Genomic DNA, 461,373 nt, shown 5'->3' on the forward strand with positions numbered 1-461,373 from the left:
GTTCCCGCGCGGCCAGGAGCTCACCGTGGCCAGCTTCGCCGCGTGGGCGGACTCCGTGGTGTTCATGACCGCGGTGACGCTGATGTTCCAGCCGGAGGTCGTCTCGGCCCGCTTCGCGAAGGCGCCGCCGGAGCACCTGAAGGCCTTCACCGCCGACCGCGCCGCGCTCTTCAGCGGCGGCACCGCGAGCCGCATGCCGGTGGAGCAGGCCCGGAACCAGTGGCCCGTCCTCATGGCGCGGCTGGAGGCGCAGCTCTCGCACCGGCCCGGGAGCTTCCTCTTCGGAGAGCCGAGCATCGCGGACCTCGCCATGGCCCATCCCCTGTGGTTCCTCCGGGACACGCCGCTGACCGCGCCATTCGTCAACAAGTGGCCGGGCGTGTCGGCCTGGTTGGAGCGGGTGCTCGCCTTCGGACACGGCACGCCCAAGGAGACGAGCGCGGAGGAGGCCATCACCATCGCCCGCGAGGCCACACCAGCGCCGCTGCCCGATGAGCGCTACGAGGACCCGAATGGCTTCAGGCCGGGCCAGAAGGTGAGCATCGCCGCGGTCGACTACGGCGTGGACCCGGTGGAGGGCGAGCTGCTCTTCGCCGGCTCCGAGGAGCTCATCCTCCGCCGCGAGGACCCGCGCGCGGGCGTCGTGCACGTGCACTTCCCACGCCTGGGCTTCCGCGTAGAAACGCGCTGAGCCACGCGCTCATCGATACACCCCATCCGAGGAGCGGCGCGGACCTCGCGCCGCCCTCCGGGAGTGCAGCTCGCGTCAGAAGAGCACCACACCTCGGGCATTCACTCCGTTCTTCATGTCCGTGAACGCCGCGTCGAGCTGGTCCAGCTTGTACGTCGTCGTCACCAGCTCATCGAGCTTGAGCTTTCCCTGTGTGTAGAGCTCCAGCAGCCGGGGCATGTCGCGGTGCACGTCCGCCGTGCCGAACCACGAGCCGAGCAGCCGCTTCTCGAAGAGGGGCAGCACGAAGACGTTCAGGCTGATGGACTCCTTCACGCTGCCCACGCCGACGACGACGCAGGTGCCCGCCTTGCGCGTGCACATATAGGCCTGCTCAATCGTCTCCTTGCGGCCCACGGCCTCGTAGGCGTAGTCCGCGCCGCGCCCCTGCGTCAGCTCGCGGATGGCCGCCACCGGGTCCGCGCCCTTCGCGTCCACCACGTCCGTCGCTCCGAAGACCTTCGCCAGCTCCAGCTTCTTCGGGTGCACATCCACCGCGATGATGCGCTCGGCCCCGGCAATCACCGCGCCCTGGATGATGTTCAGGCCCACGCCACCCGCGCCGAACACCGCCACCGTGGCGCCCCGGGGCATCTCCGCCGTGTTGAGCACCGCGCCCACGCCCGTCGTCACCGCGCAGCCAATCAACGCAGCCTTGTCCAGCGGTGCATCGGACGGCAGCCGCACCGCCGCGCGCGCCGGGACGACGGCGTACTCAGACAGCGCGCCCAGCGCGGAGAAGACATTCAGGTCCGTGTCGTCCTTGTGCAGCCGGGTGCTGCCGTCCGGCATCCGGTTGCTCGCGTTGATCTTCTCCCCGAGCACGCACAGGTTCGGACGCTGGATGCGGCAGTAGTAGCACTCACCGCACTGGGCCACCCACGAGAGGACGACCTTGTCGCCCTTCTTCACGTGGGTGACGCCCTCGCCGACCTCCTCGACGATGCCCGCGCCCTCGTGGCCCAGCACGCACGGCAGCTTCATCTTCACCGTGCCGTTCAGCACCGACAGGTCCGTGTGACACACGCCACACGCCACCATGCGGACGAGTACTTCCTGGGCCCGGGGCGCATCGAAGCGGATGTCGTCGATGGACAGCTTGTCCTTCTCGAAACACACAGCAGCCTTCATGGTGGCTTGCTCCAGTGCATTGAGGAACAGCGAGTGGAACCTCAGAGCTGCATCGCCTTGTGCTCCAGGAACTCCTCCAGCCCGTACCTGCCGAACTCGCGGCCGTGCCCGGACTGACGGTATCCACCAAACGGAGCCAGCGGGTTGAACTTGCCGCCGTTGATGTCCACCTGGCCGGTGCGCATCCGCCGGGCCACGCGCTTCGCGCGCTCGACGTCGTTGGACCAGACAGCACCCGACAGGCCGTAGATGGTGCTGTTGGCGATGCGGATGGCGTCGTCTTCATCCTCGTACGGCATGATGACGAGCACGGGCCCGAAGATTTCCTCCTGGGCAATCGTCATCTCGGGCGTGACGCCCATGAAGACGGTGGGCTTCACGTAGTAGCCCTTCGGCAGGCCCTCGGGCGGCTCGGCCCCGCCCGCGACGAGCTTCGCGCCCTCGCGGATGCCTTGCTGGATGTACTCGCGTACGCGCTTGCGCTGCGTGTCGGAGATGAGGGGCCCGAGCTTCGCCTCACCCTTGAACGGGTCTCCCACGGTGAAGCTCAAGGCCACCTCGGCGGCGAGCTTCGCCGCCTCGTCATGCATGGCGCGCGGAACCAGCATGCGCGTGTGCGCCGAGCACGTCTGCCCGGAGTTGAGGAAGCAGTTGCCCACCACGCGCTTCACGACGTTCTTCAGATTCGCGTCGTCGAGGATGATGGCCGCCGACTTGCCGCCCAGCTCCAGCGCCACGCGCTTGATGGTGGCGGAGGCCACCTCGGAGATGCGCCGCCCGGCGCGCGTGGAGCCGGTGAAGGAGACCATGTCCACTTCGGGATGGCGGACGAGCGCTTCACCCACCACGGGACCCGTGCCGGAGACGAGGTTGAAGACGCCGGCCGGAAGGCCCGCCTCGTGAATCACCTCCGCCAGGATGAAGGCGTTGAGCGGCGCCACCTCGCTGGGCTTCAGCACCACCGTGCAGCCCGCCGCCAGCGCCGGAGCCACCTTGGCGATGATTTGATGCAGCGGGTAGTTCCACGGGGTGATGCAGGCCACCACGCCCACCGGCTCGCGCACGACGAGCGAGTTGCCCACCTGCTCCTCGAAGGAGAACTCCTGGAGGAGCTTCACGTAGCTGGCCGTCACGGTGATAGGCGTGCCCACCTGGATGGGCTTCGCCAGCCCCAGGGGCATGCCCACCTCGCCGGTGATTGCCTTCGCCAGGTCGTCCTGCCGCGCCGTCAGGCCATCGTGAATGCGCTGGAGGAACCGAGCCCGCTCGGAGGCGGGACGCGTGGACCAGGACTCGAAGGCGGCGCGCGCGGCCTTCACCGCGAGGTCCACGTCCTCCGCGGTGCCCTCGGGGATGCGGCCCATCACATCCTCGGTGGAGGCACTGAGCACGTCGATATGGCCCCCGCCTCGCGAGGGCGTCCAGACACCGTGGATGTACAGCTTGTCGAAGCCGTGCATGACCGTCTCCCGCGTCTCAACTGAAGGCCTGGATGCCCGTCTGCGCGCGCCCGAGAATGAGCGCGTGGACATCGTGCGTGCCCTCGTAGGTGTTCACCGCTTCCAGGTTCATCACGTGACGGATGACGTGGTACTCGTCCGCGATTCCGTTGCCGCCCAGCATGTCGCGAGCCACGCGCGCGATATCCAGCGCCTTGCCGCAGTTGTTGCGCTTGAGCAGGGAGATGGCCTCCGGCGCGGCCTTCTCCGCGTCCTTCATCCGGCCCAGCCGGAGCGCCGCCGTCAGCCCCAGCGTGATTTCCGTCTGCATGTCCGCCAGCTTCTTCTGGATGAGCTGCGTGGCGGCCAGGGGACGGCCGAACATCTTGCGCTCCATCGTGTACGCGCGCGCCGTGTGCCAGCAGAACTCCGCCGCGCCCATGGCTCCCCACGAAATGCCGTAGCGCGCGTTGTTGAGGCAGCCGAAGGGCCCCTTCAGTCCCTTCACGCCCGCGAGCAGGTTCTCCTCGGGGACGAACACGTCGTCCATGGCGATGCCGCCCGTCACCGACGCGCGTAATGAAAACTTGCCTTCAATCTTCGGCGCGGTGAGCCCCTTCATGCCCTTCTCCAGCACGAAGCCGCGAATCTCGTCCTGCTCATCCTTCGCCCAGACGACGAAGACGTCCGCAATGGGCGAGTTGGTAATCCACTGCTTGGTGCCGGAGAGGAGATAGCCCCCGGGAGTCTTCCGCGCGCGGCTGCGCATGGAGCCCGGGTCCGAGCCCGCGTCCGGCTCCGTCAGCCCGAAGCACCCGACGAGCTCGCCCTTGGCCAGCCCGGGCAAGTACTTCCGCCGCTGCTCCTCCGAGCCGTACGCGTAGATGGGGTACATGACGAGCGAGGACTGCACGCTCATCGCGGAGCGGTAGCCGGAGTCCACTCGCTCCACCTCGCGCGCGAGCAGGCCATAGGCCACGTACGAGGCGCCGGCCCCGCCGTACTCGGGCGGCAGCGTGGAGCCCAGCAGACCGAGGCTGCCCATCTCGTTCATGATTTCGCGGTGGAAGACCTCGTGGCGGTTGGCCTCGAGGACGCGCGGCATGAGCTGCTTCTGGCAGTAGTCGTGCGCGGTGTCGCGCAGCAGCCGCTCCTCTTCCTTCAGCTCCTCTTCGAGCAGGAACGGGTCTTCCCACCGGAACGATGCACGTTGGCTCATGTCAGACCTTCTCCAGGATGGCGGCGATGCCCTGCCCCACGCCGATGCACATGGTGACGAGCGCGTAGCGCCCTCCGCTCACCTGGAGCTGCCGAGCGGCCGTCAGCGCCAGCCTCGCGCCCGACGCGCCCAGCGGATGGCCCACGGCGATGGCGCCGCCGTTTGGATTCACGCGGCTGTCGTTCTCGGCCAACTCCAGCAGCTTGAGGCAGCCCAGCACCTGCACCGCGAAGGCCTCGTTGATTTCGATGACGTCCATGTCCGCGAGCGTCAGCCCCGCCCGGTCCAGCGCCTTGCGCGAGGCGGGCACCGGCCCCAGTCCCATGGTGCGCGGTGGCACTCCGGCGACGGCCGCCGAGACGATGCGCGCCAGCGGCTTGCATCCGGCCTTCTCTCCGACGCCCAGCGTGCCAATCAGCAGCGCCGCGGCCCCGTCGTTGATGCCCGACGCGTTGCCCGCGGTGACGACGCCGTCCGACTGGAGCGGCTTGAGTGCGGCCAGCTTGTCGAGCGTGGTGTCCGGGCGCGGGTGCTCGTCCACCGCCACCGTGGTGACGGCGCCCTTGCGGCCCGGCAGCTCCACCGGCAGCAGCTCGCCGGCAAAGAAGCCCGCCTTCTGCGCGGCGGCGTACTTCTGCTGCGAGGCCAGCGCGAAGCGGTCGCCTGCCTCGCGGCCGATGTTCAAGTCATGCGCGATGTTGTCCGCCGTCTCCGGCATGGTGTCGTCGCCGAAGCCCGCGACGAGGCGCGGGTTGGGGAAGCGCGCGCCCATGGTCGTGTCGTAGATGCGCGCGTCGCGGCTGAAGGCGGACTCGGCCTTGGCCAGCGCGAAGGGCGCGCGGCTCATGCTCTCCACGCCGCCCGCGACGAACAACTCACCCTGCCCCACCGTGGTGGCGCGCGCCGCGTCGATGACCGCGGCCAGGCCGCTGCCGCACAGGCGATTCACCGTCAGGCCCGCGACTTCGATGGGTAGCCCCGCGAGCAACCCTGCGTGCCGGGCCACGTTGCGGCTGTCCTCGCCCGCCTGGTTGGTGCAGCCGGCGATGACGTCCTCCACGTCGTGCGCCTCGAAGGGGCCACGGGCCACCAGCGCTCGGATGACACCGGCGAGCAGGTCATCGGGACGCACCGGCGCCAGCGCACCGGCGTGGCGGCCGAACGGCGTGCGCAGGCCGTCATAGACATAGGCACTCATGAGGCTCATGCGATTCATCCTTCCGGAGTGAGCAGCGACACGCCGAGCCGCGCCCGGCGGGAGAGCCACGGACTGGCGCGGTAGCGCGGATCCCCCGTGGCGATGTGCAGGGCCTCCAGCGCCTTCAGCACTCGGCCCGGGCCAATCGCATCACCCCAGGCCAGCGGGCCCTTCGGATAGCCGAGACCCAGCGTGACGGCGGCGTCGATGTCCTCCGGGCTGGCGATGCGCTGCTGCGCGATGTCGCAGGCGATGTTGACGATGGTGGCCAGCACTCGCTGCGCGACGAAGCCCGGGCTGTCGTGGATGCGCGACACCGCCGTGCCGTCCGCCGCGAGCAGCGCCAGCGCCGAGTCAAGAAACGCGGGCCGCGTCACCGGCGTCGTCATCGCCGTGCGCCGCCGCTCCGGGCCGAAGAGCAGGTCCACCGCCACCGTGCGCTCGGGGTCCACGCCCAGCGCCAGCGCCGTGGTGGTGGCGTCACGCCCGAGCGGCGCGACGAGGCACAGCGACTCCGCGCCCGGCCGCTGCCCCTCGTCCCATGTCCAGCCCGCGGCCGTGACGATGTTGCGCAGCGCATCCCTCCAGCCCGTCTCGTCCGCACTCACCCAGACGGGACGGCGCTCGCCCTGGGGCACGGCGGGCGCGGCCACCGGATGCTGCTTGCCGCCCTCGTGCGAGTAGAAGCCCTGGCCCGCCTTGCGCCCGAGCAGTCCCGCGGCGAGCCGCTGCCGCAGCACGTACGACGGACGGAAGCGGGGCTCCTGGTAGAACTGCTCGTAGACGGACTCCATCACCGGATGCGACACGTCGAGCCCGGTGAGGTCGAGCAATTCGAACGGGCCCATGCGGAAGCCCGCGGCCTCGCGGAGGATGCGGTCCACCTCGTCGAAGGAGGCGATGCCTTCCTGGAGGATGCGCAGCGCCTCCGTGCCGAAGCCCCGCCCCGCATGGTTGACGATGAAGCCCGGCGTGTCCGCCGCGCGCACCGGGCGGTGGCCCATGCGCTTCGCGAGCGCGACGAGCGCCGGAGCTACCCATGGCTCCGTGCGCGCGCCGTCGATGACCTCCACCACCTTCATCAACGGCACCGGGTTGAAGAAGTGGAAGCCGCCCACGCGGCCCGGGCGCTCGCACGCGGCGGCGATGGACGTCACCGACAGCGACGAGGTGTTGGTGGCCAGCAGGCAGTCCGGCCCGACAATCTTCTCCAGCCGCGTGAAGAGCGACTGCTTCGCCGCGACGTCCTCGACGATGGCCTCCACCACCACGTGGCTTCCAGCGAGCTCCTCCTCGGAATGGATGGGCTGCAGGCGCAGCGTCGCCGAGCGCGCCTCCTCCACGGACAGGCGCCCCTTCGCGGCCAGCGACTCCAACATCGCCCCGACGTTGGCGCGCGCTTCCTCCGCGGCCCGCGGGCGCGTGTCGAACAGGCGCACGGTGATGCCCGCCTGCGCCGCAAGCTGCGCAATGCCCCGGCCCATCGTCCCCGTGCCCACGATGCCAAGCACGAGCCCGGGCTGATTCACCTCCAGCACGTCCGCCTCCTTCATCGCATCTCTGGTTTCTGGTTTTGCCTAATTTCGCTGTGCGAAACTGAGTTTCGCAAAACCTTGACCCCTATCTACCGATTGTCTACTCTCCTTGCAATCCCACTCTTTCAGGACTGCCATGACCCGGCCCACTGTCTCGTACGCGCCCACGAACGACACTGGCATCACCTCCATGGAGTCGCTGGAGCTGCTCGGCGACGGTGACGAGGAGGTGAAGGACCGGCAGTTCGTGACGGCACTGGCTCGCGGGCTGGAAATCCTGCGGGCCTTCACGCCGCAGCGGCCCATGTTGGGCAACCAGGAGCTGGCGGCGAGCACGGGCCTGCCCAAGCCGACCATCTCCCGGCTGACGCACACGCTGACGCGGCTGGGCTACCTCACGTATTCGGAGCGGCTGGGGAAGTACCAGCTCGGCACTCGGGTGCTGGCGCTCGGCTTCGCGGCGCTCTCCAACATGGGCGTGCGTGACGTGGCGCGCCCGCTGATGCAGGAGCTGGCGGACTACGCCAACGTGCCGGTGTCGCTGGGCACGCGTGACAGGCTCAACGTCGTCTATGTCGAGCACTGTCGCTCCACCGCCGCGGTGACGCTGCGGCTGGACATCGGCTCACGGCTGCCGCTGGCCACCACGGCCATGGGACGCGCGCTGCTCGCCGCGCTGCCCGAGCCGGAGCGCAACTACTTCATGGAGCACATGGCGAAGCGCGAGGGCGACAACTGGCCCCGCATCCGCGCCGGAATCGAGCAGGCCCTCTCCGACTACCAGACGTACGGCTTCACCCTCTCCGTGGGGGACTGGGACCGGGACGTCAACGCGGTGGGTGTACCCTTCATCCCCCCGGACGGCAGCGGAATCCTCGCCTTCAACTGTGGCGGCCCGTCGTTCCTGCTTCCGCGCCAGCGGCTGCTGCTCGATCTGGGCCCCCGCCTGGTGAACCTGGTTCGCAACGTCGAAGCGGCCCTGATGCGCCGCTGAAGAGGGACACGCCACCATGGCTTGTGATGAAGACACCCTGGTCCAGCTGCTCGACACGCTGGAGCGCTTCGTGAAGGAGCGGCTGGTGCCCAACGAGCACCGCGTCGCGGACGAGGACGCCATTCCGTCGGAGTTGGTGGAGGAGATGCGCGGGCTGGGCCTCTTCGGCCTGTCCACGCCGGTGGAGTACGGCGGCATCGGCCTCAACATGAGCCAGGAGGTGCAGGTGGCCTTCGTGCTCGGCCAGACGTCACCCGCGTTCCGCTCGCTCATCGGCACCAACAACGGCATCGGCTCGCAGGGCATCATCCTGGACGGCACCGATGAGCAGAAGAAGAAGTACCTCCCCCGGCTGGCCTCGGGAGAAATCGTCGGCGCCTTCGCGCTCACCGAACCGAACGCCGGCTCGGACGCGTCGTCGCTGCGCACCACCGCGCGCCGCGAGGGCGACGCCTACGTGCTCAACGGCACCAAGCGCTTCATCACCAACGCGCCGGAGGCGGGCCTCTTCACGGTGATGGCGCGCACCAACACCGAGGACAAGGGCGCGGGCGGCATCTCCGCCTTCCTCGTGGAGGCGGGCACGCCGGGCCTGAACATCGGCCCGCACGACAGGAAGATGGGGCAGAAGGGCACGCACACCGCGGACGTCCTGTTCGAAGACTGCCGCGTGCCCGCGTCGCAGCTGCTGGGCGGACGCGAGGGCCAGGGCTTCAAGACGGCGATGAAGGTGTTGGACAGAGGCCGGCTCCACATCGCCGCCGTGTGTGTCGGCGTGGCCGAGCGCCTCATCCGCGAGAGCCTGCGCTACGCCATGGAGCGCGAGCAGTTCGGCAAGCCCATCGCCGAGTTCCAGCTCATCCAGGCCATGCTCGCCGACAGCCGCACCGAGGCCTACGCCGCCCGCTGCATGGTGCTGGACGCGGCTCACAAGCGCGACGAGGGGCAGAACGTCAGCACCGAGGCCTCGTGCTGCAAGCTCTTCGCGAGCGAGATGGTGGGCCGCGTGGCGGACCGCGCCGTGCAGATTTTCGGCGGGGCCGGCTACATCGCCGACTACGGCATCGAGCGCTTCTACCGTGATGTGCGGCTGTTCCGCCTCTACGAGGGCACCAGCCAGATTCAGCAGCTCGTCATCGCGCGCAACATGATGCGCGAAGTAGCGTGAGCCTCCGGTTACCTGCACGGGAGGAACCATGTACCTGGCCCTTGGAATCCTCGCCGCCGTCGTCGTGCTGGTGCTCGGACTGAGGCAGTGGTTGCTGCACCGCGAGTGCACGCCCGCCAAGAGCGAGCCGTTCGACGGGGACGTCTATCAGGTCGGCAAGGCCGCCATCGCCGAGCGCCGGAGCGACCATCCGCGCACCACCGTCATCTGCATGCACGGCTTCGTCGCCGACATGCGCTACTTCACGGAGCACTACAGCGACCCGGCCATCCAGCTCATCCTGCTGACGAGCTGCGACTACCACGTGCCGATTACGGGCCCGCGCTACCGGAGCGCCCCCTGGGTGAAGGTGCCCACGGAGCCGGAGGGCACCATCCCCTACGACGCCGCCGTCCTGGTGCAGGCGCTGGAGCACCTGCCGCGCACGGACAGCATCCGCGTCCATGGCCACTCGCGCGGCGGCGCCGTCGTGCTGGAGGCCGCGAAGCTGCGGCCGGACCTCTTCAAGCGGGTGGAGGTGGTGCTGGAGGCCCCCGTCCTTCCCCAGGCCCGTCCCTATACGAGCACCACGGCCGTGCAGCTCTGGCTGCTGTCCTTCGTGGTGCCGCTGTGGCGCCGCGAGCCCATCTCCCAGCGCAACCGCGGCGCGTGGGGCCCGCTGGAGAATGCTCGCAAGCGCGAGCTCATCATGGCCTTCCCCTTCAATCCCAAACGCGTGGCCACCATGGTGTCCAACCTGCGAGGGATTGATGAGTGGATGCACACGCAGGATGCGTCACTCTACCAATACGTGCAGCGTGGAATGGTGCTCGTTCCCGGCAAGGACCGCGTCCTCGATACCCACTCCATGCTGGAGAGTGCCCAGCGCGCAGGCAGCCGTCTGACTGTCGTGCAATTGGAGGGCTGCAGCCATTTCCCACTGTGGGACCGCCCGGACTCGCTCCCGCCTCTCGCCTCTTCCGACGCGCGCCCGGCAGCGCAAGCATGACTTGCAGGTCCGGAGGAGAGACGCCCCGTTCCCTGTTCCCGTGTGGAAAGGGTGACGGGGCGTGTCGTCTCTGGGGTCTCGTGCTTAGCGGACAGGGCAAGGCGGATTAGAACGGCGGCATGCCCGGAGCCTGCCCCGCCCTTCCCTCCTCCCGTCATCTGCTGCTCGTCGCCTGCTGTGGCCTGCTCGCCTGCGCCCGGCAGGGCCCCGGCCCCACCGTGACTCCGCCTGCCAGCGAAGCACCGCAGGCCACTGCCGCCGCGAAGACCGAGTCCTTCGCAGAGCTGGTGGACGCCGTCTTCGCGGCGTCCTTCGCGTATTCGCCTTCGAACGCCACCGCGTACGGGCTGCATGAGTACGACACGAAGCTGGAGGACCTGAGCCGCCCGCGCATCGAGGCCCGCATCCGCGAGCTCGAGTCGCTGCTCGCCCGCATGCGCGCGCTGGACCGGAGCACGCTCTCCTTCGACGAGACCATCGACGCCGAGGCCCTCCAGCAGCAGCTCCTCGCCGAGCACCATGAGCTGAGCGTGGTCCGGAGCTGGGAGCAGAGCCCCATGGTCTACGCGGGGCTGCCGGGCGGCTCGGTGGACGGGCTCATGAAGCGTGACTTCGCGCCCAAGGCGGAGCGGCTGCGCTCGGTGGTTGCACGCCTGAAGCAGGTGCCCGCCGTCTTCGCCGCCGGCAAGGCCAACGTGAAGAACCCGCCCCGCGAGTTCACCGACCTCGCCATCCGCATGGCGAAGGGCTCGGTGGGCTTCTTCGAGGGCTCGTTGACGCAGTGGGCGACGGATGCCGCCGGTGGCGACACCGCGCTGCTCGCCGAATTCCAGCAGGCCAACGCCCAGGCCGTGGTCGCGGTGAAGGACTTCGCGCGGTGGCTGGAGACGGACCTGCTCCCCCGCTCCAATGGCAGCTACGCGTTGGGAGCGGAGCGCTTCCTCACCAAGCTGCGCTATGAAGAAATGATTGACCTGCCGCTGCCGGAGTTGCTCGCGCGCGGCGAGGCCAATCTCGAGAAGGACTACCAGGCCTTCGTCGCCACCGCGAAGCGCATCGACCCGAAGCTCACGCCTTCCCAGGTGATGGGCACCCTGGAGAAGGACCACCCCACCGCGGAGGACCTGATTCCCTTCGTGCGCCGCACCGTGGAGGGCGTGCGGCAGTTCCTGGTGGAGAAGGACCTGGTGACGATTCCCTCCGAGGTGCGCCCGCTCGTGGAGGAGACGCCGCCGTACGCACGCGCGGGGACCTTCGCGTCCATGGACACGCCGGGGCCGTACGAGACGAAGGCCACCGAGGCCTTCTACTACGTCACCCCGGTGGAGCCGGAGTGGACGGCGCAGCACAAGGAGGAGCACCTGCGCCTCTACAACCGGCCCGTGGTGGACCTCATCAACATCCACGAGGTCTGGCCCGGCCACTTCCTCCAGTTCCTCTACGCGCCGCGCTTCCCCACCAAGGTGCGCAAGCTGGTGAGCGTGGGCAGCAACGCGGAAGGCTGGGCCCACTACGCGGAGCAGATGATGCTGGACCAGGGCTACGGCAACGGCGACCCGAAGCTGCGCCTCGCCCAGCTCTCCGAGGCCCTGCTGCGCGACTGCCGCTACGTCACCGGCATCAAGCTCCACACCGCGGGCTGGACGGTGGAGGACGGCGCGCGCCTGTTCCGTGAGCGCTGCTTCCAGCAGCCGGCCAACGCCTACGAGGAGGCCCGCCGCGGCGCGTACAACCCCACGTACCTGTATTACACGTACGGGAAGCTGGAGGTTCAGCAGCTCGCCCGCGACTACACGGCCGCGAAGGGCGCGAGCCTCAAGCAGTTCCACGACGCCTTCGTGGCGCAGGGCAGCCTGCCCCTGCCGCTCGTGCGCCGGGTGCTGATGCGGTGAAGCGAGCGGCGTCAGTTGCTCAGACGCTCCACCAGCCACACGCGCGCGTAGGCCCAGTCGCGCCGGACGGTGGCGGGCGACACGCCCAGGGCCGCCGCCGTCTCCAGCAGGCCCAGGCCCGCGAAGTAGCGCAGCTCCAGCATGCGGGCCAGGCGCGGCTGGAAGGTCTCCAGCTCCGACAGCGCGCGCTCCAGCTCCAGCACCTCGATGTCCATGCCGGCCGGGACGTCCCCCTCCCCGTCCCGCAGGCTCAGCCGCTCCTGCGCCGCGTCGCGCATCTGCGCCCGGCGCATGCGCGCGCGGTCAACCAGGACCCGCCGCATCGCCTGGGCCGCCGCGCCGAAGAAGTGACGCCGGCCGTCGAAGGTCACCCCGCCGCTGTGGGTCAGACGCGTCCACGCCTCGTTCACCAGCGCCATGGGAGGCACCCCCGGAGACGCGTGCGCGAGCTGCCGGAGCTCCTGGTAGGCCACCGCCATCAGCGCATCTCGCGCGCCCGTGTCCCCTTTGCGCGCGCCATCCAGCAGCTCTGTCAGCTCAGACAGACTCATGGTGCCCTCCAGGGCATTCAGGGCGCCGTCGACCCGAAATTCCAGCGCCCTCTCCTGACCTACGGCTTCGCCGGAATTTCTTGAGAAAAGGGAGCGAATCCCACTCGCCGGGAAACATTTCTTCGCCCCATAGTCCGAGTTTCCTACAAAACCGCACATCCAGGACGTCCTGGAGGCAACGTCCCCCTGTCCGCTGGTACACGGGGAGTCGCACGCAGCCGATACACCCCGACCCTCCACCGCGTGCGTTGGAGCCTCGAATGAAGAAGCTGTTGCTGTCCGCCCTGCTGCCGTTGCTGTGCCTCGCTTCGACCTCCGCCCTCGCCGAGCCGGAGGCGGCCGTCCAGGTCCAGTCCGTCCCGGCCACCCTCTCCGGCCCCCCGACGCTGACCTTCGGCAGCAACTGGAGCGTCTCGCTCGCGGGCCAGCCGCTGGCCGGCGGTCCGCTGCGCATCATCTATGACACCACGCGCCTGCCCTACTGCCGCGGGCCCTCGTGGGCCATCACCGGCTTCATGATGACCAACCACGGCACGGTGACGAGCTTCCCCGTGGCGGATGCCTCCACCGTGGGCAACCCGGCGGAGACGCTCATCAACCTCACCACCGGCGGTGAGCTGGAGGTGTGGTTCCGGGAGACCGACGGCAATGGCTGTTCCAACTGGGACTCCAACGTCGGGTGGAACTTCCACACCCGGGTGCTGCAGAACCCGACGCTGTCCTTCCACGAGGGCTGGACGCACTCGCTCTACGGCACGCTCCAGGGCGGCACCACCCTCATGGTGGACTACGACATCGACCGGCTGGGGCAGTGCCGCGCGTACTACCTCAACTACAAGGCGTGGGGCGTCTACGTGCACTACCGCATCAATGGCGGCCCGGAGACCAGCGCCCCCCTGACGGTCGACTGGGGCGAGTTCAATTCGCAGTACTGGATGCAGGCTCCCGCCTTCATCCCGCTGCCCGCCGGCCCCGGCACGCTGGAGATGTGGTTCTCGAACCAGGACCGCAAGAATTGCCAGCAGTGGGACTCGCGCTACGGGCAGAACTACGTCTTCAACTTCCAGTGACGCCCGCCGCTGACGTCTGACTTCGGGCCCCCGGGAGACAGTGCCCGGGGGCTCACGCGGACGGCAGCCACAGCACGAAGCGCGCTCCGCCTTTGGGCTCGCGCGTGTATCGAAGGTCCGCGCGCATGCTGCGCGCCAACCGCCGGCATAGCGCCAGGCCGAGTCCCACGCCGGGCGCCGTCTTCGCCGCCGTCTGCACGGACTTGGAGAAGGGCTCGAAGAGCCGCCGCGCCGTCGCGGCGTCCACGCCGGGGCCGTGGTCCCTCACCACCAGCCCCACCTTGCCCCGCCGCTGCTCGCATTCCACGTGGATGCGCCGGTCCTCCGCCGGGGACGCGTACTTGGACGCGTTGTCCACGAGGTTGAAGAGCACCTGCTCCACGGCGGACGGGTCCGTCAGCACGGCCACGTCTTCAGGCACGTCCACGCAGAGCTCCATCCCCGCCTGCGCCGCGCGCTGGGCCAGCCGCTCCTCCATCCGCTCGAGCATGGCGTGGACGGGGACGCGCTCCAGGCGCGCCGGGGCACGGCCCCGCTCGATTCGCGCGTAGGCGAGCACGTTCTCCACGAGGTGGCTCAGCCGCTCCGCCTCGCGGTGGAGGATGTCGAAGTACTCCTTCCGGCGGCCCTCGTCCGGCACCATGCCCTCGGACAGCATCTCCGTGTACATGCGGAAGGTGGTCAGCGGCGTGCGCAGCTCGTGCGTCACCGCGGAGACGAAGGCGCCCCGCCGCTCGCTGAGCGCCACCACGCCCACCAGCAGCGCCACCACCGCCACACCCGCCAGCAGCACGCCGCTCCACGCCACCGTCAACACCGCGGGCAGCGTGGAGAGCGTCCCCGAGGAGAACCTGCCGTCGGGCAATGACCCCGGCACCAACCGCACCGGGAGCGCCGCGAGCATCCGGCCGTCGCCCTGTGCCTCGCGGCCATGCACGGGCTCCAGCGCCGCGGAGGGGAGCAGGTCGCGCACCTGCCCGAGCAGCCACGTGCGCAGCCCGGGCCAGTCCAGCCAGCAACCCTGCACGTACTCGCGGCCCTCCAGGCGGACGCGCCGGCCCAGGAGCAGCGTGTCCCCCACCCAGACGGCGCGCATCACCGCGTCGTCCTCGGAGAGCGGCGCGGCCTGGGTGGGCTCGTCGAGGGAGATGGCGTTCTGGCTCTGGCGGAACGCCTGGCTGGCGCTGCGAGAGCGGGCGCTGTACTCGCTCACGTTCTTCGCCACCTGGGAGATGTCATCGAGGGTCTTCGCGGCCTCGTTCCGCACCTCCGCGCGCCGGGTCTGGAGCGGAGGCTCCGCGAGGGCCCGCCGCAGGTCCGCCTTCCGCAGCAGCGTGGTGAGCTCTCGCAGGCGGCCCTCCAGCACCGCCACTTCGGAAGGGGGCAGCGCCGCGCCCACCGACTCGCGCAGCGCGGGCGCCACCACCTGGGGCGAGGACACCGTGCCATTCGGGGCGAGCTGGAAGTGGAGCAGCACGTGCTCCGGCAGCCGGGCCAGCAACGGAGACGAGAGGAAGGCGGTGCCCTCGGACATGGGGCGCAGGCTCGCGTCGAGCACGCCCCTGGCGGGCGACACGGGCCCGTAGGCCTCGGCTGACACCGCGCTCTCGCGCGCGACAATCGGCAGCAGGTCCGAGTCCAGGCGCCACAACGCCAGTCGCGCGTTCTCCTCGCGCGCGGCGCTCTCCCGGGCCTGCCGGTCCGCGCGGTCCAGCCGGAGCGCGAAGGCGGACAGCCACACCACGCCCGCCAGCGCGAGGCACAGGCACGCGCTCACCGCAATCCAGATGCGCCAGGAGCGAATCACGACGCGTTGCCTCCCCGGTGAGCATGCGCCCCTCGCACCGCCATCCCGCCATTCCAGGAGCGAATCACGACGTGCCACCCCGAGCGGCGAACATGTACCCCTTGCCCCTCACGGTGAGGATGACGCGCGGCTCCTCCGAGTCGTCGCGCAGCTTCTCCCGCAGGCGCGCCATCGTCATGTCCACCGTGCGCGTCTGCACGCCGCGCGCGGGCAGGTGCCACACGCGCTCCAACAGTTCCTCGCGAGAGATGGCGCGCCCGGCGTTGTCTCCGAGGTAGCGCAGCGCATCCGCCTCTCGCTCGGAGAGGTCCACCCGAGAGCCATCGGTGAAGCTCAGCTCGCGCCGCTCCACCTCGAAGTACCCGCCCGGGAAGTCGATGCGCACCACGCCCGCGGGCCGCTCCGCCGAGCGCCGGAGCACCGCCCCCGCGCGAGCCAGCAGCTCGCGCACGGAGAAGGGCTTCACCACGTAGTCGTCCGCGCCCAGCTTCAGGCCGTTGACGCGGTCCTCCTCCTGGCCCCGCGCGGTGAGGATGATGACCGGCAGCGTGGGCCGGCTCTTGCGCACCGCGCGGAGGAGGTCCAGCCCATCTCCATCGGGGAGGACGAGGTCCAGCAGCACGAGGTCCACCGGGGTGTGCTCGGCCAGCCGCTGTCCCTCCGCGCGGACTCCCGCTTCGAGGACCTCATAGCCCTCGAAGCGCAGGGCATCCACGATTCCGCGCCGGATGGCGGGGTCATCCTCAACGACGAGCACTCGGCGCGCGGCCATGGCGACACTCTACTCCAGGGTGAGCTGGCGCTTCTTCGCCTCGCGCTGGACGACCTGGCCGATGGCGCCATCCAGCGTGCCCTCCCCCTGCTGGGCCTGCTGCTTGCGCGCCTCGGCGAGGAACTTCTGGCGCTCCGAGTTGAGCGTCTGGATGCGCTGCTGGATGTCGTTGCGCTCCTTCTCGCGCGCCTCGAGCCACGCCTTGCGGCCGGCGGCGTCCAGGCCACGCATGGGCTCGGGCAGGTCCTCGTCGCGGACGCTGGACACGTCCACCTGGTTCTTCTTCACCGCGTCCACCAGGTCCCAGCTCTCGTTGGAGTAGTTGCCCGACGACTTGGCGACGGAGCGCGACACCATGTTGGAGAGGGACACCCCCAGCGAGTTGCTGTCCTGCGCCGCCTGGCGCATCTGGGCCTGCTGGCCGGTGGCGCCATAGGCCACGTACGTCTTGTTCAGCTCCGCGCCCAGCCGCGCAATCTCCGAGTCCTGCGGCGCGGCGATCTCCACCACCCGCTGGTTCTGGTCGATGTTGAGGTAGCTGCCGTCGGCGAGCACCGCCGCGTCCTTCCAGTTCCCGGAGATGCCCTCCTCGTAGCCGCCGCAGTGGATGGTGTTCACGGTGATGCCGCGCTCGCGGGCCGCCTTCACGGCGTCATGGAAGTCCACGGGCCCCTGGGTGAAGGGCTCGTTGCCGGCGATGAAGATGAGGCGCATGGCATCGGGGTCCCTGCTCCAGGCGAGCTGCGTGGTGGCATCGCGGATGACCTCGCCGCAGTGCTCGGAGCCTCCGGAGGTGCGCAGCGAGAAGAGGTGCTCGGAGATGAGGTCCAGGTCGGTGGTGAAGGGAACAATCTGGCGGATTTCATCCCGGTTGGCCCCGGGGTCCGTGTTGCCGTACGCGTAGAGCGCGAGCTGGAGCTGCGGGGCCACGCCGTTGCGCTTCGCGTGGGAGAAGCGGTTGACGATGTTCCACAGCTGCGTGCGGGCCTGGTCGAGCAGGCCGTCCATGCTGCCGCTGGTGTCGAGCAGCACGGCAATCTGGATGACGGGCTGGCCCTTCTCCGCGGCAGCGACGGGCGCCACGTCCGGCTTCGGCGCGGGCACGGCGCGCGGCGGCTTGACGTACGGCGTCCCAGGCACGGTGTTGACCGCCACGGGGCGCGCGGGAGGAGTGCCGGGGGCCGGCGTGCCCAGCAGGAGGGCGGAGACCGCGAGCACCGCGGCGGAGCCAAGGATGACGGGAAGCTTGAGCACCGGTTTCATCGTGCGTCCTTTCGTATGGCGGTGCCTTGCCAGGCACGCGGAGGACAATACGAATGGAGGACCGCGCGGGGTGTAACCGGCTTGTAACCGGGGCCGTGACTAACGCTCGTCCCAGAGGTAGGCGAGGTCCAGCTCGAAAGATTCGAAGGGCGCTGCCCGGACCGGGCCGCTCCCTTCATACGTGGCAAGCAGTTCGTAGCCCGAAGCTCCCAGCCGGAACACCTCCAGCATGCGCGGCTTGGGGTCGAGCAGCCATACGTACTGCACGCCCTCGCGCGCGTAGATGGGAAGCTTCTCCTTCCGGTCCAAGCTCCTCGTAGACGGGGACAGCACCTCGCAGAGCCAGTCTGGCGCGACGGTGTAGAACACATGGCTCGTGGGCCTGGGCATCCGCTCGCGACGCCAGCCCACGACATCAGGGACGAGGACGTCCTCGCCCAGGTGGAGCTCGGGTTCGTAGAGCAGGACCCAGCCTCCGGGTCCGCCGCTTCCCCTGTCGAACGGACCTCCCAGTTGAGTGCACAGCCGAAAGCCCGCCACGCCATGCGGCCCCGCCGGACGGGGACTCGCGTACAGCACCCCTTCGATGATCTCCCCGACGAGATTGTCGGGAAGCGCCTCCAGGTCCGCGTAGGTCGCCCGTTTCCGTTCCATGCCCCGCCCATGTTCCCCAACGCCCGTCTCCATTTCCATGCACGCGGAGATAGCACCGGGGTCTGACGTCCAGGGGCGGCAACTCGCCGCCCTCCCTTACAGGTTGTCCCCGAAAGAGGCCGAGCGCAAGGCCTCCACGAAACCCGACTGTCGCCAGGTGCGCGGAAGACACAACCGGGGGCACGCCCTTCCCTCGGGAAGAACATGCCCCCGGCATTCTTCACCTCACTCCGCGGCTACCCGCCACAGAGGTCGTAGTGCGTGGTCCACGCCACACCGTAGTAGCTGAAGAAGTCCGCGGGGACGCTGTAGCCACGGACCTTGATGGTGTACGCGCCCACCTTCTTCGGCGTGAACTCCACGAACTCATGGCTGCTGTCCCACGTGGTGGAGACAGCCACCAGGTTCCCATCGGCGTCGTACACGTGCAGGTCCAGGTCCGCGTCCAGCTGGCTGCTCGACGGCGTGCCCGACGTGGAGCCCGTCTTGCTGTTCCACGTCAGCGCGACACGGACGCGTGCATTGAGGGTGGAGACCTGGGCCTTCCACGTCTTCGTGAGATAGCCGGCCTTGAAGCTGGACGCCGTCAGGCTGCCGTAGTCGTGCGCGCGGAACTGCGGCGTGGACGTCGTCTCGCGGCGGAGCGCGGCCCAGCGCGCGTACCGCGTGTTCGTCATGCCGGTGCCGTCCTTGCCATCGCTCCACTTGGACCAGTTGGCCCCGTCGGCGTTCTGGTAGTTCGCGGTGGCCAGCATGATGGCGCGCACCGCCTCCGGCCACACGCGCAGGGACGGCTTCGCGCTCATCAGCACCGTGGCGATGGAGGCCGTCACCGGCGTGGCGGCGCTCGTGCCTCCGAAGTCCGAGCCCAGCAGGTCGTGCCTGCTGCCCGGCGAGGCGATGGCCGGCACCTCGCGGTCGCCATGGATGCTGATGGGGTCCTTCCAGGTGCTCGACTCCGTCATCACGTCGTCGCAGCGGTTGCCATCCCCGTCATTGGCGACGTTGCCCACGCCGAAGAAGTTGAAGCCCTTCCCGGACGCGTACGCCCCGCTCGCGGACTGGTTGCCCGCGGAGGTGAAGACGGTGGGCCACGGGTAGCGGGCCACCGCGTAGTCGAAGAAGACGTCGCGCGCGTGCAGGTCACCGTCCGTCTCCTCGTCCCCGCAGTGCCAGCTCATGGTGATGACGTTGACGCCCTGCCCCTTCGCCCACTTGTACCGGTCCGCATACCCGGAGCAGTTGCCGCCCTTGTTCGCCAGCAGCACGGAGGCCTCCGGCGCGTACCCCTGCCAGCGCCCATTGCACGCTCCGGTGGCGGTGTACCGGTTGCCGATGATGCCGGCGCTCTTCGTCATGTGGTCATTGGCCGTTGCCGTCGCGTCCTGCGTGGCGGCGATGTTGAAGCACGCGGCGGGCACGTTCAGGGTGCCGCCCTCCAGGATGGCGATGCGCACCCCGGCCCCCTTCGCTCCGGCGGCATGCGCCTCGTCCGTCCGCGTCGTGGGCAGGGACTGCTCAATCGTGGGGTAGTCGAGCACGTCCCGGCCCTCGTTGAGGCCGATGAAGCCCACGCGCCCGTCCTGTGACAGCCGCTGCAGCACCGACGGCGCCAGCGTCACCTGGAGGAAGGGGCCCGTCTGCGGCGGCCGGTAGGTGAGCCCCACGCCCAAGTCCTTCAGCGCCGCCTGCAGCAGCGCATACGACTCGTCCTCCACTCGGGAGTCGATGGCCGCCGCCTGCGTGGAGGCCTCCTCCAGCTCGCGGCCCGGGGTGAGCTGCCCCTTGTCCAGCACGGGCTCCGAGACGTTCATCTTGATGAGCACCGCCACCGGCGTCTGCGTGTCGCTGGTGACGCGGCGGTGGAGCGCCAGCTGCATGCTGCCGTAGCGCGCCTTGCGGCGGCCCTCCTCCTCCTGCAGCAGCTTCTCGTAGTCCACCACCGCGCTGCCCTGCAGGGCCAGGCGCACGGATTCATCCGTGCGTCCATTGCGCACCTTGAACACCTCCACCGAGGTGCCCAGGTTCGGCAGCGTCACCGCCTGCTGCTGGAGAATCTGCACGTCGGCCAGCGGGATGCCCGTGGCGCCGGAGATGATGCGCGCCGCCTCGCCTTCGGACACGTCGTCCTGCGTGTCCGACACCTGAGCCCCCGCGCACAGCGGCGCGAGGAAGATGCCAGCCGTCACCGCGAACTTCTTCGACCACGCCATGGTTCAGCCCCTGTCAGGAGGAAAGGGCCCGGCAAATGGGCCTGTCCTCCCAACGAGGCGCGGCGGGAAAGTTCCTCATCCGGAAATGACGTGAGCCCGTCCGTCACGTCCCGCGCGACATCAACTCCTCCACCACCTCGCGCACCTCGCGCAGCCGCGACGGGTCCGTCACCGCGACGAAGATGGTGTCGTCCCCCGCCACCGTGCCGGCGAGCCCGGGCACGTCCGGCTCACGGTCCAGCGCCAGCGCGAACACCTGCGCGTAGCCGGGCGCCGTCTTCAGCACGAGCAGGTTCGGCGGCGCTTCCGTGATCCGCAGCCACGGCCGCACGGGCGCCACCGCCGGCGGCGTCTCCACGCGCTGATAGCGCCCCGCCACCTTCTGCACGCCCAGCTTCTTCAGCCGCCGCGACAGCGTGGACTGGCTCGGCGCCTCGCCTTGCGCCTCCAAGAGCTCCTGTAACACCGCCTGATCACTGATCTCCCGCTCGGAGATGAGCCTCAGGATGGTCTCGTCCAGGTTCATTCACCCACCATGCATTTGCGTGAATATTCATGCAAGGACCTGCATGAAGATTCTGGGAACAAGAGGCTTGCGCGCTGCGTCTTCTTGCATATTATCCGCGCCTCTTGTAGAGGATGCACGCATTTTCGTGCATATTCACCCACCCATGCATCCGGCCAGCAGCCGGTTGGAGCACAGGCCCATGAAGCACGTCACCCACATCCAGGACCTCGGGCCCGAGGGCGTCGAGGCGGTGCTCGCGCAGGCGGCCGCGTGGAAGCTCAAGGGTCCCAGCCAGCCGCTGTTCCCCGGCACCATCCTGGGCATGGTGTTCTTCAACCCGTCCCTGCGCACGCGCACCTCGTTCGAGGCCGTCATGCTGCGCGGCGGTGGCAACGCCATCATCCTCGACGTGGGCGCGGGCGTCTGGAAGCTCGAGCACCGCGAGGGCGCGGTGATGAACGCGGACCGGGCCGAGCACCTCAAGGAGGCCGCGCCCGTCCTCTCGCGCTTCGTGGACATGCTCGGCGTGCGGACCTTCTCGCAGGGTGGCGGTGACGAGGAGGACGAGGTGGACCCCATCATCGGCGCGTTCCGCAAGTGGGCCACCGTCCCCGTGGTCAGCATGGAGTCCGCGCGCGAGCACCCCTGCCAGGGCCTCGCGGACGTGCTCACCCTGCGCGAGACGTTCGGCAGCACCAAGAAGCTGCCGGTGACGCTGACGTGGGCGCCGCACATCAAGCCGCTGCCCAAGGCCGTCCCCAACTCGTTCCTCCTCAGCGCGGCGGCCGCCGGCTGCGAGGTGCGCGTGGCACATCCTCCCGGCTTCGAGCTGCACCCCGCCGTGCGCGCCGAGGCCGAGGCCTACGCGAAGGCCACCGGCGGCAGCGTGACGTACACGCATGACCAGGACGAGGCGCTCGCCGGCAGCCGCGCGGTGTACGCCAAGTCGTGGGGCCCGTCCGCCGCGGCGGCGTACTCGCCCAACGACGTCACCGCGCTGCTCGCGTCCTACTCCGGCTGGATGCCCACGCTGCGCACCATGTCCCGCGCCTCGAAGGACGCGGCCTTCCTCCACTGCCTGCCCGTGCGGCGCAACGTGGAGGTGGCCGACGAGGTGCTGGACCACCCGAGCAGCCGCGTGGTGGACGAGGCGGGCAACCGCTACCACGTCCAGCGCGCCCTCCTCCACTGGATGCGCTCGCACTCACGCTAGAAGCCGCGCCCGAGCACGCCTTCTCTTTCTTCCTTTTCCGAGGTGCCCTGTGCCCCTGTCTCCCGACCCGTACTCCGCGCTCCGCCACGCCGCGCGCTACGTGCAGCAGTTCCGCCGCAAGACGTTCGTCATCAAGCTCGGCGGCGCCATGCTGAGCGACCCGAAGCTGCGCCGCTCCGCGTGCGAGCAGATTGCCCTGCTGTGGACCTTCTCCATCCGTCCCATCGTCGTCCACGGCGGCGGTCCGGAGCTGGACACGCTGTGTGACGCCCTGCACCTGCCCATCGAGAAGGTGGCGGGCCGCCGTGTCACCTCCGCGCCCGTGCTGGACGCGGCGAAGATGGTGCTCGCGGGCAAGCTGCACACGGACCTGCTGGCGGACCTCCAGGCGGCGGGCGTGCCCTCTGTTGGTCTGAGCGGCGTGGACGCGGGCCTCATCAAGGCGCGCAAGCGGCCTCCCGTCATGGTGACGGAGCCCGGTGCCCCCGAGGGCCGGCTCGTCGACTACGGCCTCGTCGGTGACATCGAGTCGGTGGACACGCGCGTGGTGGAGCACCTGCGCGCGGCGGACTACGTGCCGGTGGTGGCGCCCCTGTCGGGCGGCCCCGACGGCGCCGTCTACAACACCAACGCGGACACCGTGGCCGCGTCGCTCGCGGTGGCGCTGTCGGCGGAGAAGCTCTTCTTCCTCGTCGAGGTGCCGGGCCTGCTCCGGAACGTCAGCGACCCGACGTCGCTCGTCACGCTCGCCAACCTGACGGACCTGGCCACCATGGAGAACACGGGTGCCATCTCCGGCGGCATGCGGCCCAAGGCGCACGCCATCCGCCACGCGCTCGTGGGCGGCGTGGGCAGCGTGCACCTCGTCAGCGGCGTGTTGCCCAACGCCCTGCTGGAGGAGGTCTTCACCAACGAGGGCAGCGGCACCATGGTGGTGCGCGAGTCCGCGCCGAAACCGGCCGGGGCCGTGGGATGAACGCGTCGGAGCTGCTCCAGGCGCTGGTGGCCATCCCCAGCGTGTCGGGTGACGAAAGCCGCATCGCGGACACCGTGTCCGCGTGGGCGGAGAGCTGGGGCGCGCGCGTCCAGCGGAAGGGCCACAACGTGTGGTTCTCCGTCGGGAGCGGGCCGCGCCGGCTGCTCGTCAACTCGCACCTGGACACGGTGAAGCCGTGCGCCGGGTGGACGTACGCGCCGCACGCGCCCGAGTGGCGCGAGGACCGGCTCTACGGCCTGGGCAGCAACGACGCCAAGGGCTGCGTGGCGGGGATGCTCCTCACCGCCCGCGCCCTGTTGAAGGAAGGAGCCCCCACCGGAGGCGAAGTGGTCTTCGCCTTCACCGCCGAGGAAGAGACGGGAGGCCAGGGACTGGGAACGATGCTGTCCGAGCTGGGGCCGCTGGACGCGGCGATTGTCGGCGAGCCCACGAGCCTCAAGCCCGTCACGGCGCAGCGGGGCATGCTGCTGTTGCGCTGCACCGCGCACGGCAAGAGCGGCCACGTGGCGCACGCGCACAGCACGGCCGCGCTCAACGCCATCCACGTGGCGGCGGTGGACATCTCCGTCCTCGCGGAGCTGCGCTTCCCCTCGCACCCGCTGTTGGGCGAAGCCCGCGCGCAGGTGACGCAAATCAGCGGTGGCCTGGCGCGCAACCAGGTGCCGGACAAGTGCGAGTTCTTCGTGGACCTGCGCACCACGCCGTCCATGGACCACGCGGCGGTGGCGAAGCAGGTGGCGTCCGCGCTGAAGAGCGAGGTGCAGGTGCACTCGGCGCGCTACCTGCCGAAGGCGACGAGCGACAGCCAGCCCATCGTCCGCGCGGCGGTGGCGGCGTCCGGCAACGAGCCGGCGGGCTCCAGCACCACGTCCGACTGGGCCTTCCTGGGAGACCTCCCGGCGGTGAAGGTGGGCCCTGGCGACACGCTGCGCAGCCACCAGGCGGACGAGTTCATCACCCGGGCGGAACTCGAAGCGGGCGCTGCCTTCTACACGCGCCTGGTGCGCGGCTACTTCGAGGAGGTGGCCCGTGGCTGACACCCTGTGGGGCAAGGGCCTGGCGCTGGACGCGGTCATCCACCGCTTCACCGTGGGCAATGACCCGGTGGTCGACCTCTCGCTCGCGCCGCACGACGCGCTCGGCAGCGCCGCGCACGCGCGGATGCTGGCGCACGTGGGCCTGCTGTCCGCCGATGACGCGAAGGCACTGGTGCCGGCGCTGAAGGCGCTGCACGACGAGGCACGCGCCGGCCGGTTCACCATCCGCCCCGAGCAGGAAGACGGCCACACCGCGCTGGAGGCCGCGCTCGTGGAGCGCGTCGGCGAGCCGGGCAAGCGCATCCACCTGGCGCGCTCGCGCAACGACCAGGTGCAGCTCGCCATGCGCCTGTTCCTCCGGGAAGAGGTGCTGACCCTCGGCGCGCGTACGGTGGAGCTGGCTGGCACGTTCCTGGACTTCGCGCAGGCGCACGCGTCCGTGGCGCTGCCCGGCTACACGCACCTGCGCCGCGCCATGCCGTCCACCTTCGGCCTGTGGGGCATGGCCTTCGCGGAAGGTCTGCTCGAGGAGCTGGAGGCGCTGCGCGGCGTGTGGGCCCGGTTGGACCGCTGCCCGCTCGGCGCGGCGGCGGGTTTCGGCGTGCCGCTGCCCATCGACCGCGAGTACGTGGCGAAGCTGCTCGGCTTCAGCCGGGTGCAGCGCAGCCCCATCGACGTGCAGAACGGCCGCGGCCGGCATGAGCAGGCCGTCCTGGGCTGGGCCTGCTCGGTGGCGGGCACGCTGGAGAAGTGGCTGTGGGACGTGCAGCTCTACAGCATGGACGAGTTCGGCTTCCTCGCGCTGCCGGACGCGTACACGACGGGCTCGTCCATCATGCCGCAGAAGAAGAACCCGGACGTGGTGGAGCTGGCCCGCGGGCGCTGCCGCGAGCTGCGTGGAATCGCGCACCAGGTGGAGTCGGTGGCCGGTGGCCTGCCGTCCAGCTACCACCGTGACTTCCAGCTCCTGAAGTCCCCCACCCTGGCGGCGCTGACGTCCATGAAGGACCTGCTGGACGTGCTCGCCCGCCTGGTGCCCGCGCTGCAGGTGAAGGCCGAGGCGGCGGCGCGCGCGAGTGACGACTCGCTGTACGCGGCCCACCACGCCTATGCGTTGGTGGCGAAGGGGCTGCCCTTCCGCGACGCCTACCGGCAGGTGGGACGAGAAATCGCGGACGGAACGTTCCATCCGGACCGCGGCGCACTGACGGCCACCCACCTGGGTGGCGCTGGAAACCTGGGCCTGCCGCAGGCCCGTGAAGAGCTGGCCGCCGCGCGCGCCTGGCTCGACGACACCCACCGCGCCGTGGCCTCCGCCACCGCGCGCGTGTGGGCGCTGTGAATCCCTTCCCCGTGAGGAGTGACGACATGAGCAAGAAGAACGTGGTGCTGGCCTTCTCCGGCGGACTCGATACCGCTTTCTGCACCGTCTACCTGCGCGAGCAGGGCTACAGCGTGACGACTGTCACCGTGGACACCGGTGGCTTCCCGCCCGAGCAGCTCGCCAACATCGCGGCGCTGTCCGCGAAGCTGGGCGCGGTGGCGCACCACACGGTGGACGCGCGCGACACCCTGTTCCAGGGCTACCTGCGCTACCTCATCGCCGGCAACGTGCTGCGCGGCCAGGTCTACCCGCTGAGCGTCTCCGCGGAGCGCGCGTGCCAGGCCGTGGAGGCCGTGCGCATGGCGCGCGAGCTGGGCGCGCAGGCCATCGCCCACGGCAGCACCGGCGCGGGCAACGACCAGGTGCGCTTCGACGTGGCCTTCCGCTCGCTCGCTCCGGAGCTGGAGCTGATGACGCCCATCCGCACGCTGGGCCTCAGCCGCCAGCAGGAGCTGTCCTTCCTCGCCGAGCGCGGCATCCACATGCCCCCGAAGCTGGGCTCCTACTCCGTCAACGAGGGCATGTGGGGCACCTCGGTGGGCGGCCGGGAGACGCTGGACTCGTGGAGCGCGCTGCCCGAGGCGGCCTTCCCCGGTGGGGTGATTCCCACCGACCTGAAGCCCCGCACGCTCACCATCTCCTTCGAGCAGGGCGTCCCGTCCGCGCTCGACGGCGAGAAGCTGTCGCCCGTGAAGCTGGTGGAGCAGCTCAACGCGATTGGCCGCACGTACGGCATCGGCCGCGGCGTGCACCTGGGTGACACCATCCTCGGCATCAAGGGCCGCGTGGGCTTCGAGGCGCCGGCGGCGCACCTGCTCATCACCGCGCACCGCGAGCTGGAGAAGCTGGTGCTGTCCGGCAAGCAGCTCTTCTGGAAGGAGTCGATGGGCAACCTCTACGGCTCGCTGCTGCACGAGGGCCACTTCTTCGACCCGCTGGTGAAGGACCTGGAGGCGTTCCTCACCTCCTCGCAGGACCGCGTGACGGGCGAGGTGCGGCTGGTGCTCCACCCGCGCACCCTGGTGGTGGAGGGCGTGAAGTCGCCGCACTCGCTGATGGACGCGAAGGTGGCGACGTACGGGGAAGCAAACGTGCTGTGGACGGGTTCTGAAGCCGCTGGTTTCGCCAAGCTGTACGGCGTCGCCCAGATGCTCTCTCACCGGGCCAAAGGAGGTTCGAAGTGAAGGTCTTCGTCGACAAGGTGGGTAGCGTCACCCGGAACCTCGGCCTCGGCCGCACGGTGCACCTGGCTCCGGAGGTGAAGGCGGAAGAAGGCGCGGTGGTCGCCGTGCGCATCCACGGCGAGAAGAGCGTCTACAACCAGCTCGAGGACCCGCACGGGCGCCTCGTCACGCTGCACGCGGGCGACATCGTCGTCGGCGCACTGGGGCACCGCAACGCGCTGCACGGCTACGAGGGCGTGGTGCCCGAGTCCGTCTCCGTGGGCGACCGGCTGAACGTGCTCAACATGGGCGGCGTCATCGGCAAGTGCACCTCGCACAACCCCGGCGTGGGCATGCCCTTCGAGGCGGAAGTGCTGGGCCAGGTGCTGGAGTTCCCGGAGCTGATGTCACGCACCGGGCAGCCGGCGCACGTCACCTCGGGCGCGCTCAAGGGCACGTCCACCCCGGTGAAGTGCCCCGTCATCTACGTCGTCGGCACCTGCATGAACGCGGGCAAGACGTACGCGGCCAGCGTCATCGTCCGCGCGCTGGCACAGGCGGGCTACCGCGTGGGCGGCGCGAAGCTCACGGGTGTCTCGCTGATGCGCGACACGCTGAGCATGCAGGACTCCGGCGCGGACGTGGTGATGGACTTCACGGACGCGGGCGTCGTCTGCACGGGCCCGCGCACGGGCGCGCGCGTGGCGCGGGTGCTCTTCTCCGAGCTGGCGGCGGAGAACGTGGACGTCATCGTCGCGGAGACGGGCGACGGCATCATGGGTGAGTACGGCGTGCAGGGCATCCTCGCGGACGCGGAGCTGAAGAGCCTCGCCGGCGCGTGGGTGCTGTGCGCCAACGACCCGGTGGGTGCCTCCGGCGGCGTGCGCCACCTGCGTGAGACGTACGGCATCGAGGTGGACGTGGTGGCGGGACCGGCCACGGACAACGCGGTGGGCGTGCGCTTCGTGGAGCAGGTGGTGGGGATTCCCGCCCGCAACGCGCGCGCGAATGCGGCTGCGCTGGGCAATCTGTTCCTGGAGAAGCTCGCGCCCAAGCTGGGCGCGGGGAGGAAGTCATGACGCGGGCGAACATCTACATCCTGGGAGCCTCCGGTTTCGGCGGTGGCGAGCTCTTGCGCATCCTCGCCGGACATCCGGCGGTGGGCGGCATCCGCGTGGTGTCGCGGCACCATGCGGGCGAGCCCATCCACAAGGTGCACCCGCATCTGCGCGGGCTGGTCGAGGGCCGCTTCGAGGCGGAGCCGGACTGGCGCTGGCTGGCGGACTCGCAGCAGCCGGTGGTGTTCAGCGCGCTGGGCCACGGTGAGCTGGCGAAGCAGTTCATCGACATCGAGAAGAAGTGGGCCGACGTCGGCATCGCCGAGCGCGTGCTGCTCATCGACCTCTCCTCCGACTTCCGACTGGACCACCCGGGTCGCTACGCGGGCGCCTACGGCCGGCCGCACCCCGCTCCGGACCTGCTGGGCACCTTCACGTACGGCCTGACGGAGTGGAAGCGCGACGCCATCGCCAAGGCGAAGCGCATCGCCAACCCGGGCTGCTTCGCCACGGCGGTGCAGCTCGCGCTGCTGCCGATTGCGTCCACGCCGGGCCTGGGGCTGCTGGCGGTCTCGGGTGTGACGGGCTCGTCCGGCTCGGGCTCTCTGCCGGGCGAGGGCACGCACCACCCGACGCGCGCGCACGACTTCCGCGCGTACAAGCCGCTGGAGCACCAGCACGAGGCCGAGGTCGAGGTCATGCTGGTGGCGCACGGCGCTCAGCGGCACCGGCTGGCCTTCGTGCCGCACTCGGCGCCCATGGTGCGCGGCATCTTCGCCACCGTGCAGTTCGAGTGGCCGGAGCACGGCGGCGCGGTGGTGACGCAGTCGCTGACGGACAAGTTCCGCCGCTACTACGAGGGCTCGAAGTTCGTCCGCATCGTCGAGGGCACGCCGCGAATCGCCGCGGTGGCGGGCAGCAACTTCTGCGACATCTCCGTCGCCACCAAGGGCCGCTCGGTGGCCGTCATGGCCGCGCTCGACAACCTCGTGAAGGGCATGGCCGGCCAGGCCGTGCAGAACTTCAACGTGGCCCTCGGCCTGCCCGAGGACACGAACCTGCGCCAGGCGGCCTGCTACCCGTAGCGACCTACGGCTTCGGAGGCTGCGCGGGAGCAGCTTCAGGAGCCACGGGCCCGGATGGCTGAGCAGGCGCGGCCTTGTCTTCAGGCCGCGCGCGCATCGCGGGCGTGGGCCTGTTCACCGTCTGCGCGGGCGCCGGCACCGGAGCACCGGGCTCCACCGGCGTGGGCTCGGGCGGCTCATGCCCGCGCAGGGCTATCGCGGGCAGCGAGGCAGTCGGCGCCCCCACGTCGAGGAAGCCGTGGAACCCCTCGTCGTCCAGCGCCTCGAGCATCCGGATGCGCACGGGCGTCTCCGGGCGAATCTCGACGCGCGGGCCCGGGGTGATGCCCATGACGTCGCACACCACGTCGTTGTTCGGCTCCAGGTCGCAGCCCCACCGCCGGCCCTGCGCGTAGCCCACCTCCAGAATCTTCAAGTCCCGCACGGACTCGACGAGGTGCTTCGACATGGGGACGAAGTCCTTGCTCCAATCAGCCCCCTTCACCAGCCGCGTGTGCGCGTTGCCCGCGAGCACCAGCACCACGTCGTTGGGCCGCGCGCTGTGCGCGTTCAGCACCGCCCGCGCCATGCGCGCATCACGCCCGCTCCCGTGGTTCGTATCCGTGTCGATGGCCACCACGGAGACCTTGTGCCCGGCGGCGCGCAGGGCGCGAGCCCGGTCGATGAGGTCCATCACCGCGCGGCTGCCGCGTCCGTCCTGCTGCTGCTTGCGCCAGAAGTCCCCGTGCAGCAGCGCATCCTGGTCCGCGGGGCTGCCCCTGCTCGCCAGGTACGCGTCGATGCGCGCCTGTTCCTTGTCCGGAATGGCGAGCCCCACCGTCACGCCGAGCCCCGCCTGCGCGGCCTCGCACGCCAGATCTCCGACGGTGGCCGGAACCTCGCGCGTGCCGAGCTGCTCGCCGATGAGCACCAGCTGCCCCGGGCGCAGCAGCGGCTGGAATCCGGCGACCTTCCGCTCGCAGGGCTCCTGCACCTCCTGCCGCCAGCGCTTCAGGTAGAACGACGGGTCTCTCGCGAACGAGTCATCCCGCGTGAGGCGCAGCGTGCCCGTGAGCGTCTCCAGCGAGGGCCGCGACTCCAGCCGCAGGGTGAGGTCCCGCTCCAGCTTCAAATCGCGCGTGCCCTGGACGGCGCCGTCCAGATCCACCCACGGCGCGATGTCGCGCTCCCGCTGGGCGAGCGTCACGGGAGCGCCCTTCGCACGCATCATCTGCTCGAACTGCTCCATCACCAGGTGCTTCTGGACGATTTCCCCCGTCTTGCCGTCGTACCGGAACTCCGCGTCGTTGCTGAAGGCCACCCGCCGCATCAGGAAGATGCGCACGATGGACTGCCGCTCGGCGAGGGGCTCACCCGCCACCAGGTAGCGGACGTGGTCGCCATCGCTCATGTAGCCCCAGGACCGGGTGCCAATCTGCGCGGACTTCCACTCCGTCAGCAGGAACTTCGGGTCCTCCATGGGCTTGAGCACCCAGCCATTCTCCAGGAGCAGCTTCGAGGCCTCGGCCAGGGAGCGCTCCACGGGCATCATGAAGATGTGCTCGTAGTGCGGTGCCACCAGCTCGGGCTCCTCGGCCTGGGGTGCCGCCGCCACTCCGTCCGCGGGACGGGCATTCCTCGCACAGCCAGCCAGGAGCAAAACGAGTCCAACCAGGGCTCGACGCATCCGCGTCCCTCTCTTCCTTCCCGTGGGTGTGCTGGGAACGTCCAACCGCCCGGAGAATATCGGATGGCGCCACCCCGGGGAGTCGGCCGGCCCATTGGGACGACGCCTCCGTCCGCCAGCCCACGGGAAGCGGGGCTACGAAGGCGTCGGAGCGGAGACGGTCGCGGGCCCTGCCTCGGGCAGCTCCAGCACCAGCTCGGCACCGGGGCCCTGCGTGTCCGCCACGTAGGCGCGGCCACCGTGGCGGCGGACCACCTCCTCCACCACGGCCAGTCCCAGCCCCGTACCCGGCCCCGAGGCGCTGACACGGTGGAAGGGCGCGAAGACCTTCTCGCGGTGCTCCACGGGGATGCCAGGCCCCCTGTCCCTGACGGACACGCGCCAGAGGGAGCCCCGCCGCTCGGCGCGCAGGGTGATTTCAGTGCCTCTTGGAGCGAAGCGCAGTGCGTTGGCCAGCAGGTTGTCCAACGCCTGCCGCACGGAGCTGGCGTGGAGCACACACGGAGCGGGCCCTGGCGTGTCCACCGTCACCCAGACGCCCCGCTCCTCCGCCTGCGCGCGCGCCGCCGCGGAGGCGTCCTCCAGCAACACGCCCAGGTCCGCGCGTTGGACTTCCCACGTGCCCCGGCCGAAGGAGGCCAGGTCCAGCAGGTTGCCCGCCAGCGTGGACAGGCGCTCCACCTCGCGGCGCGTCTCCTCCAGCGACGTGCGCAGCTCGGCCGCGTCACGCTCCTTCCACAGCGCCAGGTCCAGGTGCGTGCGCATGAGGGCCAGCGGCGTACGCAGCTCGTGCGCGGCCCGGGCGATGAGATGCTCCTGCGCCTCGCGCGCGGCGCCCAGCCGGCTCGCGGCCTCGCGCAGCGCGGCCTCCACCTCCGCCACCTCGTCCCGCGCGGCTCCTTCCATCACCGTGCCGGCGGGCAGGCCTCCCTCGCGCAGCCGGGCAATGAGGCCCCGCAGGTGCTTGAGCCGCCGCTCCAGCCAACGCGCCTGCCACGTCTGCAGGCCGAAGAAGACGAGCCCCAGCAGCGTGGCCAGCCCCAGGGTGATGCCTTGGAAGGCACGGAGCGCGGCCTCCTGCCACGCCAGCGACGCGGACAGCCGCAGGAGGTGCGGCACGCCCACGGGAGACACCACGCGCACCGTCAGCCTGCGCATTGGCACGCCCGCCTCGCGCACCGTCTCCAGGTGTGGAGGCACGTCCTCGGGCGGAGGCACGAGCCGCTCCGAGGCCGCGGCCGCGGTGGCCGGGAAGGCGAGCACGCGCCGCCCGTCCGGGCCGTACACCTCCGCCACCGGGGCGAAGGCGCGCACCACGTCCGTGAGCGGCGAGTGCTCCAGGTGCAGGTGTGGCGCCCCATCGGGCCCGTCGAAGAGGCTCACCGCCTCCGCGGCCGCCTGCGACAGCAGGGCCTGGTCCACCACGCGCGACAGCCACACCTCGAAGACGTGCTCCGCCAGCGCCAGCGCCAGCACCACCCCCAGCACGGGCACGGCCGCGCCCAGCAGCCACAGCCGCGTGGCCAGTCTCACTTCGCGCCTCCCACCACCAGCCGGAAGCCCACCCCGCGCACCACCTGGATGGACACCGCCCCTTTCACCCCCAGCCGCTCCAGCTTTCCGCGCAGGTAGCCGACGTACACGTCCACGATGTTGGGCGGCCCGTCGAAGTTGTCGCCCCACACGGCCGCCAGCAGCTCCGAGCGGGCCCGCACCTCGCCCGCGTGTCCGGACAGCTCCGAGAAGAGCGCGAACTCACGCCCGGTGAGCGGCTGCTCCTGGTCGCCGTGCCGCAGCACCCTCCTGCGTGAGTCCAGCACCAGCGGCCCCACCAGCCATTGCGGCGAGCCCGCGTCGCCCCGGCGGTGCAGCGCTTCCAGCCGGGCGAGCAGCTCCTCGAAGGCGAAGGGCTTGGCCAGGTAGTCGTCCGCGCCGGCACGCAGGCCCGCCACCTTCTCGCCCACCGTGCCGCGCGCGGTGAGCAGCATCACCGGTGTGCGCAGCCCCCGCTCCCGCCAGCGCCGCAGCACCGCCAGCCCGTCCAGGTCCGGCAGGTTCCAGTCCAGCACCACGCAGTCGTACGCCACGTCCACCGCCTGCTGGAGCGCGTCCTCGCCCCGCTCGCACACGTCCACGTGGTGGCCCGCCTCGGACAGCCCGCGGCTCAGCAGGCGTGCCATGCGCTCCTCGTCCTCCACCAGCAGCAGCTTCACGCGGAGACCTCCGGCGCGGCGAGCAGCGGCGCGCCACGACTCCCCCGGCGGGACAGCCAGGGGTAGAGCGAGGGCAACACGCCCAGGGTGAGCAGCGTGGACGTCACCAGCCCGCCCACCACCACGGTGGCGAGGGGCCGCTGCACCTCCGCCCCCACGCCCCGCGCCAGCATCATGGGCACGAAGCCCAGGGCCGCCACCAGCGCCGTCATCAGCACGGGGCGCAGCCGCTCGCGCGCGGTGAGCCGCACCGCCTCCGTCACCGGCATCCCCGCCGACTCGTGCTGCAACAGCCGCGACACCCACACCACGCCGTTGAGCACGGCGATGCCGGACAGGGCGATGAACCCGATGGCCGCGGAGATGGAGACGGGCATGCCGCGCAGCGACAGCGCGAGCACGCCGCCCACGCACGCGAAGGGCACGTGCGTGAAGATGATGAGGGCGGGCCGCAGCCGACCGAAGGCGAGGACGAGCACCGTCACGATGAGGACCCCCACGGCGGGAATCACCAGCGAAAGCCGCCGGGCCGCCGCCGTCAACGTCTCATACTGGCCTCCCCAGACGAGCCGGTAGCCGTCCGGCAGTCGGAGCGCGTCCTCCACCCGCGCCCGGGCCCCGGCCACCACCGTCCCCAGGTCCGCGCCCCGCACGTTGAAGCCCACCACCAGCCGGCGCTGCCCGTCCTGGCGGCTCACCATGCTGGGCGCGGCCGTCAGGCGCACGTCCGCCACGCGGGACAGCGGCACCAGCCCTCCCGAGGCGGACGGCAGCGGCAGGTCCTCCAGCGAGAAGGCCTCCGCGTCCGCGCCGAGCCGCAGGACGATGGGCAGCCGCACCGCGCCGTCGTACGTGGCGCCCACCTCCAGCCCGGTGCGCACCGCCTGCACCGCCTCCAGCACCTGCCTCACGGAGAAGCCCGCGCGCGCCGCGTCCAGCGGGCGGGGCTCCACCTCCAACAGCGACACCTCGGGCGGCGCCAGCACGCGCACGTCCACCGCGCCCCGCTCGCCCGCCACGAGCGAGGCCACCTCCCCGGCCAGCGCGCGGAGCGTGCCCAGGTCCTCGCCGTAGAGGCTCACCGCCACGTCGGTGACGGAGCCGCCCAGCAGCTCGTTGAAGCGCATCTGGATGGGCTGGGTGAAGGAGGGCTCGCCGCCCGGGGCCCGTGCGTCCAGCGCACGCCGCAGGTCCTCCACCAGCGCCTCCGGCGTCAGGCCCGCGCGCCACTGCTCGCGAGGCTTCAGGGTGACGAAGACGTCCGCCTGCTCCAGGCCCATGATGTCCGTGGCCACCGCGGGGCTGCCCACGCGCGACACCACCTGCGTCACCTCCGGTACGTGCCCCAGGAGCGCCGCCTCCAGCCGTCCCGCCTCGCGCGCCGCGGCCTCCAGCCGGATGTCGCCCGCGCGCGTCGTCTGCACCACCAGGTCCCCCTCGTTCAGCCGCGGCGCGAACTCGGTGCCCGCGCGCAGGTACAGGAAGACGCCCAGGGCGAGCAGCATGGCCGCGCCGCCGGCCACCCAAGCCGGATGCCGCAGCGCCGGCTCCAGCAGGGGACGGTAGGCACGCTCCACGGCGCGCACCAGCCAGGGCTCACGCTCGGGAATGTCCCGGGGCCGCAGCACCACGCTCGCCGCGGCGGGGATGAAGGTGAGCGCCAGCAGCAGCGAGGTGGCCAGCGCCAGCATCACCGTCAGCGCCATGGGCCGGAACATCTTCCCGTCCGCGCCCGTCAGCGACAGCACCGGCACGTAGACGAGCATGATGATGAGCACGGAGAAGAAGACGGGCCGGGACATCGACGCCATCACCTCGCCCAGCCTCCGGCGCCAGGCCTCTTCCGAGAGGGGCTGACGGGAGTGCCCCACGTGGTGGAAGACGCCCTCCACCATCACCACCGCGCCATCCACCAGCAGGCCGAAGTCGATGGCGCCCAGGCTCATCAGGTTGCCGGGAATGCCCAGCAGCACCATGCCCACGCTGGCCCCCAGCATGGACAGCGGAATCACCGAGGCCACCAACAGCCCCGCCCGGAAGCGTCCCAGCAGGGCCAGCAGCACCAGCACCACCAGCAGGCCCCCCTCGACCAGGTTCTTCGCCACCGTGCGCAGGGTGCCGCGCACCAGCACGCCCCGGTCATAGACGAGGTCCACCCGCACGTCCGCGGGCAGCACCGCCCTCACGTCCGCCATGCGCGCGTGCAGGGCCTCCACCACCTCCAGCGCGTTGGCGCCACGGAGCATCTGCACCATGACGTAGACTGTCTCGCCGCGGCCGTTGGCCGTCGCCGTGCCGATGCGCGGCAGCGCGCCCGGAGCCACGTCCGCCAGGTCCGCCACGCGCACGTGGCCACCGCCCGGCGTGCGCACCACCGCGCCTCCCAGCTCGCTGGGGCCCGGAGGCAGCGCCACCGCGCGCACCAGCACCTGCCGGTCTCCCGCCGCGAGGCTCGCGCCCGGCACCGCGCCCGAGGCCCCCTCCAGCGCCTCGCGCACGTCGGCGAGTGTCAGCCCACGCGCGGCCAGCTTCGCCGGGTCCGCCCTCACCTCCAGCGTGCGCTGCTGCCCGCCCCAACTGTTCACCTCCACCACGCCGGGCACCCCACGCAGCAGCGGGGCCACGCGCAGCTCTGCCAGCTCGCGCAGCTCCGCGGGTGTGCGCTCCGGCGAGCCCAGCGTGAAGTGGAACACTTCGCCCAGGCCGCCGGTGAGGGGCCCGAGCTCCGGTGCCTCCACGCCCGGGGGCAGGCGGGACGCCAGTCCGGTGAGCCGCTCCTGCACGCCCTGGCGCGCACGGTACGGGTCCACCCCATCCTCGAAGACGGCGGTGACGGAGGAGATGCCGTAGCGAGACAGGCTCCGGTGCTCGACGAGACCGGGGATGCCGCTCAGCGCCGTTTCGATGGGACGGGAGACGAGCCGCTCCACCTCCTCGGGCGTCAGCCCGGGCGCGCGCGTGAGGACGAGCACCTGGTTGGTGGTGATGTCCGGCAGCGCGTCCAGCTCCAACCGCCACGCCACCCCACACGCCACCAGCGCGAGCACCGCCGTCGCCGCCAGCACCAGGCCCCGGTGCCGGACACTGGCCTCCACGAGCCGGGCAATCATCGTGTGCCCTCCTCGTCACCGGCGCTCACGGAGGCGAGCAGGGCCTCCGCGTCCGCGGCCACCGCGTCCGCCCCATCGGCCCCTCGCACCAGCGCGTCCGCGCCGGACGTCACCACCACGTCCACCGGCTGGCGGCGGAAGCCCTCCGCGTCGCGCACCAGCAGCTCGGCCCGGCCCGCCTCCAGCAGCAGCGCCCGGGACGGCACCACGAGGACGCCCGGCAGGCCCTCCGCGCGCACCCGCACCGTGCCGGTGAGGCCCGCCGGCAGCGGGCGGGGCGCCTCGGGAACGAACCACGCGGCGGTGGTGCCATCCCGCGCGTCCACGGCGGGCGAGCGGCCCACCTCGCGCAGGAGCAGGGGCGGCTCGCCCGGGAGGACGAGCTCGAAGCGCGCATCGGAGGGGAGCGTCCGGGTGAAGCGGGCCTCGAGCAGGGCCTCGCCCTCGCCCGTCACCCGCGCCCACGGCGCGCCGCCCCCCTCACGCGTCTCGCCCAGCTCCCCGGACACCTCGGTGACGATGCCCGCCACGGGGCTGCGCAGCGGGACGGTCCCCCCACGCGCCACGGCGGCCGCGTCCCCCGCGCCCAGCCCCGCCACCGCCAGCAGCGCCAGCGCGGCCTGGGCCTCCGCCTGGGCCTCGGCGACTCGCGTCTCCGCCTCGGAGAGCTCGGCCAGCCGCGCCATGCCCTGTGCCTGGAGCGCCAGCAGTTGCTCGCGCCGCTTCGTGTACGCCTCGCGCCGCAGGGACGCGGCCAGGAAGCGGCCCGCCGCCTCCACGGCCTCGGGCATGCGGACCTCCAGCAGCACCTCGCCCTGTTTCACCCGCTGGCCCGGGCGGACGGCGAGGCGGGCCACGCTCGCGCGCAGGGGGACACCGATGACGGCCGTGCCTCCGGGAGCCGGCAGCACGCGTGCGGGCGCCTCCGCCAGCGGCACGCCCCGCGCGGGACGAGGCCGCACCCAGGACGAGGCCGAGCTGGGCCGGGGCGCCACGGGCCGTGCGGCCCCGGTATCCGACGGCGTGGAACAACCCGGCACCATCCCCAGCAGCAGGACGGCGGACAGCAGGACGACTCTCATGGCGTGGGACCTCCCGAAGAAGGCTCGCCGAGCGCATCGACGAGGAAGCGGGCCCGCACGCGCGCCAGGGCCTCTCCGGCCAGCGCATGCCCCAGACGGACGCGGGCGGTGACGAGTGAGCGGCGCAGGCGGACCACCTCGAGGACGGTGGCGTCGCCCGCGCGGAAGAGCAGCTCCGCCAGATGCGCGGCCTTCTCCGCGCCGGGCAGCAGCGTGTCGCGAAGCACCTCCACCACCTCGTGCGAGTGCTCCACCTCGTGGAAGGCGAGCACCAGGTCCGCCCCGGCGGTGGTGGCGGCGTCCGCGGCCTCGCCCTCCATCCACGTGGCGCTGGCCAGCAGGGTGCCGCGCTCGCGCTCGGCGCGGTCGAATAGGGGCGGTGTGAAGCCCACGGTGGCCACACCGCCCACCGCGCCGTCGTACTCCCGCAGGGCCGCGACGCCGAGCTGGAGCTGCAGGCCCCTCGCGGCCCGTACCTCTTCGGCCCTGGCACGCTCGGCGCGGGCCTGGGACAGGCGCGACGACACCTCCGGCAGCAACTCCGCGCGCCCCAGCAGCTCCGGCCACCGCGACTCCGCTGGCAGTGCCACCTCGGGCAGCGGGCCCGACGCGGAGACAGGCCCCGTCGCGGGTCCTCCCACCTGCCGGGAGAGGGCGGCACGGAGCTCGGCCACCCGGCCCTGCGCATCCAGCTCCGCCAGCCGGGCCTCGGCGACGTAGGTGGTGGCCTCCGCGGTGTCCAGCGCCGTGGCCGCACCGAGCGCCGCGGCGGACTCCACGGCCCTCAGCAACTCACCGGCGAGCCGAACCTCCTCGGCGGCGTGCGCCTGGGCCTGCTCGGCGGCCCACAGCAGGAGCCAGGCCTCCGCCACCGTCAGTCTCCGGGCCAGCAGCAGCGACCGGGCCTCCGCGGAGAGGGCTTCCGTCTCCAGCCGCGCGGCCTCCGCGCGCACGGCGGCGTGCCCCGCGAGGTTGAAGGACTGCGCCACGCCGACGCGCAGGTCCAGGCCGCTCCCCGCGGCCTCCGAGCGCCGCCAGCCGGGCTCCACGACGAGCTGGGGGTTCGCGAGCGACGAGAGACGTGCGTCCGCGGCGCGCTTGGACTCCAGCGCGCGGACGGCAGCGGAAGGAAGGGGCGCATGCTCCACTCGCGCGAGCGCCTCGGCGAAGGTCAGCCGAGCGGGCGCGGGCGAGGCGGCAAGCACGATTGCTGTCAGGACGACCACCATGGCGGGCACCGTAGCGGCGCGACGCCAGGACATCTTGAAACACTCATGAATGAATTCTCATAAATGCCAGACACGCGCCTCCGGGCCGGCGGCGGCTCTTCGCCGCAAGCTGCCGTAATGACTGCGCTCGCGAGACCGATATTGACAGATGCAATAACAAACATTCTCTTGTCAAAACCCCTCACAAGAGGTCCATCCATGCACCTTCGCCGTCCGTCGACCGCCGTCCTGTGTCTCATTCTCGGAAGCCTGTACGCGGGCTGTGGAGAGGGAGGCAGCCTCGAGCCCGTGAGCACCTCCGAGTGCTCCACGGGAAAGAAGTGGACGGGCGGGGACAGCGAGTCCCCCCTGATGCATCCCGGAGGCGACTGCATCAAGTGCCACACCGAGCGGGGCGAGGGCCCGCACTTCGTGGTGGCGGGCACGGTGAGTGCCGCCGCGCACGACGCGGACGACTGCGCGGGCGTCGAGGGCGCCCAGGTGGTCATCACGGACGCCCAGAAGAAGACCTACACGTTGGCCACGAATGCCTCGGGCAACTTCTTCCTCCGGGCCGGAGATGCGCAGGGCTTCGCGTTCCCCTACACGGCCCGCATCACCGCGAATGGAACCGAGCGCGCCATGAGCTCGCCCCAGAGCACCGGCGCCTGCGCCTCCTGCCACACCACCACGGGCACCAGCGGAGCCCCGGGACGCATCAGCGTCCAGTGACGCCGCCTCGGCGGTGAGGACACCGCCGCGGACCTTCTTGCGATGACGCTCCCCCGGACGCCCCGCGGGGAGCCGAGCCCGGCTCAGGCCGCCGGCAGCTTGCTCGTGTCAGGCGAGGCGGCCGCGTCGGGAGCCTCGGCCTGCCGCGACTCCGCCTCGCGCTGCTCCGGTGGTGCCGCACCAGCCTCGGCCTGCCGCGCCTCCACCTCGCGCTGCTCCAGCCGAGCCCCGCCCGCTTCGGCCGCACGGAGGAACTCGTCGTACTCGGACTTGCGCTCCTCGGCCTTCTCCTGCGCCTTGCTGGACTGCTGCGCGGCGGCGGCCCGGCCCAGCATCACCGCGCGGGCACTGAGCCCCACCCCCGCGGCGAAGGCCACCACGTTCAGCACCGAGCCCATGCCGCCCAGCCACAGCCCTTCCGTCCCGCTCTGGACGTAGTTGAGCGCCAGGACGAAGACCGCGCCGGACACGGCCGCGCCCGCGCCCGTGCTCCAGGGCTTCAACTCCATCACCCGCGCGGCGGCGTAGCAGAGCGCCGGCAGCACCACGAGCACCCAGAGGTTCTCCAGCAGCACCGCCATCACCACCCGCAGCAACCCGAGCGGCAGCGCCTGCACGCGGACGCTCAGCCGCAGCGTCAGCGCCACGCTCAGCACCGAGCCGGCGACGAGCGAGAGGAACCCCAGTCCCACGATGAACTGGAAGCGGCGGACGCGGACGCGCAGCGGTTCGAGGGCACTCGTTTTGGAGCTCACGGCCGGCAGCCTACTCCAGTTCAGCCCTCGTCCTCGTCCGCGTCCGGCGCGCCCCCCGGCGTCCGAGGAGGCGGGCCGTCCCCGTAGAAGACCTCCTCCAGCACCAGCCCCTGCGGCGGCGCGGTGGGCCCGGCGCGCTTCCTCTCGCGAGAGGCCAGCACCTCCGCCACCCACGCCTCCGGCCTGCGCCCCTTCCCCACCTCCACCAGCGTCCCCACCAGGTTGCGCACCATGTGCTTGAGGAAGGCGGTGCCCTCCACCACGAAGGACACGGCGTCCCCGGCCTCGCCCTCCACCCGCAGGCTCCGCACCTCGCGGATGGCATGCTTCGCCTGGCAGTCCGACGCGCGGAAGGCGGAGAAGTCATGCCGGCCCAGGAGGTGCGTCGCCGCGCGCCGCATGGCCTCCACGTCCAGCGGGGCGAATACCTCCCAGTGCGTCGTCCTGCGCAGCGGCGAGCGCGTGCGGCGGTTGCTGAGCCGGTAGCGGTAGCGCTTGCCCCGGGACCAGCGCCGCGGGTCGAAGTCCCCGGGCACCTCCACCGCGTCCACCACCGCGAGGTCCTCCGGCAGCAGGCTGTTGAGGCCCATCCTGTAGGCCTTCATCGGCAGCACGCGCTCGGTGTCGAAGCAGGCCACCTGCCCGGTGGCGTGGACGCCCGCGTCGGTGCGCCCCGCGGAGGCGACGGACACCCGCTCACCCAGCAACCGGGCCAGCCCGTCCTCCAGCGCGGACTGCAGCGACGGGCCATTGGGCTGCACCTGCCAGCCCACGTAGCGCGTCCCCTCGTACTCGAGCGTCAGCTTCAGCCGGGGCATGGGTCAGCGGTACTTCAGCCAGGACTCGAGCAGCTCGGACACGAGGCGTCCCATGGCGACGCCGTTGCGGCGGGACACCGCCTCCAGCGCCTCGTACGCGGCGGGGCTGAGCGGCACCGCCACCATGCGCGGCTCGGTGTGGTCCTCACTCGCGCTCACGGGCGCGACGGGCTCCGGCGCGGGTGCGCCCTTCTCCGTGTCGAGCGCGGCCACCACCTCCGACAATTCCAGCGCCTCTTCCGACGTGGGCGCCGCCGCCGAGCGCACCTGCATGCGCCGCTGCTCCTCCTGCAATTCCTCCTCGAAGAGCTGCTTGAGGAAGTTGGACAGGTGCAGCGGCGTGGGCGTGAATTCGTACGCGTCCAGGAAGGTGTCCAGGTCCTTCTGCATCTGCGCGGCCGTCTGGTAGCGCTTGTCCCTGTCGCGCTCCAGCGCCTTCATCAGGATGACTTCCAGGCGCTCGGGCAAATCTTCGCGGAAGTACGAGGGCGCGTAGATTTTGCCCTCGGTGATGCTGCGCATGACCGCGACTTCCGACTCACCGGTGAAGAGCTTGAAGCCGGTGAGCCACTCGTAGAGCACGACACCGAGGGAGAAGATGTCGCTGCGGCAGTCGAGCGGCTTGCCCAGGCACTGCTCCGGGCTCATGTAGCTGAGCTTGCCCTTGATTTCGCCGGTGCGCGTCTGCTCCACCTGGTTGGCGGCCTTGGCGATGCCGAAGTCGAGAATCTTCACCGAGCCGTCGAAGGCGACGACGACATTCTCCGGCGACACGTCGCGGTGGACGATGTTGAGCGGGTTGCCGTACAGGTCCACCTTGGTGTGCGCGTGGTGCAGGCCCGCGCAGACCTGCGAGGCAATCTTCACCGCGTACACCAGCGGGAAGGGAATCCCGAGCGCCTCCGCCTTGGGTACCACCCGGCGCATGTCGCGCCCGGCCACGTACTCCATGGCGATGAAGTAGCTCTCCGCGATCTTCCCCAGGTCGTGAATCTGCACGACGTTGGGGTGGTTGAGCTGCGCGGCGAGCCGGGCCTCGTTGAGGAACATCTTCACGAAGGCCGCATGCTTGGAGAGGTGCGGGCGGATGCGCTTGATGACGACGGGCGACTCGCGCCCGTCCTCGTGCGACTGGTGCGCGAGGAAGATTTCCGCCATGCCACCCACGGCGATGCGGTCGATGAGCCGGTACCTGCCGAAGCGGGAGGTGTCTCGCTGCTGCTGTGCCGCGGGAGCCATGACGCGGCGACATTACCCGCGCCGGGCCTCATGGCGCTAACGAAGTTCCACCACGTGGACCTTCAGGGCAGGTTCCTGACCGGGCGGGGACGGGAAGTCGATTGCCGAGGGACCGAGCGAGCCCACCGCCTTCCCCTTCCGTCCCGCGAGCGCCACGCCCTCCGCCACCATCGTCTCGAAGCGTCGCGAGGGCAGGCCCGCATGGTTGCAGCAGGCGACCAGCCGGCCCCCCGGGGACACCAGGCGCGCGGCGGCCTCGGCCAGCCGGGCATAGTCGCGCGCGGCGGAGAAGCGCGCGGTGCGCGTGGTGGAGAAGGACGGCGGATCGGAGATGACGACGTCGAACGTCTCGCCCTTCTTCGCCAGGCGCTTGAGCCAGTCGAACACGTCCCCGGCCACGTAGTCGTAGCGGTCCACCGGCTGGCCGTTGAGGCGCGCGTTCTCCTCGCCCCACTCCAGCACGCGGCGGCTGGCGTCGATGTTGAGCGCCCGCTTCGCGCCGCTCGCGGTGGCCACCACGCCGAAGGCACACGTGTACGCGAAGAGGTTGAGCACCGTGAGGCCGCGCGCCCGCTCCTGGAGCCACGCGCGCGTGTCGCGCATGTCCAGGTACAGCCCCACCGACAGCCCCTGGGCGGGGCGGATGAGGAACGACAGGCCATTCTCCTTCGCGGTGAGGGACTCCACCGCCTCCCCCCGCGCGGGCACCTCGGGCGCGAGCGACTCCTTCGCCACGTTGGCCAGCACGCGCGCCTCGCGAGGCCGGCGCTTGAGGTACACGCCGCGCGGAGCCCAGGCGGCCACCGCCGCGTCGAGCAGGCGCGCTTCCTCCTCGGACGTGAAGTCGCGGTAGAGGCTGATGACATACAGCCCTTCGAACACATCCGCCGTCACGTCGGGGACGCCGTCCGACTCGCCATTCAGCACGCGGAAGGCGGTGGTGCGCGCGTCCGACAAGAGCGGCCCGCGCCGCTCGCGCGAGACGCGCAGGGTGTCCACCAGCGAGGACGACATTCAGCTCCCCAGCCGCGCGCGCGTCCACACGCGGTGCAGCGCCTCCGTCGCGGCGCGGGACAGCTCGACGTAGTCGTGGCCGAGCAACTGCCCCTCGCGCACGCAGACGCGGCCATCCACCACCGTCCACGCCACCGGCGAGCGGGACATCTGCCCGAGCAGGTGCGGCGAGTAGCCCGTCTCCGGGTCCGCCGGGGGCACCGCGTCGTAGACGACGAGGTCCGCGATGCTCCCCTCCTCCACGTTGCCCGACGGCAGGCCGAACAGCCGCGTGCACAGCTCCGCGGGGCCGTTGATGAGCAGGTGCGCCAGCGAGCCGTCCACGTCCGGCAGCCGCCCCGCGCGGGCGATGCGCAGCACGGCCACGAGCGCGGCCAGCAACTCCTCCTGAAGCGTGCCGTGGCCGCCCGTGCCCAGGCCCACCAGGTGCACGCGAGACAGCACCGCCTCCATCGGGTCCGAGCCGCGCTCCAGCGTCCGCACGCCCCGGGGAGCGAGCGCCACGAAGGCACCGCTCTCCTCCAGGCGTGCGACCTCGCCGCTGTCCAGCGTGCGCGCATAGGCGGCGATGGCGCGTGAGTTGAGCAACCCCAGCGCATTCAACCGGGGCACCACGCGCTGACTGTGCCGCGAGTACGTGGTGGTGAGGTCCTCCTCGCTCTCCGCGAGGTGGAAGACGGTGGGCGCGTCCAGCTCCCGGCTCAGCCGCGCCACGCGGGTGAGCAGCGAGTGGTCACACGTGTACGAGGCATGGAAGCCCAGCGCCCCGCGCACCAGCGGGTGCTCGCGGCGCTCGCGCACGAAGTCCGCGTTGGCCTGGAGCCACGCCTCCGCCTGCGGCGCGCCATCAAGGCTGTGCGTGGAGTGGCTCGTGACGAGCCTCAGGCCCACGTCCTCCGCCGCGCGAGCCTGGGCGGCGAGGCCTCCGGCCGCGTCCTGGCAGGACAGGTGCTCCACCACCAGCGTGACGCCGTCGCGCAGCGCGCGGGCCGCGGCGAAGCGCGTGAGGGCCTCCACGTCCTCGCTGGTGAGCAGCCGCGACACACGCACCATCCGCTCCAGCCGCTCGGGCGGGGACAGCATCAGGAAGTGCCCGGTGGGCGGCAGGAGCTGTCCGTTGACGAGGTGCGAGTGGCAGTCCACGAGCCCGGGCGCGACGAGCCGACCCCGGCACGCCACCTCCCAGTCACCGGGCAGCACCGGCACCTGGGCGTCGGGTGCCACGCGACGGATGGTGTTGCCCTCCACCACCACGGCCATGCCGGTGCGGACTCGTCCGTCCGCGCGGAACACGGCGCAGTTCTTCAGCAGCAGGCGGCCTTCCATGAACGGGCCCGTCTTAGCACGGAGGACCTAGAAGGTAACGGGCACCGGCAGCGAGGTGAGCACCACCTGGGAGCGCGTGGTGTCCACGTGGCCGTCCTTGCCGACCTGCAGGGTGAGCTCCTGGAGGACGTCGTCCTCGAGCACGAGCGCCACCGCCTGGAAGCCGTCGGCACCCGGAGTGACGCGTACGGGCTTCAGCCGGGCGCTGGCCTCGGCCTTCTTCGTGGCCAGCTCGGGCGCGGTGTCCACATCGCCCCGCCAGGGCATGTCCGCGGGCTTCTCCACCACGCGCCGCCCGGTGCCACCGGTGTTGTTGATGAAGAAGCGCACGTACTCCGGCACCTGCGAGGCCTCGAGCGAGAGCGACTCCTTCTCGTTGACCTTGTAGATGTCCTCTTCCGTGCCGCCGAGCACGACCACCTGCTTGCCATCATCCACGTAGCGGAACTGGATGGGACGGTGCGGCAGCATCACGTCGGCGGTGAGCAGGTGGAAGCGGCCGTAGAAGCTCAGGGGCTGCGTGGTGAACGTGGTCGGCTGCCGGGACATGGTGTCGGCGTGCACCGGGTCGACCTGGGCAATGCGCAGCAGCGTCTCGGTCTTGGCAATCACCATCTCATCCTCACGAGGCCCACTCCCCGCTGGGGCGTGGGCGCAGTAGAGCATGTTCAGGGCCATCAGGCCCGCGGTGAATGCCCGCCGTCTCACTTCTTCGGGTGGGCCTTGTCCCAGGCCTGGCCGTAGTAGTCCGGGTACTTGACGCCCGTGGTGCTGGTCGTCACCTCGCCATCCTTGAAGCCCTTGAGGACGCGCTCGTAGCCGGCCTTCTCGCCAATCTTCTTCAGTTCGGCCTCGGTGGCCTTGGGGTTGGCCTTCTTCGCGTCGTCCACGGCCTTCTTGTAGGCGGCGTTGTACTGGGACTCCAGCGGGTACGTGGCGGAGATGGACTTGCCCTTGGCGACCAGCTCGTTCTTCGCCTTGATGCTGTCGACGGTGCCGCGCACCTCCTCGTCGAGCATCTTCTTCACGTAGTCCGCGCGCGTGTCCTTGACGATGTCCGCCTTGGGCCCGTCGATGCTGGCCTTGGCGTGGTTGATTTCGTGGACCAGCGAGAGCGCGTTGCGCTCCATCGGGCGGGAGCGGTCGATGACAATCTTGTTCCCGTCCCAGTACGAGCCGCCGCCGTTGGCGAACTCGACCTTGATCTTCTTGTCCTCCAGGTACTTCACCGCGGCGGCGCCGGTGGGCGAGTCCGCGAGGAGGGTCTTGATGTCCTGGAGGCGCTTGGCGTCCTGGGCGGCCTGCGTCGCCGCGGCGCCGGCGGCGGCACCGGCCTTGCCGGCATCACCGGGGGCCGGCTCACGGGTGCCGAGCTTGCGGTAGTCCGCCTTGGGCTTGTCGAAGGCGCTGGTGGAAGGCGTGCCCGTCCTGGCCGGGGTGTTGGTGGTGCGGGACTGGGCCGGCCGCTCCTCGACGTCCGGCGAGCGGACTGTCGGGGGAGCCGTGGTGCCGCGACCCCTGCCGATACCGTTGATGGACATGACTTCCCCCTCGAAATGGATGAACCGTTGCGGGGATTATCGCACCCGGGCGGCCGAAGGTTGCGGCATGTCGCACAGGCCTCCCGAGGCCGGGCCAACCGCCTGGAATTCCTGGGGGGACGGCGGCCTGGGGCGGCCGCGCCCCCACGGAACGCGCTATAGTCAGGGACCTCATGATCCCGCAGAGCCCGACCGCCATCGCCGCGCCGCCCCTGTCCGCCTCCAGGGAATCACCGGCCCCCATGCGCCCCGCCGCGCGGCCCGGCACCCTTGCCTTCCGGGGCCTGTGGCTCTTCTCCGCCCGGGCGGATCTGCTGATCATCACCCTGCCCCTGGCGCTCGCGCTGGGCGTGGCCGCCTTCAGCGCCCTGTCCGAGTCCTCGGCCGACAGCGCGCAGCGGCTGGCCGGGTGGACCGCGCAGAACCTGCTGGGCAATGCCACGCACGTGGTGCTCACCTTCCTGCTCTTCGCCGTGCACCGCGACGTGCTGACGTCGGCACCGGGCCAGCCCCGGCAGGTACTCGCGGGCGCGATGGGCATGCTCGCGGTCTGCACGGGCCTCTTCTTCAGCTTCTACGCGGACCGCACCGCGCACATGTACCTGGTGGCCGTCATCTTCAACGTCTTCGGCCTGCACCACACGCTGTCCCAGCACCGGGGCATCTGGTCGCTGCACGGGCTGCGCGAAGGTGACGCCGGACTGCCGCCGCCCTCCTCGCGCGAGCGCGAGTTGCAGAAGCGCTACGTGCCGCTGATGCTGACGCTGCTGTTGGTGCGCATCTTCTTCGTAGCCGACGCCCCGGGCCCTGACGCCACCGCCTGGCTCGACGTGGGCCAGGGCGCGGTGCTCCCGCGCGAGACGCTGGGTCTGCTGCTGGCGGTGTGGATGGGCTACTTCGTGCTGCTCTTCCGGTCCGTGCTGAGCGCGGGCCCGCGGAGCGGACCGAAGGTGCTCTACCTGCTGGCCATGGCCACGGCGACGGGGCTCGCGCTGGTGGCGCCCGCGTGGGGCTTCGTCATGCTGCCCGGCATGCACGGCCTGGAGTACTACGTGCTCACCGCGCGCATGCTGGAGCCGCGCCCGGGTGACACCTCCCGCGTCTCCCGTGCGCTCATCGTCCCGGTGATGGTGGCGAGCATGCTCCCCCTGCTCGCCCTCGGCGTGGTGCACGGCGTGCTCCAGGAGGGCGGCCTGTTCGGCGTGTCCGTCCAGCAGGCGGACCTCGTGCGCGCCCATCCGGTGATGCGGGCGCTGACGTCGCTGAGCTTCGCGGTGGTGCTCGCGCACTACTTCGCGGACGCGCTCATCTACCGCTTCCGGATTCCCTCCATCCGCGCCGTCATGCTGCGCCGCATGGGGTTCCGGTAGACGGCAGGCGGCCCGCCGCGGCGACACGCGCCTGACGCCGCGACGGGCCCGGCCTACGCTCCGTGCCGTTCCGCGTTGGCGATGATGGCGTCGCGGGTGAAACGCGCGAGCCCCGGCCGTGCACGGTCGATGTTCTCCGTGAAGCGGTGGTCGCTCACGTACATCTCGCCCAGCCCGCGGTGCATGGCGTACGAGCACGGGTAGAACCACTTCGAGATGTGCTGCCGCCACGCCTCGACCAGGTCCATGGCCGCCACGTCCGTGGGCGCGCGGCCCGCGCCGAGCAGCTCCGCCAGCGCCTTCTGGAGGCCGTCCATCTCATCCTTGATGACCTTCCAGTCCTGCTTCGTGTAGCGCTTCGTCCTGCGCGCGGATTCCGCGTAGGCCTCCGTGTCGCCCCAGCGCTCCTTCACCTCGGCCTCGTGCTTCGCCGGGTCGAAGTCGCCGAACGCCTCGAACATCTTCTCCTGGTCCATGTGCCTTCCCTTCTCCAGCGCATCGAGCGCCGCGTCCACGGCGCTCAAGAGTGCGTCCAGCCGTGCGGACCGCTCCGACAGCAACTGCCGTTGCATCAGCAGGGCCGAACGCAGGTCGAAGGAGGGCTCTCCCAGGATGCGGCGAATCTCCTCGAGCGGGAACTCCAGCTCCCGGAAGAAGAGCACCTGCTGCAACCGCTGCAGGTCCGCCTGGGTGTACAGCCGATAACCGGCCTCGCTGCGCTCCGAAGGGCTCAGCAGGCCAATCTCGTCATAGTGGTGCAACGCGCGGACGCTGACCTTCGCCAGACGCGCCACCTGACTCACTGTAAGGGCCATATCCCTCCACCTCGGAACACAGGTGTAGGGTCTCACGTCGCGTGAGGGTCAAGCCCTCATGGAAGGAAAGACAGACAGCGCGGGCGGGGCGGCCTCCTGCACGGCTCCTCGGGGCTCGAGGAGGGGGACGGCGCCCACGACACCCGCGCACCGGAAGGAGCCTCCATCCAGGGGACGGGCGGTTCCATCCGGAGCGGGCACGGCGCGGCTCAGTAGGTGTTGTTCTGGCCGAACGACTTCATCGTCTTCTTCTTCAGCTTGTCGTCGGCAATCTGGCCGTCGTTGGCCACGTTGTCCTCACCGGCCAGGGCCGCCGCGGAGGCGCCGAACAGCTTGCGGATGTTGTCGCCGAACAGCGTGATGACGCCGATGGCGGCAATCGCGATGAGGGCCACGATGATGATGTACTCAGTCATGCCCTGACCACGGGACTTGCGGAGGTTCTTCTTGGGGAGCGCCTTCATGGGATTCTCCTGGAGGGGACGGCTTGAAAACTCACCCTGGTTTCAGGGTCGCCCGGAACCCTAGGGCAATTTCACTCTCCGCCTCCATCCGTCATCGGGAGGATGGCCCTGAGATCAAGCAATTCCGGGTGTTTACATTAATCTGCTTCACCCGGAGGGGCCTGGGAGGGTGCTCAGGGCGTGGCGGGAGCGGCCACGGCGGCCGGTGAAACACCCGCGCACGCCGGGGCCGGCAACGCCTTGCACAGGGCCGCGAGCGCCCGGGCCAGCTTTGCGTCGTCAGGGTGGGCGGCGGCCGCCTCGCGGCCCAGTGCCACCGCGGCGCTGGCGTCGGGGGCGGGCATCCACACCGTGCGCGTGGCCCAGGTGCGCGCCGTCACCATGTTCAGGTACGCGGTGACCAGCTCCGGCGAGCGCCCGCCCTTCGCCACCTCGGCCTCCAGCAGCGGGGCGGCGGTGGACACATCCCCGTGGGCCAACGCCGCCCGGGCCAGGGCCAGCGACGCGTCCGGGCTGTCCGGAGCCACCGCATGCCACGCCCTCACCACCCCTAGCAGCAGGTCGTCGTCATCCAGCGTCCAGCGGGCCATGTTGCGATACAGGTTCTCCAACTGCCGCGCCGTGGGCGGGTGCTCACGCACGTAGTCGTGCAGGTACAGCCGCGAGCCGCCATCCGGAGCGCGCCGCTCGTCGCCGTAGCGGTCCTGCTCCCCCAGGAAGAAGGCGATGGGCGACGCGTACTCCAGCAGGTTCTGGTCGTCGGTGTTGATGGGGCCCTCTCCCGCGAACTCCCGCTGCCCCTGCTCGCTGTGCACCTGCTTGGACAGCAGGCCGAAGACGTCGTGAATCTCCGCCCGCGCCAGGTCTGCCTTCACCTCGGGGCGGGCCATGCGCTCGGCCAGCTGCCGCGCGTCGAACTGGAAGGGCTTGCGGCTGGCCACGAGGATGAGGTCGTACGGCCCGAGCCACGTGGTGGCGTGCGGGAAGGTGTCCCGCAGCGTGCGCATGACGAGGCGGACGAGCTCGCTCCGGTTCTCGTAGGTGTGAATCCACTGCACCAGCACGCCGTCGTCCGTCAGGTGCCGGTCCACCGTCTGGAAGAAGTCCCGCGTGAAGAGGCCCGAGACGCCTGACACCCACGGGTTGGAGGGCTCGCTGATGATGAGGTCGTACTTGCGCGGCGCCAGCGCCATGAACGTCTTGGCGTCGTCCACGTAGATGTGCGTGCGCGGGTCATTCAGCGCATTGAGGTTGGCGTCCTTGAACAGCCGCGCCGCGTCGATGACGGCGGGAGAAATCTCCACCAGGTCCAACCGCTCCACCGGCTGGGCGAGGACGCTGCCAACGGTGATGGCGGAGCCCGCCCCAATCACCAGGACGTTCTTCGGCTCGCGCGCGTGCAGCAGCGCGCCCAGGTGTCCGGCCAGCACCTGCGTCTCCAGGTCGTTGCCGGTGGACGCATCCACCTTGCCATTGAGCTTCATGACGCGGCGGTGGTCCGGCGTTTCGGCCACCATCACCGTGGCGAAGGTGTCGTCCCGGTAGAAGTCGGGCCGCATGCTGCGCACCGAATCGTCCAGCAGCTTTTCGTAGCTCTCCACGTGCGCATACTCGCGCGGCGAGGCGATGGTGCTCAGCCGCACCGCCCAGCCGCGCATGCCGCCCAGCACCACCAGCGCCAGGCCCGCCGCCGCGGCCACCGGCCAGAGGGCGCGCGCGGGGCTGGGCGGACGTCCCGGCACCGCGTGGAAGGCCAGCGCGGCGGCGGCGAGGTTGGCGACCACGCCCGCCACGAAGTTGCCCTCCATGCCCCACCACGGCATCAGCACCAGCCCGCCCAGCACGGAGCCGGTGACGGTGCCCACCGTGTTCCACAGGTACACGCCGCCGAGCTGCCGGCCCACCTCGGACACCTTCGCCGTGGCCACGCGCGCGGCCGCGGGGAAGGCCGCACCCATGAAGAAGGTGGGCACCAGCAGCACCGCGCAGCAGAAGCCGAAGGTGATGAACTGGAACACGGGCCACGTGTCCAGCGCGCGCGTCAACATCCACCGCGCGGTGCGGAAGTAGTACGGCAGCCGGACGTAGAGCGGCAGCGCCACGCACAGGCTCACCACCAGCGCCACCTGCATGCGCGCGTACAGCCGCAGCGAGTCCACCTTCGCCGCGCGCGTCATCAGCCAGAAGCTGCCCAGGCCGATGCCCAGGATGAACGCGGTGAGGATGAGCGTGAAGGCATACGTGGACGCGCCCAGGACGATGGACAGCAGGCGGATCCACGTCACCTGGTACAGCATGGACGTGAAGCCCGACAGCGCCACGCCCACCAGCGCCGCGCGCACCGCCACGCGGGGGTAGGCCACCTCCGCCGCCCCCTCCACCTCGGGCGCGGCCTGGCCCGGTGCCAGGGACGGAGGATTCCGCCGCGCCAGGGCCAGCGCCGCCAGGGCCAGGAGCACGTTGAGCGCCGCGGCCCCCTTCGCCGAGGCCGACAGGCCCAGCGCGGGCACCAGGCGCGTGCCCGCGATGAAGACGCCCACCGCCGCGCCCAGGCTGTTGACGGCATACAGGCGGGCCAATTCCCGCTGCACGCCCGCCAGCGACGAGGCGAAGTGCCGCACCAGCGCGGGCAGCGTGCCTCCCATCAGCAGCGTGGGCACCACCAGAGACAGCGACGCCACCAGCAGGCGGGGCGCCACCCGCCATCCGTCCGGCACGCCCGGCGCCAGCACCAGCCACAGCGCCCCCAGGGCCTCCAGCACGTACGGGAAGGCCAGGGCATACAGGCCCACGCCCAGCTCCAGCAGCCCGTAGAGGGCGAGGGGGTTCTTCACCCGGTCGGCTGTCCGCCCGAAGACAGAAGCCCCCAGCGCCAGCCCGCCCATGAAGGTGGCGAGCACCACCGCGTGAGCCTGCCCGCTGTTCCCGAGGACGTTCCCGAGGTACTTGGACCAGACGAGCTCGTAGACCAGCGCGGTGGCCCCCGACAGGAAGAGAAGGGATGCCACAAGGTTCTTCGGAAGACGTGCCGTGAGGTGCATGGGGACAGCGAGCAACCTTACTCGCTATGTTTCAGGCCCACCAAATGAACGCCCACCTTCTGCAAGCCGTGTTGCTCGCCTGGTCTCCAAGCCTGCGGGTGACCCGTGTCGAGGGCGATACCGCAACCGTGTTGCGCCGCCCCACCGCGGAGCTGTTGGAGCGTCCGCTCCACGTGGTGCTCGGTGTGTCCGCCGAGCGCGCTCGGGAGCTGGACGCCCGCGCCCGTGAAGACCGCCGCGCCGTGGAGTTCATCTCCGCGCAGCTCGGGAGTGAAGACGCCACGCCCCTGCGCCTCACGCTGGGTCTGGACGCGGGCGAGGCCTGCGCCGGCGTATTGGATTTGGACACCGTGCTGGAGGGCGCTCCTCCGGTGCAGATTTCCCGCCTGTCGTCCTCGCTCAGCCACGAGATTCGCAACCCGCTGTCCTCGGTGAAGATGGCGGTGCAGACGCTGGCCCGGAACACCGGCCTGTCGGACCGGGACAGGCGGCGGCTCACCATCGCCAACCGCGAAATCCGCACCATGGAGCGGATGCTGTGGCTCTTGTCCGAGTACGGCCGGGACACCACGCCCAACCTGGACGCGCACCCGCTGCGCTCGGTGCTGCAGGAGGCCACCGGCATGGTGGCCCCGGAACTGGCGGAGCGCCACATCGAGGTGAGCGTGGACGAGGAGCCGGAGCTGCCGCGCGTGCGCGTGGACCCCAACCGGCTGCGCCCCGTGCTGGCGCAGGTGCTCCTCAACATCGCCATGGGCCAGCCCGAGAACAGCCCCGTCGAGGTGTCGCTGAAGCGCGGCGGAGAAGGCCGGGTGCTGATGGTGCTCAAGGACCCCGCCGCCGCCCTTCCCCCGGAGGAGCGCGGCACCCTCTTCGAGCCCTTCGGCTCACGCCTGGCGAGGGGCGCGGGCCTGTCGCTCGCCGCGCTGCGCCGGGTGATGATGGGCCAGGGCGGAGACGTGGCCGCCGAGGGCAGCGCCGAGCCGGGCATGGTCTTCACCCTGACGTTCGCCACCTGAGACGACGCCATGGAGACCCTTCTCATCGTCGACGACGACGTCTCGCTCCTCGAAACGCTGAAGATGCACTTCGAGGAGATAGAGCAGGACGCCCAGCCGCGCTACCACGTGGTGACGGCCACCAGCGCGGCCGCGGGCCTGCGCGCCGCGCAGGAGAGCATGCCCAGCGTGGTCATCCTCGACATGATGCTCCCGGACCGCACGGGCCTGGAAATCATCGAGGAGATGAAGGGGCTTTGCGGGGACGCGCGCATCATCCTCGTCACCGCGTACCACGACATGGAGACCACCATCCGGGCCATGAAGGCCGGGGCCTTCGACTACATCCACAAGCCCTTCCCGGACCCGGCCGCCCTGGACCTCGTGGTGGAGCGCGCGCTGGAGTACCGCCAGCTCTCGCGCCGCGCGGATGAGGTCAACCGCGAGAATGCCGCCGCGCGCCTCGGCGACATCGTCGGCACCAGCCCGCTGATGCAGCAGCTGGTGAAGGAGATTGGCAAGGTGACGGGCAGCCACGCCACCGTGCTGATTACCGGCGAGAGCGGCACCGGCAAGGAGCTCATCGCCCGCGTCATCCACAACTACTCCTACGACGAGCCCCGCCCCTTCATCGGCATCAACTGCTCCGCCATCGTCGACACGCTGCTGGAGAGCGAGCTGTTCGGCCACGAGAAGGGCGCCTTCACCGGCGCCACCGCCGGCAAGCCCGGCAAGTTCGAGCTGGCCGAGGACGGCACCGTCTTCCTCGACGAGATTGGCGACATGTCGCTGATGCTCCAGGCCAAGCTCCTGCGCGTCCTCCAGGAGCGCGAGTTCGAGCGCGTGGGCGGTGTGAAGCGAATCAAACTGCGCGCACGCGTCATCGCCGCCACCCACCGCCACCTCGTCGAGGAGGTGACCCAGGGGCGCTTCCGCGAGGACCTCTACCAGCGCCTCAAGGTGATTACGCTCCAGATTCCCCCGCTGCGCGAGCGGCGCGAGGACATCCCCCCGCTGGTGAAGCACCTGCTCGAGCGCATCAACGAGAAGGTCCACAAGCGCGTCACCCGCGTGCCCGTGGAGGTGATGGAGCGGCTCACCCGCCTGCCCTGGCGCGGCAACGTGCGCGAATTGGAGAACGTCCTCACGCGCGCCGTGGTGCTCGCCCCCGGCGACGTGCTGCGCGGGGATGATTTGCCCGCGCTGGAGGCCACCCCGGCCCAGGAGGCCGGCCGCCCCGCCGCCACGGGCGCCCTGTTCGCCGCCCCCGCGGTGGACGACGCGAGCCTCATCCCCACCCTGGAAGAGGCCGAGCGCGTGCTCATCGCCCGTGCGATGGCCGTCACCAAGGGGCACAAGGGTCGCACCTGCCAGATTCTTGGAATCAGCCGCCCCACCCTGGAGCGCAAGCTCCAGAAGTACGGTTTGGCACAGGGGCAGGGCCCTCAAGTGCACACCTTCCCCGTGAAGGACGCCTCCTGAACACTGTCGCGGGCGCGACATTGGGGCGCCCGGATTGAACGTTCCGTTCAACTTGATCAGACTGTTTGAACGTTCTGTTTCAGGTTTTGGACACAGAAAGCCGGGTGGTCCTGTCCTGTAGCGCTAAGTACCCGGCATTACTCAAGGTGTTCTCCCGGAAGCACTTCATTCCCGGTTGGCACGTAACTTGGAAAAGGAAACTCCCGTTCGCCGCTGAAGCAGGCGGCCGGTCTTCCCCTTCCTTTCTTCCACGGAGTGAATGCCATGCACGGTTTCAACCGCCCCCTCGGCCCCATCGGTTCCAACGTCGTGGCGCCGCTGCAGACGACCTCCTCCGGGATGATGGTCACCGCCAACAAGCTCATCCCCGGGCAGGAGGCCATCGACTTCAAGGGGTACTTCAAGGTCGAGTCCTTCCCGCACAACTCGACCATCTACCGCCCCGGCGACAACACGGACCGCGTCTATCTGCTGAAGTCCGGCCGCGTGCGCCTGATGCGCATTGGCAAGAACAGCACCCGCTCCGTGGTGTCCATCCTCCGCCCGGGCGACCTCTTCGGCGAGCTGTTCCGTCCCGAGGGCACGCCCATCGAGGAGATGGCGGTGGCCGCCGGTGAGGCCGAGGTCTGGAGCATCGAGGGCCGCGACTTCCGCGCGCAGCTCGAGGCCCGTCCGGCCCTGGCGGTGGACGTGGTGCGCGCCTACGCCGAGCGCGTCCGCTCGCTGCGCAAGCGCGTGCTGGGCCTGACGTTCAAGGAGGTTCCGGCCCGTCTGGCGGACACCCTGCTCACCCTGGTCGAGGCGCACGGCGAGCGCTGCCCGCACGGCGGTGAGACGGACCTGCGCGGGATTACGCAGCAGGACCTCGCGGACCTGGTCGGCGCCTCGCGCTCCTTCGTGTCCACGCTCATCAACGAGATGAAGCGCGAGGGCGTGCTCGGCAACGTCGGCCGCATCCTCTGCGTGCGCGACCAGAAGGCGCTGCGCAAGATTGCCTCCAAGGAGAAGTGAGGCATTGCTCCCGTTCGGGAGCTGACTGACGTCCACCCCGGGCCTGTCCGTGCGTCCTCCGCGCGGATGGGCCCGTGGCGTTTCCGGTGGGCGACGTTTCGCGCGCGGATTGCACGAAACGTGGAGGCCGTCCGCTCGCGCGGAGCAGCGACCTTCGGCCGCAATGGCCGAAGCAGGGGTGCGGCCCTCGACGCTTCGTGCATCGCACGAAACGTCGACGCCCTCCGCTCGTGAGGAGCAGAGGGCGCTGGGTGATTCCAAGGAACTGCTCGGCGGGCTCAGGCGCGAGGCGCGCGCAGCTCCTCCACCTCGGTGCGCAGCAGCCAGTCGTCCGGGAAGTCCGTGGCGGCGGCGGCAATCTGCGCGAGCCGATCGGGCTTCACGGTGCGCGACTCACGCATCTGCCGCACCTCGCGGTAGAGCGCGGCCAGCGACGGGTGCAGGGCCATGGCCTTGCGCGAGCGCGCCTTCGACTCGCCGTCGCCCTCGGAGAAGGCGCTCAGCTCGCCGAACCACTGGTCCCACGCCTCCGGGTCCGCCGGCCCGCCCGCCACCGAGGGCAGGTGCGTGCTGACGAAGAGCTTCGCCACCGCGGGCACATCCAGCTCGCGCCCGGCCAGCCGGCCCCGCAGCGCCAGCACCTCGCCATTGCCGGAGGCGAACCCCTCCAGCTCCAGCCCGCTCTCCATCACCCGCTTGAACGGGCCGCGCTCCGGGAGCGTGCCCGCGCCAAATGCCACCAGCGCCGGGCCGTTCCACGGCTTGCCCTCCAGCGCCTTCCCGCCGCGCGACGCCATCACCGGGCCGTCCAGCCGCACCAGCGCCGTGCCGAGCCCCGGCGCCACCTGCTTCGGCGCGGCCATCATCTCCAACACCCGGCCCGTCACCTCGCGCCCGTCCGCCAGCACCAGGTGGTTCACGGTGCCGCAGCGCAGCGCCTCCGCCAGCCCGAAGTCCCCGCCGCGCTTCCACGCCAGCGAGGCCTCGAACTCCTTCAGCACCTCGAAGAGGTGCTCGAAGTCGCGCGCCACGAAGAGCTGCGGCTGCATGCGCGTGATGTCGTAATCCGTGTCCGCGCATGCCACGGTCAACGGCAGCTTCTTCACCGCCGAGGTGAGGCAGTGCTGCGCCTCGCCGATGCTCGACAGCAGGCCTGCGCCGAAGATGCGCGGGTTCTCCAGGGCACCGATGAGGCCGTACTCCGCCGTCCACCAGTACAGGCGGCTGGCCCGCGTGCTCTCGCTGACGAAGCGGCGGCTCGCGCTCGCGGCCTCGAGCCGCGCCTGCGCGTGGGCCACCTCGTCCTCGCTCGCGTCCGGGTCCTCCTTCACGACGGACAGGTTGCGGATGGCCTCGAAGACGGCCTGGTCCTCCGCGCTGGCAATGGCCTTGAAGCCCACCATCCCGCACGCCTTGAGGTACTCCGCGTAGCGGCGGCTGGCGATGATGGGCGCGTGGCCCGCGCTCTCGTGGACGATGTCCGGCGCCGGCGTGTACTCGATGTGCTCGTGCGTGCGGATGTCCGCGGCGATGGCCAGCACGCCCAGCGCCTGCAACTCCGTGAAGACGGAGGGAGGAATGAAGCCGCGCACGCCCACGCACGCCCAGCCCAGCCGGGACAGCTTCTCGTTCATCTCGTCGAGGCTGGGGATGGACTCCGTGCCGATACCCGTCGCCTCCAGGCCTTCCAGGTAGACGGGATGCGCCTTGTCCGCGAGGTGGCCGCGCAGCTTGCCCAGGATGTTGCGCCATACGGCCTGATCCCGAGCGGTGTACGCCGCATAATCCTGGCCCACCACGTAGCGACGCAGGTGGGCGGGGAGGCGGGCAATCGTCCGTTCCGTGGGGGTCATCCGTATCCACTCCTGGAAGAATCTTCTACTGCGATAATATACCCCTTCTTCTTCGAAACGGAAATCCGGCAGAATTCGACGGCTTCGTCGTTTTAACGACGGCCGGGATGCACATGACGCACCCCGTCGAGGAGGGTGCGGGCCCCCGGGCTGAGGGCGCCGGAGGGCCAGAGGGCCACCACTTCCACGGCTTGCGGCTCCTCTTCGCGCAGGGGCCAGGCGCGGATGTCGGGTGGAAACGGGTGCATCAGCCGCAGGTCCGGGGCAATGGCGCAGGCCTTGAAGGCCCGGAGCAGCTCGTAGATGAGGAGGAAGCTCTCCGCGCGGGCCACCTCCACCACCGTCACTCCATGGGTGGCGAAGCGCGCGCTGTTGGCGCCTCCGTACGGGTCATCCCGCAGCCAGTCCACGAAGGGCTGTCCCTCGAGCTCCTTCACGTGCAGCGTCCGTCGGGAGGCGGCCTCGCGGACGAGCGCGTTGTCGGGCCCGGCCAGCACCACGAAAGGCATGCGCAGCAGGGACTCGGACTCCACACCCTCGTGGGGCGGCAGCGGCGTGAAGTCCAGCGCGAGGTCGAGCTGCCGCGTCTGGACCTGGCGGGTCAGCTCGTGCGGGCCGCCGAAGCTGAGCACCAGCTTGAGGCCGTGGGAGGCGGCCTCGCGCGCCACATCCCCCAAGAGGGACAAGGACAGCGTCGGGTTGAGGCCCAGGCGCACCACGGGCTCGGCGCTGGCCAGGTCCTGCAGCCGCTTCATGTCGAGCTGGTGCAGCGGCGTCTGCGTGCCCGCGAAGAGGCGCTCGCCCCGGGCGGTGAGCTGGAGGCGGCGGCCCGGGCCGCGCTCCAGCAGGGGCGCTCCCTCGGCGAGGGCCACCTCCAGCGCGCGGATGTGCTCGCTCACCACGGAGCGGGCCACGCCCAGGTGCTCGGCGGCGGCCTCGATGCTGCCGGCCTCGACGGCGGCGGCGAAGGACTCCAACCAGACGAGGTGCCGGACGAGCTTGCGTGGGGGCATGCGGCCATCCTCTCACCGGCCCCTCTGCCCGACACGGGCTTCCAGCTCGCGTCGCACCGGGCGAACCGCCGCCACGAGGCATCGGTCCCGATGGGCTCGGCCTCCCTCGTTGCCGATGCCGCGCCGGGCCGCACCGCCGCGAGCCGGAGCGAGCGGTGGGGCCCTGACGGCAGGCGATGGAGGCTACAAGGCCGCCTCACGCCTCCCGGGTGGAGGAGCGGCCGGGCGTCCGTCACTTCTTGAACATCCGCCTGTGGCGGGCTAGCAGGAAGCGCGATGTCACAACCGCCTCACGCCCCTCCCGCCGCGGCAGGGCTCCGCCGCCGGCTGGACGAGGCCCGGCCGCTCCTGGGTTCCGCACTCGTGTGGTGCGTGTTGCACGGGTTGCTCTCGCTCGTGCTCTTCGGCGGCTCGCTCCTGTCCGCCGCCGAGCCCATCGCCCCGGCCGTGCGCCCCCTGGTGCTCGCGGGCGGTGTCGTCCAGGCCCTGTTCCTCGGGCTGCTCATCTTCACGGCGGGGCTGCCGCTGGTGCTGCTCGGCCGTCACTACGCGCCGGCCGCGGCGGTGGTGACCGCGCTGGCGGTGGCGTTGCTCGGGGTGGACTCGCTCGTCCTGTCGTCCCTGGGCTTCCACATCAACGGGCTCGTGCTGGCGGTGGCGCTGCAGCCGCGCGCCCTCTCCGAGACGGGGCTCTCCCACACCGAGGTCCTCCTCTTCGCGCTGGCCGTGGTGGCGGTGCTGGGCGTCGACGTGTGGGCGGGGGTCCGCTTCATGCGGCGGCTCCACGGCCCGCGCCGCGTCCCGCGCCTCGTGCTCGCCCTGCTGCTGCTCTGCGCCGGCGAGCGGCTGCTGAGCGCGTACCTCATCTTCTCGCACGGCGGCGCCGTCCAGCACGCCGCCACCACCCTGCCCCTCCAGGCGCCGGTGCGGATGAACACGCTGCTGACGCGCTTCACCGGCGCGCCTCCCGCCGCGGGCCTGCGCCTCGGCGTGAGCCCCGAGGCTGGCCTCCCCGCGGGGAGCATCGACCCCGCCTCCGTGCGCTTCACGCGTCGGCCCGACATCGTCATCATCCTGGTGGAGAGCCTGCGCGACGACTTCTTCCGCCAGGACGTGATGCCGAACCTGTGGCGCCGCGCCGCGCACGGCACGCGCTTCCTGCTCCACCACAGCGGGGCGAGCTCCACGGACTACTCCCTCTTCAGCCTCTTCTTCGGGCTGGAGGCCCAGCGTCGCGACGCGGTGGTGGGCGCCGGGCGGGCGCCGCTCCTCTTCCCCGCACTGCGCCAGAATGGCTACCACCAGGCCTTCTTCGCCGCGTCCTCGGTGGACTGGATGGGCCTGAAGGACACCGTCTTCCGCGACGTGCAGGGCGGGCTCCGCACCGACTACGAAGGCAGCAGCCACCTGCGCGACGAGGCCATGGTGAAGGACGCGCTCTCCGTGGTGGAGACGGCGCCCCTCGACACGCCGCTCTTCCTCTTCCTGTTCTTCGCGGGCACGCACTTCGACTACGACTACCCGCCCCGCTCCGAAATCTTCAGCCCCGCCTGGGATGGCAGCGGCGGCCTCGCCACCACGCGCGTCCCCGCCGAGCAACTCAAGGCCCGCGCCTGGAATGCCGCGTACGAGGTGGACACCAAGGTGGAGGCGCTGCTGTCGCGCATCGAGGCCGCGCGCGGTACGCGTCCGCTCATCCTCTTCACCGGAGACCACGGCGAGGAGTTCCGCGAGCACGGCCGCGTGGGCCACGCCAGCGACGTGACGGAGTCGCAGCTCCACGTGCCCATGGTCATCTTCGACGAGCGCCTGCCCCCGGGCGAGGTGGACTCCGTCACCGGCCACATCGACGTGGTGCCCACCCTGTTCGATTTGCTCGGCGACACGCATGACGCGGCCCAGCTCGGCGACGGCATCCCGATGACCCGGCCGGACGCGTCGCGGTACCTGCTCACCACCATCGGCTGGGAGCCGCGCTACGCGCTCATCGGTCAGAATCTGAAGGTGCGCTTCGGCGCGGGGCTGCCCGGTACCGAAATCACGGACCTGCACGACAACTCGCTGCCCGACGCGCAGGCCCGCTTCGCCGTGGAGGCCCCGCGCATCCTCCGCCGCCTGCGAGGCAGCTCGGAGCAAGCCGAAGCCCCCACCGCCGCGAGCCCCGCCGCGAATTGAGGGCCGGACGTCAAAACCGGAGCTTCGCCCCCAGCGCCAGGGAGAAGAGCCCCGTGCCCACCGTCGAGGGGCCACGGAGGAAGTGGAGCAACCGGTAGTCGGTGGCGACGAGCTCCACGTACCCCTCCAGCAACCGCAGGCCCAGCGCGGGCACCGGCCGCCCCGCGGAGGCGCCCAGCAGCAGCGCGGGCCGCAGCGCCGTCTTGAACCAGTAGTAGCTGTCGGGATAGCGCTCCGGCAGCTTCACGAAGTACGCGTCGCCGAAGGTGTAGCTGAGCATCAGCCCCACCGTAAGCGGCCGCAGCGCCCACCCGCGCCAGTCGAGCCGGAACGGATGCCACTGCCCCTTGAGCGTCAGGGTGAGGAAGTCCTCGCCCGCCACGGCCGGAGGCGCCCAACCCAGCAGCAGCCCCGCGTCCACACCGTCATGGAGGAAGCCCCACCCCGGCCCGGCGGAGAGCAGGCCGATGGAACCCGCGACCTGGAGCGTCGCATGGTCCGGCACGAACCACGGAGCCTCCTCGTCCGGAGCCTCCGCGCGCGCCACCGCCGACGCGAGCACCAGCGCCAGGACGAGCGCTCCGGGTTGCCACCGCGCCGCCATCAGAAGAAGACCTGCTCGACGCGCACCTGGGGGCCATCGGCGATGACTCGCAGGTAGTTGCGGTGCTCCACCGAGTCCGCGACGAAGTACGGCACGCCCCGCCGCACCTCGCTGCCGAACTGATGGATGTGCCCATGGAAGGAGACGGAGACGCCGAGCTCCGCCTGGAGCGCCTCCAGCGGCTCCGTGAGGGCCGCATCGAAGTCACCGTGCCCCGGCGGCACGTGGGAGAAGGTGAAGCGGTGGGCCGGCTCCGGCTCCGCCGAGAGCGCCTCGCGCAGCGCCTGCACATCCGGGATGTCGCCCGGGAAGGCGTACTCGCGCGAGTTGGAGTCGAAGAGGACGAAGCGGCTGCCCGCGTAATCGAACGAGAGGAACGTCGGCCCGAAGGTTCGCCGGTAGAGGTCCGCCCCGGTGCCCAGCACGTCATGGTTGCCAATCACCACGAAGGACGGCGCCGGCACCTCATCGAGGAGCCCGGCCACCCACTCGAACTCCTGCGCGGAGCCGTACTCGGTGAAGTCTCCAACCTGCACCAGGAAGTCCACGTCCCCCCGCTGCTTCACGTCCTCCACGGCGTCCGAGGCGTCGTCCAGGAAGAGCTGGATGTCGCCGAGCACCGCGAAGCGCAGCGGGCCCTCCCCCTCTCCACGCCGCAGCCGCTCGAGCGCCCGGGCATGCCGCTCCGTGTCCCCGCCGCGAAGCTCGTAGGGATGGAGCTCAAAGACGCCGCAGCCCGCGCAGAGCAGCAGCCAGGAAACCCAGAAGCGCACGGATGCGAGCTAGGCGCGCCCCCCTGCACCTTCAACCCGCGGTGGTCATCAGTCGATAAAGCTCGCGGCGGCGCCACCTGCCGCCGTTGGATGCGGGACACCGTCCTCGGGCCGGAGGACGGTGCCCGCGCTCCGTCGCAAGGCTACGCCGCGGCGGCCTTCACGCCGTCCCAGTCCTCCACCTCGTAGAGGAACTTCGAGCCGCCCATCAGCTTGCGGTTGGCCGACGTGCTCTGCACGAAGACGATGTACTTCTCCAGGCTCGCCGGGCGGATGCGCACCGTCTCGCCCTCGGGCAGGCCGAGCAGCTCGCGGGCGCGCGCGCCGCTGTAGAGGTCGCCCGTCTTGCGGTCCATCAGCACCACCTCCTTGTGGCCCTGGATGGTCTCCGTCTTGGTGAACTCGTAGAAGCCGCGGCCCGTCTTGAAGCCCAGGCCGTTCTCCTGCACGAAGTCCTTGATGGGCATGGCGCGGTCCACGTCCAGCACCTGGAACCGGCCCGGCGGCACGGCGCGCAGGTCCGCCTCACCGTACATGGACGGCGTCTTGCGCTTGAGCATCGTGCTGAACATGGCGTTCAGCCCGCGGCTCATGCGGCCTTCCTTCACCACCTCGGCCTCGTAGGCCTGGAGCTGCGTGTCGGACGACTGCTTGTAGCAGACGGCCAGCAGCATGTCGGTGACGTGGGCGAACTGGTCCAGGCTCAGATGGAAGCCGCCCGACTTCTCCGCCAGCTCCTTGTAGAAGGGCGTCGCATGGCGGCGCGCGAGCGCCTGCACGCCGTACACCGGCACGCCCATCCGACCCAGCGCGTCCACTTCCTTGCGCCAGTCCAGCTTCTTCGGGTTCTGGTTGGGCGCGTGCGGGACGTCATCACCAATCAACACGAAGGCGCGCGTGTAGCCCGCCGTCCATGAGAGGGATTGCGCCTCGTGCAGCACCAATTCGTAGCACTCGGGGGCGTCGCCGCCGCCCGTCTGCCCCACCCGCTCCACGAAGCGGACGACGGCGTTCTCGTCGTCCGTCAGGTCCAGCACCTTCGTGACATAGGTGGAGCCCGCGTCGCAGTAGTCCCCGTGCGCGATGATGCCGATGCGGATGCCGGGAATCTCCTTCATCAGCCGGGACACCGTGCCGCGCAGCTTCTTCCGCACCTGCGCGAGGCACGGATACATGCTGCCGGTGGTATCGAAGCTGAAAGCGATTTCGACGCGGTTATCAATGACAGACGCGCTCATGCGTATGGCCCCCTCGTGTGTGCCGACGAGGAGAACCATACGTGTCGGGTCTGACATTCGAGGGCACGGCAGGGCGCGATTGGCGCAGGGCGTCATCCGCGAACGGGCGCCCCGCCACCGAATCGGCCCGCAGGCCCGCTACGCCGCGACCGACTGCGCTCCCACGGGGGGCACCGCCTTGGGGTGCGGCCCGTGGAGCCACTCCCACTGCTCGCCGTTCCAGAACATCTCGTCCCAGCCCAGGCGGGCCGCGGCGTCACGCGCCTTCGCGCCGCGGGCGATGACCGTCCAGCCCACGCGGGACTGCTTGCACTCGCCGCTCTTGAACCTCAGCAGCCGGCGCTGGCCGCGCGCCTCGTCGCGGTCCGCGTCCCAGAGCGCCTGATGGAGCAGCCCGTCACCCTGGTAGTCCACGCCGTTCCGCTGACACCAGGCGAATACGTCCTTCGCCTTCACGAGCGGCGAGCTCTTCGACAGTTCGGTGACGGCTTCCACGAGCAGGGATGCGGTGATGACACGCATGCGGAGGACTCCGAGGGTTTCGCGACGACACCGTCACCCTACCGAGGCCGGGGAGGTCGAAGGGTCATGACGCCTCCCGCGCTTTGTCATGGTTCTGTCATGGAGCCGCCCCGTCTCTCCGCGTCATCGAGGGCAGACAGGCGTCGGCTTCACCGCAGGTACGCACCGAGTTCCTGAATACCCGGATGTATCAGTAATTACTGCGCTCCGACCCGCATCCCTGACGCATGACGCAACGGTTCATGTCATGAAACGGGCCGTGCGCGACGGCGTGTCACACGTCGAACCGGATGCCCTGCGCCAGCGGCAGGGCGTCCGAGTAGTTGAGCGTATTGGTCTGCCGCCGCATATAGGCCTTCCATGCGTCGGAGCCGGACTCACGTCCTCCCCCCGTCTCCTTCTCGCCACCGAAGGCACCGCCAATCTCGGCGCCCGAGGTGCCGATGTTCACGTTGGCGATGCCGCAGTCGGAGCCGGCCGCGGACAGGAACTGCTCGGACACCTTGAGGTCCGTCGTGAAGACGGCCGAGGAGAGCCCCTGCGGCACGCCGTTCTGGATGGCGATGGCCTCCTCCAGCGTCCGGTAGGGCATCACATACAGGATGGGCGCGAAGGTCTCCGTCCGCACCACCTCGTCCGTGGGCGACAGGCCCTTGATGAGGGTGGGCAGCACGAAGTTCCCCGGACCGCCCAGGGCCCTGCCGCCCGTCACCACCGTGCCGCCGGACGCCCGGGCCTTCTCCACCGTGGCCTCGAAGCGCTGCACCGCGGCCCTGTCGATGAGCGGCCCCATCAGCGTGCCCGGCTGCAGCGGGTCGCCAATCCGGGACTCCACCTGCTTGTACGCCGCGGTGAGCCGGGCCACGACGTCGTCGAACAGCGACTCGTGCACGATGAGCCGGCGCGTGGAGGTGCAGCGCTGGCCGGCGGTGCCCACCGCGCCGAAGGCGATGGCCGGAATCGCCAGCTTCAGGTCCGCCGTGCGGTCCACGATGATGGCGTTGTTGCCGCCCAGCTCCAGGAGGCTCCGCCCCAGGCGCTGGGCCACGCGCACGCCCACCTGACGGCCCACGGCGGTGGAGCCGGTGAAGCTCACCAGGGCCACGCGCGGGTCATCCACCAACCGCTGCGCCAGCGCGGTGCCGCCGTCGTTGAGCAGGAAGAATACCTCGGGGAAGCCACCGGCCTTCAGCGCCTCGTTGCAGATGCGCGTGGCCGCGATGGCGGACAGCGGCGTCTTCGGCGACGGCTTCCAGATGGAGATGTTCCCGCAGACGGCGGCGATGAACGCATTCCACGCCCAGACGGCCACCGGGAAGTTGAAGGCGCTGATGACGCCCACCAGGCCCAGCGGATGCCACTGCTCGTACATGCGGTGGCCGGGGCGCTCGGAGTGCATGGACAGCCCGTACAGCATGCGCGACTGGCCCACCGCGAAGTCGGCGATGTCGATCATCTCCTGCACCTCGCCGTCGCCCTCGACCTTGATCTTCCCCATCTCCAGCGAGACGAGCGAGCCGAGCGCGTCCTTGTGACGGCGCAGCGCCTCGCCACACAGGCGGACGGCCTCGCCACGCCGGGGCGCCGGCGTCGAGCGCCAGACGGCGAAGGCCTGCTCCGCCCTCCGCACGAGGCGCTCGTAATCCTCCGCGCTCGCCGAGGACACCCGCGCGAGGCGCTGGCCGTTGCTCGGGTTGAAGACCTCGATGTCGGAATCCGGGGAGCCACCGGACCACTCACCGCTGCCGAGGTAGGTGCCGGGGTTGCGCTCGGCCAGGCCGAGCACGTCGAGGAGGGCGTGGGTCATGGACGGTCTCTCGGAAGGGGGCGGCACGCGAGGTGCCCCGTGAGCGCCCCAGGTAGCACGGGAGCGCGACGTGGCCCAGGGTGACGCGCGGGGCATGAGTGTCCACCACTCAACACTCCCCGGCGCCCCGATGCGCACACCGGCAGTGAACCGGAAATATAAGAAAAGCGGGGATTTCCGACCTGCTCCCTGACACGCATCATCCCCGTCGCCGCAATTCCTTTCACGCGCAGGAGCAACCATGCAACGACTGTTCAAACCAGCCGTGTGTCTCACACTGCTGTGGACGACGCAGGCCCTGGCCATCGATCCGCCCTCGCCCCGCACGGGCGGCTCGCTGACGAGCCAGGCCTTCTTCAAGCCGGAGCTGTCCCTCCCCAGCGGCCACCTGCCCCTCCAGGAGGCCCTGCCCAGCCTGAGCCCTGATCGCGCACGGGCCTGGGACGACTTCTTCACGCGCAACGGCAAGGGGTTCGAAATCTACGTGGACCGCATCACCGGCGCGGCCACCAACATCCAGGGAGCCATCCCCCTCATCCCCGGTGACGGCGTGGGCAACACGCTCACGCTCTCCGGCGTACGCCAGCAGCTCGGGCGCTCCGTCAGCAAGGTGGACCAGGCCGTCGTCGCCGACCTGCTCGTGAAGTTCGTCGAGGCCAACCGCGAGGTCATCGGAGTGGACCTGCTCCAGCTCGGCGAGCCTCGCGTCACGGAGGTGACGGAGCAGCTCTGGCAGGTCTCCATCCCGCAGCAGTTCAAGGGCATCCCCGTCCGCCACGGGCGCCTGGCCGCCACCATCAGCCACGGCAACCTCATCCTCCTGGGCACGGAGAACTGGAGCAACGTCGAAATCGCGCCCCTGCCCCTCGTGTCCGCGGACGGCGCGGTGACGGCGGGCAACGAGCACTTCGGCCTCTACGAGAGCGTCTCCGAGCAGTGGATGGCTCCCACGCTGGAGATTGCGCCGGTTGCCATCAAGGACGCGGGCTTCGGTAGGGGCCAGGGCCACCAGCTCGTCTGGACATATGGCATCCAGATGCCCGGCGAGCAGGAGCACTGGAAGGTGACGGTGGACGCCACCAGCGGCGAGGTGCTCGCGCTGGAGGATGACAACCACTACCTCGACCAGAACATCCGCGGCGGCGTCTACCCGCTCACCAACACCGGCATCTGCACCGGCACCGCGACGTGCGGCACGATGCAGGCCGATACGCCGATGCCGTGGGCCAACACGGGCTTCGCGTCGCCCAACAACTTCACCGACGGCTCGGGCGTCTTCAACTACACCTCCGGCACCACCACCACCACGCTGGCCGGCAAGTACGTGCGCGTCAGCGATGGCTGCGGCGCCATCACCTCCTCCGCCGCGGGCTCCATCAACCTGGGGGGCACCAACAACCAGCATGACTGCACGCTGTCCGCCGGCACCACTCCCGCGGCGCGCAGCTCCTTCTACGAGCTGAACCGCATCGCCGAGGTGGCCCGTGGCTGGCTGCCCACCAACACGTGGCTCCAGAGCCAGCTCACCGCCAACGTCAACATCGTCAGCACCTGCAACGCCTTCTGGAACGGCTCGACGGTCAACTTCTACCGCAGCGGCGGTGGCTGCCGGAACACGGGCGAGATTGCCGCCGTGTTCGACCACGAGTGGGGCCACGGCCTGGATGACAACGACGCGGCGGGCACGCTGTCCAACTCCAGCGAGGCCTACGCGGACATCGCGGCCATCTACCGCCTGCCGGCCTCGTGCGTGGGCTACGGCTTCTTCCAGACGACGAACAACGGCTGCGGCATGACGCCGGACGGCACGGGCTACAACGTGAACGAGGCCCAGACGGGCGCCGCGTGGTGCACCACGAAGTGCTCCGGCGTGCGCGACGCGGACTGGGGCGCCCACGCCAACCAGACGCCCTCCACGCCGCAGAACTTCGTCTGCAGCCGCTGCAGCTCCGGCACCGGCCCCTGCGGCAAGCAGGTCCACTGCGCCGCGTCCCCCGTCCGCCAGGCGGCGTGGGACTTCGTCGCTCGCGACCTGCGCGCCGCGCCCTTCAACTACGACGCCAACACGGCGAACATCATCGGCAACAAGGTCTTCTACCAGGGCAGCGGCAACGTCGGCGCGTGGCACGCCTGCAGCTGCACCGCCGGCACGTCCGACGGCTGCGCCGCCACCCACGGCTACAAGCAGTGGCTGGCCGCGGATGACGACAACGGCAACATCAACGACGGCACGCCGCACATGACGGCCATCTATGCCGCCTTCAACCGCCACAACATCGCCTGTACCACGCCCACGGCGGTGAACAGCGGCTGTGCCACCGGCCCGAAGACCGCGCCCACCCTCACCGTCACGGCGGGCACCGGCCAGGTGTCCCTCAGCTGGGGCTCCGTCGCCAGCGCCAGCCAGTACTGGGTGATGAAGTCCGAGGGCGTCGCCGCGTGCAGCTACGGCAAGGTGCGCGCCGCCACCGTCACCACGACGAGCTACACCGACGGCGAGGTGCTGAGCGGCCGTACGTACTGCTACTCCGTCGTCCCCGCGTCCTCGAACGCCTGCTACGGCCTCGCCAGCACCTGCACCTGCGCGACGGCGCTGTAGCCTCCGGGCACGGAACCGGCGCGACCGCGGCAACAGGTGCGGTCGCGCCGGTGTTTCACGTCAGTTGTGGGTGAACGTCACGTGCGAGTTGCACGGATGGTCGCCGGTGAGAACATCCGTCAGGTCGATGTTGTTGCCGCCGGAGTCCTTCGGGAACCCGACGCCACCCCACGGAGCACCCGAGTCGAACCGCGTGAAGCCGCCAGTGGGGGGCGTGTAGACGGGATAGCCACCGACGGGCCCCGGCGTGGACGTAATCGTCAGGTTGCCGCAGGTCTCCGGAGCTCCCGCGGGGAAGGCGATGCCCACCTCCTGCTCCACGTTGGCGCGCGTGTTGTAGAGGGCGATGAAGAGCGCGTCCGAGGCCACGGTGTCCGTCTTGGTGATGAACGTGCCCGCGGCGTTCTGGAGCTGCAGGTTGACGGTGAGGCCCGACGCGCCGTAGCAGGCCGAGTCGAAGCCCACGAACTCGATGATGGTGCACGCGGGGTTGGTCTTCTCGATGTCCGCGTTCCACGTGCCGAGCCCGCCGTTGGTGGGCACGAGGTTGCCGGGCCGGGAGGCCGGGCCACCGATGAGCGTGAAGTTGGTGCCCGTGGAGGTGGGGGAGAAGTTGGCGTTCTGCTCCACCCAGCGGTTCGTCGTGTTGTCGTACCGCCACATGGCCGCGCGGCAGGTCCTCTGGGTGACGCAGGGTGGCATCGTCTTCACCTGCGCGGGAACCCTGAGGAAGACCTGCGCCGTCTTGTTCAGCCCCAGGTTCACCGCCCCGCCCTGGCTGTCCGTCGCCCCGACGAAGAAGGCGCCGATGGACTCCAGTGCCACCGTCCTCCCGCTCGAGTTCACCGCGGTGAAGTCACCCGGCATGCTCAGCGGCGCGTAGGTGGCAATCGAGACGTTCACCGTGCCCGTCACCGGCGCGCCGGCGGCGTTGACCAGCGAGTTGGCCGGAATGGAGATCTGCACGTCCTGCGTCTCGATGGTGGAGTTCACCGTCGGGTTGATCTGCCGCACCGTGGCCACCGGCAATACGTGGACGGCGTTGAGCTTTCCGGCGGCCAGGAACTCCGTCACCGGGCCATAGCCCGCCTTGCTCACGTTGAGGAGGTAGCCCGTGGTCACGGCCGTGAGGGAGACGAAGTACTTGCCGGCCGAGTCCGTGGTCCGGTTGATTCCATTGATGTTGACGGTGGCGCCCGGAACGATCTTGCCCGTGGAGTCCTTCACCGTGCCGGTGAAGACGGCCGTGGCCAGGGCCGCCTCTCCCTCACGGAGCTCCTCCTGGACGGGCTCGGACGGCTGCGCTTCGGGTCCTTCGAGGCAGCCGAGCGAGAGCATCGCCGGCGCCAGCATCGCAAGCCACCACCTCTTCATCGTTGCCATGAGACAACCTCCTGGGGTGCGGGTGAGGTGCGCCGGAGCCAAAGACAGACACGGTCCCGGCGCACTCAGGGGAAAGTAGTGAAAAACCGCAATTCCAGCACTCCCAGGAGAACCTACACTGCCGGTGAATGTTCGACACCGGACAGGCAACCCGTACTGCCGTCCCGATGACGGGCGCTACTTCACCGAGACGTCGTCCAGCTTGAACACGGTGACGAGGGAGTTGCTATTCGTGGCGCCGAAGCGCAGCGTCACCGTCCGTCCCGCGTACGGAGCCAGGCTGTAGGAGTACTGCACGTAGCCGGTCCCCTTGTTGAGGTTGGAGAAGCTCGCCAGCGTCGCGAGCACCGAGCCCGAGGTGTCCACGAGCTGCACGGAAAGCCGGTCAAACTGGTAGACCGTCGTGGTCTCGCTGGAGGTGATGTACAGCCAGAAGGACAGCGTCGGCGCGCTTCCGGCCGGCAGGGTGAGCGTCTGCTCGGCGGAGCCGTAGTAGTAGGTGGCGCGGCCCAGCTCGAGGTTGCCGGAGCCGCTGTGCGGCGAGGAGCCGCCGTTCATCCAGAAGGCCTGGTTGTACAGCGTCCACGGGCTGGAGGAGCCCTCGAAGCCCCCGTTGACGATGAGGTCATTGCCCACCGTCACGGTGACACCCGCGGAGGTGGTGACGTTCCCCGAGGTGTCGAAGGCCTTGCTCGTCAGCGTGTAGCTCCCGTTGGCGACGGTGGTGGTGTCCCACGTCACGCCGTAGGGCGCGGTGTCGTCCGAGCCCAGCAGCGTGGTGCCCCGGTAGAGCTCCACGCGGGCCACCGCGACGTTGTCCGACGCGCTCGCGGACACGGTGACGCCGCCGCTCAGCGTGGCCCCGGCCGAAGGAGCGGTGATGCTGGTGGCGGGCGGCGTGAGGTCGTTGTTCACCGTGACGTTGACGGCCGCCGAGGTGGTGGTGTTGCGGGCCGCGTCGTAGGCCTTCGCGGTGAGCGTGTACGCGCCATTGGCCACAGAGCGCGTGTCCCACGTCACGCTGTACGGCGAGGAGTAGTCCGTCGCGATGAGGGTGCTGCCCCGGTAGAGCTCCACGCGGGAGACGCCCACGTTGTCCGCTGCGTCCGCCGTCAGGGTGACGGTGCCGAGCAGCACGGCGCCCGCCGTGGGAGCGGTGAGGCTGACGGTGGGCGGCACCGTCTCATTGGCCACCGTGACGGACACGCCGGAGGACTGCGCCACGTTGCCGGTGGTGTCGTAGGCCTTCGCGGTGAGCGTGTACGCGCCATTGGCCACCAGCGTCGTGTCCCAGCCCACGCTGTACGGCGAATACGTGGAGGAGCCGAGCAGCGTGGTGCCCCGGTAGTACTCGACGCGGGAGACGCCCACGTTGTCGGACGCGGCCGCCGTCAGGGTGGCCGTCAGGCTCAGCGTGGCCCCCTGCGCGGGCGCGGTGAGGCTGACGGTGGGCGGCGTGAGGTCGTTGTCCACGGTGATGCTCACGCTGGTGGACGTGACGTAGCCCGCGGCATCCCGGGCGGTGGCCGACACCGTGTGGGCGCCATTGGCCACCGACGCGGTGTTCCAGGAGAGCGAGTAGAAGTTCGGATCCGAGGTGGGAAAGGGGTGGGCGGCGGTGCCGAGGAGGGCGCCGTCCACGTAGAACTGCACCGAGGTGACGTCCACGTTGTCGAACGCGCTGACGGCCAGGGTGTAGGTCTGCTTGAGGGTGGTCCCGGCGGAGGGGAACAGCATCGTGCACGTAGGAGGTGTCGTGTCCGGCCCGTCCTTGATGAGCTCCGCGCTGGTCAGGGCCTCGGAGCCGGCGGCGCCTCCGGCCACGAGGACCCGCAGCGGCGTGCCGGTCAGCAGCGTGGCGGAGTGTGCGCTGCGCGCGGTGTGCAGCGAGCCGAAGGTGCTCCAGGTGCCGGTGGTGGTGTCGTAGGCCTCGATGGAGGACAGGCTGTAGGGGGGGCTGCCGCTGAAGCTGCCACTCACCGCGAGGATGCGCGTGGAGTCGAGGGCGACCAGCGCGAAGGAAGAGCGGCCCTGCGCCATCGGGTTGATGGGTTGGGAGGTCTGCGTCGCTGGGTTGTAGATTTCCGCGGAGCTCAGATAACCCGAGCCGCCCGCTGCGAGGATGCGTCCGTCGGCGAGCCCCACGAAGCCCGCCAGGTAGCGGCTCGTGTTGAGTGAGCCCGCCGTGCTGAACGTGTTCGTCGCGGGATCGAACAGCTCCACCCGGGTGGAGACATCCGTGGTGCCGGAGTAGGCCTGACCGCCCAGCACCGCCACCCGGCCATCCGGCAGCAGGATGGCCGTGGCACCCATCCGCGCGGCGGACAGGCCGGAGCCCGCGTAGGTCCACGTGCCCGTGGCGGGGTCATAGAGCTCCGCCGACGCGAGGTAGGTATCGTTGATATTGAAGAGGCCGCCCACGACGAGCACCTTGCCGTTGCTCAGCTTCACGGCCGCGTGGAAGCGGCGGCGCTGGTTGAGCGAGCCGGTCGACGTCCAGGTGCCCGTGGCCGGGTTATAGATTTCCGCGCTGTAGTGGTTGGTGGTGCTGTTGTTGCCGCCCATGACGAGGACGCGGCCATCGTCGAGCAGCACGGCGCGGTGCATGGTGCGCGCGGCACTCATGGAGCCCGTGGCCGTCCAGGTGCCCGTGGCCGGGTTGTAGAGATAGGCCGAGCTGTACGCGCCCGTCGACGTCTCACCGCCGGCTACGAGCACCCTCCCGTCCGCGAGCCGCGTGGCGGTGTGGTTCCAGCGACCCGCGGGCAGTTTGCCCGTCCACTCGACGACCTCCTGCCGCGCTTCGCCGATGGGCGCCGACTCAGACTGCGCTCCGCCCTGCTCCGAACCACAGCCAGCGCTCAGCGCCACGAGTGTGAGCAGCCACAGTGATACAAATTGTTTCGATTTGATGACGTGCATGGGTGTCTCCGGCCCGTTGCTCTACCGCTCGCGCAATATTCACGAGCGGTGAGAGGTCACCTCCCCTCGGTGCGAGCCGTGTGCCAGTGCACCTTCAGACGGGAACTGCTCGAAAAAGAGGGGACTCCCGTCCAGATTGGATCTCCTGCGCGCTCCAGATTGGAGCGGAGTGCGCCATCTTGGCTCAGGCCACGACGGCAAGTCCCCACCGCCCGGTCCCGCGCGACCCCGAACGCTGGCTCAATCGCCGATGTGTCGCAGCGTCTTCCGGTAGCGGTCGGCGTTGTGCACGTAGTGGGGGCCCGAACCTTCGAGCACGTGCTTCTGCACCTCGTTCACCTGTTTCACGACGCGCGCGGGAGCGCCGAGCACGAGCGAGCCATCCGGAATCTCCGTCCCCTCGGTGACGAGCGCGTGGGCGCCGATGAGACAGCCCTTGCCGATGCGCGCGCCGTTGAGAATGGTGGCGCCGATGCCGATGAGGCTGCCATCGCCCACGGTGCACCCATGGAGCATGGCCCGGTGACCCACGGTGACGTGCGCGCCAATCACCAGGGGCATGCCCGCGTCGGTGTGGAGGATGGAGCCGTCCTGGATGTTGGTGCCCTCCCCCACGTCGATGAGGTCCATGTCCCCGCGCAGCACCGCGCCCCACCACACGCTCACGTCGCGAGCCAGGCGCACCCGGCCGATGACAGATGCAGTAGGCGCAATCCAGTAGGCGCCGGGAATCACCTCGGGAGACACATCTTCCAGTGCATAGAGAGGCATGGGCGGGAACCCCATCGCAACCGCGCCCCCGAGGCAAGGTCCTTGTGGCTCATACGACGGGCCTGCCGGGTCACCTCGTATCAGCGAATCACGCGCCTCGGGAGCCAGGGACGAGCGCCTTCGCGAGGTCGCCCAACTTCACCAGCGCACGCGACAGAGAGGGAGACCCGCGGTTGCCGCAGTTGAGGCGCAAGTGATTGCGATAGCGATTGCTCGCCGAGAAGAGGATGCCCGGGGAGATGCTGATGCCGCTCTCCAGCGCGCGCCGGGAAAGCTCCACCGCGTCCGTCCCCCGGGGCAGCTCCACCCACAGGACGAAGCCTCCCCGGGGCGTGGTCAGCCGGGTGCCCTCGGGGAAGCACTCCCGCACGGCCTTCGAGACACGGCCCACCTGGAGCGAGAAGTGCGTGCGCAGGCCCGCGATGTGTCGCTCGTATTCCTTCGACGCGAGGAAGCTCGCGAGCACCGCTTGCGAGAGCGAGCCCGCGCCCATGCTGGAGCTGAGCTGGAGCGCCTTCACGCGCTCCAGGTAACGCCCCGGGAGCAGCCACCCGGCACGCAGGCCCGGAGTGACTGTCTTCGAGAAGGAGGCACACGTCAGCACGCCTCCACGCCGGTCGAAGGCCTTGAGCGGCATGGGACGGACTCCCTGGAACGACAGCTCCGCGTAGATGTCGTCCTCGATGAGCGGCACGTCATGCCGGGCGAAGAGGTCGACCAGCTGCGCCTTCCGTGCGTCATCCATCAGCGCGCCGAGCGGGTTGCTGAAGTTCGGGACGAAGAGCCCCGCACCGATGTCGAACTTCTCGAGCGCCTCCTCCACCTGGGCCAGGTCGACGCCGTCGCGCGGATGCGCCGCCAGCTCCACCACTCGGAGCTGTTGCTGCTGGAGCGCCTGGAGGATGCCGAAGTACTGGGGCGACTCGATGAGGACCGTGCTGCCCGGAGCGCACGTGGCGCGCAGCGCCAGTGAGAGCGCCTCCATGGCGCCGTTGGTGGCCACGACCTCGGCCGGGTCGATGGTGCAGCCGTGCCTCGCGAGCCGGCGGGACACCTGCCGGCGATACTCGAACTGCCCCGGCGGCAGCGCGTACCCGCCCACGAGCTCCGGCGCCTCTCGGAGGACCTGGCGCGTGAAGCGGTTGATGGCCTCGCACGGATACAGGTCCGGAGACAGGCACGCCGCTCCGAGCGGCACGACGTCCTGCGTCTGCGCGGACTCGAAGACGAGCGACACCAGTCCGGGGACATCGACCTCCCGGGGCATCGACAACCGGCGGCGCGGCGGCGTGACGCCGGAGTCCCGCTGTGGCCCCACGACGTAGGTGCCGGACTGCGGCCGGGTGACGACAAGCCCGCGGTCCTCGAGGATTTCATGCGCCCGCACCGCCGTGTTGAGCCCCACGCCCTTGAGGCGGCTCAGCTCGCGCACCGAGTGGATGCGCTCTCCAGGCTTCATCAGCCCCCTGGAGATATGGGCCTCGATCTCCGCCGCCAGCAGCTCCGGCTTCCTCACCGCTCGCCTCCCGGGAAGGGGAAACTGTATCCACGAAACATCCGAAACCTGGCTCTGTCACCATCCGGACCGCGTCGCTAGCTTGCCCTCATGGAAGTCACTCCGCCACGGGAGACCCCATGAACCTGGACTTCGAACCCGAGCGCTTCCGGCGCCTGCTGTCGCAGGCGAGCGAGCAGGTGCTCAGCCTCTACGCATCACTGCCCCGAAGGCGCGTCATCCACGCGAGCAGCCCTCGCACGGTGGCCGAGCCCTTCGCGGGAAGCCTGCCCGAGACGGGAGCGGAGCCGGAGGCGGTGCTCCGGGACTTCCTCCCCTTCATCTTCGAGCACAGCACCCTCAACATCAGCCCGCGCTTCTTCGCGTACATCATGTCCGGCGGCAGCCAGGTGGGCATCCTCGCGGACCTGCTGTGCGCCGGGCTCAACGTGAACAGCGCCAAGTGGCACCTCGCCTCGGCGGCGGCCGAGGTCGAGCGGACCGCCGTGCGGTGGCTCGGTGAATTCATCGGCTACCGGAGCGGGGCCGGCGGCGCGCTGGTGAGCGGCGGCTCCGAGGCCAACCTGTATTGCCTGCGGGTGGCCCGCGACGTCCATGCGCCCGGCGTCCGGGAGCACGGCCTCGCGGGAGGCCAGGCCCTGACGCTGTACGCGTCGACGGAGACGCACTCGTGCGTCACGAAGTCCGTCGAGATGCTGGGGCTCGGGAGCAGCCACCTGCGCAAGGTGCCCGTGGACGCGGCCTTCCGCGTGGACGTGGGCCGATTGGAACAGGAGGTGCGGCGTGACCTGGACGCGGGGCTGAAGCCCTTCTGCATCATCGGCAACGCGGGCACGGTGAACTCCGGGGCCGTGGACGACCTGGAGGCCCTGGCCGGCGTGGCGGAGCGGCACGGGCTGTGGTTCCACGTCGACGGTGCCTACGGCGCCGCGGCCGCGCGGGTGGACGCAGTGCGCTCGTTGTTCAGGGGACTGGAGCGGGCGGACTCCGTCGCGCTCGACCCGCACAAGTGGTTGCAGGTTCCGTTCGAAGCGGGCTGCGCGCTCATCCGCGACTGGGACAGCCTCCGCCGCGCCTTCACCTACTCCGCCGCGTACCTGCAGGCGCGGAGCGACAGCGAGGAGCGGTGGGACTGGATGGGGCACACCTTCCAGCTCTCCAGGGCCTTCCGCGCGCTCAAGGTCTGGATGCAGCTCCAGGTGTACGGCAGCCGCAAGCTCCAGGCCGTCATCGCGGACAACCTCCAGCTCATGCGACAGCTCGGAGCCGAGGTGGACGCGGCCCGCGACTTCGAGCGGCTCGCGCCGGTGACGCTGTCCATCCTGTGCTTCCGCTACGTCCCCGCGGGTGGCCGGCCCTGGGATGAGGCCTCGCTGGACCGGCTCAACGCGCGGCTGCTGGAGGAGTGCGAGCGCCGGGGGCAGTACTTCCTCACGGGCACGCGCCTGGGAGGCCGCACCGTGCTGCGGGCCTGCCTCGTCAATCACCGGACGACCGAAGCCGAGACACGTGGCCTGCTCGCGCACCTGCGCGCCCTGGGCGAGGAGCTCGTCGCCTCCTGAAGCAGTGGAGCGCGCCCCTTCGAGGCCGAAGTGGTTTGATGGAAGCACCATGGAAAACAGCAGAGGACTCGCCGGACTGATTGGACCCACGCTGCTCGCCTTGGGCACGACCGAAGCCATCAACATGGACATCTACGCCGCGCAGACGGCACCCGTCGTCTACCTGAACGGCACGCTGCTCTTCGTGGCGGGCCTTGCCATTGTCCGAGCCCACAACGTGTGGCGCTCGAGCTGGCGCTTCCTCGTGACGGCGGTCGGGTGGCTCGCCCTGGCCGCCGGGCTCTACCGCATGGTGGCTCCCGCGGCGCCTCAAGCCGGGAAGGGGCCGCTCACGTATCTGCTGCTCGCTGTTCTCGTGGGCATTGGCGGTCTGCTGACCTACATGGCCTACCGTCCAGAGCGAACCGCGACGGAGCCGCAAGCTCGCCGTTGACCCACAGCTCCCCTGGCACAGGCAAACGCGAGTCTGGACGCCGTGCGTCGAGCGCCGCGTCTGCTTTTGCCTGTAGCGCTTCACGTCACAACGGATTGCATCTGTAACCCATTTCGCCACAAACCCTATCGCAACGAGACACACCAGACACGACATTTCAAAACCTCACGCCACGAGAGAACAGGGTCCAAAAACACCGTGCATTTACTTGCATTCATATTTCTGCCTATTCCTTGATTGCCTTTTTTCCCAAGACGGCAGGTGGTTCATGTGGAAGCAACGTGAAGTCATGCGGCGGACGCTGTTGACCCTGACCCTCCTGGCCGGTGGCCAGGCACTGGCCCAGGACGGAGGAAGCGGCGGTCGCGCGGTGCGCATCTCGGGCGGCGCCTGGACCGAGCTCGACGCCGCGGCGGAAGCGGGGTTCCTCACGCAGTACCAGTACGCGCAGGGCGTGTCCGTCCTGCCGACGCCTCAAGGCCTGTGGCGGGAGACGCTGCCCGCCAGCGCGCTGGACGGCGCGGACCTGCTGCTGGTGGACGCCGAGGACAGCTCCGCGCTGGAGCTGGATGAAGGCGTGCCGCTGGAGGACGTCCTCCGTCACGTGGTGGGTTCGGAAGGCGATGTGCTCAGCCCCGCGGACACGGGCGGCGACGAGCTCAAGCCCCAGGTGCCGCAGCTCGTGCTGGTGCTGCCTGCCGGGACGCTGGCGGCGTTATTCCCCGACAGCGGCGCGGCGGAGGTCGAGCCCATCCTCCACCTCGAGCCCCAGCGACTGCTGAGCGTCCGTCCGGAGACGCCCTGCGAGGACAAGTGCGAAGGGTTGCTCGAAGCCACGCAGGTCGTCGCCACGCCTGTCGACGACGGGGCGGAGCTTCCGCTGCCAGAGCAGGTGCTCGCGAACGAGCCCCCGGACACCGCGCCCCAGCCCCTGCTCAACCGGGGCGGCGCCTGGATTGCGCCCGTGGCGGAGTCTGAGTCTGGCACGTTGGTGCGCGCGGAGGCCGGCTCCGGCGCGGACCTGTACCAGTGGAGCGTCGTCCACGCGGACGGTCAGCGCTGGACCCTGGGCGTCACCACCACGAGCGCCGTCGAGTTCACCCTGCCCGCCGAGCTGGCCCAGGCCGACGTGCTCACCCTGAGCGCCACCGCCTTCATCTGGGACACCTCCCGCCAGACCTGGGCGGCGAAGCCAATCCCGGGCGGGGGTGGAGGCGTCGGCGGTGGCGGCGGCGGTGGGCCCTCCATCAGCTACGTGGGCGTCATCCCGGAGGCCGCGGGCTGCCCGAAGTCGTCCGACCTCCTCACGTTCCACATGGACGACGAGGACAAGAAGAACGCCAACTCGCGCGGCGGCTGGATTGGCGGCATCACCAGCAGAGACAACACCACCTGGCGCTTCTGCCGCGTGGACGCCTCCAAGTTCAAGCCGCTGTCGAAGGACAGCATCCGCCAGAACCACTACGCGGTGCTGATGCTGGGAGGCTCGTGCCCGGCGGGCTCGCTCCGGTTCTCGCGCTACTTCGACAACGAGGACAACAACAACGCCAACTGGGCCAGCGCCAACTACGTCTGGTGGCCGAACTCGTCGGACCGCAACACGAGCCTCGTGTTCTGTGTGTTCCGGGGCGCCGGCGCGTCCGGCAGCACCATGAGCGACATGCCCAACCTGGGCTTCAGCTACGGCGTCCTCGCCGCCCCGGACTTCAACAAGCGACTGGCGACGGGCTGGGTCTACACGGACGACCAGGACGGCAACAACCAGAACAGCTACGGCGACCCGCATGGCCAGTACGGTGACGTGTCCCGCTTCATCAGCGTGGGCCCGAACACCACCGTGCGCCTCGTGAAGGTCCGGTAGTCAAACCTCCATGCAAGGGGGCGCGTGGGCCCGGACGGCTCACGCGCCTCTCCTTCAGCGCGCCTGGAGCGATGCGAACCAGGCCGCCGCGATGAGCGCGCACCCAGGCCCTGGCTGACGCTCAGCAGCCGGGCCCGCTGAGGCAGGGGGCCGTGGACTGGATGTACTTGTGGCACTCCTGGGGAACGACCGCGCGCAGGTTGGCGCGCGCCTGGTTCTTCGCCTCGGTGCAGTTGTCGTGGGAGCACCCGTCAGCACGCCCCGTGCGACACACCCCGCGATACGCCGAGGGACAATCCGGGGCGTTGTTCGCCACACACGCCTCGCCCTCCTGCCACTTGTCCTTCTTCGCCATCGCCTCCGGCGCCTTGCTTCCCGACGCGGAGGGCTCCGAGGGACAGGCGGTGAGACCCACAACCATCGCAGCCATGCCCGCGGCGAGCAGCGTGCGGCGAAGCCAGACACCGTGAGACGAACCGCGATGAACAGCAGGGTGAAGCGAACGCATGACGAGCCTCCTGGCGTGAGGGAGACGGCGCGGCGGCCTTCACGGCGCGAGGGTCCACCGGGCCGGAACACCCGGCCTCCGGACCCGCGCTCACCGTCCCCTTGCACACAGGACGTTCCACCCCCGACACGGTGAATATGACCTCGGGCAGGATTCGCGCGCCGCGCCCGCCATGTGCGCAGAGGAGGGATGGAATGAAGATCCAATCCCTCAAGGTTGTTGGATTCGTCGCGGCAATGCTCTTTGCCTCGTCGGCGCTCGCGGGTGAGCCGTCGCGGCTCGGGACGTACCTGGCCCGTGCGGACATCCAGCCAGCCTCCGCCGAGCAGTGCACGGACCCGCGGGCGGACCTGATTGCGGCCGCCGACAAGGCCGGCGTGAAGCTCAACGTCGAGGAGATCGTGACGGCCAGCTCGAAGGACGTCTCCTTCGTGGGAACCAGCATCGAGGGGTTCGAGCAGGTTCCGGCGACCGACCTCCCCAAGGGAGTTGATGCCGGCTTCGTCTACCTCGATGCCCCCGCGTCCGGTATCCCCGCCGGCTTCTACCGGCTGAACGCGCACGCCAACAAGGAGGATGTGCGCAAGGGCACCTACCCGGGCACCGTCGGCTTCATCGACGCGAGCGGCAAGGAAGTCGCCCGGGTGGCCGCCACCATGGAGACGTCCTCGTTGACGGTCCCCAACCCGCTGCCCTACGCGCGGACGCGCCTCGAGACGCGCATCGGAGTCCAGAATCCCGAGCGGCAGGACATCATCATCATCATCATCCACTGCCCGAACGGGACGACCATCATCATCGTCATCTGGTGAGCCACGCCTGAGCGGCCGCCTTCACGCGGCCACTCGTGACATCACCTGACCGGCCCGCGCGCCGGGCGGGAATGGGGCCCGTGTCCTTCGAGGTGTTCCCTCGGGGACCGGGCCCCTTGTCGTTTCCGCCGGGCTGCCCTGGCGCTCCATTCCGGGTTCGGCCTCGGTGCCTGCTATTGCCACGGCGTCGTGTCAATCCCTGATGTTAGGCATGCACCCCAAAAAGCCTTACGCACTTGTAAACAAGAGGCTGATGCATCCAGTATACGTGTTCATACCTTTACAGATGGGGGACGCATGGTTGAGAAACGATTACGCGGTGTCCTGGGCATCTCGCTGTTGTCTTTGATCTCGGCCGCCTGCACCGACGCCACGCCGCCGGAGAAGTCCCCGGACGCGGTGGTGAAGTCGTCCTCGGCACTGGACGGCCTCCAGGTGGTGGCCGTCGACGAGGCCTCGGTGCCCACGTTCATCACCGGTCCGCTGGGCATCGCTCCGGCCGAGGCCAGCGCCGTCACCTCCGTCCAGCCGGGCCAGCTGCTGCCCGTGGTGGAGCGCGTGGCGCCGCTGTTCCGGCTGAGCCCCGGCGACCTCTACCTGAAGAAGGCCTATGTCGGCTTCGACGGGGACTCGCACTTCCGCTACGGCGTGCGCCGCAACGGCATCGACGTGTATGGCGGGGAGCTGCGCCTGCACGCCCGTGACGGCGCCGTCTTCGCGGTGAACACCAACGTGCGAGGAGACCTGCAGGCGCCGGACAAGGCCTCCGTCGCTCCCGAGGCGGCCATCGCCGTGGCGAAGGCGGACCGCGAGTCCCCCGAGGGCGCCACCGTGAGCGGCGAGCCCCGGCTCGTCTACTGGCGCGAGGACGCGCAGCTCGTGCTGGCCTACGAAGTGCGCGTGAAGGGCCAGCTTCAGGACGGCACGCCGCTGGATGACTCCGTGCTCGTCAATGCAAGCAATGGGGATGCGTTCGTGCGCATCTCGCACGTCCACTCCGCGCGGTTCCGCCGGGTCTACGACGGCGGGCACCAGACGCCGCTGCCGGGCACCCCCGCACGCACCGAGGGAGACCCGCCGGTCGCGGACCCCATCGTCAACTTCGCCTATGACAACACGGGCACCGTGTACGACTGCTTCCACAGCCTCTATGGCCGTGACTCGTATGACAACGCGGGCGGCCCGATCATCAGCACCGTGCACTACCTCAACAACTACGTGAATGCCTATTGGAATGGCACGCAGATGGTATTCGGTGATGGCGACGGCACCACTGCCATCGAGCTTGCCCGCGCGGTGGACGTCACGGCGCACGAGCTGGCCCATGCCGTGACGGACGCCTCGTCGGGCCTCATCTACTCCGGAGAGTCCGGGGGCATGAACGAGTCCCTGTCCGACGTCGCTGGCGCCGTCTGCGAGTGGTACAGCAAGGGCAAGGTGGTGGACGCCAACACCTGGCTCATCGCCGAGGAGGTCTGGACGCCCGACATCCCGGGAGACGCGCTGCGCTACATGCACGACCCCAAGCTGGACGGGGACTCGCTGGACTACTACCCGGACTACTCCTCCGGCGTGGACGTGCACTACAGCTCGGGCATCTCCAACCTGGCGTTCTACCTGCTGTCGCAGGGTGGCACGCACCCGCGCGGCAAGACGGCCCTGGCCGTCGCCGGCATCGGCATCGAGAAGGCCGCCCGCATCTTCTACAAGATGAACGAGGACCTGCTGCTGCCGTCCTCCAACTTCTTCAGTGCGAGGACGGCCGCGGAGCAGGCTTCCGTGCAGCTCGGCTACGACGCCGCGACGACGGGCTCCGTCACCAATGCCTGGAAGGCCGTGGGCGTCGATGTCCACCCCCATCCCCACTCGCTCCCTCTGGAAAAGAACGTCCCCGCCACGGACCTCTCCGGCTCGGCGAGCGCGAAGAGGTACTTCTCGGTGACCGTGCCCGAGGGCGCCAGGAACCTGACCTTCACCATCTCGGGTGGCACGGGGGACGCGGACCTCTATGTGCGCCGGGGCTTCGCTCCGACGACCACCTCCTATGACTGCCGTCCCTACCGGACCGGCAACAACGAGACGTGCACCTTCGCGGAGCCGGGCGACGGCACCTGGTACGTGATGCTCAACGGCTTCTCCGCCTATAGCGGGGTGACGCTGCTGGTGACGTGGACGGGCGGCTACGTGGTGATCCAGCCCGGAGTCGCGGTCACCGGCCTCTCCGGCGACGCGGGCTCCTCCCAGGTCTTCACCATCGAGATTCCCGCGCGGGAGAACGGTGGCACCCGCAGCGTCCACGTCCGCCTGCAGGGCTCGGGCAACGCGGACCTCTACGTCCAGCGCGCCTCGGCTCCCTCGTTCTTCTCCTACGACTTCCGTGGGGTGCATGAGAACAGCACGGAGACCTGCAACCTGAACGGCGTCGAGCCGGGCAAGTTCTACATCCAGGTCTACGGCGCGAAGGGCGGCTTCACGAACGGCTCGCTCATCGCCACGTTCAACTGAGTTGGCTCCGGGCCCGCCCTTCCTCCAGGGAGGGCGGGCTCGCGGGTGACGGCTTCAGCGCGAGCATCGAGCGCCCGTCGAAGCATCAGTTGCCGTTCCCAGACCCGGCCGTCGCATCACGGCGCGCTTCTTCATGGTGTGCCGGCTCCTCCCGGCGAAGGACGACGAGCCCATCGAGGCTCTCGTGCCAATCCGCCCGGAAGAACTCGTGATTGATGGGGCGCGCGACGACGGTCCCCAGCTTTCTCAGCTCGTCGGCGTTCAGGTAGCGAAGCTCCTGCTCCGGTGCCAGGACCTGACCCTCGAGGGAGTCCGGGGGCGCGACGCTCAGCTCACGCCCGGGCCGACCGCGCGGCTGGCTCGCGCCTGACCAGGCCGAGAACCCGATTGCCGCCGCGCGCTCACCGTATTGCTCGTGAATGTGCTGTCCCAGCGAGGCAATGCCACGGTACCTCTCGAGCCCGGCGAGACTCTTGGCGGCGTGGATGTTCGCACACCACACGATGGTCTTGGCCTTCGGCCCCAGCCGCTCGCGGTGCCACTGGAAGTTCTCGAACATCGACGCGTCGCGGACGCGAATGATGGCATTCCCGTCCCGCTCGAACCCGCGCGACACCCAGCGGTACAGGCTGTTCGCCATGGCGAGGTGTTCCGCCGCCTGCTCGGACCGCGCTTCGGAGGCCAACGCATCCCGCACCTGCTTCACGCACGCCAGGAGCTCTTCGTGCGTCTCCGGCGTGTATGGGTTGGCTTCGTCGTACAACCAGGCGGTATGGCGTGCGATTCTGGCCTCGCACTCCGCCCGCCGCTCGCCGGAGAGATGGGCCGCGAGCACGGCGGGGAGCGCTCGTTGCGCGTAGAAAGCAGTGGAGTGAATCTGGTCGTCGAGCCCTATCACCTCCACCGTGCCAGCGCCCGCGGCGTGATGGAGGTCGGCAATCCATTGCTGCGTCTCGCGGGCTTGCGCCCAGATGTTGCCGATCGCGTTCGACATGTCCCGCGAGGTCGCCGTGCCCCGGGAATAGGCGTGGTCCAGCGCGATGAAGTCGTAGATGCCGCTTTCGATGGCCACGGAGTTGAACCCGCACTTCTGCACCAGCGCACGGACGAGCCGCGTCTTGACCTCCCAGGTGTGTCCGTCCCCGTGGTCGGCTTCGCCGAGGAGCACGACCTGCTTGTCACAGACATCGGCGAGCAGACGATCGAGCTCATCTGCCTTTTCGACCGAGGGGGCTGGACTCCGCTCGGGGCCGGCCGGGCCCGGCGCCTGCGGCGCAGTGCAAGCTCCGATGAACACGAACGACACGAACGCGAGCAGTCGAATACGCATCATCCCTTGCCTCACCATGAATGTGGCCACGCTCTCCAGTCGGTCCATGAATCCTGGAACGAATCATGGCCGCACTTTCCCTCACCCGGAGGCTTCATCGGCGGGCGGAGGCCCCACCGCGACGCGCGCCCGTCGCCAGCGGGCCAGCCGACAGGATGACATGGCCCGCCAGCTCGAAGCGGCCGGGCTCGTGCTCGGCCTGGCGGCGGGGCGGGTCCTGTCGGGGCGCGTCTTCGGCGTGGCAAGTCGAATGCGCTCACGCTGCTCGGTGCATCTGAGTGGGGGCGGAGCCCCGGCGAATCCACAGCACCGCGAGCCACGTGGCCAGCAGTGCCACGGGGACGAAGACGGGCGCGAACAGCAGCGCCATGCTCAGCCCTTCTTTCAGCGCTTTGAAGAACGCGAGGCCCGTGAGCATGTAGATGACGAGCATTCCGAGCTGCGCCCGCCATGCCGCGCCCTTCCGGTACGCGCCGGTGGCGATGACCGCGAGTCCCACCCCGGCGCCCGCCGGCACCGAGCAAAGCGCGACCATTGGCAGCAGTTCAGCAATCCAGCCACCTCTGCCGTGAAAGAACACCAGCACGAACGGCGGCGTGGCGATGAGGGCATAAAGCCCTCCCAGTACGGCGCCCTTTGCTGCTCCCATCAAGAAGCCCATGCATCCTCCTGGCACAGAGGATGAGCAGGAAGGCCCCCGGCGTGGGGGCTTCCGGGCTGAGCGGCGCGTTTCCACCGGTGAGCGGTCGCACGCGAGGCGTCATGCGTTGTGTATCAGCCCCCGCAACTGGAGGAGCGGGTGCGGCCACACGCGCCCCACCAGCAGTGGACGCGGTCCCTTCCGCCCTACGCGGTCATCCTGACCGCGAGGTCGAGGAGCTTGCTCGAGTAGCCCCACTCGTTGTCGTACCAGGCCACCACCTTCACGAAGGTGGGGTCGAGCTGGATGCCGGCCCTGGCGTCGAACACGGAAGTGCACGACTCACCCCGCATGTCGGAGGAGACGACCTCGTCCTCCGTGTAGCCCAGCACACCCCGGAGCGCGCCCTCCGACGCCCGCTTCATCGCGGCGCAGATGTCCGCGTACGTCGCCTCGCGGACGAGCTCGCAGGTCAGGTCGATGACAGAGACGTCGGAGACCGGAACCCGGAAGGACATCCCCGTCAGCCGGCCCTTGAGCGAAGGCAACACCCGTGTCACCGCCTCGGCGGCGCCAGTCGAGGCCGGGATGATGTTCTCGAGGATTCCGCGCCCGAAGCGCCAGTCCTTGCCCGAGACGCCGTCCACCGTCTTCTGCGTGGCGGTGGTCGCGTGGACCGTGGTCATGAGCCCACGCCGCAGGCCGAAGGTGTCGTCGAGCACCTTGGCGACAGGCGCCAGGCAGTTGGTGGTGCAGGAGGCCGCCGAGATGATGGGCTCGCCCGCGTAGCGGTCCGTGTTGACGCCGTACACGTAGATGGGCGTGTCGTCCTTGGACGGCGCCGAGATGATGACCCGCTGACCGCCAGCACGCAGGTGGGCCTCGGCCTTCTCCCGCGTCAGGAAGATGCCGGTCGACTCGATGACGACGTCCACCCCGACGTCACCCCAGGCAGAGGCCGCCGGGTCCTTCACGCTCGTCGCACGAACGGGCCGACCGCCGACCACGAGGGACGAGCCCTCCGCCGTCACCGTGCAGCCCAGCCTGCCGTGCACCGAGTCGTACCGGAGCAGGTAGGCCAGGTGCTGGAGCTCGAGGAGGTCGTTCACGGCGACCACCTCCACGTCATCGCGCTCCAGCGCCGCGCGGAACACCATCCTGCCGATTCGCCCGAAACCGTTGATGCCGATCCTGACCATGGTTCCTTCCTCCTGGACCTCTCGACTAACGCCGGGCAGGGCTGGCTCGAAGGACAAGGAGATTGCAATTCCGGCCATGGGGCGCAGGATGGATGTATGGGCACTTCCGTGAAGCGGGTCTGGTTCCTCGTGGCCCCCCAAACGGGCCTCCTCAACATCGCGGGGCCGTGGGAGGTCCTCGGTCATGCGAACGAGATACTCGGTCGCGTCGCCTACACGCTCGAGGCGGTGGGGCCGAGCGCGCCCGCGACCCAGACCCGCCATGGCCTCGTCCTGAGCGGACTTCGACCGCTTCCGAAGCGGTGCGAGCGGCTGCCCGACGTGGCCATCGTGGCGGGGATGTCGCCCCGCCTTCCGCTTCCCGCCGAGCAGGCGCCGCTCATTCCCTGGCTGCGCCGGTATCGCGAGGAGATTCCGACGCTGGTCTCCATCTGCTGCGGTGCGTTCGCGCTCGGCGAGGCGGGCATCCTCGACGGGCGGCGGGCGACCACGCATTGGCACTACCTGGACGTGCTTCGCTCACGGTTCCCGGCAGCGCACGTCGTGGACGAGGGCATCTACGTCAAGGACGGTGGGGTGTGGACCTCCGCGGGAGTCACGGCGGGCATCGACCTGACGCTCGCGCTGGTGGAGGAGGACCATGGGCACCAGGTCGCGATGGAGGTCGCGAAGCGGATGGTGCTGTTCCTCCGGCGCTCGGGGAACCAGGCGCAGTTCAGCTCGGCGCTTCGCCGGCAGGAGAAGGAGCCCCCCAGGCTGCGCGACATCTCGACCTTCGTGCTCGAGCGCGTGGACCAGCCGCTGCCCGTGGAGCGGATCGCCGCGGGCGTCGGCATGAGCCCGCGCACGCTGAGCCGCTGGTGCCGCGAGCATCTCGACGAGTCGCCCGCCGAGCTCGTGCGCCGCGTTCGCATCGATGAGGCCCGGCGGCTGCTCGAGGAGACGTCGCTGCCCCTGAAGGACATCACGGCGCGGACGGGGCTGGGCGACGTCAGTACGCTGTGGCGTGTGTTCACCCAGCGCCTCGGCATCACGCCCGCCGAGTACCGTCAGCGCTTCGCTCCCCTGCCCGGGCGCGCGGCAGCCGGCATGGACACCTCACGCCGCCGTGGGCTACCGTTACACGTGAAGGCTTAGCCCAGGCTTCCTTCTCACCCTAAAACTCAGCCTGGGCGATTTCCTTCGCTCACGTGGGCGGGTTGGGCCTCTCGGGTCCAATCCGCCTTCGCTTTTTGGGGGACTCCCCGATGAACGAACAGCCCTCGCCGACGTTGGCAGTCCTCCTCCGACGCTCCGGCCTCGTCTTCGTGCCGGAGCAGTCCAGGGACACGCTCCCGGAGAGCTACCTCCGGGCCATCGACGTCAATCTCGCGGAGCTGGGGTATGTCGTGTCCGCACGGCTGCGGGCGCGCCTCGCGCGTCTGCCCATCGCCGAGCTCACGCGGCTGCAAGGCTGGCTCTGGAACGTGCTGGCCGAGCACGTGGGTGGCGACCGGCAGCACCAGCCCCTGTTTCGCGACTTCCCCCAGGACATCCCGCGCAACACGAATGACCTCTGGATGCGCAAGGTGCTCAGCCACTTCCTCCAGGCGGAAGGCCAGCCCTGCCTCTTCTGCGGGAACACCGGCACCACGCACGTCCTGAGCCCATGCCTGCACGTGGTCTGCGACCAGTGCTTCGATGGCACGAACTACAGCGCCTGCCCCGTCTGCGAGCGCCCCGTCGATACGCCGTCCCCGTTCTTCAAGCCCCGGGACCGCGCCGCCCTCCCCGCGGAGCGCGTCACCTTCAAGCTGCTGGATGCCGGCACGGATGTCGACAGCCAGGCCCGGGAGCTGTTCATCGGCTTCTGCGCGCGAAAGCAGGCCCTCTCCCCTTCGGACAAGGAGGACTTCAAGACGCTGATTCAAGACCTGGGTGCGCGGGTGATTTCGTGGCTGCCTGATGAAATCCCCGTCCGGGAGAACGTCGCGGAGATTTTCGGCACCCTGTTCCAGCTGTGTGACCCCCAGGAGCTGCTGCCCGTCGCACGAGGCCACCTCTCCACGGCAACGGACGTGCTCCGCCTCATCGCGGCCTGGTCCGGCGCGGACCCGGCGCTCCTGCCACAGCTCAAGTTCCAGTCCGTGGACCTCCGGGGACAGTCCGGCCGGTTCTGGGGACGGATGGCCGAGGTCATCCACGCCGCCGCCGCGCATTCCAGGCACTCCGAAACCACCGTCGCCCTGCGAGTCCACCGGTTCAAGGTCGCGCCCATGAAACGGCCCCTGCGACGGGCCCTCCTCTCGCTGATGGATGGCCTCCACCCGGAGGGCCTGGTCGAGGACATGCTGCGGCACCGCTCCTATTGGGTCTGGCTCGGAGAGTTCCTCCACCCCCACGAGTACGCGGACCGCTTCCCCAACGTGGCCCGCGCCTTCGCCGTGGTGCGGAAGAAGGCCCCGGACGGCACGCCCGCGCCCGCGTTCGCCGGCTACTCCTCCCGGCTGGAGGCGGCGGCGCAGAGCCGCGACATGGAGGGCCTGAAGCGGCTCCTCCTCCAGCGTCCGGGAGAGTTCGCGCGGCGCTATGACCATGCCCTGCGGCTCGCGGGCAACGACGCGCGAGCGAGGCGCGAGCTGGTCGACGCCTTCACCCGCTGCTGCGGCGAGTTCTCGACGCCCGTCCTGCTCACCCTGCTCAGTCATCTCCCGAAGCGCGTGTATCGAGCCGGGCTCCGTATGTACTGGCCGAAGGGCGGGACGGCGAAGGGCGTGTCCGGCCCCGATGAGCGTCCGATGCTCTCACCGGATGACGTGGCTCCGTCCGTGAAGGCCATCGAGGTCGAGCTCCTGCGCCGCTTCGCGAGCAAGCCCGCGTTCGCGGACTTCATCATCGACGAGGAGCTGAAACACATTCCCGTCCCGTTCAACGAGCGGACGGCCAGCCCGTCGGCGGTGGCGCTGCCCCGTGGCGCGCGAATCCAAGTCCCGGAGGGGAAGACGTTCCGGCTCTTCCTCCACTGGTGCAGGCCCGAGCACGGAGGTGTGCCCACGGACATCGACCTCTCGGTCGGCTTCTACGAGGCGGACTGGACGTACGCGGGGCTCTGCTCCTTCTCACACCTGAGGTTCGCGGCCCCGTCCGGCGCCCCCATCGCCGTCAGCTCCGGAGACCTCCGGGACGCTCCCTTCCCCGAGGGCGCCTCCGAGTTCGTCGACATCAACCGCGAGCTCGCCCTGGAGCAGGGGCTTCGCTACGCGGTGATGGTCGTCAACAACTACGCGGGGCTGCCGTTCAACAGCCTCGAGCGCGCCTATGCCGGACTGATGCTCCGCGACGACGTCCAGGGGCAGCACTTCGACCCGAGGACGGTCCAGCTCAAGTTCGCGCTCCAGGGTGACAACGGCATCTTCCTGCCGCTGGTCATCGACCTGAAGGACAACACCCTGCACTGGCTCGACACCTATTCGAAGGGAGAGCTCGAGTTCAACACGCTCGAGTCCTCCAATGAGGACGTCGCGAGAATCTGCCCCGAGATGATTGAGTACTTCGCGAGCGGGGTGCGCGCGTCGATGTACGACCTCGCCCTGCTGCACGCGGCCGCGCGAGGCAGCCGTGTCACCGTGAGAGGCCCCACGCCGCGCGTTTTCGTACGCGGGCCCGGGGAAGACGCCGCCGCGTTCCACGCGCGGCTCAAGCGCGACCTCGGCGCGGCTCGAGCGACGCCGCTGGCCCTGAATGACGACGCGCCTGTCTTCGCGGCCCTGTATCGGGGAGATGTCTCCCTGCCTCCCGGAAGTGCCTCCTACGTGCTCTTCCGTGAGCAGGTGAGCCCGACGCTCAGCGCCAGCGACCTCCTCACGTGAGGAGATGAGCAACACCAGCGGCGGGTGCGGCGCTCGGGGCGGAGCACTCAGCTCGCCCGCAGCCGCGGCTTCGCGCGGTGACTCTCAATCCAGAGGCGGGCCTCGTCCGGGCTGTTCGCGAAGGCGACCTCGTAGAGAGGCCTCCTGTCGAAGAGGTACGTCAACAAGAGGCCCTTGCCCATGGCCTTCTGGATGAGCCCCGCGCCGATGTAGACGATGCCTCGCAGCCACTCGGTCCGGACATGGTCGACGAGGAACATCCGGGACTCGGCGGGGACCTCGGAGCCCGTGACGTCGATGGCCGCATAGAAGGGGCCACGGACGGCCATCTGCCGGTAGACCTCCACCGACCACCGCGTCTCCTCGAGCGTCGTCACGCCACGGAACTGTTGCCAGAGGATGTCCGGCGGCTCGAACCAGGAGCGCTGCTCACCACACGTCCACTCACGCAACGGCTTCATTTGGGCCCCCCTCGTGCTGTTCACCCAGGATGCGACACGGGGAAGTGTGACACGGGTGTAAGCACGGACTCGCTCCGACTCACGGGCTATGGGTTCACCGCTACATCCAGGGGGATCTCGCCTTCTCTTGAGGACGGTGAGCCCTACGGACTGTCGACCGCCGCCGTCTACGCCGAGCTGGCGAAGCCGCCCGCGCAGCAGACCCTGAAGCCCGTTCACATGCCGGTCCAATCCGGGGGAACGGTGGAGCTCTACGAGCTCTGGCGGGCGGCCACGCGCAGGTAGCCGTCACCTCGCTGGCCGCGCGTCCGGCCCGGACGAGCGTCGCGTGGACCTCGTCCTGGAACCAGACATGGCCCCCGCCCCGGAGCGGTACTGCGCCAACTGCTCAGCCCTTCTTCAAGCCGTCCAGGAAGGCCGGGAAGCTCTTGGAAAAGCGCGTGAAGCCACCGTCGTGCGTCCACAGCAGCACGGGGTGGTCGGGCTTCGACGTGTCCACGACGAAGAACTCATCGAGCGAGGACGGGTTGGCGGCCTCGGCCTCCTCCTGCGTGAAATGGGGCAGCGCCAGCACCGAGTACTCCTCGGGCAGCTCGTCCTCGAAGTGCTCGTTGTTCTCGGCGATGCCATCCGCCAGCACGTCCGGGGCGTCGAAGGAGAGCCGGAAGTCAAACCCGCTCACGCGAGAGCCCGTGAGCGCCTCGTAGTCCGCCTTCTTCAGGAACTCGGCGTAGCGCTGCGCGGGCGTGCGCTCCGGTGCGGGCGCGGCGCCACCCGGAAGCTGCGCCTGGAGCGCCTTCTGGATGTCATCCCACTTGCTGCTCTTGATGAGCCCGGCATCGAGGTTCTCGATGGGGTTCCCATAGACGTTGATGGACGCGAGCGCCTTCGCTGTCGCCAGCTCGGGCGGCAGCCGCCGCAGGCCGTTGCGAGAAACGTTCAGGCTGCGCAGCTTCGGCAGCGCGGCGATGCTGGCGGGCACCTCGAGCACTCCCGTGCTGGAGAGGTCGAGCTCCTCCAGGGACTCCAGGCCCGAGAAGTCTTCGGGGAGCACTCGCAGCGCGTTGTCCGAGAGGTTCAGGGACTCGAGCTTGGGCATCGACAGGAGCACCGCGGGGAAGCCCTCGAGCCCCGCCTTCCACAGGTCCAGCTCCGTGAGCGCGCCCAGCTTCGAGAACCACCCGGGCAACGACTTCAGCTGGAGCTCCTTGAGCAGGAGCTTCTTGAGCTTCTTGAGCGAGCCGAAGCCCTCGGGCAACGACGTGAGCGGGTTTTCGTTGAGGTGGAGCTCCTTGAGCTGGGAGAGCTCGCCGATGCGGTCCGGCAGGGACTCGAGCTGGTTGCCCGACAGGAAGACCTTCTTGAGCTTCTTCAGCGTGAAGAGCTCGGCGGGAAGGCTCGAGAGCGAGCAGCCCACCAGGTACAGCTCCTCCAGGTTCTTCAGCGCGGCGATTCCCGCCGGCAGGCTCTTGATGGGGTTCTTCGAGATGTTGAGCGACTTGAGGTGGTCGCCCAGCGCCAGGACTTCCTCGGGGAAGGAGGTCAGGCCCTCACTGGTGAGATAGAGCGACGAGTCGCGCGTCTCCGCGCACCTTTGAATCTTCGGATGTGTCGTCATTGAATGGCTCGTGGTGAAGCGCGGAGGGAACGCGTCAGGCATCCTCGGAGCGGCATTGCGTGGCCAGCCAGCGCTTGCCGTCGTAGCGGTAGAGCCAGGTGGCGTTGCCCTCGCCCCAGTCGACCAGCGAGTCCCGCTTCGTGGCCGGCACGCCGTCGCGGCCGGGCTTCTTGTGCGGGCGGTAGAGCTGGAAGCAGCTCATCTGACGGGGGAGCGACTGGACCTCTCGTACGAGGCCCTTCTTCGTGAAGATGACGCGCACGGGAGCCGACCCGTTGCATGCCCCGAAGCTGGCACCCGGGAACGCGTAGTCCGGATTGCCGTCGCGGTCGAAGTCACCCTGGATGCAAGGCGCGCCGCTCGTGCGGAGGGTCTGCGCGTCCAGGCCAATCTCCTTCAGCGCCGCCTCCGCCGAGCCCACGCTCCCCACGCACGTGCACTTCAGCTCCTTCTCCGGGTCACAGTCCTTCGGCTCGTAAGCGAGGACCACGGGCTGCTGCGCCTCCGGAGTGCTCGCGGCCGGAGCCTTCTGGCTCGGAGCCGCCTGCGTGCTCGAAGCCGGCGGGGCCTTCGGAGTCTCCGCGGGGGTGGAAGCCGCCGCGGAGAAGCCCAGGGCCACCAGTGGAAGAGCCCAGCTCAACATCCAGCGCATACCCATCACGTGTCGCAACCTCCAAGGCCTCGGCGGATGGCTCGAGGCAGCCGCGTATACGGGACGGAGTGTAATGTATTCAACGCTTCTGTCGCGGGGAGGCCGTCAACGGACGCGAACAACGCGGGCCTCGTCTCCATCGCGCCACAAAACTCCGGTTGCAGTTGTTTTTCAGGTTGTAGACGCCATCCGACTTCACGGAAACCGCAGGGCCCTGTCGAACACGAACCGGCCACCGTCGATACGCCAGAGGAGATAGGTACCGCGGAAGGGCTCGCCGTTCTCATCCAGGTCCACCGGCCCGGACGCGCCCTCGTAGTTGACCTCCTGCCCCGCGCGCAGCAACTCCAGCGCCTTGGCGAACTCGCCGACGTTGACGGGAGTCCCCACCGCGTTCTTCGTGCCCGAGACAGCGATGAGGTTGTCGCGAATCACCGGGGTGGTCACCCCGCCTCCCCTCTCCATGGCGAGCGCCAGGAGGTAGATGGCGTCGTACGTCCGCTGGAGCCGGCCCGAGTCCTCGATGTCGAAGCCCTCTCCGGTGGCGGCCTCGTAGGCGTCCACGAACCGCAACCGGTTCGGGTCGTCCAGGGCCGCCGTGGGAACCAGCCCCTGCATTCCCTGCGCGACGGTGGCGTCCGCGCTCGTGAGGAATCCCGGGCCGAACACCGCCTCCGAGGCGAAGAAGCGCACGCCCTGGATGTCGGCGGACGCCGCGAGCTCTCGCGACAGGCCGGCGGCGCCCACCGAGAACCCCATGATGACGATGGCCTGGGGCTTTCCGGCGGCATAGAGGCGCTGGATCTCCTCCGAGAACCCAGTCGTCTTGTCCGTGGGATGCGCCACCCGGGTCAGGATGCGGCCACCGAGCGCGAGGAAGCGCTGCTCGAAGCCATCGGCGAGGCCGGTGCCATAGATGTCGTCGACATGGACGATGGAGGCGACGTCCACGCCCTGGCGGCGGACCTCATCGGCCAGGAGCGGCCCCTGGAGGTTGTCGTTGGCAATCGTGCGATAGAAGTTGGGGAGCCCGGTGAGGGTGGACGACGAAGAGGTGGGCGAGACGATGACCACGTTCGCCGCATCGGGCGCGACGACGTCGAGGTTCGCCCGGGTCGCCGCGCTACAGGTGGCGGAGGCGATGGCCACGACACCTCGCTCCAGGAGCTGGCGGACGACCCCTGGTGCGTGGTTCGCGTCACACAGCCGGTCCTGCGCCACGATGACCTCGAGCTTCCTTCCGAGCACGCCCCCCGCGAGGTTGATTTCCTGGGCGGCCAGCCGCGCCGCGAACCCCGTGCGGCGAGGAATGCGTGTCTCGATGACGGCCAGGGTGATGGAGTCCGCGGCGGGCGTGTACTCCCGTGCGTCGAGTGGCTCACAGGCGCCGCCTCCCACGAGGACGAACGCGAGGAGCATGTTGCGGAAGAATTGGCTCACGGTGTCCATGTGAAAGTCAGCGTGGCGTCGCGCCCGTAGCCGGGCAGATCGACGCCGTTGTAGCCGGGCTCGGCGAACCGGGTGTCCAGCAGGTTGTTGACCTGGAGCTGGAGGCGCGCGTGCTTCCACTCGTACATCCAGATGGCGCTGAAGAGCGCGTAGGGGTCGAAGAGGTAGGGCTCGTTGGCGAGCAGGACGTTTCCCCTCGACGCCCGGCGCGCCCCCACATACCGGCCGCGCAGCCCCACCGTTCCCAGGAGCCCGCTGCGCCAGGTCCACGCCAGCTCGGCGAGGAAGCGCGGGTACGCGGCGGCCGGCGCGGAGAGCGTTCCCAGGAACGGGTCCACCCTCTCCTCCTCCGTGTTCTGCGCCTGGACCGTCGCGACGACGCGGTGTCCTCCGTGGGACCACCGGGCCTCCGTCTCGAGCCCCAGGGTCCTCGACGTGCCGACGTTCACCGGCAGCACGGTCTGCGCGCCCTGGGGAATCAGCGCGATGGTGTCGCTCGCATCCGTCAGGTACGCATTCACAGACAAGAAGAGCCAGGAGTACGGCGTCATGAGGACCTGGGCCTCGCTCGTCATGGCCGTCTCGGGGAGGAGCCCGGGGTTGCCGACGACGTCCCCCGCGTAGAGCGGCTGGGCATAGAGGTACAGCGGGTTCGGCGCCAGGAACGACGTGCCGACCCTCAGTTTCATGGTCAGCTTCGGCGTGAACTCGTTCGCGAGGGCGAAGTGGTAGTTCACGACGCCGCCGTAGATGTTGTGCCGGTCATACCGCACGTTCCCCGTCAGGCCGAAGCCAGGGTGCGACTCGAAGGGATGGGCGGTGCCCTGCCCGTACACTCCGAGGTTCTGGAACAGCACCTCCTCCTGGACGCCGAGGGGCGCGGTCTCCGAGCCGTCGGCGTTGTTCACGGTGAAGACGGTGAGCGGCTTCTCCAAATCCCGGGTGAGGTCGATGCCCACGAGCAGGGAGTACCCCCGCGTCCGCGCGCTCGACTCGAGCACGAAGTCGACGGCGTGGTAGCCGAAGTCGCGGCGGGGCCGCGTCGCCGTCGAGCCGACATTCAGGCGCTCGTGGCTCGACGGGCCGCCCGCGGAGAAGCCCACGGCGGCGCTGGCCTCCAGCCAGTCGGTGGGCCCGACGTCGAGCTTCGCCCGGCTGCTGAAGTTGTTCTCGACGAGCCGGTTGTCATGGCTCAGCGTTCCGAAGTCGAGGAACTCGGCGAACGCGTCCAGACGGCTGTAGAGGGCCTGGGCGTGGAGCGACACCTTCTTGAAGGGAGCGACATCGATGGCGGCGAAGGCCGACACGGGCCGCGAGATGTCCCCTTCACTCGTGTGGGTGGAGAACGTGTCGTAGTTCGGCGACTCCACCGGGAGCTCGTAACCCGAGCGGTCGACGTAGCCGTAGCCCGCGGTGCCCAGCACGCTCCATGACGACCGGGCATGCTCGAGGAGGACCTCGCCCCCCACGCCGAGCGGCGGGCCGGCGGCCGTCCGAATCGTGAGCTCACCGATGTGGCCTTCGGAAGCCCGGCGGGTGATGACGTTCACCACGGCCAGATAGGCGTTCGCCCCATAGAGCGCGGAGGCCGGCCCGCGGACGACCTCGATGCGCTCGATGGTCTGCATGGGGATGAACTCGAGTCCGAGGAAGTTGGTGCCATCCGCACGGAAGGTGGTGGGCTGGCCATTGACCAGGACCTTGATGATGCGGTTGTAGGCGCGTTGGCCCGCGCTCAGCCCGCGCACCCCGAGGTTGGGGGTGACGAAGTCACGTATCGCGTAGAAGCCGGGGACGTGCTCGAGCGCCTCGGCGACGCTCCGGTAGCCCCACGTCACGATTTCCTCTCGCGTGATGACCGAGACGATGGCGGGCGCCTGCTCGAGCGTCTGCGGCTGCTTGGTGGGCGTGACGATTTCCACCTGCATGAGCTCCTCGAGGGGGAGCTCGGAGAGAGACTCCTTCTCCTCGGACGGCTCGGCGGAAGACGCGGGGGCCTCCTCCTGCTCCGGACCGGAGACGCCCTGTTCGCGGGCGGCGGAAGGGCTGCCCTGGAGGGCAAGGAGGGCCACGCCGGAACAGAGCACGGACCTGGCCGCTGTCATCATGGTGCGCTCCATGCATCCGTCTCGCGGGATGCACCCCGGCTGCGCGCGGAAGATGGGGCTGCTCCGCATGCAGTCAAGCTGTCGTTCCGTACGGGGTGGAGCCACCGCGAGGACGCGGGCGGCCGCGCGGGCCGGGCAACGGTGGAAAGCCGCCAATGTGGAGCGGGAGGAAGCGCGCGCCCGTTGGCCATGGACACCCCCGGCGGTCCATCCCTGGTGAGGCTTTGCATCCTCCATGAGGATGCGCACCACGACGTGCTCGGGGGCCGCCGTGGGGGACCGGACCGGAGAACGTCGATGAGGTCTCAGTCCATTCTCCTCTACTCCACGTGGGTCTTCGCGCTCCTCGTCCTCCTTTCGGACGTGGCACGGGCGCAGGCTCCCGCTCCCCCCGAGGCGGAGCTGAAGGCCGAGTTCCTGGAGCGCTTCACCCGATTCATCGACTGGCCGGAGAGTGAGTTCCAGAGTCCGGAGTCGCCCTTCGCAGTCTGCCTCCTGGGACAGACTCCGCTGGAGCCCTATCTCTCGCGGATGGCCCGGACCCGCCGCATCAAGGGCCGCGCCATCCAGGTCCGGACGCTGGGCGGGCCGAGCGAGGTGGGTGGCTGCGCGATGGTCTGGATTCCTCCCGAGGCCGCGGGCTCACTGGAGCAGGTCCTGCAGCGCACCGCGGGCAAGGCCATCCTCACCGTTGGAGACACCGAAGGCCTGGCCGCGCGCGGAGCGCACATCAACCTGAAGCGGGAGGGAACCCGGCTGACCTTCGACATCAACATGGCCCAGGCGAAGCGCAGCGGGCTGCGCTTCAGCTCCCAGCTACTGCAACTGGGACACCTCGTGGGTGGGGAGGCGCCCCCATGAGGTACTGGGAGGCACTCTCGCTGCGGAGCAAGCTGACGGTGCTGCTTTTCATCGGACTGCTCGGCCCGATGGGAACGGGGCTCGGCATCGTCGCGGCGAGGGACATCCGTGCCTTCCGCGAGGACCTCATCTCCACCACGTCGCTGGCGGCGGCCGTCGCCAGTGAGTACAGCGCCGCGGCGCTCGCCTTCCAGGACGAGGTGGCGGCGCGGCAGACACTCGCGCGGCTGTCCTCGCTCCCGGAGCTGGAGTTCGCGGAGATTCAGGACGCGCGGGGCCGCCTCTTCGCGTCGTACCAGCGTCCGGGGGCGCCCGGGGGAGCCCCGCTGCCCGCCCTCCCCGTCCAGGGGCGGTGGGTGCAGTTGGAGGCCAAGCACCTCAACGTCGTCCAACCCGTCGTCCACGAGGGGGTGCGCTACGGCAGCCTCCGCCTGCAGACGTCGGCTGTCCCGCTCCGGGCCCGCATCAATGCCTATCTCCTCGGGATACTGGTGGTGGCGGTGGGGGTGGCCGGGCTCGCGCTGGGACTGGCGTTCCTGCTGCAGCGCCTCATCACCCGGCGCATCCTCGCGCTGGCGGAGGTGGCGCGAGTCGTCGCCGAGAAGGGTGACTACTCCGTCCGCGCCCGGAAGGTGAGCGACGACGAGATTGGCTTCCTGGCCGACACCTTCAACACCATGCTGGTGGAGGTGGAGCGCCGGCAGCGGGAGGCACAGGAGGCCATCCGGGTGCGGGAGGAGTTCCTCTCCATCGCCTCACACGAGCTGCGCACGCCGCTCACTCCGCTCAAGCTTGAGGTCCAATCCCTCACGCGGGCCGCCGCGCGAGGGACGTTGTCGGACCAGGGGACGGGGCTGCTCCAGCGGGACCTGGGGCTCATCGGCAAGCAGCTCCGGCGGCTGGAGACGCTCATCTACAACCTGCTGGATGTCTCCCGCATCACCAGCGGCAAGCTCCAGTTGGACCTGGAGGAGGTGGACCTCGTGGCCCTCCTCCAGGAGGCGATTCAGCGGCTCTCCGAGGAGTGTCGGACCACCCACACCGTCATCACGCTGGAGGTGGAGCAGCCGGTGGTGGGCAGGTGGGACCCGGCGAGGTTGGACCAGGTGATGAGCAACCTCCTGGGCAATGCCATCAAGTACGGGGCGGGCAGGCCCATCGAGGTGGCGGTGGGCCAGCGGCAGGGCACCGCGTGGTTGCGCGTCAGGGACCACGGGGTGGGCATCGCGGAGGAGGACCAGGCGCGCATCTTCGACCGGTTCGAGCGCGCGGTGTCGGTGCGCCACTACGGCGGCCTGGGGCTGGGGCTCTACATCGCCCAGAGCATCGCCGCCAGCCATGGTGGGCGCATCCGCGTGGAGAGCCAGCAGGGCGCCGGGGCGACGTTCATCGTCGAGCTGCCCGTGGAAGGCCCTCCATGGGAGGGCCCCCGGGACGTGGCACAGGACGCAGCGCCGCCGAGTCACTGAGCCGCGCTTCCCCTGCCTGGACCTGGACGAGGCTTGCGCAGGGCCTCAGCGCGCGACGTCCAGCAGCCCCACGCCGCGCTCGGCCCACTCGCTCCCGGGGGCCGTGCGCAGGTCATCCGTCGGCGCGGGCAGCGGTTCCCACGCGGCGGCGTTGGTGGGCGGAGGCATGTTCGTGTTCGCCGTGCGGGCCCGGTAGAGCTGGCCGTCGTGCATCACCAGCGCGCCCGCCGGATAGGTGACCTCCGGCGCGTTGGGGGCCAGGGTGGCGCGGTCCGTCCACATCTCGAGCTGCCGGGTGGTGGCACCCGCCGGCAGGCCCGAGGCGACGAAGCGCAGGACCGGGACGGAGCCATTCACGTTGCCGCTCGCCGTCACCGCGCCCACGGTGCCACTGCCTCCGGTGAGCCCTGGGAAGAGCCGGCGCCCGCCCTCCCAGGTGTTGTCCTTGAGCGTGATGGGCGAGGCGATGGCCGAGGCCTTCTGGATGACGACGCCGGGGTCCGTCGCGGACGGGTAGACGGCGGTGTATCCGAAGTCGAGCCCGCGGAACGCGTTGCGTTCCCACAGGTACTTCGCGCCCGAGCCGGACGTGCCGCCCATGTAGACGCCGAGGTTGAGCGTGTCCGCGAAGTAGTTGTCCGTGAGCTCCACGTTCAGCGGCGCGTCCCCTGTCTCCGGGCCCACGAAGAAGTTGAGGAAGGCGGCGGCCCCGCCCAGGAAGACGTTGTGGTGGATGCGGATGTGGCCGCCGCGCACCTGCGCCTGGGAGTTGTTGTCCTGGTACTGCTGGAAGGCGGCGCGCCAGTCGAGGGCGCCGAAGGCGAAGACGTTGTGGTGGACCTCCGCGCCCTCGCCGAGGTTCTGCACCTGCAACGCCTCCGTGCCGCTGCGAACGATGCGGGTGTTGTAGACCTTCAGGCCCGAGCCGAGCGGCGTGGGCGCGCCCTGCGTGGAGCCGAAGTAGATGCCCTCGCTGGCGGTGTCGTGGATGTAGAGGTCATGCAACCGGATGTTGTCGAGCGGAGGCACGGTGCCCCCGCTGGCCGACTGGTTGATGCGCACGCCCGCGAAGCCGGAGCGGGTGATTTCGAGGTACTCCAGCTCGAATGAGCGCGCCCCTCCGATACCGATGCCCATGTGGCCACCGTTGAGGAAGATGTCGTCGCTCAGGAAACCGTAGCGTCCACGAGATGCGGCGTACTCGCCGCAGCGGTGGCCCGGGAAGTCCGCGTGGCCGGTGCCGGACTCCGGGTCATACCGTCCGGTGATGACCCAGTTGGAGCCGCCATTCACGGCCCAGAGGTAGCCCTGCGTGCTGCCCGGCTTCGGCCGGATGACGACCTGTCCGCCCGAGTTGGTGATGACCAGCGGCCGGGACGCGCTCCGCTGCGGCAGGTTGCCCAGGTTGATGAGCGTGTAGTTGCCGGCCGCGACATAGAGCCGGTCGAGCGTGCTCCAATCCACCGATGGGAAGCGAGCCTGCACGTCGGGGATGTAGAGCTCTCCATTGGCGGCGGGCGCGGGGAGCGTGAAGGTGTTGCCCGGCGGGCCGTAGCGGCCGAAGGGCTCGCAGGCGCTCGTGCCACCGTCCACGCCCGAGTCGCTGGAGTCCGTGCCGCCGTCCACGCCGGAGTCACCTGCCTGCGCTCCCGGGTCGTCCCCGGGTGAATCCGAGTCCGAGCAGCTCGTTGCGACGAAGGCGATGAGGGCGAGGGCGACGAAGGTCCGGTTCATGGGGCGGACTCCTGGTGGGGGGACTCCCGTCAACCCTACCCTCCACCCGGGATTTCATGCCACCGAACTGCAACTGCAAATGGGAGGCGACATGGACATGCGGCGGCCATCCACAGCGCACTGGCGCCGGTTTCGTCCGCCGCGTTCACGCTCGCGCGGGCCTGCACGGCAACTCAGTGGCGCGGGAGCTGGCGGGCGACGTAAGGGATTGACACCCCGAGACCCGGCCGCTCTGATCCGAGGATGCTGGTCATCCGAAACTCGCAGATGGCGGCCCTGGACGCACCCGTCCAGGAGCGCTTCATCGAGGAGCTGCTCCAGGCGCTTCCGGAGGTCTTCCCGGGTGACGCGAGGGTCCTCGAACGCCAGCCCATGCGCGCGCTCATCGAGGATGGCCTCGAGCGCGCGGGCCGCCTCGGGCTCACCGGCGGCGGCGAGGTCTCCCGGTACGTCTTCCTGCTCCATGAGCTGGGCCCCGGCTTCGAGGACGCGGCCGAGACGCGCTGGATTGGCCGCCTCCTGAGGGACTCCGAGCTGCCGCCCTCCGCGCGGATGGACGTCGTCTACGCGCGACTGGAAGCCGCCTCCGCCCGGAGGACGCCGTGAACTTCCAGGCCGCCCAGAAGGTGGCGCAGCGGGCCGCGAAGACCTTCCTCAAGGGCCAGGTCATGCCCTGCCCCTTCATGAACACGGGGCTGCTGGTCATCGTGTACCGGGAGGATGACGGCGAGGGCATCTCGGGCGCGCATGGCGCCATCTCGGGGACGGGGCGGACGTACAGGGAGGAGCACGTCGGGAAGAAGAAGCCGCCCCGCTACCGCCGCACCGACATCGCCGTCGACCGGAAGGAGAGCACCGGTCCGGATGGAATGGCCCGCTTCCTGCCCTGCGACCCGGGGGAGTACCACGTCACCGCCGTCGACCTGCCGGACCCGGAGGGCATCCTCGGGAAGCCCGCGGAGGAGACCATCCGGGTCCCCTCGCAGTCGTGCCCGGTGTGTGTCATTCCCGTGCCGGTGCTGGCGCGGCCGGAGGTCCTGCTGCGCTTCAAGCACGATGACTCCGGCGTGCCCGGAGTGAGCGTCAAGTTCGGCGAGAACCTCTTCGAGCACCCCACCGGCGGCGACGGGCGCGTCCGGTGGACGGGCGCGCCGCTCGACCCCAACCCGTACGCCGTCACGCTCACCTTCGACGGCAACGCCAGGTACCGGCTCTTCGACGAGGCGAAGCAGCCGTTGAACGGGCCCCTCGACATCAACCTGCCGCGCGGCACGAAGTGCTTCTCCTTCTACGCGGAGCGGCTCTCGTGGCTCACGTTCGATGTGGTGCACGACGTGCCGGGCGCCGGCCCCCAGCGGCTCGACCAGGCCCGGCTCACCCTCGAGTGGCCGGAGGACGGCAACCCCAAGGCCTTCGACACCGCGGGCGAGCCCAGGAAGATCGAGGACATCGCCCTGGTCCAGGGCCCCGGGACGCCGTGCGAGGTGGTCTCGCTCGAGCTCCCGGACGACGGTGAGCCCGAGGTGTACGAGCTGGTGGAAATCACCACGGCGTGAGGTGGAGCGGTCATGAAGTTTGTCTTCGACACGCGAGCTCCCAAGCACGCGCTCGCGCTCGGCAAGAAGACGCTCGGCGCGGTCCTCGATGAGAACGGGCTGAACGGGAAGCTCGACGAGGTCGCCCTCTACAACTGGGGCACCAGGGTACCGGCGGAGATCAACCGCGCGCTCGTCGAGCTGGTGGGCTGCTCCAAGGTCGACACGGCCAATCCCCTCCTGTCCGAGATAGACCCGGACCTGGGCACGACGAAGGTCATCTACAAGCCCGTGCCGTGGAAGCCCGAGCCCGCGCTGGAGCTGGAGAAGACCCACACCCTCAAGGTCAAGCGCCGGCTCCCGCCCTGCGCGGTCTCCATCACCCGGCTCACCCGCTGGTTCAAGCCCGGCACGGACACCTGTGACGTCGAGTACCAGCTCGAGGGCGTGTCGGCTCGCGCGAGCAAGGTCGACTTCGAGGTCCACGCGACGCGGTACTACGACCTGCGCCTCTCCGACCCGGCCGTGTCGACGCAGCCCAAGGAGTGGGTCGAGGTGCCCTGCGACACCCGGGATGAGCCGGGGACCACACACCTCTTCCAGCGGCAGAAGTGCCTGGAGGTGGCGGACAAGCGCCCGCCCTCCGTGGCGCAGAAGGCCCCGGCCTGGAAGGGAGAGAGCGAGGCGACCAAGGGCGTCCTGAAGAAGGTGGGCATGTCCGACGTCCACGTCGGCCACGGCCCCGCCCCGTACAACGTGCTCGTCCGCTACTACAAGGACGACAAGGACAACAAGGCGCGGCTCCTGCTCGAGCCGTGGAGCCCGCGCTGGAAGCACGAGTCCGGCTCCCCGCTCGATGACACGTCCCTCGTCGTCACGTGGACGCTCGATGGCGACAACGACAAGCTCGTCCGCGGGCAGCTCACCGTCTGGGACAAGGACGACCAGCCCGTCTTCTTCGCGCCACTCACCCAGGACGTACTCCGGAATCAGAAGAAATACGACCTGCTGAACGACTCGCTGAAGAAGTGGAGCCGGTCCGACATCGACCGCGCCAAGATGCCGTACCGCGTGCAGCTCCAGGCGCACAGCGGGGAGGACGAGGAGAACGGGCTCGCCATCGCGGTGATGCCCACGCTGGTGCGGGCCTTCCGCTACCAACAGGTGCAGTTCGTCGCGTTCAACGTCAAGCCGGGCACCCATGCGGGCGCCTATCTCGGCGACGCCAACGATGACACGGACATCGCCGCACGCTGCGACGCGATGAAGGAGGCCATCCGGCTCGCCGCGCCGGGCGTCGACACGTCGGAGGACGTCCTCAAGGTCTTCATGGCGCCCGAGTTCTATTTCCGCGGGCAGAAGGGCGGCTACCCGGTCGAGAAGGTCTCCTCCCTCGTGCACACGATGCGGGAGGAGACGGACAAGATCGACTACGCCGACTGGCTCTTCGTCATGGGCACCGCCATCGGCTACCTGCCGCACGGAGAGACGGGCACGGGCCCCCGGCTGTCCCACAGCGAGCCCTTGCAGCACGCGGTGACCATCTCCGCCGCCGATGACTCCGGCGCCGACACCGTGCTCACCGTCACCGGCGCGGCGACCCGACCCGACACGACGTGGGAGGTCTCGCAGGCGCTCGTCACCGCGGCCATCCAGGCCGTCGTGGATGACGGGCCCGACCAGTACAAGCTCACGCTCCGGGGCAAGCCCGCGCTGAACACGGCCCCGGCGGTGCTCCTCCAGCCCCGGGCGTGGATTGAATCAATCGACACGACGCCGCCCAAGACGCGGCTGGTCGTCGTCTCCCCGGTCTGCGCCGGAATCGTGAATGGCGTCGCGCCGACGGCGCGCTGGAGCATCAAGGACTCGGCGCTCGCCCAGGACGACATCGAGTCCTGCACGCCGCTGTCGCCGGGGAAGTACACGCTCACCCTGGCGAACAACGGGGCCTTCGCCCCGGGCAAGGCCGAGCTCCTCGAGCCGAAGGCCACCGAGGTGTTCAACGTGGCCCTGCTGCAGAAGGGCTGGCCCGCCGCCCACGTCGGCGAGCGGGGGCTGAAGAGCGCGGTCGTCGACAAGGAGAACGTCTCCTGGATCGACTTCCTCGGGCCCCACTTCGGGAACGCGGCCTTCAACGCCGTGGATGGAAGCGGCCGGCTCATCCACATCCACAACGACACGGGCCGCCTCGTCCTGCCCACGAGCGGCTCTCGGGACACCCTGGGCGCCCGACCCAACCTCGGCTCGGAGGTCACCACCTCTGGCCTCGGCGGGGGCTCGGTGGTGACCATCGACGACGTCACCTTCGGCCTCGAGGTGTGCCTCGACCACAACAAGAGCAAGCTCGACGACTTCTACACGAACCGCGCCGTGAGCGGAGACCCGAAGGCCCAGGTCCACCTCATCCCCTCCTGGGGCAGCTCCATTGGCGGCGGCGTGGTGTGCGCTCCCAATCCCAATGGCCCCGTCTTCAATGTCGATGGCCAGCGGCGGCAATCGACGGCGCGCATCAACGACGGGCAGCTCTACTGCGACGACCACCCCGACAACCACTCCACCATCGCGGGCTACTGTCAGCGGTACACCGAGATGCACTGGTGCGGGACGTGCGCGACGGTCCGGACAGGGCCGGGCCCGTGCTCACGGTGCACGAACGCGGTGACCACGCTCCACAAGTGCGCCCACCCGAACTTCCAGGCCCAGCCGGTGTGCGTGACCTGCGGAAGCAGTGGCCCCTGCGCCCATCCAACCGCGCCTCGAGTCCCCAGGCCCGTGGCCAGGTGTGCGAACAAGGGCTGCAACACGGCCCACTGGGCGGGGCCAGCGGGTGTCGTGTGCGGCACCTGCGGTGGGGCCCCGAACATGGCTCAGCCCGTGTTCGCGTGTGTCTGTGGGGCCCTCGCCCCATGCCTGGCTCACGGAGGTCCCTACTCCTACTCGCTCCAGGCCACGTGCAACGTGGGCCATGCCCCCGCCCACACCTACTCGCCCATCAGCAACGCGAACCTCGTCTGTGGCTGCGGCTGGAATCATCCTCCCGCGCTGTGCGAGTCCATGTACGACTCCACGGGGTCCTGCACTCGGCACCACCCCTCGCTGCTCCCGGCGCCCTGGCGCTGCATGAAGCCTTTCGCTCCCCTGGGGAGGCTCATCGGCGTCGCGAGCGGACCGACGCGGGTGCCGCTCAGCGAGAACACCACCTACTTCGAGGAGAAGGGACACGTCCTCGTCTACAACGCCACCGCCCTCCCGACGATGGGCTTCGTGCCCTGACGGCGGGCGGCATCAACGCGGTGCCGACACACGCCTCTCCACGGCGCCGGGGACTCGCTGTCGATAGCGGCTCCGCCCGGTCGCCCGGTCGCAGGCAAACGTACGTGGTGTGAAATTGCTAGGGTGGAAGGTTCAACCCGTAGCACCGATGTGAGGGGACGCGATGAAGAGGATGTCGAGGCTGGTGGGCGCGGTGGCGATGGCGGCGTGGCTGGTGGGCTGTGGCGGGGTGGTGGCGGAGGACGAGGCGGCGCAGGAGCCGGTGGTGGAGACGGAGCAGCAGGCGGTGACGGATCCGGCGGGTTGGTACTACCGGTGCGAGGTGGACGCGAGCGGCTACCAGACGGGGAAGTGCGTGGTGTGGTCCTCGCTCGGGTGCGGGCTGGCGTCGGCGCGGCACTGCACCGCGGGCGTCTACGCGCCCGCGACCGGCAAGTTGTGTAACAGGCCGAAGAACGACACGGTCTGCGACTAGCCGCGGCTCCCAGGTGGGCTTCGCCACGGAGCCGTGGCGAAGCCCCCGGGTCTCACAGCGTCTTGAGGTATTCAATCAACGCCACGCGCTCCAGGTCCGTGAGCACGGCGTTGAACTCGTGTCCGCCGTTGTCCTGGCCGAACGCGTGCGTGTTGTAGATCTTCCGGTCCTCCATCTGCTGCCGCGTGCGCGTCGGCGGGTAGAGGATGTTCCAGGTCGCCACCAGGTTGCCGAAGAGCACGTTCAGCATCTGCTGCGCCAGGGGCGTGCGGAACTCGTCACCGGGGTCGCAGTTGATGTACGGCGACACCGCCGGGTTCAAGGGCGTCCGCCACTGGCACGCGATGCTGTCGTACTTCCAGCCGAGCTTGCCGGCGTCATACGCGCGCTGCAGGTTGGTGTCGAAGCCCATGATGAAGAGCGGCTGGTCCCAGCGCGGTGGCGCGGAGACGCGGCGCCAGATGGGCTTCCGGTCCGCGGGCTTGAGCACCTCCCAGACATTGGGGACCGAGCCGTTATGGAGGTACGGCGCGGTGGCCCAGACCCCGTACAGCGGCGGCGCGAGGTAGCCGAGCTCGCGGTTGCCACGGATGTGGGGCTGGTTCTGTGGGCCGCAGTCCTGCGCGGTGCCCGCCGTCGTCGGATAGCCGAAGAAGTTCTTGGCGCCAGCCGACTGCACGGCCCAGTTGTTGGTATTCACCCGCACCGGGTCGGTGCCGATGATGCTCAGCGGAGCGATGTAGCTCGCCATGCCCTCCAGCGCTGGCGTCGCCAGGAACGCGGGGTCATTGACGTAGCGAGGCGCGTAGGCCCCGTGGCAGCTCGCGCAGGACCCGTTGCCCTGCGGCCTCTGCACGGGGTTGTTGCGCCCGGGCGCCCACATGTCGAGCGTGTGGAACAACACCGCCCCCTGCTCGGCCAACGTCTGGTTGATGGTCAGCGGATAGGGCGGAGACTTGAGCGACTCGACCCAGGTATTGAGCGGCGGACCATTCTCGCGCATCCAGTCCTGGCCCGCCTCGCTCACCGGTCCACCGACTCCGCCGAACAGACCGAAGAACGGCGTGTAGAACACCATGTCCACCCGGGGCGCATCCATGGGGAACACCCCGTCGACGAACTTCACGGGCCGGTGGCCCATGTTCCACCACGCGGGCGTATCCATGCCCGCCGTCGAGCCGGAGTTGATGAGGCCAATCACCTCGAAGGGCGTCAGCGGCTCCTCGTCCGGGAACAGGAACGCGAGGTTGATGTCGCTGGCGTTGTTGGTGCCACGGGTGCGGTTGAGGTTCAGGAACGTGGCCAGTGAGGCCGGATAGCCCAGAGGCAGCAGGTCGCTCAGGAACAGGTCCAGGTCCGCCAGGCTGCTTCCGCCTCCCATCACCACCCCGAGCCCCGGGCCGTCGGAGGGAGTGCCCACCGCGCCGCTGTGGCAGGCGTGACAGGTGACGCCGATGCGCCCGCTCCAGGTTCCGTCCGGGTTGCGCAGCTGCGTGAGCATCTGCGGAAGCTGCCCGCTCCCGCCGTTGGTGCGGTTCGGGTTCTGCCCCGGCAGCGGATAGGGGTTGCGCTCGGTGCTCAACCCCGACCCATAGCGCTGGGACACCAGCTCATCGAAGTTGTCCGGGCGGAAGAGAAAGCCCCAGATGCGCCACAGCTCGTTGTACTGCGCCGAGGTGAAGGTGGAGACGCCGAACGCCGACTCCAGCGACGTCGGGTCGGTGCCGGTGAACAGCGCGCCCACGCCGGGATGACCGTTCGTCAGCAGCGCCTCGCCCTGGGTGAAGCGCTGACGCAGCTCACCGCAGGTCTGCGCGGGACCTTGCTCTTGCACCGCCTCCGGGTCGACGTGACAGTTCTTCCAGAAGGCATTGAAGTGCACTGCCCTGCCGTTGCTGATGCCGGGCTGCACCAGGGTCCGTGGGTCCACGGGCAAGACGGCGCTGTCCGGCTTGCCATAACAATAGTTCCACTGTGCGGAGCCGCCTCGGCTGCTGCCGAGGAGGTCGCTGGCGGCGGCGGCGGCACAGGGTATCGCCAGTGCTCCCGTCGCGAGCAGCACTCGAGTGAACCGGACCACGGTCCTGCTCGAGGCGAATGCCTTCCTCACTGCGCTCATGGGTTCCTCCTCCTTCGCTGCGTGCGTCCACTTCCCCGCCGGGGGTGCGCGGCGGAAAGCAGGTGGAGCCCACCTGGGGACGCAGGCCGCGCCGGACATAGGCGAAGCCGTCATCCCAGGCGGCGAGGCGGAAGTTCGAGAGGAGGTTCATGGTGGAGCGCCTCATGACCCGGCATGCTGAGCCACTATTGACACGACGTCAATAGCCTCTGTCTTTGGCCATTCAAGACCCAAGCATCGTGTCTGGATGCGTCAAAGCCATGCAGGGGCCGCGTCGGGGCTCCGAACGTACGGGCAACCCCTGAGAGGCAGGCAGGTGCCGGAGAGGCATTGCCATGCGCGGCAGCCAGGCCACCTCAAGGCGTGGTCGTGGGGAAGAATCGGGGAGAAACGGGCCAGGACTGGCACGCGCGCGGCGACATCCAGCGAACGCGGGAGTCATGGGCGTCGCGGCACAATGGGGCGCGACTCCAGTTCGAGCCTCATGCAGACGCGGCTCTCGGGATGAAGGCCGAACCGTGTCTCGTTCTCGCGAATGTCGCGCAGCCCGGGTCCCAGTTCCTCGCCCCCGAGGATGCGGAAGCCCAGGCGCTGGTAGTAGGGCGCATTCCACGGCACGTCCCGGAAGGTGGTGAGCAGCAGCGCCGGGTAGCGCTGTCCTCGGGCCCACTCCCCCAGGAGCCCGAAGAGTGCCGCGCCCAATCCCTGCCGCGCATGGGCCGGGTGCACGTCCGCCTCCGCGATGAAGAGCGCGCCGTCCACCTCCTTGCAGATAACGAAGCCCGCGATGGCTCCCTCCCGCGAGACCGCGACCCACACGCCACCGTGCCGCTGGTACTCGTGCAGTTGCTCCAGGGATTGCACCGGCAGGTCGACCGCGTAGGGATGTGGGGATTGGCGGAACTGCTGCGCCGCGAGGTGCTCGACCTCCGGCAGGGCCGCCAGCTCCTCGGTCCTGGCGCGTCTCAGGGTGTAACCACGGTGGCTGCGTTCCATCGGGCTCCTCGTCTTGGAGGCTCGGGGTGGTCAGTCCCAGGCCAGCGGAGCCTGACACTCGCCGCACTGGCGTTGTGCCAGGTCCAGCCACTCCAGCGCCTCGTCGAGCACGTGCTGCGTGGAGCCGGAGTGGATGTCCACTGCCCCATACAGCCCCGCGAAGCGACTGGCGATACCCAGCCTCCCCTCGCCGCCGAACACCTCCGCCAGCGCGCGGGACACGCGGCCCTCCACGTCCACCAGGGCTCCAGGTGGCACGGGTTCACCATGACGTCCCCGGGGCGCCACCGCGACCACCTCGGCCTCCTCCCCGCGCAGGCCCGGGGCTCGCTCCTGGAGTGCCCGGTTCAGCGCCTGGCATACGTCGCAGCCGGGGTGCAGCAGGGCCACCAGCATGTCGCGCCGCTGCCAGGCATCCAGCGTGCCCCGCGAGCGGCCGTCCGCCGCCTCGAGCCGGAACAGGGGGACCTCACCTCGCTCGTGCATCCTCCACCTCCTCTCCCATGAATACACACCGGCGTGGCGCACAGCTCAGCGCCCCCTCTGCACCAGCCCACTCCTCCTGATGCAGAGCCCTGTGTCCCCTCCTCTGTCTAGGCGAGCGGGGAAGCAAGTGGCGCTATCCCTCCGAGGCGCCTGAGGCACCAGCCACGCCGCCATCCATCCAATCGAGCGTCTTCAAGCGGATGGTCAGGGCCCGGCAGCCTGCCTCGGGCTCCGCCTCGGCGGGCGGAGCCCAGGCTCCGAGCGAGTGGTAGAGCCGCCCCTCCCGCTGCTCCAAATAGAGAATCATGTTGAGCGGCCAGCCGCTCCCCCGGAAGAGATGCCTGTCCATGGGCGTGGGCTCCTGGCTCACCCGCAGGCCGCGCTCGTGGGGCGGGCCAATGCGGTGCCAGTCCGGGTGGAGGTGGATGGAGCCGAGCACCTCCAGCCCCTGCGCCTCGGCCTCGGTGGTGATGCGCAGCAGCTCCCGGGGTTCGCACCAGAAGCCGCGCCGCCCGTTGGCGTAACAGGCGCCGAAGCGGGGAATGATGGCGGTGTCGAACTCCTGGAGCACTGAGTCATCCGTCTCGCGGATGTTGGCGGCGAAGCGGACGCGCTCCACGTGCATCGCGTCGTCGAGGAAGCGCCCCAGCAAGATGGCCCAGCTCCGAGGAGGCAGCTCCGGCGTGCACCCCGTGTACTCACGGATGGCGTCAACGAGGAAGTCCGACAGCACCGCCGGGTCCAACAGCACGACGTCGGTGCTCATGACTCCGACTCCGGAGAGGGGAGGCGCGGGCGGCCCGCGGCGCGGTCCTCGCGAAGCTGGGTGATGAGGTGGCGGGCGACGCGCTCCTCGAAGGCGGCGGTGGCGGCGGGTGTCCAGGTGTAGAAGCCCTGGCCCGTCTTCAGCCCCAGCTCGCCCCGCTCCACCTTCTGCGCGAGCACGGGCGGCACCGGACGCCCGGAGTTGCGGAGGACGGAAGTGACGAGGTCCAGCCCCGCGAGGTCCAGCCGGTCGAAGATGCCCGAGGCGCCCAGGCGCCGCCCGATTCCCTCCGAGAGCACGCGGTCGACCATCTCCGGCGTGGCCACGCCCTCCTGCACCAGCCGGATGGCCTCGCCGATGAGCGCCTGCTGCAGGCGCGGCCCCACCGAGCCCGGCACGTCCTTCGTGAACACCACCGGCGACTTTCCGAGCTCCTCCAGGAAGCGCCGCACCTGCTCCACGGCCTCGGGAGACGTCTTCTCGCCGGGGATGACGTCCACCAGCGGTACGAGGTGCGCGGGCAGGTAGTAGTGCGCGGAGAGGACGCGCTCCGGCCGCGCGCAGTCCCGGGCAATGGCCGTCACGCTCAGCGCCGTGGTGTTGGAGGCGAGCAACGTGTCCGGCGACGCGAGCCGGTCCAGCTCTCGGAAGACCTCCTGCTTGAGGGCGAGGTCCTCGGGAACGGACTCGATGACCAGGTCCTGCTCCACGACGGCCTCGGCGAGCGCCGTCGTGCGCCGGATGCGCCCGAGCACGGCGGGCACCCGCTCCGAGGAGAGCAGCCCCGCCTCCACCAGGAGCGCGGCGTCACGCTCCAGCTTCACGCGCGCCCGCTCACTGCTGTCCGCGCGCGTGTTGAAGAGCACCACCTGCCTGCCAGCGATGGCGAGCTCGAGCGCGATGCCGCACCCCATGGCTCCACCACCCACCACGCCAATCCGCATCAGCCCCTTGCGTTTCATGCGGCGCAGCGTGGCCAGCCCATGCGCCAAAGGCAATCACTTGAAGAATTGCTGAAAATATTCATGAAACATCCGTGGCGCACCGTGCCATGGACGCACGGGCAGTGCGTCAATTCCTGGCGAGGCTCCCGAGATTCCTTGACCCGTGCTCGCGCATCGCCATGGACGTGGAGCGCGGCGCCCCTCACCTGCGGCACCAGCGTGAGCCGCGGCGTCGCCGGCTTCTCCCAGCCGGCTGACCGCCACGTCATGCGCACGCGCTGCCCGGGCTCCACCACGCGACTCGACGTCACGGGCCAGGTGCGCGACCCGCTGCTCGTGGCCCATCCGGGTATTCGCGGACTCACTCCTCCATCATTCCCACCGCGCGAGAACCAGGCCTGGAAGCGGATGTCCGCCGCTGGCCACCGCATCGTCCTCGAGCGCATGCACGGATGGATATGTCTTTGGCATGCGGCTCCACCCGTTCGTTAATGGATGGCTCGCCTTCGAGAGCGCGCTGCGATGTGGAGTAACAGTATCTGTATTCTATGTACCGCGAAGACCAGCCTCAAGGACCGTTCTGGGGCGAGAGGTCCACGGCTAGTGTTTCTTTGCGATGCGATTCGAAGTGGGTCGCTTCGGGGCGGGGTGCGCCGTCGCATCGCAATCTGAAACATTCCCCAACAATCCTCTCGCGGAGAAACCTCAATGCTGAACCTTTCGAACGTTCTTGATGCGCTGACCGAAGAGCAGATGGACCGCGTCCTCGAGTTCAAGGCCGGTGGGAAGCGCCACCACACGTGCCACAGCAAGAGCAAGAGCAAGAGTAAGAGCAAGAGCAAGAGCTGCAGCCGGAGCAGGAGCAAGAGCTGCACGTGGAAGTCCGGCTGTAAGTAGTTCGGGCTGAAGAACAGGCTTCATCCCCTGGCGCACCACGCCCCGGTCTCGCGCATGAGACAAAAACGCTTCTATGTGTTTCCGGAGTACTTCGAGCTCCGCCCGTTGAGCGAGGGCGAGAGCTCGGCTCTCCTCGGTGACTCGAACGTGAGCACCGACGCGGATGTCGGCGAGCGCTTCATGGTGACGGACACGCGCGCTCACCAGTATTGCTATCTCGTCAACCCGGTCATCAAAAGCTATCTGGAGTTATTCAGGACGCCTCGGGAGGAGGAGGCGGCGCTGGAGGAACTGGCACGACAGGCGGGGTGTCCTCCGGAGGCCATCGCCCCCACGGTGCAGACCTTCTTCCAGCGCATGCGGCGCGCCGGGCTGCTGCGCACCGCGCGGGCGGACCTGCTGGGAGAGCCCACCTTGGAGCTCACCCCCGGGCAGGTACTCGGTGAGTACCGCGTCGGGGAGCTGATCGTGGACAAGCAAGACGTGGCGCTCCATCACGCGCGGCAGGTGGGCACCGGAATGCCCGTGGTGCTCAAGGTCTTCATCCTCCAGGGGCCCAGGGTGAGCCGCGAGCGCGAGCTCTTCGAGCGGGAGTTCTCCCTCATGGCCGGGCTTGCTCCACATGACAATGTCTGTCGCCTCCTGGCCTTCCATCCCGGGGAGCCGTGCTACGCCGCGTTGGAGCACGCCGGAACCACTTCCCTCCGTCGGGCCATGGCGAAGGACTCCCTGTCCCTGACGGAGCGGGTGCGCATTGGCGCCGAGGCTCTCGCCGCGCTCGCCCACCTTCACCGCCACGGCTTCCTGCACGGCGATGTCCACTCGCGCAACTTCATGCTGACGGACGAGCACCGGGTGAAGCTCATCGACTTCGGCCTCTCGCGGCGCAGCGGCGACGCGGTGGAGGAGTCCTCCGTCCCCCACGGCGGACTTCCCGCCTTCATGCCCCCCGAGCGCATCGAGCCCGGCTCGCTCAGCATCAGCAGCCGCCCGGGTGACATGCGCTCGGAGGTATTCCAACTGGGCGTGTTGCTCCATCAAATCCTCACGGGGCACGAGCCCTTCTCGGAGAAGGTGCTGTGGAGACGCCTGGCGCAGGCCATCCGCAGCCAGCCCGCCCCCCGCGCGGTGTGGACTCCCGAGGGCGAGCGCATTCCGGCGGCCCTCGCCGACGTCATCGAGCGAGCCCTCGCCAAGGCCCCTGAGGAGCGCTTCCCCAGCGCCGTGGAGCTGCACGAGGGCTGGCGTGCGGCCTGGAGGCGCGGCGCGAAGTCCGCCCGCGCCGGGGAGCGCGTCAGCCCATGAGCCTCCGGGGATGGCTGCGCCGGGTCCGTCCGAAGGTGGACCCGCAGCTGAGGAGCAACGACTGCGGAATCAGCGCGGTGAAGACCCTCTGCGAGCGGCTCGGGGTCTCCATGAGTCGCGAGACCATTGCCGCGGCCCTCCCCCTGGACGTCGACGGGCTGCGCCTCGACAGCCTCAAGGCATTCTTCCGGGAGCACGGCTTCGGGGTGCGCACGCAGCCGTTGGACATCAACGACGCCGCGGCGCTGGAGCGGAAGCTGGACGAGCTCTCCCCGTGTCTGGCCACGGTGCGAGTGCAGCCCACGGGGATGTTGCATTACGTCGTGGTCGACGGGGTGGTGCGGGGGCGGCTGCGCATCCTCAATCCCACACGCGGTCAGGTGGAGCGCTGGACGGTGGCCGAGTTCATCCGGCGCACGCACACCGTCCAGGTGCCCCTGACGGAGGAGCTGTGGCGCGGCCGCATCTGGGGCCAGGTGAAGGAGGAGCTGGGGAGGAACGGGCTCCCGCTGGACACGCCTCCCAGCGAGGCCGAGGTGGCGGCGCTGTACAACAAGCTCCTCTACTTCGGCTACGTGAAGGAGAACTTCGGGTTGAAGGACGAGGCGGCCGAGCGGGCCTTCCTCGCCGACCTGGTCCAGCACCAGCAGCTCTCGTCCGTTCCCCAGCGCTTCCGCGCGGTGGAGGGCAGCGAGGAGAAGCGGACGCTGGCGGCGCCCGTGGTGCTCTCGGTGCGGGCGCCGGCCACGAGGTCGGAGCGGCAGGTGCCCGACGCGGCTCCGGCCCATCCGCTGCTGCGGCTGTTGAAGGAGGTCGGCTCGCTGCGCGGCATCTGGTACCTCTTCCTGATGGCCGCGGTGCTCTCGTCCGTGACGACGCACACCGCCGTCTTCGTCAATCAGTTGCTCGTCGACGAAATCATCCCCCAGTTCGACTTCGGCGTGCTGGCCACCTTCGTCCTGGGCCTGGGACTCTTCAGGTTGTTCGACATCCTCATGGGGGTGTTCACCCGGTACGTCTCGGTGCACCTGGGATTGGAGCTGGACCGCTACTTCCTGCTGCGCTTCGGGGAGCGGATGCTGACGGGCAGCATCCTGTACCTGCGTTCCTTCACACGGGGAGACCTGCTCGAGCGCATCAGCGACAGCCTCAAGCTCAAGAGCTTCTTCACCAGCTATTTCTCACGAATCGTCGTCAACGCCTGTGTCTCGCTCAACGCGCTCGTCATCTTGTTCGTGCTCAACCCGCGGGCCGCCGTGCTCGTGCTGCTGACGCTGCTGGTGCTGGGCACCCTCCTCGTGGCGATGACGCCGGCGCTGCGGAAGCTGGAGAGCGAGCGGTTCCGGAACAAGGCCGACCTGCTCTCCTGCATGGTGGAGGGACTGGAGGGGGTGCAGACCATCCGGGCCTTCAACCTGGGGGGACACTTCAGCGCGCAGCTGGGGGCCCAGGCGGGGCGCTACCTGGAGACGCAGCGCAAGGGAAAGCTGCTGGACCTCGCCAGCACCGCGGCCGTCGCCCTCGTCACCACGGCCGCCTCGCTGACGCTCATCCTGCTGTGCGCCCGTGGGCTGATTGGCCAGCAGACCGTCACCCTCGGACAGCTCCTCACGTTCATCTCCCTGTCGGCGAAGATCTTCTCCTCCTTCACCACGCTGCTCGAGGAGAACCTCTCGCTGCAGGAGAACCTCGTGATTCTGAGGCGCTACTTCGACTTCGACGAGGGCGGAGCGAGCCGCGCCACGCGCGCGCCGGAGGAGGACGTGCGGGTGGAGCTGCTGGAGGCGCGCGGGGTCTCCTACCGCTACCCGTCGGGCCTGGGCGTCCTGGAGGGGGTGGACCTGACGGTGCGCAGGGGGGAGAAGGTGCTCCTGATGGGGGCCAACGGGAGCGGGAAGTCCACCCTGGTGCGGTTGCTGGCCGGACTCCAACAGCCCTCCGCCGGGACGGTGCTGGTCAACGACATCCCGCGTGAGCTCCTCGGCGAGCAGGCGCTGCGGCACCGGGTGGTGCTGGTCTCCGCGGAGGACACCCTCTTCAATGAGACGCTGCGCTTCAACATCACCTTCGGCCGGCGCCACGGCACGCGGCAAGTCGTGGAGCTGGCGAAGCGCATCGGCTTCTACGACTGCATCATCCAGCACCCGGACCACCTGGAGCGGCTCATCGAAGAAGGGGGGCGCAACCTGTCCACCGGCCAGCGGCGCAAGGTGCTGGTGCTGCGTGCCCTGCTCTCGGATGCGGACGTCCTGATTTTCGACGAGATATTCCGGGGTATCGACCAGGAGTCGAAGGCCGCCATCGCCAGGCTGCTGGGAGAGATTGATGACCGGGCGATGCTCTTCATCTCGCACGAGTCCGTGGAGGGGCTGCAGCTGAGCCGCAAGGTGCTGCTGCGCGGCGGGCGCGTCCAGGAGGGGGCGACGGACGTCGCGCCGGCCCGGGAGGTGGCATGAACGGCTTCGGCTACATCCGGGAGATATTCACCGTGCTCATCGGGAGCTTCGGCCTCGGGGCGGTGCTCTTCGCGACGGTGGAGGTGAATGCCATCGTGCGCGTTCCCGAGGGCGAGGTGCTCTCCCACCGGCCCCGCTCCGTCCACAAGGCGCCGTACGACGTGCGGGTGGTGGCCCAGTACGTCAGCGAGGGGGACACGGTGCGGGAGGGCCAGCTCCTGATGCGCCTGGACAACGAGGAGGTCGATGCCGCCGCGCGCAAGGCGGAGGCGGACTACCAGGCCCTGGAGGAGGAGCTGCGGACGGTGGTGGAGCAGATGGACAACGCGGGCGAGCGGGCCGTGCGCCACCGCCGCCAGCTCGACATCCTTCGGCAGAAACACGGGGTGGAGGTAGTCCAGGTCCGAGACGGCCTGGGCGCGTTCTCGCGCCAGCTGGAGCTCGCCCGGGAGAAGCAGGCGCTGGCGGAGGTGAAGGAGGAGCGCAGCCGCGGACTGCACGAGCGCGGTCTTCTCTCGAAGGAGGAGCACGAGGCGGACCAGCGCGGCGTCCTGGAGGCGAGGAGCGCCGCCACCGAGCTGCTGAGGCTTCAGCGGGACCAGGAGGCGGCGGAGCTGAAGCTGGGGGGCACCTACCGCGACGAGCTCACCCGCATCGAGCTGGACCTCCTCGGCGCGGAGGCCGCGCGGCTCGCGCTGCTCGAACGCGCCAACAAGCTGCGAAGGGAGCTGGAGAAGCAGCGCGAGGAGAAGGAGCTGCGCAGCCGGCTCGCGGCGAGGCGGGAGGTGCGGGCGGACATCCGCGGCACCATCCGCTACGTCTACAACACGAAGGCGAGCAGCGACCGCATTCTCGCGGGAGAAATCCTCGTCGAGGTGGCTCCCGTGCTGGAGGAAGGGAGCACGCTGTATGCGAGGTTCAAGCTGTCGCAGGACGAGGTGAAGCGGGTGTCCGCGGACCAGCCGGCGCACCTCAAGGTGGATGCGTTTCACTTCCACCGGTACGGGGTGCTCAAGGGGAGCGTCCGCTACGTGTCCCCACCGAACGATGCGAATGAGTTCTTCGCCATCGTGGACCTGCCCACGCCCCACCCGTTCGAGGTCCGTCCTGGCTACAAGGTGCGAGGCGAGATTGTCACCGGGCGGCTGCGGCTCTACGAGCTCGTCCTGTCGAAGCTCTTCGACCGCGTCGAGACGCAGACGCAGCCGCAACAGGCTGCATCGGCAGCCTCGAGGTGAGGCACTCGCACGGGGCCCGAAAGCGTCACCATCGAACGGCTCGGGGCCCCGTGGAGGCCGCGCGGGCTACCGGACCCGGGCGACGACCGAGGCCGGCCCCTTGTCCCAGGCCTGCCCGCCATTCAGGTCGGAGGTGTGCTCTCCGGTCCCCACCACGAAGAGACGGTAGGACTTGAGCTCGCCGTGGGGGCTGTCCTTCAGCGTGACGCGCGCCTGGAGGTCGGCACCGGCGGGCACCTTCATCTGGAGCCAGTCCGAGCCGTCGCGCAGGTTGGACCGGCCGATGACCTTGCCGCTCGTGTCGAGGATTTCGAGGTCGAAGTCGTCGAAGTGCTTCGCGAGGTCCGCGACGGAGTCCTTCCCGGCAGGACCCGCGTTGGGAGAGACGGCGCCCGTCTCCGGCAGGACCATGACGGTGACGTACTGGTCGACTCGGGAGTGGAAGGTGAAGGTGTCGGAGTCTCGCCGCTTCGTGAGCTGGCCCTCGACCATGAAGGAGGTGTCGTTGTCCTTCATGGCCTTGGCGTGGGCCTCGGTGTACTGCTCGAACAGCTCCTCGGTCTTCACCCCGTCCAGGCCCCAGTTGACGGTGAGGGTCCGCTGGACCTGGCCATTCCGGTTCTCGTAGGCGCCGGCTTCATTGGCTCGGAAACCGTGAGCCCCCGTGGGGCCCAGGGGACCGAGAGCGCCCAGCGCGCCCAGGGGCCCCGCGGGCCCGAGGACGGCCTCGTCACCACCAGGCCGCAGTGCCGCCGGGGTCGCATTGGAGGCCTGCTGGCTCAAGGGCCCATTCCTTCCGAGCGGGCCCAGCGAGCTGAGGGGACCGCCCAGCATCGTGGCGAGCTGGGCAAAGGACTCCCAACCGACGCTTCCGCTGATGTAGCGGGAGGGGTTCCAGCTGTTCTTGCCCACGGGGCCCATGGCACCCAATGGCCCGTTGGGACCGATGGGCCCCAGATAGCCCAGCTCACCCGCGGGGTTCTTCAGGCGCAGCGTCACCTGGGGCGCCTTGGCCTTCGCCTCGGGACTGGTCAGGGGCTCGACCTTGCCCGCCGCCTGAGCGCCCGTGGGACGGCCGCCGGGAGCCCCTGGAGACTTCGCGCGCGTCTTCTCCGCACCGAAGCCGTCCTGCGTGAGCGCGGCGCTCCCGGGGCTGACCGTCCGGGGTGCTTCCTTCTTGTTCGCGGGAGAGTCCACCTTGGCGCCGACCTTCGCGTCGGGCTTGGGGAGTGACTGAAGGCTGGACCTGCGGTCCGTGGAGTTCACCTGGGTCATGGAAAGTCCTGGAGGGCAGAGGTTGGGACCGCGGAGCTGGCCGGCCCGTGTCGCGAGACGCTTTTGTGAAATGGATATAACGGAGTGTGAAAACTGAATCAACATTCAACTCGCGAAAATCCAGCGTTCCGTGCCCGGATGCCGGTCACTACCGTGGGCTTCCCGCCGCGGTGGGGAGCGCCTCGTCGTGGAGCGAAGCCACCGCGGGCAGCCACAGGCGCACCCCGGTACCGCGGCCCTCCTCGCTCTCGACCTGGACGGCGCCTCCCTGGCCATCGATGAACCGGCGGGCCAGCGCCAGACCGAGCCCCATGCCCTCACCTGGGGGCTTCGTCGTGAAGAAGGGGTCGAAGACGTGTGGCAGCACGTCCGCCGGAATGCCGGGCCCGCTGTCCCGCACCATCACCTCCACGCCTTCCCTGCCGCTCCGCGCGCGCGGCCGCACTTCGACTTCGACCCTGGCCCCCGGCGGGCTCACTTCCAGCGCGTTGGTCACCACGTTGCTCAACGCGGACTCCACCTCCGCGGCATTCACGTGGACCCAGGGCGAACCGGCCGGAGGAAGCACTGCCTCCAGGCGGACGCCGCGCCGCTGCGCCTCGGGGCGGATGGCGTCGAACACCCGGTCCACCAGCACTCCCGCCTGGAACCACTCGCGCTTGATGGACGCCTGGCGTGAGAGCTCCAACAGCGCATTCAGCACGTGCGCGCACCGCTGCGACTGCCGGTCGATGGAGAGCAGCAACCGGCGCAGGCCCACCGGGTCCATCAGGTGCTTGGAGAGCATCTGGGAGTTCAGGCGGATGACGGCGAGCGGGTTGTTCAGCTCGTGGGAGAGCCCCGCCACCAGGGTGCCCACCGCGGCCCGCCGGGCGCCCTCCACCATCTGCTCCTGCGTGTCGCGCAGTGTCCGCAGCGTGTCCTGCAGCTCGCGCGTCCGGGCGTCCAGCTCCAGGTAGGTCCGGTGAAGGCGCACCGCGGCGCGCACCCGCGCCCTCAGCTCCGCTGGACCGAAGGGCTTGCCCAGGTAGTCATCCGCGCCCGCGTCCAGGCCCCCGACCACGTCCTCGCGGCTGGCCTTGGCCGTCAGCAGGATGATGGGCACGTCCCGGTACCGCGGGTCCGCCTTCAGCCGGGCCGTCAGCTCGATGCCGTCCACCTCCGGCATCATGAGGTCCGACACGATGACGTCCGGCCGCCCGCGCTGCACCGCTTCCCACGCCTGCCGGCCGTTCTCCACCAGCACCAGGTCGTACTCGTCGGCCAGCAGCTCCGCCAGGTACCCGCGCATGCCGGGGTTGTCGTCGGCGATGAGCAGGCGCGGCGCCGGGTGCGCTGGGCGCCGGGGCACCTCCAGGGACTCTCGCGGAACCTCGAACCGCCGGAAGGCGCTCTCCCCGGGGGAGACCCCGGCCGTGCTGTCGGGCTCCACCGGAGAGGATGCCGCCCCGGCTGCCGGCAGCGTGACGCTGAAGAATGCGCCCGCACCCGGCTCGCTCAGCACGGCGACGTGGCCCCCCATCAGCTCGGCGAACTCCTTCACGATGGCCAGGCCCATCCCCGTGCCCTCGTGCTTGCGCGTGGCGGAGCCGTCGAGCTGCTGGAACCGCTGGAAGATCATCTCCTGCTTGTCCAGGGGGATGCCCGGCCCCGTGTCACGGACCCCCAGCTCGAGGACCTCCGCCGCGCGCCGCAGGGACACGACCACCCGCCCTCCGGCGGGGGTGAACTTGAGGGCATTGCCCAGGAGGTTGACGACAATCTTCTCGAACTTGCGCCCGTCCAGGAGGACGACGCCGAGGTCGGGCCCCGCCTCGAAGCCCACATCGATGCCCCGCGTGCTCCCCGCGGGTCGGGCGTCCTCCACGATGCCCGCCACGAAGCTCGCGACGTCCACGGGTTGCCGTTCGAGACGTAGTTGGCCGGCCTCCAGCTTCTGGTGGTCCAGGATGTCGTCGACCAGTTGGAAGAGCCGCCTGGCGTTTCCATGGACGCGCTCGAGGTCGTGCCGGGCGCGCTCCGAGAGCTCGCTGGCGCGGGTGGAGAGCAGCGAGCCCAGGGGCCCCAGGATGAGGGTCAGCGGCGTGCGCAGCTCGTGGCTCATCACGGTGAGGAACTCGCTCTTGGCGCGGGCGGCGTTCTCGGCGGCCTGCTTCGCCTTCTCCAGCTCCTGCTCCATCTGCTTGCGCGCGGTGATGTCCACGTAGATGCCCAGGATGCCCGTGACCTTCCCGGACTCATCCCGGATGGGGACCTTGTTGGTCAGCAGCGTGCGCTGCGAGCCGTCTGAACGGCGGACCGACTCCTCGATGTCGTGGAACGGCCGGTCCTGCTCCATCACCTCGCGGTCGATCTTGACGAAGAACTCCGCCTCTTCCCGACTGGCCCACAGGTGGAGCAAGTCGAAGTCGTGCTTCCCGATGAGGTTCTCCAGGCTTCCGGTGCCGGTGTCATTGAGGAAGTTCTGGTTGCCACCCAGAAAGCGCCCCTGCCGGTCCTTCCAGAAGACGGCGCCAGGCACGTTGGCGATGACGTACTTGAGCACCGCCTGCTGCTGTCGGAGCGCCTGGAGGGTCTGCTCGCGCTCGGTCACGTCGGTGGCCACGCCGATGACGCTGGTCACCCGCCCCGTGGCATCGCGCACCGGCGTGTAGTGCACGTCGAACCAGATGTCCCCCACCGCTCCCACCACCGACACCTCTTCGCCCCTCAACGACCGGCGGACGCACTCGACGATCCACTCGACGTCCCGGTAGGCGTCGAACACGGAGCTGCCGACGAGCTCCCCGGACCGCAACCCGAGGCGCTCGTGCCCCTTCCCCGAGGCGTGGGTGAGGATGCCCTGTCTGTCGATAGCGAACAGGAGCACGGGGGCGTGGTTCATCACCATCCGGAGCCGCTGCTGTGACACCTCGCACGGCTCCTCCTCCGCCGCGGTTCCAGGGCGCTCGTGCTCCTGGGAGACGTCGCGCAGGAAGAGCCATCCCTGGCCGCGCCGTGGATGAAGCCGCAGCTCGAGCCGCTGCCCGGACGTTCCAAGGGAGACGACGAGCTTCGCGGGCGTCCCCTCGGACCAGGCGCGGGCCGCCTCGCCGGAGAGCGAGCCCAGCGTACGGCCAAGCAGCCAGGCCCGGGGATATTGAAGGAGCCGCTCGGCGGCCGCATTCACCGCCCGGATGTGGCCGGCGGCGTCCACCGCGATGAATCCGTCCTCCAGGGTCTCCGCCAGCTCCAGGGCGGACGTGCCTTCCAGGTCACGTTCCTGGTCATGAAGGCCCGATGTGGACTCATCCGTGGGTGGCAGCTCCATCGCGCGACACCTCGGGGGTTACGCAACAAGGTACGCATATGCGCGTACCGGAGGCAGCGATGCCGGCCCGGACAGCACGCCCTTCCTGGAGCGCCAGGTCGTCGGCTCGACCCTACCCCCGTGAAAACGGTGCGACTCCAGAGTGCATCAACAGCCTCGGATGTGATGCACTTCCACGGTGCTCGAAAGCGTCACCATCGAACAGCTCCGAACGCTCCGCGCGGTGGCCGAGGAGGGCAGCTTCACGGCGGCGGCGAAGAAGCTCGGCCAGGGCCAGCCCGCGGTCAGCCAGGCGATGAAGCGGCTCGAAAAGCAGCTCGGCCTGCGCCTCTTCGACAGGAGCAGCCGGGTGCCACGGCTCACCGTGAAGGGCGAGGCCGTCGTCACCGCGGCGCAGCGGCTCCACGATGACCTCGCCTCCTTCCAGGCGTTGCTCGGGCGGCTCAAGAGTGGCGAGGAGACGAAGCTCTCGCTCGCGGTCGACGCCATGTTTCCCACCGACGCGCTCCTGGCCTTCATCAAGGAGCTCGCCCAGACACACCCCGGCGTGGAGCTGGCGCTCGAAATCGAGTTTCTCGCCGCCGTGACGGCGCTCGTGCGGGAGCGGCGGGCCACGCTCGGAATCGCGGGCACGGACGTGGACCTCGCGGGGCTGGAGCAGCGTCCCATCGCCCTGCTGCGGATGATTCCGGTCGCCGCGCCGTCCCATCCGCTGGCCGCGAGGAAGGGCGTCCTCACGGAGGAGCACCTCGCCACCGCCGTCCAGGTCGTCCTCAGTGAGCGCATGCCGGCTGGCCAGCCGGGCTCCACGGACAGGGGCGTCTTCTCGACGCGGACCTGGCGCGTCGCGGACCTGATGACGAAGCACGCGCTCATCGTGGGTGGGCTCGGCTGGGGCCACGAGCCCGAGCACCTCGTGCGCGAGGACCTCGCGGCGGGGCGGCTCGTCGAGTTGCGGCTCGCGGCCTGGGAGGGCGGGCTTCCGCCGCAACGCTCGCTCGCCCTCGTGCGCCGCAAGGGCTCACCGCTGGGGCCCGTGGCGACGTGGGCTTCGAATCGCCTCACGACGCTGTGTCAGGAGGCCCTGGGCGCCACGCACCATCACACGAGGTGATGCAAAGCATGCAGTGCCCGGTGGATTTACCAACCCGCATCCACCCTTACGTTTGCGGGCATGACGACCACGACACCTGTCCTCTCCCCTTCTTCCGCTTCCACCCGCTCGCTCCCCCGAGCCCGGACGCTCGAGAGCGTCCATGGTGGCGGTCCTCTTCACTGGGTCGGTGACGGCTTCCGGGTGAACACCCTCGTCCCGAGCAGGAGCCTCTCGCAGGAGCGCGTCAGTCCCTTCCTGCTGCTCGACTTCCACCCTCGCTACGAGTACCCGGCGATGGCCGAAGGTCAGCGCGGCGTCGGCTGGCATCCCCACCGGGGCTTCGAGACCGTCACCCTCGCCTTCGAAGGCTCCGTCGCGCACCGAGATACCGCGGGCCATTCGGGCATCATCGGACCGGGTGACGTGCAGTGGATGACGGCCGCGTCCGGCATCCTCCACGAGGAGTACCATGCGAAGAGCTTCGCCCGCGGTGGCGGCCCCTTCGAGATGCTGCAGCTCTGGGTCAACCTGCCCCGAGCCAGGAAGATGTCCGCGCCCGGGTACCAGCCCATCACCGCGGACCGGATACCCGTCGTCCCTATCGAAGGAGGTAGCACCAGCCATGTCCGCGTCATCGCCGGTGAGTACGGTGGCGCTCACGGCCCCGCGAAGACGTTCACGCCCATCACCCTGCTCGACGTGAGGCTCGCAGCGGGCACGACGCTCGAAGTGCCCGTGCCGTCCCACCACAACGCCCTCGTGCTCGTCGCGACGGGTCGCGTCTCGGCGGACGGGGACTCGCTCGCCGCGGGAGAGCTCGCCGTCTTCGCCAACGATGGCGAGCACCTGGTCCTGCGCGCCGGGGAGGACGTGCACCTCGTCGTCCTCGCGGGTGAGCCCATCCACGAGCCGATTGCCCACATGGGCCCCTTCGTCATGAACACCCAGCGCGAGCTCCTGCAGGCGATTCATGACTTCGAGGCCGGGCGATTCGGTGAGATTCCGGCCGACGAGACGCGGCGGAGCTGAAGCGTCCGGAGGTCAGCGCCCCCTCATCGCTCACGCGTCTTGCGTGGGCGATGAGGCCGCTCCCGCGGCGGCGGCATGTTTCACGGGGCAGCCCTTCGGGAAGGTGCCGAGCTGCTCGACGTTGTAGCCATTCGGGTAGCTGCGGATGTTGGGACGGTGGCGGCCGTAGAGCGGCTCACGTCGCGAGGACAGGGCGTAGCGCACGAACGTCCCGCGGGCCTTGAGCGCGAAGCGGAACACCGCCCGGCTGAAGGAAGAGGGGCGCGCATACTGGAACGCGTCGAGCAGCTCATCATCCATGAGCGTGCGCGCGAACAGGTTGACCATCCGCTTCGGCGCGAGATTCGTGGGCGAAAAGGTGGCGAGCAGGTCGAGCGTGGAGTCGGCGACCGCCCTGCTTCGCTCGTCGAAGGCGAAGTGCTCTGCCTCGTAGCCATCCATCAGCGCGACGAACCCGTCGAAGGTCTCCGGGATGTCCCGGATGCCCATGTGACGGCCGACGGCGCGGTAGTAGTTCGTCCATGCGCTCACCTCATGCGGGGTGAACGACCGCCAGCCGAAGTCCTCGAGCCAGCGCACCGGCGTCACCACGAAGGTGGAGAGCACGTAGCGCATGTCGTCGTTGGAGATGTCGTAGGAGCCGTGCATCTGATTCATGCGCCGGAAGGCATTCCTGCCGGCCGGGCTGGCCATGCCGTGCTCGAGGATTGCGTCGAGGATGAGCACGGTGTCGTCGTAGCGCTTCTGGGTGCGCTGATTGAATTCCCCCGTCTCGTACAGGAGCACGCCGATGCTGGGGACGGCGTAGGTACGGAACAGCGCGAAGCTGAGCGCCTGCTCGACGTCCCAGGGAAACTCCTGCGTGGTGAGGATGCGGACGATCTCCTCGTACTGCGTCTGCGCATCGAGGAGGTTGATGCGGTCACGTAGCGCGAAGCGGTTCATCGGGAGCTCCCCCATTCAAGGACGGCCCGGAAGTGTAACCCGGAAGGTGCCACCGCGCCCGCTCCGGACCTCGCCCCCCGGGCTCCTACGTACGAGCCCCGACAGAGGCGAGCGGCGTCCTTGCCCGGGCCGTGCGGGCGTGCTGAAAAGCCCGGCCCACAGAGCCCCCTGACCTGGGGCGCGGAGGTCGCCGGTGGAGATAGAGAAGCCCTACCTTCTGTTCCTGGGTGACGTGCCCGACCAGCTCGCGGCGAAGACGGCGCACGGCATCGTCGACTGGCGTCCCGACTGGTGCGTGGGCCAGCTCCGGCTGGAGGGCTGCAAGGCGGACTGCGGCCTCCCCGACCTGGACATCGCCCAGGCGAAGGCGAAGGGCGCGAAGACGCTCATCGTCGGTGTGGCCAACGCGGGCGGAGTCCTGCCGGAGCACTGGGTGGGCAAGCTCGTGGAGGCGCTCGACGCCGGCATGAATATTGCCACGGGATTGCACAAGCGGCTGAGCTCCTTCCCCGCCATCGCCGCGGCCGCCGCGCGCAATGGCCGCAAGCTGCATGACGTGCGCATCCCCGACATGGACTTCGCCACCGGCAAGGGCACGAAGCGCCCGGGCCTGCGGCTGCTGACGGTGGGCACGGACTGCTCGGTGGGGAAGAAGTACACGGCGCTCGCGCTGGAGAAGGAGATGCGCGCGCGCGGCCTCGAGGCGGACTTCCGCGCCACCGGACAGACGGGCATCTTCATCTCCGGGCGCGGCGTGGCCATCGACGCGGTGGTGTCCGACTTCGTCGCCGGTGCGGCCGAGTGGCTCTCCCCGGCCAACGACGCGGACCACTGGGACCTGGTGGAGGGACAGGGCTCGCTGTTCCACCCATCCTTCGCGGGCGTCACGCTGGGGCTGCTCCACGGCGCGCAGCCGGACGCATTCATCGTCTGCCACGAGCCCACGCGCACGAAGATGCGCGGCGTGCAGCATCCCCTCCCCTCCATCCAGGCGGTCATCGACCGGACGATTCTGGAGGGGCAGCTCACCAATCCGCGCATCCAGTGCACGGGGCTCGCCATCAACACCGAGCACCTGGGTGAGAAGGAGGCCCTGGAGCTGCTGGAGCGTACGGGCCGCGAGCACGGGCTGCCCTGTGTCGACCCCATCCGCACCGGCGTCGGCCCGCTCGTCGACGAGCTGTCGCGCCGCTTCCCGGCCCGGAGCTGACCGCCCATGCGCAAGCTCACCGTCACCCACGAGAGCTGGCCCATCGCCGGGCGCTTCACCATCTCCCGCGGCTCCAAGACGTCCGCCGAGGTGGTCGTCGTCACGCTGGAGGAAGGGGGCGCCGTGGGGCGCGGAGAGTGCGTTCCCTATGCCCGCTATGGCGAGACGCTCGAAGGCGTCATGGCGGCGCTGGAGGCGGCGCGCCCGCGCATCGAAGCCGGACTGGGGCGGGACGAAGTCGCGGCGGTGCTGGAGCCCAAGGCGGCGCGCAATGCGCTGGACTGCGCGCTGTGGGATTTGGAGGCGAAGCGCAGCGGCAGGCCCGTCTGGGAGCTGGCGGGCCTGGCCTCCGAGCCACATTCGCTCGTCACCGCGTACACGCTGAGCCTGGACACGACGGAGGCGATGCGCGCGGCCGCGGAGAAGGCGGCGCACCGGCCCTTGTTGAAGGTGAAGCTCGGGCGCGGCGAGGAGGACATCGAGCGGCTGCGCGCCATCCGCGCGGGGGCGCCGAAGAGCCGGCTCATCGTGGATGCGAACGAGGGCTGGAAGCCGGAGGCGCTGCCCGCCCTGTTCGACGCGTGCGCGGAGCTGGGGGTGGTCATGGTGGAGCAGCCGCTTCCGGCTGGGAATGACGGTGCGCTGCAGGGCCTGCGGCGCGCGGTGCCCGTCTGTGCCGACGAGTCCGCGCATGACCGTCACGGATTGGGGACGCTGCTGGGGAAGTACGACGCCATCAACATCAAGCTGGACAAGACGGGGGGCCTGACGGAGGCGCTGGCGCTCGCGTCGGCCGCGCGGAGCGAGGGACTCCAACTCATGGTGGGCTGCATGGTGGCGACGTCGCTGGCCATGGCCCCCGCGATGCTGGTGGCCCAGGACGCCGCCGTGGTGGACCTGGACGGGCCGCTGCTGCTCTCCAAGGACCGCGTGCCGGGCATCCGGTTCGAGGGGAGTGAGATGTACTGGCCGCCCCGCGAGCTCTGGGGCTGAGGGCCTCCGCGAGCCACCCGTAGCCACCCACGACCTTCAGAGGCCGCCGGCCCGGCTCGGTGGCCAGAAGCGCAGCCATACCCGGCCCAACACGTTCTTGCGCGGCAGCAGGCCCCAGACATGGGAGTCGCTGCTCGCGTTGCGGTTGTCTCCGAGGACGAAGAGCATGCCCTCCGGCACGAGGACCGGGCCCCAGGTGTACCGAGGTGGCTGCTGAATGTATGGCTCGCTCAGCGCCTGCCCATCCACGAGCACCTGACCTCCCCGCACCTCCACGTTCTGCCCAGGCACGGCAATCACCCGCTTGAGCGATGGAGGCACGGGCACTCCCTCACGCCGGGCCTCGGTGGACTCCTCGAACACAACGATGTCCCCGGCGCGCGGAGCCTGGAAACGATAGGACAGCTTGTCCATCACCAGCCGGTCTCCCGCCGCCAGCGTCGGCGACATGGAGTTCGACAGGATGAGCCGGGGCTCGAAGACAAAGCCTCGCAGGAGAAACACCAGCAGGACCAGGGCTCCCACCCAGACAAGAAGGCTTCGTCGCCCCATTCCCTAGTCCTTTCCTTCCAAAAACCTAAGGGCAAACCACTACTCGCACCCGCTCGACTCAATAATTGTTCATTGAACTCGGCAACCGAGTTGTAACTGCCTTTCTGGCTTATCTAGCATCAACCTCCCTCGCCGAGCATCCCCGCTCGGGGCCGCTCCGGTCGAGACCTTCACACCCTGTCTGGAGGCAACATGAAGAAGACCTTGATGATGGGATTGCTGGGAATGCTGCTGGGAGTTGCCGCGGGCGTGGGCTCCGCGACGCTGGGCAGTGAGGAAACCGCCGCCCGTCCGTGTTGCTCGGACTGTGGCGATCCTGCCTGTACCGATTGCGGAGGTGACCCCGCCTGCGAGACCGCGTGCCGGAGCTGCTGGCGGATCTGCAGCTTCAGTTGCTGAGCCCGTCCGTGATGCCGCCCGTGAGCCCGCCTGAGCGTGGGCCCACGGGCCATCTCCTTCCCGCACCGGGCTCCACTCCAACGCGGGAGGGAGGTGCTTCGAGGGGCGCGGGATTCACTGGCCGTCGCGCGAGCGCTGGGGCTGAGGACCGTCTTCGTCCGCTCCGTGTCACGGAGTCGAATCCGCCGCTTGCCCTGGGCCCTCCGCGCGCACAGCATGCGCGGCCGTGTCCTCCCCCGCCGCCGAGAGCCCTTCCCCGCACCGCACGTACACCGAGCGCCGCGCCGCCGCGCAGGCGGACCTGACCGCGTTGGATAGCGTGAGTGCCCGCTACGCCAACCTGCGCACCATCGCCTTCCTGGCCGCCGTCGGCATCGCCGGCTTCATCTTCGCGGGGAAGCTCGCGAAGGTGTGGTGGTGGGGCGCGGCGGGGGCCGTCTTCGTGTACGGCGTGCTCGCCGTCCTGCACCACCAGGTCTTCCGCCGTGAGGCCCGGGCGAAGCTGTACGTGCTGCTCAATGAACGCGGCCTCGCGCGGCTCGGGCGCGGCTGGCATGAGTTCACCGAGCGCGGTGAGCGCTTCCTCTCCCCCAGCCACCTGTACACGCCGGACCTGGACGTGTTCGGCCAGGGCAGCCTCTTCCAGTTGATGAACGAGACGGCGACGCGCGCGGGCGAGGAGCGACTGGCGGCATGGCTGTCCGGTCCCGCCTCGGCGGCGGAGGTGGAAGCACGGCAGGGCGCGGCCCGCGAACTGGCCCCGCGCGTGGACTTCCGTCAGGACCTCTGCGTGGACTCGCGGGTGGTGGCGCGCGAGAAGGCCGAGCCGGGCCTGTTCATCCGCTGGGCGGAAGGCGGGCCGTCGCTGGACTCCATCCGTTGGGCACGGCCGGTGGCCGTGGTGCTGCCGTTCATCACCCTCGCGCTCTACGTCCTGGGCAACTTCGGCGTGCTGCCGGAGTCCACGGTATGGCTGGGACTCGGCGCGCAGCTCGCGGTGGCGCTCCTCACCCGCCGTACGTTGCAGGCCATGGACCGGGAGGTGGAGTCCGGTGAGCGCGGCTTCGTGCGCTACGCGCCCCTCTTCGAGCGCGTGGAGAGCCAGCGCTTCGAGCACCCGCTCCTCCAGAAGCTCCAGTCCGGACTGCAGCGGCCGGGCGAGAAGCCCGTGTCCGTGCACTTCGCGCGCTTCAGCCGGCTGTTCTCCTTCGTCGAGTTCAAGCGGCACCAGTTCCACCCGCTGGTGCACTGGCTCACGCTCTGGGACATCCACGCGCTGTTCGCCCTGGAGCGCTGGCGCGCCGCGCATGGGAAGCAGGTGCGGCACTGGTTCGAGGCGCTCGCGGACCTGGAGGCCCTGTCGTGCGTGGCGGGACTGGCACACGACAGGCCCGAGTTCACCTGGCCGGTGATGGAGGCGCAGGGCCCGCGCGTCGAGGCGACGGCGCTGGGGCATCCCCTGCTGGACGCGCCGGTGCCCAACGACGTGTCCCTGCCGGGCCCCCGGCATGCGCTGCTCATCACCGGCTCCAACATGAGCGGCAAGACGACGCTGATGCGCGCGATGGGCGCCAACGTGGTGCTGGCGCTCGCGGGCGCGCCGGTGTGCGCGAAGACGTTCCACCTGTCCCCGCTGCAGGTGCTCACGAGCATGCGCGTGAAGGACTCGCTGGAGCGGGGCGTCTCGTACTTCTACGCGGAGGTGCAGCGCATCAAGGCGGTGCTGGACGCGGCGAAGGCGGCGAAGGGACAGGCGCTGTTCCTGCTCGACGAAATCCTGCTCGGCACGAATACGCGCGAGCGGCAGATTGCCTCGCGCGAGGTGCTGCGCCTCCTGCTGGCCACGGGTGCGTGCGGCGCGGTGACGACGCACGACCTGTCCCTGGCCGCGCTCGCGGACGAGCCCGGCGCGCACGTGGTCAACGTCCACTTCCGCGACCACCTGGAGGGCGAGCAGATGGTGTTCGACTACAAGCTGCGTCAGGGCGTGGTGGACACCACGAATGCCCTGCGCGTGCTGCGTCTGGCCGGCGTGCCGGTGGAAGACCCCGAGGCCCCGGCGCGCTGAGGCGCGTCGGCCTCTGGGGCCCGGAAGGGGCGCCGCCGCTCCGGCTGCTTCTCGCTCAGCAGGACGGGCAGCAGCGGATTCAGCAAGGGCCGCAGCCAGCGGGAGCGGAGCCGCGCGACCATGGTCATGCCCTCCAGCGTGGCCCCCAGCCCCTGTTTGACGAAGTAGCTCGTCACCCCGAGGTCGACCTGTCCGCACCCGCGCTCGGCCGCGTAGGCGAGCTCTCCGCCCAGCAGGCTGTGGTAGATGGGCAGCTCGCGGGAGCGAGCGTAGTCCATTCCCAGGACGAAGGGGTTGTGGACGCGGCTGGAGGTGCCGGAGAGCGTGAAGCCGACGAGCCGTCCCTCCGAGGTCCGCAGCGTCAGCAGGCTGCTCTCTCCGGGCAGCCGCTCCGCCACGCGCTCGAAGAAGCTCCTCGGAATGGGGAGCCGCTTGAACTCGGTGGCGTGGTGGTGGACCTGCAGGTAGAGCGGGTAGCACTCGGGCAGCAGGTGCCGGAAGTCATGCACGCGCTCCAGCTTCAGCCCCAGCCGTCCGGCGAGCTCGAGCTGCTTTCTCACGTTGGCCCTGGGCTTCCGCCTGAGCCGCTGGATGTGCGCTTCGAAGTCACGGCCTTCGAGCTCGACGACGGCGAGCGGCAGGTTCCGCGCCGGACGGAAGCCCCTCGCACGGAACCGCGCCTCCAGCTTCGCGTCCGCGTCGTCCCCCTCCATGAAGTCGCGGACGACCAGCAGGTCCGCGCGAGGGCAGGCCTCCTCGCAGGCCACGAGGAGCGCGTCGGCGAACTCCTCCACGGACAGCAGCCGGGTATCGACCCACCAGTGGCGCTGCGCTGTCTCGAGTGTCCCCACCATGGCCAGGCGCACCTTGAGGAAGCCTGGGAACAGCCGGTGCACTCGCGCGGCCATCCGTCCGGCCATCTCTGGAAGGAGCAGGCCCAGGTCGAACCGCTCCTCGGTGACGAGGGCCAGTCCCACCAGGCTCCCTCCGCGAAGCACGAGCACATATGCGAAGCGACGCTCCGGGAAGACGTCCTCCAGGCAGGACAGGAACGCGCTGCTCTTGAAGGGGTGCCCCCGGGCCACGGTGTCGTCCCAGTGCGTCCCCGGCACGTCGTGGATGGAGGAAACCACCCGGATGTCCAGCGGCTCCAGGCACCGGCTCATGACAGGACCTCCTCGAAGTGGACGCCGTGCCGGAGGAGGGCCTCGTCGTTGGCCCGCATGTCCCTGAACACCCGCTGGCGCCTGGGCACCGGCGTCGGAGGGAACAGCGCGCGGCGGAAGACCCGCAGCAGGAGGTGGACCAGGGGATTCAGGTGGCGGACGGCCAGGTAGAGCCGGTCGACCACGGCGCCGAGGCTCGCCTTGGCGGAGTAGCTCGTCTGGCCGAGCTCCACGACGGCCTTTCCGCGCGCCTCCGTCGTCTCCACGATTTTGTAGATGCAATTGAAGTACAGCGCACCCTCGTCCCGATGGCGGTAGTCCATGCCCAGGTAGAGGGGATGCACCTCGCCCGCGTCCTCCAGGAACAGCTCGAAGGCGACCAGCGCGTCTCCCTGGAAGCACAGCAGCGCGAAGGCGCGCTCCCCGAGCCGGCGGGAAAGCTCCACGAAGAAGTCGCGGTTGAGCGTCTCGAACTGGACCTTCGAGTGATGGAGCACCTGGAGATACAGAGCCTCCATCCGCTCCGCGTACGGCGCGAAGTCATGGTGGAGCTCCCAGCGCATGCCGCTGTCCACGAGCTGGCGCTCGCGGTGGGTCATCAGGGAGCGATACTTCTTGCGCAGCCGCTCCCGGTAGGTGCCGGCGCCCTCCTCGCCCAGGTAGAGCCAGGTGGTGGCGGGGCTCTCCACGAGGGTGAAGGACTCCGAGAGGACGTCCTGCACCTGGGGCAGGAGCCGGCTCGTCAGCTCCTTGATGATGACCCACCCCATGCGCAACCGCCGGGCCCGGTCGAGCACCTCGCGGGTGATGGCTCTCAGCACGTCGGCCGGGAGCGGGCCGTCCCTCCCCTGCTGTACCCCCAGGAGGTCCCGGCAGATGGCCACGGGAGTCCCCACGATGAACGCGCGGGCGCAGAGGAACCCGGGGAAGAGTCTCCGCACCGCGTCCACGCCCTTCCTGACGGCCTCGGGCGCGACGGTGGTCAGCGACAGTCGGATGCGGAAGCAGGGAACGACGGCGAGCACCCTGCCCTCGCGCCGGGCCAGCAGATGGTGGAACTCGATGCCCGGCAGCCGCGCCGCCTCGACGGCCCGGTGCAGCGCGAAGGACTTCAGCACGTCCTCCTCGGGGAAGCAGGTGTCCCAGGCCTCCTGTCCCACGTCATCCAGCGACGACACCCACTGGAGCTCGAGGGGCTCTTCCGCGGGAGAGGCCGGGTGGAAGTCGCTCCGCAACGCGGCCAGCCAGGCCGCGCTGAGCACCGCGTAGGAGAGGAGCGTCAGGGACTCGGCCCTCCCGGCCGTTCCCACTCCGCACACGAGGAGCGCGCCCGCCAGGACCACGCCCGCGAGCCGAAGCAACTCCACGCGCCAGAAGCCCCGCCGGCCCTCCAGCAGTCCGCCCAGGGTGAGAGCGTTCGCGGTGATGAGGACGCCGGCTCCCGCAATCGCCGCGCCTCCCCATTCCCCCAGGTTCCACATCAGCCACGCGCACAGGACGATGAGCGCGGCACATTGCACGGCGCAGTACGCCGTCACGCGTCCGGAGAGCCGAGGGTCATACTTGCGGAAGGTGGCCGAGGGCCCGTCATCCGCCTCCGTGAATCGTTCATGGGAGAGCGAGGGCGGCTGCCAGGCCGGCCCCTTGAACAGGCAGAGGAGCCCGTCCACCGGGTTGCGGCAGGCCCTCGCCTTGCGGAGCAGCTCGGCGAACGGGAGGAAGTTGACGGTGAGCGGGCTCCAGCTCCGGATGCCGTGCCGGGTGCCGTAGACGGGCGGGTGCTCGGCCAGCTCGGGCTGATAGCTCCCGAAGAGGCGGTCCCAGAGCACCAGGATGTTGCCGTAGTTCTTGTCGAGGTAGGGCCGGTTGCGGCTGTGGTGCACGCGGTGCTGCGAGGGCGTCACCAGGAGCTGCTCCACCCTTCCGAGCGCGGGCACGTAGGTGTTGTGCAGGGTGTACTGGTACGCGAGCTGGAGCCCCGCCACTCCCAGGTACACCCCCGGCGGGATTCCCAGCAGGGCCATGGGGATGAAGAAGGGCCACGACGTGGCCTCGCCGACGATGCTCTGCCGCAGCGCGAGGCCGAAGTTCATGTCCTCTCCGGAGTGGTGCACGGAGTGGAAGGCCCAGAGCAGGGCCACCTCGTGGTGCGCGCGGTGGCCCCAGTAGTAGAGGCAATCGTAGACGACAAAGGCGAGCAGCCACGTCGTCACGGCCCCGGGCGCGAGCTGGAGCGGGGCCCACCGCCGGACGGCTTCATAGACATACAGCGTGGCCCCCGTGATGCTCAGCCCCACCACGATGCCGAGGATGGCCAGCATCAGGTTGGTGAGCAGGTCATTCAGCCGGTAGCGGGACCTGCGCTGAATCCGAGCGGCGGCGAGGTCGATGGCCACCGGTGCGAAGAAGATGGGCAGGGCATAGAGAACATACGTTTTCGTATCCACGACAGACTCCAGACGCGTTGTCTCTTCCAGGTGCGCGCGGGCCATGGGCTCACGCGCGCTGCTCCAGGACTCCCAGCCGGCGGCCGCAGCGCTCCAGCGCCTCGAGGCAGCGCTCCAGGTCCGCCTGCTCCAGGTTGGCGCTGACGTTGAGCCGAAGCCGGGGCTTGTTCCTGCTCACGGCCGGGTAGCCGACGGGGTTGATGTAGATGCCCTCGTCCTGGAGCAGGCGGGCCATCTCCACCGTCGTCTGGAGGGAGGGCATCCGGATGGGGATGATGGGCGACGCGCTGTCCATGCAGTCCAGCCCGAGCCGTTGGATGCCCACGCGCAGGAAGCGCTCGTTGTGGTGCAGCCGCGTCTGCCGCTCCGGCTCCTCCCGCAGGATGCAGAGCGCCTCGATGACGCCGGCGACCACGGGCGGAGGCAGCGAGGCGGAGAAGATGTAGCCGCAGGAGCCGAAGCGCAGCAGGTCGATGGTGGCCTTCGGACCCGCTGCGAAGCCGCCGATGCCGGGGAGCCCCTTGCTGAGGCTGCCCGTCAAGAGGTCTACCTCGTCCTCCATCGCGAAGTGGGCCGGGGTGCCGCGCCCCAGCGGCCCGAGCGCGGCCGTCGCGTGCGCGTCGTCCAGGATGATGAAGGCGTTGTACGCGCGGGCCAGCTGCACGAGCTCCGGCAGGTCCGCGATGTCGCCGTCCATACTGAAGATGCCGTCGGTGACGATGAACTTGCGCTGGCTCCGGGGCAGCTCCGCGAGCACTTCCTCCAGGCTCCGTGAGTCACGGTGCGGGAAGGCATGCAGCCGCGCGCCCGAAAGCCACAGCCCGTCCGCGAGCGAGCGGTGATTGAGCACGTCGGACAGGACGGCATCCCCCTCGCAGCAGACCGCGGAGAGCACCGACACGTTGGCCATGTACCCGCTGCTGTAGGTGATGCAGTCCTCGACGCCGAGGAAGTCCGCGAGGCTCCGCTCCAGCTCCACGTGCAGCTCGCTCGTCCCATTGAGCAGCCGGACGCCACTGGTGGTGGTGCCGAAGCGCTTCAGGGCCGCCTCCGCAGCGGCCAGCACGCGGGGGTGCCCATTCAGACCCGAGTAGTTGTACGAGCCGAAGTGCAGCACTTCGCGCTGCCGGGCTGGCGAGTGGCTGCTCGTGGGGCTCCCCAGTCCCGAGCTGACGAGGGCCTTCCGGCCCGGCGTGCCGTGGAAGACCCGGCTGACCATGTCGAGACACCGGCCTTCAGCGAGGGCCCGGTACTGCCGCCGGACCTCCTGGAGCCTGGGTGAGCCGGCGCAGATGTCCCGGCTCCGCCCCGGGACGAAAGGAATGCCTGCGTGCTGCGAATCCATGTCGTGTACCCCCTTGGGTTTCAAGAGGGGGTACGCGACGATTTTCGAAACGGATTGCGGTGCACGCGAGGGGCCGGACAAGCAACGGCGGGCGTGTCTTCATGCCGAGGACAGCGCCCACGAGGCCCTGCTCTGGCACCCCAAACGACACGGGCCCCGGGGAGTGTCCCCGGAGCCCGCTGTCACTTCACGGTGAGGCGTCTGGCTACTTCGCCGACTCGAGCAGCATGGCGAAGCCCATGCCGCCGCCGATGCACATGCTGACGACGCCGTAGCGGCCGTTGCGGCGCTTCAGCTCGCGCAGGATGGTGGCGACCATGCGCGCGCCGGACACGCCCAGCGGGTGGCCCAGGGCGGTGGCGCCGCCGTTCGGGTTCACCTTGTCCAGGGAAATCCCCAGCTCGCGGATGCAGTACAGCGCCTGCGCCGCGAAGGCCTCGTTCAGCTCGAAGACGTCGATGTCCTTCACCTCGAGCTTGTTGCGCGCCAGCAGCTTGCGCACCGCCGGCACCGGGCCCACGCCCATGATTTCCGGGGGCACGCCCGCCACCGCGGAGTCCACGTAGTAGCCCAGCGGCTTCACGCCGAGCTCCTTCGCCTTCGCCTCGCTCATCACCACCGCGGCCGCCGCACCGTCCGTCAGCGGCGACGCGTTGCCCGCCGTCACCACGCCCTTCTGGTTGAAGGCCGGCTTCAGCTTCGCCAGTCCCTCCAGCGTGGTGTCCGGACGGAGGATGGTGTCGTTCGTCACCGTCACCGTCTTCGCGTTGCCTTCATCGTCGAAGAAGGTCGTCGTCACCGGGACGATTTCGTCCTTGAACTTGCCCTGCTCACGCGCGGTGGCGGCACGGCGCTGGCTCTCGTACGCGAACTTGTCCGCGTCCTCACGCGTGACGTTGTAGCGCGTGGCGATGTTCTCCGCCGTGGCGCCCATCGAGGTGTAGACCTCGGGCAGCTTCTGCATCACCTCGGGGTTGGCGCTCGCCTTGTTGCCGCCCATCGGCACCATCGTCATGGACTCGGTGCCGCCGCCGATGCCGACCTCGATGGTCCCCGCCAGGATGGCCTGCGCCACCTGGGCGATGGACTGCGAGCCCGACGAACAGAAGCGGTTGATGGTCATCGCCGGCACGGTGTCCGGCAGCCCCGCGAGCAGCGTGGCGATGCGCGCCACGTTCATCCCCTGCTCCGCCTCCGGCATGGCACAGCCGAGGATGACGTCCTCGATGTCCGCCGGCTTCAGGCCGGGGACCTGGGCCACGGCCTCCTTGATGGCCACGGCGGCCAGGGTGTCCGGCCGCGTGTCCTTGAACTCTCCCTTGTGCGCGCGGGTGAAGGGCGTGCGCACCGCGCTGGCAATCACGACTCGACCAGGCATCTCAGTGTCTCCTCGCCCGGGGAGCACCCGGGCAGTCAGCAAATTTCGATTCAGGTGGTCAATGGATACCGGCCGGCCGTCAGTTCCGCAGCGGCTTGCCCTTCTCAATCATGTGCTGCAGGCGGTCCTGGGTCTTCTCCTCGCCGCACAGGCTCAGGAAGGCCTCCGCCTCCAGCTCCAGCAGCCGCTCCTCGGTGACGAGGACGGACGGGCTGGTGTCGCCACCCGTCAGCACCCGCGCGAGCTTCTGCGCAATCTTGCGGTCATGGGCGCTCACCTGGCCGTTGAGCTCCATGTCGTAGAGCATCATGTCGATGGTGGCCGCGCCGCTGGCGCCCGGCAGGCGGAAGCGCGTGGGACGCGGGGCCTTGAAGCCCGCGTTGGCCATGCCCAGCACGCGAGCCTTCGCATCCGACAGGAGGAAGTCGCGGTTGGACGTGATGCCATCCTGCTGCGACAGGAAGCCAATCTCCCGGGCCTCCTCGGCGCTGGTGGCGACCTTGGCCGTGCCGATGGCCAGGAAGACCTTCTTGAGGAAGGGCAGCGCGTCGAAGTCCTTGTCCGCGGCGTATGCGCCGAAGACGTTGCGCAACAACTGCATGTTGCCGCCGCCGCCGGGGATGAGGCCCACGCCCACTTCCACCAGGCCCATGTACAGCTCGGCGCTGGCCTGGATGGCGTTGCCGCTCATCGTCACCTCGGCGCCGCCGCCCAGGGTGAGGTTGAAGGGCGCCGTCACCACCGGCACCGGGCTGTAGCGCATGCGCTGGAGGGTGGCCTGCAGCGTGCGCACCTGCTGGCGGATGACCTCGAACTCGCCGCTCTTCGCAGCCCACAGCAGCGCCACGATGTTGGCGCCCGCGGAGAAGTTGGCCCCGTCGTTGCCGATGACCAGGCCCCGGAAGTTCTTCTCCGTCTCGTCCAGCGCGGTGCCCATCATCTCGATGATCTGGTCATCGAGCGAGTTCATCTTGCTGTGGAACTCCAGCAGCGTGGCGCCGTCGCCCATGTCCCAGAGGGTGGCGGAGTCGTTGCCGGCAATCTTCTTGTTGCCGCGCTTGAGGTACTCCACGCGCTGCGTGCGCGCGTTCTCCGGCACCACCTTCACGGACTTCGTGGGGATGTCCCAGTAGGTGTCCTTGCCGTTCTCCACGCCGTAGAAGGACGTGCGGCCGGCGGCCAGCATCTGCTCCACCCAGGCGGCGGGCTTGAGGCCCAGCTCCTTCATCCGCTCCACGCCCTTCTTCACGCCGTAGGCGTCCCAGGCCTCGAAGGGCCCGAGGTCCCACGCGTAGCCCCAGCGCATGGCGCGGTCGATGTTGACCAGGTCGTCCGCAATCTCGGGGATGCGGCGGCTGGTGTAGGCCATGACGTCGAGGGAGATGCGCTCGGCGAACTTCGCGGCCTTGTCCTGGCCGTTCATCACCACCGCGACGCGCTCGCGGACGTCCTCCACTTCCTTCGCGGCGCCCAGCGACTCGAAGCGCACCTTGTTCTGGGCGCGGTACTGCATGGTGCCCAGGTCGAGGACCTGGATGTCCTTGCCGACCTTCTTGTAGAAGCCGCCGCCGCTCTTGTCGCCCAGGATGCCCTTCTGCACCATGTCGAGGATGAACTGGGGCATGCGGAACGCCTCACGCTCCTCGTCGTTGGTGAGGGTGTCGTAACAGTTCTTCGCCACGTGGACGAAGGTGTCCAGACCGACGATGTCCGTGGTGCGGAAGACGGCGGACTTGGGACGGCCCATGGGCGGACCGAAGACCTTGTCCACCTCTTCAATCGTCAGCTCGGCGGGGCCCATGCCGGCGATGGTCTTCATCATCCCGTACGTGCCGATACGGTTGGCGATGAAGTTGGTGGTGTCCTTGCCGTAGACGATGCCCTTGCCGAGGACTTCCTCACCGAAGCGGTGCAGCGTCTTCAGCACCTCCGGGTCCGTCTCCTTGCCGGCCACCAGCTCCAGCAGCTTCATGTAGCGGACGGGGTTGAAGAAGTGCGTGACGAGGAAGTTCTTCTTGAACTCCGCGCCGCGGCCCTGGGTCATCCCGGCAATCGACATGCCCGAGGTGTTGGAGGAGACGATGGTGCCCGGGCGAATGTGCTTCTCCACGCGCGCGAAGAGGTCCTGCTTGATGCCGAGGTCCTCCTTCACCACCTCCACCACCCAGTCGCACTCGGAGATGCGGTGCAGGTCGTCCTCGAAGTTGCCCACCTCGATGTTGGCGAAGACCTGCTCGGAGACGATGGGGCTGGGCTTCTGCTTGCGCATGTTGGCCAGCGCGCCCGTCGGGAACTTGTTGCGGAAGGCCTTGGACGAGGTGTCCTCGCCCGGCTTGGCCGGCGGAACGATGTCCAGGAGGAGCGCGCGCACGCCCGAGTTGGCCAGGTGCGCGGCGATGCCGCTGCCCATGACTCCGGCGCCCAGCACAGCCACTTTGCGGATCCGCGTCGTCATTCTGAAAGGCTCCCTATGTGGGAAGGAGAGGACTGCACAAATGTAGGCGATTGACTCGAAAGTCAATCGAATCAGATGGCCGGATGGCTCGCCATGGGGTCGTGACACCGACTACAAACCGGTCCTCCATGGCGCGCCTCGACCCACACTCCTACAACGACAGCACGCAGCCTGAGACGGAAACCCTGGATTGGAGGGCCCGCGTCGATTTCCGGACGCGGCGCCTGCATGCGGAAGCAACACTGACGCTCAAGGAAGCGTCGGCCGGTCCACTGGACTTGGATACTCGGGATCTGGAAATCCGAGCGGTGACGGACGCGAGCGGTCGTCCCTTGCCCTACATGTTGTCGCCACCGGAGCCGATTCTGGGCAGCCGGCTGCGGGTGGAGCTGCCGCCGGGGCTGAAGCAGCTCACGGTGCGCTACCGGACGTCACCCGGCGCGAGCGCGCTCCAGTGGCTGACACCCTCCCAGACGGCCGGGGGCCAGCACCCCTTCCTGTACAGCCAGTGTCAGGCCATCCACGCCCGCAGCGTGGTGCCGCTGCAGGACACGCCGCGCATCCGCATCCGCTACCGCGCGGCGCTGCGGGTGCCCAAGGCGCTGAAGGCGGTCATGGCCGCCAGCTTCGTGCGCCGCGAGGAGCACGGCGTGGAGGCGGAAGAGCACTACGAGATGCCGCAACCGGTGCCGCCGTACCTGCTGGCCTTCGCCGTGGGCAGCCTCGCGCCGAAGGAGCTGGGCCCGCGCTCGAGGGTGTGGGCGGAGCCGGAGCTGCTGGAGGACGCGGCGGAGGAGTTCTCCGGCGTGGACGACATGCTCCGCGCCGCGGAGTCGCTCTTCGGCCCGTACGACTGGGAGCGGTTCGACCTCCTCACCATGCCTCCGTCGTTCCCCTACGGCGGCATGGAGAACCCGCGCCTCACCTTCCTCACGCCCACGCTGATTGCCGGGGACAAGAGCCTCGTCAACGTGGTGGCGCACGAGCTGGCGCACTCGTGGACGGGCAACCTGGTGACGAACGCGTCCGCGGAGCACTTCTGGCTCAACGAGGGCTTCACCGTCTTCGCCGAGCGCCGAATCCTCGAGGCGCTGGCAGGGCCCGAGGTCGCCGCGCTGCACGCGGCGCTGGGGCGGCGCGCGCTGGAGGAGGCGCTGCACCACTTCCGCTCGCACCCGCACCTCACCGCGCTGCGCACGCACCTGGCGGGCGTGGACCCGGACGAGGCCTTCTCCCAGATTCCGTACGAGAAGGGCTACCTCCTGCTGCGCGCCATGGAGGACGCGGCGGGGCGCCAGGCCTTCGACGGGTTCCTCCGGCGCTACCTCGCCACCTACCGCTTCCGGGCGCTCACCACCGAGGAGTTCATCGCCTTCGTGGAGCGGGAGCTGCCCGGGGTGCTGGCGAAGGTGGACGCGGACGCGTACCTCCACAAGCCGGGCGTGCCGCCGGGGGCGCCCTCACCGCGCTCCGCGAGGCTGGAGGCGCTGGTGCGCACGCGCGGCACGGTGCCCACGGCGGACGTGGTGAAGAGCTGGACGCCCACCGAGTGGCAGCTCTACCTGGAGTGGCTGCCGTCGGACACGCCACGCGACACCATCCGCCAGCTCGACGAGCGCTTCAGCCTCACGAAGAGCCGCAACTCGGAGGTGCTGGTGTCGTGGCTGGTGGCGGCGGTGCGCGCGGGCTGGGAGCCGGCCGTCATGCGCACCGAGGAGTTCCTCGGCGAGGTGGGCCGCATGAAGTACCTCAAGCCACTGTATGGCGTGCTCGCGTCGTCGCGTGAGCACCGCGGGCTGGCGCGCTCGCTCTTCAAGAAGCACGGGGAGCGCTACCACCCCATTGCGCGACAGGGCGTGGAGCTCATCCTGTCCCGCGTCTGAGGCGGTGGGCTACTTCGACGCGGCCTGCAGGCGCTGCTGCGACAGGGCGAGGTACTTCTCGTCCATGTCGATGCCCACGTAGCGGTGGCCCAGCTTGAGGGCCGCCACGCCGGAGGTGCCGCTGCCGTTGAAGGGGTCCAGCACGAGCGCGTCCGGGGGGCAGCTCGCCTCGAGGATGCGCTCCAGCAGGGCCACGGGCTTCTGCGTGGGGTGGCTGCCGAAGGCCTTCTCCTCGCCGCCGCGCGGGACGGTGAGCGTCCACAGCCGGCCCTCGCCGTCCGCGGTGAGCTCCGCGTCGCCGGAGGGCGGCAGCACCCATGCGTCGCGCATCTGCTTGCCGCCGTTCTCCGCCTTCATGCGCGAGTAGTTGAAGACGTGCTGCAGCTTGCCGCCGGACTTCGGCGAGGCCCAGATGAGCAGTTCCGTGGAGTGCGTGAAGTAGCGGCACGCGAGGTTGGGGCTCGCGTTGGGCTTGAACCAGGTGACGGTGTTGAGGAGCTTGTAGCCGAGCTTCTGCATGGCGAAGCCCACGTTGAAGATGACGTGCTGGGTGCCGCTCACCCAGAGCGTGCCGGTGGGCTTGAGCAGCCGCTGGCAGGCCGCCAGCCACGCGGTGGTGAACTGGTGGTCCTCTTCAATCCCGCGCGACTCGTCCCACTTGCCCTTCTGCACGGACACGCGCTTGCCACCCTTGCAGGTGGTGCCGCCGTTGGAGAGGAAGTACGGCGGGTCGGCGAAAATCATGTCGAACGTCTGGGGCTCGAACTGCTCCATGAGCTCCAGGCTGTCACCGTGCAGCAGCGTGTAGGCCTCACCCTTCGCGTAGACGCTCTCGTTCAGGGAGCGGCGGACAACCTTCAGGGAAGGGGCTGCAGCGTGCGCGGACATCTCGCCTCCGTCGGACTCTCGTCGTGGACGCGGCGGAATGTGCGGTGACTTCACTGCTACGTCTAATTTCTGGTCTGTAGCACCCTGAAACTTGACGCGCACTTCAGGTCGTAGAAGCACCGCGAGCAGGGCGGGAGCGCCTCTCATGGAGGCCCTCCGTCACCCTGCTCGTCGGTTACAACTTCAGGCTGTGAAGAACGCCCTGGGGCCGTGAATCAGGCCTCGGCCTTCTTGCCCTTCTTGGCACCCGCGGGCTGCGCGGCGGGGGCGGCGGCGCCCTCGGCGGCCGGCGCGGCCTCCTTGGCGGCGTACTTCTTGCGGAAGCGGTCGATACGGCCAGCCGTGTCCACGAGCTTGTACTTGCCCGTGAAGAAGGGGTGGCAGTTCGAGCAGATTTCCACCGAGAACGAGCCGCGGGTGGACTTGGTCTCCACCACGTTGCCGCAGGCACAGGTGATGCGGGAGGGCGGGTAAACCGGATGCACTTCGGCCTTCATGTTGCTCTCTCCAGTGTGCCTTTCCCCCACCCGACGCGGGCAGGAGGTTCGGCACTGAGGGTGGCCGGCGCTTATAACGGCGCGCCGGCCGGTTCACAAGGTCAGCCCGGGCTCAGTGGGCCGCCGAGCCAGGAGGCTCGACGCGCTCCACCCGCTTCTGGACGGCCGGATCCGCCGGCACGTCGCTCCCGAGCTGGATGTACGACAGTAGATGCGTACGGCCGCCGGACGTTGCGCCCCCGTCGAGCGTCTTCTGCAGTGCCGTCCGCCGGGCCTCCAGGCTGGCGACCGACTGCTCCAGCGACTGCCGGGTGGGCGTGTCCGTGGCCGCCGCGAGCCGCTCCCGGGCCTTGGCGAGGTTCGTCTCGACGATGCCCAGGCCCTGCCGGGTGCGCTCCCGCTCCGAGATGTCCACGAAGCGACCCTTGCCCTCCAGGGACAATTCCAGCTTCGCGACCTGCCGGCCCCGCTCTCCGGGCGGAATCAGTGTGGCCAGGGCGGCACGTTGGGCCATGCCCTGCCCACGCCCCTCGTGCGACTGCACCACGAAGTCCACGCCCTCCACCTGTTCGGCCATACGCAGGGCCTCGTCGTAGGGGACGGCGGCCAGGAGGATGACGACGTCCAGCGGCCCCTGGGCGCGCAGGCGCTTCAGCTCGGCCGTCACCGCGGGCAGCACCGGCAGGCCCTTGAGCATGGGCTGCGGCGTCCCCTTCACGGCGGGCCCCGCCGGCTCCAGCCCGGGGGTGGCGGAAGACACACCCACCACGCCCACCTTCACGCCGCCCACGTCCGTCACGAAGGAGCCGGGGAAGTACGGCTTGCCCTGGGCGTCCACGAGGTTGGCGGACAGGAGCTTCAGCTTCGCCTTCTTCGTCCCCTTCTTGAGGAAGTCCACGCCGAGCACGAGGTCTCGCGTGCCCACGGCCATGGCCGCGGTGCCCTGCGCGTCCATCTCCGACAGGAGCAGCTCCGCGCGCGCCTTCGCATCCGGCGCCTCGCCGCTGTCGCGGCTCTTGAAGAGCGCATTGCCCGCGTCCAGCACGAGCACCGGCACGCCCTTCGCGCGCTCCTTCTCGAGCATCACTTTTCGTCTGGCCAGACCGCCAGACGGGTTGTGCCTTCAACCACAGGGGGCGATTTCGCCCCCGTTGTCTCCGGTGAAGAGCAGCGTGAGCTGCTTCGGTGCCGCCCCCGCCACCAGGGGCAGCAGGAGCAGCAGCGCGAGCGCGGCGAGTTTCGTCGGGCGAGGGCTCATTTCTTCCCCTTCTTGGGCTGCGCCTTCGCCGCCTTGTCCAGCTCGGCGAGGCGCTCCTTCGCCGTCTTCGCGGCGGCGGACTTCGGGTAGCCCTTCACGAGCTCCTCCAGCGCCAGCCGCGACTCGTCCTTCATCTTCAGCTTCGCGAAGCACTCCGAGGAGCGCAGGTACGCGTCCGGCGCGGAGGCGGACTTCGGGTACTCCTGCACCACCTTGCCGTACTCGAAGAGGGCCTCGCGGCAGCGCTGCTCGGTGAAGTACGTCTCGCCGAGGCCGTAGTGCGCGTCGGCCACGAGCGGGTCCTTGGCCCACTTCTTCAGGAACTCGGTGTAGAGCTGGCGCGCGACGAGCACCTCGCCGGCCTTGGCCTTCTCCTGGGCCAGCGTGAGGAACTCCTTCTTGTCCGTGGGGCGCTGGAGCTCCTCGGCCTTCTTCTTGGCCTCGGCCTCCTTCACCGCCTCGGTGCCCTGGAGGGCGAGGAGCTTCTTGTCCTGCTCGCCGAGGGCCGTCTCCAGCTCGGTGATTTTGTGGAGGTACGTCTCCACCTGGCCGCGGAGCTGGGCGAGGTCCTCCACCGTCTTCTGGAACTGGACGCCGATGTCCGCGTCCTTGCGGCGCGAGGCGGTGTCCAGGCTCTCGAGGGCCTTCGTCACCTCGGCGACCTTCTCGTCGATTTTGGGCAGGGTGGCAGCGAGCTGCTCGCGCGCCTCCTTCAGTTCCGCCTGCATCTGGGCGGTGTCGGCACTGAGCCGGTCCACCTTCGCCTCGAGGGCGCGGCCACGGTCAGCGGGGTAGAAACAGCCAGGGAGCGCCAGCAGGGCGAGCAGGACGAGCCTTCGCATGGGGCGCGCATCTTACGGCCAAATCCCCCGGCCGTCCGGACTTCTCGCATGGACCGTGGACTGTGGAGCCCGCCCGGCCGGCCGCTCCATCAACGCCCGCGGGCGACCGCGTCCAGGCGCTCCACGGCGTGAGCGCAGGCCACCTGGAGGCGCGAGGGGTTGAGGAAGAAGGGCACGGGGCGCGCCCGGCCCGCCTCCAGTGACTGGAGCGCGCGGAGGTACTCGGCGGTGGCCTCGGTGGTGCGGCCGCCCTGCTCCAGGAGCAGCGCCAGCAGGTAGCGCGCGGCGGCGTGGTCCGGGTCCAGCGCGAGGCAGCGGCGCAGGTTCTTCTCCGCCAGGTCCTCCGTGCCGCCGGAGGAGGTGCCGTCGAGGACGCCCGCGAAGAGGCGGTCTGCCTCGGCGATGGCCGGTGCCACCGGAGCGAAGGGGGCACCTCCCGCGTCGCTGGAGACGGCCTCCTCGGTATCGCGCGGACGCTCGCTGGCGGACGCGGGCGCGCTCTTTCGCGGAGCGCGCTCCGAAGGAAGCACCGCGGAGGCCGCCGGAGTCCCCACCGCGGGAACGCTTCCGGACGGGCGCTTCGGAGGGAGCGTGAACGCCGGAGTCCCCTCCCCCGCCGCGGGCTCCTCCGCTCGCACGTAGAAGAACGCCTGCTCACCGCGCAGCACCCGCAGCGTCGGGGGCAGCTGGAGCAGCGGCTCCGAGGAGGACAGCACCAGCGTGCCGCCCGGCACGAGGCTTCCGGCCAGCACCTCCACCGTCCGCTGGAAGGCCTCCACCGTGAAGTAGATGAGCACGTTGCGGCAGAAGATGACGTCGAAGCCGCCCCCCGCCGGTGCCGGGTACGGCGTGTCCATCAGGTTGTGGAGCTGGAAGCTGGCCCGCTCGCGCAGGGCGGGCACCAGCGCCTGGCGCGTCCCCGACGGGACGAAGTAGCGCTCGCGCGAGGCGGCCGGCACCCGGCGGAGCTGCTCCTCCGTGAAGCCCAGCCCCTGGGCCCGCTGCAGGGCGTGCGCGGAGATGTCCGTGCCCAGCACCGTGCTGCCCGGGTCCGCGCCGGCCTCGGCCAGCAGCACCAGCAGCGTGGCCACCTCCTCGCCCGTGGCGCAGCCCGCGCTCCACACGCGCAGCGGCCGCCGCGCCCGCTCCACCAGCGGCGCGAGCACCTGCGAGCGGAACGCCGCCAGCTGCACCTCGTCCCGGAAGAGGTCCGTCTTGTGGACCACCACCGCGTTGATGAGTTCCTCCAGCTCCAGCGCGCCGGAGGGGGACTTGAGGAAGTTGAGGTACTGCTGCGGCGTGAGGCCCCGGCTGCGCGCCGCCAGCCGTTCATCCAGCCGGCGGACCTGCGGGCCACTCAACGACATGCCGGTGCGCGCCGTCAGGAAGGCGCGGACGCCTGCCCATTGCGCCCCGGCGGCGCCCACCCGAGCTCAGCGCCCCACGGCGAGGGACTCGCCACGCGCCAGCCGTGCCAGCGTGCTCGCGACATCGTCCCCGTGGATGAGGTGGTCCACCGCCTTGCGCTCCACCGCCGCGCCCGGCATGCCGAAGACCACGCACGACTCCTCGTTCTGCGCCAGCGTCAGCCCTCCGGCCTGCTTGATGGAGAGAAGCCCGTCCGCGCCGTCCGCGCCCATGCCCGTCAGCACCAGCCCCACCGCGCGCCGCCCGTACGTGCGCGCCGCGCTCTCCAGCAGCACCGTGCCGGACGGCATGTGCCCGTCGCGCTCCACGCCCGGCTTGAGCCCCACCCGGCCCCGGAACGGAATCACGAGGTGCTGCCCCGGCGGGGCGATGAGCACGTGCCCCGGCATCAGCGGCTCGCCGTCCTGGGCCAGCCGCACCTTGAGCCGGCTGGTGCCGGCGAGCCACCCGGCCAGCGACTCGGCGAAGGCCGCGTTGATGTGCTGGACGATGACGATGGGCGCCGGGAAGTCCGCCGGAAGCTCCGACAGCATCCGGAAGAGCACCTGCGGGCCACCGGTGCTGGCGGCCACCGCCACCACGCCCATGGACACCGCCGGGAGCACCGACGTGGCCACCCGGGGCGGGGTGATGTTGCCCTTCTGGGGCCGGCGGAGGTGGCGGATGACGCGCACCGAGGACAGCAGCTTGATTTCGCGCACGAGGTTCCACGCCTCGGGCCCCGCGTCGATGGCGGGCTTGATTTGCAGGGCGAGCGCGCCCAGCTCCAGCGCGCGGTAGGTCAGCTCCGGGGCCTGTGAGCGCGGGTCCGCGGTGAGCACCAGAATCGGCGTGGGGCACTCGGCCATGATGTGCTCGGTGGCCGTGAGCCCGTCCATGACGGGCATGTCCACGTCCATCGTGATGACGTGGGGCCGCAGCTCCTTCGTCATCTCGATGGCCTGCTTGCCGTCCGCGCAGGAACCCACGACCTCGATGTCCGGGTCCTTCGTCAGCGCGTCGCAGATGAGCTGTCGGCAGATGAGTGAGTCATCGACCACCAGCACCGACACTTTCTTGCCCATGCCCTGTCCATACCCCGTACGCGAAGCTGGGAGTATAGCCAATGCGCGGAACTGTCCTCAGGACCTTGCGCATGGAGGCCGTCAGCCCAACAGGCGCCCCACCACGTCCACCAGGTCCTGTCGTACCAGGTCGCCCTTGGTGATGTAGCCGTCCGCCCCGGCCGCCAGCCCACGCCGCCGGTCATCCTCCCCACCACGGGTGGTGAGAATCACGACGGGCAGCCGGGAGTGGGTGGGGTGCCCCTTGAGGCGCCGGGTGAGCTCCAGGCCGTCCACCCCGGGCATTTCCAGGTCCGTGACGACCAGGTCCAGGGCATGGGCGTCCGCTAGGTCCAGGGCCTCGGCCCCGTCGCCGGCCATGACGGTGTCGTACCCCACCGCCTCCAGGAGGTTGGAGATGAGCTCCCGGGTGAGGGGCGAGTCGTCCACCACGAGGATGCGCGGCTTGCGCGAGGGGACCCCCGGGGAGGGCGCCGAGCGGGGCAGCTTCGGGGGGATGGTGCCCTGGGCGCTGGAGGTGAGCCAGGCGGCCGACAGCACCATGGCCAGCCGCCCGTCCGCCAGGGACGTGGCGCCGGTGAGGTGGGCGAAGCGGGCGAGCACCCCGCGCACGGGGAGGATGGCCTGGACGCGCTCCTCCAGCACCCGGTCCACCACCAGGGCGGCGGCCCCGCCCTGGCTCTTGACGACGAGCGCCAGCTCACCTTCGAGGACGGGGCGCTCGGGAGCCAGGCCCAGCAGTGAGGCCAGCGAGGCGAGCGGCAGCACCCTCCCCTCCACCAGCAGCGAGGCGCGGCCGGCGACCTCGACCAGGCCCGCTGTCTCCACCTTGAGGGCGCGCGAGACGTGGGTGGCGCTGAGGGCCAGCGTCTCCACTCCCACCTGGATGAAGAGCAGCGGCGCCACCGTGAGGGAGACGGGGACGCGCACCTCGAAGATGGTGCCCCAGCCGGGGGCGGACTCGACGCCCACGTCGCCGCCCAGTCCCTGGATGGAGGTCCGCACGGCGTCCAGTCCCACGCCCCGACCCGACAGGTCGGTCACCACCTCGCGCGAGGTGAAGCCGGGGAGGAAGATGAGCTCGCGGGCCGCGGCGTCCGAGAGGGCGTTGGCGGCGCTCTCGTCCAGGAAGCCCTTGCGCACAGCCACCTTGCGGAGCTGGGCCGGGTCCAGCCCCATGCCGTCGTCCTCCACGCGCAGGACGATGCGGCTGCCCTCGCGCGCAGCGCGCAGCGTGAGGCAGCCCCGGGGGTTCTTGTCCGAGGCCACCCGCTCCACCCGCGTCTCCAGCCCGTGGTCCAGGGCGTTGCGTACCAGGTGCATGAGCGGCTCGCGCAGGGCCTCCACCACGGCCCGGTCCGCGCGGGTGTCCTCGCCGTCGACGACGAGCTCCACCTCCTTGCCCAGGGCGCGCGACAAATCGCGGACCATGCGCGGGTACGGCTCGAAGAGGACGGACAGCGGGAGCATCCGCAGCGTCTGCACCTCCTCCACCACCATGCCCAAATCTCTCAGCTCCTCGTTGGAGAGGAGCTTGGACTCGCGGTGGAGGGCGGCGGCGAGCTCCTTGGCCCTGCCGAGCCGCGCAGCCAGCGCCGCTCCCGCGGGCCCGAGGTCCTCGGCCTCGCGGGCAAGCTGACTCAGATCGCGCGCCAGGGCGAGGCGGCGGGCGTTGGCCAGTTCCCGCCTGCGCGCCACCTGCGAGAGGTTGGTGACGGCGCTGGTGAGCACGTCCAGGCTCGCCACGCCGATGCGCACCGACGTGTCCGAGCGCGGCTCGGGCTGGCGGGCCGCCGTCGTCCCGGTGCCACGCGCCGTCGCGGTGTTGGGCGCCGGCATCCGGGACAGGTTCGCGGCGACAGTGGACGTGGCAGCGGAAGGTGGGACGGGCGAAGACGCCGCGTCCCGATGCGGTGTGGGCCTGTGCGGGTGCGCGGCCCCCGAGGTGGCGCTCGCAGGTGCGGCACCGGGCCGCGAGGGAGAGGTGAGGAGCATCCCCTGCCCTGCCGTACCGCCAGACACCGGATGTCCTGAACCTGCTCGCGGCGCGGCGCCCGTGGATTCGTCACCGGGGTGGTGGGCCGAGGTCCCCTCACGCGCGGAGGCCCCTGAAGCGGCGCCCGGGTTCCGCGCCTCGGGCTCGCCCCGCGCCGGGACTCGGGAAGCACCCGCCTCGGACGATGCCGCGGCCGACGGAACCACCAGCAGCGCCATGCGGTCCGCCTCGGCGCGGATGCAGGCCTGCAGCGAAGCGACGAGCGTGTCCACCCTCGGCGGAGGGTCCGCGGAGGGCAGTGCGCCGGATAGCAAGAGCACCGCGTCCGCGGCCAGCAGCAGCGCATCGGTGGACGCGGGCGAGAGGACGTAGCGCTGCGGCTCCGTGCAGCGGACGAGCTCCTCCATCTCGTGCACGAGCGCGTTGATGTCGTCGAAGCCCATCATCCGGGCCTCGCCCTTGAGGCCGTGCAGCTCGCGCAGCATGCCCCGTCCGGCCTCCGCGTTCGCGCCGGCCTCCAGCTCCATGAGCCCCCGGTTGATGCGCTCCAGCCGCACTGTCACCAGGTCCCGGAACTGCTTGAGCAGGCGGTCGCTCGGGTTCACCCGCCTTCCTCCCGGAGCGTGTCCCGCTCAATCTGGAAGCGCTCCACCACGCCGCGCAAATCCCTCGCCAGCACCAGCAGGTCCGTGTTCGCGGTGCTCACCTGCTTGGTGGCGTTGAGGCTCTGCTGGGTGATGCGGAGGATGTCCGCCATCGTGTCCGCGAGCTGGTCCGTGCCCGTCTGCTGCTGCTGGGTGGCCAGGGAGATGCTCCGCACCGCGTCCGACGTCTGCCCGGCCAGGTCCACAATCTGCCGCAGCGACTCGGACACCTGCTGCGCCAGCGTGGTGCCCGTCTCCACCGCGCGCACGCCGCCCTCCGTCGCGGACACGGCCGCCGCGGACGCCTCGCGCACCTCCTCGATGAGCCCCTCAATCTCCTTCGTGGACTCCAGCACGTTCTCCGCGAGCCGCCGCATCTCCGCGGCCACCAGCGAGAAGCCCCGCCCCACCTCGCCCGCCTTGGTGCCCTCCAGCTCCGCGTTCAGCGCCAGCAGGTCGCTCTTGTCGGCCACGCCGTTGATGAACTCGACAATCTTGCCAATCTGCTGCACGCGCTTGTTGAGGCGCACCACCGCGGACGAAATCGCGCCGTTGTCCTGGCGCATGCGGGACATGGAGCCGAGGAAGTCCTCCGCGCTGCCCTGCCCCTGCTCCGCCGCGCCCAGCGTGCGGTGGGCGATTTCCGCCACCGAGCCCGCATTCTCCGCAATCTGCCGCGCCGAGCGCGCCAGCTCCTCCGTGGTGGCGCTCGTCTCGTCCAGCGAGCTGGCCTGCTCCGCGGCCCCCGCCTCGTAGCGCCCGGAGGTGGAGAGGATTTCCTCCGTCGTCGCCGAAATCTGCGCGCCCGCGCGCTGGAGCTGCGACATGACGTCCGCCAGGTGCGCGCGCATGGTGGTGAAGGCGGCGGACACGTCCCAGACCTCGTCCTCCGCCGGCACCACGCGCGGGCTGGCCAGGTCGCCCTCGGCGATGCGCCGCGCCTCGCCGGACAGCTCGCGCAGGGGCCGCCCCAGCAACGTGCCGCCCAGCCACGCGGTGGCCAGCGCCAGCCCGAAGACGAGCACCACCAGCACGCCGCCCGAGGTGAGCACCTCCAGCCGCAGCGTCTCCGCCAGCGCCACCTGCGCGTCCGGGCTGGGCTCCTGCGTCAGCCTCAGGAGGAGCCGCTCACCCAGCGCCGAGGCGAGCCGGTAGGACAGCACCGCGGGCGTCACCACGCAGATGAACGTGAAGGCCACCAGTCGCGCGCGAAGCTCGCCCCGGCGGGGCATGGCGGCGATGAGCTGCGCGTGCGTCATGCCCAGGTCCGCCAGCCACAGCACCACCTTGCGCGAGCGGAGGATGACGAGGCAGTGCACGAGCAGCGCGGTGAGCGGCCCGAAGAGCAGTCCCAGCCCGGCGATGCGCCCCGCCACCGGAAGCCCCACCCCGCCCACGCCCCACATGACACCGCCCAGGGACACGGTGGTGAGCAGCCACAACCCCAACGAGCCGAGGAAGGCGTCGTCCGGGGCCCGCGTCACCTCCGCCACCGCCGCCGCCAGCTTCTCCGGCGCGGAGGGCACGTCCCCGCGCTCCAGCCCGCGCAGGGTGCGAAGCCGCCCCAGCGAGAGCGCCGCGCCCGCCAGCAGCGTCACCGCCGACAGCGCCGCCCCCGCCCATCCGAAGAGGGACATGCGCGGCTCCAGCGCATCCGCCAGGGTGAGCGAGGCGAAGTGCAGGCTGAGCGCCGCCCCCACCAGGTTGGCGAGGGGGATGGGAATCATCAGGTGCCGGCTGAACGAGGCCCGCCGGGGGCCGTTGCGCGTGCTCATGGCCCCCTCACGCCCCATCTCCGGAACCCATGGGGGAGCCCATGGGGGAGCCCACGGGGGAGCCCGAGGCGCCCACGTGGAAGCGCTCCACCACCCGCTTCAAGTCCCGGGCGAGCGACGCCAGGTCCGCGTTGGCCGCCGCCATCTGCTTGGTGGCCGCCGAGTTCTGCTCGGTGACGCGCAGGATGTCGCCCATGGCCGCGGCGAGCTGGTCCGTGCCCGTCTGCTGCTGCTGCGTGGCCAGGTGGATGCTGCGCACCGCGTGCGACGTCTGCCGCGCCAGCTCGAGGATGAGGCTCAGGCTCTCGTCCACCTGGGCCGCCAGCACCGTGCCCGCGTCCGTCGTCTTCAGCCCCGCCTCGGTGGCCATGACAGCCGCGTGCGTCGCGTCGCGAATCTCCTCGATGAGCTGCTCAATCGCCTTGGTGGAGCGGATGACGTTCTCCGCGAGCCTGCGCATCTCCGCGGCCACCAGCGAGAAGCCCCGGCCCACCTCGCCCGCCTTGGTGCCCTCCAGCTCCGCGTTCAGCGCGAGCAAATCACTCTTGTCGGCAATCTCGTTGATGAACTCCACCACCTTGCCAATCTGCTGCACGCGCTTGTTGAGGCGCACCACGGCGTCGGCGATGGCCTGGTTGTCCTCCTTCATGCGCTGCATGGCGCCGAGGAAGGCGGCCGCGCCGCGCTGGCCCGTCTGCGCGGCGGTGAACGTCGTCTCGGCGATGGCGGACACGGACTCGGCGTTGCCGGCAATCTGCTGCGCCGAGCGCGCCAGCTCCTCCGTGGTGGCGCTCGTCACGTTGAGGGAGCTGGCCTGCTCGTCCGCGCCGGACTCCTGCTCGCCGGAGGTGGCCACGAGCTGCTCGGTGGTGGTCGAAATCTGCAGGCCCGCGCGCCGTAACTGCGTGAGCGCCTGGCCGAGCTGCGCCTGCATCTGCGCGAAGGCGGCGGACGTGGCCCACACCTCGTCCTCCGCGGCGATGACGCGCGGCGGGCGCAAATCTCCCTGGGCGATGCGCGTGGCGTCCTCGGTGATGGAGCGCAGCGGCTCGGCGATGACGGTGCCGCCCAGGTACGCGGTGAGCATCACCAGCAGCGCCACGAGCCCCGCCACGCCCATGCCTTCGCTGTCCCTGGCGCGCGCCACCACGGCCTTCTCCTCCTCGAGCGTGGGCGCCGCCACCACCTGGCCCACCGCGCGCAGGGTGCGGGCCACGGACGCGTCGAGGATGAAGAGCGACGGGCTGAGCATGGCGATGGCGATGAAGAGCACCATGCGCCGGCGGATGTGCATGCGCCGGGGCGGCACCGTGGCCACCACCTCCAAGGGCGACAGCCCCTGCTCGGCCACCAACTCCACCGCCTTGCGCCCGCGCCGCGCCACCAGCAGGTAGACGAAGAGCGCGCTCAGGGGCCCCATCGACACGCCGCCCACGACGATGCGCAACCCCAGCGTCCAGTCCGCGTCCGCCAGCGGCACGAAGACCAGCGCCAGCACCAGCGCGCCCACCACCCAGTTCTGGAGGACGAAGAAGAAGCACCGCTCCGGGAAGACGCGGGCCTCCAGCAGCGCCGCGCGCAGGTGCTCCGGAGTGGGCGGCAGCCGTCCTTCCCCCAGCGCATACAGCACGCGCAGCGAGCGCCGGCAGTACACGCCGATGAGCCACAGCGACAGGGCCAGCATCAGCCCCACCTGACCCAGCAGCAGGCCCCACCCTTCGCCGGGCAGCGCACCGGTGGAGTACGCGTGCAACAACCCCAGGCCCGTGCCCACGGTGGTGCCCAGGAGTGCCGGCCGCGCCGTCCACCGGGCCAGCCCGCTCAACCCTTCCGGCGCCTTCATTCTCCCCCCACGAGTCCGCGCAGGAACCGCTCGAAGTCCACCAACCCCATCAGCGGCCACAGCCGCCCCTGCACCACGACGAAGCCTCGCAGACTTCCCCCCGAGGCGGCCACCGCCACCGGCGGCGCGGGAAGCACCGGGTGCGGCTCCGCTTCGATTTCCAACGTATCCACGCCCACCGCCCCGCCCGTCGCGGACACCAGCACGCGCGCGGCCCCGTCGGGGATGCGGAAGGCCCGCCGGGCGGAGGCCGCGCCCCGGCCCTCCGGCAAGGCAATCGCCGCCACCTCGTGCGCGAGGAAGGCGAGCCGGTGCGGGCCCGCGTGGCACAGGAGCATGCCACGCACGTCAGGCGGGCCCATGACTCAGGCGCCCTGGCTGAGGTGGTCGAAGAGGCCTTCGGGGTCGATGACGGCCACGTCCCGGGGGCCGCTCTTGGCGGGGCCGCGCAGGTGGACGTGGACGCCCGTGGGGCCCAGGGGCTCCAGCGTGCCCGTCACCGGGGAGACGCCGGCCACCGTGCTGGCCGTGAGGGCGAGGGTGCCGCGGGGCAGGCGCACCAGCACCGCGCGCCGCGACGACTGACTGGCGCCGCCCACCAGCAGGCCCATGTCCACCACGGGAATGACTTCTCCCCGGTGGGCGAACACGCCAAGCAGGTGGGGCGGAGCGCCCGGCACCCGCGTGAGCTCGGGGAAGGTAACGACTTCCGCCGCGCTCTCCGCGGGTACCGCGTACCAGCTGCTACCGCAGGCGAAGACGAGATACGACTGACGCGCTTCGGGCTCGTGGACGGCCATGACGCGCGCCAGCCTACCCCAGAACTACCGCTGGAACTCGACGCGGCGGTTCTCGGACCAGGCCTCCTCGGAGGAGGCGTTGCTCACGGGGCGGGTCTCACCGTAACCCACCGTCTTGAGCTGGTTGCCCTTCACGCCCAGGTCCGTGAGGTAGCGCTTCACGGCGGCGGCGCGCTTGTTGGACAGCTGGAGGTTGTACTCCTCGGTGCCGCGCTCGTCCGCATGCCCGCCGAGCGTGAGGGCGCCCTGCTGGCCCGACTTGATGCAGTTGGCCAGGTCCGACAGGCGCTGCTGCGCCTCGGAGGTCAGGGTGGACTCGTTGAAGCCGAAGCGCACGGGGCTCCAGTCGCACTTGTCCGCGGAGGCCGTCACGCACTGGCCGGCCTTGCACTCCTGGCCCTCGCCGCAGTCGGTGTTGACGGTGCAGGTGTTCTGCGGAGCCTGGCAACGGCCCGCCTGGCACTTGCCGCCACCGGGGCACGCCGAGTCATCCTTGCACTGCGCCTCCGCGCACTTGCCCGCCTCGCAGATACGGCCCGAGCCACAGGCCGCGTCCGTCGTGCACTCCGGCGGCTTGGGGGCGCACTTGTTGGCCTGGCAGGTGAAGCCCTCCTTGCAGTTGGCGTCGGTGGCGCACTCCTGGCACGTCCCCTGGACGCAGACCTCGCCCTTCTCGGAGCAGGTCGAGTCGTCCTTGCAGTTGGGGTACGAAGGGGGGCAGCCGGTCAGCACGGCCATGGCGAGGGAGAGCCCCGCCCAAAGGGAAATCCGACGCATCATTCCTCCCAGATTCGTGAAAAACGAATACACGCCCGCCTCGGCGGGCTGGTGCGACGCGTCTAGTCTCAGTGGCCGGGGTGAGTCAAAGCATTTGTCCCATCTGTGACACCGGGGACGCACCCCGAAACCCTTGAATCTCCAAATATTTTCCATGAAATTGTGAGGTTTGCCCGCGTGGGGCCGCGCCCCGTGGTCCGCCGTCGGGAATACCCGCCATGCCCGCCTCCGTCCTCATCGTCGATGACGAAAAGAACATCCTTCTGACCCTGAGCCAGTCGCTGCAGCTCGCGGGGTACCAGACGCATCTGGCCAGCAGCGGGCAGGTGGCGCTGGATGTGGTGAGCGCGCGCCCGGTGGACGCGGTGCTGATGGACGTGAAGATGCCGGACATGGACGGGCTGACGGCGCTGGCGCGGCTGACGGAGCTGCGGCCGGAGCTGCCCGTCATCATGATGTCCGGCCACGGGACGATTGATACGGCGGTGAAGGCCACGCAGCTCGGGGCGAGGGACTTCCTGGAGAAGCCCATCGCCCGCGAGCGGATGCTGGTGGCGCTGCGCAACGTCCTCAAGCACCAGGCGGCGATGGAGGAGCTGCAGGAGCTGCGGGCGCAGCTCGGCCGCTACGACATGGTGGGCAGCGGCCCGGCCATGCAGCGCATCTTCTCGCTCATCCAGCGCACGGCGCCGTCGGAGGGCCGCGTGTTGATTACGGGGGAGAACGGCACGGGCAAGGAGCTCATCGCCCGGGCGCTGCACCAGAACTCGCGGCGCAAGGGCCAGCCCTTCGTGAAGCTCAACTGCGCGGCGGTGCCGCACGAGCTCATCGAGAGCGAGCTGTTCGGCCACGAGAAGGGCGCCTTCACCGGCGCGGTGAGCGTGCGCCGGGGCAAGTTCGAGCTGGCCCACGAGGGCACGCTCTTCCTGGACGAGATTGGCGACATGCCGCAGGCCATGCAGGCCAAGCTGCTGCGCGTGTTGCAGGAGGGCGAATTGGAGCGCGTGGGCGGCGCCGAGACACTCAAGGTGGACGTGCGCGTCATCGCGGCGACGAACAAGAACCTCGAGAAGGAGATTGCCGCCGGGCGCTTCCGCGAGGACCTCTACTACCGCATCAACGTCGTGCAGATTCACTCGCCGCCCCTGCGCGAGCGGCGGGAGGACCTGCCGGACCTCATCAACACCTTCCTCACCGAGGCCTGCGCGAAGAACGGCCGCCGGCCCCTGTCGCTGTCGGCGGACGCGCTCGCGGTGATGAGCGCGTACGACTACCCCGGCAACGTGCGCGAGCTGCGCAACCTGGTGGAGCGTCTGGCCATTCTCTGTGAAGGGCCCGTCGTCACCCGGACGGATGCACTGGAGTTGCTGCCCCGGGGCAGGACGCTGGTACCGCCCGCGGCTTCGTCCGAGGCTCCGGTTCCCATGGCGCCTCTGCCCTCTCCCGGCGCTGAGGCTTCGGTCGCGGCGGCTGCCACCCAGCCGGCTCCGGCGCTCGGTGTGCCGACGCCGCCGGCCGTGGCCACGCCGCCTCCGGTGCAGGCCGGCTTCCGGCCTCGCGTGGACCGCACCTTCCGCGAGCAGGTGGAGGACGCGGAGCGGGAGATCATCCTGCACGTGCTCGCGCACACGCATGACAACGTCACCGAGGCCGCTCGCATCCTCGACCTGGAGCGTGGGCACTTCTACAAGAAGATGAAGGCGCTTGGCCTGCGGCGTGGGCAGTCGGAGTCGTAGACGGCTGTATTTCCTGCACTGCTTCGGCAGCAGTACTGAAGACGAGGACGCCCACCGACTCTCGTGTGTCCACCGTGTGCTCAATCGGAGCGCCGACGGCCAGGTGGAACGGGGCGTGTCACGTGCTGCAGCCCCAGTCCTCGTCGGTGTCCGCCGCCAGGGCCTGAGCTTGCAAGCCCCACCGCGCGCCTACGGCACGCCGAGCATGCGCAGCACCGCCGCCGTCCCCGCCGCGGCGACCACGACCACCACGAAAGGCAACCGGAACCAGGCCAGCAGCGCGCCCACGGCCACGCCCGCCGGACGCGCCGCGCCCGCGAAGCCTCCATTCGACGTGAGTGTCGCCGTAGCCGCCAGCGCGGAGAGCAGCGCAATGGCAGACAGCGTGAGCAGCCGCTGCACGCGCGCGGACACCTGGAGTCGCTGACTGAGCACCGGACCGGCGAACCGGAACGCGAACGTGCCGGCGGCCAGGAGCAGGATGGGAAGCAGCGTCATTTCAGGGCCACCGCCAGACCGAGGAGCGCGAGCAGCACCGGAAGACCGGCGGGAAGGAACGGCGTGGTGACGAGCGCGATGCCCGCCCCCACCAGGGCCACCCGGCGCGCCATTGCCGCCGCGCGAGCCGACTCCGTGGCGGCCTGGGCCGAGGCCTTCTCGTCGGGAGAGCTCCGCAGCGACGGCAGCAGCAGGGCGAGCATCGCGGCCGGAAACGCGGCATCCAGGCCCAGGGCATCCGGATTCCCGAGGGCCCGTCCCGCCATCGCGCCCACGAGCACGCCGACGTTCCACGCCACGAACAGCGTCCCGCCGCAGAGCCAGTACGCCGCACGCCGCCGCGCCGGGTCCTTCTGCGCGAGCGCGAAGGCCACCGACTCGTCCACCATCAGGTGCGTTCCGAGCAGCCGCACCGGCCAGCTCTTCCCGAGCACGTCGGAGACCACGAGGCCGAAAGGCAGGTGCCTCGCGTTGAGCAACAGCCCCGCGAGCACCGCGGCCACGGGACTGCCGCCGCCCGCCAACACGCCCACCACCATGAACTGCGAGCCTCCCGCGAAGACGAGCATCGACATGGCAGAGGCGAGCCACACGGACACGCCCGCCGCCACCGCGATGGCGCCGAAGGACACGCCAATCACTCCCGCCGCCGCGGCGATGGCGGCGACGTCTCGGACCAGTGCACGGTCAACTGACGACATGACGGCGCATGTAACACGCCAACCCGACGGATGCTGGCGATACTTCGGGCCCATCACAGCGCGTGGCGTATCGCAGCAGCACAGTCTCGTGATACATATGAGTTGCAGTTGCTGTTCACCTACGACAAGGAGTCCACCATGCGCGTGAAGTCCGCAGTCGTCGCCAGCCTCTTCGCCGTGCTCATCAGTGCCTGCGGTGGAGAAGCCCCGCAGGAGCCGTCGCAGGAGCCACTCGCCAGCACGGAGCAGGGCCTCCTCTACGCCTGCCCGTGGGGCAGCAGTTGGACGCGCTCGTGGCTCTCCAACGGAGTTGAGGTCGGCTATGAATACTGCACGTGCGACGGCACGCTCACGCAGTACGGGACTCTGCGGGGTCGCTACGTGCAGACCCTGATTTCCGCCTGTCACTGAGTCCCGCCCTCCCCTATCGGTGACAACCGGGGGTGAAGACGGCGGGCAGCCGGGCGCACATCGCGCCGCCGTCCTCACCGATGTGGCACTTCGGGGGCTGAAGCGAGCCCCCGGACGTGGGAGACTCGCTCCCGTATGAGCACGGCCTCCATCCTCGGCATCGACTTCGGGACCACCAACACCTCGGCGGCCTTCTTCGACAAGACGGGCAAGCTGCGCGTCGTGCCGGTGACGGACAAGAGCTTCACCCTGCCCTCGGTGGTGTGGTTCCACGCGGCGGACAAGTCCATCGTCGGCCATGCCGCGCGCCGGCAGATCATCGACGACCCGCGCCACACCGTCTTCGGCGCGAAACGCTTCCTCGGGCGCCGCTTCCAGTCCGAGTACGTCACCCAGCACAAGGACAAGTACGCCTTCGAGCTGATGGAGGCCCCGGACGGCTACACCGCCGTGAAGATGTACGGAAAGATGACCTCGCTCACCGAGGTGGCCCACCTCATCATCCGGCAGATGCTCACCCTGGCGAACCACGCCGCCGGTGAGCCCTTCCGCGAGTGCGTCCTCACCGTCCCCGCCCACGCCAGCATCCGCCAGCGCGAGGCGGTGCGGCAGGCCGCCGAGCAGACCGGCCTCCAGGTGCGCGCCATCATCAACGAGCCCACCGCCGCCGCGCTCTACTACGCCAACCTGCGCAACCCCGAGCAGACCGTCATGGTCTTCGACCTCGGCGGCGGTACCTTCGACGCCACGCTGCTCGCCGTGCAGAACAAGGTCGTCAAGGTGCTCGCCACTGGCGGTGACGCCTTCCTCGGTGGCGCCAACTTCGACGAGCGCATCGTCGAGATGCTCGTGCAGGACTTCAAGCAGAAGCACGGCATCGACCTGCGCGGCAACAAGGTGGTGATGCAGCGGCTCGTCTTCGCCGCCGAGTCCGCGAAGATGTCCCTGAGCCAGCGCGACGCCACGGTGCTGCGCGTGCCCTGCATCGCCCAGAAGGACGGCAGCTTCATCGACTTCGACTACACCCTCACCCGCAAGCAGCTCGAGGAGATGGTGTTCCAGCTCGTGGAGCGCACCGCGTCCGCGTGCGACGACGTGCTGGAGCGCGCGAAGCTGAAGCCCGAGCAGATTGACGAGCTCGTCATGGTGGGCGGCCAGACGCGCATGCCCGTCATCCGCCAGCGCTTCTCGCACTTCAAGCGCCTGTCCTCGGAGAAGGAGGTGCACCCGGAGCTGGGCGTGGCGGTGGGCGCGGCCATCCTCGGGCGCAACCTGGCGCGCGGCATCGCCGGGCTCGCGGACGTGGTGCCCATGCCCATCAGCATCATGGTGCCCGGCGGCGCCCAGCACGAGGTCATCCCCGCCAACACCCCCGTGCCCGCCACGAAGTCCATCAGCCTGGAGCTGCCCATGATTCCGGGCCCCATCTCCATCGCCCTCTTCGAGTCACTCGACACCACCACCGTGGACCGCGAGCTGTTGGGCACCATCCGCGTCGATTTGGACTGGCGCACCACCCACAAGGGGCCCACCACCCTGGAGCTGCGCATGGGCCAGGACTTCGTCCTCGGCGCCGCGCTCGTCACGCCCCAGGGCGCCCGTCACCCGGTGGCCATCACCGACCTGCGCGCCCCCAAGCGCGCCGGCGCCTGACGCCCGTGGAGCGGCCCGGGCCGCTCCACGTCAGGGGAACAGTGCTCCACACGAAACTCGACACGCCTACCGAGGCCCGGTGCCTGCCGCCGCGGGCCTCCCGAATGCGGCCATCACCCGGTTGAAGCAGGAGGGACGCGGGTGGTGCGCGTCGAAGAAATCCTCCGCCGGGCAGGCGTGGTCGAGCGCGAACACCTGGCGTCCACAGGTGCGCTCCACCCGCGTTATCAGGTCCTCATGCAGGGACTCCAGCGTATAGCCCAGCTCGCGCGAGCGCAGGTGCGCGGCGGCTTCCGGATTCCACGGCACGGTGAGCAGCCACACCCACGCGCCGGTGGGCCTCAACGCGTCGAGCGCCGCGCAGAAGGCCTTCACGCGGTCGTCGTCCACGCCACACTCCAGCATCGGAATATGAGACGTGGACATGTAGCCGAGCGCGGCGCGCGTGGACTCGGCCACGGAGGTGTCCAGGTAGCTCCGCGGGTAGCGGAAGCGGCCATCGGCGAGGTAGCCGTAGCGCTCGGTGTTGCTCTCCGCGATGGGCTTGCCGGGCAGGTCCCGGTTCCACAGCCCCAGCGCGGCCTGGCGCAGCAGCGCGCCGGACAGGAGCTCGGCAGGGGTGTACGCGCGAGGAGGCTGCTCGGCGAAGGCATCCTGCTCCTTCGGCGCGCAGCGCTGGCTGAACGTCCACGGGGACAGCTCCACGTAGACGTCGCCCACCCGCTGCTTCTGGCGGAGGTCTCCCAGCAGCGCGAGGTAGTCCCCCACCTGGGCGTTGGTGACGGCGATGTTGAACACCGGCACCCCCTCGGGGAAATGCGGCGTGCCCCAGGCCAGCACCCGGCTGGAGCCGAGGATGTACGTCGCCCCGTCCGGCGCGCGCGCGAGCATGCGGCGCTTGAGCAGCCGGTCGTTGATGTTGCGTGCCGGGTACATGAGACCTGGCGGTAGCGGCTCCGCGTCCGGCGTGCGGGCCCGGTGGCCCAGCGGGTCCACGCTCCAGATGAAGCCCGCGGACAGCAGCAGCACGGACGCGAAGGCGATGAAGAAGGGGCGCATGGGCGTCAGAACTGGAAGTAGAGGAAGCGCGAGCCGTTGCTGAGCAGCAGCACCGCCACGCCCGCGAGCGCGCCCAGCGCCGCCTGACGCCACGAGGACAGCTGGCCCAGCCCGGTGGAATGACTGGCATTGCGGCGCCAGCCGGCCACGTACAGCCCCAGCGCCACCAGCAGCGCGAGGGCGAGGTGCTCGGGGCCCAACCGCTCCAGCCCCAGCCCCCGTCCGCCCACCAGCGCGGAGAACCAGTCACGGGCCTGGGTGAAGGAGGTGGCCCGGAAGAAGACCCAACCCACGCAGACGAGGAGGAACGTGAGGCCGCGCTGAGTGCCCACGCCCAACCGCTCCCAGGCGGCGCGGCCCTGGTGGAAGGCCACCAGCAGCAGGCCGTGGTACAGCCCCCACGCGGCGAACGTCCAGCTCGCCCCGTGCCAGAGGCCGCCCAGCACCATCGTCACCACGAGGTTGAAGTGGCGGCGCGCCGGCGAGCACCGGTTGCCGCCGAGGCTGATGTACAGGTAGTCGCGCAGCCACTGGCTCAGGGTGATGTGCCAGCGCCGCCAGAAGTCACTCGGGTCCTTCGCCTGGTAGGGACTGTCGAAGTTCTGCGGGAGCTCGATGCCGAAGAGGCGTCCCAGGCCAATGGCCATGTCCGTGTACCCGCTGAAGTCGAAGTAGATCTGCAGCGAGAAGCCGAGCATCGCCAGCCACGCCTCGGCCGCGCCCGCGTGCGACATGTCCAGCAGCAGCGGGTCGATGACCTGCGCAATCCGGTCCGCGACGAGCACCTTCTTGCAGAGCCCGATGGCGAAGAGGAGCACGCCCTCCCGCCAGCGCGGGCGGATGCCTTCCTCCGCCATCCGCTCCAGGCCGGGGATGAGCTGGTGGTGGCGCGTCAGCGGCCCGGCGACCAGGTGCGGGAAGAAGGACACGAAGCAGGTGAAGGTCCAGAAGTCGCGCTCGGCCTTGCAATGGCCCCGGTAGACGTCCACCACGTAGGCCATCGTCTGGAACGTGTAGAAGGAGATGCCCGCGGGCAGCATCACGTCGAACAGGTCGCCCACCCATGCGGGAACCGCGCCAGCTCCCATGAAGGCCAGCACCTGGCCGGAAGTCCGTGCCAGCAGGCCGCCATACTTGAAGTACGCCAGCAGGCCGAGGCTGCACGTCAGTGACACGATGAGCAGCACACGGCGCGAGCGGCTACCTGGAGGCGCCGCGTCGATGCGCCGCGCCAGCTCGAAGTCCATCGCCGTGGTGAGCAGCATCGGCACGAGAAACCAGACGTGCCCGGCGAAGGCATAGAAGACGTAGCTGGCCAGAGCCACCCACCCCAGCAGCCATCTCCCGCGCAGCAGCCGCGATAGCGCGAGCACGATGGGCAGGAAGACGAAGAGGAACTCCAGGGAGTTGAAGAGCATCGCGGTGGGTGCCCCGCGCTCGGGCGGGGGCGGTGGAAATCATACGGGATGCCGCGGCCCCGACGAGGCCCGAGCACGCCTGGCCGCCCGGCATGCGCCCTGGACGCGAGGCCGTCCGCCCGCCTCCCCCCGGCCCATCTCGGGCCTCAAGCCGGCATCACCACCGGACGGGACGCACGGGCCCCGAAAAGACAGACGCCACCGGAGCTCACGGTCCCCGGTGGCGTCATGGACTGCTCAGCTCGGCGCTCGACTACTTGTTGTAGCGGTACGCGCTGAACATCTGGTCCATGCGCGCGTCCTGGCCCGTCGTGAAGTGGTCCATGCAGGAGTCGTCCGTGTAGTCCATGAAGTTGTGGATGGGGTCCACGCCCGTGCCGTTGCACGTGTCGCGGTTGGCGGGGCAGCCGTACGCGGCGCTTCGCTCGGACGGCGTGTCGGAGACCTCGTCGCCCGTCTTGGCGCAGCCACCCTGGAACGTGTGGTACAGGCCCATCCAGTGGCCGACCTCGTGCGTGGCCGTGTCGCCCAGGTTGTACGGCGCCGCCGAGCCGCCCGGCACCGACGAGTACAGCATCACCACGCCGTCGTCCGTCGGGTTGCCCGCGTACCAGCTCGGGAAGGTCGCCCAGCCCAGCAGGCCGCCGCCCGGGTTGCAGGTGTAGAGGTTGAGGTCGTCCGCCGAGCCCTGGCGGAGCGCCGTCTTCATCGCCGTCTCCACCGAGGCGGTGTCGCAGGTGTTGAACCAGGTGCTGTTGGTGGTGCGCGTCGTGCCGGCCAGGGCGAACTGCCAGCCCCAGGCCCGGTACGCGTCATTCAGCACCGCAAGCTGGTCGTTGATCATCTGCGACGTGATGTCGCCGTTGGACACGCCGCTGCCCTGGTTGATGACGTGGAAGTAGACGTTGATGGTGCCGCCCGTCACCGAGCCACCTCCGCCACCGCCGCCACCCGGCTTCTTCTCCGCGGCCCCGGAGAACTTCGCCAGGGTCGCCTTCACCTGCTCCTCCTCCGTGGCCGTCAGCGGACGCGTGCCGCAGCGCGAGCCGGTGACCTTCTCCTGCGAGGAGACCTTCTGAACGGTAGCGCCCCCGCTCTCGGGTGCCGGCGCCGGCTCCTCCTTGGAAACACAAGCCGTCGCGAGGAAACACGCACCCAGCACACCGATACGGGAGAAACCCTTCATGTATACGCCTCCAGGGGAAAAGACGGCGCGCCGTCCGTGGCTCACCGCCGAAGGCGATTATCGTTGTTTGGGGCTCCGAGGTTTCTGTCCGGCCCTCTCTTTTTCCCGCATCACTGAACACTACTCCGTGATTCCGGGTGCCTCCGCACTGTCCGTTCCAGCACACGGATGAAGCGGGTGGGCCCCGGAAGCGCCCACCCGCCGACTCACGAGGACACGGCTACATGCAGTTGGCGTTGTAGCCGGGGCCGCCGAAGAAGAAGTACCGGCCCCAGTTGCCCGGGTCATTGCCCAGGGAGATGTCGTAGCAGTACGCGTCGTCGCGGTACGCGGTGAGCCCGGACGGGTCCGAGTACACGTTGCTCGTGTTCACGTATTGGATGTTTCGCTGGTAGGCGGCGTACTGGAACCACGCGCTCGGGTACGCGCCGCTGCCCATGTCCGTGGCCGTGTGCCGGCCGCCGGGGCGGTTGTCGATGATTTCACCGCCGAAGTCGATGGACCAGGCCTTGTCCGCCAGGCCATTCGCATCGAAGCGGGTGCGCGGGTAGTAGCCCACCCAGACGTCGCCGTACTTGAGCCACCAGTTGCCCGCGGTGCCGTCCTTGTACCAGAGCAGCTTGAACTCCTGCTGCGTGCCACCGGACACGCTGTACGCGCTGAACGCGCCGCCGATGGTGATGGTGTTGTTGGTCTGCACGAAGGCGCCGCAGCTCAGGTTGTAGCAGCCGCCGCTGCCGTAGTTGTCCGGCGTGAAGTAGATGAACAGGCGCGCGTTGTCGTTCCCGTACAAGTCCCTGTACTTCTGCCAGCCGGCCTCCACCGTCTCCAGCGAGGCGCCCGAGCCGCGGACGACCCACATCTGCGAGAGGCTGAACTCGCTGGTCAGCTCGGTGTACGGATTCCAGATGTTGAAGATGCTCTCCGCGCCCATGTTGTCCACCCACTGGTGCGCGTGGGCGTACTGGTGCTGGGCGGTGGGGCCGTTGCGCGGCGGTTCGATTCCGGAGGACGACTGGGGCTTGCCGGTGTCCACCGGGAGCCGCCCGGCGAGGTGGTTGGGCACCTTGCGGCGGAACTCGTCCAGCGTCTCGAAGCGCTTCAGCGTCTCCAGCTTGAGCTGGAGGATGGGCACCGTGCCCTCGGGGCAGCGGCGCATGTTGCCGGCCGCGTCCACGTCACCCGGGCCGGAGAGGTTGGCCTCGAGCGTCGCGGGCTGCGTGTCCTTGTTGCCTCCCGCCCGCGCGGCGAGGGACTTCGCGTCGCCGTCCGGCAGCGTGCCCGGCGCGAGCTGGATGCGGTGGTTCTCCATGCCCGGCTGCCGCAGCGCGGGCTGCTTGTCCAACGGCACGCAGTCGATGTCATCGCCCGCGCGGCTCTTGAAGTGGTGCACCACGTCCTTCGCGTCGTAGAGCGACTCGAGGTGCTTCTGCATCCGCGCCAGCTCCTTGCCGTCGCGCACGCGCTCCACCAGACCGATGCTCCGGGAGGACGCCTCTTCCTGGGTGGGTGCCGCCGCTTCCGCCTCGTCTCCGGCGCAGCCTGCGAGCCCCAATCCCATACACGACACGATTCCGAATCGCACCAGCCAACGTTGCTCGGGACGACGGGTCTGCTTCGTGCTCTTCACGGAATGCCCCCTCTGCAGACAACGGGTTGTTCTGGCAATGACGCGATACCTGAATATCACGTCAAAGCAGACTTAACCTGAAGGTCTGACAGGGCCTGTCACCCGCGTTCAGCAGGAGACAGGCTTGGGGGGAAACTCAGGCGGCGACGCGCTCCACGCAGGCGGGGGTGTCGTTGCTGGGGGAGTTGACGACGCGCGCCACCTCGTATGCGTCGAGCGCGTCCTCGGAGAAGGGCACCAGCAGGGGCAGCAGCACGGCGGGGTCCTGCGGCTCGGGGCGGAGCCACAGCTCCTGCGCCTGGGGCGAGAGGATGACGGGCATCCGGTCGTGGATGGGCGACATCAGCGCGTTGGGGCCGGTGGTGATGATGGTGCAGGTGTTGACCACCTCGCCGGTGTCCGGCGCGGTCCACTCCTCCCACAAGCCAGCCAGGGCCATGGCCTTGCCGTCCTTGCGGTGGAAGTGGAAGGGCGTCTTCGGCTTCGTGGACTGCTTCCACTCGTACCAGCCGTCCACCACCACCAGGCAGCGCCGCTTCTTCAGCGCGGTGCGGAAGCTGGGCTTCTCCGCCACCGTCTCGCCGCGGGCGTTGATGAGCTTGCTGCCGATGCTCGCGTCCTTCGCCCACGAGGGGATGAGGCCCCAGCGGAAGGCGTCCAGCATGCGCGCGCCGTCATTGGGCACCACTGGCATCAACTGGGTGGGGCACAGGTTGTAGCGCGGCCGGTCCACCGAGGCGCGGATGCCGGCGAGTCCCAGCTCGGCCACGAGCTGGTCGGGAGAAGTCCTGACGGTGACACGTCCACACATGGCGGCGGATTATCGCCCCGAGTCGCGCGCCGCCCAAGGAAGTCGCGGCCGGAGTGCCAGGAAGCAGGCGGACGGCCGTCGCGGTAGGCTGGAGGGCATGAGCGACGACAAGAGCGGTTCGAACTTTGGACGGCCTTCGGAGCCGAAGAAGAACCCGAAGGTGTTCGGCGTGCCTGTGAAGATAGACCCGTACACCTCCGTGCAGCCGGACCACCCCACCGGTGAGTGGGGCATGCCCGACAGCAAGAAGAAGCGGGACGACAAGCCGTTCGACCCGTTCGCTGTCGTCATCGAGTCGCCGAAGGGCGGCTGAAGGACGCACGAGCCGGTGCCTCCCGCGCGCGCCGTGGTCTACAAGGGCGCGCCATGAACCGGTTCTCGCTGCTGTCCGCGTGTGTCGCAGTCTCCTTCTTCGCTTGCTCGGAGCGCCCGTCGGGCGCGCCCGTCGATGCCGGGGCACCTCCCGCGCAGGCCCACCCCGCCGAAGTGCTCGATGCCGGGGTGGATGCCGTCGATGCGGGAGCGCGGGACGCGGGAGCCCTGGCGGAAGCGTCCGCTTCGCCGGATGCGGGAGCGAAGGCGTGCTCGGCGGCCGCACTGAGCGCGCAGACTCCGATTCAGATTCCGCCCCTGCCGCCACTTGTGGAGAACATGCGCCGCCGCATCATCGCCGCCGCCGTGGCGTGCGACTACGCGGCGCTCGCGAAGCTGGCCGACGAGAACGGCAAGGGCCTGCGCTACAGCTTCGGCGACCGAGAGGGCCCGGCGACGTACTGGCGCCGCGCGGAGCAGCAGGGCGAGCCCGTGCTGGCGAGGATGGTCCAGGTCCTCAACCTCCCCCACGCGAAGCAGGGCGAGGCCTGGTACTGGCCCGCCGTGCACGTCACCAACGCGGACAAGGACTGGCAGGCCGTGGTGGGCGTCTACCCGGAGAAGCAGGTCCAGGAGATGAAGAAGGGGGGCACGGGCTACCTCGGCCTGCGCCTGGGCATCAGCGCCAAGGGTGACTGGCAGCTCGCGGTGGCCGGAGACTGATGGCCTGGCGAGTGCCGGCTTCACGGGTGCGGCTTCATCTACGTCGCCGACCGGGGCGCCGAGGAGACGGGCCACAAGCGCATCGTAAGATTCTCTCCCATCCCCTGAATCAGGGTGTTTGTAGTTGCGACACGGATGCGACTCCCGGACAGGGCGCGTTGAGAGGGGTGCACAGCAAAGAATTGCCTCACCCGAGTCACTGGAGGCCGTCGATGCCGGAAGTCCCCCTGCTTGCCACCTTCATCCTGAGCGCTTCACTCCTGCTGGGCTGTGGGAGCGCAGACACGCAGCTTGAAGTCAGCGAAGCGGCGCCGCTCCTGGAGACCACTGCGAGCGCACTTCGGAGCACGGCGACCACGTGCAACACGGACGCAGACTGTGGCCCCAACTTCTGCAACTGGGGCGTGAGCTCCAAGTGTCAATCCGGGTACTGCGTGACGAACTGCCCGGAGATCTACCAGAACTGCTGTGGGACGGCGGCAGCGGGATATGGCTGCAATTTCACCAGTACCCAGTGCACCGCTGGCGACTGCGCCGAGGACTACTACTGCTCGGGCGGGGTCTGCCTGCACGACGCCAACAAGGACAAATGCACGCCGTTGCAACCGTAGACACGCGGCGTGAAGCCACACGGAGCTGGAGCCGTCTCGTGTCCGGCTCCGCGCCCTGGAATCGAGCGCCGGGTATCAGCTCCGGAGCCCCGCCGCGACCCGCGCGCCGGTCTATGCTCGCGGCCTCATGAGCCCTTCCCCTCCCCGGAATGAAGAAGGTTATGCGCGTCGAGTCGGCCTCTTCTCGGGGGTGATGCTCGTCATCGGGGGCATCATCGGCTCGGGCATCTTCCTCAACCCGGCCATCGTCGCGCAGCGCGTCCACACGCCGGAGCTCACCCTGGGCGTGTGGTTGCTCGGAGGCGTCGTGGCGCTCATCGGCGCCTTCGTCTACGGCGAGCTGGGACAGCGCATCCCCAAAGCCGGTGGAAGCTACGTCTACCTGCGCGACGCGTTTGGCCCGCTGCCCGCGTTCCTCAACGCCTGGGGAATGCTGCTCATGATTGCCACCGGCGCCATTGCCGCGGTGGCGGTGACGTTCGCCAACTACACCCTCGCGCTCACGGGGCTCGGGGCCGAGTTCCGCTTCCCGCTCGCCGTCGGCTCCATCGTCCTGCTCTCCGGGGTCAATTACTTCGGCGTGCGCCCCGGCGCGCTCACGCAGAACGTCTTCACCGTGCTCAAGCTGGTGGCTCTCGCCGTGCTCGTGGGCGCGGGCCTGCTGCTCGCCGGACCGGGTGCCGCCGTGGAAGCGACCTCCCCACAGGCGCCGGACTCCGTGGTGCTCGCGATGGGCGCGGCGCTCGTCCCGGTGCTCTTCAGCTACGGCGGATGGCAGCAGACGAACTTCGTGGCCGAGGAGATGGTCGACCCCGAGCGCAACCTCCCGCGCGCGCTGCTGCTCGGCGTCATCGGCGTGGTGACGGTGTACCTGCTCGCGAACGTCACCTACCTGCGCACGCTCGGCGCGACCGGGCTCGCGGCGAGCAGCGCCCCGGCGGCGGATGCGCTGGGCCAGTTGCTCGGGCCCGCGGGCCGCACATTCATCACCGCGGGCGTGGCGCTCTCCACCTTCGGGTTCCTCAACCTCGTCATCCTCGTCTCGCCCCGCGTGTACCAGGCCATGGCCGCGGATGGACTCTTCTTCCCGTGGATGGCCCGGCTGCACCCGCGCTACCGCACACCCTCCACCGCCATCCTCTTCCAGGCGGTGTGGGCCATCCTCCTCACGGGCACGGGGACGTACGGCGAGCTGCTCGACTACGTCGTCTTCGCCGACTGGCTCGTCTTCGGTGCCACGGCCGCCACTCTCTTCGTGTACCGCGCCCGTGAGCGCCAGGGCCTCATCCCGCGTGCGGCGTACCGCGTGCCCGGCTACCCCGTCACGCCGCTCCTCTTCATCGCGGCCGCGCTGTACGTGGTGCTGGGCTCCACGGCCTCCAACCCGCTCAACGCGCTCAAGGGCATCCTGCTGCTCGGCGCGGGTGTGCCCGTGTTCCTCTACTGGCGCCGCCGCACCGGGCGCGCCGCGGCGCCAGCCCCCGTTGGAGAGCCGTAGCGCGGCACCTCAGCGGCAGTTCGGATAACCCGTGTCGGACCAGGAGCAGTGCGCCGCCGCCGAGTACGTGAAGACATACTCCTGCGCCGCCGCGTCCCCGCCTCCGCCGCACGCGGAGAGAATCGGCGCCGTCGCGCTGGCCTCCATGGGCACCACCGCCCTCCCTCCGCAGCCCTTCCAGTTGCCGAGACCGAGCGCGTCCGCCGTCGAGGGGAATGCGATGGCCCGCGCCACGGCACCGCCGCTCTTCAGCGAGTACGCCGCCAGCGCCTGGATGCGCCGGGCCACCGCCCACGAGTCATGCCCGTTGTCCCACGAGCCCGGAGGAGCGCTGCTGTACCCGGCCGGCGTGGAGTGGCCCGCGTTGAGCCACTGCCCGTCGCAGCCATCGCTCTTCACGAGCTGCCAGCCCTTCTCCTGCAGGTCGGGCGGCAGCTTGTTCCAGATGTCGTTCACCGCGATGAGGTGGTCATTGGTGTCGTCATCCGCGTACACCTGAATCACCGTCTTCACGTCGAGCGGCAAATCCCGGTAGTGGTCATTCGTCGCCGTCGGGCTCTTGAGGTTGGGGAACGAGAACCAGGGCGCCATGATGAACATGAAGCGCCCGGCGGTGCCCCAGGCGGAGGTCAGCCCGTTGTGCGTCGGGTCCGCGAAGGCGCGGCGCGCCAGCTCCGGCGTGGCACCACCGCCGAAGGAGTGGCCGATGAACCCGACGCGGGTGAGGTCGAACCGCGAGCCATACTGCTTCGCCGCCGCCACGAAGCCGTTCCACAGGGTGTCGTACTGCGAGTTGCGCGTGCCCGTGCTCATGTACGGCACGAACACCACGTTGTAGCCGTTGCTCGCCAGGCGCCGGAGCAGCGGCCCCACGTGGTTGTGGTCCGTGCCGCCGTAGGCGTGTGAGTAGAACAGCACCGGGTACGCGGTCCGGTCGTCGGGCCGGTACACGGTGATGGGCATCTCCGGCCACAGCGCGTTGGGCACGTCGGACGCGACACGCACCGTGAGCGGGCCCTGCGTGCCGTACAGGGACGGCTCCGTCGTCGCGGCCGTCAAGGCCACCTCCGTGCCATACGGGCGCGGCGCGCAGACTGACGCCGCGGCGCCGGCCTCCAGCGCCGCGACAGCCTGCTGAGGCTCCTCATCGGCTCCCGTGGACGGCCCACAGCCCGTGACGGCGAGCACCCCGGTCAGAATCCACCATGAATTTCTCATGGGCATCTTCAACACGGGGCGTGCGGAGAAGTTGCGCGCGTCACCAGCCGGGCGCGGCCGGATTCGGCACGCCCTGGATGCGGAAGCGGCTGCGCACCAGCTCCACGTAGCTCTTCTCCTCCAGGAAGACGGAGCAGAGCTTCCCCAGCCCGTGCTTCGCGCCGTCCTGGACCATGGGCGCGTAGACCAGCCAGAAGTTGAGCGTGTCGGCGGAGACGGAGTCGTCCGTCATCGTCGTCCCCAGGCTGACGCGCGTCACGCCGGACAGGGCCCCCGGCACCTGGAACTTCGCGGCGTAGGACTGGCCGCCCGTCCCGGTGAAGCGACTGTAGTTCACCACGTTGGCAACCGAGGGCGCCTCCTGGCTGCACAGGTTGTAGGCCGCCCCGTCCGCGCCGGTGCCGCAGTAGCAGGCGGTCATCGGTTTCGTGTCGACCTCGATTTCATAGGGCTCGAGGCGGGCCTTCCCGTCCTCCAGGCCTTCCTTGTCGCGGTCCACGCCTTCTGGCACCAGCCGGACGACGCGGTAGCCGATGAAGAGCCCGCTGCCATCCAGCACCAGCGTGTTCTCGGCGTTGCCCCCCACCGAGGCGGTGATGGGCAGGTTTTTCTCCACGACGGCCGCCTTGACGCTCGCTTCGAGCGAGGACTTGTAGGTGAGCGTGATGCGCCCGGCGCGGAGCCCCTCATACAGAAGCCCCTGCCCCGAGCCGAGCCGCACGTCCGCGAGCGACTTCACGCGGTCGATGGTCAGCCCCGTGAGGTTGATGTGCACCTTCTCGGAGCCCGAGCTCGTCAGCTTGAGGTACCGGGCAAGGGCGCCCTCGACACCCGCCGAGAGCGTCTGGTCGGAGTCCAGCGACGCGACGCTCTGCGTGCGGACGCGATTGGCCTCGGGCTGCCCGGGGCCGTCGGGACCCACTCCATCCATCCAGATGGCGCCGATGGGGATGTCGTCGCGAGGAACCGTCAGTGCCTGGAATCCCTCCGGCACGGCCCCACCACTCCGCCCAAAGCCACTGCCACCGCCCGGGGCCGTGCAACCGGCCGCGGCCAGCACCGCGATGAACACCCACGTGACGCTTCGCAACACCACCTCCCAAGATGTGAGACGGTGAGTAAGCCCGGGTTTCACCCGCCCGACAAGGGACGGGCGGGCGCCCTCTTCCGCACCGCCGTCGGCACGCGCTACGGGGACTCCCGTAAGGCCGACCCCGTAGGCGGCAGCGTCTGTCTTCGCGCCAATCGCAATCATCCAGCATTGACTGAATTGCAGTTTTTACAGACTTTGAATTGCAATTCATTTCAATGACATGTTAGGGATGCGGTGGCCCCCAGGCCAAAGCCAAGCACACATCCATAGGAGAAGCCCCATGACGAGGAACGTGAAGCGTTTCCTGGCCGCGCCCCTGCTCACCCTGGTTCCGATGGTTGCCTTCGCCGCCGAGTCCGGTGCGGAGGACTTCATCTCCAAGCATACGGAGTACGTCAGCGTCCGGGCGCCCGAGACGGTGCAACTCCCCGCGCAGAAGGACGGAGAGGGCACCTCGACGCTGCTCGCGGACGTCCCGCAGACCTACTACCTCGGGAACTGGACCGGTTTCCTGGCCACCCCCCTCGGCAGCCTGACGGGAACCACCGTGCCGTACCCGCTGCCCAACCCCCTGAACTTCAGCACGCCGTACAACTACTCGTACGGTTCGCAGGCGCTCGTACCGTCCCTCACGAACTGGACCCAGACCTTCGGCTTCACGACCAACCCGGGGGACCCCACCGGCGCCGCGAAGACGTGCGTCTGGCAGGTCGCCGTCACCGTCACCAATGGCGTCTGCACGGCGAATGTAACGACCTATGCGTACGGCAACCAGGGCGTGGCGTGCCTCCTCAGCAACGCCTCGAACGTCAACCCCGCGACGTGCCAGCTCTTCGTGGCCGTCGGCCTGCAGTGAGCTGAGCACCGCAAGTGCATTCACCCACGGTGGGAGCCCACGTGCTCCCGCCGTGGCCGTGCCTTGCCATTCGCCGCGCCCGGCGTACCGTTCGCCGCGCGCCCTCTTCCATTGGCTGCATGGGCGGGATGCGGGCCTTCGGGCCGCGTCATCCTGGCGTCATGCAAAGAATTGCGCTCCTCTGTCTGTCATTGCTTGCCCTGTCCGCCTCCGCGGCCGACGACGCGCGGGCCCGTGTCCAGGCCGCCGCCGAGGCCATGGGTGGCGAGGCCCGGCTCCGTGCCCTGTCCGGCCTGCGCATCCAGGGCATCGGCCACTGGAACCTGCTGGAGCAGTCCGAGCGTCCCACGCCGCCCTGGCTCGTCATGTACGAGCAGGTCGATGAGCTGCGTGTCCCCTCGCGCCAGCGCCTGCGGCAGAAGACGGAGGGCCGGGGCGCGGCGGGCGCTGGCGGCTGGCAGGTGGCGACGCTGGTGATGGACGGCGACGTGGTGGCCATGGAGCTCGAGGGGAAGATGCGCCCGGCCGGCGGCGCCCAGCTCCAGGACATGCGCGAGCGGCTCGACTTCGCGCCCGAGCGCGTGCTGCTCACCGCCCTGGATGCCAAGGACCTGCACGGCGCGCAGGACACGGTGTTGCAGGACGTGCCGCACCACGTGGTGACGTTCCACCACGGGCGCGCGGCGGTGCGACTCTTCCTCAACGCGCACACGGGACTGCCCACGCTGGTGGAGTCCGAGGACGCTCACCCGGCCGACATGTTCTGGAGCGTCTGGGGCGACGTGCGCACCCGGCTCTTCTTCCAGTCCTGGTCGCTGCAGGCCGGAGGGCTGCGCTACCCGCGCAACTGGGAGTGGCAGCGCAATGACACCCCGTACCACTCCTTCACCGTGACGGCGTTGGAGCTGGAGCCGAAGGTGTCCGACGCGGACTTCGCCATCCCCGACGATGTGCGCAAGGCCTTCGCGGCGCGCGGCGGGCTCACGGTGGAGGACCTGCCGCTGGGCCGTCCGGACCGCCCCGCCGTCGAGCTGGCGCCGGGCGTGGTGCACCTCCCCGGCCGCTGGGACGTGGCGCTGGTGAAGCAGGAGGACGGGCTGGTGGTGATTGAAGCGCCCATCGCCTCCGGTTATTCGACGCGCGTGCTGGAGGAGGCCGCGAAGCGCTTCCCCGGTGTGAAGGTCAAGGCGGTGGTGTCCACCAGCGACGCATGGCCCCACGTGGGCGGCGTGCGCGAGTACGCCTCGCGTGGGATTCCGCTCCACGTGCTGGACCTGAACCGTCCCCTCGTGGAGCGGCTCCTGAAGGCGCCCCGCACGCGGGTGCCGGATGCGCTGGCGAAGGCGCCCCGCGCGGCGAAGCTCCAGGTGGTGGGCCGCCGCACGGTGCTGGGCACGGGGGCGAACCGGCTGGAGCTGATTCCGGTGCGCACCGAGACGGGCGAGCGGATGCTCTTCGTCTGGATGCCGGAGCACCACCTCCTCTACTCCAGCGACCTCGTGCAGCCGGGCCAGGGCGGCGGCTTCTTCAACCCGCAGCAGGTCGCGGAGACGGTGGACGTGGCCGCGCGAGAGAAGCTCGACGTGGCGCGCGTCTTCGGCATGCACCTGGGAGCAACGGAGTGGAAGGCGCTCACGGATGCCGTGGAGAAGGCGCGCGCTCCGGCGACGGCATCGGCCACGCCCTGAGGCGAGGGCCTACCGGGGCCGGCCCAGCCGGCGCTCGAGGTGCTCGCGGCGGTTGCGGCTCACCCGCAGCCGCTGCCCCGTCTCCAGCACCACCACCCACTCCGTGGGCGAGTCGTGGTGCAGCTCGCGGATGCGCTCCACGTTGACGATGGCCGAGCGGTGGATGCGCACGAAGCGCTCCGCGTCCAGCCGCGCCTCCAGCGCCGCGAGGCTCTCCCGCAGCACGTGCTCCTGCGAGCCCACGTGCAGCGTGACGCAGTAGTCGTCGGCTTCAATCCAGTCGATGTCTCCGACGGGCACCAGCACCGAGCGGGTGCCCACCTTCACCAGCAACCGGCCCGTGGACTCCGCGGGTGGTGGCGGCGCGGGGACGGGAGGCGGCGGTGTCTCAGCGAGCAGTCCCGCGAGCCGGCGGCCCAGCTCCAGGGCCTCGCCCTGGCGCAGACGTTGCCGGGCCCGGTGGAGGGCCTCGTCGAAGCGCTCGTCCGCGAAGGGCTTCACCAGGTAGTCCACCGCGTGCACGTCGAAGGCGCGTACCGCGAAGGCGTCAAACGCGGTGATGAAGATGACCGCGGGCATCTGCGCCACGCCCACCTCGCGGATGACACCGAAGCCGTCCAGCTCCGGCATCTGCACGTCGAGCAGGACGAGGTGCGGCCGTAGCTCGCGAATGGCCGCCACGGCCTCGCGCCCGTCTCGGCACTCCCCGCACACCGTCACTTCGGGGTGCCGGGCCAGCGCGTGCCGCAGGCCCCTGCGGGCCAGGGGCTCATCGTCCACCAGGAGCACGCGCAGCTCAGCCACGGGCGCGCTCCTCCACGGCGGCGCCTCTCAGCGGCAGCAGGACGGTGGCCACGGTGCCGGTGCCTTCGGGAGGGCTGGCCACGCTGACGCGCCCCGCGTCTCCGTAGAGCTGAGCCAGCCGGGCGCGCGTGTTGGACAGGCCGATGCCCGGACTGCGCTCCAGGTCGAAGCCCGCCGGCAGTCCCGGCCCGTCGTCCGCCACCGCCAGCTCCAGCACGTCTCCCTGCCGCCGGGCGCGGATGCGCAGCGCCCCCGCCGCCGAGCGCATGGACACGCCGTGGCGAATGGCGTTCTCCACCAGCGGCTGGAGCACCAGGTTCGGCACGCGCGCGTCGAGCACGGCCGCGTCCACGTCCCAGTCCACGCGCAGCCGGTCCTGGAAGCGGAGCTGTTGAATCTCCAGGTAGCGCGACAGCACGGCGACCTCGTCGCGCAGAGGCACCTCCTGCGTGGCGCCCTGCTGGAGCAGCCGGCGGAGGATGTCGCTGAGCAGCACCAGCATCCGCGCCGCGGTGTCCGTCTCCTGCTCGCGCACCAGCACGACGATGGCGTTGAGGGTGTTGAAGAGGAAGTGCGGGTGGAGCTGCGTCTGCAGCGCTTGCAGGCGGGCCTCGGCGAGCTGCACGGAGAGCGCCGCGGCCTGCCGCTCGTTCTCCCGCGCGCGTCGCTGCGAGTCCACCGCGTACGCCACGCCCACCACCGCCGCGTACGTCATGGCCATCATGGGCATCCAGCCCAGCCAGTAGCGCAGCACCATGAGCGGCAGTGGCGGCACGTTGGCCATGGGCGGCATGAACGCCACGTGGCACAGCGTGTACACGAGCGCGAAGACGCCCCCCACGCCCAGGCACGCGGCCACGTGCCCGCCCACGGCGCGGGCCTTCAGCGGGAGCCCCAGGCGCAGCCGTCGCGACAGGTGCACGAGCACGGGCGTGGCGGGCACCCATACGTACCAGGCCGGAAGCTGTGAGGCGAAGGCCCGCCACAGCGGCAGGGGCTGGGAGCCGAGGCGGCTGAAGAAGTACGTCTCCAGGGCGGCGAGCGTCGCCGGCACGGTCCACACCGAGGCCAGCCACGCCCACCGTCGCCACGCTCGGGGCGATGCGTTCTCCATGGGGGACACGATGCCCGGGAGTCTACTTCACGTCGACCGGCGCGGCGCGGGCTCCTCGGGGTGGGCGGCGAACCACTCGAACAGCGTGGACGTGGGGCCGCCCCCCGAGGGATGCGGTGGCGACTAGAGGGGGTTGCAGCCGGTGATGCAGTACTTCGCGTTGATGAGCTTCTTCGACCCGGACACGTTGGACTGGCAGGCCGCGTACTGGACGGCGAGCTGCCCCGGATTGCGGACCGTGCCGCAGGTCAGGCACCCCTGGACATTCTCGAACCAGTAGATGAGGTCCCCGTTCGGGCAGTTCGGCGGAAGCCCCACTCCCTGCTCCACGCTCATGGTGTCACCGGTGTCCGGCGACTCCACGAGCGGCTCCTCCGTGCCTCCACAGGCGGTGAGGGACAGGGTGAGACAGGCGGCCAGTGAGACAAGGATTCGCGAGGCATTCATCAAGGGCTCCATCGAGTCGGGGGAACCCGTGAATCATGCAACAATCCGACTGCCAGTGAAAAGGCTTCACAGTTGGAGCGGGCTTGCTACACGGGTTCGAACTTCGTGCCGGTGATGCCCACGGCCTCCATCGCGTCCATCAGGTCCTCGGAGACGATGAGCGCCACGTTCCAGCCCCATGGGCGGAAGATCTGCGCGCCACCGACCTGCGCCGGGTCGATGCGCATGCCGGAGACGACGCGGTACCGGCCCACCTTTTCGGGCCGTCCGTCCTCGGGCTTCCAGTACTCCACGCGCTCGCTGTGCGCGTCATCGATGCAGCGGATGGTCCGCAGCGCATTGAGGATGAAGTAGGGCCCCTGGTGGCCCTCAACCTCGACCGGGATGAACTGCACGTCCTGGACGCGCTGATGGTTGAAGATGTCGACAACGCGCTCGTGGACCATGGGCGTGGCGAAGGCGTTCAGACTGAAGTCCAGCGACACACCATCCGGCTTCACGGGGAACCGGATGGTTCCCGGGGACTCGATTCGTTGCCCCTTGCGAAATTGCCAGGGGTCATCGAGCTCCTTCCCGGTCTCATCCACGGGACCGCTCAAATGCCACCGACGGCGGATACGCACGTTGTCCGTCAGGTCGAAGTAGCTGGACATGGCTGACGCTCTACATTCCTTTCAACGTTGGGTAATGAGTTGATGGAGCTTTGAGCCTGGAGTGCAGACCTCTCTTGATCCTTTTGAGTTCGTCGATGAGCGCCGACCTGCATCGCGAGACTGTGCCGCAGTCTTGAAGAACATCGTCGAGCCCCAGGAACCGGTGCGACTCAGCGCTCGGACCCCGTGCCCGGCGTCTCCACTTCTCCCCGATGCAACCGCCTGGCGAAGCCGCGCAGATGATGACGGACCACCTTGGGCCAGATGCTCGGCGGAACCGGTTCGAGCGGGCCCCGGTGATTCACCATGACGGCACGCAGCGCGGGAAGCGCTTCGAGCGGGGTCATGTCGATGAGCCCGGGACAGTCACGCAGGTCGATGGACCGCAGCGTGCCCATCCCCTCCACCCCCCAGAGCGACGTGAGCCCGGTGCATCCACGAAGGTCGAGGTGCTCCACGCCTCGCAAGTTGCCAATCTGCCGGATGGACGTAATCGGCGCGTTCTTCAGCACCAGCCGGTTGGGCCCGCCCGGTGTGCGCGGGTCCTCCAGGAAGCGGACGTTCGGCACCCGGTCGAGCGCGCGGAGCTCCCGGGCGATGTTGAAGCGGAACTCCTGGAGCGAAGGCAGGTCCTCGAGCGGCGCCAGGTCCGTGGCCCCCAGGTAATGGACTCGCAGCGAGCGCAGGTGCGTTGCCCCCGCCAGCATGCGGAGCGCCACATCGTCGAGGTAGGACGCCGTGAGCGTGGTGGCGGAATGCCATTCATTTCCGCCGGACACGCCCGCGCGCCGGACTCGGAGCCGGAGCTCTTCGTCATCGGACAGCCCCGCGACCTCGGCCGAGTCCAGCGTCATGTGGTAGGAGGCCAGGTACAGCACCGGCGTCCGGCACTTCGCGAGCGCCGCCGCGGACTCGGCATTGAGCGGGCCCCAGAACTCCACCCGGCGCAGCGAGCGGAGTGATGCCAGCGCCGAGAGGTCACACCCCTCCCTGGGCAGCCGAAGCTGGAGCTCTTCGATGGGAAGGTCCTCGATGCCGCTGAGGGATAGCGGCTCCTCCTCTTCGATGGACAGCCGCCGGAGCGACTCCAGCCCCGACAGCGCGCGGAGGTCCCCGAGCCTGCCCCAACCCAGTGAAAGGGTTTCGAGACTGCGGCTCCGCGCAAGTCCATCCAGGTCGCGGATGAAGTTGCCCCGGTACGCCTGGAGCGTCGCGTGACGCAGCGCCGGCAACTCCGCGAGCGCTGACACGCCGACGATGCCGTCAAAGCCATACACCACCACCTGCTCGAGTGCCGTCAGCCCCATGAGGAGCCGCGTATCGAACGGGCGCTTGTCGAACCAATCCGCCGTGTCCACGAGGAGCTCGCGGATTTCGCTCCGGAGCGCGGTGGCTCGCGGCCCATTGGCGCCCCGAAGTCGCCGCAGCACCTCCAGGACCCGCCGCTCGTCATGGATGGAGATGAGCTGACGCTCGTCCGTGAACCGGAGCCATCCGGCTCCGAAACCACCAAAGGAAGGACGCCCGCGACGATTCCCGAGGTCATAACGCACCGTCGCGAACATCTCCTCGTCGCTCTCACCCACCCACTGCCCGTCTTCCCACATCGCCTGTTCCCCCTACGCGAAGTGTACCCGGCACGAGGGAAGCGATGGCACCTACTTGAGGATGAAATCCCGGGGGCGCAGCGGTTCAGGCTGCGGCTCGCCCAGGGCCTCCAGCAAGTTGATCTCCCCGGTGCGGGCGAGCGCGAGCACGGGCAAATCATTCGGCGCATCCCCGAAGGGTTCCTCCAGCTCGTCGCTCAGCAAGTCCAGGCCGAAGAAGGTATAGGCAATCATGGCCGCGAGCACCGGCGAGAACCAGCCCATCGCCTCGGCGAGGCCGAAGGGCAACAACAGACAGAAGAGGTACGCGGTGCGGTGGAGCAGCACGGTGTATGCGAATGGCACCGGGGTGTTTCGGATGCGCTCGCAGGCGGTGAACACGCTCATCAACCCGTGCACCCGCGCGTTCAGCGCGCCCCAGGTGATGTCGGTGAGCCGCCCCTCCCGGCGCAGCGTGGCCAGCTCCAGTTCCTGCTCGCGCAGCAGGGCGTTGGGCCGGTTCCCGCTGGCCAGCACTCGCGAGCGCTCGGACTCCGAGACATAGCGGGCGATGTCCTCGCTGGCGTCGTGCCCCCGCAGGTGCGCGGCGAGCGCGTGCGTGAAGGCGATGTTGCGGTGCACGAGCCGCCGCGCCGCCTCGCGCCCCACGACGGACAGCTCGGTGCGCCCGTCATCCAGCAGCGCGATGGCCGCATGGGAGAGCGCACGCAGCTCGATGAGCAGCGCGCCCAGCTGCTTCCGGGCCTCCCACCAGCGGTCGTAGCAGGCGTTGTTCCGGAACCCGAGGAAGATGGACAGCGCGATGCCCAGCAGGGACAGCGGCGCGGGCGAGGTGACGGGCAGCCGCAGGTGGCCACGCTGGTGCGTCCAGACGACGAGGCAGGAGAGCCCCGCGATGAACAGCACGTGCGGCAGCACGCGGGGCAGGATGGTGCCACGCACGACGAACAGCAGACGGAGGGCACCTGGACGGGGACGGACAATCACGGCCGGCCCCTCGTGCTTCATTTCCCGGCCACTCGCAAGCGCGTCGAGCAGCCGCGTGTCGGAGGGCCACTGTCCGTCTCCCGCATTGCACGGTGAGCATCAGTACGGGTGCCCCGCCATGCGTGGCTCAGGCGTGCCCGGCGGCGTGCACGAGCTGAAGGCCTCCCTGGTACCGGCGGGCCAGCCGCGTCCTCAGGTTGAAGGGGATGCCCCACTCCTTCGTGAGCCTGTCCGCGCGCGCGTTCAGCTCCGCCCGAGAGCGCTTCGCCACGTCCGGCAGCCCGACGAGCACCTGGTTGGCTGACTCCTCCACGGTGTGCGCGTAGAGCTGCGCGAAGCTCTGCTCCCACGTGCGCGCCATGGCCGAGTTCCACCGGCCCAGGGAGCGCAGCACGTTGCCCACCACCACACCGCCCGGTGACAGCCGGGCCCGGGCCGCCTGGAGGAACTCGCGCGTGGCCAGCGGTGGAGGGATTCCCCGCGGGCCATAGGCGTCCAGCAGGATGGCGTCATACGCCGGCCCGGGCGCCGCGATGACGTGCCGCGCATCCGCCACATGGACCCGCAGCGACGCGTCCTCCCGGAAGCCGAAGTGGCGCCGCGCTACGTCCAGCACCTCCGCGTGGAGCTCCGCCACGTCGACCTGCGCCTGGGGCAACACCGCGTGGAGGAACATCGGCAGGGCGCCGCCTCCGAGCCCCACCACGAGGATGCGCCGGAGCTCGGGCACGAAGGCCAGCGCCGCCACCATGGCCCGCGTGTAGTCCGACTCCAGCCGCAGGGGAAAGCCCGGCCACACCACGCTCTGCGAGGCCCCCAGCCAGCCGAACTGGAGGTAGCGCCGCCCCTCGTCGTCCTCGGTGACGATGAGGGGCGCGGCGGCCGACCTCGCCACGCACAACACCCTGCGCGGCTGTTCGAGCACGCGCGCGACGCGCGCCTGCGCCACCACGCTCCGCCAGGCCCGGCCTTGCGGCGGAGGACGGCCCCGTCCCAACCGGGGCCAGCGGCCGGGCGGAGCCCTCCACGCGTCCGCGAGCCCTCCCTGGCCGTCCCGGTGCATCCACGTCACGGAACGAGCATAGAGGGAGCGCGGCGAACGGGGAACTACGGCAGCGTGCCGTCGGTGATGACGACGTCGTCGATGTAGCCCCGGTAGTCCCCCGTGCTGGCGGGCCGGTCGTAGCTCACGAGGATGCGGTCAATCGTCTTCCCACTCAGCCACTGGCCCACGTTGCTGCGAATCCGCGTCCAGGTGTTCAGCGGAATCGCCCCGCCGTGGCCCGCGTTGGCGTGCATGCTGAAGCCGTTGAAGTCCGTGGCGCCGCTGTCCCGGAGCGTCGAGCCGTCCGTGCACACGAAGTCCACCGCGACGTACCGGCCGTTGTCCTGCTGCGGGAATATCCAATAGCTCAGCTTCGTGGCGCTGGTGACGGGGATGTTCACGTCGAAGACGCGGGCATTCGCGTAGGACACCGTCGCGCTGGTGTCCTTGCCCGAGTACATGAGCGTGGCAAGGCCCGTGTGCGGCGACTCCTGGCGCGGCGAGCACTCCACCTTCGTCGCCCACGTCTGGGCCGTGACGTTCTGGCTGGCTTCAATCGTGTCCAGCCAGGTGGGCTGGGTGTCGGTGCTCTCGAAGCCGGACTGGAAGAGCACGCTCCCGCCGCCGCTCGCGGGGATGACCTCGAACGAGACGACGGTGTACGGCGGCACGGTGTAGGTGAACGCGGAGCCCGCGTACGGAACCGTCGTGTACGCGGTGGGGTTCGCCGTCGTCGCCGCGTTGACGGTGCGCACATTCACCGTGCCCGTGACGCTGCTGATTCCGGCGAGCGAGACGGTGACGTCATACGCGTTGCCCGCCGTGTCCTTGTTCACCACGGTGACGAACGTCCTCCCCGTCGCCGTGGCCCGGCTGGCGAAGGCCTCGAGGTTCGCCGTTCCGCCCGTGGTGGTCAGCTTCTGGTCGCCCGTGTAGTTGCCGAAGAGGAACAGCGTGAAGTACGGCTTGAAGGGCGCGAAGTCCGTCGTGTTCAGCAGGCCCAGGTGGTTCTGTCCGGCCTCGGCGAGGTTGTAGAAGGCGAAGATGTCGATGTTGGCCTTCATCGCGTTGATGATGGCGCTGGCCATCCACGTCGCGTTGACCTCGCTGTGGTACTTCGCATTGAAGGCCGCGGAGTCCCCCTGCGCGATGTTGTACTCGGTAATGGCGGCGCCGAACTTCTTGCCCGAGGGGCCGGTGAGCACGCCGTTGAGGCCCCCGTTCTTCACCTTGATGACGTCATCCCGGTAGTTCGGCGGCGTCCAGGCCATCCGCCAGGCATCCGTCGCGGCGTCGCTGGCCTGGGGGCCGTAGTTGTGCCAACTGAGGATGTCCAGGTTCGCTTCCAGGTTCTTCGCCGCGTTGGACAGCCAGCTCTCGGTGGGCCCCTTGTCCAAATCTCCCGAGTGCGAGTCCGCCGGACCGATGAGCTTGAGCGTCGAATCCTTGCCGCGCATGGCCGAGGCGACGGTGGTGAAGAAGGTGTTGTAGTCCGCCATCGACGCGAACTTTCCGTCCCACTCGTTGGTGGACTCGTTCCACATCTCGAAGTACCGGACGCGCTTCGTGGCCCCCAACGCCTGGTCGACGTTGTAGCGCTGCACGAGGCCCGCCATGAAGGTGCCGTACTCGGCCCAGTCCGCGGAGGTGATGACCTTGTCCACGTCGAGCGTCTTGTTGACGCCTCCGGGGAAGCCGCACACGACGATGAGCGGCTCGGCCCCGGCGTCCCAGATGGTGTTCAGCAGCGCGTCGATGGTGGTCCAGTTCCACGTGTCGTGGGCCGGGTAGACGTCCTGCCCGTTGTACAGGCCCCACTGCGTGACACCGACGCGGACGAGCTTCACCTTCGCGTCGCGGATGCGCTGCTCGAGGGCCGCGTTGCCGGGCCAGTGGCCCACGTACTTGTCCGGTGCGCCCACGGCCCAGGAGAACGGGTTGACGGCGCCCGCGTTCGACGCGGTGTCGACGGTGACAGTCGTGGCCAGCGCCGCGCGCGCGACACCGGGAGCTTCCGGGGTGAGCGCCTGTGGGCCCGACTCGGAGCCGCCGCAGGCACTCAGCAGCAACACCCCCAGTGCATAGACGACGCGGCGGAATCCATGCGGCGACGACACTTCGAAGTCCGAGCGAGATGACACGTGCTCCTCCCAGGTGCGAGTCGTGGTTGCCTCTTCGAAACACTGACACTCGAGCGGGTGATGTGGCGCACGGTTTCCCGCTACACTCGCGTGGACCCATGATGCACGCGCGCGCGCCCTGCCCTCCGCTCCAGCCGCTCGTCCGGATGCTGTGGGCCTCGGAGGGGACGGACGCCGTCGCGGAGGGAGGGCTCGAGCGGGTCCTGCCGACCGGGGCCATGCACCTCGTCTTCCGGCTGTCGGACAGTCCCCTGCGCCTCCTCGAAGGCGGCGGGCCCCGGAGCGTGGGGCGGACCATCGTCGGCGGAGCCCGAGCCTCGTACTACGTCCGTGAAGTCTCGCAGCCCGTTTCCTCCGTGGGCGTCCAGTTCCACCCCGGCGCCGCCCCCCTGCTGCTCGGGGTGCCGGCACATACGCTGGCGGAACGGCATACGGCGCTGGAGGATGTCTGGGGCAATGTCGTGGCCGAGATGCGCGAGCGATTGCGGGCGGAGCGCTCACTGCCCGCACGCCTCGCGCTCGTGGAGCAATGGCTGCTTGCGCGGCTCCAGGGCACGCGCGGCACCGTGCACCCCGCCGTGGGGCTGGCGCTCCAGCGGTTCTCCGCGGGTCAGGACGTGACGGACGTGGTGGAGGCCGCGGGCTACAGCCACCGGCGCTTCATCGTCCTCTTCCGCGAGGCCGTGGGCCTGACACCCAAGGTCTACACGCGGCTGCTGCGCTTCCAGGATGTGCTCACACGGCTCGCCGCCTGCTCGGAGCAACCGTGGAGTGAGCTGGCGCTGGACGCGGGCTACTCCGACCAGCCGCACCTCCACCGCGACTTCATCGAGTTCACCGGGCTCTCGCCGGGACAGTACCGCGCCCTGCGTCCCCGGAACCCCAACCACGTGCCGGTGCCGTCCACCGGCCCGGTGGGAAGGTCAAAAACGTTCAAGACGTGAACCGCCCCGGCGGGGCACAAGGCGCGGCGTGGGTTCCACACCGGGGCTCACGCCATCGACAGGGATTCAGCCATGGCCATCCACGAGCTGTTTGCGTACATCCGAGTGAAGGGCGCCGACCGGGCGATTGCGTTCTACGTCGAGGCCTTTGGCGCGAAGGAGAATTTCCGCCTCGTCGAGCCGAACGGGCGAATCGGCCACTGCGAGCTCGAGCTCGGCAAGGGCGTGCTGATGCTCTCCGAGGAGTTCCCCGAGTACGGCATCCTCGGCCCGCAGAGCGTGGGCGGCGCGTCCGTCACCCTCCACCTCCACGTGGACAACGCCGATGCGCTCATCGACCGGGCCGTCACCGCGGGCGCCACCCTCGTCCGCCCGCCGCAGAACCACTTCTACGGCGAGCGCAGCGGCTCCATCAGGGACCCCTTCGGCCACGAGTGGAGCCTCGGCCACGAGGTGGAGCACCTGAGCCCCGAGGAGATGCAGCGCCGATACACCGCGATGTTCAGCCAGGGCTGATGCCCCACAGTGTCCCGGCGCCGCGAGTCCTCAGAAGACTTCAATCTCCGCCACCTGGAAGTAGTAGCTGCCGCTGACGGCCCGCATCTTCGTCGCCTGAATCTGGAGGAAGCGGGCCGGCTGCGCGGTGAACTCGAACGTCTGGACGCTCGTGGGCTTCGGATGGGCCGTGCGCTGGATGACGGGCGTCCACGTCACCCCGTCCTGGGAGAGGGAGATGGTGAAGTCCTCGGGGAAGCCGTCTCCCACCGTCGTGTTGTAGGTGGCGTCGTTGCGCGGGTAGATGTCCACGCGGTGCACCCAGGGCGGGCCGGAGGAGCCGGCCGCGTCGGTGAACTGGAAGCGAATCCACTGGGGGGTTGCCGGGTTCGAGGACGACATGCTCGACCAGCCGTAGCTGGTGGTGATGGAGCTGCGCTGGCCGTCCGCGACGCGCACCGGCGTCCAGCGCCCGTCCGGCTCGGTGCTGCTGTTGCCCGTCGTGCTCGACGCGGTGAGGGTGGCCGTGCGGGCGGTGTTGCAGACGAAGGCGCTGGGAGAGCCCGGCACCGGGCCTCCGGCGACCTCATAGAGCTTGTTGATACCCAGCCGGTCATGGCACCCCAGCCACGGACCGCCCGGGCTGTTCGGGTTGCCCACGCTTCCGAGCGCCCGGGGCGTCTTCGCCGTGGACCGCGTGTAGTGCATCACCGAGCTGTAGTCGTAGGGCCCCAGGGCCGTGTACTTGGCCTTGCACTCCTTGCGGTTGTTCCGGTCACTCGAGGGGACGGAGATGTACGTGTCCCGGTCGCAGCGCTGGTGCTCGTGGTTGAAGCCGATGATGTGCCCCATCTCGTGCTGCACGGTGCGGAACAGCCGCCCGTCGAAGCAGTCCGGGTCGATGCGCAGCTTCTGCTTGCCACCCACGCGCCCGACGGCCGACAGGCCACAGGCGTCCTTGAGGTTGCGCACCTTGATGCGAACCTTGTCCGGCGCGCTACCTTCAATCCACGTCACGGACGAGCGCTGATTCCAGTCCGCGATGATGTCGCGGATGGCCTGCCGCCGGCTCGAGCTGACCCTGCGGTTGAATTCGTAGAACACCACCCGGCCCGGCCAGCGCGGGTCCCTCAGCGCGCGCCTCCAGCAGCCCACCTGGTAGAACTTGCATTGTTGGTGGGCATTGATGGCGTAGGCGAAGCCGCTCACCCGCCCGTCCTCCGAGGTGTCGCTCACGGTGCCCGTCGCGTTGAGCCAGGCCTGGTACTCCACGAACAGGCTGTCCAGCTCATTGGTGTCCGCGACGTAGAGGTCCTCGCCCGTCACGACGTCGCCGTCGTCGAGCGACAGCTCCGCCTGCTCGCCGTTGGAGAAGGTGAAGGTGACCATGCCGGGGTTGTCGTAGACCTCCAGCTCGGCCAACTGGAAGTAGTACGCGACGCCCACGTGGTCGAGCCGCGTGGCCCGCACGCGCAGGTAGCGCGCGGTGACGCGAGGCAGGGCGAAGATTTGCGCCTCGTCCTCGTTGAGGACGTAGCCCACCTGGGTGAGCAGGGGCGTCCAGCTCACCGCGTCCTGGGAGCTTTCGACGACGAAGTCGCGCGGGAAGCCGTCACCCTCCTCGGTGCCGGACGTGGCGTCGTTGCGCGCGTGCAGCTGCAGCTCGTTGAATGGGCGCGCGGTGCCGAAGTCGAGGCGAATCCACTCGTTGGCGGACTCCGTGGAGCTGGGCATGGAGGACCAGCCGAAGGACGTCTCCACCGAGTCGCGGTTGCCGTCCACCGCGCGCTCCTTCGTCCAGCGCGGGTCGACTCCGGTGACGCTTCCCGTGGTGCTGGAAACGGTGACGGTCGCCGAGCGCGCCAGGTTCGGCAGGCAGGGCACGCTGGTGCACTGCTTGACGTAGGGCGCATTCGGGTCCACGGCGAGCCCCCGCGCCCCGTCATCGAGCGCCGGCGCATCCTCGTCCGTGCCACAGCCCACGCACACCACTGCCGTGAGCGCCAGGATGGCGCCCGCCTTCCAGAACGGCCTCATGTCGTCCTCACCGTGTTGTTGTCGTTCGCGGAAGGGCACGCCACGTCCACGGCCGGGCGGGACGCACCGTCTTCTCGACCGTCGACATTAATACATTTTCACACGGCTGGATACTGTTGCAACGACGTGGCGGCTACGTGGGCAGCTTGATGCCGGACAGGCGCTGGAAGAGCTCCACCGCGAAGCCATCCGTCATGCCGGAGATGTAGTCCGTCACGCACAGCAGGCGCTGGTACTTCGACAGCCGCTTGATCGCCTCATCGCGCTCGGGCGGCTTCTCCTGGTCCACCTGCGCGAACTCCGGCCGCTGGAAGGACTCCATGGGCAGGAGCTGCCGCAGCTTGCGCTCCTCGCGGTTCGGCTGGTCCGTCACCACCGCCGACGCGAACATGTCCAGGAGGCCACCCAGCGTCTTGAAGCCCGCGCTCTCAATCTGGAGCACCCGCTCGCTCTCGTAGCCCAGGCGGCGGGTGATGCGCTTGATTTCGTCCAGCTGCTCGCGCACGTCCTTGTCCGCCGACACCAGCGGCGTCTCCCACTCGCCCCGCTCCATCTCCTCCGCGTGCGCCAGGAACACCTTCACGCACGCCGGAATCAACAGGCCGATGGCCCGGGCCCGTGCCTGCGCCATGCGCGTCTCCAGGTGCGCGGGGGGCGGACGCTGCGGCTTGTCCGACGGAGGAGGCGGCAGCACCTGCTCCAGCAGCTCGCAGGCCCGCAACATCGGAATCAGCCCCAGCTTCGCCGAGTCCTCCAAATCAATCACGGCGTAGCAGATGTCGTCCGCCGCCTCGACGAGGAAGGCCAGCGGGTGTCGCGAGAAGACGCCGGGCTCGCGCTCCTTCAGCCCCAGCGCACGGTAGGCCTCCACCGCCAGCGCCTCGTCGTCCTGGAAGTAACCGAACTTCTTCTCCGACACCCGCCCCTTCACCGGCGCGCGCCCTTCCGCGAGCACCGAGGGCCGCGGGTACTTGCTCATCGCCCCCAGCGTCGCCGCCGTGTAGCGCAGGCCACCCTTCCGCTCGCGCGACTGGAGCCGAGTGAGGATGCGCAGCCCCTGCGCGTTGCCCTCGAAGCTCTGCAGGTCCTTCCACTCGGCCGGCTTGCCGAAGGGGCTCGGGCGTCCCGACTCCGGAGCCGGCAGTCGCTGCTCCACCCAGTGCTGAATCGCCGCCTCGCCCGAGTGGCCGAAGGGCGGGTTGCCGATGTCGTGCGCCAGGCACGCCGCCGCGACGATGGTGCCCAGGTGCGACGGCTCCACCTCCACGCCCTGCTCGCGCGACAGGTGACGCCCGGCCAGCTGCCCCAGCGAGCGCCCCACGCAGGACGCCTCGATGCTGTGGGTCAACCGCGTGCGTGTGTAGTCGCTCGACGACAGGGGGAAGACCTGCGTCTTGTCGTGGAGGCAGCGGAACTCGCTGGAGAAGACGATGCGGTCATAGTCCCGGTCGTAGTCGGTGCGCTCGTCCGGGAGGAGCCGCTCGTCCTGTGGGGGCGCGGCCTTCTCCGCGCCGGCCTTCGCCGGGGGTGAGCCCACCCGGTGCGGCGAGAGGAGCTGCCGCCATCTCTCCGTTCGACTGCTGCTGCCCACGGCTGCCTCGCTGTGCTGGAAGACGCGGCCCATGGTGCTCCGGACCCGCGCCGAGGCAAGTTTTCCCGGGCGGGCAGGCGACAGCCGCCGCCCTCCGTCCCGGCGAGCGGGCCCCGCGCTCCCCGCTCCGGGAACATCTCCGTGCTGGACGTGGCGGGGGCGCATGGGCAGCCTTGCGCGCCGTTCCACCCTTTCCTACCGAGGAGTCCTTCTCATGAAGCTCAAGGCCCTGAGCCTCGCCGTGTCGCTGCTGGCCCTCCCTGGAGTGGCCTCCGCGCAGAGCCCGTTCGACACCATCAAGAAGAGCGCGAGCGACGCCGGCAAGGGCGCCGTCGAGAAGCGCGTCAACACCAAGCTGATGGACGAAGGCCGCAAGAACCAGTGCAGCTTCAAGACGGGCACCGCCGAGCTGGAGCCCGGCTGCGACGCCAAGCTGAAGAAGCTCACCTCCGCCCTCATCGACGCCAAGAAGCAGCTCGATGGCGCCGGGGTGAAGAGCTACAAGTTCGAGGTCTCCGGCCACACCGACTCGTCCGGTGACGCGGCGAAGAACAAGAAGCTCAGCGAGCAGCGCGCGGAGACCATCGTCAAGGAGCTGGTGTCGCGCGGCGTGCCCCGCGGCGAAATCATCGCGGTGGGCCTCGGCTCCGAGAAGCCGCTGGTGAAGCCGGACGACACGGCGGCCAAGAAGGCCAAGAACCGCCGCTACGAGCTCCAGGTCCGCCTGTAGTCCCTCAGCGGGCCCCGGCGGCAATGGGGCCCGCGGTACCTGCCGCGGGCTCCACCATCGCTTCCGTCTCCCCTCGCGGGCGCTCCTTCGCCACGGGGATGAACGTCATCGCCCGCTCGGCCAGCGCGGTAATCGTGAGCGAGGGATTCACGCCCGGGTTGGCGGAGATGGCCGAGCCGTCCACCACGTAGAGCCCGTCGTACCCGAAGACGCGGTGCCGAGCGTCGATGACGCCCGTCTGCGGCGAGTCCCCCATGCAGCAGCCGCCGAGGATGTGCGCGGTGGTCGGAATACCCAGCAGCGTCTCGCTCACCATCGTCATCGGGTAGCCGTCCAGCTTGTCGGACACGCGCTTCGCCAAATCGAAGGCCTCCGGCATGTTGGACGTCGGCGCGGGCCCCGCCTGGAGCCCCGTCCTCACGCCCTTGCGCAGCGCCGTCGACAGGCCGCGCCCGCGCCGCATGCGCAGGTGGCCTTCCAGGGTGCGCATGTAGAGGAGAATCATCGTCCGGCGCGCGAAGTCCGGGACGAACCACGCCTTGAGGAAGCGCACCGGGTGGCGCACGAGGATGCCGACCAGGCGCGCCAGCCGGGCGAACATCGTGGCCCCGGGCACCTGCGGCGCCATCAGCAGGCGGAAGAAGCCCGAGCCCTCCGAGTAGCGCACCGGCTCCAGATGCGAGCGCGCGTCCGTGTGCAGGATGGAGCCGATGGCGATGCCCTTGGACAAGTCCTGGTCCTTGCGGCCGCTGACGACGCCGATGAGCGCCTCGGAGTTGGTGCGCACGCCGTCCCCCAGCCGGTCTGACAGGCGCGGCAGCCCGTCCGGGTGCTCCTTCAGCTCGAGGAGCAAATCCATCGTCCCCAGCACTCCGCCGGCGAAGATGACGTTGCGCGCGGTGAAGCGAACCTTCTCTCGGAAGAAGCGCCGGTCGCCGCGCAGCGCCGTCACCTCGTAGCCGCCCTCCGGCAGCGGGCGCACCCAGGTGACTTCCGTGTCCGCGTGCAGCGTGAGGCCGCGCTTCTCCGCGAGGTGGAGGTAGTTCTTGTCGAGCGTGTTCTTGGAGTCGTGCCGGCAGCCGAGCATGCAGCCGCCGCAGGAGATGCAGCCGGTGCGTTCCGGGCCCTCACCGTTGAAGTACGGGTCCTTCACGGTGACGCCGGGCTCGCCGAAGTAGACGGCCACGGTGGTGGGCTGGAAGTCGGGGCGGCCAATGTCCTCGCCCACCTCCTTCAGCACCTTGTCCGGGAAGGTGTTGAGCGGGTTGACGGTGGCGCCGAGCATCCGCCGCGCGGTGGCGTAGTGCGGAGCCAGCTCCTCCTTCCAAGAGGCGAGGTGGCCCCACGAGGGAGACTGGAAGAAGTCGTCCTTCGGGATGGGCAGCGTGTTGGCGTAGACGAGCGAGCCGCCGCCCACGCCCACGCCGGACAGCACCGTGACGTGGCGGAAGAACGTCATCTTGAACAGGCCCCGCCAGCCGAGCAGCGGCATCCACAACCAGCGCTTCAGGTCCCAGTTCGTCTTGGGAAAGTCCGGTCCGCGCAGCCGCCGGCCCTTCTCCAGCATCACCACGCGGTAGCCCTTCTCGGTGAGCCGCAGCGCGCTGACGCTTCCGCCGAATCCCGAGCCGATGATGAGCCAGTCGCAGTCCATGAGCGTTGCGCCCTCCGAAGTCCCATAACGGGGCCCCGCCGCGCACGTGACGCCGCGTGCGGGCCCCAAGGGCCACTCTATGACAGAGGCGGCACCGGCCCGGGCGTAGGAATGCACGAAGCCCGCCCGCTCACGGGCCGGGCACACGGCCGGCGTGCGCGGGCCGCCACCGTCCGGCTCAGCGCGCCCCGAGCAGCTTGCTCACGGCCTGGTACACCGTGGCCGCGGTGGCCGGGCTCTTCACGTAGGCAGCGGGGTTGAGGTTCGTCAGCCGGCCCACCAGCGAGTCCGGGCCGCTCACGTTCACCATGACGATGCGCGTCCCGGGACGGGCGGCGGCCCGGAGCACGTCGAGGGCGGTGCCCGTGTCGACGACGATGATGGGCGTGGGCTTGTCAGCCGCGGGCTCGGTGATGACGCGCAGGTTCTGCTGGGTGAACAGCTCCGTGACGAGCTTCATCAACTTCGCGTCCAACAGCCGCACCAGCACCACGGGCCGGGTGTCCACCTCCTGCGCCTGCGCGGCCTGGGGCGTGGGGCCCTTGCCCAGCTCGCGCACGTCCGTCTTCAAGAGCTCGATGACGTCCGACTTCAGCACGCTGCGCACGCGGTTGAGCAGCTTCGCGTCCGCCGCGAGCAAATCCTTCAGCCGGCGCTCCGCGTCCGGCGGGAGCTGGGTGAAGGCCACGCCCATCTCCTCCTCGCGGGCCCACGCCACCTGGCCCTGCGCGAGCAGCGGCTGGGGTGCGTCCGGCAGGCGGATGCGCAGCTCCAGGGTGCTGCCCACCGGCAGCACGCGGGACGTCTTGATGGCGAGGCCGCCCGCCCCGATGTTCTTCGTGTACGCGCGCACCACGTCCGCGTGCGTGGCGAACGACAGCTCCAGCACCGCGTCCGCGCGCACCGGCCGGGGAGGCATCGGGCTGCCCTCGGCGGGCAGCGCGCCCAGCTCCAGCAGGACGTCCCGCAGCAGCTCCAGGCGCTGCTCCTGCTCCGGGCTCAGCGGCTGTGACTTCTGCTTCTCGCGGAGCGCGTTGTACTCATCCAGCGCGTTCCCCTGAGCTCTTCCCATTCCCATTCGGCGGCCCCCGGTGCCCGTCGTGAAGACAGGTGGACTCTAGCGCTCCCCTTCACAACCATGGAGGCGGGACAAAGACACCCCAGCCACGGGTCCCTCCCGCCCCGTCAGCGAGCAGGGGCGCGAGCGCCCGGCCCACAGCGCACCCTACGGCACGTGCGACGTGTGCTCCGGTGGGACGGACGTGGAGTGCGAGACAGCGGACAGCAGCGCGTCATGTCCAAGGGTTTGCACGAGCGCGTGCGCGCCCTTCATGCGGAGGCCCCCTCCTGCTCCGGCGGGAAGGGCGCCACCTCCGTTCCGGCCCGCGCGGCGCGCAGCGGCAGGTCGATGTGGACGGTGGTGCCCTCCCCCTCCCGGCTCTCCAGCGTGAGCTGGCCGCCGTGCTGCTGGATGATTTCCCGCGCGATGTAGAGCCCCACGCCCAGGCCGCCCCGGTCATGCACCGTGCCCGCGTGCGGCCGGTAGAAGCGATTGAAGAGCCGCGGCTGCTTGTCCTCGGGGATGCCGATGCCCTCGTCGCGGATGGACACCCGCGCCAGGTCCCCCTGCGTGGAGAGCGTCACGTCCACCGGCGCCAACGGTGGGGAGTAGCGCATGGCGTTGTCGAGCAGCGCCACGAACACCTGCTCCAACCGGGCCGGGTCTCCCCACACCGGTACGTCCGCGTCGCCGTCCACGCGCACGTGGACGGGGTGCTCCGGGTGGGTCTCGGCCATGCGACGCGCCGTGTCCTCCACCAGCGTGCGCAGGTCGAGGGACTCCTTCGCCAACCGCATGCGCCGCAGGTGGAGCTGGGACACGTCCAGCAACGTGCGCACCACCTGGTCGATGCGGTTGGCGCCCCGGTCGATGCCTTCCAGGACCCGGCCCAGCATCGGGTCACGCCCCGCGTCCGTCCGGAGCGCCACCTGGGCGAAGGACTTCATCACCGTCACCGGCGTCTTCAGCTCGTGGGCCGCCATGCGCACGAACTCGTCCTTGAGCCGGTCGAACTCCACCGACTCGGTGATGTCGTGGAGGACGACCACCGCCGCGACCACCCGGCCCTGCTCGTCGGGGATGGGGGCCGCGTTCGTGCGCAGCATGCGCTCGCCGACAGGCAGCAGGACGCGGAGGTCGAAGTCGCGCACCACCTCGCCGCGCAGGGCCCGGAAGAGCGGCAGCTCGTGGTGCTCCATAGGGGCGCCGTCCATCGTCAGGAAGGTTGTGCCGCGCTCCACATCCGCCACGGTGCGTCCGCCATGCATCCGCAGGCCCGCCCGGTTCACGAAGGAGAGCTGGCCGTCCGAGTCCGCCACGAAGACGCCCTCAATCATGTGGTCGAGGATGGCGTGCAGCTCGGCGGAGCGGCGCCGCAGCTCGGACAGCAGCTCCTGCTGCCGCACGAGCAGCCGCTGACGCTCCTCCTCCGCCCTCCGGCGCTCCGTCACGTCCGAGAAGAAGCCGAAGACGCGGCGCGCCCCGTCGGTGGACACCGTGGAAAGGCTCAACTCCACCGGAAACACGTCTCCATTCCTGCGCACCGCGAGCGACTCCAGACGGCAGGCGGGGATGACGGACGGGCCCGTGTCGATGATGCGCTGGAGCTGACGGCAGCGCTCGTCGCGGTCCTCGGGCGGGCACAGGACGTCCAGCGCCGGCCGGCCGAGGATGTCCTCGCGGCGCCAACCGAAGATGCGCTCCGCGCTGGTGTTCCACGTCACCAGCCGCCCCTCGGCGTCCACCGAGGCCACGCCGTCCATGGACGTCTCCAGCACGTCGCGCAGCATTCGTTCGTTGCGCTCCAGCGCCTCGCGCTCGCGCTCGCGTGCCGCGAGCTCCCGGGACAACGTCCGCACGCGCAGGGTGCGCATGCCGGCCACCATGCCCGCGAGCAGGGCCAGCCAGAGGGTGAGCCCCACCGCCTGGAGGGTGGCATGCAGGCGGCGGGAGTTGGCGAAAAGCCAGTCCCGGTCCGAGGACACGTAGACCGTCCACCCCGCCTCGGGCACCGGCGCGGCCTGGATGTGCAGGCGGTCCACCAGACGGTGCTCCTGCTCGTATGCGCGCAGGTCGGCGAGCGTCAGCTCCGGCACCGGGGCCGACGCGCCCGGCCTGCCGCGCGCTTTCGCCCACGCCACGAGCTCGGCCTCACGCGGGTGGGCGAGGAGCCTGCCAGCGCGGGTGACGACGTAGAACGTCTCGTGGGGCGTGGTGTTCATCCGCGCCACCAGCGCCACCAGTTGGGGAAGGACGACGTCCACCGAGACGACGCCTCGCGCGGTCCCATCCGTTCCCTCGAAGGCCATGAGCAGGGAGGAGTAGACGAGGTCCACGTCGAAGTAGGGCTCGGAGAGGAAGGGGTTGTCCCTCGCCTGGAGGCCCTGCTGGTACCAGTCCCGGTGGAGGTAGTCGTAGGCCGGCGTGGACCACTCGTAGGTGAGGACGAGGCGCTCCGGCTCGTCGAGCCGCCGGTGGACATACGTCCCCACCCAGCGCTGGTCCGGCTCCAGTGCGTACGGGGTGAACCACACACCGATGCCGTAGATGGACTCGGGCAGGGCCGACGCCAGCGTGCCTCGGACGAGGGCCTCCACCTCGGAACGTTCGCGCAATGGAGCGGCCAGGGTCGCCACGGTGCGCGTCAACTGCTCCGCGGTGTCCAGGCGGCCCTGGAGCTGGGAGGAGAGCTGCTCGGCGCGGCTCGCCTGCTCGAGCAGGGCTTCTCGCTCCAGGCTGGCGCGGGCGAACCGGTCGAAGGCCATCAGCCCAGCCGTGACGGCGAGCCCCAGCCCGAGAGTCACCGCCACCAACTGCCAGCGCGGCGAGCGCAACCTGGCTCCCCTCCCGTCCGCCGGAAGGCGAGAAGAGAGGTCCCTCGGGTCCATGAACTCAACGTGGAGACGCGTGGGGCGGCGGCAAGCAGCGCGCGTGGCATGCCCTCGGAGGGCTGGCCAGCAGACGCCATCCGTGCGCTCCACGTCCGCCGCCCACGGGTCGTGCCCTTCTGTCCAGTTCTCGACACAATCAAGAATTCAGTTTATTCCTGGTTTTTCTGAAAAGGAGGATGCCGCCCGCCGTAAGGGGGCCCCGTGGAGCGGGCCCCGTCCCCCGCAAAGAGGAGCTGTACCCATGAAGCGTTTCATTCCCGTTTCCCTCCTGCTTCTGAGCTCGACCCCGGTTTTCGCCGAGCAGAACAAGGCCGCAACGAAGGACCGTGAGCTGTGGGTCACCCTGGGCACGGAGACCGTCGCGTCGATGCGCGAGTCCTTCAAGAGCCTGGGCTGGGAGGAGCCCACCGCCGTCGCCTCGAAGGAGCATGCCGCCGTGTTCAGCGTGCGCGAGTCGCAGCTGTCGCGGCTGGCGACGCTGATGCACGAGCGCTTCCACAAGTGCGGGGGGTTCATCACCTCGGAGACGCGCGAGGAGGCCCTGGCCTCGCTGGAGCCCGCGCCCGCGCTGGCGCCGCAGAGCCTCGTCACGTACACGCTGGACAACGCCACCACGGTGAATGCGCTGTTGGGCTCCGTGACGGAGGCCAACGTGCGCAGCACCATCACCTCGCTGTCGAGCTACACGACGCGCTACTACACGTCGCAGACCAGTGTGGACGCGTCCAACTGGCTCCTGTCGAAGTGGAAGAGCTTCGTACCGGCCACCCGCACCGACGTCACGGTGGAGCTGTTCCGGCACGCGAGCTGGGCGCAGCCGTCCGTCATCTTCACCATCCGCGGCACCACGCTGCCCAACGAGGTGGTGGTGGTGGGCGGGCACCTGGACTCCATCAACCAGTCGGGCAGCACCGCGCCGGGCGCGGACGATGACGCGTCGGGCGTGGCGTCCTTCACAGAGGTCATCCGGGTGGCCATGGCGCGCAACTACAAGCCGCAGCGCACGGTGAAGTTCATGGCCTACGCGGCGGAAGAGGTGGGCCTGCGCGGCTCCAAGGAGATTGCCGCGTACCACAAGACGAACGGCATCAACGTGGTGGGCGTGCTCCAGCTCGACATGACGAACTACAAGGGCTCGACGACCACGGACGTCGTCATCATCACCGACTACACGAACGCCGCGCAGAACACCTTCGTGCGCAACCTCATCACCACGTACGTGAAGATTCCGCAGGCCAACTCGTCGTGCGGCTACGCGTGCTCGGACCACGCGTCCTGGTACAACCAGGGCTACGCCGCCTCCATCCCCTTCGAGGCGCCGCTGAACAGCGACAACCCGTACATCCACACGGCGAACGACACGCTGGCGCGCTCGGGCGGCACCGCCACCCACGCGCTGAAGTTCACCAAGATTGCCGCTGCCTACGTGGCCGAGCTGGCCAAGGGCACGGCGCAGTAGTGCCGTAGTCGCAGCGCGTATGCGGCGGGCCTCCGACCAGGGACGGAGGCCCGCCGTTCTGCATCAATCCACGCGCAGCACCACGTCGGTGAAGGACTGGCTCGAAGCCGACACGTCCTTGCACTGCGTGCCGCTCACGAGGTGCGCGCCCATGTCGAAGAGAAGCTGCACGTCCTTCGTGTCCGGGTACGGAATCACCGCCTCGGGCGCGGACTCCGACGGCGCGGCCAGGTCCACGACCTTCACCGGCGCGCTGCCCGCGACACCGCTCCACTTCCACAGCGCATAGGGCCCCGGGCTCTCGTCGCGCGGGCCGCTGAGGATGAGCACCGCCTGGTGCGCGTCCGACCATGCCAGGCCGCGGATGCCAGCGCCGCCCAGGTTCATCTGAATCGCCTGACCGAACTTCGCGCGCGTGCCCGTCAGCACCGCGTCCGGGTTGGTCAACGTCACCAGCAGCGCGTTCGTCCCCACCTGCGGATTGCGGAAGCCGATGACGAGGCCTCCGCCCGGCAGCGCGGCGAGCCCCTCCACGTTGGTGCCGTTCAGCTTCGGCGCCAGGTCCGGCACCGTGGACTCCGACAGCCGGGAGCGTTCGTTCAGCAGCGAGATGACCGCGGTGTCCGGCTGGAGCCAGTTGGCCACGTCCAGCATGTCCTTCAGGAGGTTGGAGGTGCTGCCCGCCACCTGGAGCGACATGGAGGGCACCGTGCCCGCGACGTCGATGGCGAAGAAGCGGTAGCGCGAGGGCTGGAGCTCGCCGTCCTTGTTCCGCGCGTGCGACGTGGTGACGTAGACGCGGTTGCCCACGCGCGCGGCGTCCTCGAAGTCCGCCTCGTCCGAGGACGAAAGCCCCAGCGCACTGCCCAGGTCCTTGCTCTGCACAGCCGTCGCGCTCTGGCCCTGCGGGAAGATGCGCGCCGTCTGCGACTCGTCGTTGAAGTTGAGGAAGCGCGTCGAGTCCATCCACACGCCGCCCGATCCGTCACAGGTGCCCTTGTACGTCCCCGGGTCCGGGTCGAGCCCTCCCGTGCCTCCGTCAGGGCTCGCCACATCCCACGTCACCGTCAGCTTCGGACGGGCGCTCTTGGTGGAGTACTCGCTGGAGCGGAGCTCGAGGCGGTTGTCGTTGTCCTTGTTGGCGAGGATGAGCCCGTTGTTGCTGGAGGGCGTCGTCACCCACCGGCGCACCACGTCCAGGCCCGCCGCGTTCAGCGTCACGGTGTACGTGCCCGTCGCCGAGGCGCGGATGGAGCCGAGGGACACCGTGTTCCGGTCTCCACTGCCGTCCGCGCCATTCGAGGCCCACTCGTGGGAGCTGTCCGCGCGCTTCCACGTCACCTGGCTCTCCGTCCACGCACGGGTCACCTCGTAGAAGTCATAGGTCTGGTCCGCCTTGTCGGACACGGTGAGAGTGAGCGTGGCGGAGCGGATGAGCGCAGTCGCCGGAATGGCCGACACGTCCCACTTCAGGAGGATGTAGTCCTCGTTGCCGCTGCCCGCGGGCGTGTCGCCGCTCGCGGAGAGGCTGGTGTCCGTGCCGTGGTTGGCGTCGGGGCTCTCCTCTTCAATCATCGCGTCGCGAGTGCCCGCGTAGCTCGACGTCGGCAGCACGCCGTCCTGGAAGGAGGTGCTCTGCGCGCCCGCCAGCTCCATCGTCTCCCTGGCCAGGCCCTCTTCGTCGCGTCCTTCGGGCTCGGTCGGCTCACACCCTTGAGCAAGCAGGAGACCCGCCGCCAGCGCGGCAATGGCGGTGCCTTTCAGTCCAGACATGTCCTCTCCCTTCGCGCCCGTGCGGGCGAGGGGCGGACGGTCACCCACTCCCTTCCAGAGACGCTGTCACGAATCTGTCGAGACTCCGTGGCACGGGCAGTCACACGTCCCGAGGCTTCAGGCTCGCCGGGCGGGACGGCGAGCGGCGGCTCCGTCCCTCCGGCTGGGGCTCCGCGCCTGCTTCCAGCGGTCGCGACGTGCGCGGGCCGGGGGCCCCGGACTTCGGACCGGGCATGTCGGGCAGCATCATCAACATCCAGAGGACATCGAGCATGGGGTGGAGCCTCCTCGTGGCGGGGGAAGAAGGTGGGCTCAGAAGCCCCGGAACAGGGGCCGGCCGGTGGAGAGCCAGGGCCATGGGATTCCGAGCACGACGAAGAGCAGCGCCACCATGAGCCCCACCGCCCACACACGGTGCTTGCGCCGCGAGTCATCCGCCCGGCGGCTCAGCGCGGACGCCACGTGCGCGGCGACGAGCGCGAGCAGCATCATCACCGGGTGCTCCAGGCTGAAGAAGCGGAGGAAGGAGACGGACAGGTTGGCGCGCAGCGCGTCCATCGACCTGGGCGTGAGCGGGCTGAGCGCGAAGTAGAGCGTCATCCCGAGCAGCAGTTGGAGGTCGAAGGCGGAGACGAACGCGAGCTGGAGGCGCCGGTCAGCGCGCGTCCAGTCGCGGCCTCGCAGCCAGCCTGTCAGCGACGTCCCGAGCGTCAGTACGCCGAGCACCACCACGCCCCAGCGCAGCCACGAGTGAAGGAAGAGCACCGCCGCGTAGAGCATGTCGTTCACCTGTCGGCCCGGGCGGGCGGCATGGATTCAATCCACCGCTGGATGAGCGCGAGGCCCCGCTCGTCGACGATGTGCGTGGCCAGCGGCCAAGAAGCGCGCCCGCGCGCGGAGTGGACGACATCCAGCCTCCCGACATGCGCCACCCTAACGGCGCGCTCGGAATGGCTCGTGCGTCTTGATGACGCACCCGCCTCCCCTGCTCACAAACCCGCTTTCGCGGCGACCTCCTCCACGACGTCCCGAGGCAGGCGGAAAGCCTTCACAATCTCCTCTCGGACAGGGGCCGGGACCGGGGGCTCACGTGCATCGAGGACTGCAAGCATGCGGTCCGCCAGGGCGAGCAGCTCGAGGCCCTGGCGCGCCAGTGATTGGGCGAAGGGGCGGAGCTCCACCTCGACACGCTGCGTGAGGGCCTTCCCGCGACGCCAGAGCTGGAGGCGGGACTCAACTGATACGAGAATCGGGCTCTGGCTCACTTCGGAACGGGATGCTTGGCCAGCTTGCGCTGCAGGCTGCGACGCTGGATGCGGAGGAGCCGTGCGGCCTGGGAGATGTTGCCCCCGCAGTCCGCGAGCACGCGCTGGATGTGCTCCCACTCCGCCCGCGCCAGTGAGGGCACCTGGTGCTCCTTCGCCGCTGCCTCGCCCTCGGGCAACGTGGCCCCGGCGAAGGCCAGGAGGATGTCATCCACGTCCGCCGGCTTCGTGAGGTAGTGCGTGGCGCCCCGCCTCACGGCCTCCACCGCAGTCGCGATGCTGCCATAGCCGGTGAGCACCACGAGCGTGGCGCTCGCGTTCGCCGCCTTCAGCTCGCGCACCAACTCCAGCCCGGAGCCGTCGGGCAGACGCAGGTCGATGACCGCGTATTGGGGACGCAGCTCCCGCGCCCGCTCAACGGCCTCCGCCGCGTTGGCCGCGCCGTGCGCCGCGAAGCCATGCCGGCCAAACGCGCGCACCAACCGCTCGCGATAGGGCTCGTCGTCATCGATGACGAGCACCGCGGGCGCCACCTCATCCCGCGACATGGGCGGCCTCCGTCCGGCAGGGCAGCTCCAGCGTCACGCGCGTCCCCCGCCCCTCCTCGGAGGCCAGCTCCAGCCGGCCTCCGCACAGCTCCGCGTACGTCTGGCTCAGGAACAGTCCCAGCCCCATGCCCTGCCCGGGCGGCTTCGTCGTGAAGAACGGCTCGCCCAGGCGCGGCAGGAGCGCTCGTGGAACTCCCGTGCCCTGGTCCTCCACCGTGAAGCACAGCCGCTCCGAGTCCCCTCGCACCGACACGGTGACGATGGCCTGCGTGGCATCACTCGCATGAAGCCCGTTGCGCACGAGGTTCGCCAGCACCTGCACCAGCCCTCGCACGGGACACACGAGCAGCAGGTCCTCCGGCCCTGCGTCGAAGTGCAGCCGAGCCAACTCCGCCGCCCCGAGCTGCTCCTTCAGCCGCGCCAGCACCGCTCCCGCCGTGGTCCGCTCCGGCACCTCCCCGAGCGAGCGCCCCGCCCTCGCGCTCATGCGCTCCAGGATGTCCCGGCACCGCTCCACCTCGTCGCGGATGAGGCGCGCGTCCTCCAGCGCCTCGTGCGGCTCCTCCAGGATGAGGGACTCCAGCTCGTTCGCCGCGATGGCGATGGTCCCCAGCGGCGTCCCCAACTCATGCGCCGCGCCCGCGGCCAGCGTGCTCAGGGACGCGAGCTTCTCCGCGCGCGCCGCGAACTGCTGCGCCCGCACCACCGCCTCCTGCCGGTCCTTCAGCGCCGACGCCACCCGGGCCACCACGAAGACGATGACCAGCGCCGTGAGCACGAATGCCATCCACGTGCCGAGCACGTGGACCGAGGCCAGGGTGCCGCCTCGGGGCACGCCCGTGACTTCCGGCAGCGGGACGTGGAACACAAAGAGGCTCGCATGGCCCAGCACGGCGAACAGCCCGATGAGCACCGTCCAGCGCGGACCCAGCACGAGCGCGGCGAGCGTCACGTGGACGAGGTACAGCATGCTGAAGGGATTCGCCGGCCCGCCGGACAGCGCCAGCAACCCCGTCAGCAGCAACAGGTCGAACGTGAGCACCCCCGCCAGCATCCCGGGGCGCACGGCGGGCGCGCGACGCAGCCACAGCGCGAGCAGGAGGTTGGACACCGCCGTCGTCGCCACCAGCGCCAGCAGCGGCATCACCGGCAGCTCCAGCCCGAAGCCCCGCGTGGCCACCGCGATGGTGAGGGCCTGTCCGGCGGCCGCATGCCAGCGCAGCCGCACCAGCCACCTCAGCGCGATGGCGCTCGACGAGAGCCGCGCCACCATGTCCCGCGCCGTGCGGCGGAACGGGCGGCGCGGCGGCTCGTGCGTCAGCACCGGAGCGCCATGCACGGCCGCCCCGGCATCGGTGGGCACGCTGGACACGCCACCCTTCATACCCCGGACCGTCACACGGGACGAGTGCGTCAAAGTGACGCACTCACCCTGCGAGTAAGCGGCCTACACGTCCGGCAACATGAAGCCGACCTTGTACGCCCGCGCCTGAGCCGGGAAGCCGTTGGCCACGGCGGCGGCGACGTAGCCCGCGATGTTGGGGAAGGCGTAGTCGCGCTCCGCGGCGCCGGAGAGCCCCAGCCACGAGGCCAGGCTGAACCCGTACTGGTCCACGGTCAGCGTCGGAATCCATCGCCCCTTCGCGTCCACGGTGTCGAGGTTGTTCACCGCGCCGCCCGACAGGTCCAGGTTCGGGAAGGTGCCGTACAGCCGGCGCCCCTGCACGCGGTCCCCAATCACGATGGCGTGGCTGCCCCACCCGTGGTCGCTGCCCTTGTCGGAGTTCTCCATCAGCGTCCGGCCGAAGTCGCTCATGGTGAAGAGCGTGGCCTGCGGAGGGCTCGTGCCGAAGGCGCCTTCCGTCTTGAGCAGCGTCATGGCCTGGTGGAAGGCATTCAGCGAGAAGTCGAGCTGCGCGAGCAGGTCGTCCTGCGTCGGCCCCTGTCCCACGTGCGTGTCGAAGCCGCCGAGTCCCACCGAGAACACCTGCCGCCGCACGCCCAGGCCTCCGCCCGTCGTGGGCATGGCCCCGGCGATGAGGTCGCGCAGCGCCTGGTAGAGCTGCGTGTGCAGCGTCCAGGTCGCGCTCCCCTGTTGCGACGGAACGAAGAGCGCATCGATGGCGATGCGCGTCGCCTCCGGGAGCGTGGCCCAGGCCGCGTCCCGCGCGGCGGTGCGCGCGGCGGCGAACGTCTGCGCCGTGGTGAAGACGCCGCCGTAGGACGCTTCCAGCGTGACGTTGTTGTGGAAGCCCACCACCTGCGCGAGCGCGTCGTTCTGGAGCGCGTTGAAGTCGGCGTCGCCCGTCTGGCGGAACGCGAGCGTGCCGCTGGAGGACACCATCATCGGCTGGCGCACCGCGCCCGCGGCGAACAGGGCCTTGCCTCCGAAGGACGTGACTTCTGGGTAGTCGCCCGGGTTGACGCCGGCGAGCTTGTCCGCCGTCCGTCCGCCCCACCCCGTGGCCTTGCCGACGAGGTCCAGCGGCAGGGAGATGGTGGACGGGTTGGCGATGGCGCTCGCCCACGCGTCCTGCTGGTCGCTGTGGGAGAAGAGGTTGTCCGGCCGGGCCACCGTCTCCGAGGTGTAGTCCGCCTTGCGCATGGGCAGCACGAGCGGCCCCACGTTGCACACCACGGCGGCGCGCTCCTGCTCGAAGAGCGTCGAGAGCTTCTCGAGCGCGGGGTGCAGCCCGTACGAGCCGGCGGGCTGTCCCACCGGGTTGATGACACGCAGCGAGGTGTCGTCGATGCCGAGGTTCGGCCGCGCCGCGCGGTACTGCGCATACGGGCCCGCCGCCAGCGGGACGATGACGTTGTTGCCGTCATTGCCGCCCAGCAGGAAGACGCACACCGTCGCGCGGTAGCCGGCGTAACCGCCCAGCGTGGCGGCCTCCGCGCGGCCCAGCCAATTCGGAAGCGTGGACGCGGCGGCGAGGAGGCCCGTGCCCTGGAGGAACTTTCGTCGGGAGAAGGTCATGGGCGGCTCACCGTTGAATCTGGAACTCGGGGGAGAGGGACGTGAGGAACAGGGCCAGCTTCTTCCGGCGCGTCAGGTCGCCCGCGCGCGGGTCCGTCATCGCGTTGTAGACGGTGAGCTGCAGGTCCGAGGACATCGTGCCGTGCAGCAGGTAGCGGTCCAGCCAGACCACCAAATCGTTGGGGTCCGTGGGCAGCACGCTCAAGTCAATGATGATGCCCGCGTTGGCGGGGGCCCCGGCATAGAGGAGCTCGTGCACGAAGTTGGCGCGCGCGGCGACGGTGGCCGTGTCGAGGATGGCGAACTCGGGGCCGAGCAGCCCATTGGCGCCGGGCGCGGGCGCGTTCGGCGGGTAGTAGCTGAAGACGGACGGCGGCCGGGGCACGTACTGCCCCATCGAGCGGCTGTAGGAGTTGAGCTTCGCGCCCGGGTCCTTACCGTCCGCCGTGTCGAGCTGCACGTTCAGCCACCGGACCAGCGTGGTGACGAACAGCGCGGGCGCGCGGAGGTGCCCGTAGCTGGCGTACTGCGCCAGCGGCGGCTGCGGCCCGCGCGCCTCGTCGTCCTCCAGGATGGCGCGCACCACCGCGCGCAGGTCACCGCGCACGCCGCTGCCATTGTTCTTGAAGACGTTCACCACGCGCTGCACGTACGCCGTGCTGGGGTTGCTGGTGACGAGGTGCTGGATGAGCTGCTTGGAGATGAAGGGCGGGACGTTGGGGTCCGCCTCGATGTTGTCGAGCGCCTCCTTGAGGTGCTTCGTGGCGGTGCCTCCCGCCGTCGTGGAGAAGCCGCGCAGCAGCGCCTGCGACGTGGAGTCGTGATTCACGTCGCAGCCAATCATCGGCTGCGCATAGCTGGCCGGATTCGACTTGCCGATGGTGGGGCACGCGGCGCCGCCGTACGTCCAACCGGAGAACGCGTGCGCGAAGGCCTGCACCTGGGCCTCGGTGTACGCGGGCACGGGCGCGCCGGTGTTCGGGTCCTCCACCACCGTGCCGTCCTCGTTCAGCTTGTGAAGGCCGAGCGAGAAGAGCTGGAGCAGCTCCCGCGCATAGTTCTCGTTGGGCTCGATGGGCTGGCCGTTCGCCTTGAAGGCCTTGTTGTTCGCCATGTCGAGGTACGTCCCCATGGCGGGGTCCTTCGTCACGGCGTCCAGGAGCTGGCGGTAGGTGCCAAAAGCCCGGAAGGAGAGCAGGTTGAGGTAGCCCGCCATCGCCAGCTTCGGCTCGGACTCGGGCGTGGTCTGCGGGTCGGGGATGCCCACCTGGGAGACGACGAGAATCTGGCTCAGCGCGAAGGCCACCCGCTGCCGGAGCTGGTCCTGCCCCGTGACCGCGTTGGAGAAGAACTGCGAGCCCAGGTCCGTGCTCGCGGCACCGTCGAACAGCGAGCGCGGCGCGTTGAACTGCTCCGTGATGGATTGGGTGATGCCGACGGAGACGACGTGCTCCACGGAGTCGATGGGCGCGGGGCTCACCCCCAGGGCCAGGCGCGGGCCGAACGTGGCCTGCTCCAGGAAGCGGAGCGCGTTCTGCTCCGAGGGCGTGGCGAGCGGCTCGACGGACTGCCGCGCCTCTTCGAGTCGTGGTGCGGGAGGACCTTCGGGCGGGTCCTCCCCCGGCGTGCACGCGGACGCGAGCACGGTGAGGGTGAGTGCGAGACGACGAGTCATCCGGAGCTCCTTGATGAGCGGAACTGCCGGGCGCCCGGGGAGTGCCCCCGCGACGCCCGGCAGGACTTCAGCCGAAAGAGCTTATTTTCCAGCTAAAGCCGCTTTTGAAGGATGCTCCGGGTTGGGCCGAGGGCCCTGCGTTACTGCGGGTCCCACCCCGCGTTCACCGTCATCCGGTCCAGCGCGCGGACGCTGACGTAGGGCACGAAGCCCGCGGCGCGGGAGCGCGTATAGGCGTCCGCCACGTGCGAGGCCTGCACCGCGTAGTCGGTGGTGAGCACCAGCTTGCCGGCGGCGCGCACGCGCGCGGCGTTGGTCCGGTTCTCCGCGCACCAGTCCTCGCTGCACGCCACGTCATCGGACCAGTACAGGTCCTCCATGCCCAGGCCGTCGATGGCCGCGAGGTAGCCCGTGGAGTCGATGAGCTCGGGCGAGTTCTGGGGCATGACCTTGAAGTTCGGGTTGCGCGCCTTGGCGTACGCGTTGATGCGGGTGATGAGGGCGACCATCTTCTTCGCGAGGTCATCGCGGTTGGTGCCCGCGGCGTTGGCGGGAATCTCCTCGTACGTCACCACCATGTCGAGGTAGCAGCCGGTGAAGCCCGCGGCGAGCGCGCGGTCGATGCGCCCCTGGACGATGGGCCACCAGCGCTCGTCCCAGTACTTCACGTACTGCTCGTCCGGCCACCCGTCCACGGGGCCGAGCTTCAGGTCCGCGGGCACGTCGGGCCACTCGGGGCGGTACTCTTCAATCGCGCCAATCTCGAAGTACGCGAGCACCTGCTTGCCCGTGGCCTTCACCGCCGCGATTTCGTCCGCGCGCCAGTAGTCGCTGCTGCCATCGCGCGACAGCTCGATGATGGCCAGGTCGAACTTCGAGCCGGCAATCTGGTCCAGCTTGCTGTTGGCGTAGTTCGTCAACTGATAGGTGAAGCTGCTCACGCCCTCCCACGGCACGGGAGTGCCCGCGTCAGTGGACGTGCCGGCGTCGGTGGGCGTACCCGCGTCAACAGGAGTGCCCGCATCGGTGGGCGAGCCCGCGTCAACAGGCGTGCCGGCGTCCACCGACGTGCCGGCATCGCCGCCCGCGAGCTGCACGCGCACCACCCACAAGTCGAGCAGCGACGCGTCGGCCGAGGAGTCGGTGCGGTAGCGAAGCTTCACGGGCCCGCCGCTCAGGAAGCGGCCCACCGGCGAGGGCAGCGCCAGCGACGTGGCCGTCCACTTCCAGGAGACGGCGAAGGCGTTGTCGCCCACCACCACCCAGGCGCCCGCCGCGTAGTCCCACGCCTCGAACACCCACCGCATCTCCGACTTCAGCGGGCCACGGTAGTTGATGCCCAGCTCCGCGGCCTGCACCGTCGCGGCCGTCACCCCCGCGGGCAGCGGGTAGCTGCACGTGGCCGAGGTGTTGGGCGAGAACTCCACGTACTCCGCCCACCGGTCCTGCGTGCCGGTCAGCGTCTGCGTCGCCAGTCCCGCCACGCCCTGCCCCGAGCCGATGGAGCCGCGCTCCACCTGCAACGTCGCACACGTGAGCGTCTGGGGATTGGCCAGTACCGCGCCCTGCTGGTCTCCGAGGACCTCCGTCGGTGAAGTCCCACCGCACGCTGCGAGCACGGCGAGCAGGACCCAAGACACCCGGGCGAAGACAACTCTCATATGGGGGCTCCCTGATAGAAACGCGGCACCGGGAATCTTTCCGGCACGCGCCGTTTACTGCGGCGGGCATAGAGCACTCACGCACGGCGGCTTCAAGCTTTTCAGCAACTCGATTGCATGACCACACGGGACGCGTGTGGGCCGAGGCACGGCATCCGCAATCACATCGCAGAGGAACAGGCACATGGGAATGCTGACTGGGAAGGTGATCATCGTGACGGGCGCGAGCTCGGGCATCGGCTTTGGCACGGCGCTCACGCTCGCCGCCGAGGGTGCGAAGGTGGTCGCGAGTGCGCGCCGCGCCGAGCAGGGCGCGAAGCTCATCTCACTCATCCAGGACAGGGGTGGCGAGGCGACGTGGGTGAGCGCCGACGTGCGCGTGGAGAGCGACGTGCGCAACCTGGTGCGGGCCACCGTGGAGAAGTACGGGCGGCTGGACGGCGCGTTCAACAACGCGGGCGCCGGCATCATGAAGCCGCTGCACGAGACGACGAATGACGAGTACTCCCTGCTGATGGACGTCAACCTGCGCGGCACCTTCTGGTGCATGAAGTACGAGCTGGAGGCCATGCTCGCCAGCGGCGGCGGCGCCATCGTCAACTGCGCGTCGGTGGGGGCCTCGGGTGCGCTTCCCGGGATTGGCATCTACAGCGCGACGAAGGCGGCTGTCGTCTCGCTCACGCGCGGCGCGGCGGTGGAGTACGCGCAGCGGGGCATCCGGGTGAACTCGGTGAGCCCCGGCGTGGTGGAGTCGGAGATGGCCACCACCGGCTGGCGCCTGGATGACCCGCAGGGCCGCGCCTTCGCCTCTGGCCTGCACCCGATGAACCGCGTGGGCAAGCCCGACGAGGTCGCCCATGCCGTGGCCTTCCTCCTCAGCGACAAGGCCTCGTTCCTCACCGGCCAGGACGTCGCCGTGGACGGCGGGCTGCTGGCGGCGGCCAACGGCGCCACGCTGATTCTGAACGCCCCGCGCTGACTTCAGCGCCGCGTGGCCTGCTTCAGGCGGACCAGATGGCCTCGACGCGGGCGCGCACCTTGCGCCGCGCATCGGTGAAGCCGGGCAGCGCCCGCAGCAGGGCGAGTGCCGGGCAGCGGTCCATCCACTCCAGGTCGATGAGCGCCACGTCCGCCGCCCGCTGGAGGTAGCGCAGCGAGAGCTCCGTGTCGCCCCTCACGCCGAACTCCTCCGCGCCGAGCTGGCACAGCATGGAGGCGAAGCGCGGGCTCAGCCGACGGGAGAGGAATGCGTCCAGCTCCGCCGCCGCGGTGGCCACGTCCACCTCGCCCAGCACGACGGTGCAGTAGCTGGCCGCGAAGCCCGCGATGGGGTCCAGCTCGTCGCTCAACTGCGTGCGGCAGCGGCGGACCTCGTCGAGCTCTCCACGCCACGCGGCCACGCGCATGCGCAGGGTGAGCGTGGCCAGTCCCAGCAGCGGCTGCGCCTCCAGCCGCTCCAGGCTCCAGCGGTAGCCGTCCGCGTCCCCACGCAGCGCGCTGCATCGGGCGACTTCGAGCAGGCAGACCACGAGCGCCGGCTCCAGGGCATAGGCGAGCTTCAGCCGCTCCATGCCCTCGCCGGCCCGGCCCGCCTCGCACTGGAGGTTGCCGAGCGACTGCAGCGCCGGTGCATACGTGGGCGCCTGGTCCAGCGCGCCGCGAAGCGCCACCACGGCGTCGCGCCAGCGGCCCTCGTGTGTCGCGAGGATGGCGCGCGCGAGCTGGGTCTCCACCAGGTCGGGCGCCAGACGGAGGGCGCGCTCCAGGCTGCCCCGGGCCAGGGCTTCCCAGTCACGCTCCTTGTCCGACAGGCGGAGGAACCAGGCCCGCAGCGTCGACACGGCGTACAGCGCCACCGCGGGCGGGAAGTCCGGGGCCACGGAGAGGACGTGCTCCAGCGGGGCGATGAGGTCATCGCTCATGCTCCGGGGCGTACCGCGCTGCTGGGCCAGCACCTGCCGGTAGAGCGTCAGCGCCTCCTCGGGCACGGTGTCGCGGTACGCCACGAGGAGCAACTCGTTGCGCAGCGCCTCCGCCATCCGCTGCGAGAGCCGGTCCTGGAGCGCGAAGACGTCATCGTCCGTCTCGTCGAGCCGGCCGCTCCAGAGCTGCGTGCCGGACGCACCCTCCACCAGCCGCAGCGTGGCGCGCACCGTGCGGCCCGCGCCCTGGAGCGTCCCGTCCACCAGCAACTCCACGCCCAGCTCTCGCCCGGCGACGCGCGGGTCTCTTTCCTGGCGGAAGCGGGCCGTCGCGCCGCTGCTCTGCACTCGCAGCCCGCGCGTGCGGGACAGCAAATCGATGAGCGACTCGGTGACGCCGTCGCCCAGCGACTCCTGCTCGCGCGGCCCCACGAAGCGCAGCGGCAGCACCGCCAGCGTCTGCTCTCCCGGGCGCAGCGGCGTGCGGGGCGTGTGGCGCTGCGGCGTCACGGGAGGAAGCGCCCTTCCCGTCGTCACGGTGCCTGGAACGGGCGTGGCCGTGGCCTCCACCGGCTCCCCCACCGAGACGAGCCAGTCGCGCAGCGCCGCCGCCACCGCGAGCGCTCCGGCGGGCCGCTCCGACGGCTCGCGGGCGAGGCAGGACAGCACGAGCGCGGCGAGCGGGTCCGGCACCTGCGCGCGCAGGCGGGGGTCCGGCGGAGGCTGGCGCAGCCGGGCGAAGGCCACGGCCATGGCCGACTCGCCGGTGAAGGGCGGCTCGCCGGTGAGCAGGTGGTAGAGCACCAGCCCCACCGCGTACAGGTCCGCGCGCGCGTCCACCTCGCCGCCCTCGAGCTGCTCCGGCGCCATGTAGAGGGGCGTGCCCACCAGGCCCTGAGTGCGCGAGGCCACCTCCCCCGCCACCGAGCGGGCGATGCCGAAGTCGGTGAGGACGACCCGGCCTCCGGCCTCCACCAGCACGTTGGCCGGCTTGAGGTCCCGGTGCACGACGCCCGCCGCGTGTGCCGCGGCCAGCCCTTCGCACAGGGCCAGGACGAGGCGCGCGGCCCGCGCCGGTGCGAGGGCGCGCTCGCGCTCCAGCAGCGCCTGGAGCGTCTCTCCCTCCACGTACTCCATCGTCAGGAAGAGTCGGCCGGAGTGCTCGCCGAGGTCGAAGGTCCGCGCCACGTGGACATGCGAGACGCGGCGCGCGAGGCGGACCTCGCGGCGGAAGCGCTCCAGCCACTCGGGGGCCGGCGTGGGGCCCAGCTCCAGCACCTTGAGCGCCACCACGTCGCCCACCAGCGTGTCGCGCACGCGGTACACGGCGCCCATGCCACCGCGCCCCACGAGGCCCAACATCGCGTAGCGCCCGGCGAACAGCTCCGTGTCTCCCGTCGCATCCGCGACGGCGGGCCGAGGGGGTGTGAGCAACGTGGCGTCGGTGCCGCCGGGCGGCGCGGGGGGATTGTTCTCCTCGGACAAGGCGCCCGGAGTGTAGCCCTCCCCGTCCTGGCGCGCCCGGCAATCTCCAGCGTGGAGCTCTCTGAGCGCGCTCCTCATATGCGTCGCGTCGCGAGACCCGGATTTCGAGACCAGACTCGGGGTGCGAGATGTCGCGCCCGGCTGGCTGCCCCGGGAGCGGGCATGAGGCCATCTGCTGCTGCCGGAGCGGGCGGGCATCCCTAGCTTGAGCCCGTGGCCTGGCATCCCCATCGTTCGCTGCTGATGATGCGCGGTCGGGCGCTCGCCAACCGGATCGGGGAGAGCCTGCTCGTCATCCCCGGCTTCATGGTGGTGGGGGCCATCCTCCTGGAGCTCTTCGTCGCGCGAGTGGACCGCTCGCTGGACGCGGCCTCCCTACCGCGCTTCCTGCGCCTGTCCCCCGAGGCGAGCATCCAGCTGCTCAGCACCATCGCCGGTGCCACCATCACCACGGTGGGCGTGGTGTTCTCGCTCATCGTCGTGTCCATGCAGCTCGCCAGCGGGCAGTTCTCCCCGCGCGTGCTGCACACCTTCTTCCGCGAGCGGCTGGTCAAGGTGGTGGTGGGCCTGCTCGCGGCGGTGTTCACCTACTGCGTGCTGGCGCTGCGGGCCCTGCCGGAGAACCTCGGCGAGAAGGCATCGGCGGTGCCGCACCTCACCGTCGACGTCGCGGTGCTCCTCACGCTGGTGAGCGTCTTCGTGCTGGTGATGTACCTGCACCGCATCGCCCGGCGGCAGTACGTGGGCGGCATCATCGCCGCCATCACCGACGAGACGCTGAAGCGCGTGGACGAACTGGCCCGGGATGCGCGCGCGCCTGGTGCGAGGCAGGCGCCGGACGTGTCCGGGCTGGGGCCACCGCTGGTGGTGAGCGCACAGGTCAACGGGTGGGTGCAGCAGGTGTGCACCGCGGGGCTGCTCGAAGCGGTGCCTCCGGGCAGCGTGCTGCGGCTGGAGACGCGCGTGGGGGCATTCCTCGCGCGGGGCATTCCGCTGGCCACCATCTGGCCCCATCCCGGCAAGGAGGAGACGGTGGCTCGAGCCATCCAGGCGTCCGTCGTGGTGGGCGACCGGCGAACGACGTACCAGGACGTGGACTTCGGGCTGCGCCAGCTCACGGACATCGCGCTGCGCTCGCTGTCCCCGGCCGTGAATGACCCGACCACCGCCATCGAGGTGGTGGTGCGCATCGCGACCCTCCTCCGGCCGCTGCTGCTGACGGAGCTGCCCGCGCAGGTCCTGGTCGTCGAGAACGGGACGACGCTGCTGCGGCCATGGGATTTGGACCATGCGGAGTACGTGCGCCATGCCGTCGACCAGCTCCGCCTCTACGCCGCGCCGCATCCGCAGGTGGCGGTGGCGCTGGTGCGCTCGCTGAGGATGCTCTGGGAGGCGGTGGAGGACGCGGACCGTCCCGAGGCGAGGAAGGAACTGGAGCGGCAGCTCGCCCTCACCCTGGAAGGGTGCGAGCGCGCGAGCCTGCTGCCCGCGGACCTCGAGACGGTGCGCGAGGCCGCCGCCCGCGTGCAGAACCCACTGTGGCAGTACCAGCACGGCCCCGAGCTGCCGCATTTCCACTGACGTGGCGGCGCGCTACCGCGAGGGCGCCGGGTCCGCTGGGCGGAACAACGCGCAGAGGCGCACGGGCTGCGGCGGGTACTTCTGCGGCAGCACCGGGCACATGATGAACGTGCTGGTCCGCGACTGGACGTAGCGCGGCGGCGCGGCGCAGCGGTGGCAGAGACTGTCAGGGAAGGGTAATGGGCCGGGCGGTGGCATCGTCATGTCGGAGGGTCTTCGTACCAGCCTTCCGGCATGTAGACGCCAATGCACAACCTGAAGAAACCGCTGGGACACCAGTGAGTGTCAACGTTGATGGCACGTGAAAGGATCAAGCGGTGCGCTTCATCCCCGTGTCGGACTGGAATGACTCGGCCGGCTTCCAGGCCTGACCTGACGCCCTCCGCGCTTCATGGGAGCATCACTCCCTGGATGATGGCCGTCCTGCCGCCCTCGGCCTCCCACAACCGCAGGGTGAAGGGGCCCCTGGCATTCACGTCCGGGGCTTCCGCCTCCACGATCATCATGAGCGTGCGACCTGGCGGAATGGGCTCCCGGGGCCACACTTCCAGCACCCTCAACTCCACGCCCTTCCTGTCCTCCAGCACCACCTTCGCGCCCTGGGCCGTCCAAGGCGCCGTGCCGTCGGGATTCTGCAAGAACACCGTCACGGCCACACGCTCGGCGGCGCGGTAGCTCCGCACGGTGCCGTTCAGCAGCAGGGCGCTCGCCGGAGAGCCCTTCGCGCTCTTGCTGTTGTCCCTGGCCTCGAATGGAGCTTCGTAGCGGAGAAGCCCCAATGCGTGAAGTCCCGCGAGCCCTCGAGGACCGGTCGACTCGGCGCGAAGCCGGGTGTTCTCCTCCTGGCATTGCCGGAGCTGCTCGTCGCGTGCCCCCAGCTCCTGGCGGAAGGACTCCACGGTGCGGGTCTGGCGGTGCACGTCCACCAGCGGCGTGGCCTGGGCGGGGTGGACGACCAGCAGCAGGGCCGCGCTCGTCGGGGCGGCGGCGTCCTGGAAGCGCACCGACAGCCGCAGCCGCTCGCCTGCCGCCAGTTGCTCGGAGGGCACCAGCTTGAGGGTGCTCGTCCCGGGCTCCGCCTGCGCGAAACGGTCCTTGCCTTCGAGCGCCAGCGAGCCTGGAACGAGCGCCCCGTCGAAGTTGACGAGCGTGGTCTGGCCCGGGCTGATGCAGACCTGGGCGGGTTCCTCTGGGACTGTCACGGGAAGCTCCACGTGCTGAACGCCCGTCTGACAGGGATTGAAAGCCGGCTCCGCGGAGGCGGGCCCGCTCAGCACGGCCGGCAGCAGCAAGGCAAGAGGCGAGACGGGCATGGAGCAGAATCTCCAGGGAGGGAGCGCGGGGGCAATACCTGCCACGTTGCCTCTACCATGCCCGGCGCGGGGCCCCGATCCAGGCCGGGCGGGGCAGGCCCTACTCGAAGCGGCTCACGGCACGGATGATGCCCACGGAGAAGACCCGGGCGGTGGTAGGAGTGCTGCCAGGCTCGAGCTCAAGCCCCCTTTTACCGCTCGTACCCAGCAACTCCATGCAGACGGGGACGGTGCGCCCGGTGTCCCTGAACCGCACCTGGGTCATCCTGCCGTAGACGCGGTCTCCGAAGACGAGCCGGCCGGAGGCCACGGAGCCATTCGGGATGTCTCCAAAATCTCTCCCAACGATTTCGACGGAGGTCCAACCCTCGCGCACGGTGAGGTACCGGTTCCCCCCGCCGCCAAAACTCCATCCCAGCGAGTCCCCCACGTCGATGTCGAGCTGCTCCATGGTCTCGACGGCGCCAGGAGGACAAGGCTCGGGAGGGGGCCGCTCGCGCACCTGGGCTCCCGGGCAGCCAATCAACGCGCAGGCCGCCGCCGCTGCCTGGAGCGCCTTGCCCGCGCGGCCCCGTCCTCCGGCAGCCAGCGGAGAAAGCTGGGTCGTCCCAGCGGGGTTCTGCGTCTTCACGGAAGCCGGCTCCTTGGGAGTCATCACCGGGAGGGCGACGGCCGCAGGGGTGTGGACCGCTCCGGGCGGGACTGCGGCCCCAGCACTTTCCGGCAGCGGCCCCGGCGGCGCCACTTTCCAGCCCGGCACCGGACCGCCTTCCTTCCGGGCGAAGGACGGCACTGCCCGTCCGCCGAAGTAGTTGGATGCCAGGACCGCGAACAGCACCGCGAGCAGGCCCAGTGAGGTCACGGCCCATGGCGAGCGCCCCGAGCCGGGGCGGCGCAGCGACGGGCCCATGTCGTCCTTCGCCAGGAGTTGTTCCACCACCGCCGGCACGGCCAGAACGGACGTGGATGCCGTTGCCCCGGAAGCCGGCGGCGGAGACGCGGCCGGAGCAGGTGACACGGAGCCGGACGCCGGCTCCTCCGTGACGGGCCGGAGCCAGCGCTTTCCCCTTCGCGGCGGAAGGTCCTCGCGGACCTGGTTGAGCCAGCCCACCTCCTCGTCCGCATCCGGGCCCGGGCGGGTGGTGATGTTGTGCGCGTCATGAAAGTCGCACAGCGGCGCGTGCCATTCCGACAGGTCCCTCGTCAGCAGTTCCTCCAGCTCCGCCACCAGGGATGCAGCGTCCGGCCGGTGCTCCGGGGCTTCCTCCAAGAGGCGCATGCACAGCGTGCTGAGTTCCTCGGGCACGCGGCCATTGCGAGCACGGGCGGCCACGAGCAGCCCGGAGCGAACCATCGTTCCGTCAGCTCCCTCGACCATGTGAAAGGGCTTCCGGCCCGTCAGCAGCCAGTACAGCACCACTCCCAGGGCGTAGACGTCGTCGGCGGGCGTGGAGCGGTAGTGCGCGGCGAGGTCCTCCCTATGCGCGCGGTGGAAGCGCCACGCCTCTGGGCTCAGGTACGCGCGCGTGCCTGGCGGCAACGAGCCACCCGTGACGCGAGAGGTGTCCTCGTGGGCCCCTACGCCCAGGTCCACGAGCACCGCTTCGCCATCCGCCTCGCGCACGACGACGTTGGCTTCCTTCACATCGCGGTGGAGAGCCTTCCCCTCGTGTAGAGCCCGCAACGCCCGAGCCACGCCCAGGATACGGCGCAGCACCGCATGCGCGGAGGGGTTCTCCATCTCCGCCCAGACGTCCAGCCGACGTCCCTCCACGTACTCCATGATGACAACGAGGAAGCGGGGCGCCTGGTCCGGCCATTCCCAGTAGCCCAGCAGCCGCACGACGTTGGGGTGCTTCACGCGCGCCAGCATGAGCAGCTCCCGCTCGCCCCAGCCGCCCCGCCCCGCCAGGGGCAGCAGCTTCAGCGCGTAGTGTTTCCCGCCCCGCTCGGCGAGGTACACCGTGCCGAAGCCGCCCATTCCGAGCAGCGTCTTCAGGCTGTATCCGCCCACGTCGTCGCCGGGCGCGGGCTCCGGTGTCCGGACTCTGTCGCGTGGATGCATGGGGTTTCCCGCGTGTCCAGACGCCTGGGAGGGCCTGGATGGGATTGACCCCAAGGGTTATACCGTGGAAGCAACCTGTCAGCATGATGCTCGCGCAGAGAACGGACGTACCCCAGCATTCCGGCACTGGTACGGCTGTGCGCGACGCTAGATGCTTCTCCCGACAACCCCCTCGGTTTCACCGCCCCACTGAGCCTTCAGCGCCCACCCGCGGAGGCCAACCACTCCACCGCCTCGCGCGCCACCTCGGGTGGAATCACGTGGCCGCCCTTGAACTCGTGGTAGCGCACGTCCAGGCCCGCCGCCTCCAACTGCGGGACGATGCGGCGGCTGCACCGGGCCACCGGCAGCACCGAGTCCTTGTCCCCGTGCGAGACGAACAGGCGCGGAGTGCCGTGTGAGTCCCTCGGCGCCGCGAAGCCCGGCGAGAAGGCGATGATGTGGCGGAACAGGTCGCCGTTGATGATGCCCAGCGACAGCGCGTACGACGCCCCGTCCGAGAAGCCCGCCAGCACCACCCGCTCCGGGTCCACCGCGTAGCGCTCGAAGACGTGCTCCAGCACCTGCTCCAGGAACGCCACGTCGTGTCCGTACTCGCCCATCACCAGGTCCCACGAAGGGGCGCGCGACTCGGGCGCCAGCAGGATGAAGCCGTGCGCTTCCGACAGGTCCTGCATCCAGCCCAGTGCGTGCCGCGCGTTGCCCCCCGCGCCGTGCAGCATCACCACCAGGGCTGCCGGCACCTCCGGCCGGTAGCTCTCCGGCACGAACAGGAAGCCGTCCCGCTTGCCGCCCAAACCCAGCGCATGCAGCCCGCGAAGGCCCGGCTCGCCCCGGGGCGCGTGGTGCTTCACGTGCAGGCGTCCATCACTTCTCAGCGTGTGCAGGGCATCGCCCCGCGGTCCATCGAATGCCATCGTCTCGCGTCCTGTGTCCCTGGTGCGTTCACACCCGGCGCCCGACAGGAGCACCGCCGAGACTGCCGCCGATACGACGCGCGGGAGCCACCTCGGGCCTGCACGGAAGGTCCGTTGCCTCATCTCGCCCCTGATTTCCCGCACGCCCGCGCCCCTCCAAAGGAAGCACCGGCAGGGTTCGGGAAGCCGCATCACGCGCGAGAGCACACGGGTGTCACGGAAGAACATCTCCCACGCGTCTGACATTCTTCGCGCGACGCCTGCTCGACTGCTTTTGGAAGGCAACGACACGAGCGCCTGCTCTGCCCGCCCCCCAAGCAGGTCAGGCACAGGAGCGCATTCGGGCGAGGAGCTAGGAACCGCGGTCAAGCCATTCGAAGAACGCCGCATGGGCTGCGACGACTTCGGCCGGAATGTTTCCGAGCGCGCGCTGAAGGCAGTAGTAGGCCTCGAGCTTCTGCTCTTCAGTCTTCGTCCGCGAAGCGAGTAGCGCGTCGAGCGGCTTCAACTTCAGAATCTCGAGCTCCTCGGTTCGCAGAGGGCGTACGCCCTGGACGCCGTGAGACACGAGCCGTGTGTCCAGGAGCGTGAGCTCAACCTTCCCGCTCTGGACCGACCAGGTGAGCCTGGCCCAGGTGGGGCCGACGAATTCCCCGTCCCGCAGCGTCCAGGGATTCATGCCTCGCGCCAGGGCGTAGAAGACAAGCGTTGGCTCCACGAGCGGCCACGTCATCGGAAACGGGTCACTGAGGCGGGTCTGCCAACCGATGAAACCCGCGTCGGCTGGATTCCCTCTCTGCGGAGCCAGCACCTCCTTCCATTTCTGCTCGGCCACGGCCGTGACCTTCGCCAGGACTTCCGTGGTGTCTGGAGGCGACTTCTTCCACAGGCTCATTCGGTTCCCATTCTTGTTCGAGCCCGTGGAGTCGTTTTGCTGGGACATGAGGGCCCGAAGGGACCCTCATGCCTGGGCAGGTACCGCGAGCCTACTTCAACGCGCTCGCTGGAATCTCGACCACGTACGCATCCACATCCGTGTCGCTGCTCGAGCCCCAGTTGGAGTTGAAGACCACCCTCGTGAAGTCGCGGTTGACGCTCGCGACCGGCGTGGTCCAGTAACCCTGGGGCGCGGAGCGGTGGTGCGCCAGGGTGTAGACGGTCGGATTGGCCTTCAGCTGCACGGCCATCACCTTGCGGTGCAGCCACTGCAGCGAGCCGCCACCGTCGGCATAGGTGCTGATCACCACCCAGCCGGGCCTGGCGAACGCCTTGCCCGAGACGTGCAACGCCGTCGCGGTGCCGCTCAGGTACGTCGTGAACAACGTCGTGCGCACTCCCGTGCGCAGGTTCACCATGAACACGTCACCCGCATTGGAGCCGTAGTCGATGGCCACGTAGACATCGTCGCCATTGGCATCCAGCGCGAGGTCCGAGTGCTGGGACGTATGGAGGAGCTGGGTCTTCGTGCTGAAGTCCCGCGAGAACGCCGCCGTGCCCAGCGCGCTGCTCCACGACACCACACAGGAGTTACCGCTGGGGGACATGCTCACATGGTCGGGACGCTCACCGTGGGTGTCGTACGTGCCCAGGATGGTGTTGGTGTCGCGGTCCCAGGTGAACACGCCCACGCTGAGCCAGTCGTCCCCGTCGACCATGAAGCACCAGTAGCGGCCGTCCGCCGAGGGAGAGCCCTCCGACCGGGTCCAGGCCGCCATCGAGGTCGGCCACCGGGCCTTCAGCCGTGCGCCGAAGTCGCCCACGACGCGAGTGGCACCCGTCGAGACGTTCAGCTCGTGGAGCTTCATGCCGAGGCCATTGGTAGGCAGGTAGTACAGCAGGTCCGGGTTCGTCGGGTGCCATTGCGGCTCCGCGTCCCCGGCGGGGCCCGACAGCTGCTTCAGGCGCGCGCGGGTATTGGCGTCATACACATGCCAGAACCCATCGAGGGCATACACCAGCTGCTTCGTGCTGTTCGCGTTGAAGGCCTGACGGCGCGAGTAGTCGTTTCGGGCAAACCCGGATACGCCGTCAGCGGTGTGGTCGGTGGCGCGCACGAGACACGTCTTGTAGGTGGGCTCCGAGACCGCCACGCCCTTGGAGGGCTTCGCCAACGTGGGAATGGCGTCAGCCTGGCGGGTGCTGGTCAGCGCGAAGTTCGAGGCATAGAACGTGGCACACGCGGGGCTGAGCGCCGGGTCGCTCGTTGGAGCAGGCTGCGTACGGCGCTGGCACGTCTTGAACTTGCCGGGCGCGGGGTCCGGGTAGAAGAAGCAATACACCCGACCCGCGGGCAACTCCCGAGTGACCCAGCTCTCACCCACACCGAATCTGACAGTCGACGGACTGGCCAGCGTGAAGTACCCATATTGGTTCGCGACCTGCTCCCAGCCCTCTTCGACGAGTGACTCGGAGCCAGGCACGGGTTCCGCGGCCGGCGGTGGAGTGGAGGTGCTGCTGGCGGGCGTTCCTTCGCCACAGCCCATCAAGGCGAGACACACCAGTGCGGCGCTCCACACCCTCACGTCGCGCTTCGAATCAGGATTCATGTCGAACTCTCCTCGTTGTCATCCGACAGGAGGACGTCCCCAGGGAATTCGACTTGCAAAACACCTACGAGAATTACGCGATTTCCCAATTCTGAGACTGCGATGTTTCATGAAACATGGGCAACAGGAGGGTGTCGTCGCGCGCCCCTATCCCGTCTTTCGCGAGGTCAGCCGAGCGGGAAACCGCTCCTCGACGCCGGGCAGGAACAGGGGCCGCCCTTTGCGAGCCGCTTGGATGGCCAGCTTGAAGTCGAGGTCGCCATAGCGATTGAGCACCGCCTGGACGAAGTACTCCCCTCTGTCCCCTTCCCCTTCGTTCGCGATGTCCGGTTCGAGCTTCTCCCAGCTTCCGCCCGGCGCGTAGACCAGGGACTTCACGCCTTTGCTCGCGTAGATGCGAGCCTCCGTCTGGAGGAAGCTCGCCCTCGCCCGGAGCGGACCGGTGGCGTCGAGGACGGCATTGCGGTCCCCGTACTGGCCGAAGAGGCAGTCGTCCACGACCACCGCGCCATCGACGAAGACTCGAGCCCCATTGCCGAATGAGAGCGTTCGGGCATGGAGCTCACCTCTGACGACAATGAGCCCGGGGAGATAATCGTCGGTCCACAGGTCGAGGTGGCCGGACGTCTTGAGAGGACCGTCGACCAGGATGACGTAGGGGCCTTTGCCCGTACCGATGACGGCTGAGACGGGAGCGGATTTCCGCGAGATTTGTTGCCTGGCCGAGACGCTCGAGTTTTTCAGAGGTCACGAAGCACAGCTTCTAGTCGTTCATCCACCGCGGCTCCAGGGCCCTCCGTAGTATCCGCGCCATGCGCATGACTGACCTGGCCGTCGAGCCCGCCCGACTGCGACTGTTCGGGCCACAGGCCGCCCTCGAAGTCTCGTGTCCCCTCCCCGGCGTGCTACGCCTTCGTCACGCACCGACCTCCGCCGCCGTCGGCTTCCTCCACCCGGAGCTGTCGGACAAGCGCTCCTGGGCCGTGGTGTCCACGGAAGCCGCGAGGCCGCTGGAGGTGACGCGCGAGGTGGGCCGCGTGCGGGTGCGCGCGGAGGGCGTGGCGCTGCTGCTGGAGCTGGAGCGCGGCACCTGGAGCTTCCACGACGCGGACGGGCGCGAGCTGGCGCGCAGCACGCGCGTGGCCGGAGACGTGAAGGCCGGCTACCCGATGACCACGTACCGCTCGTGGCTCACGCTGCACGCGCCGCCGGACGAGGCCTGGCTGGGCTTCGGCGAGAAGGTGGGCCCGCTGGACAAGCGCGGCATGCGCTTCACGTTCTGGAACACGGACGTGATTCCGCACCACCCGGACACGGACCCGCTCTACCAATCCATTCCCTTCTTCGTGGGCCTGCGCGGCGGCGTGGCGTGGGGCATGTACCTGGACGAGACGTGGCGCTGCGAGGTGGACGTGGCGCTCGCGGACGCCGAGGCCGTGGCCTGGGAGTCGTGGGGGCCGGAGCTGGACTGCTACCTCTTCGCGGGCCCGCAGCCGGTGGACGTGGTGCGGCGCTACACCGCGCTCACCGGCCGCATGCCGCTGCCGCCGCTGTGGAGCCTGGGCGCGCAGCAGAGCCGCTGGGGCTACGAGAACGCGCGCGACATCCGCGGCGTCATCCAGGGCTACCGCGCGCGGGATTTGCCGCTCGACTGCGTGTACCTCGATATCGACTACCTGGACACGTACAAGGTCTGGACGTGGGACCGCACCCGCTTCCCGGACCCGGCGGCGCTGGTGCGCGACGCGGCCGCCGAGGGCGTGAGGCTGGTCCCCATCATCGACCCCGCGCTGAAGCAGGAGCCGGGCTGGGCCGTGTACGACGAGGCCCGCGAGCGCGACTACCTGGTGCGCTACGACCGCGGCGACGTGCTGGTGGGCGAGGTGTGGCCGCGCCCCGCCGTCTTCCCGGACTTCACGCGCGAGGAGGTGCAGCGCTGGTGGGGCGGCCTGCACCGTGACTTCGTGGCGCTGGGCCTGGCCGGCTTCTGGAACGACATGAACGAGCCGTCCTGCTTCGCGGTGCTGCCGGACGTGGGCATCCTCACCATCACCGGCAAGCGCTCCGAGGGCGTGGGCACGGTGGAGGGCCAGACGCTTCCGTACGACGCGCGCCACGGGGACAAGCGACACATCGAGGTCCACAACGTCTACGCGATGGGCATGGCGAAGGGCGCGTGGGAGGCGCTGCGAGACATGCGGCCGGAGGCGCGGCCCTTCCTGCTGACGCGCGCGGGCTCGGCGGGCATCCAGCGCTACGCGGCGGTGTGGACGGGGGACAACTCCAGCCACTGGACGCAATTGGAGACGTCCATTCCCATGCTGGTGGGCCTGGGCGTGTCGGGCGTGCCCTTCACCGGCGTGGACATCCCCGGCTTCATCGGGAGGCCGAGTGGTGAATTGCTCGTGCGGTGGATGCAGACGGGGACGTTCTACCCGCTGATGCGCAACCACGCGGGCAAGGGCACACAGCCGCAGGAGCCGTGGCGCTTCGGAGAGCCGTACCTGTCCCTGGCGCGCGACGCACTGAAGCGGCGCTACCGGCTGCTGCCCACGCTCTACACGCTGATGCACGAGGCGTCCGTCTCGGGACTGCCCGTGCTGCGCCCGCTGGTGATGCACGCGCCGAAGGACACGGAGGCGGTGGGCGCGTTCGACCAGTTCCTCTTCGGTGAGGATTTGCTGGTGGCGCCGGTGGTGCGCCCGGGCCAGACGAAACGGCTGGCGTACCTGCCGGAGGGCATGTGGATGGAGTGGCCCGGCCTGGAGCGCCCGGGAGCGATTCACGAGGGTGCGAAGCACGTCATCGCTGAAGGCCCGCTGGACACGGTGCCGGTGTATCTGCGCGCGGGCGGCGCGGTGACGTTGACTCGGCCGGCGAAGCACACCACCACGGCCAACTGGGAGGAGCTGGAGTGGCACCTTCACGCAGCCACGGAGGTGCACGGCCGGCTCTACGAGGACGCGGGCGACGGGTACGGCGACCATCGTCTCACGGTGGTGGAGGGGCGGTTGGGCGAAGGCGACTTCAAGCTGACGCGCCGGGTCGAAGGGAAGCTGCCGCTGACCCGCACGGAGGAGACACTTCGGGTGTACGGCCTGCGATACGCGAGCGGCGTGAAGGGCGCGCTGTCGTTCCGTTTTGAACGAGGCGTGCTGGAGATGCGGGTCGCCGCGGACTGGACAGAGGTGACTGTCGCAACCTGAAGACGCGGGTGGCCGCGGATTGAACAGGGGCGTCTGTCACAACCTGAAGCCGCGTCCCCTGTTGAGGCATGATGCGGAGCCCCGTTCCGGGCCTGCCTCACTGAGATACCCATGCCCCGCCCTTCCCTCCTCCGCCTGTTCCCGGGCGCGCTCCTCGCCGCCGCCACCGCGTGCAGCGGCAGTGACATAGACACGCCCAACGACCCCGCACCTCCGGTCACGTGGCACAAGCACGTGGCGCCCATCGTGCAGTCGAAGTGCGCCAACTGTCACACCGAGGGCGGCATCGGCCCCTTCCCGCTGGAGACGTACGCGGACGTCTACGCTCACCGCAACGAAGTCAGGGCCGCCGTGCAGTCGCGCACCATGCCGCCCTGGCCACCGTCGTCCGACTGCAACACGTACAATCACGACCGCTCGCTCAGCGCCGAGCAGCAGGCCCTGCTCACGCGCTGGGTGGACGAGGGCGCCACCGAGGGAGACCCGGCCACCGCCTCCACCATCCCCGCTCCTTCCGGCGGACTGTCCCGCGCGGACGTCGTGCTGAAGATGCCGGAGCCCTACCTCCCCAACCAGTCTCCGGACGACTACCGCTGCTTCATCATCGACTGGCCGGAGACGCGCACGCGCTACATCACCGGCTTCCGCGCCGACCCGGGCAACCGAGCCACCGTCCACCACGTCATCGCCTTCCTCGCGGCGCCGTCGGAGGTGGCCGACTACGAGGCGCTGGACGCCGCCTCGCCGGGCCCCGGCTACACCTGCTTCGGCGGCCCCGGTGCCGCGGACGCCACCCGCGCGAAGTGGCTCGGCGGCTGGGCGCCCGGCAGCCTCGGCCAGGACTTCCCCGCCGGCACCGGCCTGCGAATCGAGCCCGGCTCCAAGGTCATCCTCCAGGTCCACTACAACGACCACGGCCAGCCCGCCGCCTCGGACCGCTCCGCCGTCGCCTTCAAGGTGGACGACACGGTGGAGAAGGTCGCCTACGTGCAGCCCTGGTCCAACCCCGCGTGGGTGAATGGCACCGTGCCCATGCACATCCCCGCCGGCAACGCGGACGCCACGCAGGTCTGGTCCCTGGAGCTCACGCCCTTCCTCGGCTTCACCACCGGCGGCGTGCTCACGAGCAACGTCCCCGTCACCATCCACAGCGCCGCGCTGCACATGCACACGCGGGGCACCCACGCGCGTACGGAAATCGTGCGCGCCTCCGGCACCCGCGAGTGCCTCCTGGACATCCCCCACTGGGACTTCCACTGGCAGGGCCAGTACAGCCTCCAGAAGCCCGTGCAGCTGTGGAACGGGGACAAGCTGAACGTGGAGTGCCACTGGGACAACAGCGCCCCGGGCGCCACGGACCGTGGGTGGGGTGAGGGCACCGACGACGAGATGTGCCTCGGCGTCTTCTACCTCACCCAGTAGCGCCCCGAGCCCTACGGCCCCGCGTCACCAGAGCGGGGCCATGTTCTCCACGTACTTGAAGCCCGTGCCGGTGTTGAACACCACCACGGACTCGTCGGGCGTCACCTGCCCCGACGCCTGGAGCTTGCGCAGCGCCGCCACGCACGCACCGCCCTCGGGCGCGACGAAGAGGCCTTCCGCGGCGGAGATGTCCTTCACGCCCTGGATGATTTCCGCCTCCGTCACCGACACCGCCGTGCCCCGGCTCTCCTTCACCGCGCGGAGGATGAGGAAGTCGCCCAGCGCCTTGGGCACCCGCAGGCCGTGCGCGTGCGTCGTCGCGCCCTGCCACATGGGCGCATCCGGCTTGCCCTCCTCGTGGGCCTTCACAATCGGCGCGCAGCCCTCCGCCTGCACCGCCACCATGCGCGGCCGCTTCGAGCCGATGAGGCCCATGGCCTCCATCTCCTCGAAGGCCTTCCACATGCCGATGAGGCCGGTGCCGCCACCCGTCGGGTAGAGGATGACGTCGGGCAGCGTCCAGCCGAGCTGCTCGGCCAATTCGTAGCCCATCGTCTTCTTGCCCTCGACGCGGTAGGGCTCCTTCAGCGTGGCGCACTCGTACCAGCCATGCTCCTTCGCGAGCGCCGCGCACACCCGGCCCGCGTCGGTGATGACGCCCTCCACCGTCTCCACGTGCGCGCCGTACGCGCGCGTCTCCATGAGGAAGAGGTTGGCGATGTCCTTCGGCAGGAAGACGTGCGCCTCCAGCCCGCCGCGTGCCGCGTAGGCCGCCAGCGCGCTGCCCGCGTTGCCCGCCGAGGGCAGACACACCGCCTTCGCCCCCAGCACCTTCGCCATGGTGACGGCCGCGGACAGGCCGCGCGCCTTGAAGGAGCCCGTGGGGTTGCCGCTCTCGTCCTTCACCCAGACGCGCTTCATGCCCAGCTTCGCGCCAAGCCGCGGCGTCTGGAGCAGCGGCGTCCAGCCCTCGCCCAGGCTCAGCCGCTGGGCCGGGTCCTCCACCGGCATCACCTCGTGGTAGCGCCACATGGAGCGCTCGCGCGTGGCCAGCGCTTCCGGCCGCAACGTCTTCGCGGCGCGCTCCAAATCGTAGCGCGCGAACAACGGCGCGTTGCACGCGGTGCACAGGTTCAGCACGGCGCCCGGCGCGTACGTCCGGTCACACTTCGTACAGTCGAGTCGCATCAAGGCCATGCGGCTGAATCTATGACCCGCGCCTCCGGGATGGCACTGCGCGTTGCGAAGAAGTTCCGGGAATTACGTTCAATTCCATGATTCACTCATAGTCGCAGTCGCCGTAGCAGTCGCAACGCGGTTGCAACATCACCCCCCCCCTCCACACAGGTCAGGAGTTCCCATGAGACGTCTCGCATGGCTCTGCGTCCTGCTGTCCGCGGCGGTCGCCGGTGGCGTCCTCCAGGAGCACAGCAGTCACGTAGGAGCGTCGTTCAACGTGCTCCCGAAGGAACCCGGGGTCTACCCTGTCGACACGCAGGGCAACCTCATCGAATCCCTCCCCATCGGCCAGTCGCTCCACGTGGGCCTGGTGGGACTGCAACCGAGCACCGTCTACGAGTTCCGCATGGGCGTGGATGAGCCCGAGCTGCCCTCGCTGGAGCGGGCGGTGGGCTTCGCGCGCGCCACGACGGACGCGCGGGGAAACATCCAGCCGCTCATCCTCTGGTACCAGTCCGGCGTGGTGGGCTGCAACGAGCGGCCCAAGTTCCAGGAGGCGCCGTTCCGCTTCCGTGACTTCGACCAGGCCGTGGAGGCGCTCGACGGGCACACGCTGACCGTCTCCGTCCACGCGGTGGCGCGGGACGAGAAGGGCGACACCCCGCCCATGAAGCTGCCCGTGGGCCCGGCCGAGGCCAGCTTCCGCCTGCCGCTCAAGAAGGTCGATGACGCGCCGCTCGTCTACGCGTCCAACGACAGCGGCTGCCTGCTGAACGCGAGCGAGGCGAACAGCTCGGAGATGTACGTCAGCGGCCGCGGCTTCCTGCCTGGCGAGGCGCTGGAGGTGGCGGTGGTGCCCAACCAGCGCGCCTGGCGCGAGGGCGACACGCTCACCGACGTCACCGGCGAGAACTTCGCGCCCGAAATCGAGCGCGTCTTCGCCGACTCCTCCGGCCGCTTTACCGCGCCAGTGTGGAAGCGCGACCTGCAACGCCGTGGCGTCTTCGACATCATCGTGCGCCGGCTCCAGTTCGAGCCGCCGCAGGGCCGGCTTGGCGTGCGCGACGTGGTGTCCTACGGCATCGACACCGGCTACGTGCTGTACCTCATCTACCCCATCGGCGGCCCCACCATGGACATCGCGGGCCGGCCGCTGCCGAGCTTCCCGTACTACGAGTTCGCCGACGCCTTCGCCGACACCAATGACCCCGTCTGGGGAGCGGTGGACCCGACGTACGTCCCCGCGGGCCACACCGGCGGGACGTGGGCCGCCTACTACGTGGTGAACCACCGCGACCCGCTGCAGTGGGCCGCCAACAACACCCTGGTGGACGTGTCCGGAGGCATCGAAATCCATCCGGTGAAGGCCGGCTGCGTCAACGGCACCGACACCATCATCTGGAACCCCACGCTCACCCAGGGCAAGTACGACGTGGTGGTGGACTTCGGCTCCACGGTGGCCAACACCGCCGCGGCCTATTCCACGGATGGCCAGTACAACAGCGCCATCGACTTCCTGGACGGCTCGAACCAGATCGGCTTCCAGGTGGGCAAGGACCCGTACACGACGGGCACCTTCCCCGTCGGCCAGGACAGCTACAGCACCGACGACTTCTTCCCCACGATTGGCGCCGCGTCCAACGTGGACCTGCGCGCGGTGATTCGCTACCCGGCCACCGTGGCGGGCGTGGGCACGCCGGTGGCCGCTGGCACGCACCCCCTCTTCATCATCGAGCACGGCAACCACGGCTACTGCCGCAACGCCGGCCAGTCGCATGCCGCGTGCACCAACCGCGTGCGCAACCACGAAGGCTACATGCAGTTGCTCAACAACCTGGCCAGCCACGGCATCATCGCCGTCTCCATCGACGCGTATGATTTGACGGGCCCGGTGCCGCAGTGGATTTTCGAGCGCGGCACCCTCATCCTCAAGCACCTGGAGCTGTGGTCGCACCTCAACAACGCGGCCACCTTCCCTGCGTACCCGAACTACTTCACGGGCCGCTTCAGCGGGAAGGTGGACATGACGAAGATTTCCGTCTCCGGCCACTCGCGCGGCGGCGAGGCCTCTGTCGCGGCGTACATGTTGAACACGACGTTCAACATCGGCTCGGTGTCGTCCATCGCCCCGGTGGATGGGCAGGGCTACACGCTGCCCGCGGGCGTGCCCTACTTCGTCATCCTGCCCTCGGCGGACGGCGACGTGTCCACCCTGGCCGGCGCGAAAATCTATGACCGGGCCCTGGGGACGAAGTCGAGCATCGACGTCTACGGTGCCAGCCACAACTTCTTCAACACGGTGTGGGCCGCGGACGGAGACGACTCGCCCGCCAGCCGCCAGGACTACATCACCGCCACCAACCAGCAGCGCATCGGCGAGGCGTGGCTGGCGGCCTTCACCCGCCTGCACCTGAAGAACGAGACGGTGTACGGCGACATGATGCGCGGGCAGCTCGTGTTCCCCTCGTTCGCCGGGTTCAAAATCTACCCGACGCACCATGAGAACCAGCACTCGCGGCTGTCGAGCGGCAGCTCGGCGGACTTCGCCGGCGCGGGCGCGCTGACGATGACCAACGTCACCAACCCCGCGCCCCACCAGACGCAGGTGGTGCGCATGAACTGGACGGCGGGCACGGCCACCGCGACGCGCACGGTGCCGCTGGCCCAGCGCGACACCACGGGCCTGGAGGTGGTCGCCTTCCGCGTGGCGCGGACGACGTCCGCCCTGAATCCGGCGGCCGGCAGCCAGGACTTCACCCTGGAGCTGGTGGGCGCCGGCATCACCCGCGGCACCACGGTGGCGAAGTTCGACACCATTCCCAAGCCCTACCCGCACCCGTACGGCTTCACGCACACGGTGCTGACGTCCGTGCGCGTGCCGCTGCACAGCTTCATCATGAACAACTCCGGGTTGCCGCTGAACAACGTCGACACGGTGCGCTTCACCTTCAACAGCCCCACCACTGGAGAAATCTATGTCGACGACGTCGAGTTCTCGCGCTAGCCGGCTGTTCATCCTCGCCTGCACCTGCGCCGCGCTCACCGGCTGCGCGGAGGAGCCCCGTTCCATGGCGGACACGTCCTCCAAGACTCCGCCCGCGGCCACCCCGGCCTCGCTCCAGGCCGCGGGCGGCCCGGCGGCCCCCCGGCCGGTGGAGCTGCGCTCGGTGGAGGTGAAGCGCGTGCGCGGTGACGCCGAGCTGTCGCGCATGGCGGGCGAGCGCCTGCTCGCCAGCGGCGGCGAGCCCCTGGCCATCGAGGTGCGGACGGCCGAGCCGCTCGGCAACCTCGAGCGCGGCGCGTCGCCGGAAATCTACGTCAACGGCGCGCGGCTCGGAGACACCTGGGCCCCGGCCCAGGACCGGCTCGTCGTCATCGTCCCGGAGAGCGACGTGAAGAAGCTCCAGGACGTGAACGAGGTGACGGTGGCGTGGCTCGGCGCCGAGCAACTGACGCGCAGCCGGACACCGCTGCGGCTCGACAAGTCGATGCTGCCGTAGTGACTGCCCGCGGGCCCCGGGGATGCGTCACCGGGGCCCGCTGCTTCACGGCTTCGCTGTGGGCGGCGTCAGCGGCAGCCGCACGGTGAAGGCGGAGCCCCGCCGCGGCTCGCTCTTCACGCGGATGGTGCCCCCCAGGGCCTCGACAATCTGCCGGGTGATGTAGAGCCCCAGCCCGAGGCCGCCGTAGTGCCGCTCGCTCACCGCGCGCTCGAACTTCTCGAAGATGCGCGCCAGCGCATCCGGGGCGATGCCGATGCCCTCGTCCTTCACCTCGATGCAGGCCGTGCTGCCCTCGCCCCACACGCGCGCGTGGACGGGCTTGCCTCCGCCGTACTTGAGCGCGTTGGACAGGAGGTTGGTCATCACCTGCTCCAGCCGTTGCCGATCCCACACGCCCACCAGCGGCTCCGGCACGTCCACCACCAGCCGGCCGCCCAGGCGCAGCACCTCGGGCTCGAAGCGGGCCACCGAGTCGCGCACCAGCGCGCAGAGGTCCACCACCTCCAGCGTCAGCGAGAAGCGCCCGGAGTTGATGCGCGAGATGTCCAGCAGCTCGTCCATCAGCGACGACAGGCGCTGCACCTGCTGCCGCATCATGTCCAAATCGCCCGACAGCCGGGGGAAGCGCTCGCGGGGCAGCGACTCCGCCGAGCGCGCCAGCATCTGCAGCTTGAGGGACAGCGGCGTCAGGGGCGTCTTCAATTCGTGGCTCGCCACCTGGAGGAACTCCTCGCGCACGCGCACCGCCTGCTGCGCCTCGCGGTAGAGCCGGCCGTTGTCCACCGCGAGGGCGGCGCGGCGGGCCAGGTCCTCGGCCGTCTCCAAATCCGACAGGGTGAAGCGCCGGCCGGAGCCGATGGTGAGGAAGGTGAGGACGCCCAGCGTGCGGCCCCGCGCAATCAGCGGGACGGACATCAGCGACCGGAAGCCGATGGCGCGCATGTGCTCCAGGTGCTCCGGGCTGTACGCCGCCTGCTGCTTGAAGATGTCATCCGCGTCCTCGACGAGGATGGCCCGCCCCTCACGCAGTGCCTGACTGGGAGCGTGTCCGGACTGGCCCGAGACGACGGGCGGGAAGCCGTGCGTCTCCCGGGTCAGCGGCTCCTGCTCGGGGTCCGCGCAGACCACCTTCACCCGTTTGATGCCGCCGCCCTCCTGGAGGAGGTCGAGCATGCACCAGTCGCTCAGGGTGGGCACGGCGAGCTCCGCGGCGCGCGACAGCGTGGCCTCGAAGTCGAGCGACTCGGAGAGGACGCGGCTCGCCTCGGACACGAAGGCCACGCGCTCCTCGACGCGCTTGCGCTCGTGGATGTCGACGACGGTGCCGATGTAGCCGAGGAACTTGCCGTGGCTGTCGAGCCGGGGGCTCGCGGCACCGATGGCCCAGCGGTACCCGCCATCACGCGTGCGGACCCGATACTCCACGCGGAAGGACTCCTGGCGCTCATGCGCCGAGAGGAAGGCCTCGCTGACCCGCTCGCGGTCCTCGGGGTGCAGGGTGGCCATCCACCCGAAGCCGTAGGCCTCCGCCTCCAACTGGCCGGTGAACTCGCGCCACTGGCGGTTGTGGTAGGTGCAGGCCCCCGTCGTGTCCGTCATCCACAGCATGACCGGCGCGCTGTCCGCCATGTTGTGGAAGCGCAACTCGCTCTCGCGCAGGCGGTTCTCCCGGTCCCTCAGGTCCTGCGCGGCGAGGTGGCGCTCCGTCACGTCGCGGATGAAGAGGATGAGCCCCGTGGAGCAGGGCGAGGCCCGGGCCTCGAACCAGGCGTCCGAGATGGGGACGAAGTCCTCGTGGACGACCTCGACGCCCTCGCGCATGGCGCGCTGGTAGGCGGCGCCGAAGGAGCTGGTCCGCAGGCTGGGGAATTCCACCCACAGGTCGCGTCCCAGGAGCTGCTGGCGCGAGCGGCCGAGGACGCGCTCCATCCACGCGTTGACGAAGGAGAGGCGCCACTGGCGGTCCACCGCCACGACGCCGTGGCCCACCCCGTCCAGCATGGCCGCGAAGGAGGCGGACGTCGGCTCCAGTGAGGTGTCCGGTCCGCTCGAATCCATGGTGAGTTCCACCCCTTGGCGCCTCCTCGCGTCGCGGTCCGACGTGCGGGCGGCTGTCCGGGGGAACCTTACGGAAGAGTCGTGCGCTCCGTCTGCTCGCGGAGCGCCCGAGCGTCAACCAGACGCAACCCGGACGAGCCCCCCTCGGGGCTTGAACAGGGCCGCGTGCCGGAGGTCATCCACGCAGCTCCAGCCACACCGGGGCGTGGTCGGAGGGCTGCTTCCCCTTGCGCTCCTCGCGGTCCACGTCCACCACCGCGAGGCGCGGAAGGAGCGACTCCGTCACGTAGAGGTGGTCGATGCGCAGGCCGCGGTTCTTGGGGAAGGCCAGCATGCGGTAGTCCCACCAGGAGAACTTCTGCACGTCCGGGTGGAGCTGGCGGAAGGCGTCCTTCAGGCCGAAGTCGCACACGCGCTGCAGGGCGTCCTTCTCCTTCTGCGTGAAGAGCGTCTGTCCCTCCCACTCCTTCGGGTCGTACGTGTCGATGTCGGCGGGGGCCACGTTCCAGTCGCCGCCCAGAATCAGGGGCTCGCCGGGCTGGTGGCGCGTGTCCAGGTAGCGGCGCAGCCGCTCGTACCACTGGAGCTTGTAGTGGTACTGCTCCGAGTCGACGGACTGCCCGTTGGGCGCATAGGCGCTCACCACGCGGATGCCGCCCACCGTCGCGGCGATGAGGCGCGCGTGCGTGTCATCCACGCCGTCCGACAGGCCCTTCACCACGTCGCGCGGCTCCTCCTTCGCGAGGATGGCGACGCCGTTGTACGTCTTCTGCCCGTGGACGGCGGCGTGGTAGCCGAGCGCGCGCACGGCCTCCATGGGGAAGTCCGCCTCGGTGCACTTGAGCTCCTGAAGGCAGAGGATGTCCGGCTGCCGGGTCTTCAGCCACTCGAGCAGGCGCTCCTGACGGGCCCGCACCGAGTTCACGTTCCAGGTGGCGATCTTCATCGCGCGGACCGTCGCATGACACCCGCGCCCCCGCCACGCTTTTCCCCGTCCGTGTGGCCGGCGGGACACACCCTCTCCGAGCCTCCCAGGCAAGGGCACTGGCACGGCCATCGCAATGCCCCGGGGTGGGAGCCCGTCGCACGGTGCTCCCAAGTCGAGGTGTCGTCGCCATGAGCCCCACGCGTACCCGCAAGGCCGCAGCCCCCTCCCGCTTCACCCTGCCCGCCGCGTTGAAGAAGGCGCTGCTGCCCGCCTGCCTCGCCGCGCTCGGAGTCGCCGCGTGGGATGACGTACCCCTTCCGCCGGCCTGGCGCCCGTGGCTCGCCGTCGTCCAGCAGGCCCGGCCGCAGCACGAGGGCCCGGGTGCCACGCCTTCCCCGGCGCCGTCCGCCACGGCGTCCTCCGAGGGCGTGACGGGGGATGAGGCCTCCGCGACGGCCCGGGTGGAGCCCGTCGCGGCCCGTGAGCCGGCGGAGGACGCGCTCTCGCTGCCCCACACGCACGGGCGCCGCGTGGACCACCTCGCGCGGGCGCGCACGCTGCGTGAGTTGGGAGACCTCTCGGGTGCCCTCACGGAGTGCCGCCGCGCCCTGCATGACGACCCGACCGACACGGACGCGCTGGCACAGGCCGCGCGGCTCGCCCGCCTCACCGGACAGACGGAGGTGGCGGTGCGGGCCTACGAGCGGCTCGGCCGGCTGCTGCCCGAGGACTCCGGGGCGCTGGTGCAGCAGGCGCGACTGCTGGTGACGCTGGGCCGCTACGCGGAGGCCGTGCAGGTGGGCGAGGAGGCCGTGCTGCGCAGCCCCGAGGACGCGGAGGTGTACCAGGTGCTCGGCCGGGCCCACCTGGGCGCGGGGCAGTTGTCCGCCGCCATCCTCCGCTTCCAGCAGGCCGTCCACCTGGAGCCGGAGCACGGCTACGCGCTGAACAACCTGGGCTTCGCCTACCTGCGCGCGGGGGAGAACGGCAGGGCGGCGGACGTGCTCGCCCAGGCCGCCGCCCTGCTGCCCCACGTGGCCTACGTGCACAACAACCTCGGGGTGGCCTACGAGCGGCTCGGGCGCATGGAGGAGGCGCGCGCCGCGTACGCCAACGCCACCCGGCTGTCGCCGCGCTACGTGCAGGCGCGCGTCAACGCGGACCGCGTCAACCGGCTGGCCCGCGTGGACGTCGCACTGCCCGGGAGCCCTGAGGCCCTGGCGCCCCGGCCCGAGGAGGTGCCCGCGCCGTCTGTTCCGTAGCGCTCCCTCGCCCGGGGGCCGGCCTCGACAGGGCCTTCCGGGCGGTTCCCGTTCCCCTCCGCGCGGTCTAACGTGCAGGCCCCTTCCGAAAGCGCCATGACTCCGGCTCCCGAGAATCCCACTCCGCCCGCAACCTCCACGCCCCCTTCCGCGACGCCTCCGGCGCCCGAGCGTCCAGGCTTCGGGGCCCGGCTCTGGCGCTGGACGAAGCGGCTGCTCGTCCTCGGCGTGGTGTGCCTGCTGCTCGGCCTGGGCGCCATCGTGGGCGGGTACGTCTATTACAGCCAGGACCTGCCGTCGGTGGAGACGCTGCGCAACTACCAGCCGCCGCAGGTGACGAAGGTGACGTGCGGCGACGGCAGCCTCTGCGCGGAGTTCGCGCACGAGCGCCGCACGCTGGTGCGCGTGGAGGATTTGCCTCCGCACGTGCGCAACGCCTTCCTCGCCGCCGAGGACGCGGACTTCTACAAGCACGAGGGCATCGACCCGTTCGGCATCGCCCGCGCGGCCATCAAGAACCTCATCCCCGGCAGCCGCAAGTCCGGCGCGTCCACGATTACGCAGCAGGTGGTGAAGAACCTCCTGCTCACGCCGGAGCGCAGCTTCGCGCGCAAGGCGCGCGAGTGGATTCTGACGCCGCGCGTGGAGGAGGCGCTGACGAAGGACCAGATTCTCGCGCTCTACATCAACCAGTCCTACTACGGGCAGCGCCGCTACGGCCTGGAGGAGGCCGCGCTCTTCTACTTCGGCAAGCACGCGAAGGATTTGGGCGTGGGCGAGGCGGCGGTGCTCGCGGGCACGGTGCAGTTGCCCCACCGCATCAACCCGGTGACGAACATGACGCGCGCCAAGTCGCGCCAGCGCTACGTGCTGGGGCAGATGGCGCAGCACGGCTTCGTGCCGAAGGCGGTGGCGGACGCGGAGCTGGACAAGCCCATCGTCCTGGCGCCCCGTCAGGAGAAGCCGGTGGGCCTGTACTACTCGGAGGAGATTCGCCGCACCCTCGTGGAGCGCTATGGCGAGAAGGCCGTCATGGAGGGTGGCCTGCGCGTGGACATCGCCATGGTGCCGAAGCTCCAGGCCACCGCCGAGCAGGCGGTGCGCGAGGGCCTGGAGGCGGTGGACCGGCGCCAGGGCTACCGTGGCCCTAGGGGCACGCTGACGGACGCGCAGTGGGAGCGCTTCCGCGCGCTGGTGGCCACACGAATCGAGGAGGCCGGGCGCCGGCAGAAGGACCAGGGCTACGTGGCGGACCTGTCGCCGCTGGCCAAGGCGGAGAAGGAGGAGCCCAAGGCGCCGCAGGCGGCCGTCGGCAGCACGGCGGAGCTGGAGGAGGACGGCGCCGAGGAGCAGCTCCCGGATTTGACGCCCGAGGAGGAGGCCGCGCGCTCCGAGGAGGAGTTGCTGGCGCGCAACGTGCGCCTCAAGCCGCTGGAGGAGGGTCTGCGCGTCACCGGCTACGTCACCGAGGTGGACGAGAAGCGCAACGTGGCGAAGGTGGACCTGGTGGGCCGCACGGCCGAGGTGCCCTTCTCCACCGCGACGTGGGCACGGCAGAAGGGCAAGGCCGCGCCGAAGGGCATCGCCGACGTGTTCGCCAAGGGGCAGCTCGTCTACGTGCGCGTGCTGAAGGCGCCGCCCGCGCCGGCCTTCGTGGAGGCCGCGCTGGACCAGGTGCCCATCGTGCAGGGCGGCCTCGTGGTCATCAACCCGGAGAACCGCAATGTCGTGGCGCTGGTGGGCGGCTACGACGCGGAGCGCTCGTCGTTCAACCGCGCGACGCAGGCGAAGCGGCAGCCGGGCTCGTCCTTCAAGCCCTTCCTGTACGCGGCGGCCATGGGCAGCGGGCGCTTCACGCCGCTGTCCAAGGTGAATGACGCGCCCGAGGCGATTCGCGACCCGTACACGGGCAGGACGTGGAAGCCGCAGAACTACGACCGCCAGTTCGAGGGGCCGATGACGCTGCGCGCGGCGCTCACCAAGTCGAAGAACACGGTGTCGGTGCGGCTCATCGAGGCGCTCACGCCGGCCACGGCCATCGACTTCGCGCGCCGCGCGGGCATCCACTCGGCGCTGCCGGAGAACCTCACGCTGGCGCTGGGCACCGGCGAGGTGACGATGCTGGAGGCCGTCAACGCGTACGCGACGCTCCAGGCCAACGGCCGCTACGCGGAGCCGCTCCTGCTGCTGCGCGTGCGCGATGGGAGCGGCAAGGTGCTGGAGGAGCACCAGCCCGCCTTCGAGGAGACGCTGCCTCCGGCCGTCGCGTACCTGGCCACGTCGCTGATGCGCAGCGTGGTGGAGGAGGGCACGGCCCGGGCGGTGACGGAGCTCAACCGCCCCGCCGCCGGCAAGACGGGCACCACGCAGGAGTCCAAGGACACGTGGTTCTCCGGCTACACGGCGGACTGGGTGGCCAGCGCGTGGGTGGGCTTCGACGACAACTCGCCGCTGGGTGGCAGCGAGACGGGTGGCCGCGCCGCGCTGCCCATCTGGCTCAAGTTCATGCGCGTGGCCCACGAGGGCCTACCCGCGCGCGAGTTCGAGGTGCCGCCCGGCGTGGTGCAGGTGCGCATCGACCCCGCCAGCGGACTGCTCGCGGGCAACTCCGTCCCGGGCCGGCTGGAGCCGTTCCTGGAGGGCACGCAGCCCACCGCCGAGGCGCCTCCGCCCGGCCAGGTGTCCACCGACCAGTTCTTCCTCGAAGAAGGTAACAGGAAGGGTTTGTGAGCCGAAGCCGAGCGTTGCTCCTCGCCCCGGTGCTGGCCGCGCTCGCGGCCGGCGCTGTTTCGCGGTCCGCCGCCGCTGCATCCACTCCAGAGCAGGCCTCCGCCGTCGACCGCCTCGCGAAGTCGCTGGCGGACGAGGTGCGCGCGCTGCCTCCGGAGCCGCCGGTGGCCCTGCATCTGTCCGGAAGCACCGCCGAATTGCGACGCGCCGTGGGCAGCGAATTGGCGGCGCGGCTGGCCGCGCTGGGACTGGCGCCGGTGGTGGTGGACGCGCCCACAGCCGAGGCGGCGGAAGCGGCCGCTCGGGCGCAGGGGGCGCGCACGCTGGTGCGGCTCACGCTGTACGTGGAGGCCGGTGAGTTGCGCGCGCACGGCGACGTGCTGGGCACGTGGGTGAACTTCTGGTCCGGCCGCACGGCCACGCGTCCGCCGACGCCCTCGGGCGCGGTGGCGCAGTCGGTGGAGGCGGACGCGGCCGTGCTGGCGCTGGCCTCGGCGGGAGGCCCGCCCGCGCCCGCGACGAATGGCGCCGCCACCCGGGGTGTGCGCCTGCTGGGCGCGGTGCTGGCGAAGCTGGAGCATCCGCTCGCGGCGCTGGCCTCGGGGGATTTGGACGGCGACGGCCGGGACGAGATTGCCGCCCTCACCGAGTACGACGTGTCCGTCTTCGCGGCGGACGGGCGGCTGGTGGCGCGGCGCGAGTTGGACGCGCTGCCTCCAGGCAATGCCACCACCCGCGAGCCCTTCGGCGCGCTCGCCGTGCTGCAGGGGCCGCCGAGGCTGGCCGCGTGGAGCACGCGCCACGCGCACGGCGAGGTGCTCACGCTGGATGCGGCGCGCGGCATATTGAAGCCCGTGGGCACACCGGATGCGGCGCCGCTGGGGCCCGCCGAGCGCGGCACCTTCGTCCCCGGACAGACGGCCTTCGCGCCGGAGGTGCGGCTGGCCGACGGGCGCACGCTGACGGTGCCCGCGTCCTTCACCACCGCGAGCCTGTCCGCGCCGCGGTTGCTCTTCGTCCACCCGGACGGCTCCGCGTCCCTCTACTCGCGCGCGGGTTCTGCGCCCGCTCGGCTCACGGGCCTGGGCGCGGGGAGCGCGCTGGGCGACGTGGACGGTGACGGGCTGCCGGAGTTGCTCACCACCTCGCCGCAGCTCCAGCCGTCGCCGGACGTGCTGCGCATCTACGCCTCCAACGGCGACGACCCCACCGCGCACGAGCCGCTGTGGCAGGGCGCGCTGCCCGCCGGCCGCGCGCTGTACGTGGTGACGGCCGACCTGGACGGCGACAAGCGCCGCGAGGTGGTGGTGGGCCTGTCGAAGCCGGATGGCACCGGCGAGCTCTTCCTCCTGCGCCACGGTGCGCCATGACGCTCCGCTCCGCTCTCGCGTGTCTGTTGCTCCTCTCCTCCGCGCCCGCGCTGGCGGCCGGACGCCCGCGCTACGGCGGTGATTTGCGCGTGGCGCATGACGGCCCTCCCGAAGTCAGTGAGCCCGCGCTCGCCGACACGCCGCTGGAGGCCACGCTGCTGGGGCTCTTGTCGCGCCCGGTGTGCCGGGTGATGCCGGATGGCACGGCGCAGCCTTCGCTGGCGCGTGAGGTGTCGCGCCCCACGCCGCTGTCCGTGCGCCTGACGCTGCCCAACGCGGCCACGGCGAGCGCGCTGGCCCGCGCGTGGATGCGGCTGGCCAGCCCGGAGGCCGCCTCGCCGTACCGGGCCCTGCTCTTCCCGGTGCGCGGCGAGGCGCGGCAGGTGAGCACCCAGGGCGCCATGGTGGAGCTGACGCTCGCCTTCCCCTGGCCGGACCTGGAGCGCGCGCTGTGCCACCCGGCGCTGGCCGCGCCCGTGGGGCCCGCGCAGGGGCCCTTCAGCGCGGCGGGACGGGGCACGCTGGAGGCGCAGCTCGCGTGGCCTCAAGGAAGGCCGTACATGGACCGGCTGCTGCTCACCGGCACGGATGAGCGGGGCCTGGCGCGCCTGTGGTCGTCGCGGCAGGTGCAGTTGGAGCTGGGCGTGGCCACGGAGACGGACACCACGGCGGGTGCGCCCTACTACGCCACCTTCCTGGCCTTCTCGCCGAGGAAGCTGCCCGCGGACTTCCGGCAGGCGGTGGAGAGCGCCATCGACCGCGAGGACCTCACGCGCCTGTTCGTCCACGCGCCCGCGCAGCCGATGCCGCACCTGCTGCCTCCCGCGCTGATGCCGCAGGGCCCGCGTCCCCGCCCCGCGCCTCCCGCCGCGAGCCCGCCGCGCACGGTGACGCTCGTGTACGACGCGTCGCTGGAGGACCAGCGCGCGGTGGCCGAGCGCATCCAGGTGAAGCTGCACGAGCGCGGCTACACCGTCGCGCTGGAGCCGACGCCGCGCGCGGCGCTGCGCACGCGCTGGGCGAAGGGCGACTTCGAGCTGATGCTGCACGCGCTGCTGCTGCCTCCCTCGGCGGGCCCCGCGCTGGCGGTGGTGCTGGACGCGGGCGGACGGAGGGACTTGCTCGGCGTGGAGCTGCCGGCCATCGGCGCGCTGGCGGACGCGGGAGCCCGGGACGCGCGCGCGCGTGAGAGGGCCCTGGCGCTGGCGCCGTCCGTGCCGCTGGTGCCGCTGTACGCTCAGGGTCTGGGCGTGCGCCTCGCGCCGGAGGTGGGCGGGCTGCGCTTCGACGCGCAGGGCCTGCCGCTGGTGGACGGGCTGTACTTCGCTCCGCAGGAGGGCACGGCCACCGGAGGCCGTCCGTGAGGAGCGTGCCATGCGCCTGAGGACGCGACTGGCCATCGCCTTCACGCTGCTGGCGGTGGTGCCGCTCGCGGTGGTGGTGCCCCCCACCCTCACCCGCCTGCGCGTCACCCTCTCGCGCGAGCTGGACGCGCGCATGGAGGCCGCCATCACCTCCGCGCAGGAGTCGCTCGAGCGCTCCAGCACCAACGCGCGCCGCGCCGTGGAGGAGCTGGTGGACAGCCCCGCCATGGAGGACCTCGCCCGCGAGGCGCGCGAGAGCCCCACCCGCGCAATCAAGGCCGGCACCGCCGAGGGGCTCATGAGGAGCCGCGGCCTCACGGTGCTCGCCCTCTTCGACCGCAACGGCACGGTGCTGTCCTCCGGCCACCTGCCCGCGCGGCGCGGAGACCCCGACCCCGCCCTCTTCGCCATCACCCGCCAGAAGGCCCCCAAGCCCGTGCCCGTCCGCGTGGAGGTGCGCACGCCGTCCGGCCTGCGCCCGCTGCCCGCGCTCGTCACCGCGCGGCCCGTGGACTACGGCGACCTGCGCCTGTGGGCCGTGGGCGGCGTGCTGCTCGATGAAGGGCTCGCGCAGCACCTCGCGCGGCTCACCCAGGCCCAGGTGTCGCTGATGTCCGGCGACACGGAGCTGGCCCGCGCCGGCGAGGCCGAGCCCCCCACCGTGGAGCGCACGCTGTCCCTGGGCGAGGCCGCCACGGTGCGCTTCGTCTTCAGCCGCGCGGGGGCGAACGAGGCCGAGCAGGGCGTCATGCGCGCCTTCCTCCTGCTGGCTGGACTGGGCGGCGCCTTCGCGGTGCTGCTGGGCCTGCTGGTGTCGCGCTGGATGACGCGGCCGGTGGAAGCCCTCACCGAGGGCGCGCGCCGCGTCGCTGAAGGCGCCCTCGACGCCCAGGTCGCCGTCGAGGCCAGCGGAGAGGTGGGCGAGCTGGTGCGCACGTTCAACCGCATGACGGGCGAGCTCAAGGCCACCACCGAGCGGCTCGTCGCCAGCGAGCGCATCGCCGCGTGGCAGGAGGTGGCGCGCCGGCTGGCCCACGAAATCAAGAACCCGCTGACGCCCATCCGCATGTCGCTGGAGACGCTGCTCGCCGCGCAGGAGGCGAAGCACCCGCGCTTCCCGGAGATGTTCAAGGAGAGCGCGGGCGTGGTGCTCGAGGAGGTGGACCGGCTGCGGCGCATCGTCGACGAGTTCAGCCGCTTCGCGCGCATGCCCAAGCCCCAGCTCGCGTCCGTGGACCTGGGCGAGCTCGTGCAGAGCGTGCTGTCGCTCTACTCCACTCCGCCCGAGGGCATCCAAATCCTCCCGTCGCTGCAGACAGGCGTGGTGGCGAAGGTGGACCGCGACCAGCTCACGCAGGTCCTGGTCAACCTCGTGAAGAACGCCGAGGAGGCGATGAAGGACAAGGGCGGCGCGCTGCGCGTGCGCGTGAAGGGCACGGAAGCGGACGCCATCATCGAGGTGGAGGACAGCGGCCCCGGCATTCCGCCCGAGCACCGCGCCCGCATCTTCGAGCCCTACTTCACCACCAAGGAGGGCGGCACCGGCCTGGGGCTCGCCATCGCCGCGCGCATCCTCCAGGAGCACGGCGGCAAGCTCGACGTCGGCGGAGAGCCCGGCCAGGGCGCGCGCTTCATCGTCGTGCTGCCTCGCGCGGAGGCCCTCGGCCCTCCGCGGCTGCGCGCGGAGTAGGCGGGACGGGCCGGGTGGCGTCCACCCCAGGCGCCATGGCGAGCCCACCAGCACTCGCGGTGACGTCGGCGTTGCCCGTCGCACGATGTGCCGACACCGCTTGTGGGTGACAGGCGCAATCTGGCTACACTGCCGCGATGCAGTCGCAGCGCCCGCGCGCCCTCATCGTCGATGACAACGTCTTCTTCGCGCGCGAACTCGGCGCGTTCCTCGAAGCCGAGGGCTGGGACGTGCAGATCGCCAACCACGCGATGCATGCGCTCGGGAGCCTGAAGTCAGGCCCTCCGCCGCACGTGCTGCTGCTGGATTTGGACCTGCCGGACATCAGCGGCTGGGGAATCTACGGCGAGCTGCTGCTCAACCCGGCCTTTCCCAAGGTGCCCGTGCTCATCGTGTCGCGCGCGACGTGGCTGCCGCAGAACGTGCCCCTCACCGGCATCCTCGGCATGGTCGAAGCGCCCATGAACCCGAGCGCGTGGGAGCGCTTCCGCGACGTCGTGCGCCCCATCCTCCAGGCCCGCGCGGAGCAGGTGCGCGCGGAGGCCGAGTAGCGCGGCCGGAGCCGCCTCGTCGCGGCTTTGATTTCGTGGGCGGCCGCCATCGCGGAAGCCGGGCCCTGGAACGCAAGAAGGCCCGTGACTTCGCGAGGAGGTCACGGGCCTTCGTCACTGCGGACGCGTGGAGCTTCGCGTCAGTCCTTGACGGGCGTGGCCTTGAGGGCGGCCTTGCCCTCCTTCACGTAGACCTGGAAGCGCACCGTCTTGCACGCGTACTTCTGGACGAGCTGCTCCTTGTTCTTGCGCAGCTTCTGCACGAACTTGTCGTACGTCAGGCCGTCGGCGGGCTCACCGCACCTCTCGCGGGTGGTGACGAACTCGCGGAAGACCTCCTGGAAGTGCTGCTCCTCGGAGAGCGCCACCGCGGAGTTGCCCAGGCCGGGCAGCGGAATCGCGGCCGGAGGCGGCGACACCGGCTGGCGCGGCGCGGGCATGGGAATGGCCTCGGACGTCGCCGGCCGGGCGCTGGCCTGGAGCAGCTCGCGCGGAATCGCCGACACGCGCGTCGTCTCCGTGTTCTCCGGCGACTGCGCGGCCGCCAGGGCGAACGGGTCCGCGGCCTGCTGCAGCGAGTACGCCGCCGTGGGCTGGTCCTCGAAGGCGAACGCGCCACGGCGCGGGGAAGCGGTGGCCAGCGGCTCCGACGGGGGCAACGTGGACGGGTCCGGCTCGAAGGGCATGGACGCCGCGGCCGCGGAGAACGGCGCGGGCGCGGGGGCCGCAACCGGCGGCGGCGCGGGGAACGGGAACGCGTCGGCCGAGCCGAACGGATCCGCCGAGGCGAACGGGTCCGCCTTGGGCGCGGGAGCCGGAGGAGGCAGCGCGAACGGGTCGCCCACCGGCGCCTGGTTCGGCGGCGAGAAGGCAAACAGGTCACCCACGGGCGCAGGGGTCGGCGGCGAGCTCGCGAACGGGTCGCTCAGGGGCGCGACGCCCGGAGCCGCCATGGCGAATGGATCCGCCGCGGGCGGCGGAGCGGGCAGCGCGAACGGGTCGGCCATGGGCGCCGGGGTCGGCGCGGGAGGCGGCATCGCGAACGCGTCCGGGGCGGCCTGGGGCTGGGCATGCGGCTGCATCGGCGCCGCGGCGGCCATGGCGGCCGACAGGCTCAGCGTGTCGGAGTTGCCCTGGACCTCGTCACCCGAGCGGCCCGAGCCCATCAGCACCGTCCACACCAGCGACAGCGCCAGCAGGCCCGCGAGGCCCATCAGCGCGCTCTGCTGGTAGCCCGCCAGCGCGCCCAGCACCGCGCGCGTGTCGGCCACGACGAGCACCTCCCACGGCGTGCCCTCGAGCGAGCGGCGCGAGCCCACCATCAGCGGAGCCTGGCCGCCCATGAAGTCGCCATTCGTGAAGGCCGGCAGCTTCACCGGACCGAAGTCCTGGAGCTGGCCGCTGCGCAGCACCACGCCGCTCGCGCCCGCGGTCACCTGCGCCAGCGAGCCCTCCGCCAGCGGCTTCTCCGCGCCCGCGGCGCCCACCACCGTGTCGCCCTTCACCAGCGCGAGCGCCGCGACACCGGACGCGTCCACCGCGGCCTGCAGCGTGCCCTCGTCCACCAGCGGCGCGCCCACCACCAGCGTGGCCAGCGGCCGGCCGCGCGAGTCACCCGTCCACCCCAGCGGCACGGACGCGAACACGTGCGGAGCGCCGAAGGCCTCCGTCACCGTCGAGGCCTCCTTCGCCAGCGCCGCCACGTCCAGCTTCGCGGTGTCCGAGGACGGCTCACCCGCGCCCACGGCGTGGAACTGCGCGTCCTGCGCCACCAGCGCCACCACCGCGTTCTTCAGCTCCTTGGGCAGCACGGCCTGCGCGGCGGTGCGCACCGCGGCGAAGCGCTCGGCGGTCAGCGGCTGCGGGCCGGACGGGCCTTCGTCATCGCCACCGCGGTCTCTCGGGTTGCGCGGCGCGGAGGGGCGGGAGGGCGGCTGCAGCTCGGCCACCGCGGAGACGACGTCCGGCGTGGCGGCCAGCTTCAGGGCCAGCGACTGCACTTCGGCGCGGCGGGCGTCCACGCGGCGCGCGACCTCGGCGGCGCCACCGGCGGCCTGGGACGTGGCACCTGCCACGGCGCGCTCGCGCATCGGCACGGACAGCATCGGCAGGTGAGCGATGCCCAGCCCGATGACCAGCAATGCGAAGACGAGGAACTTGAGGCGGACCATCGCCATCCTTTAAGCCCGAAGGGTGAAGGGTTCCGCTTATAGCGTTCACCATTCGAGGCCAGCAAGATTCGGGCAATGGACATGACAGGCCCGGCCGCCAGGTGGACGACCTGGGAGACCGGGCCTGTACCGCCTCTCACTCCGGCTAGTAGGTGGGCACGTCGGCCGCCGTGTCCTGAGGCAGGCCGTTCGTCTTCATCTCGCGCCGCCTCTCCAGCGTGCGCTTCAGCGCGTTCTCCAACCTGTCACGCGATGCGTCGATGGCCGGGAACAGCGAGTCCGCCGACTCCGTCACGTGCACCGCGGACAGGCCGGGCAGCCGCACCGTCACGCGGCACTCCTTGTCCACGCCGCCCTTGGGGCCGTTGGTGTCCACGAGCGAGATGTCGATTTCCGCCGCCTCGTCGTCGGCGAACCGCTCGATGTGGCTCACCAGGTGCTCATCCACATACGCCCTGAGGGCATCCGTCAAATCCAGGTGTACTCCACGCAGCAACACCTTCATGCAATCACCTCCGGGGCCAAAGATGGACAGCCCGGAACCCTCCGGTGAGAGGGGGCCTCGCTGCTCCCCTGCCCTCCGTCCCGCCGTGCGGCGCGTCGCCCGGAGGGGCGGGCAGGCGGAGGACGTTTCCCACCGACACGTGGGTTTCCCAGGCACATGGGTGACGAGCGAATCAAGGTCCTGCTGGTGGAGGACGACGGGGACAGCCGGGAGCTCTTGGCCGAGCTGCTCGAAACGGACTTCGAGGTGCGCACCGCGCCGGACGGAGTCGCGGGGCTCAAGGCCTTCGAGGCCGAGCATCCGGACGTGGTGGTGACGGACGAGTCGCTGCCAGGAATGCTCGGCACCGAGCTGGCGCAGCGGGTGAAGGCGCTCGAGCCGCGCGCCCGCGTCATCCTCGTGTCCGGCTACACGCAGGTGCAGGGGGCGGAGCACTGCGACGTGGTGCTGCGCAAGCCCATCGACGTGGACCGGCTCTGCGCCGCGGTGGGGCGGCTGGGCGAGGAGGCCCGGCGGTGGCTGGGCAGCAGTGAAGACGCCCGCCACTGAACGAAGTGTCTGGCCGGGGGTGCGGCTCGCGAGGGCCGGACCTACCATGTGCCTCCAGACACCACACGGGCAGGAGGGACCGTCGATGAGATACTGCGCCAGGTGCGGCTCGGAGTACGAGGACAGCGTGCAGGACTGCGCGGACTGCCCCGGCAACCCACTCCTCGTGAGCGCGGAGGAGATGCGCGCGCGGGGGCTACCGCTGCCTCATGAATTGGACCAGCGCGTCTTCGTGCGCGCGGCCACCGCGGAGGACCCCTTCACGGCGGAGGCCTTCGTGGAGGTGCTCCAGGAGGCCAACATCCCCGTGCTGGTGCGCGCCGGCCGCTCGGGGGTGGTGGACAAGCTCACCACCGGCAACATCCTCCCCTGGTGGGAAATCCTCGTGCCGGAGAACCTGGCGCCCCAGGCCATCCCCCTGCTGGAGCAGGAGCGGGTGCAGGAGCTGGCCACCACCGACGAGGCCGTCCAGGCCGCCGAGGAAGAGGAGCGCGAGGGTGAGCAGCCTCCCGCTCCGCCGCCCGCTCCCTGAGCAGGCGTGAGGGCGGGCGTCAGGGCGAGCGCACCATGGCGCTGGCGGCCGTGTCGGGCCGGTGCACCTCGAAGAGGCTGACGCCCGTCACCCTCCACTTCGCGTAGCGCGCGTTGCGGGCGAGGAACGTCTCCAGGTCCTCGTCCACCACGCGGTTGTAGCCACCGCGCGAGGCGTGGCGCAGGTACGTGCGCTTCTTGCGCTGCACCACGAAGCCCAGGTGCGTCGCGCGCGTGGCCTTCAGCGGCAGGTCCTCGCGCAGCACCACGAGGATGGTGCCGGAGGGGAGGGTGCGCGCGTGCGCCAGCACCCTCTCCAGCGGGAGCATGTTCAGCGCGAAGGTGCCCACCGGCCGCCGCTCTTTCGGCAGCCCCAGCGCCAGGGACGAGCGTGACTGCCACGTCTGCGCGGTGAGCGTCTTGGTGACGGGCACCGCGTCCTCACCGGCGTAGCGCCGCGTCACGTCCACGAGGAAGCCCTTGCGGATGTTGTTGGGCAGCCACTGCGCCTCCATGAGGTGGTTGCGGTCCTCGTAGGAGGGCGTGCTCGCGTAGCGCAGCTGCTCCAGCAGCGGCGCCACCTCCGCGTCGTTGCGCGCCAGCCCCAGCGCCAGCGACTGCTCCACGAAGGTGAGGCAGTCCACCGCGTCCAGGCGGAAGGAGGGGTCCGGGTCCACGCCCTGGCCCTCGCCCAGGGGCGACAGCACGTAGGGCGTGTTGATGAAGCGCTCGCTCATCTTGAGCACGCGCTCGGCGGGCGGCGCTTCCGGGGCCTCGGCCACCAGCGCGGCCCGCTGCTCCGCGGTGAGCCCCTCCCAGCCGTTGGGGCGGTGCGGGGTGGCCGTCGCCGTCTGCGCGGACGCGGCGGGCGACTCGAGGATGGCCTCGGCGCCCGGGTGGGACTCGGCCGCCTCGGCGGGCGGAGTGGACGGGGCAGCGGCCGGAGGCGGTGTCGCGGCGAGGGAGGCGCGGGACAGCAGCGCCAGGGACAGCAGCGTGACGGCCTTCACGGCGCGACTCCCGCCTTGCGGAGGATGGCCTTGCGCCGGTCATCCGGCAGCTGGAGCGTCTCCAACTCCTTCTCGTACGCGAGCTTCTCCTCGCCCTTCGCGTTCCACGAGGCCAGCACCAGCCAGTCCAGCATGGAGGCGTCACCGCCCTGATACAGGATGCGCGCCGCGCCCGCGGCGAGCGCGCGGTCCTTGTCCTCCAGCAGCGGCTTGAGCGAGGACGCGGCCTTCTTCGCGGCGACGCCCTCGTACAGTTGCAGCCCCTGCCGGCGCACGAAGCGGTCCTGCGAGCCCAGGAGATTCCCCGCGAAGGCGAAGCCGTCCTGCGAGCCCAGCCGGCACAGCCCCTGCGCCGCCGCGAAGCGGGTGCTCTCCGAGTCGCTCGTGAGGAACGCCTTGAGGGCCGGCGCCTGCTTCGTGTCCCCGGTGTCGCCCACGGCGGCGAGCATGGCGGCGCGGACTTCCAATTCCGGCTCCGCCTTGGCCGCCTTCACCAGCGGGGCGCCCATCTTCGGGTTGCGCGAGGCGCCCAGGGCGCGCGCCGCTTCCTTGCGCACGCCGCTGCTCTTGTCCTGGAGCAGCGGCAGCAGCACGGCGGTGTTGCGGCTGTTCAGCCGGGCCAGGCCCTGCGCGGCGTACATGCGCACCGCGCTGTCGTCGTCCGAGGCGAGCCGCACCAGGGAGGGCTCCGCGGCGCGCGTCTCCAGGCCGGCCAGCACCGCGACGAGGTTTCGGCGGGGCCGCTCCTCCAGCACCTTGCGCAACAAGGTCGTGATTTCCTCCGCCGCGTAGGGCTCCTCGCGCAGGAAGCGCAGCCGGGAGATGGCGGCGGGCACGGGGCTGCCCCGGGCGACGCCCTGGACGACCTGCTCTGTCTCCGCGCGGCGCTCGCCGCGCTTCGCGGCGGACGGGGAGGCGGACAGGGCGAGGAGCGGGAGCAGCAGCGCGAGCAGGAGGGCTGGGCGGACGGGCGGGCGCACGGGGGCGGAACGATGGCAAGCACGGCGCCGGCCGTCAAAGTCCCGCCTTCATGCCCGGCCCCCCGGTGGGCGCGGTCTGCCCGATTCTTGACCCCCCAAGGGGCGATTGATACGACCGACGGGTCCTACCCCTCTCTGTAAGAGGCGCCACCTATGAAGAAGCTGATGGTGCTGGTGGCGGTGGCGGGGGCGCTCGCCGCGTGCGGCCCCGTGAAGTCCACCGCGAACATCCTCGATGCCGAAGTGCAGATCCAGGCCGCGCGCACGGCCGGGGCCGAGAAGCTCGCCCCGTACGAGTGGACCGCCGCCAACCTGTACCTCGACAAGGCGCGCGAGGAGGTGGGCTACTCCGACTATCAGGCCGGCGTGGACTTCGCCGTGAAGGCGTCCCGCTTCGCCAACGAGGCTCGCGAGAAGTCCATGGCCACGGCGGGCAGCACGTCCGACACCCCTGGCCGGAATCCGTAGCGCAACCCCGTGACGCCCGAGCGCTCCCAGATGACGCGTCCCTCTCTTGCCACGCTGCTTCCCCTGCTCCTCGCCGTCGGCTGCGTCAGCGGCAGCAAGATTCGCGCTGACACCGAGGTGCTCGCGAACGACGTGGAGCGCGCCCGCCGTAGCGGCGCCCTCCGCTGTGCCCCGGTGGAGCTGGCCACCGCCGAGGCCAACCTCGACTTCGCCCGCGGCGAGCTGGGCCAGGGCAACAGCGGCCGCGCCGCCACCCACGTGCGCATCGCCGACGAGGCGGTGGACCGCGCGCTGGAGCTGTCGAAGAACTGCGGCCCGCGCCAGGTGCTCGTCCGCGAGCGGCCGGAGGCGCAGCAGCCGACGCAGCCCCAGCAGCAGCAGCCCCAGCAGCAGCAGCCTCCCCAGGTGGTGGTCCGCATCGAGGAGACGGACAACGACGGGGACAGCATCCTCGACAAGGACGACCCCTGCCCCGACCAGGCCGAGGACAAGGACGGCTTCCAGGACGAGGACGGCTGCCCCGAGCCGGACAACGACAACGACGGCGTGCTGGACGGCAACGACAAGTGCCCGCTCAACCCCGGCGTGCAGGAGAACCAGGGCTGCCCGCAGGAGGCGCCGAAGGACCGCGACGGCGACGGCATCGTCGACCCGCAGGACAAGTGCGCGGACCAGGCCGAGGACAAGGACGGCTTCCAGGACGAGGACGGCTGCCCCGAGCTGGACAATGACCAGGACGGCCTCGTGGACAGCGTGGACAAGTGCCCCACCGAGTCGGGCCCGGTGCAGAACGTGGGCTGCCCCATCCTCGACAAGGACGGCGACGGGCTGAACGACCCGCAGGACAAGTGCCCGGACGAGCCGGAGGACAAGGACGGCTTCCAGGACGACGACGGCTGCCCGGACCTCGACAACGACGCCGACGGCATCCCGGACGGCCAGGACAAGTGCCCGCAGGAGGCCGGCCCCGCGGAGAACGGCGGCTGCGCGGACAAGGACGCGGACAACGACGGCATCGTCGACCGGCTGGACGCGTGCCCGGATCAGCCCGGCGTGAAGGAGGAGCGCGGCTGCGCCAAGCAGTACAAGATGGTGGTCATCAAGAAGGACCGCATCGAAATCAAGAAGCAGATCCTCTTCGGCTCGGGCTCGGCGAAGATTGTCGGCAAGCAGAGCTTCGCGATTCTCGATGACGTGGCGCAGGCGATGCGGGACGCGCCGTGGATCAAGAAGATCCGCGTCGAGGGCCACACGGACTCGCTGGGCAAGGACCTGGCGAACCTGCGGCTGTCGCAGAAGCGCGCGGACTCGGTGAAGGCGCAGCTCCTGCGCCGGGGCATCGACCCGGGCCGCATCGAGGCTGTCGGCTTCGGCGAGACGAAGCCGATTGGTCCGAACAACACCAAGGCCGGCCGCGCGCAGAACCGCCGCACGGAGTTCAACATCGTCGAGTAGTGAGCGCCCTGCCCCGTCCCTCCCTGGCCGGGGCAGCAGCGCCTCGTCCCGGCTATTCCGAGGCACCGGGGTGCGGCTGCCCCATGAACGTCTCGAACTCAAGGCGCTCCAGCTTGCGCGAGAGCAGCGCCAGCCCCGTGAGCGCCGTCAGGAACACCGCCCCCGCGAAGCCGTACCCGTAGAAGCGCACGCCGAGCGCCTGCGTCAACACCGTCAGGCCCACGTTCGAGAGCAGCAGCCCCAGGGTGAGCCCCAGCGCCACCCTGCGCTGGTCCAGGTAGAAGAACACGTTGAGCGCCGCGAGCAGCAGCACCTGCCCCCCGGCCGCCACGATGTCCACCCGGTACAAGGGCAGGTGGAACGCCGAGATGCCCACCGCCCCCAACAGGCGCGGGCCCGCCAGCAGCAGCCCCAGCACCGTCAGCCCCTGCACCTTGAATATCTCGTAGAGCCCCTGTCGCACCGCGAGGACCATCTCCCCTCGCAGCCGCTCGAGCACCTCCAGGCACCCGCCCCCGCGCACCGCCGCATAGAAGGCCGCGTGCTGCTCGGCGAAGTCCGTCTCGAGGCGCACCAGGTACACGGCCATTCCCGGCAGCGTGGAGAGGCACGCGAGGAACATGGGCAAATCGTACAGCAGTGAGGCCCTGAGCGGCCCCAGCACCGGCTCCGAGGTGGAGGGATTGCACCAGAACAGCAGCTTGTCCGCCCAGAGCCCCAGGTTGTACAGCAACCCCACCGCGGCCAGGGATGCGAAGGACTGCCCCCGCCGCAGGAAGCCGAACGACACGAGCGTCCTCATGGGGTAGCGGCGCAGCACCAGCGCCAGCAGTGCGAGCAGCATCCACGCCTGCCCCACCAGGTAGCCCGCGCACAACCCCGCCATCCCGAAGCTCCGCAGCCCCAGCGCGCCGCCCACCGACAGTCCGTAGCCGAGCAGGAACGCCCAGAGGATGGCCCGGTACTCCCTCAACCCCGAGAGCATCACCACCAGCACCCAGAGGTCGCACAGCACCACGAAGCACGCCAGCAGCAGCAGCCGCACCACCACCGGCACCGGGAAGAGCAGCTCCACCGCCGCGCCCCCGAGCAGCGCCGCGCCCACCGTCGTCAGCCCCAGCGCCCCCAGCAGGTTGGGCAGCACCTGCTCCGGCCGCCCCTCGAAGAGCCGGTCCGCCACGAACCGCGACAGCATCAACTGCAGCGGCCCCGTGGCCACCAGTGAGCACGCCATCATCCAGGTGACGGCAATCAAGAAGGGGCTCGTGAGCGCCTCCCTCCGGAGCCCCGCGCCCCCCCCGATGAGCATCATCCCGCAGATGGAGAACACCCACGGGCCCGAGGAGATGAGCCCCGCGTAGCCATAGCCCCGCAGCAACCCGCAGAGGCTGTCGTCCCGCAGCATCCTCCGCAACTCAAACCCGATTCCCGCCACCCGGCCCTCCGAGCGCCGCACGGTAGATGGCGCGGTAGCTGTCGAACATGCGCCGCTCGTCGTAGTAGCCCTCCACCCTCGCCAGCCCGGCGGCCTGCGCCGCCCGCCACCGCTCCGGCTGCGTGAGCAACTCCAGCACCGCGCGCGCCGCCGCGTCCGGGTCCGCGACCGGCACCACGCGCCCCGCCGCCCCCAGCGCACGGTCCTCCGGGGTGCGGCCCTCGATGAGCTCGCGGCACGCGCCCACGTCCGTGCTCACCGCCGGCAGGCCGCTGGCGAACCCCTCCAGCAGCACCAGCGGGAGCGACTCGCTGATGGAGGTGAGCATCAGCAGGCCCAGCTTCGGCAGCACCTCCTCCGGCTTCTGGAAGCCCAGGAACCTCACCCGGCCCGCCAGCCCGAGCCCCTCCACCAGCCCCCGGCACTCCCGCGCATACGCGGCGTCCTCGTCCTCGGGGCCGATGATCCACCCCTCGGCCCCGGGCAGCCGGCTGCACACCCGCCTCAGCGTGTGGATGAAGGTGCGGATGTCCTTGATGGGGACCACCCGTCCCAGCAGCCCCACCACCGGAGGCACCCCGGCTGGACGCGCCCCCAGCAGCGGCTGGAAGCGCCGGAGCGCCACTCCGTTGGGAATCACCCGCATGCGCTCCTCCGGCGCGCCGTCCCGCACCTGCCTCCGCCGGTTGCCCTCGTGGAGCGCCACGATGGGGTCCGCCGACGCGTACGCCAGCCGCCCCACCCCCTCGAAGAAGCGAATCCACAACCGGCGCAGCGCGCCCAGCTCCCCCCGCTGACCGGGCGCGTTCGGGCCCGCCTCCAGCCAGTCCGCGCGGATGAGCTCGATCTTCCGCTCCTTGGTGTAGATGCCGTGCTCCGACAGGATGAAGGGCACCCCGCGCCGGTGCTTCAGCAATGTCCCCAGGAAGCCCGCATAGCCCGTGGAGAGCGCGTGCACGGCTCGCACCCGCGGCACCGTCCCTGCCACCCGCGCGAGCGTGAAGAGGGGCGCGTGGATGGCGCGCACCGCCCAGAAGTAGTCCACGAAGGAGGACCCGGGGCACGAGCGCGTGTAGCCCTCGCGAAGCTGCCCCCAGGCCCGCTCGCCGTGGAGCAGCTCCTCCATGGGCAGGCCCCCGGGCTCCCCGAGCGCCCGCGCCACCCGCTCGAGCAGCTCCGGCTCCAGGCGCGCCCCCTGCTCCCGCAAACACGCATGGAGCCGCACGCTGTCGGCGAAGGCCTCCTCCCGCGCCGGGCGACCGCGCGCGCGAGCCCCGGCGGCCTGCTCGTCCAGGTACACGCACTGCACGTGCACGACATTGGGAGGCAGGACGTAGCGCGGCGCCCCGTACGCGGCGCGGTTGCCGCCGATGAAGACGAGCGCGAACCGCAGCTCCCGGAAGTGGGAGACGAGCTGGTGCACCCAGCTCGACACGCCCCCGCTCACGAACGGGTAGGTGCCCTCCAGCAGCAGGGCGACGTCTGCCTCGTCCTCGGGGGAGAGCCTGGGGAGCGCGGTCATCGCCAGAGCTCCTCGAGCCGCTCCAGGCGCGGCCGCAGGCCCGCCACGGGCCCCAGCGCCCCCAGCGCGGCGCGGACGTCGCCGAAGCGCCGCCGGAGGAAGGCCACCTCCGCCTCGTAGGGGGCCACCGTGGCCGCCGCGAGCCCGCGCCGCCGTGCCTCCTCCAGCGCACGCGCCGCCGCCTCCACCTCTCCCAGCCGCAGCAGGATGCGCGCAAGCAACAGGCACGGCGCGCCCCGCTCCGGCAACAGCCGAGCGGCCTCCTCCGCGTGTCCCCGGGCTTCCTGGAGCAACCGGGGCGCGCACTCCCCCGGCACCAGCCCCAGGTACGCCAGCTCCCAGCCGCACTGCGCCCGCTCCAACCAGAGCCCTCCCCGCCGGGCGGGGGCCGCGCGCCCCAGCGCGAGGGCCGCCGCCTCCCTGCGCGCGTGGAGGCCCCGCTCCCGGGCCTCGAGCAGCCCATGGGCCAGCATCTGCACCTCGTCGGACACATCCTTCAGCGCGGCGGCCTGGAGCCGCACCGCCGTCTCGGCCCCCAGCCTCCGGGACTCCAGCAGGGCCGCCAGCCGGCGCTCCTCGTCGCCGCCGCGCGCGGGCTCGAGGAGCCCCGTCTCTGGAGCCCAGCCTTCCCGGAGGGCCGGCTCGCCCACGGCGCGAAAGCGCGCGCGCGCGGCACGCGGCACGGCCCCGAGGGGCAGCAGCAGGAACACGCCCACCGCCGGCACACCCACGAAGGGCAGGCAGGCGGATACCACGAGCAGGTAGCCCGCCACGCGCCAGGCCCCGCCCCGCAGCCGCGGCCCCGCCAGCCAGGCACCGCCCCAGGCGGCCGCCAGCGCGGCCATGGCGTGGGGCACTCCGTAGGCCAGCCCGTCCCCGGTGCGCACCAGCCCCACCCAACCCAGGACCTCCAGGCAGGCGGAGAGCCCCACCAACGCCTTCGCGCCCACGCGCCTCATGCGTCCTCCGGAGATGGGCGGAGGTGCTCCGCGACGCGCGGAACCACAGGCTCCAGCCGAGGCACCTCGAGCCTCGTGGCCCGCCGCCCGGGTCCGGGCACGCCCTCGCGCGAGAGCAGCTCCCCCAGATGCCGTCCCAGCTCCGCCAGCAGCCGCAGCGTCTCGTCGGTGAAGGAGATGAATTGCATCTCGCGGATGGCCAGCACGCCCCGGGCGCGCCCGCGCTCGTCCACCAGCGGGAGGGCCGCCAACAGCCCCGAGTCCTCGCAGCCCTGCGCGAAGGAGCACACGCTCACCATGCGCCCGGCCCGCAGGGCCTCGCGCACCAGCGGCTCCTCCTCGCGGACGCGGCAGGCCCCGAGCTCCGCGACGGGCTCCGCCACCCACCGGCCCTCCTCGAGCGCATGCAGCGCCGCCGCCTGCACCCCGCAGTGGCTGGCCACCAGCCCGAGCAGCGTCTCCCCCGCCGCGCGAAGGGGCTCCCCCGCCGCGGCGGAGGCCTCCAGCCGGGACAGCAGCTCGCGCAGGCTCGGCGCGCCCCCGGCGAGCCGCTCCTCCAGCCGCGCGTGCGAGGCCCGCAGCAGGTGCCGTTCGCGGGACAGCCGCTCGCAGCGCACGCGGTCCTCCCGGGACTGGAGTTCCCCGCGTGCGAGCCTCCGGCGCCAGCGCCCATGGAACTCACCCGCGACCACCGCCGCCACCAGCAGGCCGAGGCACGCCTCCGCCCAGGCCTCCGAAGCGCCGGCGGGCAGCGCCATGCAGAGCCCCAGCGCCACGGCTCCGCCCAGTCCGTGCGCCACGCCGTGCTGGAGCCCCCCCACCACCACCACCAGCACCGGCCAACTGAACGGCCCCCGGAGGAAGTACGGGTCCTCCGGGTGGAGCCAGTTCCCCAGGAGGGACGCGGCCACCGCCAATGCCACCGTCTCCCCCCAGCGCCACGGAAGGGACGCCAAGCGACTTGCCTCGAACGCCATCGAATCCTCCAACCTCATGGACGTCCCCCGGGGCGGGACGCGAACCGGTACTCCCAGGCCAGCTCCACGCCCGCCGAGGCTCGCGTGACACCCTCATGGAGGGCGTTGCCGGCGGAGAGCCGGAGCTTCAACCCTCCAGCGGACGCCAATGGCATTCCCGCCGCCAGCCGCAGGACGTAGCCGGGGCGCCCCTCCGGCCAGAGCCAGCCGCCCCAGGCGTCCGCGCTCCACTCGGGACCTCCCGTGGGGTTGTGCCGCTCCACGAGCAGCCCGGCTCCCGCCTGGACGGAGCGCTCGGGCAGGGACATCCGCCACCGGTGCACCGCCGCCCCCGACAGGCGCACCCGGGCCTCCACTCCGGACACCGCCCAGGGCCGCTCCCACCGCAGCGCCCCACCCAGGCCCTCTCCCAGGCGTGCCCAGTCCCGTGTCCGGTACCACCGCCCCTCCACCGTGGCGGTGAGCTCGCCGCCCACGCGTGACCCCAGGCCGAGACTTCCCGTCAGCCGGTGCCGCGTCCCGCCCAGGCGCGTGCGGGTCAGCTCGTCCGCGGGCTCGCCCCAGGCGGCACCGGCCTCCCACCGCACCCTCGGAGACGCTTCCCACCGCTGCCGCACGAGCGCGGAGGGCCGCACGCCGCCCCCGGAGAGCGACAGCTCCACCTCCGTGGCCCGCCGCTCGGGGCCCAGCGACGTGCCCACGGAGAGCACCGTCTCCCGCGACTGTCCCCCCGCCCCGGGCCCGTCCAGCAGCGCGTGGGCGACGCGGGCGCGCCACAGGCTCTCACCGGGCCCCGTCAGGCGGCCCTCCAGGGCCGTCCACCACAGCGACAGCCCGCCGTGCCGCTCCGCCGACGTGGACAGCCGCACGCGGGCGTCATACCGCTCCCCCAGTTCGCGCGCGTGCACCTCGAGCGCCTGGAGCTGGGCCTCCGACAAATCCGTCCTGGGCGCCGTGGCGAGCAGCGCCCGCGCCCGCGCGCCATGTCCCAGCCACCGCTCGGCGGCGATACGGTCCGGCAGGGACAGCTCACCGCCACGCGTCTCCAGCAGCGTCTGGATGGCCGCCGCGTCCCCCTCCTCCCACCCCAGCCACAACAGCCCCCGGGCCGGCGGCCGGCGGCCCGCGTCGCGAATGCGGGCGAGCCAGTGGCGCACCGCGTCCCCGTCCTCCCGCGCCAGGGCGCGCTCCAGGGCCCAGTCCTGCACGGCCGCGGAGCCTCCCGCGCGCGCTCGCAGCGCCTCGGCCCAGGAGGCCGGGGCGCCCCCGTACCGCTCCGCCAGCCGCACCACCTCCAGCACCTTCATGAGTGCCTCGCGCTCCGGAAGCCGGCCGAGCGCCGCCTCCACCTCGGGACGCACGCGCGGCAGCGCCTCGCGCCAGCTTTGCCGGGCCGCCTCCGGCTCGCCGGCTTCTTCCAGGGCGCGCGTGAGGACGACGCGGGCCCAGCCCTCTTCGGGCCGCGAGCGCGCCCAGCGCCCGAACCACTCCGCGGCCTCCCGCCTCCGCCCCAGGCGCTGAAGCGCGCGGGCATAGGGCTCGAACCAGGCGGGCTCCTCGCGGGCCTCCGCCTCCCACTCCGCCAGCCGCGCGGCGAGCTCGGGACGCCGCTCCAGGTGCCCCAGCACCCGCAGCAATCCGAGCCGGGGGGCCAGCTCACGCCCGCTCGCAGCGAGCGCCTGGAGGTACCGCCTGCGGGCCTCCTCCAGCCGGCCCTCGCGCTCGGCCACGAGCCCTGTCCTGGCGAAGAGCCGGGACAGGCGCAGGGCGGCGAGCGCGTCCCCGGGCGCCCGGGCCCGCACGACCTGGTAGGCCGCGAGGGCCTCCTCGTCCACGCCCAGGCTCCAGGCGAGCTCGGCCAGCAGACGCCAGGCGCCGAGCGCCTCCGGCCCCCGTCCCATCCGCTCACGCCCCTCCCGCAGCCGCGCCAGCGCCTCGGGCGCCCGGCCCATCCGCCAGAGCAGCTCGCCCTGGGCCCGGAGCGCCTCGGCCGGCACCTCGGGCTCCAGCGCCCGCCACGTCTCGAGCGCGGCGGACAGCCGGCCCTGGCGATCCTGGAGCCGCGCGAGCCGGCGCCGCCACTCCAGGCCCCGGCCCTGCTCGGCCGACAGCACCGCCTCCGCGCGCTCCGGCGCTCCGAGGCGCTCCTCCGCCTCCACCAGCAGGGAGAGCTGCTCGTCCGTCAGCGCCGCGCGCCGGGCCCGGACGGACAGCACGTCCACGAGCGCGCGCGTGTCCGAAAGCCCCAGGGCGAGCGACACCGCGCGAGCCACCGGGCCCGGCGCGCCCTCGCGCATGGCGAGCCGGCGCCAGGCCGCCAGCTCCCGCTCCGGAGCCCCCGCCCACCCGGCCACCCGCGCCAGCCACTCCCACTCCGCCATCTCACCCGGACGCAGCCGGACGAGCCGCTCGCAGGCCTCCAGCGCCCCGGGGAGGTCGCCCGTGGCGAGCGCCACCTCGCGCCGCCGCTGCCATCTCCCCGCGTCCCCCGGCGCTCCCGCCGCGAGCGCGGCGGACCAGCGGTTCGCGTCCTTCGGGGCCCCTCGGGACAGCGCCAGCGCCACCATCTCCTCGAGCAGCTCCGCGTGCTCCGGGAAGCGCCGGTGCAGCCGCTCCGCCAGCGCCACCGCCCGGGCCGCGGGCAGCCCGCGCGCGGTGGCGAGCGCCCGCCGCGCCAGCTCCACGCCCTCGGACTCCTCGCGAGCCGCTTCCGCCCCGTGTGTCCAGGCCTCCGCCGCGCGCGCCGCCTCGCCCGCGGCGAGCCACTGCCGGCCCGCCTCGCGCAGCCACTCCACCCGGCGCTCGGGCACCTGCGCGGCGAGCGCCTCCGCCGCGCGGGCCGACACGTCGGGCCGGCCCAGCTCCAGCGCCACCCGGTGGAGCCACTCCCGGGTGCTGGAAGACAGGGGCTCGCGCAGGAGGGCCTCCAGTGTGGCGCACAGCCCGGAGGCCCTTCCGGGGTCCGGAGCCTGGCGCCAGCCTGCCAGCGCGCCCTCGAAGAGGATGAGGCGGGCCTCGCGCTCCAGCGCCCCGCCGTGGGAGAGCAGCGGCGCCAGCGTCGCCCGCGCCTCCTCCTCGCGGGCGAGCCGCGCCTGCGCCCGCGCGAGCCGCAAGCGCAGCTCCCTCTCCCCGGGCCGCGCCTCGAGCGCCGCGCGCAGGTAGGCCAGCGCGACCTCATCCGTCCCCTGGCCGTCCGGCATGGCCAGCACCCGCCCGGCCTCCGGCAGCAGCCCATAGAGCAGGGCGCCCACCAATCCCGCGAGCGGGAGCATCAGCCCCGGCCCCGCCAGGCGCGGGCGCTCAGGGGCAGACGAGGCGCGCATCGCCGGTATCCAGCCTGGGGAAGCGGAAGACGAGCACGCCCGCCTCGGGGACTCCTGGAACGGAGCCGGAGGGGCCCACGAGCCGGCAGCCCTCCGGGACGCCCGCCAGCGCGAGTGAAACCGGGAGGTGGCCCCGCAGGCGCAGGCGCAGCGGCGGCGAAGCGCTCCAGGACTCGAGCGGCGCGTTGGCCCAGGCGAGCACCGGCTCCCGGGGGGGCTCCGGGGAGAGGACGAGCTCGGCCTCGGGGGCCGAGAGGCTCACGTAGCGTCCCTGGGGCGCGTCGACGAAGCCAGCGACGCCCGTGGAGCGCAGGAGCGCCGGCCAGCCCAGCCCGGGGGGCAGCCGGAGGGTGCGCAGCGCGCCGAGCCCCCGCACCCGCCAGGAACCGTCGAGCCGGCGTGAGAGGGTGGCGCGCGCGAAGCCCTCGGCGCGAGCCCGGTACTCTCCGAGCCACAACGGCAGGGTGGGTTGGGCCAGGGCCCAGTCACGGAGCGACGCGAGCGCCCGGAGCCCCGCGGGCGAGGCGCAGGCCTCCACCGGGAGGTAGAGCGCGAGGGGCGTGAGGCGCCGGGGCCGCTCGGTGCGCTCGAGCACCTCGGTGAGCCGGGCATAGGCATAGGGTGGCCGGGCCAACCGCTCGTACGCCCGGGCATCGGCCAGCGGCGCGCAGACCCGGGGCGGCCCTCCCCGCGCCCCGGGGGGCGCCAGCAGGGGCGGCACCGCGGTGAGGGAAGGGCTGCCGAGGTCCAACCGCCCGAGGTCGCCGCCTACCGGCGCGGGGGGCTCCACCAGCTCCAGATGTGGCAGCCGGGCCAGCCGCCGCGCCAGCTCCCGCAGGCGGGAGGTGCGCAGCACGTCCCGGGACAGGACGACGGTGGCCGGCAGCGGGGCGCGCGCCAGCAGCGCCTCCAGCGCGAGCTGCCCGGCCGGCGGCGCGCGTGGCCCCCCGGCCGGGGTGGCGAACCCCTCCCCGTCCACGTGCACCACCTGAAGCCGCCGGCCATTCTCCGTGGTGACGTCGGGAATGGGGAAGGGCTCGGGCGCGAGCGCCGCCTCCAGGAAGGCGAAGGGATTGAGCACCCAGCGCCGCTGTCCCGCGAAGCCCTCCTCCAGCGCGTAGGCTCCCGAGGCGATGCCCCCCCAGGAGCCGGTGAGCACGGCCGCGGCCTCCTGGCCCGCGTCATCGGCCACGGACAGGTGCACGCGCACGGTGGGCGACACCGCCCGCAGCTCCGGCAGCACATGCGGGTGCACCGCCGGGAGGGCCTCGAAGCCCACCAGCCCATCGGCGCGGCCCATGCGCAGCGCTCCCACGAGCCGCGTGAGCGCCAGCCCCCGGCGCGCGAGGAAGGCCGGCTCGAGCGCGAAGCCCACCTCGCCCAGGAGCGCCACGCGCACTCCGTCCTCCCGCTGCCGCTCCAGCCAGCCCCGCAGCGCCTCGGGACGCTCCAACGGGACGCCGGACACCCAGGCCACCACGCCCGCGTAGCGCCCGGCGAGCGGCGCCTCCGGCAGGGGACCGCGCAGGTCCAGGTAGTCCAGCGTCAGACCCAGCGCCTCCAGGGGCATGGCGAGCAGTTGGTGAAGCGAGGAGCTGGCGGGCGCTCCCTCCGCGCCGTCATAGAGCGCCAGCACCTTCCGGGGGACGACCTCCGTCGCTCCGACCCCGAGGATGTCGAGGCTGGCGTTGGTGACATACGGGATGAAGCCCAGGGCCTGGATGCTCCGGGCCACGGCCCGCGCCCGCTCGCGCTCGGCCGGAGGGACGTAGTCAATCACCACCACCGGCAGCCCATCTCGCTGCTGCACCTCCTCGAGGCGCGCCAGCAGCCACGCGCGGTCCTCCTCGGGGACCAGCTCATAGCGCTGGGCGGCGGCGTTCCAGCGCGAGAAGAGGCTTTCGGCCACCAGGCCCTCCGCCAGGGACGCCACCTCGGGAAAGAGCTCGAAGCCGCGGTTTAGCAGCAGCCGGATGCCTGGCAGGCGCTGGTGCAGCTCGCGCAGGAGCTCCACGAGGGCCCGGATGCGGGCCCGGCGCACGTCCTCGGGCGCGGGCACCGCGAGGGGGCTGTCGAGCGTGTCGAGGAAGAGGCCGCGATAGCCGACCGCCCACAGCGCCTCCGCCCTCGCGAGCAGGAAGGCGCGGACGTCTTCCTGGAGCGGATCTATCACCGAGCTGCCCCAGGCCGCGTTCTCCGCCAGAATCCACGAGGGCCGCACCTCGGCGTACGAGGGGCTGCTCCGGCTCACCTCGCCAATGCTGACGTAGGCGAAGACGGTGCTGGACTCCTGGAGCGCGGAGAGCTCCCCGGCACCCACGTTCCCCGCTTCGACCACCACCTGGCTGAAGTGGGAGAGCTCGGCCACCGGAGGGTGCGCGCCATAGAAGAACGCGATGCCCGCGGGCTCGCCGGCCGGGGCCGGGGATGGGTGCGCGCACGCTGAGGATGCGAGCGCGCACATGATGAGGAAGTACGACGACACCGTGTCCCTGGCGGTGTCCGGACCCATTTCCACCTCCGAAATCATCAGGGCCGGGGTGGAGGGCACCCGCCCTCCCTCCTGATGGATGGCGACGCGCAGATCTGGGGCCGGTGCCGGGCCCCCACCATCAGCCCCGGGGCGCAGGCCGAACATCGCCTGGAGACAGTGCCCCCCCTTCCGGTGCCAGCCCACTTCCGCCGGGCAGGGGAAGGCCCAGCTTGTCGCCACCCCTGTCCATCCGCCTTCCACGGAGATGCCCCCATGAAACGCCGCCGCTCCTGCTCGGGAATCGCGCTCGCGCGAGCCCTGTCCACGGCAACGATGCTCCTGCTGGCCGCACGAGCCCTCGCGAGCCCCCACCCGCTCCCTCTGGCTCCCGTGGAGTTGAAGCAGCCCCAGCCCTCGAGCCCCCTGGCGCCGCTGCGGGTGCCGGAGCTCCGGGGCCAGTCCTCCGAGGTGTCGGGGCGCACGCTGGAGGCGCGGCTGCTGGTGCTGTCCGCGGACGGGAGCGAGCCCGTCCTGGGCGCCATCCGTCAGGCGCTCGACTACCTCGGCACGCCCTACACACTGCACGTGGCCCGCGAGCACCCGGGCGCGCTCACACCGGCGATGCTGGCCACCGGCACCCAGGGGTACTTCCAGGGCATCGTCCTGGCCACGTCGACACTCGGCTACTTCGACGGCACGCAGTGGCGGAGCGCGCTCGCCCCGGAGGAATGGCAGGCGCTGGCGGACTACGAGAAGTCCTTCGGCGTGCGCCAGGTGACCTGGTACACGTTGCCCACGCCCGCGCTCGGCTTCCTCCCGGACGTGAGCACCCGGGAGACCACGCAGACGCCGCTCGAGGCGTCGCTGACGCAAGCGGGCGCGGCGCTCTTCCCCTATCTCAGCGGAGAGCCGCTGCGAATCCGGTGGGCCTTCAGCTACCTGGCGCGCGCCGCCACCGGCACCACGCCGCTCGTGACGGACGGACAAGGCAACGCCCTCGCCGCGGTGGCGACGCTGCCGGACGGGCGGGAGAACCTCGCACTCACCTTTGATGGCAACCCCTACCTGGTGCACTCCATCGCCCTGGCGTACGGCGTGGTGAACTGGGTGACGCGCGGCCTGTTCCTCGGCTACCGGCGCGTCTTCATCGGGGTCCAGGTGGACGACGTCTTCATCGACAACGACATCTGGAAGCGCCGCGAGGAGGACACGTTCCGCATGAGCGGAAAGGACCTCGAGTCCACCGCGCACTGGCAGAACAGCGCCCGGAGCCGGCTCGACTCACCGGACTTCCGGCTGGACCTGGCCTTCAACGGCGAGGGCACCGACCCCGAGGAGTACCCGGACGACGGCAAGCTCGTCCCCATGGGCCGCAAGCTCGTGTCCAGGTTCAAGTGGATCAGCCATACCTATTCCCACCCCTACCTGGACACGCTCGACTACGCCACGGTGGACAAGGAGCTCCAGGGGAACCTGCGCATCGCCCAGGCGTTCAAGATGAAGTCCGCCTTCAGCCGGCGGAGCCTGGTCACCCCGAACATCACCGGCCTCTACAATCCGGCGGCGATGCAGGCCGCCTGGGACTCGGGCGTGCGCTACGTGGTGTCCGACACGTCGATGCCGGGCCAGGGCATGAGCATTCCCAACGCGGCGGTGCGCAACTTCGTCCTGCCGGAGCTGCTGATGATTCCCCGCCGCCCGACGAACCTCTTCTACAACGTGTCCACACCCGAGGAGTGGATGGGCCAGTACAACGAGCTCTACCGCGGGCACTGGGGACGGGACCTGACGTACGAGGAAATCCTCGACAAGGAGAGCGACGTGCTCCTGCTCTACCTGCTCAAGGGGGAGCTGGCGCCATGGATGTTCCACCAGTCCAACCTGCGCTTCTTCAAGAAGGAGCACAGCCTGCTGACGGACCTGCTGGACCGCACCTTCGACAAGTACGAGCAGGTCTACGCGCTGCCGATGTTCAGCCCCCCCATGGACGAGCTCGGCGACCTCGCGGCGCAGCGGCTCGCCTACCGTGAGGCGCAGGTGAGCGCGCGCATCATCCCCGGCAAGGCGCTGCTCCTCTCGGCGGACAAGGACGTCGTCGTCCCCGTCACCGGCGTCGAGCTCTCCTGCTCCGAGGACTCCGAGGACGAGGTCAACGTCTTCGTCCGGCTGCGAGCGGGACAGACGGTGAGCGTGCCGCTGGATGGCTCGGACGACTCCGCCATCTGCGACCACGACTGCGACTGCGACTAGCGCCGGCCGGGGCGCGCGGGCGGCGAGATGGGGGGCCTGCTCAGTTCCCCCACCTGTCCACGGCCCTGGGGGCCTCCAGCCGCGCCCTGCGGGCCTTGAGGACGACCAGCCTGCGGGACTGCTGGAACAGCGGCTCGGGCGGCTCCGTGTCGACGTAGGCGCCCCAGAAGTAGGTCCCCGGCGCCAGCCCCTCGACCTTCACCTGCTGCGCCGTGCTCTGCCGCTCAATCACCCTGTCCTTCAGCTCCCTGTCCCTGGCCACCACCAGCCGGTATTGGGGCCTGCCGCCAGCGGATTGCCACACGAAGACGATGCCGCCGGGGGCGCCCGCGGGGAGCTCGTCCCCATCCCTCGGCGCGACGAGGAACTGCCGCACGCCCGCCTCTTCCACGTACACGCGCCGCGCGAAGCCGTACTCGCCCTGCCGCCCGGCAGCATCGCGCGAGGCCACGCGCCACGCGAACATCCCTGGCTTCTCTGGGGTGAAGGTGAACGAGGTCTCTCCCACCCGCGCGCGCACCACGAGCTGCTCGAAGCCCAGGTCCTTCGCCACCTGCACGACGTAGCCGCCGGCGCCCTCCACGTGGCCCCAGCCGAGCTGGACGCGCAGCCCCTGGGTCCAGTGGAAGCGCGCATCCACACCCGGCTCCACGCTGGTGGGGAAGTCGAGCAGCGCGTACGCGGGCGCCCCCATGCTCCGGTCGAGCTCCAGCCCATTGCCCGGCTCCAGCGTCCGCCGCCGCTTCCCCGCCGTCAGCACCAGCCTGCCCGTGGAGGCGGAGACCTCCGCGCCGTGCTCCGTCCGTGTGACACGGAACTCCGCCGACTGCCCCTTCCCCTCCGGGGCCACGCCCACGAGCGTCCCGTCCGTCGCGCGCACCGACAGCGCGGCCTGGGCCGCGTCCCCGCTGGCGGGCAAGAACCCGCGAAGCCCGCCGGACTCGACGGAGACGACGGTGCCCGCGCCCCCACCGGCGTCCCTCTCCACTGGCTGCTCCACCAGCACGACCGAGTTCTCGTCGAGCTCGATGCGGCCTCCCCCGGTGAACTCGATGCGCACGGTGGCGAGCGCCCCGGTGCGGACCCAGTCTCCGGAGCGGAAGGTGGTCCCCTCCTCCAGCGGCTCCCAGAAGGACTGGCCCCGCCGCATGACCTCCACCCTCCCCTGGAAGGAGGCGCAGGTGGCGATGATGGCCGCCAGCTCCATGGAGAGGCGCTCCGTGTCCACCGGCTCGTCCCGCGCGCGACTGCACGCCGGCAGTCCGCAGGCGAGCACCACCAGGACCCATGACCACCACCGGCCTGAGCCATCCACGCTGCTCGGGTTGCGCATACGTTCGCGTCCTCTCGCTTCAGAAGCTCTCGCGTCCGCCCCGGTCGGGGCCCAGGCCGAAGTACAGGCCAGGGGCCGCGTCGTTGACGTCCAGGCCCAGGTCCAGCGCCGAGTCCCGCGCGGCGCTCGCGTACCGCAGCCGCAGGTCCAGTGACGCCACGTCCTGGAAGAGCGGGTCGGAGGTGAGCGTGGCCGGGTCTCCGTCCACGCACCCCTTGGAGGCATTCCCGGAGACGTGGTGGAAGTCGCGTGCCGCGAAGGTCGCCAGGCCACAGTCCACCGCGGTGGTGTTGGAGGTGAAGACGTTGTTGCGCACCTCGTGGCCGCCTCCGCCCTGGAACTTCAGCCCCACGCCGTTCGAGGAGAAGGTGTTGTGGCGCGCCTGGAGGGTGCCGCACTGCTGGGAGACGCCCTGGCCGAGGCCGCTCAGCACGGTGGACTGGAGCTCCACCGCCACGCCCGCGCCGGTGCACTTGACCATCTGGATGCCCGACTCCGTCGCGCCGGCCAGCTCGGAGAAGCGCACCACCGCCGAGGCGGAGGCGCCGTCGAGCCTCACGCAGCTCTTCTCGCAGTCGACCAGCCGGGTGCGGTGGAGCGTGAGCGCGCCCTGCACGAGCACGCCGCCGCGCACCACCTCCACGTCCAGCAAGGTGAGCGCCGCGCCCGCCTCCACGGTGGCGGAGAGGATGCGCCCCTCGAACCGGAGGCCGGAGACCACCGAGGCCCCCGCCTTCTGGGTGAAGGTGTCCGTATCCAGCGTCACGCCAGAGGGGGCGATGATGTCCGCCCCGTCGGTGAGGTTGAACTTGGGAAAGCTCGGCAGGGTCATCGGCCCGCTGAAGGTGATGATTTCCCGGCTGGAGCTGGCATTGGACAGGCGCACCGCCTCCACGAGCGACAGCTTGCCGTCCGTCCCGAAGGGGCCCGCGCACGAGCTGGCCCCATCGTCCCGCTCGGACACGGTGTCCACCACACACAGGCCCGTCGCGTCGGGGAGCACGTCCACCCGGTGGAACGCGTAGCCCACGCCACCGGCCGCATCGCGCACCGCGAGCCTCGCCGTATAGGTGCCCGGCGTGGCGTACACGTGGTTGACAATCTTGGTGGGGGTCCAGGCGGTCCACGGAGGGTTGCCCGGAGCCGCGCCGGTGAAGTCCCAGCTCACCTCCAGGGCCGAGCCGGGCGTGATGTCGTCGGTGGAGTCCGAGGCGTCGAACGCGACGGACCGGCCCGCCACCACCACGGCGGGCCCGTAGCGGAAGCGCGCGAGCGGGCGCTCTTCCGTGGAGAGGGGCAGGACCTCGAAGGCGTTGGAGGTACCTCGGAGACTCCCCGCCGTGGCCGAGAGCTGGAATCCCGTGCCGGTGGCGCCACCCACGGTGACGCGCCCCGTCCAGGCGCCACCGGCGAACGCGGTCGTGGTGCTGGCGCTGGCGCAGCCAGTGGCACAGGTGACGGTGCCCGTGGGGCCCATGCCGAAAGTCACGGCGCCGGTGAAGGACGTCGCGGCATTGCCATGGATGTCCCGGGCGCGAAGCGTCACGGCGAAGGGCGCGCCCTCCCGCTGGGGCGAGGGAATGGAATTCCAGACCAGCTCCGCCGCGGGGCCCGCGGTCAGTGACTGCGTCTGGACCGCTGGGGACACGCCCGGGGTCGACGCGGTGACGTCCACGGGGCCCGCCGCTGTCCCCTGGAAGTAGAAGCCCATGCGGGATGCGCCAATCGCCAGCGCCACGGACGTGACGGGCGTGGCGCAGCCCGCGTCCGCGAAGAAGCGCAGGCTCGCGGCGGGGCTCGCGCTCAAGCCCACCGTCAGGGGCGTGGTCACCATGAGTGCGTTGCCATCGGCGTCCCGCGCCTCCAGCAGGACGGGCGCCGAGCAGGCCCCCGCCTCGAGCACCTGCGGCGGCGTGACGAAGTCGAGCCGGGCCAGCTCCCGCTGCGTCACGGTGAGTGCCTGGCTCACGGGCCGCAGTCCCCCGGCGCGCGCGGTGAGCACCAGGACACCGGAGGAGGCTCGTCGCACGTGGAAGACGATGGCGCCAGCTCCGGGGGGAAGCACCAGCCGCTCCATGGGGGCAGTGCAGGCCGCGTCGGAGTACAGCGACAGGGGCTGGGGCGCGTCCTGCTCCAGCGTGAGCTCCAGCATGGCGCCGTCCGTCACCGGCTGCCCCAGGTCGTCCACCCGGGCGAGCACCAGCGGCTCCGAGCATGCGCCCGCGCTGACGGCGCGGGGTGGGCTGTCGAAGCGCAGGGCCACCGCCTCCCTCGCGGACACGGAGAAGGGTCCGGAGCTGCCGGTCTGCCCACCGGAGCCCGTCACGGTGAGCACGTCCTCCGCCACGCTCCGGCGCACCTCCACGCGGCCGCTCCAGCGTCCCTCGATGAACGGGCCCAGCGTGTCCGGCACCGCGGTGCCCGTCCCGTCCGTCAGCCGCGCCGTCCCCCTGAACCCGGCCACGCGCTCGCCGTCCGCGTCCACCGCGAGCACGGTGACGGTGAAGGGCTCATCCGCGCGCTGGGGCCCCACGGGCTCGAAGCGGAAGCCCGCCACGGCGGCATCCGGTGGCTCCAGCGGAGAGCGCACGGAGAAGGCGTCCGGGAGCGAGCCCTCGCGGCCGGCCGGGTCCCTCACCGTCAGCGCGTACCGGCCGGGCGCGAGTCCGGCGGGCACGGTGGCCTCCAGCGTCCCCTGCGCGCCCGGGCGCACGTCGAGCAGGCGCGTGCCGTCCAGCCACGCCTGGAAGGCCGTGTCGAGGTAGCTGGCCTCGCCGCTGGAGAAGTCGGTGCGCACCAAGGGCAGCAGGCCCGCTCCGGAGATGGCGATGCGCGTGGGGACATCCGAGGTCCCGCTCTCGGGGGAGACGGCGGAGGGACGGGGGCCGGAGGATGCTGGCGGAGCGCAGGCCACCGCGCAGGCCATCAGCAGGGCGAGCGACGGAAGCAGGGTCCGGGTGACAGGGGCGGCGCTCATGGTTCGACCAGGACCTCCTGCGAGGCCCCCGCCAGGTCCGACGGCGGGAGCGCGGTGGCGGCAAGACTCCACGGACCGGGCGCGGACGCGCGCACGTGGAAGGAGCGCGAAGGCGTCTGGGGCGACAGGACGAGGGGCCCGGCCTGTACCGTGCACCCCGGGTCGGAGTGGAAGGTGAGGCCCGAGGCAGGGGGCGCGGAGAGCTCCACCTGGATGGAGCCTCCGGGAGGCGTGGCGTTGCCGAAGCTGTCCAGCGCCTCCAGCGTCAGCGCCTCCGCGGAGCAGGCGCCGACGCGTACAGCGCGCGCGGGCGAGGTGAAGCGCAGTGACGCCGCGGGCCCGGGCCGCACGGCGTGGACCTGTCGCGCACCGGGCAGCGCGGCAGGCCGTGCGTACAGCACCAGTCCTCCCGCGCGCGTGGCGATGAAGTACAGCGGGGCGCGGCCGGCGGGGAGCGCCAGCCCCGTCTCGGGCAGCGCGGTGGTGCACGCGGCATCGGTGAACAGCCGGAGCCCCTCCGAAGGGTCGGCGCTCACCGGCACCTCCAGCGGGGTGTCCACTTCAGCGGGGGCCCCGAGCACATCGCGCGCCTCCACCTCCACCGGGCCCGCGCACGTCCCCGCCTCGACGTCCAGCGCATTCCCCACCCAGGCCACCTGGACCGCGGGGCCCCTGCGGACCTCGAAGGGCTCCGACTCCGAGGCATGTCCGAGGGAATCCTCGGCGCGCAACACGTTGCCGCCGAGCGGCGTCCCCACCGTCACCCACGCGAGCGCGCGTCCCAGGACGAAGGGCCCGGCCTGCGTGGGGCTGACGCTCCCCGTGTTGTCATCCAGCCGCACCGTGCCCGTGAAGCCCTCCACCGTCCGCCCTTGCGAATCCACGGCGGTGAGCGTCACGGGGAACGGCACCCCCACGTGCTGGAGGGACGACAGCGAGAAGCGGAAGGCCGCCACGCTCGCGGCCGAGGCCACGACGCGGTAGGCCCCTCCCAGCCGGGCCTCGCCTCCGGACGGGGACACCACGACGACGTCATACGTGCCGGGCTCCAGGCCCGCGGGGACGCGCGCGGACAGCCGCGCGGTGGAGACGTAGCGCACCTCCCCCAGCGCCATCGCCTCGCCCGCGGCCGCCGGAACGAGATGCACCCGGAAGCCGGCGTCGAGCCGCCCTTCCCCACGGGCGAAGTCCGTCTCCACCACCGGGAGGAAGCCGCGCCCGGTGACCTCCACATCCACCTCCGCCTCCCGGCCGCCCTGGGACGGGCTCACCGCCAGCACCACGGGCGGTTGCGCGCCGCCACCGATGCCACACGCGGACAGGAGCGCGAACATCGCGAGCAGGAGGTGTGCGTGCGGGAACGGGCCCATCAGCGTCATCCCAGCCGCCGGCCAACCGCGAGGGAACGGGCCCATCAGCGCCACCCCAGCCGGTAGCCAGCCGCGAAGCCCGGGCCGCCCGCGTCCAGGCGGAAGCCCTCGGTGCTCACCCTCGCGTGCGAGTACGACAGCTCGGCGAAGGCCTGCCCCGGCCCCAGCGAGAGGCCTCCCATCACGAAGCCGAGCCCGCCCAGGCCCAGCCGCCCCTCCTCGGTGCCGGTGAGCGACGTGCGAAAGCGCGCCCAGGTGGCCTGGCCTCCGGCGCCCAGCGTCACGCTCACCCGGCGCGCGGCGTACACCTCCCAGCCCAGCCGCAGGCTCACGGGGAAGTAGAGGGCCTCCGACTCGGAGCGCAGCGTCCCCGCTTCGTCCGTCACCGGCCGCCGGACGCGAGCCACGGAGGCCGTCAGCCCCGCGCCCAGCCACGTGCCACCGAGCCGCAGCGGCACCCAGGCATCCAGGCCCACGCGCGGCCCGACCCGAGAGCCGGGGCCGAGGACGACATCGGCGCGCACGCCCGCCAGCAGCCGGGGTGGGGCCGCGCGCAGCGCCACGGGGACGCGCCGCGAGAAGCCTCCGGACGCATCCCGCACCTCCAGCTCCACGGGCCCGTCCGGAAGCTCCCCGGGCGCCACGTACGTGGCCTCGTAGCCGCCGCCAGCGAGTGCCGTGGCCGCGCTCACCGAGCCATGGCTCGCGGCGAGCACGAGCCGCGCCCCCTCCAGCGGCAGCCCGGCCGCATCGCGCACGTCCAGCGACAGGTGGACCGGGGTGGTGCCGTCGGCGGGAACGAGGGCCGGGGTGAGGCTCGCGCGCAGCTCGGAGGGAACGGCCGCGGGCTGGAGCTGGTAGTCCACCTCCGCGCGCGCCCGTCCCTCCCGTCCCAGGGCGGTGGCCTCGAAGCGCACCACGCCCCCCGGCGGGTACAGGGCGGGCGCAGCGAAGGGCACGCGGTACTGCCCGCCACCCGCATCGGTGAGTCCCTCCAGGAGCCGCCCGTTGGCGCGCACCTCCACCGCCTGCCCGGCAAGCCCCAGGCCCGCCGCGTCGAACACGCGCACGGTGAGCTCGGCGCGCGACGTGCCATCGGCGGGTAGCGGCCGCTTCGGCGTGTCCAGCCGCACGGTGGCGGGCGGGGGCAGCCCGAGCTTCAGGCTCGCGGTGGCGCTCGACGCCGCGTCTCCGTCCACACTCACCCGGAACCGCGCCTCGGTGGACAGGGTGCCCGCCGGGGGCTGGTAGCGGAAGGTGAAGCGCCCGCCGTTGGCCGACAGCAGCGTGGCGGTGCCCGGCTCCGCCACCAGCTTCAGGGCGCCGGGGGACACGGGCCTTCCGCCCGCGTCGTAGAGCACCTCCACCCGGGCCCAGGCGAGCCCATCCGCCAGCAACGTCTGGGGCACCACGGCCGCGGTCAGCCGGTTGTACGGCGGCACGCGGATGGGCAGGGCCCTGGTGGCGGTGGCGCCATTGCGCTGCCAGGCGAGTAGCTCCACCTCGCGCAGGTCCGGCGGGATGTGGGCGGTAATGGTGGCGCGCCCGTTGCGCCCGGCCTTCACCGGGCCGAACTCCTCCAGGCCCACGCGCACGCGCGCCTCGGTGCCGGGACGCACCCGCACGTCCAGTCGGGTAGCCCCGTACAGGGGGATGCGCAGGAAGTCGACGGGAGCCTCGCGGCCCGTCTCGTGCCATACGGCCACCAGCGCCACCTGGGGGAAGAGCGTGGGCGGCGGCACGTACACCGTGCGGTAGACGCCGGGGGCCTGGCGTGTCACCGGGCCGAACGAGCCCACGTTGACGGCCAGCCGGAGTGGAGCCAGGGCCGCGCCGGCGGGCTCCTCCACGCGCAGGGTGACACCCACGGACTGCGCCTTCCCGAGCACCACCGGCCCCTGGTCCAGCGACAGCGACGCTCCGCGTGCGGCCCCCGCGCCCAGCAGCAGCAGCAGCAACAACCTTCTGGCCTGTCTCATGGAGCCTCCCGGGTGGAGCGGCGCCCGCCGCCGCGGACTTCCTGTTCCAGGGCCTGGATGTGCTTGCGCAGGGGCTCGCGGCTCGCGTCCGCCTCCAGCGCCGCGCGGAAGTGGGCCGCCGCCTCCGTCACGTCACCGCGGCGCTCGGCCCCCTCGCCCAGCCGTGTGAAGGTGTCGGCGAGCACCTCCAGCCGCGCCTGCACACGGGCATCTTCCGGCCGCAGCTCCCGGGCCGCCAGGAGCTGCGCCAGGGCGGTGTCCTGACCGGGGCCCGCCAGCTTCGCCGCCGCGACGAGCTGGTCCGCGCGCGCCAGGCGCGCGTCCAGGAGCACCTGCTGCTGCCGCCGCTGCCACAGGTGCGCGCCTCCCGCCAGGAGCACGGTGAGCAGCGCCAGCGCCGCCCAGCGCAGGGCCCGGCGGTGGCGGGCGACCACCAGCCGCACCGCGCGGGGCATCAGGTCCAGCACCGCGGAGGTGAAGCGGCGATAAGCGCGTGAGGCGTCCTCCCCGTCCCGGCTCCGGGCAATGGCGATGAGCGCCTCCGTCTCGCGCTGCGCGTCGTCCAGCTCCTCGCCGAACAGCTCCCGCATCGTCTTCACCAGGTCGAAGGGGGGCAGGCTGTCTCGCACCTGCTCCAGGGCCACGCGCAACGCATGGGCGCTCGGCGCGCGGCGCGACCTGTCGGGCTCGGTGGCCCACTGCACCAGCCGGTCCAGCTCCGCGGGGATGCGGGGGTTGGTGGCCGACGGCCGCAACTTCTGCCGGCGCGAGACGGCGAAGTCATTCGGCTCGGTGACCCCCTCGAAAGCGCGCTCCAGCGTGAGCAACTCATGGAGCACCAGCCCCATGCCGTAGATGTCCCAGCCCGGCTCCGGCTTGCCGCCCGCCGCCTGCTCCAGGGACATGTACGCGCGCTTGCCCACCTGCAGCTCGTCGTTGCCGGCGGCGATGCTCGCGGACGCCACGCCCATGTCCAGGAGCTTCACCGCACCGTGCAGGCTGATGAGCAGGTTGCCCGGGCTCACGTCCCGATGGACCAGGTGCAGGGGCCGGCCGTCCAGGTCCCGCTTCTCGTGCAGGTACTCCAGCGCCTTGCCCAGCTCGATGCTGATGGCCACCGCCAGGGCGACGGGCGGCGGCCTGCCGCGCTCGCGCAACCGCTGGATGAGCTCCGCGCCGTTGCGGCCATGCACGAACTCCATGGCCATGAAGGACCGCCCCGCCGCGGAGCCCACGTCGAACACCTGGATGAGGTTGGGGTGCTGCAACGTCGCGCTGAGGCGTGCCTCGGTGAGGAACAGGGCGGACAGACGAGGGTGGCTGGCGTACTCCTGGAAGACGAGTTTGAGCGCCACCAGCTTGTCCACGCCATCCCCCATCAACCGCCGGGCGAGAAGGACCTCGGCCATGCCACCCGCTCCCAGGCGCTTGAGGAGCTGGTAGGGACCGAAGATGTCGAAGGGCCGCAGTCCGCCCTGCCATGCCAGCGGGTCGACCGCCTTCAGCAGCTCCTCGCCGGAGTAGTCCGTCAGTCCGGAGGCGTCCTTGTCGACGGAGCGGGGGCGGATACCCACCGGAGTGGCTCCCTCGGCGGGATGTGGGGACCTCTCGTTGCGCGTGTCCGGCACCTGGGGCGACACGAGCCGGAGCGATGGGACGGAGGTGTCGGCCAGCTTGAGGTGCTCCCGCCGGAACTGGAGCTGCGACCCGCTCATGTGGAAGGTGGTCGGGGCGCTGCTCGAGGAATACTCATCATCATCCGGAGGCGGCGGGGGGATGCACTCCGGCTGCGGTCCCCCGCGCTCCGTGAGGGGCTCCGTGAACACGCGAGGGATGAAACCAGGACGGCGGGGGGATGGCCGCGACTGCGCGGGAGTCGGCCTTCGAGGATTGAGCGGCAGCTCAAGGCTGCCGGGGTCCAGCTCCACGTACTTCACGAAGTAGCCGCGCGAGCGCCCCGTCACGCCGTGCTCCACCACCTGCACGCGCCCGGAGACCACGGGCCTGCCGCTCTGGAAGGTGAGCTGGAGCGAGAACTCAGTACCGATGGGCTCCAGTTTGTCGGAAGGCACGAACAGGCCGTGTACCTTCATGCTCCTGGAGAGCCGAGCCCGGGACTCCGGCGCGTCCACGCACGGCAGCTTGAACACCCGACGCTGAGCCTTCAGCGGTTTCACATCGAGCCCCCGTGTGGTGGTGGGCATGTGCCCACGCGGTGCTTCCCGCTCCTTCCTCGATACCAGCGCCCCGAGCCGCTCAGTGCATGGGAGCCAGCGTCACGCGGATGGGCTCCGGGTCCTCCGCCACGGTCACCTCGGCCCGCCATGTCACGTACCCGGGGTGCCGGATGCTGACCTGGTGGATTCCCGCGGGCAGTGGGAGCATCCCCCCTGCATCGCGCAGGCTGCCCGCGGTGCCCACCGCCTGGCCATTCACCATCACCTGCGCCTCGGCGGGCTGGACGTCGAAGCGCAGCCCGGTCCGCGCGGCGCGAGGTGGAGGCTTCGGCCGCGGCGACGCCACCTCCGACGCCACCGCCTCCTCACGCAGCACCGCCTCGCTCGGCGCCTGCGGCCCTGGCGCGGTGGCGCAGGCCAGGCCCCCCGCGGTCACAACCAACACAACCCAGAAACACCTTGTCATCATGACAAGCAATGGAGCCCTAATAACTGCCATGCCGTCAAGATATGGCGTTACTGTTTTCCTCGGGTGTCTCGCGGAGGACCGCCTGCATGCCCCCGAGAGCGGTGTCCGGGGGGCCCCTGTCAGAGTGGGGCCGACTCTCAGGAGCATTCCACCCCTGCGACACGAGCCCACCGACTCCGGGACGAGGTCGAATGACTCGTCACGTTCAAAAACATCCATCTCAACGTCTGACAATGGATTTGGACCACCAATACCAACAAGACACACTCATGAGTCATTGGCGGTGCGAGTGGGGCTGGCGGTTCCTGGGTGTGGCCAGCGGTCCTCCGGTGGGAGCCGGGGCATGCTCACGGCGGCCATGGCCAGGAAGGCCCCCGTACAGCGCGCGGTCGAAGCGGCGACCCGTCGCATGAACGCGCGAAGGCGACGTCCGAGGCACCGCGCTCGCGTCCGTCTCAGCCGTCCTTCAGCAGTTCGTGGAGCACCTCGGTGGCGTACGCGCCACGAGGCAGCTCGAAGGTGAGCCACACGTCGTCACCCTCGGGAGTCAGCTCCGGCGAGCCCAGCCGGACGCGGTACGGCCTGCGCCCGCCCTCCGTCTCACCGCCGCCGCGCTTGAAGTCCTCGAGCGTGACGCCCTCCGCGACGAGCAGCCGCCCTTCCGCCTCGGCCACCTCTCCCGCGGCCGCCGTCATCTTCGGCCCGAAGAGCGGCCCGGCCGGGCTCACCTCGAAGGCGGCCACGCGCGGCCCATCCACCTCGGGCGCCTCGCAGACGAAGAGGCCGCCCGTCTCCTCCTTGCGCAGCACGTCCCCGCGCAGCGCGGTGTCCAGCGTGCCCGCGCGCAGCCGCTCCACCAGCGCCCGGTTGAACAGGCGCGACTGGAAGGCGGAAAGGAACAGCTTGCGCTGGAAGCGGTCCGGCCGCTTCGGCAGGCGCTGCCCCAGCACCAGCAGCTTCCCCAGGTCCGCGTTGTCCCCCGCGCGGCCGAAGCGCTGCTCGCCGAAGTAGTTGGGCACGCCCCGCGCCACCAACCGCGAGAACGTCTCGCGCGCGGCGCCCACGTCCTTCACGTCGCGCAGCCGCAGCCGGAAGCGGTTGCCGCGCAGGTGCCCGGTACGGAGCTTGTTGCCGTGGCGCTTCGTCCACAGCACGCGCACGCCCTCCAGCGCGAAGCCCTCCAGCTTCGCCTCCGCGCGAGCGGGCACGGAGAGGAGCTGCCGGGTGACGGCCTGCCGGTCCTTCATCCCCGCCACGCCCACGTCGTCCTCGGACACGCCCAGCGCCTGCGCCAGCGCCTTCACCACCTCGCGCGTGTCCCGGCCACGCTTCTCCAGCCAGAGGTAGAGGTGCTCGCCCTCGCCCGAAGGCAGGTACGCCGGCACCTCCTCCACCTCGAAGTCCTCGGGCACCAGCTTGAACGCGCCGCCACACCCGGGCACGTCCGCCGTCAGCCGCGGCAGCTCGGAATCCGTCACGACGCCTCGAGCGTGGCCAGCAGTTCCTTCACGCGCCGGGCGAGGTCCTCGTCCGCGCGCGATTCCAGCAGCTCGCCGGCCTGGAAGAGCAGGAAGAACATCACGTCGCTGAGCGCCTGCTTGAAGGACGCCAGCGGCTCGCTGCCCAGCTGCGCGCGGTGCTTCTCGAAGGCTTCGATCAGCTTCGGCTCCGGAAGGCTGCCATCCGCCAGGAAGGCCAGGCCCTCCAGCACGGGCGACGACGACAGCGCCTGTCCGGAGAGCGCGGCGTTGGCGGCGGCGATGAACTCGCGGTCCATGCCCTGCTTCGCCACCTCGTCGCGAATCTCGCGGAAGATGAAGTTGAAGACGCGCGCCACCGGCCGCGGGTCCACGGCGGGCACCACGCGCTGCGCGACGGGAGCAACCGGCGTCGCGGCCACGGGCGGCTTCACCTGCGGCACCGGCGTGGGCGTCGCCGGGCCCGCCGCGGGCGCCGCGAGCGGCTTGTCCGTCACCGACGCGAAGCCACCCTCCAGCAGCCGGAAGACCACCTTGGTGATGTCGAACTCGGAAAGCCGCGCCGCGTGGCCCAGCTCCAGAATCGTGCGCCGGCCGTCGAGCATGGCCAGCACCTTGTCCTCGTCCTCCTCCAGCTTCCCGTCCGAGGGGCGCTTGCGCGCCACGTACAGCCGCCCGTGGGGGATGCGCTTGCGGAAGTGCGCCAGCTCGTCAATCTTGCGGATGCTGTCCATCAGCAGACTCTGCGTGGACAGCTGGATGATGTGGCCCGTCTTCTCGTCCACCGGCTGGTCCACGAGGAAGAAGCTCCCCTCGCGGCACAGGACGATGGCGTGGAAGATTTCGCTCACCTGGTGGGTGACGCACTTGAAGAGGTCATGCGCCTGCAGGAGTCCCTTCTCCACCAGCGCGCGGCCTATCTTGGACGGCGGGTGCTCGCGCAGCGCGGCCTCCACCTGGGGGCGCTCCACGTAGCCCAGCCGCACCAGCACCTCGCCCAGCCGGTCCGCCGGGTCGTCCGAGGACGCACCGCGCACCTCACCCTCGCGGAAGGTGACGGAGCGCTCGCCGCCGGGCGAGCTGACGCGGATGACGCCGCTCCAGCGCGACTGGCTGAGGAACGCGATGAGGTCCGACAGCGGGAAGCCGCCCGCGTCTCCGGACAGCACCACGCGCGGCACGGGGATGGAGCCCCCCTGCGCGGGCGTGCGCGAGAAGACGAGCAGGTCGGGCGACGTCGGTATCAGCGCGTACGAGCCCGTGCGCCCCGTCAGTGGAGAGGGGGCCTGCCGGTCCTCGGGGGCGAGCTGACCCGACCCCTCGATGCGGAAGCGAGACGTCATGCCCGGCGTCAGTCAGCCGCCCAGGCATTGTTGTTCGCGCGCCACTCCAGCTCGTCCTCGAGGCTGTGGGAGAGCAGCTCGTCCTGGATGAAGCCCAGTTCGATGGCGCGCCCGTTGAAGTACACGGACGGAGTGCCGGTGAGGCCCGCCGCGCGGCCCTGGTTGCGCGAAGCCTCCAGCTCCTGCTTGTACGCGTCCGTCTTGAGCTGCGCCGCCAGCTTGTCGCCGTCCAGGCCGATGCTCTTCGCCAGCGCGGGCAGCGCCTCCGGCTTGAGGTTCTCCTGGTGCTCGAAGAGGGCGTCGTGCATCTGCCAGAACTTGCCCTGATCACGCGCCCACAGCGCCGCCTGCGCCGCCGGCACCGAGTTGGCGTGGTTGGACAGCGGGAAGGGCAGATAGCAGAAGCGCACCTGCTCCGCGTTCTTCTTCGCGAAGGCCTCCAGCACCGGGCGGGCCTTGCCGCAGTAGGGGCACTCGAAGTCGGAGAACTCCACCACCGTCACCGGCGCGCTGGCGTTGCCGGTGCACATCCGGTCATCCACCTTGAACTGCGCCCGCGCGTCGCGGAAGCCGGCGTAGTACTGCGACAGCGAGACGATGACCTCGGTGGCGGGGTTGCCCTCGGCCACCATGCGCGCGGCCAGCCGGGCCATCCGCCTGGCGTGCTTGCAGGGCGTGTGCTGCTTCAGGCAGGCGCCCAGCGTGTGGGGGCAGCCGCAGTAGCAGAACTCGTCGCTCATGACGGTGGCCAGCTCGCGCTTCGCCGCCGGGGACAGCGAGGAGAAGTCCATGCCCGGGATGCCGCTGAGAACGGCGCTGGGGTCGGACGGCGGCGCCGTCTCGGCGGGAGCCGCGGGCGGCGGGGTGGCCTGCGCGGCCGGTGCCGCCGGAGCCGCGGCGGGGGCCTGGGACGCGGCGGGAGTGGCGCCCTCGGGGCTCTTGCAGCCGGTCCCCGTCAGGACGGTGGCGGCCAGCAGGGGAATGACACGCTTCCAGCAGGAAAGGAGCACGCGGCGGGTCTTAGCCATGCGCGCGGGGCTTGTAAAGGAAGGCCAGCCTTGGCAGGGAAGCCCCCTTGCCCATATGCCCAGAGTCCTGCTGCTGCACACCGGAGGCACGCTCGGAATGGCCGGAGGCCGGCCGTCCGCCCTGCGTCCCGCGGCCTTCTTCAAGACGCTCAAGTCCCGCGCCCCGGAGCTCTTCCGCCTCGCGGACATCGAGCTGGAGCTGTTCAGCAACCTCGACAGCTCGGAGATGCAGCCGGAGCTGTGGAGCCGCATGGCCGCCCACCTCCACCGCCGTCTCCCCCACTTCGACGGGGCCGTGGTGACCCATGGCACGGACACGCTGGCCTACACGGCGAGCGCCCTGTCCTTCATGCTGCGCAACCCGCCCTGTCCGGTCGTGCTGACGGGCTCGCAGCGGCCGCTGGGCGAACTCCGCTCGGACGCCCGGCTCAACCTCATCGACGCGGTGCTGTCCGCGCTCCAGGGGCCGCGCGAGGTGACCATCTGCTTCGACTCGCACCTGTACCGGGGCAACCGCACGCGCAAGGTGAAGGTGGCCGAGTACGATGCCTTCGACAGCCCCAACTGCCCCGTGCTGGGCACGCTCGGCGTGGACGCGACGTTCGAACCGGGCCTCAAGCCGCGCGGCGCCTTCCGCCTCTTCGAGAAGCTCGACTCGCGCGTCTTCCTCCTGAAGGTGTTCCCGGGGCTGGACCCGTCCCTTCCGTTGCAGCTCCTACCGCACGTGAGCGGGCTGGTGCTGGAGGCCTACGGGGCGGGCAACTTCCCCATCGCCCCGGAGCTGGGCCGCTCGCTGAGGCCCCTCTTCACCCAGGCCCGGGAGCGGGGCGTGCCAGTGGTGGTGGTGAGCCAGGCGTACCGCAACGGCGTGGACCTCTCCCTCTACGAGTCCGGTGCCGAGGCGCTGGCGGCGGGGGCCATCGGCGGCTCGGACATGACGCCCTCGGCGGCGCTGGTGAAGCTGATGCAGGGGCTGGCCTACCACCCGCATTCGCCCGAGGCCCTGGCGCGCTTCATCCGGACGCCAGTAGCGGGCGAGCTGACCGTCGGACGGCCGACAGTCCCCCCACCCGCGCCGCAGCGCCGCCGTCCCGCGCGCCGGGTACGGGCGGAGTGACGGCGGGTGGTGGAGAAGAAGGCAGCATGCTTGCCGTCCCGAAAAGGCGGCCCGTAAGATGGGTGACGCGATGTCCGAGGAGAAAACTTCCGTCCATTCCATTTCGGACCTGCTGGGCAGCGCCCAGCAGCAGAGCGCGTATCTGATCGTCATCAGCGCCAAGTCCGCGGCGGGCATCGGACGGATGTTCAAGCTGGACCGCTCGGAAGTCGTGCTGGGCCGCAGCTCGGAGGCCCAGTTCCAGGTGGAGGATGACGGCATCTCCCGCAAGCACGCCAAGGTGGTGGCGCTGGGGGACGGCCGCTTCCAGCTCGTGGACCTGGCGAGCACCAACGGCACGTACCTCAACGGCCTGAAGGTGAACGCGGCGCCGCTCTACGACGGCGACAAGATCCAGATCGGCTCCAACACCGTCCTGAAGTTCTCCATCCAGGACGCGCTGGAGGAGCAGTACCAGCGCAGCATCTACGAGTCCGCCACGCGCGACGGCCTCACCCGCGTCTACAACAAGAAGTACTTCCTGGAGACGGTGCGCAAGGAGTTCAGCTACTGCCTGCGCCACCGGGTGCCGCTGTCGCTCGTGCTGTTCGACGTGGACCACTTCAAGAAGATCAACGACGCGTACGGGCACCCCGCGGGCGACTACGTGCTGACGCGCATCGCCCAGCGCGTGAGCGACACGGTGCGCACCGAGGATCTGCTCGCGCGCTACGGCGGCGAGGAGTTCGCGCTGATGCTGCGCGAGTCCGCCGAGGACCAGGCGCTGGCGTGCGCGGAGCGCTGCCGCTACGCGGTGGACAAGGCGGACTTCGTCTTCGGCGGCACGCCCATCAAGGTCACCATCAGCCTGGGCGTGGCCACGCTGCTGGACTCGGACTTCGCCCAGCCCGAGGACCTCATCGCCGCGGCGGACAAGTACCTGTATCGCGCCAAGCGAGCGGGCCGGAATCGCGTGGACGCGAAGGCCGTCAGCGGCATCTGAGCCACTCCCGGACGTCCGCGCGGCCTAGAGCCCGAAACCCAATCGTTTGAGCCCCTCGCGGGACACGTGCTGCACGTGGGTGTCCGTGTCGCGCGCCGCCGCGTCGGACAGCGCGGCGGCGGCATGGGGCCCGCCAATCCGTCCCAGGGCCTGCGCCGCCGCCACGCGCACGGAGGCCACCGGATCCTCCCGGAGACACACGGCCAGCCCCTTCACGTGCGCCGCCCGGCCGATGCTCTCCAGCGCCTTCGCCGCGGCCTCGCGCACCACCGGATGCTCCGAGCCGAGCAGCCCCGCCGCGTCGTCCCCTCGCGTGGACTGCCGCTGGCTGCCCACCACCTCCAGCGCCGCGGCCACCACCTCCGGCGCTGTATCCCCCAGCGCGCGAGACGTGGCATCCGCCACCTCCGGGCGGCGCGCCGGCAGCACGCCCAGCACGCGCACGGCCCCGGCCCGCACCATCACCTGCGCGTCGCGCAGGAAGGGCGCCACCGTGGCGAAGCGCTCGCGCGAGCCCTCGTCGCATTCCGCGAGCTGCGTCAGCGCTTCACCCCTCAGCTCCGCGGGCAGCTTCGCGTCCCGGGCCACGCCGAGGAAGAAGGCCGCGCAGCCCTTCTCGCGCACCATGGCTTCCAGCCACGGCCGAGCCACCGTGGCATCCTTCGATTGCAGCCGGAGCTCGGCGGCCCGGCGCAAGTCCAACCCCTCCACATCCGCCAGCCCGCGCGCCGCGGCCTCGCGCACCCACCGGTCCACGTCCTCCAGCGCGCGCTCGTACTCCTTCCGGGCCAGCGGGCCATAGACGCGCAGCGACTGCACCGCCCTGCGGCGTTGGAGCGGATCCGCCCCCGTCAGGTCCCGCTGCAGCACGTCCAACTCCTGCGAGTACACGGCGAAGAGCCGGTTCACCCGCGCCTCGTCCGCCGGCCGGGCCTCGTCCAGCAGCAGCCGCCCCACCGAGGTGCGCCTGCGCTCCGCCACCACTTTCAGCGCGCCGGCCGGAATCCCATCCCCCGCCTCCGGCCGCGAGGCGAGCGCGTCCAGCACCACCCGCGCCGGCCGCTTTCCCAGGAAGCCCGAGAGGTGGGCCAGCGCCGTGCCCCGCACCGTCGCATCCTCCGCGTACAGCTCCAATTCCAGCGCCTTGCGGATGGCCTCCCGCCGGGCCCACACCCGGGCCGCGGCCTCCAGTCCCTTCGCGCCCGCGTCCTTCAGGAAGTCCGCGGACGAGCGGCCCGCCTCCACGGCGGCACGCGCGGCGGTGAGGCACGCGTCCACGTCCTCCGAAGGGGGCGTCGCCGCAATCCACTCCGCCAGCAGGCGGCGCTCGGGGATGCCGCGGAGCCGGGCATCCGCGCCCACCGCGGCCCACCGCACCCGCCAGTCCGCGTCCTTGCGCGCCGAGACGAAGGCTTCACGACTCGACGGCTGCATGCCCTCCAGGGCCCCCACCCAGGCCTCCGCGCGGCCGCCGGGGAGGCAGGCCCTGCACGCCCTCGTGCGCTGAGCGGGGTCTGTGACGTGCCTCTGGCAGGACATCCAACAGTCCTTCGTCCCGGTGCCGGCGCTCTGGCCGGTCGCCAGGAGCACCACCAGGAGGAGGGCAGGGCTCACGATGCGGTCACTCTAGTGCATCGGCACCCTTGTTTCCCTCCAGCACCCTTGCGTTTTCCCCTGCAGTGGGCCATACCCGCTGCCCCTCTGGGTTGACACCCACATCGACGCACGGAAGGAGGTGACAGTATGCCCGGTATCCGAGTTAAGGAAGGAGAGTCCATTGAAAGCGCCCTCAAGCGCTTCAAGAAGGCCACTGAGAAGGCCGGAATCCTTTCCGAGATCCGCAAGCGCGAGCACTACGAGAAGCCTTCCGTGAAGCGGAAGAAGAAGGCCCTCGCCGCCAAGAAGCGCGCGGTGAAGAAGGCCCGCAAGTCGTTCTGAGCGAGGCCCGTGCGTGGAGCCGGGGCCCGTCAGGTGCCCTGGCTCCCGCCGTCTTGTCCCCGAATCACAAGCCCAGCGGAGTCGCGACATGGCCACCCTGAAGGAGCGGATCGACGCGGACCTCAAGGACGCGATGCGGTCCAAGAACGAGCTCACCCTCAGCGTCCTGCGGATGCTCAAGAGCGCGGTGAAGTACAAGGAAGTCGAGCCCGGCGCCTCCGCCCTCGACGACGCGGGCGTCCAGTCCGTCATCACCGGCCTCATCAAGCAGCGCCGTGACTCCATCGACCAGTTCAAGTCGGGCGGCCGCCCGGAGCTGGCGGAGAAGGAGGAGGCCGAGATTTCCGTCCTCCAGAACTACCTCCCCAAGCAGCTCACCCCGGACGAGCTGACCGCCGCCGTCAAGGCTGCCATCGCCGAGGTGGGGGCCAAGGGCGCCAAGGACATGGGCGCGGTCATGAAGAACCTCAACCCCAAGCTCCAGGGCAAGGCCGAGGGCCGCGCTATCTCCGAGGCCGTGAAGGCCGAGCTGGCCAAGCTGTCCTGAGCTGCCTCCGTCCTGTCTGAAGCACCTGCCGGCGCTGTCGGGAAACCGGCGGCGCCGCTGCATTTGGGGGCAGGCGACCGGGCGGAAACTTGCCCCCCTGCCCCCCCGTCATTAAGTGCCAGGGCCGGCCCCTGCCGCTCCCGCCCGCCCGGCGGAGCGCACCGGGCCCTAGGAGTCCTGTCCGTGCCCCACCCGCCTTCACGCTTCTTCCGCTCCCCTCCGGCGCCAGCCGTGGGCAGGATCCGCCAGGTCGCCTGGCCGGCGGAGGACGTCAGGCCCCGCTGCGATGATGTCAGGCGTGCGCCCACCTCTGTGGGGGCCAGGGGGTCGGAGCCGTGATTCCGGAGCACAAAATCCAGGAAGTCCTCGAGCGGGTGGACCTCGTGGGACTCATCGGCCGGCACGTGGAATTGAAGAAGGCCGGGCGGGAGTGGAAGGCCTGCTGCCCGTTCCACCAGGAGAAGACGCCCTCCTTCTACGTCGTGCCGGAGAAGCGCTTCTATTTCTGCCATGGCTGCCGCGCGAGCGGCGACGCGGTGTCCTTCATCCAGCGCTACCTCGGGAAGACCTTCGTGGACGCGGTGAAGGACCTCGCCCGCGACGTGGGCGTCGACGTGGAGGCCGAGGAGGACCCGAGCTTCCGCGAGCGGCAGCACATCAAGGAGGCCACCGACTTCGCCGCCGAGCACTTCCGCACCCTGCTGTGGCAGCAGGACGAGGGCCGCGCCGCGCGCGCCTACGTCGCCAGCCGCGGCGTCTCCGAAGAGACGGCCATGGCCTTCGGGCTGGGCTGGGCGCCCAACTCGTGGAGCCTCCTCGCGGACCGGTTCCAGAAGAACGGCATGCTCGAGTGGGGGCAGCACGCGGGCCTCGTCACGCCGCGCTCCAGCGGGGAGGGCTACATCGACTTCTTCCGGAGCCGGCTCGTCATCCCCATCCGCTCGCCCGAGGGGCGTGCCATCGCGTTTGGCGGCCGGCTCGTGGGCTCGGACGACGGGCCGAAGTACCTCAACTCGCGCGAGTCGCGCATCTACAACAAGAGCGACACGCTCTTCGGGATGAACCAGGCGCGCGACGAGGTGCACAAGCGCAAGGCCGCCATCCTGGTCGAGGGCTACTTCGACTGCATCGGCCTGTACCAGGTGGGCGTGCGCCACTCGGTGGCGCTCTGCTCCACCAACCTCACGCCCGGCCACCTGCAGGTGCTCAAGCGCGCCGAGGCCAAACGCCTCTTCCTCCTGCTCGACGGAGACAAGGCCGGCCTCGCCGCGGTCGAGCGACTTGCCGGTCCCCTGCTCGCCGCGGGAGCGGACGCGCGGGTGGCGCTGCTGCCACAAGGGGATGACCCGGACACCTTCGCGCGTCGTGAAGGGTTGGAAGGTGTGGAGCGTCTGCTCGAAAGCGCGCAGCCGCTCACCTCCCACCTGTTCTCCACCGTCCTTCCGGACGGCACCCGCTCCCCCTTCGAGGAGAAGATGGCGGCCCTCGACAGGCTCAAGCCGATGGTCGCCCAGGTCCCCCAGGGGCTGGTGCGCAAGGACCTCTTCGAGGCCCTCGCCTCGCACTTCGGCTGGACGGCCGCCATCGTCGAGGAGTCGCTCCGGAACCTGCGCCCCAAGCCCACCACCGTGGGCCCGCAGCAGCACGCCACGCCCGCGCAGCAGCCGCCCCGCCCCGCGGAGAAGCCGCCTCCCAAGCTGGAGACGCTCTACGTCGCCGCCGTCCTCCGGGACGCCCGCCTGCTCGCCCGGGACACCTTCCGCGTGTGTGATGAGCTGTCCCACACGGGGCTGCGGATGGCGCTTGCCCATGCCACGTCCGGGCATGGCACCGAGGACGCGCTCTACGAGGCATCAGACGCCGTGAAGCGAGCCATCGAGGAGGCGTGGCGCCAGCTCCCCGAGACGGGCATGACGCTGGAGCATGACTTCTCGAACATCTGCAGGGAAATCATGGTGCGGCGCATTGACGAGCGTCTCATTTATATAAGACGCGCGACGGAGCAGACGGCGGGGGCGTTTGACCTGACAGAGGAGACGCGCCAGCTCCTTTCGGAGCGCGTGGAACTGTTGGCCCTCAAGAAGCGTGTCCTGGAGGAGCTCCGGCCGAGCTCTTCGGGAACAAAGGCGCCCATGCAACCGGTTTGAGTTCGCGTTTGTAAGAAACCCTGACTTTGCGGTAGATCGGCCGGCTCGCCCCTGGCCCTCAAGCCCCTGAATTTCTTAAGGAGAAGTACCCGAATGCCGACGCAGAAGCCCTCGAAGGCGTCCGTGAAGCCCACCAAGAAGAAGGTGGATCCGGTGATCCGTAAGAAGAAGGCTCCGGAGAGCTCCGCGACCTCGTCGGCCAAGGGGACGAAGGCGGGTGCCGAGGAGAAGGAGGCCGTCGTCGCCAAGGACGCGTCCGCCGAGGCCACCGAGAAGCTCAAGAAGAAGAAGGGCGTCACCTCCGCCATGTCCGACGACGTGGACCCGGAGGAGGCCGCGGAAGAGGCCGCCGCCGCCGTCCAGGTGGACCCGGACGCCGTCGAGGACGACGTCGAGGAGGATCCGGTCGCCGAGCGCAAGGAGGTCAAGGACCTGCTCGCCGCGGGCCGTGAGAAGGGCTTCCTCACGTACGACGAGGTCAACGACGCGCTCCCCGCCGACATCGTGTCGTCTGATCAGATCGACGACGTGATGAGCATGTTCGGCGACAACGACATCGAGATTGTCGACGCGCAGAAGGCCGCCCAGAACAACGAGATCAAGCCCACCGTCACCGTCGAGGAGGAGAAGGAAGACGCCGACGAGGACGAGAAGGACGAGGACGACGAGCCGGGTGGCAAGTCGAACGACCCGGTGCGCCTGTACCTGCGCAAGATGGGCAGCGTCAGCCTGCTCACGCGCGAGGGCGAGGTCGAAATCGCCAAGCGCATCGAAGAGGGCGAGAAGGAAGTCCTGCGCGCGCTGCTCGCCTGCAAGGTGGCCGTGGAGGAGATCCTCGACATCGGCAACAAGCTGAAGACGGCCAAGCTGCGCGTGCGCGACGTCATCAAGGACGCGCCCGAGGAGGCCCAGGCCGAGGGCGGCGACGAGGCTCCCGAGGAGGCCGGCGAGGGAGACGCGCCGGCGCAGCTCGCGCAGTCCGAGCTGAACAAGATCGAGCAGATCTGCAAGCAGATCGAGCGCTTCCGCAAGTTCGCCAAGGACTGCGAGGTGCTGGAGGAGGAGCTCGCCTCCAAGAAGAAGCTGACCGAGGTTCGCAAGAAGGAACTGAAGCAGGAGATGAAGGACCTCCGGACCAAGATGATGGAGGTCCTGGAGGAGATGCGGCTCAACAAGAAGCAGGTGGACCGCATCGTCCTGAACCTCAAGTCCCTCATCGAGCGCGTGGACAAGGCCGAGGACGAGCTCCGTGACTTGGAGCGCCGCTACGGCATCTCCATGAAGGAGCTGCGCCCGCAGCTCAAGGAGTCGCGCGAGAACCCGAACATCGGCAAGAAGCTGCAGAAGCAGCTCAACCTCACGCCCGAGCAGCTCGAGGTCCTGGACCGCGACGTGCGCACGGCGGTGCGGAAGATCAAGAAGGTCGAGGAGGAGGCCAACCTCCCCGTCGAGTCGCTGCGCCGCAACTACGACGCCATCCGCCTGGGTGAGCGCCGCGCCGAGCGCGCCAAGAGCGAGCTGGTGGAGGCCAACCTCCGCCTCGTGGTCTCCATCGCGAAGAAGTACACGAACCGCGGCCTGCAGTTCCTGGACCTCATCCAGGAGGGCAACATCGGCCTGATGAAGGCGGTGGACAAGTTCGAGTACAAGCGCGGCTACAAGTTCTCCACGTACGCCACGTGGTGGATCCGCCAGGCCATTACCCGCGCCATCGCCGATCAGGCCCGCACCATCCGCATCCCGGTGCATATGATCGAGACCATCAACAAGCTCATCCGCACCAGCCGCTACCTCGTGCAGGAGATTGGCCGCGAGCCGACGCCTGAGGAGATTGCGGAGAAGATGGAGCTGCCGCTCGACAAGGTCCGCAAGGTCCTCAAGATTGCGAAGGAGCCCATCTCCCTCGAGACGCCGATTGGCGAGGAAGAGGACAGCCACCTGGGCGACTTCATCGAGGACAAGAGCCTCGTGTCGCCGGCGGACGCGGTCATCAACATGAACCTGGCGGAGCAGACCCGCAAGGTGCTGGCCACGCTGACGCCGCGTGAGGAGAAGGTCCTCCGCATGCGCTTCGGCATCGGCGAGAAGAGCGACCACACGCTGGAAGAGGTGGGCCAGGACTTCGAGGTGACGCGCGAGCGCATCCGCCAGATTGAAGCCAAGGCGCTGCGCAAGCTGCGCCACCCGAGCCGCTCCAAGCGCCTGCGCTCCTTCGTGGAGAGCTGAGCTCGCGCTGACAGCCGTGGCTTGAGCACACAGGCCCCCGCTCCATTCGTGGACCGGGGGCCTTCGTGTTTCTAGAGTCCCGTGCGCCATGGCCACGCGCGCGAAGACAGTGAAGCCCGAGGCGAAGTCGAAGTCCGCGGCGAAGCCGGAGCCGCGTCCCCTCTTCTCGGAGATGGTGTTCCGGGCGGTGCGCGCGATTCCGCGCGGGCAGGTGCGCTCGTACGCGCAGGTGGCGCTCTACGCGGGGCGGCCCGGGGCGGCGCGCGGCGTGGGGCACGAGCTCACGGGACTGCCTCCGGCGCGGCAGCGCGATGTGCCCTGGTGGCGGGTCATCCGCTCGGACGGAACGCTGGCCCCCATGGTGGCGCACGAGCAGGCGAAGCGCCTGCGCGCGGAAGGCATCGAGGTGCAGCAGCGCGGCGAAGTATTTCGCGTGAAGGTGAACGAAGACGCGCGCGGGTGACGCGTGCTCAACCGGGGCCGCTCCCCTGCGTCTCATAGGAGCGGCCCGTGCGGGGCGTCCCCCTTGCCAGCGGCGCGCGCGGAGGGTTATTCACCCGCTCGCGGTGGCTGTTGTGTTTGGGGGCCCTTAGCTCAGCGGTTAGAGCTGTCGGCTCATAACCGATTGGTCCCCGGTTCGAATCCGGGAGGGCCCACTCCCCTACTCCGCTCAGTGCCTCGGGAATCTCTCCGGAGGCGTCCGTGCGTTGAGCCGCCTCCGCCGAGTTCCGCACCACCGGCGCACCATGCGGGCCGCCCACGGCCATCGAGAGCACCACTGCAAGGGGCTCCTCGGTTGGCCGGAAGCGGAGCTGCTGCAGGCCCGCGCGCATGTCCTCGACGTCAATGTGGCCGTAGACGCCAGCCGTAACGGTGGGCGACGAGTGCCCGAAGATGCGCTGCACCACCGCCAGCGGCACCCGCGCCTTGAACAGCAGCGTTGCCGTGGTGTGGCGCAGGTCGAGGAAGCGGGTGACGCTCATGCAGCAGGTGCGTCCTGGAGGTGTCAGCCATGCGCTCGAGACTCAAGGCCCTCGTCGGCTCCGTCCTCTTCCTCGCCGTGGCGCCGGGGGTTGTTGCCGGGCTGGTGCCCTGGTGGATGACGGGATGGGAGGTGCGCCGCCCACTGCCGTATGGGCTTGCCGTGCAGCTCGTCGGCGCGCTGCTGGTGGCAGGCGGCGCCCTCGTCCTGCTCGAGGCCTTCGCTCGCTTCGTGCTTGAGGGAGTGGGGACGCCCGCGCCGGTAGCGCCCACGGAGCACCTCGTCGTCGGTGGGTCCTACCGCTACGTCCGCAACCCCATGTACCTCGCGGTCGCGGCCCTCATCCTCGGACAGGCGCTCCTCCTCGGCCACCCCGGCTTGCTGCTGTACCTGGGAGCCTTCCTGGTCGCCGTCGTCACCTTCGTCCGGGTCTACGAGGAGCCGACGCTGCGCCGCAGGTACGGAGCGCAATACGAGCGCTACCGGCAGGCCGTCCCTGCCTGGTGGCCCCGGCTGCGCCCCTGGCGTCCTCCCGAAGCGCCGCCCACACCCCGGAAGCCCAAGGGGTGAAGTCGGCCGGCGTTCGCGGGCCCGACGGAGCAACACCTCGCGCGGGCGGATCGCTCGCTCCAGGGCGCGGGGACGGAACGCTTCGTCACTCGAGAATGGAGCATGAGACGGGTAAGGACTCTGTTCACGTACGACACAACCCGCCGCGACTCGACAACGGAGGCCTCTTCGACCGCATCAGCAAGGGGCCTGCCCGTCTTCCGGAAGTAGTGGCCGACATCCTCTTTCCCAGGACACCTTGACCATGTTCCTGCTCATCACGGCCTTCACCGTCCTTCTCGCCGCGCCTCCCGACACGGCAGACCCCTGCGATGGGCATCTCCAGGTGCATCGCAGCTGGAGATTCAGCGGGGGCACGACCGTGAAGCCCTCCGCCGATACCGAGTTGGTGGCCATCGACTTCACGATGCGCGACGTCTCCAACTCCCGGCCCTACATCGTCGATTACCTGCCCTACCTGAAGGATGCGAAGGGCAGGCCGATCCGCACGAAACTCCACTGGGTCCGCCTCGACGCGGAAGGAGCCCCGCACAATCGTTATGTCCATCGCTTCTGGAACGACGCCTACGGACGAAAGTCTCACCGGATGGCCATGATTGGCGCCATCCCCAAGGACACCCGGGAGGCAAAGGTGGCGCTTGATGGCGTGTGCACCGTGCCCGTCGCCATCGAGGAGACCGGCCCCGAGTGGCCACAACTCCCCGAGATCAGCGTCCTGCATTGGCGAACCCATGGCGAGACCTCCACCGCGCTGCTCAAGGTCCGCTGGGCGATGGATATGGAGGACATCAGTCCCCTGCTGCGAATCAATGGCAAGGTCTACATGCGGGCCGCCTCGCTGGTCGCCGTCGATGCCAAGGGGCGTCGCTTCGCGAAGGGGACCTTCAACGAGCGGTATTACCTGGCTCGATACCAGACCGACATGGGCGGTGACCACGTGACGTCCGACGAAATCGAGCTCGCGGGGGAGTGGAAACCGCTCCCGCCTCGCCAGCCGGCGAAGCTCTCTATCGAGTTCGACAAGGCCCTGGATGGATTCGAGGACCGCTTCCATTCGCGAGAGGATCCCGAGGCCGCGATGCGATTCGCCCAGGACCCGCGAGAAAAGAAGCGGTAGTCCTGGCGGAGGCGCATCGGACGCCTCGTGACAGCACCGACCTGGTGCGCACCATCCACGGCTTTGACGCGCTTCTGGTGCTCATCGGATCAACGGCGTCGGCAAACCTTTACGTTGGCATCGGTGATGGCGGCGGTGTAGGCGTAGACCGGCGCCTCGTTGCCGTGGGTGAAGCTGTTGCCTCGCCTCCTCCTCTCCTGCTTGAGGGCGCGCGTTCCCTGTGGACGCGTCAGGTCGGTTTGCGCGTCGGGGATTGACGCGTCAGCGGCGGGGCCTGACGTGTCTGGTTGAGGCCCAAAGCTGTCCTGCTTCCAGAATCCGGATCCGTGATTCGGATTGCCCTCTGGGAGTACGGGGCGATGGGTCGTGGAAGACCTCGGAATGATGAGGGTCGGGAAGTAGACGGGGGATGGCTTCGGGATTGCTATGTGCGGCTCTTGTCCCCGGGACCCCATCCCACCCCGGGCGGCGCCGCCCTCATGAACGACCACACCCACACCCCCACTTCGCAGGCACCGGCACGGCGCGTACGTGCCCGCCTGCCTGTCGTAGGCCTGCTGGCACTGCTGTGCGCCGCGCTGGTGGCTCCGGCCGCCTCCGCCGAGCCCGATACCTTCCAGCTCGGCAACGGCACCACTCCGTTGACCGTCGCCGGAGCCAACACCGTCATCAACACCTACACGCGGGTGACGGCGGCGGTGCCGGCGGGGCAGAGCTTCGTCAACGTGCAGTCCTCGACGGGCTTCGCGGTGGGCAACCTGGTGCTGGTGCTCCAGAGCACGGGCTACACGGGCACTGTCACGTCGGGAAACCAGACGGCCCTGGACCTGAACGCGAACGCGGTGGCCCGGTGGCAGTTCGCGCGCGTGCAGTCGCTCACCGCCACGCGGCTGACCTTCACCAACCCGCTCACGGTGGCCTTCGCGGCGAATGTGACGCAGGCGATTCGGGTGCCCGAGTACACCACCGTGACGGTGAACGCGGGGGCCAGCCTCGTCGCCCAGGCCTGGGATGGCACGACGGGCGGCGTGCTCATCTTCCTGGCCAACGGCGCCGTGACGAACAACGGTGCCATCTCGGCGAGCGGAGCGGGATTCCGCGGCGGCTTGTTCCTCAATGGCAACGGTGATGGGTGCACCGGCATCGACCAGGCGTTCCCGGGGGGTACGGCGAAGGGCGAGGGCATCGTTCCGGCGCGCTACAGCACTGCGATCCCTCCGGCGACGGCGGGCACGACGGGCTACGGCAACATCCTCAATGGCGCGGGCGGCGGTATCTGCCACAACTCGGGTGGTGGTGGCGGCAGCAACCACGGTGCGGGCGGCAAGGGTGGCCGTACCTGGAGCGGCGACACGATTCCCTCGCGTGACGTGGGAGGTCGCGGCGGCGTGCAGATGCTCTTCACCCCGCAGGACCACCTGCTCTTCGGCGGCGGTGGTGGCGCGGGCCATAGCAATGACGACGTGGGGGGGGGTGGCGGCGCCGGCGGCGGCATCGTGTTCATCCGTGCCGCGTCGCTGTCGGGCACCGGTACCATTTCGGCGGACGGCGTGGCGGGTGTGAACGCGGCGGCGCCGGGCAACGACGCGGCGGGCGGCGGCGGCGCGGGCGGCACGCTGTACCTGCGCTTCACGGGGACCTTCACGTGCGGCGCCAACACGGTGACGGCGCGCGGTGGCAACGGCGGCAGCACCGAGTTCGACCAGCACGGCACGGGCGGTGGCGGTGGCGGTGGCCGCGGCCTGATTCAGGGAAGCACGGTGGGCTGCACGCCTGTCGTCACGGGCGGCACGCCGGGTACGCAGCCGACGGCCGGCGCTCCGGATGGTCTGACCTACGGCGCCATCGCCGGCAGCGTCGGTCTCGTCACCACGCTGTCGGGTGCCTTCCCGGCGCCGGCCGCGCCCGTGGTGGTGACGCCGGCCAACGGCTCCACGACGGGCGTGCGTCCCGTCATGAGCGGCACGGCTCCGGCGAACTCGACGGTGGTCATCTTCGTCGACGGTGTGGAGTACGCCCGGGTGACGGCGGACGCCGCCGGCAACTGGACGTACACCCCGACGGCCGACCTCGCGGCGGGCGCGCACACCATCAACGCCTACGACGAGGTCCAGGGCGTGGCCAGCGTGCGCAGCAACACCAACACCTTCACGGTGGCGTCGGACACCACGCCGCCGGACACGACGATTGTCAGCGGCCCCGCGGCGGTGACGAACTCCACCAGCGCCACGTTCGACTTCAGCTCGAACGAGAGCCCGGTGACGTACGAGTGCTCGCTCGACGGCGGTGCCTACGTGGCCTGCACGGACCCGCGGACCTTCACGGGCCTGGCGCAGGGCAACCACACGCTGTCGGTGCGCGCGCGGGATGCCGCGGGCAACGTGGACCCGACTCCGGCGACGTATGCCTGGACGGTGGACACCTCCGCTCCGGACACCACCATCGTGAGTGGCCCGGCGGCGGTGACGAATTCCACCTCGGCCACGTTCGACTTCAGCTCCAACGAGAGCCCCGTCACCTACCAGTGCTCGCTGGACGGCGCGGCCTTCGTGGCCTGCACGGACCCGGTGACCTTCACGGGCCTGGCGGATGGCAACCACACCCTCGCGGTGCGCGCGGTGGACGCGGCCGGCAACGTGGATGGTTCTCCGGCGACGCACGCCTGGACGGTGGACACCACGCCTCCGGACACCGTCATCGTGAGCGGCCCGGCGGCCGTGACGAGCGCCACGACGGCCACGTTCGACTTCAGCTCGCCGGACAGCCCGGTGACATATGAGTGCTCGCTGGACGGTGGCGCCTACGCGGCCTGCACCGACCCGGTGACCTTCACGGGGCTGGCCCAGGGCAACCACACGTTGTCGGTCCGCGCGCGGGATGCCGCGGGCAACGTGGACTCGACGCCGGCCACCTACGCGTGGCGCGTGGACACCGCGGCGCCGGACACCACCATCGTGAGTGGCCCGGCCTCGCTGACGAATTCCACCTCGGCCACGTTCGACTTCAGCTCCAACGAGAGCCCCGTGACGTACCAGTGCTCTCTGGACAGCGGGGCCTTCGTGGCCTGCACGGACCCGGTGACCTTCACCGGCCTGTCGCAGGGCAACCACACCCTCGCGGCGCGTGCGGTGGATGCGGCGGGCAACATCGACCCGAGCCCGGCCACCCATTCGTGGACCATCGACACCACGGCGCCGGACACGGCGATTGTCAGCGGCCCCGCCTCGGTGACGAGCTCTACCAGCGCGACGTTCGACTTCAGCTCGCCGGACAGCCCGGTGACGTACGAGTGCTCGCTGGACGGCGCGGCCTATGCGGCGTGCACGGACCCGGTGACCTTCACGGGCCTGGCGGAAGGCAACCACACGCTGTCGGTCCGCGCGCGGGATGCAGCGGGCAACGTGGACCCGACGCCGGCCACCCACGCGTGGCGCGTGGACACCTCGGCTCCGGACACCGTCATCGTGAGCGGCCCGTCCGGCGTGACGGCCTCCACCTCGGCCACGTTCGACTTCAGCTCGCCGGACAGCCCGGTGACATATGAGTGCTCGCTCGACGGCGGTGCCTACGCGGCCTGCACGGACCCGGTGACCTTCACCGGCCTGGCGCAGGGCAACCACACGTTGTCGGTCCGTGCGCGTGATGCGGCGGGCAACGTGGACCCCACGCCCGCTACCCGGTCGTGGACCGTGGACACGGTGCCTCCGGACACCTCGTTCACCAGCACGCCGCCGCTGACGTCGAATTCGTCGGTGGCCAACTTCGACTTCAACTCCAACGAGAGCCCCGTCACCTACGAGTGCCGCCTGGACGGCGCGGCGATCTTCTCCCCGTGCGTGGACCCGCAGACCTTCACGGGCCTGGCGAACGGCAGCCACACGCTCGAGGTTCGCGCGGTGGACAGCGCCGGCAACGCGGACCCGACGCCGGCCACGTACACGTGGACCGTCGACACGGTGGCTCCGGACACGACCATCGTCAGCGGTCCCCCGGGCTCGACGACCTCCACCAGCGCCACGTTCGACTTCAGCTCGAACGAGAGCCCGGTGACGTACCAGTGCTCGCTCGACGGCGCGGCCTTCACGGCGTGCACCGACCCGGTGACCTTCACGGGCCTGGCGGATGGCAACCACACGCTGGCAGTTCGCGCGGTGGATGCGGCCGGCAACGTGGACCCGTCGCCCGCCACGCAGACCTGGACGGTGGACCGCACCGCTCCCACGCGCCCGGTGGTGACGGCTCCGGCGGATGGCTCCGTGGTGCCGACGCAGCAGCCGACGTTCACCGGTACGGCCGAGCCGGGCACGCTGGTGACGGTGGTGGTGGACGGCGTGACGCTGGGCACCGTGACGGCGGATGCCTCGGGCAACTGGAGCTTCCCCAGCCCGGTGGCGCTGGCGCAGGGCCCGCACACGGTGGTCGCCACGTCCACGGACGCGGCGGGCAACGTCAGCCAGCCGAGCAACACGAATGGCTTCATCGTGGACACGGTGCGCCCGGATGCGCCCGTCATCGAGCGTCCCGCCGACGGGGCGACGGTGGCCACGCACCGCCCGACGTACGAGGGCACCTCCGAGCCCAACGCCCAGGTGACGGTCACGGTGGACGGCCGCGTGGTAGGCACCGTCACCGCGGATGGTAACGGCCGCTGGAGCATCGTGGAGACGACGGACCTGACGGACGGCTCGCACACGGTGGACGCCACGGCGACGGATGCCGCGGGCAACATCAGCGAGGCGACGTCGCACGACTTCCTCGTCGACACCTCGGCGCCGGACACGCTCATCGTCTCTGGCCCGCCCTCGCGCACCAACGCGACGTCCGCCACCTTCGACTTCGACCAGGTGAACGGCGGCGTGCGCTACGAGTGCAGCCTGGACGGCGCGGCCTTCACGGCGTGCACGGACCCGGTGACGTTCACGGGCCTCGCCGAGGGCAACCACACGCTGGCCGTGCGCGCCGTCAATGCGGTTGGCACGGCGGACGCTTCCCCGGCCACGCACACGTGGACGGTGGACCTGACGGCGCCGACGCTGCCCACCATCGACTCGCCCGCCAACGGCGCGACGGTGGGCACCGCGACGCCGACGATTACGGGCACCGGTGAGCCGGGCAGCAGCATCTACCTGGACCTGGACGGCGCCACCTACGGCCCGATTCCGGTGAACGCGCAGGGCGACTGGACCTTCACCGTGCCCGTGCCGCTGGCCGAGGGCCCGTACACGGTGACGGCCACCAGCGTGGACGCGGCGGGCAACACGGCCGGTCCGGTGACGAGCAACTTCATCGTGGACCTGGTGGGCCCGAACACGCTCATCGTCTCCGGTCCTCCGGCGCTCACCCGTGAGACGTCCGCCACCTTCGACTTCGACCAGACGGGCGGCGGCGTCTCCTACCAGTGCAGCCTCGACGGCGCGTCCTACGTGCCGTGCACGGACCCGGTGACCTTCACGGGCCTCACCGACGGCGAGCACGTGTTGCTGGTGCGTGCGGTGGACGCGGTGGGCAACGTGGACCCCTCGCCCGCCGAGCACCGGTGGACCGTGGACACCACCGCGCCGGACACGCTCATCGACTCCGGTCCGGACCTTGTGACGAACGCGACGACGGCGACGTTCGACTTCGAGGCCTCCGAGCCGGGCTCCACCTTCGAGTGCAGCGTGGACGGCGCAACCTTCGTGCCGTGCACCGACCCGGACACCTTCGCGGGCTTCGCCGAGGGTGAGCACACGCTGGCGGTGCGCGCGGTGGATGCGGCCGGCAACGTGGACCCGACGCCGGCCACCTATACGTGGACGGTGGACCTGACGGCCCCGGTGGTGCCGGTCATCGTCTCGCCGGCCAACGGCGCGGTGCTGGACAGCGGTGTGGTGACCATCACCGGCACAGCGGATGGCGCCACGTCGGTGACGCTGACGCTGGACGGGACGACGTACGGCCCCATCCCGGTGGATGGCTCGGGCAACTGGACCTTCACGCCTCCGGTGACGTTGGCGGATGGCCCGTACACCATCTCCGTGGTGGCGGTGGACAACGTGGGCAACACGAGCGGCCCGGCGACCTCCACCTTCACGGTGGACACGTCCGCTCCGGACACGGCCATCGACAGCGGCCCGGCGGCGCTGACGCGCGAGACGACGGCGAACTTCACGTTCTCCTCGAACGAGAGCCCGGTGACGTACGAGTGCTCGCTCGACGGCGGGCCCTTCACGCCGTGCCCGGCGCAGGCGAGCTTCGGCCCGCTGGCGGACGGCGACCACACCCTCGCGGTGCGCGCGGTGGACGCGGCGGGCAACGTGGACGCGACGCCGGCCACGCACACGTGGACGGTGGATACGCAGGCGCCGGTGGTGACGCTCACCACGCCCGCCAGTGGCGCGGTGCTGACGAATCCGCAGGTGACGTACTCCGGTACGACGGAGCCGGGCGCCACGGTGACGGTGGTGGTGGACGGCGTCGATGTGGGCACGGCGACGGCGGATGCCGGCGGCAACTGGACGCTGCCGGTGGGCACGGAGCTGGGCGAGGGACCGCACTCGGTCACCGTCACGGCCACGGACCCCGCGGGCAACACCAGCCAGCCCGTGACGCACCCGTTCACGGTGGACGCGCTGCCGCCTGACACGACGTTCACCTCCACGCCTCCCGCGCTGACGAACAGCACGAGCGCCACGTTCGGGTTCGGCTCGGACGAGTCTCCTGTCACCTTCGAGTGCAGCCTGGATGGTGCGGCCTTCACGGCGTGCACCACGCCGCTCACCCTGAGCGGTCTGTCCGAGGGCGAGCACACCCTGCGGGTGCGCGCGCGCGACACGGACGACAACGTGGACCCGACGCCGGCCACGTACACGTGGACGGTGGACACCACGCCGCCGGATACGAGCATCGTCAGCGGTCCGGTGCTGGTGGATGCGCCGACCACGGCCACCTTCGACTTCGACACGGTGGGTGGTGTGTCCTACCAGTGCAGCCTGGACGGCGCGGCCTTCGCGCCGTGCGCAGACCCGAGCACCTTCACGGGCCTGGCCTCGGGCAATCACACGCTGGCGGTGCGCGCGGTGGATGGGGCCGGCAACGTGGACCCGACTCCGGCCAACTACGCCTGGTCCGTGGCGGCCGACACGGACGGCGACGGCCTCACGGATGCCGAGGAGGTCGTGCTCGGCACCGACCCGAACAATCCGGACACGGACGGTGACGGCCTGACGGACGGCATCGAGGTCAACGTCGGTGAGACGGACCCGCTGGACGACGACTCCGACGACGACGGCATCATGGACGGCACGGAGGACGCCGACCACGACGGCATCGTCGACGCCAACGAGACGGACCCGAACAACGCGGACACGGATGGCGATGGCCTGACGGACGGTCTGGAGCTGGGCCTGACGCAGCCGGAGGGCGACGACACCGACCCGGCGCACTTCACGCCGGACGCCGACCCGAGCACCACGACCAACCCGCTCAACCCCGACACAGACGGCGGCAGCGTGCGCGACGGTGTGGAGGACGCCAACCACAACGGCCGCGTGGACTCGGGCGAGACCGACCCGCTGGTGGCCGCGGACGACACGGACTCCGACCGTGACGGCGTGGATGACCGGACCGAAATCGAGCTGGGCACCGACCCGCACGATGCGGACACGGACGACGACGGCGTGCCGGACGGCGTGGACGGCATCACCGACACGGACGGCGACGGCCACATCGACGCGCTGGACCCGGACAGCGACAACGACGGCATTCTCGACGGTACGGAGCGGGGCGTGACGCGGGAGAACGCTCCTGTCGGCACCAACACCTCGTCGCCCAACTTCCGCCCGGATGACGACCCGACCACCACCACCGACCCGAAGAAGGCGGACACGGATGGTGACGGCCTCAAGGACGGCGAGGAGGACGCGGACCACAACGGCCGCGTGGGCACGACGGAGACCGACCCGAACCAGGCGGACACCGACGGTGACGGCCTGGGCGACGGCACCGAGGTGCGTGGCTCCAATGCCACCAACCCGCTCAACCCGGACTCCGACGAGGACGGCCTGAAGGACGGCGCCGAGGACGCCAACCACAACGGTGGCCTCGACAACGGGGAGACGGACCCGAACAACCGCGACACGGACCAGGGTGGTGCCAGCGACGGTGACGAGGTCAACGGCGGTGGCAACCCGCTGGACGGCAACGATGACTTCGTCGTCGTGGGCCGTGGCTGCAGCACGGGCGGGGCGGGCACCTTCGCTCCGCTGGCGCTGCTGCTCCTCGCGCTGCCGCTGCTGGGCCGCCTGCGCCGCGCGGGCCGGCAGTCCGCGCGGGCGCTGGTGGCCGGTGCGGCCGGTGGCGTGGCCCTCACGGGCGCGCTGGTCGCTCCGGCGGCCGAGGCGCAGGTGACGGCGCCGGTGGCGTCGCAGGCCATCGACGTGCAGCAGTACAAGCCGGGCACCGGCGCCTGGGACATCCTCGGCGTGCACAGCGCCCGCGTGCAGAGCCACCTCAACTGGAATGTGGGCCTGTCCCTCAACTACGCGGACAAGCCGCTCAACTTCCTCGACCCGAGGCAGGACAAGTTCATCACCTCCCTGGTGCGCAGCCAGGTGGGCCTGGATCTGATGGGCGCGGTGGGTCTGTTCGACCGCTTCGAGGTGGGCGTGCTGCTGCCGGTGACGCTGCAGGACTCGGAGCCGGCGGGGAACGTAGACCCCTCCCTCGCGCAGGGCGTGGGCTCGGGCGGCATCGGTGATTTGCGCCTGGTGCCCAAGGCGCGGCTGGTGGACCGCGAGGACTTCGGCCTCGCGCTGGTGGTGCCGGTGGTGCTGCCCACGGGTGGTGCCTCGGACTTCCTCGGTGGCTCGGGCGTCGCGGTGCAGCCGCGCCTGGTGGCCGAGTACGGCCAGCGGCTGCGCCTCGCCGCCAACCTGGGCGTGGACCTCCGCAAGCAGCAGCAGCTCCGCAACCTGGTGACGGGCAACGCGCTGGCCTTCGGCCTCGGCGCGGAGCTCCCCTTCACCATGGGCAACCTGCCGCTGGCCGCCGAGGCCACGTTGGTGGGCGCGCTGGGCTTCAAGGAGCAGGACACGGAGGAGCGTCCGCTGGAGCTGCTGGCGGCGCTGAAGTACCGCGCGCTGAGCGGCCTCGCCGCGCACGTGGGCGCAGGGCCGGGCCTCACGCGTGGCTATGGCACGCCGGGCTTTCGCGTGCTCGCGGGCCTGAGCTACAGCCCGCCGCCCTCGCGTGAGCCCGAGCACGTCGCCCCGCCCGCGCCGGTGGACACCGACGGCGACGGCCTGCTGGACCCGCAGGACCGCTGCCCCGTGGAGGCCGAGGACAAGGACGGCTTCGAGGACTCCGACGGCTGCCCCGACCCGGACAATGACCAGGACGGCATCGTCGACGGCTCCGACAAGTGCATCAATGACCCGGAGACGAAGAACGGCCACGAGGACGCGGATGGCTGCCCGGACGAGGAGCCCGCGCCGGTGGACTCGGACGGCGACGGCCTGCTGGACCCGAACGACGCGTGCCCCGCGCAGGCCGAGGACAAGGACGGCTTCCAGGACGCGGACGGCTGCCCCGACCCGGACAACGACCAGGACGGCATCGCCGACATCGCGGACAAGTGCCCGAACGAGGCCGAGGTCATCAACGGCGTGACGGACGAGGATGGCTGCCCGGACAAGGGCAAGGTGAAGGTGCAGGTGGACGGCGAGCGCATCCTCATCCTGGAGAAGGTCTACTTCGCCACGGGCAAGGACGTCATCCTCGCCCGCTCGTTCCCGCTGCTGAAGCAGGTGGCCGCGGTGCTGCGCGCCAACCCGCAGGTGGAGCTCCTCCGTATCGAGGGCCACACCGACGACCAGGGCAACGACGCCAAGAATCTCGACCTGTCCCAGCGCCGCGCCAGCAACGTGCGCAAGTTCCTGGTGAACGAGGGCATCCTCCCCGTGCGCCTGGAGGCGGCGGGCTACGGCGAGACGAAGCCGGTGGACACCAACAAGACGGCGGCGGGCCGCGAGAACAACCGCCGCGTGGAGTTCACCATCCTCCGCGTGGGCAAGGTGGAGGTGGAGCGCGAGGCCCAGTGAAGTACCGGCCGTGACGGCCCGGTGAGCACCACCGGATGATGCGCGAGGGTGGTCCCGGACGAGGCTTCGGGGCCACCCTTCGCGTTTGAGTGTGAAGAGAGCGCCTCGTTCCAGTGCAGAAACTCCCCTGCGCCTGTGAGTCCAAGACGAACACGACCCTCATGGGACAATCCAACTGCCGCTGAGCCAGCACGGCGCGGGCCTCGAGGGAGTGTCTGGATTACCTGCCATTTTGAAACGGATTCAACGCAATCTCAGACATGGCTGAATTGGCGCGAGAGGACCGTCAACGGTACCCGGTGACAGGTGAGCGGCTGTTGCAATCGCCAGCCGGAGTGGAAAAAGCCGGCCCTGTTGCGGCCGTGTCGGCTGCGTCCAGGTGACCGGCTGAGCGCGCACTCCAGGTGCGGTAGCGTCGCGGGTCATGCGCTCCCCCCTCGCGACTGCTCTGTTGCTGCTGCTGTTGACTTCACCGGGATGGGCCGCGGTGCCCACCGGCTTCACGGAGACGGACTACACGTCCAACTCCATTCGCCCGGCCACGGGCATGGCGTGGGCACCGGATGGCTCGGGCCGCCTGTTCATCACCCTCAAGGACGGACCGGTGGTGGTGGTGACGATGAAGAACGGCGCCCCGGAGACGAACCCGGGCGGCAATACCCTGGTGACGCGGGTGTTCGCGACCGAGCCCAACGTCTACACGGCCAGCGAGTGCGGCGTCATCGGCATCGCGTTCGATCCGAACTACGTGGTCAACCGCTACGTCTACCTCTTCGTCACCGTCTCCGCCTCCGAGCAGCAGATCGTCCGCTACACGGACGCCAACGGAGTCGGCACCGCGCGCACGGTGGTGATTCCCCGGCTGCCCACGCGGGGCGCAAACCATGATGGCGGTGGCATCGGCTTCGGACCGGATGGGAAGCTCTACTGGTCCATCGGTGACAACGGCAACCGCACGGGCGTGAATAGCGACCTGACGTCGCTCGCGGCCAAGGTGGGCCGCGCGAACCTGGATGGCACGCCCGCCAACGACAACCCGTACAACGACGGCGTGGGCCCCAACAACGAATTCATCTGGGCGAGCGGCCTGCGCAATCCCTTCACCCTCACCTTCCAGCCGACCACCGGGCTGCTCTGGGTGAATACGGTGGGAGACGGCTACGAGCAGGTCTTCGTCGTGACCCGGCGCGGCCATGCCGGCTACGACGCCTACGAGAACAACCAGCCCGACGGTTACCTCCGGCCGGTCGTCAAGTACCACACCAACGGCAGTGATGAGCGCAACATCACCGCGGCCGGCGCGGTGCGCCGGGGCGGCGTCACCACCTTCACCACCACGGCGAGGCATGGCTTCCGCAAGGGCGAGAAGGTGGACATCTCCGGCGTCGCGCCGGTGACGAGCTTCAACGGCACGTTCTATGTCGCCAGCGTCCTCGACATCCCCAACGCCACCAACTCCACCACCTTCACGGTGGCGCAGCCGGGGCTGCCGGATGCGGACAGCGGCGGTGGGCTCGTGACGACTCAGGCGCTGGGCGGCTCCATCACCGGCGGCACCTTCTACGACGCCACGCTCTTCCCTCCGGAGTATCGCGGCAACTTCTTCTTCGGTGACTTCAACTCCGCGCAGGTGACGCGCGTCACGCTCGCGGGGGACAACACCGTGGCCACGGTGGACGAGTGGGGCACCTCCTTCTCCGCGAACGTGGACATGACCGTGGGGCCGGACGGAGCGCTCTATGCCCTGAGCTACACCGGTGGGGTGCTCACCCGCATCACCCCCACCGCTCCCGGGCAGAAGCTGGTGGTGTCCGGGCTCAACCTGCGCGTGGTGGAGGGCGGGCGCGTCACCTTCACCGTGCGGCTGGCCCAGGCACCCACTGCCCCCGTCACCGTGCAGGTGACGCGCGCCATGGGCGGCTCCGAGGACCTGAGCGTCGCCAGCGAGGCGCAGCTCACCTTCTCCACCACGGACTGGAGCGTGCCGCGCGTGGTGACGCTCGAGGCGGCGGTGGACGCGGACCAGACGCCCGACACCGCCACCTTCACGGTGACGGGAGACGGGCTGGGGCAGGAGTCCGTGGTGGTCACCACCATCGACGACAACTCTCCCCGGTTGGTGCTGTCCACCACCACCGTGTCCATCCCGGAGAACGGCACCGCGACCTTCGGCGTGTCGCTCGACAAGCAGCCCTCCGCAACCGTCACCGTCAACGTGGCGCGCACGCTGGGAGACAGCGACATCACCGTGGAGAGCGGGGCCACGCTGAGCTTCAGCCGCGGCGACTGGAACACGCCGAAGACCGTCACCCTGCGGGCCGCGCCGGATGCGGACAACGTGAGCGGCGGCGCCACCATCACCGTGGCCGCGCCTGGCCTGGATGCGCGAGAGGTGCAGGCCCTCGAGCTGGATGACGAGCCGCTGGCTCCCGTCATCTCCTCCACGCCCATCACCACCGCCGTGGTGGGCGCCCCCTATTCCTACGACGTGCAGGCGAACGCGAGGCCGGCTCCGAAGTACTCGCTGGTGCGCGGGCCGGAGGGCATGAGCATCGACGAGAACACCGGCGTCATCACCTGGACGCCCACGGCGCCGGGCGCGGCGGAGGTGACGGTGCGGGTGAGCAACGGTGTGTCACCGGACGCGGAGCAGTCCTATACCGTCACCGCGACGGTGGATGCGCCGCCGCGCGCCGTCCTCACGCGCCCCACGACGGAGGAGCGCGTATCGGGAACGACGGCGGAGTTCTTCGGAGACTGCGTGGATGACGTGGGCTGCACGCGCGCGGAGTTCTACGTGGACGGCGTGCTGCAATACACAGACACCCGTACGGACAATCACTTCCACTTCGGCGGTGAGCACAACCGCTGGGACACCACCGAGCTGTCGCCGGGCGGGCACCTGGTGCGGTTCGTCGTGGTGGACACCGCGGGGCGGCAGGCCTCGGTCGAGGTGAAGGTGTGCGTCGGCGACGGGAGCTGCGACCTGGCCCAGCCCGACGCCGGGACGGGTGGACCGGACGCCGGGACGAGCCCGCCGCCCCCTCCTCCCGAAGACAGCGGCTGCGACTGCTCGACGGTTCCGGCGGCGCCGCTCGCGTGGCTGGCACTGGCGGCCCTGGCGCTGCGGCGGAGGCGGACGCGCGAGGAGTGAGACGGCTCGCGCGGCGCTGGTAGAAGGCACGAGGAGCGCATACGCGCAGGATGGAGGAGTGAACCGTGGCCTCGAACAACATCGCTCATCCCGGGCTGTCGATCCTCGCTGTGGGCGATGTCTTCGTGGACCGTGACGACCCGGCGACGGCCTTCCACTCCGCCCGCGACGTCCTGCGCTCCGGTGACGTCGTCTTCGGCAACTGCGAGGGCGTCTTCAGCGACGACATCCAGCGTGCCCCCAGCGCCGGCTCGACGCTCACGGCGCCCGCGGCGAACGCCGCCCCCCTGGCCAAGGCGGGCTTCGACATCATGTCATTGGCCAACAACCACAGTCTCGACGCGGGACATGCCGCGCTGCTGTCCATGCGCCGGACACTGGCCGACCTGGACATCGCCACGGTGGGCGCGGGCGCGAATCTCGCGGAGGCCACCGCGCCCGGGTATCTCGAGCACAATGGAACACGGCTGGCCTTTCTGGCTTTCAGCTCCGTGTTTCCCTACGGCTATGAGACGCGCCCGGGTGTCCCCGGCCTGGCTCCCTTCCGTGCACACACCCGATACACTCCCTTGGAACTGAACGCATGGAATCCGGGCATGGCCCCCGTGGTGAGCACCGAGCCGCTGGTCGAGGACCAGAAGGCGTTCATCGACAGCATCACCGAAGCGCGCGCGAAGGCCGACATCGTCGTCGTCAGCTTCCACTGGGGTGACTCCACCCAGCCGTTCTCGCTGACCGACCACGAACGACGGACGGCCAGGCTCGCCATCGACAACGGGGCCGACGTCGTCGTGGGCCACCATCATCACATGCTCCGCGGTGTCGAGTTCCATTCCGGCAAACCCATCTTCTACGGTCTGGGACACTATGTGTTCGACCTGCCGAACCTCGCGGAGCGCGTCGCGAGAGACGGTTACCTGGGCATGGGACGGCCGGAAGAGATGGCGGCATGGGCCCGCAAGTTCGGCGAGTTCATGATTCGCCCGCAGCAGGGCTACCCACTGCTGCCGTTTCACCAGGATGCCAGGCTGACCGGCGCGGCGGTGATCCACATCGCGCCGTCCGGGCACATCTCCGCCGGCTTCCTGCCCGCGATCATCAATCCGGCCAACGAGCCGATACACGTGTCCGCAGACAGCGACGAAGGCAGGCGGGTGGTCGCCTATCTCGAACGCTGCTGCACGAGCGAACAGCTTCCTACAAGGCTGGTCGCCCCTCGGCCCGACTCCGGACTGCCCACCTCGTGCATCGAGTTCGTCTCGACCTCGACCGACTGAGCCGATGCGTGCCCGGAGGTGCTCGGCGAGACGCTCCCGCGTCTCCGCTACGCGTTCCTCGGGCGAGCCCGGAGCGCCTGGAGCAGCCTTCCATCTCGTCGTTCCTCGCGGCCTCGTGCGGACCCGCGGGGGCGACGACGAAGCGCTCTCCCAGAGAACGCTGAGCCCCACCGTTCCATTTATTTCATTCATAAATCATTTATCGCCACTGGCGCGTGTCCGACCCACGTCGAAAGTGATGGGTTTGCGCTGACTCATGCATGGATTTGGCTGTGCGAAAACTACGAGCATTGTGCCGAATCGACAGGAATCCGACTGCGATCATGAATTGATAGGTCGCCAGCGGACGTTGTATATTTTCACTGCGGGTGAAAAATACAGCCCGCAGTCAATGACAGTCCAGCTTGGGTACCCGCGAGCTCCGCGCAAGCCGTCGCGAGGCCGTGGTGCGTCCTTTCAGGGGGAATCTCCATGAAACACAAATCAATTTCTTCCTCGTCATGCTCACGGGGGCCGGCTTGCTCGGCCTCATCGGCGGTTGCAGCCCGACCCTGACCGAAGAGGATGACGTGCACGTCGGTTCGGCCGACTCAGCCCTCACCGCCGAGCAATGCGATTACTTCGATGTCAACGGTAAGGTCCAGATCTGCCACAAGACCAGCTCGACGATTCATCCCTACACGATCGTCCGCGTTAGCGAGCAGGCGTGTGTCAACGCGCACAGCGCTCACAACGGCGACTACGTCACCAGCCTCGACCCGGCCTCGCCGCTCTACGACCCGACGTGCAGCGGCCAGGGCTGCCTGTCCGTGAACGCGCCGCGCGACGCCACGGTCCCCTGTTGCGACGGCCTCACGTGCCAGAGCGGCACCTGCGCCGACGTCAACGAGTGCGCCGCCGGTACCGACAACTGCAACGAAAACGCCACCTGCACCAACACCGTGGGCTCCTTCACCTGCGCCTGCAACGCGGGGTACGAGGGCGACGGCGTGACCTGCACCAACATCGACGAGTGCGCCACAAGCCCCTGCCTGAACGGCGGCACCTGCACCGACGGCGTGGGTAGGGTGAAGGCTCTGGGATTTGGAAGTGCCGGAAGACGAAGGCGGCATCACTCCGCCTCTGGCCGAGGCCGCCAGCGAGGACGAGCTTTCGACGCAGACCGAGCTCCCCAATGCCGCGCGGGCGATTGCTTCTTCGACGCGCCATCCGGACGAAGTGACAACCGTGCCCGGTGGAGGGCCGCATCGCTCGAGTAAACAGACGCCAAGGAAAGATGGGGGCCCTGTTGAGGGGGAGGGAGGATGCAGAGGGGCCGAGGAGGGCCGCTGACGGGGCCGCCCGAGCGATGCTCCCGGCCGGTGGACAGGCCGCTTGAGCCCCCTTGGGGCACACGCCTGCCCAGACCGCGCTCCCATCAGGTGCGTGGCAGGAGCCTGGGCCTGTTGGCTGTCTTGAGCCTCAACACCACGCGGCCTGGGGTGGCCCTCGTGCAGGGGCCAACCTCGCACATGCCGTGGGCAAGCCCAGGTGCTCCAGAATCGCCCGCACCCCGGGGGCCCCTTCACGACGGCATCGACACACTGCCACAAGTCCTCCACCCTTGATTGAGCGCGTGACCGTCACGCTACCGGTTCACCCTCTCAAGGGAGAGAAGTTGCCGGTCGCCCGGTTCATTCGCAGCCGGGACGGTCGGCGCTACGTCGACGTGGAGCATCCTCCCGGACAGTACATGCGACTGCCGCTCGAGTGGACGGACCGCTCCCCACCCCTCGTTCCGCCGAGCGTTGAGGGACGCGCGGTCCGCCTCTCCGTCCCCGCTCTGCTCGAGCTTGCCGGTGCGGTGCAGGTGGTGCTCGGCCGCACCCACGGCCCGTCAGCCACGCCCCTGGCCCAGGGTGGACCTACGTTGACACATGCCAACGTGTCCTTCCCAGAAATCCGGCCCGCCGTGGGCGGCACTGCCCGTGACGGCAAGACAGCAACTGCTCGGCACGTGGGCCGCCTTGCTGCGCAAGGCGCTGCGCGCCGAAACCGTGGACGCGGAGGAAGGCGATGAACGACAAGGTTCGAGCCACGCATCTGGAGCGTCGAGCGGTGGTGTACCTGCGCCAGTCCACGCTCAGGCAGGTCCACGAGCATCGTGAGTCCACGGCCCGTCAGTACGCCCTGCGCCAGCGTGCTCTGGAACTGGGCTGGCCGCCCGAGCGCATTGACCTCATCGATGAAGACATGGGCCAGAGCGGTTCGAGCGCGGAGTGGAGGGCGGGCTTCCAGCGCATGGCCGAGGATGTCGCGCACGGACGCGTCGGCGCCATCTTCTCGCTGGAAGTCTCTCGTCTGGCGCGCTCCTCGGCGGACTGGCACCGGCTGCTGGAGTTGTGCGGCCTGGCCGACGTGCTGCTGGCCGATGAGCAGGCGGTCTACACCCCTGGCGACTACAACGACCGGTTGCTGCTGGGGCTCAAGGGCACCATGAGCGAAGCCGAGCTGTACTGGATGCGGCTGCGTTTGCAGGGCGGCAAGCTGTCCAAGGCCCGACGGGGTGCCCTCCGCCTCTCGTCACCCGTGGGCTATGAGTGGGAGGAGACGACGGGCCGGTTTCGCTTCGACCCCGACGAAGGGGTGCAGCGAGCCGTACGCCTCGTTTTCGAGCGCTTCCGCCTGGAGGGCAGTGCCTACGGTGTGCTGCGCTACTTCATGGGAAACGGGTTGAAGATGCCGGTGCGCCATCCGGGCACGCACCAGGTGCACTGGGGGCCACCGCGCTACACCCTGCTGCTCTCCATGCTCCACAACCCCACCTATACCGGTGCCTACGTCTTCGGGCGCAATGAGAGGCATATGGCGTTGGTGGACGGGCAGGTGCGGCGCCAGCGCAGCGCGCGGCTGCCGCAGGAGGCATGGAAGGTGTGTCTGAAGAACCACCACCCGGCCTACCTCAGCTGGGAGGAATACATGGCCAACCAGAAGAAGCTCGCTACCAACCACCCCAGCTACCAGCAGCCGGACCAGCGCGGTGCTGCCCGCGAGGGGAGCGCTCTGTTGCAGGGGCTGGTGCTATGTGGCCGGTGCGGTCACCGGATGCAGACCTCCTACCGGGATTCCGCGCGTCCGTACTACGAGTGCCGCCGCCTCACCGACAAGGGCAGCTGCTGGACGGTGTCGGCTGCGGGCATTGACGAGGCCGTCGCCCGACTCTTCCTGGAGACGGTGCAGCCGCCGGAGATTGAGCTGGGCCTGGCCGTCACCCGGGAGGTGGAGCGTCAGGCCCAGGAGGTGGAGCGCCAGTGGAGACTCCGGCTGGAGCGCGCGCGTTACGAGGCGCAACTGGCCGAGCGCCGTTACAAGGCGGTGGACCCGGACAACCGCGTGGTGGCCCGCACGCTGGAGCGCGAGTGGAACGAGAAGCTGGGCGAGTCGGAGGCGCTCGAGCGCGAGCACCAGCAGGTGCTGCGGCGCGAGAAGGTAGAGCTCACGAGCCAGGACAGAGCACGCCTGCTCGAGCTGGCCAAGGACTTGTCGTATGTCTGGCACGCGCGGAGCACGACGAATGCGGAGCGCAAGAACCTGCTGCGGATTCTGGTGAGGGAAGTGGTGCTCAGCCCCGTGGACGTCCCGAAGCGCGGAATCCACATCCAACTGCTATGGCAGACCGGGACGTGCAGCGACATCACCATTGCGCGTCGCCCTTCCTACGCGCGGGCCACCTCACCCGAGGTCATCCAACTCATTGGCACGCTGGCCAAAGAGAGGAGTGACAGGGAGGTAGCAGCCGAGCTGAACCGCAGGGGGCTGCTGTCTGGAGTCAAGCGCGCCTGGGACAAGGAGGCGGTGCGCTGGGTACGCAGGCGCTACGGCATACGGCGCCAGCCCGCGGGACGACGGGGGCGGCCACGGCAGCAGGAGCGCCGGGCCGACGGCCTCTACTCCACGCACGGTGTCGCCGCGCTGCTGGGCGTGACTGAACCCGTGGTGCGCTCCTGGGTGGAGAAGGGCTGGCTGCGATGCGTCGAGGGGGGTGGCCCCGGCAGCCCTCGGTGGTTCAGGCTCGACCGCTCGACGCGCAAGCAGCTGAGGGCCACCAGGAGCCGGGGAAATGAACCCAGCGGGCGTAGACCTGCTCAAATAAGTGCGGAGGAGGAGGGGCATTATGCATAGGCCTTCACGTACGCCAGCACTCGCCGCCTGCCGCCACACCTCACGCAGGCGAACACGTCGAAGTCAAACGTCCTCCTGAGCAACTCCGCCCAGTCCACTCGCGGTGTCCTCTCCTTCATCCGCTCCTTCTTGGCCGCTGCCTCAAGCCCCGCGCTCGCCTCCTCCGCACCTGCGGAAGCCGTTCCTGATGGCGATGGTGATGGGCGGCTGCGCGACGGCGGGCCCCATCACGGGCAGGGCAAGGATTGCCCCACGGGCAAGCTCTGCCCCGTGTGAGATGCCCTCAAGGGCAGACATTGCCCTTCGCTCAGGCGGTGGACTGGAGGCCTCGGGGCTCGGGGCGCGTTGGCAGGCCGGCTGCAATAGACAGATGCAGTGGGCGACATCCCACGCTGAACGCAGGGGGGCTTGGCAATTTTCATGCGACGCCAAGAAGGGGGCCAGGCGTTCCATCTCCCATCCACATCAAGGAGGCACCGCAATGCTCATTACGTCTCGTACGCTGGTCCTGGTCGGTTCCGCCGTCCTGTTGACCACCATCGGTATCGGTCCGGCCCATGCCCAGCAATGCCAGGACTGCGAAATGCCGAATCCCAATGACCCGGTCTTCAATCCGCCCAAGCTCTTGAGCCCGCTGGAAATGAAGATCGATCCGCTGGTGTGGGCTCAGATGCAGGTAGACACACTGCCGGGCGTCACCGTCGCCGCCACCCGCAACGGCAAGCTGTTGTTCAACAAGGGCTATGGCTACGCCAATACCCAGACCCAGCAGGTGATGACCGCCGACACCCGCTCCTGCATTGGCAGCGTGACCAAGGCCACGATCACCGGCCCGGCCGGCTTTCAGTTGATGGCGGACAAGGGTATCAATCCGCAGACCCGGACGCTGTACGGCACCAACGGCATATTCGGCAACGACTTTGCCAACGACATCGCACGCGGCGTCAATCGCCATACACCGATCGTCGAAATGGATATCGACGAGAACGACCACACAATCACTTGGTATGACGACGGCACGTTCAGCGAAGGCGCCACCAACGATCTGGACAAGTACAACGCACCACAGCCATACACCCTGCCGCCGGGCCGCCAGATCGTCGATATCACCGGGATCGCCATCGCCGCGAATGGCCGGGTGTATACCTGGTACAACGATGCCCGCACTGTATCGACCGACTCGCCGCGGCTCACCCGCTCGATCGGCACCCCCAGCGATCTGCGCCTGTATAGCCCCGAGACCACCACTGCGGTGGACCTGCCCGCCGGCAAGACCGCGCACGACATCGTCGGCATCGCGATCGCCAAATCCAACGACCACGTCTATGTCTGGTACCAGGACCGCACCTATAGCGAAGGCACGTCGATGGATTTCGACTACTACTCCGCACCCAAGCCGTACACCTGGGCCACGCAGGCTGGCGGCACGAGCTACGACATCCGCGGCATGGCGATCGCCTCCAACGACCATGTGTATGCATGGTTCGGCAACGGCAAGGCCAGCTCGGGCATGAGCCATGACCTCGCTCAATACATCGCGCCCTATTCCTACAGCCTGCCAGGCTCGCTGGCCGGCCCCAACTGGACCCAGATGTACGGGTCGATCACCGTCCAGCACCTGCTCGACCACCGCGCCGGCTTCACCCGCAGCGGGGATCTCGCGGGCACGGCCGAACTGTTCGGCATCCCCGAAGCCAACGTCACCTACAAGCAGATCCACCAGCACTTCCTACGCACGCGGCCGCTGCTGCGCACGCCGGGCGGCAACGCCGAGTATTCCAACCACGGTTTCGGACTCTGGACGCTGCTGATCGAAAAGATGTCGGGCCAGACCTACCGCGACTACGTGCGCGACAGCTACCTGGTACCCGCCGGCGTGGCGGACGATATCGAGCCGCAATCGGCCAGCCCGGATTCGCGCGATTCGGCCAACCATGTTCTCGTCAACGGCCAGGCCGTGCCGGGACCGTACGTGGCCTCGACCGTTGGATTGGCTGCCGGCGGCTACCGCGGCACGGCGCGCGCGCTGACCGTGCTGACCGCGAAGCTCGACGGCAAGTACAGCGACGCCGACATGGACCGCATGGGCTGGGGCCAAGGCGGGGATGGCACCCTGGAGCACAACGGCGGCACTCCCGGCGGCATGGCCTATGTGGTGATGTACCCGGCTGGCTATGTCACGCCGGAAGGCCTCGACCTGAGCAACGTCCATATCGCCGTGGTCGCCAATCGCTGGGGCAACCTGGGGTCGTTCGAAGCAATGGCGCGCGAGATCGCCAAGCAGTTGCCGGCGCCGTAACTGACCACCTTTGCCGCGACGGTGGGGGAGGCGAAGAAGGAGCCCCCCTGCTGCACTCCCGCCCCCGCCGCTGCGGCGGGCCGCGCGCTGACGCGCACCGGAACCAGGGCCGCGCTCTTCTCGACGGGCTTCGGACGGGGGCGGCCCTTGCGCCATTCGTAGAGCGTCGGTCCGGACACGCCCAGCTTCTGCGCCGCGTCTGTCATCGTCCCACCCGCCGCCACGGTGTGCTCGGCGTAGCGCACCGCGAAGGCTCCCAGCGCCTCGGGGAATGGCAACGAACCACTGCGCCGCCCGGCCTTCATGCGTGCTCCGGAGCATTCCGAACACCTTCTCCGGAGCAAGCCGATCACCCGCTCCGGGGCATGCCGAACACCGATTCCGGAGCAAGCCGAACAGCTGTAGCAGGCTGAAGCAGTGAGGCTGTCGCAGGGCTGAGGACCTCGCGTTCTGAAGGCCGAGCCGGAACGTTGACGACGCTGGACAGAGCGCCGACCACGCCACCTCCGCAAGGAGGAGGCGGTGGCGGCAGAGAGGCTGTCCATGCGGAAGCTGAGGGAGATTCTGAGGCTGCACCTGGAGAAGGGGCTGGGCCCGCGGGCGATAGCACGCAGCCTCTCGGTGTCACCGAGCACGGTGAGCGGGTACTTGGGCCGGGTGCGGGCGGCGAAGCTGGCGTGGCCGCTGCCGCCGGAGCTGGACGAGGACGCAGCGCTGGAGCGGGTGCTGTTCGCCGACGAGGGCCCACCCCGCCCGGGCCGGCCGGAGCCCGACTGGGCGCGCATGCACCTGGAGCTGCGCAAGAGGCACGTGACGAAGCAGCTGCTGTGGGAGGAGTACAAGGCGGAGCAACCGGACGGCTACCAGTTCAGCCAGTTCTGCGAGAAGTACGCGCGGTGGGCCGGGACGCTGAGCGTGACGATGCGCCAGACGCACGTGGCGGGCGAGAAGCTCTTCCTGGACTTCAGCGGGGACGGCGTGGACGTGGTGGACGCGAGGACGGGCGAGAAGAGGAAGGCGAAGCTCTTCCTGGCGGTGCTGGGCGCCAGCAACTTCACGTACGCGGAGCCGGTGCTCAGCGAGGACCTGCTCACGTGGGTGCAGTGCCATGTCAACGCGCTGGAGTACATGGGCGGGGTGACGCAGGTATGGGTGCCGGACAACCTGAAGAGCGCGGTGACGAGTCCGCACCGGTACGAGCCCGACCTCAACCCCACCTACGCGGAGCTGGCGCGGCACTACGGGGCGGCGGTGATTCCGGCCCGGGTGCGCAGGCCTCGGGACAAGGCGAAGGTGGAGCAAGGCGTGCTGCTGGCCGAGCGGTGGATTCTGGCGGCGCTGCGCCATCGCACCTTCTTCTCGCTGGAGGAGGTGCGCCAGGCGGTGCGGCCCCTCTTGGAGAAGCTCAACCACCGGCCGATGAAGAAGCTGAAGAAGTCACGCCGGGACGTATTCGAAGAGATGTGTTGCTGAGCACGGTGGTTGAGGGAGAGAGGCCGCGCTTATGCCTTGGCTGCCGCTGCGCACCTTAGGAGGGTAGCTTTACTGTCCTGAGGTGGCGTGGCGGTAGTGCCCTGGGCACGCAACGAATCGGCGTTTGGCTCCCTGTGGGACCAAAAAAGAACCAAATTCAATGGACGGTCCTGGACTCACCCGGACGGAAGGCCACCCCTCTTTTCAGAGGGAAAGCCGGGCGGACAGCCGTTGGTCCGAGCAGGGACCAAATCCGCCTGTGCGGCTTCGAATCCCGCCGCCTCCACCTCCTGCCGCGAGGCGTGAGGCTCAGCTTCCCGCGGCCAGCGGAGTGATGGCCTCCGCGATGGAGTCGGGCGCGGGCGGTACGCCGAAGAAGCGCGAGAGCTCGGCCCGGGCCTCTCGGGCTTCCGCCCCGCTGATGCGCCCCTCGTGCTCCAGCCTCCCGAGGATGACGCCGGCTCGGGTGCGCAGGGCCTCGGGCCGTTGGGCGGGCAGCCAGCGGCGCGGGGCGGGCAGCATGGCCGCGAGCATCGCACCCTGCGCCACGCTGAGCTCCCGCGCCGAGGTGCCGAAGTGCTCGCGTGCCGCCGCCTCGATGCCGTAAACGCCCTCCCCCCACTCCACGACGTTCAGGTACAGCGCGAGGATGCGCTGCTTGGACAGGTGGGCCTCCAGCCGGCGCGCGAGCAGCAGCTCCTTGGCCTTGCGCAGCAGACTGCGGTCCGTGGAGAGGTAGAGGTTCTTCGCCAACTGCTGGGTAAGGGTGGAGGCACCGCGACCCAGGCGCGCCGCGCGCACCGACTGCTCGAGGGCGTTCTCCACCTCGGTCCAGTCCACGCCTTCATGCTGGTAGAAGCGCGCATCCTCGGAGGTCAGCACGGCGTCCACCACGTGCGGGGCCACCGCGCCGAGGGACACCCAGGCATTGCGCGCGCGTGGCTTCCTGCCCGCCTCGCGCGCCTCCTCGGCCCGCTGCGCCATGAGCGCGGTGGTGCGCGGGTTCTGCGTCTGCAGGGGACTCACGTCGGGCAGCCGCGCGTACTCCGTGCTGAGCCAGAGGACCAGCAGCAGCCACCCGCCCAGCGCCCAGCGCCCCCAGCCCGGGCCGGGGCGCTTCCCCACGACGCTTCGGGCGCTGGAGGGTCGCTGCTTCGTCTTCTGCGTCCGGACGGAAGTAGCTCGCGCGGGGGGTGGGCGGGAGGCCATCGGTGTGCGCATATCTGCCCCGGTAGACACCCGCTGTCCAGAAGACGGCCGGGGCCGGACTTCGCGGGAATGCGGAGCACGAGGCAGACGATGCGCGTCGCCAGGGCGTCAAGGCTCACTTCGGTGCGTACGGCCGAAGCGCTCGCGCCGGAGCGTCACTTGTAGGTGCCCTTCATGGTGACTTTCGTATAGGCGGAGTAGCCGTATGAGCAGGCAAACCAGGGGCCCGCGGCCGGGTTGCTGAAGGTACACGTCTCGGTGCTGCCCCACTGGTTGGGACGGCAGTTGAAGGAACCGAGCGTCGGCGTCGCGTTGAAGCGGACGTACAGGTCCGCGTCCCCCGTCGTGCCAGAAACCCCCACCTGGTTGAACACCAGGGAGCTCTTGCCCGAGGGCACGGTGAGCAGCCAGCAGGTCCATGCCTCCTTGACGCCGCCGTATGGCGCCGTGGCGTTACCGTTGCTCAGGAAATTGTCCCAGATGACACCGGAGTACCTGCCGGTGAGCGACACGCCCGAATAGGTGGAATAGGCATCCAGCATCACATACCAGTCGCCAGCGGCGGGGTTGCTGATCTGGCACGTCTCGGTGTTGCCGGACTGATAGGGCCGGCAGTTGTAGCTGCTGGTGGTCGGAACCGAACCGAACTTCACGTAGAGGTCCACGTCCCCCGTGCCGCCGATGGTGGTGAAGGTGAGGCTGGACTGGTTGGCCGGAACGGTGAGCTTGTAATACGTGGAGCTGCCCATGCTCCCAGCCAGCCCCGTCATCGCCACGTTGTTGAGCAGCGGAATGGGAGTCGGCGGCGGGATGCTCACCCCAACCCCCACGGCCTGCCACGCCGCGCTCACCGCATCGACGGTGGTCTGGTCATAGCCGAGCTGCTGGGCGGCCTGCTCCGTGTACGTCTTCGCCTGCGCGAAGTTCGTGGAGGCGGTCCAGATGTCGACGTTCGCCTTGTAGAAGATGCGCGCCGCCTTCTCGACGCCGATGCCTGGCACCACCACGCTCGTCCGGCCACGCGGGTGCGTGCCTCCCGTGGACAGCAGCGAGAACGCCAGGTTGGGGATGCCCGCGCTGAAGTGCACGTCCATGTTCGGGGTGTAGTTCGGGTAGTAGTCGACCGACCCGGCACCCAGAATCGGGTCATTCATGTAGCGAACCGCATCGCCCGCGGTGCCAGGCGTCCAGACGTCTTCGCCAATCTTCCAGACATCCGCGTCCGGCAGCACGAAGCCTCGAGTCCAGCTCTCGCACGTGGCGGCAATGACATCCGAGAAGCTCTCGTTGAGGCCGCCAGACTCGCCCGAGTAGGTGAGGTCGGACTCGGCAATGGTCACCGCGTGGGCGATCTCATGTGCGACGACATCCGGGTCATTGCACAGCGGGGTGGAGCTCGTGCCGTCGCCATCGCCGCACGCCAACTGGGTGCCGTTCCAGAACGCGCCGACATAGTTGGTGCCGTAGTGGGTCGAGCACGTCAACGCCGCGCCAGCGCCGTCGTAGGAGTCGCGGCCGAAGAGCGTGTGCAAGCAATTGTAGAAGGTACCCAGCGCGTCATAGCAGGCGTTCACGACGGGGTCGCTGACGGCCTCCTGGCCCTCGGAGCGCGAGAGCGTGCCTGGAAGGCTGCTGCCATTGTTGGCGCTGTACACGGCGCGGCTCAGGGCGTTGAAGATTCGCGGAGCCCTCCGCACCACCGCGCCGTCACTGGCCTTCACGTACACCCGGTCATTCATCGGGGTGCCAGCGGCCAGCAGGCCAGTCACCCGCACCTCGTGAGCCAGGACGAGCTTGTCGTTGGCGTCGCGCAAGTACACCAGGCGCTCGGTCCTGGCCTCCCGGGTGGGCGCGACAGTCGCGTCGAGCGCTACCGTTGCAGCGGCCTCCGCGGAGAGCCGTGGCTGGGCGCGCGCGAGGCTCGGCTTTCGGGTGTCACGCGCGGAGCCGTTGGCCGCGTAGACGACACCGGCCCGGTCCACGTGAAGGACGAGCTCACCGTCGATGACGGGCAGCCCCTCCTTCAACTGGCTGAAGCGCAGGTGCTGGTGCCCGTTCCCGTCCACGGACATCCGCCTGAAGACCAGGTCCTCCGCGCGGAGGCCGTAGACTGGAGCAATGCTCTCCAGCGCGGCCTGCACGGTGGCCTTCGCGTCCACCGCCGACAGCCCCCGCGCCGCCCCCTCGGCCTTGCCCAGGGTGCCCTTGATGAAGTCAGGAGTCCCATCCCGCTGACTGGACAGGACGGAGACCCCGTTCATCGCGCTCAGCGCCTGCTGGATGTCCGCGCCGTCCTTCTCACTCGCGAGCGTCAGCGAGTCCCCGGTCTCAGCCTGCTCTTCGGTGGAGTTGCACGCGGTGAAGACAAACGCCAGAGACGCCGCACAAAGTGGCCTCAGAAGTGGATGGCTCAAGTTCGCTTCCTCCAAGGGCACTCTACCCTGAGTGAAGAACACTGAGACGCCGAGAAGTTGTTGGTTTGGGTAGCCAGGGGAGCAGAGGGGAGACGCTGGCGCGCGCGGAATGCGGCTTCAGTCCGCCCTCTGTCCACGCCCCGCCACGCTGGACCACCACGGGCTCTTTGCAATCTGGTTGCCGACAGTGGAGGGCTTCTCCAATCCACTCTGGACGCTGCTGCTGCGGACCTGGCGGAGGCCCTCCGCGAAAGCGTCGCGCTCCTCCACCCCGGGCTGGCCCGGCTCGCTTCCCCCGAGCGGTCCACATCACGGTTCGTGCATGAATCATGAACGAACCAAGAAGATTCATGAGCCACTCTCGCCTTCCGGCCGGAAGGGGGCTGGAGCGGGGGGCCATTCCACGCGTCCGTTCTTCGCTCGCGGCACGGGCGCGCCGCGTCTCCGCGATGCGACGAGAGCACCCCGTTCTCACCCCTGGGAATGGGGCGCTCACCTACTTCCCGCGGCGATCCGCCTCCCGGCAGCGCTCCACGAACTCCTGCACCTCCCGAGGCACGGAGCCCTCGGGCAGCTCGAAGTAGCGGGAGACGACGTCCACGGTCGCCGCGTATTCGTGCAAGGAGTAGCCGTAGAACACGACACGCGTCAGCCTGGAGTGCTCCCGCGCCGCCAGATGCTCGGAGAGCGTCGTGCAGGCGACCTCCACCGAGTCGCGAAGCCCGAGCCCACCCGTCCCCGTCCCCAGCGCCACCATGGCCACGGAGAGAGCGGAGTCCTCGATGCGCTCCAGCGCGTCCCACAGCTTCACGCAGCACTCGCGGATGCGCGCGAGGTCCGGGAACGAGCCCCCGTGCATGCCCTCGCGGTAGTCCATCACCGCGACATGCGCCACCCACTTCGCCCTGGGGTGCGTGCCCGCGTCCGTCACGAGTACCTCACCCGGAGCCATGGGGCCGCCGAAGCGCTCATGCAGCGCGGTGAGGATGTACTCCTGGTAGCCCGGACCGCAGGCGCGGCGGATGGCACCGGAGACACCCGAGCCCAGCTGCGCATTGGTGTTGGAGGCGTTGACGAGCACGCGCGCGTCGCCGTCCACCAGATTGCCCTGTGCAACCGCGACCGACTCGAGCCTGGAGCCCATGCACGGACCTCGGAGCCAACACGAACGGGATGCGCCAGAGCATTCGCGGGACCTGTCACGTTGTCCAGCGGGCTTGTCGCCCCGCGAGTGCACGCCCCGCTCGTGGAGAGCGGCATCTACAAGCCAGGTTCGCCTGGACTGAAGTGGGCCCGCCAGCCCGCGGAAATCCGAGGGGCCTCGGGAGCGCCCTCCTCGGGGAAGCCGGCCAGGAACTCCTTCTCGCCCTGAGGCTCGTAGGGCCCCTCCTTGACTTCGAGCACCACCGTGTCCGGCTCGAGCACCACGACGGAGTGAAAGGTCCGCGCGGGCAGCTCGATGCCCCAGTGGGCCCCACCTGCACGCAGGTGATGGAGCGAGTGGATGCGGCCATCCTCCTCGAAGGCCATCACGCCCAGGGCTCCCTGCACCATGCACAGCAACTCGAAGCCATCGCGCCCCGGTGGACGCGGATGCCGGTGCGGCCGGACATAGGTCCCCGGCTGCAACGCGAGCAGCATCCGCTGCACGCGGTCCGTGGGGGCGTGGAGACAGTGCGTGGTGCGCAGGCGCTTGCTGGCGGCGGCCTCCGCGCAGAGCCGCAGCAGCAGCTCACGAGGCAACGGCGTGGGGTCGTTCATGCGGCTCGGAGAAGGAGGTGGCGCTCAGGTGCTCACGGTACCACTCGGCCGTCTCCCGCAGTCCCTCCTCCAGGGTGTAGCGCGGGGCCCAGCCCAGGAGCCGCCGTGCCTTCTCGGCGGACACGTGCTGGTGGTGGATTTCCCCGTGCGAGGCGGGAAGGAGGTCGGGCACGAGATCCTCGCGGTGAAGGATTCGCTGGAGCGTCCTCACCACCTCGAGCACCGTCCAGCTCCCGCCCATGGCGAAGTTGAACGCCTCGCCCCGGGCCACGCCCGCGTCGAGTCCTTCGAACATGGCCATGTAGGCCCGCACCGCGTCCCGCACGTAGAGGAAGTCGCGCATGAAGTCCCCTTGCGGTGGCATGCGCACGAGCGGGCGTTGTCCGTCCAGCAACCGGCGAAGGGTGTTGGGGATGAGCCGGCTCCAGTTGAGGTCTCCGCCGCCGTAGATGTTGCCGAATCGTCCCATCGTCACGGGCAGGCCATAGCTGTGGGCATAGGCATGGGCGATGAGGTCCGCGCACGACTTCGAGACGTCATAGGCACGCCTCCAGGACGTTGTACGTGCCGCGGACGTTCACCTCCATCGCAGTATGGGGCGACTGGAAGGCGCGCCCCTCGAGGGAGATGGCCGCGAGGTGGAACACCGTGTCCACGCCCTGCTCCGCGACGAGCCGCTCCAGCAGGGCGAAGTCCTCCACCTGCCCGATGACGTTGTGGACCTGGTGGACGAGGCCGCTCTGGACGAAGCGCCCGTGGGGCTCCCACTGCGAGAGCAGGTTGATGACGTATGCCCCCTGCTGGCCCAGGTACTCGGCGAGCCAGGAGCCCATGAAGCCCGAGGCGCCAGTGATGAGGACACGATGCGAGGTCAGGATTCTATCGGTTGGCATGGTCACTCCGGATGGAGCGACCGGGCCGGCCTGCGTGATGGAGCCGCGCGAACGTCCGCGGACGCTCGCCTGGCCTGCGCGCGGAAGACGGTGCGGCGGCGTTCTTCAGCGCGGACCGTGCGGCTCCAGCAGTCGGGAGTCCTCGCTGCCCGGAGTGAGCGGCAGCCACAGCCGCTCGGTGCCGGAGATTCCGTCGCGCGCGCTGTACACCACCGCCACCGCGCGCCCGAGCAGCTTCGCGCGCGGCACGAGGCCCCAGAAGCGGCTGTCGGCGGAGTTGCCCCGGTGCGCTCCGGTGGTGGGGCAGCGCCTCAACGCTCGCCTGCTCCCCTCATTCCCGAGCCCGCCGCTGGCGTCGAGCGCGCTTCGCCTTCGACACCATCTCCTCTGCTCCCCTACTCCCAAGCCCTGGCGCTAGCGTCGAGCGCTCTTCGCCTTCGGCGCCTTCTTCTTCGCCGCGGGCTTCGCGCGCTTCGCGGCCGCCGGAGCCTTGCGCGCCGGGCGCTTCGCCGCGCGGGCTGGACCCGCCCACACCTCGAGCGCGGCGCGGGCCTCGGAAGCGCGCGTCTTGTTGCCCAGCGCCTCCTGCAACAGCGCGAGCCCTTCCATGGCGTGGCGCACCTGTGCGTCCGTGAGCTCCTCGTGCTGGAAGAGGTTGCGGTAGGCCTTGGCGAGCCGGGCGAGCGCGACGAGCGGCTCGGTGACAACGCCGCCGCCCGTGGCCTGCGGCGAGCGGAAGTGCCCGAGGCGGTAGCTGATGCTGCCCCAGTCCCAGCGCTCGCTCTCGGGACGGCCCTGCGCCATCCGGTCGCGCTCCAGCGTCGCCTGCCAGCCGGCGCCGAACTGGGCGCGCAGGGCCTTCTCGAGGAAGGTCTGGAGCGCGTCGCGCGCGCTGCTCAGGGCCGGGTCGAGCATGGCGCTGACGGTGACGTTGCGGGTGCTGGCGGTCGTTCTGCGGATGGACACCGGGTACAGCTCCTTCGAGAGAGAGGGGCGCGCAGGGTACCGGGCCTGTCGGGGGTCGGCCAGGAATGCGCCGGTCTGAAGCCCGACGCCAGAGCGGGCCGCTGCACGCCGCGCCATGCAGCGGCGCCGCTGTCGCCAGTCGTTCATCGACGAGCCCGGACGCCCCGTGCGCCCGGGGCCGTCCCGCGGGTTCGAGCCACACGGGCGTACTGCAACCCGGTATTGAATAGCGGCCTGGAGGCTCCGTCTCACGCCTGGAGATGGCGCAGCTTCGAAGGTGAGACGATGATGTCGACTTCGTCGATGCGACCCGCGCGGACCTCGAGCGCGAAGACGGCGTACACGGAGCTGTCGACGAGGACCACCACACCGGGCTTCCCGTTGACCCTGGCGAGGCGCCACGACCACGAGGAGCCCTGGCTCAAGCGTGCCCGGCCGGCCAGGATGAACCGCGCGACGGCGTCCGCGTGGTGGATGGGTTCGCGCGCCTCGCCTCCGTCGCTGTAGAGACTCACGTCGGTGGCGAGCACCTCGACGAGGGCATGGACGTCGTCGCTCGCGCACGCCTCCGCGAAACGCAGGGCGAGCCGCTGGTGCTCGTCCGATGACACGCTGAATCGGGATTGCCCCAGGGCGAGTCTCTCCTTCGCTCGGTGCACGAGCTGCCGGCAGTGGGCGTCGCTCTTGCCGACGGCACGTGCAATCTCGGGGTACGGTCGCTCGAAGACCTCCCGGAGCAGGAACACCGCGCGCTCCACCGGTGACAGCGACTCCATCACCCGAAGGAGCGCAATCGAGAGCGTCTCGGATTGCTCGGTGGCGGTCTCGCCCGGCGGCGTGGCTTCCCTCTCGAGCAGGGGCTCCGGGAGCCAGACGCCCACGTAGGACTCCCTCCGGGCGGCTGCCGACTGGAGGCGGTTGATGCAGAGGTTCGCGACCACGCGGCGCAGGTACGCCTGCGGCGACCCGATGGCCTCGCCGTCCATGGCCTGACTGGCACGTTGCCAGCGGAGATAGGATTCCTGAACGCAATCCTCCGCCTCGGCAACGCTCCCCAGCATGTTGTAGGCAATGGAGAGGAGCACCGCCCGGTGGGCCAGGAAGGTTTCGTCGCCGCTCGCCGTCATGCCGCGCGCTCCAGGACGTCCCGCGCAACCGCTTCCGCGCTGGCCAGACTGGCGTGCGCCAGATGGTCCTGCGCTCCGACGAAGTCCCCCACCAGGTACACGCCGGGCGCGTCTGGAACGATTGAGGAGGGACGCCCCTGAAGCCCTTGCCGTCCGGCCGTCACGGCGTCCCCTGAGACCTGGATGCGGGGAAGGAATTGAGAGGCCACCACCACCTCGCGCCATCCGGGCTGGAGTTCATCCAGCCAGGCTTCGAGCTGGCGACGGTCTTCGCGCGAATCTTCGTCGAGGTCAGACGCTCTCAAGGGCAGGTATTTGACCAGGTGGAGCAACGCGCCGTCGCCCGGAGCGAGCCGGCACGAGCGGGAGTGTACGGAGTAGTAGAGAGGCTGGTCCAGGCGCAGCACCACCAGGCGCCGCGGCTCCGGCAACGAGCGCAGCGCGAGGTCCAGGCACGCCGCGCGCACGGGTCGCGCATGAGCCGCCCACGCCTCGACCGAGGGAAGATTGAGCAGTCGCGCCGCGGTCATCACATCCGTGGCGACCACCACGGCCTTCGTGTGCAGGGTGCGGGTCGGGAGTCGCACCGTGTGCGGCGGCCCGAGCTCGATGCCCATGACGGCGGCCCCGTGAATCATCTCCACGCCCGTCGCGCGTGCCGCGCGCTCGAGCCCATTGACCAGGGTCTGCCAACCGTCGTCGAGGAGGAGCGCTCCGCGCTGAGAGCCCACGAGCGACAGCGCATACGCCGCGTCGACCTCGTCGGGCGCGTGCGTGTACGTCCCGAGCCGCACCGCCGCTTCGAGGAAGCGCCGCACCACGGGATGCCGCACATGATGGTCCAGCCAGGCGCTCACGGGCCGACCCCGCCAGACGTGAAGAGGCTCGGTCCTGAGCAGGCGGAGAAGCTGGGCGAGCTCCGTGCGCGACGCGGAGTCCAGCAACGTGCTGGTCGCGAGCGAGGCCGCGTCCACCGGCAGCCTTCCGATTCGAGCTCCGTCCTGGCACTCGTAGAGCGAGCGGTCCGACTGCCCGCCCGAGAAGGTGACGCCGAGCTCGTGCAGCACGGACTCGCCGGGTCCTCCCGAGTAGAACGCGTGAATGCCGAGGTTGAACTTGAAGCCCTCCCGCTCCGTGGTGATGGCGCGGCCGCCGAACCGGGGCGCTTTTTCCACCAGGGTGACGGTCCGTCCCCCGCGCGCAAGGAGGGCGGCAGCGGCCAGACCGCCGATTCCTCCGCCAATCACCACCATGTCTCGCTGTTCCCGTGTCGAGTTCATGCCCTGAAGACCGGGTGGTCCAAGCGTTTGTGACACCCCCTGGTACATCGGACGAGGAATGGCCCGGGACCAGGTAGCGGCCCCTGGGAACAGGCGGGGCCTGGCGCCTCCACATTCACTGCTAGGGTTCCTGCACGAAGCATCTGCGCGCAGGGCGCAGGAGCCGGGGTTTCTCGCGGAGCAGACGATGATTCTCGCCACGTGTCACTGCGGTCGCGTTTCGCTCGAGGTGAAGTCCGAGCCGACCGAGGTCACCGATTGCAACTGCTCCATCTGTTACCGCTATGGCGTGCTGTGGGCGTACTACTCGCCTCGACAGGTCCACGTTCGTACGGAAGGAACTGCCCAGGCCACATACCAGTGGGGCGAGCAGAAGATTGCCTTCCATCGCTGCGCCCACTGCGGCTGTGTCTCACACTGGGCCTCGCTCGACCCGGCATATGACCGGATGGGCGTCAACGCCCGACTCATGCCACTCGGGCTTCTATCGAAGGTGCGCGTGCGGCACCTCGATGGCGCCGGTACAGAGCAGTACATCGATTGACACCCTCTCTCGGGGCATCCTGAAGCCGCGAGGAGAAGTCTTCAGCCTGGACCGGGCCCTCGGGTCCGTCCCTGCTGAGCGAGAAAGGCGGAGGCGGTCATGCTGGTCATCACGGGTGCCACGGGGCGGGGCGACCTCGACGACACGAGCCGCACGCTGAGCCGGCTTATCGGCCGCCCCACCACGTCCCTGGCACAGGCACTGTCCGCCACGTTCCAACCGGGCTGAGCGGACGGCCTGGAGCAACGCACGCCCTGGGGCGGCCCGGCGCGCGCGGCGTCCCGAGACTCAGGACGCCGCGGGCCGGGAACGGCGGTGCTACGAGCCCGTCAGGGCGTGACGGAGACGACGGTGCCCGCGAGGGTGTTGTTGTCCTCGATGAGCTCCGCGAGGGTACCGTACGAGTCCGCCGAGGCGCCCACGTACCAGGAGCCGGTGGTGGACGCGTTGGCGTTCACCGAGCGCGAGCGGGTGACGCACTGGCCCGAGCTGACCGACACCCCCGTCACCGTGCCCAGGATGAAGTCCTCGGGCGGCAGCGGCGCCAGCGGCGGGCGGATGACGTTGTCCGAGGAGAAGAAGAGGTCCACGTCCGTGACGGCCGCGGCCTGCCCCCGGTTGCACAGGGTGAAGCTGACAGTGAGCGCGGCGCCCAGCCGCACGCTGGTGGCCGAGGTCACCGAGGTGAAGACCAGGTCCGGCTTGTTGCCCACGCCGATGCGGCTGCCCGCCAGGGAGTTGTTGTCCTCGATGAGCTCCGAGCGGCTGCCGGTGGGGTCCACCACCGCGCCCAGGAACCAGGCTCCGTCCGGAACCGACGGCGCCGTCACGGTCAGCGTCCTGCTCGCGCACAGTCCCACGTTGAGCGAGATGCCCGTCACCGTGCCCAGGTAGAAGTCCTCGGGCGGCAGGGGGGCCACCGGCAGGCGGATGGTGTTGTCCGAGGACAGGTACAGGTCCACGTCCACGATGCCGCTCTGCTGCCCCCGGTTGCACACGGTGACGCTGGTGCTGAACGTGTTGCCCTGCCTGACGCTGTACGGACCGGTGACGGTCGTGACGACGAAGTCCGGCAGGTTGCCCACGCCAATGCGATTGCCCGTGAGGATGTTGTTGTCCTCGATGAGCTCCTGGCGGTTGTTGAGCGGGTCCACCACCGCGCCCAGGTGGTACGCGCCGTCCATCACCGTGGGCGCCGTGACGTTCACGCTCCTGCTGACGCACTGGCCGGCGTTGAGCGTCACTCCCGTCACCGTGCCCAGATAGAAGTCCTCGGACGGCAGCGGGGCCGACGGCGGCCGGATGACGTTGTCCGCGGACAGGTACAGGTCCACGTCCACGGTGCCGCTCTGCTGGCCGCGGTTGCAGAAGACGACGCTGGCGCTGAAGGAGGTGTTGGGCTTGATGCTGTAGGGGCCGGTGACGGAGGTGACGACGAAGTCGGGCGCGTTGCCCACGCCGATGCGGTAGCCGGACGAGGTGTTGTTGTCCTCGATGAGCTCCTGGCGGTTGTTGGACGGGTCCACCACGGCGCCCAGGTGATACGCACCCTGGCTGCCCGGAGGCGGCAGGTAGGCCCAACCCTGGACGGGCACGGTGGCGCACTGGCCCGGGAAGAGCAGGCCCGAGGGGGCACTGCCCACGAAGGAGTCCTCCATCGGCCCCGGCGTGGTGTTCGTCCGGATGGTGGCGTCGGCGGACAGGTACAGCTCCACCTGGGTGCTCTCCGCCTGGGTCCCGTGGTTGCACACCGTCACCTGCGCGGTGAGCGGCTGGCCGTCCTGAACGCTGGCGGGGCCCTTCACTTCGGTGACGGCGAAGTCCGGCGCGTTGCCCACGCCGATGCGATAGCCGGACGAGGTGTTGTTGTCCTCGATGAGCTCCAGCTGGTTGTTGACCGGGTCCACCACGGCGCCCAGGTGGTACGCCCCCTGGTTGCCCGGAGGCGGCAGGTAGGCCCAACCCTGAACGGGCACGGTGGCGCACTGGCCCTTCGTGAGCCAGCCCGTGGGAGCATTGCCCACGAAGGAGTCCTCCATCGGCCCCGGCCCGGTGTTGGTCCGGATGGTGGCGTCGGCGGACAGATAGAGCTCCACCATGGTGTCACCATTGAGGGTGCCCTGGTTGCACACCGTCACCTGCGCGGTGAGCGGCTGGCCATCCTGGACACTGGTGGGCCCGGTGACGGAGGTGATGACGAAGTCGGGCGCGTTGCCCACACCGATGCGGTAGCCAGACGAGGTGTTGTTGTCCTCGATGAGCTCCTGGCGGTTGTTGACCGGGTCCACCACCGCGCCCAGGTGGTAGGCCCCCTGGCTGCCCGGAGGCGGCAGGTAGGCCCAGCCCTGGACGGGCACGGTGGCGCACTGGCCCGGGAAGAGCAGGTCCGTGGGGGCATTGCCCACGAAGGAGTCCTCCATCGGCCCCGGCGTGGTGTTCGTCCGGATGATGGCGTCGGCGGACAGGTACAGCTCCACCTGGGAGCTCTCCGCCTGGGTCCCGTGGTTGCACACCGTCACCTGCACGGTGAGCGGCTGACCATCCTGCACGCTGGCGGGGCCCTTCACCGCGGTGACGACGAAGTCCGGCGCGTTGCCCACGCCGATGCGGTAGCCGGACGAGGTGTTGTTGTCCTCGATGAGCTCCTGGCGATTGTTGGACGGGTCCACCACCGCGCCCAGGTGGTACGCCCCCTGGTTGCCCGGAGGCGGCAGGTAGGCCCAGCCCTGGACGGGCACAGTGGCACACCGGCCCGGGAAGAGCAGGTCCGTGGGGGCAACGCCCACGAAGGAGTCCTCCATCGGCCCCGGCGTGGTGTTCGTCCGGATGGTGGCGTCGGCCGACAGGTACAACTCCACCTGGGTGCTATCCGCCTGGGTGCCCTGGTTGCACACCGTCACCTGCGCGGTGAGCGGCTGGCCATCCTGGACACTGGTGGGCCCGGTGACGGCGGTGACGACGAAGTCGGGCGCGTTGCCCACGCCGATGCGGTAGCCGGACGAGGTGTTGTTGTCCTCGATGAGCTCCGGCTGGTTGTTGGCCGGGTCCACCACCGCGCCCAGGTGGTACGCCCCCTGGTTGCCCGGAGGCGGCAGGTAGGCCCAGCCCTGGACGGGCACGGTGGCGCACTGGCCCTTCATGAGCCAACCCGTCGGGGCATTGCCCACGAAGGAGTCCTCCATCGGCCCCGGCCCGGTGTTGGTCCGGATGGTGGCGTCGGCGGACAGGTAGAGCTCCACCATGGAGTCACCATTGAGGGTGCCCTGGTTGCAGACCGTCACCTGCGCGGTGAGCGGCTGGCCATCCTGGACACTGGTGGGCCCGGTGACAGAGGTGATGACGAAGTCGGGCGCGTTGCCCACACCGATGCGGTAGCCAGATGAGGTGTTGTTGTCCTCGATGAGCTCCGGCTGGTTGTTGGACGGGTCCACCACGGCGCCCAGGTGATACGCACCCTGGTTGCCCGGCGGAGGCAGATAGGCCCAGCCCTGGACGGGCACGGTGGCACACCGGCCCGGGAAGAGCGGACCCGAGGGGGCATTGCCCACGAAGGAGTCCTCCATCGGCCCCGGCGTGGTGTTCGTCCGGATGGTGGCGTCGGCGGACAGGTACAGCTCCACCATGGTGTCGCCCGGAGTCGTCCCGTGGTTGCACACCGTCACCTGCGCGGTGAGGGACTGGCCGTCCTGCACGCTGGCGGGACCGGTGACGGAGGTGACGACGAAGTCCGGCGCGTTGCCCACGCCGATGCGGTAGCCGGACGAGGTGTTGTTGTCCTCGATGAGCTCCTGGCGGTTGTTGGACGGGTCCACCACGGCGCCCAGGTGGTACGCCCCCTGGTTGCCCGGAGGCGGCAGGTAGGCCCAGCCCTGGACGGGCACGGTGGCGCACCGGCCCGGGAAGAGCAGGTCCGTGGGGGCAACGCCCACGAAGGAGTCCTCCATCGGCCCCGGCGTGGTGTTCGTCCGGATGGTGGCGTCGGCCGACAGGTACAACTCCACCTGGGTGCTATCCGCCTGGGTTCCGTGGTTGCACACCGTCACCTGCGCGGTGAGCGGCTGACCATCCTGGACGCTGGTGGGCCCGGTGACGGAGGTGACGACGAAGTCGGGCGCGTTGCCCACGCCGATGCGGTAGCCGGACGAGGTGTTGTTGTCCTCGATGAGCTCCAGCTGGTTGTTGGACGGGTCCACCACCGCGCCCAGGTGGTACGCCCCCTGGTTGCCCGGAGGCGGCAGGTAGGCCCAACCCTGGACGGGCACGGTGGCGCACTGGCCCTTCATGAGCCAACCCGTCGGGGCATTGCCCACGAAGGAGTCCTCCATCGGCCCCGGCCCGGTGTTGGTCCGGATGGTGGCGTCGGCGGACAGATAGAGCTCCACCATGGAGTCACCGTTGAGGGTGCCCTGGTTGCACACCGTCACCTGCGCGGTGAGCGGCTGGCCATCCTGCACGCTGGTGGGGCCCTTCACCTCGGTGATGACGAAGTCGGGCGCGTTGCCCACGCCAATGCGGTAGCCAGATGAGGTGTTGTTGTCCTCGATGAGCTCCAGCTGGTTGTTGACCGGGTCCACCACTGCGCCCAGGTGGTACGCCCCCTGGCTGCCCGGAGGCGGCAGGTAGGCCCAGCCCTGGACGGGCACGGTGGCGCACCGACCCGGGAAGAGCGGACCCGAGGGGGCATTGCCCACGAAGGAGTCCTCCATCGGCCCCGGCGTGGTGTTCGTCCGGATGGTGGCGTCGGCGGACAGGTACAGCTCCACCATGGTGTCGCCCGGAGTCGTCCCGTGGTTGCACACCGTCACCTGCACGGTGAGCGGCTGGCCATCCTGCACGCTGGCGGGGCCCTTCACCGCGGTGACGACGAAGTCCGGCGCGTTGCCCACGCCGATGCGGTAGCCGGACGAGGTGTTGTTGTCCTCGATGAGCTCCTGGCGGTTGTTGGACGGGTCCACCACCGCGCCCAGGTGATACGCACCCTGGTTGCCCGGCGGAGGCAGGTAGGCCCAGCCCTGGACGGGCACGGTGGCGCACCGGCCCGGGAAGAGCAGGTCCGTGGGGGCAACGCCCACGAAGGAGTCCTCCATCGGCCCCGGCGTGGCGTTGGTCCGGATGGTGGCGTCGGCGGACAGGTACAACTCCACCTGGGTGCTATCCGCCTGGGTTCCATGGTTGCACACCGTCACCTGCGCGGTGAGCGGCTGACCATCCTGAACGCTGGTGGGCCCGGTGATGGAGGTGACGACGAAGTCGGGCGCGTTGCCCACGCCGATGCGGTAACCGGACGAGGTGTTGTTGTCCTCGATGAGCTCCGGCTGGTTGTTGGACGGATCCACCACGGCGCCCAGGTGGTACGCCCCCTGGTTGCCCGGAGGCGGCAGGTAGGCCCAGCCCTGGACGGGCACGGTGGCGCACTGGCCCTTCATGAGCCAACCCGTCGGGGCATTGCCCACGAAGGAGTCCTCCATCGGCCCCGGCCCGGTGTTCGGCTGGATGTAGCCATCCTCGGACAGGTAGAGCTCCACCATGGAGTCACCATTGAGGGTGCCCTGGTTGCACACCGTCACCTGCGCGGTGAGCGGCTGGCCATCCTGCACGCTGGTGGGGCCCTTCACCTCGGTGATGACGAAGTCGGGCGCGTTGCCCACGCCAATGCGGTAGCCGGACGAGGTGTTGTTGTCCTCGATGAGCTCCGGCTGGTTGTTGGCCGGGTCCACCACGGCGCCCAGGTGGTACGCACCCTGGCTGCCCGGAGGAGGCAGGTATGCCGGGCCCGTCACCTGCACGGTGGCGCACCGGCCCGGGAAGAGCGGGCCCGAGGGGGCATTGCCCACGAGCATGTCCTCCTGCGGCCCAGGCCCGCCGGAGGGCTGGATGAACTCATCGGCGGACAGGTACAGCTCCACCTGGGTGTCGCCCGGGTTGGTGCCCTGGTTGCACACCGTCACCTGCGCGGTGAGCGGCTGGCCATCCTGCACACTGGCGGGCCCGGTGACGGAGGTGATGACGAAGTCAGGCCCGTAGCCCACGCCCATGGGCCCGCTGAGCCGCGAGTTGTTGCTCTCGTCGGACTCGAACTCGATGTCATAGGGGTCGGCGAGCGCCCCCAGGTACCACGCCCCATCCGACGGCGCCGGGCTCACCTGGACCGTGCGCGTGTCACACGCTCCCGGCAACAGGTAGCCCAGGTACTCGCTCCCACCCCAGTAGTCCGTGGCGATGGACAAGTTGCTGTCATCCGACAGCACCAGCGCCACCTCCGTGCCGCCTCCCATGTCCCCCCGGTTGCATACCGTCACCGTCGCGGCGAAGGAGCTGCCCGGCGTCGTGCTGGTGGGACCGCTCAGCGCCGTCACCACGAAGTCGGGTCCTCCCAGGCCCTGCTTCGCTTCCTTCAGCGCATCCGTGGATGGGGCTCCCGAAGTACACCCCACCGTCACGGTGGCCAGCGCGAGCGCACTGGCCATCGTTCGTCCGATGATTCGTCTCATGTATGTCTGCTCCCTGGGCTGACTCTGACGCCCCTGCAACTCTACAAGTCTGCGAGAATCCCAGCGAAAGCGGAATGACCTGATTTTTTCAGGGCACTCCCGAAGCCGCGGGCCCACGCGAGCGAGCAGGGGGCGGTCCCAGGGTGTCCACGGAAGCGGTGGACTCTCAGCAGCTTTCCTCAGTCGATTTCGAGGAGCAGCCTGCCGGCGCGGTCGCCGACCATCATGGACGCCGCATTGGTGTTCGCCGAGGGGACGGTGGGCATGATGGCGGCACTCGCCAGCCGCAACCCCTGCACACCCTTGACCCGGAGCAGGGGGTCCACCACCGCCATGTCGTCCGTGCCCATCCGGCACGTCCCCACGGAATGGAAGTCGCTCTCGGAGAACTTCCGGACCGCCTCCTGGAGCTGCGCATCCGTGGACACATCTGGCCCTGGCGTGTGCTCCACGTCCTCCAACCAGTCGCGCAGCCCCGGCGCTCCGAGCAGCTCCCGGATGGCCTTGTAACCCTCGAGCTGGTTGGCCATGTCCTCGGGCGTGCCCAGGAAGTTCGGGTCAATGAGCGGGGCGTCCTGGAAGTCCGCCGAGCGCAGCTTCACTGTCCCCCGGCTCGTCGGGTGCAGGTGGATGAGCCCCAACGCCACCGCTTCGGAAGGATAGGAAGCCCAGCCATACCGCATGTAATACGCCTGGACCTGGAACTTCGGCATGCCTGGGCGCGGGCCGTCCCCGAAGAAGACGCTCACGTCCATGGTGGTGACATGCGCTGCCGGCTCCGGTTGCCGCAGCTTCCTCACCGCCACCGAGATGAGGTGGTCGTGCAGGTTCTTGCCCACTCCCGGCACCGCCGCCACCACCGGGATGCCATGGGGCGACAGCTCCGCCGGATCGCCAATCCCCGAGAGCATCAGCAGATGCGGCGTCTGGATGGTGCCCGCGCAGACGATGACCTCGCGCGAAGCCTTCAGCGTCTTCTCCACTCCATCCTGGTCCAGGACCACCCCATCCGCCTTCGTGCCGCGCAAGGCGATGCGCTTCACGTGGGCCCCCATGAGGATGCTCAGCCGGGAGTCGCCGACGCTCGGCGCCAGCATTGAGGAGAAGGCATCCAGGCGCCGGCCGTCCTCCGTCACGTTCAACTGGGTGTAGCCCACGCCGAGCTGCTGCTCGCCGTTGTAGTCCGGGTTGAGCGGATGACCCAGGTTCGCGAACGCCTGGACCATGGCCTGGGATAGCGCACCGCGGGCCGTCAGCGCCGAGGTCGGCTGCATCGCCGCACGCATCCGCTGGAAGGAGGGCTGCACACCCGTGGAGTCCCAGCCAGGACACCCCGCGGCGGCCCAGCCGTCGAAGTCGCCCTTGTTGCCATGCACCCAGACCATGCCGTTGATGGAGCTGCCTCCGCCCACCACCTTGCCGCTGGAGTAGGACTGCGGCCTGTCCATCAGCTCTCGCTGGGGAATGGACTTGTAGCCCCAATCCACTTCGGAGTCGGGCAGCGTCAGCTTCCAGGCCTGGGTGAAGTCGCGGACCTCCTCGCGGTCATTCGAGCCTCCTGCCTCGATCAGCAGGATGCGTGCATTGGAGAGCGTCAGCAGCCTGGCGGCGAGCGTGCATCCCGCCGAGCCCGCACCCACGATGATGTAGTCATATTCCGAGGTGGGGTCCGAGCAACTGAAGAGCGTCTGGGTTCCCACTGCCGTGGCCGTCAGACCGAGCAGGGTCAGAAAACCACGGCGGGAGAGCCGCCCGGCCTGCAGCTGTTGGATGAGGTGCTCCTTGCGGAGCGATGGGGAAGAGGCCTTCTTCGTCATCCGGGCAGACTCGCTGTGAGGGGGGAACCGGGGCGCTACTTCACCATCGTCGCCAGGCGAAGCAAATCACTTCCAAAGGAGACCCCCTCCTCGGAGCTGGCCTGCGCATTGATGAGGATGGTGTTCTTGTCCCCGGTGAGGACAATCCCCAGCGAGAGCCCCCGCTCGACCAGGGCAGCGGAACCGGTGATGGTGAGCACCTTCGCCGCGCGGCTGAGGGCCTTGAGCGCGTCGACCTCGGCCTCGAGCCCTTCACACACGAAGAGCGCGTCGAGCCCCTGGGCCGCGACAGCGCCCTTGAGGGCCGCCGCATCGGTGTAGGCCAGCCTCACGACCTGGAGGGCCATTCCCTGGACCTTGAGCGTCCCCAGCTTGGTCAGGGCCTCCGTCCATTTCTTGGAACTGTCGACGGAGTTGGAGTGGCCCTCCTTGAAGAGCACCGCCACCGTCAGCGAGCCACCCGCGCGCTTGGTGAGGTTGTTGTCGTAGGCAAGGGCCCGGAGGGTGATGACGGCCTGGCGGTCCACGAGGGGGTCCGCTCCCGCGCGGCCGCCCACCAGGAGCAGCCCCAGGGGTAGCAGGGCCCAGCCGGAAGCAAGCTGGCGAAAGCGGGGACGGCCTGGGTTCGAGGGAGTCATCGCGGTTTTTTTATCCGAAGCGGAGAAGAAGAAATCAGATGCGGTAGTGATTGGCTACGTCGAGCACGGCCTTCGAGACGTCCTGGACGACCGTGATGGCATTCGCCGTGGACTCGAGTCGTGCAACGGTCTGGCCCATCTGACGCCCGAGGTCGTCGATGGCCGAGAAGATGTGGGTGATGCCGACGTTCTGCTGGGAGACCGCGTTGGCGATCTGCTCGACCGCCTCGCGGTTGGCCTTCACGATGCGCGTCAGCTCCCGGAGGTTCTCGCCCGAGGACTGGACGCTCTCGAGCCCCTGCGACACCTGAGCCGAACCGCTCTCGGTGATGGAGACCGCGGCGCGGATGGACTCGATGATGCCACCGAGGAGCTGGCGGACCTCCACGGTACGCTTGATGGACTGGTCCGCGAGGCTGCGCACCTCCCGCGCGACCACCATGAAGCCCTTGCCGTGCTCACCGGCTCGCGCGGCTTCAATCGAAGCATTGAGCGCGAGCATGTTCGACTGGTCCGCCAGGTCCTTCACCGTGGAGGTGATGTTGCCAATCCGCTGTGCGTGCGCGTCCAGGCTCGTGATGCGCTCGGCAATCTGCTCCACCTGATTGCGAATGTGGCTCAACCCCTCGAGGCTCTTCTCGATGCCGCTCTCACCGGAGGTCCCGATGGACTCGGCCCGGGCGGCGACGCTGAGCACCGCCTCGGCGCGCTGGGTGGCCAGGTCCGCGGTCAGGCGGAGCTCCTGCGCCGAGGCCTGGGTGCCCTGGATGGCGCGTGCCTGGTCTCGCACCGACCCCTCCTGCTCCTGCGCCACCACCCTCAGCGCGGTGGTGTGCTCGGAGAGCCGGTGAGCGGACTCCTGGAGGGTCCGGGTGGCGCGGCGAAGCTGGGTGAGCATCACCGCGAACGAGCCGGCGAGCTGCTCGAGCTCGTCCGAGGAGGAGCGCTGCTGGAGCGAGGCGCCGTAGGCGCTCGCCTGCCGTTCGACTGCTTCGGCGCCGCCGAGCGCCAGCTCGGCCGTGACCAGGTCCCCCTGGGAGATGTGCTGGGCCACCGCGCGGAGCCGCTCCACCGGGCGCACCACCTGGGTGCCCACCAGGAAGGTCAACCCGAGCCCCACGAGGAACACCAGCCCGGAGACGAGCCCCACGACGAGCAGGTTGCTGCGGCGCTGGGCGTGGAGCGTCTCGAGGCTGAAGCCGAGCACCAGCTGCCCGCGGGCGCCGGTACGCCCGCTCACGGCCACGGCCACATGGATGTCGCGCTCGGTGGAGGAGACCTGGGACTGGTTGTCGGACGCCTTGGGCAGGGAGGCCACGTCGGGAGCGGCCTCGGGCTTCCACGACGCCATCCGGCTGCCATCCTCGCGGAGGACGAGCGCGTACACCGCCCCCGGAGTGACCGCCAGACCGCTCACCAGCTCCTCCGCGCGCGCCACATCATCGAAGTCGAGCGCCGGGGCCACGGCGGCTGACAGCACCGTGGCGATGCCCACGGCCCGCTGCTCCACTGAGGCCCGCGCGAGCGAGTCGAGCCGCGCCGGGAAGAACGCCAGGAGAAACAATGCAATCGCAGCCAGAAGCGTCGCCACCAGCGCGACGAATTTGACCCGGAGTGATTGCCGCTGAAAGAGCATCCGCATGGGGAGAAGCGATGACCTCGGCTCGGGAGATACGACCACGCTGACTCAGCCATGGCCTCCTTGGCCTTTACCGCAGGCCAGGCAAGACCACTGCCATTCGAAAGCACCCGCCCTCCCCTGCCCCTCCGCAGGCCAGACGGGCGGAGGGGCAGGCGACCGGGCTGCGCACCAGGTCAAAGGTTGAAGGCCAGCTCCAGCATCGCCGTGCGCGGGTCCTGGGGCGTGTTGACGAACTCCAGCGGGCCGCCGGCACCCGGCATGTAATACCGGGCATCCAGCGCGTTGCGGACGTCCAGGGCCAGGGAGAGCCCGTCGACGAAGAGGTCATCCGCGCGGAGCGCGACATCGACGACCGCGTGGGCGGGCGAGGTCAGCCGGTGGGAGGGCTCTTCCGGGTTGCGCAAAGCCTGGGTGGACCGCGAGGCCCAGCGAACCCGGGGGGTGAGGCTGAAGGCGCCGTGCTTCACGGTGATGCCGCCCTTCACCTTGTAGGGCACGTTGAACGGCATGTCGGTCCATCCGTCCTCGGGCTTGTCGAAGGTCTTTCCCATGGAGACGCTGAAGGAACCCCACGGCTCGATTTCCGTGGCCCCCCACTTCATCTGGTAGCGGAGCGAAAGGCTTCCGCCGTAGAGCCGGGCCCGGCCCTCGCTCCGGAACTCCTCGTAGGACAGGATGTCCGCACCCGCGAACTCGGTGGAGTTGTTGACCGTGCGCGCGACGGTGATTCCATTCACCGCGCTGAAGTAGCCATCGAACTCGACGAGCAGGTCCTTGGCCATCAGCAGCGAGTAGTCGAACTCCAACGTGCGCGCCTTCATGGGGTCCAGGTCGGCGTTGGGGACGTGGTACCAGTAGGCGAAGGGCCGGCCGGTGTTGGCATCGGTTCCCGCGAACGAGCCCCAGAAGGCATATTGGTACGCGGGCGGCGGCGCGAGGAAGGCCTCGCCGTAGAGCAGCTTCGCGGTGTTCCCCGACGAGAACTGGTACACGACGCCCGCGCGCGGGTTGAAGGTGTTGCCATACCGGGTGTCGTGGTCGAAGCGCAGGCCCGCCGTGACGGCCAGGCTGCTCGTGAGCTGGGCCTGTGTCTGCAGGTAGCTGCCGAACGTCTGATAGCTGAGCTCGTAGTCCGGGAAGGGAATCGACGTTCCGAAGATGGTCTGCCCTTGCGCCCCCGACGGCAGGTCCTCGTCGAACGGGGTGGAGAGGGCGCCCGTCTCGGGCAGCGCCTGGATGTAGGCCCAGGAGAATCCCGCCACGAGGTCGATGTCAGGCGTCAGCGGGTAGGCCAGCTGCTCCCTGGCGCTGAAGGACGTGTTCCTCGAGTACTTGTACTGAGGCACGCCCCCCGAATACACGTTGTTGTACGAGAACGACGGCAGCTTGGTGAAGATGGAGTAGTTGACCTCCGAGCTGGACTCGAGCTTCGGGAGGAGCTCCTTGCGGTAGGTCAGATAGAAGTTCTGCCACCGGTGCGGGGCATCCGCGCCGTAGATGGTGTACTCCGGTCTGGCGCCCACGGACGTGAGCTGGGTGAACTGCCGCATGTCGTAGCCGGCCGCCAGCTCCTTATCGAGCGTCAGCCGGGCGGCGATGGAGTAGCTCGACACCTCGTTGCTGAAGCGGTTGCCCGGAGTCGAGGCCAGGACGTTTCCGGTGAACGGGTCCCGCAGCTCGCCGATGCCCTGGAAGTCATCGCGGTAGGCCCTGGAGAGGTCCGGGGCATCCGAGGTGTGTCTGTGGGCCGTGAGGCTCAGCTGGGCGTGCTCGCCAATCTTCGTGAACGCCTTGGCGGCGCCGTAGCGCGTGTCGGCGCTCCCGTACGAGACGGAGGCCCGGACGCCCTGGCTGGCTTCCTCGCGCCGGCTGACGATGTTGATGATGCCGACCAGCGCGTCGGCGCCGTACAGGGCGGAAGCGGGGCCGTAGATGACCTCCACGCGCTCGGCGTCGAAGAGCGGGTAGTTGTCCTCGACGGGGGCCTCGTCGCCCGTCATCGCGTTGATTCGGACGCCATCGACGAGGACGAGGAAACGGTTGTTCCCCACCAGGCCGCGGACGGAGACCGCACTCCGCGTCACCGCTGAGTAGTTGGTGAAGACATCCACCTCCGGCATGTCCTGCAGGAGGTCTCTCAGATTGACGTAGCGGCGCTGCATGATCTGGCTGCGCGTGACGACGACCGAGCGTGCAGGAGCCCAGAGCAGCGGCTGGATGCGACGGGTGACGGTGTCCACCTCGAGGTTGAGGAGTTCCTCGAGCGAGAGGTCATCAATCTGGGTTGCCGAATCCGCTCGAGCGACCACTGGGGAGACGAGCAGCGCGGCTCCCAGGGACCAGGCAGCGATGTTGTTCCAGGAGGGGGGGCGAGTACGCATTTTCAGGGGTGTGTCCTTTCCTGCGCCCCGTGCATCTGCAAGTGATGGACCGTAAACGTTTCGTCGTGTGGGCCCCTCCTGACACCGCCTGACCGTGAGGCACGCACGCACTTCGTGCCTGGGTCATTTCATGAAAATGGGTCTACGTTGACCCCGTCGTGCAGTGGGTATCGCTGGAAGAAGCAGGGTGGAGGCGCACTCGGGCTGCCACGCTCCGCGGCCACCCGTGACGCCAGGAATACCGGCTCGACGCCCGCGCCCGCTCGAAGGACGTCCGGCCTGGCTGTGGCCGCTGTGGGGCTCGCGGGGTCCCTACGCAGCGCTCGGTCGGGCGGGCTGCGGCTTCGGGTCGCCTGGACCCCAGACCCTGAGTTCAATCCGCCTCGCGGGTCTCCAACCACCCCAGTCAGAAGCGCGCATCATAAGAACGAATGATGGCACCGATTGCCTGCCCTCTGACCCATGCGGAGGGTGAAGAAGACGGCCAATCGGGCTCCACGCGCGCTTCGGCGCGCGCTCCTGCCCCGCGGAGGTGGCACGGCGACCTGCTGCGCATCGCAGGTGCCGTGCCAGGGTGCCGCGCTACGCGCCGGTCTCGTAGTTGGCGATGGCGGACAGGATGACCGACTGGCCCGTCTGCGAGTCAATCACCTGCACGCGCTGGGTGTGGTCCCGGAAGGGGCCAATCGTGCGCGAGCAGACCCAGCCCTCCTGGGTGGTGTACCAGACGCGGGAGCATTTGTTGTCGAGGTACGTAATCTGGTACCGGCCGGAGGACTGGTCGATGCCGACGACCGAGAACACCGCCGTGGCCTGGCGCTGCCACCAGACGATGGCGGAGCAGTAGTCAGGGGTGGCCACGTCCCACGACGTTGTGTCGATGTAGCAGGCGGCCCGTGCGGACTCGATTCCCGCGAGCTGCGCCAACTCCGCTTGCGGACCCGTCGCATCCTCGTGAGCCAGGGCCGGAGCCGCGATGGTGGCCAGTACAGCAGACATTCCCCACTTCAAGACAGACTTCATACGGAGCACCTCGTTCATGTGTGTTGTTGGCACCCGCCGCTGACGTGAGACGCGACAGGCAACCGGTGACACAGATAGAGCGAGACGCCCGGAAGATATCGGACGCCAGCGCACCACGATTCGACCGGGAGCGCAGGAGCCGACTCGGGAGAGACCAATGTCCCCTGTCCCGCGGGGACGAAGGTCACCTGGGGAAAGCGCGCGGAGAACCCTGGCGGGCTGGTGAGCCCCACCGTGACCCTCTTCAGCCACCCCCAGGGGAGGGAGCTCGAGTGGTCGCAGACGTGCTCCATCCCGCCGCTCTCCGTTCCAGCGCTACTCGTGGAGCACCGACTGGAAGTGAAGGAGACGAAGTCGAGGTGGAACTCCACCCAGGGGTGGGTAACAAAGCCCATGTTTTTCGCGTGTTTTTCAACGATTCACATGAATTCCGCCTCAATCCAGGACCTTCCTTTCAAGACAGATGTCTGTCTACACTGGTGACATCTTCACCGATTGAAACAGGGGTTGGGGGGGAATCACATATGAAGATGACGCTCCAGTACGACGCCACTCACGACATCCATGTCTTGACCTGCTTCGACGTCCGGATCGACAGCGTGGCGACCCTGGAGGAGTGGGCACGGCAGCTCCGAGCGCTGCTCGAGCCGCTCCCGAAGCGCACCTATCTGGCCATCGACATCACCGACTTCCGCCTGTCGGCCGCCATGGCGCCCGCGTACGGGCCCATCGCGAAGGAAGTGATTGCCCGCTTCACGCAGGCGGCCGTGCGCTACGGCAACAAGGAGAACACGACGCGCGCCGCCATCCGCCTGCAGGCCAGCCTCAACCAATACCCGTCGAACATCATGCCGGACCAGGAGACCGCGTTCTCCGTGCTCAAGCAGATTCGCGAAATGTCAGGGCAGCGGTGAGCCGCGAGCCCCAGGAGAAGTCCATGTCCGTGCAGCCCCCTGCTCCGCCTCCCGCCAACCCCGCCGCCCTGAGGCAGATGATTTTCGCCTTCTGGTCCGTGCGGGCGCTCTACGTGGCGGCGGAGCTGGGCATCGCCGACCAGCTCGCCGCGGGGCCTCGCACCTGCGACGCGCTGGCGGCGGCCTGCGGCGCCGACGCGTCCGCGCTGTACCGGGTGCTGCGCGCCCTGAGCGGAATGGGCCTGTTCACCGAAACGGAGCCCGGCCACTTCGCCCTGGCGCCGCTGGGTGAGTACCTGCGCAGCGACACGCCCGGCTCCATGCGCGCCCTCGCGCGGATGATGGGCTCGGAGTGGCACTGGCGCTGCTTCGAGGGAACGCTCTCCAGCGTCCGCACCGGGCGGCCCGCGATGGAGGCCATGCTGGGCAAGCCCCTCTACGCCTTCCTCCAGGAGCACCCCGAGCAGGAGAAGCTCTTCGACCAGGCGATGACGGGCTTCTCCTCCGTGGAGAACGACGCCATCCTCGCGGCCTGGGACTTCGGCACCTCGGGCACGGTGGTGGACGTGGGCGGAGGGCGCGGACACCTGCTGGCCGCGCTGCTGCGGCACCACCCGGAGCTGCAGGGCCTCCTCTTCGACCGGCCCACCGTCACCCGCGGTGCCAACCTGGCCGTGAGCGAGCTGGGCGAGCGCTGCGGCGTGGTGGGCGGAGACTTCTTCGACTCCATCCCCTCCGGCGGCGATGCGTATCTGCTGAAGTACATCCTCCACAACTGGGACGACGCGCGCGTGGGCGCCATCCTCCGCACCTGCCGGCGCGCCATGAAGCCCTCGGCGCGGCTGCTGGTGGTGGAGCAGGTCGTCCAGCCCGGCAACGCGCCGGAGCCGGTGCGCCTGCTGGACCTGGAGATGCTGGTGCTGGTGGGCGGGCGCGAGCGCACGGAAGCGGAGTTCCGCGCGCTGTTCGCCGACAGCGGCCTGTCGCTCACGCGGGTGGTGAGCACCCGCATGCCGCTGTCCATCATCGAGGCCGTCCCCGTCTGAGGCAGCGCCCGGGCCCTCCGGGCGCAGGTGCCTCGATGAGGCGGAGGCTCAGGGGGCCACCTCGCTCGAGGAGGGCCGGTGCGGAAGCCGCGTCGGCGTTCTGCGCATCTGCTCGATGGCCTCCCGCGGGTAGACCACGTACTGCCCCAGGCCAATCGCGGAGCTCTCCACGCGCCACCCGTACCGCGTCCGCAAGAGCACCACCGTCCGGTGCTCCTCCTGGGGCTCGTCGTAGAAGCGCTCCGCGAAGCGGCCGGCCACATGGAACGTCACCGGAACTCGAACGTCCCGCTTTCCTATCTCGGGCGTCCCCAGCTCGTAGCCAGTGATGATGTGGATTTCGTCGGGCCCGGGCTCGATGTTGGGGCAACTGACCGCGCCCGTAAACCACGCGTCCGTCCTGCGGAACTGGCCCTGCCCGCCGCGGCGGAGGAACTCGTCCGCCAGGGCGAAGGGGTCCTCGTGCGCGCGCACGGGCGTCACCTCGCACTCAGGCGACTCCGCCGATTCCTCGACCGCGGCCAGGGCCCGCGCCCGCGCGTCCTGGGGGGCGGGACGACAGGCTGGCGAGAGCACAACCACCGTCAACGACAGCAGGCGGAATGTCTGCGACATGGAAGCGAAGCGTAGCATCCGCTGCATGGCATCCAGGTACTGCCGCCGTGCCCGACACGCCATGGGCGCGTCCAGGATGCGGGAGTCTTGAATAGGAACAGAAGGCCGCCAGCCTCTCGTGGAGAGGGGCTGGCGGCCTTCACTGCGTCCGGGCGGACTACAGGTCCGCGATGTTCACGGCCCAGGGCTCCCGGCCGACGGAGCCGTCATTCGCCGAGAAGAACACCGTCCCACCCGAGCGCGTGAAGCGCACCGGAGAGGAGGAAGCCGCCCCGGGCGCGATGTCCTGCACCTGCACGGTGCCGACATCCGTCCCATCGCTCTTCCACAACTCCATCCCGGACACCCCGTCATCCGCGGAGAAGAGCAGGAGCCCCTCGGGCTCCAGCGCCTTGAGGGCCCCGAAGGCGGAGCCCGCCGCTCCGGGCGTGAGGTCCTTCACCAGCACCGTGCCCACGAGCGGGTCCTCGTACTTCCACAGCTCCCGCCCCGAGACGCCATCGTCCGCCGTGAAGTACAGCGTGCTCCCCAGCGCGGTGAGGAGCGTGGGGTTCGAGCCCACCAGCCCCGCGCGCAGGTCGGCCACCTGCACCGTGCCCGCGGCGGTGCCGTCGGTGCGCCACAGCTCGGCGCCGGAGATTCCGTCGTTGGCCACGAAGTACAGCACTCCGCCCACCACCGTCAGGGACTCCGGGTTGGAGCTCGCGGCGCCCGGCGCGATGTCCAGCACCCGCACGGTGCCGGTGGCCGTCCCGTCGCTCTTCCACAGCTCGTCACCCGACACCCCATCGTTGGCCACGAAGTACAGCACCCCGCCCATCGCCGTGAGGAAGTGCGGATTGGAGCCGCCCGCGCCCACCAGGATGTCCTTCACCCGCCACGACGTCGAGCCGTCGGTCTTCCACAGCTCGACGCCAGAGGAGTCGCTCGCGGAGTAGAACGTCATCGTGCCCACGGGAGTGTAGTTGCGCGCGCCGGAGTCCAGGATGCCCAGGCGGGTGTCCCGGATGAGCGCGGTGCCGGCCGAGGTACCATTGCTCTTCCACGGCTCGACGCCCGTGTTCGAGTAGATGGTGTCCTTCGCGGAGAAGAAGAGCAGGCCGTTGTTCGCCGTGAGGTAGAGCGGGTACGCGCTCGCGGAGCCGATGTTGATGTCCGCCACCTGGATGGTGCCCACGGCAGTGCCGTCGCTCTTCCACAGCTCGACGCCGGAGCTGCCCTCCGCGCTGAAGTACAGCGAGCCATTCATCACCGTGAGGTAGCTCGGGTTGGAGCTGCCGGCCAGGGTGGAGATGTCCTTCACCTGCACGGTGCCGGTGGCCGTCCCATCGCTCTTCCACAGCTCGACACCCTGCAGGTCCCGGGCGCTGAAGTACACCGTCCCGCCCAGCTCCGTCAGCGAGCGGGGGCCCACGTCCCAGGAGCCATCGTTGATGTCCTTCACCTGGACGGTGCCGGCGGCCGTGCCATCGCTCTTCCACAGCTCGTTGCCACGGGTGGCATCCTCGGCGCGGAAGAAGAGCTTCCCGCCCACGTTCGTCAGGAACTGCGGAGACGAACCGGTGGCTCCCGGGAAGATGTCCTGCACCCGCACCGTCCCGGCCGCGGTGCCGTCACTCTTCCAGACCTCCTTGCCGGAGCCCCCGTCATTGGCCACGAAGTAGAGCGTGGTGCCCATGGCGATGAGGCTCTCCGGCGCGGACTCCGCCGAGCCCACGTTGATGTCCTTCACCCGCACGGTGTTCCAGGACGTGCCGTCGCTCTTCCACAGCTCGTGCCCCGTGACGCCGTCATGCGCGGAGAAGTACAGCGTCCCGTTGACCACCGCCAGGTTGCGGGGATTGGCGCTGGCCGTGCTCGGCCGGATCTCCGCCACCTGCGAGGTGCCGAAGTTGGTGCCGTCCGTCTTCCAGAGCTCCCCGCCACTGGCGCTGGTGGAGGCCGCGAAGTACGCCACGCCGTTGAGCACGGTGAAGGACGTCGGATAGGAGCCGATGCTCCCGGAGTTGATGTCCCGCACCAGCGTGGTGCCGGTCGCCGTGCCCGTGCTCTTCCAGAGCTCGGGGCCGTTGACGCCGTCATCGGCGGAGAAGAGGAGCACCGAGCCAAGCGCCTTCATGCCCTGCGGAGACGAGCTGGTGGCCCCCGGTCTGATGTCCTTCACCAGCACGGTGCCCGTGCTGGTGCCGTCGCTCTTCCACAGCTCCTGGCCCGCCACACCGTCGTCCGCGATGAAGTACAGCGTCGTCCCCACCGGGATGAAATGACCCGGGTACGAGCCCGACGAGCCCGCGTTGATGTCCTTCACCTGCACGGTGCCCGCCGCCGTACCATCCGTGCGCCACAGCTCCATCCCACCCCCGGACGTCTCGGCCCGGAAGTAGACGGTGCCGTTCATCGTGACGAGCTCGTTGGGATTCGAGCCCGAGAGGCCCGGATAGATGTCCTTCACCATCCAGGTGCCCGCCGCCGTGCCATCCGAGCGCCACAGCTCGCGCCCGGATGCGCCATCGTCCGCCTGGAAGTAGAGCACGCCATTCGCCACCGCGAAGTTCCACGGACCGCCCGAGTCCGGACCGGGATTGATGTCCTTCACCATCCAGGTGCCCGCCGCGGTGCCATCGCTCCGCCACAGCTCGCGCCCGTTCAGGCCATCCTCGGCGATGAACCAGGCCACGCCTCCCATGTCGGTGATGTAGAGCAGGAACGAGCTGCTCACCTGGGCCGCCCCGTCGATGTCCTTCACCAGGAAGGCGGGGTTCACCAGCGCTCTCTGGGAGGTCCCCTCCGCTCCCCTCGTGGGCTCGACCGGCGGCGCCGCCCCGTCGCACCCGTTCAACATTGCCAACACCGCTGCATGCCCCATCCAGGTCCACAACCGTTTCATCGGGTCTCCAATGACGAAGGTTCGCCGGGGCCCCAACGCCACCCGGCGGCGCCTCCTGACTCAAAGTACCGGCAAAGGCTGACAACACTCAGCGACGCGCGCCGCAAAGCCAGGCATGGGCATTCCCAGACCCAGGTGACGTGGCGGACAGGGACTCCGGGTGACCTGGACCCTCACCCTGATGAGTGATTGGAAAGGCGTGGGCCTCAGCGCCGTGGAGCGCTCGCCGTCACCTGCCGCATGCTCCAGTGGCAGATGATGTTTCCCGCCGCATCCCTCATGGGCTCCACGGCCTCGAGGAACGCGCGCCGGACTCCCTCGCGTGCGTCGGAGGTGAGCCGGTCGGCATCGTAGGTCGTGGAGAGTGATTCCCAGACATGCTCGGGCGTGCCGCCGTCCTGGACCTCGAGGTCGAAGACCTCGACCTGCTGGAAGGCGAGGCCGAAGAGCGCCACGAGCCCATCGGTCGAGCGGAAGCGCGTGTCACCGAGGCTGGGCAGGGGGCGCGGCTGCGCCTCGATGGCGGGCTTCATCAGGGAGCGGAACACCGCGAGCGTCCCGGAGGGAGCGAAGCCTCCGCCGACGACGCAGGACAGCTTCCCGTCGGGCTTCAGCGAGCGGCGGACCTCGGAGAGGACCTTCTCGCAGTCATCCATCAACATGAGGGCCAGGTGACTGAGCACGACGTCGAGGCTGGCGTCCTCGAAGGGAAGCGACTGCGCCACGCCTTGAATCAGCGTGGCGGCCCCCTTCAAGCGCGCCTGGGCCTGGGCGAGCTCGTCCTGGCTCATGTCCAGGCCGACGAGGCGCGGGCGCGGAGACTCGCGCCGCGCGAGCAGCTCGAGCAGGTAGCCATCGCCGCAGGCCAGGTCGAGCACCGTCCTGGCCCGCGCGTCCTGGGGGACTTCCGCCGCCAGCAGCTCGTAGGTCGAGGGGAATCGGCTGTTGCCTCGAATCACGGGCGTCTTCGAGAACCACCGCGCGGTCACTCCCGCGAGCCGGCGGTGGTAGTCGAGGAGGTAGGACTCGGTGTTCGAGGGGGACATGGGGGGCGGGTCATAACATGCGCCCGCTCCCGGGCTCCGGACGGCCGAGGGGATTGAGCCGGCGCCTCGCTCTTCCGGAGCCGGAAAAATGGCCCATTTGCCCGTTTTATTCGCTCGCGGTTCTCAACGGACGAACCCACTCCGAACGGAGCAAGCCATGAAGACCGCCCTGAAGAGCCTGTCCCTCGCCGCCGCCTTCGCCCTCGCCATCCAGGCCACCCCCGCCAACGCCAATGGCCTCGGAGGGGCCTCCATGAAGGCCACCAACGGGGTGGACGATACGTGCTCCGTCTATGCCTACGGGTGGATTGCCAACAGCTGCGCCGCGACGAAGTCCTTCATCGTCGCCCTGCCCTTCTCTGGCTCCGCCGGGTACCGCACGTTCTCCGTGATGGCGCAGGGGGCCAACACCGGCGACGTGAGCTGCCGCATCGCGGCCACCACCAATGCCCAGAACGGTTTCTACGCGGGGAGTTGGGTCTCGCTGCCGGCCGCGGGCAGCCCGCAGACCATCGACCTGGGCACGCTCTTCACGGACACCAAGAGCTCCCTCTACCTGCTGTGCAACCTGGCGCAGAACGCCAAGATCTACTCCATCCAGTGGGATAACTAAGTAGGTAGCCAAAAGTTCTCTAACAAATCCCGCAGCCAGAACCCCTCCGCGAGGATACCCGCCTTGCGGAGGGCCTGCGTCGGGGTGAGCGAGAGGGTCCAGAGGACAGCGGCGTCAACATGGTCGGCAACCGTGGAGTACTGGCGATTGGCCGAGATGTGCAGCTTCAGCTCCCTCCAGACGTGGTCCATGGCGTTGAGCTCGGGACGCTGCTTGGGGAGCCAGAGCAGGTGGATGTCCAGCTGCGCCGCGAGTGCCTGCGAGCGCTGTGCGGTATGGCATCTGGCCTGGTCCAACAGCAGCAGCACCGGTCGGCCCGGGTAGGCAAGGCGAAGGATGCGCAGGAAGGCCATGAAGTCCTCCTGCCGTCCGCGCTGGCTGGTGGCCAGCACGCGGTGGCCGGTCCGTGGATTGATGGCCCCCCACAATGTGCGTTTGGCGTTCTCCCCGGTGATGGGAACCTCGGCTTGCTCGCCTACCGGAGCCCATGCTGCGCGCAGCGGCGGAAACCACCTGAGCACGGTGCTGTCCATGATGAGCAGAACCGCACGTGGAGACTGCACCTTCAGTGTCGTCAGACGACGGACAAGACCCCTTTTTTCTGCCCCAGGTGAGGCGCGCGCGTCACGTACACGTACCGGGGCCTCTTCCACCGCAAATCCGCCTCGTGCAGCCGACGACGCAACGTGCGTAGTGACACATCGATGCCTTGTTGATGGAGGTGCGTGCATAGCAGCGGCACCGTCCAACCGTGCGTCGCCCAGCCAGCCTCCTGCGGACTCTGCCGGACCAGTTGCCGCAGGAGCGTAGCGGTCAGGCGCGAGGCGCCCCGGGGCCGCCCGGTACGCGGGCTGTCCAAGAGCGCCTCGGGCTCGTGCGACTCCAAGTAGCGTCCCAGCCAGCGATAGACGATGGGTCGGCTCAGCGCGCACAGACGCGCCACCTCTCCCACTGGCTTCCCCTCGGCCACGAGCTTCACAGCCAGGAGCCGGCGGAAGTGGCGGGCATCGCGAGCCTCTCGCAGCGCCCGCTCCAGCCGTCGCCTGTCGTAGGCTGTCAGCCCAAGCTCGGCAGGACTCCTCACGCGTCGCATGAGCCGGATCCTGCGCGTCCAGGCCAAATTTGTCTCCGAACTTTTGGCTACCTACTTAGTTCCCTGGCCACTGCCCCGGGAGACCCGCGATGCCGCGCCCCCTGCCCCTGGCCGGAATCACCGTGCTGCTGGCCTTCCTGGGCTGGCAGTGGCTGGAACACACCTCGCTGAAGGAGCAGCACCAGCAGCAACAGACGGAGCTCGCGGCCACCCGCCGCGAGCTCCGAGAGCTGACCCGCGCGCTGGGTGAGCAGCAAGCACAACTCGAGCGCCTCGCCCGGGAAGTGACACGCGCGCCCCCTTCCGCGCCCGGCCCGACCCTGGCACTCCCCGTCGAGCCGCACGCCTCCGGCGCGGATGGGGAGCGCCCGGCCGCCGCGAATCCGCCGGAGCTCCCGGTGCCGCCGTCCGAGCAGGAGCGGGTAGCCAGCCTGGAGGAAGCAGTCCACGGCGAACCCATCGATCCACACTGGAGCCGGCAGGCGGAGGACCTGGCCCGCTCCAGCCTGGAGCGAGTCCTCACCACGTCCCGGCTGGAGTCGGTGCACTGCGGTGCCTCGCTGTGTCGCGTGGAGACTTCGCACCCGAACCAGGAGGCGCTGGAGCTCTTTCGCGAGCAGGTCCTGATGGCGCCCACGCCGGTGCTCTGGAATGGAGCCACCTACAGCTCCGTGCAGGGGGACGCCCGCGCGGGCACCCTCATGACGGTCTCGTACGTCGCCAGGGAGGGAAGACCACTTCCCTCGCTGGAGCGCCGCTGAGCCCGCGGCAGCCACTCCCAGGGCTCGGCACCACGCGCGCTGGGCTGGCCCACTCCCCTCGCCCCCGCGCCCGTGAAAGCCTCACGCCTTGGCGGGCTTCTTCAGCGCCGTGTCCTTGCCCTCGTCGCGGCTGTGCACGGCGGCGGGCGGACTGGTGGCCTCCACCGCGGAGAACGTCTCCAGCACCTTGTACGTGTGCGAGGAGCCGCGCGGCACGAGCCACGAGTCGCCAGGGTTGAGCAGGATGACCTGCCCTTCGATATGCAGCTCAGCGCGGCCCTTCAGCACGAAGCCCACCGTCTCGTAGTCGCGGGCGGTGGCGGGCGCGGGCTCTCCGGGGGGCTCGTCCTCCCACAGCCGCATGGACAGGCGGACGCCGGAGGCCAGGTACTTCTGCCCCATCTCTCCCTTCGGCGAGTGCCGACTCTCGACCTTCTTCACGCTGGTGTCGCCCATACCTCGCGTCTCCTTCGCCTCGAAGGCGGTGAATGGCGGCGGGTGCGCCGCGCTCCTGCCGTGAAGGTAAGGAAGGAGGCCGGGCGTCGACGGGTGGACACCGCGAGCCCGCCCGCTCGCCGGGCCGGGGGCCGGAAAGACGAAGGCCCAGCCTCCTCGTGGGAGACCGGGCCTCGAGTACCACCAAGGAGGTGACCGTTCCGCGGGTCAGCTGCCGACCGCGCGGACGTTCTGGGCCTGCAGGCCCTTGGGGCCGCGCGTGACCTCGAACTCCACCTTCTGCCCCTCCTGAAGGGTGCGGAAGCCATCCATGTTGATGGCGGTGTGGTGGCAGAACACGTCCTCACCGTTGTCCTGCGCGATGAAGCCGAACCCCTTGGCGTCGTTGAACCACTTCACAGTACCGATTGCCATGTGACCTTCTTCTTTCTGCTTTGCGGCGGTCCGGACTTCCGGGCCGCCCGTGCGGAGCGGACATCGCCCCAACACCGAGACGACAATCCACCCTGGAGGCTCATGTCCACCGTCCCCCTCCCCGCCGGGCGGGCAGGCGTCAGACGGAAGACACTCCGGGAGCGAAGTGTCGCTCGCTGGGGAAAACCCGGGGGGTGCCGCGCCCCATTCCGAGCCCGGGAGGCCGTGCCCCGGGCCCTCCAGCCCCTTCACACTTCTTCACGGGGCTCGGGCGCGCCCTTCATACCCGCCTTCTACCTTCCTCCCCGTCAACAGCGCCGGCCCATGTCGGGCACGGCCTTTCGGGGAGCAGCATCATGTTCGGATTCCTCTTTGGTACCGCGTGCCTCGCGGGACTCATCTACACGCTTCGCGGCGGGCGTCACTGGCATCACCACCACCGCGGCGGAGGGCGCTGGGGCCGCGCCCGGCTGCGCTGGCTCTTCGAGCGCCTGGACACGTCTCCCGGCCAGGAGAAGGTCATCATCAAGGCGGTGGACGAGGTGACGGAGGCCTTCGCGAAGATGCGCGATGAAGTGGGCCCGAGCCGCGCCGCCCTCGGTCGCGCGCTTCGGGGCGAGCACTTCGACGGCGAGGCGCTGCGCGAGACGTTCGCCCGTCACGACGTGGCGCTCGACAACGTGCGCCGCACGGTGCAGGGCGGGCTCGCGCAGGTGCACGAGGCGTTGGATCCGCGCCAGCGCCGCGAGCTGGCGGACCTCATCGAGCACGGCTTCGGTTACGGCTACGGCTGGCGGGGCGGCTTCGGCGGCCATGGCCGCTGCGGCGGGCGCGGCGGGTGGCGCGGGCACGGCGAGCAGATGGTCTGAGGCCCGCGGCTCGCACCGGAAGACAGACGTCCTCGTCCACTCGAAGGAGAACACGCCATGCGCCGCCGCCTGCTCATCGTCCTGCTCGCCCTGGGCACCATCGGAGGCTATGCCTCCGGCTTCGCAGCCGTTGCCCGTCACCGTCACCACTGCCACGCCGGCGCCTCGGGAGAGCGCTGGGGGGACCGGTGGGACAGTCGCTGGGACTCGCGAGGCCCTCGTGAGTCGTGGGAGTCTCGCGCCCCCCGCTGGGACCCGGCGCCGCCCGCCGCCGCCCCGGCCCCCACCGCCCCACCGTCGCCTGGCGAGGGGGCGCGCTAGAGTCCGAGGCCGTCCATGTCCACGCGCGTCCTGCTCATCGATGACGACACCCGGTTGTACGAATTGCTCGCGGAGTACCTCGGGCAGAACGGCCTCAACGTCACCCATGCGCCCGACGGAGGGCGCGGCCTCGCGGCGCTGGAGGCCAACGCCTACGACGCGGTGCTGCTGGACGTGATGATGCCGGGCATGGACGGCCTGGAGGTGTGCAAGCGCATCCGAGCGAAGAGCCGCATCCCCGTCATCATGCTCACCGCGAAGGGCGACGAGACGGACCGCGTGGTGGGGCTGGAGCTGGGCGCGGATGACTACCTGCCCAAGCCCTTCAGCCCGCGTGAGTTGCTCGCGCGCCTGAGGGCGGTGCTGCGGCGCTCGCAGCCGTCGGCGGTGGCGGACCGGTTGGAGGCGGGCGGCGTGTCCATCGACGTGGCCGGCCGCGAGGTGCGCGTGGAGGACCGGCTGGTGGATTTGACGGGCCTGGAGTTCGACCTGCTGGTGGCGCTGGTGCGCCGGGCCGGGCGGGTCGTCCCTCGCGACGCGCTGCTGGGCGAGGCGGGACGCAGCGATACGGTGGTGGGCGAACGCACGGTGGACGTGCACATCTCGCATCTGCGGCAGAAACTCGGTGACGTTGGGACGCGCCTCATCAAGACGGTGCGCGGCGTGGGCTACGTATTCGCCAAAGAGGGCGCATGAGAGGCCGCCGGCGCAATCGGGGGTTTGGACCGGACTGCGAGCCGCCGGACTGTGGGCCGCCGGAGGACGATTCCGAGCACGGGCCCGAGGGCGAAGCACCGCCTCCTGGCCCCGAAGGCGCGTCCATGGGCCGTGACTTCGGCCCCTGGGGCCCGGGCGGCCCCTGGGGCCCGAGGGGCTCCTGGGCGCATGCCCGCATGCACTACCGGCGGCACATGCTGGAGCATGCGCGCTGGCGGCACCAGTACTGGCGCATGGGCCGGCTGGGGCACTTCGTGCGCGCGCGGCTTCACCGGCGCCTCTTCCTCTGGTTCGGCCTGTCCATCCTCGCCACGGGCCTCGTGGTGGTGACGGTGTTGAACCTGGTGGGCGGCAACACGTGGAAGCAGGAAGTCGACCGGATGCGGACCTTCGCGGCGCACCGCTTCGAGGAGGTCTGGGACGAGCCCGCGCGGCGCGATGCGCTGGTGCGCTCCGTCGCCACGGACCTGGATATTGGAGTGGAGCTGCGCGACACCTCGGACGCGCTCCTGGTGCGCGGGGGCGAGCCATGCCGGCGCTCCGAGCTGAGCGTGCCCGTGGAACGCAACGGCGTCCAACTGGGCGTGGTGCGCGTGTGCTACTCGGCCTTCCGTCCCCGCAATCCGGTCCGTGTGGCGCTGCCCCTGTTCCTCGCGGGGGCGGTGCTGTGGATGGCGGCGGGGAAGCTGGCGCGGCGGCTGGCGAAGCCGGTGGACACGCTGGTGAAGGCCACGGAGGCGCTGGGCTCGGGCAAGCTGGACGCGCGCGCCGAGGTGCTCCCGCACACCACCGGCGAGTTCGCGGTGCTGGCCGTCGCCTTCAACGACATGGCCTCGCGAATCGAGAAGCAGGTGGCGGACCAACGCGAGCTGCTCGCGGCCGTGTCCCATGAGCTGCGCACGCCGCTGGCGCGCATGCGCGTCTTGACGGAGCTCCTGCGCGACGGCGGCGGCAACCCGAGGACGCTGGACCAGGTGGACCGCGAGGTGGTGGAGCTGGACGCGCTGGTGGGCGAGCTATTGGCGAGCTCGCGGCTGGACTTCGGTCAGCTCACGTCGAGGGTGCTGGACGGGCGCACGCTCGCGGCGCAGGCACTGGAGCGCGCGGGGTTGCCGGTGGAGACGCTGGACGTGGAGGCGGCGGATGTGGGCCTGCAGGGGGACGCGACGCTGCTGGGCCGTGCGCTGGCCAACCTGCTGGAGAACGCGCGCAGGCACGGCGCGGGCGCGGAGGCACTGCGCATCCAGGAGCGCGGCGAGCACCTCGCCTTCTTCGTGGACGACCGGGGCCAGGGCCTCCAGCCCGGCGAGGAGGTGCGCATCTTCCAGCCCTTCTACCGGAAGGACCGGGGCGGCGAGGCGCGCGAGGCCGGCTCGCTGGGACTGGGGCTCGCGCTGGTGCAGCGGATTGCGCGCGCGCACGGCGGTGATGCGTTCGCGGAGAATCGCGCTGGCGGCGGTGCGCGGGTGGGCTTCACGGTGCGCAAGGCGGGTCCACCGGGTGCCGGTGCGCCCTCCTCGGGCGCCGTGGCCTGAAGCCGGGCGGAAGACGCCTCAACCCGCCTCACCGGTGTGCCGCCGATACTCATCGAGGCTCGGCGGGTACTCGGTCCAGAAGTCGAGCTCCGCCTCGTGGCCCATGAGTGTCTCCTGCTGGGCGCGCGCGTCCGCATCCGAGACCTGCACCGACATCGGCACCCGCATGAGCGGCTCCATTTCATGGAAGACGTCGAGCGGCAGCGTGACGTCCACGATGTAGCCCCCGCCCTTCCGGCGCCACGTCCCGCTCGCGGGCGCGTAGTCCGCGTCGCCCCCGCCCTGCCATTGACGGACCTGGACCTGCCCCTTCTCCGCGAGCAGCACGCCCAGCTTGCGCAGCATGGGCCTCCCCTGCTCGGACGACGGCAGGTTGGGATTCCACGCGGTGAGCTCCAGATGGTCCGAGTGGACTCCCGTCCCGGTGCCCGCGCGGAATGGGACGACCACGTCGTCATCCACCTCGGCATGGAGCCGCAGCGTGTCGCCGACTCGCATCAACTGCCACGCGAGGGCCAGGTCCTCGGCTCCCTTCCAATGCGCGAGTCCCCAGTCGACATGCACCAGGGTGTATGCGTGCACCATGGGCGCGATGGCTCTCGCCGCATCCAGGGTCTTCGCCTCGCGAATGGGATAGGGCCTGGCGCCATCCACATGGACACCGACCTCGGTGAAGTACGTGTAGCCGGGCCTGTCCCTGGACATCGCGTCGGAGACCTGGTCGGCACCTCGAACTCCAAAGGGCCCGGAGAACACGTAGGCAGTCGGCGTGGCCTGAATGCAGCTCGCGTCAGCTCCGACGGGAGGCCTGCGCACCTCCTGCCCTTTCACCAGCAGGAGGCATACGCCCCCGCAGAACGTGTTGGCGTCGTCCTCGAGCATGCGGTCGTCCGACTCCACCTGGGTGAGGATGAGCACGCACGTGCCCTCACGACATTCATGGTGCCGGGCCACGAGCGGCTCCATGGTCTCGTCATCGACACGGCAGAGCTCCGGAGCCCTGGCGAGCACGGCCTCGCTCACCGGAGGATGGGTTGCGGGCTTCGGCTTGCGCGTCGGTGCGGGCTTGAAGCGCTTCAGCATCGACGAGGGAGGACGGGATGCAGCGGCGTCGAGCTCGAGCTTCCTGCCGTCCCGCGACAGCTTCAGCACCGTACGCATGACAGAGGTGCCATCCATCCCAGTGGGGTAGGCCCCGCCAGTTTCATCTGGAGTCTCCACCTTGACGAGCTCGACCTGGTGGGGACCGAGGAACTTCACCCACCGCAAGTCGTACCCGCCCACATCCCAGAATGAGTGCAGCGCATGGCCCTCGCGGTCCGACGTCGTCAGGAACGTGGGGACGCAAATGCCAATCGCGCAGGGGCCGAGGTCCTCGGAGACCGCCCACAGGCAGAACTGCCCCTCGCAGGCAATGCGGTGCGCCGACAGGGATTGGCCCTCCGGCAGAGGGCCCTCGACCAGGCGTTCGCCGAACCCGGTCGCGAGTCTCGGGTCGGCCCCCGCGGCCTGCGCGTTGGCCCGCGGACCTGGCCACAGGGCCAGCGCCGCCAGCATCAACGCTCCACGCCACTTCATCCCGCACGTCCAAACGCTTCGCATCGCTTCATCCCGTGTGTTGTCGAGCATGCCGCCGCGCTCTCGCCACGGGATTGCAGGTTGGATGCCAGACCGAGAGCCGGCTCGGGCGTCACGGAGCGAGGCCACCGGGACACAGTTGCGGCTGGAAGAACGCGCGTGCCGCGCTATCGCGAGGGAACGTCCACCCGCTGGAGCTGGCCGCCCTCCAGCGTGAGCGGCGGGCAGTAGGGCCCCAGCTCGCGGCGCGTCCACCACGCGCCCGTGGCGCGCCAGGTGGCGAAGTCCGTGAAGCGGTAGTCGTAGCGGACCGTGCGCACGAAGCGCGGAGGCGTGTCCGGCAACGTGCCGTCACGGAAGAACTCGCGTACCTGCGGCTCGCCTCGCAGCAGCGCGTCCTGGAGGCGCAGCAACCATGGGTTGTCGCGGCACGTGGACAGCGAGGCGAACCACATCTGCCAGTCCAGCCGGGGCATGTGCGGCGGGGCCACGCGGGGCCGCTCGTCCACGGGGCCAGGGCGCCAGCGCAGGAGGTACTCGTGCCACGTCCGCCCATCATCGCTGCCCTCGATGACGATTTCCTCGCGCGTCGTCGTCATGACCGCGAAGAGGCCGTAGGTGTTGATGCTGCGGAACGGGCCCACGGCATCAAGCGCCACGGACACCGGCCCTGGAGGACTCCAGCGCGTGAGGCGCTGCACGTCCTGGGACAACGCCAGCACGGCATAGACGGCGGCGAACACGGTGAAGGCCACCCTGCCCCACCGTGACGCGGGTGCGGCTCCGTGCTCCTCGGCCCTCGGGAGGCGCAGCCTGCGCAGCACGCCGTCATCGAGCGCGGCGATGCACAGCACCAGCGTCAGCACGTTGAAGAAGCCATAGCTCCCCGTGGCGAGGATGCCCACCTGGAGCAGCGCCAGCAGCGCGGCCGCGACGAGCCTCACACGCCGGGGCCCGAAGAGGAGGAACGGCACCATCAACTCGATGACGAACATGGCCACCGCGCTGGCCCGCTGGAGCGCGGAGGGCAACTGATGCGCGAAGTACGCCAGCGCATTCGGCAGCGGCTGCGTCCAGTAGTGGTACTCGAGCGCGGTGAAGTCGCGCCACGTCGGGTCCCCGCTCGCGAGCTTCACGAGGCCGGACATCACCATCAGCCGGAACAGCAGGAAGCGGACGAGGAGCAGCGCCCCACGGCGCGGCTCGTGCGCAACGCGTGAAGGCCACAGGTGCCCGGGCGTCAGCGGCAACGAGACGAGCGCCGTCTCCAAGAGCAGCACGTCCCACTGGAAGCTGAGGAACTCACCGCCCACGGCGGTGATGGACAGGGACGCGGCCCACGCTCCCATGAGCGAGTAGCGCGGCGCCACGTTCAGCAACAGCAAGCCGCCGCACAGGAGGCCCGCGATGCACACGGCCCGCAGGGCTCCAGTGTCCGCCCCCGTGAGCCACAGCAGCGTGGGCAGACGCAGGACGCGCTCCACGCCGCCCAGCGACTCACGCGCCCAGTCGAGCCACGCGGCGGCGGGATTCAGCCCCTGTGGCCCGAGCAACTCGGGCACCTGCGGGAGCAGCGAGACGAACGCGAGACAGAAGACGAGCCCGAGCCCACGCAGGTACCACCACCGCACCCGCGCGAGCCCGTGTGCCGTCATGCCTTCAACATGCTCACTTCTTCGCGGACGCGTCCGTCGCGGAGAAGGCGAAGGAGACCTCGGCCGGCGCGTCGTCCTTCACGGTGACTTCGGCCGTCTTCGTGCCGAGCGACTCGTGCCAGGCCTCCACCGTGTACGTGCCGGCGGGCAGGCCCTGGAGGCTGAAGGTGCCGTCCTCGCTCGTGGTGGCGAAGTACGGATTCGGGTTCGTCACCACGAAGGCCGTCATCCACGGGTGCACGTCGCACTTGAGCTTCAGCACCTCCGCGTCGGCGGGCAGCGTCTTCTGCACCGGCGCGCCCGAGGGCGGCTGCGCCACGTTGAAGGCGGCCTTCGTGCCGATGAGGCCGCGCACGTTGTGCAGCGTCCCGTCGCTGTTCTTGAAGGCCACCGGCTGGCCCGTCACCACGCCCTGCACGCGCGGCACGTAGGTGCACTTCGACTGGTCCACCAGCACCGGCGTCGTCGGCGCGGGCGGCGCACCCGGCACGTTGCCCTTCACGCGCACCAGCACGTTCGCCAGCTTGCCGTCCTTCACCAGCATCGAGGTGTCCTTCGTGGACATGCCCTCGCAGGCGGGGTCATTGCTCGGCGGGACGTCGGGCGCGGCGGGCGCCGTGCCGGCGAACGTCACCGTGCCACGCACCACGCCCTTGCCCGCGGGGACCACCGGGACGGCGGCGGCCGGGGCCCCCTGGGCGCCGGGCTCCTGGATGGGCGTGGCCGCGTGAGCCTTCGGCTCGGCCGCGGCGGGAGCCGGCGCAGTGGGAGCCGGAGCGGCGGCCGGAGCAGCGGGCGCCTCCTCCTTGCAAGCGGGAAGGGCCAGCAGGCCCGCGGTGCCCAGCAGCGTCAGACCCAGCGTGCGCAGCGTCATCGTGAAGTCTCCTCGGGAAAACGGGTTCATCCGTGGCCCCGTCGTACTGCGAGGAGGCCTCGCAAGTCCAAGCCTCACGCGCCCGGCTACTCGCGCCGGCTGACGCTGAAGGCCGCCAGGCCGAGGAACACGGTGGCGAAGGCCAGCAGCACCGGCACCTCCAGCCCCACCACGGACGAGGGCCCCACCGCCACGGACGCCTCCACGCCGTACAGCGCGCGCCGCACGCCCTCCACGGAGAAGCGCATGGGGTTGACGCGCATCACCCACGCCAGCCACGAGCCCGCGCCCTTGAGCGGGAACATCGCCCCGGACAGCACCCACATGGGCAGCAGCACGATGCTCATCACCGCGTGGTACCCCGCGCTGGAGCGCACCCACCACGCCAGCGACATGCCCATGCCGGTGAGCGCCAGTGCCGACAGCACCATCACGCTGAACAGCAGCGGCAGGTTCACGGTGGCCGCGGTGACGCCCGCCAGCGGGGCCAGCAGCAGGAACAGCGACGCCTGCATCAGCGCGATGGCCGACGAGCCCAGCGCCTTGCCCAGCACCACCGCCAGCCGCGAGCCGGGCCCGGCGAGCACCGCCTGGAGGAAGCCTTCGCGCCGGTCCTCGATGACGGTAATCGTCGCGAAGATGGCGCTGAACAGCAGCACCATGGTGACGACGCCCGGGAAGAAGAACTGCTGGTAGCCCAGCCCCTGCGCGCCCTCCACGCGGAACGAGCCCGCGAAGCCGGAGCCGATGACGAACCAGAAGAGGATGGGCTGCGCCAGCGCGCCCACCACGCGGCTGGGCTGACGGAAGAAGCGCACCACGTCGCGCACCAGCAGCACGCGCACCGTGGCCCACTGCAGCGCGAGCGAGCCCGGCGCATGTGGGGCCGGCAGATGCGCCTCGCCAGGCCGCGGCGCGGAGACGGGGTCCTCCACGGTCGGACGGGCGGCGGAAACGTCGGCACTCATCGGCGACTCCTCGGCGCGGGCTCGGCGGAGGGCCTGTCCGCCCCCAGCGCGCGCCCCGTGAGCTGGAGGAACACGTCCGCCAGCGTGGGCCGGCGCAGCGACACGGAGGTCAGCCGTCCGGCCGGGAAGGCCTCCACCAACCGAGGCACCAGCGCATGGCCCTGCGCCGCCTCCACCTGCACCCGCCCCTCCACCACCTTCGCGTCCAGCCCCAGCCGCTCGCGCACCTCGCGCGCCAGCGCCTCCGGGTCCGCCGCCTCCAGCGTGAGGATGTCGCCGCCCATGCGCGAGGCCAGCGCCGTCGGCGTGTCGCACGCCACCAGCTTCCCCGCGTCCAGCACCGCGAGCCTGTCGCACACGTCGGCCTCGTCCGCGCGGTGCGTGGTGAGCAGCACCGTGACGCCCTCGCTGTCGCGCAGCCGCTTCAGGTGCGCCCAGAAGGTGCGGAAGGCCGCCTCGTCCAGGCCCTGTGTGGGCTCGTCCATCAGCACCACGCGCGGCTGGTGCACCAGCGCCCGTGCCAGCTCCAGCCTGCGGCGCATGCCGCCGGACCACGTGCCCACCTTCTCGTCGCCCCGGTCCTGCAGGCCGATGAGCGCCAGCATGGACTCCACGCGCTCTTTCGCCCGCTCGCCGCCCACGCCGTACAGCCGGGCGCCGAGCATCAGGTTCTCCCTCGCGGTGAGCAGGTCATCCAGGCTGCTGCGCTGGAAGATGATGCCCATCCGCCGGCGCAGCGACGGGTCGCTCAGCGCCAGCACCTTCCCGGCGAAGCGCACCTCCCCCGCGTCCGGGGCCAGCAGCCCCGCCAGCACCTGGAACGTGGTGGACTTGCCCGCGCCGTTGGGCCCCAGCAGGCCCAGGATTTCGCCCGGGCGCACGGACAGGCTCAGGCCGTCCACGGCGACGCGGCCCTTGAAGCGGCGCGTGAGGCCCTCAATCTGGAGCAGTGGAGCCGGAGGGGTGGAGACCGAGGTGTCAGGCATGGGCGTCCCCCGCGGCACTTACGTCACGCTAGCCGCGCGGGATGCGGTCCAGCGTCATCGCGGCGAACAGGCCGGTGAGGTAGATGAGCGAATAGAAGAACGTCTGGCGCGCCCAGGGCTTCCCGAGCCGGCGGAAGAACCCCCACGCTCCCAGGCCCAGGAAGCTCAGTCCCAGCACCACCGCGGCCGCCAGGTACCACGAGCCCGCGATGTGGAGCTGGAAGGGCAGGAGCGTCATCGGCACCAGCGCGACGAGGTACAGCACAATCTGCGCGCGGCTGGACTCGTCGCCGCGCTCCAGCGGCACGGACTTGAGGCCCGCGGCCGCGTACTCCTCCTTGCGGAAGAGGGCAATCGCGATGAAGTGCGGCATCTGCCACAGGAAGAGGATGGCGAAGAGGGCGAAGCCGCCCGCGTCCAACACGTTCGTCACCGCCGTCCACCCCATCAGCGGGGGCAGCGCGCCGGGCAGCGCGCCCACCAGCATGGCGGCGGAGGTGCGCGGCTTCAGCGGCGTGTAGCCCAGCACGTAGCTGAGCAGCGCCAGCAGGCCCAGGCCCGCGGTGAGGAGGTTGGCGCCCAGCGCCAGCGCCGGCAGGGACACCGCCGCCAGGGAGACGCCGAACCACAGCGCCACCGACGGCTCCATGCGCCCGGAGGGCAGCGGCCGGTTGCGGGTGCGCGCCATGAACTGGTCGCTGTACCGCTCCCAGTAGCAGTTGAGCGCGTTGGCCGCGCCCACCGTGCCGGCGGTGGCCAGCAGCGTCACCAGCGCGCGCACCGTGCTCAGCGGGCCGGGCGCCAGGAACATGCCGCCCGCCGTGGTGATGAGCACGAGGCTGGAGAGCCGCGGCTTCGTCAGGGAGATCAGGTCGGACGCGATGGTCGACATGGACTCGGCACGCGCGCTCACTCAGACTCCGAAGGCAAGGCACGACAGGCGGACTGCCGGCGCGGGAAGGGCCCTCCCATACAGGCACCCATGGGGGGTGGGCAAGGACACGGCGCCGGCAGATGCCGGTGACGGACGGCCGCCCGCCGGGCATCCCCACCGCCACGAGAGGCCCGAGGGCCCCGTCCTCACGTCCTGTAGGAGTGCGGGAGAAGTCAAACGTCCGGGGCATACCGCCCACCGGAGGGACCTTCAATCACGGCAACGGGGCTGACCGCGCGTTCTACTGCCCGCGCGCATCAGCCCCGCTTGTCACGTCCGGGCCATGAATGCCTGGCCGGCGCTCAGCTCCCGGCCAGCGCGCGGGCGGCGTTGGCGTGCTCGCCGCTCGGCTCGCGCTTCAGGTACTCCTGGGCCAGCATCTTCGCCTTGGCGCCCTGCTTGGCGTCCTTCGACAGCAGGGTGGCGTAGAAGTAGTAGGCCGGCGTGTAGCCCTCGTCCGCGTTGAGGGCGCGCTGGTACGTCTCGTCCGCCTTCGCCGCGTCGCCCTTGCCCTGGTAGACGCGGGCCAGCTCGGTGAGGGCCATGGCCGCGCGGTCCGACTGGCCGACGAACTCCTGGCTCGCCTTCTCGAGCTGCTCCTGCGCCTTCGCCCAGTCCGAGCGCTCGCGGTAGATGGCGCCCATGGCGAGCCGCGCCTCCGGATTCTTCGCCTTGGGGTCCTTCACCGCGCGCTGGTACTGCGTCAGCGCCTCGTCCAGCTTGCCCTGGCGGCGGTAGGCGTTGCCCAGCATCACGACGAGCTTGGGGCTGTCGCCCATCGTCTTGAGGGCCGTCTGGAGGGCCTCGGAGGCTTCCTTCTCGCCGCCCTGCTTGCCCATGAGGGCCTTGGCCAGCTCGACGTAGAACTGGGCGCGCGAGCCGTCCACCTTGATGGCCTTGCGAATCTCCTCGGCGGCCGCGTCGAAGTTGCTCTCCGCCAGCAGGCGGCGGCCCTTGATGAGGTGCAGCTCCGGGTTCTGCTTGTCGAGCGCGAAGCCGGTCTCCTCGCTCTTGACCATCTCCTGGCGCGCCTTGTCCTTGTCGAGCGGCACGCCGGTGGCGTCCGCCAGCTTCTGCTGCACGTCCGGCTTCAGCTCCGCCATCTCCGCGGACACGCGGCTGACGAGCAGCGAGCGGGCCAGGTGCGCGGCGGCCAGCTGGCGCGGCGACGGCGGCGGGTCCGACTCCAGGAGCTTCTTCAGCATGGAAGCCACCAGCCCGTAGTTGGGCGAGTCCTGCTCCAGCATCAGCAGCGAGCGGCCCAGCAGCGACTCCGGGTGGTCCTTCTCGTACCGGAGGGCGAAGTCGTAGTTCTTCCAGGCGGTGTTGTCCTGGCCCAGGCGGCGGTACACGGCGCCCAACCCGGCGTAGATGCGCGGGTCGTCCGGCGACAGCACCTGCGCGCGCTCCAGGCTGTCACGGGCGCGCTCGAGGTCGCCCGCGTTCATCTGGATGAGGCCCTGCGTCAGGTACAGCAGCGAGCTGGAGCGGCCCTGGGCGTCGTACGCCTTCACCGTCTCCTCGAGCTTGCCCAGCGCCTCCTTGCCCTTGCCTCCATAGGTCTGGACGAGGGCATCGGCGGCGATGAGGTGCGAGCTGACGTCCTTGCCCTGCTTGCCCGCGGCCAGGTGCTCCTCGGCCTTGCGGCGCGCGTCGTCACCGCCGCCGTGCTCACCCCAGCGGATGGCGTACGCGTAGGCGAGGTAGCCGTGCGCCACGGTGGACTCGGAGTCCACCTCCAGCGCCTTGTCCGCCGCCTCACACGCCTTCTTGTAGCTGTCGAACGAGTCGTGCTTGAGCTGCTCGGTGGCCACGTCGAGCGTCTTCTTCAGCTCGCGGGCCCGGTCCTTCTTGTGCCCCAGGTGCCAGCCGTAGCCGATGGCGAACAGGGGAATGGCCACCAGCAGCGCCAGCGCCACCATCTTCCCGCCACGGCCACCCGCGGCCGGACGGCGGCGCGAGGACGGGGCCTCGTCGTCGTCGTCCTCCTCCACCTCTTCCACCACCACCGGCGCGCGGCGCGGCTGCGGACGGGCCACCGGCGATTCCGCGCGGGCCTGATTGGTGCCACCGGCGGGCCGCTGCTGCGGGACGGCGGCCGGAGTGGCCTTCGCCGTGGCAGTGGATGCGGGCGCGGCGGACGCCGGCTGAGCGGCACCCGTCGCCGCCGCGGCGCTCGCGATGGCGGCGGCGGACTGCTGGGTGGCGGACGGAGCCTGCGCGGCCACCGGCGTCAGCACCGGCGGCGCGGGCGCCTCGGGCTTGGGAAGGTCGATCTTGTGCTGCTGGAGCAGCGTGACGGTATCCGGGTCACCCGGGTCCGCGGTGTAGGCCTTGAGGAGGTTGGCCTTGCCGGGCTCCGTCTCGCCCGTCTTCAGCTGGAGCGCGCCGGCCATGCGCAGCGCGGCCTTGTCCTCCGGCTGGACCTGGAGCGCGCCGAGCACCTCTTCCAGCGCCTTCTTGTCCTTGCCCTGCTCTGCGTAGACACGAGCCAGGAGCAGGCGCGGGTCCGCTGCGTTGGGATGCGCCTTCACTCCCTTCTTGCAGACGACCATCGCCTCCATGAAGCGACCCATGCTCAGGTACGCCTCGGCGAGGGGCTTGTAGGCGGCGGACGAGGGGTCGGAAGCGAAGGCGTGCTCCAACTTCGCGAGCTCGGCCGGGCTCAACGTCTTTGAGGGGGAGATAGACATTACCGGGGGAGGTGAAACGGGCGGGAAGGATACGCCTGAAACGAGGGGTTTTTATGGCACCCGGTGCGCGGCACGTCAATCGCAGGAATTATTGGCTGCGGCTTGCGCTTGACAGCATGAAAGGGGTCCGGTACTAGCCCAACCCACTTCGGCGGCCCCAAACCGCCGAGGCGCAGCAGCCGAGCAGTCAGCAGTCCAGTTGTGGGGGTGTAGCTCAGTTGGGAGAGCGTCGCGTTCGCAATGCGAAGGTCGTCGGTTCGATCCCGTCCACCTCCACCATGAAGTGACGAAGGGCCTCACGGGAAACCGTGAGGCCCTTTGCATTTGGGGCACATCCCCTCAATTGCTGAATTGCAAAGCAGGCGGGCTTTGTTATCCGGAGTCGATGACCGACCCGTCCGCCTCCCTGTCGTTCTTCGCCCGCCTCTGGCTCGCCTGGCTGTGCTTCTGGCGCTGCCTCGTGTCCCGCGAGTTCGCCCAGGCCGTGCTGCCGACCAGCCGGGCCTACGATGCGGGCCAGCTCGCCCAGCTTCCCGCCGGGGGGACCGCTCCCCAGAAGGAGAAGGAGCCGCCGAAGCCGGTGGTGGTGGTGAAGGCCCCCGAGCCGCCCCCCGCCCTGCCTCCGGAGCGCGAGCACGCCAGCGCCCTCTCCTTGTTGGGCATGCTCCAGCGCGAGGGTCGCTTCGTGGACTTCCTCCAGGAGAACGTGGCCGCCTTCTCGGACGCAGAGGTGGGCGCCGCCGCGCGCATCGTCCATGAGGGCTGCCGCAAGGTGGTGAACCAGTACCTCACCCTGCAGCCGGTGCTGCCGCAGTCGGAGGGGGACCGCGTGACGGTGCCCCCCGGCTTCGACGCCCAGCGCACGCGCCTCACCGGCAACGTGGCGGGTCAGCCTCCTTATAACGGGACGCTGCGCCACCACGGCTGGGTGACGACGGAGGTGAAGTTCCCCTCCGTGAGCCCGGCCATGGACCCGCGCGTGCTGGCGCCCGCGGAAGTCGAGCTCGCCTGAGCGCCGCGCCGCCGTCCCGCTGAGCGAACAAAAGGGAGCATTGAAGGAGTTCCAGTCCGATATGGCCCGCTATTCCATCGGCATCGACCTCGGCACCACGCACTCCGCGGTGTCCTACTTCAACCTCGAAGAGGGCAAGCCGCGGGGCCGCGCGCAGTCCATGCTGCCCATCCCCCAGCTCACCGCGCCCGGCACCGTGGAGCCGCGCACGCTGCTGCCCTCCTTCCTCTACCTGCCCTCCCCGCAGGAGTTCCCCGCCAAGAGCCTCGGCCTGCCGTGGAACCCGGAGACCAGCACGATTCTTGGCGAGTTCGCTCGCACTCACGGCGCCAAGGTGCCCACGCGCCTCGTGTCCTCCGCCAAGAGCTGGCTGTCGCACCCGGGCGTGGACCGGCGCGCGGCGCTCCTGCCCTGGCAGGCCCCGGAAGAAGTCCAGCGCGTGTCCCCGGTGGACGCGTCCGCGCGCTACCTCCGTCACCTGCGGGAGGCCTGGGACTCCACCTTCGCCCGCGCGAAGGAGGAGCACGGCAACAAGCTGGCCGAGCAGGACGTCATCGTCACCGTCCCCGCCTCCTTCGACGCGGCGGCGCGGGATTTGACGCTGGAGGCCGCCAAGGCCGCGGGGCTCGAGCACGTCACCCTGCTGGAGGAGCCCCAGGCCGCGCTCTACGCGTGGCTGGAGGCCATGGGGGAGAACTTCCGCAAGCAGGTGCAGCCCGGCGAGGTCATCCTCGTGGTGGACGTGGGCGGCGGCACCTCGGACTTCTCCGTCATCACCGTGAAGGACCGCGAGGGTGATTTGGAGCTGCTGCGCGTGGCGGTGGGCGACCACATCCTGCTCGGCGGCGACAACATGGACCTGGCGCTGGCGCACACGCTCAACCAGCGCCTCGCGGCGGACGGCAAGAAGCTGGACGCGTGGCAGTTCAACGCCCTCACCTACGGCTGCCGCCACGCGAAGGAGGCGCTGTACGGCGACCCCTCCATGGAGAAGGCGCCCATCTCCATCCCCGGCCGCGGCTCGTCGCTCATCGGCGGCACGCTGCGCACGGAGCTGACGCGCGAGGAGCTGGACCGCGTCCTCACCGACGGCTTCTTCCCGGTGACGCCCGTCACGGAGCTGCCGCGCACCGCGCGCCGCACGGGCCTCGCGCAGATGGCGCTGCCCTACGCTCAGGACCCGGGCGTGTCGCGCCACCTGGCGGCGTTCCTCACCCGGCAGGCGCAGGCGCTCGCGGCCAGCCCCGACGCGCCGGTGGACGTGAGCGGCAAGTCCTTCCTCCACCCCACCTCGGTGCTCTTCAACGGCGGCGTCTTCAAGGCCGGCCCGCTGAAGGCGCGCGTCATGGAGGTGCTCAACGCGTGGCTCGAGGCCGATGGCGGCCAGCCGGCCAAGGAGCTGGAGGGCGCGGACCTGGACCTCGCCGTGGCGCGCGGCGCCGCGTACTACGGCTGGGTGCGCCAGGGCCACGGCCTGCGCATCCGCGGCGGCACCGCCCGCGCCTACTACGTGGGCGTGGAGACGGCGATGCCCGCCGTGCCCGGCATGGAGCCGCCCGTGAAGGCGCTGTGCGTGGCCCCCTTCGGCATGGAGGAAGGCACGCAGGCGGACGTGCCGCCGCAGGAGTTCGGCCTCGTCACCGGCGAGCCCACCAGCTTCCGCTTCTTCTCCTCGTCCGTCCGCCGCGACGACAAGGTGGGCGACATGCTGGAGGACGTGGACAACGAGCTGGCCAGCGACGCGCTCGAAGAGCTGGCGCCGATTGAGACCACCATGCCCGGCCAGCCGTCCGCCTTCGGGGATTTGACGCCCGTCAACCTCCAGGCCGCGGTGACGGAGGTGGGCACGCTGGAGCTGCGCTGCCTGGAAAAGGGCGGCCCCGGGCGCTGGAAGCTGGAGCTCAACGTCCGCATGAAGGAGTAGAAAGCCGACCGTCAACCGGAGGCGTATGCGAATCGTCGGCATCGACCTGGGCACCACCCACTGCGCGGTGGCGTCCGTGGACCCCTCGAAGGGCGCGGGCGCCCCCGTGGAGGACTTCCCGATTCCCCAGCTCGTCCGGCAGGGAGAGGTGGCGCCCCGCGCCCTGCTGCCCTCCACCGTGTACGTACCCGCCGGCCACGAGCTGCCGCCCGAGTCCTTGAAGCTCCCCTGGGGCGATGACGGCGGCCCGTGGGTGGTGGGCGAGCTGGCCCGCTGGCAGGGCGCCCGCGTGCCGGGCCGCCTCGTCGCCAGCGCGAAGAGCTGGCTGTGCCACCCGGGCGTGGACCGCTCCGCGCCCATCCTCCCGTGGGGCGCTCCGGCGGACGTGCAGAAGCTGTCCCCGGTGGACGCCAGCGCGCTCCTGCTGACGCACATGGCGCGCGCGTGGGACTCCGCGCACCCGGACGCGCCGCTGTCCAAGCAGGAGGTGGTGATTACCGTCCCCGCCTCCTTCGACGAGGCCGCGCGCGCCCTCACGGTGAGCGCCGCGCGCAAGGCGGGGCTGGAGAAGTTCACCCTGCTGGAGGAGCCGCAGGCGGCCTTCTACGACTACACCGCGCGGCACCGGACGGACCTGGAGCAGACGCTCTCCAACGTCCGGCTGGTGCTGGTGGTGGACGTGGGCGGCGGCACCACGGACTTCACGCTGGTGCACGCGGGCCTGTCTCCCGAAGGGCCCATGCTGCGGCGGCTCGCGGTGGGAGACCACCTGCTCCTGGGCGGCGACAACATGGACGCCGCGCTGGCGCGCCGGGTGGAGGAGAAGCTCTTCCCCGACGGCCGCCGCCTGTCCGCCACGCAGTGGACGCAGGCCATCCAGGCCGCGCGCACCGCGAAGGAGGCGCTGCTCGGCAACACGCCTCCGGAGAAGTACGGCGTGTCGCTGGTGGGTGAGGGCAGCCGGCTGTTGGGCGGCACGCTGTCCACGGAGCTGTTGCGCGACGAAGCGCACGCGCTGGTGCTGGACGGCTTCTTCCCCACCACCGCGCCCACGGAGCGCCCGCGCCGTGCCGCGCGCATGGCGCTCCAGGAACTGGGCCTGCCGTACGTGCAGGACCCGGCGGTGACGCGGCACCTGGCGGCCTTCCTCGCGCAGCACGCGGCGGCGGGCTTCTCCGCGCTGGGCGAGACGGCGCCGGCCGAAGGCGCCCTGCCCCGCCCCGACGCCATCCTCCTCAACGGCGGCGTCTTCAACTCGCCGCAGATTTCCGAGCGGCTGGTGCAGGCCATCTCCGCGTGGTGGCCCAATGCCCCGCGCATTCCGCTGCTGCGCCACACGTCGCTGGAGCTGGCCGTGGCGCGCGGCGCGGCGTACTACGGACTGGTGCGGCGCGGGCATGGCCTGCGCATCGGCGGTGGCGCGGCGCGCGCGTACTACGTGGGCCTGCAGCGGCCGGCGGACAGCGCGGAGCAGCCGGCGCTGTGCCTCATCCCTCGCGGCTTCGAGGAGGGCCAGAAGGTGGACCTGGGCGAGCGCCCCTTCACGCTCACCCTCGGGCGGCCGGTGCAGTTCCAGCTCTACTCCACCACGAGCGACCGCATCGACAAGCCGGGGGACCTCGTCCCGCTGGCCGAGGACTTGAAGTCCCTGCCGCCCATCCACACGCTGCTCAAGAGCGCGTCCGGCAAGGTGGCGGAGGTGCCCGTGCACCTGCAGGCCGCGCTGACGGAGATTGGCACGCTGGAGCTGTACTGCGTCTCCAACGTCGCGGACGAGCGCTGGCGCCTGGAGTTCGAGCTGCGCGGCACGGGCGGCTCGCACGAGCTCACCGTCACCGAGTCCATGCCCGCGCGCTTCGTGGAGGCGAAGGACAACATCGAGCGCGTCTACGGCAACAAGCCGCTGCCCATCGGCCCCAAGGACGTGAAGCAGCTCGTGCGCACGCTGGAGAAGGCGCTGGGCCCTCGCGAGACGTGGCGCGTGCCGGTGCTGCGCGAGATGTGGAGCACCCTCTTCGCGGGCGCCAGCAAGCGGCGGCGCACGGAGGACCACGAGCGCGTCTTCTACAGCCTCACCGGCTTCTCCCTGCGTCCGGGCTTCGGCTATCCGCTGGATGGCTGGCGCGCGGAGCAGACCTTTGGCCTCTTCGACGCGCTGGTGCAGCACCACACGGACAAGGCGGTGTGGACGGAGTTCTGGGTGATGTGGCGCCGCATCGCCGGAGGCCTCACGGAGGCGCAGCAGCAGAAGCTGTACGCGTACCTCCAGCCGCACCTCGCTCGCAAAGTCCCGTTGGACGCGCCGCCTCCGGGGAAGCTCAAGGGCATCCAGCCCGAGGGCCTGGAGGAGATGGTCCGCACCGTGGCGTCGCTGGAGCACCTGTCTCCCGGAGACAAGTCCGAGGTGGGCCGGTGGATTGCCGCGCGGCTGAAGGCCGAAGCGAAGTCCGGCGGCCCGTGGGCCTGGGCGCTGGGACGGCTGGGCGCGCGCGTGCCGCTCTACGGCAGCAGCCACAAGGTGGTGGACGTGGAGACGGCGGAGGCGTGGCTCACGCTGCTGCTGGACATGGATCTGCGGAAGATTGACGGCGCGCCCTTCGCGGCGGCGCAGCTCGCGCGGCTCACCGGGGACCGCACGCGGGACATCTCCCCTGCCCTGCGCGAGCGCACGGCGAAGGAGCTCGGCGCGGCCAAGGCACACGAGGCCTGGGTGCGCATGGTGCGCGAGGTGGTGGCGCTGGAGGCGGCGGACGAGGCCCGCGCGCTCGGCGACACGCTGCCCGCGGGACTCCGGCTGTGAAGCAGGTGGCCGGGTGAGCGCCGCTGGCGCGCATCCCGGTCAGATCCCTCCCGTCGGGGCGGCCTGGAGGGCCCACCCTCGGGAGCGCGGCTCGGTGGTGGATCAGCTCAACCCTGCGCGGCGGCGGGAGAAGTGGCCGTCTCGGCCTCCTCCGCCTGGGCGACGACCTGGAGCACCGGCGCGGCGGCCTCAGCCGGAGCGGCGGCGTTCTTCTCGGCCTTCGACTTCTTGCTGCCCGCGCCCGAGCGGCACGTCCGGCACCATGGCTGGTTGCGGATGGCGCCGTCCGCCATCTTCCGCAGGCCGAACTGGGCCAGCGGCTTCAGGGTCCGGCACTTGATGCACATCAGCGAGATGAGCACCTCGTGGCCGTCCGCATCGTAGACGGCGGACTTGCGCCGCTTGCGCGGTTGGCCCTGCCCCGGCTCACGCTGCTTGGCCTTGTCGGGCGCAGGCGGCGCCATCATCGGGGTCACCTTGTAGAGCATGTCAGTCCCTCCCACTCACGCGCGCCGGCACTCGCAGGCCCAGATAAAGGGCCACCTCGGTTCAGGCGCTCGCGAGCCCTAGAGTAAGGACTCTTCCTCCCGTTGAAAACTGATCCAAGGCCGAAAAATCGGGCCCCGGCGCGTTTTCGCTGATCTTACGCTGGGTTGGCCCTCCTCGTTCAGTCCCAGCGGATCACACCGGGGCCGAATTTTCGGCCCCGGCTCGCCTTACCGCGCTGCGGCGGAACATTCCGCGACACCCGTGTAGCGCACGCGCCCCAGCGCGGGCGTGGGCAGGACGCCGCCCCGGGACTTGCCGTACGCCACGACGGCGTCGCGCAGGTCCATGCCGCGTACCGGCGTGAGGTCCACGCGCTCGGGAGGCAGGGACTGGATGAGGGGCAGGAGCCCGTCCCCGCCGCGCGCGAGGAAGTCCGGCAGCGCCACCCGGTACGTCTTCCCCGGCTCCAGCGGCGCCCCACCCGCCAGCGTCACGCCCTGCAGGCGCCGTGCGCCCGGGCACTTGTCCAGCGTCAGCTCCACCCCGGACACGGGGAAGACGGCGCCCCGGTCCGTGTTGTGGGCCAGCTCCAGCAGGCGCCGCAACTCCGCGCCGCTGAGCTGGAGCACCGCCACGGTGTTGTCGAAGGGCAGCACCTCGTACACCTGGCCGAAGGTGAGCGGGCCCGCCGGCAAGTCGGCACGGATGCCGCCGGGATTCATCAGCCCCACGTCCGCGCGCGCCGCGTCGCGGATGACGTCCGCGAGCAGGTTGCCCAGCGCGCTCTCCTGCGTGTAGCCGCGCGCCAGCGGGGCGGCGGCGGAGATGCCCAGCGGACGCTGCTGGGCCTCCTGCGCCGTCTTCAGCGCCGGAGCCAGCAGCCGCTCCACCTCCGCGTCCGGCACCACCGGCGCGCCCATGAAGGTGGCCGGCACCAGCTTCACCTCCGGCTGCTCCTTCAGGCGCTTCGCGTCGCACGTGCCGCTGGCCGCGTCCACCTTCGCGCAGAGGGGAATCGCGGCCTGGAGGCGGGTGCGCTCCGGCACCACGTGGTGGCTGGCCGGGTCCACGTACAGCTCCACCACGCCCAGCGAACGCGCCATGCCCGTCGTCTCGATGATGGGCACGCCGCGGTAGAAGTGGCCCAGGGGCTGGTGCGTGTGCCCGGCCACCACCGCGTCCACCGTGCCCGGCGGGAGCGCGTCCAGCATGGACAGGATTTCCGCGTCGCCCCGGTCGCAGCTCGACGTGTCGTGCGGATTCTTCAGGTCCGGGCACTTCGCGCCCGCGTGCGCCACCACCACCACGAGGTCCGCGCCCCGCGCGCGCAGGGAGCGGGCCCCTTCCAGCGCGGCGGGCGCCAGCGGCAGGAAGCGCAGCGACGCGATGTTGACGGGGTTGGTGGACTCCGGCGTGGACTCGGTGGTGAGCCCCACCAGCCCCACCTTCACGCCCTTCACGGTGACGAGCGCCGTGCCGTCATTGCCCGTCCACGCCGGGCGCTGGCCGGTGGCCGCCTCGCGCAGGTTGGCGGACAGCATGGAGAAGCGCGCCTGCTTCACGCGGGCCTTGAGGGCCCCCAGCGCGTCCTCGCCCGGGCCCTTCGGCATGGCGGCCGGCCCCACCGGGCCGTAGTCGAACTCGTGGTTGCCGATGGCCGCCGCCGCGACGCCGAGGTGGTTGTACACGTCGACGACGATGGCGCCCTCCGTGAGGTTGGAGGGCAGCGTCCCCTGGAAGAGGTCCCCGCCGTCCACCAGCAACACCCCGCCCGGGTTGTCCGCGCGCAGCCGCGCCACGTAGGCCGCCAGCGTGGCCGCGCCACCCTCCTCCACCACCTGACCGTCCTTCAGGACGGTGCGGCCGGGCTCCACGTGCCCATGGAAGTCGTTGAGGCCCACCAGGGTGAGCCGGACGGCGTCCGCCGAGGCGGCGCTCGCGATGGAGCCGACGCCGCCGGTAGGAGTCGAGGGAGCAGTGCTGGCGCAGGCGGCGGAGAGTGCCGCCAGCGCGACGAGGACGAAGCGGGGGGAACGCATGGAGCCGCGCACTTCAGCGCGGCGAGCGCCCCGCTGGCAACGCGGTTTCAGCCCCGGCGGCGGCGCCGGGCCAGGGCCAGGGCGAGCAGCCCGAGCAACGCCGCGGCGGGCACCGAGGCCGTGGCACTGGAGCACCCGCCGTCGTCCCCGCCCTTGCCCGTGGGCGGCGGGGGCTGCGGCGGCGGGCCCACCGGGCCGGCATCCTCACCCGTGCCCCCGTCTGTCCCGGCGTCCGCCTGCTGCTGCGTGTCCACGCGCAGGGGCGGGTTGAAGGCGTTGGCCACCGACGCCCAGGGCACCAGCTTCAGGTTCTCCGCGGGCGAGTTGATGCTGTCGTGCCCGACGAAGAGCCCGCTGGAGAAGTCCGGCCCCACCGGACGCGACGACACCGCCAGGGCATTGGGCCCGTCCACCGCGTCGATGCCGCCGTCCGCAACCAACTGGAACGAGCCCACGAAGGCCTCGGAGCGGCGCTCCAGGACGGCGAACGCGTTCGAGGCCGTGTCCGCGACGAGGATGTAGCCCTCGTTGTTGCTCGCCTTGTACAGCGCCACCCGGCCCACGTCGGTGTTGAGCTGCCCGCCCACCGAGGCGAGGCTCAGCCGGTCCTGGCCCCCATCCGCCTCGGCGGAGTAGCGCCACAGGCCCTTCCCCTCCTCGGTGACGAACAGCCGGCCCGTGTCCTCGTCCGCGACGATGCCGGCGATGGCACCACCCGCCGTGGCGAGCACGCGCACCGGGGTGGCCGTCACCCCGCCGTCCGCGCCCGTAATCTCGAACTGCTCCAGCCGCCCGCCCGCGGTGCCCCCGAAGACGTAGAAGCGGCCCGAGGTGGGGTTGCGGTACAGCGCCACGGCGGCGTACTGCCGGCCGGTGAGGAACCCCGCGTTGCCGATACGCAGCACCTGGTCATTGGCGCCCGGGTCCAGCCGGTACGCCCCGAGCCCGTTGAAGTTGGGGTTGGCCGTCACCACCAGCGTCCGGTTGCTGCCCGCCAGGGGGAAGCTGTCATGCACCGCCACGCTGAGGGCCGGCCCGTCCGGCAGCTCCGCCTCGAGCTGCGTCCCGTTCACGCCGAAGGTCACCAGGCCCGCATTGGCGTTGTCATACGCGCCAATGAGCAGGCTGGCGCCGGCATCCGCGGGGTTCACCCACAGGGCGACGTCCCGGAGCGCCCCGCTGACGCTGCCGGGGTTGGGCTGGGTCTCCCGGGTGGGGGCCACCGTCACGGGTTGCGCGGACACGGGCGCACCCGCGAGCAGTGCTGCCAGGGCCAGGGTAAGTGGGTTGCGCATGACCGTCTCCTCGCTCATTGATGGACCACCTACCTTTGTCACGGAAGGTGTGTTCTTCAAGTACGAAGGCACAGGCAACGGTTGGCTACAGGTGACCGGCTCGGGTACAACGCGCCGTCCTCCAGCAAACATAGAAAAAGACCATGGCGACCAAGCGCGCACTCATTACAGGCATCACGGGGCAGGACGGCAGCTACCTCGCGGAGCTGCTGCTCTCGAAGGGCTATGAAGTTCACGGCATGGTGCGCCGCTCGTCGGAAGAGAAGTTCGAGCGCATCCAGCACCTGCACGGCAAGATTCAGCTGCACCAGGGCGACCTGCTGGACCAGTTCTCGCTCGCGGCGCTGCTGAACCTGGTCAAGCCCGACGAGGTCTACAACCTCGCGGCGCAGTCCTTCGTGCCCACGAGCTGGAACCAGCCCGTCCTCACCGGCGAGTTCACCGCGCTGGGCGTGACGAAGATGCTGGAGGCCATCCGCCACACCCGCCCGCAGGTGCGCTTCTACCAGGCATCCTCCAGCGAGATGTTCGGCAAGGTGCTGGAGGTCCCCCAGACGGAGGAGACGCCCTTCTACCCGCGCAGCCCGTACGGCGTTGCGAAGGCCTACGGCCACCACATCACCGTCAACTACCGCGAGTCCTTCGGCCTCTTCGCGGTGAGCGGCATCCTCTTCAACCACGAGTCCCCGCGCCGCGGCCTCGAGTTCGTCACGCGCAAGGTGACGTACAACGTGGCGCGCATCAAGCTGGGCCTCCAGGACAAGCTGCCCATGGGCAACCTGGACGCCAAGCGCGACTGGGGCTTCGCCGGTGACTACGTGGACGCCATGTGGCGCATGCTCCAGCAGCCGGAGCCGGACGACTACGTGGTGGCCACCAACGAGACGCACACCGTGCGCGAGCTGGTGGAGATTGCCTTCGGCCGCGTGGGCCTGGACTGGCAGAAGCACGTGCACATCGACCCGGCCTTCGTGCGCCCCGCCGAGGTGGACCTGCTCATCGGCGACTACGCCAAGGCGAAGAAGAAGCTGGGCTGGGAGCCCACCGTGCGCTTCAAGCAGCTGGTGGAGATGATGGTGGACGCCGACCTGGAGCGGCTCAAGGCGGGGCAGAAGTAGATGCGCGTTCTCGTCACGGGAGCGGACGGCTTCGTCGGCCGGCACCTGTGCGCCCTGCTGCGCGCCGCCGGTGACGAGGTCGTGGAGGCCCATGGGCCGCGTGGGGAGGGCATCAGCAGCAGCGCCCTCCACTTCGACGTGGCCAACGAGGCCGCGATGAAGGCGGCCATCGCCGAGGCGAAGCCCGAGGGGGTCATCCACCTCGCGGGCTTCAGCTCGGTGGCCAAGAGCCACAACAACCCCTCGCGCGTGTTCGCGGTGAACACGATGGGCGTGGTGCACCTGCTCACCGCGCTGCGCGACACCGCGCCGAAGACGCGCGTGGTGCTGGTGGGCTCCGGCGAGGTGTACGGCCCGGTGCCCGAGGGCACGCGCGCCACCGAGTCCACGCCCGCCGTGCCCCTGAGCCCCTACGCGGCCTCCAAGTCCGCGGCGGAGCTGGCCGGCGTGCAGTTCCACCGCAGCTACGGGCTGGAAGTCGTCATGGCCCGGCCCTTCAACCACCTGGGCGCGGGGCAGGACCCCACGTTCGTGGTGCCCTCCTTCGCCTCGCAGATTCGCGCGATTGGACTGGGCACGGTGGACCCGGTGCTGCGCACGGGCAACCTGGAGGCGGTGCGCGACTTCTCCCACGTGCGCGACGTGGTGGAGGCGTACCGGCTGCTGCTCCTCAAGGGCGAGCCCGGGCAGGCGTACAACATCTGCAGCGGCGAGGGGCGCACCATCCGCAGCCTGCTGGAGGAGATGCTGACGCTGGCCGGCGTGGATGCGCGAATCGAGCTGGACCCCGCGCGGCTGCGGCCCTCGGACATCCCGAGCCTCGTCGGCGCGCCGGACAAGCTGCGCGCGCTGGGCTGGACGCCGAAGCTGACGGTGACGGACGCGCTGCGCGACGTGCTGGGCCCCAAGGTGCCGGCGCGGGCGTCGTAGGGACGACCGGAGCCGGGGTTGTTGCCCGGCTCCGCGTCCGTCGGCGTCTTCAGGGCGCGAGCACGCGCACCCGGACCACGTGCTTCGAGTAGTGCGGCCGCACGAGGACCTCGCACCGGGGCACGCCGGTGCATTCGAGCACCTGAAGCGTGGCGAAGCCGTCGAAGCCGAGGGTGTACGTGCCCACCGTGAGCCCCTGCGTCTTCACGTGCAGCACGCCCGCCTCCGCCACCGTGGGCAGCGCGGCGCCGAACGAGCCGTTGTTCGTCAGGCGCGCGGTCAGCTTGGAGAGGTCCGCGGACGCGGGTCCCCAGGGCACGGTGAGGTCCTGGCCCTGCGTGACGTCCACAGTGCCTGCCGGGACGACGGGCCCGTGAGGCCCGACCCAGTCCTTCACGCGCATCCGCATGGCGTACGACGCGTCCTCCAGCGTGAAGTCGCCGTCGGAGAAGCTGCCCGGCAGGTTGGACGTGCGCGTCTCCACGACATTGAAGGTAGGCCAGCCGCAGCTCCGTCCCGAGTCACCTTCGCTCGGTCCGAGCCCTCCCAGGCTCGCTGCCCCGATGCGCTTGCCGTTGAAGGACGCCGAGTACGACTCATTCAGGGCCGAGCATGCCGGGTGACGGTCCAGCTCGAGGAAGGCCAGCGCCTGCTCTCCGGGCCCGGTCGTGCCGTCGTAGTAGCCAACCTCCCCGTGCAGGGTGACGTCCGCGAACTCCGACAGCGGCACGTACACCACGTCGTCATCCCCGCCACAGCCCGCCACTGCCAGGAGCGCCGCCGCACTGGCGGCCAACATGAAGACTCGCATCGTTGTTGGAGACTCCTCCTTGTGCTCGTCCGGATAGCACAAGGCTCGCGGCTTCACGACGAGGCCTGCGCGACCCCACGGACCAGCCGCTCCAGTTCCTCCTCCGTGTTGTAGTAGTGCACCGAGGCGCGGACCATCTCCCCCAGTCCTCGCGCCTCCATGTCGAGCCGCGTGGACGGACACCGCGTCACCGACACGTTGATGCCCTGGGCCTGGAGCCGCTGCCGGAGGGCGTCGGGAGACTGGCCCTCGACGGTGAAGGTGATGATGCCGCACTTCACCTCGCCCACGTCGCGCACGGTGACGCCCGGAACTTCCGCGAGCCGGGCGCGCAGTGGGTCCGCGAGATGGCGGATGCGCTCCCAGATGGCATCCAGTCCCCAGCCGAGCGCGTAGTCGACCGCGACGCCGAGCCCGAGCTTCCCGGCGATGTTGTTCTCCCAGTTCTCGAAGCGCCGCGCGTCCGGGCGCAGCGTGTAGCCATCCACGGACGTCCATGGCGCCGCATGGTGGTCGAGCATGGGAGGCTCGATTCGCTCCAGCAGCGCCTTGCGGACGTAGAGGAAGCCCGTGCCGCGAGGGGCGCGGAGGAACTTGCGGCCCGTCGCGGAGAGGAGGTCGCAGCCGAGCGCATCCACGTCGATGGGCATCTGCCCGGCCGTCTGGCAGGCATCGAGCAGGAAGGGCACGCCGGCCGCACGGGCGATGCGGCCGATGGCGGGCGCCGGATTCACCAGGCCACCGTTGGTCGGGATGTGCGTGACGGAGATGAGCCGGACGCGCGAGTCCATCATCGACTCCAGCGCGGAGATGGAGAGCTGACCGTGCGCGTCGTTGGGGACCACGTCGATGACGGCGCCCGTGCGCCGGGCGACCTGGAGATAGGCGACATAGTTCGCCGCGTACTCGGCGACGCCGGTGAGGATGCGGTCCCCAGGGCGGAAGTCCTGCGCGAGCCCATAGAAGGCCATGTCCCAGGCGACGGTGGCGTTCTCGACGACGGCGATTTCGTCGCGCGACGCGTGCAGCAACGTGGCGATGGAGTCGTAGACGCGCTCGAGCCTGTCACGGGCCGCATCCTCCGCCTCGTAGCCGCCGATGCGTGCCTCGCGCTGCAGGTGCTCCATCACCGTGTCGAGCACCGGCTGGGGCGGAAGGCTCGCCCCTGCGTTGTTGAAGTGCGAGACGTGGGCAGTCCCCGGTGTCTCGGCGCGAGCGCGGATGACGTCGATGCTCATGTGAGGGCTCCTCGGACGTGGATGCGCGCCGAGTGTGCCGCGCGGAACGGGAATGCCAAGTCCGAAGCGAAGCGTAGTCCTGTCCCTCACTCGCGCAGGAGCGCTTCGAGCGACGTGGGCGCATCCGCGGTGCGCGGCTGGACTCCTGCCAGTGAACGGTAGAACGGCGGCAGCGCACGACGTGGCAGCAGTCGTGGATGGACCGTGCGCAGTCGCTCCATCAGCAGTGACCACCCGGGAGTGTCCCGCTCCAGGTCCGCACGACGCGCGAGCACACGGAGCGCCTCCAGGTCCGTCGAAGACAGCGGCGAGCGGCGGCAGAAATCATCCAGCACACGAGCCAGTTCCAGCACGGCCGCGCCCCGGGGCGGTGGCCCGACTTCGAGCATCCAGCGAGCGACGGCAAGCGCTTCCTCGGGAGGCACTGCGACAGGAGCGTGCATCCGCGACAACTCGGCCGAGAGACGCACGAGCGCGGCCTTCACTGCGGCCTCCAGCGCATGCCGCGTATGCGTCACCGGAGCATCGCGGAGCAGCGTCTCCGCGCCAGTCAGCGTCTCGATGGCCTCGACCGTGAGGACCGCGCTCAACCCGCGCACCCGGGCGAGCACCGCGCGCAAACGGGGCAGCGTGGCAACGAGGACCGCCGCATCCACCCCCGTCGCGCACACCGCCGCGTCTTCGACTGTCACGGGCGTGCGCTCGGCCATCACCGGGCCGAGCACACGAATCAGCTCGTCACGGAAGCGAGGGTCGACGGCATCGCCCACGTCGACCGCCGCCTCGAACAGCGCGGCGAGAGGACGCAGCGCCTCGGGCCCGGCTCCACGCGGGAGCGCCCGGAGCGCTTGCAGCAGTTCCATCCTCGCCGCTTCGACCACCATGCCTCTCCCTACAGAGCACCTCCGGGAACAACATGAGTGCATTCCCGGAGGTGGAACACCCTCACACGGACTCGGGCCCCGTTGCCCACTTCCGGAGCCCGCCGTGCACCACGCCGTGCATCTCCGGCTGGAGCTTCACGCCTCCTTGCGAGGAGGTTCCACGACGTTGCCGTGCTCCACGCCGTGCCCATTCGACACGCCGTTGCCCTGCTGCGGCTTCGCGGAGCGCTGGAGCCCCTGCGGCGTCACTCCGTTCTGGAGCATCCGCGCCATCAGCGCGCCGAGCAACCCCTGCCCTCCCCCACCCTCCTGACCGAGCGAGATTTCCGGCACCAGCTTCACCCCGTGCTGCGCCAGCACGGTGGCCAACTGCACCGCGGTGAAGGCCTGGTCACCGAGCGCCGCCACACCGGTGCGGTACGCCTCCGCCTTCGCCTCGCCCACCAGTCGCGTCGCTTCCGCCTCCGCGCCGCCGTGCAGCCGCTTCGCCTCGGCCTCGGCCTCCGCGCGCTGCCTCATCGCATGCGCCTCGGCCTCCGCGCGCTGCCGCATGCCGTGCGCCTCCGCGTCCGCGTGCAGCCGCGTGCGGGCCGCCTCGCCCTTGGCCGTCTCCGCCGCCGCGAGCGCGCCCTTCTCGCTGATGGCCACCATCTGCTCGCTGCGCACCACCTCGCCCTGCATGTTCGCCACCGCCGTCGCGCGCTCCAGTTCGCGGCGGCGCACTTGCGCCTCTCGCTGCACCTCGTACGTACGCTGGAGCTCCTCGGCGATCTTCCGGTCCGTCTGCGTCTTCATCAGCTCGCCGGGCGGCTGGATGTCGCCGATGAGCGTGTCGATGCACTCCACGTCATACGCGCCCAGCGCGCCGTGGATGGCCTCGTACGCCTCGCGCTGGCGCTCGGTGCGCGCGGAGAGGAACTCCAGCACCGTCACCTGCTGCGCGGAGTTGCGGAAGTAGTTGGCCACCGTGGGCTGCAGCACGTGGTCCACCAGGTTCTGCATGGAGCCCACGCGCGAAATCACGCGCGGCGCCTGCTTCATGCTGATGTGGATGATCTGCGACACGTCCAGCGTGAAGCTGAAGCCGTCCCGCGAGCGCACCGTAATCGGGCTCAGCTTCTCGTCGTACTTGTGCTGCTCCGTGCGCTGCGCCCAGTTGAGGACGATGTTCGTCGTGGGCACCAGCTCCACCTTCATCACCCGCGTGTTGAGCGGGTGCTTGCCGGGCAGCAGCGGCTCGATCCACACGCCCTTGCGCCCGCGCTCCACGAGGTCGCCGTGGGTGAACTCGTCACCGGACACGTCCAGGTGCTCGCGCCCCACGTAGCTGACGACGACGCCCACATAGCCGATGGGCACCTCCGTCATGGGAATCTGCTCCACCTGCACGAACCACGGGTTCAGGTTCCACGAGCCCGAAAGCAACACCTGCTCCTGCAAGCCGCGGCAGCCGCCCGCGTCCAGGAAGCGCTGCGCGCTCTGGAACGAGTCATGCCCCTCCACCGGCGCGCCCGCGAGGTCGCCCGCCGGAATGGGACGGCCATCCAGCGTGGTGACGATGCCTACTTTGTCTGGGCCCACGTGGAAGATTTCGAGGTCCTCCTCGGACATGCCGAACGCCTCGGCGTTGTTCGGGGTGATGACGATGAACAGCGATGGGTTGATGCGGTAGGTACCCGCGGTGAGGAAGGCGAGCTGACGGCCCTTCTGTCCGCCGCTGGTGAGGAATGCGCGCGCATCCTGGAAGTTGTCGCACGGCACCTCGCGGCCGAGGATGTTGCCGGACGGAATGGGCGCGCCGCCGTTGGCGACGACGAGCGCGATGTGCCCCTGCGGCACCACCACCACCGGGACGCGCGTCACCTTGTAGCGCCAGAACGGGTAGCCGAAGTGCCAGCCCGGCGGGAGCAGCTCCGCCTGGTAGCCGGCCTCGCCGTCCAGCGCGATGAGGCGGCCGGGAGGCAGCGGGGCTCCGAACTTCTTGATGACCAGCCCCGACTCGTTCTCGCCGATGACCTGCAAGCCGCTGAGCAGAACCATCGCTCCGATGCCCAGCAGCAGCCCGACGACGGCCAGAACCACGATGTATTCCATGAGGCCCTTCTCCTGAGGCCCGCGAAAGTCGCGGGCGCCCCCCTCCACTGCACGCTCCCTGCCACGGCCAAGTGTCCGAAACTCCTGGAACCGTGATTCGGAACCACGATTCAAATCACGCCCGTTCCGTGTTTGATTCGCTGGATGCGGAACCTCCACTGGAAGGGCCCGGCTCCTGAGCGAGCCCTGGTGCAGCGTTTGAATGATGCCGGCTGGCGCCTCGGCGGCGCAGACCCGCGAGTGACGGTGGTGTGCTCCACGCAGCCGCGCCTGTCGGCCCCGCCGAAGTCCGGCCCCTGGGTGTGGCTGTGCGAAAAGACCCTGCCCGTCGACGCGCTCCGTTTGGCCGTGGAGCAGGGCGCCGTGGATGCGCTGTGGAAGGGCTCGGCTGGCTGGGAGGAACGGCTGCTGCGCCGGCTGGAGGAGAGCCTCGTGGAGGAGCCGGCGCCACGCATTCCGGGAACGCTCATCGCGCACAGCGCGGCGGCCAGGGCGCTGCTCGCCCAGCTCGCGCAGGCGGCGCGCACGTCGATGCCGGTGCTGCTCACGGGGGAGACGGGGACGGGCAAGGAGGTCGCCGCGCGACTCATCCACGAATGGTCCGAGCGTCGCTCGCGCACCTTCGTGCCCATCAACTGCGCGGCCATCCCCAACGAACTGATGGAGGGCGAGCTCTTCGGCTATGCGAAGGGCGCGTTCTCCGGCGCCATCCACGGCTACGACGGACTCGTGTCCGCGGCCGAGGGCGGCACCGTGCTGCTGGACGAAATCGACGACACGCCGCACGCGCTCCAGTCGAAGCTGCTGCGCGTGCTGGAGGACCGGGTCATCTCGCGCCTGGGAGAGAATGTCTGGCGCAAGGTGGACTTCCGCATCCTGGCGGCGACGAACCGAGACCTGAAGCAACTCATCGAGCGCGGGCTGTTCGGCGAGGACCTCTACGAACGCCTCGCCACGGTGCAGATACACCTGCCCCCGCTGCGCGAACGGCACGAGGACATCGAGCCGCTCGTGCTTCACTGGATGGAGCGCTTCTACACCGTCGAGGAGCCCGCGCCCGACAGCCCGCGCGTGCGCAGCGCGACGCCCGAGACGCTCGACGTGCTGCGTGCGTACCCGTGGCCTGGCAATGTCCGTGAATTGCGCAACGTCATCTACGGCGCGCTGGTGGCCAAGCGCGCCGGGGACGAGCTGCTCGTCTCGGACCTGCCGAAGCGCCTGTGGCAGCGCGAGCGCGCGAGCTCCTCCGTGCTGGTGTCCGCGCAGGAGGTGGAGCGTCGCGTGGCCTCGGGGACGATGAACCTGCGCGCCGAGCTGGAGCGCCTGGAGCGCATGGCGCTGCAAGCGGCGCTGCGGCGAGCGGGTGGCAACGCGGCCGAGGCCGCGCGCCTGCTGGGCGAGGTGGGCCGGGGCAAGGCGAAGGACCCCGGCGGCACGGTGCGCACGATGATGAAGCGCCTGGGCGTGGGCACGCGCGGAGTCACGTGAGGCTCCGCGCGCCCCCGGACGTCACTGCGCGGGAGACCACGCCCGCGGGTCCCAGCTCCTGCGCGTCTCGAGGTGCCGCCGCGTAATCGGCACGCTCCTCGGCATCCGGCGCTCGCGCGACTCGGCCATGCGCGACGACACGATGAACGCGAGGCCCGCGAGCGGGAGCGCGATCGGCAGGTACTTCTTCGCGTGGTACTCCCACGAGTCCACCTTGTCCCCGAGCATCTTCAGCAGCCAGTGCTTCGGGTAGTGGTCCGGGTAGCTGTACGCGAGCTTGCGGATGGCGCCGGACAATCCACGCAGCGGCGTCGACGTGCCGAACACGGGTGGCAGCTCCTTGTTGGGACGTCCGTGCATGGGCGCCGTGGGCTCACCCGCCTGGCGCTCGATGGGGAAGCGTGCGTTGGGCATCGGCTGGGGATTCTCCACGTGGCCCGGAACGCCTGGCCGCCGCGCGCGGTCCAGGTCGACGCCCCAGTACTCGGGCCGCTTCACGGGCTGCATGGATTGGTACCCGGACCGCCGCTGAATCATCTCCGGAGTGGTCACTTCTGGCGTGCGATTCATCAGAGGTCTCCGTCCTAGTGAAGGGTTCCGTTGGGCAGGAGCGCCACCTTGATGCAGCCGTCACGCTTCTGCGCGAACATGTGGTAGCCGTGCGGCGCCTTATCCAGCGGCAGCCGATGCGTGAAGACGGTGGACGGGCGGATGCGGCCGGCCCGGACGTGCTCCAGCAGGTGCGGCATGTAGCGCTTCACGCTGGCCTGGCCGGTGCGCATCGTCTGCGCCTTGTTCATGAACGTGCCGATGTCCACGCCGTTGAACGGGGGGCCATAGGCACCGATGAGCGAGATGATTCCGGCCTTGCGCGTCGCGTGGATGGCGAAGTTGATGGCCTGCGGAGAGCCAGCCTCCAGCTTCGCGTAGACGCCCATCGCACGGTGCACCGACGAGCCCGCGGCCTCGCAGCCCACCGCGTCGATGGTGGCGTCCGCGCCGCGGCCCTCCGTCATTCCCTTCACGGTGGTGACGAGGTCCAGGTCCTTGAAGTTGAGCGTCTCCACACCCAGCCAGTTGCGGGCGAACTCCAGGCGGTAGTCCTCCTGGTCCACGGCGATGACGCGGCCAGCGCCCATGGCCCACGCGGACCACATCGCGAACAGGCCCACCGGGCCGCAGCCAAGCACCAGCACCGTCTCACCACCTCGCAGGTCGCACATCTCGGCGGCCTGGTATCCGGTGGTGAAGGCGTCGGTAATCGGCAACGCGTCGAGGTCGTCGACGTCCTCGGGAATCTTCTCGGCGTCCACGCCGAGGAAGGGCACGCGGACGTACTCGGCCTGGCCGCCGTCATAGCCGCCCATGGTGTGCGAGTAGCCGTAGATGCCCGTGCCCGCGTCCGTCGCCGGATTCGTGTTCTCGCAACACGCGCTGAGGCCCCGGGTGCAGTAGTAACAGCCACCACAGAAAATCTGGAACGGCAGCATCACCCGGTCGCCCTTCTTCACGCCCGTGACGTGGGGGCCGACCTCCTCGACGATGCCGGTGAACTCATGGCCGAAGGTGAACCCGATGCGCGTGTCGGGCACGAGGCCATGCAGCAGATGGAGGTCCGAGCCACAGATGGCGGCGCTCGTCACGCGAACGATGCCGTCCTGGGGATGCTCGATTCGAGGGTCGGGCTTCTCACGCACCGCCACGCGGTACGGTCCTTCGTAGGTCAGGGCTTTCATGCCCGAAAGGCTGGGGACACGATGTTGGCTTGCCAACGCCCCTCCGCCTACCGTGTGTGCACGAGCGCCTGCCAGGCCTCCAGGCGACGGTCCAACGCGGTGAGCGCCCACAGGTCCGCCGGGTTGTCCGGCCGCACGGAGGCCAGGTCGCGCAGGAGCGCGGCGCGGGCACGGAGCTCGCCCCACTCCGACAGCACGCGCAGCGCCATCAGCGAGGGACGGCGCGTCACCAGCGCGACGAGCGCCTCCACCACGCGAGGGCTGCGCTCGGCGGCGAGCCGCTGCACGGCCTCGTGGCGCTCCTCGTTCGTGGAGTCCTCTGCTGTCAGCGTCGACATGAGCGTCTCGAAGCGCGTGTCGTCCAGCAGCGGGCGGGGCCCGGCGGCCTCCCAGTGCTCCACGGTGACGCTCGTCCGGCCGAAGGAGACACACTCGCGGCGCACGCCGTCCCCGCCGAAGAGGTCGAGGATTCGCTCCTGCGAGGGCGTGCCGCCATCGAGCACCTGCTCCGCCCGCCGGGACAATTCCCCGGACGCGCCGAGCAGATGGATGCGCAACACGGTCGCCTCCGCCTCGGGGGACTGCTCGGACGGGACACGGCCCCACTTGAGGAACACCTCCGCGAGGCCGCGCTCGTGGACGTACCAGCGGTACTCCAGCCAGACGGCGCTGGGGCGCAGCGCGAAGCGCGCGTCGTCGGGCTCGCGCAGGCGGGGCGCGCCCTCCCCCATGCCGGCGAAGCAGCGTTCCAGCAGGACCTGTGCGTCGGAGAGCTTCATGGTGGCGAGGCCCCAGTCTAGTGCGCACCTGTCAGGCTCGCGCGGCTCCAATCGTTGGTGTATTCTCTACACCAAGGAGGCAGGACACATGAGCGGAGCGGAGCAGAAAAGGTTCACCTTCTTCTGGCGCGAGGAGTCCCCCTTCTCACAGTGGCACCGGTCCGAGTTCGTGGTGGACGGGGTCCGCTACATGTGCGCGGAGCAGTACATGATGGCGGGCAAGGCGCGCCTCTTCGGTGACGCGGAGGTGCTGGCGAGCATCCTGAAGTCCTCCTCGCCGAAGACGCACAAGGCGCTGGGGCGCAAGGTGCGCGACTTCGACGCCGCCGTCTGGGAGCGCGAGCGGGAGCGCATCGTCTACGAGGGCAACCACGCGAAGTTCACCCAGAGCTCGGCGCTCTTGAAGACGCTGCTGGCCACGCAGGGCACGGAACTGGTGGAGGCCAGCCCCCTGGACCGCATCTGGGGCGTGGGCCTGGGCGAGGAGGACCCTCGCATCCAGGACCCGTCGAAGTGGCGCGGACTGAATCTGCTGGGCAAGGTGCTCACGAAGCTGCGCGAGGACCTGCTCGCGGCGGGTGTCACCGAGGCCCGTCCCGTCGCGCGGTAGGACGGGCCTCGCGCGTCACCTGCTTCAGAATTCGTAGCGCAGGGTGGCCTGAGCCGGCAGGGCCAGGTCCACCTTGCCGCTCGACCTGGCGTACTTCTGCTGGAAGCCCTCTCGAATGGGCGCCAGGTCGAAGCGCGGCGTCGCGAACTTGATGGCCTTGCAGTGGTCGTCGTGTCCGTCGTGCACCAGCGTCAGGTTCGCCACGGGCGTGCCATCCGCCCCCTGCTGGAACGAGCCATCCCAGGCCAGCACGTACGTGTGTTCCTTGCAGCCGCCGCCGTACGACACGCTCACGTCCAGCACACCCCGAAGGATGCGGAGCCCTTCGATGCGGATGGGGTCCTTCGCCTCGGGAGCCGCCATGACGGTGATGGGCTCCACGGGGGCCTTGCCCTCCTCGGAGGGGGTCTCCTTGACGGACTCCTCCGCCTCCTCCCCTCCCGCCGGTGGCAGCTGCTGCACCTCGGGTTCCGGCTCCACCCGCGTGGACTTGCCCGCGCAACCGGCGAGCAGACCGAACAGCACGACGCCACACCAGCCCAGCTTTCGCATACGCCTCTCCTCGAGAACGCGTGAGTCTCAACGGTGGAGCGCGGCCTCGTAGGCCGCCAGGGTTCCCTCGGCGGCCCGCTTCCAGGTGAACCTCGCCGCCTGTGCCCGGCCCTTCTCCGCCAGGGCCCGCCGCTCCCCGGGCGACTTCAGCAGCCGGTCGATGGCCTGAGCGAGCCCCTCCGCGTCATCCGCCCGCACCGCCACGGCCGCGTCGCCACAGACCTCCGGCAGCGAGCCCGCGTTGGAGACGATGGTGGGCGTGCCCAGGTGCATCGCCTCCAACGGCGGCAGGCCAAAGCCCTCGTAGCGCGAGGGAAACACGAAGAGGGCCGCGCGACGCATCAGCTCGTAGAACACGGCGTCGGACTGGTAGCCGAGCGGGCGCACGTCGTGCCCCTCCGAGCGCATCCGGGCGACGCGGCCCTCCACGCGGCCCGAGCCGAACCAGCTCTGCCCCGCCAGCACCAGCGTCGCCGGCTGCCCACGCGCGCGCAGCCGCTCCATGGCGTCCAGCACCAGGTCCACGTTCTTCCGCACGTCGAGCGAGCCCGCGTAGAGCACGTAGTCCTTCGGCAGCGACAGGGCGCGCAGGAAGTCCACGCTGGTGGCGTCCAACACCGGCGCGTGCACGTGGTCCACGCCGTTGTGCACGACGACGGTGCGCGCCTCCGCCTCGGGGATGCGGGCCAGCAGGTCCTGCCGGGTGCGCTCGCTCACGCACACCACCCGGTCGGCCTGGGCCACGCTGCGTGCGAGCCACAGGCGGAACTGCCAGCGGAACGCGGTGGACACCGTCTCCCGCATCAGCAGCGGAATCAGGTCATGCACCGTGAGCACGTAGGCGGTGCCGGGCACGCGGGTGAGCGGGAGGTTGAAGTTGCCGTGCGCGTGGTAGAGCGGCGCGCCCAGGCGCTGGAGCACGCGGGGCAGACGCCCGAGTGTCCACGTGGTGCGGCCCGAGTCGCCGCGGGGGTGCTCGCCGCTGCTCCGCGCCCCCAGCTTCTCCAGGCGCACGCCCAGGCCTTCGAGGGCGGAGGCGAGGCAACGGGTGTACAGGCCGATGCCGGTGGTGGGCTCGTCCCAGAGCGTCGCGTCGAAGGCGATGGGGCCGGTGGACACGGTGCGCCTCATAACACGACTCGTGTGATAGGCAGGGCCGCGCATGGCGATCCACCAGTTGATACCGAGCTTCGTCCCCGGCGACGCCACCGGGCAGGCCGCGCTGCACCTCCAGCTCCTCCTGCGCCGCATGGGCCACGCGGGCTCCCTGTACGCGGACGAGGTGGGCGCGGGCCTGGAGGGTCTGGCCAGCCCCGCCTCCGCCCTGCGGCCGAGACCCGAAGACCTGGTCCTCTATCACCACGGCATCGCCTCGCCGCTGAGCAGCCGGCTCATGCACCTGCCCTGCCGCCGCGGCGTGGTGTTCCACAACATCAGCCCCTCGCGCTTCTACACGGGCCTGCCGCTAGCGGATGCGCTGGTCGCGGGGCGTGCGCAGCTCGCGGCGATGGCGCCCTTCGCGGACATGGCCATCGGCGTGTCGGACTTCAACTCCGCGGAGCTGCGCACGGCGGGCTTCCGCAACGTCCACACGGTGCCGCTCTTCATCGAGCCCGAGCGCTTCAGCCGCGAAAATGCAGCCCCGAAGATGCTGCGACAACTCGCGGGCCCCGGCCCCGTGCTGCTCGGTGTCAGCCGGGTGATGCCGCACAAGCGCTTCGAGGACCTCATCGCGCTGCACCGTGAAATGCTGCGGCTGCGGCCCCAGGCGCGGCTGCTGATGGTGGGCGGGTACGAGCCGGGCAGCCGTTACTTCCGCATGCTGAAGCGAGAGGCGAAGGGCCTGAGCGGCGTGCACTTCCTGGGACGGCTGAGCCACGCGCAGCTCGTGGCGGCGTACCGCTCCGCGTCCGTCTTCGTCTCCATGAGCGAGCACGAGGGCTTCGGCGTCCCGCTCATCGAGGCCATGGCGGCCGAGGTGCCCGTGCTGGCGTACGCGGCGGCGGCGGTGCCGGAGACGCTCGGCGGCGCGGGCGTGGCCTTCGACCAGAAGCGCTTCGCGTTCCTGGCCGAGCTCGCGGTGGACCTGAGCGAGGACCTGTCCCTGCGCGAGCCGATCATCGCCGGGCAGACGCGCAGGCTGGAGCACTTCTCCGCGGCGTCCGCGCAGCGCGCCCTCTCGCGTGCGCTGGACGGGTTCCTGCCCGAGCCCACGCCGCGTCCGCGCAAGGCGCCGAAGCGCCCGCGCGTGGCGCTGGTGGTGCAGCGCTACGGCGAGGTGACGGGCGGCGCGGAGAAGCTGGCCGCGCAGATGGCCGAGCACCTGGCCCCGCACTGGGACCTCACGGTGCTGACCACGTGCGCGAAGAACCACCTCTCGTGGGAGAACGTCTTCCCGCCCGGGCAGGACGAGGTGGACGGCATCAAGGTGCTGCGCTTCCCCTCGACACGAGCGCGCAACATCCGCGGCTTCAATGGGCTGTCGCGGCAGGTGTTCGACAAGCCCAACGAGCGGCTGCGCGAGGAGCAGTGGGTGGCCGAGCAGGGCCCGCTGAGCCCGGGGCTCTTGAACCACCTGGCGACCACGCAGGGCGAGTACGACGGCTACCTGTTCTTCACGTACCTCTACACGCATACGGTGTGGGGCCTGCCGATGGTAGCGGACCGCGCGCTGCTGGTGCCGACCACGCACGACGAGTCGCCCATCAAGTTCGGCGTGTACCGCGACGTCTTCGAGCGTCCGCGCGCGCTCCTCTGCCTCACGCCGGAGGAGCTGACCATCATCGAGAAGTACTTCCCGAACCACGCGCGGACGCGGGTGGTGGGCGTGGGCGTGGACCGGCCCCCCGCGGACGCCGCGCGCTTCCGAGAGAAGCACGGCATCCGCAAGCACTACCTGCTGTACGTGGGGCGACAGGAGCCGGGCAAGGGCGTGGGCGAGCTGCTCGAGTTCCACCGCGCGCTGAAGCAGCGGTACGCGGACGCGCCGGACCTGGTGCTCGCGGGCGACACCAACATGGACCTGTCCGGCGAGGGCGTGCGCTACCTGGGCCGCATCGACGAGCAGGACAAGCACGATGCGCTCGCCGGAGCGCTGACGGTGGTGGTGCCGTCCCGGTACGAGAGCCTGTCGCTGCTGACACTGGAGGCCTTCGCGCAGGGCACGCCGGTGTTGGTGAACGGACGCTCGGACGTGCTGGTGGGACAGGTGGAGCGCAGCGGCGCGGGCAGGACGTATACGGACCTGGAGTCGTTCATCCAGGGTCTGCGCGAGGTGGGCGAGCAGCGGGGGCCGCTGGGGAAGAAGGGCCTGGCGTACGTGAAGAAGCAGGGCTGGCCGCAGGTGGTGGCCGCCTACCGTGAGGAGCTTGAGCGCATCCTCGAGGAGAAGCGTCGATGAAGCTGTTGGGACGGGACATTCCCACACGGGAGCTCATCTCCCGAATCGAGGAGCGCCTGCGCACACGCGGCCTCCCCACGTCGGAGCCGCTGGACGTGCCCCCCGAGGGCGTGGAGCCCCGGGTGGAGCCGCTGACGTTCAACCTGCACGCGCTGGAGGAGAACGCGGACGCCACGCGCGCGCTGCCGCTGCACACGCACCGGGGCGGCGCGGGGCAACTGGTGCTGGTGGCGAAGTGGGCCTTCCGCAAGTCGTGCCAGGTGTTCATCAACGAGGCGCTCGGGAGGCAGCGCGTCTTCAACGGGCACGTGCGTGATTCGTACGCGCAGCTCTCGGCGGAAGTGATTCGCCTGCGGCGCGAGGTGGAGGAACTGCGAGCCCGCGCGGGCGTGGGTGGACGGCCTCCTTCGGGAGACGCGCGGCCCGTTCCGGCGGTGACGGCGCCGGACGCGAAGCCCGCGATTGAGTCGCAAGCCCGGGCCGAGCAGCCCTCGGGCGTGACCGGGCCAGCGTCCAAGCCAGCCCGCACCGAGCCGAGCACTCCCTCCGCGAAGGCCAGCCCCCGAGCGAAGCCCGCTTCCGAAGCGCGTGCCCAGCCGGCGGCGCCGAAGCCCGCGACTACAACCCGCGCGCAGCCAACGACCGCGGGAGCCCAGGTGCTCCCACCGCCTCGCCACACCAGAGCAGCAGAGGGGCAACCTCCTCGTGCGCAGACGGGTTCGCCTCGGGCACGGCCGGAGACGCCATCCGCTCCAGCACAAAAGGCAGGTTCGCCCCGGACTCGGAATGAGACACCGCCGTCTCCGGCACAGCAGTCGGGCCAGCGTCCTCGCAGGTCTGGCGACAAGCGCCGCGGCCGCCGCAAGTAATCCCCGGACGCGCCTGGCTGCCCCACAGCCTCCTGTCCGTCCAACCGGGCCCACACGACAGGGCCCGGCCCTCCGGCTCCGCGCAAGGAGCTGCCGGCCCTCGGATGGCTCGCATTGACGGCCCCCGCTGCCGCATGTCAAACCGGCCGCGTGGACGAGTCTTTCATCAGCGTGGTCATCCCCGCCTACAATGAGGGTCAGCGCCTGCCCCGCTTCGTGGGAGAGCTCACGCGCGTCTTCCAGGAGCGCCCCGCTCCGCCCGTGGAGTTCATCGTCGTCGACGACGGCAGCCGCCCCGACCACGCCACGCTCCAGCGGGCCTGTGTCGAGGAGGCCCAGTCCCGACTCGCCGCGAAGGGCTCGGCCCACCGCTTCACCTACGTCGCCGCCCCCCGCAACCAGGGCAAGGGCTCGGCCATCCGGCTGGGCTGGCGCGGTGCTTCCCCCCACTCCACCTGGCTCGCCTTCGTGGACGCGGACGGCGCCATCAGCGCCGAGGAACTGCACCGCCTCGTGGAGCTGTCCGCCTCCGCCGCCGGCCAGGACACGGACGTGATTGCCGGCTCGCGCATCCTCATGGCCGGCCGCCGCGTGGTGCGAAACCTCCACCGTCACCTGCAGGGGCGCGTCTTCGCCACGCTGACGGACACCAACTTCCGCCTGCGCTTCTACGACACACAGTGCGGCGTGAAGCTCATCCGCGCCACCCTGCTGCGCCCGCTGCTCGACGTGCTCCGCGAGGAGCGCTGGCTGCTGGACATCGAGCTGCTCGCGCTCCTCAAGCGCCAGGGCGCCCGAGCCCTCGAAGTGCCCATCGACTGGGAGGACTTCGGCGGCTCCAAGGTCATCCCCGGCCTGGACGGGCTGCGAATGTTCTGGGGCCTCCTGCGGCTCCGGCGCCGTCTGGACCGACTGGCCCTCCCCGCCCCCGCTCCGCGCCCGGAGCACGAGGCCCTGCCCGCCGGCATCACGGGAAGCGGTACACGCTGACGAAGTTGTCCTCGTACGCCAGCTGGCCGCCCAGCTCCTCCACCACGAAGCGGTGCCGCATGGGGTGGAAGAAGTGCGAGACGTACCAGCGATAGTGATTGTCCTTGAGGAAGCGCCGCATCTGCTCGCGCTCCTCGGGCGTCACCGTCCCCGCCACGCCATACAGCCCCTCCAGCGCGCGGAAGATGCGCAGCTCCAGCATCTCCGCCTCGCGCACCGGCAGGCGTGACAGGCGCGCGAAGGAGATTGGCTTGTGGTGGTAGAGCTGCTCCCACTGCCCCAGCACGTTGTCCGTGAAGACGGCCGCGGGCAGGGGTGCGTCGCGAATCTCATCGAAGATGGGCGGCAGCCTCGGCAACTGCGGCATGGGCACCGGCTTGCCGAGGTACTCCACGTTCGGCACCACGGCCACGGCCAGCGCTACCCCCAGCCCCGCCGCCACGCCGCGCCCGGACGCGGACGCCATGCGCCCCAGGTGCGCCGCCGCGAAGGCGACAAGGACGCCCAACGACAGCGTGGTGAGGAGCTCGAAGCGCACCGGCATGCCGCCACGGGAGAAGAGCGGCACCACGTGCTTGAAGACCACGTACGGCATGGGAATCTGCACCAGCAGCGGCTGGTCGAAGGCGGTGAGCGGCGTGTACAGCGCCAGCAGCGAGCACACCGCCAACAGCGCCACCACGTCCCGTTTCCACGGGCGCCCGCGCCACACCGGCGACCACCCCACCACCACCGTCGCGGCCACCAGCAGCACCGCCGGGGACAGCTTGTCCACGAGGTGGATATTGAGCACGGTGCCCATGGACAACACCGCGAAGCCCAGGCCCAACCCCGCCCACCTCCGTCCCTCGGGCACGCCGCGCCAGAGCGCGAAGACGGCGAGCAGCGGCGTCAGCCACCCGAGGAAGGTGCCCGCCTCCTCCGCGTTGGTCGACATCTTCTCGCGCACGACCCCCGTCGCGAATTCCCGCATCCACGCCGGCATCGACTCCGTCCAGCCCGACAGCGAGTCCGGAACGAAGAAGGCATACAGGTCCGTGAAGTAGTCCGAGTCCCCGTGGTGGATGGCGAGCGGCGCGGGGAAGGCATGCAACAGCAGCGGCACCACCGGCGGCACGCACGCCAGGCCCGCCGCCAGCGCGGCCATGCCGGCCCTGCGCATGCCCGCGTCCCTCAGCGTGTCCAGCGACAGCAAGGGCCCCCGGCGCCAGCGCTCCGCCACCACCCAGAGGAACGAGAAGAGCGCGATGTAGAGCAGGTAGTAATAGTCACACAGCAACGTGTAGAGCGCGGCCAGCGCCACGCCCACGAGCCACTTGCGCTTCCCTTCGTCCAGCCACCGCAGGAAGAAGTACAGATAGAGGGGGATGCCCTCCAGCGCGGACAGGTTGAGGTGCGCGAGCGCGTGGCTGAGGTGGTAGCGCGAGAAGTTGAACACGCACGCACCCGCCAGCGCCGCCACCGCCGCGAGGTTCGGCTCGAAGCCCGCGCGCCGCAGGAGGTAGTCCAGCAGCAGCCACGTCGTGTAGCCCGTCACCACGAAGGTGCCGAAGAGGACGAGGTTGTACGCCGTCTCCACGTCCATGAAGGGCAGCAGCACCACGCCCCACAGCGTCTTCGCGGGCGACAGCGTGTGCCAGTACAGCTCCGCCCCCAGCGGCCAGTGCAGCATCGGCGCGAAGAACGGGTTGCGCAGCTCCGTCACCGCCTGGCGCATCCACCAGAGGTGCCACATGTTCATCACCACGTCCTCGCGCCCGCCCGCGACATGGCCCCGCAGGTTCGCCAGCAGCGGCCAGGTGTGGAACGCGGACAGCAGCGAGGACGCCAGCAGCACCAGCGGATGGAGCACCCGCCGCGGGAGAGAGGACATAGACGGTGGCAGTCAGACCGGCCGCTCTGCGGCCATCAGCATGTTGTCGCCCAGGTTGAACGGAATGGCCCACGCCCCCGGCACCACGCGCCGCGCCAACTCCAGCACCGGCGCCGCCGGACGGAAGCTCGCACCTACCTTCCGCAGCAGGTAGTCCGCGGAGATGATGTGCGTGTACGTCCGCGTGTCCTTCACGCGGAAGCCCACCTCCTCCAGCAGCGTCGCGAGCGTGGAGCGGCCGAAGTAGAACAGGTGCATGTCCATCAACCACGGCCACTGCGCCCCGAGCAGCCGGGCCACGAGGCTCCCCACGTCGATGGTGGACAGGTAGATGCGGCCACCGGGGCGCACCAGCCGGAACGCCGACTCCAGCTCCGTGCGCGGGTCCGCGAAGTGCTCCACCACGTCCCACAGCGTCACCACGTCGTACTGCGCGCCCCGCGCCACCAGCTCCGCCAGCGGCACGCCGTGCACCGTGAAGCCCAGCGAGCGCGCGTGCCCCGCCGCCCAGCGCGACAGCTCCAGCCCCTCCGGGCGGAAGCCCGCCTCGCGAGCCACGTCCAGGAAGTAGCCGCAGTAGGCGCCCACATCGAGCAGCGTCCGTCCCAGCGGCGGCCCCAGCGCGCGCACCACCCTGCGGAACGTGTGGTAGCGGTTCTCCTTCTCCGCCACGTAGAGCGGGTCTTCCACCCCCTGGTACGCCGCGAGCAGTTCCTGCGCCGAGCGCATGGGCCACTGGAAGAGCATCCCGCAGTCCTCGCACTCCCAGATGGGCGGGTGACTCCGGTGACCGAAGGAGGTGCAGTTGTAGGCCGCCGCCCCCTCGGGCGCCGTGCCGCCGCGGGCGGGGAACCTCAGCCGCAACCGGCCGCCCTTGCACAGGTAGCAGGCGTCGGGCACCGGGGCGAGGTGGGGTTCCCCGTGACGGCGGTGGGCGCGTTCCTTCATGGACGGCGCACCGTAGCCCTGCGAGCGAGCACTCACAACACGGCAGGTGGGTGCCCCGCGCCTCCCTGCCTTCATGACGCGAGGCGGGGTGCCTTGGCCGTCCTGACGCGTTACAACCGAAGCCGGGCCAATCGCTCCCATCTCAGGCCATCACACGCAGTGCTGAGCCCGCTTGCTTTCCGGGCGGCTCACCGCGAAATAGGCCCCGCCCGGGAGCCGTTCCCCCAGGTTTCTCTCACACCTTCAGTGATATGCGCGCATTGACCGACCTGCCCTCCGACTCCGCTCCCCCCCTCACCCTGGGCCTGCCGGGCTTCGCCTTCGAGGACCTCTACCGTCCGCGCGGCCTGCGCCGGCTCCTGGAGCGCTTCGACGCGCAGCTCGCAGAGGAAGAGCCCGAGCTCTTCCAGGCCTACGACGCGTACCGGAAGTCCGGGGGCACGAGCGTCTCGGGCCCCGCCGAGTCGGACCTGCTCATCCGCGTGTCGCGCCACGTGTCGCGCTTCGTCGCGAAGCTCTTCCGCATCGAGGGGGAGCTGGAGCGTCTCGCAGGCGGCCTGAAGGGCGAGCTGCCCCTCTTCGACTTCAAGCGCGAGTTCATCACCCGCCGCGTTTTCAAGAAGGGCGCTGCGGACCGCCCCTCGCTGGCCGAGTTCCCCTCGCTGGACGCGCGCATGCGGCTGCTCATGCAGCTCGGCTTCCCGGAGGCGCTGGCCACGGGCGATTTGGAGCGCGGCCTCGCCGAGTCCGTCCTCACGCTGATGGACCTGGAGCGCCTGTTCGCCGGCAGCCTGCCCGCGGACCTGCAGCCGCGCGCGGAGGCCCTGCGCGCCCGCTGGGCCGCGCTGCGCGAGACGTTGGTGTCCACGCAGGAGGGCCGTGACGCCTTCGGCTCCAGCCTCGTCACCCACGGCGACGACGCCGCGGAGCTCGTGGCCGTGCGCGCGCTCCTGTCGCTGGCGGACCGCTGGACGTACGCGCGCGCCCTGCACCCGGAGACGAAGGAGCTCTTCCACGCCTGGCCCACGCACCGGATTCCGAAGCCGCTGGTGTTCGACCAGCTCGTCCAGCTCAAGCGTCCGGACCCGGAGCTGCCCGAGGCGACGGAGGGCGACGAGCACCACCTGCGCCACCGCGACGGCTTCAAGCTCACGGACCGCCGCGGCACCTCGCGCGACGTGATGAACGAGGTGGACTACTGCGTCATCTGCCACGAGCGCTCGAAGGACTCGTGCTCCAAGGGCTTCCCCGCGAAGGACCCGGTGGCGGAGGGGCACAGCTACAAGAAGAACCCGCTGGGCATTCCGCTCAACGGGTGCCCGCTCGACGAGCGCATCTCCGAGGCGCACCTGCTCAAGCGCGAGGGCAACTCCGTGGCCGCGCTGGCCATGGTGACGCTGGACAACCCGATGTGCCCGGGCACCGGCCACCGCATCTGCAACGACTGCATGAAGGCCTGCATCTTCCAGAAGCAGGAGCCGGTGAACATCCCGCTGGCGGAGACGGCCACCCTCACGGACGTGCTCGCCCTGCCCTGGGGCTTCGAAATCTACGGCCTGCTCACGCGGTGGAACCCGCTCAACGTGCGCCGTCCGTACGCCCTGCCCTACGTGGGCCGCAACGTGCTGGTGGTGGGCCTGGGCCCCGCCGGCTACACGCTGTCCCACTACCTGCTCAACGAGGGCTTCGGCGTCACCGGCGTGGACGGCCTCAAGATTGAGCCCTTCCCGGATGAGCTGGTGGGCCGCAACGGCCGCGCCATGAAGCCCATCCGCGACTGGAACGCCCTCACCAGCGAGCTGGACGAGCGCGTGCTGGAGGGCTTCGGCGGCGTGTCCGAGTACGGAATCACCGTGCGCTGGGACAAGAACTTCCTCACGCTCATCCACCTCACGCTCGCGCGGCGCGAGGGCTTCCGCATCTTCGGCGGCGTGCGCTTCGGTGGCACGCTGACGATTGACGACGCGTGGGCGCTGGGCTTCGACCACATCGCCATCGCCGCCGGCGCGGGCCGCCCCACCATCATCGGGATGAAGAACAACCTCATCCGGGGCATCCGCAAGGCGAGCGACTTCCTCATGGCGCTGCAGCTCACCGGCGCCTTCAAGAAGGACTCGCTGGCCAACCTCCAGGTGCAGCTGCCCGCCATCGTCATCGGCGGCGGCCTCACCGGCATCGACACCGCCACCGAGCTGATGGCGTACTACCCGGTGCAGGTGGAGAAGACGCTCGCCCGCCACGAGAAGCTGGTGGCGGAGCTGGGCGAGGAGGCCGTGCTGGCCCGCCTCGACGCGGAGGAGCGCGCCACCTACCAGACCTTCCTGGAGCACGGCCGCGCGGTGCGCGCCGAGCGAGAGAAGGCCAGGGCCGAGGGCCGCAACCCGGACTTCATCAAGCTGGTGCGTGGCTGGGGCGGCGTGAGCCTCGTCTACCGCCGCGGCCTCACGGAGTCCCCCGCCTACCGCCTCAACCACGAGGAGGTGACGAAGGCGCTGGAGGAGGGCATCCGCTTCATCGAGCGCATGAGCCCGGTGGAGGCGCTTGCGGACGCGTCCGGCGCGGTGCGCGCGCTGCGCTTCGAGCGCATGGTGACGGTGGACGGCAAGCTGAAGGGCAGCGGCCAGTTCTTCGAGCTGCCCGCGCGCACGGTGTGCGTCGCCGCCGGCACGTCCCCCAACGTCACGTACGAGAAGGAGTACCCGGGCACCTTCCAGCTCGACGCGCGCGGCGAGTACTTCCAGGGCCACGAGCTGGTGGAGGACGGCGACGGCTTCACGCTGAAGCCCGTGCAGGCCAAGGAGGACCCGGCGGCGAAGGCGGGCTTCTTCACGTCCTACCAGAAGGACGGCCACCTCATCTCGTTCTACGGCGACAACCACCCGACGTACGCGGGCAACGTGGTGAAGGCCATGTCCAGCGCGAAGGATGGCCACCCGGAAGTCGCGCGCCTGTACGCGAAGGAGGTGGCGGCGCTCGACTTCACGGACGAGGTGGCGCAGGCCCGCCGCGAGGAGAAGCGCGCCGCGCACTTCGCGAAGCTGGATGACGCATTCTCGGCCACCGTCGTCGCCGTCAACCGCCTGACGCCGACGATTGTGGAAGTCGTGGTGCGCGCGCCCTTCGCGGCGAGCCACTTCTCGCCCGGCCAGTTCTACCGCCTGCAGAACTTCGAGCGGAACGCGCCCGTGGTGGATGGCATGCGCCTCACCATGGAGGGCCTGGCCCTCACCGGCGCGTGGGTGGACAAGGAGAAGGGGCTGATGGGCACCATCGTGCTGGAGATGGGCTCGTCCTCGCGCCTGTGCGCCGCGCTCAAGCCCGGCGAGCCCGTGGTGCTGATGGGCCCCACCGGCGCGCCCACCGAAATCGGCCACAACGAGACGGTGGCGCTGGTGGGCGGAGGCCTGGGCAACGCGGTGCTCTTCTCCATCGCCCGCTCGCTCAAGGCGGCCGGCTGCCGCGTGGTGTACTTCGCCGGGTACCGGCAGAAGACGGACTCGTTCAAGCAGGACGAGATTGAGGCCGGCACGGACCAGATTGTGTGGTCCGTGGACACGGGCGACACGATTACCCCGCGCCGTCCGCAGGACTCCGCGTTCCGGGGCAACGTGGTGCAGGCGATGCTGGCCTACGCGGAGAACAAGCTGGGCCCGGCGCCGGTCATCTCGCTGTCCGAGGTGGACCGCATCATCGCCATCGGCTCGGACCGGATGATGCGCGCGGTGGCCGAGGCGCGGCACGGCGTGCTGCAGCCGCACCTCAAGCCCGGCCACGAGGCCATCGGCTCCATCAACTCGCCGATGCAGTGCATGATGAAGGAAATCTGCGCCCAGTGCCTCCAGCGGCACGTGGACCCGCTGACGGGCAAGGAGACGTGGGTGTTCTCCTGCTACAACCAGGACCAGCGGCTGGACCAGGTGGACTTCGTCAACCTCAACCAGCGCCTGCGTGGCAACACCGTCATGGAGAAGGTGGCCGACGTCTTCCTGGCGCAGCTCCTCAAGAAGGCGCCGCACCTCAAGCGCGTCTGAGGCACTGCCCGCCCCCAGGGCCCGAGGTCTTCACCGGCGCGTGCCGGTGAAGACCCGGAGCATCTCCTGGTAGTTCTTCATCAAGTCCTCCTCGCGCGTGAGGACCACGTCCACGTTGGCGTCGCCGTAGTCGCGGCGCACATCGGCCAGCTTCTCGAAGGCCTCCACCTGGCGGCGCATGTTGGCCACCTGCGGCTCCAGCCCCTGCTGCTGCTCGGGCGGGAGCTTCGCCTGGAGCGCCTCCAGCTTCTTCAGCTCCTCCTCGTACTGGAGCGTGCGGCCGAGCTGCCGCTGGCTGATGACGGCCGTCACCACCTCGGCGATGCCGTTGACGTCCTTCTCCGCCAGCCCCGCCTGCTGGCGCGCCTCGGCCTCCGCCTTGGCCTTGGCCTCCACCACCTTCAGCCCCGCGCGCGCGGACGCCATGGCCTCCGGCGTGCCCGCGTCCACCAGCGCGCCCAGGCCCTGCAGCCCCTTCAGCGCCGAGCCGTACACCTCCAGCATGCGCCGCTGGTAGCTGACGTACGCGTCCAGCTTCTCCTTCGTCACGGTGTAGGGGCCGTCCTCCACGTCCCCCGCCGCCGGGGCGCCCTCGGCCTGCTCGGCTGCTTCCCCGGGTGCCGGGTCGGACGCGGCCTCCTCCTTCTTACAAGCCGAGAAGGTCAGCAGTACCAAGAGTCCCGACAGCACGGTGCGCATGCGTTCTCCTCCAGACGAGCGGGCGAGACCGGGAACTTCCGCCACTTGCGCGGAGGCCGGCGGCGCCCTTCCCTCTCTGTCACGGCGGGGTTGTTCCGGCCACTGAACAATCGCCGCATTACCTTTGACCAACCGGGCCGCGCTCGTGTACGAACCGCGGTCCTGTCGAAAGCGGTGGAGGGACTTTGAGGATTTTCCTGGTTAGGCACGGCGATGCGGACGCGGAGATCCCCGAGGGTCTCGGCGACGAGGCGCGCGCGCTCACCGCCAAGGCCCGCGCCAATACCGCCCAGCACTTCGCGTCGTTGTCGGAGCGCATGGGCCCCGTGGGCCTCATCCTGACCAGCCCCCTGGTGCGCACGGTGCAGACGGCGCAGATCCTCTCCATCGAGACCCGGCACGAGGGCCTGCTCAAGGTGCACCGGTGCCTGTTGCCGGACATGCCGGTGGGCGCGGTGGAGCCGGTGCTGACGGAGCACGCGGACCAGAACCTGGTGCTCGTGGGACACCAGCCCTCCATGGGGGCGCTGGCCGCCCACCTGCTGGGCATGCAGTCCTTCCCCAAGCCCGTCAACCCGGGCACCGTCATCGCGCTGGAGCGCGTGGACGCGGAGGGGGCGGCGCCGCAGATGAAGTTCCTGTTCTACGCGGCCCCCGGCCAGCAGGTGCTCGACGTCATCCAGTGAGGCCCGCGCGGCCATGATGGACGAAGCCCGCTACAACCAGCTCGCCTCCGCCGTCTTCAAGCGCGTCCTCGCCGCGGCGGATGCCATCGACCCGGACATCCTCGAAGCCGAGAGCACGGGCGACATGGTGACGCTCACCGCCCGCTCGCGCGAGAAGTGCATCGTCAACACCCAGCGCGCCGTGCGGCAGATTTGGGTCGCCGGCCGGGGTCAGGGCATCCACTTCACGTACGACACGGCCACCAGCACCTGGAAGGATGACAAGGGCCGGGGGCTGGAGCTGCTCACCTTCGTGGCGGACGTGGTCCACGACATCAGCGGCGTGGACTTCATCTACCCCGGCTGAGGCTTCCCGCCCGCCGCCTCCACCCTGTCACCCCCGGCCGCCTGCGCGCGGCGCAGCGACTCTCCCGCATCCTTCAGCAGGCTGCCGAAGCTCACCTGGGCACCGGCGCCGGACGCGGGCGCCTTGCCCGCGGGCGGCTCGGACACGGCCACGCCCACGGACGCGCTCGCGCCCTGCAGGCCGCGCAGGTCCTTCACCCGCTCGCGCAGGCGCTCGGCGACGACGAGGGCACCCGAGCGTGGCGTATGCGGGAGGAACACCACGAAGCGGCTCTCCGAGAAGGGCACCGCCACGTCGATGTCGCGCACGCCGGCCACCAGCAGGCCCAGCGCCTCGGCCAGCACCGCGGTGCGGGCGGCGGGGGCCAGCCCCGAGGAGCGCTCGGCGAAGCGGTCCAACTCCACGAGGAGCACGGCGATGGGGTAGCGGTAGCGCCGACTGCGCTTCACCTCCATCAGCAGGAGCCGCTTGAGGAACTCGAAGTCGGGAGAGGACGACGACCCGACGGCCGGAAGGTCCGAGCGGGTGACGCGGCGCCCCTCGGGCTCCAGCGTCGTCAACGTGCCCGGCACTGGCGTAATCGCGAAGCCGGAGGCGCGCTGGGACGCGGGCACCCGCGCCGACGCCGCCTGGCCGTCCGCGGACTCGCCCGAGCCCTCCAGGGCAAACGCCATGCGCGACGAGGCCCCTGGAGGCGTGCCCTCCTCCTTCGGTACCTCGCCTTCCGCGAAGCGCTCACCGGACGCGGAGCCCGCTGGCGCGAGGAACTCCTCGCCCTCGAGCACCACCCCGGGCCCCGCCTCGGGAGCACCGCTCGCCCGGGCGCGTGCCTCCTCGCGCTGCATCAGCAGCCCGACGCACGTCAGCACGTTGGCGCGCTTGAGCGGCCCCACCAGGCAGCCGTCCGCACCCGCCTCGGCGGCGCGCTCGTCGGCATGCTCCTCGGTGGGCGGATACAGGAGCAGCACCGGGACGGAGAGTCCCTGGGCGCGAAGCTCTCGGCACAGCGCCTCGCCATCCAACGTGCCCGTGCCGGAAGCCAGCAGCACGGCGGGCGGGCGCACCCGGGCGGCGCGCAGCGCCTCGTCCGCGCTGCCCGCCGAGGACACCTCGTGGCCGGCCCCCTCCAGGTAGCGGCGCAGAGCGCCCGCCACCGGCACGGAGGGCTCGGCCAGGAGCACGGAGGCCATCAGACCTCCATGACCTCCTTCTCCTTCTTCTTCACGATGTCGTCCACCTGGGCGATGCCCGCGTCGGTCTGCTTCTGCACCGTCTCGGTGATGCGCTTGTGGTCGTCTTCCGTAATCTTCTTGTCCTTCAGCTGCGTCTTGAGCGCCTCGTTGGCGTCGCGGCGGATGTTGCGGATGGCGACCTTGTGGTCCTCACCCTTCGTCTTCACCTGCTTCGCGATGTCCTTGCGGCGCTCCTCGGTGAGCGGCGGGAAGGGCAGGCGAATCATCTCGCCATCGTTCATCGGGTTGATGCCGAGATTCGCCTCGCGCAGCGCCTTCTCGATTTCCTTCAGGACGCTCTTCTCCCACGGCTTGATGGTGATGAGCCGGGGCTCGGGCGCGTTGACGCTGGCCACGCCGGACAGCGGCGTGGGCGTTCCGTAGTAGTCCACCCGGATGCCATCCAGGATGGAGATGCTGGCGCGCCCGGTGCGGACCTTCGAGAGCTCCCGCTTCAGGTCCTCGAGCGTCTTGTCGATGCGGCCCTTCAGTTCGGCGACGACGTCTCCACTCATTTCACTCTCTCCTTGAGTGCCTGTGCCTGCCGGCGGTGAGCGTCCGGGCTCCTCAAGCCCAGGCCGTCTCCGTTCCACCCACCAGCGTACCAATCTCCCCGTTGCCCAGCACCGCGCGGCGGATGTTCCCACGCACCGTCAAATCAAACACGATGATGGGCAGCTTGTTGTCCATGCACAGCGAGATGGCGGTGGAGTCCATCACGTTGAGGTTCTGCCGCAGCACGTCCATGTACGTCAGCATCCGGTAGCGGCGCGCGGTGGGGTCCTTCTTCGGGTCCGCGCTGTAGATGCCGTCCACCTTCGTCGCCTTGAGAATCACCTGCGCGTTGATTTCCATGGCGCGCAGCGAGGCGGCGGTGTCCGTGGTGAAGTACGGGTTGCCCGTGCCCGCGGCGAAGATGACGATGCGGCCCTTCTCCAGGTGGCGCACCGCGCGTCGGCGGATGTAGGGCTCGGCAATCTGCTCCATCTTGATGGCGGACAGCACGCGCGTGTGCACGCCCTTCTTCTCCAGCGCGTCCTGCATGGCCATGGAGTTGATGCAGGTGGCCAGCATGCCCATGTAGTCCGCGCTCGCGCGGTCCATGCCTTCGGTGGCGCCGGCCACGCCGCGGAAGATGTTGCCTCCGCCAATGACGAGGGCCACCTCCACGCCGGCCTGTGCCACCTCGATGACCTCCTCGGCGATGGCCGTCAACGTGGGCGGATGGATGCCGTACTTCCCTTCGCCCATCAGGGCCTCGCCCGAGAGCTTCAGGAGGATGCGCTTGTAACGGAGAGGGCTCGTCGTGTCGGAGGACATGCGAGGCCGCTTCTATCCCCCGTCCCGCGAGTGATCAACGTTGGAGAAGAACTGCCCGGCTTGCATCGTCCGGTGCCTGTCTCAAGGCCCGGGGCAGGCCCGCAAAGGCGAGGGCCGCGCCGCCCGGTCCCCATGTAGGGGAAGACCCGTGCGCGCGGCCCTCCGGCCCGCTTTCCGCTTTCGCGGTGCGGACTACTGCTGGCCCAGCGTCTTGGCCACCTCGGCGGCAAGGTCATCCTTCTGCTTCTGGATGCCCTCACCCACCTCGTAGCGGACGAAGCGGCGGATGGAGACCTTCTCGCCAATCTTCGCGGCGCGCTCCGTCACCATCTCACCGACCTTCTTCTTGTCGTCCTTCACCCAGAGCTGGTCCACGAGGCAGACCTGCTCGTAGTACTTCTCCATCTTCCCGACGAGAATCTTGTCCAGCATCGCCTCGGGCTTGCCCTGCTGCTTGAGCAGCTCGCGCTGGATTTCCTTCTCCTTGTCGAGGTTGTCCGTCGGCACTTCCTCGCGGCGGACGAACTTGGGGTTGGCCGCGGCGACCTGCATCGCCACGTCCTTCACCAGGTCCTGGAAGTCCGGGTTGCGAGCGACGAAGTCCGTCTCGCAGTTGACCTCCACGATGACGCCGATGCGGCCACCGTGGATGTAGGTGCCGATGAGGCCCTCGGCGGCCACGCGGCCTTCCTTGCCGGCGGCCCTGGAGATGCCCTTCTTGCGCAGCCACTCCTCGGCCTTCGTGAAGTCACCGCCGGTCTCGGCGAGCGCCTTCTTGCAGTCCATCATGCCCGCGCCGGTCCGCTCGCGGAGATCCTTCACCATCTGGGCGCTGATCTCAGCCATGTTCGTCTCCACCCTCCGCCGCTTCAGGGGCGCCAGGCGCCGGGCGGAGCTTCAGGGTTGAAAAGGGGTACAGCGGTCTACAGGAAACAGGGGCGGCCGGGTCGCTGCTGCGCCACCCGGCCGCCGAGAGACTGAAGAGCTGGGGGGACGGCTACTCGGCCGCCGGCTCCTCGCCACCCTCGCTCTCACCACCCTCGGAGGCCGAGGTCTCGGCCGCGACAGGGGCGCCCTTCATCTCCACGAGGGGGCCACGGCGCTCGCCGCCACGGTCACCACCCCGGTCGCCACGGTCGCCACGGCGGTCACGGTCGCCACGGCGCGGGCCCCGGCGGTCGTCACGGCGGTCGCCGCGCTCCTCGCGGCCCTCACGCTCCTCCTGCTCGTCGCGCTCGGCGGCGCCAGAGGCGCGGTAGCGGGCCGCACCCTCGAGGCAGGCCTCGGCGATCTTCGAGGTGAAGAGCTTGATGGAGCGGATGGCGTCGTCGTTGCCCGGGATGACGAAGTCGATGCCATCCGGGTCGCAGTTGGTGTCCACCAGGCCAATCACCGGGATGCCCAGGCGGCTCGCCTCGTGGATGGCGATGTGCTCCTTCTTCGGGTCGATGACGAAGACGCAGCGGGGCAGCTTGGACATCTCCTTCACGCCGCCCAGGTTCTTCTCCAGCTTCTCGCGCTCACGCTCCAGCGAGGCGACTTCCTTCTTCGGCAGCCGCTCGAAGGTGCCGTCCTCGGCCATCTTCTCCAGCGTCTTCAGGCGGTCGATGCCCTGCTTGATGGTCTTGAAGTTGGTCAGCGTGCCACCCAGCCAGCGGCTGGTGACGAAGAACTGACCGGCGCGCGAGGCCTCCTCGCGGATGACGTCCTGCGCCTGCTTCTTGGTGCCCACGAAGAGCACCGAGCCGCCGCGCGCGGTGACGTCCGCCACGAAGCGGAACGCCGAGCGGGCCATCGTGACCGTCTTCTGCAGGTCGATGATGTAGATGCCGTTGCGGGCGCCGAAGATGTAGGGCTTCATCTTCGGGTTCCAGCGCTTCGTCTGGTGGCCGAAGTGAACACCGGCCTCCAGGAGCTGCCTCATCGTGATGCCGCCAGCGGCGGCCATCGCCTGGCCCTGCGTCTGCGTGTCCTGCGTCTCCATGTGATTCTCTCTCCGGTTGTGTCCGCCACGCCCGCGAAGCCCGGCCGTGACGACCGCGAGAGGGAACCCCGACTTCAGGGGCCCATCCACGGAGGCACCGGTGACCGGCACGAGCGTGTGTGTAGTGGTTGCTGCCTGCCCCCCATACCCCAGGGGCGGGGGGTCCTTAACAGAACCCTTCCGGGCGGCGCAAGCTTCACTGCATCGTCCGTACCGTCACGGACGTCCCGTGCCTGCCCGCCTGACCTTCCGCCTCCCTCCCCTGCGTCCGGAAAGACAACCGGCGCGGTGGGCCGCCCCAGGAGGGAGCGGCCGCCGCGCCGGCGTCCTGCCGTCTTGAGCAGCGGCGACTAGGCGTTGGCCTCCGCGGCCCCGTGGCACTTCTTGTACTTGCGGCCGCTGCCGCAGGGGCACGGATCGTTACGGCCCACGCGCGGGCCTTCCGCCTTGGCGGCCTGGGGCCGGGCGTTGGCGGCCACCGAGGCCTCGTCCAGCTTGCCGTCCGCGGTGCCGCGCCCCTCCACCGCCCGCTTCTGCTGCTGCGCGAGCTGGCGCTGGATGCGGGCCGCTTCCTCCGCCGCGCTGGAGGCGGAGCGGGGCTGCACGTGCATGAGCTGGGTGACGAACTGCGCCTTGATGGCGGAGAGCATCTGGATGAAGCCCTGGTAGCCCTCCTTCTTGTACTCCTGCTTCGGGTCCTTCTGGCCGTAGCCGCGCAGGCCGATGCCCTGACGCAGGTGGTCCATGGCCAGCAGGTGGTCCTTCCAGAGCCGGTCGATGGTCGCCAGGTAGTTGTACTGGAGGAAGCGCATGAAGTTCTCGCCGAACTCCTCCTCGCGCGCCTGGAAGACCTTCTCCGCCGCCTTGTAGATGTGCTCCTGGAGCTCCTCGCGGCTGCCCACGCCCTCGAAGCCCATCTCCAGGTTGAAGGTCTCCTTCACGCCCTGCTCGAGCGCCTGGATGTCCCAGCCGTCCACGCCCTTGGTGGGCGCGTACGTGTCCGTGAGGGACACGATGACGTCCTCCATGGAGTCCAGCACCAGCTCCCGGAAGTCCGCCCAGGTCACCGTCTGCTCGGAGCGCGACTTCACGCGCGTCTTCGGGTCCTCGGTGTACTCGATGAGCGGCACGCCCGCGCCGGCGGCCAGCACCTGGCGGCGCAGCTTGTAGATGGTGCGCCGCTGCTGGTTCATCACGTCGTCGTACTCGAGCAGGTTCTTGCGGATGTCGAAGTTGTGGCCTTCCACCCGCTTCTGGGCGCCCTCGATGGCACGCGACAGCCACACGTGCTCGATGACCTCGCCCTCCTCCATGCCCAGCCGCTCCATCAGGCCCTGGATGCGCTCGGACCCGAAGATGCGCATCAGGTCGTCCTCGAGCGACAGGAAGAAGCGGCTGGCGCCCGGGTCACCCTGGCGGCCGGCGCGGCCGCGCAGCTGGTTGTCCACGCGGCGCGACTCGTGGCGCTCGGTGCCGATGATGAACAGGCCTCCGGCCGCCATCACCTCCTCGCGCTCCTTCTTCGTCTGCTCCTCCAGCTTGGCCTTCGTCTCGGCGAACTGCTTCTCCCAGTCCGCCAGCGCCTGCTGGTAGCCCGTCAAATCGATGGGCTGCCCCTCCACGGCGGGCGTGGTGGGCGGCTCCGGCGGCGGACCCATGGACGCCTTCGCCAACACCTCCGCGTTGCCGCCCAGGAGGATGTCCGTGCCGCGGCCGGCCATGTTGGTGGAGATGGTGACCGCGCCCTTGCGGCCCGCCTGCGCGACGATGTCCGCCTCGCGCTGGTGCTGCTTGGCGTTGAGGACGTTGTGGGGGATGCCGCGCTTCTTGAGGAAGCTGCCCACCACCTCGCTCTTGGCGATGGACACCGTGCCCACCAGCACCGGCTGCCCCTTGTGGTGCAGCTCCGCGATCTGCTCCGCCACCGCCTCGAACTTCTCGCGCTCCGTCTTGTAGACCACGTCCTGCTGGTCCTGACGGATGTTGGGGCGGTTGGTGGGGATGACGCGAACGTCGAGGTTGTAGATCTTCGCGAACTCCTCCGCCTCCGTGTCCGCGGTGCCCGTCATGCCGGACAGCTTGGAGTACATGCGGAAGTAGTTCTGGAACGAGATGGTCGCCAGCGTCTGGTTCTCGTTCTCGATCTTCACGCCCTCCTTGGCTTCAATCGCCTGGTGGAGGCCGTCGGACCAGCGGCGGCCGGGCATCTGGCGGCCGGTGAACTCGTCGACGATGACGACCTCGCCGTCCTTCACCACGTAGTCCTTGTCGCGCTTGTAGAGCGTGTGCGCGCGCAGGGCCTGCTCGACGTGGTGGAGCGTCTCAATCTCGCCCGGGTCGTAGAGGTTGCCCACGCCCAGCCGCTTCTGGAGCTTCTCGATGCCGTCGTCGGTGAGCGACACGGAGCGGTGCTTCTCGTCCAGGGTGTAGTCCTGGTCCGGCACCATCCCCGGGATGACCTGGTCCACCCGGTAGTACTTGTCCGTGGTGTCCTCGGTGGGGCCGGAGATGATGAGCGGCGTGCGGGCCTCGTCGATGAGGATGGAGTCCACCTCGTCGACGATGGCGTAGTTCAGCTCGCGCTGGACGTAGTCCTGCAAGCGGAACTTCATGTTGTCGCGCAGGTAGTCGAAGCCGAACTCGTTGTTCTGGCCGTAGGTGATGTCCGAGCGGTACGCCTCCTGCCGCTGCTTGTCCGTCAGCTCGTGCAGGACACAGCCGGTGGTCATCCCCAGGAACTTGTAGACGCGCCCCATCCACTCCGCGTCGCGGCGGGCGAGGTAGTCGTTCACCGTCACCACGTGCACGCCACGACCGGACAGCGCGTTGAGGTACGTGGGCAGCGTCGCGGTCAGCGTCTTGCCTTCACCGGTGCGCATCTCCGCGATGCAGCCCTCGTGGAGGAACATGCCGCCAATGAGCTGCACGTCGTAGTGACGCTGGCCGATGACGCGCCGCGCTGCCTCACGGGTGAGCGCGAAGGCCTCGAACAGCAGGTCGTCCAGCGAGCGGCCGTTCTGTACCTCCTGTTTCATCCGGGCCGTCTCGGCGGCGAAGTCCTCGTCCTTGAGGGCTCGCATGCGCGTCTCGAGCTCGTTGACCCGGGCTACCTTCCCATGGGCCTTCTTGAGCTCGCGCTCATTCTTGGTCCCGATGAGCTTCTTCAGCGTCCATTCGATCATTCGGTCGACTCTCTCGCCGGAGAATCCTCGAAGGACGGCGGCGAGTGAAGGGAAATCCCAGGAGGTGTAAGGGTGAACCGGTTGAAAACCACGAGCGACCCCCGAAACTTCCACTCGGCCGGTCGCCGTCCACACAGCGGCTCACAGTAAAGCGGAACCGAGCGCACGCAATGTCCCCCACACGAAATCAACGCCGCGGGCAGGGCCGACCTTCACCCACGGGCAAACCCCGCCGTCCCTCACGTCCGTGTCCGTCGAGAGGACGCCAGGGACCTGCCCCCCGGGGCGCCCAGGGCCCTCGCGGCGGACCGGGCGGAGGCCCGAGAAGCCCTCAGGGCGGAGCCTCCAGCGCCGGGGCGTCTCCTGCACATGCCGCGCCGCCCGCGCCCCGGGTCCCACCCCGGGCCCGCGTGCCGCCCATGCCCGCACAGACGCTCGCCGCCCGGCCGGGGCATTGGCTGTGGACCTGCCGCGCGGGCTTCGAGCCCCACCTCTACGAGGAGCTGGAGTGGGCGGGTGCCCATCCCCGCCTGCTGGGCGAGGCCCTGGTGGAGAGCGAGGCCGTCACCGGCCTGTCGCCCGCCTTCGCCCGGGCGGGCTACCGGGTGATGGTGTCGCTGACGGACGGCACGCCGGACGCGGTGGCCGAGGCGGCGGCAAAGGCCGTGGCCTCGCTGCCGGGCGGCGGGCCCTGGGTGGTGCAGGCCTTCACGCCGGACACGCCGCGCGGCAACACGCTGGCCGCTCCCGCGGAGGCGCTGGAGGCGGCCGTGCGGGCACGGCTTCCCTCGGAGCGGCGGGTGGACGACGCGCAGCGGGCGCGCGAGGCCGGCGCAGTCTTGGTGGGACTGTGCGTGGCGCCAGACGGAATGACGGTGGTGGGCGCGGTGCCCGCTCGCGAGGCGCTGTCGCTGGCGGCGGGCGGGCGGCGGCGCATGAAGCGCGCGGGCGAGTCGCCCTCTCGCGCGGCCATGAAGCTGGAGGAGGCGCTGGACGGGCTGGCCTTCGAGCCCGGACGTGGCGACGTCTGCGTGGACCTGGGCGCGGCGCCGGGCGGGTGGACGCAGCGGCTGGTGACTCGCGGGGCGCGGGTGGTGGCGGTGGACCCTGCCCGGCTGATGCCGGAGCTGGCCGCCAACAAGCGCGTCCAGCACGTGCAGGAGAGCGCCTTCGCCTACGCGCCCGAGGAGCCGGTGGACTGGCTCTTCTGCGACATGGCGTGGCGTCCGCTGGAGGTCGCGCAGCTGCTGGCCAAGTGGGGCCGGCGCGGGTGGGCCCGCCACCTGGTGGCCAACATCAAGCTGCCGATGAAGGACAAGAACCCGGTGCTGCTGCGCGTGCGCCAGACGCTGGAGAAGGAGGGAGGCTGGGAGGGCCTCACCGTCCGGCAGCTCTACCATGACCGGGACGAGGTGACGGTGACGGCCCACCGCATGAAGTGAGCCCCTGCGCGAAGGCAGAGGACGCGCTACACAAGGGGCGCGATGCCCTACCCCCTCGACGACGCCACCGCCACCGCCCTCATCGCCCTGAACCCGTGGGTGCTCCAGCGTCACCGGGACGCGCCCGTGCAGGCAGCCGTGGAGGTGCTCCTCCAGGCCGAGCAGGCCCGCCGCGGCCACCCGGACCCGAAGACGGGCGCGCTCCAGGTGCCGGCCCTCACGCAGGGCAACCTCCTCAAGGAGGAGTACGACTTGTCCACGCACGCCCACCATGACGGGTGGCGCGTGGGCGCCGTCATCGCCGACGTGCAGGGGATGATTCACGTCAACGCGCGCTTCGGCTTCGCCACCGGGGACGCGGTGCTGCGCGCCACCGCCGAGTCCCTGTCCGCGCAGTACCCGGGGGCCAAGGTGGTGCGCCTGCACGCGGACTGCTTCGCCGCGCTGCTGGTGCCCACGTCGCAGCTCACCGTGCGCGAGGACCTGGATGCGCCCACGCGCGAGCGGCTGGCGAAGGACGTGCGCCGCGTGCTGCCCGAGGGCACGCCGGACGCGGACGTACCGGCGTGGACGGTGAGCCTGCTGGAGCTGACGGTGGACGCGCCCTCGCACTGGCAGGTGCTGGGGCCGCTGGTATGGGCCGAGCTGGAGCGCACCCACGTCATGGTGCGCACCGGACGCGCGAGTGGGATTCAGCGTCGGCGCCTTCGCCTGGACGGCTTCGTCCCCGGACCCGGAACACCGTGAGCATCCGAGCGGACCGTTGAGCTCCGGCGCGAGCCTTCAGGCTCCAGCGCCGGAGTGACGCCCCCCGCTCCAGCGCGAGCCTCAAGGCTCGAGCGCCGGAGCGAAGCGCCTCGCGCTACTCCTCGAGGATGAACTTGCGCGGGTTCTGCGGGATGCCGTTGACGCGGACCTCATAGTGGAGGTGCGGGCCAGTGGAGCGGCCGGTGTTGCCCACCGCCGCGATGAGCGCCCCGCGCTTCACCTTGTCACCCGCCTTCACCAGCATCTTGGACAGGTGGCCGTAGCGCGTCTTGATGCCGTACCCGTGGTCGATGACGAGCACGTTGCCGTACCCACCCTCGAGGCCGGCGAACACGACCGTGCCGTCCGACGGCGAATAGACTTCCTTGCCGTGCGGCGCCGCGATGTCGAGGCCCGCGTGCATGACACGGTCCGCGGTGTACGGGTCCAGGCGCTGGCCGAAGTCGCTCGTCACCCAACCGCGCGCGGGCCAGACGGACGGCGTGGAGGCCAGCAGCGACTTCTGGTCCTGGAAGTACGCCTGCAGCTCCTGGAGGCTCTGCTCCTGGCGGGTGGCCTCCGCGCTCAGCTTGTCCAGCTTGCCCAGCAACGCGTTGGGCGAAACCGTGGAGGTCAGCTGGGTGAACTGGGTGTCCGTGGCCGGCGCCGTGGTGCCCGCCTCGGGCTCCGTCGGGCCCATGGCCAGGTTGCGCTGCGGGTCGGACAGCAGCGTAATCGCGCGCAGCTTCTGGTCGAACCGCTCCACCCTGTCCAGCGTGGAGCCGATGTGCTCGATGCGCTCGCGCACCGACTTGAGCTGCGTGCGGAGTGTCAGGTTCTCCTCACGGAGGATGCGGTTCTCCGACGCGTCGGCGGCCACCTGGAAGTAGTGGACGCTCGCCCCGGCCGCCAGTCCCACCACCAACATCAGCCCCATCCCCACCTGCATGAGGAAGGACCGCTGGATGGTGTACCGCTTCACCGGCGCGTCGTGGTCCGGGATCACCATCAGCGTGAAGGACTTTTTCGCCACGGGACCACTCCCTGCTTTTGCGTGGGACTTCAGGCGCGACAAGCTAAGTCGCTCGTTCTCGCGCAACACCTCCCCCCGCCATTCCCCAGACCGCCTCCGTCACCCAGCGGCATTTCGCCGCCGCTGGAAACGTTGGGGCAGATACCATTCTTGCTTCTAAAGTATCAAGGTCAACAGACCCATGGGGAGGGTCGAAGGCCACTGCTCGTCGCAGCAGCCGCTCAGGCCTCCACGCGCACCACGATGACGGTGATGTTGTCGTCGCCGCCGCGCTCGTTGGCGAGGTCGATGAGGCGCTTGGGCACCTCGTCCAGCGTCCGGGCCCGGGTCACCACCTCGTGGATTTCGCGGTCCTCGAGCATGTTGGCCAGACCGTCCGAGCAGAGGAGGAAGACGTCCGAGGGCTCCGAAACCAGCCCCATGACGTCCACCTGCACCTCCTCCTCGAAGCCGACGGAGCGGGTGATGATGTTCTTGTAGCGGGAGTGCTTGGCCTCCTCGGGGGTAATCATCCCGGCCTTGATCTGCTCGTTGACCAGGGAGTGGTCCTCGGAGATCTGCTGGATGAGGTCACCCCGGATGAGGTACGCCCGGCTGTCACCCACGTGGGCGAAGAAGGCGTGCTCGTCCCGGACCACCAGGGAGATGACGGTGGTGCCCATGCCGGACAGCCGCGCGTCCTCCTGGGCGGCGGTGAAGATGGCCAGGCAGGCCTTCTCCACCGCGGTGCGCAGGGACTCCGGAATGGGGGAGTCCTGCAGGTTGGGCACGGATAGGAAGGGGTTGTCCTTCCCCTCGCGAGCCCGGCGCATCTCCTTGTCGATGGTCTCGACGGCGATGCGCGACGCGGTACCGCCACCCGCGTGCCCACCCATACCGTCCGCCACGACGTAGAGCTGTAGCTCATCGTCAATAAGGAAGCTGTCCTCATTATGGTTCCGCTTCCGGCCGACGTCCGTCAGGCCAGCGGAGACAATTTTGAGGCGGGAGGCCGCGGTCTGCCCTGCGGTGCTGGACACACTCTGGATGCTATGTGAGGCCCACGGATGGGGCAAGGACGCGAATGCCCTTGCCCCTCACTTGACTCTACGCGGTGCGTCGGAGGCGGCCCCGGGGGCTGCCCTCCGGGCCGGTTTCCCGGGGTCGGGCCCGGGGCGTGGGGGCGCCCAGCGCCCGGTGGGCCGAGCGCACCAGGGCCTCGGCGGCCCCCAGCGCCTCGCGCGTCACCTCCACGCCGGACATCATCCTCGCCAGCTCGCGAGTGCGCTCGGTACCCGCCTCCAGCACGGCCACCTCGGAGACGGTGCGCTCTCCCTTGAGGCTCTTGCGGATGAGCAGGTGCGCGTCCGCGTAGGCGGCCACCTGCGGCAGGTGGGTGATGCAGAGCACCTGACGGTGGCTGCTCACCTCCTTGATCATCCGCCCCACCACGTCGGCGATGGCGCCGCTGACGCCCGCGTCCGCCTCGTCGAGGATGTAGCAGCCGCAGTTGTCGCTGTCGGCCAGCGCCCGCTTGAGGGCCAGCAGCAGGCGGCTCGCCTCACCGCCGGAAGCCACCTTGGCCAGCGGGCGCGGCGGCTCGCCGGGGTTGGCGCTGAAGAAGAACTCCACGTCGTCCGCGCCGTCCGGCCGCAGCGTCTCGCCCGGCGTCACCCGCACCTCGAAGGCCGCCTTGCCCATGGCCAGGTGCCCCAGGCCCTCGCGCACCTGGGCCGCGAACTCCACCGCGCACTCCGAGCGCTTGCGCGACAGCGCCCCCGCCGCCTTGCGCGTGCGCTCCTCCACCCGGCGCCGCTCCGCCGCCAGCTCCTCGAGGATTTCCTTCCGGTTCTCCAGCGTGCCCAGCTCGGTCTCGATTTCGCCGCGCTTCTTCAGGAGCCCGTCCAGGTGGGTGCCGTGCTTGCGGCACAGCCGCTTGAGCGCGTCCAGCCGCTCCTCCACGTCCGCCAGCCGGGACGGGTCCGACTCCAGCCCCTCCACGTAGCGGTTGAGGCGGCGCTGTGCCTCCTCCAGCTCCGACACCGCGGTGCTGAGAGACTGCGCCACCGGCGCCAGCGTGGCGTCCGTCTTCACCGCGTCGTGCACCAGCCCCAGCGCGCGGCTCACCGTCTCCACGGCGGACTGCTCCTCGCCGGAGATGAGCAGCTCCGCCTCGGAGGCGTGGCGCTTGAGCTTCTCCGCGCTGCCCAGCCGCTTGCGCTCGGCGTCCAGCCGGCCGTCCTCCCCAGCCTCGGGGTCCAGGCGCTCAATCTCGTCCAGTTGGAAGCGGAGGAACTCGGCGCGCTCACGCACCTTCGCCTCGTCGCCCCCCAGCGCGTCCATGCGCGACTCCACCTCGCGCAGGGCCGAGTACTCGCCGAAGTAGGCCGCCAGCGCCTCGTCCAGGGCGCCATAGCGGTCCAGCAGCACCCGGTGCAGGGCCGAGTCGAAGAGGCTGACGTGCTCGTGCTGTCCGGCGATGTCCACCGTGCCTCGCGTGAGCTTGGACAGCACCCCCACCGTCACGAGGGCGCCATTGACGTACACCTTGCCCCGGCCCGTCCGGCCGAGCACCCGGCGCACCAACACCTCCTCCCCGAGGTCTGGCAAGCCGAGCTCCTCCAGCCGCTGCCCCAATGCCTGGGTGCGCGCGAAGACGCCCTCCACGGACGCCTCCTCACAGCCGGCACGGATGACGTCCGGGTCGGCCCGCCCACCCAGCAGCAGGCCCAGTGCATCCACGAGGATGGACTTGCCCGCCCCTGTCTCACCTGTGAGGACGGTGAGGCCGGCTCCGAACGCCACCTCCACCTCCTCGATCACCGCCACGTTCGAAATCCGAAGACCCAGCAGCACGCGCGCCCTCCGTGGTCCGTACGACGGCCCTGGTAACTGAACACCCTAGCAGGTCCCTCTGACACTGCACAGGCGTTCGGGTCGTGCGCACGTCTGGCGTGCGGGTGGGAGAGGAGGCTCGTTGGAGCCCCGACCTCACAACCCCTCAGATTTCGGTGAACAGCTCCTGGATGTCCTGCTCGGTGAGCGTGCGGCCCAACTCGTCACCGTCGCCGCCCAACACTCCGGCGGCCAGGTCTCTCTTCCGGCGCTGGAGGGCGAGAATCTTCTCCTCCACCGTGCCGCGGGTAATCAGCTTGTAGCTGATGACGGCGCGCGTCTGGCCGATGCGGTGCGTACGGTCCGTGGCCTGGTCCTCCACGGCCGGGTTCCACCACGGGTCGAAGTGGATGACGTAGTCCGCGGCGGTGAGGTTGAGGCCGGTGCCGCCCGCCTTCAGGGAGATGAAGAACAGCGGGGGCCCGTCAGGCTGGTTGTACTCGTCCACCTTGCCCATGCGGTCCTTGGTGCGACCGTCCAGGTAGAGGTAGCGCAGGCCCTTCTTGTCGGCCTCCGTCTTGAGCAGCTCCAGCATCTCCGTGAACTGGCTGAAGACGAGCGCACGGTGGCCTTCCGCCACCAGGTCCTCCACCAACTGGAGGAAGCGCTCCACCTTGGCGCTGGACGGCAGCAACGTGCCGGGCGGCATCTTCAGGAGACGCGGGTCGCAGCACACCTGACGCAGGCGCATCAGCGCGGCGAGGATGGACACGCGGCTGCGCTTGAAGCCCACCTTCTCGATGGACTCCGACACCTTGCGGCGGCTCTCGTCCAGCACCTCGCGGTAGAGGGCGGCCTGACCGGGTTCCATCTCGCACCAGGCGATGGACTCCGTCTTGGGCGGCAGGTCCTTGGCCACCTCCGTCTTCAGGCGGCGCAGGATGAAGGGCTGAATCCGGCGGCGCAGCCGGTCCTTCGCGGAGGCGTCGTTGGCCACCTGGATGGGCTGCTCGTACCTGTCGGAGAAGCCCTCCGCGCTGCCGAGGAAGCCCGGCATCAGGAAGTCGAAGATGCTCCACAGCTCCGACAGGCGGTTCTCCAGAGGCGTACCGGTGAGCGCCAGGCGCGTCTCGCTCGGCAGCGCCTTGCAGGCCTGCGCGGTGGCGCTGTCCGCGTTCTTGATGTTCTGCGCCTCGTCCAGGACGACGTAGCGGAAGCCCACCTGGGAGAGCTGGTCCAGGTCCCGACGCACCAGGGCGTACGAGGTGAGGACCAGGTCCATCCCCTTCAGGTCCTCCGCGCGCTCCTTGCGGTCCTGGCCGTGCCACACCATGACCTTGAGGCCCGGCGTGAAGCGCTCGGCCTCGCGCTCCCAGTTGGCGAGCACGCTGGTGGGCGCCACCACGAGCGACGGCTTGCGCCCCTCGTCGTTGGCCACCTTCTGCATGAGGCTCAGCGACTGCACCGTCTTACCGAGACCCATGTCGTCCGCGAGGATGCCGGACAGCCCATGGCGGCGCAGGAACCAGAGCCAGGACAGGCCCGCCTCCTGGTAGTGGCGCAGCGTGGCCTGAAGTCCCTCGGGGACGGCGACCTTCGGCACGCCGGCCGTCTCGCGCAGCTCCAGCATGGCCTGCCGCGCCTTGGCCTCCACCTCGGTGAACTCGCCCAGGTCCGCGAGCAGGTCCAACGCGACAGCCTGGTGCAGCGGCAGCCGTGTGCGCGAGCGGCCCGGCATGGCGCCGGCCTCCTCGAGCAGGTCCGCCACGCGCTTGATCTCAGCGGGGTCGGCCTCGGCGAAGGTGCCGTCCTTCAGCGGGACGAAGCGGCGGCCCGAGTCCAGCCACATGCGCACCGCGCCCAGGTCCACCGCCTGGTCGTCGGTGACGAACTCGGCGTCCAGGTCGAACCACTGCACACCGCTCATGCCCACGCGGATGCGCGGCTTGAGCTTGGGACGCAGGCGCACCTTGGGAGCCTGCACGCCGAAGCGCTCCCACTCGGACGGCAGCGAGGCCAGGCCGCGCGCCCAGAACTCCAGCGCGGCGTCACCGGCGGCGTCGAAGACGGAGCTCTGCTGCTCGAACTTCAGACCCAGGTCCAAGAGGAGCTTGCCCGCGGCGCGCTCCACGTCCTCGCGGCGGCGGTACAGCTTGCGGCTGTCCGAGCCCACGCCGCTGGCGTAGCCCAGGTGCGTGGCCGTGGGGGACACCGGCACGGTGGTCTGCCCGTAGCGGGCGGCGAGCTGCACCTTCACCTTCTCCGGGTTGCCCTCCAGCGTGAGCATGAAGCGCGGCTCTACCGACTCGTCCACGTCGATGTCGTCCGCCTTCAGCGCCATGCGGAAGCGCGGCAGGTGCGCGGCGAAGAAGGTGAGCACCCGGTCCAGCTGCCCGGCCGGGAAGGACATGCTCGGCTCCAGGAGCCACTTGCGCAGCAGGCGGGGCGGGAAGTCCGGCTCCACCGCGTGCAGGTTCTGCCCCTGGATGACCCAGGTCTTCTTCCCCGACAGGAGGATGACGTCCTTCAGCGAGCAGCTGGCGTTGTCCGGGAAGAGCAATTCAATCCGCGCGGTGGCGCCGTCCGGGCGCGACTCCAGGCGAATCTGCGGACGCACGGGCATTTCCGTGTTGATGAGCTGCGTGCCCCGGTAGATGACGCGGCGCTGGCGCAACTGGTCCAGCACCTCGCTCAGGTCCTCGTCGGAGAGGACGATGCGCGAGTCGTAGCGGTGCTCGTGCCGCGACAGCATCATGAAGACGCGCTCGTCCGCGGGAGCGATGCGGCCGCCCGTCTGGAGCAGCCGCTTGACGTGGATGGGGCCCTTCGTCTGGGCGTCCTGACGGCGCACGTCCACCACCCAGTGCCGTCCCCCGTTGCCGGTGCTGGAGGGCGTCAGGCGGTAGAAGAACTCGTAGTCGGGCAGCGAGGACAGGCCGAGCCAGCTCTCCACCTTCGCGAGCGCCGGCAGATTCACCGGGTCGATGGCGGGAGACGCCACGGGTTCCACCGGCGCCTCGTCGTCGGCGACCTCATTGGTCTCCACGGGGGCGGCGGAGGCCACGGGCTCCGGGCGCGGGGGCGGCGGAGCGGGCGGGCGGAAGCGCGCGGCGTAGATGAGCGCGGCGGCGACCACGTGCTTGCAGTGCGGCCCGTACACGTTCCAGGACTGGCAGGTACAGGTGGACGTAGCCTTCCCGTCCCCCAATTCCAGGGCCACCTGGTAGCGCTCGCCGGACGAGCCGGCGACCTGGGCGGTGATGCGGTTGCCTTCTCGTTGGAGACCGAAGACGCGGCGCGTTTCGGCCACCTCCCGGCCCTTCTTGAAGGTGGTGGGTTGAACTTCGGCCTTCAGGGCCCGGAGCCACACGGTGTCCTGAGGAGGGAGGGCGTCTCGAATGTCGGCGGTGGATTGCACGGCTGGCAAAGGCCCCAGGCTCCATTTGGCCGCGGGGAACGCGCTGGACTACCACACCAACGGCGCTCCCGCTCGCGGGAAAAAGCGATGCGTCCGCCAGCGGAAGCAGCCCACTGGCATCTGGCTATGAGAGCATCAACCCGCGCCATGGCCCGGACCGTCCGCCCCCGCGTCTTCGTCACCCGCCAGCTCCCTGGAGAGGCCCTCGGCCGACTGGGCAGGCACGTGGACCTGCGCGTCTGGGAGGACGAGCTGCCACCGTCCCGTGACGCGCTCCTGGCCGAGGCGGCGCACGCCGAGGGCCTTGTCACCCTGCTGACAGACCGGGTGGACGAAGGCCTGCTCGCCGCTGCGCCGGGCCTGCGGGCGGTGAGCAACGTGGCCGTGGGCTACGACAACATCGACGTGCGGGCCTGTACCACGCGCCGGATACCGGTGGGCAACACTCCGGGTGTGCTCACGGAGACCACCGCGGACTTCGCCTTCGCCCTGCTGATGGGGCTGGCGCGCCGGGTGGCGGAGGCGGATGCCTTCGTCCGCGCGGGGAAGTGGCGCACGTGGAGCCCCACCCTCCTCCTGGGCACCGACATCCACGGGGCCACGCTGGGCATCGTCGGCCTGGGCGCCATCGGCGCGGCGGTGGCCCGGCGGGCGCGCGGCTTCGGCATGCGCGTGCTGTACGTGGGCCGCGAGGCGCGGCCCGAGCTGGAGACGGAGCTGGGCGTGCGGCGCGTGGACAAGGCGACGCTGCTGGCGGAGTCGGACATCGTCAGCCTGCACGTCCCGCTGTCGCCCCAGACACGGCACTGGCTGGGACGCGCCGAGCTTCAGGCGATGAAGCCAGGGGCGCTGCTCGTCAACACCGCGCGCGGCGGTGTGGTGGACCAGGCGGCGCTCATCGAGGCGCTGCGGGACGGACGGCTGGGTGGCGCCGCGCTGGACGTCATGGACCCGGAGCCGCTCCCCACGGACAGCCCGCTGATGACGTTGCCGAACGTCCTGCTGGCGCCCCACATCGCCAGCGCCTCGCATGCCACGCGGGGGCGCATGGCCTCCATGGCGGTGGACAACCTCCTGGCCGCGCTCGACGGACGGCGGCCTCCTCACTGCGTCAACCCGGAGCTCTTCCCATGAACATGCCCGCACCGAGCCTGACCGACACCACCCTCGTCGCCGACGTGAACGCCATGCTGCGCGACGTGCCGAACTTCCCCAAGCCGGGCATCGTCTTCAAGGACATCACCCCCGTGCTGGCCGACCCGCGCCTGTTCGGCCGCGTCATCAACGCGATGTCCGCGCCCTTCCGCGGGCAGCACATCTCCAAGGTGGTGGGCGTGGAGGCCCGCGGCTTCCTCCTGGGCGCGCCCATCGCACTCGCGCTGCACGCGGGCTTCGTCCCCGCGCGCAAGCCGGGCAAGCTGCCCTACAAGTCCGTCGTGGAGAAGTACTCGCTGGAGTACGGCGCGGACGGGCTGGAGATGCACGAGGACGCCCTCCACAAGGGCGAGCGCGTGCTCATCGTGGACGATGTGCTCGCCACCGGCGGCACGGCCGAGGCCACCTCGAGGCTGGTGCAGAAGCTCGGCGGAGAGCTGGTGGGCTACAGCTTCCTCATCCACCTGGCCTTCCTCGACGGCCTGAAGCGCCTGGGCCAGGACAAGGTGACGTCGCTCCTGTCCTTCTGAGGACACCCGAGGGGACTGGAGGGCGCCGGAGCATTTCGGGCATCCGCGCCCTCCCCTGCCCGCCTGCTGCCGCGCGGGCCGGGCCTGCCCACCTCTGGAGGAGGCACCGTTCCACGGAGGAAAGGCCATGCCCGAGGTGCGCTCCAGCGGCGACGTCCGCATCCACTACGACGACGTGGGCCACGGAGAGCCCACGCTGCTCTTCATCCCGGGCTGGTGCACCACCCGGAACGTCTTCCGACACATCATCCCCCGCTGCGCCGCGCGCCACCGGGTGCTCTCCGTGGACCTGCGCGGCCATGGGCTGTCCGAGGGCGGAGGCGCCGACTTCGACAGCGACACCGTGCTGGAAGATTTGCTCGCCGTGGTGGAGGCCAGCGGCGCGCGCCCGGTGGTCCCCGTCGGCCTGTCCCACGCAGGCTGGTGGGCGATAGAGCTGCGACGCGAACTGGGCGCCGAGCGCGTACCGGACATCGTGTTGATGGACTGGCTCATCTCCGAGCCGCCGCTCGCCTTCACCGAGCTGCTGCAGGGGCTGATGTCCGACCGCTGGAGGGAAGCCCGCGACGGGCTCTTCGCCATGTGGCTGAAGGGCGTGAACAACGAAGAGGTCATCCGCTACGTCCGCGAGGAGATGGGCGCCTTCGGCGAGGACATGTGGGCCCGCGCCGCGCGGGAGATTGGCGCCGCGTACTCGCGCGAGGGCTCGCCGCTAAGGGCCCTCTTCGGACTGCGGCCGCCCACGCCGACGCTGCACCTCTACGCCCAGCCGGACTCGCCCGAGTACCTCGATGGACAGGTGGCCTTCAGCACGCAGAACCCGTGGTTCCACGTGATGAAGCTGCCCGCCATCAGCCACTTCCCGATGCTGGAGGTGCCAGACCTCATGGCAGCGGGAATCGAGGCGCTCGTCTCCGCGCGGGAGACGTACATCAACACCAGCCTCGACGCGGCCAGCACCCCGCCCGCCTGACACGCATTCCCAGCGGCCCACCTCGCCGCCTGGCTGACCACCCGACGGCCCCGCCCGGCGCCGTCGGGTTGACGTCTTTCGGTCCCCTGTTTATAAGTTGGTCACACAACCAACAAACAAGACCACCATGCCCCGTCCATCCAACACCGAGGAGCGCCGCCAGCAGATTGTGGATGGGCTGCTCAAGGTCATGGCGGAGCGCGGCTACGAGCGCGCCTCCGTGGGCGAAATCGCGAAGGCGGCGGGGCTGAGCCCGGGGCTCGTGCACTACCACTTCAGCGACAAGCAGGAGATTCTGCTCGTGCTGGTGGAGCAGCTCGCCTCGCGCGCGCGCATCCGGGTGACGACGCGACTGGCGAGGGTGAAGGGCGATGACGCGCGCGCGAAGGTGGATGCCTTCATCGACGCCTTCCTCGCCACGGGCGGAGACGCGGCCCCGTCCGCCGTCGCGAGCTGGGTCACCATCAGCGCGGAGGCCATCCGTCAGCCGGAAGTGCGCGCCGCCTATGACAGGGTGGTGAAGGCGGACCTGGAGCAGCTCGAGTCGCTCGTCGCCGCGGTGGTGGGCAAGCGCCGGGCACGCACCATCGCCGCGGGCCTCTTCGCCGCGGTGCAGGGCTACTTCGTGCTCTCCGCGAGCGCGCCCGACCTCGTGCCTCCGGGCTCCGCGGCGGGCACCGTGAAGCGCATGGCCGCGGGCCTGCTGGACACGGTGGAAGCGCGGGAGGACGCATGAAGACGCCGACGAAGCTGGGGCTCCTTTCCACCCTCTACCTCTCGCAGGGCCTGCCGTTCGGCTTCTTCACCCAGGCCCTGCCCGTGCTGCTGCGCAAGCAGGGTCTGTCGCTGCCCGCCATCGGCCTGGCGCACCTGTTGGCCCTACCGTGGGCGCTCAAGTTCCTCTGGGCTCCGGCCATGGACCGCTACGGCTCGGAGAAGTGGGGCCGGCGGCGCGGCTACATCCTCCCGTTGCAGTGCCTGTCCGCGGCGCTGCTCCTGTCGCTCGCGCTGCCCGCCGCCGGGCTGGACACGAGCCTCCTCATGGCCGCGGTCCTGGGGGTGAACCTCCTGGCCGCCACGCAGGACATCGCCACGGACGGGCTCGCGGTGGACCTGCTCGGGCCCGAGGAGCGCGGCTGGGGCAACGGCATCCAGGTGGCCGCCTACCGCGTGGGCATGATTGTCGGCGGCGGCCTCATGCTCGCCGTCTTCGACGCGGTGGGCTGGCGCCCCACGTTCCTCGCGCTCGGCGGGCTGCTGCTCCTCGCCACCGTGCCCATCACCCTCTACCGCGAGCCCCCTTCCGAGCCTCCGCCCGCGCAGAGCCTGGGCCTGTCGTGGTGGCTGCGGCGCCCGGGCGCGGCGGCGTGGCTCGCGCTGCTCGTCGTCTACAAGGCGGGCGAGGCCCTGGCCACGGGCATGCTGCGCACCTTCCTCGTGGACTCGGGGCTGTCGCTCACGGACATCGGCTGGATGCTCGGCGGCGTGGGCTTCACCGCGGGCCTTTTGGGCGCCCTCCTCGGCGGCGGCCTCGTGGTGCGGCTGGGCCGGCGCCGTGCGCTGCTCCTCTTCGGCGTCACGCAGGCCGGCGCGGTGCTGCTGTACGCGCTCGCCGCCCGTGGCACCGCGTCGCTTCCGCTGCTCACCGCCGTCTGCGCGGTGGAGCACGTGGCGAGCGGCATGGCCACCGCCGCCGTCTTCACCGCGATGATGGACGCCTGTCGTCCCGAGCACGCCGCCACCGACTACACCGTGCAGGCCTCGCTGGTCGTGCTGGCCACCGGCGGCGCGGCCGCGGTGAGCGGCTTCAGCGCCAACGCGCTCGGCTACTCCGCGCACTTCGCGCTGTCCGCCGCCCTCTGCGTCGCCGGCACGCTCTTCGTCGCCCTCACCTTCCACCCGCCCCGAACGGAGTCGCCCGGGGCGGCTCCCGAGGTGTCCCCATGACCATCGCCGTCTACGCCGGCAGCTTCGACCCCGTCACCTCCGGACACCTGTCCGTCGTCCGGCAGGCCGCGCGCCTCTTCGGCCACGTCGTCGTCGTGGTGGCCGTCAATCCCAACAAGCGCTCCCTCCTCTCCGCCGACGAGCGCATGGCCCTCCTGCGCGAGGCCGTGAGGCTCCACCCCAACGTCACCGTGGCGCGCACCGAAGGGCTCATCGTCGACTTCGCGCGCGAGATTGGCGCCAGCGTCCTCCTTCGCGGCGTGCGCGGCGCCACCGACGCCCAGTTCGAGACGGAGCTGGCGCAGAACAACCGCGCCCTCGCGCCGGAACTGTCCACCCTCTTCCTCCCCGCCGAGGCGCACCTTGCCGAGGTGAGCAGCAGCGGACTCAAGGAGCGCGTCGCGCGCGGCGAGGATGTTTCGGCCTTCTGCCCACCCGCCGTCGCGGCGAAGCTGAGAGAACGACTCGCACCCTCTGCCCGGAGTCAGCCATGAGCCTGTCCTTCGTCACCCTCGGCGTCGGTGACGCCTTCTCCGCCCTGCGCTACTCCTCGTGCCTCGCCGTCGAGGCGGAGGGACAGGTGCTCCTCGTGGACTGCCCGCACCCCATCCGGAAGATGATGCGCGAGGCCTCCGAGTCCTCCGGTGTCCCCCTCGACGCGGACCGCGTCAGCGCCGTGGCCCTCACCCACCTGCATGCGGACCATGCATCGGGCCTCGAAGGCCTGGGCTATTTCTCCTTCTTCGTGCTGAAGAAGAAGCTGGAGGTGCTCACCCACCCCGCCGTGGCGGAGCGCCTCTGGGAGGGGCACCTCGCCGCCGGCATGGAGTGCCTCATCGAGCGCCATGGCTCGGCCCCCAACGACAAGCACTTCGAGGACTACTTCGAGCACACGCCGCTCTCCACGGAGACCTGCGTGCGGCACGGGCCGTTCCTGATTGAGGCCCGCATGACGTACCACCACCTGCCCACCACCGCGCTGCGCATCCATGCGGGGGGCCGGTGCCTGGGCTACAGCGCGGACACCGCCTTCGACGAGGGCCTCATCGACTGGCTCTCGGAGGCGGACCTGATGATTCACGAGACGAACTACGGCGTGCACACGCCCTACGAGAAGCTCGCGGCGCTGCCCGCGGAATTGCGCGCCCGGATGCGGCTCATCCACTACCCGGACGACTTCGACACCGGCGCGAGCGTCATCGAACCGCTCGCACAGGGCCGCCGCTACCACGTGTGACTGAGATGAAAAGGCGCCCCGCTCCAGCATGAGCGGGGCGCCCTTCACTGCCTCACGCGTTACTGCGAGAAGATGACCAGCGAGTAGGGGCCGAGCTTGATGGTGCCGTTGTAGCCCAGGCCGTCCTTGGCGCCGGCGTTGGCGTTGGTATCCAGCGTCGCCGTGTTGCCAAAGTCGGACGAGTACCCGTTCCAGTCGCTGTTGAAGCGGGCGTACCAGAGGCCGCCGCGCGGGAAGCCGACGTTGTAGCTGGAGAAGTAGGTGCCGCTGAAGTTGGCGACGATGACCACGTCATCGCCCGGGCCACCGGCATCCCAGCGGTGGTAGGCAAGCACCTTGTTGGTGTTGTTGACGTGGTAGACGTTGACGTTGCCGCCACGCAGGCCGCGGGTGTTGTTGGACCAGTTGCGGCGCAGGCGGATGAGGTCGCGGTACAGCGTCTTGATGCCGCCGTAGGAGTTCAGCTTGTTCCAGTCCACCGGGTCGCCGTCGGAGAAGTAGCCGTCCTCCAGAATCTCCTGGCCCTGGAACATGAGCGGGATGCCGGGCGAGGTGAAGACGACGCCCGCCGCCAGCGTGGAGCGCTTCTTGGCCGCCCAGCTCCCGGCGTTGCCCGGCCAGATTTCCTCCGGCACGCGGCTGTGGCCGTTGGCCACCTCGTCATGGCTCTCCGTGTAGATGACGCGCGCGGTGTGCCGGCCGCTGAAGCGCTGGTAGATGGCGTTCTTCACCGCGTTCATGTCGCGGTTGGCGTCGTTCATCTCGATGACGGCCTGGCGGAGGGGGTGGACGAACTCGCCCGCCCACTGCGAGTCGAAGCCGCCGCCGCCCGAGCTGTCGGACGTGGCGTCGTTGGTGATGGAGTCACCCGCTCCGAAGTCCTCCGCGATGCTGATCTTCCACGGCTGCGTCGCGTTGATTTCGCGGTTGATGGAGCGGAACACCGTCCACGCATCGCCGATGCTGTTGCCCTCGTTGCCGTCCGAGGTGCGCATGTACTTGGTGGCGTCCCAGCGCAGACCGTCGGCGCGGAAGGCATTCGTCAGGCTCATCATCGAGTCGCGGATGTACGCGCGGACCTCGGGGCGGCCGTAGTCCGGACGCGTGCTGCCCCACGGCGTGTTCTTCCGCCAGTCCGTGTAGAAGTACTCGCCACCCGAGCCGAGGCAGTCACCGCTGAAGCACCACATGGGCAAATCGCTGGGGCCGTAGTGGTTGTGCACCACGTCGAAGATGACGCCGATGCCGCGGTAGTGCGCCTCGTCCACGAAGCGCTTCATGTCGTCGGGGCTGCCGTACGCGCTCTCCGGCGCGAAGGGGAAGGCCGCGTTGTAGCCCCAGGAGAAGTCACCGGCGAACTCGAATGCCGGCATGACCTCCACCATGTTGACGCCGAGGTCCCTCAGGTAGTCGAGCTTGGCAATCGCGCTCGTCCAGTTGCCGGGGCCGCCGCCGGGCGAGTCGTAGAGCGTGCCGACGTGCATCTCGTAGATGACCATCTCGTTGAACGGCGGCGTGCTGAACTGCTGCGACTTCCAGTAGTACGTGCCCTGGTCGTAGATGATGCTGGCGCCGGACGAGTTCTCCTGCCACGCCGAGCGCGGGTCGGCATGATCCGCGCCGCCGTCCCACTGGTTGACGACGTAGTACTTGTACTTCTGGCCCTTCACGGCGCCGGCAACGTCGCCGGAGAAGTTGCCGTTGAACTCGTTGCCCAGCTCGATGCCGTTCCAGCTGCTGAAGTCGCCCTTCACGTAGACGCGCTTGGCGTACGGGGCCCAGACGCGGAACGTCGTGCCGCCCGAGTAGATGGAGGCGCCCATGCCGGGGCGCGTCGAAGAAGTGAGGGGCTGATAGACGGTGGCGGTCTGCGGACTGGAAACCTGTTGCTGTTGCGACTCGAGAGCGGGCTCGCCACAACCGCCCAGCAAGCCGGCCAGTAGCAGCGCACTCCACCTGTTGACGTACCGCATGATGAGGACCTCCCTTGGTTAAGGGGCGTCCTAGCAACCACGGTGAATCCGGCGCAAACGTCGGAAGCGGTTTTCCTGTAACTTTCCATCATGTCGCATTGCAGCAATTCGCGCGGATTTGCTGCCACGCGGCATGTATCACGCACGCCCCGTGAAGACGTGGAGGCTCGCCTTCGAAAGGCGACTGCGCTACTCCGGGCGGACTGCGCGGCGCCGACGGGCGCCCTTCTGCCTCTGGAGAAAGAGCCGAGATGAAGACGACGACAGCGCCGGCCCGACGCGTGGCCCTGCTCCTGCCGCTCGCGTTGGCCGTGGTGCTGACGGCGGACCGTGCCTCGGGGGCCCAGCCCTCCGCGCCGGCCGCGCCTGCCTCGCGGAAGGTGACGCTGCTGCACCTGGCGGACGTGTATCAGGTGCAGCCGGTGGAGGCGGGTCGCCGGGGCGGGCTGGCGCGGGTGGCCACGCTGCGCAAGCAGGTGCTGAAGGAGGCCCCGGACGCGGTGACGGTGCTGGGCGGCGACACGCTGTCTCCGTCCGTGGAGTCGCTGCTGACGGTGGACGGCAAGGCGCTCAAGGGCCGGCAGATGATTGATGCGTGGAACGCGCTCGGCCTGGACTACGCGGTGCTGGGCAACCACGAGTTCGACTTCGGCGACGAGGCGCTGCGCGAGCGCATCCACGAGTCGCGCTTCACGTGGCTGGGCGCCAACGTGACGGACGCGAAGACGGGCGGCGTCTTCGAGGGCGTGAAGGCCTGGGACGTGCGCGACGTGGGCGGTGTGAAGCTGGGCCTGTTCGGCGTGGTGGTGGCGGAGACGAAGAAGACCTCCAAGCCCGGGCCGGACACGAACTTCGGGGACTCCTGCGAGGCGTCGCGCGACGCGGTGACGAAGCTGCGCGAGGCGGGCGCCACGGTGGTGGTGGGGCTGACGCACCTGACGCTGGAGGAGGACCGCGCGCTCGCGAAGTGCGTGAAGGTGGATGCGATTCTGGGCGGGCATGACCACACGGGCGCGGAGGACCGCTCCACGGGGACGCCCATCTTCAAGGTGCCCGCGGACGCGGTGGAGCTGGGCCGGCTCACGCTGGACGTGGACGCGGCGACGGGGGCGGTGCGCAAGGCCACGTGGAAGCGGATGCCCGTCACGAGCAAGGTGCCGGAGGACGCGGACTTCAACGCGGCCATGAAGGCATATGAGCCGCTGTTCGCCCGGCTCTCCGAGCGCGTGGGCCGCACGCCGGTGGCGCTGGACGCGCGCTCGGTGGAGGTGCGCACGCGGGAGACGAACCTGGGCTCCTTCGTCGCGGATGCGTTCCGCGCGGCGGCCGGCGCGGACGTGGCGCTGGTGAATGGCGGCGCCCTGCGCGCGGACGCGGTGCTGCCTGCGGGTGTGGTGACGCGGCGCGAGCTGCACGCGATTCTTCCGTACGAGGACTCGCTGGTGGTGGTGGAGGTGAAGGGGGCCGCGCTGAAGGCGGCGCTGGAGAATGGAGTGAGCCTGGCGCGCGAGGACGCGAAGCCCGGCCGCTTCCCGCAGGTGTCCGGCCTGCGCTTCACGTACGACGCGGGCAAGCCCGCGGGCGAGCGCGTGGTGGACGTGAAGGTGGGCGGCAAGCCGCTGGACGCGGACGCCACGTACAAGCTGGCGACGCTGAGCTTCCTCGCGGGCGGCAAGGACGGCTACGAGATGCTGAAGGGGCTGCCCTCCACGCCCGTGCAGAAGGGCACGCCGCTGGACGTGCTGGCGGAGGCGTTCCGCACCGGCAAGCCCGCGCCGCGCGCGAAGCCGGAGGGGCGCATCGTCCGCATCGGTGACGCCACGCTGACGAAGGACGCGCGCCGGCCGCCGCCGCCGCCCAAGTAGCCCTCACCGCACCGCCCACCCGCGCCGCTCATAGACGACGCGCCCCGCCAGCTCGCGCAGCGCATCCGTGCTCTGGCTGAGGTTGCCCGCGCGGGGCAGCCAGCTCATGCGCTTGAGCGGTGTGTCCGACGTGCGCACGTCCACGGGCAGCGTGTCCGGCCGCAGGCCCACCGCGGCGAAGCAGCCCGCGGCGCGCGGCATGTGCGCGGCGCTCGTCACCAGCAGCAGCGTCTTCCACCCCTGCGCGCGGATGATGCGCTCGGACTCCACCGCGTTCTCGCGCGTGTTGCGGCTCTTCCCCTCGGCGAGGATGCGCTCCGCCGGGATGCCCCATGCCTGGAGCTGCTTCGACAGCACGTCCGCCTCCACCACCGCCTCGGGCCTCGGGTCCAGCGAGCCGCCGGAGATGAGCACCCTTTGCGCCCTCCCCTCCCGCAGCAACTCGAAGCCGCGCAGCAGCCGCTCCGGCGCGGCGTTGTACTCGGGCCTTCCGGAGCGCTCGGTGGCGACGGGGTCCAACCCACCGCCCAGCACGATGACGGCGTCGTACGTCACGTCCGGGCGGAACGTCGTGACGGCCCCCGCCTCCGTCGCCCGCATCAGCGCCGACGACACCGCCTCCGTGGAGAAGGCGTAGAGCACCAGCAGCCCCAGCACGCTGAGCAGCCGTGAGGCCCTGGCACGGCGCCGCAGCAGCGCCCCGGCAAGCAGGAACAGCAGCGCCCACGACAGCGGCGCCAGGAAGATGTCGAGCACCTTCGAAAGGAAGAGGAACATCGCAGGAAGGCTCCAGATAGCGCTTCCGCGCCGGCTCGGCATCCCCCATCTGGCGGCCTACCCGAGCCCGCTCCCGGCGCCGAGACCTCGTCAGTTCTCCTCGACGGAGACCGAGCCCGGTGCGTCCACCGCCACCTCGAAGGCCGCCGCGGGCGCCCCGGCCATCGCCTTCCGGTCCGGCAGGGCAAACTCCATCTGCCGCAGGCCAGTCACCTCGTACCGGCCCTCGCCGAGCAGCTGAATCAACGCCCACCCCTGTCTTCCCGACACCCGCGTCCCGGGAGGCGTCACCAGGCCCACCTCGCCCGGACTCGCATTCATGCGCCGGACCCTCACGACGTAACGGCTTGTTCCTTCGAGCTTGCGGAGCACGAACTGGGAATTGGGCAGGTAGGCCTGCCAGTGCAGCGTCTTGTCGACCCCCAGCGAGACCACCTCATTGGTCATCTCATCCCGGACGTTGACCACGGAGAACCCGGGCGCGCCCGGGGCCTCCCCCTGTCCGAGGAAGAAGAAATACACCACCTTCGCGGACGGCAACGTGCTGGGCCTGTAGCCGAGCATCTGGATGGCCGAGCCCGCCGTCGCGTCCGTACCGTCGGGTACCGCGAGCAGCGGGCTCGAGTCCCACGTTCCCTCGGAAGAGGCTCCGGAGCCGGGAGCACCTCCCGCCGGCCTGGAGAGCCACGCCGAGTAGGTGTGTTGCGGGTTGAGCACCATCCACCGCGCACGGGACTCGGGACGATAGGAATTGCGCCCGTGCTTCAACAGAATCCGAGCGGGCACCTTCTCGAGGACCTGGATGGCGGGCTCCCCCTTCTCCGGCGGAAGCATGCCCTCCGAGCCCGCCATGGCCAGGTCCGGGACCTGCGTGCGCAGCGGAGCCAGCTTCACCTCCAGCTCCCTCTTGAGCTCTCCGGGGGCAAAGGAGTGGACCCAGGACCGCCACCCGCCATGCACCAGGGTCACCCTCTGCGATGCGGTGGAGGGCTGGAGGTCCATCGTCAGGGGCGTCTGGCCCTGAATGGCCCCATCCACGAAGACATACGCCCCTGGAGGCTCGGACTGAACGGTCACCCGCTGCCCGGATGCGCGCATGACGAGGAGACAGAGCACCGCCAACGCGAGCAGGCCGCTCACACCCGTGCCGATGGCCAGCCAGCGCAGCGCCTTCCGGCGCCGGCTCTCGCCAACGGGCTCCGTGAGCAGGGTGTCCCGAGGGTAGGCGGCGTCCCCCACCATCTCGGGAAGTCCCAACTGAGGCAGTGTCGCCACTCCTCCCGCGCCCATCTTCCAGAGCGCGGGTTTGATGCCCGCGGGACGGACCTGGCCGTTCGGCGCGGGAGGTGGCGGCATGGCGACCTGCTCCATCTCCCATCGCTTGCGCCGGGGCGGCCCGGTCCGCGCGGAGGTACCGAGCCTTGGTGGAGGAGGCAGGGTGGCCCGCGTCTCGCGCCACGTCTCCACCATGCGCAGGAACTCCGGCGGGACGCGCGCGCCCCTTCCCGCCACGGCCAGCTCCTCGCGGAACAGCCAGGTCATCAAATGCTTGCGCGTCGTCGGGCGAAAGAGAGGGGCCTCCCTGCCCATCCAATCCGAGAGCGCCTGCTGGAACGCCTCCGCGGTGGAGAAGCGGACGTGGAGGTCGGTCGCCAGCGCCTGATGGACAATCGAGACCAGCCGCGAATCCAGCCGCGCGTTGAGGGAGGCCAGCGGAACCAGCCGGCCCTCCACGATTTTCTCCATGACCTCGAGCTCGACGCCTTCCGCCGGACAGCGCCCGGAGAGCATCTGGTAGAGCACCACCCCCACCGAATAGACATCCGAGCGGGCATCCACGACTTCGCCCCGGGCCTGCTCCGGAGAGAGATAGAGGTACTTGCCCTTCACCACGCCCACGTCCGTCTCCGGACGCCCGACCAGCCGGGCCTTGGCGATGCCGAAGTCGGAAATCTTCACCTCGCCTTCGTAGCTGAGCAGCACGTTGTCGGGAGACATGTCCCGGTGCACCAGGCCCAGCGGACGCCCCTGCTCGTCCGTCCGCTCGTGCGCGTGGTGCAGGCCGCGGCACATCTCGATGGCAATCCCTACCGCCAGCGGGGCCGGGAGCGATGGCAGTCCCTGGGCCCGGGCCATCTTCAGGACCCGGGACAGCGGCTGCCCGTCCACCAGCTCCATGGCCAGGAAGTACTCCCCCTCCACCTGCCCGAAGTCGAAGACCTGGACGATGTTGCCGTGGCTGAGGCCAATCGAGATGCGCGCCTCGTTGAGGAACATGGCGGCGAACGCGGGGACCTCCGCGTAGTGCGTGAGGACCCGCTTGATGACCACGAACTTGCTGACGCCAGGCGCCGCGGTGTACCGGGCGCGATAGACAACCGCCATGCCGCCGGTGCCCAGCCGTTCCAGCAACTCGTACTTGCCGAACCAGGTCGCGGGAGCCTCGCCCATGAGCGAAGCCTAGCACCGCGAGTCAAATCCCTTGCAGTGACGCGCCCGTCAGCGCTCTCCCCAGTGCAACTTTTGACGAAGGATGGAGAAGTACGCCACCTTTGGATTGCGCACCAGGTTGACGCGGTTGGGCGAGCGCACCACCTCGATGCAGTCCCCGCCCTGCAGTCCGTGCCCTGTCTGTCCATCCAGCGTGAGGTACGTGTCCGCCGTCTCGCTGCGCAGGGTGATTCGAATCACCCGGTCCGCCGGCACGACGATGGAGCGCTGCGTGAGCGCGTGCGAGCAGATGGGTGACAGCACCGTGCAGTCCACCGACGGGTGGACGATGGGCCCGCCCGCGGACAGCGAATACGCCGTGGAGCCGGTGGGCGTGGCGAGGATGACGCCGTCCGCCTTGTACGTCGTAATCGGCACGCCATCGATGGACGTCTCGTGGTCGGCGATGCGCGCCAGCGCGCCCTTGTTGATGACCACGTCGTTGAGGATTTCGTCCTCGATGAGCGTGCGCCCGCCGCGGAGCAGCCGGCAGGTGAGCTTCATCCGCGAGTCCACCTGGAAGCGCCCCGCCAGCACCTGCTCCAGCGTGGTGAAGAGCTCCTCCACGGGGATTTCCGTCATGAAGCCGAGGCTGCCCAGGTTGACACCCAGAATCGGCACCCCGCGTCCGCCCAGCATGCGGGCCGCGTAGATGAGCGTGCCGTCACCGCCCAGCACCACCACCAGGTCCGCCCGGGCCGCCAGCTCCCGGTCCTCCACGCGGGGCCAGCCCAGTGTGTGCGCCAGGGAGCGGTCCCCGAGGATGGTCAACTGCGGGTAGCGCTCGCGGATCTGCACCGCCAGGGCCGCCGCCTCGGGCTTGTCCTTCTTCGCGACGATAGCCAGGGTCTGCACGCGGCCGCGTTCTAGTCCAGCCGGGCGTCCGGGCGCTCCCCCGAAATGTCGGGGTGCCCTCCCGCCGACACCTGACCCGGCACCCAGGTCCTCCGGTCGCTATTTTCAGGCCTCATGGACCTCTTCGAACATGCCGGCCAGAAGGAGCAGGCCACCCAGGCGCCGCTGGCCGAGCGCATGCGCCCCCGCTCGCTCGCCGAGTTCGTGGGCCAGGAGCACGTCACCGGCGAGGGCCGCTTCCTGCGCCGGGCAATCGAGAGCGATCAGGTGCCGAGCCTCATCCTCTGGGGCCCGCCCGGCACCGGCAAGACGACGCTGGCGCAGGTCATCGCCCGCTCCACCGGCGCCGCCTTCGAGTCCATCTCCGCCGTCCTCTCCGGCGTGAAGGACATCCGCGACACGGTGGCCCGCGCGCAGGACCGGTGGAAGCTGCACAGGAAGCGCACCCTCCTCTTCGTGGACGAAATCCACCGCTTCAACAAGGCGCAGCAGGACGCGCTGCTGCCCCATGTGGAGAAGGGCACGCTGACGCTCATCGGCGCCACCACGGAGAACCCCTCGTTCGAGGTCAACGCCGCGCTCCTCTCCCGCTGCCGCGTCGTCACCCTGCGCGGGCTGGAGGAGGACGAGCTCATTCCCCTCCTGCGCCGCGCGGTGGCGGACGAGCGGGGCCTGGGCGGCCGCGTGACGGTGGACGACGAGGCGCTGGACTTCCTCGCCAGCACCGCGGGCGGCGACGCGCGCAAGGCCCTCACCGCATTGGAAGTCGCGGCGGCCCACGGTGGCACGCACGTGGACAAGCACTCGGCGGAGGAGGCCCTGCAGCAGAAGATGCTCCTCTACGACAAGGGCGGCGAGGAGCACTACAACGTCATCAGCGCCTTCATCAAATCCATGCGCGGCAGCGACGTGGACGCGGCGCTGTACTGGATGGTGCGGATGCTGGAGGCGGGGGAAGACCCCATGTTCATCCTCCGGCGCATGGTCATCTTCGCCTCGGAGGACATCGGCAACGCGGACCCGCGCGCGCTGGGCGTGGCGGTGGACGCGCTGCACGCCTTCCAGCTCATGGGCCTGCCCGAGGGCACCCTGCCGATGACGCAGGCCGTGACGTACCTCGCGCTGGCCCCCAAGGCGAACACGGTGATTACCGCGTACATGGCCGCGCGCGAGGCCGTGAAAAGCGAGGGCGCGCTGCCGGTGCCCATGCACCTGCGCAACGCGCCCACGAAGCTGATGAAGTCACTGGGCTACGGGGGCGGCTACAAGTACCCCCACAACTTCGAGGGCAACTACGTCCCCGAGGACTACCTGCCGGAGGCCCTCAGGGCCCGCCGCTTCTACAGCCCCTCGCGCAACGGCGAGGAGGCGAAGCTGGCGGACCGCTACGAGGAGATTCAGCGCCAGCTCGCGGAGCGCAAGCCCCGCGAGCCGGGGGAGGAAGGCTGAATCAGGAGGCGGCTTCCATCGCCTCGCCCTCGTCCTGCTTGGGCGTGCGGGGCTTCATGGAGCGGCCGGCCACCTCGTACTGCTTCAGCAGGCGGCGGAAGTTGGAGCGGTCCACGCCCGCCGCGCGCGCCGCGCTGGAGACGTTCTGGTTGTTCTTCTCCAGCAGCGCGGAGAGGTAGCGGCGCTCGAAGGCGCGCATCGCCAGGCGCTTGGCCTGGGCGTACGGCAGGTGCGCCAGGCTGAACACCTCCACCGTCGAGTCGGCCTGCGGCGCGGCCTGGAAGCCGGGCGGCAAATCCTCCACGTCGATGACGTCGTTGGCCGTCAGCACCACCGCGCGCTCGATGACGTTCTCCAGCTCGCGCACGTTGCCCGTCCACCGGTTGCAGGTGAGGGCCTCCATGGCGCGCGGGGAGATGCCGGTGACCTTCTTGTCCGCCTTGGACGCGTACAGCTTGAGGAAGTGGTGCGCGAGCAGCGGCACGTCCTCGGGGCGGTCGCGCAGCGGCGGCAGGTCGATGGTGATGACGTTGAGGCGGTAGAAGAGGTCCTCGCGGAACTTGCCCTGCTCCTTGGCGCGGGACAGGTCCACGTGGGTGGCGGCGATGACGCGCACGTCCACCTTGATGGACTCGTTGGCGCCCACGCGCTTCACCTCACCCTCCTGCAGCACGCGCAGCAGGCGGACCTGGGTGGCGGGGGGCACGTCGCCAATCTCATCGAGGAAGATGGTGCCGCCGTCGGCCGCCTCGAAGAGGCCCTTCTTGTTGCCGGTGGCGCCGGTGAAGCTGCCCTTCACGTGGCCGAAGAGCTCGCTCTCCAGCAGCGTCTCCGTCAGCGCCGAGCAGTTGACGGCGACGAAGGGCTTGTCCTTGCGCGAGCTGCGGTAGTGGATGGCGCGCGCCACCAGCTCCTTGCCCGTGCCGCTCTCGCCCTGGATGAGGACGGTGGCGGTGGAGTGGCTCACCGTCTCCACCAGCTTGAAGACGGAGCGCATCTGCGTGGACTGGCCGATGAGGTCCTCGAACTGGCTGCGCGCGGTGAGGGCCTCCTCCAGGGCGCGGGTGCGGTCCTTCAGCGCCTTGCGCTCGGCGGCCTTGGCCACCGTCATGCTGACTTCGTCGATGTTCTCGAACGGCTTGGTGAGGTAGTCGTACGCGCCCGCCTTCACCGCCTCCACCGCCGTCTCCACGGTGGCGAAGGCCGTCATCATGATGACCTCCACGTCCGGGCGCTCCGCCTTGATGCCGCGGAGCAGGTCCATGCCGGACAGGTTGGGCATCTTGATGTCGAGGACGACGACATCGATGCTGGGGTCCTTTGCAGCCGTCAAACCCTCCACCGCGTCGTCAATGGCCACCACGGGGTGGCCTTCGCGCTGGAGAATCTGCGTCACGGCCTTGAGGACGACGGAGTCATCATCCACGACGAGGACTTTGGCGCGCTTGACTGGATTCACGGCAACCTCTCGAGCTGCAGGGGAATGGGCAGGAAGACGGTGAAGCGGGAACCCGCGCCGACCTGGGTGTCCACGTGGAAGCTCCCCCCGTGGTCCTGGACGATGCGGTAGGCGATGGACAGGCCCAGGCCGGTGCCTTCACCGGGGGCCTTGGTCGTGAAGGACGGCTCGAAGATGCGCGGCAGGTGGCGCTCCTCGATTCCGGTGCCGGTGTCGGCCACGGCGAAGTAGCAGCGGTCTCCCTCGCGGCCCGTCACCAGGGACAGGCGCCCCTCGGGAGACGGCAAGGCCTGGAGGCCGTTCTGCAGCAGGTTGAGCACCACCTGCGCGAGCTGGCCCGGGTCGCCGTACACCTTCGGCAACCCCTCCATCAGCCCCAGCGACAGCTCCACCTTCGGCGTCGCCTTGAGCTGCGCGCGGAAGAGCACCGCCGCGTCCTCCACGCACTTGGACAAGTCGAACAGGCGCCTGTCCTCCACGCGGCTGTGGCGGCTGAACTTGAGGAGGCTCTCCACAATCCGCTTGCAGCGCAGCGCGCTCTCTTCAATCAGCTTCAGCGACTCGAGGTCCGAGCCGCTGCGGCCCGCGTCGCGGGACATGAGCTGCGCGAAGGCGAGGATGCCGCCCAGCGGGTTGTTGATTTCGTGCGCCACGCCGCCGGCGAGCTGGCCCACCGCGGCCATCTTCTCCGTCTCGATGAGGCGCCGCGTAATCGACTGCTCCTCGGTGACGTCGCGGTAGGTGCACACCACGCGGTCATCGCCCGCCATGGGGTACGCGGAGACGACGTAGGTACGGCCGGCCTGCTGCACCTCGCCGCGCGCGCCCTTGCCGCTCTCCACCGCGGCCGGCAGCGGGCAGCCCGTGCACGGCTCGTTGCGGCCGAAGAGGTAGCGGTAGCAGGCGGTGTCCGAGGGAATCTCTTCAATCGAGCGCCCGGCGACGCGCGCATACGCGAGGTTGGCGCGGCGCACGGCGAAGTCGCGCGCGCGAACCACGCACAGCGGCGTCTCCATGCAGTCGAAGGACAGCTCCCACTCGCGCTTGGCCTGGCTGAGCATGCGCGTGCGCTGGGCGACGCGCTCCTCCAGGTCCGCGTTGAGCAGCTTGAGCTCGGCGTTCTGCGCCTGCGTCATCTGGTACAGCCGCTCGTTCTCCGCCTGGAGCGCGTACTGCTCGAAGGCGCTCTTCACGGTGAGGACGAGGTGGCTGTCGTTCCAGGGCTTGGAGATGAAGCGGAAGATTTCGGAGCGGTTGATGGCCTCTTCAATGGCCTGCTGGTCCGCCTGGCCCGTCAACATGATGCGCTGGGCGCGCGGCTCCTGCTGCTTCACCTGGGTGAGGAACTCCACCCCGTTCATCCCCGGCATGCGGAAGTCGGAGATGACGACCTCGGGGTGGAACTGCTGCAGCGTCCGCAGCCCCTGCTCGGCGTCCGTCGCCGTCTCGATTTCCCAGTCGCCCCGCCGCAGCACCCGGCGGATGGACTTGAGGATGTTCTCCTCGTCATCCACCAGCAGCAGCCGTCCGCGCGGCGCTGCGTCCTGCTTCGTGAGCTGTGCGGCTTGGGGACCCATGGATTCTTTCTGCCTCACGACAATTGCAATGGCCCTGCCAGAGCCCATTGCGCGGTAAACTCCTGAAATCACGAGCTTTGATGCTCTCGTGACTCAAGAGGACGTGAGTCAGCATAGACCCTCCCCCACCAAACGGGTCAATACCTACCCAGGGTGTTTGACCCGGGTCAGCCGCCGGACGAGGAAGGAGGCGGAAACGGGGGGAGCTGGGAGTGCAGGCAGATGCGGTCTCTCCCCTCATGCTTGGCCCGGTAGAGGGCCTCGTCCGCGGTGAGGAGGAGCTGCTCCGGGGTGAGCACGGAGCGGTGGGGAAAACCGGAAACCCCGAGCGAAGCCGTCACGCGCAGGGTCCCTTCGGCCCCCAGGCGCAGGGCTCGCAATTCGCGGCGCACGCGCTCCGCCACGGTGAGGGCGCCGGTGAGGTGGGTGCGCGGCAGCAGCACGGCGAACTCCTCCCCTCCGTAGCGGGCCACGAGGTCCGTCTCGCGCACGCCGCGCTGGAGGGCGGCGGCCACCTCGCGCAGCACGCCGTCCCCGGCCGCGTGGCCGTACTGGTCATTCACCTCCTTGAAGTGATCCAAATCCAGGAGGATGAGCGACAGCGCGTCGTCGTAGCGCTGGGCGCGGCGGAACTCCTCGCGCAGCCGCTCCTGGAAGTGGCGGTGGTTGTGGACGCCGGTGAGGCCGTCCGTGGAGGACAGCCGCTGCAGTTCCCCCACCTGGGAGGCGAGCGCCTCCACCCGGGCCTGATGCCACAGGCACCGGCGCACCCGCGCGGCGAGCTCGTCATCACTCCATGGGTCGAAAATGACTTCCGCGCCCCGGTGCAGCGCCTCCAGCCACGGCTCGCGCGGCTCGGGCGGGGCGAGCACGACGACGGGGGTGCCCTGACCTCCGTCCGGCGGAAGCAGGCGGTCCAGGACGCTCAGCATCCCGGCGCCATCCGAGCCCAGGCAGAGCACCACCAGGGACGCGGCGCGGGCCAGCCGGGGTACCTCCGGACCGTGGGACGTCAGCCGGAGCGCGAAGTCCTCCGGCCCCAGGGCCCGGGCCAGCCGGGGCAGCGTTGACTGCGAGTCATCCACCACGAGCAGGGTGTAGGGCCTGGAGTTCACAGTATCCCCGCAAATTGATGCTCATACGGTATCATGCCGGTGCGGTGGAGTGCGACCCCCTCTCGTTGAATCAGGGAAGGTCCTCTGCTACCGAGCGCGTTCACTTCCGCACGTTTTTCCGTCGAGGTCTCCCGTGGGCAAGTACCCCAGCATCAGCCTCTTCTTCCCGGCCTGGAACGAGGAGGACTACGTCGAGCGCGCCGTGAGCCGCGCCCTGGACGTGCTCCCCCAGCTGACGGACGACTTCGAAATCATCATCGTCAACGATGCCTCCACGGACCGGACACGCGAAATCTGCGAGGCGATGGCGCAAAAGATTCCGCAGCTCCGGGTCATCCACCACCCCGTCAATCTCAAGCTGGGCGGGGCGATGCGCACGGGCCTGGCGGCGTCGACGAAGGACATCGTCGTCTACTCGGACGTGGACCTGCCGTGGGACATGCGCGAGCTGGAGCGCTCTCTGCACCTGATGGAGTACCTGGAGGCGGACATGATTTGCGCCTTCCGGTTCGACCGCACGAGCGAGGGCCCCAAGCGCATCGTCTACTCGTTCGTCTACAACCTGCTCATCCGCGCGCTGTTCGACATCCAAATCAAGGACGTCAACTTCAGCTTCAAGGTGATGCACCGCCGGGTGCTGGAGTCCATGGAGCTGCGCAGCGAGGGCTCGTTCATTGATGCCGAACTCGTGGTGAAGGCCATCCGCAAGGGCTTCCGCGTGTTCCAGATGGGCGTGGACTACTTCCCGCGCACGCGCGGCATCTCCACGCTGGCGTCGCCTTCGGTCATCGTGAAGATGGTGAAGGAGCTGGTGCGGCTGTACCCGGATACGCGCTCGCCGCAGCCTCCGGTGCAGCCGGTGCGCCTGCCGCCGTCGGTGCAGCCGCTGCACGCGGTGCCGCCCACGAGCACGGGCCGCGCGGCGCGGGGCTGAGGGCCAAGGCGTGGCGCGAGCACACACGCGCCTGGTGGTGAACGCGGACGACCTGGGGCTGCACCCCTCGCTGGACGCGGGCATCCTCCGGGCACATCGCGAAGGCATCGTCACCAGCGCGACGCTGCTGGCCATGGGGCCCACGGCGCCCGAGGCCGCGGCTCGTGCACGTGAGCAGGGGCTGGCGGTGGGCCTGCACCTGGCGTTGTCCACACGGCTGCCTCCGGCGGCGCCCGTGCATGCGGTGCCCTCGGTGGCGCCGGGCGGGCGGATGCGCGGGAGCTGGGCGGACTTCGCGAAGGCGTGGCTGGCCGGGGCGGTGCGGCGGGAAGAGGTGGAGGTGGAGCTGGCCGCGCAGTTGAAGCGCGCGCGGGAATTGGGCGTGGCGGTGGACCACCTGGATGGGCACCAGCACCTGCACCTGTTGCCGGGCGTGAGGGGCGTGGTGGAGGCACTGGCGGCGCGTGAGGGCCTGCCGCTGCGGTGGCCGGATGCGCTACCGAGGGTGCGGTGGCTGCGGGCGCCGGGGCCTGCGGTGAAGGCGACGGTGCTCGCGGCGCTGGCGCGGGTGCCGCCGTGGAGGACGCCGGGCGTGCGGAGGGTGAGCGCGGGCGGCGTGTTCGAGGCGGGGCGCTTGGATGAGGGCGCGCTGATGGCCGCGCTGGATGCGCTGCCGGCGGGCGACTTCGAATTGGGCTGCCATCCGGGGGAAGGCACCCCGCACGTGCCCGAGGACGCGGCGTGGCGCTACGGCTGGCAGGCCGAGTTGGACGCGCTCACGAGCCCGCGCGTGAAGGCCGTGCTGCGTGAGCGGGGCATCGAGCTGCACACCTACGGCAGCCTCGCCTCCGCGACGTAGAGCACGTGCGGCGTGGTGTAGCCGCGTCCCAGGTCCACCACCTCGCGCACGCTGAAGCCCGCCTCCTCCAGCAGCCGCGTCATCTCCGCGCGAGGCTTGAGCGCCATTCCCCCGCTCGCCTTCGTGCGCCCGAGCAGCGACACCATCACCCACTCCTGCGCCAGCGCCTTGCGGTGCTTCCAGGAGCCATCCCCCTCCACCTCCTTCAGCAGGAAGCGCCCGCCTGGCTTGAGCAGCCCATGCACCGTGCGCAGGAAGCCGGGCCACTTCGCCTCGGGCAGCAGGTACAGCACGTCGCACACCACCGCCGCGTCGAAGGCGCCCGGGGCTTCCTTCGCGAGCGTCTCCTCCACGGTGCCCTCCGCGAGCGTCACGTTGGACAACCCCGCGAGCGCCTTCCGAGCCCACGCCACCTTGCGCGGGTCCGGGTCCACGCCGCGCACCGTGCGGCGCGGGTCCGACAGGGCCAGCAGCGCGGACATCAGCCCGTGTCCACAGCCGATGTCCGCCACGGCGCCACCCGGGGTCCTCGAGGCCACGGCCAGCAGCGGCGCGGAGGACGCCCGCGCATGCACATGGAAGCGCTCGGCCGCGGGCAACGAGGCGTAGAGGGCGGTGGCCTGCTCGAGGAGCGCGCTCATGAGATGTAGTAGTCCGCGCCGAAGGCCCACGAGAGGACGATGACGGACACGGCGCCCACCGCGACCGCCCCTCGCAACACCATCGGCCGTTGTCGCAACAGCATGGCCCCGGTGAGGAACACCGGGAAGGAGGAGAGCAGGTAGCGCCCCATGCCCATGAAGTCCTTCGTGGACCACGCCGGCAGGCCGACAATCGCCAGCACATAGACGGCGTAACCCCACCCGAGCAGCTTCCGCGTGGGCCACACCAGCGCCAGCGCCAGCAGCGTGAAGAACGCATGCGCGGCCAGGCGGAACGCCTCGCGCTTGTCCGTGGGGTGGAGGATGACGCGCTCGAACCAGCTCACCTTCAGCCACGAGTGCCACCCCGGCCGCTGGTCCCATCCCGGAGCGCCCTGCACCTTCACGAAGGCGAACGGGTCTCCGAACTTGTGCCAGAGGAACAGCATGTAGCAACCGAAGCCCAGCCCCGCGAGCACCGGGAGGAAGTCCACCGCGCTCCACTTCTCACCGCGCTCGCGCTTCCACTCCAGCCGCCGCACCAGCAGGCCCACCACCACCGCCGGAGCCACCGGCCGCGCCGCCGTGGCCACCGCCGCCACCAGCACCGCGGGCAACAGCAGCCCCCGCTCCAGCAACAGGAAGGCGGCAATCACCAGCATGACGAACAGCGCGTCCGAGTACATCGCGCCGTAGAAGTAGAAGGTGAATGGGTAGCAGGCCATCAGCAGGCCGGCCCGCAGCGCCGTCTCCTCGTCCGTGCGTCCTCGTGCCCAGAGCGTGAAGAGAATCAGCGCCAATGGGCCGCACAAGAGCGTGATGAGGACTCCGGCCTGGTACACGTTGGGCCCGAGCGTCTCCACCGCGCGGATGAGCAGCGGGTACAGCGGGAAGAAGGCCACCGAGCTCTGCTGGCCCGCGGTGAACTCGTAGCCCTGCTCCGCGATGCGCATGTACCAACTGGAGTCCCACGCCACCCAGCCCATGTTGACGTACTCGTCGAGCCGGACGACGGGGTTCTGCTTGTTCTTGTGCCAGAGGCGATACGCCCCCATCCCCGCGGCGGTACTGCACAGCACCACGGCGACGACGGTGACGAGGGCGATGGTGCGGGACGCGGAGCGGGCCATGGAGGCCGGGAGGCTCGGTCCAGAAGGTCGCCCGGTCAAGCCCGGGAGTCCGCGAAGACGCAGACTCCCGGGCGGGTACGGACCGAAGCGACGCTCAGCGCGGGTAGAACGTCTTGCCCGCCTTCACCATCTCCACGAGGTGCGGCGCGGGGGAGAACCGCTCCCCGAGCTTGTCGTGGTAGTGCTCGAGCTTACGCAGCACGTCAGCGGGGCCGCGGCTGTCCGCGTAGTGGAACGGGCCGCCGAGGAACGGGGGGAAGCCCAGGCCGAAGATGGCGCCCACGTCGCCGTCGCGCGCGCTGCGGAGGATGCCCTCGCCCAGGCAGCGGATGGCCTCGTTCACCATCTGCAGCACCAGCCGCTCCGCCATCTCCTCGCGGTCGAAGGACTTCCGGTCCTTGCCGTGCGGCAGGAAGTTGTAGACGGTGGGGTCCACCTCCTTCTTCTTGCCGTTCTCGTACAGGTAGAAGCCCTTCTGCGTCTTGCGGCCCAGGCGCCCGTCGGTGATGACGTGCTCCAGCGCCTTGGGCGCCGCCATGCGCTTGCCGAACGCGGCCTCCATGATGGGGCCCACCTTCTGCGCCACGTCGATGCCGACCTCGTCGAGCAGCGTAATCGGCCCCACCGGGAAGCCGAAGTCCACCAGCGCCCTGTCCAGCTCCGCGATGTCCGCGCCCTCGGCCAGCAGGTACGCCGCCTCGTTCATGTACGGCGCGAGGATGCGCGAGGTGTAGAAGCCCGGCCCGTCGTTGACGACGATGACCGTCTTGCCCTGCTTCTTGCCCACCTCCACGCAGGTGGCCGTCACCCATTCGGCGGTGCCCGGGTGGGTGATGATCTCCAGGAGCGGCATCTTGTGCACCGGGCTGAAGTAATGCATCCCGATGACCTGCGCGGGCCGCCGGCTGCCCTTCGCCAGCTCCGTAATCGGGATGCTGGACGTGTTGGACGCGAAGATGCAGTTGTCGCCGGTGACGGCCTCCACCTCGGCGATGATGCGGTGCTTGAGCTTCAGGTCCTCGAACACCGCCTCGATGACGAGGTCCGCGGCCTTGAAGCCGCTGTAGTCCGTGCCCGCGCTGACGAGCGCCATCTTCGCCGCCGCCTCGCGGGGCGTCAGCGAGCGCTTCTTCGTGCGCTCATCCAGGATGGACTGCACCTGCTTCAGCGCGCGGCCCACGCCCGCGTCGTCCTTGTCCTTCACGCGCGCCGGCACGCCCTGAATCACGCTGGTGACGTAGGCGATGCCGCCGCCCATGAGGCCGCCGCCCAGCACCGCCACCTTCTTCACCTCGCGCGGCTTCACGCTCGCGTTGGAGGTGCCGTTCTCCTTCTTCAGCGCCGTCGTCGCGAAGAAGATTTCCACCAGTCGCTTGGAGACGTCCGACACCACCAGCTCGCCGAAGGCCCTGGCCTCGGCCTCCTGGCCCACCTTGTGGCCGGACTCCAGGCCCGTGCGAATCACCTGCAGCGCCTTCTCCGGCGCCGGGTAGCGGCCGCGCGTCTTCTTGAGGAGCTGCTTGCGCGCCTCGTCGAAGACGAGCTTGCGGCCCAGCGGGTTGTCCTCCAGCGCCACCTCGGCCCACAGCTCCTTGTTGGCCAGCCCCTGGAAGAAGCCCGCCAGGCCCTTCGACTTGCCGCCCTCGACGACGCCCTTGAAGCCCTGGCCGCGCGGACGCTCCACCTTCAGCGTGCCCTCGGCCAGCTCCTTCGCGCGCTGCACCGCGAGCTTGCGCAGGATGGGCACCGGGACGACTTCATCCACCACGCCGAGCTTCTTCGCCTTGGAGGGCTTGAGGCTCTTGCCGGTGAGGATGAGGTCCAGCGCCGCCTGCACGCCGATGAGCGCGGGCAGCCGCTGCGTACCGCCCGCGCCCGGAATCAGGCCGAGCTGCACCTCGGGCAGGCCGAGCGACGTCTTGGGGCTGTCCGTGGCGATGCGGTAGTCACACGCCAGCGCCCACTCCAGGCCGCCGCCGAGGCACGCGCCGTGGATGGCCGCGATGACGGGCTTGGGGAACGCGTCCAGCCGGTCGAAGCTCTCCTGGCCGTGACGGCTGATGGCGGTGGCCTCCTCCGCCGTCTTGATGGTCTGGAGGAAATCAATCTTCGCCCCGGCGACGAAGTTGTCCTTCTTGCCGGAGATGAAGACCACGGCCTTCACCTCGGGCGCGGCTTCCGCGCGGGACATGAGGTGCGTGAAGGCCTCGCCCGTCTCGGGCGACAGCGTATTCACCGGCGAGTCCGGCAGGTCGTACGTGATGACGGCGACCCCGTCCTCCACCTGGTAGTCGAAGCCCTGCTTCACCATGAGCTCTTCAACCTTGATGGCCATCACGCACGCTCCAGGACCACCGCGGCCCCAAGGCCACCAGCGGCGCAGACGGTGCACAGCACCGTGTTCTTGTTCCGACGCTTCAGCTCGTTGAGGGCCTGGGTGACGAGACGCGCCCCCGTGGCACCGAAGGGGTGGCCAATGGCGATGGAGCCGCCCGTCACGTTGAGGCGCTCGCGGTCCACCTCGCCCACCGGCGCGCTCCAGCCGGCCTTCTTCGCGAACTCCTTCGACGCCAGTGCCTGGAGGTTGCTCGCCACCTGCGCGGCGAACGCCTCGTGCATCTCCACCAGGTCGATGTCCGCCAGCGTCAGGCCCGCGCGCTTGAGCGCGGTGGGCACCGCGTAGACGGGACCTTGCAGCAGCTGGTCACCCGGGTCCGTGGCGGCATAGGCGTGCGAGCGCAGGTAGCCCAGCGGCTCATAGCCCAGCGCCTTCGCGCGCTCCTCGCTCATGAGGAGCAGCGCCGCGGCACCATCGGTGAGCGGCGAGGAGTTGCCGGCCGTAATCGAGCCGTATTTGCGGTCGAACGCCGGCTTGAGCTGGCCCAGGGCGTCGAGGCTGGTGTCGTCGCGGACGATGTTGTCCCTCGCGACGGTCTGCTCGTACTTCGGCGGCACGGGGACGTGCATCACCTCGTTGTCGAAGAGGCCGTCCTTCCAAGCGCGCGCGGCGTTGCGGTGCGAGTTGTAGGCGATGCGGTCCTGCTCCTCTCGGGAGATGCCGTTCTCCTTGGCCATCTTCTCGGCGCTCTCGCCCATGGTGAGACCGGTGGAGTACTCGGCGATGGCGGGAGGAACGGGAATCAGGTCCTTGGCCTTGAGCTTCTGGAAGGGCTTGAGCTTCTCCGCCAGCGAGCGCCCCTTGGACGCGGCCACCAGCGCCTGGGCCAGCGGCCGGCTGGTGAAGATGGGGGCGTCGGACATGCACTCGGTGCCGCCGGCGATGATGACCTCGGCCTCGCCCACGGCGATGGCGTTGGCCGCCGTCGTCATGGCCTGGATGGACGTGGCGCAGGCGCGCGCCACGGTGAAGGCCTCCGTCTTGCGCGGCAGCCCGGCAGCAATCACCACCTCGCGGGCGATGGACGGAGCCGTCAGCGTGGGGATGACCTGCCCGAAGACCACCTGGTCGATGGCGTTCGGGTCGAGGTCCGCCCGCTGGACGAGCTCCTGGACCACGATGCGGCCGAGGTCCAGCGCGGTGAGCCCGGAGAAGACCGAGCCCGCCTTCACGAACGGGGTCCGCAGCCCGCGGACGATGGCCACCCTCGGGTGGCCCTTGCGCTTCTCGCTTGCCATGTGTGCCTCACCCTCCTGCTACGTCGAGTGAGGCGCATCTAACGGGCGCCAATGCACCGCGTCAATCGTCCATTGATTCAAGAGTCAACAGGTGGGCGAAGGGCCTTCCTGCCTGCCTGCTTCCTGCGTCTTGGACACGCGGAGCAGGAAGGCCTCCAGAGGCTGCAGCACCTCCAGCCGCCAGAGTGGCGACAGGTCCGCGCGGGCGATGCGCTGCATCAGCGCCTCAGGGAAGGGGCCCTCCCCTGCCCTGGTGAACAGCTCGGTCAGCACTGCGCGGGGCTCGTAGCGCCCACGAATCCGGTCCTCGAGGGACAGCGGCCCCGGTAGGACGGCGTTCATGATGGCGTCGTCCCGGAAGAGCAACACGGCCGCATTGGGAGGCACCAGGACCACCAGCCAGTCCTCCGGAGCCCCGGCTTCCCCCAGACGCCACTCCAGGAAGGCGCGCTGTTCCGCAAGGCGACCTGGGTCCAGCGTCTCCGGACTGTTGATAAGGGCCACGGGCTCGTGGCGCCGGATGAGCAGTGTCCGCGCGGCGATGTGCGCTGACGACCGGTTTTCCCTCGGCTTCAACTCGATGATGCGCTCCCGCAGTACGGGGTGGCAGTGCACCAACTGATCCAGGAGCGCGGCCTCCAGCTTCCCCTCGGTCAAGATGTACGTCCTCATGCCGGCTCCTCATTCGAGAGGTCCAGGTCGCCGAAGCCCTCTTCGATGGCGTGGCGCAGCTTGCGCTTCACACCTTCCCGGAGGGCTCCGCGCTCCATGGCCCAGGCGAGGTCATCCCCGATCCACAACTGGACGTTCGGGGGCGGAAGCAAATGGGTCAGGGTGAGAGCCGCCTCCGATACAACGCCGCGAAGAAACACCGCCCCCAATGTCACCGTCGGGCGGCGGAGAAGCTGCGCCTTCATCTTGGCGATGACCGAGAAGTCGAGCGGCGTGCTCAAGGCCTTGGCCTCGACCAGGCACGCCAGCCCGTCGAAGTAGACCGCTCCGTCGATCTGCTCGAGCAACAGACCGTTCCTGCGAACCTCATAGGGCCAGGTCACCTCCGCACCTTCCAACTGGAAGGCCCTCAAGATGAGGTACTCCAGCGCCTTTCCAGGAGGCCCCCCTAACAGATTGTCTCCAGAATGGACAACCTGCCACATCCTACGAACGCCCGCGCTGTCGAGTGCCAGCACCTTTGTTCGGTACTCTGCCGCCTTTCCCGCCTCATCCATCCCGCCCTCCACCACGGGCAGTTTGCCCGCCCGCCTCCTACCTACCCGGCGGGTCTGACATGGATTGAACGTGAGTGGCCTGCATCAGACCGACTTCGGCCAGCGCTTCGTCTTCACGTACTCTCGCTTCAACTCCGGCTTGGGGTCCGGCGCGTCGACGGGTTCCTCGATGATTTCGTAGAGGCCGTTGTCGAACGGCCGCCCCGGAGCCGGCGCCTTGGGCAGGAGCCGCTCCCGCACGCCTTCCGCTGCTCGCGTCTTCGCGCGGAAGTGACAGTACGGGTTGTTCCCGGGACGGCCGAACAGCGCGTGCGCGGTGAAGCTGCACCCGCCCAGGCACACCTCCGCGAAGGGACACGTGCGGCAGAAGCCCCACAAATCGTCCACCGTGCGCGCTCGCGTGAAGGCGAGCTCCTGTGTGTTCTTCCAGATGCGCTCCAGAGGCTGCTCGCGCAGGTTGCCACCCACGTAGTGCGCCGTCTGGAGCGAGGGACAACCCTTCACCGCGCCGTTCGACTCGATACCCATCACGTAGCGGCCGGCCTGGCAGCCCCGCCAGTGGTCCCTGCCACCCGGGTGCACGGAGCGCAGCAGCGCCTCCTCCGTTCCGAAGTAGCCCAGGTTGTTCCCCGGCATCACGCTGATGCGGTCTTCCCTCGCGCGCTCCTTCAGCCGGGCGATGCGTGGCATCAGGTCCATCAAATCCCACGGTTGCAACAGCAGGTCCGGGCGGTCCGCCGCGCGTCCCAGCGGCGCGGTGATTTGAATCTGCCACGCGCCAATGCCTTGCACCTTCAGGTGCTCGTAGAGCGCTTCGAGGTCGCCCTGGTTGAGCCGGTTGAGATTGGTATTGGCGGCGGTGCGGATGCCGGCGGATTTCAGATACCCCAGCGCAGCGGTTGCGGAGGCGAAGCTGCCTCGCGCCGCGCGCATGATGTCGTGCGTGGGTTCCAGCCCATCGATGCTCACCGAGGCCGCGTACAGCCCCGCGCGCGCCATCTCCGTGGCCAGCTCCGCGGTGACTCCACGCCCGCCCGTCGTCAGCCCCGGCCGGATGCCCGCGGCCTTCAGCGCCTCGATGATGCGCAGGAATCCGGGGTGCAGGTACGCCTCGCCTCCGATGAGCACCACCTCCCGCGCGCGCATCGCCGCGAGCTGCGCCACCACGCCCAACGCCTCCTCCGTGCCCAGCTCTCCCTCGCGCGCGGTACCGGCCCTCGAGCCGCAGTGCGTGCAGGGCTGGTCGCACGCGAGCGTCAGCTCCCAGACCACGTAGGCGGGGTGGTAGTCCGTGGGGCTCACGTCGATGCGCCGGTTCACCATGCGCGCGAAGCGTAGCGGACGGGCACCGACTCAAACATCCGCGACACCCGTGTCAGTCCCGCGCCCGAAGCGGCTCGGGGAGCACGGGCGGGCACTCGGGACTTCCACCACTTACCCGGGCACGTCCCCTGCATTTACGATTCGGGCCTCACACCCCACTCCGACAAGGATGCCCTCCGTGCCCGAGCTGTCCGGCTGTCCGTCCTGCCAGGGATTCAACCCGCCCACCGCCAACGCGTGCCTGCACTGCCAAGCCCCGCTCAGCGCAGGGCCCACACGGCTCGCGCTGTCCTGGGTGGCCTCGCTGTGGACGCTCGCGGGAGCCAGCGCGGTGGGCCTCACGCTGATGGCCTGCTACGGCATGCCGCCGTGCGACGACGGCACGTTCGACTGCATCGACGACAACTCGGGCTGCGACGCGACGATTGGCGGCTCGGACGCAGGGAGCGCGGATGGTGGCGGTGGCACCATCTGCGTTCCCCAGGATGCTGGCACCGGCGGTGATGCCGGCATCATCGGTGACGCGGGCTCGGGCGGCTGACGCGCGCCATGCCTCGACGCGACGCCGTGCTCATGCACGGCGTCCACGGAGACTCCCGCCCAGGAAGCTGAAGCCGCGCCCTACTTCAGGGTCCCCTGCCTCAACGCGACGCCATGCTTGTGCACGGCGTCCACGAGGAACTTCGCCGCATCCGGGTCCGTGGGCGGAAGGATTCCATGGCCCAGGTTGAAGATGTGCCCCACGGGCCCCGCGCGCTGGAGGATGTCCTTCACGCGCCCGTCCAGCTCCTCGCGCGGCAGGAACAGGTGCAGCGGGTCCAGGTTGCCCTGCACCGCCACGTCCGGGCCGAGCACCTTGCGCCCCTCGTCCATGGGCATCGTCCAGTCCAGCCCAATCACATCCGCGCCCGTGCGCTTGAGCAGCGGCAGGTGCGTGGACAGGCCCACGCCGAAGACGATGACCGGCACGCCGGTGGCCTTCAGCTCGGACACCATGCGCGTGAGGTACGGGATGCAGAAGCGCTCGTAGTCCCACGGCGACAGCTCGCCGCCCCACGAGTCGAAAATCTGGACGATGCTCGCGCCCGCCTCCACCTGCATCTTCATGTACGGAATCAGCGTGTCCGTCAGCTTCTTGAAGAGGCGGTGCGCCACCTCGGGCTGCTCGAACATCAGGCGCTTGATGAGGATGTAGCTCTTCGAGCCGCCGCCCTCGACCATGTACGCGGCCAGCGTGAAGGGCGCGCCCGAGAAGCCGATGACGGGCACCGAGTCATTCAGCGCCTTGCGCGTGCGGCGGATGGCCTCGGCGACGAAGCCCGTGCCCTGCACCGGGTCCGGCACACCGAGCTTGTCGATGTCCGCCGCCGTGCGCACCGGGTTGGGGAAGTGCGGCCCCTTGTCGCCCAGTTCCAGCTCAATCCCCATCGCCTCCACGGGGATGAGGATGTCCGAAAAGATGATGGCCGCGTCCACGCCCAGGCGCGTCACCGGCTGCACCGTCACCTCGGCAGCCAGGTCCGGGTGCTTGCACAGGTCCAGGAACGCGATGTTGCCGCGGATGGCCCGGTACTCGGGCAGGTAGCGGCCGGCCTGGCGCATCAGCCACACCGGCGTCGTGTCGGTGGGCTGGCGGCGTGCCGCGCGGAGGAGTCGGTCGTTCACTTCAGGCCTCGGTGTCGGCCCCACACGTGACGCGGGGCCAGTGGAAGATGTCCTTCAGCGCTTGCCCCACGCCAGGTTCAGGCGGAGGGGCTCGCGGCCCTCGGGCACGTACAACAGGCGGTTGTCCCCGCCCTCCCAGTCGAACTTCCCCGGGGTGCCGTCGCGCACGAGCTTGTACTCGAACACGGCCCCCACGGGCAGCGACAGCGTGAATCCGCCCGATACCGGACGCAGCGAGCGCTCGGGCTTCCAGCCACCCAGCTCCGGCCCGCTGCCCACCAGTCGCGCCGCAGCGTCGTCCGTCGTGATGACCACCGTGCGCCGCTCGCCCTCGCCTCGCCACCGCGTGCGGGCCTGCGCCGCCACCGGGCCGAAGCCACCGGCCTCGCGAGCCTTCAGCCGGAACAGCGTCACCGGGCCGGGATGCACGATGAGGGAATGGACCAGGCCGGGCCAATTCCCGCCCGGGAACTCAGTACCGGTGAACATCTCGGAGACGCGCGCCTCCATGAGCCCTTCCGGAACCGGCACGTCCACCGGAGCCTTACCCCGATTCACGGCGATGACGACGGCCTCGTCCGGAGCGACACGGGCATAGGCAAAGAGGTCCTCCCGGGCGGCGAGCACGAGCGTCTCGCCACCCCGGAGGGCCTCACTGCCCCGCCGCAGCTCCAGCAGCTGCGCAATCCAGCCACGCAGCGGGTGGTCCGCCGTGAAGCGCATGTCCCCGCGGTTCTCCGGCTCCTTCTTCCCCGTCAGCCCCTCCTCCGTCCCGTACGTGAGTGCCGGCACGCCGCGCGCGGTGAGCTGCATCGCCAGCGCGCCCATCACCCGCTTCACGTCCCCGCCACACTCGCTCATCACGCGCGGCAAATCGTGGTTGTCCACCAGCGTCACCAGCGAGCCCGGCGCCGGATACAGCCTGTCGTTGAAGAGCACCGCGCCCAGGTGCGAGGGCGACCTGTCCCGGCAGAAGACATCCACCAGCGCGAAGGCCAGCGGGAAGTCGAACATCGTCCCGAAGTGCCCCTTCGCCATCGTGTCCGCGAGCAGCACCGCGTCGCCGTCCAGCATCTCCCCCAGCAGCAGGAAGTCCTTCCCCGCGTGGGCGCGCACGTCGTCGTTGTAGCGAGCCCAGAACTCCGGAGGCATGTGCTTCACCGCATCCAGTCGGAAGCCCGCGGGCTTCACCGCGTCCACCCACCGGAGCGAGTGAGAGAGCAGGTGCTGGTACACCTCGTCCTTCTCCACCGCGAGGTCCGGCAGCCCGTGCACATCGCGCATCGTCAGCTCGCGCGGGTCGTTCCAGTTGTCGATGGGGCCCAGGCCGTGGAACCACTGCGGCTTCTCGCGCACCAGCTTCGTCTCGGGGCCCACGTGGTTGAGCACCACGTCCAGCACCAGCCGCATGTCCCGGCGGCGCAGCTCCTCGGACAGCTTCGCGAGCAGCGCCTCGTCACCGAAGCGCGGCTCCACCTTCCCGAAGTCCTCTACCCAGTAACCGTGAAAGGCGCCGTACCCGTAGAACTTCTCCGTCCGCATCTGGAAGACGGGTGAAAGCCACACCGTGCGGACACCGAGCGACTTCAGCTCGTCCAACCGCGAGATGACTCCCTGCAGGTCGCCCCCGTGGAACGCCTGCGCATCCTTCAGGTCCACCTTGCCGTCATTGCGCGCATCGCCGTTGGCGAAGCGGTCCACCATCACGAAGTAGATGGCGTCCCCCGCCGGAGGCACCCACGCCGCGCCGCCGTCCGCCGCGCCGCCCTCCGGAGGCTTCGGCGGCTCCGAGGGCGTGCTCGTCCCCGGCTTGATTCCCTCGCCGGCCGGAGCATTCAGCCCGGGCACCACGGACGTCCCACCGTCCGTCACCGGCACCGTCATGGGCGAGGCGAGGAACGAGTCGAACAACCCCGCCGCCTGACCAGCAATCTGCCGAGACACCTCCAACTGCGCGTCATTCTCCCGCTGCTGGTCGTACTGGAGCGCGGCGGAGTAGTCCTGGGTGGTGGTCGTGGGCTCCAGCGTGGAGTTGGCGCGTCCCGCCGTCGTGCGGACGAAGACCTCCCAGGAGAAGCGCCCGCTCACCTCGCCGAAGAAGGAGACGCGCGTCTCCACCAGCAGGTACAGCGCCGCGTTCGGCGCCTGGGCCGTCAGCATGGCGTAGCGGCGCTGCGACTCGGTCACCTTCGCGAACTCGGCCGCGTACTGCTCGTAGGGCACCTCCTGCACCGTGAGGTTGCGCTTCGCCAGCGCCTCCGCCACGCGCTGCTTCACGCCCTGCGGCACGTCCGCCACCACGCCGCGCTTGAGCTTGTCGTCGCGCACGTAGGCCACCGCCACCACCGTGCCGTTGGGCGCCAGCACGGGCGCGGGCGATGACTTCAGCAGGCAGCCCGCCGCGAACACCGCGAGGAAGAGGGCCGCCAGGGCCCACCGCTGTCTCAGAACCATCCTTCGGCCTCGATGGCGACCACCGAGTGCCAGTGGCTCTCGGGGCCGACGTACAGGTTGTACTGGTCCAGGCTCTCCACGAAGGAGTTGCCGTACGCCGCGTGCTGCGAGGAGTACTGGATGCCGTAGAGCAGGCGCAGGCTGGGGCGCGCGTAGATGCCCTTGCCCGTGGGCTGGAGCACGATGCCCACCTTGCCCTGCCACGTGTTGCGCACGTCGCTGTCACCGAACTCCAGGCCGCGCGAGTCCGGCATGCCGTCCGTGCTGGTGAAGACCGAGTCCACGTGGTTGCGGAACAGGTTGCCGTTCTCGCTCTTCTCACGCGCGATGCTCGTCTCCGCCAGGAGGTGGACGCGCTCGGTGAGGAAGTACTGGAGGCGCAGCACCGTGGAGGCGATGAACCGGTCGTCCTCGCCCGGCTTGAGGTTGTTGTCCTCGTTGAAGGCGTAGCCCACCCAGATGCCCCAGAGCGCCTCCAGCTTGTCGGGGATGATCTTGATGTACGCCTCGTTGCCGAAGCTCGCCTCGTAGCGCTCGTCCGTCTGGTCCGCGATGTACACGGTCCAGTCCCGGCCCCGGTAGTTCTCCGTGTACGACTGCTCCGGGTGCTTGCGCTCGAAGGTGAGGTACATGTTGTCCCAGACGAGCGGGCCGATGCCGCCGAAGCCCAGGTAGCCGGCCGTCATGAAGGACACCGCGCTGCGCGGGTTCAACACCGGCACCAGGTCCTCCTGGCCCGGGTTGTTCTCGAAGTAGCGCTGCACCACCTGGCGCCGGACGTAGTCCTCGTAGTTGATGCCGGGCGACGCGTAGAGCGCGTTGCGGTTGCCGCGCACGGACGGCTCGTAGCCCACCTGCGCGCGCACGCCGGCCTCGAGGTGGCCCGGAATCAGCCGGTAGCGGAAGTGCCCGGCGGTGGTGAGCACCGTGTTGTACTTCTGCGGCCGCAGCGAGTAGCCGCTGTCACCCACGGCCAGCAGCACGTCGAAGCGGTCCCCCGTGTACGTGCCGGACAGGCCCACCGTGTTGTAGAGCAGCGTGCCCGGCCGCTGGTCGTAGATGTGCAGGTCATTCCACCGGTTCTCCAGCGTGCCGAGCTGCCAGGTCACCCTGTCGAGCAGGATGTTGCCGGCGCGCACGAAGAGGTAGTCCGCGCGGAAGTTGACGAACGAGCCGTTGCCCGGGTCCGCCGAGCGGATGGACGTGCCGGAGAAGCGCGTGTGCACCTCGGCCCAGACCTCGTCGGAGCCCGGCGTGGCCTGGAGCACGTCCAGCTTCAGGTTGAGCTCGGCGTAGGGGCTCTCGTTGAGGAGCCGGCCGTAGAGCCAGTAGTAGCCGAGCTGGCCGGAGCCGCCCGAGAAGTCCGGGCGGGTCATGATGCGGAAGTAGCCCGCGGCGCCGAACCTGTCTCGGGGAGCGTCGGCCAGGGCCAATAACGGGCTGAGGAGGAGGAACAGGAAGGCGCCGAGGCGCGCGGGCGGGACTCGCATCGGGCCCCGCTTATAGCGCACCTCGCGCGCCCGCCCTACTCCGCGCGCAGGACGACGATGGTGCGCTCCGGGACGCCGTACGTCGTGCCCGGCACCGGCGCCGGCGCGTCCAGCCACGAGTTGCCCGTGACGCGGGCGCTCAGGCCCGCGCTCGTGAGATACGCCGTGCTGTCGAAGTACGACTGCGTGTCGATGAGGCGCTTCCACTGGCGGCCCTTCACCTCGGGCAGGGTGAACTCCACCGCGCGCGGCTCCATGTTGATGAGCACCACCAGCTCCGGTCCGTAGGACGTGTCGTAGTAGTGGACCATCAACTGCTTGCTGTCCCAGGCCACCTCGTCGGTGTTCTGCGAGCTCTTCCAGGCCAGCGGCGCGCCCTTCTCGTAGTCGGACGGCGAGAACGCGTACGCGTGCTCCCTGCGCAGGCGGATGGCGGCCTTCACGAAGTCGTGCATGCGGTGGCGCTCGTCACGCGCGAGGTACGCGCCCCACTGGTACCAGTTGAAGGGGTTGTCCGCGCGCGTGGAGTACGCGTTGTTGTTGCCGAGCTGGGTGCGCATCCACTCGTCGCCGCCCAGAATCATCGGCGTGCCGTGGCTGATCATCATGGACATGAAGGCGTTGCGCATCATCTGCCGGCGCATGCCCTCCGCGCGCTCGTCGCCCACCGGACCCCAGTTGCGCGAGCGGTTGTTGTCCTCGCCGCTGACCTTGTCGCAGAACGGGCTGTTCGGCGTGTCGCAGCACACCGGGTTGAGCGGCCCGCACTTGTTCTCCTTCTTGTCGTAGGCGAACAGGTCATACAGCGTGAAGCCGTCGTGCACGGTGATGAAGTTCATCGAGTGGTACGGCCGGCGGTTGTTGCGCGCGTACCAGTCCTTGCTGCCGTACATCAGGAAGGGGCCATCCGCCGCGCCGGGCTTGCCGCACAGCGAGCCCTCGTTGGAGTTGAGCTTCCAGTCGTCGCGGTTGATGAAGGCGCGCCACCAGTCGCGGAAGCGGCCGTTCCACTCGTACCAGCCCGCGCCCGGCTGGGTGAGCGAGTTGGGGAACTCGCCCATGGGCAGGCAGTACCAGCCGCCCGCGCTCCAGGGCTCGGCGATGATGCGGGTGTTGTACTTCTGGAGCACCGGGTCGTCGACGATCTCCTGCAGCACCGTGTTGCGCGGGTCGTCCCAGCGGTTGAAGTCGCCGTCGCGCTCTCCCAGGATGGGCGCCAGGTCGAAGCGGAAGCCGTCCACGTGCAGCTCCTCCGCGTAGTAGCGGAGGCTGTCCATGATGAGCTTGCGCGTGGGCCGGTGGTTGGGCCGCGTCTGGTTGCCCACGCCGGTGTTGTTCCAGTACGTGCGCCGGTCCGGGTTGAGCGCGTAGTACGCCTGGTTGTCGATGCCGCGGAACGAGTAGAGGCCCGCGACCTCCGCGGGGTCCAGCGACTCCAGCGGCTCACCGGGCTGGACGTCGTCCGTCTCCAGCTTCTCGCGCCACAGGCCACCCTCGCCGGTGTGGTTGTAGACCACGTCGACAATCACTTCGATGCCGCGCTTGTGGAACTCCTCCACCATCCACTTGAACTCGTCCACCACCTGGTGCGGCTGCTTCATGGCCGCGTAGGACAACTCGGGCGCGAAGAAGTTGATGGTCTGGTAGCCCCAGTAGCCGCCGTCCAGCGGCTTCTCGTGGATGGGCAGGAGCTCCACGGCGGTGATGCCCAGGTCCTTGAAGTAGTCCGCCTTCTCGCCCATGCCGCGGTAGGTGCCGGGGAAGCGCACGCCGCTGGCGGGGTCCGCGCTGAAGCCCTTCGCGTGGACCTCATAGACGACGAGGTCGTTCCACGAGTGGCCCTTCCAGTTCTCGTCCTGGCGGTTGGCGCGCCACTGCTGCTCGACTTCACCCCACTGATAGCCGCTCTGGACGATGACGCTCTTGGCGGAGGCCGCGTAGGTGACTTCCGTGCGCGCCGGACCGGAGGCGGTGCTGCCCTTGCCCCAGTCGTGGTCCCGGTGGAGCGCCTTGGAGTACGGGTCCGTCAGCAGCTTGTTGGGATTGAAGCGGTTGCCGTAGACGTCCGCGTCCGCCTTGAACCCCTTGATGGAGCCGGGGAACCACTCCGGGTCGTACTCCCAGTTGGGGCCCCAGGCGCGGAAGCCGTAGTGCTGGCCCAGGCCCACGCCCTCCACGTAGACGCTCCACACGTCCCCGTAGCGGGTCATCTCGTAGGTGCGCGTGGGGCGGTTCACTTCCGGGTCGTCGAAGAGCAGCAGCTCCAGCCGGGTGGCGTTCTCCGAGTAGAGGGCGAAGTTGACACCCTGGTCCACGAACGTCGGCCCCATGGACTTCATGGACTCCACGTCCTCGACCGTGTAGCTCGGGGCCCGCGCTTCGCTGTGGTAGAGCCGGACGTAGTCGCTCTCACTGCAGCCGAAGGCGAACAGGACGGTGGCCAGGGCCGCGCCCTTCAGGCGCGTCATACGGGGAGTGCTCATACGGGTTGGCTGCCTCGACATTCCGGACGGACCCACGGCCCGGAGATGAACCACGCTTCATTACCAAGCGGCTTCCAGGGCTGACAAGGCAGCCCCCCTCGCGAAGCCCTTACGGCCCGCATCCTCGCCTGGATGGGTGCCCCCCTGAATGACGCAGCGCGCCCAACCCGATGGGTTCGAGGAGCGGGTTTGAGGAGAATGACGTCGGAAGGGTATGGTTCGCGGCCGTTCTCCCCACACATTTTCCGAGCGCGTCTTGTCCGAAGTCATCCTGAGCGGGATCAAGAAGTCGTTTGGCCAGAACCTCATCGTGAAGGGCGTGGACCTTCAGGTGAGGGAAGGCGAATTCCTCGTCATGGTGGGCCCCTCCGGCTGCGGGAAGACCACCCTGCTGCGCCTCATCGCGGGGCTGGAGCAGGTGGACTCGGGAGAGGTGCGGATTGGCGGTTCGCGGGTGAACGACGTGCCGCCGCGTGATCGCGACGTGGCCATGGTGTTCCAGTCCTACGCGCTCTACCCGCACATGACGGTGCGGGAGAACCTGGCCTTCGGCCTGACGCTGCGGAAGTTCCCCGCGTCGGAGATTGCCTCGCGGGTGCAGGAAGTCGCGGGCATGTTGGAGCTCGGCCACCTGCTGGACCGCAAGCCCAAGGCCCTGTCCGGTGGTCAACGCCAGCGCGTGGCCATGGGCCGAGCCATCGTCCGGCGCCCCAAGGTGTTCCTCTTCGACGAGCCCCTGTCCAACCTGGACACCGCACTGCGCGTGCAGATGCGCGGCGAGCTGGCGCGGCTGCACCGGCGGCTGGGCGCCACGATGATCTACGTCACCCACGACCAGGTGGAGGCGATGACGCTGGCCTCCCGCGTGGCCGTCTTCAACGGAGGCCTCCTCCAGCAGGTGGGCCCGCCGCTGGAGCTCTACAACCGCCCTGCGAACCGCTTCGTGGCGGGCTTCCTCGGCTCACCGGCCATGAACTTCCTGGAGGCACAGCGCGAGGGCAGCGGCTTCACCGGCCGGGGCTTCACCCTGCCCTGCCCCGCGGACGTGCCGTCGGACGCCGGGAAGGTGCTGGTGGGCCTGCGTCCTCAAGACCTGCGCGTCGCGTCGCAGGGGCCGCTGACGGGCACGGTGGACGCGGTGGAGCGGCTGGGCTTCGACGGGTACGCCTTCCTCAGCACGGAGGCGGGCCCGGTGGCGGCGCGCTTCGACAAGGGCGTGCATGTCGCCGTCGGTGACAAGGTATCGCTGGCGCCGGTGACGGACGCGCTGCACGTCTTCACCGAGGACGGCTCGCGCGCGCTGCGGCACCCGGCGGACCGCGACTCGCTGGAGGTGGCGTCGTGAGGAGATGGCTGGCGCTCGTGCTCCTCGCCACGGCGTGGAGCGCGCAGGCGGCCGGCGACGCGGCCGCGCCCCTGAAGCTGTGGCACGCGTACCGGGGCGGCGAGGAGACCGCGCTGATTCAAGTCACGCAGCAGTTCACCGCGAAGACGGGCATCCCGGTGGAGCTGCTGGCCGTGCCGTACAACGCCTACGCGGACAAGCTGACCAACGGCATTCCGCACGGCTCGGGTCCGGACGTCTTCATCTTCAACCACGAGCGGCTGCGCAACTTCCACGCGCAGGACCTGCTGGCCCCCGCCAGCGCGCTCGCGCGCGGCGACTACTTCCCCAACGCCGTGGAGGCGCTGGAGGTGGATGGCCAGGTATACGGCTATCCCATGTCGCTGAAGTCCCTGGCGCTCTACGTCAACACGAAGCTGGTTCCGAACCCGCCCGCCACCACGGCGGAGCTGCTGGCCATGCTGCCGGCGCTCTCGGACGCGGACGCGGGCCGCTTCGGCCTCGCGTTCGAGAACGGTGACTTCTACTTCCACGCGCCCTTCCTCTTCGGCTTCGGGGGTGAGCTGTTCGACGCGAATGGCAAGGCGAGCTTCGACACGGAGGGCATGGCGCGCTCGCTCGCCTTCGTGAAGAAGCTGCAGGACGACCGCTTCACCCCGCAGGAGGTCTCCGGCGCGCTGGTGAAGAGCCTCTTCAACGACGGCCGCGCGGCGATGATCATCAGCGGCCCGTGGTTCGCCGGCGAGGTGGCCTCCACCGTGGACTACCGCGTGGTGGCGCTGCCGCAGGTGAGCGAGACGGGAATCCCCCTGAAGCCATTCCTCGGCGTGGAGGCGGCGTTCGTCTCCTCGCAGTCCAAGCAGGCCGACAAGGCGCAGCAGCTGGCGCGCTTCATGTCGCTGGGCGAGGCGTCGCTGGTGCGCACCACGGTGGGCCGGCAGATTCCGGCGGACGTGGCCGCGTACCAGTTGCAGGCGGTGAAGGACGACACGCTCATCTCCTCCTTCCGCGAGGCCGCGAAGAACGCCACGCCCATGCCCAACACGGTGGAGATGCTCCGCGTGTGGGAGCCCATGAAGCTCGCGCTGCGCGCGGTGCTCCAGGGCGGCGTCGAGCCGAAGGACGCGGGCGCGCTGGCGGACCGCCGCTATCGCGCGCTGCACCGCGAGCGCCCGCCCGACGCCAGTCCCCTGCCGTGGCTGGGGTTGGTGGGCATCATGGCGCTGGGCGGCACCGTCTGGGTGATGCGCCGGCCCGCGCCCGCGCTGCCCTTCAAGCGGCGCTACCCGGACGTGGCGCTGGCGGCGACGTACCTCGCGCCCGCGACGGCCGGCATCCTGGTGCTGGTGTTCATCCCCTTCGTGGTGGGGCTGAGCCTGTCGCTCTTCCACTACGAGCCGGGCCAGTACTCCTTCGTGGGCCTGGCCAACTTCGTGGACATCCTGGCCAGCCGCGGCTACCGCATCACCGAGCCGCTGTCCTTCTACTTCACGCTGGTCGTCACGCTGCTGTGGGCCCTCATCAACGTGGTGTTCCACGTGAGCATCGGCCTGTTCCTGGCGCTGCTGCTCAAAGACCCGCTGCTCAAGCTGCGCGGCGTCTACCGGGTGCTGCTCATCATCCCGTGGGCGGTGCCCAACTACATCACCGCGCTGATGTGGAAGGGCATGTTCCACCGGCAGTTCGGCGCCATCAACGGACTGCTGGTGGCGCTGGGCATGGAGCCGGTGAGCTGGTTCACGAAGTTCTCCACCGCCTTCGCGGCCAACGTGGCCACCAACACGTGGCTGGGCTTCCCCTTCATGATGGTGGTGGCGCTGGGCGCGCTCCAGTCCATCCCCCAGGAGCTCTACGAGGCGGCGGAGGTGGACGGGGCGAGCAAGTGGACGCAGTTCCGCCACATCACCCTGCCGCTCCTGAGGCCCGCCATGCTGCCCGCCGTCATCCTGGGCAGCGTGTGGACGTTCAACATGTTCAACATCATCTACCTGGTCTCCGGCGGTGAGCCCGGAGGCTCCACGGACATCCTCGTGTCCGAGGCCTTCCGCTGGGCCTTCCAGCGCAACCAGCAGTATGGCTTCGCCGCGGCGTACTCGGTCCTCATCTTCCTGGTGCTGCTGGCCTGGTCCGGCTTCACCAAGCGGCTGATGCGCGCCTCGTCGGAGGTGATGGGATGAACCGCCCGTCGAAGCTGAAGATGGCCGCCATCCACGCCGGGCTGATGGCGATGTGCATGGTGACGCTGTACCCGGTGCTGTGGGTGGTGAAGATGGCACTGTCCCCCACCGACAGCCTCACGCTCACCGCCAACCCCTTCCCCGAATCCATCACCTGGGAGCACTTCAACGAGGTGATTTTGGGCACGGACGCCGCCGGCCGCTGGCTGTTCGGCCGGCAGCTCCTGGCGAGCCTCGCCGTGTCCGGCGCCACCACGCTGGTGGGCCTGGCGCTGGCGGTGTCCGCCGCGTATGCGCTGTCCCGGTTCCGCTTCCCCGGCAAGGAGGGCGGAATGCAGATGCTGCTGATTACGCAGATGTTCCCGGCGACGCTGATGCTGGTGCCCATCTACGGCATCCTCGAGAAGCTGCACCTGCTGGACAGCCTCACGGGGCTCGTCCTGGTGTACGCCACCACCGCCCTGCCCTTCTGCATCTGGAACCTGAAGGGCTACTTCGACACGCTGCCGCGCGAATTGGAGGAAGCGGCGGTGATGGACGGTGCCTCCCCCGCCCAGGTGTTCATCCGGGTGGTGCTGCCGCTGGCCCGGCCCGCGCTGGCCGTGACGGCGTTGTTCTCCTTCATGACGGCGTGGAACGAGTTCATCCTCGCCGCCACGCTGCTCAATGACCCGACCCGCTTCACCCTGCCCGTCGCCCTCCAGCGGTACGTGGGCGAGTACAAGGTGGAGTGGGGCAAGTTCGCCGCCGGCGCGCTCGTGATTTCCGCGCCGGTCATGGCGTTGTTCTTCGCTCTCCAGAAGCACCTCGTCGGCGGTCTCACCGCTGGCGGCGTCAAGGGGTAATGGCCGATGTCGTCTCGTTGTCTCAGGACCCTGCTGTGCGTATTGCCGCTGCTCGCCGTGGCGTGTGGTGACGACTCCGATGAGGGCACCTCGCCCCAGCCGACGCCGCCCACCGTGCGGGAAATCCAGCCCACGGGCGGCCCCATCGCCGGCAACACGCTCCTCAATGTCTACGGCTCCGGCTTCCAGGACGGCGCGAAGGTGTTCCTGGGCGACCAGGAGCTGATGCGGACGGTGGTGGTCAACGCGTTCCGCATCTACGGCTACACGCCCACGGCCACGTCCGCGCAGGTGGACGTGAGGGTGGTGAACCCGGATGGCGCGTACGGCGTGCTGGTGAAGGGCTTCGCCTACGAAGGCCCGCCGGCCCCCAACATCGACCAGGCCGAGGTGCTCAACGGCAACACCGACGCGGTGAGCGGCGGGCAGCCGGTGGGCATCACCGTGCGGGGCGCCATCACCGTGGCGGGCCTGACGCGCGGCGTGGGCCAGGGTGGCGGCGTGCGTGCGCAGGTGGGCTTCGCCGCGGGCACCGCGGAGCTGCTGAAGCAGGACAGCTACACCTGGGAGACGGCCACCTACGAGACGGACTCGGACAGCGGCGAGGCGGACGTCTACAAGGGCAACGTGCTCCTGCAGCCGCCCATCGGCGGTGAGAACCGCGAGTGGGTCGTCGCCATGCGCTTCTCCATCGACGGAGGGAAGACGTGGGTGATGGCGGACGGCGACGGCATCGCCAACGGCCTGTCGGCGGAGATGCTGCGGCGGGTGTTCATCGCCCGGCCGCGCGTGGACTACTGCAAGCTGGGCCCGGATGGTAACGGCGCCAACCCGGAGCTGTTCTACAAGCCGACGGACTCGACGCTCATCACGGTGCTGGGCCAGGTGTACGCGGCCGGCATCACCCAGGGCGCCGGCGCGGGCTCGGGCGTGGTGGCGCAGCTCGGCTACGGCCCGGATGGCTCGGACCCTCGCACGGACGAGGGGTGGACGTGGATCAACGCCACGTACAAGGCGGAGCACGGCAACAACGACGAGTGGGGCGCGGAGCTGCCCAACCCGGGCACCGCTGGCAAGTGGCGCATCGCCTTCCGCTTCAGCATCAGTGAGAACGCCTGGCGCATGTGCGACGCGGACGGCGTCAACGACAGCACCGAGGGCAACCTCACCTTCAACCCGGGCAAGCTGGGCACGCTGACCGTGGGCAACGAGGCGCCGAAGCCGCCCGTCACCTGGTGCAAGATTGGCGAGGACCAGAAGGCCCCCGAGGTCATCAACTACCTGACCACGCAGACGACGGGGCTGAAGACCGTCTATGCGCAGGTGGGCATGCCGGGCGTGACGGACAAGGTCGGCGCGGGCCCGGGCCTCTCCGGCCAGCTCGGCTGGGGCCCCAAGGACGAGGACCCGCGCACCTCCGAGCTGTGGAAATGGTCCACCAATCTGGTGTGGAACAAGGACAACTTCGAGGTCAACGACGAGTGGAAGGCGGTGCTGCCCAACCCCGCCGTGAATGGCGAGTTCCGCTACGCGGTGCGCTTCAGCGCCAACGGCGGCCCCATCCGCGTGTGTGACGGCAACGGGGTGGACGACGGCGGCCAGGACTTCGAGATGAACCAGCTCGGCACGCTCAACGTCACCGGTGAGGTCGTGGTGCCGAAGGTCATCGGCTGGTGCAAGCTGGGACCGGACCAGAACAACACGCCGGAGCAGGTGCCGTACCTCACCACCACCACCACGCTTCGGAAGATTGTGGGCCAGGTCTACGTGCCGGGCGTGACGACCACCGTCGGCAAGGGCGACAACGTCGTGGCCCAGCTCGGCTGGGGGCCGTCGGGCTCGAACCCGGCCACCGCCACGGGCTGGAACTGGGCGACCACCGCCACGTACAAGGGCGACATCGGCAGCGCGCAGAACCCGGCCAATGACGAATACGAGGCCTCGCTGCCCAACCCGGGTCCCGCGGGCAGCTACAGCTTCGCCTACCGCTTCCAGGTGAATGGCGGCGCGTTCGCGTACTGCGACGCGGACGGCAACGGCGGCGGGCCCACGGACTTCGACACGGCGAAGCTGGGTGCGCTCACCGTGAGCGAGCCGCCGGCCACGAACGTCGTCGACTACTGCAAGCTGGGTCCGGACGGGAACAACACGCCGCCGTCGCTGACGTACACGCCGGCTTCGGAGCCCAGCCACGTGGTGGTGGGCTACGTGAAGGTGGAGGGCCTCACCAACACGACGACGGGCGCGGTCACTGGCGTCGTGGGCCAGTTCGGCTGGGGCCCGGCGAATTCCGACCCGACGGTGCCCACCGGATGGACGTGGGCGAACGCGCAGTTCAAGAGCGACTTCTTCGACAATGACGAGTACCAGGCCACGGTGCCCAACCCGCGCACGGAGGGCGGCTACCGCTTCGCCTACCGCTTCCAGGTGAACGGCGGCGCGTACCGTTACTGCGACGCGGACGGCAACAGCGGGACGGACGGCTTCGACGCGACGAAGGTCGGCACGCTCACCGTGGAGCCCGCGCAGGTGCCCACTGGCGTGTGCCGGCTGCAGAGCGTGAGCGCGGGCGGCGCGAGCGCGGACACGGTGGGCAGCGGCGCTTCCGTCTCGGCCACGGGCCGCGTGCGCATTCCCGGTGTCACCGACGGGGCGGGCGCGGGCGCCAACCTCCAGGTGCAGGTGGGCCTGGGCAATGCCAGCGACGACGCCTCGGTCAATCCGGCGTCCTTCACGTGGAAGGACGCGACGTATTCACGCGAGGCGCCGGACGAGGCGAACACGGACGAGTTCGCCCTCACCTTCCACCCGGCCTACACGGGCAACCGCGCGGTGAGCCTGCGCTACAGCACGGACGGCTCGACGTGGACGTACTGCGACAAGGACGGCAGCGACGTGGGCGGTTACACGAGGGCGCAGCAGCACGCGCTGGCTGTCACCAATCACGCGGAAATCAATTACTGCAACCTGCAGTGGCCGCACAGAACCAGCGACCCCGGGGGTGGACGAACCGTCTACGGAAAGGTCAATGAGCCGGACGTCACCACCATTCCGACCCCTGCCCCGAACCTGACCGCCGAACTGGGTTACGGACCGAAGACACAAGACCCTGGCATGGACACCGGCTGGACGTGGCTCCCAGGCAGCGCGAACAACACCAACGACGACTACGATGAGTACAAGGCCGATCTTCCCGCTGCCGCCTCGGTCGGTAGCTCCTACGTCTGGCGCTATCGCATCGGCACCGGCGCCTACTGCTACGGTGACTGGCAGGAGAATGGGCAGCCCGGCGGCTCGAACGACGGCGTCTCGCCGGACACGCTGGGCATCATCGATTAGTTGGTAGTCGCGTAGGACATGCGGGCCGCCCGGGGCACATGGCCTCCGGGCGGCCCGTGTTGTTTCAGCGTCCTCTGCTGCCCGGGACGGCAGCCCTACCTCCGAATGAGTGAGCCCCACGCGCATCCATGTGCTGGCTGCACGAGGTCCGCTCTCGGGGACATCACAAGTACTTCGTAGCGAAGTCGCTGGAGGGCCAGAGGAAGCCCTGTGGGGCCTCGATGACCACTGGCCCCCGAGCCCTGCATGCGGTGCCCCACTCAACGACGGTGCGCCGAATGACCAGGCAGGCGACCCGGGCTCCGACGTGTCGCCGGACACACCGAACACTGTCGACACGTCACCGCCTCAGACACCGGCCTGGGTGCACATGACCCCGGGCGGCCGTCCCGTGCCGTGGGCACGGTGTGCGCAGCGCTCCGCGTCAAGCGTGAGCCGCGCCTGCCTGCGTCCTGCGCCAACCGGACCGCGTCTCGCGGGAACGCATCAGCGGGGCGGGGCATGCGGCTCACTGCAACGCATCCTGCGTCCCACCCCGACCGGGCCGCGTCCCGCGGGAACGCATCAATGGGCGTGTGCTCGCGGATGTCGCCCGGTCCTCCCTCGCAGGCGGGCAGCGCGCGGTGCTGGCACGCGGCGCGCAATCCCCCTGCATGCGCCCCCGAAGAGCTGCCGTCCTGCCGAGGTGACTCGCCAGGGTCTTCCAGGAGGCGCGACACGCTGTCGTACGATCCACTCGCTCGACCTTCTTCATCTCGAAGCAAGGTCGGGGGGGAGAGCCCATGTCGCTGTTCAAGTCCGGTTGGTGGTTGGGTGTGCCATTGCTCGTGCTCGGCTCTGCCGCGGGCGGCGCGTACCTCTACCACCACTACCGCGACGCGGACTGGGAGCACCGCGAGGCCGAGTACCAGCGTCAGCTCCAGGGCCACCTCACCGACCAGGAAAAGCAGATTGAAGCCTTCAACGCCCAGCTCGGGATGATGCGCTCGCAGCTGGTGACGCCGGCGGACCTGGAGAAGAAATACAGCGCGCTGCTCACCGCGAGGGACGCGGACTTCGAGAAGTTCCGCCGCGACCACGCCCTCGTCGTGAAGAGCCTCTCCGACTCCATCCTCGAGCTGAAGCAGCGCGCACAGGACGGAATGGAGGAGGCACACGAAGAGCCCTCACCCGCGTCCGGGCCCGGCGACACCGCGACGCCCTCCGCGAAGCCCATCATCTCGTACGCGTTCGCGGACAAGGACGGCCGCATCCACCTCACCGACCCCGACATCTGGGTCCAGGGCGATGAGGACCTGGAGATGAAGCAGTTCTTCCGGGTGAAGGGCACCGTCGTGCAGCAGAAGGACGGCTCTCTGATGGCCGAGCGCATCCAGCTCCTGGAGGTTGCTCCCGACGGGCAGACCGCGGGGCAGTACCGCGAGCTCGCGGAGGCCAGCCTGGTGGACGCGAACTTCACCTACGCGAATCCGCCGCAGGAGGGACCGCCGGGCGACGCGTGGCTGAAATGGGGCCCGGGCTGGATGGCCACCCTGGGGACCTCTTTCCGCTCGGAGCACCTGCTGCGCGTCGGCGCCTCGGCCAGCGTGGTGCGCATGGGAGACGTCGGTCTCGCGGGCGGCGTCTCCTCCGATTTCGACTCCCTCGAGGGGAGTGGCGGAGATGCCTTCGTCACCTACAGCCCGACGGTTCACGGCAAGCGGCTCGGCGTGGCGCTGGGCGGCGGAGTCCACCTTCCCCTGGGCGGCACGACTCGCGTGCGTCCCAACCTCACCCTCAACTTCGTCGTCTATTGAAGGAGAACAATCATGTCCCGTAGCTCCCCCGTGATGAAGCGCCTCGGTTTGATGGGAGTGCTGGCGCTCGCGCCGGTGTCCGCGCACGCCGGCACGCCCAAGCCCGCCGCGACGAGCAAGCCCGCCGCGACGAGCAAGCCCGCCGCGACGAGCAAGCCCGCCGCCGCGCCCTCGAAGGCCCCCGTGGCGCGGGCATGGGTGCAGGGCATCGACGTCTCCCGCTACCAGCCGAAGGTGAAGTGGGACGCGCTCAAGGGGAAGGCTGCCTTCGTCTTCGTGAAGGCGACGGAGACCACCGGCGAGGTGGACCCGGACTTCAAGACGCACTGGAGCGGGGCGAAGAAGGCGGGCCTGCCCCGCGGCGCCTACCACTTCTTCCACCCCAAGGAGGACGTGAACAAGCAGGTGGCCAACTTCACGCGGCACCTGAAGCCCGACCCCGGTGAGCTTCCTCCCGTCGTCGACGTCGAGGAGTTCAAGCACGAGTACGACGGCCTCACCTGTGAGCAGCTCGCGGGGATGCTCCAGCAGTTCTCCCAGGGCGTGGAGAAGGAGCTCGGCCGCAAGCCGATGATCTACACGAACCACGTGACGTGGAGCACCAGCTTCTGCGACCACCCGTACTTCGTGGACCACCCGCTCTGGCTCGCCGCGTACACGAACCAGAGCGAGCCGAAGCTCCCCAAGGGTTGGAAGCAGTGGCACTTCTGGCAGTACACGGAGAAGGGCCGCGTGGAGGGCATCGACGGCGACGTCGACCAGAGCTACTTCAACGGCACCTCGGAAGAGCTGAAGGCGCTCTTCGCCGCGAAGTAGTCACGCGCCCGGCGTGACCTTCGAGCAGGACGGCTCACGAGCGGCAGCCTGGGACGGGAGGGCCAGCATGGCGGTGCCCGGAGAGAAGGCCTTACCTTTCTCCGTGGGCCGAACGGGACTGCTCCATGCCACCAGCCAGCCGGGCCTCATTCCAGAATCTGACCTGGGTCCAGGCCGCCGTGCTCGTGGGGGCGTACCTCGCCCTGGCGGCCGTCTCCAACCATTTCGCATTCCCGCCCCACCCGAGCGCCGTGCTCTGGCTGCCGAGCGGGCTCTGGCTCGCCTTCCTGCTGCGGGCCCCGCCCCCGCGCTGGCCGGCCTTGCTTGCCGCGCTCTTCCTGGCCGAGCTGGCTGCGGTGCTCCTCCATGGCTTCCCCATTCCCGGCTGGGTCGTCGTCCTGTGGGGTGTGGCCAACTGCCTGCGCGCGCTGGTGGGCGCATGGCTGATGCGGCGCTTCGTGGGCACCCATGTCCGGCTCTCCCGCCGCTGGGAGATTGCCGGGCTGATCCTCTTTGGTGGAATGGTGAGCCCGCTGGTCAGCGCGACCCTGGGCTCCTTCGGCTACACCTTCTCGAGCTCGCCGTCCTCGTTCCTCGGGGACTGGGTCCACTGGTGGATGAGTGACGCGCTGGGAACGCTCCTGGTCGCCCCCCTGCTGTTGACCTGGAATCCCGCGACCTTCCAGCCGAAGCGATCGCATCGTTTCCTGGAGCTGGGGGCGATTCTCGTGCTGACGACGCTGGGCGCGCACCTCGTCTTCAGCCAGCCCGCGCCCGAAGGCGTCGGCGCCCCACTGGCCTACGTCTGCTTCCCCTTCGTCCTCTGGGGAGCGCTACGACTGGGCCCCCTGGGCGCCGCGAGCACCTCGGCGGTGATGGCGATGCTCGCGCTCTGGCACACCCTGCTCGGACAGGGCCCCTTCGGGGCCATGGAGGTGTCGCTCCAGGAGAAGGTGCATTCGCTGCAGCTGTTCCTGGCGATTCTCAGCCTCACGTCGCTGATGCTGGCGGCGGTGGTCACCGAGCGCTGGCGGGAGAAGGAATTGAAGCACCTGCTGGCGGATGCGGGACGGGTGGTCGCCTCGTCCCTGGCAGTCCACGAGACGTTCCCGCGCGTCGCGAGCCTCGTCGTCCCGAGGGCCGCCGATGGCTTCGCCGTGTGGCGGGTGGGCGAGAACGGACTGCTGGAGCGGATGGCGCAGGCGGGATGGAGCTCCACCCGCGAGGCGCACCTGCGCGGGCACCTGCTGCCGCTGCCCACGGCTCCGAAGCGATGGAGCCTCGCGGAGTGCACGGTGGTGCTGGCGCCGCTCGTGGCGCGGGAGCAGGTCCAGGGCGTGCTCGTGCTGATGCGCGATGAGCGGGCCTGCTTCGCGGGCGCCGCGGACCTCTCGCTGGCCGAGGAGCTGGCCCACCGGTTCTACCTGGCGCTGGAAGCCTCGCGCCTCTACGAGGAGGCGAAGCAGGCCATCGAGGTGCGCAACGAGTTCATCGCCATCGCCGCCCACGAGCTGCGCACACCCATCACCACCCTCACGCTGCGCATGCGAAGCGTGGAGAACCTGCTTCAGCGGGAGTGCGGCTCCGAGGCCGTACGCGAGAAGGTCCACGCCATGTCCCGCCAGCTCGGGAGGCTGAGCCAGCTCGTCGAGCGCGTGCTGGACGTGGGGCGCATCACCACGCACCGGCTGGAGCTCCAGCGGGAGCGGGTGGACGTCGGCGAGTTGGTGGAGCAGGTGGTGGAGACCTTCGCCGAGGAGGCCGAGCGTGCGGGCTGTGCGCTGCGAGTGGAGACGGAGGCGGGCCTCCAGGCGAGGTGGGACGCGGGCCGCGTGGAGCAGGCGCTCGCCAATCTCCTGACCAACGCGCTCAAGTTCGGAGCCGGCAAGCCCATCGAGGTCCACGCCTCGCGCGAGGGAGGCTGGGTGCACCTGGCGGTGAGGGACCAGGGCATCGGCATCGCCCCCGGCGCGCTGGAGCGCATCTTCGAGCGCTTCGAGCGAGCGGTGTCTTCCCGCACGTACGGCGGGCTGGGCCTGGGGCTGTTCCTCACGCGGTGGATCGCGGAGTCCCACGGGGGGACCATCCACGTGGAGAGCCGCCAGGGAGAGGGCTCCACCTTCGTGCTCCAGCTCCCCGTGGGCATGCAGCCCGAGGCCGGAGCGGACACCGCACGCCCCGCTCCGGCGTAGACGACGGCCGGGACCTCCCGCACGACGGGGAAGGCATCGAAGGAAGAGGCTCGGGCGCCGGTGCGTCTGGCGGCCTCACAGCGCCGTGCGAGTCAACCGGACGTCGGCGTTCGCCCACGCCTTCTCGAACTGCCGCCTCACCGTGGCTGCCTCGGCGCTCTGGCCCTGGCCATCCAGCGCCTGGGCGAGGCCGAAGAGTGCCCAGCCATTGCCGGGATTGCGGCGCAGGTCCTCTCGGTAGACGGCCTCCGCTTCCTTCCAACGCTTCGCGTCCAGCAACGCCGCGCCCTGATAGTGGCGCACCGGGTAGAACCAGTCGGCGGGCTCCGAGTAGGCCAGCTTGTCGGCGGCCTTCACCGCGACCTCCCAGCGCGCCAGTGCGTCTGGACGCCCCTGCCGCTCGGCGAGGGCCGCTTCCAGCACGAGGCCCGCCACGCCCAGCACGTCCCGCGCGGAGTTGTTGCCGGCCGTCATCTCCGCGGGCACGCCGGCGGCGAGCTTCACCAGCTCTGCGTGGTCCGCTCGCGCCTCGTCGAACCGCCCCTTGGCGACGAGCGCCAGGCCATGCGCGTGCAGCCACAGGCCCAGGTGCACCGGGAACTTCGCGTCCGGCCGGGGCTCGGCGAGCAGCTCGTCATGACGTCCGAAGCGCACCATGGCGAGCAGGGGCTCGGAGACGAAGAAGTCCATCCCGGGCATCATCTCCAGCATCTCCGGGGGCATTGCCTTCGCCGACGCCCGGGCCGCCCGCAGCGTCTCCTCGGCGCGGCCCTGCATGGAGGCGGAGAACGCGAGGAACCCCCAGTTGTGGGCGACGTACATGGGGTAGTAGCCCAGGGGCTTCACCTGTTGGAGGTAGGCCTCGTCCGCCTCGATGGCGCGCCGGTTGCTCTCCGACGCCTCCGCGTACATGCCCACGCGCTGGTAGATGTGCGCCGGCATGTGCACCAGGTGCCCGGCTCCCGGCATCAGCCCCGGCAGCCGCCGCGCGGAGGGCAGCGCCCGCTCGGGCTGGTTGGAGGCCTCCACCGCGTGGATGTAGTAGTGGTTGGCCCCGGGATGGTTCGGCTCGCGCGCGAGCACCGCCTCCAGCCGGGAGACAATCTCCTCCGTGCCCGGTGCCGCCTTGCCGTCGAGCGTCCACAGCTTCCAGGGGTTCAGGTCCATCAGGGACTCGGCGAAGAGCACCTGCACGTCGAGGTCCTCGGGGAAGCGCCGGGCCACGTCCCGCATGGCATTGGCGTAGGCCTCGTTGAAGGGCTTCATCTCCTCGGGCTTGCGCGGCTCGGGCCCTCCATAGCGCCGGCCCAGCGCGCCAATGAGTGCCTGCTCCACGGGAGTCACCCGGGAGGCGAGCGCCTGCGCCTTGCGCACGCCCTCCCAGGCGACCGCGGCCCGGTCCGGGAGCATGGGGACGTTGTAGTTGGGCCCGAGCACCAGGGCCACGCCCCAGAAGCACATGGCACAGGTGGGGTCGAGCTGGGTGGCCCGCGCGAATGAGCGCGCGGCCTCGTCATGATTGAAGCCATAGGCGAGGCGCAGTCCCTGGTCGAAGTAGGCCTGGGCTTCCTTCGACGCCGTCGTCACCGGGCGGTGCCAGGTGCCTAGGTCGTCGAAGAGGACGGCGCCCTCGGCGAGCGAGGAGAGCGTCAGCCCCTGGGGCGGCGTGGCGTGCTTTTCGTGCTCACGCGCGCCGGGAGCCTCCTGGGAGCCCACCCGGGCGGCGGGGGGCTGCTGGTTGGGCGCGGACGACCGGGCATCCGAGCGCCCTGCGAGCAGCATCGACAGGACGAAGGCGAGCAGCACGGGGGCACGCATGGGGACCTCCTGCGGGAGCCCACATTCCGCACCCCCGCTCACCCATGAAGGGTGGGCCCGCGTTCGCCCGAGGCAATCCACGGCGAGCACTCCACGCAGGCCTCGCAACCCCGGCCGGGTTGGGGAAGGCGCTCCACGGCGGCGCGCGGACGCGGGCCCGCGCCCCAATAGATGAGGAAGAAATCCGCCGGACGCCGTTGAGAGGGAGGCTTTCGCACTCTCAGGGGCCAGAACATGCACACCACGACGACTCATCTCATCCACGCCGCCATGCGCACCGTCCCGAGAGGCCGGCTTCGCGCAGCGGCCCTGCTGATTCTGGGCGCCGGAGCCCTCCTCTCTCCCGGTGCCGCGCTGGCGGGCATCGCCTGTCCGCCACAGGCTCGCTCCCAGGAGACCCTGCTCACGCCGAGCACCGGTGGCGGCACCAACGTGGCGGGAGACAGGTTCGGTGGCGCCGTCGCGTGGGGAGACTTCAACCGCGACGGGTGGGCGGACCTCGTGGTCGGTGCCCCCGAGGACGAAGTGGGCACGGAGCGCTCCGGGGCGGTGTTCGTCTTCCTGGGCTCGCCCACGGGCCTGGGGACGGGCACCGTGCTGACGCAATCCAAGGGCGGCGGGAGCAACGAGGCGGGAGACCGGTTCGGCTTCTCGCTGGCCACCGGCGACTTCAACGCCGACGGCTATGACGACCTGGCGGTGGGCGCGCCCCTGGAGGACCGGGGCGACACCAACGACGGCGTCATCTACTACTTCCTCGGCTCTTCGTCCGGCCTGTACTGGGGCACCTTCAAGGACCAGGAGTCCCTCGGCGGCGTGATGGAGGCGAACGACCAGTTCGGCTACGCGCTGGCGGCGGGGGACTTCAACCACGACGGCTATGACGACCTGGCCGCGTCCGCTCCCAACGAGGACGACGCGGGCGCGGTCTTCCTCCTCCGCGGCTCCACCTCCGGGCTCCAGGCGTGGACCATCAAGACCCAGTCCCAGGGCGGCGGGGGCAACACGGATGGGGACCGCTTCGGCCATGCGCTGGCTGCGGGAGACTTCAACGGCGACCTGTACGACGACCTCTTCATCGGCACGCCCTACGAGGACCTGGCCGACGCCACCGACACCGGCGCGGTGTTCCTCTTCAAGGGGAGCGGCACCGGCCTCACCACGGGGAGTTGGTTCTCGCAGACGCAGGGCGGCGGAGGTGACGAGCCGGGGGACCACTTCGGCGCCGCGCTGACGATGGGCGACTTCAACAAGGACAACAAGGCCGACCTCGTCGTGGGCGCGCCCGATGAGGCGCCCGGTGGACTTCCTCGCGGCGGCTCCATCTTCGTGTTCCCCGGCACGACGGGCAGCCTCACGGGCTACTGGCGCTCGCAGGAGAACAGCGGCGGCGACCCCGTGGAGCTGTCGGATGGCTTCGGCAGGGCGTTGGCGGCCGGAGACGTGGACGCGGATGGCTACGACGACCTCGTGGTGGGCGCCCCCAACGAGTCGCCCACGGGCAGCATCAACTCCGGCGCCATCTTCCTCTACGCGGGGACGCCGTCGAACCTGCAGACAGGCCGCCGCCTGACGCAGCAGGACCTGGGGTCCGCCAACGAGCCCGGGGACGGGTTCGGTACCGCGCTCGCCATCGGTGACTCGAATGGTGACGGCAGGGGCGACGTGGCGGTGGGCGTGCCCGGCGAGGCGCCCTACTCCGACCCCGCGTCCGGCATGGTGGGCGTGTACCGGGGCCTCGTGCCGGGGCTGGCCCTGGGGCCGGTGCTGGCGTCGGTGACGAACACCTCGATGAAGGTCTGGGCGCGGGGTCATGCCGCGCGCACCTTCCGGGTGCAATACAAGCCCACGTCGAGCACCGTGTGGCTCACCAGCGCCGAGGCCCTCTTCGACGTGAACAAGGACCTCACCGCCGTCGTGACGCTCACGGGGCTCTCGCCGAACACGTCGTATGACGTCCGGCCGGTGGTGGACTGCGAGGTGGACTCGCAATCCCAGGCCACGGTGGGAACGCTGATGACGCCGGGCACGGCGGGCACCTTCCGCTTCGCCTTCGGCGCGGACATCTCCGCTGGCTGGATTTACGAGCCGGACCCGGCGAAGAGCGCCCAGGTCGAGATCTTCGACAAGCTCGCCGCGAAGGCCCCCGACTTCTCGCTGTTCATCGGCGACCTCGTGTACGCGGACTCGGGCGCCGTCATCGCCTCCACGTACGACCAGTACCTGGCGAAGTACCGGCAGAACTGGGCGCAGGCCTCGCTCCGCTCGCTGATGCGCCAGAGCCCCATGTTCATGATGTGGGACGACCACGAAATCCAGAACGACTGGGACAACGGCAAGACGGGCAAGTACGTCCCGGCGCGCGCCGCGTACGAAGCCTACGTCGCCAGCCAGGCGCCGACGCCGCGGACGGCCGGCGAGCTGTACTACTCGTTCCGGGTGGGTCAGGCGGACTTCTACGTGCTCGACACGCGCAGCTTCCGGACGCAGAACACGTCCACCAACGACCCGGGCGAGACGATGCTCGGGGCGACGCAGAAGGCGGACCTGAAGGCGTGGCTCTCCGCCTCCACGGCGAAGTTCAAGTTCCTGGTGTCCTCCGTGCCGTGGAACGACTTCGGCACGACGGGCAGCGACGCCTGGGCGGGCTTCAAGGCCGAGCGCGCGGAGCTCTTCAACTACATCAAGGCCAACAACATCCGCGGGGTGGTGCTGCTATCGGGAGACCAGCACTGGTCGGGCGCGTTCAAGCTGAACGACATCGCGCCGTACAACCTCTACGAGTTCATGCCCACCCCGGTGGCGACGACGCGCCGCGCGGCGCCCACCGCGTCGGACCCGCAGGTGCTCTTCCTGTACGACGCGACGCCCGTGTACGGCGTGTTCGACGTGAACACCACCGTGAGCCCGGCCACGCTGACGGTGCGCTACTACGACTCCAACAACGTGGTGCGCTACGGCCCGGTGACCTTCACGGAGAACAGCATCTCTCCCTGAGCGGCGTAGGGCCTCGACAGGGGCCCCTGTTCCGCCGGGCCTTCTCTCCGCGGGCCCGGCGGGCGGCGAATCTGTCCTCCACCCCACAAAACATGCGTGAGGTGGCTGACCCTCCCGTGAGCAGACACGCTATTGCATTTGCAATCCTTGCTCCTGATAGCGGGGGCATCGAGTCACGGGGGGTTGTCCACATGCATTCCGAAAGTGATTCCGCTCGCCTATCGCGGCGTGGATTCCTCATTGGAACCGGTTCTGCCCTTGGCGCGCTCACGCTTCCCTTGCTGTCTACCCGCGCGGTGGCCGCCGCCACCGAAGCGGTCATCGCCAACGGAGAGCGCGTAGCCGCGCTTGTCATTGGCAGCGGTTACGGCGGAGCGGTGGCCGCGCTGCGACTGACGCAGGCGGGCATCAAGACTCACATCGTCGAGATGGGACAGAGTTGGACGACTCCGGGCTCGGACGGCAAGGTCTTCTGCAACATGCTGAATCCCGACGGACGGTCCTTCTGGCTGAAGACCAAGACGGATCAGCCCGTCGGCTACTTCCTCGGCATCCCGGTCAACAAGACCATCCCGAAGTACACCGGCGTGCTCGACTCGGAGAGCTTCGGCGCCATCCGCGTCTACCAGGGCCGAGGCGTCGGTGGCGGGTCCCTGGTCAACGGAGGCATGGCCGTCACTCCGAAGCGGAGCTACTTCGAAGAGGTCCTGCCGTCGGTCGACTCCAACGAGATGTATTCGAAGTACTTCCCCCGTGCGAACGCCGCCCTCGGGGTCAACAACATCGACCCGGCCTGGTTCGAGACCACCGACTGCTACCAGTACGCCCGGGTCAGCCGGATGCGGGCGCAGAACGCGGGCTTCAAGACGACGTTCGTGCCCAACGTCTACGATTTCGAATACATGAAGCGTGAGGCGGCCAATGGAGTCCCACGCTCCGCGCTGGCCTCCGAAGTCATCTACGGCAACAACTCCGGCAAGAAGTCATTGGACAAGACGTACCTCGCCGCCGCCGCGGCCACCGGCCGGCTCGCGATTTCGACCCTGCACATGGTGACCTCCGTCGCGCCAGCTTCCGGCGGAGGCTACGCCGTCGAGATTCGGCAGCTCGACACCGCCGGGAACACCGTCGCGAACAAGACCGTCACCGCGGACCGGGTATTCTTCGCGGCCGGCAGTGTCGGCACGAGCAAGCTGCTGGTGTCGATGC

General features: G+C 69.9%; 342 protein-coding genes, 2 tRNA genes and 2 pseudogenes (2 of these 346 only partly in view). 135 read left to right on the forward strand and 211 right to left on the reverse strand.

What is annotated here, in order from left to right; translation table 11 throughout:
* On the forward strand, positions 1-691 hold the 3' portion of the coding sequence (locus tag ACVTJA_RS36770) for a glutathione S-transferase family protein (protein WP_465827017.1). 245 nt of this gene lie to the left of the window's left edge; 691 of the gene's 936 nt are visible here — the last part of the coding sequence; the start codon falls outside the window, past its left edge; its stop codon occupies positions 689-691.
* Positions 692-766: 75 nt separating this feature from the next.
* Here the strand turns inward: ACVTJA_RS36770 and ACVTJA_RS36775 are convergent, their stop codons facing one another.
* The 5 genes from ACVTJA_RS36775 to ACVTJA_RS36795 are packed head-to-tail and all read right to left on the reverse strand — an operon-like array spanning position 767 to position 7,270.
* The gene (locus tag ACVTJA_RS36775; RefSeq protein WP_465827018.1) at positions 767-1,861 is read right to left on the reverse strand and encodes a Zn-dependent alcohol dehydrogenase; all 1,095 of its coding nucleotides are present in this window, start codon (positions 1,859-1,861) and stop codon (positions 767-769) included.
* Between the two features lie 41 nt (positions 1,862-1,902).
* A complete protein-coding gene (locus ACVTJA_RS36780) occupies positions 1,903-3,321 on the reverse strand; it encodes an aldehyde dehydrogenase family protein (protein WP_465827020.1) in 1,419 nt (472 codons plus the stop codon).
* A gap of 16 nt (positions 3,322-3,337) precedes the next feature.
* A complete protein-coding gene (locus tag ACVTJA_RS36785) occupies positions 3,338-4,519 on the reverse strand; it encodes an acyl-CoA dehydrogenase (protein WP_465827023.1) in 1,182 nt (393 codons plus the stop codon).
* A gap of 1 nt (position 4,520) precedes the next feature.
* A complete protein-coding gene (locus ACVTJA_RS36790; RefSeq protein WP_465827025.1) occupies positions 4,521-5,726 on the reverse strand; it encodes a 3-oxoadipyl-CoA thiolase in 1,206 nt (401 codons plus the stop codon).
* Positions 5,727-5,731: 5 nt separating this feature from the next.
* Positions 5,732-7,270 (reverse strand): 3-hydroxyacyl-CoA dehydrogenase, encoded by a 1,539-nt coding sequence (locus ACVTJA_RS36795; protein WP_465827027.1) that lies wholly within the window; start codon positions 7,268-7,270, stop codon positions 5,732-5,734.
* 118 nt (positions 7,271-7,388) lie between these two features.
* Here ACVTJA_RS36795 and ACVTJA_RS36800 point away from each other — a divergent pair, with 118 nt between their 5' ends.
* From ACVTJA_RS36800 to ACVTJA_RS36815, 4 genes are all read left to right on the forward strand, one after another.
* Positions 7,389-8,246, forward strand: a complete 858-nt coding sequence (locus ACVTJA_RS36800) for an IclR family transcriptional regulator (RefSeq protein ID WP_465827030.1) — start codon at positions 7,389-7,391, stop codon at positions 8,244-8,246.
* Positions 8,247-8,262: 16 nt separating this feature from the next.
* Positions 8,263-9,414 carry an acyl-CoA dehydrogenase family protein gene (locus tag ACVTJA_RS36805; protein WP_465827032.1) on the forward strand — a complete coding sequence of 384 codons (1,152 nt, stop codon included), beginning with the start codon at positions 8,263-8,265 and terminating at the stop codon, positions 9,412-9,414.
* A 28-nt stretch (positions 9,415-9,442) separates the two neighbouring features.
* Positions 9,443-10,402 (forward strand): alpha/beta fold hydrolase, encoded by a 960-nt coding sequence (locus ACVTJA_RS36810; protein WP_465827035.1) that lies wholly within the window; start codon positions 9,443-9,445, stop codon positions 10,400-10,402.
* Between the two features lie 119 nt (positions 10,403-10,521).
* The gene (locus tag ACVTJA_RS36815; RefSeq protein ID WP_465827036.1) at positions 10,522-12,294 is read left to right on the forward strand and encodes a DUF885 domain-containing protein; all 1,773 of its coding nucleotides are present in this window, start codon (positions 10,522-10,524) and stop codon (positions 12,292-12,294) included.
* Positions 12,295-12,305: 11 nt separating this feature from the next.
* Here ACVTJA_RS36815 and ACVTJA_RS36820 read toward each other — a convergent pair whose 3' ends face one another.
* Positions 12,306-12,845 carry an ECF-type sigma factor gene (locus tag ACVTJA_RS36820; protein ID WP_465827039.1) on the reverse strand — a complete coding sequence of 180 codons (540 nt, stop codon included), beginning with the start codon at positions 12,843-12,845 and terminating at the stop codon, positions 12,306-12,308.
* A 260-nt stretch (positions 12,846-13,105) separates the two neighbouring features.
* On the opposite strand from ACVTJA_RS36820, the gene ACVTJA_RS36825 reads away from it, so the two are divergent.
* Positions 13,106-13,915 carry a DUF6209 family protein gene (locus tag ACVTJA_RS36825; protein WP_465827041.1) on the forward strand — a complete coding sequence of 270 codons (810 nt, stop codon included), beginning with the start codon at positions 13,106-13,108 and terminating at the stop codon, positions 13,913-13,915.
* Between the two features lie 52 nt (positions 13,916-13,967).
* On the opposite strand, the gene ACVTJA_RS36830 is transcribed toward ACVTJA_RS36825, so the two are convergent.
* The 6 genes from ACVTJA_RS36830 to ACVTJA_RS36855 all read right to left on the reverse strand — a co-directional run bounded on the left by ACVTJA_RS36830 (position 13,968) and on the right by ACVTJA_RS36855 (position 21,150).
* On the reverse strand, positions 13,968-15,722 hold the full coding sequence (locus tag ACVTJA_RS36830; protein WP_465827043.1) for a sensor histidine kinase: 1,755 nt from the start codon (positions 15,720-15,722) through the stop codon (positions 13,968-13,970).
* 64 nt (positions 15,723-15,786) lie between these two features.
* A complete protein-coding gene (locus ACVTJA_RS36835) occupies positions 15,787-16,494 on the reverse strand; it encodes a response regulator transcription factor (protein WP_465827046.1) in 708 nt (235 codons plus the stop codon).
* A gap of 9 nt (positions 16,495-16,503) precedes the next feature.
* Positions 16,504-17,757, reverse strand: a complete 1,254-nt coding sequence (locus ACVTJA_RS36840) for a vWA domain-containing protein (protein ID WP_465827048.1) — start codon at positions 17,755-17,757, stop codon at positions 16,504-16,506.
* Between the two features lie 99 nt (positions 17,758-17,856).
* On the reverse strand, positions 17,857-18,411 hold the full coding sequence (locus tag ACVTJA_RS36845) for a Uma2 family endonuclease (RefSeq protein ID WP_465827051.1): 555 nt from the start codon (positions 18,409-18,411) through the stop codon (positions 17,857-17,859).
* Between the two features lie 236 nt (positions 18,412-18,647).
* A complete protein-coding gene (locus ACVTJA_RS36850) occupies positions 18,648-20,624 on the reverse strand; it encodes a S8/S53 family peptidase (RefSeq protein WP_465827054.1) in 1,977 nt (658 codons plus the stop codon).
* 103 nt (positions 20,625-20,727) lie between these two features.
* On the reverse strand, positions 20,728-21,150 hold the full coding sequence (locus ACVTJA_RS36855) for an arginine repressor (RefSeq protein ID WP_465827055.1): 423 nt from the start codon (positions 21,148-21,150) through the stop codon (positions 20,728-20,730).
* 181 nt (positions 21,151-21,331) lie between these two features.
* Between ACVTJA_RS36855 and ACVTJA_RS36860 the strand changes: the two genes are divergently transcribed.
* From ACVTJA_RS36860 to argC, 7 genes are read left to right on the forward strand one after another with little or no spacing between them, the layout of a single operon-like run.
* The gene (locus ACVTJA_RS36860; RefSeq protein WP_465827057.1) at positions 21,332-22,345 is read left to right on the forward strand and encodes an N-acetylornithine carbamoyltransferase; all 1,014 of its coding nucleotides are present in this window, start codon (positions 21,332-21,334) and stop codon (positions 22,343-22,345) included.
* A gap of 49 nt (positions 22,346-22,394) precedes the next feature.
* Positions 22,395-23,321, forward strand: a complete 927-nt coding sequence (gene argB / locus ACVTJA_RS36865) for an acetylglutamate kinase (RefSeq protein WP_465827060.1) — start codon at positions 22,395-22,397, stop codon at positions 23,319-23,321.
* Positions 23,318-24,379 carry a M20/M25/M40 family metallo-hydrolase gene (locus tag ACVTJA_RS36870; RefSeq protein ID WP_465827061.1) on the forward strand — a complete coding sequence of 354 codons (1,062 nt, stop codon included), beginning with the start codon at positions 23,318-23,320 and terminating at the stop codon, positions 24,377-24,379. Before argB ends, ACVTJA_RS36870 begins: the two co-directional genes overlap by 4 nt.
* Complete coding sequence (gene argH / locus ACVTJA_RS36875; RefSeq protein ID WP_465827063.1) at positions 24,372-25,721, forward strand: argininosuccinate lyase; 1,350 nt, start codon at positions 24,372-24,374, stop codon at positions 25,719-25,721. The genes ACVTJA_RS36870 and argH overlap by 8 nt, the downstream gene beginning before the upstream one ends.
* 26 nt (positions 25,722-25,747) lie before the next feature.
* Complete coding sequence (gene argG / locus ACVTJA_RS36880) at positions 25,748-26,947, forward strand: argininosuccinate synthase (RefSeq protein WP_465827066.1); 1,200 nt, start codon at positions 25,748-25,750, stop codon at positions 26,945-26,947.
* On the forward strand, positions 26,944-28,005 hold the full coding sequence (locus ACVTJA_RS36885) for a hypothetical protein (RefSeq protein WP_465827069.1): 1,062 nt from the start codon (positions 26,944-26,946) through the stop codon (positions 28,003-28,005). The genes argG and ACVTJA_RS36885 overlap by 4 nt, the downstream gene beginning before the upstream one ends.
* Positions 28,002-29,069, forward strand: coding sequence for an N-acetyl-gamma-glutamyl-phosphate reductase (argC, locus tag ACVTJA_RS36890; protein WP_465827072.1), 1,068 nt, complete (start codon positions 28,002-28,004; stop codon positions 29,067-29,069). Before ACVTJA_RS36885 ends, argC begins: the two co-directional genes overlap by 4 nt.
* A gap of 4 nt (positions 29,070-29,073) precedes the next feature.
* Here argC and ACVTJA_RS36895 read toward each other — a convergent pair whose 3' ends face one another.
* The 6 genes from ACVTJA_RS36895 to ACVTJA_RS36920 form a co-directional block, all read right to left on the reverse strand.
* Positions 29,074-30,663, reverse strand: coding sequence for a hypothetical protein (locus ACVTJA_RS36895; RefSeq protein ID WP_465827075.1), 1,590 nt, complete (start codon positions 30,661-30,663; stop codon positions 29,074-29,076).
* 207 nt (positions 30,664-30,870) lie between these two features.
* Positions 30,871-32,268, reverse strand: a complete 1,398-nt coding sequence (locus tag ACVTJA_RS36900) for a sensor histidine kinase (protein WP_465827078.1) — start codon at positions 32,266-32,268, stop codon at positions 30,871-30,873.
* Entirely contained in the window at positions 32,265-32,948 is a 684-nt protein-coding gene (locus ACVTJA_RS36905; RefSeq protein WP_465827079.1) for a response regulator transcription factor, read from the reverse strand. The genes ACVTJA_RS36900 and ACVTJA_RS36905 overlap by 4 nt, the downstream gene beginning before the upstream one ends.
* Positions 32,945-36,058, reverse strand: coding sequence for an efflux RND transporter permease subunit (locus ACVTJA_RS36910; RefSeq protein ID WP_465827081.1), 3,114 nt, complete (start codon positions 36,056-36,058; stop codon positions 32,945-32,947). Before ACVTJA_RS36910 ends, ACVTJA_RS36905 begins: the two co-directional genes overlap by 4 nt.
* Positions 36,055-37,140, reverse strand: a complete 1,086-nt coding sequence (locus tag ACVTJA_RS36915; RefSeq protein WP_465827084.1) for an efflux RND transporter periplasmic adaptor subunit — start codon at positions 37,138-37,140, stop codon at positions 36,055-36,057. Before ACVTJA_RS36915 ends, ACVTJA_RS36910 begins: the two co-directional genes overlap by 4 nt.
* Positions 37,137-38,402 carry a TolC family protein gene (locus ACVTJA_RS36920; protein ID WP_465827086.1) on the reverse strand — a complete coding sequence of 422 codons (1,266 nt, stop codon included), beginning with the start codon at positions 38,400-38,402 and terminating at the stop codon, positions 37,137-37,139. The genes ACVTJA_RS36915 and ACVTJA_RS36920 overlap by 4 nt, the downstream gene beginning before the upstream one ends.
* 165 nt (positions 38,403-38,567) lie before the next feature.
* On the opposite strand from ACVTJA_RS36920, the gene ACVTJA_RS36925 reads away from it, so the two are divergent.
* Positions 38,568-39,080, forward strand: a complete 513-nt coding sequence (locus ACVTJA_RS36925) for a hypothetical protein (RefSeq protein ID WP_465827089.1) — start codon at positions 38,568-38,570, stop codon at positions 39,078-39,080.
* 83 nt (positions 39,081-39,163) lie between these two features.
* Here ACVTJA_RS36925 and ACVTJA_RS36930 read toward each other — a convergent pair whose 3' ends face one another.
* From ACVTJA_RS36930 to ACVTJA_RS36960, 7 genes are all read right to left on the reverse strand, one after another.
* Positions 39,164-39,835 carry a hypothetical protein gene (locus tag ACVTJA_RS36930; RefSeq protein WP_465827091.1) on the reverse strand — a complete coding sequence of 224 codons (672 nt, stop codon included), beginning with the start codon at positions 39,833-39,835 and terminating at the stop codon, positions 39,164-39,166.
* A 20-nt stretch (positions 39,836-39,855) separates the two neighbouring features.
* The gene (truA, locus tag ACVTJA_RS36935) at positions 39,856-40,653 is read right to left on the reverse strand and encodes a tRNA pseudouridine(38-40) synthase TruA (protein WP_465827094.1); all 798 of its coding nucleotides are present in this window, start codon (positions 40,651-40,653) and stop codon (positions 39,856-39,858) included.
* Positions 40,654-40,656: 3 nt separating this feature from the next.
* Positions 40,657-41,892, reverse strand: coding sequence for a serine/threonine protein kinase (locus ACVTJA_RS36940; protein ID WP_465827098.1), 1,236 nt, complete (start codon positions 41,890-41,892; stop codon positions 40,657-40,659).
* A 36-nt stretch (positions 41,893-41,928) separates the two neighbouring features.
* A complete protein-coding gene (locus ACVTJA_RS36945) occupies positions 41,929-42,906 on the reverse strand; it encodes a class I SAM-dependent rRNA methyltransferase (RefSeq protein ID WP_465827103.1) in 978 nt (325 codons plus the stop codon).
* Positions 42,907-44,232, reverse strand: a complete 1,326-nt coding sequence (locus ACVTJA_RS36950; protein ID WP_465827105.1) for an amidohydrolase family protein — start codon at positions 44,230-44,232, stop codon at positions 42,907-42,909.
* Positions 44,233-44,259: 27 nt separating this feature from the next.
* The gene (locus tag ACVTJA_RS36955; protein WP_465827108.1) at positions 44,260-44,847 is read right to left on the reverse strand and encodes a hypothetical protein; all 588 of its coding nucleotides are present in this window, start codon (positions 44,845-44,847) and stop codon (positions 44,260-44,262) included.
* A gap of 89 nt (positions 44,848-44,936) precedes the next feature.
* On the reverse strand, positions 44,937-45,773 hold the full coding sequence (locus ACVTJA_RS36960) for a hypothetical protein (protein ID WP_465827110.1): 837 nt from the start codon (positions 45,771-45,773) through the stop codon (positions 44,937-44,939).
* Between the two features lie 242 nt (positions 45,774-46,015).
* Here ACVTJA_RS36960 and ACVTJA_RS36965 point away from each other — a divergent pair, with 242 nt between their 5' ends.
* Positions 46,016-47,143: a hypothetical protein gene (locus tag ACVTJA_RS36965; protein ID WP_465827113.1), complete on the forward strand. Its 1,128-nt coding sequence runs from the start codon at positions 46,016-46,018 to the stop codon at positions 47,141-47,143.
* A 53-nt stretch (positions 47,144-47,196) separates the two neighbouring features.
* On the opposite strand, the gene ACVTJA_RS36970 is transcribed toward ACVTJA_RS36965, so the two are convergent.
* From ACVTJA_RS36970 to ACVTJA_RS36980, 3 genes are all read right to left on the reverse strand, one after another.
* Entirely contained in the window at positions 47,197-47,958 is a 762-nt protein-coding gene (locus ACVTJA_RS36970) for a MerR family transcriptional regulator (protein ID WP_465827117.1), read from the reverse strand.
* A gap of 209 nt (positions 47,959-48,167) precedes the next feature.
* The gene (locus ACVTJA_RS36975; protein ID WP_465827119.1) at positions 48,168-48,422 is read right to left on the reverse strand and encodes a hypothetical protein; all 255 of its coding nucleotides are present in this window, start codon (positions 48,420-48,422) and stop codon (positions 48,168-48,170) included.
* 173 nt (positions 48,423-48,595) lie between these two features.
* Positions 48,596-51,430 (reverse strand): fused MFS/spermidine synthase, encoded by a 2,835-nt coding sequence (locus ACVTJA_RS36980; RefSeq protein WP_465827121.1) that lies wholly within the window; start codon positions 51,428-51,430, stop codon positions 48,596-48,598.
* 77 nt (positions 51,431-51,507) lie between these two features.
* Here ACVTJA_RS36980 and ACVTJA_RS36985 point away from each other — a divergent pair, with 77 nt between their 5' ends.
* From ACVTJA_RS36985 to mrpC, 3 genes are all read left to right on the forward strand, one after another.
* Positions 51,508-52,482 (forward strand): sensor histidine kinase, encoded by a 975-nt coding sequence (locus ACVTJA_RS36985; RefSeq protein WP_465827123.1) that lies wholly within the window; start codon positions 51,508-51,510, stop codon positions 52,480-52,482.
* Positions 52,483-52,491: 9 nt separating this feature from the next.
* Positions 52,492-53,943, forward strand: a complete 1,452-nt coding sequence (locus tag ACVTJA_RS36990) for a sigma-54-dependent transcriptional regulator (protein WP_465827125.1) — start codon at positions 52,492-52,494, stop codon at positions 53,941-53,943.
* 264 nt (positions 53,944-54,207) lie between these two features.
* A complete protein-coding gene (gene mrpC, locus ACVTJA_RS36995) occupies positions 54,208-54,954 on the forward strand; it encodes a Crp/Fnr family transcriptional regulator MrpC (RefSeq protein WP_163999786.1) in 747 nt (248 codons plus the stop codon).
* A 278-nt stretch (positions 54,955-55,232) separates the two neighbouring features.
* Here mrpC and ACVTJA_RS37000 read toward each other — a convergent pair whose 3' ends face one another.
* Together ACVTJA_RS37000 and ACVTJA_RS37005 are read right to left on the reverse strand one after the other, a co-directional pair.
* Positions 55,233-56,807, reverse strand: a complete 1,575-nt coding sequence (locus tag ACVTJA_RS37000; protein ID WP_465827128.1) for an aromatic amino acid hydroxylase — start codon at positions 56,805-56,807, stop codon at positions 55,233-55,235.
* A gap of 92 nt (positions 56,808-56,899) precedes the next feature.
* On the reverse strand, positions 56,900-57,820 hold the full coding sequence (locus ACVTJA_RS37005) for a LysR family transcriptional regulator (protein ID WP_465827131.1): 921 nt from the start codon (positions 57,818-57,820) through the stop codon (positions 56,900-56,902).
* A 276-nt stretch (positions 57,821-58,096) separates the two neighbouring features.
* Here ACVTJA_RS37005 and ACVTJA_RS37010 point away from each other — a divergent pair, with 276 nt between their 5' ends.
* Positions 58,097-59,995 carry a sulfatase-like hydrolase/transferase gene (locus ACVTJA_RS37010; RefSeq protein ID WP_465827132.1) on the forward strand — a complete coding sequence of 633 codons (1,899 nt, stop codon included), beginning with the start codon at positions 58,097-58,099 and terminating at the stop codon, positions 59,993-59,995.
* A gap of 10 nt (positions 59,996-60,005) precedes the next feature.
* On the opposite strand, the gene ACVTJA_RS37015 is transcribed toward ACVTJA_RS37010, so the two are convergent.
* The 5 genes from ACVTJA_RS37015 to amaB form a co-directional block, all read right to left on the reverse strand.
* Entirely contained in the window at positions 60,006-60,599 is a 594-nt protein-coding gene (locus tag ACVTJA_RS37015) for a hypothetical protein (RefSeq protein WP_465827133.1), read from the reverse strand.
* On the reverse strand, positions 60,599-61,372 hold the full coding sequence (locus ACVTJA_RS37020) for a metallophosphoesterase family protein (protein WP_465827135.1): 774 nt from the start codon (positions 61,370-61,372) through the stop codon (positions 60,599-60,601). Before ACVTJA_RS37020 ends, ACVTJA_RS37015 begins: the two co-directional genes overlap by 1 nt.
* Positions 61,373-61,515: 143 nt before the next feature.
* Entirely contained in the window at positions 61,516-62,610 is a 1,095-nt protein-coding gene (locus tag ACVTJA_RS37025; RefSeq protein WP_465827138.1) for a vWA domain-containing protein, read from the reverse strand.
* Positions 62,611-62,748: 138 nt separating this feature from the next.
* Entirely contained in the window at positions 62,749-63,132 is a 384-nt protein-coding gene (locus ACVTJA_RS37030) for a hypothetical protein (protein WP_465827141.1), read from the reverse strand.
* 274 nt (positions 63,133-63,406) lie between these two features.
* The gene (amaB, locus tag ACVTJA_RS37035) at positions 63,407-64,939 is read right to left on the reverse strand and encodes an L-piperidine-6-carboxylate dehydrogenase (RefSeq protein ID WP_465827144.1); all 1,533 of its coding nucleotides are present in this window, start codon (positions 64,937-64,939) and stop codon (positions 63,407-63,409) included.
* A 241-nt stretch (positions 64,940-65,180) separates the two neighbouring features.
* On the opposite strand from amaB, the gene ACVTJA_RS37040 reads away from it, so the two are divergent.
* The gene (locus ACVTJA_RS37040) at positions 65,181-67,538 is read left to right on the forward strand and encodes a hypothetical protein (protein ID WP_465827147.1); all 2,358 of its coding nucleotides are present in this window, start codon (positions 65,181-65,183) and stop codon (positions 67,536-67,538) included.
* Between the two features lie 60 nt (positions 67,539-67,598).
* Here the strand turns inward: ACVTJA_RS37040 and ACVTJA_RS37045 are convergent, their stop codons facing one another.
* The 4 genes from ACVTJA_RS37045 to ACVTJA_RS37060 form a co-directional block, all read right to left on the reverse strand.
* On the reverse strand, positions 67,599-68,921 hold the full coding sequence (locus ACVTJA_RS37045) for a carboxypeptidase-like regulatory domain-containing protein (protein WP_465827149.1): 1,323 nt from the start codon (positions 68,919-68,921) through the stop codon (positions 67,599-67,601).
* A 177-nt stretch (positions 68,922-69,098) separates the two neighbouring features.
* Positions 69,099-71,843 (reverse strand): Ig-like domain-containing protein, encoded by a 2,745-nt coding sequence (locus ACVTJA_RS37050; protein ID WP_465827151.1) that lies wholly within the window; start codon positions 71,841-71,843, stop codon positions 69,099-69,101.
* Between the two features lie 240 nt (positions 71,844-72,083).
* On the reverse strand, positions 72,084-72,614 hold the full coding sequence (locus ACVTJA_RS37055) for a gamma carbonic anhydrase family protein (protein ID WP_465827154.1): 531 nt from the start codon (positions 72,612-72,614) through the stop codon (positions 72,084-72,086).
* Between the two features lie 88 nt (positions 72,615-72,702).
* A complete protein-coding gene (locus tag ACVTJA_RS37060) occupies positions 72,703-74,130 on the reverse strand; it encodes an aminotransferase-like domain-containing protein (protein WP_465827158.1) in 1,428 nt (475 codons plus the stop codon).
* Between the two features lie 119 nt (positions 74,131-74,249).
* Here ACVTJA_RS37060 and ACVTJA_RS37065 point away from each other — a divergent pair, with 119 nt between their 5' ends.
* The 3 genes from ACVTJA_RS37065 to ACVTJA_RS37075 all read left to right on the forward strand — a co-directional run bounded on the left by ACVTJA_RS37065 (position 74,250) and on the right by ACVTJA_RS37075 (position 77,986).
* Positions 74,250-75,692, forward strand: coding sequence for a pyridoxal phosphate-dependent decarboxylase family protein (locus ACVTJA_RS37065; protein ID WP_465827162.1), 1,443 nt, complete (start codon positions 74,250-74,252; stop codon positions 75,690-75,692).
* Positions 75,693-75,741: 49 nt separating this feature from the next.
* The gene (locus tag ACVTJA_RS37070; protein WP_465827165.1) at positions 75,742-76,125 is read left to right on the forward strand and encodes a hypothetical protein; all 384 of its coding nucleotides are present in this window, start codon (positions 75,742-75,744) and stop codon (positions 76,123-76,125) included.
* Positions 76,126-76,393: 268 nt separating this feature from the next.
* Positions 76,394-77,986, forward strand: a complete 1,593-nt coding sequence (locus ACVTJA_RS37075; protein WP_465827167.1) for a hypothetical protein — start codon at positions 76,394-76,396, stop codon at positions 77,984-77,986.
* 121 nt (positions 77,987-78,107) lie between these two features.
* Here ACVTJA_RS37075 and ACVTJA_RS37080 read toward each other — a convergent pair whose 3' ends face one another.
* Positions 78,108-78,494 (reverse strand): hypothetical protein, encoded by a 387-nt coding sequence (locus ACVTJA_RS37080; protein WP_465827170.1) that lies wholly within the window; start codon positions 78,492-78,494, stop codon positions 78,108-78,110.
* Between the two features lie 194 nt (positions 78,495-78,688).
* Between ACVTJA_RS37080 and ACVTJA_RS37085 the strand changes: the two genes are divergently transcribed.
* On the forward strand, positions 78,689-79,306 hold the full coding sequence (locus ACVTJA_RS37085) for a hypothetical protein (RefSeq protein ID WP_465827172.1): 618 nt from the start codon (positions 78,689-78,691) through the stop codon (positions 79,304-79,306).
* A 297-nt stretch (positions 79,307-79,603) separates the two neighbouring features.
* Positions 79,604-81,811 (forward strand): M4 family metallopeptidase, encoded by a 2,208-nt coding sequence (locus ACVTJA_RS37090; protein WP_465827175.1) that lies wholly within the window; start codon positions 79,604-79,606, stop codon positions 81,809-81,811.
* A gap of 85 nt (positions 81,812-81,896) precedes the next feature.
* Here ACVTJA_RS37090 and ACVTJA_RS37095 read toward each other — a convergent pair whose 3' ends face one another.
* The 3 genes from ACVTJA_RS37095 to gap form a co-directional block, all read right to left on the reverse strand.
* Complete coding sequence (locus tag ACVTJA_RS37095) at positions 81,897-83,189, reverse strand: erythromycin esterase family protein (protein WP_465827178.1); 1,293 nt, start codon at positions 83,187-83,189, stop codon at positions 81,897-81,899.
* Positions 83,190-83,397: 208 nt separating this feature from the next.
* Positions 83,398-83,802, reverse strand: a complete 405-nt coding sequence (locus ACVTJA_RS37100; protein ID WP_465827181.1) for a hypothetical protein — start codon at positions 83,800-83,802, stop codon at positions 83,398-83,400.
* Positions 83,803-83,987: 185 nt separating this feature from the next.
* Positions 83,988-84,980: a type I glyceraldehyde-3-phosphate dehydrogenase gene (gap, locus tag ACVTJA_RS37105; protein WP_465827185.1), complete on the reverse strand. Its 993-nt coding sequence runs from the start codon at positions 84,978-84,980 to the stop codon at positions 83,988-83,990.
* A 96-nt stretch (positions 84,981-85,076) separates the two neighbouring features.
* On the opposite strand from gap, the gene ACVTJA_RS37110 reads away from it, so the two are divergent.
* Both ACVTJA_RS37110 and ACVTJA_RS37115 read left to right on the forward strand, forming a co-directional pair.
* Entirely contained in the window at positions 85,077-86,117 is a 1,041-nt protein-coding gene (locus ACVTJA_RS37110) for a GlxA family transcriptional regulator (protein ID WP_465827189.1), read from the forward strand.
* A gap of 110 nt (positions 86,118-86,227) precedes the next feature.
* Positions 86,228-88,828 carry an MXAN_6230/SCO0854 family RING domain-containing protein gene (locus ACVTJA_RS37115; protein ID WP_465827192.1) on the forward strand — a complete coding sequence of 867 codons (2,601 nt, stop codon included), beginning with the start codon at positions 86,228-86,230 and terminating at the stop codon, positions 88,826-88,828.
* Positions 88,829-88,875: 47 nt separating this feature from the next.
* On the opposite strand, the gene ACVTJA_RS37120 is transcribed toward ACVTJA_RS37115, so the two are convergent.
* The 5 genes from ACVTJA_RS37120 to ACVTJA_RS37140 all read right to left on the reverse strand — a co-directional run bounded on the left by ACVTJA_RS37120 (position 88,876) and on the right by ACVTJA_RS37140 (position 95,116).
* A complete protein-coding gene (locus tag ACVTJA_RS37120; RefSeq protein WP_465827195.1) occupies positions 88,876-89,289 on the reverse strand; it encodes a hypothetical protein in 414 nt (137 codons plus the stop codon).
* A gap of 388 nt (positions 89,290-89,677) precedes the next feature.
* Complete coding sequence (locus ACVTJA_RS37125) at positions 89,678-90,907, reverse strand: leucine-rich repeat domain-containing protein (protein WP_465827198.1); 1,230 nt, start codon at positions 90,905-90,907, stop codon at positions 89,678-89,680.
* A 34-nt stretch (positions 90,908-90,941) separates the two neighbouring features.
* Positions 90,942-91,565, reverse strand: coding sequence for a hypothetical protein (locus ACVTJA_RS37130; RefSeq protein WP_465840616.1), 624 nt, complete (start codon positions 91,563-91,565; stop codon positions 90,942-90,944).
* Positions 91,566-91,754: 189 nt separating this feature from the next.
* Positions 91,755-92,999, reverse strand: a complete 1,245-nt coding sequence (locus ACVTJA_RS37135) for an ABC transporter substrate-binding protein (protein WP_465827202.1) — start codon at positions 92,997-92,999, stop codon at positions 91,755-91,757.
* Positions 92,996-95,116, reverse strand: a complete 2,121-nt coding sequence (locus tag ACVTJA_RS37140; protein WP_465827206.1) for a TonB-dependent receptor plug domain-containing protein — start codon at positions 95,114-95,116, stop codon at positions 92,996-92,998. The genes ACVTJA_RS37135 and ACVTJA_RS37140 overlap by 4 nt, the downstream gene beginning before the upstream one ends.
* Positions 95,117-95,413: 297 nt before the next feature.
* Here ACVTJA_RS37140 and ACVTJA_RS37145 point away from each other — a divergent pair, with 297 nt between their 5' ends.
* Positions 95,414-95,977: a YfiR family protein gene (locus tag ACVTJA_RS37145; protein ID WP_465827210.1), complete on the forward strand. Its 564-nt coding sequence runs from the start codon at positions 95,414-95,416 to the stop codon at positions 95,975-95,977.
* Positions 95,974-97,446 (forward strand): ATP-binding protein, encoded by a 1,473-nt coding sequence (locus tag ACVTJA_RS37150; protein WP_465827213.1) that lies wholly within the window; start codon positions 95,974-95,976, stop codon positions 97,444-97,446. Before ACVTJA_RS37145 ends, ACVTJA_RS37150 begins: the two co-directional genes overlap by 4 nt.
* A 45-nt stretch (positions 97,447-97,491) precedes the next feature.
* Here ACVTJA_RS37150 and ACVTJA_RS37155 read toward each other — a convergent pair whose 3' ends face one another.
* Positions 97,492-99,180, reverse strand: coding sequence for a carbohydrate-binding protein (locus tag ACVTJA_RS37155; RefSeq protein WP_465827216.1), 1,689 nt, complete (start codon positions 99,178-99,180; stop codon positions 97,492-97,494).
* A 243-nt stretch (positions 99,181-99,423) separates the two neighbouring features.
* Here ACVTJA_RS37155 and ACVTJA_RS37160 point away from each other — a divergent pair, with 243 nt between their 5' ends.
* From ACVTJA_RS37160 to ACVTJA_RS37175, 4 genes are all read left to right on the forward strand, one after another.
* Complete coding sequence (locus ACVTJA_RS37160) at positions 99,424-99,786, forward strand: hypothetical protein (protein ID WP_465827219.1); 363 nt, start codon at positions 99,424-99,426, stop codon at positions 99,784-99,786.
* Positions 99,783-100,736, forward strand: coding sequence for a hypothetical protein (locus tag ACVTJA_RS37165; RefSeq protein WP_465827221.1), 954 nt, complete (start codon positions 99,783-99,785; stop codon positions 100,734-100,736). Before ACVTJA_RS37160 ends, ACVTJA_RS37165 begins: the two co-directional genes overlap by 4 nt.
* Positions 100,737-100,748: 12 nt before the next feature.
* Positions 100,749-103,988 (forward strand): hypothetical protein, encoded by a 3,240-nt coding sequence (locus ACVTJA_RS37170; protein ID WP_465827223.1) that lies wholly within the window; start codon positions 100,749-100,751, stop codon positions 103,986-103,988.
* 163 nt (positions 103,989-104,151) lie between these two features.
* A complete protein-coding gene (locus tag ACVTJA_RS37175; RefSeq protein ID WP_465827225.1) occupies positions 104,152-104,463 on the forward strand; it encodes a hypothetical protein in 312 nt (103 codons plus the stop codon).
* A gap of 52 nt (positions 104,464-104,515) precedes the next feature.
* Here ACVTJA_RS37175 and roxB read toward each other — a convergent pair whose 3' ends face one another.
* The 5 genes from roxB to ACVTJA_RS37200 all read right to left on the reverse strand — a co-directional run bounded on the left by roxB (position 104,516) and on the right by ACVTJA_RS37200 (position 109,792).
* Positions 104,516-106,582, reverse strand: coding sequence for a rubber dioxygenase RoxB (gene roxB / locus ACVTJA_RS37180; RefSeq protein ID WP_465827227.1), 2,067 nt, complete (start codon positions 106,580-106,582; stop codon positions 104,516-104,518).
* A gap of 438 nt (positions 106,583-107,020) precedes the next feature.
* Positions 107,021-107,578: a GNAT family N-acetyltransferase gene (locus ACVTJA_RS37185; RefSeq protein WP_465827229.1), complete on the reverse strand. Its 558-nt coding sequence runs from the start codon at positions 107,576-107,578 to the stop codon at positions 107,021-107,023.
* Positions 107,579-107,608: 30 nt separating this feature from the next.
* On the reverse strand, positions 107,609-108,064 hold the full coding sequence (locus ACVTJA_RS37190; protein WP_465827230.1) for a thioredoxin domain-containing protein: 456 nt from the start codon (positions 108,062-108,064) through the stop codon (positions 107,609-107,611).
* A 133-nt stretch (positions 108,065-108,197) separates the two neighbouring features.
* Complete coding sequence (locus tag ACVTJA_RS37195) at positions 108,198-108,830, reverse strand: MPN domain-containing protein (RefSeq protein WP_465827233.1); 633 nt, start codon at positions 108,828-108,830, stop codon at positions 108,198-108,200.
* Positions 108,827-109,792 (reverse strand): 3-hydroxyacyl-CoA dehydrogenase family protein, encoded by a 966-nt coding sequence (locus ACVTJA_RS37200; RefSeq protein WP_465827237.1) that lies wholly within the window; start codon positions 109,790-109,792, stop codon positions 108,827-108,829. Before ACVTJA_RS37200 ends, ACVTJA_RS37195 begins: the two co-directional genes overlap by 4 nt.
* Positions 109,793-110,725: 933 nt before the next feature.
* Between ACVTJA_RS37200 and ACVTJA_RS37205 the strand changes: the two genes are divergently transcribed.
* Genes ACVTJA_RS37205 through ACVTJA_RS37215 form a run of 3 tightly spaced genes read left to right on the forward strand, consistent with a single transcriptional unit; the run spans position 110,726 to position 115,670 of the window.
* Complete coding sequence (locus tag ACVTJA_RS37205) at positions 110,726-111,976, forward strand: serine/threonine protein kinase (protein WP_465827240.1); 1,251 nt, start codon at positions 110,726-110,728, stop codon at positions 111,974-111,976.
* Positions 111,973-114,432 carry an ATP-binding cassette domain-containing protein gene (locus ACVTJA_RS37210; RefSeq protein WP_465827242.1) on the forward strand — a complete coding sequence of 820 codons (2,460 nt, stop codon included), beginning with the start codon at positions 111,973-111,975 and terminating at the stop codon, positions 114,430-114,432. The genes ACVTJA_RS37205 and ACVTJA_RS37210 overlap by 4 nt, the downstream gene beginning before the upstream one ends.
* Positions 114,429-115,670: an HlyD family secretion protein gene (locus tag ACVTJA_RS37215; protein WP_465827246.1), complete on the forward strand. Its 1,242-nt coding sequence runs from the start codon at positions 114,429-114,431 to the stop codon at positions 115,668-115,670. Before ACVTJA_RS37210 ends, ACVTJA_RS37215 begins: the two co-directional genes overlap by 4 nt.
* A gap of 66 nt (positions 115,671-115,736) precedes the next feature.
* Here ACVTJA_RS37215 and ACVTJA_RS37220 read toward each other — a convergent pair whose 3' ends face one another.
* Complete coding sequence (locus ACVTJA_RS37220; protein WP_465827249.1) at positions 115,737-116,945, reverse strand: hypothetical protein; 1,209 nt, start codon at positions 116,943-116,945, stop codon at positions 115,737-115,739.
* Positions 116,946-117,093: 148 nt separating this feature from the next.
* Complete coding sequence (locus ACVTJA_RS37225; RefSeq protein WP_465827254.1) at positions 117,094-120,255, reverse strand: ATP-binding protein; 3,162 nt, start codon at positions 120,253-120,255, stop codon at positions 117,094-117,096.
* A 178-nt stretch (positions 120,256-120,433) separates the two neighbouring features.
* Here ACVTJA_RS37225 and ACVTJA_RS37230 point away from each other — a divergent pair, with 178 nt between their 5' ends.
* Both ACVTJA_RS37230 and ACVTJA_RS37235 read left to right on the forward strand, forming a co-directional pair.
* On the forward strand, positions 120,434-121,369 hold the full coding sequence (locus ACVTJA_RS37230) for a LysR family transcriptional regulator (protein ID WP_465827256.1): 936 nt from the start codon (positions 120,434-120,436) through the stop codon (positions 121,367-121,369).
* A 183-nt stretch (positions 121,370-121,552) separates the two neighbouring features.
* The gene (locus ACVTJA_RS37235) at positions 121,553-122,380 is read left to right on the forward strand and encodes a pirin family protein (protein ID WP_465827258.1); all 828 of its coding nucleotides are present in this window, start codon (positions 121,553-121,555) and stop codon (positions 122,378-122,380) included.
* Between the two features lie 30 nt (positions 122,381-122,410).
* On the opposite strand, the gene ACVTJA_RS37240 is transcribed toward ACVTJA_RS37235, so the two are convergent.
* Positions 122,411-123,325 (reverse strand): oxygenase MpaB family protein, encoded by a 915-nt coding sequence (locus ACVTJA_RS37240; RefSeq protein WP_465827260.1) that lies wholly within the window; start codon positions 123,323-123,325, stop codon positions 122,411-122,413.
* A gap of 193 nt (positions 123,326-123,518) precedes the next feature.
* Here ACVTJA_RS37240 and dgcN point away from each other — a divergent pair, with 193 nt between their 5' ends.
* Together dgcN and dgcA are read left to right on the forward strand one after the other, a co-directional pair.
* Complete coding sequence (dgcN, locus tag ACVTJA_RS37245) at positions 123,519-124,535, forward strand: N-acetyltransferase DgcN (protein ID WP_465827262.1); 1,017 nt, start codon at positions 123,519-123,521, stop codon at positions 124,533-124,535.
* A 6-nt stretch (positions 124,536-124,541) separates the two neighbouring features.
* On the forward strand, positions 124,542-125,528 hold the full coding sequence (gene dgcA / locus ACVTJA_RS37250; protein ID WP_465827264.1) for an N-acetyl-D-Glu racemase DgcA: 987 nt from the start codon (positions 124,542-124,544) through the stop codon (positions 125,526-125,528).
* A gap of 36 nt (positions 125,529-125,564) precedes the next feature.
* Here dgcA and lepB read toward each other — a convergent pair whose 3' ends face one another.
* Positions 125,565-126,080, reverse strand: coding sequence for a signal peptidase I (gene lepB / locus ACVTJA_RS37255; RefSeq protein WP_465827268.1), 516 nt, complete (start codon positions 126,078-126,080; stop codon positions 125,565-125,567).
* 625 nt (positions 126,081-126,705) lie between these two features.
* Between lepB and ACVTJA_RS37260 the strand changes: the two genes are divergently transcribed.
* The gene (locus tag ACVTJA_RS37260) at positions 126,706-128,547 is read left to right on the forward strand and encodes a MutS-related protein (RefSeq protein ID WP_465827270.1); all 1,842 of its coding nucleotides are present in this window, start codon (positions 126,706-126,708) and stop codon (positions 128,545-128,547) included.
* Here ACVTJA_RS37260 and ACVTJA_RS37265 read toward each other — a convergent pair.
* The 5 genes from ACVTJA_RS37265 to ACVTJA_RS37285 form a co-directional block, all read right to left on the reverse strand.
* Positions 128,460-129,713, reverse strand: a complete 1,254-nt coding sequence (locus ACVTJA_RS37265) for a GNAT family N-acetyltransferase (protein WP_465827273.1) — start codon at positions 129,711-129,713, stop codon at positions 128,460-128,462. The genes ACVTJA_RS37260 and ACVTJA_RS37265 overlap by 88 nt on opposite strands.
* Positions 129,710-132,160: a sterol desaturase family protein gene (locus ACVTJA_RS37270; RefSeq protein WP_465827276.1), complete on the reverse strand. Its 2,451-nt coding sequence runs from the start codon at positions 132,158-132,160 to the stop codon at positions 129,710-129,712. Before ACVTJA_RS37270 ends, ACVTJA_RS37265 begins: the two co-directional genes overlap by 4 nt.
* Before the next feature lie 49 nt (positions 132,161-132,209).
* Complete coding sequence (locus tag ACVTJA_RS37275) at positions 132,210-133,505, reverse strand: aminotransferase class I/II-fold pyridoxal phosphate-dependent enzyme (RefSeq protein WP_465827278.1); 1,296 nt, start codon at positions 133,503-133,505, stop codon at positions 132,210-132,212.
* A gap of 205 nt (positions 133,506-133,710) precedes the next feature.
* Positions 133,711-134,883 carry a thiolase family protein gene (locus tag ACVTJA_RS37280; protein WP_465827280.1) on the reverse strand — a complete coding sequence of 391 codons (1,173 nt, stop codon included), beginning with the start codon at positions 134,881-134,883 and terminating at the stop codon, positions 133,711-133,713.
* A gap of 79 nt (positions 134,884-134,962) precedes the next feature.
* The gene (locus tag ACVTJA_RS37285; RefSeq protein WP_465827282.1) at positions 134,963-137,338 is read right to left on the reverse strand and encodes a 3-hydroxyacyl-CoA dehydrogenase/enoyl-CoA hydratase family protein; all 2,376 of its coding nucleotides are present in this window, start codon (positions 137,336-137,338) and stop codon (positions 134,963-134,965) included.
* 128 nt (positions 137,339-137,466) lie between these two features.
* On the opposite strand from ACVTJA_RS37285, the gene ACVTJA_RS37290 reads away from it, so the two are divergent.
* Entirely contained in the window at positions 137,467-139,221 is a 1,755-nt protein-coding gene (locus tag ACVTJA_RS37290) for a M1 family metallopeptidase (RefSeq protein WP_465827284.1), read from the forward strand.
* 9 nt (positions 139,222-139,230) lie between these two features.
* Here the strand turns inward: ACVTJA_RS37290 and ACVTJA_RS37295 are convergent, their stop codons facing one another.
* From ACVTJA_RS37295 to ACVTJA_RS37355, 13 genes are all read right to left on the reverse strand, one after another.
* Positions 139,231-140,109, reverse strand: coding sequence for a DNA-methyltransferase (locus tag ACVTJA_RS37295; protein ID WP_465827285.1), 879 nt, complete (start codon positions 140,107-140,109; stop codon positions 139,231-139,233).
* Between the two features lie 215 nt (positions 140,110-140,324).
* Complete coding sequence (rpmE, locus tag ACVTJA_RS37300) at positions 140,325-140,606, reverse strand: 50S ribosomal protein L31 (protein ID WP_465827287.1); 282 nt, start codon at positions 140,604-140,606, stop codon at positions 140,325-140,327.
* A 112-nt stretch (positions 140,607-140,718) separates the two neighbouring features.
* A complete protein-coding gene (locus ACVTJA_RS37305; RefSeq protein ID WP_465827289.1) occupies positions 140,719-141,690 on the reverse strand; it encodes a metallophosphoesterase family protein in 972 nt (323 codons plus the stop codon).
* 39 nt (positions 141,691-141,729) lie between these two features.
* A complete protein-coding gene (locus ACVTJA_RS37310) occupies positions 141,730-141,864 on the reverse strand; it encodes a hypothetical protein (protein WP_465827290.1) in 135 nt (44 codons plus the stop codon).
* Entirely contained in the window at positions 141,861-142,706 is an 846-nt protein-coding gene (locus ACVTJA_RS37315) for a tetratricopeptide repeat protein (RefSeq protein ID WP_465827293.1), read from the reverse strand. The genes ACVTJA_RS37310 and ACVTJA_RS37315 overlap by 4 nt, the downstream gene beginning before the upstream one ends.
* 89 nt (positions 142,707-142,795) lie before the next feature.
* A complete protein-coding gene (locus ACVTJA_RS37320) occupies positions 142,796-144,073 on the reverse strand; it encodes a CheR family methyltransferase (protein ID WP_465827295.1) in 1,278 nt (425 codons plus the stop codon).
* A 66-nt stretch (positions 144,074-144,139) separates the two neighbouring features.
* Entirely contained in the window at positions 144,140-145,198 is a 1,059-nt protein-coding gene (cheB, locus tag ACVTJA_RS37325; protein WP_465827297.1) for a chemotaxis-specific protein-glutamate methyltransferase CheB, read from the reverse strand.
* A gap of 81 nt (positions 145,199-145,279) precedes the next feature.
* A complete protein-coding gene (locus ACVTJA_RS37330) occupies positions 145,280-147,799 on the reverse strand; it encodes a hybrid sensor histidine kinase/response regulator (RefSeq protein WP_465827299.1) in 2,520 nt (839 codons plus the stop codon).
* Positions 147,796-149,613 (reverse strand): methyl-accepting chemotaxis protein, encoded by a 1,818-nt coding sequence (locus ACVTJA_RS37335; protein ID WP_465827301.1) that lies wholly within the window; start codon positions 149,611-149,613, stop codon positions 147,796-147,798. The genes ACVTJA_RS37330 and ACVTJA_RS37335 overlap by 4 nt, the downstream gene beginning before the upstream one ends.
* A gap of 7 nt (positions 149,614-149,620) precedes the next feature.
* The gene (locus tag ACVTJA_RS37340) at positions 149,621-151,456 is read right to left on the reverse strand and encodes a methyl-accepting chemotaxis protein (protein WP_465827302.1); all 1,836 of its coding nucleotides are present in this window, start codon (positions 151,454-151,456) and stop codon (positions 149,621-149,623) included.
* Complete coding sequence (locus tag ACVTJA_RS37345; protein WP_465827304.1) at positions 151,453-151,818, reverse strand: protein CrdC; 366 nt, start codon at positions 151,816-151,818, stop codon at positions 151,453-151,455. Before ACVTJA_RS37345 ends, ACVTJA_RS37340 begins: the two co-directional genes overlap by 4 nt.
* A 3-nt stretch (positions 151,819-151,821) precedes the next feature.
* On the reverse strand, positions 151,822-152,256 hold the full coding sequence (locus ACVTJA_RS37350; RefSeq protein ID WP_465827306.1) for a chemotaxis protein CheW: 435 nt from the start codon (positions 152,254-152,256) through the stop codon (positions 151,822-151,824).
* Between the two features lie 24 nt (positions 152,257-152,280).
* Positions 152,281-153,033 carry an OmpA family protein gene (locus ACVTJA_RS37355; protein ID WP_465840618.1) on the reverse strand — a complete coding sequence of 251 codons (753 nt, stop codon included), beginning with the start codon at positions 153,031-153,033 and terminating at the stop codon, positions 152,281-152,283.
* A 218-nt stretch (positions 153,034-153,251) separates the two neighbouring features.
* Between ACVTJA_RS37355 and ACVTJA_RS37360 the strand changes: the two genes are divergently transcribed.
* Positions 153,252-154,769, forward strand: coding sequence for a sigma-54-dependent transcriptional regulator (locus tag ACVTJA_RS37360; RefSeq protein WP_465827309.1), 1,518 nt, complete (start codon positions 153,252-153,254; stop codon positions 154,767-154,769).
* Positions 154,770-154,958: 189 nt separating this feature from the next.
* On the opposite strand, the gene ACVTJA_RS37365 is transcribed toward ACVTJA_RS37360, so the two are convergent.
* Together ACVTJA_RS37365 and ACVTJA_RS37370 are read right to left on the reverse strand one after the other, a co-directional pair.
* Positions 154,959-155,267 carry an AzlD domain-containing protein gene (locus ACVTJA_RS37365; RefSeq protein ID WP_465827312.1) on the reverse strand — a complete coding sequence of 103 codons (309 nt, stop codon included), beginning with the start codon at positions 155,265-155,267 and terminating at the stop codon, positions 154,959-154,961.
* Positions 155,264-155,968 carry an AzlC family ABC transporter permease gene (locus tag ACVTJA_RS37370; protein WP_465827316.1) on the reverse strand — a complete coding sequence of 235 codons (705 nt, stop codon included), beginning with the start codon at positions 155,966-155,968 and terminating at the stop codon, positions 155,264-155,266. Before ACVTJA_RS37370 ends, ACVTJA_RS37365 begins: the two co-directional genes overlap by 4 nt.
* Before the next feature lie 108 nt (positions 155,969-156,076).
* On the opposite strand from ACVTJA_RS37370, the gene ACVTJA_RS37375 reads away from it, so the two are divergent.
* Complete coding sequence (locus ACVTJA_RS37375) at positions 156,077-156,379, forward strand: hypothetical protein (RefSeq protein WP_465827318.1); 303 nt, start codon at positions 156,077-156,079, stop codon at positions 156,377-156,379.
* A gap of 135 nt (positions 156,380-156,514) precedes the next feature.
* A complete protein-coding gene (locus tag ACVTJA_RS37380) occupies positions 156,515-158,032 on the forward strand; it encodes an Hsp70 family protein (RefSeq protein WP_465827321.1) in 1,518 nt (505 codons plus the stop codon).
* Positions 158,033-158,098: 66 nt separating this feature from the next.
* Here ACVTJA_RS37380 and ACVTJA_RS37385 read toward each other — a convergent pair whose 3' ends face one another.
* The 5 genes from ACVTJA_RS37385 to ACVTJA_RS37405 form a co-directional block, all read right to left on the reverse strand.
* The gene (locus ACVTJA_RS37385; RefSeq protein WP_465827324.1) at positions 158,099-159,091 is read right to left on the reverse strand and encodes a hypothetical protein; all 993 of its coding nucleotides are present in this window, start codon (positions 159,089-159,091) and stop codon (positions 158,099-158,101) included.
* Between the two features lie 5 nt (positions 159,092-159,096).
* A complete protein-coding gene (locus ACVTJA_RS37390; RefSeq protein WP_465827326.1) occupies positions 159,097-160,509 on the reverse strand; it encodes an MBOAT family O-acyltransferase in 1,413 nt (470 codons plus the stop codon).
* Between the two features lie 253 nt (positions 160,510-160,762).
* Positions 160,763-161,695 (reverse strand): zinc metalloprotease, encoded by a 933-nt coding sequence (locus ACVTJA_RS37395; RefSeq protein ID WP_465827327.1) that lies wholly within the window; start codon positions 161,693-161,695, stop codon positions 160,763-160,765.
* A gap of 220 nt (positions 161,696-161,915) precedes the next feature.
* The gene (locus tag ACVTJA_RS37400; RefSeq protein ID WP_465827328.1) at positions 161,916-163,325 is read right to left on the reverse strand and encodes a neprosin family prolyl endopeptidase; all 1,410 of its coding nucleotides are present in this window, start codon (positions 163,323-163,325) and stop codon (positions 161,916-161,918) included.
* 136 nt (positions 163,326-163,461) lie between these two features.
* Positions 163,462-164,136, reverse strand: coding sequence for an SOS response-associated peptidase (locus ACVTJA_RS37405; protein WP_465827331.1), 675 nt, complete (start codon positions 164,134-164,136; stop codon positions 163,462-163,464).
* A gap of 97 nt (positions 164,137-164,233) precedes the next feature.
* Here ACVTJA_RS37405 and ACVTJA_RS37410 point away from each other — a divergent pair, with 97 nt between their 5' ends.
* The 3 genes from ACVTJA_RS37410 (at position 164,234) to ACVTJA_RS37420 (ending at position 167,280) form a co-directional block, all read left to right on the forward strand.
* Complete coding sequence (locus ACVTJA_RS37410) at positions 164,234-164,449, forward strand: hypothetical protein (RefSeq protein WP_465827332.1); 216 nt, start codon at positions 164,234-164,236, stop codon at positions 164,447-164,449.
* A gap of 53 nt (positions 164,450-164,502) precedes the next feature.
* Positions 164,503-165,171 (forward strand): hypothetical protein, encoded by a 669-nt coding sequence (locus tag ACVTJA_RS37415; RefSeq protein WP_465827335.1) that lies wholly within the window; start codon positions 164,503-164,505, stop codon positions 165,169-165,171.
* Between the two features lie 804 nt (positions 165,172-165,975).
* Positions 165,976-167,280, forward strand: a complete 1,305-nt coding sequence (locus ACVTJA_RS37420) for an APC family permease (RefSeq protein WP_465827337.1) — start codon at positions 165,976-165,978, stop codon at positions 167,278-167,280.
* Positions 167,281-167,289: 9 nt separating this feature from the next.
* On the opposite strand, the gene ACVTJA_RS37425 is transcribed toward ACVTJA_RS37420, so the two are convergent.
* Together ACVTJA_RS37425 and ACVTJA_RS37430 are read right to left on the reverse strand one after the other, a co-directional pair.
* Positions 167,290-168,498, reverse strand: coding sequence for an alpha/beta hydrolase family protein (locus ACVTJA_RS37425; protein ID WP_465827339.1), 1,209 nt, complete (start codon positions 168,496-168,498; stop codon positions 167,290-167,292).
* 40 nt (positions 168,499-168,538) lie between these two features.
* Positions 168,539-169,588 carry a hypothetical protein gene (locus tag ACVTJA_RS37430; RefSeq protein ID WP_465827340.1) on the reverse strand — a complete coding sequence of 350 codons (1,050 nt, stop codon included), beginning with the start codon at positions 169,586-169,588 and terminating at the stop codon, positions 168,539-168,541.
* A gap of 283 nt (positions 169,589-169,871) precedes the next feature.
* Between ACVTJA_RS37430 and ACVTJA_RS37435 the strand changes: the two genes are divergently transcribed.
* The gene (locus ACVTJA_RS37435) at positions 169,872-170,447 is read left to right on the forward strand and encodes a hypothetical protein (protein WP_465827344.1); all 576 of its coding nucleotides are present in this window, start codon (positions 169,872-169,874) and stop codon (positions 170,445-170,447) included.
* A gap of 161 nt (positions 170,448-170,608) precedes the next feature.
* Complete coding sequence (locus tag ACVTJA_RS37440) at positions 170,609-172,135, forward strand: MBL fold metallo-hydrolase (protein ID WP_465827346.1); 1,527 nt, start codon at positions 170,609-170,611, stop codon at positions 172,133-172,135.
* A gap of 9 nt (positions 172,136-172,144) precedes the next feature.
* On the opposite strand, the gene ACVTJA_RS37445 is transcribed toward ACVTJA_RS37440, so the two are convergent.
* From ACVTJA_RS37445 to ACVTJA_RS37480, 8 genes are all read right to left on the reverse strand, one after another.
* Positions 172,145-172,939, reverse strand: coding sequence for a LytR/AlgR family response regulator transcription factor (locus ACVTJA_RS37445; RefSeq protein ID WP_465827349.1), 795 nt, complete (start codon positions 172,937-172,939; stop codon positions 172,145-172,147).
* Positions 172,932-174,053 (reverse strand): sensor histidine kinase, encoded by a 1,122-nt coding sequence (locus tag ACVTJA_RS37450; protein ID WP_465827350.1) that lies wholly within the window; start codon positions 174,051-174,053, stop codon positions 172,932-172,934. Before ACVTJA_RS37450 ends, ACVTJA_RS37445 begins: the two co-directional genes overlap by 8 nt.
* Before the next feature lie 123 nt (positions 174,054-174,176).
* Positions 174,177-174,500: a hypothetical protein gene (locus tag ACVTJA_RS37455; protein ID WP_465827353.1), complete on the reverse strand. Its 324-nt coding sequence runs from the start codon at positions 174,498-174,500 to the stop codon at positions 174,177-174,179.
* A gap of 86 nt (positions 174,501-174,586) precedes the next feature.
* The gene (locus ACVTJA_RS37460; protein WP_465827355.1) at positions 174,587-175,153 is read right to left on the reverse strand and encodes an imm11 family protein; all 567 of its coding nucleotides are present in this window, start codon (positions 175,151-175,153) and stop codon (positions 174,587-174,589) included.
* Positions 175,154-175,323: 170 nt separating this feature from the next.
* The gene (locus ACVTJA_RS37465) at positions 175,324-176,760 is read right to left on the reverse strand and encodes a leucine-rich repeat domain-containing protein (RefSeq protein ID WP_465827358.1); all 1,437 of its coding nucleotides are present in this window, start codon (positions 176,758-176,760) and stop codon (positions 175,324-175,326) included.
* A gap of 51 nt (positions 176,761-176,811) precedes the next feature.
* Positions 176,812-177,747, reverse strand: a complete 936-nt coding sequence (locus tag ACVTJA_RS37470) for a bestrophin family protein (RefSeq protein ID WP_465827360.1) — start codon at positions 177,745-177,747, stop codon at positions 176,812-176,814.
* A gap of 127 nt (positions 177,748-177,874) precedes the next feature.
* Positions 177,875-178,810 (reverse strand): spermidine synthase, encoded by a 936-nt coding sequence (locus tag ACVTJA_RS37475; protein ID WP_465840620.1) that lies wholly within the window; start codon positions 178,808-178,810, stop codon positions 177,875-177,877.
* Between the two features lie 44 nt (positions 178,811-178,854).
* Positions 178,855-180,933: a GH39 family glycosyl hydrolase gene (locus ACVTJA_RS37480; RefSeq protein WP_465827362.1), complete on the reverse strand. Its 2,079-nt coding sequence runs from the start codon at positions 180,931-180,933 to the stop codon at positions 178,855-178,857.
* A 98-nt stretch (positions 180,934-181,031) separates the two neighbouring features.
* Here ACVTJA_RS37480 and ACVTJA_RS37485 point away from each other — a divergent pair, with 98 nt between their 5' ends.
* Together ACVTJA_RS37485 and ACVTJA_RS37490 are read left to right on the forward strand one after the other, a co-directional pair.
* Positions 181,032-181,877, forward strand: coding sequence for a DUF6597 domain-containing transcriptional factor (locus ACVTJA_RS37485; protein WP_465827365.1), 846 nt, complete (start codon positions 181,032-181,034; stop codon positions 181,875-181,877).
* A 72-nt stretch (positions 181,878-181,949) separates the two neighbouring features.
* Entirely contained in the window at positions 181,950-182,393 is a 444-nt protein-coding gene (locus ACVTJA_RS37490) for a VOC family protein (RefSeq protein ID WP_465827367.1), read from the forward strand.
* Positions 182,394-182,423: 30 nt separating this feature from the next.
* Here the strand turns inward: ACVTJA_RS37490 and ACVTJA_RS37495 are convergent, their stop codons facing one another.
* Together ACVTJA_RS37495 and dgt are read right to left on the reverse strand one after the other, a co-directional pair.
* Positions 182,424-184,409, reverse strand: a complete 1,986-nt coding sequence (locus ACVTJA_RS37495) for a M12 family metallopeptidase (protein ID WP_465827371.1) — start codon at positions 184,407-184,409, stop codon at positions 182,424-182,426.
* 133 nt (positions 184,410-184,542) lie between these two features.
* A complete protein-coding gene (dgt, locus tag ACVTJA_RS37500; protein WP_465827374.1) occupies positions 184,543-186,033 on the reverse strand; it encodes a dGTP triphosphohydrolase in 1,491 nt (496 codons plus the stop codon).
* 181 nt (positions 186,034-186,214) lie between these two features.
* Here dgt and ACVTJA_RS37505 point away from each other — a divergent pair, with 181 nt between their 5' ends.
* Positions 186,215-186,730, forward strand: coding sequence for an OmpA family protein (locus ACVTJA_RS37505; RefSeq protein ID WP_465827376.1), 516 nt, complete (start codon positions 186,215-186,217; stop codon positions 186,728-186,730).
* 4 nt (positions 186,731-186,734) lie between these two features.
* Here ACVTJA_RS37505 and ACVTJA_RS37510 read toward each other — a convergent pair whose 3' ends face one another.
* The 3 genes from ACVTJA_RS37510 to ACVTJA_RS37520 all read right to left on the reverse strand — a co-directional run bounded on the left by ACVTJA_RS37510 (position 186,735) and on the right by ACVTJA_RS37520 (position 192,278).
* Positions 186,735-188,384, reverse strand: coding sequence for a GMC oxidoreductase (locus ACVTJA_RS37510; RefSeq protein ID WP_465827379.1), 1,650 nt, complete (start codon positions 188,382-188,384; stop codon positions 186,735-186,737).
* Positions 188,385-188,562: 178 nt separating this feature from the next.
* Positions 188,563-189,462, reverse strand: coding sequence for a PilZ domain-containing protein (locus ACVTJA_RS37515; RefSeq protein WP_465827382.1), 900 nt, complete (start codon positions 189,460-189,462; stop codon positions 188,563-188,565).
* Between the two features lie 251 nt (positions 189,463-189,713).
* Entirely contained in the window at positions 189,714-192,278 is a 2,565-nt protein-coding gene (locus ACVTJA_RS37520; RefSeq protein WP_465827384.1) for a PAS domain S-box protein, read from the reverse strand.
* A 298-nt stretch (positions 192,279-192,576) separates the two neighbouring features.
* Between ACVTJA_RS37520 and ACVTJA_RS37525 the strand changes: the two genes are divergently transcribed.
* Complete coding sequence (locus ACVTJA_RS37525) at positions 192,577-193,794, forward strand: M20/M25/M40 family metallo-hydrolase (protein WP_465827386.1); 1,218 nt, start codon at positions 192,577-192,579, stop codon at positions 193,792-193,794.
* A gap of 63 nt (positions 193,795-193,857) precedes the next feature.
* Here ACVTJA_RS37525 and ACVTJA_RS37530 read toward each other — a convergent pair whose 3' ends face one another.
* The 8 genes from ACVTJA_RS37530 to ACVTJA_RS37565 all read right to left on the reverse strand — a co-directional run bounded on the left by ACVTJA_RS37530 (position 193,858) and on the right by ACVTJA_RS37565 (position 203,696).
* Complete coding sequence (locus ACVTJA_RS37530) at positions 193,858-195,567, reverse strand: DUF3616 domain-containing protein (protein ID WP_465827390.1); 1,710 nt, start codon at positions 195,565-195,567, stop codon at positions 193,858-193,860.
* Between the two features lie 100 nt (positions 195,568-195,667).
* Entirely contained in the window at positions 195,668-195,841 is a 174-nt protein-coding gene (locus ACVTJA_RS37535; RefSeq protein WP_465827392.1) for a hypothetical protein, read from the reverse strand.
* A 38-nt stretch (positions 195,842-195,879) separates the two neighbouring features.
* A complete protein-coding gene (locus ACVTJA_RS37540; RefSeq protein ID WP_465827394.1) occupies positions 195,880-196,347 on the reverse strand; it encodes a hypothetical protein in 468 nt (155 codons plus the stop codon).
* A 481-nt stretch (positions 196,348-196,828) separates the two neighbouring features.
* Entirely contained in the window at positions 196,829-197,380 is a 552-nt protein-coding gene (locus ACVTJA_RS37545; RefSeq protein WP_465827396.1) for a response regulator transcription factor, read from the reverse strand.
* The gene (locus ACVTJA_RS37550; RefSeq protein WP_465827400.1) at positions 197,367-198,752 is read right to left on the reverse strand and encodes an ATP-binding protein; all 1,386 of its coding nucleotides are present in this window, start codon (positions 198,750-198,752) and stop codon (positions 197,367-197,369) included. Before ACVTJA_RS37550 ends, ACVTJA_RS37545 begins: the two co-directional genes overlap by 14 nt.
* A gap of 75 nt (positions 198,753-198,827) precedes the next feature.
* On the reverse strand, positions 198,828-200,360 hold the full coding sequence (locus ACVTJA_RS37555; RefSeq protein WP_465827401.1) for a DUF1501 domain-containing protein: 1,533 nt from the start codon (positions 200,358-200,360) through the stop codon (positions 198,828-198,830).
* A gap of 7 nt (positions 200,361-200,367) precedes the next feature.
* On the reverse strand, positions 200,368-202,035 hold the full coding sequence (locus tag ACVTJA_RS37560; RefSeq protein WP_465827403.1) for a DUF1800 domain-containing protein: 1,668 nt from the start codon (positions 202,033-202,035) through the stop codon (positions 200,368-200,370).
* A gap of 140 nt (positions 202,036-202,175) precedes the next feature.
* The gene (locus tag ACVTJA_RS37565) at positions 202,176-203,696 is read right to left on the reverse strand and encodes an endo alpha-1,4 polygalactosaminidase (RefSeq protein ID WP_465827405.1); all 1,521 of its coding nucleotides are present in this window, start codon (positions 203,694-203,696) and stop codon (positions 202,176-202,178) included.
* Between the two features lie 184 nt (positions 203,697-203,880).
* On the opposite strand from ACVTJA_RS37565, the gene ACVTJA_RS37570 reads away from it, so the two are divergent.
* A complete protein-coding gene (locus ACVTJA_RS37570; protein WP_465827406.1) occupies positions 203,881-204,675 on the forward strand; it encodes a glucose 1-dehydrogenase in 795 nt (264 codons plus the stop codon).
* 22 nt (positions 204,676-204,697) lie between these two features.
* Here the strand turns inward: ACVTJA_RS37570 and ACVTJA_RS37575 are convergent, their stop codons facing one another.
* Complete coding sequence (locus tag ACVTJA_RS37575) at positions 204,698-207,103, reverse strand: protein kinase domain-containing protein (protein WP_465827408.1); 2,406 nt, start codon at positions 207,101-207,103, stop codon at positions 204,698-204,700.
* A gap of 213 nt (positions 207,104-207,316) precedes the next feature.
* On the opposite strand from ACVTJA_RS37575, the gene ACVTJA_RS37580 reads away from it, so the two are divergent.
* A complete protein-coding gene (locus ACVTJA_RS37580) occupies positions 207,317-208,684 on the forward strand; it encodes a DUF2254 domain-containing protein (RefSeq protein WP_465827409.1) in 1,368 nt (455 codons plus the stop codon).
* A gap of 12 nt (positions 208,685-208,696) precedes the next feature.
* On the opposite strand, the gene ACVTJA_RS37585 is transcribed toward ACVTJA_RS37580, so the two are convergent.
* The 7 genes from ACVTJA_RS37585 to ACVTJA_RS37615 form a co-directional block, all read right to left on the reverse strand.
* Positions 208,697-208,888 (reverse strand): hypothetical protein, encoded by a 192-nt coding sequence (locus ACVTJA_RS37585; RefSeq protein WP_465827411.1) that lies wholly within the window; start codon positions 208,886-208,888, stop codon positions 208,697-208,699.
* A 185-nt stretch (positions 208,889-209,073) separates the two neighbouring features.
* Positions 209,074-209,997 carry a DUF2381 family protein gene (locus ACVTJA_RS37590; protein ID WP_465827412.1) on the reverse strand — a complete coding sequence of 308 codons (924 nt, stop codon included), beginning with the start codon at positions 209,995-209,997 and terminating at the stop codon, positions 209,074-209,076.
* A 100-nt stretch (positions 209,998-210,097) separates the two neighbouring features.
* A complete protein-coding gene (locus ACVTJA_RS37595; RefSeq protein ID WP_465827413.1) occupies positions 210,098-212,062 on the reverse strand; it encodes a serine/threonine protein kinase in 1,965 nt (654 codons plus the stop codon).
* 197 nt (positions 212,063-212,259) lie between these two features.
* Positions 212,260-212,979 (reverse strand): alpha/beta hydrolase, encoded by a 720-nt coding sequence (locus tag ACVTJA_RS37600; RefSeq protein WP_465827415.1) that lies wholly within the window; start codon positions 212,977-212,979, stop codon positions 212,260-212,262.
* A gap of 352 nt (positions 212,980-213,331) precedes the next feature.
* Entirely contained in the window at positions 213,332-213,874 is a 543-nt protein-coding gene (locus ACVTJA_RS37605) for a hypothetical protein (RefSeq protein ID WP_465827417.1), read from the reverse strand.
* A gap of 91 nt (positions 213,875-213,965) precedes the next feature.
* On the reverse strand, positions 213,966-215,525 hold the full coding sequence (locus ACVTJA_RS37610) for a hypothetical protein (RefSeq protein WP_465827418.1): 1,560 nt from the start codon (positions 215,523-215,525) through the stop codon (positions 213,966-213,968).
* 147 nt (positions 215,526-215,672) lie between these two features.
* Positions 215,673-216,023, reverse strand: coding sequence for a hypothetical protein (locus ACVTJA_RS37615; protein ID WP_465827420.1), 351 nt, complete (start codon positions 216,021-216,023; stop codon positions 215,673-215,675).
* Between the two features lie 314 nt (positions 216,024-216,337).
* Here ACVTJA_RS37615 and ACVTJA_RS37620 point away from each other — a divergent pair, with 314 nt between their 5' ends.
* Positions 216,338-218,731, forward strand: a complete 2,394-nt coding sequence (locus ACVTJA_RS37620; protein WP_465827422.1) for a glycoside hydrolase family 31 protein — start codon at positions 216,338-216,340, stop codon at positions 218,729-218,731.
* A 111-nt stretch (positions 218,732-218,842) separates the two neighbouring features.
* A complete protein-coding gene (locus ACVTJA_RS37625) occupies positions 218,843-220,153 on the forward strand; it encodes a monooxygenase (RefSeq protein ID WP_465827424.1) in 1,311 nt (436 codons plus the stop codon).
* Between the two features lie 24 nt (positions 220,154-220,177).
* Here the strand turns inward: ACVTJA_RS37625 and ACVTJA_RS37630 are convergent, their stop codons facing one another.
* Positions 220,178-221,350, reverse strand: coding sequence for a threonine synthase (locus tag ACVTJA_RS37630; protein WP_465827426.1), 1,173 nt, complete (start codon positions 221,348-221,350; stop codon positions 220,178-220,180).
* Positions 221,351-221,513: 163 nt separating this feature from the next.
* On the opposite strand from ACVTJA_RS37630, the gene ACVTJA_RS37635 reads away from it, so the two are divergent.
* Positions 221,514-224,336 carry an alpha/beta hydrolase gene (locus tag ACVTJA_RS37635; protein ID WP_465827427.1) on the forward strand — a complete coding sequence of 941 codons (2,823 nt, stop codon included), beginning with the start codon at positions 221,514-221,516 and terminating at the stop codon, positions 224,334-224,336.
* 64 nt (positions 224,337-224,400) lie between these two features.
* Positions 224,401-224,832, forward strand: coding sequence for a hypothetical protein (locus ACVTJA_RS37640; protein WP_465827430.1), 432 nt, complete (start codon positions 224,401-224,403; stop codon positions 224,830-224,832).
* Between the two features lie 45 nt (positions 224,833-224,877).
* Here ACVTJA_RS37640 and ACVTJA_RS37645 read toward each other — a convergent pair whose 3' ends face one another.
* Together ACVTJA_RS37645 and xth are read right to left on the reverse strand one after the other, a co-directional pair.
* Positions 224,878-226,893 (reverse strand): PAS domain-containing sensor histidine kinase, encoded by a 2,016-nt coding sequence (locus tag ACVTJA_RS37645; protein ID WP_465827431.1) that lies wholly within the window; start codon positions 226,891-226,893, stop codon positions 224,878-224,880.
* 175 nt (positions 226,894-227,068) lie between these two features.
* Positions 227,069-227,839, reverse strand: a complete 771-nt coding sequence (gene xth / locus ACVTJA_RS37650; RefSeq protein WP_465827432.1) for an exodeoxyribonuclease III — start codon at positions 227,837-227,839, stop codon at positions 227,069-227,071.
* Positions 227,840-228,009: 170 nt separating this feature from the next.
* Here xth and ACVTJA_RS37655 point away from each other — a divergent pair, with 170 nt between their 5' ends.
* From ACVTJA_RS37655 to ACVTJA_RS37680, 6 genes are all read left to right on the forward strand, one after another.
* Positions 228,010-229,083 (forward strand): tetratricopeptide repeat protein, encoded by a 1,074-nt coding sequence (locus ACVTJA_RS37655; protein ID WP_465827433.1) that lies wholly within the window; start codon positions 228,010-228,012, stop codon positions 229,081-229,083.
* Positions 229,084-229,179: 96 nt separating this feature from the next.
* Complete coding sequence (locus tag ACVTJA_RS37660) at positions 229,180-231,813, forward strand: penicillin-binding protein 1A (protein WP_465827434.1); 2,634 nt, start codon at positions 229,180-229,182, stop codon at positions 231,811-231,813.
* Positions 231,810-233,183: an FG-GAP repeat domain-containing protein gene (locus ACVTJA_RS37665; protein WP_465827437.1), complete on the forward strand. Its 1,374-nt coding sequence runs from the start codon at positions 231,810-231,812 to the stop codon at positions 233,181-233,183. The genes ACVTJA_RS37660 and ACVTJA_RS37665 overlap by 4 nt, the downstream gene beginning before the upstream one ends.
* On the forward strand, positions 233,180-234,547 hold the full coding sequence (locus tag ACVTJA_RS37670; RefSeq protein ID WP_465827440.1) for a peptide ABC transporter substrate-binding protein: 1,368 nt from the start codon (positions 233,180-233,182) through the stop codon (positions 234,545-234,547). Before ACVTJA_RS37665 ends, ACVTJA_RS37670 begins: the two co-directional genes overlap by 4 nt.
* Before the next feature lie 10 nt (positions 234,548-234,557).
* Positions 234,558-236,237 carry an ATP-binding protein gene (locus ACVTJA_RS37675; protein WP_465827443.1) on the forward strand — a complete coding sequence of 560 codons (1,680 nt, stop codon included), beginning with the start codon at positions 234,558-234,560 and terminating at the stop codon, positions 236,235-236,237.
* Between the two features lie 137 nt (positions 236,238-236,374).
* Positions 236,375-236,788, forward strand: a complete 414-nt coding sequence (locus tag ACVTJA_RS37680; protein ID WP_465827444.1) for a response regulator — start codon at positions 236,375-236,377, stop codon at positions 236,786-236,788.
* 140 nt (positions 236,789-236,928) lie between these two features.
* Here ACVTJA_RS37680 and ACVTJA_RS37685 read toward each other — a convergent pair whose 3' ends face one another.
* Both ACVTJA_RS37685 and hpf read right to left on the reverse strand, forming a co-directional pair.
* Positions 236,929-238,959: an MXAN_5187 family protein gene (locus tag ACVTJA_RS37685; RefSeq protein ID WP_465827445.1), complete on the reverse strand. Its 2,031-nt coding sequence runs from the start codon at positions 238,957-238,959 to the stop codon at positions 236,929-236,931.
* Positions 238,960-239,104: 145 nt separating this feature from the next.
* Entirely contained in the window at positions 239,105-239,464 is a 360-nt protein-coding gene (gene hpf / locus ACVTJA_RS37690) for a ribosome hibernation-promoting factor, HPF/YfiA family (protein ID WP_465827448.1), read from the reverse strand.
* Positions 239,465-239,620: 156 nt separating this feature from the next.
* Here hpf and ACVTJA_RS37695 point away from each other — a divergent pair, with 156 nt between their 5' ends.
* Complete coding sequence (locus ACVTJA_RS37695) at positions 239,621-240,013, forward strand: response regulator (protein ID WP_465827450.1); 393 nt, start codon at positions 239,621-239,623, stop codon at positions 240,011-240,013.
* Between the two features lie 85 nt (positions 240,014-240,098).
* Positions 240,099-240,545 carry a putative signal transducing protein gene (locus ACVTJA_RS37700; RefSeq protein ID WP_465827452.1) on the forward strand — a complete coding sequence of 149 codons (447 nt, stop codon included), beginning with the start codon at positions 240,099-240,101 and terminating at the stop codon, positions 240,543-240,545.
* A 19-nt stretch (positions 240,546-240,564) separates the two neighbouring features.
* Here ACVTJA_RS37700 and ACVTJA_RS37705 read toward each other — a convergent pair whose 3' ends face one another.
* Together ACVTJA_RS37705 and ACVTJA_RS37710 are read right to left on the reverse strand one after the other, a co-directional pair.
* Positions 240,565-241,554, reverse strand: a complete 990-nt coding sequence (locus ACVTJA_RS37705; RefSeq protein ID WP_465827453.1) for an N-acetylmuramoyl-L-alanine amidase-like domain-containing protein — start codon at positions 241,552-241,554, stop codon at positions 240,565-240,567.
* The gene (locus tag ACVTJA_RS37710; RefSeq protein ID WP_465827455.1) at positions 241,551-242,534 is read right to left on the reverse strand and encodes a HEAT repeat domain-containing protein; all 984 of its coding nucleotides are present in this window, start codon (positions 242,532-242,534) and stop codon (positions 241,551-241,553) included. Before ACVTJA_RS37710 ends, ACVTJA_RS37705 begins: the two co-directional genes overlap by 4 nt.
* A gap of 153 nt (positions 242,535-242,687) precedes the next feature.
* On the opposite strand from ACVTJA_RS37710, the gene ACVTJA_RS37715 reads away from it, so the two are divergent.
* Both ACVTJA_RS37715 and ACVTJA_RS37720 read left to right on the forward strand, forming a co-directional pair.
* Positions 242,688-243,002: a DUF4398 domain-containing protein gene (locus tag ACVTJA_RS37715; protein WP_465827458.1), complete on the forward strand. Its 315-nt coding sequence runs from the start codon at positions 242,688-242,690 to the stop codon at positions 243,000-243,002.
* A 30-nt stretch (positions 243,003-243,032) separates the two neighbouring features.
* A complete protein-coding gene (locus tag ACVTJA_RS37720) occupies positions 243,033-244,457 on the forward strand; it encodes an OmpA family protein (protein ID WP_465827460.1) in 1,425 nt (474 codons plus the stop codon).
* Between the two features lie 52 nt (positions 244,458-244,509).
* Here the strand turns inward: ACVTJA_RS37720 and pelG are convergent, their stop codons facing one another.
* The 6 genes from pelG to ACVTJA_RS37750 are packed head-to-tail and all read right to left on the reverse strand — an operon-like array spanning position 244,510 to position 255,224.
* Positions 244,510-245,862, reverse strand: a complete 1,353-nt coding sequence (gene pelG, locus ACVTJA_RS37725) for an exopolysaccharide Pel transporter PelG (protein WP_465827463.1) — start codon at positions 245,860-245,862, stop codon at positions 244,510-244,512.
* A 10-nt stretch (positions 245,863-245,872) separates the two neighbouring features.
* Positions 245,873-247,414 (reverse strand): GT4 family glycosyltransferase PelF, encoded by a 1,542-nt coding sequence (gene pelF, locus ACVTJA_RS37730; RefSeq protein WP_465827465.1) that lies wholly within the window; start codon positions 247,412-247,414, stop codon positions 245,873-245,875.
* Positions 247,411-248,373: a tetratricopeptide repeat protein gene (locus ACVTJA_RS37735; protein ID WP_465827467.1), complete on the reverse strand. Its 963-nt coding sequence runs from the start codon at positions 248,371-248,373 to the stop codon at positions 247,411-247,413. Before ACVTJA_RS37735 ends, pelF begins: the two co-directional genes overlap by 4 nt.
* Positions 248,370-249,329: a GAF domain-containing protein gene (locus ACVTJA_RS37740; RefSeq protein WP_465827470.1), complete on the reverse strand. Its 960-nt coding sequence runs from the start codon at positions 249,327-249,329 to the stop codon at positions 248,370-248,372. Before ACVTJA_RS37740 ends, ACVTJA_RS37735 begins: the two co-directional genes overlap by 4 nt.
* Positions 249,330-249,364: 35 nt before the next feature.
* Positions 249,365-252,673 carry a tetratricopeptide repeat protein gene (locus tag ACVTJA_RS37745; protein WP_465827472.1) on the reverse strand — a complete coding sequence of 1,103 codons (3,309 nt, stop codon included), beginning with the start codon at positions 252,671-252,673 and terminating at the stop codon, positions 249,365-249,367.
* Positions 252,651-255,224 (reverse strand): endo alpha-1,4 polygalactosaminidase, encoded by a 2,574-nt coding sequence (locus ACVTJA_RS37750; protein WP_465827474.1) that lies wholly within the window; start codon positions 255,222-255,224, stop codon positions 252,651-252,653. The genes ACVTJA_RS37745 and ACVTJA_RS37750 overlap by 23 nt, the downstream gene beginning before the upstream one ends.
* Positions 255,225-255,419: 195 nt before the next feature.
* Between ACVTJA_RS37750 and ACVTJA_RS37755 the strand changes: the two genes are divergently transcribed.
* Positions 255,420-257,396 (forward strand): Agd3-related carbohydrate deacetylase, encoded by a 1,977-nt coding sequence (locus tag ACVTJA_RS37755; RefSeq protein ID WP_465827477.1) that lies wholly within the window; start codon positions 255,420-255,422, stop codon positions 257,394-257,396.
* 40 nt (positions 257,397-257,436) lie between these two features.
* On the opposite strand, the gene ACVTJA_RS37760 is transcribed toward ACVTJA_RS37755, so the two are convergent.
* The 9 genes from ACVTJA_RS37760 to ACVTJA_RS37800 form a co-directional block, all read right to left on the reverse strand.
* Entirely contained in the window at positions 257,437-258,729 is a 1,293-nt protein-coding gene (locus ACVTJA_RS37760; protein ID WP_465827479.1) for a FecR family protein, read from the reverse strand.
* Between the two features lie 19 nt (positions 258,730-258,748).
* Positions 258,749-261,706, reverse strand: coding sequence for a PKD domain-containing protein (locus ACVTJA_RS37765; protein WP_465827481.1), 2,958 nt, complete (start codon positions 261,704-261,706; stop codon positions 258,749-258,751).
* Positions 261,703-263,076 carry a hypothetical protein gene (locus ACVTJA_RS37770; RefSeq protein WP_465827484.1) on the reverse strand — a complete coding sequence of 458 codons (1,374 nt, stop codon included), beginning with the start codon at positions 263,074-263,076 and terminating at the stop codon, positions 261,703-261,705. The genes ACVTJA_RS37765 and ACVTJA_RS37770 overlap by 4 nt, the downstream gene beginning before the upstream one ends.
* Positions 263,077-263,120: 44 nt before the next feature.
* Positions 263,121-265,055: an Ig-like domain-containing protein gene (locus tag ACVTJA_RS37775; RefSeq protein WP_465827486.1), complete on the reverse strand. Its 1,935-nt coding sequence runs from the start codon at positions 265,053-265,055 to the stop codon at positions 263,121-263,123.
* Positions 265,052-267,259, reverse strand: a complete 2,208-nt coding sequence (locus ACVTJA_RS37780) for a protein kinase domain-containing protein (protein WP_465827488.1) — start codon at positions 267,257-267,259, stop codon at positions 265,052-265,054. Before ACVTJA_RS37780 ends, ACVTJA_RS37775 begins: the two co-directional genes overlap by 4 nt.
* A gap of 52 nt (positions 267,260-267,311) precedes the next feature.
* The gene (locus ACVTJA_RS37785; protein ID WP_465827490.1) at positions 267,312-267,677 is read right to left on the reverse strand and encodes a PEGA domain-containing protein; all 366 of its coding nucleotides are present in this window, start codon (positions 267,675-267,677) and stop codon (positions 267,312-267,314) included.
* Between the two features lie 479 nt (positions 267,678-268,156).
* Complete coding sequence (truD, locus tag ACVTJA_RS37790; RefSeq protein ID WP_465827492.1) at positions 268,157-269,179, reverse strand: tRNA pseudouridine(13) synthase TruD; 1,023 nt, start codon at positions 269,177-269,179, stop codon at positions 268,157-268,159.
* Entirely contained in the window at positions 269,176-270,522 is a 1,347-nt protein-coding gene (locus tag ACVTJA_RS37795; RefSeq protein ID WP_465827495.1) for a DUF4388 domain-containing protein, read from the reverse strand. Before ACVTJA_RS37795 ends, truD begins: the two co-directional genes overlap by 4 nt.
* Positions 270,523-270,530: 8 nt before the next feature.
* Complete coding sequence (locus tag ACVTJA_RS37800; protein WP_465840622.1) at positions 270,531-271,532, reverse strand: DsbA family protein; 1,002 nt, start codon at positions 271,530-271,532, stop codon at positions 270,531-270,533.
* Between the two features lie 73 nt (positions 271,533-271,605).
* Between ACVTJA_RS37800 and ACVTJA_RS37805 the strand changes: the two genes are divergently transcribed.
* Both ACVTJA_RS37805 and ACVTJA_RS37810 read left to right on the forward strand, forming a co-directional pair.
* Entirely contained in the window at positions 271,606-272,667 is a 1,062-nt protein-coding gene (locus ACVTJA_RS37805) for an asparaginase (RefSeq protein WP_465827496.1), read from the forward strand.
* Between the two features lie 70 nt (positions 272,668-272,737).
* On the forward strand, positions 272,738-273,649 hold the full coding sequence (locus ACVTJA_RS37810) for a GGDEF domain-containing protein (RefSeq protein WP_206725931.1): 912 nt from the start codon (positions 272,738-272,740) through the stop codon (positions 273,647-273,649).
* 24 nt (positions 273,650-273,673) lie between these two features.
* Here the strand turns inward: ACVTJA_RS37810 and ACVTJA_RS37815 are convergent, their stop codons facing one another.
* Positions 273,674-275,263: a HEAT repeat domain-containing protein gene (locus ACVTJA_RS37815; RefSeq protein WP_465827498.1), complete on the reverse strand. Its 1,590-nt coding sequence runs from the start codon at positions 275,261-275,263 to the stop codon at positions 273,674-273,676.
* A gap of 129 nt (positions 275,264-275,392) precedes the next feature.
* Here ACVTJA_RS37815 and rpsU point away from each other — a divergent pair, with 129 nt between their 5' ends.
* The 6 genes from rpsU (at position 275,393) to ACVTJA_RS37845 (ending at position 281,163) form a co-directional block, all read left to right on the forward strand.
* Positions 275,393-275,587, forward strand: coding sequence for a 30S ribosomal protein S21 (rpsU, locus tag ACVTJA_RS37820; RefSeq protein WP_002614080.1), 195 nt, complete (start codon positions 275,393-275,395; stop codon positions 275,585-275,587).
* Positions 275,588-275,675: 88 nt separating this feature from the next.
* On the forward strand, positions 275,676-276,134 hold the full coding sequence (locus tag ACVTJA_RS37825; protein WP_465827503.1) for a GatB/YqeY domain-containing protein: 459 nt from the start codon (positions 275,676-275,678) through the stop codon (positions 276,132-276,134).
* Between the two features lie 335 nt (positions 276,135-276,469).
* Positions 276,470-278,281 carry a DNA primase gene (dnaG, locus tag ACVTJA_RS37830; protein WP_465827505.1) on the forward strand — a complete coding sequence of 604 codons (1,812 nt, stop codon included), beginning with the start codon at positions 276,470-276,472 and terminating at the stop codon, positions 278,279-278,281.
* Positions 278,282-278,374: 93 nt separating this feature from the next.
* A complete protein-coding gene (gene rpoD, locus ACVTJA_RS37835; protein WP_465827506.1) occupies positions 278,375-280,507 on the forward strand; it encodes an RNA polymerase sigma factor RpoD in 2,133 nt (710 codons plus the stop codon).
* 88 nt (positions 280,508-280,595) lie between these two features.
* A complete protein-coding gene (locus ACVTJA_RS37840; protein ID WP_465827507.1) occupies positions 280,596-280,970 on the forward strand; it encodes an MGMT family protein in 375 nt (124 codons plus the stop codon).
* A gap of 120 nt (positions 280,971-281,090) precedes the next feature.
* A tRNA-Ile gene (locus tag ACVTJA_RS37845) sits at positions 281,091-281,163 on the forward strand.
* Positions 281,164-281,409: 246 nt separating this feature from the next.
* Here ACVTJA_RS37845 and ACVTJA_RS37850 read toward each other — a convergent pair.
* Positions 281,410-281,490, reverse strand: a pseudogene (locus ACVTJA_RS37850) (hypothetical protein); the annotation flags it as partial.
* A 29-nt stretch (positions 281,491-281,519) separates the two neighbouring features.
* Between ACVTJA_RS37850 and ACVTJA_RS37855 the strand changes: the two are divergent.
* The 9 genes from ACVTJA_RS37855 to istA all read left to right on the forward strand — a co-directional run bounded on the left by ACVTJA_RS37855 (position 281,520) and on the right by istA (position 305,619).
* On the forward strand, positions 281,520-282,059 hold the full coding sequence (locus ACVTJA_RS37855; RefSeq protein ID WP_465827511.1) for a methyltransferase family protein: 540 nt from the start codon (positions 281,520-281,522) through the stop codon (positions 282,057-282,059).
* A 244-nt stretch (positions 282,060-282,303) separates the two neighbouring features.
* Positions 282,304-283,176, forward strand: coding sequence for a hypothetical protein (locus tag ACVTJA_RS37860; RefSeq protein ID WP_465827514.1), 873 nt, complete (start codon positions 282,304-282,306; stop codon positions 283,174-283,176).
* A 479-nt stretch (positions 283,177-283,655) separates the two neighbouring features.
* A complete protein-coding gene (gene agmC / locus ACVTJA_RS37865; RefSeq protein WP_465827516.1) occupies positions 283,656-293,255 on the forward strand; it encodes an adventurous gliding motility protein AgmC in 9,600 nt (3,199 codons plus the stop codon).
* Positions 293,256-293,679: 424 nt separating this feature from the next.
* Positions 293,680-296,409, forward strand: coding sequence for a PQQ-dependent sugar dehydrogenase (locus ACVTJA_RS37870; protein ID WP_465827519.1), 2,730 nt, complete (start codon positions 293,680-293,682; stop codon positions 296,407-296,409).
* A gap of 65 nt (positions 296,410-296,474) precedes the next feature.
* The gene (locus tag ACVTJA_RS37875; protein WP_465827522.1) at positions 296,475-297,686 is read left to right on the forward strand and encodes a CapA family protein; all 1,212 of its coding nucleotides are present in this window, start codon (positions 296,475-296,477) and stop codon (positions 297,684-297,686) included.
* Between the two features lie 443 nt (positions 297,687-298,129).
* Positions 298,130-298,945 (forward strand): calcium-binding EGF-like domain-containing protein, encoded by an 816-nt coding sequence (locus ACVTJA_RS37880; RefSeq protein ID WP_465827524.1) that lies wholly within the window; start codon positions 298,130-298,132, stop codon positions 298,943-298,945.
* Between the two features lie 796 nt (positions 298,946-299,741).
* Positions 299,742-301,847 (forward strand): recombinase family protein, encoded by a 2,106-nt coding sequence (locus ACVTJA_RS37885; RefSeq protein ID WP_465825531.1) that lies wholly within the window; start codon positions 299,742-299,744, stop codon positions 301,845-301,847.
* Between the two features lie 481 nt (positions 301,848-302,328).
* Positions 302,329-304,146, forward strand: coding sequence for a serine hydrolase domain-containing protein (locus ACVTJA_RS37890; protein ID WP_465827526.1), 1,818 nt, complete (start codon positions 302,329-302,331; stop codon positions 304,144-304,146).
* 522 nt (positions 304,147-304,668) lie between these two features.
* On the forward strand, positions 304,669-305,619 hold the full coding sequence (istA, locus tag ACVTJA_RS37895; protein WP_465827529.1) for an IS21 family transposase: 951 nt from the start codon (positions 304,669-304,671) through the stop codon (positions 305,617-305,619).
* Between the two features lie 309 nt (positions 305,620-305,928).
* Here the strand turns inward: istA and mtgA are convergent, their stop codons facing one another.
* The 9 genes and pseudogenes from mtgA to ACVTJA_RS37940 form a co-directional block, all read right to left on the reverse strand.
* On the reverse strand, positions 305,929-306,828 hold the full coding sequence (gene mtgA / locus ACVTJA_RS37900) for a monofunctional biosynthetic peptidoglycan transglycosylase (protein ID WP_465840623.1): 900 nt from the start codon (positions 306,826-306,828) through the stop codon (positions 305,929-305,931).
* 155 nt (positions 306,829-306,983) lie between these two features.
* A complete protein-coding gene (locus tag ACVTJA_RS37905; protein ID WP_465827532.1) occupies positions 306,984-309,242 on the reverse strand; it encodes a M4 family metallopeptidase in 2,259 nt (752 codons plus the stop codon).
* A gap of 496 nt (positions 309,243-309,738) precedes the next feature.
* On the reverse strand, positions 309,739-310,386 hold the full coding sequence (locus tag ACVTJA_RS37910; protein WP_465827536.1) for a macro domain-containing protein: 648 nt from the start codon (positions 310,384-310,386) through the stop codon (positions 309,739-309,741).
* Between the two features lie 116 nt (positions 310,387-310,502).
* Entirely contained in the window at positions 310,503-311,003 is a 501-nt protein-coding gene (locus ACVTJA_RS37915; RefSeq protein ID WP_465827538.1) for a WbuC family cupin fold metalloprotein, read from the reverse strand.
* Positions 310,975-311,896: pseudogene (locus ACVTJA_RS37920) on the reverse strand (NAD-dependent epimerase/dehydratase family protein). Before ACVTJA_RS37920 ends, ACVTJA_RS37915 begins: the two are co-directional and overlap by 29 nt.
* 105 nt (positions 311,897-312,001) lie before the next feature.
* A complete protein-coding gene (locus ACVTJA_RS37925) occupies positions 312,002-312,211 on the reverse strand; it encodes a S26 family signal peptidase (protein WP_465827541.1) in 210 nt (69 codons plus the stop codon).
* A 99-nt stretch (positions 312,212-312,310) separates the two neighbouring features.
* Positions 312,311-312,862 (reverse strand): hypothetical protein, encoded by a 552-nt coding sequence (locus ACVTJA_RS37930; protein WP_465827544.1) that lies wholly within the window; start codon positions 312,860-312,862, stop codon positions 312,311-312,313.
* Between the two features lie 248 nt (positions 312,863-313,110).
* On the reverse strand, positions 313,111-313,989 hold the full coding sequence (gene sigJ, locus ACVTJA_RS37935; protein ID WP_465827546.1) for an RNA polymerase sigma factor SigJ: 879 nt from the start codon (positions 313,987-313,989) through the stop codon (positions 313,111-313,113).
* Entirely contained in the window at positions 313,986-315,269 is a 1,284-nt protein-coding gene (locus tag ACVTJA_RS37940) for a phytoene desaturase family protein (RefSeq protein ID WP_465827549.1), read from the reverse strand. The genes sigJ and ACVTJA_RS37940 overlap by 4 nt, the downstream gene beginning before the upstream one ends.
* Positions 315,270-315,498: 229 nt before the next feature.
* Between ACVTJA_RS37940 and ACVTJA_RS37945 the strand changes: the two genes are divergently transcribed.
* Entirely contained in the window at positions 315,499-315,813 is a 315-nt protein-coding gene (locus ACVTJA_RS37945) for a GFA family protein (protein WP_465827552.1), read from the forward strand.
* A gap of 99 nt (positions 315,814-315,912) precedes the next feature.
* On the forward strand, positions 315,913-316,041 hold the full coding sequence (locus ACVTJA_RS37950) for a hypothetical protein (protein WP_465827554.1): 129 nt from the start codon (positions 315,913-315,915) through the stop codon (positions 316,039-316,041).
* A gap of 101 nt (positions 316,042-316,142) precedes the next feature.
* Here the strand turns inward: ACVTJA_RS37950 and ACVTJA_RS37955 are convergent, their stop codons facing one another.
* From ACVTJA_RS37955 to ACVTJA_RS37980, 6 genes are all read right to left on the reverse strand, one after another.
* Positions 316,143-322,304 carry a CARDB domain-containing protein gene (locus tag ACVTJA_RS37955; RefSeq protein ID WP_465827558.1) on the reverse strand — a complete coding sequence of 2,054 codons (6,162 nt, stop codon included), beginning with the start codon at positions 322,302-322,304 and terminating at the stop codon, positions 316,143-316,145.
* 179 nt (positions 322,305-322,483) lie between these two features.
* On the reverse strand, positions 322,484-324,121 hold the full coding sequence (locus tag ACVTJA_RS37960; RefSeq protein WP_465827559.1) for a GMC family oxidoreductase: 1,638 nt from the start codon (positions 324,119-324,121) through the stop codon (positions 322,484-322,486).
* Positions 324,122-324,156: 35 nt separating this feature from the next.
* Positions 324,157-324,759, reverse strand: a complete 603-nt coding sequence (locus ACVTJA_RS37965) for a YfiR family protein (RefSeq protein WP_465827561.1) — start codon at positions 324,757-324,759, stop codon at positions 324,157-324,159.
* A gap of 34 nt (positions 324,760-324,793) precedes the next feature.
* Positions 324,794-326,401, reverse strand: coding sequence for a methyl-accepting chemotaxis protein (locus ACVTJA_RS37970; RefSeq protein ID WP_465827563.1), 1,608 nt, complete (start codon positions 326,399-326,401; stop codon positions 324,794-324,796).
* Positions 326,402-326,574: 173 nt separating this feature from the next.
* On the reverse strand, positions 326,575-328,782 hold the full coding sequence (locus tag ACVTJA_RS37975; RefSeq protein ID WP_465827566.1) for a TonB-dependent receptor plug domain-containing protein: 2,208 nt from the start codon (positions 328,780-328,782) through the stop codon (positions 326,575-326,577).
* A 582-nt stretch (positions 328,783-329,364) separates the two neighbouring features.
* Positions 329,365-329,781, reverse strand: coding sequence for a hypothetical protein (locus tag ACVTJA_RS37980; RefSeq protein ID WP_465827567.1), 417 nt, complete (start codon positions 329,779-329,781; stop codon positions 329,365-329,367).
* 548 nt (positions 329,782-330,329) lie between these two features.
* On the opposite strand from ACVTJA_RS37980, the gene ACVTJA_RS37985 reads away from it, so the two are divergent.
* Positions 330,330-330,719 (forward strand): hypothetical protein, encoded by a 390-nt coding sequence (locus ACVTJA_RS37985; RefSeq protein WP_465827568.1) that lies wholly within the window; start codon positions 330,330-330,332, stop codon positions 330,717-330,719.
* Between the two features lie 23 nt (positions 330,720-330,742).
* Complete coding sequence (locus ACVTJA_RS37990) at positions 330,743-331,765, forward strand: methyltransferase (protein WP_465827569.1); 1,023 nt, start codon at positions 330,743-330,745, stop codon at positions 331,763-331,765.
* 48 nt (positions 331,766-331,813) lie between these two features.
* On the opposite strand, the gene ACVTJA_RS37995 is transcribed toward ACVTJA_RS37990, so the two are convergent.
* The 3 genes from ACVTJA_RS37995 to ACVTJA_RS38005 all read right to left on the reverse strand — a co-directional run bounded on the left by ACVTJA_RS37995 (position 331,814) and on the right by ACVTJA_RS38005 (position 336,313).
* A complete protein-coding gene (locus ACVTJA_RS37995) occupies positions 331,814-332,443 on the reverse strand; it encodes a hypothetical protein (protein ID WP_465827570.1) in 630 nt (209 codons plus the stop codon).
* Between the two features lie 94 nt (positions 332,444-332,537).
* A complete protein-coding gene (locus ACVTJA_RS38000; protein WP_465827571.1) occupies positions 332,538-335,144 on the reverse strand; it encodes an ELWxxDGT repeat protein in 2,607 nt (868 codons plus the stop codon).
* Between the two features lie 329 nt (positions 335,145-335,473).
* Positions 335,474-336,313, reverse strand: coding sequence for a class I SAM-dependent methyltransferase (locus ACVTJA_RS38005; protein ID WP_465827574.1), 840 nt, complete (start codon positions 336,311-336,313; stop codon positions 335,474-335,476).
* Positions 336,314-336,470: 157 nt separating this feature from the next.
* Here ACVTJA_RS38005 and ACVTJA_RS38010 point away from each other — a divergent pair, with 157 nt between their 5' ends.
* Positions 336,471-336,926, forward strand: coding sequence for a hypothetical protein (locus ACVTJA_RS38010; RefSeq protein ID WP_465827576.1), 456 nt, complete (start codon positions 336,471-336,473; stop codon positions 336,924-336,926).
* Here ACVTJA_RS38010 and ACVTJA_RS38015 read toward each other — a convergent pair.
* The gene (locus ACVTJA_RS38015) at positions 336,923-337,459 is read right to left on the reverse strand and encodes a transposase (protein WP_465827577.1); all 537 of its coding nucleotides are present in this window, start codon (positions 337,457-337,459) and stop codon (positions 336,923-336,925) included. The genes ACVTJA_RS38010 and ACVTJA_RS38015 overlap by 4 nt on opposite strands.
* Before the next feature lie 41 nt (positions 337,460-337,500).
* Positions 337,501-338,019, reverse strand: a complete 519-nt coding sequence (locus tag ACVTJA_RS38020; protein WP_465827579.1) for a helix-turn-helix domain-containing protein — start codon at positions 338,017-338,019, stop codon at positions 337,501-337,503.
* Between the two features lie 89 nt (positions 338,020-338,108).
* Between ACVTJA_RS38020 and ACVTJA_RS38025 the strand changes: the two genes are divergently transcribed.
* Positions 338,109-338,780, forward strand: a complete 672-nt coding sequence (locus ACVTJA_RS38025; protein WP_465827581.1) for a hypothetical protein — start codon at positions 338,109-338,111, stop codon at positions 338,778-338,780.
* An 81-nt stretch (positions 338,781-338,861) separates the two neighbouring features.
* Here the strand turns inward: ACVTJA_RS38025 and ACVTJA_RS38030 are convergent, their stop codons facing one another.
* Positions 338,862-339,236, reverse strand: coding sequence for a cupin domain-containing protein (locus ACVTJA_RS38030; RefSeq protein ID WP_465827583.1), 375 nt, complete (start codon positions 339,234-339,236; stop codon positions 338,862-338,864).
* Positions 339,237-339,443: 207 nt separating this feature from the next.
* Complete coding sequence (locus tag ACVTJA_RS38035) at positions 339,444-339,650, reverse strand: cold-shock protein (RefSeq protein WP_465827584.1); 207 nt, start codon at positions 339,648-339,650, stop codon at positions 339,444-339,446.
* 356 nt (positions 339,651-340,006) lie between these two features.
* On the opposite strand from ACVTJA_RS38035, the gene ACVTJA_RS38040 reads away from it, so the two are divergent.
* The 4 genes from ACVTJA_RS38040 to ACVTJA_RS38055 all read left to right on the forward strand — a co-directional run bounded on the left by ACVTJA_RS38040 (position 340,007) and on the right by ACVTJA_RS38055 (position 343,092).
* The gene (locus tag ACVTJA_RS38040) at positions 340,007-340,519 is read left to right on the forward strand and encodes a periplasmic heavy metal sensor (protein WP_465827585.1); all 513 of its coding nucleotides are present in this window, start codon (positions 340,007-340,009) and stop codon (positions 340,517-340,519) included.
* 57 nt (positions 340,520-340,576) lie between these two features.
* On the forward strand, positions 340,577-340,840 hold the full coding sequence (locus ACVTJA_RS38045) for a hypothetical protein (protein ID WP_465827587.1): 264 nt from the start codon (positions 340,577-340,579) through the stop codon (positions 340,838-340,840).
* Between the two features lie 15 nt (positions 340,841-340,855).
* Positions 340,856-341,536, forward strand: coding sequence for a response regulator transcription factor (locus ACVTJA_RS38050; protein ID WP_465827589.1), 681 nt, complete (start codon positions 340,856-340,858; stop codon positions 341,534-341,536).
* Positions 341,537-341,661: 125 nt separating this feature from the next.
* Positions 341,662-343,092 (forward strand): sensor histidine kinase, encoded by a 1,431-nt coding sequence (locus ACVTJA_RS38055; RefSeq protein WP_465827591.1) that lies wholly within the window; start codon positions 341,662-341,664, stop codon positions 343,090-343,092.
* 18 nt (positions 343,093-343,110) lie between these two features.
* Here the strand turns inward: ACVTJA_RS38055 and ACVTJA_RS38060 are convergent, their stop codons facing one another.
* From ACVTJA_RS38060 to ACVTJA_RS38090, 7 genes are all read right to left on the reverse strand, one after another.
* The gene (locus ACVTJA_RS38060; protein ID WP_465827593.1) at positions 343,111-344,670 is read right to left on the reverse strand and encodes a hypothetical protein; all 1,560 of its coding nucleotides are present in this window, start codon (positions 344,668-344,670) and stop codon (positions 343,111-343,113) included.
* A 167-nt stretch (positions 344,671-344,837) separates the two neighbouring features.
* A complete protein-coding gene (locus ACVTJA_RS38065; RefSeq protein WP_465827594.1) occupies positions 344,838-346,325 on the reverse strand; it encodes a lipase maturation factor family protein in 1,488 nt (495 codons plus the stop codon).
* Positions 346,326-346,338: 13 nt separating this feature from the next.
* Positions 346,339-347,199 (reverse strand): carboxypeptidase regulatory-like domain-containing protein, encoded by an 861-nt coding sequence (locus ACVTJA_RS38070; protein ID WP_465827596.1) that lies wholly within the window; start codon positions 347,197-347,199, stop codon positions 346,339-346,341.
* 86 nt (positions 347,200-347,285) lie between these two features.
* Positions 347,286-348,167 (reverse strand): ABC transporter permease, encoded by an 882-nt coding sequence (locus ACVTJA_RS38075; RefSeq protein WP_465827598.1) that lies wholly within the window; start codon positions 348,165-348,167, stop codon positions 347,286-347,288.
* On the reverse strand, positions 348,164-349,153 hold the full coding sequence (locus tag ACVTJA_RS38080) for an ABC transporter ATP-binding protein (RefSeq protein WP_465827601.1): 990 nt from the start codon (positions 349,151-349,153) through the stop codon (positions 348,164-348,166). The genes ACVTJA_RS38075 and ACVTJA_RS38080 overlap by 4 nt, the downstream gene beginning before the upstream one ends.
* 28 nt (positions 349,154-349,181) lie before the next feature.
* Positions 349,182-350,066, reverse strand: a complete 885-nt coding sequence (gene cyoE / locus ACVTJA_RS38085) for a heme o synthase (RefSeq protein ID WP_465827604.1) — start codon at positions 350,064-350,066, stop codon at positions 349,182-349,184.
* 323 nt (positions 350,067-350,389) lie between these two features.
* A complete protein-coding gene (locus tag ACVTJA_RS38090) occupies positions 350,390-352,780 on the reverse strand; it encodes a tetratricopeptide repeat protein (RefSeq protein ID WP_465827608.1) in 2,391 nt (796 codons plus the stop codon).
* Between the two features lie 203 nt (positions 352,781-352,983).
* Here ACVTJA_RS38090 and ACVTJA_RS38095 point away from each other — a divergent pair.
* The 4 genes from ACVTJA_RS38095 (at position 352,984) to ACVTJA_RS38110 (ending at position 358,516) form a co-directional block, all read left to right on the forward strand.
* Positions 352,984-353,059: transfer RNA gene (locus ACVTJA_RS38095), tRNA-Ala, on the forward strand.
* A gap of 106 nt (positions 353,060-353,165) precedes the next feature.
* Positions 353,166-353,792, forward strand: a complete 627-nt coding sequence (locus ACVTJA_RS38100; RefSeq protein ID WP_465827612.1) for a DUF2760 domain-containing protein — start codon at positions 353,166-353,168, stop codon at positions 353,790-353,792.
* A gap of 61 nt (positions 353,793-353,853) precedes the next feature.
* Positions 353,854-355,716 carry an Hsp70 family protein gene (locus ACVTJA_RS38105; protein WP_465827615.1) on the forward strand — a complete coding sequence of 621 codons (1,863 nt, stop codon included), beginning with the start codon at positions 353,854-353,856 and terminating at the stop codon, positions 355,714-355,716.
* A gap of 25 nt (positions 355,717-355,741) precedes the next feature.
* Positions 355,742-358,516: an Hsp70 family protein gene (locus ACVTJA_RS38110; protein WP_465827617.1), complete on the forward strand. Its 2,775-nt coding sequence runs from the start codon at positions 355,742-355,744 to the stop codon at positions 358,514-358,516.
* Between the two features lie 107 nt (positions 358,517-358,623).
* Here ACVTJA_RS38110 and ACVTJA_RS38115 read toward each other — a convergent pair whose 3' ends face one another.
* The 3 genes from ACVTJA_RS38115 to ACVTJA_RS38125 form a co-directional block, all read right to left on the reverse strand.
* Positions 358,624-359,004, reverse strand: a complete 381-nt coding sequence (locus tag ACVTJA_RS38115) for a hypothetical protein (protein WP_465827620.1) — start codon at positions 359,002-359,004, stop codon at positions 358,624-358,626.
* A 228-nt stretch (positions 359,005-359,232) separates the two neighbouring features.
* Positions 359,233-361,044, reverse strand: coding sequence for a bifunctional metallophosphatase/5'-nucleotidase (locus ACVTJA_RS38120; protein ID WP_465827623.1), 1,812 nt, complete (start codon positions 361,042-361,044; stop codon positions 359,233-359,235).
* A 47-nt stretch (positions 361,045-361,091) separates the two neighbouring features.
* Positions 361,092-362,339, reverse strand: coding sequence for a myxosortase-dependent phytase-like phosphatase (locus ACVTJA_RS38125; RefSeq protein ID WP_465827625.1), 1,248 nt, complete (start codon positions 362,337-362,339; stop codon positions 361,092-361,094).
* 143 nt (positions 362,340-362,482) lie between these two features.
* On the opposite strand from ACVTJA_RS38125, the gene gmd reads away from it, so the two are divergent.
* Together gmd and ACVTJA_RS38135 are read left to right on the forward strand one after the other, a co-directional pair.
* Positions 362,483-363,457: a GDP-mannose 4,6-dehydratase gene (gmd, locus tag ACVTJA_RS38130; RefSeq protein ID WP_465827628.1), complete on the forward strand. Its 975-nt coding sequence runs from the start codon at positions 362,483-362,485 to the stop codon at positions 363,455-363,457.
* The gene (locus ACVTJA_RS38135; protein ID WP_465827631.1) at positions 363,458-364,387 is read left to right on the forward strand and encodes a GDP-mannose 4,6-dehydratase; all 930 of its coding nucleotides are present in this window, start codon (positions 363,458-363,460) and stop codon (positions 364,385-364,387) included. It abuts the gene before it with no gap.
* 49 nt (positions 364,388-364,436) lie between these two features.
* Here the strand turns inward: ACVTJA_RS38135 and ACVTJA_RS38140 are convergent, their stop codons facing one another.
* From ACVTJA_RS38140 to ACVTJA_RS38155, 4 genes are all read right to left on the reverse strand, one after another.
* Positions 364,437-365,198: a hypothetical protein gene (locus ACVTJA_RS38140; protein ID WP_465827633.1), complete on the reverse strand. Its 762-nt coding sequence runs from the start codon at positions 365,196-365,198 to the stop codon at positions 364,437-364,439.
* Positions 365,199-365,251: 53 nt separating this feature from the next.
* Positions 365,252-366,436: an aminotransferase class V-fold PLP-dependent enzyme gene (locus tag ACVTJA_RS38145; protein ID WP_465827637.1), complete on the reverse strand. Its 1,185-nt coding sequence runs from the start codon at positions 366,434-366,436 to the stop codon at positions 365,252-365,254.
* A gap of 86 nt (positions 366,437-366,522) precedes the next feature.
* Entirely contained in the window at positions 366,523-367,299 is a 777-nt protein-coding gene (locus tag ACVTJA_RS38150) for a hypothetical protein (protein ID WP_465827642.1), read from the reverse strand.
* A 156-nt stretch (positions 367,300-367,455) separates the two neighbouring features.
* Positions 367,456-369,414 carry an SPFH domain-containing protein gene (locus tag ACVTJA_RS38155; RefSeq protein ID WP_465827647.1) on the reverse strand — a complete coding sequence of 653 codons (1,959 nt, stop codon included), beginning with the start codon at positions 369,412-369,414 and terminating at the stop codon, positions 367,456-367,458.
* Positions 369,415-369,603: 189 nt separating this feature from the next.
* Between ACVTJA_RS38155 and ACVTJA_RS38160 the strand changes: the two genes are divergently transcribed.
* Positions 369,604-370,902, forward strand: coding sequence for a sigma 54-interacting transcriptional regulator (locus ACVTJA_RS38160; RefSeq protein ID WP_465827651.1), 1,299 nt, complete (start codon positions 369,604-369,606; stop codon positions 370,900-370,902).
* Positions 370,903-370,923: 21 nt separating this feature from the next.
* Here ACVTJA_RS38160 and ACVTJA_RS38165 read toward each other — a convergent pair whose 3' ends face one another.
* Genes ACVTJA_RS38165 through ACVTJA_RS38175 form a run of 3 tightly spaced genes read right to left on the reverse strand, consistent with a single transcriptional unit; the run spans position 370,924 to position 373,417 of the window.
* Positions 370,924-371,472: a hypothetical protein gene (locus tag ACVTJA_RS38165; RefSeq protein WP_465827655.1), complete on the reverse strand. Its 549-nt coding sequence runs from the start codon at positions 371,470-371,472 to the stop codon at positions 370,924-370,926.
* A 14-nt stretch (positions 371,473-371,486) separates the two neighbouring features.
* Positions 371,487-372,638: a zinc-dependent alcohol dehydrogenase gene (locus ACVTJA_RS38170; RefSeq protein ID WP_465827657.1), complete on the reverse strand. Its 1,152-nt coding sequence runs from the start codon at positions 372,636-372,638 to the stop codon at positions 371,487-371,489.
* A 47-nt stretch (positions 372,639-372,685) separates the two neighbouring features.
* Entirely contained in the window at positions 372,686-373,417 is a 732-nt protein-coding gene (locus ACVTJA_RS38175) for a hypothetical protein (RefSeq protein WP_465827658.1), read from the reverse strand.
* A gap of 88 nt (positions 373,418-373,505) precedes the next feature.
* Here ACVTJA_RS38175 and ACVTJA_RS38180 point away from each other — a divergent pair, with 88 nt between their 5' ends.
* Entirely contained in the window at positions 373,506-374,027 is a 522-nt protein-coding gene (locus ACVTJA_RS38180) for an NADAR family protein (RefSeq protein ID WP_465827660.1), read from the forward strand.
* 24 nt (positions 374,028-374,051) lie between these two features.
* On the opposite strand, the gene ACVTJA_RS38185 is transcribed toward ACVTJA_RS38180, so the two are convergent.
* Together ACVTJA_RS38185 and ACVTJA_RS38190 are read right to left on the reverse strand one after the other, a co-directional pair.
* The gene (locus ACVTJA_RS38185; RefSeq protein ID WP_465827661.1) at positions 374,052-374,579 is read right to left on the reverse strand and encodes a hypothetical protein; all 528 of its coding nucleotides are present in this window, start codon (positions 374,577-374,579) and stop codon (positions 374,052-374,054) included.
* Between the two features lie 27 nt (positions 374,580-374,606).
* Complete coding sequence (locus ACVTJA_RS38190; protein WP_465827663.1) at positions 374,607-375,710, reverse strand: glycosyltransferase family 4 protein; 1,104 nt, start codon at positions 375,708-375,710, stop codon at positions 374,607-374,609.
* 31 nt (positions 375,711-375,741) lie between these two features.
* On the opposite strand from ACVTJA_RS38190, the gene ACVTJA_RS38195 reads away from it, so the two are divergent.
* The 3 genes from ACVTJA_RS38195 (at position 375,742) to ACVTJA_RS38205 (ending at position 379,838) form a co-directional block, all read left to right on the forward strand.
* Positions 375,742-377,979, forward strand: a complete 2,238-nt coding sequence (locus tag ACVTJA_RS38195) for a glycosyltransferase family 4 protein (RefSeq protein WP_465827665.1) — start codon at positions 375,742-375,744, stop codon at positions 377,977-377,979.
* Positions 377,976-378,848, forward strand: a complete 873-nt coding sequence (locus ACVTJA_RS38200) for a hypothetical protein (protein ID WP_465827666.1) — start codon at positions 377,976-377,978, stop codon at positions 378,846-378,848. The genes ACVTJA_RS38195 and ACVTJA_RS38200 overlap by 4 nt, the downstream gene beginning before the upstream one ends.
* Positions 378,849-378,998: 150 nt before the next feature.
* On the forward strand, positions 378,999-379,838 hold the full coding sequence (locus ACVTJA_RS38205; RefSeq protein ID WP_465827668.1) for a glycosyltransferase: 840 nt from the start codon (positions 378,999-379,001) through the stop codon (positions 379,836-379,838).
* Here the strand turns inward: ACVTJA_RS38205 and ACVTJA_RS38210 are convergent.
* Positions 379,816-381,711 carry a hypothetical protein gene (locus ACVTJA_RS38210; protein ID WP_465827670.1) on the reverse strand — a complete coding sequence of 632 codons (1,896 nt, stop codon included), beginning with the start codon at positions 381,709-381,711 and terminating at the stop codon, positions 379,816-379,818. The genes ACVTJA_RS38205 and ACVTJA_RS38210 overlap by 23 nt on opposite strands.
* A gap of 12 nt (positions 381,712-381,723) precedes the next feature.
* Positions 381,724-382,659, reverse strand: a complete 936-nt coding sequence (locus ACVTJA_RS38215; protein ID WP_465827671.1) for a class I SAM-dependent methyltransferase — start codon at positions 382,657-382,659, stop codon at positions 381,724-381,726.
* 251 nt (positions 382,660-382,910) lie between these two features.
* On the opposite strand from ACVTJA_RS38215, the gene ACVTJA_RS38220 reads away from it, so the two are divergent.
* Positions 382,911-386,690 carry an FAD-dependent oxidoreductase gene (locus tag ACVTJA_RS38220; protein WP_465827672.1) on the forward strand — a complete coding sequence of 1,260 codons (3,780 nt, stop codon included), beginning with the start codon at positions 382,911-382,913 and terminating at the stop codon, positions 386,688-386,690.
* A 30-nt stretch (positions 386,691-386,720) separates the two neighbouring features.
* Here the strand turns inward: ACVTJA_RS38220 and ACVTJA_RS38225 are convergent, their stop codons facing one another.
* The gene (locus ACVTJA_RS38225) at positions 386,721-387,389 is read right to left on the reverse strand and encodes a hypothetical protein (RefSeq protein ID WP_465827674.1); all 669 of its coding nucleotides are present in this window, start codon (positions 387,387-387,389) and stop codon (positions 386,721-386,723) included.
* 185 nt (positions 387,390-387,574) lie between these two features.
* On the opposite strand from ACVTJA_RS38225, the gene ACVTJA_RS38230 reads away from it, so the two are divergent.
* Together ACVTJA_RS38230 and cyaY are read left to right on the forward strand one after the other, a co-directional pair.
* A complete protein-coding gene (locus ACVTJA_RS38230) occupies positions 387,575-388,075 on the forward strand; it encodes a SixA phosphatase family protein (protein ID WP_465827675.1) in 501 nt (166 codons plus the stop codon).
* A 13-nt stretch (positions 388,076-388,088) separates the two neighbouring features.
* A complete protein-coding gene (gene cyaY, locus ACVTJA_RS38235) occupies positions 388,089-388,421 on the forward strand; it encodes an iron donor protein CyaY (RefSeq protein WP_465827676.1) in 333 nt (110 codons plus the stop codon).
* Here the strand turns inward: cyaY and ACVTJA_RS38240 are convergent.
* The 6 genes from ACVTJA_RS38240 to secA all read right to left on the reverse strand — a co-directional run bounded on the left by ACVTJA_RS38240 (position 388,409) and on the right by secA (position 396,139).
* The gene (locus tag ACVTJA_RS38240) at positions 388,409-389,611 is read right to left on the reverse strand and encodes a diguanylate cyclase (protein ID WP_465827678.1); all 1,203 of its coding nucleotides are present in this window, start codon (positions 389,609-389,611) and stop codon (positions 388,409-388,411) included. The two genes, cyaY and ACVTJA_RS38240, sit on opposite strands and share 13 nt — an antisense overlap.
* Positions 389,611-390,168 (reverse strand): ribosome recycling factor, encoded by a 558-nt coding sequence (gene frr / locus ACVTJA_RS38245; protein ID WP_465827680.1) that lies wholly within the window; start codon positions 390,166-390,168, stop codon positions 389,611-389,613. Before frr ends, ACVTJA_RS38240 begins: the two co-directional genes overlap by 1 nt.
* 52 nt (positions 390,169-390,220) lie before the next feature.
* On the reverse strand, positions 390,221-390,973 hold the full coding sequence (gene pyrH, locus ACVTJA_RS38250) for a UMP kinase (protein WP_465827681.1): 753 nt from the start codon (positions 390,971-390,973) through the stop codon (positions 390,221-390,223).
* A gap of 192 nt (positions 390,974-391,165) precedes the next feature.
* On the reverse strand, positions 391,166-391,819 hold the full coding sequence (gene tsf / locus ACVTJA_RS38255) for a translation elongation factor Ts (RefSeq protein WP_465827682.1): 654 nt from the start codon (positions 391,817-391,819) through the stop codon (positions 391,166-391,168).
* Positions 391,820-391,970: 151 nt separating this feature from the next.
* Entirely contained in the window at positions 391,971-392,957 is a 987-nt protein-coding gene (gene rpsB, locus ACVTJA_RS38260) for a 30S ribosomal protein S2 (protein WP_465827684.1), read from the reverse strand.
* Between the two features lie 350 nt (positions 392,958-393,307).
* The gene (secA, locus tag ACVTJA_RS38265) at positions 393,308-396,139 is read right to left on the reverse strand and encodes a preprotein translocase subunit SecA (protein ID WP_465827685.1); all 2,832 of its coding nucleotides are present in this window, start codon (positions 396,137-396,139) and stop codon (positions 393,308-393,310) included.
* Positions 396,140-396,558: 419 nt separating this feature from the next.
* Between secA and rlmM the strand changes: the two genes are divergently transcribed.
* Together rlmM and ACVTJA_RS38275 are read left to right on the forward strand one after the other, a co-directional pair.
* Complete coding sequence (rlmM, locus tag ACVTJA_RS38270; protein ID WP_465827686.1) at positions 396,559-397,581, forward strand: 23S rRNA (cytidine(2498)-2'-O)-methyltransferase RlmM; 1,023 nt, start codon at positions 396,559-396,561, stop codon at positions 397,579-397,581.
* Positions 397,582-397,623: 42 nt separating this feature from the next.
* Positions 397,624-398,328 carry a diguanylate cyclase domain-containing protein gene (locus tag ACVTJA_RS38275; protein WP_465827687.1) on the forward strand — a complete coding sequence of 235 codons (705 nt, stop codon included), beginning with the start codon at positions 397,624-397,626 and terminating at the stop codon, positions 398,326-398,328.
* A 115-nt stretch (positions 398,329-398,443) separates the two neighbouring features.
* On the opposite strand, the gene ACVTJA_RS38280 is transcribed toward ACVTJA_RS38275, so the two are convergent.
* From ACVTJA_RS38280 to ACVTJA_RS38295, 4 genes are all read right to left on the reverse strand, one after another.
* A complete protein-coding gene (locus ACVTJA_RS38280) occupies positions 398,444-399,361 on the reverse strand; it encodes a M23 family metallopeptidase (protein ID WP_465827689.1) in 918 nt (305 codons plus the stop codon).
* Between the two features lie 221 nt (positions 399,362-399,582).
* On the reverse strand, positions 399,583-400,380 hold the full coding sequence (locus ACVTJA_RS38285) for a Stp1/IreP family PP2C-type Ser/Thr phosphatase (RefSeq protein WP_465827691.1): 798 nt from the start codon (positions 400,378-400,380) through the stop codon (positions 399,583-399,585).
* Positions 400,381-400,447: 67 nt separating this feature from the next.
* Positions 400,448-402,196 carry a DNA repair protein RecN gene (gene recN, locus ACVTJA_RS38290; protein ID WP_465827692.1) on the reverse strand — a complete coding sequence of 583 codons (1,749 nt, stop codon included), beginning with the start codon at positions 402,194-402,196 and terminating at the stop codon, positions 400,448-400,450.
* A gap of 145 nt (positions 402,197-402,341) precedes the next feature.
* Positions 402,342-405,602, reverse strand: coding sequence for a DEAD/DEAH box helicase (locus ACVTJA_RS38295; RefSeq protein ID WP_465827694.1), 3,261 nt, complete (start codon positions 405,600-405,602; stop codon positions 402,342-402,344).
* Positions 405,603-405,740: 138 nt separating this feature from the next.
* On the opposite strand from ACVTJA_RS38295, the gene ACVTJA_RS38300 reads away from it, so the two are divergent.
* The 7 genes from ACVTJA_RS38300 (at position 405,741) to ACVTJA_RS38330 (ending at position 411,435) form a co-directional block, all read left to right on the forward strand.
* Complete coding sequence (locus tag ACVTJA_RS38300) at positions 405,741-406,727, forward strand: 2-hydroxyacid dehydrogenase (RefSeq protein WP_465827695.1); 987 nt, start codon at positions 405,741-405,743, stop codon at positions 406,725-406,727.
* Positions 406,724-407,278, forward strand: coding sequence for an adenine phosphoribosyltransferase (locus ACVTJA_RS38305; protein ID WP_465827697.1), 555 nt, complete (start codon positions 406,724-406,726; stop codon positions 407,276-407,278). Before ACVTJA_RS38300 ends, ACVTJA_RS38305 begins: the two co-directional genes overlap by 4 nt.
* 127 nt (positions 407,279-407,405) lie before the next feature.
* A complete protein-coding gene (locus tag ACVTJA_RS38310) occupies positions 407,406-408,251 on the forward strand; it encodes an alpha/beta fold hydrolase (RefSeq protein WP_465827699.1) in 846 nt (281 codons plus the stop codon).
* 127 nt (positions 408,252-408,378) lie between these two features.
* Entirely contained in the window at positions 408,379-408,987 is a 609-nt protein-coding gene (locus ACVTJA_RS38315; protein ID WP_465827700.1) for a TetR family transcriptional regulator, read from the forward strand.
* Positions 408,984-410,198: an MFS transporter gene (locus ACVTJA_RS38320; protein ID WP_465827701.1), complete on the forward strand. Its 1,215-nt coding sequence runs from the start codon at positions 408,984-408,986 to the stop codon at positions 410,196-410,198. The genes ACVTJA_RS38315 and ACVTJA_RS38320 overlap by 4 nt, the downstream gene beginning before the upstream one ends.
* Positions 410,195-410,692, forward strand: coding sequence for a pantetheine-phosphate adenylyltransferase (gene coaD / locus ACVTJA_RS38325; RefSeq protein WP_465827702.1), 498 nt, complete (start codon positions 410,195-410,197; stop codon positions 410,690-410,692). The genes ACVTJA_RS38320 and coaD overlap by 4 nt, the downstream gene beginning before the upstream one ends.
* Positions 410,689-411,435 (forward strand): MBL fold metallo-hydrolase, encoded by a 747-nt coding sequence (locus ACVTJA_RS38330; protein WP_465827703.1) that lies wholly within the window; start codon positions 410,689-410,691, stop codon positions 411,433-411,435. Before coaD ends, ACVTJA_RS38330 begins: the two co-directional genes overlap by 4 nt.
* Positions 411,436-411,494: 59 nt before the next feature.
* Here the strand turns inward: ACVTJA_RS38330 and ACVTJA_RS38335 are convergent, their stop codons facing one another.
* Positions 411,495-413,408: an alpha-amylase family glycosyl hydrolase gene (locus tag ACVTJA_RS38335; protein WP_465827705.1), complete on the reverse strand. Its 1,914-nt coding sequence runs from the start codon at positions 413,406-413,408 to the stop codon at positions 411,495-411,497.
* Between the two features lie 251 nt (positions 413,409-413,659).
* On the opposite strand from ACVTJA_RS38335, the gene ACVTJA_RS38340 reads away from it, so the two are divergent.
* Positions 413,660-415,273, forward strand: a complete 1,614-nt coding sequence (locus tag ACVTJA_RS38340) for a bifunctional metallophosphatase/5'-nucleotidase (RefSeq protein WP_465827707.1) — start codon at positions 413,660-413,662, stop codon at positions 415,271-415,273.
* 3 nt (positions 415,274-415,276) lie between these two features.
* Here ACVTJA_RS38340 and ACVTJA_RS38345 read toward each other — a convergent pair whose 3' ends face one another.
* The 3 genes from ACVTJA_RS38345 to ACVTJA_RS38355 all read right to left on the reverse strand — a co-directional run bounded on the left by ACVTJA_RS38345 (position 415,277) and on the right by ACVTJA_RS38355 (position 419,395).
* Positions 415,277-416,050 carry a YdcF family protein gene (locus ACVTJA_RS38345; protein WP_465827709.1) on the reverse strand — a complete coding sequence of 258 codons (774 nt, stop codon included), beginning with the start codon at positions 416,048-416,050 and terminating at the stop codon, positions 415,277-415,279.
* Positions 416,051-416,140: 90 nt separating this feature from the next.
* Positions 416,141-418,501: a serine/threonine-protein kinase gene (locus ACVTJA_RS38350; RefSeq protein ID WP_465827711.1), complete on the reverse strand. Its 2,361-nt coding sequence runs from the start codon at positions 418,499-418,501 to the stop codon at positions 416,141-416,143.
* Positions 418,502-418,549: 48 nt separating this feature from the next.
* On the reverse strand, positions 418,550-419,395 hold the full coding sequence (locus tag ACVTJA_RS38355; RefSeq protein WP_465827714.1) for an NAD(+)/NADH kinase: 846 nt from the start codon (positions 419,393-419,395) through the stop codon (positions 418,550-418,552).
* A 114-nt stretch (positions 419,396-419,509) separates the two neighbouring features.
* On the opposite strand from ACVTJA_RS38355, the gene ACVTJA_RS38360 reads away from it, so the two are divergent.
* A complete protein-coding gene (locus ACVTJA_RS38360) occupies positions 419,510-420,844 on the forward strand; it encodes a replication-associated recombination protein A (protein ID WP_465827716.1) in 1,335 nt (444 codons plus the stop codon).
* Between the two features lies 1 nt (position 420,845).
* On the opposite strand, the gene ACVTJA_RS38365 is transcribed toward ACVTJA_RS38360, so the two are convergent.
* From ACVTJA_RS38365 to ACVTJA_RS38375, 3 genes are all read right to left on the reverse strand, one after another.
* Positions 420,846-422,303, reverse strand: a complete 1,458-nt coding sequence (locus ACVTJA_RS38365; RefSeq protein ID WP_465827718.1) for a sigma-54-dependent transcriptional regulator — start codon at positions 422,301-422,303, stop codon at positions 420,846-420,848.
* A complete protein-coding gene (locus ACVTJA_RS38370; protein WP_465827721.1) occupies positions 422,300-423,880 on the reverse strand; it encodes an ATP-binding protein in 1,581 nt (526 codons plus the stop codon). Before ACVTJA_RS38370 ends, ACVTJA_RS38365 begins: the two co-directional genes overlap by 4 nt.
* Before the next feature lie 167 nt (positions 423,881-424,047).
* Positions 424,048-424,995 (reverse strand): GGDEF domain-containing response regulator, encoded by a 948-nt coding sequence (locus tag ACVTJA_RS38375; RefSeq protein WP_465827722.1) that lies wholly within the window; start codon positions 424,993-424,995, stop codon positions 424,048-424,050.
* Positions 424,996-425,128: 133 nt separating this feature from the next.
* On the opposite strand from ACVTJA_RS38375, the gene ACVTJA_RS38380 reads away from it, so the two are divergent.
* Positions 425,129-425,929 carry a glycosyltransferase family 2 protein gene (locus tag ACVTJA_RS38380; protein ID WP_465827725.1) on the forward strand — a complete coding sequence of 267 codons (801 nt, stop codon included), beginning with the start codon at positions 425,129-425,131 and terminating at the stop codon, positions 425,927-425,929.
* Positions 425,930-425,939: 10 nt separating this feature from the next.
* Positions 425,940-426,788, forward strand: a complete 849-nt coding sequence (locus ACVTJA_RS38385) for a ChbG/HpnK family deacetylase (RefSeq protein WP_465827726.1) — start codon at positions 425,940-425,942, stop codon at positions 426,786-426,788.
* On the opposite strand, the gene ACVTJA_RS38390 is transcribed toward ACVTJA_RS38385, so the two are convergent.
* From ACVTJA_RS38390 to ACVTJA_RS38420, 7 genes are all read right to left on the reverse strand, one after another.
* Positions 426,761-427,429: a class I SAM-dependent methyltransferase gene (locus ACVTJA_RS38390; protein ID WP_465827730.1), complete on the reverse strand. Its 669-nt coding sequence runs from the start codon at positions 427,427-427,429 to the stop codon at positions 426,761-426,763. The genes ACVTJA_RS38385 and ACVTJA_RS38390 overlap by 28 nt on opposite strands.
* Complete coding sequence (locus tag ACVTJA_RS38395) at positions 427,426-428,559, reverse strand: mannosyltransferase family protein (RefSeq protein WP_465827734.1); 1,134 nt, start codon at positions 428,557-428,559, stop codon at positions 427,426-427,428. The genes ACVTJA_RS38390 and ACVTJA_RS38395 overlap by 4 nt, the downstream gene beginning before the upstream one ends.
* Positions 428,560-428,653: 94 nt before the next feature.
* The gene (gene fadJ / locus ACVTJA_RS38400; RefSeq protein WP_465827736.1) at positions 428,654-430,894 is read right to left on the reverse strand and encodes a fatty acid oxidation complex subunit alpha FadJ; all 2,241 of its coding nucleotides are present in this window, start codon (positions 430,892-430,894) and stop codon (positions 428,654-428,656) included.
* Positions 430,894-432,195 carry an acetyl-CoA C-acyltransferase FadI gene (gene fadI, locus ACVTJA_RS38405; RefSeq protein WP_465827738.1) on the reverse strand — a complete coding sequence of 434 codons (1,302 nt, stop codon included), beginning with the start codon at positions 432,193-432,195 and terminating at the stop codon, positions 430,894-430,896. The genes fadJ and fadI overlap by 1 nt, the downstream gene beginning before the upstream one ends.
* A gap of 84 nt (positions 432,196-432,279) precedes the next feature.
* On the reverse strand, positions 432,280-432,867 hold the full coding sequence (locus tag ACVTJA_RS38410) for a hypothetical protein (protein ID WP_465827741.1): 588 nt from the start codon (positions 432,865-432,867) through the stop codon (positions 432,280-432,282).
* The gene (locus tag ACVTJA_RS38415; protein WP_465827745.1) at positions 432,864-433,424 is read right to left on the reverse strand and encodes a hypothetical protein; all 561 of its coding nucleotides are present in this window, start codon (positions 433,422-433,424) and stop codon (positions 432,864-432,866) included. Before ACVTJA_RS38415 ends, ACVTJA_RS38410 begins: the two co-directional genes overlap by 4 nt.
* Positions 433,425-433,508: 84 nt before the next feature.
* Entirely contained in the window at positions 433,509-434,747 is a 1,239-nt protein-coding gene (locus ACVTJA_RS38420; RefSeq protein WP_465827749.1) for a radical SAM protein, read from the reverse strand.
* 178 nt (positions 434,748-434,925) lie between these two features.
* On the opposite strand from ACVTJA_RS38420, the gene ACVTJA_RS38425 reads away from it, so the two are divergent.
* On the forward strand, positions 434,926-435,288 hold the full coding sequence (locus ACVTJA_RS38425; protein ID WP_465827750.1) for a hypothetical protein: 363 nt from the start codon (positions 434,926-434,928) through the stop codon (positions 435,286-435,288).
* Between the two features lie 80 nt (positions 435,289-435,368).
* On the opposite strand, the gene hemE is transcribed toward ACVTJA_RS38425, so the two are convergent.
* Genes hemE through ACVTJA_RS38445 form a run of 4 tightly spaced genes read right to left on the reverse strand, consistent with a single transcriptional unit; the run spans position 435,369 to position 442,839 of the window.
* Complete coding sequence (gene hemE / locus ACVTJA_RS38430) at positions 435,369-436,412, reverse strand: uroporphyrinogen decarboxylase (protein ID WP_465827752.1); 1,044 nt, start codon at positions 436,410-436,412, stop codon at positions 435,369-435,371.
* 54 nt (positions 436,413-436,466) lie between these two features.
* On the reverse strand, positions 436,467-438,866 hold the full coding sequence (locus tag ACVTJA_RS38435; protein WP_465827754.1) for an alpha-amylase family glycosyl hydrolase: 2,400 nt from the start codon (positions 438,864-438,866) through the stop codon (positions 436,467-436,469).
* A complete protein-coding gene (locus ACVTJA_RS38440; RefSeq protein ID WP_465827756.1) occupies positions 438,857-440,356 on the reverse strand; it encodes a hypothetical protein in 1,500 nt (499 codons plus the stop codon). The genes ACVTJA_RS38435 and ACVTJA_RS38440 overlap by 10 nt, the downstream gene beginning before the upstream one ends.
* A gap of 35 nt (positions 440,357-440,391) precedes the next feature.
* Complete coding sequence (locus ACVTJA_RS38445; RefSeq protein WP_465827758.1) at positions 440,392-442,839, reverse strand: glycogen debranching protein; 2,448 nt, start codon at positions 442,837-442,839, stop codon at positions 440,392-440,394.
* A gap of 256 nt (positions 442,840-443,095) precedes the next feature.
* Here ACVTJA_RS38445 and ACVTJA_RS38450 point away from each other — a divergent pair, with 256 nt between their 5' ends.
* The 7 genes from ACVTJA_RS38450 to ACVTJA_RS38480 all read left to right on the forward strand — a co-directional run bounded on the left by ACVTJA_RS38450 (position 443,096) and on the right by ACVTJA_RS38480 (position 455,349).
* Entirely contained in the window at positions 443,096-444,184 is a 1,089-nt protein-coding gene (locus tag ACVTJA_RS38450; protein WP_465827760.1) for an ABC transporter ATP-binding protein, read from the forward strand.
* Positions 444,181-446,361: an extracellular solute-binding protein gene (locus ACVTJA_RS38455; RefSeq protein WP_465827761.1), complete on the forward strand. Its 2,181-nt coding sequence runs from the start codon at positions 444,181-444,183 to the stop codon at positions 446,359-446,361. The genes ACVTJA_RS38450 and ACVTJA_RS38455 overlap by 4 nt, the downstream gene beginning before the upstream one ends.
* Positions 446,358-447,206 carry a sugar ABC transporter permease gene (locus ACVTJA_RS38460; protein WP_465827763.1) on the forward strand — a complete coding sequence of 283 codons (849 nt, stop codon included), beginning with the start codon at positions 446,358-446,360 and terminating at the stop codon, positions 447,204-447,206. Before ACVTJA_RS38455 ends, ACVTJA_RS38460 begins: the two co-directional genes overlap by 4 nt.
* A 6-nt stretch (positions 447,207-447,212) precedes the next feature.
* Positions 447,213-450,545, forward strand: coding sequence for an IPT/TIG domain-containing protein (locus tag ACVTJA_RS38465; protein WP_465827765.1), 3,333 nt, complete (start codon positions 447,213-447,215; stop codon positions 450,543-450,545).
* Between the two features lie 782 nt (positions 450,546-451,327).
* Positions 451,328-452,341, forward strand: coding sequence for a hypothetical protein (locus ACVTJA_RS38470; RefSeq protein WP_465827767.1), 1,014 nt, complete (start codon positions 451,328-451,330; stop codon positions 452,339-452,341).
* Positions 452,342-452,353: 12 nt separating this feature from the next.
* Positions 452,354-453,157 carry a glycoside hydrolase family 25 protein gene (locus tag ACVTJA_RS38475; RefSeq protein ID WP_465827769.1) on the forward strand — a complete coding sequence of 268 codons (804 nt, stop codon included), beginning with the start codon at positions 452,354-452,356 and terminating at the stop codon, positions 453,155-453,157.
* Between the two features lie 125 nt (positions 453,158-453,282).
* On the forward strand, positions 453,283-455,349 hold the full coding sequence (locus ACVTJA_RS38480) for a sensor histidine kinase (protein ID WP_465827771.1): 2,067 nt from the start codon (positions 453,283-453,285) through the stop codon (positions 455,347-455,349).
* A gap of 75 nt (positions 455,350-455,424) precedes the next feature.
* Here ACVTJA_RS38480 and ACVTJA_RS38485 read toward each other — a convergent pair whose 3' ends face one another.
* Complete coding sequence (locus ACVTJA_RS38485; RefSeq protein WP_465827774.1) at positions 455,425-457,167, reverse strand: tetratricopeptide repeat protein; 1,743 nt, start codon at positions 457,165-457,167, stop codon at positions 455,425-455,427.
* Positions 457,168-457,401: 234 nt separating this feature from the next.
* On the opposite strand from ACVTJA_RS38485, the gene ACVTJA_RS38490 reads away from it, so the two are divergent.
* A complete protein-coding gene (locus tag ACVTJA_RS38490; RefSeq protein ID WP_465827776.1) occupies positions 457,402-460,164 on the forward strand; it encodes an alkaline phosphatase D family protein in 2,763 nt (920 codons plus the stop codon).
* A gap of 278 nt (positions 460,165-460,442) precedes the next feature.
* Positions 460,443-461,373, forward strand: the 5' portion of a protein-coding gene (locus ACVTJA_RS38495) for a GMC oxidoreductase (RefSeq protein WP_465827778.1). Its footprint extends 611 nt past the window's final position; 931 of the gene's 1,542 nt are visible here — the first part of the coding sequence; it begins with the start codon at positions 460,443-460,445; its stop codon lies off the right edge, out of view.

It is taken from the genome of Pyxidicoccus sp. M6 (genome assembly GCF_055568925.1).

Excerpts from the sequence above, each read along its gene's own strand:
- ACVTJA_RS37755 (WP_465827477.1), top strand. The coding sequence starts at position 255,420 with ATGAAACGCCGCCGCTCCTGCTCGGGAATCGCGCTCGCGCGAGCCCTG.
- ACVTJA_RS38145 (WP_465827637.1), bottom strand. The coding sequence starts at position 366,436 with ATGAGCATCGACGTCATCCGCGCTCGCGCCGAGACACCGGGGACTGCC.
- ACVTJA_RS37315 (WP_465827293.1), bottom strand. The coding sequence starts at position 142,706 with ATGCGAAGGCTCGTCCTGCTCGCCCTGCTGGCGCTCCCTGGCTGTTTC.
- ACVTJA_RS37150 (WP_465827213.1), top strand. The coding sequence starts at position 95,974 with ATGAGGTACTGGGAGGCACTCTCGCTGCGGAGCAAGCTGACGGTGCTG.
- ACVTJA_RS37070 (WP_465827165.1), top strand. The coding sequence starts at position 75,742 with ATGGAAAACAGCAGAGGACTCGCCGGACTGATTGGACCCACGCTGCTC.
- ACVTJA_RS37565 (WP_465827405.1), bottom strand. The coding sequence starts at position 203,696 with ATGAGAGTTGTCTTCGCCCGGGTGTCTTGGGTCCTGCTCGCCGTGCTC.
- ACVTJA_RS37915 (WP_465827538.1), bottom strand. The coding sequence starts at position 311,003 with ATGAACGACCCCACGCCGTTGCCTCGTGAGCTGCTGCTGCGGCTCTGC.
- ACVTJA_RS38310 (WP_465827699.1), top strand. The coding sequence starts at position 407,406 with ATGCCCGAGGTGCGCTCCAGCGGCGACGTCCGCATCCACTACGACGAC.
- ACVTJA_RS38020 (WP_465827579.1), bottom strand. The coding sequence starts at position 338,019 with ATGCGACGCGTGAGGAGTCCTGCCGAGCTTGGGCTGACAGCCTACGAC.
- ACVTJA_RS36990 (WP_465827125.1), top strand. The coding sequence starts at position 52,492 with ATGGAGACCCTTCTCATCGTCGACGACGACGTCTCGCTCCTCGAAACG.
- ACVTJA_RS38015 (WP_465827577.1), bottom strand. The coding sequence starts at position 337,459 with ATGGACAGCACCGTGCTCAGGTGGTTTCCGCCGCTGCGCGCAGCATGG.
- ACVTJA_RS38100 (WP_465827612.1), top strand. The coding sequence starts at position 353,166 with ATGACCGACCCGTCCGCCTCCCTGTCGTTCTTCGCCCGCCTCTGGCTC.
- ACVTJA_RS37225 (WP_465827254.1), bottom strand. The coding sequence starts at position 120,255 with ATGGAGCTGCCACCCACGGATGAGTCCACATCGGGCCTTCATGACCAG.
- lepB (WP_465827268.1), bottom strand. The coding sequence starts at position 126,080 with ATGGGGCGACGAAGCCTTCTTGTCTGGGTGGGAGCCCTGGTCCTGCTG.
- cheB (WP_465827297.1), bottom strand. The coding sequence starts at position 145,198 with ATGGGCAAGAAAGTGTCGGTGCTGGTGGTCGATGACTCACTCATCTGC.
- ACVTJA_RS37780 (WP_465827488.1), bottom strand. The coding sequence starts at position 267,259 with ATGCCCACCACCACACGGGGGCTCGATGTGAAACCGCTGAAGGCTCAG.
- agmC (WP_465827516.1), top strand. The coding sequence starts at position 283,656 with ATGAACGACCACACCCACACCCCCACTTCGCAGGCACCGGCACGGCGC.
- ACVTJA_RS37960 (WP_465827559.1), bottom strand. The coding sequence starts at position 324,121 with ATGACGAAGAAGGCCTCTTCCCCATCGCTCCGCAAGGAGCACCTCATC.
- ACVTJA_RS37095 (WP_465827178.1), bottom strand. The coding sequence starts at position 83,189 with ATGGACCGACTGGAGAGCGTGGCCACATTCATGGTGAGGCAAGGGATG.
- ACVTJA_RS38315 (WP_465827700.1), top strand. The coding sequence starts at position 408,379 with ATGCCCCGTCCATCCAACACCGAGGAGCGCCGCCAGCAGATTGTGGAT.
- ACVTJA_RS36855 (WP_465827055.1), bottom strand. The coding sequence starts at position 21,150 with ATGAACCTGGACGAGACCATCCTGAGGCTCATCTCCGAGCGGGAGATC.
- pyrH (WP_465827681.1), bottom strand. The coding sequence starts at position 390,973 with ATGTCCTCCGACACGACGAGCCCTCTCCGTTACAAGCGCATCCTCCTG.
- ACVTJA_RS38090 (WP_465827608.1), bottom strand. The coding sequence starts at position 352,780 with ATGTCTATCTCCCCCTCAAAGACGTTGAGCCCGGCCGAGCTCGCGAAG.
- ACVTJA_RS36985 (WP_465827123.1), top strand. The coding sequence starts at position 51,508 with ATGAACGCCCACCTTCTGCAAGCCGTGTTGCTCGCCTGGTCTCCAAGC.
- ACVTJA_RS37240 (WP_465827260.1), bottom strand. The coding sequence starts at position 123,325 with ATGAACCGCTTCGCGCTACGTGACCGCATCAACCTCCTCGATGCGCAG.
- rpsU (WP_002614080.1), top strand. The coding sequence starts at position 275,393 with ATGCCCGGTATCCGAGTTAAGGAAGGAGAGTCCATTGAAAGCGCCCTC.
- ACVTJA_RS38125 (WP_465827625.1), bottom strand. The coding sequence starts at position 362,339 with ATGCGCAACCCACTTACCCTGGCCCTGGCAGCACTGCTCGCGGGTGCG.
- ACVTJA_RS37635 (WP_465827427.1), top strand. The coding sequence starts at position 221,514 with ATGAGACGTCTCGCATGGCTCTGCGTCCTGCTGTCCGCGGCGGTCGCC.
- ACVTJA_RS36870 (WP_465827061.1), top strand. The coding sequence starts at position 23,318 with ATGAACGCGTCGGAGCTGCTCCAGGCGCTGGTGGCCATCCCCAGCGTG.
- ACVTJA_RS37170 (WP_465827223.1), top strand. The coding sequence starts at position 100,749 with ATGAAGTTTGTCTTCGACACGCGAGCTCCCAAGCACGCGCTCGCGCTC.
- ACVTJA_RS37360 (WP_465827309.1), top strand. The coding sequence starts at position 153,252 with ATGCCCGCCTCCGTCCTCATCGTCGATGACGAAAAGAACATCCTTCTG.
- ACVTJA_RS37695 (WP_465827450.1), top strand. The coding sequence starts at position 239,621 with ATGGGTGACGAGCGAATCAAGGTCCTGCTGGTGGAGGACGACGGGGAC.
- ACVTJA_RS37345 (WP_465827304.1), bottom strand. The coding sequence starts at position 151,818 with ATGGGCCCGCCTGACGTGCGTGGCATGCTCCTGTGCCACGCGGGCCCG.
- ACVTJA_RS38460 (WP_465827763.1), top strand. The coding sequence starts at position 446,358 with ATGAACCGCCCGTCGAAGCTGAAGATGGCCGCCATCCACGCCGGGCTG.
- ACVTJA_RS38465 (WP_465827765.1), top strand. The coding sequence starts at position 447,213 with ATGTCGTCTCGTTGTCTCAGGACCCTGCTGTGCGTATTGCCGCTGCTC.
- ACVTJA_RS37655 (WP_465827433.1), top strand. The coding sequence starts at position 228,010 with ATGAGCCCCACGCGTACCCGCAAGGCCGCAGCCCCCTCCCGCTTCACC.
- ACVTJA_RS37810 (WP_206725931.1), top strand. The coding sequence starts at position 272,738 with ATGTCCGAGGAGAAAACTTCCGTCCATTCCATTTCGGACCTGCTGGGC.
- ACVTJA_RS36850 (WP_465827054.1), bottom strand. The coding sequence starts at position 20,624 with ATGGCGTGGTCGAAGAAGTTCGCGGTGACGGCTGGCATCTTCCTCGCG.
- ACVTJA_RS38025 (WP_465827581.1), top strand. The coding sequence starts at position 338,109 with ATGCCGCGCCCCCTGCCCCTGGCCGGAATCACCGTGCTGCTGGCCTTC.
- ACVTJA_RS38340 (WP_465827707.1), top strand. The coding sequence starts at position 413,660 with ATGAAGACGACGACAGCGCCGGCCCGACGCGTGGCCCTGCTCCTGCCG.
- ACVTJA_RS38395 (WP_465827734.1), bottom strand. The coding sequence starts at position 428,559 with ATGGCCCGCTCCGCGTCCCGCACCATCGCCCTCGTCACCGTCGTCGCC.
- sigJ (WP_465827546.1), bottom strand. The coding sequence starts at position 313,989 with ATGACGGCGAGCGGCGACGAAACCTTCCTGGCCCACCGGGCGGTGCTC.
- ACVTJA_RS37860 (WP_465827514.1), top strand. The coding sequence starts at position 282,304 with ATGTTCCTGCTCATCACGGCCTTCACCGTCCTTCTCGCCGCGCCTCCC.
- ACVTJA_RS37310 (WP_465827290.1), bottom strand. The coding sequence starts at position 141,864 with ATGAGCCCTCGCCCGACGAAACTCGCCGCGCTCGCGCTGCTGCTCCTG.
- ACVTJA_RS38410 (WP_465827741.1), bottom strand. The coding sequence starts at position 432,867 with ATGAGGACGTACATCTTGACCGAGGGGAAGCTGGAGGCCGCGCTCCTG.
- ACVTJA_RS36965 (WP_465827113.1), top strand. The coding sequence starts at position 46,016 with ATGCGCCCCGCCGCGCGGCCCGGCACCCTTGCCTTCCGGGGCCTGTGG.
- ACVTJA_RS38215 (WP_465827671.1), bottom strand. The coding sequence starts at position 382,659 with ATGAAGGAACGCGCCCACCGCCGTCACGGGGAACCCCACCTCGCCCCG.
- ACVTJA_RS38370 (WP_465827721.1), bottom strand. The coding sequence starts at position 423,880 with ATGGGTCCCCAAGCCGCACAGCTCACGAAGCAGGACGCAGCGCCGCGC.
- ACVTJA_RS37765 (WP_465827481.1), bottom strand. The coding sequence starts at position 261,706 with ATGAGCGCCGCCCCTGTCACCCGGACCCTGCTTCCGTCGCTCGCCCTG.
- ACVTJA_RS37965 (WP_465827561.1), bottom strand. The coding sequence starts at position 324,759 with ATGACTCCCTCGAACCCAGGCCGTCCCCGCTTTCGCCAGCTTGCTTCC.
- ACVTJA_RS37680 (WP_465827444.1), top strand. The coding sequence starts at position 236,375 with ATGCAGTCGCAGCGCCCGCGCGCCCTCATCGTCGATGACAACGTCTTC.
- frr (WP_465827680.1), bottom strand. The coding sequence starts at position 390,168 with ATGAGTGGAGACGTCGTCGCCGAACTGAAGGGCCGCATCGACAAGACG.
- ACVTJA_RS36835 (WP_465827046.1), bottom strand. The coding sequence starts at position 16,494 with ATGGCCGCGCGCCGAGTGCTCGTCGTTGAGGATGACCCCGCCATCCGG.
- ACVTJA_RS37975 (WP_465827566.1), bottom strand. The coding sequence starts at position 328,782 with ATGCGTACTCGCCCCCCCTCCTGGAACAACATCGCTGCCTGGTCCCTG.
- ACVTJA_RS38445 (WP_465827758.1), bottom strand. The coding sequence starts at position 442,839 with ATGAGCACTCCCCGTATGACGCGCCTGAAGGGCGCGGCCCTGGCCACC.
- ACVTJA_RS36820 (WP_465827039.1), bottom strand. The coding sequence starts at position 12,845 with ATGAGTCTGTCTGAGCTGACAGAGCTGCTGGATGGCGCGCGCAAAGGG.
- ACVTJA_RS37545 (WP_465827396.1), bottom strand. The coding sequence starts at position 197,380 with ATGTCGCGGGATGAGGTGGCGCCCGCGGTGCTCGTCATCGATGACGAC.
- ACVTJA_RS37435 (WP_465827344.1), top strand. The coding sequence starts at position 169,872 with ATGACGAGGAACGTGAAGCGTTTCCTGGCCGCGCCCCTGCTCACCCTG.
- ACVTJA_RS37220 (WP_465827249.1), bottom strand. The coding sequence starts at position 116,945 with ATGACCCAGGTGAACTCCACGGACCGCAGGTCCAGCCTTCAGTCACTC.
- ACVTJA_RS37535 (WP_465827392.1), bottom strand. The coding sequence starts at position 195,841 with ATGCTCGATGTCCTCTGGATGTTGATGATGCTGCCCGACATGCCCGGT.
- ACVTJA_RS37460 (WP_465827355.1), bottom strand. The coding sequence starts at position 175,153 with ATGTCCAGCTACTTCGACCTGACGGACAACGTGCGTATCCGCCGTCGG.
- ACVTJA_RS37160 (WP_465827219.1), top strand. The coding sequence starts at position 99,424 with ATGCTGGTCATCCGAAACTCGCAGATGGCGGCCCTGGACGCACCCGTC.
- ACVTJA_RS38210 (WP_465827670.1), bottom strand. The coding sequence starts at position 381,711 with ATGTCCTCTCTCCCGCGGCGGGTGCTCCATCCGCTGGTGCTGCTGGCG.
- ACVTJA_RS36920 (WP_465827086.1), bottom strand. The coding sequence starts at position 38,402 with ATGTCCTGGCGTCGCGCCGCTACGGTGCCCGCCATGGTGGTCGTCCTG.
- ACVTJA_RS37200 (WP_465827237.1), bottom strand. The coding sequence starts at position 109,792 with ATGAAACGCAAGGGGCTGATGCGGATTGGCGTGGTGGGTGGTGGAGCC.
- ACVTJA_RS38320 (WP_465827701.1), top strand. The coding sequence starts at position 408,984 with ATGAAGACGCCGACGAAGCTGGGGCTCCTTTCCACCCTCTACCTCTCG.
- ACVTJA_RS38475 (WP_465827769.1), top strand. The coding sequence starts at position 452,354 with ATGTCCCGTAGCTCCCCCGTGATGAAGCGCCTCGGTTTGATGGGAGTG.
- coaD (WP_465827702.1), top strand. The coding sequence starts at position 410,195 with ATGACCATCGCCGTCTACGCCGGCAGCTTCGACCCCGTCACCTCCGGA.
- ACVTJA_RS38330 (WP_465827703.1), top strand. The coding sequence starts at position 410,689 with ATGAGCCTGTCCTTCGTCACCCTCGGCGTCGGTGACGCCTTCTCCGCC.
- ACVTJA_RS37640 (WP_465827430.1), top strand. The coding sequence starts at position 224,401 with ATGGCGGACACGTCCTCCAAGACTCCGCCCGCGGCCACCCCGGCCTCG.
- ACVTJA_RS37405 (WP_465827331.1), bottom strand. The coding sequence starts at position 164,136 with ATGTGTGGACGTGTCACCGTCAGGACTTCTCCCGACCAGCTCGTGGCC.
- ACVTJA_RS37350 (WP_465827306.1), bottom strand. The coding sequence starts at position 152,256 with ATGGCCGTCCACGAGCCCGAAGCGCGTCAGTCGTATCTCGTCTTCGCC.
- ACVTJA_RS37955 (WP_465827558.1), bottom strand. The coding sequence starts at position 322,304 with ATGAGACGAATCATCGGACGAACGATGGCCAGTGCGCTCGCGCTGGCC.
- rpmE (WP_465827287.1), bottom strand. The coding sequence starts at position 140,606 with ATGAAGGCCGAAGTGCATCCGGTTTACCCGCCCTCCCGCATCACCTGT.
- ACVTJA_RS37100 (WP_465827181.1), bottom strand. The coding sequence starts at position 83,802 with ATGGGCTTCTTGATGGGAGCAGCAAAGGGCGCCGTACTGGGAGGGCTT.
- ACVTJA_RS37855 (WP_465827511.1), top strand. The coding sequence starts at position 281,520 with ATGCGCTCGAGACTCAAGGCCCTCGTCGGCTCCGTCCTCTTCCTCGCC.
- ACVTJA_RS37440 (WP_465827346.1), top strand. The coding sequence starts at position 170,609 with ATGCAAAGAATTGCGCTCCTCTGTCTGTCATTGCTTGCCCTGTCCGCC.
- dgcA (WP_465827264.1), top strand. The coding sequence starts at position 124,542 with ATGCGCAAGCTCACCGTCACCCACGAGAGCTGGCCCATCGCCGGGCGC.
- ACVTJA_RS36800 (WP_465827030.1), top strand. The coding sequence starts at position 7,389 with ATGACCCGGCCCACTGTCTCGTACGCGCCCACGAACGACACTGGCATC.
- ACVTJA_RS37280 (WP_465827280.1), bottom strand. The coding sequence starts at position 134,883 with ATGCCTGGTCGAGTCGTGATTGCCAGCGCGGTGCGCACGCCCTTCACC.
- fadJ (WP_465827736.1), bottom strand. The coding sequence starts at position 430,894 with ATGGCCATCAAGGTTGAAGAGCTCATGGTGAAGCAGGGCTTCGACTAC.
- ACVTJA_RS37055 (WP_465827154.1), bottom strand. The coding sequence starts at position 72,614 with ATGCCTCTCTATGCACTGGAAGATGTGTCTCCCGAGGTGATTCCCGGC.
- rlmM (WP_465827686.1), top strand. The coding sequence starts at position 396,559 with ATGCCCGCACAGACGCTCGCCGCCCGGCCGGGGCATTGGCTGTGGACC.
- ACVTJA_RS36950 (WP_465827105.1), bottom strand. The coding sequence starts at position 44,232 with ATGGAAGGCCGCCTGCTGCTGAAGAACTGCGCCGTGTTCCGCGCGGAC.
- gmd (WP_465827628.1), top strand. The coding sequence starts at position 362,483 with ATGGCGACCAAGCGCGCACTCATTACAGGCATCACGGGGCAGGACGGC.
- ACVTJA_RS38055 (WP_465827591.1), top strand. The coding sequence starts at position 341,662 with ATGGGCCGTGACTTCGGCCCCTGGGGCCCGGGCGGCCCCTGGGGCCCG.
- ACVTJA_RS38105 (WP_465827615.1), top strand. The coding sequence starts at position 353,854 with ATGGCCCGCTATTCCATCGGCATCGACCTCGGCACCACGCACTCCGCG.
- ACVTJA_RS36925 (WP_465827089.1), top strand. The coding sequence starts at position 38,568 with ATGCACCTTCGCCGTCCGTCGACCGCCGTCCTGTGTCTCATTCTCGGA.
- ACVTJA_RS38200 (WP_465827666.1), top strand. The coding sequence starts at position 377,976 with ATGAAGCTGTTGGGACGGGACATTCCCACACGGGAGCTCATCTCCCGA.
- ACVTJA_RS38080 (WP_465827601.1), bottom strand. The coding sequence starts at position 349,153 with ATGCCTGACACCTCGGTCTCCACCCCTCCGGCTCCACTGCTCCAGATT.
- tsf (WP_465827682.1), bottom strand. The coding sequence starts at position 391,819 with ATGGCTGAGATCAGCGCCCAGATGGTGAAGGATCTCCGCGAGCGGACC.
- ACVTJA_RS37335 (WP_465827301.1), bottom strand. The coding sequence starts at position 149,613 with ATGAGCACGCGCAACGGCCCCCGGCGGGCCTCGTTCAGCCGGCACCTG.
- ACVTJA_RS36910 (WP_465827081.1), bottom strand. The coding sequence starts at position 36,058 with ATGATTGCCCGGCTCGTGGAGGCCAGTGTCCGGCACCGGGGCCTGGTG.
- ACVTJA_RS37775 (WP_465827486.1), bottom strand. The coding sequence starts at position 265,055 with ATGAGACAGGCCAGAAGGTTGTTGCTGCTGCTGCTGCTGGGCGCGGGG.
- ACVTJA_RS38175 (WP_465827658.1), bottom strand. The coding sequence starts at position 373,417 with ATGAAGCTCTCCGACGCACAGGTCCTGCTGGAACGCTGCTTCGCCGGC.
- ACVTJA_RS37210 (WP_465827242.1), top strand. The coding sequence starts at position 111,973 with ATGAGCCTCCGGGGATGGCTGCGCCGGGTCCGTCCGAAGGTGGACCCG.
- ACVTJA_RS38060 (WP_465827593.1), bottom strand. The coding sequence starts at position 344,670 with ATGAAGTGGCGTGGAGCGTTGATGCTGGCGGCGCTGGCCCTGTGGCCA.
- ACVTJA_RS38240 (WP_465827678.1), bottom strand. The coding sequence starts at position 389,611 with ATGGCCTCCGTGCTCCTGGCCGAGCCCTCCGTGCCGGTGGCGGGCGCT.
- ACVTJA_RS37595 (WP_465827413.1), bottom strand. The coding sequence starts at position 212,062 with ATGCATCCACGCGACAGAGTCCGGACACCGGAGCCCGCGCCCGGCGAC.
- ACVTJA_RS37080 (WP_465827170.1), bottom strand. The coding sequence starts at position 78,494 with ATGCGTTCGCTTCACCCTGCTGTTCATCGCGGTTCGTCTCACGGTGTC.
- ACVTJA_RS38120 (WP_465827623.1), bottom strand. The coding sequence starts at position 361,044 with ATGCGTTCCCCCCGCTTCGTCCTCGTCGCGCTGGCGGCACTCTCCGCC.
- ACVTJA_RS37320 (WP_465827295.1), bottom strand. The coding sequence starts at position 144,073 with ATGTCGTTGAGTGGCCCGCAGGTCCGCCGGCTGGATGAACGGCTGGCG.
- ACVTJA_RS37620 (WP_465827422.1), top strand. The coding sequence starts at position 216,338 with ATGCGCATGACTGACCTGGCCGTCGAGCCCGCCCGACTGCGACTGTTC.
- ACVTJA_RS36825 (WP_465827041.1), top strand. The coding sequence starts at position 13,106 with ATGAAGAAGCTGTTGCTGTCCGCCCTGCTGCCGTTGCTGTGCCTCGCT.
- ACVTJA_RS38115 (WP_465827620.1), bottom strand. The coding sequence starts at position 359,004 with ATGCTCTACAAGGTGACCCCGATGATGGCGCCGCCTGCGCCCGACAAG.
- ACVTJA_RS38435 (WP_465827754.1), bottom strand. The coding sequence starts at position 438,866 with ATGGTTCTGAGACAGCGGTGGGCCCTGGCGGCCCTCTTCCTCGCGGTG.
- ACVTJA_RS37630 (WP_465827426.1), bottom strand. The coding sequence starts at position 221,350 with ATGGCCTTGATGCGACTCGACTGTACGAAGTGTGACCGGACGTACGCG.
- ACVTJA_RS37120 (WP_465827195.1), bottom strand. The coding sequence starts at position 89,289 with ATGAAGCCGTTGCGTGAGTGGACGTGTGGTGAGCAGCGCTCCTGGTTC.
- xth (WP_465827432.1), bottom strand. The coding sequence starts at position 227,839 with ATGAAGATCGCCACCTGGAACGTGAACTCGGTGCGGGCCCGTCAGGAG.
- roxB (WP_465827227.1), bottom strand. The coding sequence starts at position 106,582 with ATGAGCGCAGTGAGGAAGGCATTCGCCTCGAGCAGGACCGTGGTCCGG.
- ACVTJA_RS37090 (WP_465827175.1), top strand. The coding sequence starts at position 79,604 with ATGGTTGAGAAACGATTACGCGGTGTCCTGGGCATCTCGCTGTTGTCT.
- ACVTJA_RS37475 (WP_465840620.1), bottom strand. The coding sequence starts at position 178,810 with ATGCACCGGGACGGCCAGGGAGGGCTCGCGGACGCGTGGAGGGCTCCG.
- ACVTJA_RS37130 (WP_465840616.1), bottom strand. The coding sequence starts at position 91,565 with ATGGGTATGCGCTGGATGTTGAGCTGGGCTCTTCCACTGGTGGCCCTG.
- ACVTJA_RS38040 (WP_465827585.1), top strand. The coding sequence starts at position 340,007 with ATGTTCGGATTCCTCTTTGGTACCGCGTGCCTCGCGGGACTCATCTAC.
- truA (WP_465827094.1), bottom strand. The coding sequence starts at position 40,653 with ATGCCCCGGCTGAAGCTGACGCTCGAGTACGAGGGGACGCGCTACGTG.
- ACVTJA_RS37040 (WP_465827147.1), top strand. The coding sequence starts at position 65,181 with ATGCAACGACTGTTCAAACCAGCCGTGTGTCTCACACTGCTGTGGACG.
- ACVTJA_RS38110 (WP_465827617.1), top strand. The coding sequence starts at position 355,742 with ATGCGAATCGTCGGCATCGACCTGGGCACCACCCACTGCGCGGTGGCG.
- ACVTJA_RS37510 (WP_465827379.1), bottom strand. The coding sequence starts at position 188,384 with ATGGACTGCGACTGGCTCATCATCGGCTCGGGATTCGGCGGAAGCGTC.
- ACVTJA_RS37205 (WP_465827240.1), top strand. The coding sequence starts at position 110,726 with ATGAGACAAAAACGCTTCTATGTGTTTCCGGAGTACTTCGAGCTCCGC.
- ACVTJA_RS38225 (WP_465827674.1), bottom strand. The coding sequence starts at position 387,389 with ATGCGCACCGTGCTGTCGGGACTCTTGGTACTGCTGACCTTCTCGGCT.
- ACVTJA_RS38135 (WP_465827631.1), top strand. The coding sequence starts at position 363,458 with ATGCGCGTTCTCGTCACGGGAGCGGACGGCTTCGTCGGCCGGCACCTG.
- ACVTJA_RS36960 (WP_465827110.1), bottom strand. The coding sequence starts at position 45,773 with ATGTCCATCAACGGTATCGGCAGGGGTCGCGGCACCACGGCTCCCCCG.
- ACVTJA_RS37355 (WP_465840618.1), bottom strand. The coding sequence starts at position 153,033 with ATGCGTCGGATTTCCCTTTGGGCGGGGCTCTCCCTCGCCATGGCCGTG.
- ACVTJA_RS37760 (WP_465827479.1), bottom strand. The coding sequence starts at position 258,729 with ATGCGCAACCCGAGCAGCGTGGATGGCTCAGGCCGGTGGTGGTCATGG.
- ACVTJA_RS37590 (WP_465827412.1), bottom strand. The coding sequence starts at position 209,997 with ATGCCCGTCTCGCCTCTTGCCTTGCTGCTGCCGGCCGTGCTGAGCGGG.
- ACVTJA_RS37420 (WP_465827337.1), top strand. The coding sequence starts at position 165,976 with ATGCTCGTCATCGGGGGCATCATCGGCTCGGGCATCTTCCTCAACCCG.
- ACVTJA_RS37600 (WP_465827415.1), bottom strand. The coding sequence starts at position 212,979 with ATGGCATTCGATGGACCGCGGGGCGATGCCCTGCACACGCTGAGAAGT.
- ACVTJA_RS37675 (WP_465827443.1), top strand. The coding sequence starts at position 234,558 with ATGCGCCTGAGGACGCGACTGGCCATCGCCTTCACGCTGCTGGCGGTG.
- ACVTJA_RS37990 (WP_465827569.1), top strand. The coding sequence starts at position 330,743 with ATGTCCGTGCAGCCCCCTGCTCCGCCTCCCGCCAACCCCGCCGCCCTG.
- ACVTJA_RS37185 (WP_465827229.1), bottom strand. The coding sequence starts at position 107,578 with ATGGAACGCAGCCACCGTGGTTACACCCTGAGACGCGCCAGGACCGAG.
- ACVTJA_RS37870 (WP_465827519.1), top strand. The coding sequence starts at position 293,680 with ATGCGCTCCCCCCTCGCGACTGCTCTGTTGCTGCTGCTGTTGACTTCA.
- ACVTJA_RS37015 (WP_465827133.1), bottom strand. The coding sequence starts at position 60,599 with ATGGCGGCGCGGTGGCAACCCGGAGCGCTCGTCCTGGCGCTGGTGCTC.
- ACVTJA_RS37610 (WP_465827418.1), bottom strand. The coding sequence starts at position 215,525 with ATGAATCCTGATTCGAAGCGCGACGTGAGGGTGTGGAGCGCCGCACTG.
- ACVTJA_RS36795 (WP_465827027.1), bottom strand. The coding sequence starts at position 7,270 with ATGAAGGAGGCGGACGTGCTGGAGGTGAATCAGCCCGGGCTCGTGCTT.
- ACVTJA_RS37495 (WP_465827371.1), bottom strand. The coding sequence starts at position 184,409 with ATGAGGCCGTTCTGGAAGGCGGGCGCCATCCTGGCGCTCACGGCAGTG.
- ACVTJA_RS37660 (WP_465827434.1), top strand. The coding sequence starts at position 229,180 with ATGACTCCGGCTCCCGAGAATCCCACTCCGCCCGCAACCTCCACGCCC.
- ACVTJA_RS37685 (WP_465827445.1), bottom strand. The coding sequence starts at position 238,959 with ATGGTCCGCCTCAAGTTCCTCGTCTTCGCATTGCTGGTCATCGGGCTG.
- ACVTJA_RS37050 (WP_465827151.1), bottom strand. The coding sequence starts at position 71,843 with ATGCACGTCATCAAATCGAAACAATTTGTATCACTGTGGCTGCTCACA.
- ACVTJA_RS37005 (WP_465827131.1), bottom strand. The coding sequence starts at position 57,820 with ATGCCCCCACGCAAGCTCGTCCGGCACCTCGTCTGGTTGGAGTCCTTC.
- ACVTJA_RS36945 (WP_465827103.1), bottom strand. The coding sequence starts at position 42,906 with ATGTCGTCCTCGCTGGTGGACACCCTGCGCGTCTCGCGCGAGCGGCGC.
- ACVTJA_RS37145 (WP_465827210.1), top strand. The coding sequence starts at position 95,414 with ATGAGGTCTCAGTCCATTCTCCTCTACTCCACGTGGGTCTTCGCGCTC.
- ACVTJA_RS37890 (WP_465827526.1), top strand. The coding sequence starts at position 302,329 with ATGCTCATTACGTCTCGTACGCTGGTCCTGGTCGGTTCCGCCGTCCTG.
- ACVTJA_RS37030 (WP_465827141.1), bottom strand. The coding sequence starts at position 63,132 with ATGCGTGTCATCACCGCATCCCTGCTCGTGGAAGCCGTCACCGAACTG.
- secA (WP_465827685.1), bottom strand. The coding sequence starts at position 396,139 with ATGATCGAATGGACGCTGAAGAAGCTCATCGGGACCAAGAATGAGCGC.
- ACVTJA_RS38350 (WP_465827711.1), bottom strand. The coding sequence starts at position 418,501 with ATGGGCGAGGCTCCCGCGACCTGGTTCGGCAAGTACGAGTTGCTGGAA.
- pelF (WP_465827465.1), bottom strand. The coding sequence starts at position 247,414 with ATGACCGCGCTCCCCAGGCTCTCCCCCGAGGACGAGGCAGACGTCGCC.
- ACVTJA_RS37970 (WP_465827563.1), bottom strand. The coding sequence starts at position 326,401 with ATGCGGATGCTCTTTCAGCGGCAATCACTCCGGGTCAAATTCGTCGCG.
- ACVTJA_RS37885 (WP_465825531.1), top strand. The coding sequence starts at position 299,742 with ATGAACGACAAGGTTCGAGCCACGCATCTGGAGCGTCGAGCGGTGGTG.
- ACVTJA_RS36840 (WP_465827048.1), bottom strand. The coding sequence starts at position 17,757 with ATGAAACCGGTGCTCAAGCTTCCCGTCATCCTTGGCTCCGCCGCGGTG.
- fadI (WP_465827738.1), bottom strand. The coding sequence starts at position 432,195 with ATGGCAAGCGAGAAGCGCAAGGGCCACCCGAGGGTGGCCATCGTCCGC.
- ACVTJA_RS37155 (WP_465827216.1), bottom strand. The coding sequence starts at position 99,180 with ATGAACCGGACCTTCGTCGCCCTCGCCCTCATCGCCTTCGTCGCAACG.
- ACVTJA_RS38440 (WP_465827756.1), bottom strand. The coding sequence starts at position 440,356 with ATGCGAGTCCCGCCCGCGCGCCTCGGCGCCTTCCTGTTCCTCCTCCTC.
- ACVTJA_RS37720 (WP_465827460.1), top strand. The coding sequence starts at position 243,033 with ATGACGCGTCCCTCTCTTGCCACGCTGCTTCCCCTGCTCCTCGCCGTC.
- ACVTJA_RS38345 (WP_465827709.1), bottom strand. The coding sequence starts at position 416,050 with ATGTTCCTCTTCCTTTCGAAGGTGCTCGACATCTTCCTGGCGCCGCTG.
- ACVTJA_RS37505 (WP_465827376.1), top strand. The coding sequence starts at position 186,215 with ATGAAGCTCAAGGCCCTGAGCCTCGCCGTGTCGCTGCTGGCCCTCCCT.
- ACVTJA_RS38480 (WP_465827771.1), top strand. The coding sequence starts at position 453,283 with ATGCCACCAGCCAGCCGGGCCTCATTCCAGAATCTGACCTGGGTCCAG.
- ACVTJA_RS37805 (WP_465827496.1), top strand. The coding sequence starts at position 271,606 with ATGCCCAGAGTCCTGCTGCTGCACACCGGAGGCACGCTCGGAATGGCC.
- ACVTJA_RS36975 (WP_465827119.1), bottom strand. The coding sequence starts at position 48,422 with ATGAAGGCGCTCCCCAAGAAGAACCTCCGCAAGTCCCGTGGTCAGGGC.
- ACVTJA_RS37560 (WP_465827403.1), bottom strand. The coding sequence starts at position 202,035 with ATGACTCGTCGTCTCGCACTCACCCTCACCGTGCTCGCGTCCGCGTGC.
- ACVTJA_RS37140 (WP_465827206.1), bottom strand. The coding sequence starts at position 95,116 with ATGATGACAGCGGCCAGGTCCGTGCTCTGTTCCGGCGTGGCCCTCCTT.
- ACVTJA_RS37840 (WP_465827507.1), top strand. The coding sequence starts at position 280,596 with ATGGCCACGCGCGCGAAGACAGTGAAGCCCGAGGCGAAGTCGAAGTCC.
- ACVTJA_RS37555 (WP_465827401.1), bottom strand. The coding sequence starts at position 200,360 with ATGACCTTCTCCCGACGAAAGTTCCTCCAGGGCACGGGCCTCCTCGCC.
- ACVTJA_RS37940 (WP_465827549.1), bottom strand. The coding sequence starts at position 315,269 with ATGAACTCGACACGGGAACAGCGAGACATGGTGGTGATTGGCGGAGGA.
- ACVTJA_RS37455 (WP_465827353.1), bottom strand. The coding sequence starts at position 174,500 with ATGAATGCCTCGCGAATCCTTGTCTCACTGGCCGCCTGTCTCACCCTG.
- ACVTJA_RS37585 (WP_465827411.1), bottom strand. The coding sequence starts at position 208,888 with ATGACGATGCCACCGCCCGGCCCATTACCCTTCCCTGACAGTCTCTGC.
- ACVTJA_RS38275 (WP_465827687.1), top strand. The coding sequence starts at position 397,624 with ATGCCCTACCCCCTCGACGACGCCACCGCCACCGCCCTCATCGCCCTG.
- ACVTJA_RS38045 (WP_465827587.1), top strand. The coding sequence starts at position 340,577 with ATGCGCCGCCGCCTGCTCATCGTCCTGCTCGCCCTGGGCACCATCGGA.
- ACVTJA_RS37305 (WP_465827289.1), bottom strand. The coding sequence starts at position 141,690 with ATGCTCGAGAAGGAGCGCGCGAAGGGCGTGCCGGTGCTCGTGCTGGAC.
- ACVTJA_RS38415 (WP_465827745.1), bottom strand. The coding sequence starts at position 433,424 with ATGGATGAGGCGGGAAAGGCGGCAGAGTACCGAACAAAGGTGCTGGCA.
- ACVTJA_RS37515 (WP_465827382.1), bottom strand. The coding sequence starts at position 189,462 with ATGGGAATGGGAAGAGCTCAGGGGAACGCGCTGGATGAGTACAACGCG.
- ACVTJA_RS37645 (WP_465827431.1), bottom strand. The coding sequence starts at position 226,893 with ATGGATTCGAGCGGACCGGACACCTCACTGGAGCCGACGTCCGCCTCC.
- ACVTJA_RS38305 (WP_465827697.1), top strand. The coding sequence starts at position 406,724 with ATGAACATGCCCGCACCGAGCCTGACCGACACCACCCTCGTCGCCGAC.
- ACVTJA_RS37110 (WP_465827189.1), top strand. The coding sequence starts at position 85,077 with ATGGGCACTTCCGTGAAGCGGGTCTGGTTCCTCGTGGCCCCCCAAACG.
- ACVTJA_RS38150 (WP_465827642.1), bottom strand. The coding sequence starts at position 367,299 with ATGGAACTGCTGCAAGCGCTCCGGGCGCTCCCGCGTGGAGCCGGGCCC.
- ACVTJA_RS38335 (WP_465827705.1), bottom strand. The coding sequence starts at position 413,408 with ATGCGGTACGTCAACAGGTGGAGTGCGCTGCTACTGGCCGGCTTGCTG.
- ACVTJA_RS37370 (WP_465827316.1), bottom strand. The coding sequence starts at position 155,968 with ATGTCGTCAGTTGACCGTGCACTGGTCCGAGACGTCGCCGCCATCGCC.
- cyaY (WP_465827676.1), top strand. The coding sequence starts at position 388,089 with ATGATGGACGAAGCCCGCTACAACCAGCTCGCCTCCGCCGTCTTCAAG.
- ACVTJA_RS37715 (WP_465827458.1), top strand. The coding sequence starts at position 242,688 with ATGAAGAAGCTGATGGTGCTGGTGGCGGTGGCGGGGGCGCTCGCCGCG.
- ACVTJA_RS38065 (WP_465827594.1), bottom strand. The coding sequence starts at position 346,325 with ATGACGGCACACGGGCTCGCGCGGGTGCGGTGGTGGTACCTGCGTGGG.
- ACVTJA_RS37570 (WP_465827406.1), top strand. The coding sequence starts at position 203,881 with ATGGGAATGCTGACTGGGAAGGTGATCATCGTGACGGGCGCGAGCTCG.
- ACVTJA_RS38390 (WP_465827730.1), bottom strand. The coding sequence starts at position 427,429 with ATGAGCGCGCTCCTCGAGCAGGCCACCGCCCTCTACGCCTCGTTGCCC.
- ACVTJA_RS37000 (WP_465827128.1), bottom strand. The coding sequence starts at position 56,807 with ATGACCCCCACGGAACGGACGATTGCCCGCCTCCCCGCCCACCTGCGT.
- ACVTJA_RS37395 (WP_465827327.1), bottom strand. The coding sequence starts at position 161,695 with ATGAAGGGTTTCTCCCGTATCGGTGTGCTGGGTGCGTGTTTCCTCGCG.
- ACVTJA_RS38170 (WP_465827657.1), bottom strand. The coding sequence starts at position 372,638 with ATGAAAGCCCTGACCTACGAAGGACCGTACCGCGTGGCGGTGCGTGAG.
- ACVTJA_RS37465 (WP_465827358.1), bottom strand. The coding sequence starts at position 176,760 with ATGTGGGAAGACGGGCAGTGGGTGGGTGAGAGCGACGAGGAGATGTTC.
- ACVTJA_RS38185 (WP_465827661.1), bottom strand. The coding sequence starts at position 374,579 with ATGCGAAAGCTGGGCTGGTGTGGCGTCGTGCTGTTCGGTCTGCTCGCC.
- ACVTJA_RS38360 (WP_465827716.1), top strand. The coding sequence starts at position 419,510 with ATGGACCTCTTCGAACATGCCGGCCAGAAGGAGCAGGCCACCCAGGCG.
- gap (WP_465827185.1), bottom strand. The coding sequence starts at position 84,980 with ATGGTCAGGATCGGCATCAACGGTTTCGGGCGAATCGGCAGGATGGTG.
- ACVTJA_RS36970 (WP_465827117.1), bottom strand. The coding sequence starts at position 47,958 with ATGGCCCTTACAGTGAGTCAGGTGGCGCGTCTGGCGAAGGTCAGCGTC.
- ACVTJA_RS37410 (WP_465827332.1), top strand. The coding sequence starts at position 164,234 with ATGAGCGACGACAAGAGCGGTTCGAACTTTGGACGGCCTTCGGAGCCG.
- ACVTJA_RS37025 (WP_465827138.1), bottom strand. The coding sequence starts at position 62,610 with ATGAGCGCGTCTGTCATTGATAACCGCGTCGAAATCGCTTTCAGCTTC.
- ACVTJA_RS37770 (WP_465827484.1), bottom strand. The coding sequence starts at position 263,076 with ATGGGCCCGTTCCCGCACGCACACCTCCTGCTCGCGATGTTCGCGCTC.
- ACVTJA_RS37910 (WP_465827536.1), bottom strand. The coding sequence starts at position 310,386 with ATGGGCTCCAGGCTCGAGTCGGTCGCGGTTGCACAGGGCAATCTGGTG.
- ACVTJA_RS37490 (WP_465827367.1), top strand. The coding sequence starts at position 181,950 with ATGGCCATCCACGAGCTGTTTGCGTACATCCGAGTGAAGGGCGCCGAC.
- ACVTJA_RS37530 (WP_465827390.1), bottom strand. The coding sequence starts at position 195,567 with ATGTCTGGACTGAAAGGCACCGCCATTGCCGCGCTGGCGGCGGGTCTC.
- ACVTJA_RS37285 (WP_465827282.1), bottom strand. The coding sequence starts at position 137,338 with ATGACGACGCGGATCCGCAAAGTGGCTGTGCTGGGCGCCGGAGTCATG.
- mtgA (WP_465840623.1), bottom strand. The coding sequence starts at position 306,828 with ATGGCCTCCCGCCCACCCCCCGCGCGAGCTACTTCCGTCCGGACGCAG.
- ACVTJA_RS37045 (WP_465827149.1), bottom strand. The coding sequence starts at position 68,921 with ATGGCAACGATGAAGAGGTGGTGGCTTGCGATGCTGGCGCCGGCGATG.
- ACVTJA_RS36790 (WP_465827025.1), bottom strand. The coding sequence starts at position 5,726 with ATGAGCCTCATGAGTGCCTATGTCTATGACGGCCTGCGCACGCCGTTC.
- ACVTJA_RS36780 (WP_465827020.1), bottom strand. The coding sequence starts at position 3,321 with ATGCACGGCTTCGACAAGCTGTACATCCACGGTGTCTGGACGCCCTCG.
- ACVTJA_RS36860 (WP_465827057.1), top strand. The coding sequence starts at position 21,332 with ATGAAGCACGTCACCCACATCCAGGACCTCGGGCCCGAGGGCGTCGAG.
- ACVTJA_RS37425 (WP_465827339.1), bottom strand. The coding sequence starts at position 168,498 with ATGAGAAATTCATGGTGGATTCTGACCGGGGTGCTCGCCGTCACGGGC.
- ACVTJA_RS38140 (WP_465827633.1), bottom strand. The coding sequence starts at position 365,198 with ATGCGAGTCTTCATGTTGGCCGCCAGTGCGGCGGCGCTCCTGGCAGTG.
- ACVTJA_RS38300 (WP_465827695.1), top strand. The coding sequence starts at position 405,741 with ATGGCCCGGACCGTCCGCCCCCGCGTCTTCGTCACCCGCCAGCTCCCT.
- ACVTJA_RS37265 (WP_465827273.1), bottom strand. The coding sequence starts at position 129,713 with ATGAGCCGGTGCCTGGAGCCGCTGGACATCCGGGTGGTTTCCTCCATC.
- ACVTJA_RS38470 (WP_465827767.1), top strand. The coding sequence starts at position 451,328 with ATGTCGCTGTTCAAGTCCGGTTGGTGGTTGGGTGTGCCATTGCTCGTG.
- ACVTJA_RS37380 (WP_465827321.1), top strand. The coding sequence starts at position 156,515 with ATGAGCACGGCCTCCATCCTCGGCATCGACTTCGGGACCACCAACACC.
- ACVTJA_RS38490 (WP_465827776.1), top strand. The coding sequence starts at position 457,402 with ATGCACACCACGACGACTCATCTCATCCACGCCGCCATGCGCACCGTC.
- ACVTJA_RS37745 (WP_465827472.1), bottom strand. The coding sequence starts at position 252,673 with ATGCGCGCCTCGTCTGCCCCTGAGCGCCCGCGCCTGGCGGGGCCGGGG.
- ACVTJA_RS38030 (WP_465827583.1), bottom strand. The coding sequence starts at position 339,236 with ATGGGCGACACCAGCGTGAAGAAGGTCGAGAGTCGGCACTCGCCGAAG.
- ACVTJA_RS38220 (WP_465827672.1), top strand. The coding sequence starts at position 382,911 with ATGCGCGCATTGACCGACCTGCCCTCCGACTCCGCTCCCCCCCTCACC.
- ACVTJA_RS38075 (WP_465827598.1), bottom strand. The coding sequence starts at position 348,167 with ATGAGTGCCGACGTTTCCGCCGCCCGTCCGACCGTGGAGGACCCCGTC.
- ACVTJA_RS37450 (WP_465827350.1), bottom strand. The coding sequence starts at position 174,053 with ATGGAGAACGCATCGCCCCGAGCGTGGCGACGGTGGGCGTGGCTGGCC.
- ACVTJA_RS37950 (WP_465827554.1), top strand. The coding sequence starts at position 315,913 with ATGCTGGTCATCACGGGTGCCACGGGGCGGGGCGACCTCGACGACACG.
- ACVTJA_RS38420 (WP_465827749.1), bottom strand. The coding sequence starts at position 434,747 with ATGGTGAACCGGCGCATCGACGTGAGCCCCACGGACTACCACCCCGCC.
- ACVTJA_RS37290 (WP_465827284.1), top strand. The coding sequence starts at position 137,467 with ATGGCGCGCCTCGACCCACACTCCTACAACGACAGCACGCAGCCTGAG.
- ACVTJA_RS38010 (WP_465827576.1), top strand. The coding sequence starts at position 336,471 with ATGAAGACCGCCCTGAAGAGCCTGTCCCTCGCCGCCGCCTTCGCCCTC.
- ACVTJA_RS38190 (WP_465827663.1), bottom strand. The coding sequence starts at position 375,710 with ATGAGGCGCACCGTGTCCACCGGCCCCATCGCCTTCGACGCGACGCTC.
- ACVTJA_RS37190 (WP_465827230.1), bottom strand. The coding sequence starts at position 108,064 with ATGCACGAGCGAGGTGAGGTCCCCCTGTTCCGGCTCGAGGCGGCGGAC.
- ACVTJA_RS38070 (WP_465827596.1), bottom strand. The coding sequence starts at position 347,199 with ATGACGCTGCGCACGCTGGGTCTGACGCTGCTGGGCACCGCGGGCCTG.
- ACVTJA_RS37275 (WP_465827278.1), bottom strand. The coding sequence starts at position 133,505 with ATGGATTCGCAGCACGCAGGCATTCCTTTCGTCCCGGGGCGGAGCCGG.
- ACVTJA_RS36785 (WP_465827023.1), bottom strand. The coding sequence starts at position 4,519 with ATGAGCCAACGTGCATCGTTCCGGTGGGAAGACCCGTTCCTGCTCGAA.
- ACVTJA_RS37215 (WP_465827246.1), top strand. The coding sequence starts at position 114,429 with ATGAACGGCTTCGGCTACATCCGGGAGATATTCACCGTGCTCATCGGG.
- hpf (WP_465827448.1), bottom strand. The coding sequence starts at position 239,464 with ATGAAGGTGTTGCTGCGTGGAGTACACCTGGATTTGACGGATGCCCTC.
- ACVTJA_RS37670 (WP_465827440.1), top strand. The coding sequence starts at position 233,180 with ATGACGCTCCGCTCCGCTCTCGCGTGTCTGTTGCTCCTCTCCTCCGCG.
- ACVTJA_RS36805 (WP_465827032.1), top strand. The coding sequence starts at position 8,263 with ATGGCTTGTGATGAAGACACCCTGGTCCAGCTGCTCGACACGCTGGAG.
- ACVTJA_RS37340 (WP_465827302.1), bottom strand. The coding sequence starts at position 151,456 with ATGAAGGCGCCGGAAGGGTTGAGCGGGCTGGCCCGGTGGACGGCGCGG.
- rpoD (WP_465827506.1), top strand. The coding sequence starts at position 278,375 with ATGCCGACGCAGAAGCCCTCGAAGGCGTCCGTGAAGCCCACCAAGAAG.
- ACVTJA_RS37735 (WP_465827467.1), bottom strand. The coding sequence starts at position 248,373 with ATGAGGCGCGTGGGCGCGAAGGCGTTGGTGGGGCTCTCCGCCTGCCTG.
- ACVTJA_RS37195 (WP_465827233.1), bottom strand. The coding sequence starts at position 108,830 with ATGAGCACCGACGTCGTGCTGTTGGACCCGGCGGTGCTGTCGGACTTC.
- ACVTJA_RS38050 (WP_465827589.1), top strand. The coding sequence starts at position 340,856 with ATGTCCACGCGCGTCCTGCTCATCGATGACGACACCCGGTTGTACGAA.
- ACVTJA_RS36810 (WP_465827035.1), top strand. The coding sequence starts at position 9,443 with ATGTACCTGGCCCTTGGAATCCTCGCCGCCGTCGTCGTGCTGGTGCTC.
- dgt (WP_465827374.1), bottom strand. The coding sequence starts at position 186,033 with ATGGGCCGCGTCTTCCAGCACAGCGAGGCAGCCGTGGGCAGCAGCAGT.
- ACVTJA_RS37605 (WP_465827417.1), bottom strand. The coding sequence starts at position 213,874 with ATGAGCCTGTGGAAGAAGTCGCCTCCAGACACCACGGAAGTCCTGGCG.
- ACVTJA_RS36815 (WP_465827036.1), top strand. The coding sequence starts at position 10,522 with ATGCCCGGAGCCTGCCCCGCCCTTCCCTCCTCCCGTCATCTGCTGCTC.
- ACVTJA_RS38005 (WP_465827574.1), bottom strand. The coding sequence starts at position 336,313 with ATGTCCCCCTCGAACACCGAGTCCTACCTCCTCGACTACCACCGCCGG.
- mrpC (WP_163999786.1), top strand. The coding sequence starts at position 54,208 with ATGCACGGTTTCAACCGCCCCCTCGGCCCCATCGGTTCCAACGTCGTG.
- pelG (WP_465827463.1), bottom strand. The coding sequence starts at position 245,862 with ATGCTGCGGGACGACAGCCTCTGCGGGTTGCTGCGGGGCTATGGCTAC.
- ACVTJA_RS37980 (WP_465827567.1), bottom strand. The coding sequence starts at position 329,781 with ATGTCTGCTGTACTGGCCACCATCGCGGCTCCGGCCCTGGCTCACGAG.
- ACVTJA_RS37795 (WP_465827495.1), bottom strand. The coding sequence starts at position 270,522 with ATGACGTCTCGCTTCCGCATCGAGGGGTCGGGTCAGCTCGCCCCCGAG.
- ACVTJA_RS37125 (WP_465827198.1), bottom strand. The coding sequence starts at position 90,907 with ATGACGACACATCCGAAGATTCAAAGGTGCGCGGAGACGCGCGACTCG.
- ACVTJA_RS38155 (WP_465827647.1), bottom strand. The coding sequence starts at position 369,414 with ATGGAATACATCGTGGTTCTGGCCGTCGTCGGGCTGCTGCTGGGCATC.
- ACVTJA_RS36845 (WP_465827051.1), bottom strand. The coding sequence starts at position 18,411 with ATGGAACGGAAACGGGCGACCTACGCGGACCTGGAGGCGCTTCCCGAC.
- ACVTJA_RS36940 (WP_465827098.1), bottom strand. The coding sequence starts at position 41,892 with ATGGCTCCCGCGGCACAGCAGCAGCGAGACACCTCCCGCTTCGGCAGG.
- ACVTJA_RS36775 (WP_465827018.1), bottom strand. The coding sequence starts at position 1,861 with ATGAAGGCTGCTGTGTGTTTCGAGAAGGACAAGCTGTCCATCGACGAC.
- argC (WP_465827072.1), top strand. The coding sequence starts at position 28,002 with ATGACGCGGGCGAACATCTACATCCTGGGAGCCTCCGGTTTCGGCGGT.
- ACVTJA_RS37085 (WP_465827172.1), top strand. The coding sequence starts at position 78,689 with ATGAAGATCCAATCCCTCAAGGTTGTTGGATTCGTCGCGGCAATGCTC.
- argG (WP_465827066.1), top strand. The coding sequence starts at position 25,748 with ATGAGCAAGAAGAACGTGGTGCTGGCCTTCTCCGGCGGACTCGATACC.
- ACVTJA_RS38165 (WP_465827655.1), bottom strand. The coding sequence starts at position 371,472 with ATGAATCGCACGCCAGAAGTGACCACTCCGGAGATGATTCAGCGGCGG.
- ACVTJA_RS37295 (WP_465827285.1), bottom strand. The coding sequence starts at position 140,109 with ATGTCCGCGCACGCTGCAGCCCCTTCCCTGAAGGTTGTCCGCCGCTCC.
- rpsB (WP_465827684.1), bottom strand. The coding sequence starts at position 392,957 with ATGGAGACGCAGGACACGCAGACGCAGGGCCAGGCGATGGCCGCCGCT.
- ACVTJA_RS37175 (WP_465827225.1), top strand. The coding sequence starts at position 104,152 with ATGAAGAGGATGTCGAGGCTGGTGGGCGCGGTGGCGATGGCGGCGTGG.
- ACVTJA_RS37365 (WP_465827312.1), bottom strand. The coding sequence starts at position 155,267 with ATGACGCTGCTTCCCATCCTGCTCCTGGCCGCCGGCACGTTCGCGTTC.
- ACVTJA_RS37625 (WP_465827424.1), top strand. The coding sequence starts at position 218,843 with ATGCCCCGCCCTTCCCTCCTCCGCCTGTTCCCGGGCGCGCTCCTCGCC.
- ACVTJA_RS37700 (WP_465827452.1), top strand. The coding sequence starts at position 240,099 with ATGAGATACTGCGCCAGGTGCGGCTCGGAGTACGAGGACAGCGTGCAG.
- ACVTJA_RS37390 (WP_465827326.1), bottom strand. The coding sequence starts at position 160,509 with ATGCTCTTCAACTCCCTGGAGTTCCTCTTCGTCTTCCTGCCCATCGTG.
- ACVTJA_RS37065 (WP_465827162.1), top strand. The coding sequence starts at position 74,250 with ATGAACCTGGACTTCGAACCCGAGCGCTTCCGGCGCCTGCTGTCGCAG.
- ACVTJA_RS37995 (WP_465827570.1), bottom strand. The coding sequence starts at position 332,443 with ATGGCGTGTCGGGCACGGCGGCAGTACCTGGATGCCATGCAGCGGATG.
- ACVTJA_RS37385 (WP_465827324.1), bottom strand. The coding sequence starts at position 159,091 with ATGCGCCCCTTCTTCATCGCCTTCGCGTCCGTGCTGCTGCTGTCCGCG.
- ACVTJA_RS37825 (WP_465827503.1), top strand. The coding sequence starts at position 275,676 with ATGGCCACCCTGAAGGAGCGGATCGACGCGGACCTCAAGGACGCGATG.
- ACVTJA_RS37985 (WP_465827568.1), top strand. The coding sequence starts at position 330,330 with ATGAAGATGACGCTCCAGTACGACGCCACTCACGACATCCATGTCTTG.
- ACVTJA_RS36915 (WP_465827084.1), bottom strand. The coding sequence starts at position 37,140 with ATGAGAGTCGTCCTGCTGTCCGCCGTCCTGCTGCTGGGGATGGTGCCG.
- ACVTJA_RS38485 (WP_465827774.1), bottom strand. The coding sequence starts at position 457,167 with ATGCGTGCCCCCGTGCTGCTCGCCTTCGTCCTGTCGATGCTGCTCGCA.
- amaB (WP_465827144.1), bottom strand. The coding sequence starts at position 64,939 with ATGACCCACGCCCTCCTCGACGTGCTCGGCCTGGCCGAGCGCAACCCC.
- ACVTJA_RS37115 (WP_465827192.1), top strand. The coding sequence starts at position 86,228 with ATGAACGAACAGCCCTCGCCGACGTTGGCAGTCCTCCTCCGACGCTCC.
- ACVTJA_RS37075 (WP_465827167.1), top strand. The coding sequence starts at position 76,394 with ATGTGGAAGCAACGTGAAGTCATGCGGCGGACGCTGTTGACCCTGACC.
- ACVTJA_RS37485 (WP_465827365.1), top strand. The coding sequence starts at position 181,032 with ATGATGCACGCGCGCGCGCCCTGCCCTCCGCTCCAGCCGCTCGTCCGG.
- ACVTJA_RS37525 (WP_465827386.1), top strand. The coding sequence starts at position 192,577 with ATGAAGCGTTTCATTCCCGTTTCCCTCCTGCTTCTGAGCTCGACCCCG.
- ACVTJA_RS37010 (WP_465827132.1), top strand. The coding sequence starts at position 58,097 with ATGTCACAACCGCCTCACGCCCCTCCCGCCGCGGCAGGGCTCCGCCGC.
- ACVTJA_RS38035 (WP_465827584.1), bottom strand. The coding sequence starts at position 339,650 with ATGGCAATCGGTACTGTGAAGTGGTTCAACGACGCCAAGGGGTTCGGC.
- ACVTJA_RS38195 (WP_465827665.1), top strand. The coding sequence starts at position 375,742 with ATGGCGATCCACCAGTTGATACCGAGCTTCGTCCCCGGCGACGCCACC.
- ACVTJA_RS36955 (WP_465827108.1), bottom strand. The coding sequence starts at position 44,847 with ATGGTGATTGCCAAGACCGAGACGCTGCTGCGCATTGCCCAGGTCGAC.
- ACVTJA_RS38180 (WP_465827660.1), top strand. The coding sequence starts at position 373,506 with ATGAGCGGAGCGGAGCAGAAAAGGTTCACCTTCTTCTGGCGCGAGGAG.
- ACVTJA_RS37415 (WP_465827335.1), top strand. The coding sequence starts at position 164,503 with ATGAACCGGTTCTCGCTGCTGTCCGCGTGTGTCGCAGTCTCCTTCTTC.
- ACVTJA_RS37540 (WP_465827394.1), bottom strand. The coding sequence starts at position 196,347 with ATGCTCTACGCGGCGGTGCTCTTCCTTCACTCGTGGCTGCGCTGGGGC.